Raw genomic sequence first — 458640 nt, 5'->3', positions numbered from 1 at the left:
TCCTCGCGGGCTCCGTGACGACGGGCGACGGATGGGCTCGCGTGACACCGCTGGACGGCGCGACCCCGGTGCGCATCACGTGGCCCGCCGGGGCACCGCACACCCTCGTCGTTCGCGAACTCGACGATCCGATGCTGACCGACGTCTGGGGCGACCGCCTGAGCCGCCTCGCGATCAGCGCCGGTGGTCGTACCGAGCTGCGTGTCACGGTAGAACAGGAACGGAACGAGGACGAGCGACCATGACCGACCCCACACCGGCGCTGCTGGCGGCCGAGCGCCGCGCGCATATCCTGGCGACGATGGAGCGCGAGGGCGCCGTGCGCATCTCGCAGCTGACCGACGAGCTGGGCGCCGCCACGGTGACCCTGCGACGCGACCTCGCGCAGATGGAGCAGGAGGGGCTGCTGCAGCGCGTGCACGGGGGCGCCATCCCCGCCACCGGTCAGCACACGCACCCGCCGGTCGCGGGCAGCGGCCCCGAATCTGCCGCCGGCTCGATCGCCGTGCTCGTCCCCTCGCTGAACTTCTACTGGCCCGGGGTCGTGCGAGGCATGGAGGCCGCCGCACGCCGCCACGGACTCAAGGTCCACCTCCGGGGAGCGTCGTACGAGCTTCAGGACGAGCGTCCCGTGCTCGAGCGTCTCGTCGCGAGCGGCGACATCCGCGGTCTGATCGTCGCGCCGAACACCGACACCCCGCATTCGCAGGACGTCGTTCAGTGGCTCGCCGACTGCGGCACACCGAGCGTTCTCGTCGAGCGCGACGCGATCGTCCAGCCCGCCGGGGTCCCCGTCGAGGCGGTGACGACCGACCACGCGCTCGGCGCGGTCCTCGCGGCGCGCCACCTCGCCTCGCTCGGACACCGCAAGGTCGGGCTGGTGCTCTCACGCAACTCACCCACCTCGCGCAAGATCGCCGCCGGCTGGCAGGCCGCGTGCGAGGAGCTCGGGCTCACGCCCGCCCAGCACATCGAGACGACCCTGCCCGACCGGGCGAGCGCGGAGTTCTCCGCCGCGGTCGACACGACCCTCGACCGGGCGCTCGGAAGCGGTGTCACCGCCCTTCTGGTGCACTCCGATCCCGAGGCGATGGCGTTCGTCGACCTCGCGCTCAACCGCGGCATCTCCGTGCCCGACGACCTGTCGATCATCGCTTACGACGACGAGGTGGCGGAGCTGTTCACGCCCGCGCTCACCGCCGTCGCACCGCCCCGCGTCAGCGTCGGCGAGACGGCGGTCGAGCTGCTCGTCTCGCGGATGGCCGACCCCGGCCGGCCCACCCGTCGCGTGATGCTCAACCCCACCCTCGTCGTGCGCGAGTCCACCGTCGCACCGCGGGCGGACGGCCCGGCGTGATCGACCGTCACGACTACTCGCCGTGGGACTTCTGGTCCACGGCATCCGCGGAGAGCCGGCGCCGCCAGCGCGAGCATCAGGCGGCGCTGGCGAACCAGCACGCGGACTGGTCGTTCGGCGATGACTGCTTCGTCTCGGAGCTCGCGGCGCTCGACGCCGACACCCTCGACCTGGGCGATCGCTCGTACATCGCCGCGGGCGCATATCTCACCGGCACCCTGCGCATCGGCGCGGACTGCTCCGTGAATCCGCCGACCGTGGTCCGCGGCGACGTCGTCTTCGGCGACGGCGTCAGGATGGGCGCGCACAGCTCGGTGCTCGGCTTCAACCACTCGATGGAGCCCGGGACGCCTGTCTTCCGGCAGCCGCTGACCAGCCGCGGCATCCGCATCGCCGACGACGTCTGGATCGGCTCGCACGTCGTCGTCCTCGACGGGGTCACCGTGGGCGCCTCGGCGGTGCTCGCAGCCGGTGCCGTCGTGACGAAGGACGTGCCCGCAGGCGCGATCGTCGGCGGCAACCCCGCTCGTCTGCTGCGGTGGCGCGTACCGCCCGGGGACGAGGCCGCGGCGCCGAACCGTCTGCGGGTGCGTCTGACCGACTTCGCCGACCGGGCTCGCGCCGAGGCCGGCGAGGTGCTCCGGCGTTCGCTCGACCCGGATAGCGGGCTGTACGCCGACCGGCCGGGCGCCGCGCCGACGGTGCGGGCGCAGGGCGATGCCGTCGAGATCGCCGACCTCCTGTTGGGGTCGACGCCGCCGGACAGCGACCGGTCCGAGCTCATCGCCCGGCTGCGCGGCTGGCAGGATCCGGAGACGGGCGCGGTGCCGCCGCTCGGCGCGGTCGGCGTCCCCGGCTGGGATGACGGCGACACGGCCTATCACGTGCTCTCGACCGGCTACGCGCTCGACCTGTTGGGGTCGGAGTTCGCTCACCCCATCGGACTGATCCGCGACGCCACGGCCGATTCCGTGATCGCACGGCTCGATGCATTGCCCTGGGACACCGATCCTTGGAACGCCGGACATCACGTCGACGCGATCGGGACGGCTCTGCTCTGGGCCCGGCGCCGGGGCGACCGCATCACCCCGGGGGTGGCCGAGGCGCTCTTCGGATGGCTCCTGACGCATGCGGATGCCGCGAGCGGCATGTGGGGCCGGCCTTCCGCCGACCGCGGCCTGCTGCTCGTCGTCAACGGCTTCTACCGGGCATCGCGCGGGACCTTCGCACAGCACGGCATCCCGGTTCCCCATCCCGAAGCCGTCATCGACACGGTGCTGCGACACGCCCGCGACGAGCGATGGTTCGCCCCGTCACGGCTCGACGCCTGCAACGTGCTCGACGTCGCCCATCCCCTCTGGCTCACGCGGGCAGCCGGATACCGCCGCGCCGAGGTCGAGAACCTCGCGGCGCGCCTGCTCGACCATGTGCTCGACGAATGGCGAGCGGGGTCGGGCATGAGCTTCCACCTCGCCGGTGCGGAGCCGGGACTCCAGGGCACCGAGATGTGGCTCGCGATCGTCTGGTACCTCGCCGACCTGCTCGGCCTCTCGGACGCGCTGGGGTATCGACCACGGGGCGTCCACCGCCCCGAACCCCCGGCATCCTCGCATCAGTCACTCAATGCACGGCCAAGCGCCCAGTGAACGACCTTCCTACGTGAGCAAGCCGTGCGCTCGCGGCGAAGCCGTTCACTCGGGCGAGTCAACGCGCGGGCAGGCTAGATACGGGCCAGCGCGGCGCCGGCGGCGCGGAGCCAGCGAGCGGGGTCGGCGAGTGAGGCCGCGGCGGATCCCGCGAGGTCGGTGAGCGAGACGGATGACGCGAACGCTGCGATGTCGGCGTCAGCGGCGATCCGCCCCGCGACGAGGGCGACCGGCACCCCGGCGCCCGCGGCGAGCTCGGCGACGAACGCGGGGACCTTGCCTGCCGCGGACTGCCCGTCGAACGAGCCTTCGCCCGTGATGACGAGGTCGGCTCGGGCGATGGCGTCGGCGAGGCCGATGAGCGCGGCGACCTCGCGGGCGCCCGGGCTCAGGCGCGCGCCCCACGCGAGCAACCCGAACCCGGTGCCGCCGGCGGCTCCGGCCCCCGGCGTGGCAGCAAGCGACGCCCCATCCGGCACGAGGTCGGCGAGCCCGCTCAGCGCCGCGTCGGCTGAGGCGACCTGAGCCGTGTCGAGCCCCTTCTGCGGTCCGAATACGGCGGCAGCGCCACGCGCACCGAGCAGCGGGTTCGACACGTCACTGAGCACGTCGACGCCGCCCGGGGGAAGCGGTCGGAGCTTCGACAGGTCGACGTGCGCGATGTCGGCGAGGCCGCGCGCGCCGGGCACGACGTCTCGTCCGGCGGCATCCGTGAACCGGGCGCCCAGCGCGCGCAGCATCCCGGCTCCGCCGTCGGTCGACGAGCTCGATCCGATGCCGAGCACGAGGCGGTCAACTCCGGCGTCGAGCGCGGCGGCGATCGCCTCGCCGAATCCGGTGGTGTCGGCGTCGAGGCCGCGTCGCTCGTCGCCCAGCAGCTCGATCCCCGAGGTCGAGGCCAGCTCGACGACTCCCACGGAGCCGCGACCCGACGGCGCGGACCGGTCGCCGGATGTCGGGGGAAGCAGCAGCCAGGACGCATCGACGGCTGTCCTCGCGGGGCCCGTGACGGTCACGGGCATCCGGCGCGCCTCGGGGATCGCCGCGGCGAACGCGTCGAGCGTGCCCTCGCCGCCGTCCGCCATCGGGCGCAGTTCGAGAACCGCGTCGGCGTCGGCGGATGCCCACCCCGCGGCGAGCTCACGCGCAGCCTCAGCGGCCGCGATGGACCCCTTGAAGCTGTCGATCGCGACGACGACGCGCGTCACGTCACGCGCTCCGCGGCGGGGTGCTCTCGCGCAAGAGCACCTCGAGGGGCAGCGCAGCCGCGGCCCCGTCAGCATCCGTGTCGACGGCGGCGCGGAGCGCGCTGTACCCGACATCGGGGAGCGGCACCCGCACGGTCGTCAGGGGCGGTGTCACGTCGCGACCGGTCGGGATGTCGTCGAAGCCGGCGAGCGCGATGTCGGTGCCGGGCTCGCGTCCTGCGGCACGCACCGCGGTGAGGGCTCCGATGGCGACGACGTCGCTGATGCCGAACACGACGGTTCCCGGCTCGACGCCGTCGGCGAGGGCCGCTGACATCGCCTCGGCACCGGACTCACGGCTGAAACCACCGCGGTACACGCGGGGCTCGGCTCCCCCGCCGCTCGTGAAGCCGTCGGCGAAGCCGGCGAGACGGTCGTCGCTCGTCACGACGCCCTCGGCGGCGGCGAGCACGATGGCCGAGCGGTAGCCGCGCGCGGCGAGCGCGGCCCCGAGCTCGCGGGCGCCGCCGCGGTTGTCGATGGCGACGCTGCGGATGCCGGGGGCGCCCGGGCCCAACGCGACGACGGTTCCCCCGCTCGCGGTGATGAGGTCGAGCTCGGTTCTCAGCTCGTCGGACATCTCGCGCGACGTGCGCGAGGCGGCGAGGATGATGCCGCGAGGGCGCTGTCCGCGCAGCGCACGGACGAGCCGCAGCTCACGCGCGGGATCGCGCTCGGTGATGGCGACCGTGACGACGAGCCCGGCTTCGTCGGCGCCGCGCGCGACGCCTGCCGCGAGCTGCCCGAAGTACGGGTCGGCGATGTCGGCCACCAGCAGCGCGACGATCGCGGACGTGCCGCGCGCGGTCGCCTGCGCCGACAGGTTGGCCGTGTAGCCGAGCCGGGCCGCGGCCTGCTCGACGCGTTCGCGATAGGCGTCGGCGACCTTGCGGGTCGAGCCGTTCAGCGCCCGCGAGGCGGTCGCGAGCGACACCCCGGCTTCTCTCGCCACATCGTGCAGCGTGGCCGAGCCACGCGGCGACATCCCCGTCTGTCCCACGAGCCGAGTCTATGCGGTGGGGGTGCGCGCGCCCGAGAGGTGCGGCGTCACAGCGGCACCGAACGCCTCGGCGGTGCGGCGCACGACCTCGGCGGGATCGGCGGCCCAGATGTCGGCGTTGAAGATCTCCACCTCGATGTCGCGGTCGTACCCCGTCGCCTCGACGGCCCGGGTCAGCGATGCGAAGTCGATGACCCCGTCGCCCGGATAGTGGCGGCTGAGCAGGACGTCCGCGGGCAGCGGCGTTCGCCAGTCGCACACCTGGTAGGTCGCGATGCGCCCCTCGCGCCCGGCCCGCTCGATGGCGGGCAGGACGTCGGGGTCCCAGAAGATGTGGAACGTGTCGACCGTGGCGCCGACGACCTCGGGCTCGAAGTCGGCCGCGATGTCGAGGGCCTGGCCGAGCGTGGAGACGACGCAGCGGTCGGAGGCGAACATCGGATGCAGCGGCTCGATCGCCAGCGTCACCCCCGCCGCCTTCGCGTGGGGGGCGAGCTCGCCGATCGCATCGCGCACCCGCTCCCGCGCGCCGACGATGTCGCGCGACCCCTCGGGCAGTCCGCCGGCGACCAGCACGAGGATCGCGGTGGAGCCGGGCGCACCGGCGGCGGCGAGCGCGGCGGCCTCATCGATCGCGACCCGGTTGTCATCGATCGAGGAGCGCCGGGCGGGACCCTCCGGCATCGTGAAGAAGCCCGCCCGGCAGTGCGTGGTGAACCGCAGGCCCGAGTCCGTCAGCATGGCGGCGGCGGTGGCGAGACCGACCTCCTGCACGGGCTCGCGCCACAGTCCGATCGCCTCGATCCCGGCATCCGCGGTGACCCGCAGCGCGGTCGCGAGGTCGGCGTACTTGATCGTGGCCTGGTTGATCGACAGGCGCGGGTCGACGACGCTCATGCCCGGACTCCGTTCAGGCGCAGCATCGCGTGCCAGCGGTCCGCGGCCAGTTCCGGCTGTTCGAGCGCGTACGACGCGTTCGCGAGCTCGACGATCCGGGAGAGGTGCGGCAGGCTGCGCGCCGAGTGCAGTCCGCCGACCATCTGGAACGCAGCCTGATGGCCGTTGAGCCACGACAGGAACGCGACGCCGGTCTTGTAGTAGAACGTCGGTGCCGCGAAGATCTGCCGGCTGAGCTCCTCCGTCGGTCCGAGGATCGCGAGATACCGGTCGGCATCCCCGGCGTCCAGAGCCTGGATGGCGGCGGAGGCGACCGGAGTGATCGCCGCAAAGGCGCCGAGCAGCGCGTCGGAGTGCTGCCGCGGCGAGGCGAGGTCGCGCTCGGGCTGGGTCGCCTGGGGCACGTCTGCGCCGCCGATGAGGCCGACGTAGTTGAAGTCGTCGCCGGTGAACATGCGCACGCCTTCCGGCAGCCGCTCGCGCACCGACACCTCGGACGCGGCGTCGAGCAGGCTCATCTTCACGCCCGCGACCCTGTCGGCGTTCTCGCCGATGATCTCGACGAGGACGTCCGATGCCGCGCGCCAATCGGGCGAGCCGAAGTAGCCCGCGAGGATCGGGTCGAAGGCGGTGCCGAGCCAGTGCAGGACCACCGGACCGGATGCCGCGGCGAGCACCTCGCGGTACACCCGGCGGTAGTCGTCGGCCGACGACGCCGCACGGGCGAGGTGCCGCGACGCCATGAGCACCGGACCCGCACCCTGGTCCTCCGTGAACGCGAGCTGGCTCTTGTAGGCGTCGATGACCTGATCGAGCGAGATGTGCTCGTCGTCGACGTGATCGGTGTTGACGCCGACGACGACCGAGCCCCCCTCCTCGCGCGCGACCTCGGCGGAGCGAGCGATGAGCTCGCGCGTCGCGGCGGCGTCGAGCCCCATGTTCCGCTGCGCAGTGTCCATGGCGTCGGCCACGCCGAGACCCCAGGAGTACACGGCGCGGCGGAAGCCGAGGGTCGCGTCCCAGTCGATCTGCGCCGGCTGGCCCGGGGTGTTGTCGGCCGAGACGACGGGAACGACATGGGCCGCCGCGTAGGCGACCCGGCTGCGCAGCGCGCTCGTCGGCCGGGCGAAGCCGGGCGCGTCGTTCAGCGGGACGGAGGTGACGGCGCCGTCGGCGCCGAGGAGGGTGAGGTCGGTCATCGTGCGGCGCTCAGATGCTCAGCGCCGGAAGCTCGACCTTGCGGCCCTCGCGGCTCGACTGCAGGCCCGCCTCGGCGAGCTGCACCCCGCGGGCACCCGCGAGGAGGTCGAACTCGTAGGGAGTCTCGGTCACGTACGAGGTGAGGAACTCCTCCCACTGCTGACGGAAGCCATTGAGGAAGACGTCGTTGGTGGGCACGCTCTGCCAGTCGGCGTCGTAGTCGTGCGTGTCCTCGAGGTCGGGGTTCCACACCGGCTTGGGGGTCGCGTTGCGGGGCTGGATCTTCGCACCGAACAGCCCCACGACGGCGGAGCCGTGCGTGCCGTCGACGTGGAACTCGACGAGCTCGTCGCGGTTGACGCGCACCGTCCACGACGAGTTGATCTGCGCGACGACCCCGCCCTCGAGCTCGAAGACGCCGTAGGCGGCATCCTCGGCCGTGGCGGTGTAGTGCTCGCCCTTCTCGTCCCAGCGGTCGGCGATGTGCACGGCGGCCTGGGCGTAGACGGTCTTGACGTCGCCGAAGAGGTTCTCGAGCACGTAGTTCCAGTGCGGGAACATGTCGACGATGATGCCGCCGCCGTCTTCGGCGCGGTAGTTCCAGCTCGGGCGCTGCGCGGGCTGCCAGTCGCCCTCGAACACCCAGTAGCCGAACTCGCCGCGCACCGAGAGGATGCGGCCGAAGAAGCCCGAGTCGATGAGGCGCTTCAGCTTCTGCAGGCCCGGGAGGTAGAGCTTGTCGTGCACGACACCGGTCTTCACCCCCGCCTCGGCGGCGAGCTTCGCGAGTTCGAGCGCCTCGTCGACCGACTCTGCGGTGGGCTTCTCGGTGTAGATCGTCTTGCCGGCGGCGATCGCCTTGCGCAGCGCCGACGCGCGGGCCTTCGTGACGAGGAAGTCGGCGTAGATCTCCCAGCGCGGGTCGGCGAGAGCGGCGTCGAGGTCGGTCGTGTAGTCCTCGATGCCGTGCTTGGCGGCGAGGTCGGCGAGCTTCGCCTCGCTGCGACCGACGAGGAGCGGCTTGACCGTGACCTTGGTCCCGTCCGGAAGCTCGATGCCGCCCTGGTCGCGGATCGCGAGGATCGAGCGGACGAGGTGCTGGCGGTAGCCCATCCGGCCCGAGACGCCGTTCATGATGATGCCGATCTCGCGGACCTGCGGGGCGGTCGCCGTCTCCGGCGCGGGGCTGAGGGTGGTCGTCTCTGACACGGGCGTTCCTTTGCTTCGTCCGCTCACCGGTGGGGTGGTAAGCGCTTTCCCATACTGTAGATGGCTGTCACCCGCGGGCGCAACCCTGTGCTCGCGGGGTGCCGGAGCGGCTCAGCCCAGGCGGATGGCCGCCCACGAGATCGGGGGCAGCGACAGCGACAGAACGTCGTCGTCGAGCGCGATCCCGGGCACCGGAACCACGCCGACCCGGTCGGGGTCGTCGAGCGTGTTCGCGGCATATCGGTCGTCGTCGTGGAGGAGGTGCGATTCAACGATCGACACCGCTGCACCGGGATCGGTCGCGAGAGCCGACACGTCGATGCGCAGGTCCTCCGCGTCGGTTGTCGAACGGTTCACGACGAACAGTGTCGCGCCGTCGTCGTCCACGGTGGCGACGGCGTTGACGTTCGGCACCGCACCGAAGCGCTCGCTCTCGAACGTCCCGGACTCGACGGCGACCGAGATCGCGCGCTCCCCCGCGAGGCGCGACGTGAGCGAGAACGGGAAGAACGTCGTCTGTCGCCATGCCGGGCCGCCGGGCTCGGTCATGACCGGGGCGATGACGTTGACGAGCTGCGCGAGAGATGCCGACCGCACGCGGTCGCTGTGCTGAAGGAGCGTGATGAGCAGGTCACCGAAGACGACGGCATCCAACGCGTGGTACTGGTCTTCGAGCAGCCGCGGCGCGACCGGCCAGCCCGGCTCGCGCGGCTTGTCGTCCTGGCCGCCGTCGTCGTTGTGGAGGTACCAGACGTTCCACTCGTCGAAGGAGATCATGATGCGCTTGTCGCTCTTCTTCGTCGCCGCGACCGCGTCGGCGATGGCGACCACCGACTCGATGAAACGCGACATGTCGACGCCCGACGCGAGGAACTCCCGCGCGTCGCCGAAGCGCTCCTGGTAGTAGGAGTGGCACGAGATGAAGTCGACGTCGTCGAACGTGTGCTCGAGCACCGTGCGCTCCCACGATCCGAACGTCGGCATGCCGCTGCCCGACGAGCCGCAGACCACGAGCTCGACGTCGGGGTCGAGCATCCGCATCGCCTTGGCCGTGCGCGAGGCGAGCTTGCCGTAGTCGTCGGCGTTGCGGTGACCCAGCTGCCAGGGGCCGTCCATCTCGTTGCCGAGACACCACATCCGCACACCGAACGGGTCGCGCCGCCCGTTCGCGACGCGCTTTCGGGTCCACGCGGTGTCGGCGTCGGCGTTGACGTACTCGAGCAGGTCGATCGCCTCCTGCGTGCCCCGCGTTCCGAGATTGACGGCGAGCATGAGATCGCTGCCCACGAGCTCGAGCCAGCGCGCGAACTCGTGCAGGCCCACCTCGTTGGTCTCCGTGGAGTGCCAGGCGAGGTCGAGACGTCGCGGCCGCTCCTCGCGCGGCCCGACACCGTCCTCCCACCGGTATCCCGAGACGAAGTTGCCGCCGGGATAGCGGATGGTCGACACCCCGAGCTCGCGGACGAGCTCGACGACATCCGACCGGAAACCGTCGGCGTCCGCGGACGGATGACCGGGTTCGTGGATGCCGTCGTAGATGTGACGGCCGAGATGCTCGACGAAGCCGCCGAAGATACGGCGATCGATGCGGGAGATCTCGAAACGGGGGTCGATGGCGGCGTTCGTCGGCGTCATGTCATTCCTTGGGTCAGCGGGGATGCCGCGCTTCCGCGCGCGGCATCCCCGACGTGGCGGTCTTCCTCAGCCGAGCACGACCTCGGCTTCGGAGAAGAACTGGTCGACAGCCTGGTCCACCGACGTGGTTCCGAGCCCGAGCGACTTGCCGAGCTCCCAGAACGTCTGCTCGAGCGATCCGTATCCGGCCACCGGCACCGGCGGCGCATCGCCGATGCGGTCCGCGGCCGACTCGATGTAGTCGGCGACCTGCTTGTCGGCGCCCTCGAGGGTCGCGCCGGCGAGTTTCGAGGTCGACGCGGGGAAGCCGAGCGTCGTCCCGAAGACCTGACCGGCGGCCTCGGAGTTCACGACGAAGTCGAGGAACAGGGCGGCCGCCTGCGGGTGCTCGGTCTTGGCCGAGATCGCGACCTGCAGGCCGGCCTGGCGGTAGAGGTCCTTCGAGCCCTCCTTCGCCGTCGGCGGTGCGACGATCGAGATCGACGAGGCGCCCGAGTCGGCGAGGTAGCCGCCGAGGAAGTTGCTCCAGCTCATCTCGCTGGCGGTCAGCGCGGCCCCGAAGCCCGACTTGGGCGACAGCTCTTCGAGCCGCTGCTGCGGCACGGCCGCACCGTCGCGCAGGCCGGCGCCGCTCTCCCAGAACTCGCGCAGCTGGTCCTTGGTGAACCCGAGCTCGCCGTCGTCGGTGTAGAGGTTGCCGCCGTCTGCGCGGAGCACCAGCTCGAAGGCCTGGATGCGCTGGGTGTAGTCCGTGCCTCCGTAGACGGCGCCTCCTGTCTTCTCGGTGACCTCGGCCATCCATTCGTCGAACTCGGCGAAGTCGGTGCCCCCTTCGGGCGCCGCGACCCCGGCCTGCGCGACGAGGTCGTCGTTGACGAAGTTCGCCCACAGGCTGTACCCGGTCGGCAGCGAGTACTGCGTGCCGCCCAGCGCGCCGGTGCCCAGGAGCCCGTCGTCGAAGGTGGTCATGTCGATCTGGTCGGCGACCTCCGCGAGATCGAGCAGATTGCCCGACTCGCCGTACTGACGCAGGTAGCTGTCGGAGAACTGGAAGACATCCGGCAGTCCCCCGCCCGCCGCCTCCGTCTGCCGCTTCTCCCAGTAGCTCGGGAAGTCGGTGAAGCTGACGTTGACGGTGATGTTCGGGTATTCCTCGTTGAATGCCGCGATCAGCTCGTCATAGCGCTTCGCCCGGTCGTCGTTGCCCCAGAACGCGTAGGTCAGCGTGACCTTCTCGTCGGGGTCGAATGCGGCTGCGGGAGGCGTCTGCGCGCCGCCGCATCCGGTCAGTGCCAGCGCACCGGCGGCGACGATGCCGACGGTGGCGAGCAGGCGGTGTGCCTTCATGGGAGTCCTTTCATCGGGAGCGGGCCCGGGGGGACGGGTCTCAGGTGCGGCGGGGCCGGGCGGGGATCGCCACGACCGCGAGCGCGGCGCAGCCGATGCCGGCGACGAAGAGGGGCGGCAGCGCCCACGTCACGATCACGACGAAGGCCGCCGTGGCGAGGAGGTAGAGGCTTCCGACGACGTCGCCGCGCGCGGCATCCGGGATCGCTCGGACCGCTCCGCGCCACCCGAGCTCGGGGCTCCAGGAGCCGGCCGCGGTGAGGAGGGCGACGGCGAGCGCGGCGAGGCCCGCCCAGCCGACCGCTTCGATCACGACGCCGCCCGGGAGGAATCCCGATCGGGCCAGGTCGATGTCGAGCAGCAGGATGAGCGCCACGACCAGGGCCGCGAGACCGACGACCGCCCCCGGCAGCAGCCCTGCGCGGACATCCGCCCAGAACAGCGACAGCCGCGAGTCGTCGGCGGCGACGTAGCGGCGCAGATGCCGCACCCCCGCCGCGAGCGCGACCGGAAGAGTGACGACGGCGAGCGAGACGGCGCCGATGAGGAGTCCGATCAGCAGCACTTCGCCGAGCAGCGCGAACGCCCCCGCCGCACCGGGATGCCGCAGCTGCGGACGGCCCTCGAGTGTCGGTCCGCTGCCGGAGCGGTCGGCCCGCACCGCGGCGCGCTCCTCGCGCCGCGTGCGGGGACGCTCGTCGGTCGGCATCGCTAGCCCTTCAGACCCTGGGTGGCGACGCCGTCGACCAGGAACTTCTGGAAGACGATGAAGAACAGCAGGATCGGGACCAGGGCGATGAAGGATGCCGTCACCGTCGCGCCGTAGTCACTCGACGAGGTCTGGTCGTTGTAGAGGCGCAGCGCGATCGGCAGCGGGTAGTTCTCGGGGCTCGTCAGGTAGAGGAGTGGGCCGAGGAAGTCGTTCCACGCCCAGATGAAGCTGAAGATGGCGCACGTGATGAGCGCCGGCTTGATCAGGGGCAGGATGATCGACCAGAAGATGCGGAGGTGTCCCGCGCCGTCGATCTTCGCGGCCTCGTCCATGTCGCGGGGCATCTGCCGGATGAACTGCACGAGGAGGAAGACGAAGAACGCCTCGGTCGCGAGGAACTTCGGCAGCAGCAGCGGCCAGTACGTGTCCACCATCCCGAGATTGTTGAAGATGATGTACTGCGGGATGATCACGACGTGGAACGGCAGCAGCAGCGTGCCGATCATCGCGGCGAACAGGATGCCGAGCCCTTTGAACTGCAGGCGGGCGAAGGCATAGGCCGCGAGAGCCGACGACAACACGGTTCCGATCACCGAGACGCCGGCGATGAGCAGCGAGTTGGCGAAGAACCGCCACATCGGGACGCCCGCGATGCCCTCGGCGACCTTGATGTAGTTCTCGATCGTCGGCGCGTTCGGCAGCAGGCCCATGTTCTGGCCGAACTCGCTGTTGGGCTTGAACGTCGACAGCAGCAGCCAGACCAGCGGGTAGAGCACGACCGCGGTGATGACGATCAGCACGGCGAACCAGATGATCGTCTGCCAGGTCTTGCGCTTTACGCGGCGCCGGGCAGGCGGCATCGGCGTGGTCTGCTGCTCGGCGAAGATGGCCTCGCTCGTCAGCGGTGAGGTGGGTGACGTGGTCATCGGTTGTCTCCCGAGTAGTGCACCCACGACTTCTGGGTGCGGAAGAGGATGAGGGCGATGATGGCGACGACGACGAGGAGGACCCAGGCGATCGCGGCGGCGTAACCCATGCGTCCGTCGGCGAATCCGGTCTTGTAGAGGTACACCGTGATGAAGTTCGTCATGCCGGCGGGGCCGCCGGTGCCGTTGGAGATGATGTAGGCCGATCCGAAGACCTGGAACGCCCCGATGAGCCCGAGCAACAGGTTGAAGAAGATCACGGGCGAGAGCATCGGCACCGTGACCGCGCGGAAGCGGCGGAGGGCGTTGGCTCCGTCCATCTCGGCCGCCTCGTACAGCTCCTTCGGGATCTGCTTGAGGCCGGCGAGGAAGATGACCATCGTGGCACCGAACTGCCAGACCGCGAGCAGGATCATCATCGGCAGGATGAGGCCGGGGTTGCCGATCCAGCCGCCGAGCTCGATGCCGAACACGTTCAGGCCGTTGTCGACGGGACCGTCCGTGGCGAACATCGCGCGCCACACGATCGCGACCGAGACCGACGCCCCGATGAGCGACGGGGCGTAGAACGCCGACCGGAAGAAGGCCGCGCCCTTGTCGCGGTAGTTCAGCAGCAGCGCGATCAGAAGTGCGGCGATGAGCGAGATCGGGGTGCCCACGAGCACGTAGATCAGGGTGATCTGCGCCGACTGCATGAAGCTCGGGTCGTTGGTGAAGAGTCGGATGTAGTTGTCGATGCCGACCCACTTGGGCGGCGAGAAGATGTTGTAGCTCGTGAACGACAGGTACAGCGAATACGCCATCGGCACGAGCGTGAGTCCGAAGAATCCGACGAGCCACGGCAGGAGGAAGCCGTAGCCCGCGATGTTCTCGCGGACGGCGCGCTTGCGAGCGCCGGGGCGATCGAGATGTTCGGGCCGCTGCTTCCGGACCAGGCCGCGACGCGACGAGTCCTTGGTGACGATCACCCGTGTGGCGGTAGTGGTCACGATGCTCCTGAGGATGCGGGGAGGATGCGGGGCCCGCGGGATCGGGTCATCCGTTGAGGGTGATGTCCATCTGCGAGAAGAAGCGTTCGACGGCCTCATCCACGGTGATGGTGCCGAAGGCGAGCTCGGTGCCGAGCTTGCGGAACTCCTCCTCGATCGTGCCGTAGCCGACGATCGGGACCGGCGGGGCGTCGCCGAGGCGGTCGGCGATCGACTCCTCGTACTCCTTCACCTGCTGGCTCAGCGGGTCGAGGTCGGCCGCGTCGAGGGCGGTCTGCGAGGCGGGAAGGCCACGGTTGGTGCCGAAGATCTCACCCGACTGCGGCGAGTTCACGAGGAAGTTGACGAGCGTCGCCGCGGCCGCGGGGTGCTCGGTCTTCGCCGAGATCGTGTGGAGCATCGAGGGCTTGAGGTAGAGGTCCTTCGCGCCCTCCTTCGTCACGGGCGGCGCGACGAGACCGAGCTCGGTGTAGCCCTCGCCCAGGTTGCCCAGGTAGCCGCCGCCGAAGTTGTCCCACGTGAGCTCGCTCGCCGTCAGCGCGGCGTCGAAGCCCGAGAGCGGCAGGGCCTCTTCGAGGCGCTGCTGGCCGATCACGGCTCCGCTCTCGCGGAGCTCGGCGCCGTCCTCCCAGAACTGCGTCAGCCGCTCCTCGTCGAACCCGGGCTCGCCGTCCTCGTCGAACAGCTGCGACCCCTCGGCTCGCAGCTGCAGCTCGAAGTTCTGGATGCGTCCGGTGTAGTCGGTGCCACCCCAGTAGGCGCCGCCCGACGCGTCCGTGACGCTCGCCATCCACTCGGAGTAGTCGTCCCACGAGCCGCCGGCGAAGTCCTCCACGCCCGCCTGCTCGAGCAGCTTCGGGTTGGTGAACATGCCCCACGCGTTCGTCGAGGTCGCGATGCCGTAAGTCGTGTCGCCGACGACACCGATGTCGAGGATGTTCTGCGGCAGGGCATCGGTCTCGATGATCTCGCCGAGGTAGGGGTCGAGGTCGAGCAGGAGGTTGTTCTCGGAGTACTGGCGCAGGTACGAGTAGTCGAACTGCATGACATCCGGCAGCCCGCCGCCCGCGGCCTCCGTCTGACGCTTCTCCCAGAACTCCGGGAAAGTCAGGAACGTCGCGTTGACCGTGATGTTCGGGTACTCCTCGTTGAACGCGGCGATCGCCTCGTTGTAGAGCTGTGCGCGAACGTCGTTGCCCCAGAACGCCAGGTTCAGGGTGACCTTCTCATCCGGGTCGAATGTGGCATCCGCGGCCGGGGTCTCTCCGCCGGCGCAGCCCGCCAGGGTGAGCGCGGCGCCTGTCGCGATGGCGACCGTGGCCAGTGCCCGCTTTCTGTTGAACATCGTTGTCCTCTCTGCCGAACGTCGTCGTCTCGGTGCGCGCGAACGTCCATTGTCCGTGTGTGCAGGTGCGCGCCTCCGATGGTTGGGAAAGCGCTTGCCGGCAACGGTACTACGCGATGAAACGTTTCGCAAGGAAGTCGGGTCAACCGATTCCGACCCGTGATCTCGCGACTGTTACCGGTCTCAGTGCGTCGACTCAGCCTCGCACACCAACCGACCCGCGTCGACACGCAGCCGCACTCGGTAGACGGCGCACCGGCGGGCCTCGACGTCGTACGCACCGGCCCCGTCGCCACCGGCATCCGGGGTCGTGGCCGGCTGTGCGAAGAAGTAGTACCAGAGGGAGTCGTCGTCGCGAACGGGGGCGCCGTGGTGCCCGAACCCTCGGCCGGGCACGGCCCCCGCGCCGAGGACGATGTCGTCGGGACCGCCTTGGCGCACCCAGTGGACGGTGTCGTCCGAGACGAAGACACCCATCCCCCGCCACTCGTCGACGATCATCCACCAGCGGCCGCCGAGCTCGAAGACGCTCGGCCCCTCGTGCGGGCGTCCGCCGATCGCGACCCCGCCGTCACTCCACGACTCGAGGTCCTCCGACACCGCTACGCGGGTGACGGAATCGGCGGCTTCATCCTTGTACCAAAGCCGCCACTTCTCGTCGGGACCGCGGGCCACACCGGCGTCGATGACGCGGTCGCTCGCGAGATCGAGCGGTCCGAGCCGGTGCCACGACACGAGGTCGGTCGAGCGGTAGGCGACGATCGTGCGGGCATGACCCGGCCAGCGATCGGGCACACCGTCGATCTCGGTCAGATACATCCGCCATCCGGTGCCGTCGAAGACGACCTCGGGGGCCCAGTGGGTGCGGTCGACGTCGGCCGGAGGCTGCCCGGCGGTCAGTTCGAGCCCGCCGGCATCCGGTTCGAGGGTGCCCGCGTACTGCCAATCGACGCCGTCTCGCGAGCGCGCCACCCCGATGCGCGAGCCGTGCACCCAGGAGACGCCCGGCCCCGGGTCGGGATGCGTCGCCCGCCGCTGCGTGTAGAACATCCACCATCCGCCGTCGCCCGGCTCGATGACGACCACCGGATCGGTCGCCCCGTCGTACACCGGGTCGCGATAGATCTCCCTGAGCATGAGTTCTCCTGTCTTATACCCGTCGACTCGCCATGAAATGCAGATCCGGGGGCACCGGCATCCGCACCTTCTGGCGAGTCGACGGAGGGGTGAGGGGGGAGGGTCAGGACTGGGTGGCGTGGAGGTGGGCGTAGCGGCCGGCGGCGGCCAGCAGGTCGTCGTGCGAGCCCTGCTCGACGATCCGCCCGCGCTCGAGCACGATGATGCGGTCGGCACGCCGAATCGTCGACAGCCGGTGAGCGACCACGAGGGTCGTGCGGCCGGCCATGAGCCGCGCGAGCGCGTCCTTCACGAGCTCCTCCGACTCGGGATCGAGCGCCGAGGTCGCCTCATCCAGCAGCAGGATGCGGGGATTGCGCACCAGCGCCCGCGCGATCGCGAGCCGCTGCCGCTGCCCTCCCGACAGGCGCGCGCCCCGCTCGCCGACCACGGTGTCCCACCCGGCCGGCTGGTCGCTGACGAACTCCCACGCGTTGGCGTCGCGCAGCGCCCGCTCGATGCGCTCGTCGGAGACGTCGGGCAGCCCGTAGGCGACGTTCTCGCGGATCGTGCCCTCGAAAAGCACCGACTCCTGCGGCACGACCGACACCGCGCGGCGCACGGTCCGCAGGTCGAGCTCCTGCACGTCGGCCCCGTCGATCGTCAGCCGCCCGCTCGTCGCGCGAACGAACCCGAGGACGAGGTTCAGCAGCGTGGACTTTCCCGATCCGGACGAGCCGACGAACGCGTAGGTACGACCCGCGGGGATGTGCAGATCGATCTCGTGCAGCGCGTCGTCGCTCGCCCCCGCGTACCGATGGCTGGCACCCTCGAGCCGGATGTCGCCGACGACGCGATCCACGCGGCGCTTGCCCTCGTTCTGCTCGAGGTCGGGTTCCTGCAGCACCTCGGCGATGGAGCGCACCGACTCGAGCCCGCGCGCTCCGACCGGGATCAGCATGAGGAGCTGGGTGAGCCCCTGCGTGAGCAGCGTGAAGTAGGTCGAGAGCAGCACGACCTCGCCGGGCGATATCGGCAGGATGCCGGTGAGCGAGAAGATCGCGGCGAGCACGAGGCATCCGACGCCGAGCAGCTGCATCGCCACCCACGAGATCGAGGCGACGTGACCGTTGAGCATGTCGAGGTGAAGACCCGCGCGTCGCACTCCCTCGGCGCCGCGCGAGACGCGCGTGACGGCCGTCTCCTCGAGGCCGTGGGCGCGGGTGACCGGGATGAGCGAGGCCATCTCACCCACGCGTGCCGAGAACACCTCGACCTCGCGGCGGAAGACCGCGTTGCGCTCGCGCGAGCGGTTGCGCATGCCGTACCGGATGCCGATCGCGATCGGTACGGCGAGCGCGTAGACCGGCAGGAACTGGGGCACCGCGATCGCGGTCATGGTGAGGGCGCCGATCATCACCATCGTCGCCGACAGCAGCGGATGCGTGACCTGCTGCAGCATGAGCTCGACGTTCTCGACATCGCGCACCACCTTGGTCTGCACGATCGAGGAGCTCACCCGCGAGTGGTATCCGATCGACAGGCTCTGCAGCCGCGCGGCGAGCGCGTTGCGCAGGTCGGCCCCGGTGTCGCGCACGACGGTCATGAAGCTGCGCGTGTAGAGGATGTGGTTCGGGTAGTTCTGCAGCAGCAGGGCCGCGGCCAGCAGGAACCAGCCGATGACCGCCGAGACCTCACCCCCGCCCGCGACGATGTCGATGATCGCCGCGGTGATCACCGGGAGGAACCACATCGGGATCTCCTTCAGCGCGAAAGCGCCGACGGCGACGCTCATGCGCCCCGGGCGACGGGCGAGCAGCCGCAGGACGGATCGCGCCGGATGAGCGCCGTCGATCAGGTCCGCGGGATGGGAAAGCGGTTTCCGTGCCACGCGACCATGCTAGGCGCCCGTCGCGACCGTGCACACCCCCTCGGCGCGAATCAGCCGGCCGCCTGCCCGATGCGGTCGACGAAGAGCTGCGTCGCCTGCGGCACATAGTCCGCGCTCGTCTCGGGATCCCAGCCCACGAGCGCGAGGACGTTCTGACCCGTGCGGACCGTCGCGCCGACGAGCGCGAACGGAGAGCCGCCCACGTCGCCGGTCACCCGCCACCCCCGGACATCGTCCGCGCCGCTGACGGCGAGATCGAACGGCTCGACCGAGGTCGTGACCGGCACCCCCTGCATGGCGAACAGCTCCTGCCCGTCCGCGCAGCCTGCGATGGCATCCTCAGCCTGAGCCACCAGCGCCTCGGCGGCTGCGTCGTCGACCGCGGAGGCCACGACCGCCGTCATCGATCGGTCGTTGCTCGTGCCCCATTCGACAGCATCGCCGGCCGATTCCCACCCGGCGCCGAAGGGAGCGAGGCACCCGGCGTCCGAGACCGTCAACCCGGGATAGATCGACTCGAGCATCGCGGCGATCGTGTCGTACTGGGCGGGGCGGAACTGGATGCCGCTGAACAGGTCGGCGAGCTCGGTGCGGTCGAGCGCACCGGATGCCGCAGCGGGCGCCGACGCCGAGGGCGACGCCGCGGTGGTCTCGGGCGCAGCGCTCGAGGCCGCTCCGCTCGGTCCACCCGCCGGCGTGCAGCCCGTCAGCGCCGCCAGGCCGAGGGCCGCGACGACGAGCCCGGCGTTCAGTCGCGTGCGCGGGGTGCGGGATGCGGGTGATGCCATGGCGGTTCTCCTCGGATCGATGTGCCTCGACGCTAATGCCTGGCACCCGGGCCCGTCGCGGGCAGCGCTCCCCATCGACGGCCGGTGGCGCCTGCCGTAGGGTGTCGCTTCACCGCTCCCACCCGAAGACGTCAGCGCGCGTCGCGAGACCCATGGGAAAGCGCTTGCTGGCATGATGGGAGCGACGTCAGGAGAATCGGATGCCACGCACCACCACCATCGCCCTCGTCGGCGTCCACGGCTACGGAACCGTGCACCTCGACAATCTCCGCCGTCTGGGCGATCGCGTGCGGCTCGTCGCGGCGGCCGACCCCCGCCCGCCGGCACCGGGCACCCTGCCGGAACACACCCGCGTCTTCCCCGACCTGCCGACCCTGCTCGCCGCGACCGACGACGTCGATGTCGTCATCGTCGCCACGCCGCTGCATACCCACCTCGAGCTCGCGCGCACCGTCGTGGACCGCGGTATCGACCTGTACCTCGAGAAGCCGCCGGTGCTGACCCTCGCCGACCTGCGCGTGCTCGAGGACGCCGCCGCGCGGTCGGGCGCGCGGGTGCAGGTGGGCTTCCAGAGCCTCGGGTCGCGGGCGCTTCGAGCCTTCGCCGACGACCAGTTCGACCTGGGCCCGGTCCGCGCGATCGGAGCCGTGGGACTCTGGGCGCGCGACCGCGCGTACTGGGAGCGCAGCCGCTGGGCCGGGCGCCGCGAACTCGACGGTGTCGCCGTCGTCGACGGGGTCACGACCAACCCGCTCGCCCACGCGACCGCCACCGCTCTCGCGATCGCCGGCACGACAGCCGTCGCCGACATCACGCAGGTCACCGCCGATCTCTACCGCGCCAACGCCATCGAGGGCGACGACACGAGCCTGCTGCGCGTGTCGACGACGCGCGGCATCCGCGTCACCGCGGGGCTGACGCTGTGCGCCGACGAGCAGGTCGACCCGTACGTCGAGGTGCATGGCCGCCGCCGCTCGGCACGCTTCTTCTACACGGAGGACATCGTCGAGGTCGACGGGCGCAGCGAACGCTTCGAGCGTGACGACCTGCTCGAGAACCTCCTCGATCATCGCGACGAGGGTGTCGCGCTGCTGTCGCCCCTGTCAGCCTCGGGCGCGTTCGTCGCGGTCATCGATGCCGTGGGACGCACCGCGCCGCACGAGATCGACCCCGCGTTCGTCACTGCGCGCGGCGAGGGCCCCGCCCGGCGGCTCATCGTGGACGGCATCGAAGACGCCGTGGTCCGCGCCGTCGACGCCGAGGCGACCTTCGCCGAGCTGCACCTTCCCTGGGCTCGGCGCACGGCTCGCGACATCGTGCTGACCCTGCCGGGCGACGGCTCGCCCCTGGCGGAGCTCGTCGACGGCGCTGGCACCGCGCGGTCGTCGAGCCCGCGCCCGTACCTGCATCCGCTCCGCACCCCCGGCGGCGTGACCGTGACCGACCACCATCCCGCCGACCACGACTGGCACCTCGGTGTCAGCGTCGCCCTGCAGGATGTCGACGGCACGAACTTCTGGGGTGGTCGCACCTACACCCCGGGCGAGGACTACATCTGGCGCGACGATCACGGGCGCATCGAGATCGCCGGCGTCGAGCGGATCGCCGACGGCGCGGTTCTCGATCTGCGCTGGATCGGCCCCGACGGCAGCGTCGTCATGCGCGAGCGCCGCGAGGTGCGGCTGATCCATCGCGACGAGCGCGCCGCTGTCATCGAGCTGTCGTTCGAGCTGTCGCCGGCGACCGACCGCACCGTGATGCTCGGGGGGCCTGGCAGCAACGGGCGCAGTGGAGGCGGCTACGGCGGACTGAGCTGGCGCTTGCCCGCCTGCAGCGACGTCGACGTGCGCACGCCCTCGACCCGTGGCGAGGAGGCGGTGCACGGAACGGTCGCGCCGTGGGTCGCATGGTCGGCGTCCTTCGCCGGGCCGACCGGCGGCGCTGCTGCGGAGGCGACCGTCGCACTCGCTGCGGCAGACGAGTCGTCTGCCGGCGATCCGTGGTTCGTCCGGGTCGCGGACTATCCCGGCATCGGAGCCGCGCTGGCCTGGGACCGCGCGGTCGCGGCATCCCCGGGCGCTCCAGTACGGCGCGCCTATCGGCTCCTCGTCGCCGACGGCCGGCTGACCGACGCGGAGGTCGCGGCGCTCCTCGCCTGACCCGAAGGCGTCAGCACGCGTCGTTCCAGCGGCGCTCGAACTCGTCGGCGGTGATGGGCGTCGTGAGCTCATCGTCGTCGAGTTCCGACGCGGTCGAGGGCTGATCGGAGAGCATCCCCCAATCGTCGACGACGACCGCACCGGCGCCGTATCGCCGGGCACCCGCGGGGTGCTCATCGATCTGCCGCACGACCCACCAGAGCCCATCGGCATCCGCCTCAAGCTGCTGATATTGCGCGAAACCCGCCAGGTCCGCGTCGACGACAAGGTATCGAGGCATGGCTCCATCATCCCGAGTCGCGATGGCGATGCGGCGCGGGGCGTGGGATCGGGGCTGTGGAGAGCCGCGGGGTGATGTCGGAGGTTCGTGACAGTATTCGAACATGCATTCGAATGGCGGGCTCGGTAGCCGGGCGGGCGGTGGGATGGGCAGCGACGGCGACGTCGACGCGCTCGCCGTTCTCGTTGCGGATGCTGAGCGGGTTTCGGATGCCGCACGGGCCGTGCAGGTTCGGGAGGTTCGGGTGCTCGCCGCGGCTGGGGTCCTGGCCGAGAGGCAGGCGGCTGGCGCGTCCGAGCGCGTGAAGGCCCGGGAGATGGCGTTACGTGGCATCGCCGCCGAGCTGGCCGGGGTGTTCATGGCGACCGACCGGACGTTGCAACGCCGGATCGACGAGGCCCGAGACCTGGTCGAGAACTATCGGGTGACGATGGCCGCCTGGGAGGACGGACGCATCGTCCGGGGGCACGTGCGGGTGATCCAGGAGATCGGATGCCTCGTCCCCGCGGCCGAACGGGCTGAGTTCGAGCGGGTCGCGATCGAGCGGTGCGAGGGCGAGACCCCGAACCGCGTGCGGGACGCGCTGCGGATGCTGGCCGAGCGGACGCACTCGCGCTCGTTCACCGAACGACACGCGGAGGCCGCGGCGGGGCGGTGCGTGCGGGTGCAGGCCGGGCCGGACGGGATGTCCGACCTGATCGCGACGCTCCCGACCGTCATCGCCGACGGAATCGTCGACCGGCTCACCCGACAGGCGCGCGAGATCATCAACGCGCGCGCACGCCGATGCCGCCGGTGCCATGCCGGACGGTGCTCGAACCGACGCGAACGGCGGCATAACCGACGCCGATACGACCCTTTGCGACGGGTCGACGTTCAACGACGATGTGCGAACCATCGACCAGGTCCGCGCCGACGTGTTCAGCGACCTCCTCCTCGCCGGTGCGCCCGCCCTCGACCCCACCGCGACCGGTGACGGCGACGGAACCCTCGGCAAGATCCGGGCGCTCGTGCAGGTCGCCGTGTCCGCCCTCACCCTCATCGGGCAAGACGACGGGCCTGCCGGTCTGGCGGGGCGCTCGCCCATCGACGCGGCCACCGCGCGAGAGCTCGCGGGCAACGCGACCTCCTGGGACCGGCTGCTGACCCACCCGGTCACCGGCACCGTCCTCGAATGCGACAGCTACCGGCCCACCGCCGCCATGATCCGGCTGCTGCGCGCGCGGGACCGGCACTGCCGATTCCCCGGATGCCGGCAACCCGCCATCCGCTGCGAACTCGACCACACCATCGCCGCATCCGACGACGGGCAGACGCACGTGCGTAACCTCGCCCACCTCTGCAAGAGACACCACGACGTCAAACACCACACCCGATGGCACGTCCGACAACTCCCCGGCGGGAAGCTGGTGTGGAGCTCACCGACCGGACGGATCTACCGCGAAGACGCACCACCACCATTCGTCGCGTTCACGGTCGCCGTCACGACCGATCGGCCACCGGGTAGGCGGGACGATGGACGATCGCCCGGCGCTTTGTCCCCGGCACAGCGGCGAGAGCGGCGATTCCATACCTTCCTCGGGTCAGAGCCGCCGTTCTGACGTGTTCATCCCCTTGCCGCACCCCGTGCGGAGGCCCCTCCGCGCCTGCGCGAACGACACACGCGCACATGCGCACGCGCGAACCCACGCTCAGGTTCGAGCGGAGCACAGGTCGGCACGGCGCGCTTCAGAAGAACGGGCGCGCGACGGGCCGGGCGATTCCGCCGACCGTGGTCGTAGGCCACCTCGGGTCGACCGTGAGCACCTCGACGCCGACGTCCGTGACGATGACGGTGTCTTCGACCTTCGCGCCGGGCGCGCTCGGATTCCAGGCGAACGCGTGCGGCGACCGCACGAGGTCGCGCGTCTCGGCGGTCGCCCGCGGGTCGCGCCCCGCGTATCCGGTCGGGCCTCCCTGATGGTGGCGTTCCCACTCGTCCGGATCGAACCCCGCATCGGCGTAGCCTCGACACCCCGCAGCGAACACTTCGTCCAGGTGGGCGCCGGGCCGAGTCGCCGCGAAGAACGCCGCCTCCACCGCGAGGATCCGTCCATCGTCGCCACCGGCCGCACCCACCCACCGGGTCGCGTTGGCGATGAGCCCGCGGCGACGTCCGCAGACGACGAGCATCGCACGTGCGCCGAGCGGCGACTCCGTCGGAAGGGGATGCCGGTGGGGCAACCGCCTCTCTCCCGCCACCAGCACCACCAGAGGATCGATACCGCGCGCCACGAGTCCGGCAGCCAGCCGGGCAGCTGCGGCACGCTCGGATGTGAGCGGAGACAGTTCCGCGGCGACATCCGTCAACACCTCGGCCACGGCACGGCCGAGAGCCCGATAACGACCGACTTCCTCCGGCACCAGCTCGGCGCGCACCGCCCGCAGCTGGGGGCCGACCTCCGACTCGCCGACGGCGAGATCACCCCGCCCCTCGGAGGGCCCGCCGGAACCACCGGACAGGGCGTGCGCGACGACCGATTCGTACCACGGGACCCGGGCGACGCGTGCGGCGTCGTCCGGCGCGAGCTCCTCCGCGATCAGCCGGTCGGCCTCGTTCGCCGAGACGAAGAGCGTGTCGCCGCCCTCAGCGACGCGGATGGCCAGCACGGGCGGACCCGCGAGCGAGACGTGCGTCCGAACGCCGCCGAGGTACCACGAGAGCGCCTCATGCGACGAGAGCACGAGCGCATCGGCGCCGGCATCCTCACGAACGGATGCCAGGCGACGGCGCTTGACGTCGCGCTCCGTCGTCGCGGTCGTGATCGCAGACATCGTCGTCTCCTGTCATAAAACGTTTCCTCGCATAGTATGGCCGGACGAAGGGCGGGGGAACGATGGCCGGAGCGAAGCAGACCACGATCACCGACGTCGCCGCGCACGCCGGCGTCTCACTCGCCACCGTCTCGCGCGTCATGAACGGCAACGCCACCGTCGATCCGGCTCTCGCCGAGCGGGTGCGCGCTTCGGCCGCGCAGCTCGGTTACTCGGCGAATCCGCTCGCGCGCAGCCTCGTGCTCGGCCGCACTCAGACCATCTCGGTCGTCGTGCCCGACCTGGCGAACCCCACCTTCCAGGGGATGCTGCGCGGCCTCAGCCGGGCCGCGGTCGCCGACGGCTACCACGTGCTCATCGCCGACTCCGACGAGAACGTCGACGAGGAGCGCCTGCTCGCGCTGGAGTCGCGGCGGCGCTCGGACGGACTGATCCTGTGCGCGCCACGCATGAGCGACGACCAGCTCGCCGACGTCGTCGCCGACGTCGCCCCCGTGGTCCTGGTCAACCGCACGGGCGACGCTCCGAGCGTGGCGGCCGACTATCGCACGCCTCTGCGCGCCATCATCGACCACCTCTACGCGCAGGGACACCGCCGATTCGCGTACCTCGCCGGCGCGGCGCGCAGCGCCTCGAGCGGGCAGCGACTGTCTGCACTCGAAGACGCGCGACGCGAGCTGGCGGACTGCGAGATCGCCGAGATCCCCGCCGGGGTCGACTTCGCCAGCGGCGCCGGCGCTCTCGACGATGTTCTCGCGTCAGGGGCGACGGGGGTGCTGGCATTCAACGATCTGTCGGCGATGGGGCTGCTGAGCGCGGCGACCGAACGCGGCATTCCGGTGCCCGGCCGACTCTCGATCGCGGGGTTCGACGACATCCCCTTCGCGCGGTACACCTCCCCCGCACTCACGACCGCCGCCGTGCCGATGGGCGAGCTCGGCGCGCGAGCGTGGTCGGCGCTGCACGACCTGCTGACGGGCCGCACGCCCGAGCCCGCCGTGACGGTCTCGCCCGACGTCATCGTCCGCGGCAGCACCGGCGCTCCCGCGGCCTGAGCCGCTCACCTTCGGCCTGAGCCTCGCGTCCGGAGGAGGGCTCGTGCTAGGCTGAGAAAACGTTTCCTGAGAGCGCTTTCCCACATAGACGGCCTCTCAGCTCTTGGCACGAAGGAGAGCCATGACCCGCACGCGGTACGCCCTGGTGGGCGCGGGACACCGCGCCCAGATGTACGTCGACGCCATCACCGGGACCCACGCCGATCGGGCGGAGCTCGTCGCGATCTGCGAGCCGAACCCGGTACGCGCCGAGCACTACCGCGATCAGCTGGTCGAGCGCGGCGTGCCCGCCCCGACGCTGTGGTCGCCGGACGACCTCGAGCAGATGATCCGCGATTCTCGCGCCGAACGCGTCATCATCACCGCGCGTGACGACCTGCACGCATCCCTCATCGTGCGCTCGCTCGATGCCGGCGCGGACGTGGTGGTCGAGAAGCCCCTGACGATCGACGCGCCGAGCGCGGCGGCGATCGAGGACGCCGTCGAGCGCACCGGTCGATCGGTCGTGCTGACCTTCAACTACCGCTACTCGCCGCGCAACAGCGCCCTCCGCCAGGTGATCCAGGACGGCCGCATCGGGCGGGTGACCTCGATCGACTTCTCGTGGATGCTCGACACGAAGCACGGCGCCGACTACTTCCGCCGCTGGCACCGCGAGAAGGAGCACTCGGGCGGCCTCCTCGTCCACAAGGCGAGTCATCACTTCGACCTCGTCAACTGGTGGATCCGCGACGAGCCGCGCCGCGTGTTCGCCTCGGGCGGCCTGCGGTTCTACGGGGCGGAGAACGCCCGGGCCCGCGATCTCGGCGAGCGGCCGCAGCGCGGCACGCACGACGGCCGCCACGACCCGTTCGAGCTCGACCTCCGCGACGACGAACGCCTGCGCGCGCTCTACCTCGAAGCGGAGAGCCACGACGGCTACCTTCGCGATCGCGACGTGTTCGGCGAGGGCATCACCATCGAGGACAACCTCGCGCTCGTCGTCGACTACGCCGGCGGGGCGACGATGTCGTATTCGCTGAACGCCCACGCCCCGTGGGAGGGCTACCGCGTCGCCGTCAACGGCACCGAGGGCCGCGCCGAGCTCGAGGTGGTCGAGCGCGGCGCCGTCCTCGAGGACGAGGGTCTGCACCCGGTGCTCGACCCCTCGGCCGTCGACTCCGCCGGCCCCGCCTCCCTCCGCCCGCAGGGCGAACGACTGATCGTCCAGCGCCACTGGGAGGACGCCGTCGAGATCCCGATCGAGGCGGGCGAGGGCGGCCACGGCGGCGGAGACGACCTGCTGCTCGCCGACGTCTTCGTCGGCCCCGGCGATGACCCGCTGGCTCGACCCGCCGGCTGGGCCGACGGCGTCCGCTCGATCGCGGTGGGCATCGCGGGCAACCTGTCGCTGGCGTCGGGTCTTCCCGTGCACACCTCCGAGCTCCGCATCCGACTGCTCGACGGCCGGCGATGAGCCGGGTCGTCGTCACCGGCGGCTCCGGCCGCCTCGGTCGCAGCCTCGTCGGCGGCCTCGTCGCCGCGGGGCATCGGGTGGTCTCCTTCGACCGGACGGTCTCGGACGCCCCCGAGCTGCAGGGCGCCGACCAACTCGCCATCGACCTGCTCGACGCCGAGGCCACCGCCGCGGCGCTCCGCGCGCAGCGGGCGACCGCCGTCATCCACCTGGCCGCGATCGCCGTCCCCTTCAGCGCCCCCGAAGACGTCATCATGCGCACGAATGCGGCCCTGGCCGTCTCGGTGCTCGGCGGTGCCGTGACCGCAGGGATCCCGCGGATCGTCGCCGCCTCCAGCCCCACCGTGCTGGGTTACGGGGCGCCGCGCGGCTGGGTGCCCGACCGCTTCCCGCTCGATGAGGACACGCCGCCACGGCCGTGGAACAGCTACGCCCTGTCGAAGCTCGTGATCGAGCAGACGATGCGGATGCTGCACCGACAGACCGGCGACGCCGTACGCTTCGCCGCCTTCCGCCCGTGCTACGTGATCGCACCCGAGGAGTGGCGCGGAGCCCCCACGCAGCAGGGCCACACCGTTCGCGAGCGCCTCGACGATCCGAGCCTCGCCGCTCCCGCGCTGTTCAACTACGTCGACGCGCGCGACGTCGCCTCCTTCGCCGACGCTCTCCTGTCCGCTCTGCCCACGATCCCGAACGCCGAGACCTTCTTCGTCGGAGCCGACGACGCCCTCGCCCGCCGCCCGCTCGCCGAGCTCATCCCCCGCTTCCACCCCGGCACGGAGAAGGCTTCCGCCGTCCTCACCGGCACGGCGCCCGCGTTCTCGAACGCGAAGGCGCGTCGCCTGCTGGACTGGGCGCCCCGCTACTCGTGGCGCGACGCCCTGACCGAAGAACCCTCCCGCACCGACACCCGAAAGGACGTGCCGGTATGAACTTCGACGGCATCCTCTTCTTCCCCGTCACCCCGTTCGACGCCTCCGGCGCCGTCGACCACGAACTGCTCGCATCGCACGTGAGCCGCGGTGTCGAGGAAGGAGCCGGCGGTGTCTTCCCCGCGTGCGGCACGGGCGAGTTCCACGCGCTCTCGACCGCCGAAGCGGCCGCGGTCGTCCGCACCGCCGTCTCGAGCGTCGCGGGCGCCGTGCCCGTCGTCGCCGGGACCGGGGGTCCGCTCGGCCACGCCCTCGAGACCGCCCGCGCTGCCGCGGATGCCGGGGCCGACGCCCTGCTCGCCCTGCCGCCCCACCTCGTCGGCGGGCCGCAGGAGGGACTCGTCGCCTACGTCGAGGCGATCGCCGCGGCATCCGATCTGCCCGTGATCGTCTACCACCGCGCCAACGCGCAGTTCACGCCCGAGTCGATGCGCCGTCTCGCCGAGAACCCGCGGATCGTCGGGTTCAAGGACGGCACCGGCGACATCGGCACAACGCAGCTCATCGTCCGCGCGATCGCCGACGCCGGTCGCGACGACTTCGCGTTCTTCAACGGGCTCCTCACCGCCGAGCTCACGCAGGCCGCATATCGCGGCATCGGCGTGCCGCTGTATTCGTCCGCAGCCTTCGCCATGGCGCCCGAGGTCGCGAACGCGTACTACCGGGCCTACGTCGAGCACGACGAGGAGCGTCGCCTGGCACTGCTCGACGCGTTCTACACACCTCTTGTCGCGCTCCGCGACGAGACGCCCGGGTTCGGCGTCTCGCTCATCAAGGCGGGCCTGCGCCTGAGCGGGCAGGCCGTCGGCGGGGTTCGCGCCCCGCTCGTCGACCCCACCGCCGACCAGGAACGCCGCCTCGCGGCGATCCTCGATGCCGGGCGCGCCCTGCTGTGACGACGATCGCCGCGCTCGCAGCGCGCCTGATCCGGGTCCCGCTCACCCGCCCGTGGGCCGCCGACGTCACCTCGGTCGGCGTCATCGCGACGCACGTGCAGCGCAGTGACGGCGCCGAGGGGTGGGGCTTCTCGTGGACCCCGCAGATCGGGGCGAACGCTGTGCTCGCCCTGCTGCGACACGACGTCGCACCGGCCGCCGTGGGACGTTCCGCCGAGCCGGGCGGCGCATGGCAGGGCCTCTGGGAGCACCTGCACGAGGCGGGCGGTGGTGGCGTGACGACGATCGCCCTCGCGGGCCTCGACCTGGCGCTCTGGGATGCCGCGGCTCGCGCGGCCGGCTCGTCGGTCTCGACGCTGATCGGACGGCGCCGCGAGAGCGCCCGCGTGTACGGCAGCGGCGTGAACCTCCACTACTCACTCGATGAGCTCGTCGCTCAGGTCGAGCGGTGGGTCACGCGCGGGTTCACCGCCGTCAAGGTCAAGGTCGGCAAGCCCGACGTCGCGGAGGACCTCGACCGCCTTCGCGCCGTCCGCTCGGTGCTGGGCCCGGACCGGGGCCTGATGATCGACGCGAACCAGCGCTGGGACCTGGCCCGCGCGACGCGGTCGCTCGAGGTCCTCGCCGAGGTCCGACCCGACTGGATCGAGGAGCCCCTGCGCGCCGACGACCTCGACGGACACGCCGAGCTCGCACGGCGCCTCGGCGGCGGACCGCGCATTCCGATCGCCGTGGGCGAGAACCTGCACACCGCGTACCGCTTCGCCGAGGTGCTGCGACGCGGCGCCGCGCAGATCGTCCAGCCCAACATCGTGCGCGTCGGGGGGATCACGCCGCTGCAACGCATCGCCGCGATCGCCGAGGACGCCGGCGCCGAGCTGCACCCGCATCTGCTGCCCGAGCTGTCGGGCCAGCTCGCACTGACCCTCCCCGGCGGCGCGGCCGAACCCTGGGTCGAGGACGTGGAGGATGCCGGCTTCGCCGAGCTGGGCGCCCTCCGCGGCCCCTCCCCCGTCGTGATCCGCGACGGACGGCTCCGCGAGACCGACCACCTCGGCCTGGGCCTGCGCTTCACCGACGGACACTTCACCACTGACGACCGCGAGGAACACCGATGACCACCACCCCTGATCGCATCGACGAGCTGGCCGCCGCGGCGTCCGCCGCAGCCCCGATCTGGCGCGATTCGGATGCCGCGACGCGCGCCACCTGGCTGCGCGCTCTCGCCGACGCCCTCGACGGCGCTGCTGACGAGCTCGTCGCGATCGCCGATCGCGAGACGCGACTCGGCGAGGCGCGCCTGCGCGGCGAAGTCGCCCGCACCACGGGACAGCTGGGACTCTTCGCCGACGTCGTGACGGAGGGCTCGTTCCGAGAGATCACGATCGACGAGGCCGATGCCGCGGCGACGCCGCCCCAGCCCGAGCTGCGTCGCCTGCTGGTGGGCGTCGGACCCGTCGCGGTGTTCTCCGCCTCGAACTTCCCCTTCGCGTTCTCGGTGTGCGGCGGCGACACGGCGTCCGCTCTCGCCGCCGGCAACCCGGTGATCGTCAAGGCGCATTCCGGGCACCCGGAGCTCTCTCGCCGCACGGCCGAGATCGCCGTCGCCGCGCTCGACGGCGCCGGAGCGCCGGAAGGCTCCTTCGCACTCGTCGAAGGTCGCGAGGCGGGCAACGCCCTCGTGCAGCATCCCCTCGTTCGGGCGGCGGGCTTCACCGGCTCGGTGTCGGGCGGCCGCGCCCTGTTCGACCTCGCTTCCGGGCGACCGGACCCGATCCCCTTCTACGGCGAGCTGGGCAGCGTGAATCCCGTGGTCGTGACGCCCGCGGCGGCCGAGGCCCGCGGCGACGAGCTCGCCCGCGGACTCGTGACATCGTTCACCCTGGGGGCGGGTCAGTTCTGCACCAAGCCCGGCGTCGTCTTCGTTCCCCGGGGCAGCGGATTCGTCGAGTCCGTCGCCGCCGCCGCCCACGGCGCGACCGGCGGCCCGCTGCTGACCGACCGCATCACCGAGGCCTTCCCGGCAGGGATCGCCGCGCTCGAGGCCGACGCGTCGGTGCGGGTGGCGGCAGAAGGCGTCCCGGGCGACGGCGCGCGACCCGTCGTCCTCGTGTCGGACGCGTCCGCGGTCGCCGCCCGTCCGGAGGTCCTGCTCGAGGAGTGCTTCGGCCCCGTCACCCTCCTCGTCGAGTACGCCGACGAGAGCGACGTGCACGCGGCCCTCGCCGCCGTGCCCGGCAGCCTCACCGCCACCCTGCACTCCGAGCCGGGCGACGACGTCGCCGCGACCCTCGCGCTCCTGCAGGAGCGCGCCGGACGCGTGCTGTTCGCGGGCTGGCCGACCGGCGTCGCGGTGACCTGGTCGCAGCACCACGGCGGGCCCTGGCCTGCGACGACCTCGCTGCACACCTCCGTCGGGGCCACCGCCATCCGCCGATTTCTCCGGCCGCTCGTCTTCCAGGACGCGCCGGCCGCGCTGCTGCCGCGCGAACTGCGTGACGAGTCGCTGGAGAGAACTCCGCACCGACGCAACGGCGTGCTCGTGCTGCCGTAACGGCCGGATGCCGGCGCGAACGGAAAACGCTTCCCGTAGGCTGGGGCGATGACATCGAGCTTCACCGCTGCGTTCGACTGGGCCCGCCGGCATGTGACGGACGGCCGCCTGCCGTCCGCGGTCGTCGGGGTCGCCGATGCGAACGGCGTCCTCGCCCTCGACGCCGTCGCGGCGGACATCGACGATCGGTACGCGCTCTTCTCGATCACGAAGCCGCTGCTGGGCATCTCCGCTGCCCGCGCCATCCAGCGCGGCGAGCTCACGCTGCAGACTCCGCTGACCCGTGCCCTGCCCGAGTTCGGCCGCGACCGGGACGACATCGTGCGGCTCTCGCACCTCGTGAGCCACACGAGCGGCATCAGCGAGCCGCCGCTCGACACCCGACTCCCGCTCCGTACCGAGCTGCTCACCCGCGGCCGTGACTTCGTCGCCGGCACGGCCTCGCGGTACTCCACGCTCGCCTTCGAGGGCGTCGCCGCACTCGTCGAGAGCGTGAGCGGCCGCACCTGGCACGACGACATCGCCGACTGGGCATCGGGCATCGGCGCCGGCGGCCTGTCGGTCGACCTCGACGGCACGGCGCCGATCGCGGATGCCGCCGCCGCGGGCGCCGACATGGCGGCCTTCGCCGCGCAGCGCAACCCCGGGGCCGGCCTCGCCGGGAAGGCGCACGACCTGCTCGCGCTCGGGACCGAACTGCTGCGGATCCACGCCGGCGCCCGCGACGGCATCCTCGCCCCGGCGACGCTCGCGATGATGCGGCGACCCCTGACCGGCGACATCCCCCGATTGGAGCCGTACCCTGCCGAGCGCGGGCAGGACTGGGGTCTCACCTGGAACCTCCGCACCCGAGCGCCGGGCCTGATCGACCGCGACGTCTACGGCCACGGCGGCTGGGCGGGAACGGAGTTCTGGGTGCACCCGACCGCGGGCATCGCGTGGGTGCTGCTGACCAACCGGGCGTTGCGCTCCGGCGTCGACATCGACGAACTCGACAACGCGATCGTCGGCGCGCTGTGAGCGAGCTGCTCCGCGTCGAGCATTCCGCGTGGCCGCAGCCCGAACGGCCCGCACCGCTGCCCGCTCCCCACGAGCGCGCCCGCGGCATCTCGGTCACCGACCGCGCCCTGTACCGGCACGGTGAAGGCTGGGTGCCGGTGTCGGGCGAGGTGCACTACAGCCGACTGCCGCGCGATCGCTGGTCCGAGCGGATGCGGCAGCTGCGCGCCGCCGGCGTCACGGTCGCATCGACCTACGCCTTCTGGAACCACCACGTCGCCGAGCGCGAGCACCCGCGCTTCGACGGGAACCTCGACATCGGGGCCTTCGTCGACGAGGCGGCTGCGGCGGGACTCGATGTCGTGCTGCGCATCGGCCCGTGGGCGCATGGCGAGTCCCGCAACGGCGGCTTCCCCGATTGGGTTCAGGCTCTGCCGGTCATCCTCCGCAGCGATGACCCCGGCTACCTCGACCTCGTCCGGGAGTGGTTCGGCCAGCTCGCCGCGTCCCTGGGCGGCCGCGCGCGACCAGGCGGGCCGGTCATCGGCATCCAGCTCGAGAACGAGTTGTACGACCGTCCGGAGCACCTGGTCACGCTCAAGCGCCTCGCCCGCGAAGCGGGCATGGCGGCACCCCTGTGGACGGCGACGGCCTGGGGCGGGGCGCAGCTGCCCGACGGTGAGGTCATGCCGCTCTTCGGCGGGTATGCGGACGGATTCTGGGTCGACCCGGGCGCACCCTGGGACCCGACGTTCCGCGCGCATTACTTCCCCTCACACGACTGGGACGACCCGGGGGTCGGGGCGGACGTGCGCGCGAGCCAGGGCTTCGCGGCGGCGAGCGCGACGGCCGACCTGCACGGCTTCCCCCCGGCGACCTGCGAGCTGGGCGGGGGGATGGCCACCGCGTACCACCGTCGCCCGGTACTCGGAGGACGCGATGTCGCCGCGCTCGCCCACATCAAGATCGGCAACGGGTCGGCCTGGCAGGGCTATTACATGTTCGTCGGCGGCCGGAACCCCGGACCCGATCTGCAGGAGACGATCGACACCGGGTATCCCAACGACCTCCCCGAGTTCGGCTACGACTTCCACGCCCCGATCGGGCAGTCGGGCGACCTCGCCGACTCCGCTCCGCTGCTGCGCGCGCAGCACGCCTTCCTCACCGCGTTCGGCGACCGCCTGTCCGGCATGTCGTCTGCTCTTCCCGACGTCCGCGCCGCGTCGCTCGACGACCGGACCACCCTCCGGTGGGCGCTGCGTTCCGACGGAGCGGAGGGCGTCGTCGTGATCTCGCACCACCAGCCGTACGAACAGGTGGAGGACGTCGCCGACGTCCAGCTGCGCGTCGTCGTCGGCGACACCGAGACCGTGCTCCCGTCACGTCCGGTCACGGTCCCCGCGGGGACGCTCGCTCGATGGCCCGTCGGGCTCACCGTGGGTCGGGCACGGGTCGCCTGGGCGACGGCCACCTTGATCACGGTCCTCTCGGGCGGCCCGCGTCCGACGCTGGTGCTGCTCGAAGATCGCGGCATCCCAGCCGAGATCGCGATCGGCCAGGCCGGATCGCAGGTCGCCCGGCCGGGACGCGCTCCGCTCCGCTTCGACGACCTCGATGTCGTGGTGTTGCCGGCCGCCGACGCCGACCGGCTCTGGGTGCGCCCCGGGTCGCGCCCGGAGCTGTGGCTGACCGATGGCGAGCTGGCGTGGGATGCCGACATCGCGATGCTCCGTGGCGCTCGGGAGGCTCACCGCTACGACCCGCACACCGGCGAGTGGTCGATCGTCACGGGCGCGCCCGGCGCGCCCGGCGGGCCCGGCCGCGTTACCGCGATGGGCAGCGCGCCGGTGGGAGTCGAGCTCGTCCGCCCGCCGGCCGCTCCGGCGACGGACTACGGCTTCGGCGGCCCGCGTCACCGCGCGCCGTCGGACGAGACGTTCGCCGAGCGGGCCGCCCGGTACCGGGTGCAGCTCCCCGCGACCTCGCTGGACCCCGAGGCGGACGCGGTGCTCGACCTCGACTGGGCGGGCGACGTGGGACGGTTCCTGGTCGACGGCCGCATCGTCGACGACCGCTTCTGGGACGGCACGCGCTGGTCGCTGTCGCTTCGGGACGCCGGTGCGACACCGACGAGCGAGATCACCGTCGAGGTGCTGGCGTTGTCTCCGGCCTCGACGATCGCGCTCGCGGCGGATGCGGAGTCGCGGCGAGCCGATGCCGCGGCGACATCCCTGCGCGCGTCGCTCCGGCTGCGTGGTCCCTGGCAGCACCTCGCGTGATGCGGCGCGCGGCGCGCGGCGCCAGCGAACTCGGAGAATGACGCGTAAATCGGATGCCGCGAGAGCTGAAGCTCCGAGAAGCGCGGGATTCTCCGGAGACGGCGAGGCCGTGCCGATCGTCACATCGATCGGCACGGCCTCCGTTGTCAGGCGCTCAGGCCTGCGCGCGTCGGCGACGCAGCACGAGCGCTCCGGCGCCGAGCATGAGCAGCGCGAGCGCGCCCATCACCGTCCCGGTGATGCCGCCGGCATCCCCTCCCGTGCGTGCGAGATCGCGCGCGTCCGTCGAGGCAGCCGAGCCGTTCGCTCCGGCTCCCGTCGCCGAGCCGCTACCCGAACCCGAGCCAGCGCCCGAACCCGGAGTGCCGGTGCCACCGTCGGTGCCACCATCGGTGCCGCCGCCCGTTCCCGGGTCGACGACGGCGGCGGTCGGGACGATCGCCGCTGAGCGGGCGGTGCCGTCGATGAAGCCGGCCGCCTCGGCGGCCACCTCGACCGAGATCTCCCGGCCTTCGTCGGCGGCGGTCAGCGCGTAGGTGTCGGCGGTGGCGCCATCGATCGCCGCCCCGTCGCGCAGCCAGACGAACGCGCGTGCCGCGTCCGCGGGATCGGTGACGGCCACCGCGCGCACGGTCGCGCCGACGCGCGGCTCGCCCGACACGACCGGCGTCTCGACGCCGACGGCGCGGTTCACGGTCACCGAGTAGGTGCGCGAGGCGCCGTCGGGAGCCGTGACCGTCACGGTTCCGGTGCTGCTGATCACGTCGTCGGCCGCAGGCGCGGCATCCGCCGCCATGCGCTGGACGTCGCCAGCCTGGTCCTCGCCGGGCTGGGTCACGACGACCGTGGCATCGTCGTCGACCGCGAGCGCGTGGAGCATCGGCCACGCGGACCCCGTCGTCGTGACGGTGTACTCCAGGGTGTCGGGCGCGAACCCGTCGACGGGCACGTCGCCGACCGTGAGGCGCGCGAGATCCGTGATCCCGGCCGGCGCCGGTGCTGCGGCGAAGATCTCGACCTCCGACACGATCATGTGCGTGTCGGGACGGGCGTTCAGCACGACGCGCACCTCGTCGGCGGCGCCGGTGACCGGCACCTCGACGCGCGGCGCACCCGCGGTGGGCTCCGGCACCGGAACGAGGTCGCCCTCGACCCAGTCGCCGCCGCTCACGCGGTGGTCGACCCGCATGGTCGCGGGCCAGCTCAGCGAGCTGCCGTCGCGGTAGAACTGCACGGCGACACGCGTCAGGGTCTCGCGCTGCGCCAGGGCGTAGCTCAGGGTGTCCTGCGCGTTCTTCGTGCCCGAGCGCCAGTTCGACCAGCCCTTGTCGGTCGAGCTTCCGTTGATCGTGTTGCTCACCGCGTACTGCGTGCTCTCGGTGAAGGTCGCGCTCGGGCGGCTCTCGGGGGCGACGTTGCGCTCGGACGCGGCCGTGACGATCACGGTCAGCCGCGCGTCGAGCTTCTCGCCGCTCGGACCCGTGGCCACTCCGGGCACCGAGACCGTGCCGGGCTCGGCGAACGCACCATCGGCGATGCCGTCCCACGCCCACTCGACCGGGACCGGGAAGCCCGCTCCCGAGGGTCGCAGCTCGGCCTCCACGGTGTCGTCGGCCTGGCTCCTGACGGCGTCGAGGGCGCTTCCGGCCGGGACGGTGACGGATGCCGGCCGCGTCGCGGTGTAGGCGCCGATCTCGACGGTCGCGGTCGCTTCGAACGAGCCGCCGAACAGCTCGGTGCCCGTGCCGGTGACCTCCACCGCACCGGGGCGCGAGAAGTCGACACCGTCGAGCTGCCACGTCACCGGCGCCTGTCGCACCGTCCCTCCGACGTAGCGCACGCTCACGGACGCGGGCAGTGTCGGGGCGACGCCGACCGCGGTCGCGACCGTGACGGGCTCGGTGCCCGCGACGCTCGTGCTCGCGATGCGCCACTGCTGGTTCCCGCCGCCGTTCGAGGTCCACAGGCCCACCGCAGCGCCGGACGTCGTGCTGCCGCCGTTCACGTCGAGCACGCGCTCCGCGGCGACGTTGAGCACCGAGTAGTACGTGCCGTCCGTCGTCGAGGCCATCCACTGCAGGGCGGGATCGGCCGCGGCTGCCGCCGGGTCGGCATCCACGAGCGCCGTGGCCGTGCCGCGCGAAGCGAGGAACTGCCCGGAACCGTTCTGCAGCGTGAAACGGTGGCGGTTGGTGCCCGCGCCCTCGATCGTGCGGACAGTCCAGGCCTGTCCGCGGGCGGCCTCGGCCGTGGTGGCGAGCGAACGGACCGCGAGGCTCGAGCTGCCGTCGAGGGCGAGTCCGCTCTGAAGACCCGTGAGCTGCACCGTCTCGCCGTCGCGGAAGGCCGCGGCATCCGATGAGACGCCCGAGACGCCGTCGATGACGAAGGTCACGACCGACTTGGCGGGCACCGTCAGCGTCGCGGTGCGGGATGCCGCGTCCACGGCGACCGGCTGCCCCTGCCGGAGCGCGTTGACCGAGGGCTCCGCGGCGGTCGACTGCGTCGTCACGATGGGGGTCACGGTCGCCCCGGGGGCCACCGTGCCGAAGTCGCTCAGGTCGATCTCCACCGTGCGTTCGGCGGCCTCGGCGTTGACGTGCACGATCGTGGCGCCCTCGCCGTCGGCGTCGATCGCCGCCGTCGACTGCGCGTTGTCGGTCGCGATCAAGCGGTCGCCGGGGGTGATGTAGTGCGTGAAGTTGCGCACGGTGTTGAACTTCTCGTTCGTCAGCACCTTGCAGGAGGGGTCGGCGTCACCGTCGCGGAGCCGGCGCTCGGACTGCCCCTCGTCATTGCAGTCGAAGTCGATGAAGACGCTGCCCCAGTTCAGCTTCTCGACCTTCTCCATGTTGTAGAGGTCCTCGACCGGCTGCCAGAACACCCAGGCGTCGGGCTCGAGCTCGCGCAGGTCACCGACGATGTGCTGGGCCATGCCGAGGCCGTTGTCGATGTCGTCGGTGACGAACCCCTTGCTCTGATCAGTCCAGTTGCCCTCGACCTCGCTCATCCACAGCGGCTTGTCGGCGGCCTTGGCGATGTCGCGAACGACCTGGCGCCCGCCGGTGCCGTACGTGTGCACGTTCAGCTGATCGACGAGGTCCTTCGCCTCCGCAGACCACGTGTTCCAGTTGGTGGCGAAGATGCCGGGGTTGGTCTCGTCCATCGCCGAGATGACCGCGTCGGTGGTCGTCCCCGACTGCGCGAGGCGGTCGGCGAGGGCGGCGATCATCGCGTCCTGCGCCTCCGGCCCGATGTGCGCGCCCTCCTGGCGTCCGCCGGTGGGCCACGTGGCACCGTCGGGGATCTGCGTCGACCAGTAGTTCGTGTTGGGCTCGTTGAACGGGTCGATCGTGTCGAACGAGATGCCGTGGACCCGCTCGAGCTCGTCGACGACGTTCACCAGATAGCCGGCGAACTTGTCCATGTCCGCCGGGGCGAGCTGCTCGCTCGTGGCGTTGTTGATCCCGCCCGAGACGTAGCCGCTCTGGGTGAGGAAGTAGGGCGGGGAGTTGCTGAACGCCTCCCAGTGCGTGACCTTGTCCTTCAGCGCGTCGAGCCACCAGCGCTGAGCGGAATCCTGGGAGAAGTCGAAGGCGTCGGGATCGTCGGGGTCCCAGGCATCCCGGTACCGGTCGCGGTCAGCGAAGGTCGAGGTGATCGCCCCTTCGTCATCGGTCGCCGGCAGGTTCGGATTCCAGAAGCCGGGAACCGCGCCGCCCGGCCGCAGGTACGGCGGGACGTCGGAGGCGTTGCCGCCGCCGATGTTGTAGCGCGCGATGTTGAGGTTCAGGCCTTCGTCGCCGAAGACGGCGTCGAAGAGGTCCTGCCGGACGTCGTCGGGATAGTCGCCGGTCGCGTTGGCGAACCAGACGAGGCTCGTGCCCCATCCCTCGAACGGCTTCTCCGAGGCGGTGGCGGGATTCGGAGTGATCCGCACGGCAGCGGCGTCGGCGGCATGCACCGGCGGGGGCGCGACGGCGGTCGCAGCGGTGAGCCCACCGGACGCGAGCGCCACCGCGCAGGTCATCGACATCAGTCGAGCTGACTTCATCGTCATTCCTATCCGGTCGCAACGATGCGACCTCAGGGGGGGGTGATGTTGACGTAAACATGTTGACGTCAACATCGAGCCTACGGGACGCCTCTGTCCCGGTGCAACGGTTGATCAGCGGCGCGGGCCGGAACTCGCACGCACGACGAGCTCGGTGGGGACGAGCGTGCGCTCGGCCGGCACCTCTCCCCCGTCGATCTCGGTGAGCAGCGACCGCACGGCGGCCGCGCCGATCCGGTCGAAGTACTGACGTACGGTCGTCAGCGGGGGCCAGAAGTTCGCCGACTCGGGAGCATCGTCGTACCCGACGACGCTGACGCTCGCCGGCACAGGGCGATCGGCCTCGTGCAGCGCGCGCAGCAGCCCGAGCGCCATGCGGTCGTTGGCGACGAAGACCGCCGTCACGCGGTGGTCGCCGGCGAGCGCCCGACCGATCTCGTAACCCGACTCCGCGGTCCAGTCCCCGACGTGCACCTCGGGCACAGCCGCACCGCGGGCGACGAGCGTGTCGTGCCAGGCGGCTCGCCTGCGCTCGGCGGCGAACGACTCCCGCGGCCCTGAGATGTGGCTCACCGTCTCGTGCCCGAGGTCGAGCAGGTGCTCGGTCGCGAGGCGCGCGCCCAGCGTCTGGTCGTTGTCGACGACGGGATACGGGTAATCGGCACTCGAGTCGACCACGACGACGGGGAGTCCCGTCGGCAGCGCCAGCTCGCGCTCGCCCAGACGATGCGTCTCGATCAGGATGATGACGCCGTCGACGGCATGCTCGGCCAGGCGCACGAATGCACCCGAGACGTCGGACTGCGTCGCCGACTGCACCGTGATGACGGTGAGGGAGTACCCCGCCTCGGCGGCGACGGATGCCACGGCGTCGAGCGTGCGCGTGTTGCCGTAGCTCGCGAGCGAGAACATGATCACGCCGATGCTGCGGAAGCGCCCCGAACGCAGTGCACGCGCGGCACTGTTGGGTCGATAGCCGAGCTGCGCCATCGCATCCTGGACGCGCGCCCGGGTCTCGGGGTCGACGTTCTCGCGGCCGTTCGCGACCCGCGAGACGGTCTGACCCGACACGCCGGCCATCGCCGCCACGTCGGCCATCGACACTTCCCGACGCCGCGGTCGAGCGTCCGGGCGTACGGCTGGCCCTGCTTTACCCATGCCCGGATCCTCCTTGATGTTGACGTTGACATGCTAGCGTCTCCGAGTTATGTTTACGTCAACATCCGCGCTCAATCGGCGAGCGCCTGCATCACAGAAGAGGCACGGACGATGACGACCACAACGGCACCCCCTCCCGCCGTGCGCACCGCGCGGAAGCGGCGGCGCGTCAGCGTCGAACAGCGCGGATGGCTCTTCGTGGGGCCCTTCGCGATCGTGTTCGCCCTCGTCTTCCTCGCACCCCTCGCCTACGCGCTCTACCTCAGCTTCTTCCGCGAGCAGATCGTCGGCGGCAACGCGTTCGTCGGCTTCGAGAACTACCTGACGGCCTTCGCCGACCCGAAGCTGTGGGACGGCTTCCTCCGCGTGCTGCTGTTCCTGCTGATCCAGGTGCCGATCATGCTCGTGCTCGCCCTCGCTGCGGCCCTCGCGATCGACAGCGCGCGCCTGCACGCCTCGGGCTTCTACCGGATCATCATCTTCCTGCCCTACGCCGTGCCCGCCGTCGTCGCGGTCCTCATGTGGGGCTACATCTACGGCGACCAGTTCGGCCTCGCCGGCAACATCAACGATCTGCTCGGTGCCCAGGTCCTGCGACCCTTCCTCCCCGAGTGGATGATGGTCTCGATCGGCAACATCGTGACGTGGCAGTTCGTCGGCTACAACATGCTGATCTTCTACTCGTCGCTCAAGACCATCCCCGGTGAGCTGTACGAGGCGGCATCCCTCGACGGCGCCGGCGCCTGGCGCACGATCCTCTCGATCAAGATCCCCGCTCTGCGCGGCTCGATCGTCATCGCCACGATCTTCTCGATCATCGGCAGCTTCCAGCTCTTCAACGAGCCGAACATCCTCAAGCCCCTGGCCCCGAACACGATCACGACGTTCTTCACGCCGAACATGTACGCGTACAACCTCTCGTTCGCCGGCCAGCAGTACAACTACGCCGCCACCGTCGCGATCATCATGGGCGTCATCACGGCGGTCATCGCCTACGTCGTCCAGTTGCGCGGATCCCGTCAGGAGATGCGATGACCGCTCCCGCCCTCGCCCGCAGCACGCCGTTCGCCCGGCGGAAGTCCGTCGTACTCACCGTCGTGATGAGCCTGTTCATCCTCTACACGCTGCTGCCGCTGTTCTGGCTGATCATCAACGCGACGAAGACGCAGGGCGACCTGTTCACGACGTTCGGCCTCTGGTTCGGCGACAGCTTCAACCTGTGGAACAACATCGTCGACACGTTCACCTACCGCGACGGCATCTTCCTCCGGTGGCTCGGCAACACGCTCCTCTACGTCGTCGTCGGCGCGGGCGGAGCCACGGTGCTGGCCACAATGGCGGGCTACGGCCTGGCGAAGTACAACTTCCGCGGCCGCAAGGCGGTCTTCGCCGTCGTCATCGGCGCCGTCGCCGTTCCCGGCACCGCCCTCGCGGTCCCCACGTTCCTCATGTTCAGCCAGCTGGGCCTGACGAACACCCCGTGGGCGATCATCATCCCCTCGCTCATCAGCCCCTTCGGCCTGTACCTGATGTGGGTGTTCGCCAGCGACGCCGTTCCCACCGAGCTGCTCGAGGCCGCTCGGATGGACGGCGCCAGCGAGATGCGCACGTTCTTCACCATCTCGACCAAGCTCCTCATGCCCGGCATCGTCACCGTGCTGCTGTTCGCGGTCGTCGCCACGTGGAACAACTACTTCCTCCCGCTCATCATGCTCAGCGACCCCGCCTGGTACCCGCTCACCGTCGGGCTCAACCAGTGGAACGCCCAGGCCACCGGAGCCGCGGCGCAGCCGATCTACAACCTGGTGATCACCGGATCGCTGTTGTCGATCATCCCGATCGTGGTGGCCTTCCTCATGCTGCAGCGCTTCTGGCAGTCCGGTCTGAGCGCCGGCAGCGTCAAGCAGTGAGCACACCCCCCGAAGACCCTGTATTCCGCACCACCTGAATCCACAACAACCCGAATCCACAACAACGAAGTGAAGGAACTCCCATGACACCCATGCGCAAGGGATCGGCGCTGCGTCGCGCCGCATCCGTCGTGGCCCTGACCGCAGCCGCCGGCCTCGTGCTGGCCGCCTGCTCGTCCTCCGGCCCCGCCGCGGGCAGCGGCAACCCCGACGACCTCGACGCGGCCCTGAAGGCCGGCGGTGAGATCACCTACTGGTCGTGGACCCCGTCCGCCGAGGCGCAGGCCGAGGCGTTCATGAAGAAGTACCCCGAGGTCAAGGTCAACGTCGTCAACGCGGGCACCAACACCGAGGAGTACACCAAGCTCCAGAACGCGATCAAGGCCGGCTCGGGCGCCCCCGACGTCGTGCAGATCGAGTACTACGCCTTCCCGCAGTTCGCCCTCACCGACGGGCTGCTCGACCTCGCGCCCTACGGCTTCGGCGACCTCGAGAGCGACTACACCGCCTCGACGTGGAACTCCGTCGACTTCGACGGCAAGATCTACGGCCTCCCGCAGGACTCGGGTCCCATGGCGCTGTTCTACAACAAGGCGGTCTTCGACCAGTACGGCCTGACGGTCCCGACGACGTGGGACGAGTACATCGCCACCGCGCGTCAGCTCACCGCCGCCGACCCGACGAAGAAGATCACGAACGATACCGGTGACGCCGGCTTCGCCACCAGCATGATCTGGCAGGCGGGCGGCCAGCCGTTCTCCGCCGATGGCACCGACGTGACGATCAACGTCGCCGACGAGGGCTCGAAGAAGTGGGCCGACACCTGGAACACGCTCGTCGAGGACGACCTGATCGCCAGCACCCCGAGCTGGAGCGACGAGTGGTTCAAGGGCCTCGGCGACGGCTCGATCGCGACCCTCGTCATCGGCGCCTGGATGCCCGGCAACCTCGAGTCGTCGGTGGCCGACGCGGCGGGCGACTGGCGCGTGGCTCCCATGCCGACCTACGACGGCACCCCGGTCTCGGCCGAGAACGGCGGCGGCGGCCAGGCGGTCACGAAGCAGAGCGAGAACCCGGCCCTCGCCGCCGCGTTCCTGAAGTGGCTGAACAACGACGAGGAGAGCCTGACGATCTTCGCCGAGAGCGGCGGCTTCCCCTCGACGACCGCGCAGCTCGAGTCGGATGAGTTCCTGAACAAGGCGCCCGAGTACTTCGGCGGCCAGAAGATCAACGAGGTGCTCGTGCAGGCGGCCAAGGACGTGCGTCCGGGCTGGCAGTACCTGCCCTTCCAGGTCTACGCGAACAGCATCTTCAGCGACACCGTCGGGCAGTCCTACGCCTCGAAGTCCGACCTGAACGAGGGCCTCGCCACGTGGCAGGACCAGCTCGTGCAGTACGGCAACGACCAGGGCTTCACCGTCAACAAGTGACGCCCGACGAGGGGCGGGTCGCATCGAGCTTCGGTCCGGCCCGCCCCTCGCCATGTCCCCCCAGGAGAAGAGCAATGACCTCCCCCACCCGCATCTCGCTCGACACGGCCGCACCCGGGCCCGTGGTCCCGCGCCGACTCTTCGGCACCTTCGTCGAGCACATGGGCCGCTGCGTCTACGACGGCATCTTCGAGCCGGGTCACGCCACGGCCGACGACGCCGGCTTCCGCGCCGACGTCCTCGAGCTCGTGCGCGAGCTGGGCGCGACCGTCGTGCGCTATCCCGGGGGCAACTTCGTCTCGGGCTACCGGTGGGAGGACGGCGTCGGCCCGCGCGGCCAGCGCCCCGTGCGCCTGGATGCCGCATGGCACAGCACCGAGACCAACCAGGTCGGGCTGCACGAGTTCGCCGCGTGGGCCGAGCAGGCGGGGCTCGAGCTCATGGAGGCCGTGAACCTCGGCACGCGCGGCGTCGCCGAGGCCGCCGACCTGCTCGAGTACGCCAATCACCCGGGCGGCACCGCCCTGTCGGAGCGCCGCCGCGAGAACGGGCGCGCCGAGCCCTTCGGCATCCGGCTCTGGTGCCTGGGCAACGAGATGGACGGCCCCTGGCAGATCGGCCACAAGACCGCCGACGAGTACGGCCGCCTCGCCGCCGAGAGCGCCCGGCTCATGCGGTTCATTCATCCCGACATCGAGCTCGTCGCCGCGGGCAGCTCGAACCACGAGATGCCGACCTTCGGCGAGTGGGAGCGCACCGTGCTCCGTCACACCGCGGGGCTCGTCGACCACATCTCCGTGCACGCCTACTACGAGGAGACCCCGGGCGACCCCGCGAGCTTCCTCGCCTCCGGCGCCGCCCTCGACGCCTACATCGGCGAGGTCGCCGGCATCATCGACGAGGTGCGCGCCGAGCGCGGCATCACCGACCCCATCGGCATCAGCGTCGACGAGTGGAACGTCTGGAACCAGACCCGCTGGAACGAGGTCGACAAGCCCGAGGTGTTCACGGGCGACTGGCCCGTCGCCCCGCGCCTCATCGAGGACGACTACACCGTCACGGATGCCGTCGTCGTCGGGTCCCTCCTCATCACGATGCTCCGCCGCGCCGACCGCGTCTCGATGGCGAATCTCGCGCAGCTCGTCAACGTCATCGCGCCGATCCGCACCGAGCCGGGCGGCGCGGCCTGGCGGCAGACCACCTTCTTCCCCTTCCAGCTGACCGCGGCCGCGGCATCCGGCCACGTCGTGGTGCCGGTCATCGACACTGGCGTCATCCCGACCGCGCGCTACGGCGACGTGGGCGCCGTCGACGCCGTTGCGACGATCGCCGGCGACGAGCTGTCGATCTTCCTCGTGCACCGCGGACTCGACGCCGAGACACCCGTCACGATCGATCTCGACCGCTCGGCCGCGAGCGCGGAGGCGCTCGTGCTGACCGTCCCCGCCGGCGGCGACCGGCACACCGTCAACAGCGCGTCGTCGCAGCCCGTCGCGCCGGCATCCCTCGCCGTCGACATCCGCGACAGCGCCGTGACCCTGACCCTTCCCCCGCTCTCCTGGGCGCGCGTGACCGTGCGCCTGAACCCCGGAACGAATCGAGTGACCGCGTGACGACCTTCAGCATCGGCGAGACCGACTTCCTCCTCGACGGGCGCCCCCACCGGGTCATCGCGGGAGCCCTGCACTACTTCCGCATCCACCCGAAGCACTGGGCCGACCGCATCCGCAAGGCGCGGCTCATGGGGCTCAACACCATCGAGACCTACGTCGCCTGGAACGCCCATGAGCCGGTGCGCGGCGAATGGGATGCCACGGGCTGGAACGACCTGGGGCGCTTCCTCGACCTCATCGCGGCCGAGGGCATGCACGCGATCGTCCGCCCCGGCCCGTACATCTGCGCCGAGTGGCACAACGGCGGACTTCCGGTGTGGCTCACCAGCACGCCCGGCATCGGGCTGCGCCGTTCCGAGCCGCAGTACCTCGAGGCGGTGAGCACCTACCTGCGCCGGGTCTACGAGATCGTCGCCCCGCGTCAGATCGATCGCGGCGGCAACGTCGTGCTCGTGCAGATCGAGAACGAGTACGGCGCCTACGGCTCGGACCACGACTATCTCGGCACGCTCACCGAGCTCACCCGCGCCTGCGACATCACCGTGCCGCTGACGACCGTCGACCAGCCCGAGCCTCACATGCTCGCGGCCGGAACGCTGCCCGACCTGCACACGACCGGATCGTTCGGCTCGCGCGCCACCGAGCGCCTCGCGACGCTGCGCGAGCATCAGCCGACCGGGCCGCTCATGTGCTCGGAGTTCTGGGACGGCTGGTTCGACTGGTGGGGCGGGGTGCACCACACCACGGATGCCGCGGCTTCGGCATCCGAGCTCGACGCCCTGCTCGCCGCGGGAGCGTCGGTGAACATCTACATGCTCCACGGCGGCACGAACTTCGGCACCACGAACGGCGCGAACGACAAGGGCCGCTACGCCCCCATCGTCACCTCGTACGACTACGACGCTCCGCTGGACGAATCGGGCCACCCGACCGAGAAGTACCACGCGTTCCGCGAGGTCATCGCCCGGTACGCCCCGGTCCCCGACGAGGTGCCGCCCGCGCGGCCTGCGGCTCCCGTCCTGTCGGTCCCGCTGCGGACCACGGGCGACTGGCTGCCCGCGGCGGATGCTGACGGCGGCGCGGTCGACCTTCCTCCCACGTTCGAAGAGCTCGGACAGCTCGGACCTCTCGTGCGTTACGACATCGCGCTGCCCGCCGAGCCGTTCGGTGATTCCGACAGCGCCGTGCTCGCCTTCGCGGAGGTCCGCGACCTCGCCTGGGTCGCGGTCGACGGCGCGCCGATCGGCCGCCTGCAGCGCGCGCTGCACGAGCGGTCGCTGCCGATCCCCCGCGGGTCGCGGCTGACGGTGCTCGTCGAGGACCAGGGCCGCGTGAACTACGACGTCCGTCTCGGCGAGAACAAGGGCCTCGTCGGCCCCGTCACCCTCGGCGGCCACGAGCTGACCGGCTGGTCGGCGCAGCCCGTCGACCTCGCGGCCGTCGCCGCCGGCATCGCCCGGGCGTCCGAGCACGCCGTCGCCGGACGCACCGGTCTCGTGGGCACGTTCGACCTCGACGAGCCCGCCGACCTCTTCCTCGACACGGATGCCTGGAGCAAGGGCTACGCGTTCGTGAACGGGTTCTTCCTCGGCCGGTACTGGCGCAACGGCCCGCAGCGCACGTTGTACGTGCCCGCACCCGCCACCCGCGCCGGGGCGAACGAGATCGTCGTCGTCGAGCTCGAGCACGTCGTCGAGCCCGTCGCCGCGTTCGTCGCCGCGCCCGACCTCGGCCACCGCGAGGAGTGAGCGTGAGGGAGCCCCGCCGCGATCGGGCAGGATGGATGTCATGAGCTGGATGGTCACCGGTGGTGCTGGATACATCGGCGCGCATGTCGTGCGCGCCCTCGCCGCGGCGGGTCTCGACCCCGTCGTCCTCGACGATCTGTCGAGCGGGCACGCGGGGTTCGTCCCCGAGGGCGTGCCGTTCGTCCGCGGCTCGATCCTCGACCGTCCGCTCGTCGAGGGCGCGCTGCGCGAGCACGGCGTCGAGGGCGTCATCCACGTCGCCGGCTACAAGTACGCCGGAGTCTCGGTGACCCGCCCCCTGCACACCTACGCGCAGAACGTCGAGGGCACGCGGATCGTGCTCGAGGCGATGGAGACCGCGGGCGTCGACAAGATCGTCTTCTCCTCCAGCGCCGCCGTCTACGGCACCCCCGACGTGCCGCTCGTCACGGAGGACCTGCCCAAGCGTCCCGCGTCGCCCTACGGCGAGTCGAAGCTCATCGGCGAGTGGCTCCTGCGCGATCAGGCCGTCGCGACCGCGGACTCCCCCGCACCCCTGCGCCACACCTCGCTGCGCTACTTCAACGTCGTGGGCTCGGGCGACCCGTCCGTCTACGACACCAGCCCCCACAACCTCTTCCCCATCGTCTTCGAGAAGCTGATCGCCGGTGAGACCCCGCAGATCAACGGCGACGACTACGACACCGAAGACGGCACGAACGTGCGCGACTACGTCCACGTCGCCGACATCGCCGCGGCCCACGTCGTCGCCGCCCAGCGCCTCGCCGCCGGTGAGAGCGTCGAGCCGGCCTACAACCTCGGGTCGCAGAACGGCCTCTCGGTCCGCGAGATCATGGACGCGATGGCCCGGGTGACCGGCATCGACTTCACGCCGAGGGTCGGCCCCCGCCGGCCCGGCGACCCCGACCGCATCGTCGCCACCGGAGAGCTCGCCGCCCGCGACCTCGAATGGGCGAATCGCTACTCGGTCGACGAGATGGTCCGCACCGGCTGGGAGGCCCGCCGCGCGGCATCCGTCTGACCCGCTCGCCGAGCGCGGGGATCAGGCGCAGTTCCGGGGATGACGCGCGGTTCGAACCGCGTCGGACACCCCGAACTGCGCCTCATTCCGCCGCGAAACCGCGTACCGAGCTCGCGCGGACCACGAGTTCCGTGGGAACGGTGCGCAACGCGGCCGTTGAGCCCGACTCGATGACCTCCACGAGCGCCTCGACGGCGCGGGCGCCGAGGGCGTCGAAGTCCTGGCGGACGGTCGTCAGCGGAGGCCGGTACTCCGCGGCATCCACGACGTCGTCGAACCCGACGATCGCGACGTCGTCCGGCACAGCGCGACCGGCGTCGCTGAACGCCCGCAGCAGGCCGAGCGCCATCTGGTCGTTGGCGGCGAACACCGCCGTGGCGCCCGCGAGCCCCGCTCCCGCCGCGTGACCGCCGCGCGAGGTCCAGTCGCCGCGGACGACCTCGGGCGCGACGGCATCCGCGTCGATCAGCGCCTCGCGCCAGCCGCGTTCGCGCTCTTGCGCCGCGAACGACGCCTCGGGCCCCGCGAGGTGGTGCACCGTCGCGTGCCCCAGCTCGAGCAGATGCCGCGTCGCCAACCGGGCGCCGCCCGCGTGATCGGTCTGCACGATCGCGAAGCGCTCGTCGGGCGGCGAGTCGACGACGACGAGACGCAGGTCGGCGGGCGGTGCGGTGTCACGAGCGAGCCGCGTCGCCTCGTTGAGCACGACCGCCCCGTCGACGCCCTGGTCGCGCAGCTGCGCGAAGGCCTCCGCGATGTCACGCGCCCCGGCGACCGTCACCACGGCGAGGGCGTAGTCGCGCTCGCTCGCCGCGTCGGCGATGGCCTGCAGCATGCGGGAGTTGCCGACCGAGGCGAGCGTCGAGACGACGAGGCCGATCGTGCGGGTCTGGCCGGTGCGCAGGGCCCGGGCGGCGCGATGCATGCGGTAGCCGAGCGCCGCCATGGACGCCTCGACGCGGGCCCGCGTCGCGGGGTCGACGCGCGGGCTGCCGTTGGCCACGCGCGAGACGGTCTGCGCCGAGACGCCCGCGTGGGCCGCCACCTGGGCCATCGACACGCGCATGCCGGTCCTCTCGTCGGGTGTGTTGACGATAGCACGGCCGGAATGTAGCGTGTTATCGTGAACATCAGCGCTCCTCCCGCCGTGCCGCTCGGCGCGGGCGTCGTCAAACGCTCCACGCGACTCGACGACGGCCGCGAGCTCATCTACTACGACGACCCCGAGACAACGCTCGGCCCCGAGCGAGCGGTCGACGCCCGCACCCTCGACCCGCGCCCCGAGACCGCGACGATGCGGCAGGACGTCCTGACGGGTGACTGGATCTCGATCGCCGCATCACGGCAGAACCGCGCCTTCCTGCCCCCGGCCGAGCTCGACCCGCTCGCCCCGCAGACACCCACCAACCCTTCCGAGATCCCGTCGCGCTACGACGTCGCCGTCTTCGAGAACAAGTCGCCGTCGTTCGGTCCCGCCCTCGCCGAGGCGTTCGGCGGCGCGCCCGCGGCATCCGATCCTCCCCGCGGCATCGATGACCTCGCCCACCTCGGCCTCGGCCGCACCCGCACGAGCGTCGGACGCACCGAGGTCGTGTGCTTCTCTCCCGAGCACGCCGGATCGTTCGGCACCCAGACGGTCACCCGCGCCCGCACCGTCATCGAGGCGTGGGCCGACCGCACGGCCGCGCTCTCGACGCTCCCCGGCATCGAGCAGGTGTTCCCGTTCGAGAACCGCGGCGAGGCGATCGGCGTCACCCTGCCGCATCCGCACGGGCAGATCTACGCCTACCCGTACATCACGCCCCGCACGACCCGCTTGCTCGACTCGATCGACCGCACGGCTCCCGACCTGTTCCAGCGCATCCTCGAGTTCGAGCAGGCCGGCCCGCGGGTCGTGCTCCGCGGCGAGCACTGGACGGCGTTCGTCCCGTTCGCCGCGCGCTGGCCGATCGAGGTGCACCTGCTCCCCCACCGGCACGTCGCCGACTTCGCCGAGACGAACGACGCCGAGCGAGACGAACTCGCCCCGCTCTACCTGCGCCTGCTGCGCGGCATCGACGCGCTGTACGACACCCCGACGCCGTACATCGCCGCGTGGCACCAGGCTCCGGTCCGCCATGCGCGCGACACCGCGCGTCTGCACCTGCAGCTCACGAGCCCGCGCCGCGCCGCCGACAAGCTCAAGTTCCTCGCCGGTTCCGAGGCGGCCATGGGCGCCTGGATCGGCGACATCCCGCCCGAGACCGCGGCCGCGCGTATCCGCGAGGCCGTAGAAGGAGTGACCCTGTGACCGACACCGATCCGCGCACCGATGCGCGCGACCTCCTGACCTCGCTCGGCGCGACCGCGACGAGCGAGTGGTCGGCGCCCGGCCGCGTCAACCTCATCGGCGAGCACACCGACTACAACGACGGCTTCGTGTTCCCGTTCGCCACGCCCCACCGCACGCACGTGGCGCTCGCTACCCGCGACGACGGCCGGCTGCGCGTCATCTCGACGTTCGACACGGTGCCGGTAGAGGTGGCGATCGCCGACCTCGACGCGATCTTCCCGACCACAGGTGGCGAGCACGCCGTGCCCGAGTGGTCCGCATACCCGCTCGGCGTCGCCTGGGCATTGATCCAGGCCGCCGGCGCAGACCCGACCGCGCTGACCGGCGCCGATCTCGCGTTCGCGTCGAACGTGCCGGTCGGCGCAGGCCTGTCGTCGTCCGCGGCGATCGAGGGCGCCACCGCCTCAGCACTCAACGAGCTGTGGAACCTCGGACTCGACTCCGTCGCGCTCGCGCAGGTGGGCCGTCGCGCCGAGAACGAGGCCGTCGGCGCTCCCACCGGAATCATGGACCAGATGGCGTCGATGCTCGGCGAGCCGGATGCCGCCACCTTCCTCGACTGCCGTTCGCTCGAGACCGATGAGGTCGAGCTCGGCTTCGCCGCCACGGGGCTCACGCTGCTGGTCATGGACACCAACGTCAAGCACGCGCACTCCACCGGTGGCTACGGCGAGCGCCGCGCTTCGTGCGAGAAGGGCGCGCGGGTCATGGGCGTCCCGATGCTGCGCGACCTGTCGGTCGGCGACCTCGACCGTGCCGCCGAGCTGCTCGACGACGTCACTTTCCGCCGGGTCCGCCACATCGTCACCGAGAACCAGCGTGTGCTCGACACGGTGCAGACCCTCCGGGAGCAGGGGCCACGAGCGATCGGGTCGCTGCTGGACGCCTCGCACGCCTCGATGCGCGACGACTTCGAGATCTCCGTCCCCGAGCTCGACCTCGCCGTCGAGACCGCCCGCGCGGCCGGCGCCATCGGCGCGCGCATGACCGGCGGCGGCTTCGGCGGTGCGGCGATCGCACTCGTCGAGACCGCCGCCGTCGACGACGTGGCTGATGCCGTCGAGAAGGCGTTCGCTGCCGCCGGGTACGCGACCCCGACGATCTTCCCCGTCAGCCCGTCGGCCGGCGCGCGCCGCGACAGCTGACGCGACGAGACCACAAGAGGGGGATGCCGACACGGCATCCCCCTCTGCAGTCACGCGGCTTACTTGAAGGCGTCCTTGACGTCTTCGCCCGTCTTCTTCGCCTCGGCCTTGACCTGATCGGCCTTGCCCTCGGCTTCGAGCTTGTCGTTGTCTGTCGCCTTGCCGATGGCTTCCTTCGCCTTGCCGGCGATGTCCTGGGCGGCGTTCTTGATCTTGTCGTCGAGACCCATGATGGGCTCCTCTCTTTCGGTGGTGGCGCCCCGCGGGCGGGGCTGTGGACGTGCGCGATTCAGGACAGGCGGCGCTGGTCGTGCGCCAGCTTCGCGCGCAGCCCGGTGTGGATGGAGATGTAGGTCGTGAGCTGCTGACCCGTCAGCGTGCCGAGGTTGCCGACGAGACGTTCGACGGTCTCGGCCACGTGCAGCGGCGAGGTGTTCTGCCGCGGGGTCACGCTGACGTGCAGCACGGGCTGCTTCTTGATGTCGTTCGCGGTGACGCGGGCACTGAGGATCTCGTCGCGGTCGGCCAGCGCGTTCTTCAGCGCATCCGCCGCGAAGCCCTCCGTGACCGTGATGCGGCCGAGGTCGCTCTCCGCCCCGGTCGCCCGGAGCGCGGTCCGGCGGCGGCCGTGGATGCTGCGCACGACCAGCACGATCAGCAGCACGACCAGCAGCGCGAGCGCGGCGAGCACGCCGACGGCGAGCCAGGTGAGGCTCGTGGCCGCGATGACGGTGGCATCCCACGCCTGCTTCGCCCAGTCCTCGGCCCCGGATCCGACCGAGGTCCAGGTGTCGGCGGCCGCCGGCCACACCGCGCCGGCGATGATTCCGCCGCCGACGACGACGAGCACCAGTCCCAGGATCAGGAGGATCGTGCGGTTGACCGCGCGATTGGTGTTGTTCATGCGTTCTCCTCCTGTTCGCGGGGCCGCTCGATCCGCACCGCCGTGCGCAGCTTCGACGCGAGTCGATACGACTCCAGCTCCGCATCCGCGAGGGCGCGGACCTGCGTCTCGTCGACGGGGACTCCCACCGCAGGGGTGAGGGTCACGTCGACCGAGCGGTGTCCGACACCGACCCGCACCTGGTCGCGGGGCAGTCCGCTCTCGTCGCTGACCCGCTGCGCGATCGCCGAGGCGATCACGCCGTTGTCGGCGACGACGGCGCTCTCGCCGACGACGAGCTGGTGCTTCGACAGGCGGCCCGGGGCGACGGCGAGCACCACGAGGACCACGCCGAGCACCGCGATGACGGCGCCGATGGCGACGCTGACGCCGACCGGTACCTCCGTCGGGAGACCGACGACCCACCCGAAGGCAGCGGCGGGTCCGAGGAGAAGCGCCGGCTGACCCGCGAGGTTCAGCACGATCTCCGTGCCGACGTAGATCAGCGCGAGGATGACGAGGACGACGGCGACGATCATCGCGACGGTGCGCGGCGAGTGCGTCTCACGTCGCACGACGCGGCGCAGCACGGGACTGCTCATCGGACTCTCCTCCTTGCGGGTGTCGTGGCACCGGTGACGGTGATGTCGACGCGGGTGACGGGTTTACCCAGCACGCGGCCGAGCTCTTCCTGCACGCGGTGCTGGGCCTCACGGGCGATGTCGACGACGACTCCGGCGGCTCGTACCGCTTCGGTGTCGTCGAGCGACGGGACGGGGAACGGCGCCTGGATGCGGACGGCCACCCCACCCCGGTGATCGGATGCCGTGACCGACACGCGGTCGACGTCCACTCCGATGACCTGGGATGCGATCTGTTCCGAGACCTTCCGCACCACGCGCTCGCGCACAACGACCCGTCCGGCGAGACCGGACGCCCCGCCGGCGGCGGCCGTGACGCCGCCACCGGGACGGATGGCCTCTGCAACGGTCATGACGAGGTGCGCCGACCTGTCAGCACGTCGGCCAGCCCGCGGACGTCGAGCTTGCCGGACGCGATGCGACCGACCGCCGCGCCGATCGCCATGAAGAGGGCGACGAGGAGGAATCCCCAGAAGCCGAACAACAGGGCGGCGGCGGCGAGGATGGCGCCGATCAGCGCACCCGAGACGGTGGCACTCATGCGACGCGCGACTCGGACTCGTTGTCGTCGTCGTCAGCGCCGGCGATGTGCACGTCGTTGACCTCGACGTTGACCTCGACGACCTCGAGGCCCACGAGACGGCTGATGGCACCGGCGACGGCGGCGCGGACGTTGTCGGCGACCTCCTGGATCGGCGCCGGGTACTCGACGACGATCGTGAGGTCGGCGGCGGCCTGGGTCTCGCCGACCTCCACCTTCACGCCCTGCGACAGGTCGGTGGCGTTGATGGCGTCGCGGATCGCACCGAAGGCGCGTGCTCCGCCGCCACCGAGCGCGTAGACACCGGCGACCTCACGCGCCGCGATGCCGGCGACCTTCGCCACGACGCCGTCGGCGATCGTCGTCTTGCCCGCGGCGTCGGTGTCGGCCGGGACGCGCGACGACGAGAACGTGCGGTCGACGCGCGAAGCCTGCGGCGCGGCAGCCTGCGACTTCGTGGTCTCAGCAGCGGGGGCGGTGTTCTTCTGGTCCTCAGCCATGACGTTTCCTTATCTGTCTGCGTTGTCCGATGCAAGCTCTCGGCTCGTCATTCGGTGAGCGTTACGTTCGCTCTACAGATAAGAGGGCGGCTCATCCGGATTCGTCACAAAAAAGTTCGAGAAGTTTTCTAGGGGAACGATGCGAGCCGAAGACAGCGGGTCGGACACCGACCTGCAGGCCGCGCCCGACGGCATCCTGGCTGCCCGCGCGGCATCCGGCGACGCCGACGCGTTCGATGTCCTCCTCCACCGTCACTTCCGCCTCGTGCGCGCCTACGTGTACCGCATCGTCGGCACCCTCTCGGAGACGGACGACGTCGTGCAGGAGGCGTTCCTCACCGCGTGGCGGCAGCTGTCCACCCTGCGTGACCCGAACGCCGTGAAGGCGTGGCTCATGAAGATCGCGAGCCGCGAGGCGTACGCGCATCTCAGGAAGCGCCCCGACCATGACACACTGGACGGATTCGACAGAGCCGCGGAGGCGAGCCTCCTCCCCGAGGCGGCCGCCATCCGCAACGCACAGTTGCAAGCGCTCTCTCTTGCACTCGATGCGCTGCCGGAAGCCCAACGCCGCTGCTGGCTGCTCCGAGAAGTCGGGTCGCTCAGCTATACCGAGATCGCAGAAGAGATGAACCTCCCTCTCAGCACCGTTCGAGGAAACCTGTCCCGCGCCCGCGCCAGCATCACGATCCAGATGGCGGGGTGGCGTTGATGGATGCCGCCGACGTGACTCTCGAGTGCGGCAAGACGATCGACGAGATCAGTGACTACCTCGACAGCGGTCGCTCGCCGTACGACCCCGAGATCGAGACCTGTCCCGACTGCCTCAACGCCCTCGATGCCCTCGAACGGGCGGGGCGGTTGTCACGTGATCTCATCGCGGCGGATGCCGCCGAGATGCCCGAGCCCTCGGAGAACTGGTTCCACGGTGTGATGGACGCCGTACGCGCCGAGCTGCGAGCCGGTCGCTCGATCCCGCTGTCGCATCCCGATCCGCGGGTCTCGATGACCGTCACCGAGGGAGCCGTGCAAGCGCTCATCCGCGCCAGCGGCGACGCGATCGACGGCGTCTTCATCGGCCATTCGCGCATCGTCGGCGACGTCGAGGTGCCCGATGCGCCGATCGCCGTCGACATCACCGCGTCGGTCGCCTGGGGCGAGTCGCTGCCGACCGCCGCCGGAGCGGTCCGCCGAGCGGTGTCCGAGGCGCTCGCCCAGCACACCGAGCTGAACATCACCGCCATCGACGTCACCGTCGAAGACCTCCACCGTCCCTTCCCGCCCAAGGACATCGCATGATCGAGCCCGTCTCCGTCGTCGGCCCGTCGGCTCCGCGCCCCCTCGTCGAGGTGCCCGGGGTCAGCGCCGTGCACGATCCGCGCCCGCCGCTGACCCGCGTGCTCGGAGCGGCGGCCACGGCGCTCCGCCGAGAAGCGGCGGCTCCGACGAACGACATCCTCGTCTCGGCCGACGGCGAGGTGGTGACCGCGGCAGCCGCCATCTCCGTCGCCGCATCCGCGCGCACTCCCGAGGTGGCCCGCGCCGTCGCCGACGAACTCCGCGTGCAGTATCCGACCGTCGACCGGATCACGGTGCAGGTCCGCCGCATTGCCTGACCCGCAGCCGCCTCACCGAGGCGCCGCCGAGTCCGCTAGCTTCGGATCGTGACAGCGAGCGTCTCGGCATCCCTCTCCAGCGGTGAGGTGCGCGGCACGCGTCGCCCCGACGGCACTCTCGCGTTCCTCGGCATCCCGTACGCGAAGGCCCCGACCGGCACGCTGCGGTTCGCCGAGCCCGCGCCCGTCGAGCCGTGGGACGGCGTCCGCGACGCGACCGCCTACGGACCGACGCCGCAGCGCGGGGACGACGCCGACACCCTCATCCCCGAGCCGTCGATCCCGGGCGACGACACCCTGTCGGTCAACGTCTTCGCGCCCGACTCGCCCGCGCGGGCGGGCGGCGCACGGCATCCGGTGCTCGTCTACATCCACGGCGGAGCCTTCGTGCAGGGTTCGCCCGCGAGCCCCTGGTACGACGGCGGCTCGTTCGCGCGGGCGGGCATCGTCGTGGTGACGGTCTCGTACCGGCTGGGCTTCGACGGCTTCGGCCTCCTTCCCGGAGCCCCGACGAACCGCGCGGTGCGCGACTGGATCGCCGCCCTCGAGTGGGTGCGGGCGAACGTGTCCGCCTTCGGCGGGGATCCGGATGATGTCACGATCGCCGGGCAGTCCGCGGGCGGCGGCGCGGTGCTCACCCTGCTCGGGATGCCGGATGCTCAACACCTGTTCCGCCGTGTGCTGGCGATCTCGGCGGCCCTGACGAACGTGCCGCCCGCCCGGGCCGCGACGGCGACAGGCCGGCTCGCCGCGCGCCTCGGCATCGCCCCGACACGCGAGGCGTTCGCCGGCGTCGACGAGCTCACGGTGCTCACGGCGCAGCAAGCTCTCGAGTCGGAGCGGCACGGCAGCATCATCGCCTCGGTGCGCTCGCGGCTCGCCGAAGGGCTCACGTGGCGTCCGGTCGTCGACGGCGAGCTCATCCCGCGCCCCACCCTCGACGCACTCGCGGCCGGCGTCGGCGCGGACAAGACGCTCGTGCTCGGCACCACTGACGACGAGTTCACGATGATCACCGACGGGGTCGCCGGCCCGTTGCGTTTCGTCCCGCCGGCGCTCGCGCTGGCCGCCCTCGGGGTCGGCCACGCGATGCGCTGGCGCTACATCCGCGACAACCGCGCGCAGCGACGACTCGGCACCGCCGCGTTCCTCGGCCGTTACGCCACCGACCGCATCTTCCGCGACACCGTGCCGCTCGTCGCCCGGGCACGAAGCGGCTCGCCGACGTGGGCCTACCGGTTCAGCTGGCCCTCCCCGACCAAGCGCTGGGCGCTGCACTGCCTCGATGTGCCGTTCTGGTGGGACGTCCTCGACGCCGACGGCGTCGCGAGGCTCGCGGGGCCGCACCCGCCGCAGGAGCTGGCCGATGCGATGCACGGCGCCGCCGTGTCGTTCGTGCGGACCGGCGACCCGGGCTGGCCGCGATGGACGCCGGACGAGCGGGCGACCCGCATGTTCGGCGCTCCGCCGTCGGTGCCGACGGTCGCGGCCGACGGCTACGCGTCGGTGCGGGCGCTCGTCGGCTGACGGGGTACGGGTGAGAGGAGAAGACGATGCGTGAGAGCTCCGCCGCCTCCGCGGCCCGCGAACTCGTGGAGTCCGGGCGCGGATTCGACGCCGCGCTGATCGAGCGCGCCGCCTTCGCCGACGAACCGGCGGTCCAGGATCTGCTGGACGCGTCGGACGAAGAGCGCCGCCGCCCGGTCGGCCGCGGGTCGATGTTCCGCTCACTGGGCGTCGCACTGCTGGAGTTCCTGCCGATCATCGCCGCCGGGGTCGTCGTGATCCCCGCCCGAACGGCATCCGACCTGACCGTGCCGACCCTCGTCGCCGCTGCGCTGGCGATCGTGGCGGCGGCATCGCGTCCGGTGCTGTGGCGGCAGCTGGCGAGCGGGCGCGCCGAGGCGAGCGGTTCCCAGCTGTCCATCAATGCCATCTCGGTGCTCTTCACCGCGTTCGCGATCCTCATCGTCGCGCTGCGCTCCGATGACGCCGGTGCCCCCGGCCTCACCATCGGCGCCTTCGCCGTGCAGGGCATCGCGTCCGCCGTCACCGTCGCCACCATCGTCCGAGCCGGGCGTCGCGCCGGAGGGTCTTCGACTCCGCGCACGGGAGTCGAGGCCCTGCGCGCCGCCGTCGGCGCGCTGCCGGCCGCGCGACAGGAGCGGGCACGGGAAGACATCGCCACCGCGATGCGCGTGGCGGTCGACGGCGGCATCCTGAGCGAATCGGATGCCGCCATCCTGACGCGAGCGCCGCTCGGCGGTCTCACCCGAGCCCACTGGGCCCTGTCGCAGACGCGCCGCTGACGACGCCGCGGCTCAGGGAACGCGCTTGAGCCAGGCGTCCGTCGCGAACTTGGACTCGACGAGCGCTTCGGCCTCGGCGTACTCCTCGTCGGAGATCGTGCCGGGCACGGCGCCGTAGCGCTTCGAGAACACCTCGATGAACCGCTCGATGATCGCGTCGCGAGGCAGACCCGTCTGGCTGCGCAGCGGGTCGACGCGCTTGGCGGCCGAGACGGTTCCCTTGTCGCTGAGCTTTTCGCGGCCGATGCGCAGCACCTCGGTGAGGACCTGACCATCCATGTCGTACGACAGCGTGGCGTGGTGGAGCACCCCGCCGTTCGCGAGACGCTTCTGCGCGGCGCCGCCGATCTTGCCCGACGGTGAGGCGATGTCGTTGAGCGGCTGATACGTCGCCTCGATGCCGAGTGAGCGGAGGGCCTCGAGCACCCAGTCGTCGAGGAAGGCGTACGAGTCGGCGAAGGTCAGCCCCGCAACGAGGGATGCCGGCACGTACAGCGAGTACGTCACGATCGAGTTCGCCGCCATCATCATCGCTCCCCCGCCGGAGATGCGGCGCACGACGTCGAACCCGTGCTTCGCGGCACCCTCGGGGTCGACCTCGTTGCGGTACGACTGGAACGACCCGATCACGACGGCCGATTCGTTCCACTCCCAGATGCGCAGGGTGGGGTTCCGCCGGCCGTCGCCGACGCGGGTGGTCAGCACCTCGTCGAGCGCGAGGTTCATGCTGGGCGACACGGCTCGGTCGTGGACGACCTCCCAGTCGAACTCGCGCCAGCCCGGGGCCGTGATCATGGCGCGCCGCACCGCAGTGCCCACCGACTCGGGCGTGAAGCCGAGCAGCTGGGCGCCGTCGGGCAGCGCCGAACGGACGGCGGCCGCAATGGTGGCGACATCAGACTCCTCGGGCAGGCCCGTCACTGCCGCATCGATGTCGGCGAGCGCGTCGTCGGGCTCGAGGAAGAAGTCGCCCGCCAGGTGGAAATCGGCGATGCGGCCGTCGCGCACCTCGAGGTCGACGACGACCAGCTTTCCTCCGGGGACCTTGTATTCGCCGTGCATGCGTCCAGCCTAGGACCGGGCGGAGGATCGGTCGCCCGACGGATGCCGTTACACCTCGCGACGGACGACGGCGCGGGCCCCGCTCGGAAGAGTGGATGACATGAACCCCACCATCGATTCCGCCCCCGTCCTCGAAGCCCGCGGGCTCGTGAAGCGCTACGGGGCGCTCACCGCGCTCGACCGCGTCGACCTGACCGTGCGCGCCGGCGAGGCCGTCGCGATCATGGGCGCCTCGGGGTCGGGCAAGACGACGCTTCTGCACTGCCTCGCCGCAATCATCTCGCCCGATGCCGGCTCCGTCCGCCTCGCCGCTCCCGGCGCCCCGGCGCAGGAGCTCGTCGGCATGCCCGACGCCGACCGCTCCGCCGTGCGTCGCAGCAGCCTCGGCTTCGTCTTCCAGGACCACCTGCTGCTGCCCGAGCTCACCGCCGTCGAGAACGCCGCCCTTCCGCTGCTCCTCGTCGGCACGGCGCGAGCTGCTGCCGAAGCGCACGCCGCCGCCTGGCTCGGCGCCCTGGGCCTCGCCGGCATGGACAACCGGCGCATCGGCGAGCTCTCCGGCGGGCAGGCGCAGCGCGTCGCCATCGCCCGCGCCCAGGTGACCGGAGCCCCCGTGGTGTTCGCCGACGAGCCGACCGGCGCCCTCGACTCCACCACCTCCGCGGAGGTCCTCGATGCGCTGCTGCACGCCACCACCGGCCAGGGCCGCAGCCTCGTCGTCGTGACCCACGATGCGGAGGTCGCGCGCCGCTGCGACCGCGTCCTCCGGATGCGCGACGGACGCATCGTCGATTCGTCCGTCGCGCCCGCGCGTGGGACCGCAGCCGCCGAGGTGACCCGATGAGCGTCGTCGTCGCGACCGGTTCGCTCCCGCAGCCTCCGACCCCGCTGGCCCGAGCGACGGAGACACCGGGCAGTGTGCGCCGCGTCGCGGCTCTCACGGTCCTGCTCTCCCGGCCGGCGCGGCAAGGGTCTGCGGCCATCGTCCTGCCACTGGTCGCCTTCGCGGTGACGACGATGCTCATGCTGATCGTCGCGGGCGGCACCCGCATGTTCCTCACCGACCCGCGCACGGGCCAGATGGCTTTCCTCTACGGCGTGCTCAGCGTCCTCGCGCTCATCCTTCTCGCCGTTCCGACAGCAACCCTCGGGGCTGCCGCCGCGCGCCTGTCGAGCCGGCGCCGCAACGACCGGCTCTCGACGCTGCGCCTCCTCGGCGCCACCAACACCGAGGTCGGAGCGATGGCGGTGGGTGAGGCATCCGCCGTCGCGTTCGCGGGAGCACTGGTCGGCGCCGCCGCCTACGGCATCGCCCTGCCGCTGGTCGGGCTGCTCCCCTTCTTCGGTGGCCCCGTCGGTGCCGCCGCCGTGTGGGCCGGATGGCCGATCGTCCTGGCCGTCATCCTGGGCGTCGGGCTCATCGCGACGGTGAGCGCGGCAGCGAGCCTGCGACGCGTGCGGCTCACCCCACTGGGCGTGCGCCGCCGCACCGAGGCGCCGCCGCGACGCACCCGCACCCTCGTGATCTCCGGGATCGCGATCGTCGCCGTCGGCACGATCGTGGCCCAGTTCAGCAGCGTGAGCGCGGTCCTCGCCCCCGCAGCGTCGATCGCCCTCCTGCTGGCTCTGTTCGCCGGGGCCCTCGCTCTGGTGAACCTCATCGGTACGCCCATCGTCGCCGCACGCGGCCGCTCGATGGCACGCCGCGCCCGGACGGCTGCTCAGCTCATCGCAGGCCGGGAGCTCGCCGCACATGCCCCCACCGCCTGGCGTCGAGTCTCGAGCATCGCGATGATCTCGTTCATCGCCGTCGTCGGGGGCAGCGGCATCGCGCTCACCGAGATCGCCGGCGACGAGCCTGGAATGACGCTGTTCGCCGACATCCGCACCGGCGTCCTCGTCACCCTCGGGGCGGGCTTCGTCCTGCTCGCCGCCTCGGTGGGCGTCAGTCAGGCGGCGTCGGTGCTCGACGACCGCGAGCTCATCGTGGGCCTCGACCGGCTCGGCATGGAGCCCGCGGAACTCGCTCGGGCACGTCGCATCACGGTGATGCTGCCCCTGCGCTGGGCTGCCGCCGGCGGAGCGGTCGTCGGCGTGGCGCTGGCTCTCCCGGTCGTGGGGATCAGCCTGGTCGTCGCGCCGCTGACGATGGCCGTCATCGCGGCGACCTTCGTCGCGGGCTTCGGGGCGGTCGCGCTGGCGCTCCTCGCGTCACGCCCGCTCGTCACGGCAATCCGACGCGGTCCCGCCGGGTGACACCGACGCTGCTTGCCGCGATTCAGTCCCGCGGGAAGCGGGCGTCGAGCCAGGCGAGCAGATCGGCCTGCACGTCACCCCGGACCGCCTCGTTGAAGATCTCGTGACGAGCACCGGGGTAGACGAGCGTCGTCACATCCGTCAGGCCCGATCGCGTGCGGTAGGCGTCGGCGAGGCGATGGACGCTGCGAGGCCCGCCGACGGTGTCGTCCCGGCCGACCATGAGCAGCACCGGGACGTCGACACCGAGGTCGCGTCGGGGTCGGCCGATGAGCTTGAGCGTCTCGACCGGCCCGAACAGGCGGGGCAGCGCGGTCGTCGTCGTGAGCGGGTCGTCCAGGAAGCTCTGCTGGACGGCGGCATCCGTGCTCAGCCACTCGACGCCGTTCGCGCCGGGCGCCTTCCACGGCGCGTTCAGGTCGCCCGAGTTGAGCGATCCGGGCCAGCGCAGCGCCGACCCCGACAGCACGAGTGCCGCGTATGCCTCGGGCCGGTCGTCGAACAGCATCTGCGCGAGGAATGATCCCCACGAGTGGCCGAGGAGCACGATCGGCGCCCCGGGATGGTCGCGCTCGATGATGCGGGTCAGCTCGGCGCAGGCGTCGCGCGCGGCATGCAGCCCTCCCCGACCGAGCTTGCCGAGCTTGCTCGGATCACCGTGCTGCCGGATGCCGGTGCGGCCATGACCCCGGTGGTCATCGGCGTAGACGGTGAAGCCCGCTGCGGTGAGGATCCCGGCGAGTTCGGCATACCGGCCCGCGTGCTCGCCGACACCGTGCAGCAGCTGCACGACGGCCCGCTGCTCGCCATGCGCGGGATGGATGTCGTAGACGATCGCGACCCCGTGCGCGTCGATGAACTCGGGCATGCGGCGAGTCTACGTTTCCGGCCGTCGCATTCCGGACACCACAGACCGTTAGCAAGACTAATGAGCTAAGCTAAACATCACAGATGAGCACCTCTTCCCCCGCTTCCGCCCCACCGACCGCCATCGATCTCGCGCACGACGCGACCGACCTCCGCATGGCGACCTTCCGCCTCGCACGGCGGCTCCGCGCGCAGCGTGCCGTCGATTCGATGAGCGACGGGCAGTACGCCGTGCTCGCGAACCTGCACGTGCACGGTCCGCACACGCTCGGCGAGCTGGCCGACCGCGAGCGCGTATCGGCACCGTCGATGAACCGCACCGTCAACCACCTCGAAGAGCTCGGGTACCTGACCCGGACACCCGACGACGGCGACCGCCGCAAGGTGAACATCGCCCTCACCGACGAGGGCCGCACCGTCGTGATCGAGACGACCCGCCGTCGCGACTCCTGGCTCGAGCACGCGCTGGAAGAGCTCGAACCGGCCGACCGTGAGACTCTCGCGGCCGCCGCCGTCATCATGCGGGCGGTGGCCGACCGATGAGCTCCGCGATGTTCCGCTCCTTCTCGGTGTTCAACTACCGGGTGTGGTTCTTCGGCGCCCTCGTGTCGAACGTCGGCGCGTGGATGCAGGCCACAGCGCTCAGCTGGGTCGTCCTCACCGGCCTCACCGACAACGACGCGGGAGCGATGGGCGTCACGATGGCGCTGCAGTTCGCCCCGCCGCTCCTGCTCGTGGGCGTCACCGGGTGGGTCGCCGACCGTTTCGACCGGCGCCGTCTGCTCGTGGTCACGCAGAGCTCGCTCATGCTCGTCGGGCTGGTCATCGGCACGCTGCTGCTCACGGGCGTCATGACGCTCCCGCTCATGTACGTCTTCGCGTTCACGCTCGGCATGATCTCGGCCTTCGACAATCCGGCGCGCCAGGCGTTCGTCTCCGACATCGTCGCGCGCGAGATCGCGGCCAATGCGGTCGCGCTCAACGCGGCATCCTTCAACGGAGCGCGCATGATCGGCCCCGCTGCCGCGGGAATCGTCATCGTCGCGGTCGGCACCGGCTGGGTGTTCTTCATCAACGCGGCGACGTTCCTCGCGATGATCGTGGCGCTGTTCCTCATCCGACCCGGCGAGCTCATCCCGCGGGTCACCTCTCCCGGCGCGGCGCGCCTCGCCGACGGCTTCCGGTACGTGCGCGGGCGCCCCGACCTCATGGTGACGTTCGCGATGGTGTTCCTCCTCGGCGCCTTCGGTATGAACTTCCCGATCTTCGCCTCGACGATGGCGATCGAGTTCGGACGCGATGCCGACGGGTACGGCCTCCTCAGCTCGATCCTGGCGATCGGATCGCTCGCGGGCGCCCTGATGGCAGCACGTCGCGATCGCGCCCGCATCCGCGTCGTGATCTTCGGCGCCGGACTCTTCGCGCTCGCCGCAGCGGTGTCGGCCTTCATGCCGGACTACTGGCTGTACGCAGTGACCCTGATGTTCACCGGGTTCGCGGTCGTGACCACCCTCACGACGGCCAACGGGTACGTGCAGACCACGACCGACCCGGCGCTGCGCGGCCGCGTGCTCGCGCTGTACATGGCGATCCTCATGGGCGGCACGCCCATCGGCGCGCCGATCGTCGGGTGGGTCGCCGACCAGTTCGGGCCGCGCGCGGCCATCGGCCTCGGTGCCGTCGCCGCCTTCGTCGCGTTCGGGGTCGGGGTGACGTGGATGCTCGTCTCCGGACGCGTGCACCGCTCGAGCTCGCGCCGGTTCGCCCTCTCGCTCGACGAGACGCGTCCGATCTCGGTCGTCGCCCCGGAGGAGTTCAGCGACGAGGTCGCGGGCACGACGCCCATCTCCCTGCCCGACGCCACGTCCGACCGCCCCCGCACCCGCTGAAGCCCCCGCCCGATCCCGCCCGCGCCCGATACATCTGTCGGATGGGTGGGGCTGGTGAGCATTCGCACGGCCTCACCGGCCCCACCCGTCACTCCGGCCCTTCGGATGTATCGGGGCCTCGCGTCCGAGCGGGACGCCTCAGCACATCCGGGCGAAGTAGGGCACGTCGTAGGTGGCGTGGTAACCGACACCGTCGACCCACTGATACGCCGTGACGGTCGCCGACCCGGGCACGAGCGAGTCGCGGCCCGAGTCGAAGAGCCGGTACGCCGCGTCGGCCGCCGCGACCTTCTGCTGCGCGTGCTCGCCGCCGACCGCGGCCAGCCGCACGTCGACCGGCGCCCCCGCCTGATTCGCGGCATGGACCGCGACGTGCACCGCTCCGTTGACGCACTGCGACCGCGCGCTGACTCGGAGTGGCACCGGCTGCCCCTCTCGCACTGTGGCCGTCGCCGACGGCTGCGACTGCGCCGCCGAGCCGAAGGTGCCAGCGGGCGTGACGGTCGCGGTCCACTCCCCCGGCGGGACCGTCGCGAACCGCGCAGAGCGAGCCTCGGTCCCGACCTGCTGCTCGATCGTGTCGCCCGCCTCCGAGCGGAGGATGACGGTGAAGCCGGTGACCTCGGCGCCGGCATCCGTCGTCTTCCAAGTGACGTTGACGCCGGTCGAGTCCACCCCGATGCCGGGCGTCGCGACGGGCGCGGGAGCAGGCCGCAGCGGCACACCGGCGAAGTCCATGCCCGAGGCGAGGTGGAAACCGGTGTAGCTCGGCTGGTTGTAGGTCGTCTGCTGACGGGCGACCTCGGCGCGGTACTGCGGATCGTGCATGAGCGTGTACAGCTTGTGCTCGGTCACCTCGGTCGAGACGTACACCCGCAGCGCCGACGAGTCGGCCGTGCGCACGACCAGCTCTTCGCGCCAGTCTCCCAGCACGTCGGCGACGAGCCCGGGGTTGCCCTTCGTGCCGTTGTTGGCGAGGGTTCCGGATGCCGTCAGTACGGTGCCGCGCGCCCAGTCGTCGATCGTCGGGGTGACGTCACCGCTGCCGTTCACGATCTGCGTCGTGAGGTCGCCGCCCCAGCGGATCGAGGCGTTGGTGCCGGGCGTCGCCGCCGAGAGCACCTCGCCCTGGGCGGTCAGCAGGCCCGAGGCATCCGTTCCGCCGGGCATGCTCGACCAGACCTCCATGCCGGGCACGTCGGGGCGCACGTCGCCGATCATCCCGCGCCCGGTGTCACGGCCCGAGTAGGCGCCGAAGATGACCTCGCCGGTGGCGGCATCCCGCAGTGCCGTACCGTACGGCGCGTATGCCCCGCCCTCGTGCACGGTGAAGATCTCCAGGCCCGGGCGAGTCGGGTCGATGTCGGCGACGTGCATCGCGTCGCCGTGACCGAGGCGCGCCATCTCGCCCGGGGTCGCCGATCCCTCGGGCATCTCGGCGAACGAGCTGTAGAGCAGGCTGCCGTCGTCGTCGAGCGTCGCCGATCCGTAGACGATCTCGTGGCGGCCGTCTCCGTCGACGTCCGCCGCCGACAGACTGTGGAAGCCCTGCGTCGTGATCGAGCCGTACACGGGATCGGTGCCGTCGACCCCGTGGGGACCGTCGTTGAACGGGTTGGTCATCGGGGCATGCCCACTGTCGACGAACCACCGTTTCGAGAGGTTCTCGCCGTCCCAGTCGTAGGTCGCGATCGTCGTGCGGGTGTAGTAACCGCGAGCGAACACCGCCGACGGGCGCTCACCGTCGAGATAGGCGACGCCCGCCAGGAACCGGTCGACCCGGTTGCCGGGCTCGATGCGCGACATCGCGTAGTCGCCCCACAGCAGGCCGTCGTCGCCGCGGTCGGGCTCGTAGCGCACGGTCTGCAGCTCGGCCCCGCTCTCGCCGTCGAAGACGGTGAGGTACTCGGGCCCGTCGAGGATGAAGCCCTCGAAGTTCCGCAGGGCGTTGCGGGCGCTGCGGCTCGGGGCGTACACGTCGATGAAGTGGTCGACGAGGGCGCGGGCGTCGGCATCCGACAACGGGTAGTCGTAGCGCGGCTCGATGCCGAAGGCCTCTTCCAGGGTGGCCGGCCACTGGCCCGAGACGACTTCGTCGCGCGTCGACCATCCGCGGAACATCTCCTCGAGGTGGTCGGCGTAGTCGGCGGCGCTCATGCGGTAGTCATCGGTGTGGGCGTAGCCCGCCGCGACATCCTCGTCCGGCATCGTGACGTACTGCTCCGAGGCCACCGAGCCGTCGTCGGCGTAGGTGATCGACTTCGTCCCGGGCGCGGTCTTGAGCATCGTCTCCGACCGGCCGTCACCGTCGAAGTCGTAGACGAGGAACTGCGTGTAGTGCGCGCCGGCACGGATGTTCGGACCGAGGTCGAGCCGGTTCAGCAGGCGCCCCTCGAGGCTGTAGGTGTCGATGTAGACCCCGCCGGTGTACCCGACCTGCGAGACATCCTTGGAGTTCGAGGGATCCCACTTCACGATGAACTCGTAGCGCCCGTCACCGTCGACGTCACCGACGGAGACGTCGTTGGCCGAGTAGGTGTACTCCTCGCCCGCCGGGGTCACGCCGCCTTCGGGCCGCTGCAGCGCGATGTCGAGGAAGCCGGCATCCATCGCGATCGCGGCCTCGCTCGCCGCCGCCTCGACGCCCGCCGTGACCGGCGCCACGCGATAGACGGATGCCGCCGTCCCGGCGTCGTCGCGGTAGTTCGTGCTGTCGGTGACGGTGGCGATTGGAACGTCGTCGCGGTAGACGACGAAGTCGGTGCCCGTGAGGCCGGTCTCGCCGGCACCGCTGGCCTCGCCCGCGAGCAGACGCCAGCTGAGGAAGACGCCCTCGTCCGTCGGCACGGCGACCAGGCCGCGATCGAGGGTCTCGAGCCGCGGTATCGGCGCGGACGGCGGCGCCTCGACCCCTGCCGCGGGAAGCGTTGCGACGCCCCCGACCGTGAGGGTCGCCGTGGCGAGCGTGCCCGCGGCGAGGCCGGCGAGCAGCGAGGAGCGGAGTCTGTTCTTCATTGAATGGATCCCATCGGAATGCGCTTTCCTGCGTTCCGATGAGCCTAGGCGCACCTCCCCCGCGCGCCGATGAGTCTTCTCTCATCCGGTCCGCGCGGCCTCCACCCGATGGTGCCGAGGTCCCACTTGGGCCGGTAAAGCGGCGCGCAGAACCGGCCGAACGGGGACCTCGCGGGGCGACAGGGCCCCGCGAGGCGACGGTGCCTCGAGGGGCGACAGGATGCCGCGGTCAGCCGGTCGACTCGCGGACGACGAGCTCGGGGCGGAAGCGCACGCGGCGCTCGTGCTCGCCGGCGGGATCGTCGAGGCCGCGCAGCAGGAGGTCGACGGCGCGGTATCCGATCTCGTGGGCGGGCTGGCGGATCGAGCTGAGCGGCACGACGGTGGCCGACGCGAAGTCGATGTCGTCGTAGCCGATGAGCGCGACCTCCTCGGGCACGCGAAGCTGCCCGAGGACCGCGAAGGCCTGCAGCACTCCGACGGCGAGCAGGTCGTTCGCCGCGAACACGGCATCGACGCGGTCCTCTCCGCGGCGGTCGCGCAGCTGCTCGCCGGCAGCACGGCCGTGCAGCACCGACAGGGCGGGCACGGCGAGCTCTTCCAGGTGGGCACCGGCGACTTCGGCCACCGCGCGCCGCGCACCCTCGAGACGATCGGCGACCTGACGGATCGACACCGGTCCGCGGACGAACGCGATGCGCCGACGCCCGCGGGCCAGCAGGTGCGACACGGCGAGATAGCCGCCCTCGACGTCGTCGACCGACACCGAGGCGAAGACGTCGTCGGGCACCTCGCGGTCGACGAGGACGACCGGGACCCCCGCCGCCTGCAGCCCACGCAACCGGTCCAGGCCGTCGCTCGCGGGGGTCACGAGCACGCCGTTGACGCGCTGCTCGCGGAAGAGGTCGAGATACGCCGACTCGCGCTCGGGCTTCTCGTCGCTCGTGCTGAGCAGGACCGCCATGCCGCTCTCGGCAGCACGCTCCTCCGCGCCCCGCGCGACCTCGGCGAAGAACGGGTTGCCGATGTCGAGCACCACGAGGCCGATCGACCGGCTGCGTCCGGCCCGCAGCTGTCGGGCCGCATCGTTGCGGACGAACCCCAGATCGGCGATGGCCTGCTGCACGCGCGCGACCATCTCCGGCGACACGCGCGTCGGGTTGTTGAGGACGTTCGAGACGGTCCCCACCGAAACGGATGCCGCGACCGCGACATCCCGCACGCTCACTGCCATGCACACCACCGTAGCGCGAGCACGACGGCAACGGCAGGATGTGGGTAAGCGCTTGCCGTTTGTGCCCGCGCGCACAACCCGCTACGCTCGTGAAACGATTCACACCAGCTCACCAAGGAGCCTCGACGATGAGTGCATCTACCCACCGGGTCTGCTTCTCGCTGCAGATCCATCCGGACCTGCTCGACGAGTACGTCGCCCGGCACACCCCCGTCTGGCCCGAGATGCTGGCGGAGATCGCCGCGTCCGGCCGCCGCAACTACTCCCTGTTCCTCGGTGAGGGCGGCCGGTTGATCGGCTACTACGAGGTCGACGACGACACCGCGGCTCAGGCGTACCTCGCCGCGTCGCCCGTCGCAGCCCGCTGGGAAGCCGAGATGGCCCGCTTCTTCGTCGGACTCGAGGGGCGTCCCGATCAGGCCGCCACGCCCCTCACCGAGGTCTTCAACCTGCACGACCAACTCGCGGCGGCGACCGCCACCGGCACGGGCACCGCCGCGACGACATCCACCGAAAACCCCGACGAAAGCGACGACGCATCGTGAGCACCCTCTCCCCCGACCACTTCGCCCTGCTCGAGCGCCAGGGCATCGAGCTGCCCAGCTGGGCGTTCGGCAACTCCGGCACCCGGTTCCGCGTGTTCCCCACCGCCGGCACGCCGCGCGATCCGTTCGAGAAGATCGCGGATGCCGCCGAGGTGAACCGTGTCACCGGGCTCGCCCCGGCCGTCGCGCTTCACATCCCGTGGGACAAGGTCGACGACTTCGGCGCCCTGCGCCGCCACGCCGAGGATCTGGGCGTTGCGCTCGGCACGATCAACTCGAACACGTTCCAGGACGAGGACTACAAGTTCGGGGCGCTGACCCACGAGGATGACGCGATCCGCCGCAAGGCCATCGACCACCACCTCGAGTGCATCGACGTCATGGATGCCACGGGCTCCCGCGACCTGAAGATCTGGCTGGCCGAGGGGTCGAACTACCCCGGGCAGAACGACATGCGCGCGCGTCAGGACCGGCTGGCCGACTCGCTGCAGAAGATCTACGACCGCCTGTCCGGCGAGCAGCGCCTCGTGCTGGAGTACAAGTTCTTCGAGCCGTCGTTCTACCACACCGACGTCCCCGACTGGGGGACGAGCTACGTGCAGGTGGCGGCGCTCGGCGAGCGCGCGATGGTCTGCCTCGACACCGGGCACCACGCCCCCGGCACGAACATCGAGTTCATCGTCATGCAGCTGCTGCGCCTCGGCAAGCTCGGCTCGTTCGACTTCAACTCGCGCTTCTACGCCGACGACGACCTCATCGTGGGCGCGGCCGACCCGTTCCAGCTGTTCCGCATCCTCGTCGAGGTGCTGCGCGGCGGCGGCTTCGACAACCCCGATGTCGTGTTCATGCTCGACCAGTGCCACAATATCGAGGCGAAGATCCCGGGGCAGATCCGTTCGGTGCTCAACGTCCAGGAGATGACGGCACGCGCGCTGCTCATCGACGCCGACGCCCTGGCCGCCGCCCGCACCGCGAACGATGTGCTCGGAGCACAGGCAGTCTTCATGGACGCGTTCTACACCGACGTCCGTCCGGCCCTGGCCGAGTGGCGCGAGTCGCGGGGTCTTCCCGCCGACCCGATGGCCGCCTACGCGGCATCCGGCTACCAGGAGAAGATCGAAGCCGACCGCGTCGGCGGCACCCAGGCCGGGTGGGGCGCATGAGCACGACCCGCACCCGCCGCCCGCTGAGCGCCTGGAAGGCGACGATCGCCGTCGCCATGTCGAACTACATCGAGGCCGGCGCGATCATCGCGCTCGCCACGAGTCTGACGCTGTGGCAGGAGGCCTTCGGCTTCGACGACGGGGTCGTCGGCATCGTGGCCGCCCTGTCGGCCAACGCCTTCGGCGCCGCGATCGGCGCCGCGATCGGCGGTCCCCTCTGCGACCGCCTGGGCCGCAAGTTCATCTACACCTACGACCTGATCGTGTTCATGCTCGGAGCTCTGGCCGTCACGTTCGCACCGAACCTCGGGGTCCTGCTCGTCGGCGTCATCCTCATGGGCATCGCGGTCGGCGCGGGCGTTCCGGCGTCGTGGACCTACATCGCCGAGGAGGCACCCAACGAGCACCGTGCCGCACACGTGGGCACGGCGCAACTCGCCTGGTCCATCGGCCCGGCGGTCGGGTTCCTGCTCGCGGTCATCGTCGGCCCGCTGGGACTGCTCGGTTCGCGCCTGATCTTCTTCCACCTCTTCGTCATCGCCGCCGTGACGTGGTGGGTGCGCCGCGGACTCCCCGAGTCGCGCCGGTGGAAGAGCCAGCGCGAGGCCGCGCTCGTCGCGGGCGAACGCCCGTCGTTCTTCTCCGGCATCGTGGGCTTGCTCAAGGAACCGAAGAACTGGGGCGCCCTCGCCTTCCTCATCGGCGTCTACGGCCTCTGGAACACCGTCGCGGGCCAGGCCGGCATCTTCCAGCCGCGTGTGTACGACGCCGCGGGCCTCCACGACCCGATGCAGCAGAACCTGCTGCAGGTGCTCGTCTGGAGCCTCACGGCAGCCGCGACTTTCTTCGGCTTCATGCGCTTCGGCGACCGGGTGCGCCGCAAGTGGTTGTACCTCGGCGGTGCGGCGCTCGGCGTCGTGGCGTGGGCGGTGCTGATCTACGCTCCCCCGGGCCTGTTCTCGCTGCTCTTCTTCGCCGTCGCGTGGGGTGTCTCCGCCGGCGTCGGGGCGCAGGCGTTCTACGGTCTGTGGACCGCCGAGCTGTTCGCCACCCGCTACCGCGCGAGCGCGCAGGGCGTGCTCTTCATGCTCGCCCGGGTCATGGTCGGGCTCCTGAGCCTCGTCTTCCCCGTCCTGCTGTCGGGACTGGGACTCGCCGGACTCGGCGTGATCATCCTCGGGCTGCTCGTCGCCGCGCTGCTGATCGGAACCATCTGGGCGCCGAACACCGAGGGCAAGTCACTCGAGGACATCGAGCTCGAGCGCTACGGCCGGCATGTCCCGACTCCCGCGGAAGAGCGGGTCGCCCGGTGAGCGCCGCCTCCCCGGCCGCGCCCTCGCCCACGTCCGAGGCGGGCGGGCTCATCCGGCTCTACCGCGCGGCCGAACCCGACGGCACCGGATTGGTATGGATGCACGGCGGCGGCTTCGCGTTCGGCGACCTCGACATGCCCGAAGCGGATGCCGTCGCTCGCGGGCTCGCCGCGGCGGGGACGACGGTCTTCTCCGTCGACTACCGCCTCGCCCCGGTGCCGCCCGCGTGGGACGGCGCCGACCAGCAGACGGACGACCGCAGCGGCAACCGCTACCCGGCGGCATCCGACGACGTCCTGCGGGCTTGGCAGTGGGCGGCGTCTCACGCCGAGGAGCTCGGTGTGACGCGCCTGGCGATCGGCGGCGCGAGCGCGGGCGCGAACCTCGCGACGGGCGCGATTCTGCGCCTGCTCGGCGAGGGCGGCATCCTGCCCCGCCTCGTCGTGCTGGCCTACCCCACCCTCCTCGCCGTGCAGCCCGCCCCCGGGCCCGCGCTGCGCGCCGCTCTCGCCGCTCACCCCGAGCACGACCGGTTCGGGGCCGACGTCGTCCGTGAGATGTACGAGAACTACCTCGGCCACTCGGTGATCGGCGCGCCGATCGCGGCCGTTCCGGGCCTCGCGTCGACCGACGAGCTGCGCGGCTTCCCGCCGACGCTCATGATCAACAGCGAGATCGACGAGCTGAGCGTCTCGGGCGACGTGTTCGCCGCGACGCTGCGGGCCGCCGGCGGCGATGTCGACGTCGTCGTCGAGCCGGGCACCGATCACGGCCACCTCAACCGGCCCGAGCATCCGGGTTTCGCCGCATCGATTGCACGTATCGTGCAGCGATTCGCTGCCCTCGCCGCATCCTGACCTCCCCTCCCTATCCCGAAGGAAAGCCATGACCTCCGCCGCAGCCGCCGACCTCATCGCGCGCAGCAACCGCCTGGGCTCCGACCCGAAGAACACCAACTACGCCGGGGGCAACACCTCCGCCAAGGGCACCGACATCGACCCCGTCACCGGTGAGCCCGTCGAGCTGCTGTGGGTCAAGGGATCGGGCGGTGACCTCGGCACGCTGACCGAGTCGGGGCTCGCGGTGCTGCGCCTCGACCGGATGCGGGCGCTGGTGAACGTCTACCCCGGCGTCGAGCGCGAGGACGAGATGGTCGCCGCGTTCGACTACTGCCTGCACGGCAAGGGCGGGGCGGCTCCCTCGATCGACACCGCGATGCACGGGCTGGTGGATGCCGCGCACGTCGACCACCTGCACCCCGACGCCGGCATCGCGATCGCGACCGCCGCGGACGGCGAAGAGCTGACGGCGAAGATCTTCGGCGAGAAGGTCGTGTGGGTGCCGTGGCGGCGACCCGGCTTCCAGCTCGGCCTCGACATCGCCGAGATCAAGGCGCAGAACCCGCAGGCGATCGGGTGCATCCTCGGCGGGCACGGCATCACGGCGTGGGGCGACACCTCGGATGAGGCCGAGGCGAACAGCCGCTGGATCATCGAGACCGCACAGGCCTACATCGACGAGCACGGCGCGGCCGACCCGTTCGGCGGCGTGCGGGCCGGGTTCGAGGCGCTGCCCGAGACGGAGCGCCGCGCCCGCGCCGCGGCCCTGGCCCCCACGATCCGCGGCATCGCCTCGACCGACAAGCCGATGGTCGGTCATTACAGCGACACCGGCGTCGTGCTCCACTTCCTGGCATCCGAGAAGGCACCCGCTCTCGCCGCTCTCGGCACGAGCTGCCCCGACCACTTCCTGCGCACGAAGGTCAAGCCCCTCATCCTCGACGTTCCCGCGACGGCAACGATCGAGGCGCAGATCGCCCGTCTGCACGAGCTGCACGCCCAGTACCGCGCCGACTACCAGGCCTACTACGACGCCCACGCCGACGCGGACTCGCCGGCGATCCGCGGCGCCGACCCGCTCATCGTGCTGGTTCCGGGCGTGGGCATGTTCTCGTACGGGGCGAACAAGCAGACCGCACGCGTTGCGGGTGAGTTCTACATCAACGCGATCAACGTCATGCGCGGCGCCGAGGCCCTCTCGACCTACGCGCCGATCTCGGACGCGGAGAAGTTCCGCATCGAGTACTGGGCGCTCGAAGAGGCCAAGCTCCAGCGGATGCCCAAGCCCAAGACCCACCAGGGGCGCATCGCGTTCGTCACGGGAGCGGCATCCGGCATCGGCAAGGCCATCGCCACCCGACTCGCGGCCGAGGGCGCGTGCGTCGTCGTCGCCGACCTCGACCTCGAGAAGGCGCAGGCTGCCGCCGCGGAGCTCGGCGGCACCGACGTGGCGATCGGCGTCGCGGCCAACGTCGCGGACGCGGACGGCGTGCAGGCCGCGATCGACGCGACGCTGCTGGCGTTCGGGGGCATCGACCTCGTCGTCAACAACGCCGGTCTGTCGCTGTCGAAGCCGCTGCTGGAGACGACCGAGAAGGACTGGGACCTTCAGCACGACGTCATGGCCAAGGGCTCGTTCCTCGTCTCGAAGGCCGCGGCGAAGGCGCTCATCGAGCAGAGGATGGGCGGCGACGTCATCTACATCTCCTCGAAGAACTCCGTCTTCGCCGGGCCCAACAACATCGCGTACTCGGCGACGAAGGCCGACCAGGCCCACCAGGTGCGGCTGCTCGCGGTCGAGCTCGGCGAGCACGGCGTGCGCGTGAACGGCATCAACCCCGACGGTGTCGTGCGCGGCTCGGGCATCTTCGCCTCCGGCTGGGGCGCCAACCGCGCCGCAACCTACGGCGTCAACGAAGAAGACCTCGGCCAGTTCTACGCCAACCGCACGATCCTCAAGCGCGAGGTCGTCCCCGAGAACGTCGCCGACGCCGTCTACGTCCTGACCGGCCCCGAGCTCTCGCGCACGACCGGCCTGCACATCCCCGTGGACTCCGGCGTCGCCGCCGCCTTCCTCCGATGAGGGCAGGCACTCGAATGCACGGCTTCGCGCCGAGTGCACGGCATCCGCACGCTCCAAGGTCGTGCACTCGGCGACAGGCCGTGCACTCGCGGGAAGGATGCCGCGGGTGAGCGCATCAGGGAATGTGGTGGCGGTTGACCTCGGGGCCACCAGCGGGCGGGTCATCGTCGGGCATGTGGGGGCTGACACGCTCCGCACCGAGACGGTGGCGCGGTTCGCCAACGATCCTGTGCACGCGGGCGACGGCCTCCACTGGAACCTCGTGGGGATGTACGGATCGGTGCTGGGCGGTCTGCGCGAGGCCTTCCGCGCGACGCCCGAGATCGCCTCGATCGGGGTCGACTCGTGGGCCGTCGACTACGCGCTGCTGCGCGGCGGGCGGATGCTGGGCGAACCGTTCCACTATCGCGACGAGCGCACCGCCCGCGGGGTCGAGAGCGTGCACGCGCGCTTTCCGCACGCCGAGCTCTTCGAGCGGAACGGCCTGCAGTTCCTGCCGTTCAACACGCTGTACCAGCTCGCCGCTGAGGACCCGGAGGTGCTGGCGTTCGCCGACACCGCCCTCCTCGTACCCGACCTCGTCGGGTACTGGCTGACCGGCGAAGCCCGTGCAGAGCAGACCAACGCGTCGACGACCGGACTCCTGCGGGTGCTGCAGGCCTCGTGGGACGGCGCCCTCGTCTCGGCGCTCGGCATCCCCCGCGGCATCCTCCCTCCGCTTATCGCGCCGGGCGATCGGCTGGGCCCGCTGCGTGCGGACGTCGCAGCGTCGATCGGGGCGCCGACCGACACGCCCGTGACTGCCGTCGGATCGCACGACACCGCCTCGGCCGTCGTCGCCGTGCCGATGCAGCCGGATGCCGCGGCCTACATCTCGTGCGGCACGTGGGGTCTCGTGGGCGTCGAGGTCGACCACCTCGTGCTGACCCGCGCCGCTCTCGAGGCGAACTTCACGAACGAGGGCGGCGTCGACGGCCGCGTGCGCCTGCTGCACAACGTCATGGGCCTGTGGGTCCTGAGCGAGGCCGTGCGGCAGTGGGAGCGCCGCGAGGGACACCGCATCGATCTGCCGACCCTGCTCGACGCCGCACGCGAGGCGGACGGCGTCGTCTTCGACGTCAACGACCCGCGTTTCCTCGCGCCCGGCGAGATGACCTCGCGCATCGACGCCTGGTGCGCCGAGCACGACGTCGCGCCGCCGCGCACCCGCGCGGAGTACACCCGGTCGATCGTCGAGTCGCTCGCGCAGGCGTTCGCCGACGCCGTGGCCGATGCCGCGCGCCTCGGCCGCGTCGATGTCCGGACGATCCACATCGTCGGCGGCGGGGCGCTCAACGAGCTGCTGTGCCAGCGCACGGCCGACCGCGCCGGGATGCCGGTGCTCGCCGGCCCCGTCGAGGCGACGGCACTCGGCAACGTCCTGGTGCAGGCCCGCGCCGCGGGGTTCGTCTCGGGCTCGCTCGAGGCGCTGCGTGACCTCGTCGCCCGCACGCACGCGCCGCGTCGCTACGAGCCCCGCGCCTAGCCGCGGAGCCCGTTCGCGATACATTCGCCGGACCGGCGGTGCGGGAGTGGCCTCAGGCGGCCGCCGACACCACTCCTGCCACGCCGATCCGACGGATGTATCGGCACCACGGCCGGATCGCGTGTCAAGGGGTGCCGCGCGCGGCGACCGCGCGCGTAACGTCGCGGCCATGAGCAGCCACGACACCCCGGCCGGCGGCGCCGGCGACAGCGCGATCCCCTCCGAAGAGCCCACCGGCGACCGTCACCTCGACGATCCCAGCGCCGAGCAGTCGATCACCGATGACGCGCCCCGAGGCGGCGACGAGACCACCGAGGACGAGCTCACGGCCGACAACGCCGCCGAAGAGGACATGCTGAAGACCCTCGACCCGGGCGACCCGCCCGCCTGATCCACTTCTCCATCGAGACGGCCGGTTCCCCGCGGGACCGGCCGTTTTCGCGCTGCGCGAACCTCATCTTGTGTCCGCAATTTTGCTAGCTATTCTAGCAATCATGGAAACTTCGGCACGCCGCCGGTGGGCGGGACTCGTCTTCATCAGCATCGCCGTCGCACTCATCATCGTGGACTCGACGATCGTCAACGTCGCCGTCCCCTCGATCGTCGACGACCTCGGCATCACCTCCACTCAGGTGCAGTGGGTCCAGGAGGCGTACACCCTCGTGTTCGCCTCCCTGCTGCTCGTCTTCGGCAGCGTCGCCGATCGGGTGGGTCGACGACGGATGCTGCTGACCGGCGTCGTCGTCTTCGCGCTGGCCTCGGTCGGCGCGGCGCTCGCGTCGAGCGGTGACCTGCTCATCCTCGCCCGCTTCGTTCAGGGCGTCGGCGGCGCGATGATCCTCCCGACCACCCTCTCGCTCCTGAACGCGACGTTCCGCGGCCGCGAGCGCGGCATCGCCTTCGCCGTCTGGGGCTCGACGATCGGCGGCATGGCCGCCGTCGGGCCGCTGCTCGGCGGCTGGCTGACCACGACGTTCTCGTGGCACTGGGCCTTCGGCATCAACATCCCCCTCGGCATCCTCATCGTCGTGGGCGTCCTGCTGACGGTCGACGAGTCCCGCGGCGGGGCCGTCGGAGTCGACGTCATCGGAGCCGTCCTGTCGGTCATCGCCATGGGCACCCTGGTGTTCGGCCTCATCGAGGGACGCACCTACGGCTGGTGGACGGTCGACCAGCGGCCCGCGCTCTTCGGTGCGTCGTGGCCGTGGGACCTCTCCCCGGTCCCGATCGCGTTCGCCGCCTCAGCCGTGACGATCGCGGTCTTCATCGCCTGGGGCGTGCGCCGTCGCCGGGTCGGCAAGCCCACTCTTCTGGCCTTCGGGCTCTTCGGCATCCCGTCGTTCCGCAACGGCAATCTCGCCGCCCTCGTCGTCGCGCTCGGCGAGTTCGGCATCATCCTGGCCCTTCCCCTGTGGCTGCAGTTCGCGCTCGGATTTGAGGCGGTCCAGACGGGCCTCGTGCTGCTCGCCCTGGCCGCGGGCTCGTTCGTCGCCAGCGGGCTCGCCGGCGCCCTGTCGGGCAAGGTCTCGCCGGTCTGGATCGTTCGCGCGGGCCTGGCCGCCGAGATCGTCGGCGTCGTCGGCGTGGCCCTCGTCATCGCCCCCGATGCGACGTGGGGCCCGCTCGTCCCGGCGCTGTTCGTCTACGGGATCGGCGTCGGCCTCGCGACGGCGCAGCTCACCGGCGTCGTCCTCGCCGATGTCCCCGTCGCCGAGGGAGGGCAGGCGTCCGGAACCCAGTCCACCGCACGCCAGCTCGGCGCCGCGCTCGGCATCGCGATCCTCGGGACCATCCTGTTCTCGACGACCTCCGGCGCCCTCACCGCCAAGCTCGACGATCGCGGCATACCCGCCGAGCAGCGCGATCAGGTCGTCAGCGCGGTCGTCGAGAGCGCGGGCGGCGCGATCGCGGGCCTCGAGGCCTCGCCGCAGACCGCCGACGTCGCGACCGACGCGAAGGCTGCCCTCTCGGACGGCACACGGGCCGCGAGCTTCGCCGCGGCGGGCTTCCTCGTGCTGGGCCTCGCGGCGACGGCATCCCTCGGCCGGGGCGCCCGCCGCGAACCGGTCGAAGCGGATGCCGCGGAGGTCACGCCTCGCGGGTGATCGTCACCGTGACGTGCAGGGCGCTTTTGTACGGGCCCGCGAAGACCCCGCGCAGCGGCGGGACGTCGTTGTAGTCTCGGCCCCGCCCGACCAGCACGTGCCGGTCGCTGATCTCGACGTTGTTAGTGGGGTCGAAGCCCTGCCAGTCACCGGCGAACCACTCGATCCACGCGTGCGACTCGCCCGTCACCGGCACGCCGACCTGAGCGTCGGGATCGGGATGCAGATAGCCCGAGACGTATCGCGCCGGGATGCCGACGCTCCGCAGAGCGCCGAGCGTGATGTGCGCGATGTCCTGGCACACGCCCGTGCGCTGGGGCCACGACTCCGCGGCGGTGGAGTGCACCCCGGTGACGCCGGGCATGTACTCGACGGCATCCCCGATCGCGATCGCGATCGCGTGGGCCGCCGGCCCCGGCTCGTCGTGCGACCCCGCGATCTCGCGCGCCAGCGCCCCCACCTCCGGATGCGGCGCCGTGCGCGCCGTCTGCCCGAGCTGCTCGACCGTGTGGATCGAGCGCTCCGTCTCCGCGGCGAGCTCCTCCCACGAGATCTGCCGGTGCTCGATGGGGCGCGGCCGAACCTCGACCAGCGAGCGGGCCGTGATCGACAGCGCGTGATGCGCGGCGAGCACGTCGAACGCGGCGACCCGGGTGCCGAAGTAGTCCACGTAGTGGTTGACGGCCGTCGTCGGGTCGATGTCGAGCTGCGAACTCAGCACGAACTGGCTGTCGGTCGAGCCCGGCAGCATCCGCGCCTCGTTGTACGACGCGGCGACGTCTCCGGGATAGGTGAATCCGGTCGCGTGCTCGATGCGCAGACGCTTCACGAGGTCTCTCCAATCCAGTTCGGTTCCGCCGCCGTGGGGAAGAATCGACCGCGGATCGCTTCGGATGCCTCGCGGGTCACCTTCTGCACGTTGTCCATGTGCTCGGGCAGCTCGGAGAGGATCTCGCCGAGCGGCCGGTACTCGAGGTCGTTGCGGATACGACCGAGGGCCCGCAGCACCGCATTGGAGTGCCCCACCCGGTCGGCGACAGGGTCGATCGCGCTCATGCACTCCTCGGCACGTTGGATCGAGTGGATGATCGAACGCGGGAAGAGACGGTCGAGCAGCAGGAACTCCGCCGCGTTGCGCGCGCTCGGCATCCCGCGATACGTCCGCAGATACGCCTCATACGCACCGCAGGAGCGGAGGATCGTCGTCCACGAGGGGCCGGACTCCTCCGTCAACGAGCGCGTCGCGAGCAGCCGCGCGGTCATGTCGGTGCGCTCGATCGAGCGCCCCAGCGTGAAGAACTGCCAGGCCTCGTCGCGACTCGTCGACGAGTCGGTGACCCCGACGGCGAGCGCCGCGCGCTCTCGCACCCAGTGGAAGAACTCGTGCACCTTCTCGGCGTTGAGTCGCCGCGGCATCCGCGAATAGGTGGTGTTGAGGGTCTCCCACAGCTCGGTGGAGACGATCTCGCGGGCGCGGCGGGCGTTCTCGCGCGCCGACTGCAGCGAGTAGGCGATGCTCGACGGATTGGTGCGGTCGACCGCGAGCCGGGTCAGCACGTCCTGACGGGTGACGGTATCGAGCCCCTCGGGCGGGAACGACCCCATGACCGACAGGAGCGACCGGCAGGCGGTGTCCTCGTCGATCCAGGGGTCCTCGAGCAGCAGCTGCAGGTGGACGTCGAGGATGCGGGCGGTGCCGTCGCTCCGCTCGATGTAGCGTCCGATCCAGAAGAGGCTCTCGGCGATGCGGCTCAGCACGTCGCACCTCCGGTCTGCTGCTGCTGCTCCTGCTGCTCGCTCAGGCCGCCGGGGTGGTCCTGCGGCGAATGGGCCGGCTCGTCCTGCTCGTCGTAGATGATCGGGATCGCCTGCGTCGACGCCTGATCGGCGACGAGGCCGGCGAGGTTGCCCTGGCTGTACTCGACCGTGCGCGGCGCGTCACCGCCGACGACCCACGTGTCCTTCGATCCGCCGCCCTGACTGGAGTTGACGACGAGCTGCCCCTCCGGCAGCGCGACGCGCGTGAGGCCGCCCGGCAGCACCCACACCTCTTCGCCGTTGTTGACCGCGAACGGGCGCAGGTCGGCGTGGCGGGGGCGCATGCCGTCCTCGACGAGCGTGGGGATCGTCGAGAGCATGACGACGGGCTGCGCGATCCACCCGCGCGGATCGGCCAGCAGCTTCTTGCGCAGCTTCTCGAGCTCGGCGGGCGAAGCGTCCGGGCCCACGACGAGTCCTTTGCCGCCCGACCCGTCGACGGGCTTCACGACGAGCTCGTCGAGCCGGTCGAGCACCTCTTCGAGCGCGCCCGGGTCCTCGAGCCGCCAGGTGTCGACGTTCTTGAGGATGGGCTCCTCCGCGAGGTAGTACCGGATGAGGTCGGGCACGTAGGTGTAGAGCAGCTTGTCGTCGGCGACGCCGTTGCCCACGGCGTTGGCGATCGTGACGTTGCCCAGGCGTGCGGCGAGCATGAGGCCCGGGGCGCCGAGCATGGAGTCGGCACGGAACTGCAGCGGGTCGAGGAAGTCGTCGTCGACTCGGCGGTAGATGACGTCGACGCGCTGCGGACCCCGGGTCGTGCGCATGAACACCTTGCCGCCCGAGCAGACCAGGTCGCGGCCTTCGACGAGCTCGACGCCCATGAGACGCGCGAGCAGCGTGTGCTCGAAGTACGCGGAGTTGTAGACGCCCGGCGTCAGCACGACGACGTTGGGGTCGTCGACTCCGGGAGGTGCTGAGGCGCGCAGGGCCTGGAGGAGCTTGTTCGGGTAGTCGCCGACGGGTCGGACCCGCATCGAGACGAACAGCTCGGGCAGGGTCTGCGCCATGACGCGGCGGTTCGAGATGACGTAGCTGACCCCCGAGGGGACGCGCACGTTGTCCTCGAGCACGCGCATCTCGCCGTGCTCGTCGCGGATGAGGTCGATGCCCGAGACCTGGATGCGCACGCCGTTGGCGGAGCGGATGCCGGCCGCCTGACGGTAGTAGTACTGCGACGAGGCGATGAGCTTCGCGGGCAGCACGCCGTCGCGGACGCAGAACTGGTGTCCGTAGGCGTCGTCGAGGAAGGCCTCCAGCGCACGCACGCGCTGCTTCACGCCCGACTCGACGTGCGACCACTCGTCGTAGTCGATGACGCGGGGAACGGCATCGAGCGGGAAGGGGCGCTCCTCCCCCGCGAAGTCGAACGTGACGCCCTGCGCGAGGTACGAGCTCGCGAGCGATTCGGTGCGGCCGCGGAGCTCCTCCTGGGTCATCTGCGCGAGCGCCTGATACAGCTCGCGGTACGCCGCGCGCGAGCTGCCGGGGGCGGGCATCGTGCCCGAGACCTCGAACATCTCGTCGTACGGCGGCACCCCCGATACGGTCTTGCGCGGCGTCAGCGTCGAGCCGTATCCGTCGAAGAGGTCACCCATGGATGCGAGCCTAATCCGGGCTGTGTTGCGTCAGTATTTCCCGACCTGTTTCCCCCGCCGTGTTGACATCCGGCGCGCGGCTGAGCGATACATCCGTCGGACTGGTGGGGCTGATGTCGTCACGGCGTCGGCTGGACCAGACACCAGCCGCACCGGTCCTGCAGATGTATCGCGCCGCGGCGGGATCAGGCCGCGAGCACGACGCGCAGCTGCTCGATCGCCCAGTCGAGCTCGGTCGCCCGGATGACCAGCGGCGGAACCAGCACGATCGTCGCGTCGCCGACGACATCGACGAGGACGCCGCGCGCGACGAGGCGCCGGGCGACCTCGGCTGCGGTGACGACGGTCGGGTCGACGTCGACGCCCGCCCAGACCCCCGCGGTAGCAGAGCGGGATGGCGGTGCCCGAAGGTGAGCGCCGGATCGGCGGTCAGGTCGAGGTATCGGCGCCCCTCGACGTCGGTCACCCACGCTCCCTCGCCCGTCGCGACCATGACCGGCAGGAGCGGCGGCGCTCCCGCGAGAGCGCGCTTCGCGCGGTCCTCGTCGTTCGCGTCCGGCGTCGGGTGGTGGTCGGCGATCGTCATTCGGACTCCTGGCTTCGGCGGTCGCGCACGCGGCGGCGGGTCGCCGCGCGGCCGGCATCCATTCTCCCCCGGCACGATCTGGCGCCGCTGAGGACTGCGACGACGACCCGCGGTAGCCCCCTGACCCGATTGCGCAAGGTCCTGCCCGTTCGTCGTCGCGCCTGACAGGCTGGAGCCACACCACCGCGAATCGTCGAAGGAGACCCATGCAGCAGCGCACCCTCGGACCGTTCACCGTCTCGGCCATCGGCCTGGGCGGGATGCCCGTCTCGATGAACAACGACAAGCAGATCCCCGACCGGAAGGATGCCGTCGCGACGGTGCACGCCGCGCTCGACGCGGGCATCACCCTGCTCGACACCGCCGACATCTACGCCCCGAGCTGGGACACGATGGGGCACAACGAGGAGATCATGGCCGAGGCCCTGGCCACGTGGGGCGGCGACCGCTCTCAGATCGTGGTGGCGACGAAGGGCGGCATCACCCGCAGCGACGGCGAGAAGTGGGGCCGGGACGGCTCGCTCGACTACCTCCGGAAGGCGGTCGAGGCCTCGCTCCGAGCACTCCGGGTCGACGTGATCGACGTCTACCAGTACCACCGCCCCGACCGCTGGATGGTCTACGGCGAGGTCATGGAGAACTTCAAGACCTTGCAGCAGGAGGGCAAGATCCGCGCGATCGGCATCTCCAACGCCAGCGTCGAGGAGATCGAGATCGCCCAACAGGTGCTCGGCGAGGGCAACCTCGCGAGCGTGCAGAACGAGTTCTCGCCGCGGCATCCGGGCAGCTACGACGAGCTGCGCTACTGCGCCGACCGCGGCATCGCATTCCTCCCGTGGAGCCCCCTGGGCGGAACGGGCGGTGGCGCACGGTCGATCGGTGATCGCTTCGCGGTCTTCGGCGAGGTCGCCCGCGCCCACGACGTGAGCCCGCAGCAGGTCGTGCTCGCGTGGGAGCTGGGGCTCAGCGACACCGTCATCCCGATTCCGGGAGCGCGCCGCGCCGCGTCGATCGCCGACAGCGCGAAGGCCGTGCACCTCGAGCTCTCGGGCGACGAGCGCGCACGCCTGTCGCACTCGGTCGGCATCGACGCCTGATCCGGCGCACGCCGCTCACGACCCGAGGCGACCTCAGGCCGTGAGCGGACGCTCGCCGACGACGGCATCCGGGTTCATGGGAATCGGCCCGTGGATGCGGGGCCGCCCGTCGACGCGCGTCACCTCGACGCCGTGGCGCGCGAGGCCCGCGACGCTGCAGTCGATCCGCAGGAGCGGCAGCCGCACGTCGGCGTAGACGGTTGCGACGACGTCGGCGACGTCGGCGGGGTCGCAGGCCCGGATGTACTCGCCCGGTTCCCACGGCACGCCCCGCGTCGCGACCTCGTACTCGCCGAACTTGCGGCTCATGCCCCAGTCATCGGCGATCGCGATGTGGCAGACGATCTCGTCCATGGCGCCTCCTTAATGAAACGCCACCGTATCATTCTGCTAGCCTGTCGTCATGCCCTCGACCGGAGATCGACGCCGAGGCCGCCCGCCCGCCCATGAACAGGCCGCGCGCGACGCCCGCATCGTCGCGATGGCGGCAGACGTCTTCGTCGAGGTCGGCTTCCACGCCGCCTCGCTCGACGCGATCGCGCAGCAGGCGGGCGTGACCAAACGCACGATCTACGAACGCATCGGTGACAAGTCGGCGCTGCTGGGCGCCGCGGTGACCGATGTGCACGGCTACCTCGATGTCGCGGCCCGCGACCTCCGGCACGCCTGCACACTCATCGCGACGGCGCTGTTCGCCGACCGTGCGATCGGCCTGCACCGCGCGGCCGTCGCGGTCGCGCTCGACGACCCCGCGGTCTCGCGTGCGTTCTACGACGCCGGCCCGATCGCGGCGCAGCGTTACCTCGCGGCCCACCTGGACGGCGACGACCGTCGCGCCGAGCATCTGTTCGGTGCCCTGCTCGGCGAACCGCACCGTCGACGCCTCCTCGGCCTCGACCCCGAGCCGGCGGCCGCGTCGCTCGACGCCCACGTCGACTCCGTACTCGCCGCGTTCGTCTGAGGCGCCGAGCAGCGCTCAGCTCAGCTCAGCTCGGCTCGGCTCGGCGAGAGACGGAGGCCGGAGCGGACTCGAGCCGGTCGAGGGCGGCCGCGGCACGGGCGGCGGCCGAGCGGCGCAGGATGCCGTGGACGAGCAGCACCGTTCCCGCGCCGACACCAACGAGCACGGGCAGGTTGAGCCCCGGCGAGAGCGCCAGCGCGATGACGGTGATCGCGAGCGCCACCGCCCCGAGCCCGATGAACAGGCCACCGAGGAGCGACTCGCGCTCGACCGACAGGCGGGCGAGGATCAGCGTGGGTGCAGCGGCTGCGTCATCCGTCATCCCGCCACGCTACCGAGACGGCACCGCGGCCGCACGTCAGATGACCGCCTCGGACCAGTCGTCGGGATTGCCGAAACGGTGCGCGGTGATCGTGATGGACTGCTCGTGCACGAAGGGCAGCAGCTCGATCCGCGCCGCGGTCGTGACCTCGTCGGCGTAGACGGCGACATCCGGGTCTCCCTCGGTCGCTGCCGCGATGGCCGTCCGCAGCTCGGCCACCGTCTCACGCGAGCCGACCAGGCGGATGCGTCCCGGTCGACGCTCGGGGGCGGCGATGCGCTGCAGCCATTCGCCGTCGGTCTCGACCGAGACCGCGATGTCGACCTCGCCGAGCGCCCGCCGGACGTCGGCGGGAAGACCGACCGGCGAGCTCAGCGTCACGGCCGATCCGGCCCGCACGCCCGCGACGAGCACGCGGAGCACCGCCTGCCAGGTCGCGTCCGACGACGCTCGCACCGCCACGTCGACCGGGCGATACCGGAACAGGTTCCGCTCGACGCCGAGGCCGGACACGTCGCGCACCTGGCCGAACTCGCGGTCCCAGGCGACGGCATCCGAGAGCGCGCCGCGCCGCAGCCATTCGAACGATTCGTAGTCGAGGGTGGGCTGGGCCGACTCGATGATGGTCGTGATGCGCGAGTCGAGACCGCGCAGATGCAGCGTGCTGGATGCCGAGCCGTTCGACGCACGCCAGGAACCGAGCCCGACGAGGTAGTTCGGTCCACCGGCCTTCGTGCCCGCGCCTACCGACGACCTCTTCCAGCCACCGAAGGGCTGACGCTGGACGATGGCCCCCGTGATGCCGCGGTTGACGTACAGGTTGCCGGCCTCGACCCGGTCGAGCCAGGTCGCCAGATCGGCGGCGTCCTGGGTGTGCAGGCCCGCGGTCAAACCGTAGGCGACCGCGTTCTGCAGTTCGATCGCCTCGTCGAGAGTGCGCGCGTGCATGACGCCGAGCACGGGCCCGAAGAACTCCTCGAGGTGCGTGCGCGACCCGGCGCTCACCCCCACCTTCACACCCGGAGACCAGAAGCGCCCAGCGGTCGCGTCACCGAAATCGAGACGACGAGGCTCGACGAGCCAGCGCTCACCCTCCTCGAGTGAGGTGAGAGCCCATTCGAGCTTGCCCTGCGGCGGCTCGATCACGGGCCCGACCTCGCTGCGGGGATCGGTGGGCGGTCCGACCCGCAGCGACCGCGTGGCGTCGACGAGTTGACGCGCGAACCGCTTCGACCGCCCGACCGGCCCCACCAGGATCGCGAGCGACGCGGCGGAGCACTTCTGACCCGCATGACCGAAGGCGCTCTTGATCAGGTCGGACGCCGCCAGATCGAGGTCGGCGGAGGGCATGACGATGATCGCGTTCTTGCCGCTGGTCTCGGCAAGCAGCGGCAGCTCGGGCCGCCACGACCGGAACAGCGCCGCCGTCTCCCACGAGCCGGTGAGGATGACGCGGTCGACCGACGGGTGGGTGATGAGCCGGCGGCCGAGATCGCCCTCGTCGATGTCCACGAGCGCGAAGAGATCGCGGGGCACCCCGGCATCCCACAGCGCCTCGGCGACGACCGCCGCACAGCGACGGGCCTGCGGAGCGGGCTTGAAGACGACGCCCGATCCGGCGGCGAGGGCCGCGAGCACGCCGCCGGCGGGGATGGCGAGCGGGAAGTTCCACGGCGGAGCGACCACCGTGACCGACGCCGGCTCGAAGACGGCGCCGCTGACCCGATCGAGCTCGCGCGCCGTCGCGGCGTAATAGGCGGCGAAGTCGACCGCTTCGCTGACCTCGACGTCGGCTTCGGCCAGCACCTTGCCGGTCTCGGATGCGGCGACCTCGATGAGCTCGGCCCGACGTGATTCGAGTGCGCGCGAGGCGGCGAGCAGCACCGCACTGCGGTCGGCCGCGGCCATCGAGCCCCAGGCGGATGCCGCCGATCCCACACGCGCCACGATTCCATCGAGCTCTCCCGCGTCATCGACCCGGGCGGCGGCGATCGTCTCGTCACCGGCCGTGCTGCCCTCGATCCGCGACAGGATGCCGCGGGCCCACTCCCGGTTGACGGCGAGCGCGGGGTCGGAGTCGGGAGTGTTGGCGAACCCGGGCGCTCCGAGCGCCGGGGCCCGGCGCGTCTCGCGCGGGGCGTAGACGGCGGTCTCGACGAAGTGCTCGCCGCCGAACAGGACATCGTCGGGCTCGCCCAGAGCCGTGGTCTCGTCGGAACGGCCCGCGGCGTCGGCGATGCCGAGCACCGCCTGCGTCAGCCCGTCGTCGCCCTCGGCGGGGTCGCGCGTGATGCGTTGCGGCGCGATGGGCCGCAACGACATCGTGCGGTCCTGCGTGCGGTTCGGCCCGCTGGGCAGGGCCGGGTCGGCCGCGCGCTCGAGGGAGGCGAGGAATCGATCGCGTTCGCGCTCGAACAGGCTCGCGTCGGTCGCGAGGTCGAACGCCGCCGAGAGGAAGTTCTCGCTCGAGGCGTTCTCCTCCAGCCGCCGCACGAGGTAGCTGATGGCGACGTCGAACTCGTCGGGGCGGACGACCGGGACGTACAGCAGCACGTGGCCCACGTCGGCCGTGACCGCGGCGACCTGACCCTGCGCCATGCCGAGGAGCATCTCGATCTCGATGTCGTCGCGCACACCGCGCTCGCCGGCGAGCAGCCAGGCATAGGCGATGTCGAAGAGGTTGTGCCCGGCGACGCCGAGCCGCACCGCGGCGCTCCGCTCGGGGCGCAGGGCACGGTCGAGGCACCGCAGGTACATCGCGTCGGCGTCGAGCTTGCTCGCGTGGGTCGCCAGCGGCCAGCCGTGGATCGTGGCGTCCACGCGCTCCATCGCGAGGTTCGCGCCCTTGACCAGCCGCACCTTGATGCGGCTTCCACCGGCCGCGACGCGGGCCTGCGCCCAGGCGGTCAGCTCGTCGAGGGCGTCGGCGGCGTCGGGCAGATAGGCCTGCAGCACGATCCCGGCCTCGAGCCCCCGCAGCCGCTCATCTTCGAGGATGCGGGTGAAGACGGCGATCGTGAGATCGAGGTCGCGGTACTCCTCCATGTCGAGGTTGATGAAGGTGCCGTCCTCAGCCGCGCTCAGGTAGAGCGGCAGCAGCCGCTCGACGACATCTGCGACGACCTCGTCGAACGCCCACATCGAGATGCGGCTGACGATCGCCGAGACCTTCACCGAGACGTAGTCGACGTCGGGCCGGCGGATCAGCTCGTGGATGCCTTCGAGCCGGCGGCGCGCTTCTTCCTCGCCGAGCACCGCCTCGCCGAGGAGATTGAGGTTGAGGCGGGCCCCGGACTCGCGGATGCGGGCGATGGCGGGGCCGAGCTTGTGCGGTCGCGCGTCGACGACCAGGTGCCCGACCATCTCGCGCAGTGCCGTGCGCGCGATCGGCACGACCGGGGTCGGCAGCACGGGGGCCACGGCGCCGCCGATGCGCACGGCACCGCGGAGATACCAGGGCAGGAACTCCGGGACCAGCGGGGCGACGTGGTGCAGTCGGGTCGCGGCGGCGGTCACGCTCTCGGGGCGCATGACCCCGTCGACGAAACCGATCGTGAACGGCAGGCCGTTCGGGTCGCGAAGGACTCCCGCGAGGCGCTGCGCTGCGGCATCCGCGGGGAAATCGGCCGACGTGTGCACCCATTTCTGGGCCAGGTCCACCGCCTGATGGGCGAGGGAATCGTCGGCGGGGAAGCCCGGCGGGGTGGTGCCGGACGAAACGGTGTCGGACATGCCGTCAGCCTATGTCGCAAGCGCTCTCGAAGGGCGGCGCCTCGCCCGGGGATCACTCCCAGACGCTGGGCGCCTCGGCACGCGTCGACGGCAGAGCGGTCGCCGCAGCCCACTCGGTCATCCACGGCTCGAGCTCGGGCAGATCGTCGCGCCGGCCGAGCACCGCGAACAGCTCGTCGAGCGGCACGATGCCGCCCGTGCGACGCAGGAACCGCGAACGCACCAGCATCTCGGCGTAGACCTCGCCGCGGACGACCGCACGATGCACCATGTACACCGACTTGTCGTCGTGTCCGTGCAGGCGCGTCTCGATCGTGAAGCGCTGCCAGAGGTTCAGCGACTTCCGGAAGGTGATCGTGCTGCTCGCGACGACGCCGTACCAGCCCTTCTCCTGGAAGGTGTCCCAGATGCCGTTGCGCACCAGCAGGTCGAACCGGCCGAGGTCGAACAGCGAGGCGTACCGCCCGTTGTTCATGTGCCCGAGCAGATCGATGTCGGTGGGCAGCGTCCGGAGCTTCACCCGGCCGACCGCCATGAGCGGCCGCGGGCCGTTCCTGCGCAGCTGTCGCTTCGCTCGCCAGATCGTCAGCAGGGTCCGGAGCCACACGTTCACGAGGGCCGACGCTATCGGATGCCCCATGCCCCCACCCGCATCCGTTGTGCGCCTTCCACAACTCCGCGCCCGCCGCCCCGCGCGCAGGAACGGAGAATCGCGCGAACATCGGAGGATCTCGCGGGATCCGTCCGACGTACGCGCGATTCTCCGACGTACGCGACGCGCGGTCAGGCGCGGGCGGTGTCGAGCACGATCACCGCCCACGACAGCGCGGGCAGGGTCGCCCGCAGCGTGCCCTCGTCGAGTCCGACGCCGCGCAGGGGCACGAGGCCGACGGCGTCCTGGTCGTGCTCGGTGTTGGCCGACCGCCGGTCGCCGCCCTCGGGCACCGTCAGCACCTCGGCCGAGACGACGCCCGACGCCCCGAGTCCGCGCAGCTCGAGCGACACCTCGGTCTCGGACTCGAGCGAGCGATTGGCGACGAACAGGGCGACGCGGCCGGTCGCCTCGTCCCACGTCGCGGCCGCGTCGACGACATCCACGTCGCCGAACTTCGCCGTCGGCGTCTGATCGGAGTCGATCGCGAGCCGCAGCACGCGCCCCTGCGCCAGCTGCGACATGCGGGCGAACGGCCAGAAGATCGACTGCCGCCAGGCCGGCCCGCCCTCCTCCGAGCGGATGGGTGCGATCACGTTGACCAGCTGCGCCTGGTTGGCGATGCGCACGCGGTCGCCGTGGCGCAGCAGGCTGTGCAGGAAGGTCCCGACCACGACGGCGTCGGTGACGTTGTAGGTGTCCTCGATGAGGCGCGGGTGGGCGCGCCACTCCTTCGACGCCGAGACGATGTGCGGCTGGTCCTCGGTGTCGAGGCCCCGCTGGTACCAGACGTTCCACTCGTCGAACGAGATGTCGACCTGCTTGCGATGCTTGCCCGCAGCCTTGACCGCGTCGATCGTCGAGACGACGCCGTCGATGAAGGCGTCCATGTCGACGGCCTCGGCGAGGAAGGATGCCGCGTCCCCGCCGTCCTCCTGGTAGTAGGCGTGCATCGAGATGTAGTCGACCTCGTCGTACGCGTGCGTGAGGACCGTGTGCTCCCACGAGCCGAAGGTCGGCATCTGCCGGTTCGACGATCCCACCGCCACGAGCTCGATGTCGGGGTCGACCAGGCGCATCGCCTTCGCCGTCTCCTGCGCGAGCCGGCCGTACTCGTGCGCGGTCTTGTGGCCGATCTGCCACGGGCCGTCGAGCTCGTTGCCGAGGCACCAGAGGCGGATGTCGAAGGGCGCTGCGGCCCCGTTGCGGCGACGCAGGTCCGACCAGTACGTACCGCCGGCGTGGTTCGCGTACTCGACGAGCGCGCGGGCCTCGTCGACACCGCGCGTGCCGAGGTTGACCGCCTCCATGACCTCGACCTCGGCCTCGCGCGCCCAGTCGACGAACTCGTGGAGCCCGAACGCGTTGGTCTCGACCGTGTGCCAGGCGCCATCGAGCCGGTGCGGACGGTCGGCGACCGGCCCGACGCCGTCCTCCCAGTTGTAGCCCGAGACGAAGTTGCCGCCGGGGTAGCGGATCACGGTGGCGCCCAGCTCCTTCACGAGCGAGAGGACGTCGCGACGGAAGCCGCGTTCGTCGGCCTGCGGGTGACCCGGCTCGTAGATGCCGGTGTAGACGCAGCGGCCCATGTGCTCGACGAACGAGCCGAAGAGGCGGCGCGGCACGTCGGCCACGGTGAAGTCGCGATCGAGGACGATGCGGGCGCGGGGCATGATGCTCCTGTTCTTTCGGGGTGAGGGGATGCGGACGACGCGTGCCGGGCGGCGCCGGTCACTGACCGCCGAAGCCGGTCGTGGCGACGCCGCGGACGATCTGCTTCTGGAACACCAGGAAGACGATGATCAGCGGCACCGAGGCGAGGACGGCCTGAGCCATGACCTGCGCGTACTGCACGCCGTAGGCGCTGATCACGGTCTGGAGTCCCACCGGCAGGGTCATGAGGGTCGTGTCGTTGATGATGAGGAACGGCCAGAGGAAGTTGTTCCACGCGCCGATGAACACGAAGATCGCGACGGCACCGAGGATGGGCCGCGACAGCGGCAGCACGATCGACCAGAACACCCGGAAGCGTCCGGCGCCGTCGACCCGCGCGGCATCCTCGAGCTCGATGGGCACCTGGTCGAAGAACTTCTTGAGGATGAACACCATCGCCGGCGCGACGACCTGCGGCAGGATCAGGCCCCACGGGGTGTCGACGAGGTTGAAGGCGAGCATCTCGTAGAACAGCGGGATGATCAGCACCTGCGGCGGAATGACGATCGAGGCGATGACCGCGCCGTAGAGGAACTTCTTGCCGCGGAACTCGAGCCGTGAGAACGCGTACGCGGCCACGGCCGAGATCGCGACGGTGAGCAGGGTGATCACGGCGGAGGTCCAGAGGCTGTTGCCGGCCCAGACCCACACGTTGCCCTGCGAGAGGATCGAAGTGAAGGCCTCCGTCGTGGGCCCGCTCTCGCCGATCCAGCCGCCGGCGCCGGAGGCGGCATCCGTCTCGGTCTTGAAGGCGGTCGCGACCGCCCAGAGGAACGGCAGCAGCCACCCGATCGCCAGGAGGGCGAGGGCGACGAACGCGACGATGTTGAGCGCGCTCAACCGGCGCTGACCGGGTTTGCGGCTCCGCGGATCGGGGGCGACCCCCGGGGCGACGACGGCGCGCGTGGCCGTGGAGCTGGCGGTGGCGGCGCTCATGAGTGCTCCTTCCGGCGACGGGTGGCGAGGGCCTGGATGACGCCGATCAGCACGATCACGGCGAAGAAGACGTACGAGATCGCCGCCGAGTAGCCGAAGCGGTACCCGACGAAGCCGGACTCGTAGATGTACTGGACGATCGAGCGGGTGGTCTCGCTCGCGATTCCTCCGAGCATCTGGTACGCCTGGTCGAACAGCTTCAGCGACGCCAGCACCTGCAGGATGACGATGAGCACGGTGACCTGGCCCAGCTGCGGGATCGTGATCGAGAAGAGCTTGCGCCACTCCCCTGCGCCGTCGATGGACGCCGCTTCGTACTGCGTCTCGGGGATGTTCTGGAGGGCCGCGAGGTAGAGCAGGAAGTTGAAGCCGATCGTCCACCACACCGTCGCGACGACGATCGCGAGCATGTTGGTGTCGGGGTTCTGCAGCCACGCGATCGGCTCGAGACCGAACGCCTCCAGGATGCCGTTGGCCGCGCCGATCTGCGGGTTGAAGATCCACACCCAGATCTGCGAGATCACCGTGGAGGCGAGCAGATAGGGCATGAAGAACGACAGCCGCCAGAGCCACTGTCCGGGCAGTCCGCGCTGCACGAGCAGAGCCATGACCAGGGCGAGGACGACCAGCGGCACGGTCGAGAGCACCGTGAACCAGGCGGTGTTGCCGAGCGATCGCCACATGACGGGGTCGCCGAGCGCTTCGACGTAGTTCGCGATGCCGATGAACGATCCGCCGGCGCCCGTCAGCGACTGATCGGTGAAGCTCAGATAGAGCCCGTGCAGGAGCGGCCAGACGAGGAAGAGCAGGAAGGCGGCGAGGAACGGCGCGAGGAAGGTCCAGGCGATGCGCTGCTCGCCGCGGTCGCCGGCGTGCCGGCGTCGCCCCGCGCGGTCGCCGGTGACGATCGTGCGCGTCGCGGCGGTGTCGGCGAGTCCGGCGCGGCCGGATCCGGTGTCGAGGGTCATGCGCGGGCTCCGTCCGGTGCGGCGGGGTTCGGCGTCTGCAGGCGCAGGTCGACGCCCGCGCGGAAGCGGGAGACCGCGGCGGCCGGATCGGCGCCCTGCAGCAGGACGTTCTGCACCGCGGCGCCGAAGTCGGCCTGGAAGCGTGAGCCCGAGCCAGTGAACCAGGCCGGCGGGTCGTACCGGACGAGCTCGGCGGCCTCGGCGTAGTGCGCCTGCGGCAGCAGATCGGCGTAGGCGGGCGACTGCGTCACGGGAAGATACGCGGGGATGTGGCCGGCCCCGGCCCAGTCGAACGACCCCTTCAGGATGTCGGCGACGAAGCGGTAGACGAGGTCGCGGGTCTCCTCGTCGGGCGCGCTCTGGTGCGGCAGGGTGAACGAGTGCGAGTCGGCGTAGACCGACGGGGTGCCGAACACGGGCGGGATGATCGCGGCGTCGATCGGCAGGTTCTGCTGCTGCATCGAGCGCAGCTCCCAGACACCGGTGAGGAAGAGCCCGCTGCGCCCGGTGGCGAACTCGGCGATCGCGCTCTGGTAGTCGGCGCTGCGCGACGCGATCTCGTCGTCGAGGAGCTGCTGCATGAAGGTCAGCGCCGCGACCGCGGCATCCTCGTCGATCTCCGCCTTGCCGCCCTCGGGAAGCTCGATCTCTAGCCCGTGCTGCGTGTAAAGCGTGTAGAAGAGGCGCCACATCTGCGCGCCGTCGCCGAGATAGCCGAAGGACAGCCCGTGAGACTCCGACACGGCCGCCACGGCTCGCCCGAGCTCGAGGAAGTCCTCGGGCGAGGTGATCGGCGGCAGCTTGCCGTCGCTGTCGAGCACACCCGCCTCGGCGCAGATGTCGGTGTTGTACATCAGGATGAACGGGTGCGCGTCGAGCGCGACGCTGTAGAGGTCGTCGTTGATGAAGCCCTTGCGCCAGATCGCGTCGGTGAAGGTGCTCGCGTCGACGCCGAGGTCGGCCAGGCGCGCGGTGTCCCACGTGTCGAGCAGCCCGCCCGGCGCATAGCCGACGACGCGCGAGGCGTGCATGACCGAGACGTCCGGCGCCCGCCCGCCCGCGGCCGCCATCGCGAGCTTGGTGTAGTACGGCTCACCCCAGGCGAGCACGGTCGGACGCACGCGATAGTCGGACTGCGCCGCGTTCACGCCGTCGATGAGCCCGGACATCGTCACGCCGTCGGCACCGGAGAGCAGGTGCCAGAACTGGAGGGTGCGGGCGCCCGTGCCGCCGGGGAGACCGGCGCACGAGGCGAGGAAGGCGGTTCCGGCGAGGGCTGCGGCTCCCGTGAGGAATCGCCGTCTGCTGAGTTCTATGGGTGGGGCCATCGGTCACTCCTTTGTGACGGCACGACATCGTGACAACCAGGGACCCTCATACTTTTACATCGATGTAATCAATGCGCAAGGAAAATCCGGATGTCGTCGATGCCGACGGTCAGCGGCCGGGCGATACGCCTCGCGGCACCGCGTCCGTGCTCGCTCGAGCGACCACCCGGTGCTCGATCGCCACCGCTCGCACCGGAACGTCGCGCGCCGCGATGCGCTCCTCGAGGAGCGCGATCGTCGCACGCGCGAACTCGTTCCGGTCGAAGGACACGGTCGTCAGCTGCGGTGTCGTGAAGCGCGACTGCTCGATGTCGTCGAAGCCGCAAACGAGCACGTCCTCCGGCACCCGGATGCCCGCACGCGCCAGTTCGTGCAGCGCGCCGACGGCGATCGAGTCGGTGAAGCAGAGGAGGGCGTCGACCTCGACCCCGCGATCGAGCAGTGTCCGCACGCCCAGCGCGCCCGCCTCCATGTTCCAGGGCAGCAGGTTGACCTCCCGGCGGCGGTCGTGCTCGAGCCCGGCCGCGGCGAGCCCGTCGCGCACGCCCGCGAGGCGCAGGCGACTGGTCGCCGTGGCGAGCTCGGGCTGATCGTCGCCGCCGATCGCGGCGATCCGCCGCGCCCCGCGCGCCACGAGGTGAGCCACGGCATCGCGCGCGCCACCCCGGCTGTCGACGAGCACCCGGTCGGTGACGTGCTGCTCGACCTCGCCGATCAGCACGACAGGCGGCAGCCGTTCGTCGCGATCGACGACGCTGTCCTCGATGCGGATCGGGTTGAGCACGACACCGTCGACGAGATGCTGACGCGCCCGCGAGACGAGGTCGCGCTCACGCTCCGGCTCGAGCGCGGTCTCCTCGATCTGGACCGCGTAGCCGCGCTGGTGAGCCGCGTCGACGAGGTGATGCAGCATCTCAGCGGAGAACGCCGTCGCGAGGTCGGGGAGCGCGATGGCGATCACACCGGAGCGGCCGTTCCGCAGGCCCCGGGCGCTGAGGTTCGGCACGAAGTCGAGCTCGCGCATCGCCGACTCCACGCGCTGCTGCGTCTGCGGCCGGACCGCGGCAGTGCCCGTCAGCACGTTGGAGACCGTCTTCGCCGATACCCCGGCGAGCGCCGCCACATCCTTCATCGTGGCTCGGCCGGCTCTCTCCTTCGGCATGAGCACAGACTAGGCCCCGCGCGCAGGCCCTCTCGCCCGTGTTGCGCCGGCCAGCGCTGCGATGGGCGCCTCGAAGAAGGCGAGCTCGTGGCGCATCGATCGCGCGAACGCGACGCTCATCCGCGCGCGCTCTGCCGCCGACGCGTCCGCCGCCGCCCGCTCGACGATCTCGATCGCGGCGCGGGTCGATGCGGCGAAAGCGGGGTCGGCGTAGGTCGAAAGCCAGTCCCGATACGGATGGTGCGGGTGCGACGCCGCCGCGAATCGCACGCCCACATCGGAGTACAGCCAGAAGCACGGCAGGAGGGCGGCGACCAGCTCACCGTACGAGCCGCGAGCGGATGCGGCGTGGAGGTGATCGGTGTAGGCGAGCGTCGCGGCGGCAGGGTCGGCGGCGTCCGCGCCGACCCGCGAGCGGTGGAGCTCGGATTCGACCGCGATCGCCGAGGCGGCGGCCTCCGCCCAGAACACCTGTTCCTCGCCTCGCGGGGCGAGCGCGCTGGCTCGGGCGAGGACACGGGCGTACTCCGAGAGGTACAGCGCGTCCTGCTGGAGGTACCAGGCGAAAACCGGCTCATCGAGCTCTCCCGTGCGCAGCCCCTCGACGAAGGCGCAGGAGTCGACGGCGGCGCGGAGCGGAGCGGCGCCGGCCCAGGCGCGCTCTGTCCACGACACGGGCGACGGGAGGTGCGGGCGCAGCTCGTGCAGGTGGTCGACGGGGCCGTTGCCTCGCCCGACGCCGAGCGCCGCGCCCGCTGTGATCGAACCGGCCAACCATTCGGTCGCACGCGCGAGGGCAACGGTCCAGCCGATGCCACTCGCGCCGAGCGTCGCCATCGCCGACGACAGGGAGCACCCGGTGCCGTGGGTGTTGGTCGAGGCGATGCGGCGACGCGACACCTCCGCCGCGACCCCGTCCGGCGTCACGATCGCGTCGGGGCAGTCGTCGCCGTCGAGATGCCCGCCTTTGACGAGCACCGCCGCACCCGATGTGCGCGCGAACCGCTGTGCCTGGGCGAGGGCGTCGAGCCATGTGCGTGCGACCGGCTCCTCCGCGAGCACGGCCAGCTCGGGGAGGTTCGGAGTCACGAGGGCGACGCGCCCGCAGAGGGCGCGGATCGCGGCCTCTGCGGCTGGATCGAGCAGGCGATCGCCGCTCGTGGCCACCATGACGGGGTCCAGCACGACGAGGTCATGGCCCCGCCGAGCCAGCCAGTCGTCGACGACGGCGACGAGCGGCTCGGAGTGCAGCATCCCGATCTTGATCGCATCGATCTCGACGTCATCGCCGACCGCGTCGAGCTGCGTACGCAAGAACTCCGGCGGAGGCACGTGCACGGCCCGCACACCGCGGGTGTTCTGCGCCACGAGGGCCGTGACGACGGCCATGCCGTAGCCGCCCATCGCCGCGATCGACTTGAGGTCGGCTTGAATGCCCGCGCCGCCCGACGGGTCGGTGCCCGCGATGCTCAGCACCCGCGGCACGCGCGGCGCCCGTGCCCCCGCGGTCACCGGACCGCTCCGTCCGCAGTGTCGGAACCGCGCCCGCGCGCTGCGACGGCGAAGGCGCGCGCGGCCGCGGCGGGGTCCGCGGCACCGCTGATCGCCGAGACGACGGCGACCCCGGCCGCCCCCGCTCGGCGGAGGGCGGCGACGTCATCGGGACCCACACCCCCGATCGCGACGCACGCGAGCGGCGTCGCCGCGGCCCGTTCCGCGAATCCCTCGATGCCCAGCGCGGGCGGGTGATCGGCCTTCGTGATCGTCGGCCGGATCACGCCGACGCCGAGATAGTCGAGGGTGCCGTCCGGCATCGCGTGGGCGGCCTGCAGATGCGCCGCCGTGTTCGCCGTCCACCCGATGACGGCGTCCGGCCCGAGGACTCGCCGCGCAGTCGTGGGCGGGATGTCGTTCTGACCGAGATGCACGCCGTCCACGCGGGCCCCCGCATCGATGGCGGCGAGGGCGACGTCGACCCGGTCGTCGATGAGCAGCGGAACCCGCCCCGCGATCACATCCGACAGCATCCGGGCGCGGCGGATCAGCTCGGCCGCGCTCACTCTCTTGTCGCGCAGCTGCACCACCGTCACGCCCCCGTCGACGGCGGCGTCGACGATCGACAGCAGCGCGTCCGCGTTCAGCCGGTCATCGGTGACGAGGTGCAGGGCGAGGTCGACCCGGCGGGTCACCGGACGCCCTCCGCCGCCATCGCGCGGGTCGCGACGCGTGCGGCATCGAGGTCGCCGGGAGCGAGCGTCGCGAGCGCGTCGAGGAAGGCGACGGCGAACGAGCCGGGACCGGACGACACGGATGCCGCAGCCTCGGCGGCCTGCTTGTGCACGAGCGACGCTGCGACGGCTGCCGAGAAGGGCTCGACGACGCCGAGGAAGGCCGCCATCGTCGCGCCCAGCGAGCAGCCTCCGCCGGTCACCCGGGTCAGCAGCGGGTCTCCCCCGGGAACCCGCGCGACCCGTTCTCCGTCGGTGACGAGGTCCGTCGCGCCCGACACCGCGACGACCGCGCCGGACCGGCGGGCCAGGGCCGCCGCGGCCGCGTGCACCGAGTCCGGGTCGTCGATGCTGTCGACGCCGCGGCCGCCCGCGCCGGTTCCGGCGACCGCCGCGATCTCCGAGGCGTTGCCGCGGATGATCGCGGGGCGAGCAGCGACGAGCTCCGCGGCGAGGGCCGTGCGGATCGGCAGCATCCCGACCGCGACGGGGTCGAGCACCCAGCGCCGCGTCGCCGCCACGATCTCGCGGGCGCTGGCCTGCTGCTGCGGATTCGGGGTGCCGAGGTTGATCAGGGCACCGTCGGCGACGCCGGCGAAGATGCCCGCCTCACCCTCGATGTCGACCATCGCCGGACTCGCCCCGAGCGAGAGCAGCGCGTTCGCGGTGAACCCGGTGACGACGGCGTTGGTCACGCAGTGGGTGAGCGGAGCGGCATCCCGCAGCGCTCGGAGCGCCGCTTCCGGTCCTCGGACGGTGGGCACGACATCGCGCATTTTCGACATCCCTTCGCCAGCATTGCACTGGAGCAGGTTCGACGGGTCTGATCTCAGCTCGCGGTCGCGGGCACCCCGTGTCGGAACACGACCATAGCAGGCCGGTTTGCACGCTCTGGGCCGCTGTGCTTTTCTCCCGGCCCCCGAAGCGCGTAGGTTGCGAGTGAGCGCGCTTCACGGGCCGGCGCGCGAGGGGGTGGGGCCGTGCTGACAGCGGGATGCGCGCTGGTCTTCGCGTGCCTCATGACGATCATCGGTCTCGTCGTGCTGTTCACGCTGCGCCCGAGCTGGCGTCGGCGCGGCGCGCTCCTGCGCTTCGGGATCGTCGGCGCGCTCTCGGCCACCACGTCCAGCCTGCTGTACCTCGTCCACACCCAGACCGGCGATCCGGCATCGCTCGTCATCAGCGACATCGCCATGGTCCTCGGCCCGGGACTGATCTTCGCCGGGCTCGGCTCGCTCGGCGGCGGCGTCCTCGCCCGCGGCGGCATCGCCGTCTCGCTCGCCGCTGTCGTCGGCGTCGTGTCCGCGGCGATCGGGCTGCCCGTCTCGCTCGCGGTGAAGGTCCTGATCATGGCGGTCATCTGCGGGTTGACCAGCGTCGCCGCGAGGCACCCGGCCATCGCAGCGCGACGCGGGTCGTGGCTCCTCGCAGCGACCATGGCGGTCTACGCGCTCTTCTCCGTGTGCCGCGCCGGCGTGGGGCTCACGCTCGGATGGGATTCAGCGCTCTACCGCCTCGGGTTCTCGGTCGTGCCGACGACCATCGCGGGGGCCGTGCTCGTCCTCCTGAGCGGCGCTGCCCTCCTGATGATCCTGTCGGACCGCAGCGCCGCGCTGGCCGCGCAGCGCTCGCGCGGGGCCTCGGGCGACGACCGGGGGCCGGCGTGGACGGTCACGCTGGGTTCGTACGAGATCGTCCGAACCGCCCTCGGGGCCGCGCGCGCCGATCGGATGCGGGAGGACCTGATCGCCGCGGCGCGGACTCTCGATCCCGGCGCCGTCGTCGAACCCGCGGGGGCCGGTGCACGGCTGCACAGCCCCAGCGAGCAGAGGGTCATCGAACGAGCGCTGCGGGCTCGACTGGTCGCGGCGGGCTGGAGCCCGGGCGAGGTCGGCCTGGTCTCGGTCGAGGTCGCCGTGGTGGACGGTGTCGGCGCATGACGGCAGGCGGCGCAACCCCGACTCCCCGATTTCACGCCGTCGCCGGCCGCGCGTAGAGTCTGGCCATGGAAGCCGAACTGCAGACCGACATCGTCGTCCGTCCGGTGCGGGATGTCGACGCCGAAGCCCTCGGGCGGGTGCACGCCACCTGCTGGCACGAGACCTACGACCACCTCATCAGCACCGCCGCTCTACAGAGCGTCTCGCCGCGACGACTCGCCGAGCTGTGGACCCACTGGGCCGCGCAGGGCGAGGACTTCCGGATGTACGCCGCGCTCGTCCGCGGCGAGATCGTCGGCTTCGTCGGGTCGGGCCCGGCGCGCGATCGCGACGCCCCCCGGATGCGCGAGCTGTACTTCATCTACCTGCTCGACGCCTGGCACGGCACCGGCATCGGTCAGCGGCTCTTCGACGCGGCCGTCGAGAAGGACGAGGGCGTCTACCTGTGGGTCGCGGAAGACAACCCCCGCGCGCACCGCTTCTACGAGCGAAATGGCTTCACGCTCGACGGGCAGACCCACACCGAGCCGTTCCTCGGCGAGACGCTGACCGAGGTCCGCTTCGTTCGCTGACTCGGCGCCGGCCGGGTGACGGCGGCGGAGCGATCGGCGCAGCTCCTCCCCCGCCGGTCTTCTTAGCGAGTTGCCCACATTCGCACCTCTGTTCGACTTCGATGTCGTACCCCACTGCCATCATGGGAACATGACAGCGAATGGCGCGGGTGGCGAGGTGGGACGCGAGGCACCCACGCCGTCGCAAGCGCTTGCTTTCTCGCGTTACGCCGAGGCGCTCGACCTCTCCCACGCCGCCGATATCGCCCGCACCCGGGCGCTGGCGGACCTGGGCCACGCTGCACTGCACGACGCGCGGCGCGACGGGGTACGAGGGATGGCGTCGGACATGGAGCTGCGTTCGGTCGCGGCCGAGGCCGCGGGGATGGCGCGGCTGACGGACCGGCGCCTACAGGTCGAGATCGACCACGCGGTGACCGTCATCGACGATTACCCGGCCCTGTTCGAGGCGTGGGCCCAGCGGCGGATCGAACGCGGACACGTCGATGTGGTCGTGCGGGTCGGCGCGGGGGTGCCTGACGAGGTGCGGTCGGCGTACGAGGAAGCCGCGATCGCGGTGTGCGAGCGGGATGTGCCCTCCCGAGTGCGGGGTGCGCTGGACGCGTTGGCGGCCCGATTGCATCCGCAGACCTTCACCGAGCGGCACAAGGCCGCGGCGGCGGAGCGGTGCGTGCGGGTGTTCCACGGGACAGACGGGATGTCGAACCTCGTCGCGAACCTCCCGACGGTCATCGCCGCGGGGATGCTCGACCGACTCACGCAGATGGGGCAGTCGGTGAAGGACGCCCGGGCGGAGAGTAACGGGGCGGAGAGCGACGGGGCGGATGCCGCTGGGTCGGGTGAACCCGCCGACACCAGGACGATGGACCAGCTGCGGGCCGACATCCTCGGCGACTTCGTCCTCGGCGGGGCGCCCGTGGTCGACCCGACCTACGGGACCGACCGGGCCGGTGGGCTCGGCGCGATCCGAGCGCGCGTTCAGGTCGCGGTCACCGCCGAGACGTTGATGGGGCGTGACGAGAACCCGGCCGAAGCCGTGGGCGCTGCGCTGATCGATGCCGACACGGCACGCGAGCTCGCCGGGCAGGTGTCCGAGTGGGACCGACTCTTCATCGACCCCGTCACCCGCACCCCGGTCGAGATCGACACCTACCGGCCGACCGCTTCGATGAAGAAACTCCTGATGGCGCGCGACCAGCACTGCCGGTTCCCCGGATGCCGACGAGCCGCGCTCCGCTGCGAGATCGACCACACGATCGACTACGCCCTGGGTGGGCATACCCACATCTTCAACCTCGCCCATCTCTGCCAGCGACACCATTCGATGAAGCAGTTCACGAAGTGGGAGGTCCGGCAGGTCGGCGGAGGCGTTCTCGAATGGACCTCGCCCCTCGGCCGGGTGTACCGCGAAGACGTACCCATACCCGCGGTCTGCTTCACCATCGACACCGCGGATCCGCCACCGGATGCGACACGCGGCGGACCACCGCCGGACGAACCGCCACCCTTCTGACACCGCCTGATCGCGCGGGCGTGATCTCCGACCGGCCGACGACGGTCAACGGGTGATGGTCGTGCCGAACAAACGCGCGATCGGTACGAGGACAGCGGGGCGAGCGGCGACGCACGCCCCGACGATGACGGCGAGCGACAGGACGAACAGCCAGAAGCCGGTCCAGTTGTCGGCGTAGGCCGTCGGGTCCGCCGATCCTTGTGCGGCGTACATGTGGTTGAGGTTGCGGAGCGCTCCCGTAGCCAGGACGAGAGCGACATGGGTCACGATGAAGACGACGAAGAAAAGCATCACCAGCACGTGCAGGCGTCGTGCCCACTCGAGCGGGTACAGATGGTTGATCCGCCCGTCGCCCCGCGGCCAGACCGTGCTGAGCCGCGCGCCGGTGACGACCGCGAGCGGTGCCGCGACGAACACGGTCGTGGCGTACGCGAGCTGCTGCAGGCTGTTGTAATTCACCCAGCCGTTCTCCGTCGGCCAGTCGAGCGACACGTACTGCAACGCCGCCGAGGCAGCATTCGGCAGCACGTCCCAGCTCGTCGGCACGATCCGCATCCACTGTCCGGTCGCGAAGAGCAGGATGACGAACACGATGCCGTTGCCGATCCAGATGACGTCGAGCGCCTGATGGAACCAGATCGTGAGGCTCGTCCGGCGCTTCGGCCTGCCCCGCGGTGACCAGAACACCCTCGGACGCTTCTCCTTCCGCGCCTGCAGACCCGTGCGAATGATCAGCACCATCAGGAAGGCGTTGAAGAAGTGCTGCCAGGCGAGCCACGGCGGAATCCCGACCGGCGCCCCCGCCGGCAGCGGGTATGCGCCCGGGTACCGCTCGACGAACCCACGCATCGCATCGAGGCTCAGCGCCCAGCGGGCGAACGCGACGGCACCCGCCGCCGCGAGCACCAGTGCGACGCCGACGGCCACGATCACCGTCACCCGTCGGCGTGCGGCGGCCCCGCGTTCGACCAACACCGCGGCAGGTCAGCGGTGGCGGAACTCGGGGGCGCGCTTCTCGGCGAAGGCGGCCATGCCTTCCTTCTGGTCCTCGAGCGCGAACAACGACGCGAAGAGCGTGCGCTCGAGGCGCAGCCCTTCCGCGGCACTCGTCTCCTGCGAGGCGCGCAGCGCCTGCTTCGCCGCATAGGCGACCGGCAGCGATCGCGACGCGATCCGCTCGGCGACGGCACCGGCTTCGTCGAGCAGCTGCGCCGCCGGAACCACACGAGACACGAGCCCGGCGCGCTCCGCCTCCTCCGCCGGCATCCGCCGTCCGGTCAGCACGAGCTCCGCGGCCTTGTAGTAGCCGACCGCGCGCGTCAGCCGCTGCGTCCCGCCGATGCCCGGAATGACGCCGAGGTCGATCTCGGGCTGCCCGAACACCGCGGTGTCGGCGGCCAGCACGATGTCGCACATCATCGCCAGCTCGCACCCGCCGCCGAGCGCGAACCCGGCAACCGCGGCGACGACGGGGGTACGCACCCGCGCGAAGTCCTCCAACGCCGCGAACGGGTTCTCCATCGACATGTCGCGGGCACTCTTGCCCGCCATCTCTTTGATGTCCGCGCCGGCCGCGAACGCCCGCTCCGAGCCGGTCACGACGATCGCGCCGATCGCCTCGTCGCGGTCGAACGCCATGGCCGCGTCGGCGAGCTCGGCGACGAGGGTCGAGTTCAGGGCGTTCAACGCCTCCGGTCGGTTCAGCGTCAGCCAGCCGACGCGCCCTCGCGTCTCGCTGACGATGGTCGTGTAGTCGCTCATCCCCTCATCGTGCCACGCGCCTCTCCGCGCGTCTCCGATCGGTTGCCGGGCATTCACATGCCGGACACGTGCGGAGAGTACTCACGACCTGCACCCGTTCACCCGACCAGAGGACACCTATGCCTTCGCCTGCCCGGAGCCGCACGGTTCCCCGCACGCTCGCCGCCGTCGCGACGGCCGCACTCACCTGCACACTGGCACTGACGCCGCTCACCACGGCATCCGCCGCGATCGTCAGCGAACCGATCACCGACTCCGCTCCCGGCGCGACCCTCGCGCTCACACCCGTCGGCACCCACGAGACCGGCGTCCTCGATGAGTCCGCCGCCGAGATCGTGCAGTCGTACCGCGACCGCCTCTACGTCGTCAACGCGCAGGCCGGCTCGGTGACGGTGCTCGACAACAGCGACCCGACCGCGCCGGTCGAGCTGTTCACCATCGCCGATGCCGGCACGGCGAACTCCCTCGCGATCCGCGACGACGGTCTGGGCATCGTGGCGTTCGAGGCCGAGGACAAGACCGCGAACGGGTCACTGGTCTTCTTCGACGCGAACGCCGGCGACGCGGCATCCGCTCACCTCGGCGCGGTCACCGTCGGCGCCCTGCCCGATATGGTCACGATCTCGAAGGACGGCGCGTACGCGGTCGTCGCGAACGAGGGCGAGCCCGCCGACGACTTCTCGGTCGACCCGGAAGGATCCGTCGGCGTCGTCGCGCTGCCCAAGACCGTCTCGGCCCCCGCGCAGGCGGCCGTGCGCATCGCGGGCTTCGGCGCGTTCGAGCCCGGCGGCTCGAAGACGCTTCCGGCCGGCGTGCGCGTGTTCGGACCGGACGTCGCGGCACCGGACCAGGGAGACAAGCCCCTCACTGCCAATCGTGTGAGCCGCAACCTCGAGCCCGAGTACATCACCGTCGACGGCACGACCGCTTACGCGGCGCTCCAGGAGGCGAACGCGATCGCCGTCGTCGACCTCGCCAAGGCCGAGGTCACCAAGGTCGTCCCGCTCGGGTTCAAGGATCACGGCGCGGTCGGCAACGGGCTCGACGCGAGCGACAAGGACGGCGCGATCAACATCGCCGAGTACGCCGGGCTGAAGGGCATGTACATGCCCGACGGCATCCAGTCGTACTCGGCCACGGCGGGCGGCAAGGCCACGACCTACCTCGTCACCGCCAACGAGGGCGACGCCCGTGAGTGGGGCGACTACGCGGAGGCCGTCCGCGTGAAAGACCTCGGCAAGAAGGGGCTCCCGGCCGTCTGCGCCGATTCTCCCCTCGCGGCGCAGCTCGGCGATGCAGCCCTCGGACGTCTGAACGTCACGATCGAGAACGGTCTGCGCGCGGACGGCAGCTGCTACGACGAGCTGTACTCCTTCGGCGGTCGCTCGTTCTCGATCTGGGGCACCGACGGCTCGCTGGTGTTCGACTCGGGCGACCAGTTCGAGCAGATCCTCGCGCGCGTCGCGCCCGAGTACTTCAACTCGAACCACACCGAGGCCAACCTCGAGGGACGCAGCGACGACAAGGGCCCCGAGCCCGAGAACCTTTCAATCGGGACGGTCGGCGGCCGCACGTACGCCTTCATCGGCTTCGAGCGCGTCGGCGGCGTCATCGTCTACGACATCACGGATCCGAAGGCGGCGACGTACGTGACGTACGTCAACAACCGCGACTTCAGCGCCGCCGCCGACTCCCCCGCCGCGGGCGACCTCGGCCCCGAGGGCATCCACTTCATCGGGGCGCACCGCTCCCCCACGGGCCAGCCGCTGCTCGCGGTCGGCAACGAGGTGTCGGGAACGACGACGCTGTACAGCATCGAGCAGCTCGTCGGCGGCGCTCCCGTCGCGCAGCCCGACATCCGCGTGCTGACGATCAACGACTTCCACGGGCGGCTCGTGCAGGAATCCAGCGGCGTCGCGGGTGCCGCTGTCCTCGCGGGCGCGGTCGACACGTTCCGCCAGCAGAACCCGAACACCCTGCTCGTCTCGGCCGGTGACAACATCGGCGCGTCGGCGTTCGAGTCGTTCATCGATCAGGACACCCCCACGATCGACGCACTGAAGACGGCCGGCCTCGACGTCAGCGCAGTCGGCAACCACGAATTCGACCGTGGTTTCGACGACCTGACGGGTCGCGTTATCCCCCGATTCGAGGAGGACGCGGATGCCGACGCCTTCAGCGACTTCGCACTCGGTGCGAACGTCTTCGTGAAGGGCACCGACGAGCACGCGCTCAAGCCGTACACGATCAAGGAGGTCGACGGCACGCAGATCGCGTTCGTCGGCACCGTGACCGAGCAGACCGCGGGCATGGTGAGCCCACAGGGCATCGCGGGCATCGAGTTCCGCGACCAGGTCGCATCGGCCAACGATGCAGCGGCCGACGCGGTCGCCGAGGGCGCGGACGTCGTGGTGCTGCTCGCGCACGAGGGCTCCGCGGGCTCCGACTGCACCGCGATCGCCACCGAGACCGGCGACTTCGGCGACCTCGTCCGTGGCGCGTCCGACGACATCGACGCGATCGTCTCCGCTCACACGCACCAGAAGTACGCGTGCGAGATCGGCGGGCGGCCGGTGCTCCAGGCGCACCAGTACGGCACGACGCTCGGCGCGCTGGACATCGAGCTGACCGACACGGGCGAACTCGAGTCGATCACCCCCAGCACGGTGTCGCTGTACGACGCCACGCTGGGGCAGTACATCGCCTATCCCGACACCGAGACGGCCCAGGTCGTCGCGAACGCGGTGCGCATCGCGGACGAGAAGGGCCGCGTGCAGGTCGGCTCGATCACCGCCGACATCCTGCGCGGCAAGACCGCGTCGGGCTCGGAGGACCGCGGCGTGCACTCGACGCTCGGCAACACCGTCGCCGACGTCTACCTGTGGGCCACGTCGCAGAACCCGGCCTACGGTGGGCGCGACGCCGAGGTGGCGTTCATGAACCCGGGCGGCCTGCGCGCCGACCTGCTGTTCGGCGACGACAACGGCGCTGTGTCATACCGTGAGGTCGCCAACGTCCAGCCGTTCGCGAACACCCTGGTCACGCTCGAGCTCACCCCGGCACAGATCAAGCAGGTTCTCGAGGAGCAGTGGCAGCCCGACGGAGCGTCGCGTCCCAAGCTCGCGATGGGCGTGTCGAAGGGCTTCACCTTCGAGTACGCACCCGAGGGAACGAGGGGCTCGCACATCCGCTCGATGCAGCTGAACGGTGGACAGCTCGCGCTCGACGACACCACCACGAAGATCCGCGTCGTCACCAACTCGTTCCTCGCGGGCGGCGGCGACAACTTCGGCACCTTCGCGACGGGCACCGGCGCGGCGGACTCCGGCCAGGTCGACCTGCAGGCGACGGTGGAGTTCTTCGCCGCCGTGGGCCCGGTCTCACCGGCGCCGGCGAACCGTGCCTACGTCGCCGGCGAGCAGCCGCCGGTCGAGCAGCCCGGCTTCCCCGGCCCCGGCGCGCCCGGTGACGGCGAGCCCACGGAGCCCGGCGAGCCCGGCGAGCCCGCCGAGCCCGCACAGCCGTGGGCGACGGTCGAGCTCGGCGGCAGCACGGTCGCGCAGGGCGGCACGCTCGATGTCACGGTGACCGGCCTCGAGCCGGGCCAGCGGATCGCCGCGACGCTGTTCAGCGAGCCGATCGTCGTCAGCGGCATCCCCGCGGCCGACGCATCCGGCCGCACGGCGTTCTCGATCGCGATCCCGCGTGACTTCGAGGTCGGCGCGCACCGCCTCGTCGTGACGTCGGGGACGCTCACGCCGATCGAGGTCGCCGTGACGGTGACGGCCGCCGCGCCGGCGAGCACGATCGCCGTCACCGGCGGGACGGCTCCGATCGGGTTCGCGGTGGCGGGCATCCTCGCCCTCGCGCTGGGCGGCCTCCTGGTCGCCGCGCGTCGCCGCCGGACCGCCTGACCCGTCCGAGTCCGCCCCGAGGGAGCCGTCAGCCGGCGGCTTCCTCGGGGCGCTCTGCTGCCTCGACCTCGGCCTCGTCGGCGACATATCCGTCGACGTGGCGCTCATCCGGCCCGTCGTACGCCGACAGCGGCCGGATGAGCGCATTGGCGGCGTACTGCTCCACGATGTGCGCCGTCCATCCGACCACGCGGGCCGCGACGAACAGCGGCGTGAAAGTGACGGTGTCGAAGCCCATGAGGTTGTACGCGGGGCCCGACGGATAGTCGAGGTTCGGGTAGATGCCCTTGCGCTGGGTGAACTCGCGCTCGAGGGCGTCGTAGAGCTCCGCGACATCCGGCCGGTCGTAGTGGGCGACCAACGCGTCGAGCGCCGCCTTCATCGTCGGAACCCGCGAATCGCCGCGCTTGTAGACGCGGTGACCGAACCCCATGATCTTTCGCTTCTCGGCGAGCGCCCGGTCGAGCCAGGCCTCGACGGCGGCGGCATCCCCGATCTCGTCGAAGACGTGCATCACCGCCTCGTTCGCTCCGCCGTGGAGCGGCCCCTTGAGGGCTCCGATCGCCCCGACGACGGCCGAGTACAGGTCGCTCAGGGTCGAAGCGATGACCCGAGCCGTGAAGGTCGAGGCGTTGAACGAGTGCTCGGCGTAGAGGATCAGCGACCGGTTGAACGCGTCGGCGACGACCGGATCGGGCTCCTCGCCGAAGGTCATCCACAGGAAGTTCGCCGCGTCGTCGAGGTCGTCGCGCGGCTCGATGGGGCCGAGCCCGCGGCGGCGACGCTGCCCGTAGGCGACGACCGCCGGCAGCACCGCGAACAGGCGCAGGCTTCGCTCCAGGTTGCGCTCGGGCGTCCCGACGGCGTCGAGCACGGATGCCGCGCCGGCGGTGTCGAGCGCGCCGAGAACGCTCACGGCGGTCCGCACCTCGTCCATCGGGTGCGCGTCCACCGGCATCTGGTCGATCGCCTCCCGCAGCTCCGGCGGCAGCGCCCGCTGCGGCCGAGCCCGCCGGCGCTGCTCGGCGAGCTGGTCGTCGGTCGGCAGTTCGCCGTGCCACAGCAGATGCGCCACGGCGTCGACCGGCTGCGTCGCGGCGAGCTCCTGCACCGGGTAGCCCCGGTAGAGCAGCGAGTTCGTCTCGGGGTTCACCTTCGAGATCGCCGTCACATCGGCGACAACCCCCACGAGCCCCTTACGGATGTCTTGCTCGGTCATGTTCTGTTCCCTCTCCGTCGAGTAGCCAGAATCCGCGGGTCTCAGCCCCGGTCGATCGACTCATTCTGGCGAGTCGACAGGGTGAAGTCGAAGACCGACGAGTCGAAGCGCGTGTAGCCCTCGTAGTCGACGAGGTCGTACAGGTCGGCGCGGTGCTGCATCTCACCGAGCTTCGCGGTCAGGTTCCCGGCCGCCGTGAGCTCGTCGAGCGCGCGGCCCGCCGCCCCCATCGCGATGCGCAACAACGAGACGGGCCAGATCACGATCCGCACACCCGCGTCTCGTAGCTGGTCCACCGTGAACAGCTCCGACTTCCCGAACTCGGTCATGTTCGCCAGGATCGGCACGTCGATGGCCGACGCCATCGCCTCGAACTCCGCGAGGTCGCGCATCGCCTCGGGGAAGATCGCGTCGGCCCCCGCGTCGACAAGCGCGCGGGCGCGGTCGACGGCGGCATCCATCCCCTCGATCGCCCGCACATCGGTGCGCGCCATGATGAGGAAGTTCGCGTCGCGCCGGGCGTCGACGGCAGCCCGGATGCGGCCCACGGCCGTGTTCTCGTCGACGACGCTCTTTCCGTCGAGGTGCCCGCAGCGCTTGGGGTTGACCTGGTCCTCGATGTGGCATCCGGCGAGGCCGGCATCCTCGAGCGTCTGGATCGTGCGGGCGACGTTCATCGGCTCGCCGAAGCCCGTGTCGGCGTCGATGATCGCCGGAAGCTCCGTCATCCGCGCGATCTGCTGGCCGCGCCCGGCGACCTCGCTCAGCGTCGTGAGGCCCACATCGGGCAGCCCGAGGTCAGCCGCGATGACCGCACCCGAGACGTACACGCCGTCGAAGCCGTGCCGCTCGATGAGCCGGGCCGAGAGCGGGTTGAACGCTCCCGGAAAGCGCAGCGTCTCTCCGCTGGCGAGTCGTTCCCGGAGGATGCGGCGCTTGTCGGCGGCGGTGGTCTGCGAGTACAGCATCAGAACAGCCCTCGCGGGTTCGGCGCGGACGCGATGACGCCGTCACGTGCGACGATGTTCAGCTCGCGCACCTCGTCTGCCGTGAGATCGGGCAGACGCTGCGCGAGGTCGAGGAAGCGCTCGATCTGGGCCGGTTCGAGCACGGGCTCGGCGAGGATCCGGAACTTGCGGATGTAGTCCTCGCGCGCGAACGGGCGAGCACCGAGCGGGTGGGCGTCGGCGACGGCGATCTCGTCGACGATCGTCGAGCCGTCGGCCATCCGGATCTCGACGCGCCCGCCGAAGGCCTTCTCCGCCGGATCCTCCGAGTGGTAGCGCCGCGTCCATTCGGCATCCTCGGCCGTCGTGATTCGCTGCCACAGGGCGACCGTGTCGGGGCGGGCGGCGCGCTCGGGCGTGTACGAGTCGACGTGGTGCCAGCCGCCGTCCTGCAGTGCGACCGCGAAGATGTACGGGATCGAGTGGTCGAGCGTCTCGCGCGACGCGGTCGGGTCGTACTTCTGCGGGTCGTTCGCCCCCGAGCCGATGACGTAGTGCGTGTGGTGGCTGGTGTGGAGCACGATGCTCTCGACGTTCGCGGAGTCGAGCAGCTCGGGGTGCTCGCCGTGCAGCTTGCGCGCGAGGTCGATCCACGCCTGCGCCTGATACTCGGCCGAGTGCTCCTTCGTGTACGAGTCGAGGATGCCGCGCTTGGGCTCTCCCGGCGCCGGCAGCGGCACCGTGTAGGCGGCATCCGGTCCGTCGAGCAGCCAGGCGATGACACCGTCCTCACCCTCGTAGATCGGGTTCGGGCTCGTCTCGCCGCGCATCGCGCGGTCGACGGCCTCGACCGCGAGCTTGCCGGCGAAGGCGGGGGCGTGGGCCTTCCAGGTCGAGATCTCGCCCTTGCGCGACTGGCGCGTCGCGGTGGTCGTGTGCAGCGCCTGGCCGACCGCCTGGTAGATCGTCGCGGTGTCGAGGCCGAGCAGCGTGCCGATGCCGGCGGCGGCCGAAGGCCCGAGGTGGGCGACGTGGTCGATCTTGTGCTTGTGCAGGCAGATGGCCCGCACGAGGTCGATCTGGATCTCGTACCCGGTCGCGAGGCCCCGCACGAGCGCCGCACCGTCGGCACCGACGTGCTGAGCGACCGCGAGGATCGGCGGGATGTTGTCGCCGGGATGCGAGTAGTCGGCGGCGAGGAAGGTGTCGTGGTAATCGAGCTCGCGCACCGCGACGCCGTTCGCCCACGCGGCCCACTCGGGGCTCGTGCGGTCAGTCACGCCGAACACGCTCGCCCCCGCGCCGCCCCGCGAGACCGGGTGGTCGAGCGCCTGCGCGCGGGCCGAGCTGACGGGCGCCCGGGTGAGGGATGCCGCCGCGACGGCGGCGTTGTCGATGATGCGGTTCACGATCATGTCGACCACGGCGGGCTCGACCGCCACGGGGTCGACGGCGACCTCGGCGATCTTCCACGCGAGCTGGTCCTCGCGCGCGAGCTCCTCGTCGCTGCGGTGGACGCGGACGTGATGGCTGACGGTCATGCGGATGCCTCCAGGGAGTCGAGGATGCTGGTCAGGGCGTTGTGCAGGTGCACATGGGTCGCGTGGGCGGCGAGGTCGGCGTCGCGGGCGGCGATGGCGCTCGCGATGAGCCGGTGCTCCTCGATCGACGCCGCGAGCCGCGCCGGGTTGTCGCGTGCGAGGCGGCGAACCCGCACGAGGTGAGCGCGGACCTTCGTCAGCGCCGACGTCAGATAGGCGTTGCCTGCGGCGTCGTCGAGCGCCGCGTCGAAGCGAGCGATGAGCGCGTAGTACGCGTCGGGGTCACCCGCTGCGGGCGCATCGGCCTGCGCGGTGCGGTCGAACGCCGCGGCGAGCTCGGCGAAGAGCGCGGCGTCGCCCCGGGATGCCGCGAGCCGTGCGGCGGTCTCTTCCAGCGCACGCCGCACCTCGAACAGCGAGCGGATGTCGTCGCGATCGATATCGGCGACGACGGTCACCCGGGGCGACGCCTGGCGCACGAGGCCGTCGGCCGCGAGTCGCCGGAGAGCCTCGCGCAGCGGAGTACGGCTGACGCCCAGTCGCGTCGCCTGCTCCACCTCGCCGAGCACCGCCCCGGGAGCGAGGTCGCCGTTCTGGATCTCGGCCAGCAGAGCGGCGTAGGCGCGCTCTCCCGCCCGTGCTCCGCCCTCGGCCACCATGCGACGATTGTATACACAGAGCCCGCGCCGGCGGGTCGAAGGCGCGGATTCTGACTCCAACGTATACAGAAACCGCATCGCACGAGCTCCCGGGTACCCTTGCCCGAGTGAGTTCCGACCGATACACCGTGGCCACCGACGGCGCCTGCAAGGGCAATCCCGGACCGACCGGCTGGGCCTGGGTCGGCGAGGACGGCCACTGGGCCGCCGGAGCGATCCCGCAGGGCACGAACAACATCGGCGAGCTGCTCGGGCTGCTCAAGGCGATCGAGGACCACCCCGACGTCCGCGAGCTCGTCGTTCAGGCCGATTCCAAGTACGCGATCGACACGTACGCGTCGTGGATGGACGGCCACCGCCGCCGCGGCTGGAAGACCTCCACTGGCGCGCCGACGAAGAACCGCGACATCCTCGAGCAGCTCATCGCCGCCCGCGACGCCCGCCGTGCGCGCGGCCTGCCCGACGTCATCCTCGAGCACGTCCGCGGGCACCGCGGCCACGTCCTGAACGAGTGGGCCGACGAGCGAGCCGTGCGCGGCGCGGAGCACGCCGCGAAGGGAACGGCGAGCGCCTGGTCGTCGCTCGGCGGGCTGCACGAGAAGCTCGACGTGTCGGAGGCGCCGAAGAAGAAGCGCTGACGGGACGGCGAGACCGGTCAGCCGTCCCGATTGTCGGGATGCCGCGGATCGTCCGTGGTGTACGCCGACCGCGCGAGCGCCTCCGGCATCCAGGTGAGCGGATCGGCGAAATCCGCGATGACGACACCGCCCGCGCCGTGCGCGTCCCCGTGCCGCGCGAGCCTTCTCCGCGCCCGCTCGGGCACGCGCTCGTCGGCCCGCACTCGTTCGAACACGGCGGCGCGGACGCGTTCGACGAACCGGGCTCGCTCCGGCGGCAGTGCAGCGCTCGTCTCGCGCTCGAGACGCTCGACATGAGCGGGAAGGTCCGCGATGACCGCCCGGTAAGCGGCGGTCAGACTGTCATCCACCTCGCGGGCCTGCTGCGGCTTGGCGCCCCGGATGATCATGCCGGCGACCAGGGAGGTGACGGCGATGACCGGGGCAGCCACCAGCACGGCCATCGCGGGGGCGGTGGCACCGCTGCCGACGAGGACGGCGGCAACCGCCGTCCCGACGAGGGCGACAGCCTGCGGCCGCCACAGCGCACGATCGAGCGGGCGTCCTCGCGCGCCCGCGGCCGCCACCAGCACCGCCATCGCGGTCGCGGCGGAGAACGCGGCCGTGAGCACCACGTCCTTCGTCTGCAGCGCGACGGCGAATGCGAGTCCGCCGGTGAGGGCGGCGAGCACCAGCACCCACCCGATCCAGCCAATGCTGGATGCGCGACCGCCGAAGCGAAGGCGAGCCGACGACCGGGCGCGTGCGTTCGCTGACTCGCCGAGCCGTCGGGCTGCATGCCAGATGCGCACGCCGTCCGCGCTCATGCCGCACGCGTCGAAGATCACCATCTCCGCTTGCCGCGGCGCGAAGTCCGCGGCGGCCGAGGCCCGGACGATGCGATCCGTGGCGACGGGGATGACGCGCGCCAGGTGCTCATCGGAGAACGGCTCCCACCGGTCGGCGGGAAGCATGCGATGCTGCGCCACCCTCGACTACCTCCCGCTCGCTTGAACGAGTTCATCGAGCCGGTCGAGGGCCGGTCGCTGACCCTTGACGAGCAGCTCGCGAGCGCGCCCCACCTCGACCCACTCGACCCGGTCGACCTCGGGGAACGACGCCGTGCGCCCCGACCGCGGCGGCCACTCCATCTCGAACTCGCCGAATGCCGCGTTCGAGGCATCGAACCCGCTGCCGTCGACGACGAACACCGTGATGCGCTTGCCCGACGAGTACGAGAAGGTGCCGAGCTCGGCGTACTCGCCGTCGGGCGGCTCGAGCCCGAGCTCTTCGCGGAACTCGCGCCGCGCGGCACCCAGGGCCGCCTCGTCGTCGGGGTCGTACTCGCCTTTGACGATCGACCACGCCCCGGCGTCCTTGGCCGCCCAGAACGGTCCGCCCATGTGGGCGACGAGCGCCGACACCGTGCCGTCCGCAGCGATGCGGTAGGGCAGGATGCCGGCGCTCGTTACCGCCACGATCAGGCCGGGCGGGTCTTCGGCGAGACCGTGTCGGTCTCGGCCGGGTCGGTCACCGCGACCCCGCCGAGGGCATCGTTGATCGCGTCGTACGCCGACTGCTCGAGCTTCACACCCGAGGCCTTCACGGTGTCCTCGAGCTGCTCGGGACGCGAGGCGCCGACGAGCGCCGCAGCGATGTTCTCGTTGTGCAGCACCCACGCGAGCGAGAGCTGCGCGACGGTGAGGCCCGCCTCATCGGCGATCGGCTTCAGCTTCTGAACGGCCGTGAGCACCTCGTCGTTCAAGAAGCGCTTGATGAAGTTCGCGCCGCTCTTCTCGTCGGTCGCGCGCGATCCCTCGGGTACGGGCTGGCCCGGCTGGTACTTGCCCGTCAGCACGCCCTGCGCGAGCGGCGACCAGACGATCTGCGAGATGCCGAGCTCCTGCGAGGCGGGAATGACCTTGCCCTCGATGACGCGCCACAGCGCGGAGTACTGCGGCTGGTTCGACACGAGCTGGAACCCGAGCTTCGTCGCGAGGGCGTGCCCCTCGCGCAGCTGCTCGGCGGTCCACTCGCTGACGCCGATGTAGAGCGCCTTGCCCTGGCGGACGATGTCGGCGAAAGCCTGCATCGTCTCTTCCAGCGGCGTCTCGTAGTCGTAGCGGTGCGCCTGGTAGAGGTCGACGTAGTCGACACCGAGACGGCGGAGCGACCCGTTGATGCTGTCGAAGATGTGCTTGCGCGAGAGGCCCTGGTCGTTCGGCCCCTTGCGGCCGGTCGGCCAATACACCTTCGTGAAGATCTCGAGCGTCTCGCGCGGCTGACCCTTCAGCGCCTCGCCGAGCACGACCTCCGCGGCCGTGTTGGCGTACGCGTCTGCGGTGTCGAACGAGGTGATGCCGAGGTCCAGCGCCTTGTGGACGGTCGCGATGGCCGCGTCGTTCTCCACCTGCGACGCATGCGTCACCCAGTTGCCGTACGTGATCTCCGAGACCTTGAATCCACTGTTGCCGAGGTAGCGATACTCAACCATGGGAAAACGCTACCTCGCGGTGGGCCCCGGCGGGCCGGAGTTGCGTCTTATGACCTCAACCCGCGGGAACCGTGTCGGCCGCGCGCTGGTCGTCCTCGGTCGCGACGAGCTGACCGCACGCCCCGTCGATCTCCTTGCCGCGCGTGTCGCGAAGGGTCGTCGGGATGCCGGCCTCGTTCAGCCGTCGCACGAACTCGTCCTGCACCTCGGGCTCGGACGAGGTCCAGATGGAGCCGGGCGTCGGATTGAGCGGGATGGGGTTGACGTGCACCCAGCCGCGTCCGCGGGCGTTCAGCTTCTCGGCGAGGAGGTCCGCGCGCCACGCGTGGTCGTTCATGTCCTTGATGAGGGCGTACTCGATCGACACCCGCCGGCCCGTCTCGTCGAAGTAGGCCTTCGCCGCGTCGAGCGCCTCGTCGACCTTCCACCGCGAGTTGACGGGGATGAGCTCGTCACGCAGCTGGTCGTCGGGGGCATGCAGCGAGAGTGCGAAGGTGACGGGAATGTCCTCCTTCGTCAGCTTCTGGATCGCCGGCACGAGACCGACCGTGGAGACGGTGATGCCCCGCGCGCTCATGCCGATGCCGTGATCCTTGTCGACCATCGTGCGCACCGCCTGCATGACGCGGGCGTAGTTCGCCAGCGGCTCGCCCATGCCCATGAAGACGATGTTCGTGACGCGCTCGCCCTCGTGCCCGACCTTGCGCGGGTCGCCGAGGCCGCCGTCCGCGATGAGACGGTTCGCCCGGACGACCTGCTCGATGATCTCGGCGGCCGACATGTTGCGGGTCAGGCCCGCCTGGCCGGTCGCGCAGAACGGGCAGTTCATGCCGCATCCGGCCTGGCTCGACACGCACAGCGTGATGCGGCCCGTGTAGCGCATCAGCACCGACTCGACGAGGGCGCCGTCGTGGAGCTTCCACAGGAACTTGATCGTGTCGCCGCGGTCGGTCTCGAGCCGGCGCACCTCGGTCAGGAGCGGCGGGAGCAGACCCGCGACGAGCTCGTCGCGCCCCGCGGCGGGCAGGTCGGTCATCTCCGCGGCATCCGAGGTGAAGTGGCGGAAGTAGTGCTTCTCGAGCTGCTTGGCCCGAAAGCCGGGCATGCCGAGCTCCTTGACCTTCTCGACGCGCTGCTCGGGCGTGAGGTCGGCGAGGTGGACGGGCGGCTTGCCGCGCTTCGGGCTCGCGAACTGCAGCAGCGGACGACCGGACTCGTCCTTCTGCTGCGACCAGCCCTCGGTCGCGGGGCGCACCTGACGCGGCTTGGTGGAGCGCACGGGCGACGAGGTCTCGCGCACGGACGACGCGGTCTCGCGCACGGGATCTGAATCGGTCATATGATCCAGGATACCGGCGCCGCCTGCGCGAAGGCTGGCCGCCGGCGTTCGCCGCGCCCGGCGGCCCCCGCCCTGCTCCACCCTAGACTGCAGCCATGAACCTCGACGACGTCGCTCCGCCCCCGCGGGGCACCGTCGTGCACAAGGTGCTGAACAACAACGTCGTCATCACTCTCGACGAGCATGGCCGCGAACGCGTGCTCATGGGACGCGGGCTCGGGTTCCAGCTGAAGCCGTCCGACACCCTCGACCCCGACAAGGTCGAGAAGACCTTCATCCTCGATGCGGGGGATGCCGGCGACCGCGAACGCCAGCTGCTCACCGACGTGCCCTACCCGGTGGTGGAAGCCGTCACTCGCGCCGTCGACGAGGCCGAGCGCCGTCTCGGCCACCACCTCGACCGGTTCTTCACGATGGCCGTCATCGACCACATCCAGTTCGTGCTCGAGCGGCTCGACAACGGCATCCGGATCCCCGCGACCAACATGCCCGAACTGCGCGTGCTGCATCCCCACGAGTTCTCCGCGGCGCAGCGCATGGCCACCGCGATCTCCGAGTCCCTCGATCGCGAGCTGCCCGCCGAAGAGGCGGTGTTCCTCACGATGCACCTGCTCAACGCGACCCGCGACGAGCCCAACGGCACGGCGGCGCTCCTCTTCCGCCGCCTGCAGCACGTCGTCATGACGGTCGAGAACGGCCTCGGCGTCAAGCTCGACACCGACAGCCCCGATTACGCCCGATTCATCCTGCACATCCAGTTCCTGCTGCAGCGCCTCGTCTCGAAGACGATGCTGCGCAGCGCCGACACCTCGTTCTTCGAGTTCGCCAAGCACAGCTACCCGCGCTCCTACGCGATCGCGGAGGAGGTGAAGGCCTACGTCCGTGCGGCGACGGAGTCGGAGCTGACCGACGAGGAGCTCCTGTACGTCATCGTGCACGTCGAGCGCCTGGCGACGCAGGTCGGTGCGAACGAAGCTGGCCAGAACCCCGGTCCCGTGCTACCGTGACCCTCGCAGGGCGTCGCTGCCCTGCGGAAGTCTCCGGATTGTTACCGCGGCAGCGGGCAAAACCTGAACTCACATCGTCTTGATCGGCGGTGAACGAGTTCAGGTTTTTTTGTTGCCCGGAAACAGGGATGCGGCGGCTTCCTCCACCCGAGTGCCGCGATGCTGCGGCAGAAAGCGAGCAGTCCCGATGGATTACTCGAAGACCGCGGCCGGCGTCCTGGAGGGCGTCGGCGGCGAGGAGAACGTGACCTCCCTCGTCCACTGCGCGACGCGTCTGCGTTTCGTGCTGAAGGACGAGTCCAAGGCGAACACCGCCGCCGTCAAGGCCGTGCCCGGTGTCGTCACCGTCGCCCAGGCCGGCGGCCAGTACCAGGTCGTCATCGGCAACGACGTCCCCGACGTGTTCGCCGAGATCGGCAAGATCTCGAAGTTCGGCGCCGGCTCCGACGCTGCGGCATCCGAGGGCCCGAAGGGCAACCTCTTCAACCGCTTCATCTCGATGATCTCGGCGATCTTCACGCCGCTGCTGTGGGCTCTCGCGGGCACCGGTCTGCTCAAGGCCTTCCTCGCAGCCGCGGTCACCTTCGGCTGGATCGGCACCGACAACTCGACCTACGCGGTGCTGAACGCCCTATCGGACGGTCTCATCAACTTCCTGCCGATGGCGCTCGCGTTCACCGCGGCGCGCTACTTCAAGGCCAACGAGTTCACCGCGTTCGCGATCGCGGCCGCGCTGCTCTACCCGACCATCACCCCGCTCGTCGGGGTCGAGGGGCTGACGTTCTTCGGCATCCCCTTCACGATGGTCACCTACGTCTCGAGCGTCATCCCGATCATCGTGATCGTGTGGCTGCAGAGCCACGCCGAGAAGTTCCTCTACGCGAAGCTCCCGGGCGCGGTGCGGCGCTTCGTCACCCCGATGATCGTCGTGCTCATCGCCGTCCCGATCGTCTTCGTCGTCATCGGCCCGATCTCCGCGATCCTCAGCGGCGCGCTCGGCAACGGCATCGGCTGGGTCTTCGAGAACGCCCCGTGGGCCGGCGGCGCCATCATGGGCGGCTTCTGGCAGGTCTTCGTCATCTTCGGTCTGCACTGGGGCCTCGTGCCGCTGTTCACGCTGGAGTACCAGACCACCGGTCAGATCCTGCTCATCGGCCCCGTGTTCGCAGCCGTCCTCGCGCAGGCTGCCGCCGTCGCCGGTGTCTGGGTGCGCGCCCGCAACAAGAACCTCAAGTCGCTCGCGGCTCCCGCGACGCTGTCGGGCTTCCTCGCCGGCATCACCGAGCCCGCCATCTACGGCATCAACCTGCCGCTCAAGCGCCCCTTCGCCTTCGGCATCGTCGGCGGTGTGGTCGGCGGCGCGATCATCGCGATGGGCGGCGTCTTCTCGACCGCCTTCGTCGTCCCCTCCGGCCTGGCGCTTCCGGCCCTGTTCGGCAACGGGAACATGGTCATGCTCATCATCGGCCTCGCCGCCGCGATCGCCATCCCGTTCCTGCTGACCGCGATCGTCGGATTCAAGGAGCCCGAAGAGGATGCCGCACCGGCGGCCACCCCGGCGGCATCCGGCAACGACGTCGTCGTTCTCAGCCCGGTCGACGGCACGGTCGTGCCGCTCAGCGAGACCCCCGACGCGGCCTTCGCCGAGGGCAGCCTCGGCGACGGTGTCGCGATCAAGCCGCGTTCCGGCGCCGTGTACGCCCCGTTCGACGCGACCGTCGCAGCTGCGTTCCCGACCGGACACGCGATCGGCCTGCGCCACGCCGACGGCGCCGAGGTGCTCATCCACATCGGCATCGACACGGTCAAGCTCGCCGGCGCTCACTTCGACGTCAAGGTCACCACCGGCCAGGAGGTCAAGGCCGGCGACCTGCTCGTCGAGTTCGACGGCGACGCGATCGAGCGGGCGGGCTACGACCTGACGACGCCCGTCATCGTCACCAACGGCGAGCTGTACCCCGCTCTGACCGACCAGGCGTCCGGCCCGATCGCGCACGGCGAGCCGCTGTTCACGGCGGTCTCGGTCGAGTCCGCGCTGGCGAGCTGACCGACGCACCCGAACGGAGGGGGCGGGCAACCCGAACCCCGCCCCCTCCCCCACCCGTCCCGCCAACCGCGGGACCAGCGATACACAGTCCCGTCACCATCGGGACCAGCGATACGAAACGAGAGAGTCATGAGCACCATCACCTTCCCCGACGGATTCCTCTGGGGCGGCGCGACCGCCGCGAACCAGCTCGAGGGCGCCTACGACGAAGGCGGCAAGGGCCTCTCGGTGCAGGACGTCATGCCCCGCGGCATCGTCGGCGCCCGCACCGACGCACCGACCCCCGACAACCTCAAGCTCGTCGGCATCGACTTCTACCACCGCTACGCCGAAGACATCGCCCTGTTCGCCAAGATGGGCTTCAAGACCTTCCGCTTCTCCATCGCGTGGAGCCGCATCTTCCCGAAGGGCGACGAGACCGAGCCGAACGAAGAGGGCCTCGCCTTCTACGACCGCGTGCTCGACGAGCTCGAGAAGCACGGCATCGAGCCGCTCGTCACGATCTCGCACTACGAGACGCCGCTCCACCTCGCCGAGACCTACGACGGATGGACCGACCGCCGGCTCATCGGCTTCTACGAGAACTACGCGCGCACCCTCTTCGAGCGCTACGGCGCACGGGTGAAGTACTGGCTGACCTTCAACGAGATCAACTCGCTCCTGCACGCCCCCTTCATGTCGGGGGGCATCAACACCCCGAAGGACGAGCTGACGGAGCAGCAGCTGTACCAGGCGATGCACCACGAGCTCGTGGCATCCGCCCGCGCGACGCGCATCGCGCGCGAGGTCGCCCCGAACGCGCAGATCGGCTGCATGGTGCTGTCGATGCCCGTGTACCCGCTCTCGCCCTCTCCCGCCGACGCACTCGAGGTCATGTCGTTCGATCACTCGAACCTCGTCTACGGCGACGTGCACACCCGCGGCGCCTACCCCGGGTACTTCCTGCGCACGCTCGCCGAGAAGGGCATCGAGCTCGACATCACCGACGAGGACCGCGACGACCTCACCAACACGGTCGACTTCGTGTCGTTCAGCTACTACATGTCGGTCGCCGCGACCGCCGACCCGGCGAAGAAGGTCACCGGCGAGGGCAACATCATGGGCGGCGTGCCGAACCCGACCCTCGAGGCGAGCGAGTGGGGCTGGCAGATCGATCCCGTCGGCCTGCGACTGGTGCTCAACCAGTTCTGGGATCGCTGGCAGAAGCCGCTGTTCATCGTCGAGAACGGCCTGGGCGCGAAGGACCAGCTCGTCGAGGTCGACGGCGTCAAGACGGTCGTCGACGACTACCGCATCGCCTACCTCAACGACCACCTCGTGCAGGTCGGCGAGGCGATCGCCGACGGCGTCGAGGTGCTCGGCTACACCTCGTGGGGCTGCATCGACCTCGTCAGCGCCTCGACCGCTCAGCTGAGCAAGCGGTACGGCTTCATCTACGTCGACCGCAACGACGACGGCTCGGGCACGCTCGAGCGCTTCGAGAAGAAGTCGTTCGGCTGGTACGCCGAAGTCATCCGCACCAACGGCGCCTCGCTGACCCGCTGAGACGCTGACCCGACCGGGCGCGGTCGCGGGGCCCTCCTTCTGGCCCGCGGCCGCGCCCTTCTCCGCATCCGAGAGGGGATCCGCATGACCTCGTCCGACTTCCGCCGCCGCGCCGTCTTCCTCGACGTCGACGGCACGCTTTTGCAGGACGGCACCCATCTGCCCGAATCCGCCGTCGCCGCCGTCCGCCGTGCCCGCGAGAACGGTCACCTCGTGCTGCTGAGCACCGGACGCGGCATGGCCGAGCTCCGCGGCCGCATCCTCGACATCGGCTTCGACGGTGCCGTCACCAACGGCGGCGCGTTCGCCGGGGTCGGCGACGAGCTGATCGTCTCGCGACTCATGACCGCCGCCGAGGTCGCGCGCCTGAGCGCCGCGTTCGAGGCCCGCGGCATCCACTGGTACTACCAGTCGTTCGACCGCATGTTCGCGAGCCCGGGACTGCCGGCTCTGCTCGCGGACCGTCTCGAGCGCGACCGCGCCCGCCACATCGAGGACGCGCGGGCCGCCGGGGCCGACCCGGAGGAGCTCGAGTTCTTCAGCGTCGGGATGAAGACCTTCGACGACGAGGTCCACTTCTCGGATGCCGAGGTCGCCAAGGCCGTCATCCTCGGGCACGACGCGGACGCGGTCGCCGACCTGCTCGAGCAGCTCGCCCCCGACTTCGCCGTCGTCTCGGGCACGATCCCCCTGCCCGAGGGCAGCTCGGGCGAAGTGGCGCCGCGCGGCGTGAACAAGGGCGCCGCGATCCTCGAGGTGCTCGCCCACCTGGGCGTCGACCCCGCCGACGCCATCGGCATCGGCGACAACTGGAACGACGCCGAGATGTTCGAGGTCTGCGGCACCGCGATCGCGATGGGCAACGCCGCGCCCGAGGTGCAGGCCCTCGCCGACGAGGTCACGACCGCGATCGACGACGACGGCATCCACAACGCCTTCGTCCGCCACGGCCTGCTGTGAGCCACCCGCATTACGCTGGAGGGGTGACGTCGAATTCTCGCATCATCTTCCTCGACGTCGACGGCACCATCCTCGCGCACGGCGAGACGATCGCCCCCTCGACGATCGCAGCGGTTCGCGCCGCCCGCGAACGGGGGCATCTCGTCTACCTGTGCACGGGACGCGCCGCCGGCGACATCAACCCCCGCGTGCTCGACATCGGCTTCGACGGCGCCATCTCCAACGGCGGGGCCCTCGCGGTCTCCGGCGACGAGACGGTGCTCGCCGAGCTGATGCCCCGCGCCGCCGTCGAGCGGGTCATGGCCTACTTCGACGAGCAGGGCACGAGGTACTTCATCCAGTCGCACGACGGGGTGTACGCGAGCGAGGGCGTGCGGTCCTTCATCGCCGAGTTCATCAGCGAACGCCGACGCCGCCACGCCGAGGACCTCTCGACCGTCGCCCTCGCAGAGGACGTCGTGGCAGCGCCACGCTTCGCTCCCGTCGAAGAGGCCGATCTCGACCACATCGCGAAGGCGGTGTTCGTCAGTTCCGATCCCGACGCCGTCGAGAAGACCCAGCGCGCGCTCGGCGAGGAGTTCCACGTCATCCCGGGCAGCATGCCCCTGCCCACCGGGGCGAACGGCGAGGTCGGGATGCGCGGCACGAACAAGGGAACCGGCATCCAGGCGATGCTGACGCACCTCGGCCGTGACGCCGCCGACGCCGTCGGAATCGGTGACAGCTGGAACGACGTCGAGATGTTCGAGGTCTGCGGCACCGCCATCGCGATGGCCGAGGCCGACCCCCAGCTGCAGCGCATCGCCGGCGAGGTCACCACCGGTGTCCTCGACGACGGCATCTGGAACGCCTTCGTCCGCCACAGCATCATCGACCCCGAGACGGCCGTCTGATGTCCCGCGAGGCCGGCGACCGCGACATCCGCCCCATCGACCCCGCTGACGCCGGCGAGGTGCTGACCCTGCAGCGCGCGGCATTCGTGTCCGAGGCCCTCATCTACGACGCCGCCGACATGCCGCCCCTCACGCAGACCCTCGATGAGCTCCGTGCGGAGCTGCAGGAGAACCTCGGCTGCGTCGCCGTCGACGACGGTCGCATCGTCGGAGCGGCGCGCGCCCGCCTCGACGGCGAGCTGCTGCTGATCGGCCGCATCGCGATCGCCCCCGACCAGCAGGGGTCCGGACTCGGCACGGCACTGCTCGCCGCTGTCGAGGCCCGCGGACGGGAGGCCGGAGCGCGCGAGGCCGAGCTGTTCACCGGCTCGCTCAGCGAGGCCAACCTGCGCCTCTACGAGCGCGAAGGCTACAGCGAGTCCGAGCGCGTGCCGCAGGGCGACGGCACCTTCCAGATCTTCCTGCGCAAGCCTCTCTGATCCCGACCCGTCAGTCGAGGAAGACGTCGGGGAACAGCTCGGCGTCGGGCGTTCCCGGGACGGCGGCGTAGCTCGAGAAGTCGGTCACGCCGGCGGCTTCGAGCACATCCTCGACGATGAGGGTCTGCCCCGTGTACTCGCGTGAGGGCTGGACGAGCACGTGGTAGGCGGCATCCGCGTAGATCTCCGGAGTGCGGCTCGCGGCCATCATGCGGTCGCCGCCGAGGGAGTACTTCACCGCCGCCGTCGCGATCGTCGTCCGCGGCCACAGGGTGTTGGCGGCGATGCCGTCGCCGGCGAACTCCGCGGCGACGCCGAGGGTCGCCATCGTCATGCCGTACTTCGCGAGGGTGTAGCCGGTGTGCGCGCCGAGCCACTTCGGCGAGAGGTTGAGCGGGGGCGACAGCGAGAGGATGTGCGGGTTCTCGGCCTCTCGCAGGATCGGGATGGCGGCCCGCGAGAGCAGGAACGTGCCGCGCACGTTGACCCCCTGCATGAGGTCGAAACGCTTCGTGGCGAGCTCCAGCGTGCCCGAGAGATCGATCGCCGATGCGTTGTTGACGACGATATCGATCCCGCCGAACTCGCCCTGCGTCTTCAGCACCGCCTCGGTGATCGAGTCCTCGTCGCGGACGTCGCCGACGATCGGCAGGGCCTGGCCGCCGGCCGCGACGATCTCGGCGGCGGCAGTGTGGACGGTGCCCTCGAGCTTCGGATGCGGCTGGTCGGTCTTGGCGAGCAAGGCGATGTTCGCACCGTCGCGCGCAGCGCGCAGCGCGATGGCCAGACCGATGCCGCGGCTCCCGCCCGACATCAGCAGCGTCTTGCCCGCCAGGGGCTTCGGGTCGGTCATGACTTCTCCTCGGGTCGGGTCCGGCGGGCGGATGCTGCGGCGAACGCGTCGATGCGGACACGCGCCTCGTCGCTGTCGAAACGCGCGCCGATCGTCCGCGCCTCGTCGTCGAGGTTCTGCGCGAAGGTGCGCCCGGCGCCCTCGCGCACGAGGCGCTTGGCCTGACCGAACGCGGTCGTCGCGCCGTGCAGCCACGATTCGGCGAGCGCCTGCGCGCGGGCGGCCGGGTCGTCGATGACCTCGGCGATCAGGCCCCAGTCGCGTGCGGTCGCGGCGTCGAGCGCCGTGTCGTCGAGCAGCAGCTGCAGCGCCCGGCGCTGGCCGATGGCGGCCGGCAGCAGAGTCGACACACCGAGATCGGGAGTGAGCCCGATGTTGGCGTACTTGCTGACGAAGACCGCCGACGGCGACGCGACGATGTAGTCGGCGACGAGCATGATCCCGAGCCCTCCCCCGGCGACCGCGCCCTGGACCGCCGCGACGATCGGCACCGCCGCCTCGGTCAGCGAGGTGATGCCGTCGTGGATGACGCGGGCCGTCTCGGTGACCGCGGTGCCGCCCATGCCCGACGTCGACATCGACACGACGTCGCCGCCCGCGCAGAAGGCACGGCCCGCAGCATCCAGGATCACGGCCCCGATCGACGCGTCGGCCGCGACCTCGGCGGCGACCTCGCGCCAACGGGCGGCCATCTCGGCGTCGACCGCGTTGAGGGATGCCGGACGGTTCAGGGTGATGCGCGCGAGCGCGCCCTCGCGCCGCAGCAGAACGGTGTCGGATGCAGTGTCGGGTGCAGTGTCGGTCATCGTGGTGCCATTCTGATCGCGCCGTCGAGACGGATCGTCTCGCCGTTGAGGTAGTCGTTGTCGACGATGTGGGCGGCGAGCGCGGCGAACTCCTCCGGCGCCCCCAGCCGCTGCGGATACGGCACCTGCTCACCGAGCGAGCGCTGCGCGGCATCCGGCAGCCCGGCCATCATGGGCGTCTGCATGATCCCGGGGGCGATGGTGCAGACGCGGATGCCGTAGCGCGCGAGCTCGCGCGCTATCGGCAGGGTCATCGCGTGCACTCCCCCCTTCGATGCGGCGTAGGCGGGCTGGCCGATCTGGCCGTCGAAGGCGGCGACGGAGGCGGTGTTGACGATCACGCCGCGGGTTCCCGAGTCGGTCGGCTCGGTCCGCGCGATCGCCGCCGACGCCTGAGCGACGACATTGTAGGTGCCGACGAGGTTGGTGCGGATGATCCGCTCGAAGTCCGGGAGCGGCGTGGGCGCGCCCTCGCGGTCGAGCACCTTGGCGGGCGGTGCGATTCCGGCGCAATTGACGACGATCCGCAGCGGCGCGGCACGGCCGGCTGTCTCGACGGCATCGGTGACCTCGTCCGGGTCGGTGACGTCGGCGGGGGCGAACCGCCCGCCGAGCTCGGCGGCGACCTCCCGGCCGGGCGACCCCGGCAGGTCGACGATCGTGACGTGCGCACCGTCAGCGGCGAGGCGCCGCGCCGTGGCCGCGCCCAGTCCGCTGGCGCCGCCCGCGATGAGGGCGGAGACTCCCGCGATCTGCATGTGTTCTCCTTCGAACTCGCCCCTCCACCCTAGAACGCCCGCGGCCGGCTTCCCGCCGGTCGTCGCGCGTGCCGTCGACAGGCTGAGCTGCAGGGGCAGGATGGGGCTGTGACCCTGCTGCCGCCGGATGCGCCGATCCCGCCCGACATCGCCGCACGGCTGCGCCGACTCACCCGCGGCGCGAGCTCGACGCCGCTGTGGCGCAACGCGATCGGTGGCCTCACGTTCCGCACCGACGACGGCCGCGTCGTCAAGATCGGTCCGCGGAATCTCGAGACCTCGATGCACGACGAGTCGGGGCGCCTGCGATGGGCCGCACAATTCACACCGGTGCCCGAGGTCATCGAGACCGGTGAGGACGGCAACATCGAATGGCTCGTGACCCGCGCGCTGCCCGGCCGGTCGGCGGTCGATCCTCGCTGGGTCGCGGATCCCGCCACCGCCGTGCGCGCCGTCGGCGAGGGGCTCCGCGCCCTCCACGACGCCCTGCCCGTCGCCGGCTGCCCGTTCGACTGGGGCGTCGAGCACCGGCTGCGCACCGCAGCGGCCCGCGGCATCGCCGTTCCGACATCCCTCCACGAGGCGCCCGAGCCCGATCTCCTCGTCGTCTGCCACGGCGACGCCTGCTGCCCGAACACCCTCATCGACGACGGCGGACGGTGGCTCGCGCACGTCGACCTCGGCGCGCTCGGCGTCGCCGACCGCTGGGCCGACATCGCCGTCGCCTCGATGAGCACCGAGTGGAACTACGGTCCCGGCTGGGAAGACACGCTCATCGCGGCCTACGGTGTCGCCCCCGACCCCGAGCGACTGGCCTACTATCGGTCGCTGTGGAACGAGACCTGACCTGGCGGATCGTCGACGTCGCCTACGACGATGCCCGCGCCCGCGACCTGCGCCGCCAGCTCGACGACGACCTCGGCGCGCGTTACGACGGCTTCCACGGCGACGAGCCGGACGAGCGACGCCGCGCCCGCGCCCGTGCACTCGCGACGCACCCCGACGAGATCGTCGCGACGCTGATCGCCCTCGCCGCCGAAGCCGGCGCCGACGAGGCCCCCGCGGGGCACGTCATCCTGCGCCGGCTCGGCGACGAGTGGGAGATCAAGCGCCTCATCGTGGCACCGGGCTTCCGAGGGCTCGGCATCGCCCGCGGACTCATGTCGGCCGCGCTCGAGGCCGCCCGCGCGGACGGCGCGGAGCGCGTGATCCTGCAGACCGGACTCCAGCAGCCCGAGTCCATGGCGCTCTACGCGTCGATGGGCTTCAGCCGCATCCCCGTCTACGAGCCCTATGTCGAGACGATGCCGCGCTCGGTCTGCTTCGCCCTCTCCCTCTGACCTCAGCGGACGTCGTCGTCGACCCAGTCCATCGACTTCGTCACGGCCTTCTTCCACAGCCGCAGCTGGCGCTCGCGCTCCTCGACGTCGTCGTTCGGCGTCCAGCGCTTGTCTTCCTGCCAGTTGGCCCGCAGCTCGTCGAGGTCGCTCCAGAAGCCGACCGCGAGGCCGGCTGCGTAGGCGGCACCGAGCGCCGTCGTCTCGGCGACGACCGGCCGCACGACGGGAACGCCCAGGATGTCGGCCTGGAACTGCATCAGCGTGTCGTTGGCGATCATGCCGCCGTCGACCTTCAGCTCGGCCAGGTCGACCCCGGAGTCGGCGTTGACGGCATCCAGCACCTCGCGGGTCTGGAAGGCCGTGGCCTCGAGCGCTGCGCGGGAGAGGTGGCCGCGGTTGGCGTAGCGCGTGAGCCCGACGATCGCGCCGCGGGCATCCGGCCGCCAGTACGGTGCGTACAGACCCGAGAAGGCGGGGACGAAGTACACGCCGCCGTTGTCTTCGACCGACAGCGCGAGCTGCTCGACCTCGGGAGCGGTCGAGATGATCCCGAGCTGGTCGCGCAGCCACTGGATGAGCGACCCGGTGACGGCGATCGAGCCCTCGAGCGCGTAGTGGGTGGGTCCGTCGCCCAGCTTGTAGCCGACTGTCGTGAGCAGGCCGTTCTCGGACTTCACGATCTCGGTGCCGGTCTGGAAGATCAGGAAGTTACCGGTGCCGTAGGTGTTCTTGCTCTCTCCGGCGTCGAAGGCCGCCTGGCCGAAGGTCGCGGCCTGCTGGTCGCCGAGGATGCCGGCCACCGGCGTCTCGCGCAGCAGAGACGTGTCGCGCGCCTCGCCGTAGACCTCGCTGGACGAGCGGATCTCGGGCATCATCGAGCGCGGCACACCGAAGTCGGCCAGGATGTCGTCCCGCCATTCGAGGGTCTCGAGGTCCATGAAGAGCGTGCGCGACGCGTTCGTGACGTCGGTGGCGTGGATGCCGCCCGACGGGCCTCCGGTGAGGTTCCACAGCACCCACGTGTCGGTCGTGCCGAAGATGAGGTCGCCGGCCTCGGCCTTCGCGCGTGCACCCTCGACGTTCTCGAGGATCCAGACGATCTTCGTGCCCGAGAAGTACGTCGCCAGCGGCAGCCCGACGATGTCCTTGTACCGCTCGACGCCCTCGTCGCCCGCCAGACGGTTGACGATCGACTGCGTGCGGGTGTCCTGCCACACGATGGCGTTGTAGACGGGGATGCCGGTGTTCTTGTCCCAGACGACGGCGGTCTCGCGCTGATTGGTGATGCCGATCGCGGCGATGTCGTGACGGGTCAGGTTCGCCCGGCCGAGCGCGATGCCGATGACCTCGCGCATGTTGTCGCGGATCTCGATCGGGTCGTGCTCGACCCAGCCAGCCCGGGGCATGATCTGCTCATGCTCCTTCTGCCCGACGGAGATGATCGACCCCTTCTTGTCGAAGATGATGGCGCGGCTCGAGGTCGTGCCCTGGTCGAGGGCGATGATGTAGTCGGTCATGATGTGACGTCCTTGTCTGTCAGCGTTGTCGGTTCGGGGGTGGACGGATCAGGCGAAGCCGAGCAGGGCGCCGGCAGCGAGTGCCGCGAGCGTACCGCCGATGAGGGGTCCCACGACGGGAACCCACGCGTACGACCAGTCGCTCGAGCCCTTGCCCTTGATGGGGAGCACGGCGTGAGCGATGCGGGGTCCGAGGTCGCGGGCCGGGTTGATCGCGTAGCCCGTCGGTCCGCCGAGCGAGGCGCCGATGCCGACCACGAGGAGGGCGACCGGGACGGCGGTCAGGGGTCCGAGCGAGCCCGGGGTGCCGATCTCGATGTCGCCGTAGTCGGCGAAGCCGAAGATCACGAACACGAGCACGAAGGTCGCGATGATCTCGGTCACGAGGTTCCAGCCGTAGGCGCGGATGCCGGGGCCGGTCGAGAACACCCCGAGCTTGTTGGCCGGGTCGGGCTCGGCGTCGAAGTGGTCGTGGTAGGCCAGCCAGCAGAGCACGGCGCCGAGGAAGGCGCCGACGAACTGGGCGGCGATCGCGACGAGGAACTGGACGAACTCGATCTTCCCGCCCACCAGGAGCCCGATCGACACGGCGGGGTTCAGCTGCGCGCCGGAGTACGACGACACGAGCACACCGGCGAAGACCGCGAGGCCCCAGCCCCAGTTGATCATCAGCGTCCCGCCGCCGAGACCCTTCGACTTGGCGAGGATGACGTTGGCGACCACGCCACCGCCGAGCAAGAGCAGCATCGCTGTTCCCACGAGCTCTGACACGAAGTAGAGCCCGAGATTGATGTCGTGCATGTCAGCGTCGACCTTTCTGCAGAATCATCGCGGGCGACGTCGCCGCGCGAGAGGGTGGCCCGAGGGTGATCCGGCGTCGGGCCTCGCCGGGTCTGCGAGCGTCAGGCGTCGAGCGGCGCCAGGTGCGAGGTCCGCACGTCGATGCGGTGCGCCTCCTCGAGGGCCTGCGCGGCCTCCTCGACCTGGGCGCGCACGGCGTCATCGTCCCAGCCCAGCGCCGACGCAGCCGCCTCGGCGACCTCGGAGAGCGTCTGCATCGAGACGCCGCCGACGAACGCGATCGACGTGCGACGCAGCAGCAGGTCCATCAGCGACACGACCTCCTCGCGCTCCGCGAGGAAGGCGATCTCCTCGACCGAGTAGCCGGGCGCGTGCGCGAGCTCCTGCTGAGCGACGGGGAGAGCGGCGAGCACCTCCTGCGCGTAGGTGCCGTAGCGCTCCAGCATCCGATCGGCGAACTCCGCCGAGTGCGCACCGCGATGGGCGTCGATCCAGCGACGACGCTGCGCGACGCTGCGGGGGTACCCGGCACCGCCGCCGATCGCGAGGTCGGTGGTGGCGACCCGGCGCGGACGCCGCATCAGACCGAGCACGTCGGTGGCGAGGTGCTCGGCGAGCGCCCGGAACGTCGTCCACTTGCCGCCGACGAGGCTCAGGACGGGCACATCGCCCAGACGGTCCTTCTCGATGCGGTAGTCGCGCGAGACGAAGCCCGGGGCGAGGTCGTCGTGCCGCGGGAGGGGACGGATGCCGGAGAAGGTGTAGACGATCTGCGATCGATCGACCGAGATGTCGGGGAAGACCTGCCCGATCAGATCGAAGAAGTAGTCGATCTCGTCGTCGGTGCAGACCGTCGCGCTCGCGGGGTCGGCGTCGATGTCGGTCGTGCCGACCATGACCCGGCCCTTGAGCGGGTAGATGAGGACGATGCGGCCGTCCGCGGCCTCGAAGAAGATCTCGTTGCCGCCCGTGGCTTCCAGCAGCGACGTGTTGTCGAGGACGATGTGCGAGCCCTTCGTGCCACCCATGAAGCGCGTCGGGGTGCCGAGTGCGGTGTTGGTCAGGTCGGTCCAGGGACCGCTCGTGTTCACGATGACGTCCGCCGAGAAGGGGAACTCCTCGCCGGTGACGGCGTCGCGGATGATGACCGACGATCCGTCGGCACCGACCACCGGGGCGTAGTTCGCGGCCCGAGCGGAGTCCTCGCGCGCTCCGTCGCGCAACACGTCCAGCGCGAGGCGCTCGGGGTCGTGCATCGAGGCGTCGTAATACGTTGCGGTGTACCGGAAACGCTCGTCGAGTTCGGGGAACTGCGTCCGCGAGCTGCGGCGGCCGCGGAACCGGTGACGAGGCACCGATCCGCCGTCGCGCGAGAAGGTGTCGTACATGATCAGACCGACCTTGATCAGCAGAGCGCCGCGCTCGCGGGGCTTGCCGCGGCCGTGCGTCACGAGCAGCCGGAACGGGGCCGCGAGGATGCCCGAGAAGGTGCGGTGGATCGGGATCGTCGTCGGCAGCGGCTTGACGAAGTGGGGGGCGTTGCGCACGAGGCGGTTGCGCTCGGTCACCGACTCTTTCACGAGGCGGAACTCGCCGTTCTCGAGGTAGCGCACGCCGCCGTGGATCATGTGGCTCGATGCCGACGAGGCGCCGCTGACGTAGTCGCCGCGCTCGACGAGGGCGACGTCGACGCCCTGGAGCGCGAGATCGCGGAACGTCGCGATGCCGTTGATACCGCCGCCGATCACGAGGACCTCGGCATGGGGGCGCTCACGCAGGGCTCGGATGTTCGCTCGGGTGGTCGGCGTCGACTCGGTCATACATGCATCCTTTTCCACGGCTGTCCCGATCTACACTGGGGTCCACCGCACGGATGCGCAACGGTCGTGCACAGATGTGCACCGGCGCCGCGGCTATGCACGAACGTGCAGAACGGACGACGATGAGCGCGGATGCCGAAGCCGAAGCCCGGACGCGCGACGCATTGCGCGCCGCGCAGCTCTACTACGTGCAGGACCGGACCATGGATCAGATCGCGGCCGAGATGAGCCTGTCGCGGTCATCGGTGTCGCGTCTGCTCTCGCACGCCCGCGACATCGGTCTCGTGGAGATCACGGTTCACTCCCCGCACGAGGCGAACTCGGTGGTGGCACGACGGCTCTCCGAGCGCTTCGGCATCTCGGTGCACGTCGTGAGCACACCGCCGCGCACGAATGACGCCGAACGGCTCGAGCGCACCGCACGGACGGCGGCCCACGTCCTGTCGTCGACGCTCGATCCCGACGCCAGCATAGGCATCGCCTGGGGAGCCACGGTGTCGGCGATCGCCCGCCACCTGCCGACGAAACGGCTGCACGACTCGCAGATCGTGCAGATGAACGGTGCGGCGAACGAGTCGACGTCGGGCATCTCGTACTCCGGCGCGATCCTCGAGCGGTTCGGGCAGGCGTTCGGCACCGACGTCCAGCAGTTCCCCGTGCCGGCGCTGTTCGACGACCCGCTGACCAAACAGCTGCTGTGGCGCGAGCGGTCGATCCGGCGCGTCCTCGACGCGCAGTCGCGCGTGCAGGTGTTCGTCTTCGGGCTCGGCTCCCCGCACGCCGACGTCCCGTCCCATGTGTACGCGGGCGGCTACCTCACCGGCGAGGACCTGCGCTCGCTTCTCCGCGACGGCGTCGTCGGCGACTGCGCGACGGTGTTCTACCGCATCGACGGCTCGGCGACCGGCATCGAGCTCAACGCCCGCTCGAGCGGACCCTCGCTCGAAGCGATCCGGCGCATCCCCCGCCGCCTGTGCGCGGTCTCGAGTTTGACCAAGCTCGACGCGCTGCGCGGGGCTCTCGCCGCCGGGCTGATCACCGAGCTCGTCGTCGAGGAGGCGCTGGCCCGGCGCTTGGCGGAGACGACGGTCGGGAGCCTCTGAGACCCGATCTCGTGGCCTGATCTCAGGACGGGCCGAAGATCGGGTGAAAGGCTCCCACCGCAACCGACACGGCCACTGCCGTGACCGAGATCGCGAGCCCGCCCGCCATGACCGCGACATCGGATGCCGCGAGCCGCGACTCCCGCGCCCACGTGCGGCGCACCGGCGCACCGAAGGCCCGAGCCTCCATCGCGGTCGCGAGCGCCGAGCCCCGTCGAATGGCCAGCACGAGAAGCGCGAAGGCCATCCCCAGCGTGCGCCGCAGCCGGCCGGCGTCGGCCACGCCACGGGCCCGCCGCGCGAGGGCGAGCGCGCGCCAATCCTCCGCGAGCAGACCGAGCATCCGCATCCCGGCGAGTCCCCCGATGACGAAACGGGCCGGAAGGCGCAGGATCTGCGCCAGCCCGTCGGCGAGGTCGGTCGGGTCCACCGTGATGAACAGCACGACGGCCGGCAGCCCGATCGCGAGGACGCGGAGCGCAGCCGCCAGCCCCAGCGCGAGCGAACCCTCGCTGACGTGGACGAATGCCCAGGAGAAGACCTCGGCGCCGCTTCGCTCGCCGTAGAGCGAGATCGTCACCGCGGCCGCCGGCGCGGCGATCCACAGCGGCAGTGTCCGCATCCAGAACCGGCGCCACCCGACGCCCGACGCGAGCAGGAGCGGCAGCTCGAGGAGCAGGGCCACGCCGGCCGAGACCGGGTCGATCGTGATGACCAGCGGAAGTGCAATGAGGAGCGCCGCCAGCAGCTTCGCCACGGGGTTGAGCGTCGCGACGCCGCGCGGCGCAGCTTCGAGATGCACGGGAGCGCTCACGCCCGCACCCCCGCCGGCGCGAGCGCGAACCGGCGCGCCGCGAGCGCGTCGAGCACGGCATCGTCGTGGGTGATCGTGACGACGCCGAGCGGGCCGCGGTCGTCGACACCGTCGCGCAGGGAAGCGATGATCGCGACCAGCTCCGACCAGGTGCGCGCATCCTGGCCGAAAGTCGGCTCGTCGAGGACCACGACCCGGGGACGCGCCGCCAGCATCGCCGCGACAGTGAGGCGACGCTTCTCGCCGCCCGACAGTGTGTACGGGTTGGCCCCGGCGAGCGGGGCGAGCCGAAGCCGCTCGAGCAGTTCGTCGACGCGAGCAGTGATCTCCGTCTCCTCGAGACCCAGAGCGCGGGGCCCGACTTCGAGCTCGTCGCGCACCGATGCGCGCAGGATCTGGTGCTCGGGCTCCTGCAGGACCGTCCCGATCCGCGTCAGCAACGCCGTCGACGTCCACGCCGCGGGGTCGGCGGGGGCCGCGGCGACACGTCGCCGCGGCCGGCGGACGAGCGCAGCCCCGGCAGCGAGTCCGTCCGCCGCGCGCACGGCGCCGCCCTGCGCCCGGAGCAGTCCCGCAAGAGTGAGCCCGAGAGTCGACTTGCCGACGCCGTTCGGCCCGACGACACCGAGCACCTCGCCCGCGCGCACGTCGAGGTCGAGTGGCCCGGCGGCCGTCGAGCCGGCGGCACGTCCGACGACGAGATCCGCGGCCGACAGCAGCACATCGCCGGGCGCAGTGGCGGGCCGCGGCGGGAAGGAGGGGCGGATGCCGGGCACCCACACGCCCGCCGCAGCGAGCTCCTCGCCCCGTTCGGTCAGCACCATTCGAGGATCGCCGTCAGCGATGACCTCGCCGCCGGGCGCCAGCACGATGACCCGATCGACGACGGGAAGCCACGCCTCGATCCGGTGCTCGATCACGACGAGCGTGGCCCCGGTCGCATCGAGCGCGCGGGCGACGGCATCCCGGACGTCGACGACGCCCGCAGGATCGAGGTTCGCGGTCGGCTCGTCGAGCAGCACCGCACCCGGCTGCATCGCGACGATGCCCGCGAGGGCGAGGCGCTGCTTCTGCCCGCCCGACAACGCCGCGGTCGAACGATCCAGCGGGACGTCGAGTCCGACCGCATCCAACGCAGCCCGTACCCGGCGCCAGATCTCGTCGCGGGGCAGACCCAGGTTCTCGCAGCCGAACGCGACGTCGTCGCCCACCCGCGCGAGGATCGTCTGGCTGTCGGGGTCTTGCAGAACGAGCCCTGCTCGGCCACGGGCCTCCGCGGCCGGCTGCCCGTCCACGAGCAGCGTCCCCTCCTGCTCGCCTTCGTCGGCTCCGCCGAGGACCCCTGCGAGGCCTTGCAGCAGCGTCGATTTGCCCGACCCCGAAGCGCCGAGCAGCAGCACGCGCTCGCCGGCATCGATGCGGAACGTCGTCTCTCGTGCAGCCCACGCGCGTCGCGTCGCGTAGCGCCACCCCCACCCGCGGGCCTCGAGGGTCGCGGGCCGCGGAGCCCCGGCGTCGCCCACCGTCAGACGCGGGCGGTGGCTTCGCGCCCGGCCGCGAACCGGCCGAGGGCTCCCGTCCGCGCCAGCGCGCGCGTGATGAGCCAGCCGCCGAGACCGGCGATGACGGCGCCCGAGATCGTCGTCGAGGCGATGTAGACCGACGTGAAGAGAGTGTCGGCACCGGGGTACCAGAGGATGCGGTCGTTGATGCCGCCGGCGAGACCCGCCCCCGCACCCGCGAGGAGCGCGACCGGAAGACGCCACGACGCGTAGAGGAACACCAGGAAGATCAGTTCCGCGCCCAATCCCTGGACGAGACCGGAGACGATCGTGAGGGGGCCCCACTGGTTGCCGACCAGCGCCGAGATCACAGCCGCGAGCAGCTCGGTGTAGAGCGCGGCGCCCGGCTTGCGGATGATGAGGCCGCCGAGAACGCCGGCGATGAGCCAGGGCCCGGCGAGCAGGCCCTGCAGGCCAGGAAGCAACGGCGTGAGCGCGGCGGACGGGCCCTGATAGGCGACGTTCCACAGCAGGAACACCGCGGCGCAGGCGACGCCGATGACGCTGGCGATGACGATGTCGACGACGCGCCAGCGGAAACGGCCGGGCGTGCGGCCGGTACGACGATCGGACTCGGTGGTGGACGCAGCAGCGTGCATTCTCTCTCCTCCCTGCGCCGGCATGATCCGGATCAGGTTCGACGGTCGAAGCGTGGATCGCTTCCTCTCAGCCCGGCTCACCGGACTCCCGTGGTTGTCGCTGAAGTATAACGTCGCGCGGGCGATGTACGTTGGGCGGGTGAGTTCTCCCGACGCGCGCGTCGCCCTCGCGTGGGTCGACGAGGACGCCGTCGCGCGCGGCGGCAGGCGAAACGAAGCGGCTGCCCCAGCAGGCCCGTACACGGTCGCGCACGCCGACCTGCTCACCGAGCCGCCGCGACGCTCGGCGGCGGCGGCTGCCCTGTCGACGCTGGGAATCGCCGCCCTCACCGTGGGCGGCTACGCGGCGGCGACGCTTCTCTGGCCGCTCGACGCCGTCGCGCCCGACATCCTCCCCGCCGCCGTAACCGCCCCCGCCGCAGCCGTCGCACAGCCCGCGTGGCCCCTCGAAGGCGCCGGCGCGACCGGCGTCGAGGGCTTCGCGAACGTCTCGACCTCGTCGAGCGAGCCCGAGTCCATCGCGAGCATCACCAAGCTCGTCACGGCCCTCGTCGTCCTCGACCGGATGCCGCTCGCCGACGGCGAGCAGGGTCCGGAATTCGCTTTCACCTCCGCCGACCGCCGGGAGTACCGCGCCTACCTCGCCGACGACCAGTCGGCTCTCGACGTCCCCGTCGACGGCGTACTGACGCAGTATCAGCTGCTGCAGGGCGTGCTGATCGGATCGGCGAACAACTACGCCGACCGTCTCGTGTTCGACCTCTGGCCCGATGAAGACGCCTACGTCGAGGCGGCGGACGCCTGGCTGCAGGCCCATGATCTCGGCGGCGTCACCGTCGTCGATTCGAGCGGGATCGATCCGGAGAACACGGCGGCACCGGCATCCGTCATCGCCCTCGCCGAGACCGCGATGTCGAACCCGGTCATCGCCGGAATCGTGGCGCAGCGCTCCGTCGAGCTGCCGGGCGCCGGTTTCGTCGAGAACACCAATGCTCTGCTGGCCGACCCCGCGGTCGTCGGCGTCAAGACGGGCAGCCTGTTCGGGTCGTACAACCTCGTCGCCGCGAAAGACACCGCCATCGACGGGGTGAACGTCCGCGTTTACGCGACCGCTCTCGATCAGCCCGACGACGAGACCCGCCACTCCGCGACGGCCGAGCTGCTCGATCGCACGATCACCGAGATCGGCGCCTCACCGGCCCTGCCCGCGGGAACCGTCGCGGGCACCGCGACCACCGCATGGGGTGCGACTGCCGAGATCGTCACCGACGCCGACGTCCGGGTCGCGCTCTGGAACACGCAGTCGTCTCAGGCTGCGGCGAACGTCGAGCTCGGCGATTCCCGCGACGCCGGCGACGAGGCGGGCGAGCTGACGCTCACCGGCCCGCTCGGCTCGGCGACCACGACCCTGCGCCTGACCGCGGACATCCCCGACCCGGACATTTGGTGGCGCCTCAGCCACCCGCTGCAGCTGTGGGGTCTCGCGGACTGACCTCGCGACGCGCGAGCACGAACCCCTGCGCGTGGCGCTCGCCGACTCGCGCGGGACGCTCGCACTGCTCGAGCACCTCGAATCCGAGAGCCGCGAAGGTCGCCGCGACATCGCGAGGTTCGTGCAGGACGGCGTCCAGGGCGACATCGTGACCGTAGGCACGCTCGATCCGGCGGGTTCCGCTCCCGCTCTGGAACCCGAGGAGGACGACGCCGCCCGGCATCGAGACGCGGGCGAACTCGGCGGCGATCACCGCGAGCTCGTCCGGCATCGCGTGGATCACGGAGTACCAGGCGAGCAGGCCGGCCGCGGACCGCTCAGGCAGCGGCAGCTCGGCGAGGTCACCTACGGCGAGGTCGGCGAACGGACAGCCCGCGCGCGCCTGTTCGATCATCCGCGGCGAGAGGTCGATGCCGACCGTGCGCAGATCCGGGCGGCGGTCGTGCATGAGACGCAGCATCCGACCGGCGCCGCACCCGGCGTCGACCACCCGGGCGCCGCTCGGGAGCAGGTCGAGGAACCGGTCGATCAGGGCGACATCGTCCGGGGCCTCGAACGACGCATCGGGCAGGAGGGCCGCGTAGTCGGCCGCGACGGTGTCGTACGCCGCGCGCATCGCACCTCGCGACGTCATACGAAGCGGACGGTCTGCTGCAGGCGGGTGCGGACGTCGAAGAGCTCGTTCCCGCCGATCTCACGCGCACCGGCGACCCCGCGACGGAGCACCGTGGCCAGCGCCGAACGTCCCACCACCGCGACCGCGAGACCGCGCACACGGCCGAGTTCCTCGATGGCCTGCACCACATCGTCGTCGGGGAGCACCACGATCGCGCCGCTGAACTTCACCCGCGCGGCGCGGCTGAGTGCTCGCGCTCGATGCACGAGCGTCGCGATCGGCGAGTCGACGCCCTCGCCGATCAGCTCGCCGCGCCGAGTGCGCACCGGAGCGCCGAAGTCCTCCGACAGCACGGCGTAGAGCCCGGAGGGCCCGAGCACCACGTGGTCGAGCTTCACGTCGGGATCGCGGGGGTCGGCGGCCACGTCATGCCAGACGGTGTACCCCATTCCGAGGTCCGCGACCACGCGAGCCGTCGCCTCCTCAGCGAGGGCGTCGGCCAGCAGCCGCCGGATCTCGTGGGGCGCGGTCCGGACGAGCGCGGGGTCGTACGGGTCGTCGACCGCTGCGCCACGTCCGACCCACTCCCGGATGAGGGTCAGGTAGCGCTCACGGCGCCAGCCGCCGGGCTGCCCGAACGACCGCGCCCGCGGGCGGGTGTCGGTCGGGCGCTGCGGCGGCCGCCACGTCGGGGCGTCGGGAGAGAAGGTCGGGGCGTCCGCGAAACCGTGTCCACGGTCGTAGGCGGCGCGGGCGGCGGACGTGCCGACCAGGTCCCAGGCACGCTGCACCTGCACGAACTTCACGGCGTCGCCCCCGGTGTCGGGATGCGTCTGCCGCAACCGGAGTCGGTAGGCGCGGCGAAGCTCCTCGTCGTCGACGTCGGGCGCGACCCCGAGCACGTCGTACGCCGAGACGGACAGCGGACTGTCGAACACGAACCCTCCCTCGCGCGGCGCAGCCCCGGGACGGCGCGGACGCACAGCATCCCGAGACTATTACCTCGCGACCGGGCGGAGCCCGGACGTCCGACGGGACTCAGTCAGTCCATAGGGCCGGGACGGGCTCGAACCCGAACGCCCGCGCGACGACATCGGGAGCGAGGTCGTCACGAGACGCGGGCGACCACGACGGCGCCCCGTCCTTGTCGACGAGGCGGGCTCGGATGCCCTCGACGAGGTCGGGCTGCGTCGTGGCGAACCACAGCACCAGGCCGTACTCCTGCGCCAGGACCGTTCGCAGCTCGTCCTGCTCGCGCGCGGCGCGGACGGCCGCGAGGGTGACGGCAAGAGCGGTCGGCGGAAGCGTCTCGAGCAGCTCAGCGGTGGCGTGGGCCTCCTGCTCGGCGCGCCCCCGCAACCGGCCGATGATCTCGCCGACGGAGTCGGCGGCGAAGGCGTCGTCGATCCAGGGCCGGGCGGCCTCGAAGCGGGCAGGACCGGCCGTCTCGTCGAACAGGAGGACGAGCTCGGTCGCGGTCTGGGGGTCGGCGCGACTGACGAGGGCGTCGCGCAGATCATCGAGCCGCTCGGAGGGAACGAGGTGGTCGGCGAACCCGGCGTAGATCGCGTCAGCGGCATCCATCGACTCACCGGTCAACGCGAGGTACTCCCCCACGCGCCCCGGCGCCCGAGCCAGCAGCAGGCTGCCGCCGACGTCGGGAGTGAAGCCGATCCGCACCTCGGGCATCGCCAGGCGCGACCGTTCGGTGACCACCCGCACCGCCGCGTGACCGGCGAGCCCGATCCCGCCGCCCATCGTCACACCGTCGGCGAACACGACGACCGGCTTGGGGTACGCGGCGATCCGTGCGTTGAGGGCGTACTCGGCCCGGAAGAAGTGCGCCGTCTCGGCGACATCGCCCGCGACGATCTGGTCGTACAGCCCGCGGACGTCGCCCCCCGCGCACAGCCCGCGGTCGCCCGCGCCATCGAGGAGGACGGCGTCCACACCCGGGTCGTCCTCCCACGCGTCGAGCGCTGCGGCGAGGCGCTGGATCATGCCGAGGTCGAGGGCGTTGATGGCGCGCGGCCGGTCGAGAGTGAGATGTCCGAGTGCACGATCGACACGGACTCGGACACGCGGATCGGATGCAGCGGCGTCGGTCACCCTCGCCACGCTACCGCTCGGAGTTCGCGGTGAACGCGGCGTGTCGGGCAGGATGGGAGCGGAACCACCCGGCGAGAGGGGGCGCGATGGCGGACGGACAGGTGCTGGAGTTCACCGACGTGGCCAAACGTTTCGGCACCGTCGCGGCGGTCGACGGCCTGACGGCGCGGGTCGAACCGGGCGCCGTCACCGGCTTCCTCGGACCGAACGGTGCGGGCAAGACCACGACGCTGCGAATGCTCCTCGGGCTCATCTCCCCCACGTCGGGCTCCGCCACGATCGGTGGCCGCCGCTACCGCGACCTGAAGCACCCGCTGCAGACCGTCGGCGCCGTCCTCGAGTCGTCCAGCTTCCACCCGGGCCGATCGGCCGCCGCACATCTCCGGGTCTACGCCCATGCGGCGGGGATCCCGACGTCGCGCGTCGACGACGCCCTGGGCATCGTCGGTCTCGGCGATGTCGCCGGCCGCAAGGTGGGCGGGTTCTCACTCGGGATGCGGCAGCGCCTCGGTCTCGCCTACGCCCTGCTGGGCGACCCCGGCGTCCTGGTCCTCGACGAGCCGACGAACGGGCTCGACCCCGAAGGCATCCGCTGGATCCGCCGCTTCCTCCGCGACCTCGCCGCGGAAGGACGCACCGTCCTGGTCTCGTCGCACCTGCTGGCAGAGGTGCAGCAGTCCGTCGATTCGCTCATGATCATCACGCGCGGGCGCCTCGTTTACCAGGGCGGCATCGAGCATGTCGTGCCGCAGGACGAGATCGCGACCGTCGTCGACGCCGAAGATCGCGACGCGCTCCGCCGCGCCCTCTCGGCCGCCGGCTTCGAGAGCGACGAACGCCGCACGGGCCTTGCCGTACGCGGTGCCGACGCCCCGACGGTCGGACGCATCGCCGCCGACGCCGGCATCGCCCTGACCGCGTTGCAGCGGAAGGGTCCGGCTTTCGAGGAGGTCTTCCTGGAGCTCGTCAGCGGCACCCGCGTGCACCCGTCGGCCGTGACCGGGGAGGAGACGCGATGAACCTCGTGAACGCGACCCGATCGGAACTGACGAAGCAGTTCTCCACCTCGGTCTGGTGGATCCTCCTGATCGTCCTCGTCCTGTACATCGGCGGAACGGCCGGCGGCATGGCCGCCGTCTTCGCGGCGGGCGAGAACGGCTCGCTCCCGGGCACCACGTCGCTGCCGACGGGGCTCGGCGATCGGCTGCCGAGCCTCATCTACGGGCTCGCCACGGCGATGGGATACGTGTTCCCGCTCGTCGTGGGTTCACTGCTCGTGACCGGCGAGTACCGCCACAAGACCCTGACGCCGACCTTCCTGGCCACCCCTCGACGTGGCGTCGCGTTGTCGGCGAAGATGCTCGCGGGCGTCGTCATGGGTCTCGTCTTCGGCGTCGCCGCCGTCGGCTCGACGGTCGCCGCAGGCGGTGGGATGCTGGCGCTGTTCGGCGTCGACCCGCAGCTCGGACGCCCCGAGACCTGGGCGTTCCTCGGACGGATGCTGCTCGCCCTCGTGCTCTGGGTGCTCGTGGGCATCGCGCTCGGCACCCTCATCCGCAACCAGATCGCCGCCGTCGTCGGCATCCTCGCTTTCACCCAGTTCGTCGAGCCGATCGCCCGCGTGGGCGCGAGCATGGTCGACGGGCTCGCCGACGTGGTGCGCTTCCTCCCGGGTGCGGCCTCGGATGCGCTCGCGGGCGACAGCATCTACGCCGCCATGGGCGGGAGCGCCGGCCAGCCCCTGGAGTGGTGGGCGGGCGGGCTCGTGCTCGTCGGCTACGCCGTCGTGTTCGCCGTGATCGGCTACGCGGTGTCGTGGCGGCGCGACGTCGCCTGATCGACCAGATCCGCCACGTCAGCCGGCTCGTCCTCGACGTCGAGGCGCAGGGCGCGCACGAGCGCCACCCCGTGCCGCGTCGTGAGGATCAGACGCTGGAACTCGTCGTCGCCCTCGAGGTCGACGACGACCGACGGGCGGCGACGCCGGACCAGGACGAAATCGGTGCCTCCCGCTGACTCGAAGGAACCGGCCGCGATGACCGCAGGAACCAGCAGTCCGGGGCGCGGCACGCCGCGGAGCCACGACCACGCGTCATCCGTCAGCTGCACCCGCGCGATGTGCTCGCGAGACACCAGGACATTCCGCTGACGGAATGCTGCGGCGCGCTCGGTCGCCGAGAGCACGACTTCGAGCTGCGCGGAGTCGAGCAGAAGCGTCACCATGCGTCTCAGTCTGCCAGTCGGACACTCACGAAATGCTCACAGACCGGCAACGATCACCGCCGCGATCGCGTCAGGACGCCGATGCTCCCGATGCCGGGGCAGGCTGGCGGGCGATCGCATCGAGGAGGGATGAGATCGTGGTCTCGGCGGCCACCACATCGACGGTGAGACCGAGCTTGCGCGCGTCGCGGGCCGTCCGCGGGCCGATCGCCGCGATCAGGGTCGACGCCGGCAGATCGGGGAACTGCTCGCTGACCTGCTCGGCGACCGAGCCGCTGGTCACGAGCACCGCATTGATGCGCCCGCTGGCCACGTCGGCTGCAATGCGTTCGGTCACCGGGACGCCGACGGTGCGGTACGCCACGACGCTGCGGACGTCGTGACCGGCCTCGACGAGCATCCTGGTGAGGACGGGCTTGGCGACCTCGCTGCGCAGCGCCAGGACGCGTGTCGGCTCGGGCTCGATGGCGAGGATCTGCTCGGCGAGCCCGGCCGCCGAATCGTCCTCGTCGGGAACCAGGTCGACGCGGTACCCGACCGCGGTCAGCGCCGCAGCCGTCGTCTCACCGACCGCGGCGACGCGCGTGCGCGCGGGGATCTCCGCGCGATAGGCGTACAGGACGTCGACGGTCGTGGCACTCGTCAACGTGATCCAGTCGAAGGCTCCGGCCGCGAGCTCGGCGAGCGCGCCTTCGAGATCGGCGACATCCGTCGTGGGCGCGAAGTTCACCAGCGGCGCGATGACGGGCGTGGCACCGTGCGATCGCAGCAGTGCCGCGACCTGGTCGCCCCAGGGACCGCCGCGCGGCACGAGCACGCGCCACCCCCGAAGGGGCTTCTGCGGCTCTGGGTGGCCGGGCTCGACATGCATATGGTGGCTCTCATGAGGCGCGGCCGCCCCCGGAAGAGCGGCCGACGCACGTTCCTTTTCCGGGCGGTGCAGACCCGGATGCGCAACATCGGCAGCATTCGCTCCATCGCCGCTGCCTCGTTTCCGAGCATACTCCGATGCGGGCGCGAGGCGAGGGCGGGAGGTATCGATCCGGACTCGGTTGGCCGAGAACGGACGGGTCAGCGGGCGATCAGCCGGGCGATGCCCCAGACCGCGGCGCCCACGGCGACCGCGACGCCTACTGCTGCCGCAGCAGCTCCGGCCGGGTTGCGCTGCGCATAGGCGCGCGCCTCGCGGCTGGCGCGGTCGGTGGCGATCACGGCCCTCTTGGGCAGGTTCGCCTTGTGCTCGATGGCCGCGAGCGCGGCCTTCAGCTCGGCGCGCGCCTTCTCGACCGGGTCGGAGATGCCCAGCGGGACAGCGGTGTCAGGGAGCTCAGAACTCATCGGCCACTTCCTTCACGATCTTGGCGTCGGTGGAGATCGCCTGGGCGGGGTTCTGCCGTGAGCTCAGACGCTTGAAGCGGAGGAGCCCCAGCACCGCGAACACGGCGGCGATCACCAGGAGGATTCCGATCACGATCAGCGACGCGGCCCACGCGGGCAGCCAGGACGACAGCCCGATGATCGCGAAAGCACCGATGGCGGGGATCGTCCAGAAGAGGAAGAACAGCGCGACGATGAACCAGACACCGCCGAGGCCGGCATCCTTTCCCGTCTTCTTGGCCCAGGCCTTCGCCGACTCGATCTCGGCGACGACGAGGTTGCGGACCAGCTCGGGGATCTCGCCGATCAGAGTGAACAGGCTGTCGTCGGCGCGATCGCGGAATCCGCGGGGCGTGCTCATCTCAGCTGTCCGCCACGGCGCTCGCGTCGGCGACCTTGCGCGCGTCGCGCTCGGCGGCCTTGCGCACGTCGCCGGCGGCCTTCTCGCCCTCGGCCACGGCCGCGTCGAGCTTCTCGCCGGGGGTGCCGCTCTTGCTCGCGGCCTTGACGACCTTCTTCGCGCTGTCCCAGACGACGCTGGGGACGGCGAGGGCAGCGGACTTGCCGAGCTCGGTCACCTTGCCGACCTGCTTCTGCACGGGGTCGAGCTCCCAGACCTGCTGGGCCTTCTCTTTGATCTGCTCGTAGCGCTGACGCCCGGCGCGTGCCCCGAGCACGTAGCCCGCGGCGAGTCCGACGGCGATGCCAATCTTGCCCCTCATGGGGTCTCCTCACGTTCGACGTTGCTGCGTGGTCCCAGGCTATCGCCGTATGCCGCCTCAGGTATCCACTCCCGAAACCCGGCGGAGCCGACTATCATGCCGGATCGACTCCCCGCCAGAGCACCGCACGGCGAGCGGCGTCCGCCTCGGCGATGGCGTCGGCGGCGACCCGATCGAGGCTGTTGCCCGACAGCCACCCGCCCACGAGCGCCAGGGCGGGCATCTCACGCGCCCGCGCCCGGACAGCCTGGGCCGCCTCGTCATGACCCAGCAGTGACGCCGGGGCCGCGCGGGAGTAGCTGATGCGGGCCGACGCGCGTACGGCGCCTGCCGGGATCGCGACGCCGCACAGATCGGATGCCGCCGCGCGCGCGGCCCCGACGACCTCCGCGTCCGCCCCGGCGGTGTGCGGCAGGGTCACCCGGATGATGTGCTCGCCCTCGGCCAGCGCTTCGCCGATCCATGGCCAGGTCCGCGAGATCGGACGCACGGTGGCCGGCTCGGACCCGGGCCCGATCACGAGCGACCCCCGCTCGGGCAGGTCGACCCCTTCGATGCGGAGCAGCACCACATCGAGCGGCGCTGGCCGGGGCTCGGCGCTCGCGGGAAGCTCCACATGCGGGGACAGCAATCGGCGCGCGGCGTCTTCGTCCGCGGCGACGATCAGCAGATCGGCAGGTACCGGCTCTTCGACGCTGTCGGCACGCACGAGCCACGTGTCGCGCTCGCGACGGATCTCCGTCACGGCCGCGCCGGTGCGGATGTCGACGTCGAAGTCCCGCAGGCGCGCTTCGAGCGCATCGATCAGGCGGAACAGCCCGCCGCGCGGCGCGCGGCGCTGCGCGGAACCGGGGCGCACGGTCTGCGCGACCGCGCCGCTGAGCGAGCCGGTCCGCGTGAGCGCGGGGTTGAGCGACGGCGCCGCGGCGTCGACGTCGATGAACTCGGGAGCGACGCCGTGGACGGCGAGCACATACGGGGCTACGAGCCGGTCGCGCACCCGCTCGCCCATGCGCGACGAGACCAGCTCGCCGAGACTGCGGTGACGCCCGACCGTCAGCGGCGGGCGCACGCGGTCGAGATAGGCACGCCAGGCGCCACGCCCCTCGATGTGTCGTCGCACATCCTCGGCCCAGGGGTTGGCGGGGATGCCCAGCACCGTCCCCGCGGGCGCGGGAGCAGGTCCGGCCGGACCGGCGCCGAGCCACAGCTCGTCGTCGCGGGCGGTCTCGAGTTCATCGCTCAGCCCGACCTCGTCGATGAGCTTCGCGAGCGTCTTCGCGGACGCCGGGATGCCGTCGGCCGCGGCATCCACCGTCAGGTCGCCCAGCGTCGCCCGGTCGAGGGAGCCGCCGAGCTGCGGCCCGGCCTCGATCAGGGTGACCTGCAGTCCGAGGCGCGCACATTCGAGCGCCGCGACGATGCCCGCCATACCGCCGCCGACGACGACGACCCGGGTGTCGTGGGCATGCGTCACGAGATCCGTCATGCCCCCATCCTGCCGTCTCGCCGATGAGAACATGGAGAGCATGAGCCTGCACATCACCGACGACTCCGCCGCCGACCAGCTGCTGACCGAGAATCCGCTCGCGCTGCTGATCGGGATGCTGCTCGACCAGCAGATCGCCATGGAGACGGCGTTCACCGGGCCGCTGAAGATCCGCGAGCGCGCGGGGTCGGTCGACGCGGCGACGATCGCGGGCTACGACCCCGACGAGTTCGTCGAGGTCTTCCGCCTGACGCCGGCCGTGCACCGCTTTCCCGGGTCGATGGCGGGCCGGGTGCAGACGCTCTGCCAGACGATCGTGGACGACTGGGACGGTGACGCTTCGGCGATCTGGACCTCCGGCGACCCGGACGGCCTCACCGTCTTGAAGCGGCTCAAGGCGCTGCCGGGGTTCGGTGAGCAGAAGGCGAAGATCTTCCTCGCGCTTCTGGGCAAGCAGTACGGCTTCACCGGCGACGGGTGGCGGGAGGCCGCTGGCTCGTACGGCGACGAGGGCTCGTTCCGCTCGGTGGCCGACATCGTCTCACCCGAGTCGCTGACGAAGGTCCGCGAATACAAGCGCGCGGCGAAGGCGGCAGCGAAGGACGCCTCTGCCTCCTGAGTCGCGGTTTTCGAAAAGACTGGCGGACGACACCGAATATGTTTGAGTAGTCGACATTCCGTACCCCCGGTCTGCGCAAAGGAGCGCTCGAACCATGCGAATTCGTCGACCCCGTTTACTGGCAGCCGTGGCGACCGCGGCGCTCGCCGCACCGTTACTCGTCGCGACGGGAGCCGCCGCGGCCCCCGGAGCGACTACCCCCGTCGTCGCCAACGACTTCTCGAGCCCGACGCTCGGTGACGCGCTGACGCAGAGCGGAGGCGACGGCTCCACGCTCGACTACGTCGACGGCGCTCTCGTCGTGCGGGACCGCGACGCCGACTACGTCGGCATCCAGACGGCGCTGGGCATCCTCGAGCCCGAGACCGAGTACACCGTCAGCGCCCGCGTCCGGCTGGCCGCGGGCACGCCCGACACGCAGGCGCGCTGGGTCGGCGTCCCGGGATACACCTGGATCGGGAACACGACCATCACGGCCGACGACTGGACGACGGTCACCGGCACCTGGACGTCGCCGCAGACCACCGAGGACGTCCGGCTCTACCTCGGCACCGGCGACATCGCCGGCACGGCCGCGTACACCTACCTCGTCGACGACGTCACCGTCACGGCGACGGACGGCGATCCGGGCACGAATCCGGGTACCGGCCCCGACGCCCCGGGCACCGTCCTGATCGAGAGCACGTTCGACGACGGCGCCCTCGGCGCCTGGCAGCCGCGGGCCGGGTCGAGCGGTGCCGGCCCGACCGTGGAGGTCGTGCCCGGCGGAGCCGTCGAGTCGTCGCACGCGGCTCTCGTCACTGATCGGACGCACGAAGGCGACGGCATCCTCCTCGATGTCACCGACACCCTTCTCGCGGGACAGACCTACGCCTTCTCCGCGACGCTGCGCTTCGCGCCCGGCGCGGATCCCGGCCAGGGCCTCACCGTCTCGATGCGCACCGACGACGGCGGCACGGTCACCTATACCAACCTCCTGCAGGCCGAGAGCGTCTCGGCGACCGGATGGACGACCGTCGCCGGCGACATCACCATCCCCGGGTACGACGCCGCGGCCGAGCTCTACATCGAGGCGCGGTACAACTCCGGCAACACCTCGCCGTTCCTCGTCGACCAGGTGCGGGTCGCGGTGCCCGAAGCCGGCCAAGGCGACCTCGATCTCACTCCGCTGAAGGACACGACCGACTTCCCCGTCGGCGTCGCGATCGATCAGCGCGAGACCAGCGGCGCGGCATCCGATCTGCTCCGGCACCACTTCGACCAGATCACACCCGAGAACCACATGAAGGTCGAGGCCTGGTACGACGACCAGCAGCGGTTCCAGCGCCACCCGCAGGCCACCGCGCTGCTCGACTACGCGGCCGCGAACGGCCTGCGGCTCTACGGGCACGTGCTGCTGTGGCACGCCCAGACCCCCGACTGGTTCTTCCAGGATGCTTCCGGGCGAGAGCTCACCGACTCGGAGGCCGACAAGCAACTGCTGCGCGACCGGCTCGCGACGCACATCGACGACGTCGCCCGGTCGATCGCCGACGACTACGGCCTGTTCGGGTCCGAGACCAATCCCCTCGTCGCGTGGGACGTCGTCAACGAGGTCATCTCCGACCAGGCGACGCCCGACGGCCTGCGGACCAGCCGGTGGCACGACGTCCTCGGTGAGGAGTTCATCCACCTCGCCTTCCGGCTCGCCGACCAGGCGTTCAACCGCGACTACGCGGCCCCGGGCTCGGACCGCCCCGTGAAGCTGTTCATCAACGACTACAACACCGAGCAGGACGCCAAGGGAACGCAGTACGAGGCCCTCGTCGGCCGGATGGTCGCCGCCGGAACGCCCCTCGACGGCGTCGGCCACCAGTTCCACGTCTCGATCAACACCCCTGTCAGCGCTCTCGCGAGCGCGCTCGACCGGTTCGCCGGACTCGGCCTCATGCAGGCGGTCACCGAGCTCGACGTCACCGTCAACCCCGCCACCGCGGCGAACCTCGCGCGCCAGGGGTACTACTACCGCGACGCGTTCGAGGTGTTCCGCGGCTACCACGCCGGGGCGCCGGCATCCGAGGGCCTCTACTCGGTCACCGTGTGGGGTCTCACCGACGCCCGCTCGTGGCGCTCGGAGCAGGCGCCGCTGCTGTTCGCGGGCGACCTGAGCGCGAAGTCGGCGTTCTTCGGTGCGATCGGCCAGGACGACGGTCTGCCGCCGCTGGTGACGACCGCCGATGTGTTCCGCGGCGACGTGGGGCTCGACGGCGCGATCGTCGATGCCGCCGAATGGCGCAACCTGCCCGAGCACCCGCTCACCGGCGACGCGGGCGGTTTCCAGACGCGCTGGAGCGACGATCACCTCACGGTGCTCGTTCGCTCGAACGTGCGGCCCGAGCGGATCGAGTTCACCTACCGTGACGAGCAGGCCGCTTTCGGCACCGGCGGCGACCTCGCCGGCCGGACCGTCGAGGCCGACGGCGCGTTCTACTCCGTCGTTCAGCTGCCGCACGAAGCCCCGGCCGTAGGCGCGACCGCCGCCTTCGACGTGCGCGTCTTCGGTGCCGACGGGCTCGTGGGATCGTGGAACTCGGCGGGTGCCATGGGTCAGCTGACCTTCTACGAGGAGCTGTCGTACCTCGAGATCCCCCGCGCTGACACGATCACGGTCGACGCGGTCGTGGATGACGCGTGGGCCGACGCTCCGCGGATCGAGACGGCCAAGCGCGTCGAGGGCGACGCGACCGGCGCCACGGCGACGGTCCGGACGCTCTGGCGCGACAACGTGCTCTACACCCTTTTCGAGGTCGTCGATCCCGAGATCGACACGTCGAACAGCGATCCCTGGAACCGCGACGGCGTCGAGATCTTCCTCGATCTCGGCAACACCAAGAGCGGCGCGTACGGTCCCAACGACACGCAGATCCGCATCACGGTCGACGGCGACGTCACCTTCGGCACCGGCAACGAGGCGCTCCAGCGGTCACGACTGCTCGAGAGCGCGACCGCGCGCACCGCGAACGGGTACATCGTCGAGGCGGCCATCGACCTCGTCGGTCAGTCCGGCGGGCAGAGCGACGTTCCGCTCGGTGGTCCCGGCACCTTCCAAGGCTTCGACGCGCAGGTCAACGACGCTCGCGGCGGCTCGCGCTTCGCCGTGCACACGTGGGCCGAGCCGACCGGCACCGGCTACCAGACCACCTCGCGGTGGGGCGTCGTGCACCTCGTCGACTCGCTGACCACGCCGGGCGAACCGGGCGGTCCGGGTGAGCCCGGCGAGCCCGACGCGTGGGCGACCGTCGACATCGGCGACGGCCGCGTGGCCCAGGGCGGATCGCTGCCCGTACGGGTCTCGGGCCTCGAGCCGCAGCAGCAGATCGGCGCCACGCTCTACAGCGATCCGATCGTCGTCAGCGGCATCCCCGCGGCCGATGCGTCAGGCGAGGTGCGCTTCGCCGTCGCCATCCCCCGTGACCTCCCGACCGGAGAGCACACGCTCGTCATCACGTCGCCCGGGTTCGACGACATCCGCGTGGCCGTGACGGTCGTGAGCGGCGCCTCGAGCGGCAGCGGCGCCGCGGGCGGCACGGCCAGCGGGAGCGGTAGCCTCAGCGCGACGGGCGGCGAACTGCCGTGGGGTGCGGCGCTCGCCGCGGCGGTGCTGCTCACCGCGGGCGGACTGTTCCTGGCGCTGCGGCGACGCCGCACCCCCTGACCCGCGGGTCTGCTCTCGGGCGCGAACGTCGGAGAAAAGCGCGAACCTCGGAGTCCATCGCAGGATGGCTCCGAGGTTCGCGCTTTTCTCCGCCCGAAGGTGCGTCAGGCGCCGCGCAGGCGCTCGGCGAGATAGCCCTCGAGCGCGTCGAGCGCGATGCGCTCCTGGGCCATCGTGTCGCGGTCGCGCACGGTGACGGCCCGGTCGTCGAGCGAGTCGAAGTCGACGGTGACGCAGAACGGCGTGCCGACCTCGTCCTGACGGCGGTAGCGGCGCCCGATCGCACCGGCGTCATCGAAGTCGATGTTCCAGCCGCGGCCGCGCAGCGTGTCGGCGACCTCGCGCGCCAGCGGCGAGAGACGCTCGTTGCGGCTGAGGGGCAGCACGGCCACCTTGACGGGCGCCAGGCGCGGGTCGAGGCGCAGCACGGTGCGGGTGTCGACGCCGCCCTTCGCGTTGGGCACCTCTTCTTCGTCGTACGCGTCGACGAGGAAGGCCATCATGGCCCGCGTCAGGCCGAACGAGGGCTCGATCACGTACGGCGTGTACTTCTCGCCGGATGCCTGGTCGAAGTAGGTCAGTGACTGGCCGGATGCCTCGGAGTGGCTGCCCAGGTCGTAGTCGGTGCGGTTCGCGACGCCCATGAGCTCGCCCCACTCCTTGCCCGGGAACCCGAAGCGGTACTCGACGTCGATCGTGCCGGCGGAGTAGTGGGCGCGGTCGTCCTCGGGGACGTCGAAGCGCCGCATGTTGTCGGCGTCGATGCCCAGCTCGATGAACCAGTTCCAGCACGCCTCGACCCAGTGCTCGAACCACTGCTGCGCCTCGGCGGGCGGCGTGAAGAACTCGATCTCCATCTGCTCGAACTCGCGCGTGCGGAAGATGAAGTTACCCGGCGTGATCTCGTTGCGGAACGCCTTGCCGACCTGGCCGATGCCGAACGGCGGCTTCTTGCGGCTCGCCGTGAGGACGTTCGAGAAGTTCACGAAGATGCCCTGCGCGGTCTCGGGGCGCAGGAAGTACAGGCCGGTCTCGTCGTCGACGACGCCGAGGTAGGTCTTCACGAGGCCCGAGAACGACTTGGGCTCGGTGTACTGGCCCTTGGTGCCGCAGTTCGGGCACGGGACGTCGGCGAGGCCGTTCTCGGCCTTGCGGCCCTTGCGCGCCTCGAAGTCCTCGATGAGGGTGTCTTCGCGGAAGCGCTTGTGGCACTGCAGGCACTCGACCAGGGGGTCGGTGAAGGTCGCGACGTGGCCGGAGGCCTCCCAGACGCGCTTGGGCAGGATGATCGACGAGTCGAGGCCGACCATGTCGCCGCGACCGCGCACGAAGGTCTGCCACCACTGGCGGCGGATGTTCTCCTTGAGCTCCGTGCCGAGGGGGCCGTAGTCCCACGCGGAGCGCGAACCGCCGTAGATCTCCCCCGCCTGGAAGACGAACCCGCGGTGACGGGCGAGGGCGATGACTTTGTCGAGGCGGGACTGCTCGGCCACAGGTGGCTCCTCATGGTCGTTTTCGGGATGCGCCGACGGCGCGGATGCCGCAGACAACGGCATCCTCGATTCTAGTCGCGCCGCGCAGGTCGACCCCGATACGGTCGAAGGACACATCGTTACGCACGGGAAAGGTCAGCATGGAAGCTCTATTCGCCGGAGGCGCGCTCGTAATCGGCGGCATCGCCGTGATCGCCGTCATCATCCTTCTGATCTTCCTGCTGATCATGGTGCGGGCCTGGTACAAGGTCGCCAAGGCCGACCAGGCGCTCGTCGTCGTCGGTCGCAGCCAGAAGAACGCGGCGGGAGACTCCTCGCGCATCTCGGTGATCACCGGCGGCGGCGCCCTCGTCAACCCGCTGACCCAGCGCGCCGAGATGATCTCGCTGCGCGCACGTCAGATCAAGATGGAGCCCACGGCTCAGGCATCCAACGGCGTCACCGTGTCGGTGGCAGGCGTGGCCCTCGTGAAGATCGGCTCGGACCCCGAGTTCGTGCGTCGTGCCGCCGAGCGCTTCCTGTCGCAGGACGGCGCGATCGAGCAGTTCACGACCGAACAGCTCGAGGGCGCGCTCCGCGGCGTCGTCGCAACGCTGACCGTCGAGCAGCTCATGAAGGACCGCCAGAAACTGTCGGACCAGATCGCCGAGGGCATCAAGAGCGACCTGCTGGCCCAGGGCCTCATCCTCGACTCGTTCCAGATCCAGGGCATCACCGACAAGAACGGCTACATCGACGCCCTCGGCGCGACCGAGGTCGAGCGCGTTCGCCGCGAGGCCGAGGTCGCCCGCATCAACGCCGCCCGCGAGGTCAAGGCGCGTCAGCTCGCGACCGACGAGGCGAACCTCATCGAGCAGACCGCGTACGACAAGAACTCCGCCGCCGCCTCCGCCGAGGTCGGCCGCGCCCGCGCCGAGGCAGAGCAGGCCGAGGCTCTCGCCCGCGCGCAGCGCGAGCAGGACGTGCTGCTGCAGGCCGCCGAGAACCGGCAGGCCCAGCTCGACGCCGACATCAAGAAGGTCGCCGACGCCTCGCTCTACGAGCGCCAGCGCAAGGCAGACGCCGACGCGTACGCCGAGGTCAAGGCCGCCGAGGCCCGCGCACAGATCGCTGCCCAGGAGGCCGAGGCCACGCGCCTGCGCGCCCAGGCCGAGGCCGACGCCGTGCGCCTGGCCGGTGAGGCCCGCGCCGAGGCGATCGAGGCCGAGGCCGCCGCCATCGCCCAGAACCAGGAGGCCCTGCTCGCCCAGCGTGCGATCGAGGCCCTCGTGCCGCTGATGACCGAGTTCGCCCGCGGCTTCGACAAGGTCGGCTCCATCACGGTGCTCGGCGGCGACGGCGCATCGAGCCACATCGCCTCCGAGAGCGCGTCGAGCATGCGCGCCACCTTCGACGCCGTGCAGGCCACGACCGGCATCGACCTGCGCCAGATCATCCAGGGCCAGGCCACCGGCCGCGGTGTCGCCCAGGGCCTGCGCGAGGACGACGCCGCCGCGGCTTCGGCGCCGGCTCCGGCTCCGGCTCCGGCTCCGGCTCCGGAGGAGACCTCGGCGGAGTGACCCCGCGCTGACTCCTCGGATCCGACGACGCCCCGTCTCACCTCTCGCGTGATGACGGGGCTTCGTCGTTTCCGGGCGCCGGGATCTGAGGAGTTCCCGCGCGGGATTGTCAACCGGGTGCGACACCGCGCCGGGGGTTCGTAGCGTCGGGGCATGACGTTCACTCCTCGCCGTGCCATCGTGACCGCTTCCGACTCGGGGATCGGCCGTGCGACCGCCCTCGCCCTCGCCGACGCGGGGATGGACGTCGGGGTCACCTGGCACTCCGACGAGGAGGGCGCGAACGAGACCGCAGCGGGCGTTCGGGCCCGGGGGCGCAAGGCAGTCGTCGCCCAGTTCGACGCGACCGAGTTCGAGGAGGTCCCCGGTGTCATCGAGCACCTCGCCGAGGAGCTCGGCGGCCTCGACGTCTTCGTCAACAACGCCGGCGGCGGCACCGGCGGGCCCGTGCTCGACCTCGACCTCGACGGGTGGCGGACGGTCGTCGCGCTCAACCTCGACGGCGCCTTCCTCGGAATGCAGACCGCCGCGAAGCTCATGGCGGATGCCGGTGACGGCGGGCGCATCATCGCGGTGACGAGCGTCCACGGCTCGCAGCCGCGCGTCGGCTCGGCCGCCTACGTCGCCTCGAAGCACGGCCTCGAGGGCCTCGTGAAGACGATGGCGCAGGAGCTCGGCCCCCGCGACATCACCGTCAACTCGGTCGCGCCCGGCGAGATCGCGACCCCCATCAACGACATGGAGGGCGACGAGGCCGAGAAGACCCACCGCCCCGGCATCCCGATCCCGCGCCCGGGCAAGCCCGAGGAGATCGCCGCGGTCGTCGCGTTCCTGGCGTCGCCGGCGTCGTCGTACGTCACCGGTGCGACGTGGGTCGTCGACGGCGGGATGCTGCAGATGGGCCCGCAGGCCGGCTCGCACCTCGAGTCCGACGACTGGCGCGACGCCGGCGCGGAGTAACCACGCCGCGCCGCGCGGGTCAGGGCCGGACGAGAAGGTAGCCGCGCTCGTCGTCGAAGCCGCCGACGGTGAGCCCGGCCGCGAAGTGCTCGAGGAACTGCGCGCGCACGCGGTCGCGCCAGGCGTCGGAGTCCGCGGGAGAGGCGGCGCGGATGGCGTGGATGTCGGCGGGCACCTCGATCGTCGCGACGATCCGGTCGTCGGACGGACGCTCCTGCGGCGGCGCCGCGAGCGGCCACGTCACCATGAGCCGATCGGTGACCTCGCCGCGATTGATGCCGTCGTCCATGAGCCCGTACTGGTCGACGAGGTAGTCGCTGATGCGGGCTCCGAGTACCTGCAGGTTGAAGTGCGCGTTGCGCGCGAAGAGCGGGTCGAACGTCCACGTGATGGTGCCGACCTCACGGGCGAAGGCCCACGCGCGCTGGTGCTGCTTGAGCACGCGCCCAAGTCCCTGCTGCTGGTACTCCGGCAGCACACCGGTCACGTGCGAGTGCATCGACCGCGCACCCGGCTCGGCGAAGAACGCCACCGACGCACCGACGACCCGGTCGCCGTCGAAGAGTCCGACCACGTAGTTGCCGGAGTAGGCGAGGGCGCGCATGAGGTTCGTGGGCACCGAATCGCGGTCGCCGCCCCACACCTCGCGCAGCACCGCGGCGCCGGCGAAGATGTCGGCGACGGTCTCGAGGGGGCGGATGTCGATCCCCGCGGGCACGTCGGCTGGGGTCGGGGGAACGCTCTCGCTCATGAGCCCACCCTACGCCGCCGCGGATAGCCTGAAGGGATGGCATCGGGTGAGAGCGGACGACGACGAATCACCCGGATGCCGCGACAGGGCGCGATCGTCACGGTGCTGGCGATCGCGGGACTGGCCTCGTCGTTCATGTTCACCCTCGTCGTCCCCATTCAGTCGAAACTGCCCGAGCTGCTCGACGCGAGCCGCGAAGACACGGCGTGGGTCGTCACCGCCACCCTCCTCGCCGCCGCGGTGTTCACCCCCATCGCGGGGCGCCTCGGCGACATGTACGGCAAGCGCCGCATCGTGCTCGTACTGCTCGGCCTGCTCATCGCCGGGTCGGTCGTCGCGGCGCTGTCCACGGACATCGTCGGGGTGATCGTGGGGCGCGCGCTGCAGGGTGCGGTGACCGGCGTCGTGCCGCTCGGGATCTCGATCATGCGCGACGTGCTGCACGAGAACCGCGTCGACGCGGCGATCGCACTGATGTCGGCGACCCTCGGCGTCGGGGGCGCCGTCGGCATGCCCGTGAGCGCGCTCATCACCGAGACGAGCGACTGGCACGTGCTGTTCTGGATGTCGGCGAGCCTGGGCGCGATCGTGCTCGTGCTGGTCGTGCTCGTCGTTCCCCCGAGCGTGCTGCGGACGCCGGGGCGCTTCGACCTCATCGGGGCGATCGGCCTCGCGGTCGGTCTGACCGGAGTGCTCCTCGCGGTCTCGCGCGGGAACACTTGGGGCTGGACCTCGGCGGCGACCCTCGCGTGCGGCCTCGGCGGCATCCTCGTCCTGATGGTGTGGGGCCGGTTCGAGCTGCGCATCGCCGACCCGTTGCTCGACCTGCGCGTCGCCGCCCGCCCGGCAGTGCTGCTGACGAACCTCGCGTCGGTCGCGATCGGCTTCTCGCTCTTCGCCTCGAACGTGTCGTACCCGCAGATGCTCGAGCTTTCCGAGACGGTCGGCGGCTTCGGACTGACGCTGCTGCAGGCGAGCCTCATCATCATGCCGGCGGGTCTGGTGATGATGATCCTCTCGCCGTTCTCGGGGCGACTGGCCCGAACGGTGGGGCCGCGCCTGCTGCTCGTCCTCGGCTCGATAGCCCTGATCCTCGCCTACGGCTTCTCGCTGCTGTGGGCCTCCGAGGTCTGGCACCTGCTCGTGGCGAACCTCCTCATCGGCGTGGGCATCGGATTCGGCTACGCCGGCATGCCGATGCTCATCATGCGCTCGGTCCCGCCGACCGAGACCGGCGCGTCGAACGGCCTGAACGCCCTCTTCCGCTCCCTCGGGACGAGCACCGCGGCCGCTCTCGTCGGCGCCGTGCTGGCTGCCCTGTCGATCGAGCGCGACGGCGTCGCCGTGCCGACACCGGCCGCGTTCCAGGTCTCGTTCGCCCTCGGCCTGGGCGCCGCCGTGATCGCCCTGGCCGTGGCGCTGTGCATACCGCAGCGCCGCGATCCGCACGAGTCGCGCCCGTCGCTGCCCTGAGCGGCGTATCGTCGGCATCCATGAGCCACGAGGACGCAGACACCACCGCATCCCGCCCCCGCTCCCCCGACGACAGCCGGAACGACCGCCGCTTCTTCGGGCAGCCGTGGGCGCTCACACACATCTTCGGTGTCGAGCTGTGGGAGCGGTTCAGCTTCTACGGCATGCAGATCGTCCTGGTCTACTACCTCTACTTCTCGGTCTCGGAGGGCGGGGCGGGCCTGCCCGAGGCCACAGCCGTCGGCATCGTCGGCGCCTACGGCGGAGCGGTCTACCTCTCCACGATCCTCGGAGCCTGGATCGCCGATCGCCTGCTCGGCTCCGAGCGCGTGCTCTTCTTCAGCGCGATCATCATCGTCGCGGGCCACGTCGCGCTCGCCGTGCTCCCGGGGCTGCTGTCTGTCGCGGTCGGACTCGTGCTGGTCGCGCTCGGCTCGGGCGGGCTGAAGGCGAACGCCACGGCGGTCGTCGGATCCCTCTACTCGGAGCACGACCCCCGCCGCGACGCCGGATTCTCGCTGTTCTACCTCGGCATCAACCTCGGCGCCTTCGCGGGGCCGCTGCTCACCGGCTTCCTGCGCACGAGCCTCGGTTTCCACTGGGCGTTCGGAGCCGCGGCGGTCGGCATGACCATCGGCCTGATCCAGTACGCGATCGGACGCCGGTCGCTGCCCGAGGCCGCACGTCGCGTTCCCAACCCGCTGCCCCGGTCGCGCTACCCGCTGGTCATCGGCATCGCGGTCGCAGCCGTCGCGGCTATCGCGCTCCTGATCACCCTCGGCGTCATCCGGGCCGACAACCTGTCGCTCGTCGTCGTCATCGTCGTCATCGCCGCGACCCTCGCGTACTTCACCGTGATCATCTCGAGCTCTCGGATCACCTCGACCGAGCGGTCGCGCGTGTACGGCTTCATCCCGCTCTTCATCGTCAGCGTCGCCTTCTGGTCGCTGTATCAGCAGCAGTTCACCGTCATCCCGATCTACGCCGAGAAGCGGCTGGACCGGAACGTCCTCGGGTGGGAGATGCCGCCGGACTGGGTCAATTCCATCAACCCCGTGTTCATCATCATCCTCTCGGGGGTCTTCGCGGCCCTGTGGACGAAGCTCGGAACACGTCAGCCCTCGACGCCGATCAAATTCGCCGCGGGCGTCATCGTCATGGGACTGGCGTTCCTGCTGTTCCTGCCATTCGCCGGCGGCGGCCCGGCCGCGACCCCGCTGCTCGGCATCGTCGGCATCCTGTTCGTCTTCACCGTCGCCGAGCTGCTGATCTCGCCCGTCGGGCTGTCGGCCGCGACGAAGCTCGCGCCGGCGAGGTTCCAGACGCAGATGGTCGCGCTGTTCTTCCTCTCGGTCTCGCTGGGAACGGCGATCTCGGGACTGCTCGCGCCGCTCTACAATCCCGAGAACGAGGTGCCCTACTTCTCGATCCTCGCCGCCATCGCGATCGTCCTCGGCCTCGCGCTCGCAGCGGCCCGCAAGCCCGTGCTCGCTCTCATGCGCGACGTCCGCTGACACACGCGAGAGGATGGACACATGTCCTCTTCCGTCGCGCGTCGTTCCAACCCCACCGCCTGGGCCGCCTTCTGGGTCGGCCTCCTCGGGCTCATCCTCATGCCGATCCCGCTGTTCATCGGCTTCGTGCTCGGGGGCGGTCTCTCGCTCGTGGCCGCCGTGCTGGTGGTGATCGCCCTGCTCAAGGGCCTCGCGCGCAGCGGCGCGGGTATCGCTCCGGTCGTCTTCGCGGGCATCTTCGTGCTGCTCACCTGGGGCGGCATCTCGCTCGGCGGCGGCATCGTCTGGTGAGCCACCCCCGCGGGCTGTCGGGCCGCGATGCACCCGCGACCGCGGGCGCCCAGCTGATTCGGCTAGCGTGAATGGTCGCAGGACACCGCGAGAGGGAGCCATGACCGACACACAGCCGCAGATCTTCGAGCCCGAGGGCCGCGCCATCCCCTACGTCGAGGATGCCGGCAGCGAGCCGGTCCTGGTGCTGATCCCGGGCTACAGCAACGTCGCGGCGCTCGGAACGCTCGCCCACGTGCTGGCCGAGGAGGACTTCCGCATCCTGCGGGTCGGCTACCGCACGGCGCAGACCGAGGGCGTCACGCTGCACGACCTGGCACAGGATGTCGTCGACGTCATGGACCACGTCGGACTCGGCGACGCCTGGGTCGGCGGTCACGCCTTCGGCGGCGCCGTCGCGCGCACCGTCTCGATCGACCACACCGACCGCGTCGACGGCGTGCTGCTGCTCGGCGCCGAGGGCGACGAGCCCCGCACCGACCTCGAGCCGCTGCAGGCGGCGGCCGCGGCATCCGTGTCGGCCGAGGAGTGGCGCGCGCTCGCCCCGACGGTTCCGGTCATGCTCATCCAGGGCGCCGACGACGAGGTGCTGCCGCCCGCGAACGGCGAGCGCCTGCAGGCCGCCGCTCCCGGCCTCGTCAGCCTCGTGACCCTTGAGGGTGGCGGGCACCTCTTCCCGGCGACGCACGCCGGCGAGGCCGCCTTCGTCATCGAGGACTACCTCGACGTCGACTGAGCCGGGTGCCGAACCGGGGGCTGGGACAGGGCAGAATCGAAGGATGACCGATTCGTCGACTGCGCTCCACCCCGCCCACGCCTGCCTCATCGTGCACGGGCAGGACCAGCCGGGCATCATCGCCGCCCTGTCGGCGATGGTCACCCGCGTGGGCGGCAACATCGTCGCGTTCGACCAGTACTCCGACGACCCGACCGGTGGCGCCTACTTCTGCCGCGTGGTCTTCCACCGCCCGAACTTCGCCGTCGACCGCCCGTCGATCGAAGCCGAGATCGGCGAGACGCTCGCCGGGTTCGACCTGCAGTGGTCGCTGACCGACCAGTCGGTGCCTAAGCGCATGGCAATCCTGTCGTCGAAGCAGGACCACTGCCTGCTCGACCTGCTGTGGCGCCACCGCCGCGGCGATCTGCCCGTGACGGTACCGATGGTCGTGTCGAACCACACCACCTCGGCCGAGGACGTCCGCTCGTTCAACGTCCCGTTCTTCCACGTCCCGTCGACGCCCGGCCCCGACAAGTCGGCGTCCGAGGCCGAGATCCTGAAGCTGCTCGTCGGCAACGTCGACTTCGTCGTCCTGGCCCGCTACATGCAGATCCTGTCGTCGGACTTCCTCGAGAAGCTCGGCGTGCCCGTCATCAACATCCACCACTCGTTCCTCCCCGCCTTCATCGGCGCCGAGCCCTACAAGAAGGCCAAGGAACGCGGCGTCAAGCTCATCGGCGCGACGAGCCACTACGTCACGACCGACCTCGATGAGGGGCCGATCATCGAGCAGGACACGATCCGGGTCACCCACGCCGAGACGGCGGCCGAGCTCGCCCGCCGCGGCGCCGACGTCGAGCGTCAGGTGCTCTCGCGGGCGGTGCTGTGGCACGCGCAGGACCGCGTCATCCGACACGGCAACCACACGATCGTCTTCTGACCGCGGGCCGCGCGAGCTCGCGGGCCGGGTCTCAGCTCGCGGGCTGCACCGGCTCGAAGTCGTCGGGGCCCGTCGCGCCGGTCGGCGACAGGAAGATGCGCGTCGTGTCGCCGGGATCGGCGGGATCGAATACGAGCGGACGCGTGTCACCGATCGCCGGCACCTCGCGCGGCGCGATGAGCACCATGGTCGTGACCCAACGATCCGTGCCCACGGCGTCGGTGAACTTCGCCACCAGCGACGCGGCCATCCGCGACGCGTCATGCGCGGGAAGGGGTGCCTCGACGATCTCCGCGTCGACGCGCGAGCCGGAGGCCAGGAGGCGCGAGATGACCGCGTTGTTGCGGCGGCGCGTCGCGAGGGAGCGCACCCGCGCGATGTAGCTCAGCACGGCGAGGAGCGTGAAGAGCCCGGGCAGCCACCATTGTCCGGCGTACAGGATCCACTCGCCGACACCCCAGGTCTCGTTGCCGCCGAATGTCGGGTCGACGGCGACGCCGACGGCGTCGGGCTCGATCCACATCGTCGTCGCGATCCACGTGCCGATCGCCAGCCCGGCCAGGATCATCGTGAGCGGGCCGATCGCCGCGTAGCCCTTCTCGCGGGCGCTGAACCGGTGGTTCCACTTGCCGTACTGGCCGATGCAGACGATCAGCAGAAGGATGCCGACGGGCAGGCCCCACCCGCGCGCAGCCATGGGGACGCCGGTGTCGCGCGTGCCGAACACACTGTTGATGTTCACGACCCGGAGCTGCTCGAAGATGCCGCCGATAGCGAACCCGACGACCGCCGCAGCGGCGACCGACAGGATGCCCCAGATCAGGCTCGCGGCCCAGGCGGAGGTGGTCCCCCGATACTTGGCCTGTTCACGTCGTGCGGCTTCTCGGGGATCCAGCAAACTCACTCCCCCAGGCTAGCGCTGCCCGCACCGGCGCTCAGGACACGGGCTGCTGCAGGTCGATGACCCATCGGTCGCCGTCACAGGGCGTCTGCAGGTAGATCTCGCGGCACGCGCCGTCGGATCGCAGTCCGCGCCGCTCCGCCTCGGCGACCAGCGCCTGCCACGCGCTCTGGATGCCAGCGAGATCGTCGGCCTCGTAGCGAAGGGTGAGCGCTCGCGGTTCGGCCGAGACGACCGCCCGCTCGAGGCCGTCGGGCACCGGAGCGTCACCGATCTGCTCAGCCGCGGCGGCGATCATGCCGTCGCCTGTTGTCATGTAGACCGCGACGCCGGGGCCCAGCCGTCGCGCACCGGCGGCATCGATGCTGTCGTTCACGCGTTGGAACATGACGCTGATCTCGTCTTCGATCTGCGCCATCTCGTCGATGCGGACCGACAGCTGAGTCAGAGTCAGCTCGGGCAGTGCGGTCTCGATGAATGTGGACACGGGTATCTCCTTCTCGATCGATCGGAGCCTCGCCTCGACCTCGTGCAGCCGCTGTACGTCCGCGGTGATCTGACCGCTCAGCTCAGCCCTCCGCTCCCGCAGGAGCGCGGCCACCGATGCCGACGACATACCGTGGTCGAGCAGCCGGCCGACCTGTTCGAGGGTGAAGCCGAGGTCCTTCAGCGCGATCAGCCGGTTGGCTCGATCGAGCTGCGACGCGGAGTATGAGCGGTAGCCCGAGGCCGGATCGACGCGATGCGGATGCAGCAGACCGAGTTGGTCGTAATGGCGCAGCATCCGCACCGACACGCCGGCCAGCCGGGCGAACTCTCCGATACTCAACATGGTGATCCCACTCGACAGCCTGACACGGTGTGAGAGTCAAGCGAACAGCGGGATCGGATCAGAAGACGTACTCCATGAGATCGAGCCCGAACGCGCGGAACGCCTCATGAGCGCGCAGGCGGTCGCTCATCGACAGGTCGTCGAACCCGACCAGGAGCGCGTACGACACCCCGGCACGGGGGCCGGCGAGCACGCCGGCCTCGGCGCGGATGCCGTCGGCGCGGCCGGTCTTGTTCACGAACAGCAGCTCGTGCTTGTCGTCGTCGTGCGCGAAGGGGTCGAGTCCCGTCACCGAGCCGACGAGCGACAGGTCGTGGTTCAGGCTCAGCCACTCCGACACCTGGGCGCTGACGCCGGGCGAGACGACGTCGGTGTTGACGAGGGCCGCGAACATCGCGGCGAGCTCGCGTGCCGTGCCGAGCGCGTAGTGCGGGGCATCGTCGGGCCCACGGGTGTCACGGAACCGGTCGAGCAACGCCGTGCGCGGCATCCCCAGGCTCCCGATCCGGGCGCGCACCGCATCGAGACCGACCCGCTCGAGCAGGGCGTTGGCCGCGAGGGCGTCGCCCGTCGAAGCCGCGAGCACGGCGAGGTCGCCGAGCGGGAGGGCCGGTGCCACGAGGTGTCGCCAGAGTCCCGCGACGGCGACGTCGCCCACTGTCGAACGATCGACGATCTCGAGCGGGTCGAGGGTCCCGGCGTCGAACCGCGTGGCCACCTCGATCAGCAGCGGGACGATCCCCATCCCCGCGACGGGCAGCGTGACGAAGTCGTCGCCCGCGAGCACCGGTGTGCCGCGGTCGAGGTCGCTGACCCGCACGGACACCCGTGCTCCTGAAGCCGCCAGCGTGTCGAGCGCCTTCTCGGTCGACGCGAACCCCCGGCGCGGCACGCTCGAGCGACGTCGCGGACGCGCGGCGCCCCGTCGCTCCGCGCGCGAGCGGGCGGTCCCGGAGGAGGACTCGGATCCATCCACCGTCATGTTCTCGTCTCCGTCGGAGTCAGTCTGAGCGATTCGGTTCGGGTGATCACCAGATCGTGACGCGGCGATCTGGGGCGAGCCACAGCTCGTCTCCCTCGGTGACGCCGAATGCGTCGTAGAACGCATCGATGTTACGGACGATCTGGTTGCAACGGAACTCGTTCGGAGCGTGAGGGTCGATCGTGAGCAGTCGAATGGTCTCGGCGTCGCGGCCCTTCTGCTGCCAGATCTGACCCCAGCTCAGGAGCAGCCGCTGCACACCCGTGAAGCCGTCGATCACGGGACCGTCGGGCGCTTCGGCCAGCTCCTCCGGCGACATCGTCGCGGCGAGGTGGAGCCGGTAGGCCTTGAGGGCGATGCCGAGGCCACCGAGGTCGCCGATGTTCTCCCCGATGGTCAGCGCCCCGTTCACGGTGTGCTCGTCGCCGAGGCCCCGCGGCACGAGGGCGTTGTACTGCTCGATCAGGGCGCCCGTGCGCTCCTCGAAGGCAGCACGATCAGCGTCGGTCCACCAGTCGTTGAGCGCGCCGGTGCCGTCGTAGGCGCTGCCCTGGTCGTCGAACCCGTGCCCGATCTCGTGACCGATGACCGCCCCGATGCCGCCGTAGTTCGCCGCGGCATCGCGCTCGGACGAGAAGAAGGGCAGCTGCAGGATCGCCGCGGGGAACACGATCTCGTTCATCAGCGGGTTGTAGTACGCGTTGACCGTCTGCGGCGTCATGTGCCACTCGTCGCGGTCGATCGGCTGACCGAGCTTCGCCAGCTGACGCTCGTACTCCCACTCGGTGGAACGCAGCACGTTGCCCAGGAGGTCGGTGGGGTCGATCTCGAGCGCGGAATAGTCCTTCCAGCGGTCGGGGTAGCCGATCTTCGGAGTGAAGGCGGCGAGCTTCTCGAGCGCGCGCTCGCGGGTGGCCGGCGTCATCCACTCGAGCCCCGTGATCGACTGCCGGTACGCCTCGATGAGGTTGTCGACGAGGGCATCCATCTCGACTTTGGCCTGCGGCGGGAAATGCCGCTCGACGTAGATCTCGCCGACAGCCTCGCCGAGCGCCGCCTGCACGATGCTCACGCCGCGCTTCCAGCGCTCGCGGTTGACGGGCACGCCGGTGAGCTGGGTGCCGTAGAAGTCGAAGTTCTCGGCGACGAAAGCGTCGGGCAGGAACGGCGCCGAGGCGCGAACGACCTGCAAACGCAGCCAGGCCTTCCAGTCCTCGAGGTGCTCGTCGGTCAAGAGCGTGCCGAGCCCGGAGAGGAAGCTCGGCTGATTGACGTTGATCTCGGCGAAACCGTCACGGTGCCGCGGCGCGAGCCCCTCCAGCCACGGGTCGAGGTCGACGCCGGCGAGGGCCGTCACCTCGTCCCACGTGTGCAGGTTGTAGGTCGCGACGGCGTCACGGTTTCGCACGTTGTCCCAATGGTGCGCGGCGAGCTCCGTCTCGAGCCGTGCGATGCGCTCGGCCTGCTCCGCGGCATCTGCGACCCCGGCGAGCTCGAGCATGCGCTCGGCGTATCCGCGGAACGCCGTGCGCGTCGCGGCGAAGCCGTCGAGGCGGTAGTAGCTCTCGTCGGGGAGCGACAGCCCGCCCTGCACGAAGAACACGACGTAGCGCTCGGGATTGCCCGGGTCGGGCTCGATGAAGGTACCGATCATGCCGCCGATGCCCTCGCGCTCGAGCTCGCCGACGGTGCGCAGCAGCGCCGGGATCGAGTCGACCGCGTCGACGCGCGCCAGCTGCGGTCGGAGCGGCTCGGCACCGAGCTCGTCGATGCGAGCCGTGTCCATGAAGCTCGTGAACAGGTCGCCGATCTTCCGCTGCACCGTGCCCGGCTCGGCGGTCGTCGCCTCGTCGATGATGGCGCGGACGTCGCTCTCGGCCTGCTCGGCGATGACGTGGAACGATCCCCAGCGGGCCTTGTCGTCGGGGATCTCGGTGCGCTCGAGCCAGCTGCCGTTGACGTGCCGGAACAGGTCGTCCTGCGGTCGGATCTCGGGACTCAGCTCGGCGATGTCGATGCCGGAGGGAAGGACGGGGTCGGTCATGGCACCCATGCTAGGCCGACCGGACGACACGAACTTCTGAGACCATTCAGCGTTCCGTGGTGGTACACCCCTCGGCAACCGGGATGCCGGCGAAACGATCCCTCGTCCAGTCGAACAGCTCGTCGATGAGGGGCGACGGTCGCTCGACGACCCCCGCATGCTCGAACCCCGCGTACGTGCGGAAGTCGACGTCCTGACCGGCCGCGCACATGCGGTCGACGAATGCGGCCTGGGTCTGCACCGGGATGACGCTGTCGGCCCCGCCGTGCGCCAGCAGCACGGGCGCGGTGGAGCGCAGCGGCGCCGTGTTCTCGCGCAGGTGCCGCCCGAGCACTCCGGATGCCGGCGACCGCGAGAACAGCGCCGGGTCGCGGCTCATCCCGAGAGCCGCGGCGACGGAGAGCACGATCGTCGGGTCGGACAGGCACCGCTCCGACATCTGCCGCAGCACGGTCTCCGCGCCGGGACGCACATAGTCGCGGTACTCGATCTCGGGATAGATCGACGAGAACGAGGCGAAGGCGTAGGACGCGAAGATGCTGCCGCCGGTGACACTCGAGATGCCCTGCACGAGAGCTGCGGGGTCGCTCGCCGGCGCGAGGGCGGCGACGCCCTGCACCCAGACCTCGGGAGCGTACTCACGGGCGACCGCGCCCGTCCACAGCGCCGCCGCACCGCCCTGCGAATGCCCCCACACGACGGTGCGGGCGCCGAGGTCGGCCTCCTCGAGCTCGCGCGCAGCCCGAACGGCGTCGAGCGAGGCGTGGGCGCTCGGCAGCCCGACGAGATAGGGATGCGGCCCCTCGGTGCCGAGTCCGATGTAGTCGGTGCCGACGACGGCCCAGCCCTCTTTGATGGCTCGCGGCAGCATGTAGAAAGCGCCCGACCACAGTCCGCGCGGCTGCAGCGAGGGGGCGCAGTGCTGCGCGAACCCGGTGGTCCCGTGGTTCCAGTCGATCACCGGCCATTGCCCGTCGCCCTCGCGCGGCACCGCGACGATGGCGCTCGCGACGCGGACATCTCCGTCGACGCCGGTCGTCGTGTAGAGGATCCGCCACCCTTCCGCGCTGGCCGGGATGCCGGCGTCGAACGGCTCCGCCCGCACGAGACGCCCGGGCTCGTCGGGCAGGTCACGCGGCGCCGCATAGAAGTCGTCGACGACGGTCGAGCCGTCGCGCAACGGCGCTGTCACGATCGTCGTGGTCACGGCCAGCGCGACGGAGGCGATGGCGACCACCGTCCGTCCCCAGCGCCGGCGGGGCCTGCCGTCCGGCCCCACGCGTTCGGCCACGCGGTCGTCGCGACGGCGGCGGAGCCGCGTCCAGAGGTCGACGACGCCGCTCATGATCAGCCGGGCGCCGAAGACGACGGCGGTCACGAGCAGGGTGATGTCGGGCCAGAACAGTGCGAGCGCGCCGAAGATGACGCCCGACGCGCCGAAAGCGGCGTCGGCGATGCGCGCGTCCCAGGTACGGCCACGCCCGAAGGCCGCGATGACGCCGAGGATGCCGCCACCGAGGAGAAGGATGCCGACGACGACCGCGACGACACGCACCGTCAGTCCCGGCGCGAGGAGGACGATCGCGCCGCCGAGAAGCCAGGCGACCCCCGTTGCCGTGCGCCAGCGCGGGCGGTGCGCCTCGCCCTCGCGCCCGGTGAGCTCGAGGAGGCCTGTCAGCGCCATTCCGCCGCCGATCAACCAGGCGAGGACGTCGAGAGCCGTCGTCGGACGGATGACGATGACGACGCCGAGCACGACGGCCGCGGCGGCCACGACGACGCGGACCCACGTCGGCAGCCGAGCGTGCAGGCGCGCAATCGCCAGGCGTTCGAGCAGCCGCATCCGGCGTCCTCTCCCTCGGTCGATGATCAACGGTAACCGTCGTTGCGGTGGCGTTCCGCGCGCTCGACAGCGACCCGGCGGTCGTGCAAAGGCGGGTCCGCCGGCGTCACGCCTCTAGGCTCGAGTCATGGCGCCCACGCTCAACCGCGAGATCCTGCGGCTGGCCGTTCCCGCCCTCGGCGCCCTCATCGCCGAGCCGATGTTCCTCATCGTCGACGCCGCGCTCATCGGCCACCTCGGCGTCGTGCCGCTCGCGGCGCTCGGCATCGCCGGCGCGGTGCTGCAGACGATCGTGGGGCTGATGGTGTTCCTCGCCTACGCCACGACCCCGGCGGTGGCCCGTCGCTTCGGAGCGGGCGATTCGACCAGCGCCGTCAGCGCGGGGATCGACGGGCTGTGGCTCGCGCTCGGCCTCGGCGCCGTGCTCGCGGCCGCGGGCTCGCTCGCCACGCCGCTGCTGGTCGGCATGTTCGGAGCCGGCGAGGCCGTCGCGACGGATGCCGAGACCTACCTCCGCCTGTCGATGTGGGGTCTTCCGGCGATGCTCATCGTCTTCGCCGCGACCGGGCTGCTGCGCGGCATGCAGGACACCGTCACCCCGCTGTGGATCGCCGGCCTCGGCTTCGGCGCCAACGCGGTGCTGAACGTCCTCTTCATCTACGGGTTCGGCTGGGGCATCGCCGGGTCGGCGATGGGCACCGTGATCGCCCAGTGGGGCATGGTCGGAGCCTACGTGGTCGTGATCGGCCGCCTCGCTCGCCGGCACTCGGCGTCGCTCCGGCCCCGCGCCGACGGCATGCGCGGGTCGGCGCGTCTCGGCGGCTGGCTGTTCCTCCGGACGGTCTCGCTGCGCGCGGCGCTGCTCGCGACCGTCGCCGTCGCGACCGGCCTGGGCACGAGCGAACTCGCCGGCTGGCAGGTCGCCTTCACGATCTTCTCCACCGCGGCCTTCGCGCTCGACGCGCTCGCGATCGCCGCGCAGGCGCTCATCGGGCGTGGCCTGGGTGCCGGCGACGAGGCCTTCGTCCAGCGCGTCCTCGGTCGCACCGTCGCCTGGGGCGCCTGGTTCGGCGTACTCGTCGGGGGCGTCATCGCCGCGACGTCGGGGGTCATCGGGTTGCTGTTCACCGGCGACCCGGCCGTGGCCGCCCTGATCCAGCCGGCGCTCCTCGTCCTCGCGATCGCGCAGCCCGTCTGCGGCATCGTCTTCGTCCTCGACGGGGTGCTGATGGGCGCCGGCGACGCGCGCTATCTCGCGATCGCCGGAGGCCTGAACCTCATCCCCTTCATCCCCGCTCTCCTGGTGATCGGAGCGCTGCATCCGGGCGGCGCGGCAGGCCTCGCCTGGCTCGCGGTGGCGTTCTTCGGCGTCTACATGATCGCCCGGCTGGTCACGCTGGGGTGGCGCGTGCGGCGCGGCGCGTGGCTGCGCATCGCCGTCTGAACCCCGGAGACGCGAAGCCGAACTGTGATCGGGTCGAAACCCCATTCACGTGCGAACCTCAGATTCCGCGCTTAGCGTGGCGGCATGCCGAAGCTCACCTCTGCCGCCGCCGCCGGTGCCGCCGTGCTCGTGGTCGGGATGCTCGCCTCCGGCTGCGCGCAGGAGACAGCGCCGGTCGAGATCCCGACGCGCTCCGACGACCCCCGGACGCTGCCCCGCCCCACCGCCGACGACGCCCGGCAGTGGGCTGACACCGTCATCCCCGAGAACGGGCTCGGCGGGGCGTCCTGGACCCAGCGCGAGGCCGGTGTTCTCGAGCCCGGCAGAGAGCCGATCATCTCCGTCACCGCCGGCGAAGCGCCCGCCGTCGTGACGATCGCCTGCGTCACCGGATCGGGAAGCGAGCTGGCCTACACCGTCACAGCCGACGGCACGACCATCGAGAGCGGAAAGGTGCCGTGCGCCGCCGTCGACGGCAACGCCGAGCCGCACGGCATCCGGGATGTCCCGGCCGACGCGACGGTCGAACTCAGCGCGTCGGCGACGGGTCTGTTCGTCTACGCCGTCACCCCGGACCGCCACCCGGAGCGGTGACCTCTCGCCGGTCGGTCCTCATCGAGCCCAGCGACGGCACCACTCGTACATGACCACGGCGCCCGCGGCCGATGCGTTGATGGAACGCGTCGAGCCGTACTGCGTGATCTCGACGACGACGGATGCCGCAGCCACGGCCTCGGGCGACAGCCCCGGCCCCTCCTGACCGAACATCAGGACGGCCCGCTCGGGCAGGTCGGCGCGGTCCACCGGAACCGACCCCGGGACGTTGTCGACCGCGACGATCGGGAGGTCATTCTCACGTGCCCACGCCGCGAAGGAGGCCACATCCTCGTGGTGGCGGACGTGCTGGTAGCGATCGGTCACCATCGCGCCCCGGCGGTTCCACCGCCGCCGTCCCACGATGTGGACCTCCGCCGCGCCGAAGGCGTTCGCGCTGCGCACGATCGAGCCGATGTTCATGTCGTGCTGCCAGTTCTCGATCGCGACGTGGAAGGGATGCCGGTGCTCGTCGAGGTCGGCCACGATTGCCTCGAGCCGCCAATAGCGGTAGTGGTCGACGACGTTCCGGCGGTCACCGTCGGCCAGCAGCTGCGGGTCGTACCGGGGGTCGTCAGGCCACGCGTCCGGACCGCCCGGCCACGGCCCCACGCCGACCGGCAGCTGCGGTTCCGCGTCGACGCCGTCGCGGTCGCCGCTCGCGTCGGCGGGGTCGGGGCGGGTCACCGGGACAGGCTATCCCGCCGCCGCGGATAATCTGGAGTGTGCCCTCCCCCGCCGTCGACGACTACCTGAAGACGATCTACCACCACACCGAGTGGCAGCCGGCGCCGATCACCCCCTCGCAGCTCGCGGCGACGCTCGGGCTCGCGCCGTCGACGGTCACGGAGATGGTCCGCAAGCTCGCCGCTCAGGACCTCGTGTCGCATCGCCCGTACGGACCGGTGGCCCTGACCGAAGCCGGCCGGCGGCGTGCGGCATCCATCATCCGGCGTCACCGCCTCATCGAGACCTGGCTCGTCCGCGAGTTCGGCTACGCCTGGGACGAGGTCCACGACGAGGCCGAGGTGCTCGAGCACACCATCAGCGACCGACTGCTCTCGGGCATCGCCGAACGGCTCGGCGATCCCCGGTTCGATCCGCACGGCGACGCGATCCCGGACGCCGACGGCGAGGTCCATCGCGAACCGTTCGTGCTGCTCGCCGAAGCGGCGATCGGCCACGAGGGCCGCATCCTTCGCGTGAGCGACCGTGATCCCGCCCTGTTGCGCACGCTCGAGGGCCACGGCGTCGACGTGGGCCACACCCTGACGGTCAGCGGACGCGACAGCGTGCGGCTCGACGGCGGCGGTTCCGTCGTGCTGCCACCCGGTGCCGCCGCGGCCATCTGGGTCACCGCCTGAGCGCGATCAGCTCTTCGCGCGCGTCCGGCTCGCCTTCAGATACGGCCACGGCGTGCGCGTCGTGTGCTCGCAGTACGACCACAGGCGCGCGGCGATGTCCGGATCGCGCGTGATCGCCGCGGGCGTCGCGACGCGCGGCTCGCCCCGGAGCACACCGGCCGGCCCGTAATACTCGCCGCCCGCGGCATCCGGGTCGACGAGAGCGCGCACGAGCGCCCACGCCCCCCGTTCCTTGGACTGCGTCACGGCGACCTGCAGGTTGTCGGTGAAACGCGTCATCCGCGACGGCTCGTTGATGCCGGCGATGCCGCGGGTGCGCCCGCTCGTGGAATAGCCGGGGTGGGCGACCAGGCTCGAGACCGGCACGCTCGCCGCCCGCAGGCGCTCGTCGGCCTCGAGGCCGAGTGAGGTCGTGGCGACCTTCGACTGCACGTATGCGCGCCAGGGCGAGTAGTCGCTCTCGAGCTCGATGTCGGTCGGGTCGTACTTCCAGATCGATGTCGACACCGAGCCGACCCAGACCATGCGGCCGCGGCCGGCGGCGAGCGCGATGAGCAGCTCCCCCGCGAGCGCGTAGTGGCCGAGGACGTTGGTGGCGAACACCAGCTCGTGACCGTCGGGGGTCGTGCGGCGCTGACGCGGCGGATGCACCACCCCGGCGTTCAGGAGCAGGCCGTGGAGGGGCTTTCGGCCGCGAGCGGTCGCCGCCGCTGCCCGCACGGAGCCCAGGTTGCTCGTATCGAGCAGCAGCGTCTCGACCGATCCCACCCCGTCGGGCAGGGCTCGCACGACCGAGGCGCGCGCCGTCGCGAGCCGCTGCGGGCTGCGGCCGGTCATGATGACGTGGGCCCCGGCCGAAGCGAGCTGCAGACTGGCGAAATACCCGAGTCCCGCGTTGGAGCCCGTGACGAGATACCGCTTGCCCGACAGGTCGGGCAGCTTGCGGGGATTCCAGTCGTCGTGGGCCACGAGTGAAGACTACGGCCGGATCGCCACAGCTAGGCTGGGGCCATGCGGACACGCGCCGATATCGAGTGCTGGCTCACGGACATGGACGGCGTTCTCGTCCACGAGAACCACCCCATCCCGGGGGCGGCGGAACTGCTCGCGCAGTGGCGCGAGACGGGCACGCCGTTCCTCGTGCTGACCAACAACCCCTTCTTCACGCCCCGAGACCTCAGCGCGCGTCTCGCGCGGTCGGGGCTGGAGGTGCCGGAGGACCGTATCTGGACGTCGGCGCTCGCGACGGCGGACTTCCTGCGTTCGCAGCATCCGGGCGGCTCGGCGTTCGTGATCGGCGAGGCGGGCCTCACCACCGCCCTCCACGAGGCCGGCTACATCATGACCGAGACCGACCCCGACTACGTCGTGGTGGGCGAGACGCGCAACTACTCCTTCGACGCCATCACGAAGGCGATCCGGTTCATCAACGCCGGCGCGCGGTTCATCATCACCAACCCGGATGCCACGGGCCCCACCCCGGAGGGCGTCGTTCCGGCGACCGGTTCGTTCGCGGCCCTCATCTCGCACGCGACCGGGAAGAGCCCGTACGTCGTCGGCAAGCCGAACCCCATGATGTTCCGTTCGGCGATGAACCGCATCGGAGCGCACTCCGAGAACACCGGCATGATCGGCGACCGCATGGACACCGACGTCGTGGCGGGCATCGAAGCGGGTCTGCACACCGTGCTCGTGCGCACCGGCATCTCGGACGACGCCGAGATCGAGCGGTACCCGTTCCGCCCCGACGAGATCCTCGACTCCGTCGCCGATCTGCTCGAGACGGAGCCGTACGAGACCGAGGATCCGGGCATCCTGTGAACGAGTTCGAGCAGAACCTCCTGCTGATCAGCGTCGCGCTCATGCTCACGACGACCCTCGTGGTCGTCATCGTGCAGTTCGTCCGGCGGCGCCGCGACGGGGACGACGACTGATGTCGATCGTCCTCGCGCTCACCGGTCTCGCGATCCTGCTGATCGCGCTGATCATCTTCGTGCGCAACCAGCAGATCGGCACCGACGGCACCAATCGCGGGTCGACCCGTCGCGGCATCATCCTGCTCATGTTCTTCGGCCTGCTGCTCGGCCTCGCGTCGCAGCTGCCCGTCTTCCAGAGCTGAGCCCGGATCGGCCGCCGGGAGTCAATCGAGGACCGCGGTCGCCTCCACCTCGACGAGGACGTCGGGCTCGAAGAGGTAGTCCACCCCGATGAGCGAGGCCGGCGGCATCGGTGTGGGCAGCCCGATCTCCGCGGCCACATCGTGGACGCCCGCCATGAAGTCGGCGATGCGGTCGGGCGCCCACCCCGTGACGTAGAAGGCCAAGCGGACCACATCGGCGAACCCCGCGCCGGCGCTCTCCAGCGCGGCGTGGGTGTTGCGGAGGGCGTGCGCGACCTGACCGGTGAGATCGCCGGGAGCCACCGACCTGCCGTCGGCGGTTCGGGCGATCTGGCCGGCGACGTGGACCTGGCGCGCGCCGGTGGCAACGGCGACGTGGTGGTACGGAACGGCCTGCATCAGCGAGTCGGGCGACGACAGGTGAACGGTCATGGTGAAGCTCCTTGCATCGTTATTGGTATCTCATGGATACCTGGTGCTCGGAAGTCACTTCAACGAGACTGGGTAGCGTGACCGATACCACCCCCGCCGACGCAGACCGATTCGAGATCGCGGCCCCGCATCGCGACCTGCTCGACCAGGTACTCGACAGGTGGTCGCTCGCGGTGCTGAACGAGCTGTGCGACGCGCCCGCCCGGTTCAGCACCCTCAGGCGCGCGATCCCCGCCGTCACGCAGAAGTCGCTGACCGCGACTCTGCGGCGGCTCGAGCGCAACGGCATCGTGGAACGCGTCGTACTCAGCACCCGGCCGGTCGCCGTGGAGTACCGGGTCACAGCGCTCGGCAAGACCCTGCGCCCGCCCGTCGACGTCATCCTCGCGTGGGCGCAGGAGCATATGCCGCGCATCGAGGACGCGCGTCGCCGCTTCGACGAGGCGATGGATGCGACGCTCGGGTTCGGGTCCGGGGTCGTTCAAACCGCGCCGGCGGGCACCTCGTCGAGGAACGGGTAGTCGATGTAGCCCTCGGCGGTCGAGCCGTAGAAGAGCTCGGGGCGCGCCTCGTTGAGCTCCGCCCGCTGCTCCCACCGGGCCGCCAGATCGGGGTTGGCGATCACGGGGCGACCGACGGCGACGGCATCCGTCCAGTCGGCGATCACGAGGGTCTCGGCCTCCTCGCGGGTCGTCGGAGATCCGAAGCCCGAGTTGAGGATGAAGGGGGCGGCGGCCGTGCGACGGATGTGCTGCACGAGCTCGCCCGTCGGGTCGGCGCTGAGCACATCGACGAACGCGAGCCCGAGGGGGGCGAGCCTCTCGGCGACAGCCGTGTAGGTCGCGCGGGCGTCGGCGTCGTCGTGCTCGAGCACACCCTGGATGTTGTGCTGCGGCGAGAGCCGGATGCCGGTGCGGTCGGCGCCCACGGCAGCGGCTACGGCCCGGGTGACCTCGACCGCGAAGCGCGCGCGGTTCGCGGTCGATCCGCCGTACTCGTCGTCGCGCACGTTGGAGACGGGCGAGAGGAACTCGTGCACGAGGTATCCGTTCGCGCCGTGGACCTCGACACCGTCGAGCCCCGCCGCGAGCGCGTTGCGCGCGGCCTGCGCGAACTGCTCGACGACCTCGGGCACCTCCGCCGCGGTCAGCGCGTGCGCGATCGGCATGTCGGCCTTGCCCTTCGGGGTGCGGGTCTGCCCGGGCGCAGCCAGCGCGCTCGGGCCCACGACTCGGTCGGCACCGGTGATGTCGGGGTGCGACACGCGTCCGCCGTGCATCAGCTGCATGACGATGGTGCCGCCGGCCTCATGGACGGCGTCGGCGATGCGTCGCCAGCCCGCGATCTGTTCCTCGGTCTGGATGCCGGGCTGCCCGGGGTACGACTTGCCCTCCACGACAGGCCACGTGCCCTCGGTGATGATGAGGCCCTGCCCCGCGCGCTGGCGGTAGTACTCGACCATGACGTCGGTGGGAACACCGTCCTCGCCCGCGCGGGTGCGCGTGAGCGGCGCCATGACGACGCGGTTCGACAGGTTCAGGGCACCGAAGACGGCGGGCTCGTACAGGCTCATACTGAACCGCAACCGCCCAGGCCCCGCGCGCTATTCCTCGGCGGCTGCGGTTCACCTGGCAGTTCATGCCCCCTCACGCAGCCCGAAGCGGCGGATGCTGCCAGGTGAAGCGCCTTACTGCGGGGCGAGGCCCAGGTCGTCGAGGTCGATCGCGGCGAGCCACTGCAGCCCGGCCTCCTCGACCGCTGCCTGGGCGCCGGTCTTGCGGTCGACGATGACGGCCACCGCGACGGGCTCAGCGCCCTCGCGCCGCAGCGCCTCGACGGCCTTGAGTGCGGACTGGCCGGTGGTCGAGGTGTCCTCGACGACGACGACGCGCTTGCCTGCGACATCCGCGCCCTCGACCTGCCGACCGCGGCCGTGGTCCTTGGGCTCCTTGCGCACGACGAACGCATCGAGGGGGCGGCCCGCGCGCACCGACTCGTGCATGACGGCGTTCGCGATCGGGTCGGCGCCGAGGGTGAGGCCGCCGACCGCGACGACGCCGTCGACGTCCGAGATGAGGTCGAGCATGATGCGGCCGATCGCCGGCGCGGCGCGGTGGTCGAGCGTCAGCCGACGCATGTCGACGTAGTACGTCGCCTTCTTGCCGCTCGAGAGGGTGAAGTCGCCGTGGAACACCGCCTCGTCCTGGATCAGCCGGATGAGATCCTGGCGGTCGGCTTCGAGCTCGGGCGTGCCTGCGACGGTCATGACCCCGAGTCTACGAGCGGGTCGCCCCGGCGCGACGCCGTCGCTCAGACCACGACGAGGTCGACATCGCGCAGCTCGCCCTCGTCGACCGTGAGCGTGAGGAACGTCTTGTGAGGCTGGCGACGCCGGTCGGTGGGCGAGCCCGGGTTGAGCAGCCGGAGTCCGCGCGGGGTCGTCGTGTCCCACGGGATGTGGCTGTGGCCGAAGACGAGCACGTCGTCATCGGAGTAGACGGCGTCCATCCGTCGCTCGCGCCCCGCCGCGGCGCCGGTCTCGTGCACGACGGCGAACCGCACCCCCTCGATCGTTCGACGCGCCACCTCGGGCAGTCGCGACCGCAGGTCGGCTCCGTCGTTGTTGCCCCACACCCCCAGCACCTCGCCGTGCCGCTCGAGCTCGTCGAGGACGGATGCCGCGACCCAGTCCCCCGCGTGCACGATGAGGTCGGCCGCGTCGGCCGCGGCGAGCACGGCATCCGGCAGGGCCCGCGCCCGCCCGGGGACATGCGTATCGGCGATGAGCAGCAATGTCGTGGCCATCCCCCGACGGTATCCGGATGCCGCGCAGCGGGCGAGGTCCGAGCCGCCGAATAGGCTGGGGGCATGCGTCTTGCCACCTGGAACGTGAACTCGATCCGCGCTCGCGTCGACCGGATCGTCGGCTTCGCGGTGAACGAAGACATCGACGTCCTGGCGATGCAGGAGATCAAGTGCAAGCCCGAGCAGTTCCCGATGGAGCAGTTCGAGGCGGCCGGCTACCACGTCGAGCTTCACGGCCTGAACCAGTGGAACGGCGTCGCGATCGCCAGCCGCGAGCCGATGACCGACGTGCAGATCGGGTTTCCCGGGATGCCGGGATTCCTCAAGGGCCACGAGGGCCCCGACGCGCCGCAGGAGGCGCGGGCCATCGCCGCGACCGTCGGCGGCGTCCGCGTCTGGAGCCTCTACGTCCCGAACGGCCGGTCGCTCGATGACCCGCACTACGTCTACAAGCTCCACTGGCTGCAGGCGCTCGAGCAGTACACGCGCGACACCCTGGCCGCATCCCCCGGCCTCGCCCTGGCGCTCACCGGCGACTTCAACATCTGCCCCACCCCCGAGGATGTCGGCGACCCGACCCTCGTCGAGGGCGTGACGACCCACGTCTCGCCGCCCGAGCGCGCCGCGTTCCAGGCGCTGCTCGACGCCGGCCTCTCCGACACCGTGCGCCCGCTGGTGCCGACCGGCTTCACCTACTGGGACTACAAGCAGCTGCGGTTCCCCCGCAACGAGGGCCTGCGCATCGACTTCATCCTCGGCTCGTCCGCGTTCGCCGATGCCGTCACCGGCGCCGCGATCCACCGCGATCAGCGCAAGGGGGAAGCGCCGAGCGATCACGTCCCCGTCGTCGTCGACCTCGTCCTCGACGGCGACGACGATGACGACCGTCCGATGATCTTCTGATCGTCGCGCCGGCCGTCCGGCTCCCCCGCTCGGGGGATGTCGCACCCCTGCGCGCACCGTAGCGTGGAGGTCATGCCCGTGGCCTCCCCCGTACCCGACGAGCGTCTCGCCGCGACCCCCGAGCAACTGCGCAACGACCTGTGGCTCGCCGCCGCGCTGCTCGTGAGCGCGATCCTCAGCACCTGGCTCGGCAGTGTCGCGCAGGTCTGGGGCGACGACTCACCGCACCTCGGCTGGGGCCTGCTCTACAGCGTGGCGCTGACGGCGCCGCTCGCGCTGCGTCGCCGCATCCCCGAGGTCGCGCTGATCGTCGTCGCTGTCGTCTACTTCGTCGGCATGTCGGTGCACATCCCCGAGATGTACGTCGGCAGCATCGCCCTCTTCATCGCGATGTACTCGGTCGGCGCGTGGGTGGTCGACCGGCGGCGGGCCCTGATCGTCCGCGTCGTGGTCATCATCGGCATGTTCTTCTGGCTGCTCGCGGCGATGTTCCAGGCGGCCAGCGAACAGGGCAGCGACAGCGCCGCGGAGTTCTCGCTGTTCTCCCCCGTCGCGGCGATGATGATGCTGCAGTTCCTCTTCAACGTCGTCTTCTTCGCCGGCGCCTTCGCGTTCGGCGAGCGCGCCTACGCGGGCGCGCTCAGCCGCGAGGAGCTCGAACAGCGCACGCGTGAGCTCGAGCACGAGCGCGAGATCACCGCGGCGCAGGCGGTGGCGCTCGACCGCGTCCGCATCGCACGCGAGCTCCATGACGTCGTGGCGCACCACGTCTCGGCGATGGGCGTGCAGGCCGGCGCCGCGCGCACGGTGCTCGATCGCGATCCCGAGGCGGCGCGACGCGCGCTCACCGTGGTCGAGGAATCGGCACGGGCGTCGCTGACGGAGCTCCGCCAGCTGCTCGAGACGCTGCGGACCCCGGATGCCGCGGCACCGCATGATTCGACGCTGCGGCTCGACGCGATCGCCGAGCTGGCCCGGTACTCGGAGGAGAACGGGATGCCGACCACCTTCACCGTCGTCGGCGAACCGGTCACGGCGTCCGAGGTCGCGCAGGTGAACCTCTACCGCATCGCCCAGGAGGCGCTCACGAACGCGCGCCGCCATGGCGGGCCCGACGCGCGCGCCGACGTGCGGCTGCGCTTCGACGGCGACGAGATCGAGCTCGAGATCGCCAATGACGGCCGCGTGCGCTTCGGGGCGACGCCGGGCCTCGGCCTCGTGGGCATGCGCGAGCGCGCGGCGGCATCGGGCGGCTGGCTCGAGGCGGCACCCCGTCCTCGCGGCGGCTTCCTCGTCCGGGCCCGTGTTCCCGCGAGCGCGCGGTCGTCCCACCCGAGCACCCAGGGGGTTCTCGCGTGAGCACGCCCACCTCGCCCGCGCCCTCCACGCCCACCTCGGTGGTGCTCGTCGACGACCATGCCGTCATGCGGGCCGGTTTCCGCATGATCCTCGAGGCGAGCGGCGACATCGCCGTCGTGGGCGAGGCCGGCGACGGCGCGGAGGCCGTCGAGACGGTCGCACGCCTGCAGCCGGACGTCGTCTTCATGGATGTCCAGATGCCCGTCCTCGACGGACTCGAGGCGACCCGCCGCATCGTCGCCGACCCTCGCAATTCCAGCGCGGTCGTCGTCGTGACGACCTTCGACCGCGACGACTACCTGTTCCAGGCGTTGCAGGCCGGAGCCAGCGGCTTCCTGCTGAAGAACGCGGGACCCGAGGAGCTCGCCGCCGCCGTGCGGGTGGCCGCCGCCGGTGACGCCCTCCTCGCTCCGGAGGTCACCCGACGGGTCATCGAGCGATTCGCGGGCGGCCCACCCGACGCGACCTCCGCGGCCACCGAAGCACCCGCCGCGCCGCAGGCGTCGACTCCCGCCGATCACGGCCTCACCGAGCGCGAGGCGGAGGTGCTGCGCCTCCTCGCGCGGGCGCTCAGCAACGCCGAGATCGCGCGAGAGCTCTTCATCGGCGACGCCACGGTGAAGACGCACGTGTCGAACATCCTGATCAAGCTCGGCGCACGCGACCGCGTGGCCGCCGTCGTCCTGGCCCACCGCAACGGCTGGGCCTGACCAGCCGCGAGCTCAGGCCGGGTCGGAGACGGGCGAGAGCGAGGGGCGCGGCACGGGCATCGAGAGGGGCCGCACCGCGCGCGGCATCGCGATGCGCCAGAGCGCCTGGATGCTCCAGATGAACAGTGCGACCAGGAGCACGTTCCGGGCGAGAAGCAGGCTCGCCGCGAACGGGTCGGCGTGCACGAGCGGCATGTAGAAGATCGGGAAGACGAGCGTCGTCAGGAAGCTCGTCACGGCCATCCACTTCGCGGGCGTCCGCCACCGCTCGGGGTCGATGAGCAGCCCCACGACGACGATCGGGGCGAGCCACAGCATGTACTGCGGAGAGCCGACCTTGTTGAAGACGATCAGCGCGGCGGTGAGGGCGAAGGCGCCCAGCACCATGAGGCGGCCCTCCGCGCGCTCGACGCGCTGGGCGCCGGCGACCCAGGTCATCCGGGCTCGCACGAGCAGCAACGCGATCGCGGCGAACGCGGCGATCATGAGCCAGCCGACGACCTCGCCGGCAGCCATCGCCCCGTGCCCGATCACCTCGCGGGTGGCGAGCTCGTAATTCTGCTGGATGCGCGCTCCGGGCAGCTCCCAGATCGTCGCCCACACCCACGGCGTCGCGACGGGCGCTTCGAGCTGCGGGGCACGAGTCCCTTGGATCGTGAGGAAGCTGAAGAGGTTCGATGCGCCCCCGGCGAGAACCACCGCGATCATGATGACGACGCTCGCCACGCCACCGCCCACGGCGATCCACCAGCGGCTCCGGCACACCGCGACCACCGCAGCCGCGATGGCGGCCGGCCACACCTTGATCCAGGTGGCGAGCGCGATGAGCGCTCCGGCGACGACGGGGCGCCGCGAGACCCAGACGAGTCCCGCGATGGCGAGCGGAGCAGCGAAACCCTCCAGGCGCAGCATCGACACGGGGGCGAGGAGCAGGATGCTGAGCAGCCAGTACCAAGCGGCCGGATAGGCCGAGCGACGTTGCAGCCGCGCCCCGGCGATCGCGGCGAGGGCGAGCCAGTTGGCGCCGGCGAGCATGAGCAGCCAGACGAGCTGGTACAGGTAGGGGCCCAGCGCGATCGGCGCGACGATCGGCAGCAGCGCGCCCGCCGGATACACCCACTCGAAGTCGATGATGGGCCAGGTTCCCTGCACGGCATCCTGCGCCCACTGCCGGTACAGCGGGAGGTCGCCCTCCGTGCCGCCCGCGATGATCAGCGGCAGGAGGGCGAGGATGTAGGCCGCGTGGAAGGCCACGAAACCGGTGACGAGACCCCGACGGGTTCGGCCGAATGCCGCCAGTCGCTGGCGGCGCGTCGGGCGGCGGGGGGATGCCGGAAGAGACGTCACCCGGGCATCATAGGCCCCGCGCATATCTGCCCGATGAACGCCGAGGTGGCCGCTGTGGCGTACCGCCGGCCGGCTCAGCGCCGGTGCGCCGCGCGCCCGCCGTGCCCCGCCAGCGCATCGGCTGCGCCCACCAGCGCGAGGTGCGACAGCGCCTGCGGCGTGTTTCCCGCCTGGCGCCCGTCGGTGACGTCGTACTCCTCCGACAGGAGCCCGACGTCGTTGGCGAGTCCGCCCAAGCGGTCCATGAGCCGGGTGGCGTCGTCGATGCGTCCGGTCGCCGCGTACTGCTCGACGAGCCAGAACGAGCAGGCGAGGAAGGGATGCTCGGTGCCGGCGAGACCGTCGACGCCGGCCTCGGTGCGGTAGCGCATCACCAGGCCCTCGCGCAGCAGCGTGCTCTCGATGCGCGCGACGGTCGCGAGCATGCGCGGATCGTCGGGAGCGCAGAACCCGACGGCCGGAAGCAGCAGCAGCGACGCGTCGACCTCGTCGGTGCGGAAGTGCTGCGTGAAGTGCCCGCCCGCGGCATCCACGCCCTGCTCGTCGATCTCGGCGCGGACGCGGTCGCGCAGGGCCCGCCAGCGATCGGGATCGCCGTTCAACCCGTGCTCCTCGACGGCGCGGACGCCCCGATCGAGGGCAGCCCAGACCATCGCCCGCGAGTGGGTGAACATCTGCGGTTCACCCCGGATCTCCCAGATACCGTGATCGGGCCGGTCGAGCCAGGCGACGACCTGATCGAGCAGCGCCCGCTGCAACGCCCACGAGAACGAGGTCTCGGTGACGCCGGCGAGCCGGGCGGCCTCGAGGGCGACCATCACCTCGCCGATGACGTCGGCCTGATACTGGTCGACCGCGCCGTTGCCGACGCGCACCGGCGCGGATCCCGCGTAGCCGGGCAGGCTCTCCAGCTCGCGCTCGGGCAGGTCGCGCTCGCCCGCGATGCCGTACATGATCTGCACGTCGGCGGGATCGCCCGCGACCGCCCGCAGCAGCCAGTCGCGCCAGCGCGCGGCCGCCTCGAGATAGCCGTGCGAGATGTAGGCCTCGAGAGTCAGGGCAGCGTCACGCAGCCATACGTACCGGTAGTCCCAGTTGCGCGAACCACCGAAATCCTCCGGCAGAGAGGTCGTCGCGGCGGCGACGATGCCGCCCGTCTCGGCGTGGGTGAGCGCCCGCAGCACGAGCATGGAACGCAGCACCCGGTCGCCCCACCGCCCGCCGTCGCGGATACGCCGCGCCCAAGTCGTCCACCACCCGCGCGTGCGCTCGAGGGCGCCGTCGACGTCGAAGGGCTGCGGGATGTCGCGGTACGAGGCCTCCCAGCGCAGCACCGAGTCGACGGTGCGCCCCGCCTCGACACGGAACTCGCCCCGGTGCATCGTGTCCCGGGCGACGAGCCGGGGCCCGCGCAGCGTGACGGCATCCGGCCCGGCCACCGCGAGCAGGACGCCCATCGGGCGGGCATCCGACGTGTCGGCCGCACCGATCTGCCGCACCCAGGGCACCGCCCGCGCATAGTCGAACCGCAGCCGCACCTCGCTCACGAAGTCGACTTCGCCCGCGACACCGACGACGCGCCGGACGACCGCATCGACCCCGTCGAGGACCGGCATGAACTCGTGCACCTCGGCGACACCGGCGGCACACTCCCACCGGGTCACGAGCACGAACGTGTCGCCGTCGTAGCGCCGCGTCGCGGTCGCGTCCGGGTCGCGTGGCCGCAGGCTCCAGCATCCGTGCGAGCTGTCGCCGAGCAGGGCGCCGAAGATGGAGCCGGAGTCATAGCGGGGAAGGCACAGCCAGTCGAGGTCGCCCCGGTCGGACACGAGCGCCGCACTGCGGCAGTTGCTGAGGAGGGCGTAGCGCTCGATCGGTGCGGGCATGCTCGCATCATCGCGGTCGGGGGTCGGATCCGCCAACACGGCGATTCGCGGATGCTGGTTAGGCGAGGCTATCCTTCTGCGGTGCGTCATCGTCTCCTCGCCAGTCTCGCCATCGTTCCGCTGGCCGCTCTCGCTCTCGCGGGCTGCGGCGCATCGGAGGTCGTCCCGGCCGGCGCGGCGGGCCCGGCCGGCAACGGAGAGACGTCCTACCCCCTGACGGTCGAGAACTGCGGCCGCTCCATCACCGTCGACGCGGCGCCCCAGCGCATCGTCTCGCTGGACCAGAACTCCACCGAGATCCTGCTCTCGCTCGGGCTGGAGGACCGCATCGTGGGCACGGCGTCGTGGACCGACCCGATCCTTCCCTCGCTCGCCGAGGCGAACCAGAACGTGCCCCGCCTGGCCGACAACGCCCCCACCTACGAGGTCACGCTCGGCGCCGACCCCGACTTCGTCACTGCCTCGTTCGGACGACACTTCACGCAGGGCGGCGTCGCGACCCGCGACCGGTTCGATGAGACGGGCATCGGAAGCTACCTCTCGCCGACCGACTGCGACAACGGCGTCAGCATCAACGGCGGTGGCACCCGCACCACCCCGCTCACCGTCGACGCGCTCTATCAGGAGATCACCGAGCTGGGTCGGATCTTCGACGTCTCCGATCGGGCCGAGAAGCTCGTCGACGATCTGCGCTCGCGCGCTGCGGCCGCGACGGAGGGCATCGACGCCTCGGGCGCCACCGTCGCCTTCTGGTTCGCCGACACCAAGACCCCGTACGTCGCCGGCGGGCTCGGCTCGGCTGCGCTGCTCGCGGCGACCACCGGGTTCGCCAACGTGTACGCCGATGCCGACGACGACTGGCCCGCGACCACCTGGGAGGACCTCGTCGACCGCGATCCGCAGGTGCTCGTCCTCGGCGATCTGCAACGCGATCGCTTCCCCGGCGACCGGCTCGACGACAAGATCGCGTTCCTCGAGTCGGATCCCGTAACGCGCACGATCGATGCCGTGCGCAACAAGCGCTACATCGCGCTGCATGGCGCCGAGCTCAACCCCTCGATCCGCTTCGTCGACGGGCTCGAGAAGATCGAGAGCTGGATGGACGAGCACCGGGACGAGCTCTGAGCGTGCGCACCCGCGGACCCGTCGCCACGGCCGGGTTGCTCGGGGGCGGCATCCTGCTGCTCGTCGTGTCGGTCGGCGTCGCGATCACCCTCGGCCCGGCCGACATCCTGCTCGTCAACGTCCGCGACATCGTCACCAACCACCTGGGCCTCACCGACATCCCCGTCAAGACCGCGAAAGACGCGATCGTCTGGGAGGAGCGACTGCCCCGCGCGTTGGTCGCCGCGGCGTGCGGTGCGGGGCTCGGGCTCTGCGGCGTCATCATGCAGTCGCTGCTGCGGAACCCCCTCGCCGAGCCGTTCATCCTCGGCATCTCGTCCGGCGCCTCGACCGGTGCCGTCGCGATCGGCGTGCTCGGCCTCGGCGGCGCCGCGCTCGGCCTCTCCGGCGGGGCCTTCATCGGAGCGCTCGTCGCTTTCGCGGTGGTGCTGCTGCTCGCACGCCTCGCCGGGGGCGGGAACGACCGTGTCGTCCTGGCCGGAGTCGCGAGCACGCAGCTGTTCTCGGCACTCACGTCTCTCGTGATCTTCGCGTTCGCCGACGCCGATGAGACGCGCGGGGTCATGTTCTGGCTCCTCGGCTCGCTCGAGGGCATCCGCTGGGACGACGTCGTGCTGTGCACCGTCGTCGTCGCGCTGGGCTCCCTGCTGTGCCTGCGCTACGCCTCGGCCCTCGACGCCTTCGTCTTCGGCGATGAGGTCGCGGCCTCCCTGGGCATCCACATCGCACGCACGCGCGGCATCCTGCTCGTCACGACCGCGCTGATCACGGCCACCCTCGTGAGCGTCGCCGGCGCGATCGGCTTCGTCGGTCTCGTCCTGCCCCACATGGCACGCCTGCTCGTCGGGTCGCGCCACGGGCGTCTCATCCCCACCACGATCGTCGCGGGGGCGATCTTCATGGTGTGGGTGGATGCCGGGTCGCGCGTCGCCTTCTCGCCCACGCCGCTGCCCGTCGGCGTCGGGACCGCCCTGGTCGGCGTGCCCGTCTTCATCGTTCTGCTCGCCCGCCGGAGGAACCGCGCATGACCCTCGCCGCACGCGACGTGTCGTGGACGCGCTCGGGCACGCTCGTCGTCGACGGCGTGAGCGTGCGCCCCGAACCGGGGCAGACCCTGGGCCTGCTCGGGCCCAACGGATCGGGCAAGTCGTCGCTTCTCCGGCTGCTGCACGGGCTCGTCCGCCCGACTGCAGGACTCGTGACCCTCGACGACGAAGACCTGGCCTCCCTCGGTCGGCGCCGCGTCGCGCGGACCGTGGCCGCCGTGACACAGCACGCCGACACGGAGGTCGACATCACCGTGCGCGAGATCGTGCGCCTCGGGCGCATCCCGCACCGGACGACCTTCGGCGGCGACCCGGCGGCCGATGCCGCGGCGGTCGATCGCGCCCTGGAGCACGTCGGCCTGGCTGATCGGGCCGACCGCATGTGGCACACGCTCTCGGGCGGCGAGCGCCAGCGCGCGCAGATCGCCCGCGCGCTGGCGCAGGAGCCGCGCGAACTGCTGCTCGACGAGCCCACCAACCACCTCGACATCCGTCATCAGCTCGACCTGCTCGAACTCGTCTGCGACCTGCCGGTGACGTGCATCGTCGCCATCCACGATCTGAACCTCGCGGCGATGTACTGCGATGCCGTGATGGTGCTGCAGTCGGGCCGGGTCGTCGCCGCGGGCGCCCCCGCCGAGGTGCTGACCGCCGAGCTCATCGCCGACGTCTACGGCGTGGCCGCCGAGGTGCGCCCGGACGCCCGCGACGGGCATCCGGTCATCACGTTCCTGCGCCGCTGACGGGGCTCACCCACCCCGCTCCCCCCGCGCGGCTCCCCCGCTGGGCGGGGCGGATCCCGGCACGATCCGCCGTACGGGGGATCCGCCTGCCCCCGCCCGGTCCCTAGCGTGGAGACATCGGCTAAGGAGGCGGAATGCTCGAACTGAGCGGCATCACCAAGAACTACGGCACGCACCGCGTGCTCGACGACGTGGGGTTCCGGGTGCCCGATGGGCGCCTGACCGGTTTCGTCGGCGGCAACGGGGCGGGCAAGACCACCACGATGCGCATCATGCTCGGCGTGCTCTCGCGCGACCGGGGCGAGGTCACCCTCGACGGCTCGCCGGTGACGGCCGCCGACCGGCGCCGCTTCGGGTACATGCCCGAGGAACGCGGGCTGTATCCCAAGATGAAAGTGCTCGAGCAGATCGTCTACCTCGCCCGACTGCATGGATTCTCGAAGTCGGATGCCACGGCGCGCGCCCGCGCCCTTCTCGAAGAGCTCGGACTCGGCGAGCGCCTCAACGACAACATCGAGACGCTGTCGCTCGGCAACCAGCAGCGCGCGCAGATCGCCGCCGCCCTCGTGCACGACCCCGAGGTCCTGATCCTCGACGAGCCGTTCTCGGGGCTCGACCCCCTCGCCGTCGACGTCGTGGCGGGCGTCCTGCAGACGCGGGCCGCCCAGGGCGTCGGCGTGCTGTTCTCGTCGCACCAGCTCGACGTCGTCGAGCGCCTCTGCGACGACCTCGTCATCATCGCCGGCGGAACCATCCGCGCTGCCGGCACCCGCGACGGGCTCCGCCGCGAGCACCAGGGGCACCGCTACGAGCTCGTCTCGACGGGAGATGCCGGCTGGCTCCGCACCGAACCGGGGGTCGAGGTCGTCGAGTTCGACGGCGGCTACGCCCTGTTCGACGTCGATGCCGACGAGACCGCGCAGCGCGTGCTGCGCCGGGCCGTCGAGCACGGCGACGTCGCGAGCTTCACGCCGCGGCATCCGTCCCTCGCCCAGATCTTCACCGAAGTCATCCAGGAGGTCGCCCCGTGAGCGCCGCATCCCCCTCATTCGCCCAGAGCACCTGGCTCGTCGCCGAACGCGAGATCGGCTCGAAGCTCCGCAGCAAGTCGTTCGTCATCTCGTTCGCCATCCTCTTCCTCGGCGCGCTCGCGCTCGTGATCTGGGGCGGCTTCTCGGCGGGGAACGACAGCGGCTCGCCCGTCGCGGTGACCCCGGACGCGGCCTCGTACGTCCAGAACGCGCCCGGCCTCGACGTGAAGGATGTCGCCGACCGCGCGGCCGCCGAGAGCGCGGTGCGCGACGGTGACGTCGACGCCGCGGTCGTCGCGGACGCGTCGGCCCCCACCGGCTACGTCGTCATCGGCGACACGTCGGTGTCGAACACCATCCTGCTGTCGCTCGCGCAGCTGCCGAAGGTCGAGCTGCTCGACCCCTCCGGCGACGCTGGCTTCCTCGGTTACATCGTGGCGATCGGGTTCGGCGCGATCTTCTTCATCTCGGCGCAGACCTTCGGTGCCACGATCGCCCAGTCGGTCGTCGAGGAGAAGCAGACGCGCGTCGTCGAACTGCTGATCTCGGCCGTACCGGTCCGGGCGCTGCTCGCGGGCAAGGTGATCGGCAACACGGTATTGGCGATGGGGCAGATCCTCATCCTCGCCGCGGTAGCGGTGATCGGGCTGACGGTCACGGATCAGACGGCGCTGCTGACGGGCATCGGCGCCCCCATCGCCTGGTTCGCAGTGTTCTTCCTGTTCGGCTTCGTGCTGCTCGCCGCGCTCTTCGCCGCCGCCGCCGCGATGGTCTCGCGGCAGGAGGACATCGGAGCGACGACGACGCCCCTCATCCTGCTCGTCATGGCGCCGTACTTCCTGGTCATCTTCGCGTGGAACAACCCGCTGATCCTCGGGATCATGTCGTACGTGCCCTTCTCGGCACCGGTCGGCATGCCGATGCGCCTGTTCCTCGGCGACGCGCTGTGGTGGGAGCCGCTGCTGTCGCTCGCGATCCTGCTCCTGACCTGCGTCGGGGCGATCCTCGTCGGCGCCAAGATCTACGAGAACTCGCTCCTGCGCATGGGAGCCCGCGTCAAGCTCGGCGAGGCCCTGCGCCGCTGACCCGGCCGCTGCGGGGCCGCCCGCCCTCCCGCCGCATCGCCGTCCTCCGGGTTCACGCCCGGAGGACGGCGATGAGTTTCTCGTGACGGGGAATGTCGGCGAACGCGCCGTCGTTCGCACGTGGCGGGACGATGGAGTCCGACGCTGTCCGCACGAACCCGGGAGAATCCCATGTCCCTCATCGAAGAGCGCGTCGCCGAGACCGACGCCCCCGTCCTCGACATCCTCGCCGCCCGCTGGAGCACGCGCCTGTACGACGAGGTCTCCCCCGTCGACGAGGACGCCCTCGCCAGCGCCCTCGAGGCGGCACGCTGGGCCCCGTCGGCCTTCAACGCACAGCCCTGGCGCTTCGTCGTCGCTCGTCGCGGCACCCAGACCCACGAGAAGGTCGTGTCGACGCTCGTCGAGTTCAACCAGGCCTGGGCCGGCCCCGCGGGCGCCCTCATCGTCTTCATCGCGCAGACCGAGAACGACGGCAAGCCCGTGCCCACCGCGCTCTACGACCTCGGCCAGGCCGCCGCGCACTTCACCGTCCAGGCCCACGCCGACGGCCTGTACACCCACCAGATGACCGGGTTCGATGCCGCAGCCCTCGCCGAGAAGCTCAGCATCGAGGCCCCGTTCACGCCCGTCACCGTCATGGCCGTCGGCGACCTCGGCGACATCGACGCCGCCCCCGCCGCCGTGCGCGAGCGCGAGCTCTCGCCCCGCACCCGCCGGCCCGTGGCCGAGTCGGTCGTCATCGACGACTGAGCCCGCCGGCAGCGGTTCGCACGGCGGCGGCCGCACCATAGACGAGGTCTGTGAGGTGCGACAGCCCGGCGCCGCGGCGGTGCCGCACCGGTTATCGTCAAGCATGACCGCCCGCATCCTGTCGATCGGCACCGCCGTGCCGCCGGCCGTGCTTCACCAGAACTCCGTGCGCGACCTGTTCGCCGCACAGCCCGGCATCGGACGGCTGTCGCAGCGTCTGGTCCGCGCGGCGTTCGACGCCTCGGCCATCGAGACCCGGCACACCGTGCTGACCGATCTCGCCGAGGCGCTCGAGCCCGGTGGCGCGCGATCGGATGCCGCCGGCCCGGCCGCCGGCGACCCGGCAGCCCTTCCCGTCATCTCCGACGACGGGGCACTGCTCTCGCCCTCGACGGGCACACGCAACGACACCTATATCGCCCTCGCCCCCGAGCTGTCGGCGCGCGCGGCGCGGGAGGCCCTGTCTGCGGCATCCGTCGCGCCGGCGGAGATCACTCACGTCGTGACCGTCTCGTGCACCGGCATGTACGCGCCGGGTCCCGACTACCGGCTGGTGCGCGACCTCGGCCTTCCCACGACCGTCGAGCGCTACCACCTGGGGTTCATCGGCTGCGCGGCCGCCGTCCCGGCCCTTCGGGCAGCGGCACGCATGTGCGCCGCCCAGCCCGACGCCGTCGTGCTCGTGGTCTGCGCCGAGCTGTGCACCCTGCACTTCCGGGTCGCCGACGACCCCGACCAGATCCTCGCGGCATCGCTGTTCGCCGACGGCGCCGCGGCGGCGGTCGTCAGCGCAGACCCGGCGCGTCGCGGAGAGCGGTGGCTCGACCTCGATCGGTTCGCGACCGCGGTGACCGACGACGGTGAGCGCGACATGACCTGGACGATCGGGGACGCCGGCTTCGAGATGGTGCTGACGGCCGAGGTGCCGCGCATCATCGGGCGCGAGATCCGCGCCGCGGTGGCCGAGGTGATCGGCGACGGCCGGGTCGACACGTGGGCCGTCCACCCGGGCGGCCGAGCCGTCCTCGACCGCGTCGAATCGGGCCTCGACCTGCCGTCGGATGCCCTCGCGGCATCGCGTGCCGTGCTGAGGGACTACGGGAACATGTCGAGCGCGACGATCCTCTTCATCCTCCGCTCGCTCCTCGACGCAGACACCCTGCGCGACGGCGAGACGATCGCGACGCTCGCGTTCGGCCCCGGACTCACGATGGAGGCCGCGCTCCTCACGGCCGGAGTGGCCGCTGGAGCCGAGACCGGCGCTGCGGAGACCGCGTCGACGGATGCCGTGCGGGCGGAACCCGTCGCATCGTGGACCTGAGTCGTCGCGACGTCGAGCTGCGCGAGCTGATGGACGACCCGGACTGCGATCCGGAGGCCCTCGCGCAGACGCTCCGCCGCTTCGACCTCGTCAATCGCGCCGTGAGCGGCTGGGGAACGGTGTGGCGGCGGCATCTGCGGCCCGCCCTGGCGCGTCTGGATCGACCCGCCCGCGTGCTCGACATCGGGTCAGGCGGTGGCGACGTCACCGCGCGGCTCGCGCGGCTCGCGGAACGGGATGGCCTGGACGTCGGCTGGGTCGGGATCGACCCGGATCCCCGCGCCCTCGCCGTCGCGCGCGAGCGCAGCCGGCCCGACCTGGAGTTCCGCAGCACCGACTCGACGGCGCTGCGCGCCAGCGGCGAGCGCTTCGACGCCGTCATCTCGAACCATGTGCTGCATCACCTCGGCGAGCCCGAGCTCGACGCCTTCATCGCCGACTCGCTCGCCCTGTCGCGCGGAATCGTGCTCCACGCCGACATCGAGCGGGGGCGCGCGGCCTACGCGCTCTACGCGGCGGCCATCCTGCCGGTCCAGCACGGGACCTTCCTGCGCACCGACGGGCTGCGCTCGATCCGCCGCAGCTACCGTGCCCGAGAGCTGCGGACGACGCTCGCGAGTCGCGGCGAGTGGCACGTCGTCCGCCCCGCGCCGTTCCGCGTGCTCGCCGTGGGAGCGGGGCGTGCCTGACGTCATCGTCGTCGGCGCCGGCCCGGTGGGGATGCTGCTGGCGGCCGAGCTCACGCGACGGGGCGTCGACGTCACGGTGCTCGAGCGCCGCGAACGCAGCGGCGACGGGTCGCGGGCGATCGGGCTGCACGCTCCCGTCCTCGCCGCGCTCGAGGAGGGCGGTGCGACCGACCGCATCCTCGAGGACGCGGTCCGTGTCTCGCGCGGCGAGGCCCGCAGCGACGGAACACTGCTCGGCGTCGTCCGATTCGATCGCCTGTCGGTGCGGCATCCGTATGTCGCCACCCTCCCGCAGGCCCTCACCGAGCGCGCTCTCGCGTTCGGTGCGCCGTCGCCGCTGCGTGGGGTCGCCGTCACCCGCGTGACACCGGGGCCGGCCGACGTACGGGTCGAGACGTCCGGTGCTCGCGGGACCGGCGAACTGTCGGCGCCGCTCGTCGTGGTCGCCGGAGGCGTCGGCGCACGCGAGCTCGTGTTCCGGCCGAACGCCGTGAGACGCACGAGCTACCCCGACCGGTACCTCATGAGCGACGCCGACGTCCCCGGGAGACCCGATGCCGACGTCGCGGTGGTTCACCTCGCGCGAGCGGGGGTGCTCGAGTCCTTCCCCCTGCCGGGAGGCCGACGCCGCTTCGTCGCCTGGGACGAGCCGCCCGGGCAGGATGACGGCGGGTTCGACGAGCCGGATGCGCGGCTGCGGCGGCTGCGCACGGCGATACGGGAACGGGGCGAAACGGATGCCGCAGAGGCACTGACCGGCGCGACGGGGTTCCGCGTGCGACGTGTGCTCGCACCGGCCCTGCGTCGCGGCCGGGTGACGGTGATCGGCGACACCGCACACGAGATCAGCCCGATCGGAGGACAGGGGATGAACCTCGGCCTCCTCGACGCGGCGACCCTCGCGCCGCTGCTCGCTGCCTGGGTCCGCAGCGGCACCGAGCCCGCTGCTGCCCTCGCACGATGGGAGCACGATCGGCTGCGTTCGGCCCGCACGGCGGGACGGCTGGCGGCGGTCAACATGCGTCTCGGCCGCCCGGTGAGTGCGGGCGCGGACGCCGTGCGCACTCGGATGCTCGGGCGCGTGCTCGCCGCGACCGGCTCCCTGGTCCCGAACGCCTATGCGATGGGGCTCGACGCCGCTGCTCGCTGAGTTCTCAGCGCAACGAGCCCGCAGCCACCACCAGCTGCGCGGCGAGCACGAGAGCCGCGGCCATGACGAGGCGGAAGCCGGTGCGGTCGGGACCGCGGAGCCGCATCCGCACCACCACCGCGACCGCGAGCACCAGCACCACGCCGAAGAACAGCCACGGCAGGACTCCCTCGCTCCGCCCGCCGATGAGCACGGCGATCGCGGCGACGACGATCCCGGCGACAGCGATGATGATCGATACCGGCGCTCCGAGGCGATGCGGCAGCCCCCGCACACCGGTGTCGCGGTCGTCGTCGAGGTCGGGCAGGACGTTGGTCAGGTGCACCGCCGCCCCGAGCGCAGCACCCGCCACAGCAGCGAAGGGCGCCGCGAGCGTCGGATCGGGTGACGAGAGCGTCGCCAGCGAGGGGAAGAGACCGAAGCTCACGAGGAAGGGCACGACCGACACCGGCGTCGACTTCAGCCCGAGGTTGTACGACCAGGCCGACACGATCGTCACGGCGTGCGCGAGCAGCATCCCCCATCCGAGCGCCGCCGAGAGAGCGAGCGCGATGACGGCGGAGCCCCCGGCCGCGATCCAGGCCGCACGATTCGAGACCTCACCGCGGACGAGAGGCTTGTCGGTGCGGCCGACGGCGCGGTCGCGTTCACGGTCGATCGCGTCGTTGGAGATGCCGATCGAGAGCTGACCGAAAAGCACGGATGCCACCAGCACCGCGAGCCGCCAGGGCTCGAGCCCGGCCGCGAGTCCGAGCGCCAGAGCCAGAGCCGTCACGACGACCGAGGGCCCCGGGTGTGAGGCGCCCCACAGGGCCCGGATCGCACGCATGCGTCCACACTCTCACGTCAGGGTCATCGGCTCCGACGGGGTTGCGCGCCTCGGCGTCGTGGGCAGGCCGCCGCCGCGATCAGTCGTCGAGCAGCTCGGCCTCGATCACGTCGTCGTCCCCTCCGGCGGCTGCCGGCGCGGCAGGCTCCGCCGCGGGACCGGCACTCGTCAGCACGAGCGCCGAGCCGTCGGCGGCCACGTCGACCCGGACGATGTCGCCGTCGCGCACCCCGCCCGACAGGATGGCCATGGCGAGGCGGTCCTGGATCTCGGACTGGATGAGGCGGCGCAGCGGCCGGGCTCCGAACACCGGGTCGTAGCCGCGCTCGGCCAGCCACGCGCGCGCATCGGGGGTGACCGCGAGCGAGAGACGCCGGTCCTTGAGGCGCCGCTGCAGCGCGTCGACGGAGAGCTCGACGATCTGTGCGAGGTCGTCCTGGCTCAGCGCCTCGAACATCACGGTGTCATCGAGACGGTTCAGGAACTCGGGCCGGAACGCCTGGCGCAGCAGGATCTGCACCTGCTCGCGCTTCTGCTCGAGGCTCAGCGTCGGGTCGATGAGGATCGGCGATCCGAGGTTCGAGGTGAGGATCAGGATGACGTTGCGGAAGTCGACCGTCCGGCCCTGGCCGTCGGTGAGGCGGCCGTCGTCCATGACCTGCAGCAGCACGTCGAAGACCTCGGGGTGCGCCTTCTCGACCTCGTCGAGCAGCACGACGGAGTACGGGCGGCGGCGCACGGCCTCGGTGAGCTGGCCGCCCTGCTCGTAGCCGATGTACCCGGGAGGGGCACCGACGAGCCGCGACACGGAGTGCTTCTCGCCGTACTCCGACATGTCGATGCGCACCATGGCGTGTTCGTCGTCGAAGAGGAACTCGGCCAAAGCCTTGGCGAGCTCGGTCTTGCCGACACCGGTCGGCCCCAGGAACAGGAACGAGCCCGTGGGCCGGTTCGGGTCGCTGATGCCCGCTCGCGAGCGACGCACGGCGTCGGCGACGGCCTTGACGGCGGTCTTCTGCCCGATGAGGCGCTTGCCGAGCTCGGACTCGAGGCGCACGAGCTTCTCGGTCTCCCCCTGCAGCAGGCGCCCGACGGGGATGCCGGTCCAGGCGGCGATCACGGCGGCGATGTCCTCGTCGGTGACCTGTTCGTTGACCATCCGCTCGGGCCCGTCGACGGCGGTCTCGGCGCGCTCCGCTTCGACGACCTCGCGTTCGAGCGCCGGGATCTCGGCGTACAGAAGCCGCGATGCCTTCTCGAGGTTGCCCTCGCGCTGCGCGCGCTCGGCTTCGACACGAGCCGCGTCGAGACGCGTCTTGAGGTCGCCGACGCGGTTCAGCGACGCCCGCTCGCGCTCCCAGCGCGCCTGCAACTCGTCGAGCTTCTGCTGCTCGTCCTTCAGCGTCGCACGCAAGGCGTCGAGACGCTCGCGCGAGGCGGCATCCTTCTCCTTCTTGAGCGCGAGCTCCTCGAGCTTCAGCCGGTCGACGTGCCGGCGCAGCTCGTCGATCTCGAGCGGCGCCGAGTCGATCTCCATGCGCAGGCGCGACGCGGCCTCATCGATCAGGTCGATCGCCTTGTCGGGCAGCTGGCGGGCCGGGATGTAGCGGTTCGAGAGGGATGCCGCGGCCACGAGCGCACCGTCCGAGATGGCGACCTTGTGGTGGGCCTCGTAGCGCTCCTTGAGCCCGCGGAGGATGGCGATGGTGTCCTCGACGCTCGGCTCGCCGACGTAGACCTGCTGGAAGCGGCGCTCGAGCGCGGCATCCTTCTCGATGAACTCGCGGTACTCGTCGAGGGTGGTCGCACCGATGAGGCGGAGCTCACCGCGGGCGAGCATGGGCTTGAGCATGTTGGATGCCGCGACCGAGCCTTCGCCGCCGCCCGCGCCCATGAGCACGTGCAGCTCGTCGATGAAGGTGATGATGCGGCCGTCGGACTCGGTGATCTCCTTGAGCACGCTCTTCAGGCGCTCCTCGAACTGACCGCGGTACATGGCGCCGGCCACGAGCGCGGAGATGTCGAGCGAGACGAGCTCTTTGTTCTTGAGGCTCTCGGCGACGTCGCCCGCGACGATGCGCTGAGCGAGGCCCTCGACGACGGCGGTCTTGCCGACGCCGGGCTCGCCGATGAGGACGGGGTTGTTCTTCGTGCGGCGGGTGAGCACCTGGCTGACGCGGCGGATCTCGCTGTCGCGCCCGATGACCGGGTCGAGCTTGCCCTGCCGGGCACGGTCGGTGAGGTTGATGCCGAACTGCTCGAGGGCGCTCTGCGCCTCCTCCTGTCCGGGCTGCTGTGTGGCGTTCATATCTCTCCTGAAATCTCTCGGCTCAAACTTGAGCCTGTGTGACTCAAGTTTATCATCGTGTCGTTCAGGACGCTACGGCCTCTGCCGCAGCCCCGGCCACCGACGCAGCCCCGGCCACCGACGCCGCCTCGGGCGTACAGGCGAAGCGGGCGCGGTACGCCGAGGGGCTGAGCCCGAGGGCGCGCGCGAAGTTCTGCCGCAGGACGGAGGCCGAGCCGAATCCGCTGTCGGCCGCGATCTGGTCGAGCCCGAGGTCGGTCCGCTCGAGCAGCCGCTGCGCCCGCAGGATCCGCTGCCGCCCGAGCCACGCCGCCGGGGTCGTCCCGTAATCGGCCTTGAATCGGCGCGCGAACGTCCGCGGTGACATGTGCGCGCGCGACGCGAGCAGATCGACGGACAGATCGAGGTCGAGGTTCGCGATCATCCAGTCGGTGATGGGCGCGAGCGACAGCGATGCCGCCTCGGGGAGCGGACGCGCGATGAACTGGGCCTGCCCGCCGTCGCGGAGGGGCGGCACGACCATCCGCCGGGCGATCGTGTTCGCCGCCTCGGCCCCGAGCTCGATGCGCAGCAGGTGCAGGCAGGCGTCGAGCCCCGCCGCGGTACCCGCAGACGTGATGATCCGGTCCGACTGCACGTACAGCACGTCGGGGTCGACCTCGATGCGCGGGTACATCTGCGCCATGGTCTCGGCGTAGCGCCAGTGCGTCGTGGCGCGCTTGCCGTCGAGCACACCGGATGCCGCGACCACGAAGGCTCCGCTGCAGACGGTGAGCACCCATGCGCCGCGCTCGACCGCACGTCGGACGACGGCTGTGACGCGGTTATCCACGGAGTCCCAGGCCTCGCGCGGGATGGGAGTGATGACGACCAGATCGGCCTCGTCGGCGAACTGGAGTCCCGCGTCGACGTTGAGTGAGAACGGGAGATTGGCGGGGACCGCCCCCGGATCGGGTGCCACCACCCGGAAGTCGAAGTTCGGGATGCCCTCGTCACTGCGGTCGAGACCGAACGCCTCGCACGCGAGACCGAACTCGAAGGGCGCGAACCCGGGCTGGACGACGCAAGCGACCGTGTGCATGGCAGGATTCCTCCGAATACCGTCTCATCCGCCAGTATCGGCAGGATAACGCTCATCGTAGCGTTTCTGCCATGCCTTCCGACATCCTTCTTCTCGCACTCGTCCTCCTCGTGATCGCCGCCGTGACAGGCACGCTCGCGGTGGTCGCACGCGACGGCTACCGCCGCGTCCCCACCGACCCGACACGCGTGCCGCCGGCAGAGGAATCGGCGCCCACACACCGCGAGCGCGAGCGGTCACCGCGCCGGAGCGCGGTCGCCGTCAGCGGTCGCGGCGCGCGCGGGCGCGACGGGATGCCGCGAGCAGTCGCGACGCCGATTCCGCCCAGGTGAATCGGGAGATGTGCGCACGACCCGCCGCGACGAGCGCCGCGCGGGCGGCATCGTCATCGAGTGACTCGACGGCCGCGGCGAAGGCTCGCGGGTCGCGCGGCGGCACGTAGAGCGCGCCGTCGCCGCCGACCTCATGGAAGATCGCCATGTCGCTGACCACCGCGGGCACCCCGAGCGCCAGGGCTTCCGCGATCGGCAGCCCGTACCCCTCGTCGAGGCTGAGTGTCGCGAGCATTCCCGCATCGGCGAGGAGCGCGGCGTACTCGGCATCCGTCACTCCGCCGTGGAAGATGATGCGGGCACCGGCGGGCGCGAGCTCCTCGAGCTCGGCGCGTCGACCGTCGGAGATCCGACTCAGCAGGTGCAGCGTGCGGCCGGGCAGCCACTGCATCGCCCGGACGAGCGTCTCGACGTTCTTGTAGGGCATGAACGAGCCCATGTAGACGATGTTCTGCGGCTTCGCAGCCCCGGGCATGGCCGTCGCGGGCGCCAGCTCGGCGAGACGCTGCGGAGCGTTGGGCAGCACCACCACCTCGCGCTTGGTCAGCTTGACGTCGGCGAACTGACGCTTGCTCGTCTCGCTGACCGTCGCGACGACGTTTGCGGCGTTCAGCGTCGCCCGCTGCGGCGCATACGAGAGGTGGAAGAGCCGCCAGCCCAAGCGCACGAACCACGGCAGATCGCGGGGCGGTGTGCGGTGCCGGTAGTAGATCGTGTCGTGCAGCGTGAGGATCAGCGCGAACCGCCGACCGAGGGCCCCGATCGTCTGCATCGGCGAGTAGACGACGTCGGGTCGGTGCCGGTTCAGCCGCAGCGCCGCGAACGGCTCGAGCATGGAGGTCGGCGCGTGCAGCGTGACGTGCGGCGCCCCTGCCGGGAGGAACGGCAGCTGCGCGGGGTCGTGCACGATGAACGTGACCTCGACACCCTCGGCGGGCGCCGCCGCGAACAGCGCGTGGGCGAGCTCATGGGAGAAGCGGCTGATGCCGTCGTGGAAGTCGGTGCGGATGTAGCGCGCGTCGAAGAAGAGCCGCATCGTCACGCGTCGAGCGGCTCGCCGCGGTAGAGCTTCTCGAACGTGTCGAGGGTGCGCTCGATGTCGTGGATCTCGACGCCGTCGAGTGAGGCCTGCTGCATCCGCAGGTACTCCGCGGGAGAGGCGGTCAGCACGCGCCGCAGCTTGTCTGCGAGGTCGTCGACGTTGCCGGGCTCGAAGAGGTAGCCATTCACACCCGATTGGACGAGGTGCGGCAGGGCGACGGCATCCGCCGCCACGACGGGCAGGCCCGAGGCCATGGCCTCCATCGTCGCGATCGACTGCAGCTCGGCGATCGAGGCGATCGCGAAGACGTCGGCCCGCGTGTATGCCGCGCGGAGGTCGGCCTCGTCGGTGCGCCCGTAGAACGTGACGCGGTCGGTGATGCCGAGCTGCTGCGCGGTCTGCTCGAGGTTCCGACGCTGGTCGCCGCCGCCGACGATGTCGAAATGGACGTCCAGCTCGGGGGCGAGCTTGGCGACGGCCTTCAGGGTGACCTCGACGTGCTTCTCGGTCGTGAGGCGCCCGACGAACAGGATGCGGCGGTGCTCGCGCGGAGTCAGGTCGGGGGTGTAGTTGCGCTTGTCGATGCCGCAGCTGATCGGGATGACGCCCGAGATGTCGATCGTGTCCTCGAGGAACTGCGCGGCCTTGCGCGTCGGGGTGGTCACGGCGCGCGACATCAGGAACGTGCGCTTGGCGTCGTCCCAGCAGAGCTTGATGATGATCTTGTCGAGGAACGGCGGCAGCGTCGTGAAGTCGATGACGTTCTCGGCCATGACGTGGTTGGTCGCGACGACGGGGATGCCGCGCTTCTTCGCCTCGCGCGTGAGTCCGCGGCCGATGACGATGTGCGACTGGCTGTGGACGACGTCGGGCTTGACCGAGTCGAGCACGCGCCGGGCGTAGTGCTTCGAGCGCCAGGGCAGCACGAAACGCAGCCAGTCGTGCGGGTACCAGCGCCACCCGGGGAGACGGTGGACGGTGAGGTCGGCACCCTCGATGTTCTCGGTGAAGACTCCCGACTGGGAGTGCTTCACGCTGGGGGTCACGACGTGCACGTCGTGACCGCGGGCGGCGAGGCCGGCGGAGAGGCGTTCGGCGAAACGGGCGGCTCCGTTGACATCGGGGGCGAACGTGTCGGCGCCCATCACGATGGTCAGGGGCGCGCGAGAACTCTCGGCGGGAACACCCTCGGTCGTCGTGGATTCGGTCACGGGTCAGGCCCAATCTGTACGGCGGCGTGCCGCCGGCTGTGGCCGACGCGGCGGCCCCGAGCTTACCCGAGCGGTATAGGGGCTCCCGGGAGGCGGCACGGCGTTGGGGGAAACCGACTCGGGCCGCGTCGGACGCTGCGCGCGACGCCCCGCGCGCACCCAGGCGGCATCCCTAGGCTGGGGTCATGGCCCGACTCGAAGCCGATGCCGATCCCGCCCGCTGGGTTGCCGTCACCGAATCGTTCGGATTCTCCGGACGCCGCGCTCGCAAGCGCGCGATCGGGATGCTGCTGAGCCAGGCGAACGCCGCGATAGGAGCGGCGCCCCGCCCCGGTGGACGCTTCGCCGCGTGGGCCGCGAGCCAGGCGGTGCCGATGCTCATGCGCCGAGCCGACGGGCGCGTGCGAGCGTGGATGTGGAAGGCCGATCCCGAGCTGCTCGTCGTCCTCGCGCAGATGCAGGAGGCGACCCCGCAGGTGCGCACCGCGCGAGCGATGATGCCGATGGAGTACGACGACACCGAGGACTTCCGCTCCCCCTACCTCGGGGCGGGCGAGAAGCTCGTCATGACGCTGCCGCCTGACCCGCGGACTCCCCCGTTCGTCTCGTACACCTGGGACACGGGAACCCATCTCGTCACGCTGTCGGCCGTGTGCAGCGACCGCGAGCGCGTGGGGACGGTTCTGGAGGAGCTCGATCACCTCGCCCGCTCGCTCCGCGTCGTCGACGACCTGACCCTCGACGAGTCCGCCAACACGCTGCGCCTCCCACCCGCCTGACCGCGCCCACTTGCCCCCCGCCGACTTGCCCCCCCGCCTGATCGGCGGCCGTACTGCGCGTCGTCGAGCCGGTGCTGCTGACCGTCGTACTCCAGGAGCACGCGCCGCCCGACGTCGACGAGGTCGCCATAGGCCACGAAGCGCCCGGCCTCATCGCGGATGACCGCGTTGACCTCGAAGGTGGTCATTCCGAGGTCTTCGGCGTCGAGACGCAGCTCGGTCTCCGCAACCGAGTCGGTGCGTTCCCGGCAGCGTTCGTACGCGAGTCGGAGCGCGCGTACGCCGCGCCGACCGGACCACTCCGCCACCGCTCCACGGAGCTGCTCGATCGACAAGACAGGATCATGCCTGCGCATCAGGGAGTCTGCCGCGATGACGAGCTCGCGTTCGTCCATGAGCTCGGCCGATTGGCACCAGGCGACGGCCGGGTGCGCGATCGGAACGGGTCCGAATCGCCACAGACTCGCCGCGGCAGCTTCGTGCCCGCGCACCCCGACACCACGGGCACGCCCGAGCGGTCGCGGCGCTGCGACATCCACCTGCGCGCGCAGCCGCTCGGGGATCCAGCCGCCGACGAGAGCCACTGCCGTGGCATGACTGATGTGCTCGCCCGCGCGAAGTTTCGGCAGATAAGCGGTCACCAGCGCGCGCACGTCCGTCACGGGCGCACGCGAGCGGATGCCGTGGAAGGGCGCGGCCAGGTCGGCTGAACGGAGTCTGCCGCGCGTCACTCCGGTCGCGCGCGCCGTCCCGACCGTGAAGGCACCCGGCAGCGCCTCGGGGAGTTCAACAGGAGTGCGTGCCACTCGTCCAGGCTGTCGGCCCTCCGCACCCACCCCGAGCTCTCCCCAGCCCGTTCGACATCCGATCTCCGTCGCCCCGCCTGTGCAGGACCCCCTGCGCACATCCCCGCCACACGCGCGAACCGACCCTAATGGTCGGTGCGCGCGTCGGATAACGCCCCTTCGCGTCGGGTCGGCTACGGCTGCGCGGACGCGGGCGGGTCGGAGGGGCGGCGGTAGAGCACGACCTCGGTCGCCCGGCGCACGCGCGCGCCGTGACGCAGGGTCACGACGGCGCCCGTGGCACCGGCGGCGAACACTCGCGCGCCGGGGCGCTGCTGCATCTCGTCGCGCAGACGCTGCTCGAGGTCCCGCACCTCGCGGCGGAGTCCCGCGACCTCGTTCTCGAGCTCCAGGATGCGTGCGATGGCGGGCAGGCTGATGCCTTCCGCCGACATCCGCGCCACTTCTCGCAGCTGCCGGATGTGGCGCAGCGAGTATCGACGCGACCCTCCCTGCGTGCGCCCGGGCACCACGAGGCCCAGCCGGTCGTACTGCCGGAGGGTCTGCGCGTGCATGGCCGCGAGCTCCGCCGCGGCCGCGATCGCGAAGATCGGGGCGTCCTCGTCGATGTCGTCATCAGCCATGGTTGGTCACCTCCTGGGCGTCGAGAGTGTCGTCGGGCGACCCGCCGCGTCCGCCCGAGGGGATCGGATGCGACGGGTCGAGACGAATGTGTCAGCCGCGCGCCTTGTTCATCAGGTCGGCGCGGGGGTTCTCGCGGGGCTCGACCTCCGCGAATCGTTCGAGGGCCGCTCGGGCCTCTTCGTCGAGGTGCGCGGGAACGGCGACCTGGACCTCGGCCAGCAGATCGCCCGTGCCCTTCGACGTGCTCACGCCGCGCCCCTTGACCCGCAGGACGCGGCCCGACGGGGTGCCGGGCGCGACCCGGAGCTTGACGGGGTCGCCGCCCAGCGTCGGCACCTCGATCGTGGCGCCGAGGGCCGCCTCGGTGAAGGTCACCGGGACCACCACGCGAAGGTTGAGTCCGTCGCGCGTGAAGACCGGGTGCGGCCGGACCGTGACGCTCACGACGATGTCACCCGATTCACCGCCGTCCGGCGAGGGACGCCCGCGACCGCGGAGCCGGATCTTCTGCCCGTCCTTCACACCCGCCGGGATCTTCACCTTGAACGGCTTGCCGTCCTCGCCCTGGAGCGTGACGGTGTCACCGCGGACCGCGGTGGCGAAGTCGAGCGTCGTCCGTGCGGTGACGTCCGCACCGCGCTGCGGGCCGCCGAAGCCCTGGAAGCCCCCGGTCGAGCGGCCGAAGCCGCCCGACCCGAAGCGGCTCGACCGCCCCGTCTGCTGGTTGAACATCGCGAAGATGTCGTCGAAGTCCGCGCCGCGAGCTCCGGCACCGCCTCGCGCACCCTGGTTGAAGGCGCTGAAGACGTCCTCGAAGCCACCGGCGCCCTGGCCACCCGCGGTGAAGCGGGCGCTGCCCGACCCCATCGCCCGGATCTGGTCGTACTCCGCGCGCTGCTCCTTGTCGGAGAGCACGGAGTACGCCTCGCTGATCTCCTTGAACTTCGCCTCGGCCGCGGGGTCTCCCTGCGTCGAGTCGGGGTGGTACTTGCGCGCGAGCTTGCGGTAGGTCTTCTTCAGGTCGGTGTCGGAGACGTCTTTGGAGACGCCCAGCACCTTGTAGAAGTCCTTGTCGAACCAGTCCTGACTGGCCATGTCGTTGCCTCCTATTCGGCCGGCACCGCGACGACGACCTTCGCCGGACGCAGCTCGATGCCGCCGAGGCGGTAGCCGACCTCGACGACCTCGAGGATCGTCGGCTCGGCCGTGCCCGGGGTGGGCGCCTGGAAGATCGCCTCGTGCTGCTGCGGGTCGAACGCGTCGCCGGCGGCGCCGTAGGACTCGACGCCCAGTCGTGCCACCACCCCGCGGAGCTTGTCCGCGATCACCGCGAGCGGCGATCCCTCGACGAGGTCGCCGTGCTTGTCGGCACGGTCGAGGTCGTCGAGCACGGGCAGCAGGCCCTTCGCGACCGAGCCCTTGGCGCGCTCGATCTCAGCCTCGCGCTGGTCCTCGGTACGCCGACGGTAGTTGGCGTACTCGGCCTGCACGCGCTTGAGGTCGAGCAGCAGGTCGTGCTCTTCGGCGGGTGCTTCCGCGACGGCGGCCTCGTCGGACTGCGTCGCGCCGAGGATGTCGTCGATGGTCAGTTCGTCGTCCGCAGCCGCGGCATCCGATGCTCCGGGGGCCCCGTGCGCGTCGGGGCCGGACGCCTGGGCGTCCGACCCCTCCTCGCCGAGGACCTCGTCATCGCCGTGCGGCTCTTCGAAGTCCTTGTCGGTCATGATTACTTCTTGTCTTCCTCGTCTTCGACGACCTCGGCGTCGACGACGTCCTCATCGGATGCCGTCGCGCCGGCGTCGCCGGTCGGAGCGTCGGTCGGGGCGCCCTGCGCCTGGTCGGCCTGACCCTGCGCGTAGATGGCCTCGCCGAGCTTGCCCTGCGATGCGTTGAGCTTGTCGAACGCGGTCTTCACCGCTTCGTCGTCGTCGCCCGCGAGTGCGGTCTTCAGCGCGTCGACGTCGCCCTGGACCTCGGACTTGACGTCCTCGGGGAGCTTGTCGGCGTTGTCGGCGATCAGCTTCTCGATCGAGTACGAGAGGGTCTCGGCCTGGTTGCGGACCTCGGCGGCCTCGCGGCGCTTCTTGTCCTCGGCCGCGTGCTCCTCGGCCTCGCGCACCATGCGCTCGATGTCGTCCTTGGGCAGCGACGAGCCGCCGGTGATCGTCATCGACTGCTCCTTGCCGGTGCCCTTGTCCTTCGCCGAGACGTGCACGATGCCGTTCGCGTCGATGTCGAAGGTGACCTCGACCTGCGGGATGCCGCGGGGCGCCGGTGCGATGCCGGTGAGCTCGAACGTGCCGAGCGGCTTGTTGTCGCGCGTGAAGTCGCGCTCACCCTGGAAGACCTGGATCGCGACCGACGGCTGGTTGTCGTCGGCGGTCGTGAAGGTCTCGCTGCGCTTGGTCGGGATGGCGGTGTTGCGCTCGATGAGCTTCGTCATGATGCCGCCCTTGGTCTCGATGCCGAGGCTCAGGGGGGTGACGTCGATGAGGAGGACATCCTTGCGCTCGCCCTTGAGGACACCGGCCTGCAGGGCGGCGCCGACGGCGACGACCTCGTCCGGGTTCACGCCCTTGTTGGGCTCCTTGCCGGCTTCCTTCTTCACGAGCTCCGAGACGGCGGGCATGCGGGTGGAACCACCCACGAGCACGACGTGGTCGATGTCGCCGACCTTGATGCCGGCCTCACGGATGACGTCCTCGAAGGGCTTCTTCGTGCGGTCGAGCAGGTCCTTGGTGAGGTCCTCGAACTTGGCACGCGAGAGCGTCTCGGACAGCGAGACGGGGCCCGAGTCGGTCAGCGAGAGGTACGGCAGGTTGATCGACGTCGACTGCGAGCTCGAGAGCTCCTTCTTCGCCTGCTCCGCAGCCTCCTTGAGGCGCTGCAGGGCGATCTTGTCACCGGAGACGTCGACACCGGTCGTGTCCTTGAACTGCTTGATCAGGTACTCGACGATGCGCTGGTCCCAGTCGTCACCGCCGAGGCGGTTGTCACCGGCGGTGGCGCGCACCTGGATGGTCGAGAAGTCGTCGTCCTTGCCCACTTCGAGGAGCGAGACGTCGAAGGTTCCGCCACCGAGGTCGAAGACGAGGATGAGCTCGTCCTCCTTGCCCTTGTCGAGGCCGTAGGCCAGGGCGGCTGCGGTGGGCTCGTTGATGATGCGCAGGACGTTCAGGCCCGCGATCTCGCCGGCCTCCTTGGTCGCCTGACGCTCGGCGTCGTTGAAGTACGCGGGGACCGTGATGACGGCGTCGGTCACGGTGTCGCCCAGGTACTGCTCGGCGTCGCGCTTGAGCTTCTGGAGGATGCGGGCCGAGATCTCCTGCGGCGTGTACGCCTTGCCGTCGATCGCCTGGGTCTTCCAGTCGGTGCCCATGTGACGCTTGACCGAGGTCAGCGTGCGGTCGACGTTGGTGACGGCCTGGCGCTTCGCGGTCTCACCGACGAGCACCTCGCCGTCCTTGGTGAACGCGACGACCGAGGGGGTCGTACGGAGCCCTTCGGCGTTGGCGATGACCTTGGGCTCGCCGCCCTCGAGGACGGCCACGACGGAGTTCGTCGTGCCCAGGTCGATACCCACTGCACGTGCCATGAGTTGTCTCCTTACTTGCGGTTCTATGGGATCGGAAGTCTGCGGCGGCCCAACCTGAGCCGCGATGACTCAACTGTACTCCCGGCCCGAAATGGTGTCAAGCGAACTTGAGTCAAGGCGTATCAAGTTCCGTATCGCGCCGCGCTGCGCAATTCCGTGCACCTGAGCCAAACCTGAGAAAGACTGAGGCACGATCATCGGTTCCTCCCAGGGGCGCGCTATATGTTGAGTCCACCCATGACAAGAAGCGTGATCCCGAACTCGCCTCTCGTCGACCTCGGACCCGCAATGGGCGGTCGTCGAGCGTTGCGTCGCGCCCGGAGACGACCATGACCCGCACCGCTGTCGTGATCGAGGATGACGACGACCTCCGAAGCCTGCTCACCCAGACCCTCGAGCAGCACGGCTTCGCCGTTCACGCTTTCGCAGACGGGCATGCCGGCGTCAACGCGGTGCGCGCCGTGCGTCCAGACCTGACCACCGTCGACGTCAAGCTCGACGGCATCGACGGGTTCGAGGCGGTCCGCCGCATCCGCGCCTTCTACGACGGATACGTGCTGATCATCAGTGCCGTCGACGACGAGACGGCGACCGTCGAGGGATTCCGCAGCGGCGCCGACGACTACGTCATCAAGCCCTGGCGCCCGTACGAGCTCCGGGCCCGCATCGACGCCCTCATGCGGCGCCCGCGGACGCTCCAGGCGAACGAGGCGGCACCGGGCGCATGGCTCGAAGCCGGCGGCCTGCGACTGAGCCCCGGCTCGCGCCGCGTCGAGCTCGACGGACGCTCCCTCGATCTGACGCGTTCCGAGTTCGACGTCCTGCAGGCCCTGATGCAGCGTCCCGGTGACGTCGTCGAGAAAGCGTGGATCGCGCTCATGCTCCGACGGCAGAGCGGCGCGCACGGCGAGCACGTCAGCCCCCACGACCTTCACGCGGTCGAGGTCCACCTGATGAACCTGCGCCGCAAGCTCGGCGACGACGGCCGGACCGGCCGCTGGATCGAGACGGTGCGCGGCATCGGCTATCGGTTCGCGCGTCGCGACTGAAAAGGGCGTCGGCCCCCTTCCCGACGGATACGCTGGCCCCGTCGCGATGACGCGACGTGCCGCCGCCGGCCGGCGGCACCGAGTGTTCACGGAGAGGTTCTAGCGTGCCCGGCATGTCACCCGAGACCGATCCGCCCCATGGGCCCAGCTCCCCGATGTCTTCCGCGCGCGGCGTGCCCGCGCCGCCGACCGCAGCCGACACGCAGGCGCTCGGACGCATCGCCGCCATGCAGGGTCGCGATGTCGACGAGCAGCCGGTCCCCCGCAAGGCCGTCGTCTCGTGGGCGCTGTGGGACTGGGCGACGCAGCCGTTCAACTCCGTCATCCTCACGTTCGTGTTCGCGTCGCTGTTCCTCGTGTCGGACTCGTTCCTTCCCGCCGACATCGCGGCACTGCCCGACACCGACCCGGTCAAGGAGGCGGCACTCGCCGAGTTGGCGAGTGGCTACGGCGTCGCCTCGACGGCCGCCGGCATCCTGATCCTGCTCCTCGCCCCGGTGCTCGGCCAGACCGCCGACCGGTCGGGGCGCAAGAAGCGCTGGCTCGGGGTCTTCACCGTCGTCCTCGCGCTGCTGCAGTTCGCCCTGTTCTTCACCTTCGCCGACCCGGCCTTCTTCTGGTACGGCGCGATCGTCCTCTCCCTCGGCGCCGTCGTCTCCGAGATCGCGGGCGTCAACTACAACGCCATGCTCGTGGAGGTCTCGACGCCCCGCACGATCGGCCGGGTCAGCGGCCTGGGCTGGGGGCTCGGTTACATCGGCGGCATCATCGCCCTCGCACTGGTGGTCGCCCTCACCTTCGCCGATTGGTTCGGGATGGACACCAGCAACGGTCTCGCCTACCGGCTCATCGCCGTGGGCTGCGGCGTGTGGACGATCGTCTTCGCCATCCCCCTGCTGCTGAACGTGCCCGAGCGCACCGCGCCGCACGACACCGAGAAGGTCGGCTTCTTCGCCGCGTACGCTCACCTCGTCACGGACATCGTCCGCCTCTACCGGACCGAGCGCCCGACATTCTGGTTCCTGCTCGCGAGCGCGGTCTACCGCGACGGGCTCGCGGGCGTCTTCGCCTTCGGCGGCGTCCTCGCCGCACGCGCCTTCGGGTTCTCCGCGACCGAGGTCATGGTCTTCGGCATCGCCGCGAACCTCGTCGCCGGCGCCTCGACCATCGTCGCGGGACGATTCGACGATCGCTTCGGCGCGCGCTCCGTGATCGTGGCCACCCTGTCGGGCCTCATCGCCGTCGCGGTGCTGCTGTTCGTCCTGCGAGATGCCGGCTCGATCGTCTTCTGGATCGCCGGGCTCATCCTCTCGGGCTGCGTGGGGCCGGCCCAGGCCGCGAGCCGCTCGCTGCTCGCCCGGGTGACGCCGCCGGGGATGCAGGGCGAGATCTTCGGCCTCTACGCCACGACGGGACGCGTCGCGAGCTTCCTCTCGCCCGCCATGTGGTCGTTGTTCATCGCCTGGTTCGGCAGCATCATCTGGGGCGTGCTGGGCATCGCCGTCGTGTTGCTCTTCGGGCTCGTGCTGCTGCTCTTCGTTCGACTGCCGAAGCAGGCCGGCATCCGCTGACCGGGCTCAGGCGGGGCGGCGCATGGGGACGTGCGGGATGTCGTCCTCGGAGAACTCAGGTCCGTTGACCTCGAACCCGAAGCGCCCGTACCACCCGGCGAGGTGCTTCTGCGCGTCGAGGTCGATCGCGGTGCCGGGCCACCGCTCGACGGCGCGCTCGACCGCCGCGCGCATGAGCTGGGCAGACAGACCGCGGCCTCGCGCGTCGGCCGCGGTCGCCACTCGGCCGATGCGGGCGTTTCCCGAGACGTCGCGAAGCAGCCGGAGCGTCGCGAGCACGCGTCCGCCGTCTTCGATCCAGAAGAGTTCGGTGTCGGGCTCGAGGTCGCGGCCGTCGAGCTCGGGGTAGGCCGCGGCCTGCTCGACGACGAAGACGCTCACGCGCAGCCAGAGGAGGCGGTAGAGCGTCTCGGCGGGGACATCGGTCAGACGGGCGGAAGACACCGGAGGCATCCGCCCAGCGTACGACGAAGGCGCCGGGCGGTCGTGCCCGGCGCCTTCGCGACGATTCGCTGCAGCGGTGTCAGCCGCGCCTGCCGCCGATCCACGGGAAACGCACTCCCCGTTCGTTCGGCTCTTCGACCTCGAGCCCGTAGTGGTCGCCGATCCGCTCGATGAACTGAGCCCGCTCCGCGCGGGCGTACGCACGACGTTCGCGCTGGAAGGCCAGAACCGTCGACCAGCACATCAGCAGCATCACGATCGAGAACGGCAGGGCGATGAGGATCGCAGCCGTCTGCAGCGCCTGCAGGCCTCCGGCCAGCAGGAGCGCGCTCGCGAGGGCGGCGGTGATGACGACGAAGAAGGTGCGCACCCAGCGCGGCGGCTCGGGATTTCCGCCCGTCGCGATCATGCCCATGACGAGCGCACCCGAGTCAGCCGAGGTGATGAAGAAGACGGCGATCAGGACGATGGCACCGATGGTCAGCACACCACCGGCGGGCAGCCCCTCGAGCAGCTGGAACAGGGCACCCTGCAGGTTCACCGACCCGTCGGCGGCGAGCATCGACCCGGGCTGCTCGAGTTCGCGATACAGCGCCGAGCCGCCGAGGACGGCGAACCACAGGATGCCGATCAGCGTGGGGACGAGCAGCACGCCCGCCACGAACTGGCGCACCGTGCGCCCCTTGCTGACGCGCGCGATGAAGATGCCGACGAAGGGCGCCCACGAGATCCACCAGCCCCAGTAGAACGACGTCCACTGCGCCTGCCAGGCCTCGCCGGCCGCCCCCTGAAGCGCGCTGACGGTGAAGGAGAGACCGATGAAGTCCTGGATGTATGCGCCGATCGACTGCACCCACTCGCGCAGCAGGAACTGCGTGGGTCCGACGAAGAGCAGGAACAGCAGCAGCAAGCCGGCGACGATGAGGTTGAAGTTGGAGAGCCACTTCATCCCCTTCGTCACTCCCGACAGTACGGAGAAGAGGACGAAGACGGAGACGATCGCGATGAGCCCGATGAGCATCGCGTCATTCAAGGGCGGGAGGCCGATGAACTCGAGCCCGGATCCCATCTGCATGACACCGAGCCCGAGCGAGGTCGCGACGCCGAACAGGGTGCCGACGAGGGCGACCGCGTCGATGACGTTGCCCGCAGCACCGCGAACCCGATTCCCCAGCAGCGGCTCGAGCGCCCAACGGATCGAGATCGGGCGGCGGCGGCGATGGATCGCGTAGGCGAGGGCGAGGCCGACGACGACGTACATCGCCCAGGCGTGCACACCCCAGTGCAGGTAGGTCTGGGTCAGAGCGCTCTGCGCCAGCTGCTGCTCGGTGCCGGTGACACCGGGACGCGGGTCCACGAAGTGGCTGAGCGGCTCGCTCACGCCGTAGAAGACGAGACCGATGCCCATGCCCGCTGCGAAGAGCAGCGAGAACCACGATCCCGTCGAGAACTCGGGCTCGTCGTCGTCGCGTCCGAGCTTGATGTCGCCGAAGCGGCTGAAGCCGACGAAGATCGCGAAGCCGACGAAGAAGGCGGCGATGAGGACGTAGTACCAGTTGAACGAGTCGACGATCGACGTCTGAATGGCGCCGAAGAACGACTCGGCTGTGGTGGGGAAGATGATCGCGAAGGCGCTGAACCCGACGATGACGACCGCGGCCGGCCAGAACACCCAGCGGGCGATCGTGCCCGGGGTGGACACCGCGGCTATGCGTTCTGCGGGAGAGGGCTGATTCTCGGTGCTCACCGAACCAGGGTCGCAGGCTACCGGCGCAACGCAAAGCGGGGAAGGGTGGTTGCCTGCCGCAATGACACCGGGTAAGGCTCAGCCGCGCGGCCAGGCGTCGGCGAGTTTGGTGAGCAGCCGAGCCAGCTCGGCCCGCTCGTCATCGGTGAATCCGCCCAGCGCGCTGCCGAGGGCCGCCCGACGCTCGCCCCGCACGCTCTGTGCGAAGCTGCGCCCCTCGTCGGTCAGCGCGATGCGCGTGCGGCGGGCGTCTTCGGGGTCGGCCTCCCGACGCACCAGGTCGAGCTCGACCGCCTGCTGCACCAGCCGCGAGGCGCGCGGCTGATCGACACCGATCGCCTCGCCGATCTCGCTGACGCTGAGCGGATGGGATGCCGCGGCGAGCGCCTCGAGCATGCGCAGGCGGGCGAGCCCCGCCATCCTGCCGCGTCCCTCGGCGAACGGGCCGCCGTGATGGCCGTGCGGGCCGTGCCCGCCGTGAACGCCGTGCCCGCCGAACGGTCCGCGCGCCTGCGGTCCGCGCTCGACGCCCGGCGCGGGCCGCCGCAGTCCGCGCAGGCGCCCCAGGGCGTCCGCGATGGCATCGATCCGCGGGTCGTCGTCGGCCGTCATGCTTCGAGAATACATGCGACTTGACATGCACTCGTGGTGCATGTCATAGTGCATACACATGACAGATGACATGCATCAGAGGCCGGATACGCCGGCCCATGAAGGGAACACCATGAACAACCACGACAACACCCCCGAGACGCCCGACACCCGCACGCGGTCGCTGGCCTTCTGGATGCGCACGGCCGGAACCGCCCTCGCCGGCGAGATGAATCGGACGCTCGCCGCCGAGGGACTCGACCGCCGAGACTGGGCCGTGCTCGACGTCCTCGCGGGAGAGCGAGAGATCCCCGGCCTCGCCGAGCGCGTGCAACGCGGCGGCAAGCGCGTCCGCTCCCTCGCGGCTCGCGGCTGGGCCGTCGAGCGCGACGGCGCCTGGACCATCACCGAGGACGGACGTCGCGAGCGCGACCGCATCCACGGCCTCGTGAGCGGTGTCCGCGATCGCGTGCGCGACGCCGTGACGGAGGCGGACTACGCGACGACCCTCGCCTCGCTCGAGGCGATCGCCCGCGAGCTCGGCTGGGACGAGAGCTCACCGCGCCGATTCGGCCCGCGCGGCCGGCATGGCTTCGGGCGCGGCTTCGGTCACGGTCACGGCTGCGGCCCTCGCTTCGGCGAGCACCCGCACCGCGGCGAGCACCCGCACCGCGGCGAGCGCGCCTTCGAGCGCGGCTTCACCGCGGGCTTCGCGGCCGGGCGCAACGCCGCCTGACCCACGACGTCCCGAACGGCGGCCCCGAGGTTCTCCACCTCGGGGCCGCCGTGCACCCCGGAACGGGCGTCAGGCGCCGCGCGACCCGGCGTCGATGGTGCCGACGTCGGTGCGGTGGAAGTTCTGGAAGGAGCGGGATGCCGTCGGCCCGCGCTGCCCCTGGTAGCGGTTGCCGTAGGGGCCCGACCCGTAGGAGTTCTCGCTCGGCGAGCTGAGCTGGAAGAAGCAGAGCTGCCCGATCTTCATGCCCGGCCACAGCTTGATGGGCAGAGTGGCCACATTGGCGAGCTCGAGCGTCACGTGACCCGAGAACCCCGGGTCGATGAATCCTGCCGTCGAATGAGTGATCAGGCCGAGGCGTCCGAGCGACGACTTGCCCTCCAGACGCGCGGCGACGTCGTCGCCCAGGCCCACCTGCTCGAAGGTCGACCCGAGCGCGAACTCCCCGGGATGCAGGATGAACGGCTGATCCGGCTCGACCTCGATCAGACGGGTCAGTTCGGGTTGGTCCTGGGCGGGATCGATGAAGGGGTACTTGTGGTTGTCGAACAGCCGGAAGTACCGGTCGAGGCGCACGTCGACGCTCGACGGCTGCACCATCGAGGCATCCCAGGGATCGAGGCCGATGCGGCCCTGCTCGATTCCGGCACGGATGTCGCGATCACTCAGCAGCACGGACACAGCCTAGAGCGCGACGCCGCCGCTGCCGGCATCCGCGCGACAGCGTCATCCGGCCCGACGCCCCGCGGGCGGTGCCGTGGTCTGCCGGGCGACCAGCTTCGTCGGAAGCCGCAGGTGCGTGGCCGGCGGCGTCTCGCCGCGCATGAGGGCCAGCAGCATCTGGACCGCGGCCGCCCCCAACCGCCCCATCGGCTGACGCACCGTCGTGAGGGGAACCGGGAGCCGCGTCGCCTCGGGGATGTCGTCGAACCCGACGATCGACAGATCGCGCGGCACCTCGAGCCCGAGCTCGGCGGCGACCTGCAGGATCGCGATGGCCGACACGTCGTTCGCCGCGAACACCGCGGTGGGGCGATTGTCAGCGGAGAGCATCTCGATCGCGACCTCGCGCACCGTTGCCTCGCGATACCGGCCGGCACCGACGTAGGTCGCATCGAACGGGATGCCGGCGTCGGCGAGCGCTCGGCGGTATCCGGCGTCGCGCGCGATCGACGATCGCAGGTCGGCGCGCCCCGCGATGTAGCCGATGCGCGTGTGGCCCATGCCGATGAGATAGGCCGTCGCCTCACGGGCGCCGCCGTAGCTGTCGCTCTCGACGATCGGCACGTCGGCCGGACCCGTGTGCGGGTCGATCGCGACGAGCGGCACGTCGGCGCTCGCCCTGACGACGGTCGGGGTGACCATGATGGCGCCGTCGATGAGCGTTCCACTCAGCCGCGAGAGCGATCGGCGCTCCCACCCCTCTTCGTCACCGCGCGAGCCCGAGTACGCGAGCAGGTCGTAACTGGTGTCACGCAGCGCCTCCCCCACGCCCTTCAGGATCTCGGCGCTGAACGGCTCGAAATCGGCGACGAGCACACCGATGACACCCGTCGAGCGCGAACGCATGCTGCTGGCGATGAGACTCGACTCGTAGCCGAGCTCGGCGACTGCCGCCATGACGGCATCCACGGTCGCCGTCGCGACGCCGTAACGCCCGTTGACGGCCTTCGACACGGTCGACACGGAGACGCCGGCACGCTCCGCAACGTCGTGGATGGTGGGTCGTCGTCGGTCCATGACCGCATGCTAGCCCGAAATGGAAACCGTTTTCGAAAACGTTTGACACCTCTTTGTTGCCCGCGCAAACTTTCGGTGTCCGACAGCACCAGCGAATGTCCGACGACTCCGAGCATCGCCGCTCGGCGGTTCGAGCAGCCCAGCCCGGGCCCGAAGCGGCGCGCTCGGCAGATGTCCACTCAACGAAGAGAGAAGGAATCACATGGCACGCACCATCACGGCTCGCCGCAAGGCTGCCGTCACGGCTGCCGTCCTGGCGGTGGGGGCGCTCGCGCTCACCTCCTGCAGCGGCAACGGCGACGGAGGCAGCGCCGACGGCACCGTCGAGATGACCCTGTGGCAGAACTCCACGACCGGCCCCGGCCAGGAGTTCTGGAAGGACGCGATCGCCGCGTTCGAGGCCGAGAACGAGAACGTGAAGATCTCGATGCAGTCCGTGCAGAACGAAGACATGGACGGCAAGCTCCAGACGGCGCTCAACGCGGGCGACCCGCCGGACATCTTCCTGCAGCGCGGTGGCGGCAAGATGGCCGCCATGGTGCAGGCCGGGCAGCTGATGGACCTCACCGACCTCATCGGCGACACCGCCAAGGAAGAGATCTCCGAGGGCTCGTTCAAGGCCGAGACCTATCAGGACAAGGTGTGGGCGATGCCGCTTGCAGTGCTCCCCAGCGGGTTCTGGTACAGCTCCGACCTGTTCACCCAGGCCGGCATCACCGAGGCCCCCGCGACGGTCGAGGATCTCGAGGGCGTCGTCGACCAGCTCAAGGCCGCCGGCATCGCGCCCATCGCGCTCGGCGCGAAGGACGCCTGGCCCGCCGCGCACTGGTTCTACAACTTCGCCCTGCGCGAGTGCAGCCCGGAGACGATCGAGAAGACCGGCGACTCGAAGGATTTCAGCGATGAGTGCTGGCTGAAGTCCGCCGAGGACCTCGCCGACTTCGCCGAGCTGCAGCCGTTCAACGAGGGCTACCTCACGACCTCTGCGCAGCAGGGCGCGGGCAGCAGCGCAGGCCTCATCGCGAACCACCAGGCCGGCATGGAGCTCATGGGCGCGTGGAACCCGGGCGTCATCGCCTCGCTCACGCCGGACGAGCAGCCTCTCCCCGACCTGGCGTGGTTCCCCTTCCCCGAGTTGTCGGGTGGCGAGGGCGAGCCCGGCTCGATCATGGGCGGCGTCGACGGATACTCCTGCTCGGCGAAGGCCCCGAAGGAGTGCGCCGACTTCCTGAACTTCCTCGCCAGCGCCGAGCAGCAGGAGGCCTACTACCAGGCCTTCAACGCACCGCCGGTGAACTCGGTCGCGCAGGAGGCGGTCGAGGAGGAGTACCTCCAGGAGGTTCTCGCCGCATACAACAAGGCGCCCTTCGTCTCGCAGTGGCTCGACACCGTCCTCGGACAGAACGTCGGCAACGCGCTGAACGTCGCCGTCGTCGATCTGCTGGCGGGCAAGAGCACGCCCGAGCAGATGATCAAGTCGGTCTCCGACGCAGCGAAGAAGGGCTGATCCGCATCATGTCGCTCAGCGAGACAGCCGTGGCGGACTCCGCCGGCGGCGTGGATCTCGCGGCCCGGGGCGAGGGCGTCACCACGACGCCCTCGCCCTCCCGGCGCCGCCGAGGCCTGGGCTGGTCGGGTCGCCTCGAGATCGCGGTGCTCGTCGGCCCCGCCCTGGTGATGTTCGTCGGGTTCGTCATCTTCCCCGTCGTGATGGCGGCCTACTACGGCTTCTTCCGGTGGCAGGGCTACGGGCCGCCCACCGAGTTCGTCGGCCTGCAGAACTACATCACGATCCTCACCGATCCGACCTTCGTCGAGGCCCTCGGCCACAACGCGATCATCGTCGTGGCATCCCTCGTCCTGCAGGGGCCGGTCGCGATCCTCCTCGCCCTGCTGCTCAACCGCCGCATGCGGGGGCAGTCGCTCATCCGGGTGCTGATCTTCGTGCCCTACGTCATCGCAGAGGTCGTCGTCGGCACGGGCTTCGGGCTCATGCTGCAGACGCAGGGCGCCCTCAACGGGGCCCTCGAGCAGCTCGGGCTGGGCGCGCTCACGCGCGACTGGCTCGCCGATCCCTCGATCGCGATCTGGACGCTCATGGCCATCCTGACCTGGAAGTACGTCGGCTTCGCCGTCATCCTCTTCCTCGCGGGCCTCCAGGGAATCCCCGACGAGCTCTACGAGGCCGCTGCCCTCGACGGCGCGGGCTACTGGCAGATGCACTGGCGGATCACCCTGCCGCTGCTCGCCCCCACCCTGCGCATCTGGGCGTTCCTGTCGATCATCGGCGCACTGCAGCTGTTCGACCTCGTCTACATCATCTGGGGCCAGTACGTGGCATCGACAGCGGGCACCTCGACGATGGCCACCTACATGGTCGTCAACGGCCGCAACGCCGGCAGCTACGGCTTCGGAAACGCCGTCGCCGTCGTGATCTTCCTCATCTCCCTCGTCGTCGCGATCGTCTACCAGCGCTACGTGCTGCGCCGCGACACCGCGGGGGCCATCACCGAAGGGAAGCAGGAGCGATGACCGCCCTCACCTCCCCCGCAACTCGTGCGATCGTCGCGCCGGCACCCACCGACCGTCGCGGCCGCCGCAAGGAGCGCCTGCCCTGGGGCAGCCCCGTCGTGTATTTCGTCGCCCTCGTGGTGATCGCGCTGATGCTCGCGCCGGTGCTGTACATCATCATCGGAGGCTTCCGCAGCAACGCCCAGATCACCGTGGACCCGGCCGGCTGGCCGTCGCCGTGGAACATCGAGAACTACCTGGCGGTGCTCACCGGCTCGCAGTTCTGGCAGCAGGTGCTCAACTCGACCATCGCCGCCGGCGCGACGACGATCGGTGCGGTGCTGCTCGGCCTCATGGCGAGCTACATCCTCGCCCGGTACCGGTTCCGCGGCCGCGGGGTGCTGTACGCCGTCTTCGCCTCGGGCCTGATGTTCCCCATCACCGTCGCGATCACGCCGCTGTACATCGTCATCCGCGACCTCGGCCTGATGAACTCGCTCGCGGGCATCATCCTCCCGCAGATCGCCTTCGCGCTGCCGATGACGATCATCATCCTGGTGCCGTTCCTGCGGGCGATCCCCGACGAGATCCAGGAGGCCGCGTTCATCGACGGATGCGGGCGCCTGTCGTTCTTCTGGCGGATGGTGCTGCCCCTGTCGGTGCCCGGCGTCATCACGGTCGGCATCCTCGCCTTCATCGGCAGCTGGAACAGCTACCTGCTTCCGCTGTTCATCCTCAACAACGAGGCGACCTTCACCCTGCCGCTCGGCGTGCAGGCGTTCTCGTCGCAGTACTCGGTCGACACGGCGAAGGTGCTCGCCTTCACCTCCCTGTCGATGCTTCCCGCCCTGGCGTTCTTCAGCCTGTTCGAGCGCCGCATCGTCGGCGGTCTGACCGGCGCCGTCAAGGGCTGATCCCCCGTAGAGAAAGCACGAACTGTGACCCTCACCGATATCTCCGTCTCGACGCGCGTCTCCGATCTGATCGCGCGCATGACCCTCGAAGAGAAGCTCGCCCAGCTGGTCGGCTTCTGGGTCGATCAGGGCGACGAGGTCGTCGCGCCGATGGCCGGCGAGATGGCGTCGTCGACCGCGTACGCCGATGCGACCGTCCACGGCCTGGGGCAGCTGACCCGCGTCTACGGCACGCGGCCCGTCGACCCGATCGAGCGGGCGGCATGGCTGTGGGAGGAGCAGCGCCGACTCATTCGCGAGACGCGCCTGGGCATCCCCGCCCTCGTGCACGAGGAGTGCCTGACCGGCCTGGCGGCGTGGCAGGCGGCGACCTTCCCCACTCCCCTCGCGTGGGGCGCGGCGTTCGACCCGGAGCTCGTCGAGGAGATGGGAGCGCTGATCGGCGAGTCGATGCGCGAGCTCGGCATCCACCAGGGGCTCGCGCCGGTGCTCGACGTCATCCGCGACCCCCGCTGGGGACGCGTCGACGAGTGCATCGCCGAGGACCCATACGTCGTGGGCGTCATCGGCACCGCGTATGTGCGGGGCCTGCAGAGCACGGGCGTCCACGCGACGCTGAAGCACTTCGTCGGGTACTCGGGCTCGCAGGCGGGCCGCAACCACGCGCCGGTCCACGCGGGACCGCGCGAGATCGCCGACGTGTTCCTGCCGCCGTTCGAGATGGCAGTCCGCGACGGCGGCGTGCGGTCGGTGATGAACTCGTACGCCGAGATCGACGGGATGCCGGTCGCGGCGACGCCCGCCTACCTCACCGACCTCCTGCGCGAGACGTGGGGCTTCGACGGCACCGTCGTGTCGGACTACTTCGCCGTCGCCTTCCTCCACACGATGCACGCCGTCGCCCGCGACCGCGGCGAGGCCGCGCAGCTCGCCCTCGAGGCCGGCATCGACGTAGAGCTGCCCACGGGCGACGCCTACGTCGGGCCGCTCGCCGAGCGCGTCCGCGGGGGCCAGGTCGACGAGGCGCTCATCGACCGCGCCGTTCGTCGAGTGCTGATCCAGAAGGAGGAGCTCGGGCTCCTCGACGAGACCTTCGAGGAGCCACCGACGAGCATCGACCTCGACTCGCCCGCGCACCGCGCGGTCGCCCGGCGCCTGGCCGAGGAATCGGTCGTGCTGCTGACCAACGACGGCGTGCTGCCGCTCGCATCGCCCCGCCGCGTCGCCGTGATCGGACCGAACGGTGACAGCTCGGAAGCCCTCATGGGCTGCTACTCGTTCGCCAATCACGTGCTCGCCCACCACCCGGGCGTGCCGATGGGATTCGAGATCCCGACGCTCGCGGCATCCATCATCGACGCCATGCCTGACGCCGAGGTCACCGTCGTGCGCGGCTGCGAGGCCGAGGGCGACGACCGGTCGGGCTTCGCCGAGGCGGAGGATGCCGCACGCGCGGCCGACGTCGCGATCGTCGCCGTCGGCGACCGGGCCGGACTGTTCGGGCGGGGCACCGTCGGCGAGGGGAACGACGCCGACTCGCTCGAGCTGCCGGGGGTGCAGCGCGAGCTCGTCGAGCGTCTCGTTGCGACGGGGACGCCGGTCGTGCTCGTCGTCCTGTCGGGGCGGCCGTACGCGATCGACTGGGCGCTCTCGGGCGAGGGGGCCGTCGCGGCAGCGCTGCAGACGTTCTTCCCGGGCGAAGAGGGCGGACCGGCAATCGCTGCGGTCCTGAGCGGCGAGGTCTCGCCCTCGGGCCACCTGCCCGTCTCGCTCCCCCGATCGTCGGGTTCGCAGCCCTACAGCTACCTGCATCCGATCCTCGGCGGGCCGAACGAGATCACGAGCGCCGACAGCACCCCTGCACTCCCCTTCGGGCACGGGCTCAGCTACACGACGTTCGAGCACGACGCCCTGTCGGTGACGGCGTCGGTGTCGGCCGGAGACGCCTTCACGGCGACCGTGCGGGTGCGGAACACGGGCGAGCGCGCGGGCACGGATCTCGTGCAGCTGTACGCGCGCGACATCCACGCGAGTGTCACGCGGCCGGTCGCGCAGCTGCTCGGCTTCGCCCGGGTGGAGCTGTATGCCGGCGCCGCGGCGACCGTCTCGTTCGACGTGCCGACCTCACGGCTGGCCTTCACCGGACGCGAGGGGGTGCGCATCGTCGAGCCCGGCGACATCGAGCTCTGGGTCGGACCGTCGTGCGCGGAGCGGGAGACCGAGGCGGCGACGGAGATCGTCGGCGAGGTGCACCGCGTGACGGCATCCGACCGACGGATCGTCGAGGTCTCGATCGAGCGCTGATCCCGAGGTCGTGCGCGCCGGGCGCGAGCGATAGTGTGCGGGCCATGTACAACGACTACGCAGGGCCCGCGGCGGCCTTCGGCATCGGCTTCGTCGTCCTCGGTATCGCGATCTACCTCGGGACGATCGCGCTCATCCTGTGGGTGAGCTACCTGCTGATGCGCACGGCGGTGAAGAACGGGATGCTGCTCGCGATGCGCGAGAGCGGCGGACAGTTCCCGGGTGGGGGCGGGGCCGGTGTCGGGGGTGTCGGTGGTTATGGGGCAGGTTCGCATCCGGCCGCGCCGCCGTACCCGCAGGCTCCGCCCGCGCCGGGTGGCCACGGTGGGCCGGGTGGGCCGGCGGCTCCGGGTGGGCCTGCTGCTCCTGGCGCACCGGGCGGTCCGGCTTCCGGCGGCCCGAGCCCCGTGGGGTAAGCTGACCGAGCACCTCCGGGTGCGTGGGGCTGTAGTTCAATGGCAGAACATCTGCTTCCCAAGCAGATAGCGCGGGTTCGATTCCCGTCAGCCCCTCCACAGCCCCGACGGGCGGCCACCGGCCGCGCGGCGGGGCTTTCCCGATGTTGCCGCCGGAATCACCCCGCCCGCGCCGCGATGCAAGGGTTCTGGCCCGACACCCCGCTCAGCGGCATCCGGCCCGGGGTGTCGTGTCGGATCCCTTGCATCCCGGTCCACGCCGCCCGAGGCTCCGCAGAAGAGGCGCACCCGTCATCCGGGTGCGCCTCTGAGCTGATGCCGCGATTACTTCTGGATGAAGGCCAGCAGGTCGGGGTTGATGACGTCCGCGTGAGTGGTCAGCATGCCGTGCGGGTAGCCGGCGTAGATCTTCAGCTCGGAGTTCTGCAGCAGCTCGTGCTGCAGCAACGCGGCGGCCTTGAAAGGGACGACCTGGTCGTCGTCGCCCTGCATGACGAGGACGGGAACCGTGATGGCCTTGAGGTCATCGGTCTGGTCGGTCTCGGAGAACGCCTTGATGCCCTCGTAGTGGGCGAGAGCGCTGCCCGTCATGCCCTGACGCCACCAGTTGGCGACGACCGGCTCGGACACCTCGACACCGTCACGGTTGAAGCCGTAGAACGGACCCGAGGCGACGGCCTGGAAGAACTCGGCGCGGTTGGCGGCGAGAGCGGAGCGGAAGCCGTCGAAGACCTCGACGGGCGTTCCCTCGGGGTTGCTGTCGGACTTGAGCATGATCGGCGGAACCGACGAGACCAGGACGGCCTTCGCGACGCGCCCCTGCGGCTGGCCGTACCGAGCGACGTAGCGGGCGACCTGGCCACCACCGGTGGAGTGGCCGATGTGGATCGCGTTCTTCAGGTCGAGGTGCTCGACGACCGCGTTCACGTCGCTGGCGTAGTGGTCCATGTCGTGGCCGGTGCTGATCTGCGAGGAGCGACCGTGGCCGCGACGGTCGCTGGCGACGACACGGAAGCCCTTGTCGAGGAAATACAGCATCTGCGCGTCCCAGTCGTCGGACGACAGCGGCCATCCGTGGTGGAACACGATGGGCTGGGCGTCCTCGTCGCCCCAGTCCTTGAAGTAGATCTCGGCGCCGTCTTCGGTGGTGATGTATCCCATGATGAGTCCTTTGTCATGTCGTCGAACGAGTGGGCCCGACCGACGGGTGAATGGTTCGCGCCTCGACGATGTGGCGACGGGATTCACGGTAGCTTTCGGGTCTGCGCGACGCCTCCGACAATTGCCGACTCCTGTTGCTACGTCTATCCAAGCCGGGTGCGTCGCTGCGAAGAGGGGATACGGATCCCCGGAAGAGGTGATGTGAGCACGCCCCCGCTCTCCTTACGGTGAAGCGTCTCTCCCCCCCGGCTCAGCACGAGTCGGAAGGACGGTTCGAGACAGTCAAGGAGCTCGGTGAGCGATAACAAGAGTGTTCTCGGGAGCTTTCTGCGTGCGCGGCGCTCGCGCGTCCGCCCGACGGACGTCGGCCTCCGTCCGACTGACGGCAGACGAGTCTCCGGGCTGAAGCGCGACGAAGTCGCGATGCTCGCAGGCATCAGCATCGAGTACTACACCAGGCTCGAGCAGGGACGGGGAGCCGACCCCTCCACCACGGTGGTCCGCGCTCTCGCGCGCGCTCTGAATCTGGACGACGTGAGCGTCGAGTACGTCAACCGTCTCACCGGAAGAGTCGACGAGCAGCGACGCATGATCCCGCCCGAAAAGAGCTACATCATGCGCGAACTGCTCGACACGTGGGCGCACATTCCGGCGTACATCACCAATGGCAACCTCGACATCGTCGCGGTCAACGAACTCATGCATTCCCTGAGCTCCGGCACCATCCGCCCCGGCGCCAACGCCCTCGTCGCGCACTTCGCGGCCGGGAACAAGCGCCAGATCGTGAACTGGGAGGAACTGGCGGCACGCGGTGTCGCGACCCTGCGGTTCCTCGGCGATCGAACGTCCACGCGGTACGACGAGATCGTCCGTGAATTGTCCAGGGATCAGGGCTTCGTGAGGCTGTGGGAGCTGCACGAAGTCGCTCGCCCGTCGGACTTCGATTCTCACCTGCGGTTGGACGGGATCGGCGAGATCCAGATGCGGGTACATAATTTCGAGGTCCCCTCCCTGCCGTTCCACACGTTGACGACCCAGTCCCCGAAACCCGGGTTCACCGCTCTCGCCGACACCCCCGTCAGCCGCGAAACGAGCTTCGCCTGAGCCCTCGAACGAAAGGCCGCCCATGCCGAGCATCCGCATCAAGCGCGCATATGACGCAGCTGCCGCAGACGACGGTTACCGGATCCTCGTGGACCGCCTCTGGCCACGGGGCGTGTCGAAAGAACGCGCTGCTGTCGACGAGTGGTTGAAGGACATCGCGCCCTCGCCCGATCTGCGCACCTGGTGGGACCATGACTCCGCGCGAATGACGGAATTCACCCATCGGTACGAGGCGGAATTGGAAGCGAATCCCGCGGCCGTTCAGCACCTGCTCGAGGTCGCCCACGCGCAGGGCACGGTCACCTTGATCTACGCGGCGCACGACCCGGCGGTCAATCATGCCGTGGTCCTCCAGCGTTTCGTCCAAGAGCGGCTCGCCCGCACCGGGTCATAGCGGCAACTGCTCGCCGAGCCTCACCCCGTAACGCGCGATGCTCGTCGCCACCGGGAGCCGCTGCTCGTCGTACGAGGCGAGGGCTGCGTCCACGGTCGACGAACGCAGGAGGCGGGCGAGAGCGAGCGCGTCGCCCGCCGCTTTCGCGGCCCCCATCGCGGTGTGCGGACGGACCACCGCTGCCGCATCCCCGAGGAGCAGTGCGCGCGTCCGGGTGAGCCGAGGGGCGACGTAGTCGAGCACACCCTGGAGGAATGGCCGAGGCTCCATCGCGATCACGTCGGCGAACGGGGGCGGGAGGCGATGCTGGGCCGCCTCGATCAGGTGCGTCCTGACGTCCTCCGGCGTCTGCCCGGGCGCGAGGGACGTCGACAGGGGGAGGCGTCCCGCGGCGGTCATCAGCGCCGACAGGTCGCCGGAGCTCATCGACCGGTACCAGACCCAGTTGTATCGCCGACGCCCCGGCTGGGTCTGTCCGTCCGCCCCGGGGACGAGATAGCCGAGCGCGTGCTCCCCCGGTCCCGTGAAGAAGGTCATCCGACGAAACAGGGTGTCGGCGGATGCCCCGGGGACGAGGTCTTCGGGGATGAGGCCGCGCCAGATGGCGTAACCGGCGTAGCTGGGTTCGCCGCCGTCGGGTGCGACGAAGCGGCGCACGTGTGAGTGGGCTCCATCCGCTCCCACGAGGAGCGAAGCCTCCTCTCGTTCCTCGCCCGCAGTGAAGGAGAGGACGCCGGCTCGCGCGTCGACATCGGTGACCGGACTGTTCACGACATATCGAGAGTCGGGGATCGCATCGCGGAGACCGTTGTACAGGCGGTCCCACGACAACTGCGTCTGCTCGGCCCGCTCTCGGTAGCGAACGGCACCTCGCAGGTCGAGCGCGATCCGCTCGACGGATGTCACCCCGGGGACAGCGCCCGCCGGGACTCCGGCGACATCGAGTGCGGCGAAGACCTCGTCCTGGGCGACCAAGCCGGCGCCGCGCGCTCGGAGACCGTGCACCGACTTCTCGTACACCGTGACGTCATGCCCCAGCCGGTGCAGCATGGCCGCCGCGAACAGCCCGCCGATGGAACCGCCTGCCACCGCGATGCGGTGCGCGGACGACGCGAAGCCGCTCATGCGGTCAGCGGCACGGCGTTCGCAGCGTCGACGATGAAACGTGCGATGTCGCCGGGGTGCGTGTGCAGGACGAGGTGCGGGCCCGGCAGCTCGAGCACCATGCGGGCCGAGGCTCGCTCGAGGCCGAAACGGACGGCGTCCGGGTTCACGATCTGATCCGCCGTGGCCACGATGCCCCAGGTCGGGCGGGTACGCCACGCTGCGTGCGTGGCTCGGTCGCTGAGCACCGCGGCGTCCAGCGGGCGCTGGGTGACGGCGAAGACGGCCGCCTCGTCGGAGGGGATCCCCAGGGCGGCGAGGAACGGGAACTCGTCGATGGCGACAAACACCTCCTGCCGGGTCGCGCCGTCGGCGGTGGCGTACCGCCGGTAGTCGAAGTAGTCGGCGGCGTCGGATGCAGGGAAGCGCTGACTCAGGTCGTCTGCACTCTCGTCCACGTCGAGCACGAATCCCGCCACGAAGACGAGCCCGCGAACGTTCTGCGCCGTTCCTGCACCGGAGGCCACGGTGGCTCCATAGGAGTGGCCGACCAGGAGCACCGGCCCGTCGATGTTCTCGACGAACGATCGCACATACGCGACATCCTCCGCGAGACTTCGATTGGAGATGGCGGGAACGCGCACCTCGATACCCGCACCCATCACGCGCATCGCCACCGGTGACCAGCTCGCTCCATCAGAGAACGCGCCGTGCACCATCACAACGGTCGGCGTCTCGCGCATATCCCACTCCCTCGTTCCCGGAGATGACCCGGCCACGTCTCACGGTAGGAGCAGTGTCCGCGCCCTCCCTCCGAAGGTTGTCGCTACCTGACTGGACGGATGTCGGAAACCGCGTTCGCATCGAGGAACACTCGGACGACCTCGTTGAACGCCTCCGGATTCTCCAGGAACGGGAAATGCGAGCTGGCGACATCGCGCGGGAAGATGTGCACGAGCGCTCCGGGGATGCGCGAGGCGACGTAGCGTTGCGACTCGGCCGACACATGGCTGCCGTCGCACCCCAGCACGAGGGTGGGCTTGGCGATGGTCGGCAGGAGTTCCCGCCAGTCCTGCGCGCCGTGGTCGAACAGCAATGGCGCGGCGACACGGCGCGGTGTCTGAGCGACCTCCGATGACACGAACGACCAGAGGCCGTCGTCGACGGGCCCGGTGAACATGCTCCGCACGAAGGCGCGCACCGTGGCGTCTCCGCCAGCATCGTCGGCGATGGCGTTCGCGAGGGTACCGAGCCCATCCGCGGGCAGGATGCAGCCTGCGGACTGCTGCTCGATCGCACTCATCCACAGCTGCGCGGCGACCGCGGCGGGCTGGTCCACCAGCACGAGGCTTCGCACTCTCCTGTCGCCGAAGAGTTCGAGATACGACCAGATGACCGAGACCCCCATCGACCAGCCGAGGAGATGGACATCCCGGATGTCGAGATCAACCAGGATGTCGCGGACGTCGGCTGCGAGACGAGCGATGCGGTAGCCCCGCCCGGGCTTCTCCGACCTGCCATGTCCACGCATGTCGTACGTGATGACACGGCGTTCTCCGAGTCCGTCACGCTGGTGCAGGAACATCTCCTGCGATTGCGACCACCCATGGAGCATCAGGACCGGGGCGCCGTTCCCGCCCGTGTCGTACACCTCGAGGGTTACGCCGTCGCTGGTCTGGACCTGCCGGCTTCGCGCCCTCATTGGATGTGTCCCGCGTTCTCCCAGTACGAGGCGAGTTTCAAACCGAGGTGCAGTGCACTGCGCTTCATCCCGTCATCCATCGCGTCTTTGACCACCTGTGGCATGTTTTCCAATCGGTAGTACAGCGTCGTGCGGTGAATGTGCAGTTCTTCGCATACGACTTTGATCTGGTGGGCATGGTCGAGGAGGGTCTCGATGGTCTGGCGGCGCAGCGGGTCCGCATCGTGGATCAGGGCGTATGCGGCGGGTGAGTACCACTGCAGTCGGTTCGGATCCGAGACGACGTCGGCGATGAGCAACCACGGGCCGACGTCTTCGGCGCGCAGGCTCGTGCCCAGATCCGGCAAGAGCTCCGCGACCGCTGCCGTCGCGACAGCTCGCTCGGCGACCGGCCGCACGTCGATGTCGGTTCCGGTGAGATAGGCGGACCCGATTGCGCGCAGCGGCACACCCGCGCGCGCCGCCGTGGCCGCGATGAGGTCATCCGTTCGCGTGTTCTCATGTGAACGCTCCAGGAACAGTAAGGCAGCTCCGATCTCGCCCATGAACATGAACGTCGCTGTGGCCAGGCTCTCCACAGCCCGACCGAGCGAAGCGCGCTGGACCACGGAGGTGTCGTGCCCGACGGCCACGGCGCGAACGACGGTCGCCGAGCTGCGAGACACGCCGTAGGCGCGGACAGCAGTGCTCAGCGCATCCCGTCTGACGATCGGATCCGGGGCGAGGAGTCCTCGGAGGACCATGTCGCGCGTCGATCGGCCCGATATCTCGTCCTGCGCGGCGGCGAGATACTCGCGTGCGATCTCCACCGCGGCGTCGACTGCACGAAACTGCGATGACGTCAGCGGGGGGAGCCCGCCCGTGATCAGCCACAGGACCCCGAGCAATGCGTCACGGGAGCGGATCGGCACCGCCAGGCGTTCCCGTGCGCCGAATTGATCGAGGTTCACGGTCTGCGGTCGTTTGGCGGAGGACAGGTGGATGCTCTCCAGATACGCGCGCTCCCGCGGAGGTGTCGCGCGTCCCAACAGTCCACGGGCGCGGAGCTCATCGATCTCCTCGCCCTGTGCGCTGGAAACGATGGGGCGGTACTGGGCGTCGTTGATGACGACGGAACGGCCGAGGTCTTCCGCGAGGTCATCCACGAGTGTCTGCAGGTTCATCCCCGTCCGCTCCCTTCTCGGCCGCACCCGCGCCCTCGGCTTGAGCGTAAGAACGGCCCTTCCGGGCGAGGAGGCCCAACTTGTACTACTCAGGCGGCGGCGACCTCCGCGGCATACGTCGCCGCGGAATAATGAGGGGATGCACGACCGGCACTCCGGCTTCGCCGTTGCGTCAGACCGCGCCTTCCTGGCCGGGTCTTCCACCGCTGCCAGCACCCCCCTGCGCGGGCGCGGCGACATCATCTCGTCCCTCACCGCGTCCATCGAGCGGTCTCTCTCGGGCGAGCCCACGCCCGCGCTCATCCGCGGGCGCGCGGGCATGGGAAAGACCCGCCTGCTCGCGGAGGTTCTCGCCGTCGCCGAGCAACGAGGCTGGCCCACCCTCACCATCACCCCGGACGTCGACTCCGGAGCAGTCCCCTTGGGGGCACTGACCGAGGCGATGCTGCGCGGCACACCGCGCCTGGTGACGGAGGAGGAGCTGCGGCCGGCCCTGGGCGCGGGAGAACCGCAGTACTGGATCGCGCGCCTCCTGACCGACCGATTGGAGTCGACGGCTACGACGGCGGGCGGTGCGATCGTCGTCGTCGACGACCTGCAGTGGTTGGACGCCGCGTCCGTCGGGATCCTGTTACGGTCAGCGGCCGCCCTGGCGGATCAGCCTGTCGCCTGGGTGCTTGCCAGCCGCTCCGGACAGTTCCGGGCGGCCCATGCTCGAGTCGCCGAGTATGTCGAGCGCACCGGCACGGTCCTCGATCTCGAGCCTGTCGCGGCGGATGCTGCGCTCGAGATCGCGGCAGACCTCACCGGCGCCACCCTCGGACCCAAGCTCGAGGCGGCCCTCGAGCAGACCTCGCACATCCCGCTGCTCATCGTCGAACTCGTGCGCGGGCTGCAGGAAGAAGCGCTCCTGGCGGCCCATGGTGGCGTCGTCGACGCCATCGGCTCTGCCGTTCCCGCCAGATTCGGGGCGGCATCGCGACAGCGGGTGGCGCACCTCTCCGACGACGCACTGACCTTCGCACAGGTTGCGAGCTTGTTTGGCAGGCGGTTCCGCCTCTCCGACGTCTTGACCGCGACCGGCGGCACCGCGGTGGCCTCGATGACCGCGGTGCGCGAACTCCTCGGTGCCGATTTCCTGATCGAGGACGGGGCAACCCTCGCCTTCGTCCACGACACGATCCGGGAAGCGGTGGAAGCGTCGATCCCGGCATCCGTCCGTAAGGCGATGCTGCGCGAAGTGGCACAGCTCCGCCTCGCCTCCGGCGAACCAGCCTCCGCCGTCGCCGCGGCACTCGTGGAGGCTGCCGAACCCGGCGATCAGCAATCGTTCGCACTGATCCGCGACGCCGCGCAGCAGTTGGCTGCGTCCGACACATCGCAGGCCGCGGACCTCGCCGCAGCGGCACTGCGCCTCGCGAACAACGTTCCGGCTCTGGCGGAGGCCAGTACCGAGCTCCTTCCGTACCTGTGGGCCGACGGGCGCGACACCGAGGCGGACAACGCGACCCAGGCACTCGCGCCCTATCTCTCACCGGAGTCGCGGGCACGTGTCCTCCTCGGTGCCGCCCGTCGCCAGACCGAATCCTCCTTCGATCGCGCCATCGCCACCTGTGATCAGGCGCTCGCGCTCGCAGGCATCGAACGACCGGCGCGAGCTGACCTGCTGGCCGTGCGCGCCCTGAACTGTGCGAACAAGGCGGACTTCGTCGAGCTGACCCGCACCCTGGCGCTCGCACGCGAGGTCGCCGACCCCGATGCGGACCACGAGGCGCTCGCCACCGTGGACGCGACAGAGTCGGTGTACGCGTTCAACAGCAACCGGTTCGACGACGCGGTCGCCCTCATGGAATCCGCGTCGAGACGCGCCGCTCTCGCGGGGCTGGATCCGGCGCGATGGGTGCCGGAAGGATTGTGGGACGCATTCCTCCACAACTCGAAGGGCGACGTCACGCGAGCTCTCGAGCTGGTGGACGAGGGGCTGAGCTCGGCGATCGCATCCCGGGCCGCTGTCGCCGAGGCGTATTGGATGATGGTCCGCGCCCGCGTTCTGCATGACCTCGGCCGGCTGGATGACGCGAGGCTGCAAGCGGAGTCGGTGCTCGCTCTTGCTGATGAACTCGGACTCGGCGATTTCGCGAATGCGACCGCCGGCATCGTATTGTTCCGAATCGCTCTTCGCACCGGTGACACCGCTCTCCGAAAGCAGACCGAACCGCTCGTCGAGACTCTCGCGTCCGGCGGCGGTGTCGTCCGAGCGGGTCAGTGGATGCTCGTGCTGCGAGCGCTCAACGACGGAAAAGTGGATGACGCTGTGGCGCACAGCGTCCTCGCACGAGAATCACTCCACGACCCGATCCCCACGATGACGACACCCTCGGACTTCGCCGACGACCTTCTGCTCATGGAGGTCGCGATCCGCTCCGAGGATGACGAACTCGCTCGTGAGGTCATCACGCGAGCCCGCATCCGATACGACGCCAATCCTGAGAATGCCTACTGCCGGGCCATTCTGCGGACCGCGGAGGGCTGCCACGGACGTGATGCGGACACGCTGACTGAGGCCGCGATGATCCTCCGGCAGTCGGATCGCCCGCTCATCCTCGCTCTCGTCCTCGAGTTACTGGGCGTTGTGGCGCCCGACGCGGAACGCTCGGTCCCGGCGCTCGACGAGGCGCTCGCCATCTATGAGACCGCGGGCGCGCATCGCGATGTCAACCGTGTGCTGCAGTCTCTCCGACACCGCGGAGTTCGCCGTCGCGCGCACGCGCACGGCGATCCGCAGATGCTCTCACCGCGTGAGCAGCAAGTGCTCGAGCGCGTCGCCGCCGGCGCGACGACGCAGCAGATCGCGGACGCACTGTTCATGTCGCCCCACACCGTCGTGTCCCACATTCGCCACATCTACGCGAAGTCGGGACTCAATTCGCGAAAGGACCTGCGCGAGTGGCACGGAAAGCGCGCGGCGCGCGCCCCGTCACAGCTCACGCGTGAATCTGGTTCCATGCGCTGATCTGGGCGCCCGCGACGCGGAAGCTCGCGAACCCCATCACCTCGACCGTCGACGTGCCGGGGAGCCTCAGCCGCAGCCGCTGCTCGGTCAGCACCGTGTCGCCGCAGACCGCCAGGGACTCGAGGTGCGTGGTCCACTGGTCGAACTCCTCGTGCAGCTCGGCGATCATCCGTGTCACGGCGGGTCGCCCCCACACGCGCTTGTTCGCAGACGGACGATAGACGACATTTTCAGCGAGGAACGGATGCAGTTCGGCATGCGCGCGGTCGTTGAGGAGCGCGATGAAGTCGCGCACGACGAGTTCGCGTTCGAGTTGGTGGATCCCGGTGAGTGCCTCGCGGCCGATGGCGTCCATGGTGTCTCCGTCCAGGTCAGGTGGCACTCACGGTATGGCGGGTCGCGACCAGCGCTGTGCGACGTCCGTCCAGTCCGCGAAGGACACTTCGTGCAGATCGGCGACCCCGATCACCGGGCGATGCACTCGTCGCACGCAGTCTCGTCACGTGTCGGAAGCACATCGCTCCGGATAACGCGATGGTGGTGCCGTCAGACGAATGCGAGAGCGAGCGGACACCGGATGAACAACGTCGAGACAGGACCGACACAGGCACCAGGAGCACCTCTCACCGCGAATGCGGTGTTCCTGGTTGTGACCATCGCGCCAGGCGGCGTCGACATCGTGCGCGACGTTCTCGCCGATCTCTCCGATTCGATGAAAGCCATCACCTTCCGATTTCCGGAGGCGGCGTTGACGTGCACGGTGGGAGTCGGCAGCCGCGTGTGGGCGTCGCTCATGCAGAGCGCTCCCCCCGCGCAGCTCCGCCCCTTCACGCCGGTCGTCGGGGCGAGGCATACGGCACCCGCGACACCGGGGGATCTGCTGTTCCACATCCGCGCGGAACGAGCGGACGTCTGCTTCTTCTTCGAGAAGCGCCTGCTGAGTGATCTCGGTGCGGCGGTGCACGTCGTCGATGAGACGGTGGGCTTCCGTTCTTTCGACCGTCGTGATCTGTTGGGTTTCGTCGATGGAACGGCGAACCCGGTCGGACCGGCCAGTGACGCCGCCGTCCTCGTCGCCGACGAGGACCCCGCACACACCGGCGGCACCTATGTCGTGACGCAGAAGTACGTGCACGCGATGGCCGAGTGGGATTCGCTGCCCGTCGAGACACAGGAGCGGATCCTCGGACGCACGAAGGTCGATGGGATCGAGCTGGATGACGCCCCCAGCGGCCAGCAGTCACACAAGTCCCTGGCGACCATCGAGGACGAGCACGGCGTCGAGCACGACATCGTCCGCGACAACATGCCGTTCGGCAGGCCCGGAGCGGGAGAGTTCGGCACCTACTTCCTCGGGTACAGCCGCAACCTCTGGGTCATCCAGCAGATGATCGAGCGGATGTTCATCGGACATCCTCCGGGGATGCACGACCGGCTGCTCGACTTTTCCACCGCGTTGACCGGCACCGTGTTCTTCGCCCCATCCGCTGCCGAGCTCGACGCGCTCGGCAGCGGATGAGCAGGCGCGTCTGGCGTCAGCTGTTCGCCCTCCGACCGGCTCCGCGCCAGTGGCCGGCCGCACTGCAGGCTGCTCTGGCCGTCGCCGTTCCCCCGCTGCTCGGACTCGTCATCGGCGAACCACGTTGGGGGTCGGTCGGTTCCCTCGGCGCTCTCATCGTCCTGCACCTCCCCGACCGGTCGCGCAGAGAACGTGCTGTCGCGCTACCGATCATCGCCGGCGCTCTTCTGGTGGCCGCGTGTGTCGGTGCGGCGCTGGGTACAGCGCTCATTCCCGGCCTCGTGGCCATGTCCGTCATCGCCGTCGGCGGGTCGTTCCTCGCGCAGGCGCTGGCGGTCGGTCCGCCCGGGGCGCTCTTCCTCGTCCTCATCACCGGCTCCGCCAGCCAGCTCGTGGCCCCCGCGGCTGCCGGCGGTGCCGGCATGAGCTGTCTCGAGGTCGTGGCTTCACTCGCCGGCGGTGCGCTCCTGGGGTATCTGATCGCGGTGCTGCCGCTGCTCGCGCCCACGATCCGAGCCCGCGACCGGATGATATTCGCGCAGCGAACGCCCTGGCGCTTCGCAGTCCCCGCATCCGCTCGCCTGATCGTCGCTCGGATCGCTGCGGCCGCGGTGCTCGCTGTACCGGTCAGCGCGACCCTCGGCCTGCATCATGCGGCGTGGGTCATGTTGGCGTGCCTCGGAATCCTTCAGAAAGACGCGGACGTCTATTCAGCAGTCCTGCGGGGTACGCAGCGCCTCATCGGCACCGGACTCGCCATCCTCCTCGTGATCGTCCTGGCGGCCATCGAGCCCTGGGGGTGGGAGCGCATCGCCTGGGCGGCCGGGTTGATCTTCCTCTTCGAGCTCCTGCTCCGACGGAACCTGACCTGGGCGCTCGCCGTCGTCACACCGATGGCGGTGCTGCTCGCCTCAGCCGCAGGGCAACCCATCAGCGAGGTCGCGGCCGAGCGCGTCGTCGACACGATCGCTGGTGCCGGAATCGCGGGAGTCGTCCTTCTCGCCGCCGTGACAGGGGAGCGCCGGCGCAGCACGACCGGTTCGACACATGTCGGATGACGTTCGAACGCGCGGCCTACGGGAGCCCCATCTCACCCGGGCACAGTGAGGGTACGTTCAGAAAGGGCCGATCATGCCAGACATCCTGCAACCGGGGAATCATGCACCGCACTTCACTCTCCGGGTGACCGCCGACCAGTCGCTGGGTTCAGACGAGCTCCTCGGCAGCCCCGTCGTCCTCGCGTTCTACCCCGCCGACTGGAGTCCCGTCTGCGGCGACCAGCTGGCCGTCATCAACGAGGCTCTGCCGCTGATCCGTGCCCGGGGTGCGCAGGTCGTCGCCGTGTCCGTCGACAACGTGTGGTCGCACGAAGCGTTCACGGCAGCTCACTCACTTCACTTCCCGCTCCTCAGCGATTTCGAGCCGAAGGGAGCGGTCGCACGACTCTTCGGTGCGTACGACGATGCCGTGGGCGAAGCGCGCCGAGCGCTCTTCGTCATCGACCCCGCCGGCGTCATCGCTTGGAGCTACCTCGCGCCCGTCGCCGTCAACCCCGGCGTCGACGGCGTACTCGATGCCCTCGACACCCTCACCCACAACTGAAAGGAGAGGACCATGTCCTCACTTCGCGTTCCCGTCTCCTCACACGACCACAGCTCGGGTCCCGCCGACGCGGCGGTGGTTCTCGTCGAGTACGGCGACTATCAGTGCCCCTATTGCGGTGCCGCGTATCCCGTCGTCGCGAAGCTGCTCGCCGCATACGAGGGGCAGGTGCGTTTCGTCTTCCGGAACTTCCCGCTCGCCGAACTGCACCCCGAGGCGGTCGATGCAGCGTTCGTCGCCGAGTTCGCGGCCGAACACGGCAGGTTCTGGGAGGCTCACGACCTGTTGTTCGAACACCAAGGACAGCTGGGCCCCGACCTCTACGCGACGATCTGCGAGCGGCTCGGCCTGCCGATGGACGAGCTCCGCACGGCGGTGGCCGAGGGACGCTACCTGTCGCGAATCCGCGCCGACGAAGAAGGCGGCATCCGCAGCGGCGTCAACGGGACGCCGACGTTCTTCCTCAACGGCTATCGCGTCGACTCCGGCACGGACGGACTCGCCGACGCCCTCGCCGGTGTGATTCGTCGCTCTGCGTGAGCCATGTCGACAGGGAAGGGCCGCCGGGAGCATCCCGGCCCCTTCCCTGTCTTCAGCGCGCGGCGCGACGCATCCGCAGTGCCGCGGTCACCGTCACGACGCCGACCAGAACCACGAACACCAGAAGCACGGTGGTCTGGGGCAGCACGGTCAACGCTCCCCCAATAGCGAGCACCGGAAGCGCCAGACCGCAGTACGCGACGAGGAACATCGCGGCGAGCGTCTCACCTGTGCGACCCGGTTCCGCGATCTCCGAGGCGGTGGCCAGCGCACATCGGAACAGGGCGCCGACGCCCGCTCCGCCGATGATCCCGCCGAACAGGAACAGAGCGAGCGACGGCGCGAGAGCCCCGCCGGCGATCACGAGCAGACCGACTCCACAGGCGATGGCGGCGAACAGCAGCTGGGTGCGATACGCGACACGGGCCAGAAGCACCTGAGCGGCGGCGGCGGACCCGAAGACGAGGAAGACCGTGATCCCGGCCACGAGGTGGCCGTGCTCGTCGAAGATGCCGACGAGGATCGACGGGGCCAGAGAGGTGAACAGCCCGAAGAGCGCGAAACCTGCGAAAGCCGCGAAGGCGGCAGCCACGAAGCGGTCGCGGGACGCCGCGGGGACCGCGACCTTCTGCGGACGATATGTGCGCCGAGCCGCGGTGACGGTCTCCGGAACAAGCGCGACGGCGATGGCCAGGAGAATGAGGACCACGGCGAACACGGTGTGCGGAAGGTGCAGCGGGTCGGGCAGGAAGTCGGCGAAGAGCCCGCCGATGAGGGGGCCGAGGGCGAGACCGCCGAGGTTCGCTCCCCCGGCGACGGATGCCGCGACGACGGCGTTCTCGTCTGGTCGCGCCCGAGCCCGCAACTCGCCGAGGTGCGCAGTCGCGGTCGCCGTGAGCACGCCGATACTGACGCCGTTGACGATTCGGGCGATCAGCAGCCCCGGGACGTCGGTGAATACCGTGAACAGCATCGCGGACAGCGCGGAGATGAGGATGGCGATGACGAGCATCCGTCGTCGCCCCATCCAGTCGCTGACGTGCCCGAGCAGGAACAGGCTCGCAACCACCCCGGCCGCGTATGCCGCGAACACGACGGTGACGACGGAGACGGGGAACCCGTCGAGCTGCTGATAGAGCGGGTACAGGGGTGTGGGAACAGTGGAGTACGCCATCACCAGGAGGAACGCGACCGCGACCACCCAGAACGGCGTGGTGCGGCGTGCGACGTGTGAGTGTGTGCGTGCCAACGCGTGCAGCTTTCTCGGGGAGCGTGCCGTTCACCGCCTCGGGCATGAACCCGAGGCGGTGTCGCGGCTCATCGCAGCGGTGTGATGCCCTGCGAGCCGCGCGGGAAGGTCGCGAGAACCGCAGGGTCGATGTTGAGGTGCGCCGAGACGAGCTGCGGCGGCACGTGGGACAGCCAGTTCGCGAGGGAGATCTCCTCGTACTTGTCGGTGCGGAACACCTCGAGGAACTGCAGCACGTCGTCACCGGTGTTCTCGATGTAGTGGCCGAAGTTTTTGCGGACCACGCCCACGTCGCCAGCACGGAAGTCCGTGGTGTTCGCATGCGGTCCGGTGTTGAACACCGTCATGCGGGCAGAACCGCGAAGGTAGTACTGCCACTCATCGGCATTCGGGTGCCAATGCAGCTCTCGCATGGAGCCCGGCTCGACGGTGACGAGTGCCGCGGCGACCGTGGATGAGTACGTGTAGTTGGTCGAGTCGGCGATCTGGATGGAGCCGCCCGTGTTCTCGTGCAACGGCTTCGATCGCGAGAGGCGGAAGATGACCGGCTCCATGCCCCACTCGACGCCGGCCGCGGCCTGGTCGGCCTCGAGCGCCGGCGGCTCGTCACCGGGGAAGATCCACAGGTTGTGCAGAGGGATGTCGGAGAAGACCTCCTGGGCAACGCCGAAGTTCTTCGCCAGGACCTCCGGCGGTGTGTGGGCGAACCAGTCGGTGAGGAGCAGCGTGTTCGACTCGGACTGGTCGCCGTCATCGAAGGCGAGGACGAACTCGGCCCCGTCGGGTCCGAGACCCTGGAGCGAGTGCGGGGTACCGGCGGGGAAGAACCACAGATCGCCCTCCTCCACGTCTTCCACGGCGGGAAGACCGGAGCGACTGAGGGTCGTGACGCGCGCTTTGCCCCGGGTCATGACGGCCCACTCGGCAGTCTGGTGCCAGTGCAGCTCACGGATGCCGCCGGGCTCGAGGTACATGTTGACGCCGGCGATCTCGTCGGAGATGTGGAAATCCTGCTTCGTCAGCTCCCGCGCCCAGCCGCCCCGCTGGACGCGGCGCGGCGAGATGTTGAACGAGGACCAGAAAAACGGCTGGGTGCTGATGTCGGTCGCCGGCGCGTGAATCTGGTTGGGGAACTGCGAGGTGATAGCCGTGTTCTGCGGGCCGGTCATCGTGTTGCTCTGCGGGCGATCGGCGATGTTGACCTCGCCCTCCTGCGGCAAGTCGGGGTTGCCCAGCGTGGGAACCTCGTGCCCGACGGGGACGTTCTCAGACGAATCCATGGCTTGCTCCTTCGTGACGGATCCGGACGGTATTCAGGAGTCTGGCGATGCCCCGCGATGCGTCACAGGGATAGCTGACGAACGGGTATTCGACACTCGTCGGACGCCGTCGATCGCTCCGTTCGCTTGGGTGGAAGGCCCAGGGAGGTTCCATGTCGCTCGCCCACGCCTCATCGATTCGTCGCTACCCGCTCCTGGAGACGGTGTGGGCGTCGGCGTCTCTCGCGTTTGTCTCCGGACTGCTCGACGCATGGACGTTCGGCCAGGTCGGCACGTTCGCGACCGTGCAATCCGGCAATCTCATCTCGCTGGGCTACGCCACCGCGGAGGGAGACGTCGACCGCGCGCTCCTTGCGGCCAGTTCCGTTCTCGTCTTCGCGGCCGGAGCCTTCGCGTGCAGCATCCTCATCCTCGGGCTCGCTCGCCGGGGGAAGTCGTACTCGGCGCCCGTCCTTCTCGGCGAGGTCGTGATCGTCACGGTCCTCGCCGTGCTGAGCGTCACCCGCGGATCGGAACCGATGTGGATCGCCGGGGCCGTCAGCTTCGTCGCCGGCGTTCAGGGCAACGCCTTTCACCGCGAGACGGGGATGCTCTATGGCAACATCGCCGTCACCTCGGTCATCCAGATGGCCGCCGGCCTGCTGGGACGCGCGGTCGCACGCCGCATCGCCGACGACGGTGAACAGCACCTCCGCCCGGCAGGGGCGTACGTGGCCGTGCTCGTCGCATTCGCTGCGGGAGGCGGGCTCGGCTTCAGCGCGAACGCGGTCCGGTCCGGCTTCTCGTTGATTCTCGCCGCTGCGGTTCTCCTCGGGCTGTGGACGTATGCCGTCCGCGGACGCGGGGCCGTCGACCCGGCGCAGAACGCACCGACGCCGTAGAAGCTCCCGCCGCCGACATCCCGGCTCAGCCCTCGAGCACCAACCCCGTACCGCGCTGCAAGGCGCCGCGACCGACACGCCGCTCAGCGGCATCCGTCCCGGGGTGTCGGTCGGGAACGCTTGCATCCCGGCACCCACGAACGGATGCCGTCATCCCGGCTCAGCCCTCGACGACGACCTCGTCGCCCACCCGCACCACTCCCCCGCCGTCGGCGGGGAGGAGCAGGATACCGAGGGTCGGCTCCGCCTGATCGAACTCGGTCGTCAGCACGCGCAGCAGCCGCGCGTCGCGCTCGCCCGTGTCGGGGTTGGCCATGATCGCGGCGCACCGGCCGATGGGGCGCTGCACGTCGAACGCGACCTCACCGATGCGGACGCGCCCGCTCCACCCCAGTTCATCCCACGCCCCGGCACCCGAAACGACGATGTTCGAGCGGAACCGCCGGCTGTCGACGGGCGCGGCCACCGCAGCATCCACGTCCTCGACCGAGGCGGCACCGTGCAGCGAGACGTAGCCGCGTGCCCGGTCCTGGAACCGGGCGGTGACACCGTCGCCGACGAGCCGCAGGGGCAGCACCCCCTCCTTCTCGAGCCGCCGGGCATCCGGTGACGCCTGCACGAACGCGGTCACGGCTTCCTCGAGCTCGCGCCGCCCGGCGTCGTCGAGCCCCGCCTCCGCGAGCACGACACCGTCGGCGCTCAGCCGCAGCCACCGCGCGTCGGCGTCGAATTGCAGGGCCACACGAGCAAGCGCCGGGAAGTCCATGAGCGCGAGGCCGCGGCTCTTCGGCCACGACTCCAGGCCGTCGGCGCCCTCGGGCTCCACCGCGTCGGCGAAGCGGAACGCGAGCACCCGGTCGCCGGCGATTCGGCCGTCGGGCTGGACGACGAGCTCGTCGCGCGCTTCGGGAGTGAACCCCTTGACGGGATAGCGGTACAGGGCAGAGACGACGGGCACACCGCTACTCTGCACCACCCCGCCCGAATCGCCACCAGCGCCCGCGATCTCACAACCGCCGATGGTCCGAAGAGAGAAAGAGGTAACGGAACGGACGATCAGCGAGACCGCCGGGGAAACACCCCGCCTCTAGCGTCGAGCACCATACCCACCGGCTCTCGACCGAAGGAGGACGCGATGTCCTACGTCAAGCCCACCGAGCTCGTTCAGACCGTCATCGACGCGGGCGCGTCGAAGGTCATGCTCTCGACCCGCGACACGCTCATCCGCTCCATCATGGGCGGCGCCGTCCTTACGATCGCCGCTGCCTTCGCCGTGACCATCACCGTGACGACGGGGATGCCGCTGCTCGGCGCCGTGCTCTTCCCGATCGGCTTCATCATGCTGTACCTGCTCGGCTACGACCTGCTGACCGGCGTCTTCGTGCTCGCACCGCTCGCCTGGCTCGACCGGCGGCCGGGGGTGACGCTCGGCGGCATCTTGCGCAACTGGGGACTGGTGTTCCTCGGCAACTTCATCGGCGCCTTCACCGTGGCCGTGCTGATGGCGATCGTCGTCACGTACGGCTTCTCGACGCCGCCGAACGAGGTGGGTCAGGCGATCGGCCACATCGGCGAGGGCCGCACGGTCGGCTACGCCGAGCACGGCGCGGCGGGCATGCTCACGCTCTTCGTCCGCGGCGTCCTGTGCAACTGGATGGTCGCGACGGGCGTCGTGCTGGCGATGATCTCGAAGGATGTCATCGGCAAGATCTTCGCGATGTGGATGCCGATCATGCTCTTCTTCTTCATGGGATTCGAGCACTCGATCGTGAACATGTTCCTGTTCCCCTCGGGGCTCCTCCTCGGCGGCGACTTCACGATCATGGACTACCTGATCTGGAACGAGATCCCCACTGTGCTCGGCAACCTCGTCGGAGGCCTCGTCTTCGTCGCGATCCCGCTCTACTTCACCTACGGCCGGCCGACTTCGCCGCGCCGCGTACGCGCGCCGAAGCGAACCCGCGCGACCGGGACCGCCGAGCCTGTAGCCACCGAGCCCGCCGCCGCGGAGCCGGCAGCGGTCGAGCCCGCGACCGCCCGGGTGTGACCCATGGTCCGCACCGTAAACAGCCGGAAACACGCCGCTGACGGCGCCGCAACCTCGCCCGCGTACGGTCACGACATGAGCTCCACCGGCCCCACCCGACACGTCGTCGTGGTGGGTGCCGGGATGGTCGCCCACCGTTTCGTCGAGAGCCTGCTGAGCCGCGCAGACGACACCTGGCGCGTGACGGTCGTCGGCGACGAGCCGCGACACCCCTACGACCGGGTCGGGCTGACGTCGTTCTTCGCCGGCGCCTCCACCGAAGACCTCGAGCTCGCCCGGTCGCCGTTCGACGACGAGCGCGTGCGGTTCCTCCGCGGGCGCACCGTCACCGGCATCGACCGCGACGCCGGCGAGGTGCTCGTCGACACCGGCGGGCGCATCGCTTACGACCGGCTCGTGCTCGCGACGGGCTCGTACGCGGCCCGGCTCGCCGTGGACGGATACGACCACGAGGGCTGCTTCGTCTACCGCACCCTCGACGACGTCGAAGCCCTCGAGGCGTTCGTGCAGCGCCGGTCGGCCGAGCTCGGCCGGCCGCTCACCGGAACCGTCATCGGCGGCGGCCTGCTCGGCCTCGAAGCGGCGGGCGCGCTGCAGGGACTCGACGTCGACTGCACCGTCGTGCAGTCCTCCGACAGGCTGATGTCGGCTCAGCTCGACCTTGCGGCCGGAGATGCCCTGCGCCGCCTGATCACGGCACGGGGAATCGGGGTGCGCACCTCGGCGCTGACCACCCGACTCGACGCCGATCGCACCGGCCAGGTGGTCGGGCTCGAGTTCCGCGACGGCACGTGGGAGCGCACCGACGTCGTCGTCTTCACCGTCGGCGTCCGGCCCCGCGACGAGCTCGCGCGCGCAGCGGGCCTCGCTGTCGACCCGCGCGGCGGCGTCGTGATCGACCAGGGGTGCGACACCTCGGATGCCCGAATCCTGGCGATCGGCGAGGTCGCCAGCTTCGGCGGGCAGTGCGTCGGTCTCGTTGCTCCCGGCTACGCGATGGCCGAGGTCGCCGCGACGCGCCTGCTCGGGCTCGAGGCCAGCTTCGGCGGTTTCGACGTATCGACGAAGCTGAAGCTGTCGGGCGTGGATGTCGCGAGCTTCGGCGACGCGTTCGCCGAGACGCCCGGAGCGCTCGACGTCGTGTACGCCGACCCGGTGGCCGGGGTCTACAAGAAGCTCGTGCTCTCCGACGACGCGAAGACACTGCTCGGCGGCATCCTCGTCGGAGACGCGTCGGCCTACGGATCGCTCCGCCCGCTCGTCGGCGGCGCGCTCGGCGGCGACCCGGTCGCCTACCTGATGCCGGACGGCGGCGTCGCGGCCCCGACCGGCGAGCTGCCCGATGCGGCCCTCGTCTGCTCGTGCAACAGCGTGACGGCGGGCGGCATCCGTTCGGCCGTCCACGACGAGGGATGCACGGATGTCGCCGCCGTCAAGGCCTGCACGAAGGCGGGAGCCGCGTGCGGCTCGTGCGTCCCGATGATCAAGAAGCTGGTCGGCGCCGAGCTCGCGAGGTCGGGCGCGACCGTCAGCAACGCCCTCTGCGAGCACTTCGACCTGTCGCGCCGGCAGCTCTTCGACGCGGTGCGGGTGTCGGGCCTGACGACGTTCAGCGCCGTGATCGAGCGCTTCGGCGCGGGGCGCGGATGCGACATCTGCAAGCCCGCGCTCGCCAGCATCCTGTCGACCCTCACCGGCCGTCACGTGCTCGACGGCGAGAACGCGACGCTGCAGGACACGAACGATCACGTCATGGCGAACATGCAGAAGGACGGCAGCTACTCCGTCGTCCCCCGCATCCCGGGCGGCGAGATCACCCCGGCGAAGCTGCTCGTGATCGCGCAGGTCGCCCAGGACTTCAACCTGTACACGAAGATCACCGGCGGCCAGCGGATCGACCTCTTCGGGGCCCGGTTGGAACAGCTGCCGGCGATCTGGGGGCGACTCGTCGAGGCCGGCTTCGAGTCGGGTCACGCGTACGGCAAGTCGCTGCGCACCGTGAAGTCGTGCGTGGGGTCGACCTGGTGCCGGTACGGGGTGCAGGACTCCGTCGGCATGGCGGTGCGCCTCGAGCTGCGGTACCGGGGCCTGCGCGCTCCGCACAAGTTCAAGCTCGGGGTCTCGGGATGCGCCCGCGAATGCGCCGAGGCCCGCGGGAAGGACGTGGGGGTCATCGCGACCGAGACCGGGTGGAACGTCTACGTCGGCGGAAACGGCGGGTTCACTCCGCGTCACGCGGTGCTGCTGGCCGAGAACCTCGACGACGACGCCCTCCTGAGGGCGATCGACCGCTTCCTGATGTACTACATCTCGACGGCCGACCGACTGCAGCGCACGGCTCCGTGGTTCGAAGACCTCGAGGGCGGCATCGACGGGCTGCGGGAGGTCATCTTCGACGACTCGCTCGGCATCTGCGCCGACCTGGATGCCGCCATGGCGCGCCACATCGACGCCTACGAGGACGAGTGGGCGGCGACCCTCGCCGACCCCGAGAAGCTGCGGCGGTTCGCGTCGTTCGTCAACGCGCCGACGACGCCGGACCCGTCGCTGGCGTACACAGTCGAGCGAGGTCAGCCGCGCCCCGCGACCGCCGACGAACGCACGGACGACCGCGTGCTCATCGCCGGCACGACCCTGGAGGTGCGGCGATGACCCTGGTGGACGACACGATGAGCGAGACCGGCAGCGCACCCCGCGCGCGGAGCCGCAGCTCGGCGTGGACGGCGGTGTGCCGGCTCGACGACCTCGAGGTCGAGCGTGGCCGTGCGGCGTTGCTCGGAGACCGGCAAATCGCCCTGTTCCTCCTGCACGACGGTCGTGTTCACGCGACGGCCAACCTCGACCCGTACAGCGGCGCGAACGTCATGTCGCGCGGGATCGTCGGCACCCGCGGCGACGCCCCCACCGTCGCGTCGCCGATGTACAAGCAGGTCTTCGACCTGCGGACGGGCGTGTGCCTCGACACCCAGGGCAAGGAGCAGCGGATGCTGCCGGTCTGGCCGGTGGCCGTGAACGGCGAAGGCACCGTCTTCATCCGCGACGGAGGTGCGGCATGACGACGATGCTCGGGCTCTCGCTCACCGGCCGCCGCGTCGTCTTCGTCGGCGGCGGCGCCGTCGCCGCCCGCAGACTCGGCCGATTCCTCGACGAAGGGGCCGACGTCCGCATCGTCTCACCGGAGCTCGGTGACGCGATGCGCGCCGCAGTCGCCGCCCACGGGCTGACGTGGGTGTCCCGCGAAGCGCGGCGCGACGACATCGCCGACGCCTGGCTCGTGCACACAGCCACCGGCATCCCTCGCGTGGATGCCGCGGTCGCGGCCTGGTGCGAATCCGAACGGGTCTTTTGCGTCAACACGTCCGACGGCGCGCACGGCACCGCGCGACTGACGGCCGAGACCCGCAGCGGCGACGTCATCGTGGGGGTCGCCTCGGACGCGGGCGTCGACCCGCGGCGCGCCGTACGCCTGCGCGATGCAATCGCCGCCGCCCTGCGTGCCGGAATGCTGCCGCTGCGCCGACGCCGCCGCGGCGGCGGCCGCGTCGACCTCGTCGGCGGCGGCCCGGGTCCGGCCGACCTCATGACCGTACGGGGTCGGCGCCTGCTCGCCGAAGCGGATGTCGTCGTGGCCGACCGGCTCGGCCCCGTCGACGTCCTTCACGAGCTCGAGCCCGGTGTCGAGGTCATCGACGTCGGCAAGCAGCCCGGCCACCACCCGGTGACGCAGGACGAGATCAACGCCCTGCTGGTCGCTCATGCCCGCGCCGGCAAACGCGTCGTGCGCCTGAAAGGCGGCGACCCGTTCGTCTTCGGCCGCGGTGGCGAGGAGGTCGCGGCCTGCCACGCGGCCGGCATCCCGGTCGAGGTCGTCCCCGGCCTCACGAGCATCGTCTCGGTGCCGCAAGCCGCCGGCATCCCGGTCACCCACCGCGGCGTCTCGGGCGGGCTCCACGTCGCCAACGGCCAGGGGCCGATCACGCCGTCGACACGGGCGGCGCTCGGCGACGACGCGATCACGACCGTCTTCCTGATGGGCGTCGCCGCGCTGCCGCGCATCGTCGAGGCCGCGCGGGCCGCGGGCGCTCCTCTCGAGCGTCCGGTCGCCATCGTCGAGCGGGGGCACACGCCGCAGCAGCGCACGACCCGATCGACGCTCGCGACGGTGCTCGCGGATGCCGCAGCCGCCGGTGTCACGAATCCCGCCGTCATCGTGATCGGCGAGGTCGCCCGAGCGGGCCTGCTGCTCGCGCCGGCTGAGGACCGGGAGCGCGTCATCCGGTGAACCAGTCCGTCCGTCCCGCGCTCTCGGCCGCCCTCGGCGGCTGCACGATCGTCATCGCCGTCGATCGGCGATCGAACGAGCTCGCGACGGCGCTCGAGAGACACGGAGCGACCGTGCGCCATGCCCCGGCGCTGAGCATCGTGCCCCACATCGACGACGAGGCACTCATCTCGGCGACGCGCTCGCTCATCGCCGATCCGCCGGATGTCGTCGTCGTGACGACGGGCGTGGGATTCCGGGGCTGGATGGAGGCTGCCGACGAAGCGGGACTCCTCGACGATCTGCACGACGCCTTCGCGGGTGCCCAGATCGTCGCCCGCGGGCCCAAGGCGCGCGGCGCGATCCAGCAAGCGGGTCTGCTGGCGGACTGGGTCGCCGAGTCGGAGACCTCGGGTGAGCTCGGCGAGTTCCTGCTCGCCGAAGGCGTGCGCGGTCGCCGCGTCGCGGTGCAGCATCACGGTTCGGGAGCCGATGGCCTCGACGAACTGTTCACGGGGGCGGGCGCGGAGGTCGTCAGCCTCACCGTGTACCGGTGGGGGCCGCCGCCGGATCCGGCCGCCGTCGCGCGCTCGGTCGTCGCGACCGCGCAGGGTGAGGTCGACGCGGTGCTGTTCACGTCCGCTCCGGGCGCAGCGGAATGGATCGCGACGGCCCGGCGCGAGGGTGTCATCGACGAGATCGTCCGGCGGGCGCGGGGCCGGCGGCTGCTTCTCGCGGCCGTCGGGCCGATCACGGCGGCTCCCCTCCGCGGCGCCGGAGCGGAACCTCTCATCGCCGAGCGCGGGCGGCTGGGCTCGCTCGTCCGTGCCGTGGTCACCCACTTCGGCGGCGGGCACGCACCCTCGCTTCCGACGCCGGCGGGGCTGCTGGAGCTGCGCAGCTCGGCCGCCGTTCTCGATGGCCGCGTCATCCCGCTCTCGCCGACCTCGGCCCTCATCCTCGAAGCGCTGTTCACCGCGGCGGGTGGCGTCGTGAGTCGCGCCGATCTGCAGCGGTCGCTTCCGCGTTCGAACGCCGGCGACCACGCCCTCGACGTCGCGATCGCCCGCACGCGCGAAGCGCTCGGGTGCTCCGGCCTCATCCGGACGGTCGTCAAGCGCGGCTACCGCCTCGACCTCACGACGACGGGAGCGACACCATGACGCCGGTCCTCATCGCCTGCTCCCACGGCACGAGCTCCCTCGAGGGGCGCGCCGCGATCGCCGGCGTCGTGACGCGAGTCCGACAGATGCTTCCCGGAGTGCAGGTCGAAGAGGCGTTCGTCGACGTGCAGGAACCCGAGATCGACGCCGTCGTGGCGGGCGTGCCCGCGGGGGCGGCATCCGTCGTGGTGCCTCTCCTGCTCTCCACCGGCTTCCACACGCGGGTCGACATCGCACGTGCGGTCGCAGCGGCTCCCGGCCCGTGCGTCGCGACTCCCGCGCTCGGTCCGCACGACCTGCTGGCCGGTCTGCTCGCCGAGCGGCTGCGCGCCGCCGGCCTGGGCGCCGCCGACGCGCCGCCCGGCGCCGAGGCCGTCGTGCTCGCGGCGGCGGGATCGTCCGATCCGGCGGCCGAGGTCGACGTCGCGGCGATGGCCGACCTGCTGGCCGCCCGCCTGGGGATGCCGGTGTCGGTGGGTTTCGCCGCGGGCGCCGGCATCCGCATCGACGCGGCGGTCGCGGCCGCGCGCTCCGCCGGAGCGACACGCGTCTTCGCCGCGAGCTATGTCCTCGCGCCCGGGCACTTCGCGGGCGTGATCGCGGGCGCCGGCGCCGACGTCGTGACCGACCCCCTCGCGCCCGACGAGGCGGTGGCAGCCGTCGTCGTCGAGAGGTACCGCGCCGCGCTTCGCTGACGCGTCGGGTACCGCTGGCACGCGATTCAGCTGCCGGCGACCGCCCAGGCCGCGAGGGCGGCGACCAGCGTGCGATGGCCCGAGGCCTCGAAGGCTTGCGCGTCGTGGCCGAGCACATCGACCGCGATGCGCCCGCCGCCGTACTCCCGCACCCACGCCGCGGCCTCCTTCGCGCCGTCGCCCTCGTGCCACGCCACGACGGTGCGCTGCCCGAGCCGCTGCAGCGCGCAGTAGCGCTCGTCGTGGGTGTGGAAGGTGGTCGGCACCTCGGCGGGCACGGCATCCGGCTCGACCTGGACCGTCATCTCGCCCGCCTCCGGGTGGAACGACAGCTCGGGCAGCCAGATCGCGCCGAGCGCCGGCGCCCACTCCGGGTAGTCACGCAGCGATGAGACCGCCGAGTGCACGGCAAGGACGCCGATGCCGCGCTCGAGCGCCGCGGCGAATCCGGCCACGGACGACGGCGGAGCACCCCGCGTCAGGCTGGTGCCGCTGCGCCACGGGTCGCCCGCGCAGACCGCGACGAGGTCGTATCCGTCGAGGTTCGCCATGCCCTGGTCGACGTCGTCCGAGACGGCGACATCCCAGTCGCGGTGGCGAAGGATGTCGGCGACCTGCGCCCCGACCTCAGCGAAGGGGTGCCACGGATCGGCGTACCGACCCGATCCGGTCAGGACGAGTGCTCGATGTGCCATGGCGGTGTCCCCCTCGCTTGTGTGCTCCCCACCGTAGGGCGACCACCGGAGACGTCGCAGACGGGTTGAGATTGGACGCCGCCTGTGACAGCGACGTGGTCACGCGGCGGTGAGCTCCCCGGGCCGGAGTCCGAGCATCGCCTCGACGGCGGTCGACATGAGGCGGATGCGCGCATCGGCGTCGTGCCACGAGACGAGAGCGTGCGCGTTGAGCCCGTCGATCATCCCGAGCACCTGGGCCGCGACGGCGGCGGGGTCGTCGACCCGGAACGATCCCGCGCGGACGCCGTCGCGGATGATGCCCTCGAGGAAGGCGGTCCAGGCATCCATCTGCGCGCGCACCCGCTCGGCGAGCGCTTCGTTCCGGCGACCGAGCGCCCACGACTGCACCCACACGAGGGTGACGTCGGAACGGGTGCCGTCGAGGAGCGTGCGCAGCAGCTCGCGGACGAGGGCGACGGCATCGGGACTGCCCGCCCGCAGGTGCTCGAGATCGCTCAGCTCCGCCGCGACGATCGTCTCGAAGGCGGCGGCGACGACGTCGTCCATGCTCGGGGCGTGGTGCGCGACGAGCGCTGGCCCGACGCCGACGGCCGTCGCGACGGCGCGCAGAGTCACCGCGCTCAGGCCGTGCTCACGGGCGATCCGCTCGGCGGCGGCGGCGATCTGCGCGCGGCGCTGCTCTCCGCTCAGTCTCGCTCGCCCCGCAGAATCCTTTGACGCCATGCCCGCCAGTCTGTACGCTTCCCAGAAATTGATCAACTGATCAACTAGTCCGGGAGGACCGCGATGCCCTGGAGGATGCCGGCCGAGACCGCGCCGCACGAGCGCACGTGGATGGCGTTCCCGCGCGTCGGGTTCACCCTCGGAGACACCGATGCCGACCGGGCCGACGGATACGCCGCCTGGACGGCCGTCGCCCGGGCCGTCGCCGAGTTCGAGCAGGTCTCGATGCTCGTCGATCCGACCGAGACCGCGCGGGCGCGCGACCTGCTGGGCAGCGCGATCGAGCAGCACGAGACGCCGGTCGACGAGTTCTGGATGCGCGACCACGGGCCCACCTTCGTCGTCGACGACGAGCGGCCGGGCGTGCTCGGTGCGGTCGACTGGATCTTCAACGGGTGGGGCGCTCCCGACTGGGCTGATTGGCGCCTCTCGGCCGAACACGCGCGCATCATCGCCGCCCACGTCGGAGCGGAGCTCGTCAGCTCGATGCTCGTCAACGAGGGCGGCGGCATCCACGTCGACGGCGAGGGCACGGTGCTGCTGACCGAGACCGTCCAGCTCGATCCGCGCCGCAATCCCTTCGCCGACCGGGCGCGCGTCGAGGCCGAGATGCTGCGCACGATCGGCGCCGACACGGCCATCTGGCTGCCGCGCGGACTCACGCGCGACTACGACGAGTTCGGCACGAACGGCCACGTCGACATCGTCGCGACCTTCGCCGCGCCCGGACGGGTGCTCCTGCACGCGCAGCCCGACCCCGCGCACCCCGACCACGCCGTGATGCCCGAGATCCGCGCCGCCCTCGAGCCCGCGACGGATGCCGCGGGCCGGCACCTCGAGATCATCGACCTGCCCGGCCCCGCGCAGCTGCGCGACGACGAGGGCTTCGTCGACTTCAGCTACGTCAATCACCTCGTCGTCAACGGCGGGGTCATCGCGTGCGGCTTCGGCGACCCGGTGGCCGACGACCGCGCCCGCGGCATCCTCGCCGACGCCTACCCCGGCCGCCGCGTCGTGACGGTCGACGCGCGCCCGCTCTTCGCCCGCGGCGGTGGCATCCACTGCATCACGCAGCAGCAGCCCGCCCTGCCCTCCCCCGGCGGACACGCACTTCGTGGCGACTCGACGGTAGGAGCGATGGGGACAGAACGGTGATCGAGGTCTACGAGGCCTCCATCGGCGAGCTGGGGGCGGCGCTCGCGAGCGGCGAAGCCACCGCGGTCGAGCTCGTCGAGGCCTACCTCGCCCGCATCGACGCCTACGACGGCCCCGATACCGCCACCGCACTGAACGCGATCGTGGTCCGAAACCCCGATGCCCTCGCCGAAGCCCGCTCGTCGGATGAGCGTCGCGTGCGCGGTGAGAGCCGGGGGCCGCTCGACGGCATCCCCTACACCGCGAAGAACAGCTACCTCGTGCGCGGCCTGACCGCCGCTGCCGGAAGCCCCGCGTTCGCGGACCTCGTCGCGCGACGCGACGCCTTCACGATCGAGCGACTGCGGGATGCCGGCGCCATCTGCCTCGGGCTGACCAACATGCCGCCGATGGCCAACGGCGGCATGCAGCGCGGTCTCTACGGGCGGGCCGAGAGCCCGTACAACGCCGACTATCTGACCGCCCCGTTCGCATCGGGATCGTCGAACGGCTCGGGGACGGCCACCGCAGCGAGCTTCGCCGCGTTCGGGCTCGGCGAAGAAACGTGGTCGAGCGGGCGCGGCCCGGCCTCGCACAACGCCCTCTGCGCCTACACCCCGTCGCGCGGCGTGATCTCGGTGCGCGGCAACTGGCCACTGGTGCCGACGATGGATGTCGTCGTCCCCCACACCCGCACGATGGCCGATCTGCTCGCCGTGCTCGACGTCGTCGTCGCCGACGATCCCGACACGCGCGGCGACTTCTGGCGGATGCAGCCCTGGGTCGAGGTCCCGGCCGCCTCGACCGTCCGCCCGCCGAGCTACCGCGACCTCGCGGTCACAGGCCCCGCCGACGCCCGCGCCGTCCTGGCCGGTCGGCGCATCGGCATCCCGCGCATGTACATCGACGCCGACCCGGATGCCGGCACCGCCGACTCCCCCGGCATCGGCGGGCCGACCGGGCAGCGCATCGAGACGCGACCGGGCGTGATCGCGCTCTGGCGGTCGCTTCGCACCGAGCTCGAGGCAGCCGGAGCAGAGGTCGTCGAGACCGACTTCCCCGTCGTGTCGCGCTACGAGAATGACCGGCCCGGCGCGGGGTCCGTCGCGACGAACGGACGCGTGAGCCCCGAGTACCTGCGCCGCGAGATCGTCGACCTGTCGGCCTGGGCCTGGGACGACTTCCTCCGGGCCAACGGCGACCCCGCCTTCCCCGGTCTCGCGGACGTCGACGGAGCGCGGATCTTCCCGCATCCCGACGGCGCCCTGCCCGAGCGCTACGACGGGTTCGACGACGACATCGCCGAGTACCCCGCCTGGGTCCGCGCACATCCGGGCGTCGCGCTCACCGACATCCCGCATCTCGAGGCCGGGCTTCGCGGCCTCGAAAAGACCCGGCGCGTCGACCTCGAGGAGTGGATGGATGCCGCGGGCCTCGACGCCGTCGTCTTCCCCGCCGTCGCCGATGTCGCTCCCGCAGACATGGACGTGAACCCCGCTTCGGCCGACATCGGGTGGCGCAACGGCACCTGGATCGCCAACGGCAACCTCGCCATCCGCCACCTCGGCATCCCGACCGTGACGGTTCCGATGGGACTCCTGCCCGACATCGGGATGCCGGTCGGCCTGACGATCGCCGGACGCGCGTACGACGACAGTGCACTGCTCCGCCTCGGCGCCGCCGTCGAGGCACTCGCCCCTCGCCGGGTCGCGCCACCGCGCACGCCGCCGCTGACCTGACCCGACCCCGCCTGGGGTCCCCGCCCCTGCCCCGCCCGAACTACCCTCGACGCAAGGAGGACCCATGACCGAGCGCTTCCCCGCCCGCATGCACGACGTCACCGATGAGACGCGCGCGATCGTCGATCTCGTGCTCGAGTACTCGCGCGGCCGGCTCCTCGCCGAAGACACACCGCTCGACAAGCCCCTGCCGCCGTCCGAACTGCGCCGGCTGGCCGGGCGGACGATCGACGCGGACGGCATCGGAGCCCGCAAGGCCATCGGCGTCTTCGAGCACATCCTCGCCCCGTCGTGCATCTCGACCGACGACCCCCGCTACCTCTCCTTCATCCCGAGTGCCCCGTCGAAGGCCGCGGCTGCGTTCGATCTCGTCGTCTCGGCGAGCGCGCTCTACGGCGGATCGTGGCTCGAGGGCGCCGGCGCGGTGCACGCCGAGAACGAGGTGCTTCGCTGGCTCGCCGACGAGTTCGGGCTGCCCGCGAGCGCCGGTGGTGTCTTCGTGCAGGGCGGCACGCTCGGCAACCTCTCGGCGCTCGTCGCCGCTCGCGAGACCGCTCGCGGGCGCGGCATCCGTCCCGACCGCTGGCGCGTGGTGTGCAGCGCGGAGGCCCATTCGTCGATCGCGTCGGCCGCTCGGGTCATGGATGTCGAGGTCGTGGCCGTACCCGTCGCGGATGACGGCGTGCTGCGCGGCGACGCGGTGCGGGCCGCGCTGGCGGAGCACGGCGAGAGCGTGTTCGCGGTCGTCGCGACCGCCGGGTCGACCAACTTCGGCATCGTCGACGACATCGCCTCGGTGTCGGCGGTCACGCGCGAGCACGGCGTCTGGCTGCACGTCGACGGGGCGTACGGTCTCGCGGCGATGCTCTCCCCGGTTGCGCGCCACCGCTTCGCCGGTGTCGAGAGCGCCGACTCGGTCATCGTCGACCCGCACAAGTGGCTGTTCGCGCCGTTCGACGCGTGCGCCCTGATCTACCGCGACCCGGAGCTTGGACGGCAGGCGCACACGCAGCACGCCGAGTACCTCGACACGCTGACCGAGACCTCCGACTGGAGCCCGTCGGACTACGCCGTGCACCTCACGCGCCGGCCGCGCGGCCTTCCGCTGTGGTTCTCGCTCGCGACCTACGGCACCGACGTGTACCGCGACGCCATCACCCGGTCGATCGAGCTCGCCGAGCGCATCGCCGCCGAGATCGAACGCCGCCCGGAGCTGACGCTGGTGCGCCGCCCGCAGCTCGGCGTCGTCGTCTTCGAGCGCGTCGGGTGGGAGCGGTCCGATTATGCGCGCTGGTCCTCGGATCTGCTCGAGCGTCAGCACGCGTTCGTCACCCCGAGCAGTCACGCCGGTCGGACGAACGCCCGCTTCGCGATCCTCAACCCGCGGACGACGTACGACGACCTCACCGGCATCCTCGACACGATGGCCTGATCGGCACGCTGGCGCTGACGGCCGCAGGGGCCGGCGTCAGCCGATGATGGAGATCCGCTGCTCGTCGCCCGCGGGCGACACCAGCACGATCTCGCCCGGGCGAGCGTCGTCCGAGACGCCCTCGACCGCGACCACGCTCAGCCGGGGCGCGTAGTCCATCGTGCAGACCTGGTCGGCGGCGGGCGTCGCCTCGTTGGCGCGCACCGCGTCGCCGTCGAGGGCGACGGTCTCGAACACGGGCGGGCAGCTCGACGAGCCCCAGGTCAGCAGAACGAGGCCCGCGTCGTCGAACCAGCCGGCGCTCGGCAGCATCTCGTCGTTCACCCCGCCCGTCGAGCCCTCGAGACCGGCGACCCCGTCGAGGTCGGCGTCGCCGGTGTAACCGCCGGACACGACGATGTCGACGTCCTGCGTGGGGTCGACGCCCGTCGGCAGCCCGACGTACGACGCGCGCGGCGCATAGTCGCGCGTGCAGGCCATCCCTTCGGGATCGCTCAGCTCGACCGTGACCGTCTGCCCCGAGGCTGTCACCTCGCCGACGACGGGCTGACACGAGGAGCTGCCGTAGGTCACGAGGCCGACAGCACGCCCGCCGTCGAGCCACGCCGCCTCGACGTCGGCGTCCTGCGACGGCGCCGCGGAGCCGGCATCCGATCCGCTGGAACCCGTGTTTCCGGGCGCGGCCCCGCCGGGGGTCGTGGCGCAGCCGGCGAGCGCGAACGCCGAGAGGAGCAGCAGTGCGGATGCCGTGGTCGTACGTGTCGTCGTCATGGTCTCATCCTTCCGTCATCCCGAGAGTGTCGCGTCACCGCGCATCGTCTCAGAACCCGATCACTGCAGGGCGGAGGTCAAGCGAGCGAGGTTGTCGAGCACCGTCGACCTGAGCGGCTGCTTCATCCACTCCTCGAGCGTGAGCTCACGCGAGAGCGACCGGTACTGGTCTTCGACCTGGCGCAGCTGGGCGATGAACTCCTCACCGCGCACGAGCATCGAGATCTCGAGGTTCAGACCGAACGATCGCATGTCCATGTTGCTCGAGCCGATGATGGCGACATCGTCGTCGATCGTCAGGCTCTTCGTGTGCAGGATGTAGGGCTTGCGGTACATCCAGATCTTCACGCCCGCGCGCAGCAGCGCCTCGTAGTAGCTGCGCTGGGCGTGGTAGACCATCGCCTGATCGCCCTCTTCCGAGACGAAGAGCTCGACCTGCAGGCCACGTTGGCAGGCTGTCTGCACCGCCAACAGCAGCCCCTCGTCGGGCACGAAGTACGGGCTCACGATGATCACGCGCTTCTGAGCGGCGAAGAGGAGCGCGGTGAACAGCTTGAGGTTGTTCTGGAACTCGAACCCGGGTCCGGACGGGACGATCTGGCAGTCCAGGTCGCCCGGCCCGCTCTCGAGCTCGAACAGACCCACGTCCTCCGATGGCGCCGAGCCGGTCTCGCTGTACCAGTCGGAGAGGAACACCGCGTCGATGCTGGCGACCACGGGGCCCTGCACCCGCACCATCAGGTCGACCCAGTGCAGGCCGCGCTTGATGTTCTTCTTCAGGTTGTAGGTCGAGTCGGTCATGTTCTGCGACCCGGTGAACGCCACGCGGCCGTCCACGACGATGAGCTTGCGGTGGTTGCGGAGATCGGGGCGCTGGTACTTCCCCCGCAGCGGCTGCACCGGGAGCATGTGGTGCCAGTCCGCGCCCATGGCCGTGAGGCGCTTGACCGTGGCGCGATAGTACGGCTTGCCTCGGTTGGCCCAGTAGTCCAGGAGTACGCGCACAGTCACGCCGCGGGCTGCGACCTCCTCGAGCGCCGCGAAGAAGACGTCGGTCGTCTCGTCGGACTGGAGGATGTAGAACTCGACGTGCACGTATCGCTCGGCCGTGCGCACCTCTTCCGCCATCCGGCGGATGCTCTCCTCGTAGTCGGAGATGATCTCCGCGCCGTTGTCGCCCGCGAGCGGCATCGCGCCGAGGTTGCGGTTGAGCGTGACGACCGAGGTGAACCACGCGGGGGCGTCGGGTCGGAGGGTGCCGAAGTCGAGCCCCTCGCTGGTCTCGCGGATGTACTGGTTGATCTCGCGCTGCATCCGGCGCCGCTTCCGCGGCAGGCGCGGGTTGCCGATCAGGAGGAACAGCAGCACACCGACGAACGGGATGAAGTAGATCGCGAGCAGCCAGGCCATGGCCGCCGTGGGGCGCCGGTTGCGCGGGACGACGATCACCGCGGTGATGCGGATGATGAGGTCGGCGATGAAGACCAGGACGAGCCACCAACCGGGGAACTCGAACGCGGTGAACTCGATCGTCACGCCGCCCCTCCGATCTCCTCGGAATCAGCGTATCGGGCGCGACCGCTCATCCCACGGGTTCAGGGGGTCGAGCTATCGGGCGTGGGAGCGGCGAGCCCCCGGGCCGCACGCTCCTCCGCCTCGATCTTCGCGTACGCCCGGCGCTCGGTGCGATCCATGCGCAGGATGCCGCGGAGGACGAAGACGAAGAGCACCGAGACCACCAGGGTCGGCAGCAGCGACCAGATGACCGCGCTCACGTATTCGTCCATGCCGTCTATCGTACGGGTCCCCGCTGATGAAAGGCCCAGTCGGGCAGGTGGCCGATCTGCGCGAACGACAGCAGGATCTCGGCCAGCCCGTGATCGGGGTCGATCTCGAGGGCGCGCTCGGCGTACGCCGCGGCGTGCGTGGATCGCCCCAGCGCCCAGGCCAGCCAGGCGCACAGCGCGAGTGGGCCGGGCCGCAATCGACGCGGTGCCAGCGCGGCGACCTCGCGCACCACCGCGAGCGCGGCGAGCAGGCGCTCGGGATCGGGCCGGTCGCCGTTGCCCCACATGATCCGGCCGAGGCGCTCGGGATACTCCTCGCCCTCCTCCCACCGACGCTGCGCATCGAGGGCGTCGTCGCCGCGGCCGGCATCCGTCGCCCATTGCACGAGGGCGACGTCACGCAGGGAGGGTCGCGAGAGGCACCAGGCAAGCAGCGCGACGACGAGGGGATCGAGCTCGGCGGGATCGCCGTCGAGGACCCGTTCGAACAGTCGCGGCGGGTCGTCGAGCTCGCACGCCGCCTCGAGCGCGGCGGGGTCGACGCCGCTCCCACCCTCTGCCCCCGCGTCTCGCGTTCCCCGCCGGCCGCCGCCCACCCGAGGGATGCCGCACAGCACCGCGAGGGCCGTCTCGAGCGAGCGGAGCGCGCCGCCCACCACGCGGCGCTCTGCGGCGCTGCGCCGCGGCAGCTCGGCGCCCGACGTGTGATCGCGATCGATCGCCGGCCCCGGGCCCGGATCGCCGTCGCGCGCGGCGGCCCGTTCGATCTCGCTGAGCGGCCTCCCGCCCGCCGGGCACGACGCGTCGAGGTGAGATCCCCAGCCGTCCGTCGCGACGGTCAGCAGGTCGACGACCCGCACGCCGCAGACGTCGGCCGCCCGGCTCACCGCCGCCAGGACGGGAACCGCCGGCAGCCCGTCAGCCGCGGACTCCGAAGCGTACGCGATCGCCGTCAGGGCATCGGCATCCGGAATGCGACACACCATTCCCACGATGGTCGCGGCGGCGCTGTCGAGGTCACCGAGGGCGCCGGTCGGCAGGTCGACGCGCATCGCCCCGAGGCTCCGCGACCCCGCGAAGGGCACAACGACGAGGCTGCGGCTCGGAGCGAAGCCGAGCAGGTGAGGAACGAGAGAGAGGAAGTGCGCGGCATCCGCGGCGCGAACAGTCGTGGTCATGCAGACCAGGCTGGCGCCGGGCCGAGTGGTGCAGAGCCCGGCCGGGGCAGGATGTGGAAACCCGGACGGCTCCCTGGCCCTCGCAGGAACCGCCGGTTACTTGACGAGCGGGAAGAGGATCGTCTCGCGGATACCGAGGCCCGTGATCGCCATCAGCAGGCGGTCGATGCCCATGCCCATGCCACCGGTGGGCGGCATGCCGTGCTCGAGGGCGCGCAGGAACTCCTCGTCGACGCGCATCGCCTCATCGTCGCCGCGCGCGCCGAGCTTGGCCTGCTCGACGAAACGCTCGCGCTGGATGACGGGGTCGACGAGCTCGGAGTAGCCGGTCGCCAGCTCGAAGCCGCGGACGTAGAGGTCCCACTTCTCCACGACGCCCGCGATCGAGCGGTGCTCGCGGACGAGCGGCGACGTGTCGACCGGGAAGTCCATGACGAAGGTGGGGCGCTCGAGCCCGCCCTTGACGAAGTGCTCCCAGAGCTCTTCGACGAGCTTGCCGTGCGTCGCGACCTTCTCGGGTACGACGACACCCACCTCCGCGGCGAGGGCCTGGAGCTCCTCGAGCGAGGTGGCGGGCGTGATGCCGCGTCCCGCGGCGGCCGAGAGCGAGTCGTACATCGAGATGCGGTCCCACTCGCCGCCGAGATCGAACTCGGAGCCGTCGGCCCACGAGACGGTCGTCGATCCCGCGACGGCGATCGCCGCGTTCTGGATGAGCTCCTGCGTCAGGTCGGCGATGCCGTTGTAGTCGCTGTACGCCTGGTAGGCCTCGAGCATCGCGAACTCGGGGCTGTGGGTCGAGTCGGCACCCTCGTTGCGGAAGTTCCGGTTGATCTCGAACACGCGGTCGATCCCGCCCACGACGGCGCGCTTGAGGAACAGCTCGGGCGCGATGCGCAGGAACAGCTCGGTGTCGAAGGCGTTCGAGTGCGTGATGAACGGGCGCGCGGCGGCACCACCGTGCTGCACCTGCAGCATCGGGGTCTCGACCTCGAGGAAGCCGTGCTCGTCGAACGTGCGGCGGAGCGAAGCGTTGACCTTGGCGCGGGCCACGACCGTCTCGCGTGCGGTATCGCGCACGATGAGGTCGAGGAAGCGCGAGCGCACGCGGCTCTCCTCGCTCAGCTCGGAGTGGAGGTTCGGCAGCGGCAGCAGCGCCTTCGACGCGATCTGCCAGGCGGACACCATGATCGACAGCTCACCGCGGCGGCTGGAGATGACCTGGCCCGTGACCGAGACGTGGTCGCCCAGATCGACGAGCTCCTTCCACGCCTGCAGCGACTCGTCGCCGACCTCGGCGAGCGAGACCATGGCCTGGATGCGGCTGCCATCGCCCGACTGCAGCGACGCGAAGCAGAGCTTGCCGGTGTTGCGGCTGAACACGACGCGCCCCGCGACCGAGGCGGTCACGCCGGTCTCGGCACCGGCCTCGAGGTCGGCGTAGCGCTCGCGCAGCGCCGGGATGGTGTCGGAGACGGCCACGGCGACGGGATAGGCGCCGCCCGCGGCATCCTCTCGCTCGCTCAGCAGCCGCTCGCGCTTGGCGAGGCGCACGGCCTTCTGTTCGATGACGTCGTCGGCGTCGTCGACGGGGGGCACGGGCGCGTCGCTCATGGCAGAAGAACTCCTCGGGATTCGACGTGCCAGTCTACCGAGCGTGCCGCGGGCGCTTGACGATACAGCCGTCGGACCGCTGGTGCTGGTGTCGCCTCGGCGGCGTCGCGGCACTACTCCAGCACCGCCGATCCGACGAGTGTGCACCTACCGGCCACCCGACGACCCCGAGCCGGGCCGCTAAGCGACGGCGCCGCGGGCGACGCGCAGGCCGATGTCGTCGTGAGCGCTGTCGGGGCGCGCCCCGCGGCGCGTTCCCGCCCGCACGGACGTCGCGGCATCGGCGAACCCGCCGCCCCGGAACACCCGGTCGCGCGACCCGGCGTCGGGGGCGAAGAGGTCCCAGCACCACTCCGAGACGTTGCCGAGCATGTCGAAGAGGCCGAAGAGGTTCGGATGCCGCCCGCCCACGTTCTGCGGCGACGAGAGGTTGTCAGCGGCGGTCCAGGCGATCTCGGCGAGCGGGCCGTAGTGCGCGGCACGCGAGCCCGCACGGCAGGCGTACTCCCACTCGCGCTCGGTCGGCAGCCGATACCCGTCGGAGTCGTCGTACCAACGCACCTCGTCGCCGTCGACCGCGTAGGCGGGGTCGAGCCCCTCCCATTCCGACAGCGCGTTGCAGAACCGCACGGCTCTCAGCCACGACAGCTGCACCGCCGGACGCCGCGGGTGCGCGGCGGTCACCCCGAGCACCTCGCCGAGTTGCTCCTCGGTGACGGGATACACCCCGATCTCGAAGGACTCGACCCGCGGGCCCTGGCCCGCGCCCGCGACGGGCAGCTCTCCGGCCGGGATGCGGGCCAGCTCGACGTCGCTCACAGCAGTTCGTCGTCGGGGGTCGCGCCGCGGCCCGCCTCGGTCAGCGCCCGCTCGACGGTCGAGTGCACAAGGGTCGAGAGGAAGCGACCCGGGGCCGGCACTCCGGCGTCCTCGAGCAACGCGGCCGACTGCTGCACGATCGAGGCGGCGAACTGCGTCGCGGTCGCGATCGCCTCGCCGTAGGCCGGACGGTCGGCGTCGGCGACGACGACGGGCTCGCAGCCCAGCTCGACGGCGAGCGCCTGCCCGATCGGCAGGACGGCGGCCGGCGCGGTCACCGCGGCGTAGGCGCCCGTGAGCTGGCGGAGGTCGAGGGTCGACCCGGTGAACGCGATCGCCGGGTGCACGGCGAGCGGGATGGCTCCTCGTGCGGCGGCCGGCGCCAGCACATCGAGCCCGTGCCCGGGGTCGGTGTGCAGCACGAGCTGCCCGACCTGCCAGGCGCCGAGCTCGGCGAGACCGCTGACCAGGGGGCCGAGCTCGTCGTGCGGCACCGCGATCACGACCAGTTCGCTGCGACGCACGACCTCGTCGGCGTCGAGCACCGGCACCCCCGGGATGACCGCGTCGACCCGTTCCCGATCGGATCCCGCGGTGACGCCGGTCAGCGCGTGGCCGGCGCCCGCGAGCGCCGCGCCGATGACGGGTCCGACCCGGCCTGCGCCGATGATGCCGACGCCCAGGCGCGAGCTCGCGGTCATCGTTCGCTCTCCGGCGAGGTCTCCCCCGCGGGAGGCACATACGGCGGGGGCGGCACGGCGCCCGGCGGGAGCTCGGTCACGCTCGGCGGGGGCGGCACCGGGCTCGGGCCCGCGTTCGGGCTCGGCACGGGAACGGGCGCCGCCGGCACGGGAGGCACCGACTCAGCGACATCCGCCACCTCGGCCCAGCGGTGCGAGCGGTCGGATGCCGCGGCCGAGACGGCTACGTGGGCCACCCGCTCGAACGCTGCGATCACGTCGTCGCGGTCGATGCCCGCGACCGCGGTGAGCACCGGGCCCGAGACGGTATGAACGCGCAGCGTCGCGACGCGCAGCGCGCGCGACACCGGCCCCTGGTGCAGCGCGACGGACTGCAGCCGGGCGAGCGGCAGCACCGCGAGCATGCGCCAGATCAGCCCGCGCCGCAGCATCAGCAGGTCACCCTCGATCGCGAGGCCGTTCCGCCGCCACGACAGCGGGCGCACGATGCGTGCCCGCCGCGGTGTCGTGACGTATCCCCCGGCGGACGAGCCGCCGAGCACACCGTTCCGGACGATCGCCGCGCGCTCCTCCTCGCTGACCGATGGCAGGATGAGGCCGAGCACCCGCTCGACGTCGGCGAGCGTGCCGACGGGAAGGACCGTGGTGAACTGATCGGTCGTCGTGTCGGAAGCGCTCCGGCCGGTCATGCGGTTGATCCGAACCGTCCACCACCCGAATCCGCGCCAGAGGATGGACTGCGTGATCTCTACGGCATGGATGCGTCCGGGAGGCAGGATCTCCGACACGGTCGTGAGCAGGCCGAACGTCACGCGCACGCCGTCGCGCGTCGGCGCAATCGAGTAGCGCAACGACTTCACGATCGTGCGCACCCAGTACGCGCCGAAACCGAGCAGCGCGGGGAAATAGGCGAAAAGCACCCAGAAAACGCCCTGCGACAGGGCGATCGCGAGCGCGGTAGCGCCCGCCAAAATCACGACGGTGCCCCAGCTGGCGAGCTGCGACCCGATGAGTCGCCCGGGCGGGATGCGCACGACGGACTCGGGCTCGGCAGCATCCGCGTCGTCGCCTTCGATGAGACCGGTGATGCCGCGGGCGACGGTGTCGGCGACGGCGATGCGCGCGCCGCCGGCCGCTGCCGCGGCAGCCCGCTGTTCGGCCAGACGCTGCCCCGAGGCCAGCCTCAGGATGTCGGCGCGGATCGTCTCGGCATTACCGGTGGAGAGGTACTCGAGCTTGACGTTCGCGTCGGCACCCGCACCCACGATCTCGAGCTTCGCCGCGCCCAGAAGCCGCGCGACCGCGGGGCGGGTGAGGTTGACGCCCTGCACCCGGTCGAGCGGTGCGCGACGATGCGTGCGCGAGAGGATGCCGCTGCGCACCTCGACGTCGTCGTCGGTGATGCGGAAGGTGTGGAAGCGCCACGACAGGTAGAACGCGCCGATGATGAGCGCGAGCACGCCGACGGTGACGAGCAGGGCGATCAGGAGGAGGTTGTTCGCCAGCACCCACCCGATCGGGTCGCCGGCGGCCTCGTACTCCTCCCACTCGTCAATGGGGGCGTCGGGAGCGAACGCCGGCACGAAGATGCTGATGAGCCGGTCGCGCATGTTCGCGACCACGATGCCGAGCACCACGAGCAGCGCCAGCCCGCCGCGCAGCAGCGGCGTCAGCGGATGCAGCCGGTGCCACTCACCGTCGCTCAGGGGTGAGCGGACGAGCTCGGCCGGCGGAGCGGAGACGGTCGCGTCGGCCGGGGGCGGGGTCGGTACGGGGTCGGTCACAGCCCGGTCCGCCGCGATTCAGCCACCGACATCAGGTGGTCGCGCAGCGCCTCGGCAGCCTGCTGCGTGAGGCCCGGGATCACGACGCCCGTCGCTGCCGCGGCCGTGACGAACTTCAGCTGCGCGATGCCGAACCCGCGGTCCATCGGCCCGTGCGTGATGTCGACGAGCTGCATGCGGCCGTACGGCACGGCGACCATGCGCTGCCACAGGATCCCGCGGCGGAAGACCAGGTCGTCTTCGCGCAGCTGGTATCCGATCGAGCGCACCTGGCGCGGCAGGATCGCCATGCCCGCCAGGGTCAGCACGATGAGGATGATGCCGGGGATCAGCAGCCAGGGCAGATCGAAGACCAGAAGCGCCACGAGCAGCGCGGCGACGATGATCGCCAGGATGAACCCGTTGCTGATCAGCTGCACGGTGAGGTATTTGCGCGAGATCTGGTGCCAGACGCCCTGCTCGAGGGCGAGACGCCCGGCTCCGCGGGGCTCGCGGATGCGGTCGTACGTGCCGGCGTCGAGGGTGGCGTCGATCGCGCCGGACTCCGCAGCGTCAGTGGTGGGAGGGAGTGGCGTCGGGCTCGGGTGGTCCGGGCTGGTCGTCATCGTCGTCCTTCCGAATGGTGCAGAGCTGTTCTGCGATCACACCGGCCGCCACGAGCACGACGGCTCCGACGATCGCGGCGACGACCGCTCCCGTCGAGCCTACTGACGGCGGGACCGGCCGTGTGAGAAGGAAGAGCAGGAGGCCGACGCCGATACCGCCCACGAGCGCTCCGACGATGCTCGACGCCTTCGCCAGCATCGCGACGCGCACGGCGCGGAACGGGTCGACCCGCGGAGCCTGACCCCGGGTCGCCCGACGGATCGGCAGCGCGAGGGCGATGACCGAGACCGCCAGCAGCACGAAAAGCACCGGGAGCATGACCGACGGGGTGAAGGTCGCGCGCCCCGCCCCCGTGAGCACCTGATCGATGACGAACCCCGCGGCGATGCCGAGCACCGCCGACACGATGAGGGTCGCGGGAGACGTTCGTCTCACGGCGTGCTCCCGGGCAGCGCGGCCAGCAGCGCGTCGACGCGCCCGCGTCCGGGGAGCACGGCGTCGGGGTCGACCGCGAGCCACGGCCGGAGCACGAAGTCGCGCTCGTGCGCACGCGGATGCGGCAGGACAAGCGTCGGGGTCTCGCAGACGACGTCGCCGTGCGCGATGAGGTCGAGATCGAGCGTGCGATCCTGCCACCGGGCCTGGTCGGCCGAGCGCGGGGCCCGGCCATGACGCTCCTCGATCGCGTGCAGGTAACCGAGCAGCACGCTGGGCGCCAGCCGCGTGTCGACGAGGGCGACCGTGTTGAGATAGGCCGGGGCCGCGGCATCCGGTCCGTCGAGGGTCAGCGCGACCGTCTCGATCGGGTCGGCCGACCGCGCGACCCGGGTGAGCGGCAGCCCGTCGAGATCAGCGATCGCTCGCGCGACCGTGTCGGCCCGGTCACCGAGGTTCGCGCCGATCGCGACGACGGCTCGACGTGCGGGCGCGCTGTCGGCCGGGCGGGGCTCGGGCGATTCTTGGGCGAGGCGGCGGCTCATCGGTTCTCCCGTCGTCGGGTGAGGGTCACGCTGACATCGCCGAAGGGCACCGCGATGGGCGCCTGCGGCTTGTGCACGGTCACGGCAACGGCATCCACGCGATCGAAAGCGAGGGCCGCGCGGGCGATACGGTCGGCGACCGTCTCGATGAGGTCCGCGGGCTCGCCCGCCAAGATCGCGGCGACCTGCTCGGCCAGCTCTCCGTAGTGGACGGTGTCGGCGACGTCGTCGCTCGCGGCGGCGTCGGCCAGCGACAGGTCGAGCTCGACGTCGGCGATGAACTCCTGGCCCTCGCGTCGTTCGTGCTCGTAGACGCCGTGATACCCGACGGCCCGGATGCCGCGCACCGTGATGCGGTCGCTCATGAGGCCTCCCGCCATCGCGCACGCACGGCCAGCGCGTCGCGGGTCGTCGCGACATCGTGCACGCGCACTCCCCACGCTCCTGCATCGGCCGCCAGCACGCTCGTGACGGCGGTCGCGAGATCGCGCCGGGCGAGGTCGAGCCGGCCGGCGTCGGGGATGTCTGCGCCGGGGGCTTCTGCGTCGCGGGCGTCTCCGATGGCCTCGCGCAGGAAGCCCTTGCGGCTCGTGCCGACGAGCACGCGCTTGCCAAGCCCGACGATGCGTTCGAGGTGGTGCAGCACGGTCCAGTTCTGGTCGCCGCGCTTGCCGAAGCCGATGCCCGGGTCGAGGACGATACGCGAAGGAGCGATGCCGGCCGCCGTCGCCGCGCTCACGCGATCCTGGAGCTCGGCTACCACTTCTGCGACGACGTCCTCGTAGCGGGCCGTGGCGTACATGTCAGTCGAGTGTCCGCGCCAGTGCCCGATGACGACCTCCGCATCGGATGCCGCGACCGCCGCGAACATATCGGGATCAGCGAGCCCGCCCGAGACGTCGTTCACCATGCGGGCCCCCGCGGCGACGGCGGCCGCGGCGGTGCCGGCGTTCATGGTGTCGACGCTCACGACGATGCCGCGCGCCGCGAGCGCCTCGACCACCGGGACGACCCGCTCGCGCTCGACATCGGGGTCGACGCGCTCGGCGCCCGGGCGGGTCGACTCGCCGCCGACGTCGACGATGTGCGCGCCGCTGCGACGCAAGGCCTCGGCGTGACCGACGGCGGCGTCGAGGTCGAGGTAGCGCCCACCGTCGCTGAACGAGTCGGGCGTGACGTTGAGGATGCCCATGATCGCCGTCATGCCGCACCGCCCGAGATCAGGGCGATGAGCTCGGCCCGCTCGGCCGGCCCGGTGTAGACGCCGCGGGCGGCGACCGTCACGGTCGAGGCATCCGCTTGTCGTCCGCCGCGCATCGTGACGCACTCGTGTGCGGCATCGAGCACGACGAGCACGCCGCGCGCGTCGAGTGCGCCGGCGATGGTGTCGGCGATCTGCTCGCCGAGGCGCTCCTGCACCTGCGGCCGCGCGGCGAGGGTGTCGACCACGCGCGGCAGCGCGCCGAGCCCGACCACCTGCTCACCCGGCAGGTAAGCGATGTGAGCGTGGCCCGCGAAGGGCAGCAGGTGATGTTCGCAGAACGAGCGGAACCGGATCCCGCGCACCATGACCGCGCCCGACGGCAGCGTATCAGGCGCCGGGCCCCGCGCGACCGAGATCGTGTGCGCCAGAGGTTCGGCGGCGTCAGCGCCGACTCCCGAGAAGAACTCCGCGTACGCGTCGGCCACCCGCTGCGGGGTCTGCTTCAGCCCGGGACGGTCGGGGTCCTCCCCGATCGCCTCGAGCAGGTCGCGCACGAGGGCGGCGACGCGTTCGCGATCGACGGCCACGCCCCGAGCCTACGCGGTCGCGGGTCGCGCCTGCCCCGAGGGGCGACGGTGCGGAGCGCGCTCGGCGGCGGTCTCGGCATCCGTCTCGGCGACGGTGGATGCCGCCAGCCCGGCCTCTTCACGACGCTTGGGGACGTCGATCGGGGGCAGGCTCGAAACCGGACGGTCCTGGCTCGAGAGCCACTGCGGGCGCGGCGGGAGCTTCTTGATGTCCTTGAAGATCTCGGCGAGCTGCAGGTGGTCGAGGGTTTCCTCCTCGAGCAGCGCGAGCGCCAGCTTGTCGAGGATGTCGCGGTTGGCGTTGATGACCTCGTACGCCTCGTTGTGCGCCTGCTCGATCAGCAGCCGCACCTCGGCGTCGACGCGCTCGGCGATGCGCTCGGAGAAGTCACGGCCGTGCCCCATGTCGCGACCCATGAACACCTCGCCCGACGACGACCCGAGCTTCACGGGGCCGACCTCGGTCGTCATCCCGTACTCGGTGACCATTTTGCGGGCGATACCGGTGGCCTTCTCGATGTCGTTGGAGGCACCGGTCGTCGGGTCGTGGAACACGACCTCTTCGGCGACGCGTCCGCCCATCGCGTAGGTGAGCTGGTCCTGGAGCTCGTTGCGGGTGACGGAGTACTTGTCCTCGAGCGGCAGCACCATCGTGTAGCCGAGCGCCTTGCCGCGCGGGAGGATCGTGACCTTCGTGACCGGGTCGGAGTGGTTCATCGCCGCGGCGGCGAGGGCGTGGCCGCCCTCGTGGTACGCCGTGATGAGCTTCTCCTTGTCCTTCATGACGCGCGTGCGGCGCTGGGGACCGGCGATGACGCGGTCGATCGCCTCGTCGAGTGCGCGCATGTCGATCAGCTGCGCGTTCGAGCGCGCGGTCAGCAGCGCGGCCTCGTTCAGCACGTTCGCGAGGTCGGCGCCGGTGAAGCCAGGGGTCTTGCGAGCGATGACGGCCAGGTCGACCGAGGGCGAGAGCGGCTTGCCGCGTCCGTGCACCTCGAGGATCTTCTGGCGGCCCTTGAGGTCGGGCGCGTCGACACCGATCTGGCGGTCGAAGCGGCCCGGACGCAGCAGCGCCGGGTCGAGGATGTCGGGACGGTTCGTCGCGGCGATGACGAGCACCGAGACCTTCGGGTCGAACCCGTCCATCTCGACGAGCATCTGGTTCAGCGTCTGCTCGCGCTCGTCGTGACCGCCGCCCATGCCGGCGCCGCGGTGGCGGCCGACGGCGTCGATCTCGTCGATGAAGATGATGGCGGGCGAGTTCTCCTTCGCCTCCTTGAAGAGGTCGCGCACCCGGCTCGCGCCGACACCGACGAACATCTCGACGAAGTCCGAGCCCGAGATCGAGTAGAACGGCACACCGGCCTCGCCCGCGACGGCGCGCGCAAGGAGCGTCTTACCGGTGCCGGGAGGGCCGTACAGCAGAACGCCCTTCGGGATGCGGGCGCCGACGGCCTGGAACTTCGTCGGATCCTTCAGGAAGTCCTTGATCTCCTGCATCTCCTCGATGGCCTCGTCGGAGCCGGCCACGTCGCCGAAGGTGACCGTCGGGGTCTCCTTCGTGACGAGCTTGGCCTTCGACTTGCCGAACTGCATGACGCGGCTGCCGCCGCCCTGCGCGCTCGACATGAGGAACCAGAAGAGCAGGCCCAGCAGCACCAGCGGCAGCATGAGCGAGAGGAAGCCGTCGAACCACGTGGCCCGCGGCACGACGTCGTTGTACCCGTCGGCCGGGTTCGCCGCATCGACGGCCGACACGACCTCGTCGGCACGCGCGGAGGTGTAGTAGAACTGCACCTGCTTCGAGCCCTCGAAGTCGTCGGAGAGCGTCAGATCGACGCGCTGATCGCCGTCCGTGGTCTGCACCTTCGTGACGGTGTCGCCTCGGAGCAGCTCGAAGCCCTGCTGGGTCGTGATCTGCTTCGCGCCGGTGAGGCTGGAGATCAGCATGAAGCCGATCAGCAGCAGCGCGCCGATGAGCAACACGTACATCAGCGGGTTGCGCGTGACTTTCTTGACGTCCATGGTGCGATCAGGCTACCCCGCGCCGACTATGCGGGCTCTGTGCGTTCGTTTTGGGCGTACCGGGAGCCGCCACGCGAAGCCCGCTCAGCTGTAGACGTGGGGCGCGAGGATCGCGACATCCCGCAGGTTGCGGTACTTCTCCGCATAGTCGAGGCCGTAGCCCACGACGAAGTCGTTCGGGATGTCGAAGCCGACGTACCGGCAGTCGATCTCGACCTTCGCGGCCTCGGGCTTGCGCAGCAGCGCGAGCACTTCGAGCGACTCGGCACCGCGCGACTGGAAGTTCTCGAGCAGCCAGCTGAGGGTCAGGCCCGAGTCGATGATGTCCTCGACGATCAGGACGTGCTTGCCGTGCAGATCGGCGTCGAGGTCCTTCCGGATCTGGACGACACCGCTCGACTTCGTGCTCGCGCCGTAGGACGACACCGCCATCCAGTCCATCGTGATGTCGCGCTTGAGCGCGCGGGCGAAGTCGGCCATGACCATCACGGCACCCTTGAGCACGCCGACGAGGATGAGCTCCTTGCCCTCGTAGTCGGCCTCGACCCGGGCGGCGAGCTCGGCGAGCTTGGCCTGGATCTCCTCCTCCGTGACGAGGACATCGGTGAGCTGGTCGGCGATCTCGGCAGCACGCATGCGACGAGTTTAGGCGCCGCTCCCGCCCGCCGAGAACTCGACGAGTCGGCCGACGCGGCGGGCGCGGCATCCGGGAAGGTCGATCGGCCCCTGGCCGGAGTAATCGGTGATGAGCCGGGCGACCTCGAGGGTCTGGCTGCGCGTGAGGCTCTCGTGGAACTCGCTCTGCACGACGTGGCGGATGATGCGGTGGCGCAGCGCCGGCGGGTTGGCGGCGAGCGCGGCGACCGAGATCGCGATGCCCGCCTCGGCCGGCTCGACGATGTCTTCGATCGTCTCGGCGATCATGTCGTCGAAGGCCTGCGCGTCCTCGCGCAGTTGCTCGGCGGTGCGCGCGAGCGCCTCGGCCACGCCGGGGCCGAGCTCGGCCTCGAGAAGCGGAAGGACGCGGTCGCGGACCCTCACCCGGCTGAAGCGATCGTCACGGTTGTGCGGGTCGAGCCAGGGCTCGAGCCCAGCCGCCGCGCAGGCCGCGACGGTGGTTTCGCGCCGCACCGCCAGCAGTGGACGGAGCCAGCGCACCCCGGAATCGTCGTCGGTGCGGTCGGGCGCCATGCCCGCGAGGCTCGTGGCGCCGGAACCTCGAGCGAGCCCGAGCAGGACCGTCTCGGCCTGGTCGTCGAGAGTGTGGCCCAGCAGGACCGCGGCGGCGTTCGCGTCGCGCGCGGCATCCCGCAGCACCCCGTAGCGCGCCTCGCGGGCCGCAGCCTCGGGGCCGCCCGCGGTGCCGACCTCGACGCGCACCACCAGCGGGTCGAGGCCGAGGCCTGCCGCGGCCCGCGCGGCAGTGAGCGCGACCTCGTCGGAACCGGGCTGCAGCCCGTGGTCGACCGTCACCGAAGCCGCGCGCAGGCCGAGCTTCGGAGCCTCGAAGGCCGTCGCGGCGGCGAGGGCCAGCGAGTCGGGCCCGCCCGAGAGCGCGACGATCACGGTGCTGCCGGCAGGCAGCGCCGACAGCGATGCGCGCACGGCGCGACGGACCTCGGCGATGGCGGGGCTGAGCGACGGCACGCCCCTACGGTAGCCGTGCTCGTGCCGTCGCCAGGCTGGAGCGGAGCAGCGCGGCCCCGTCGCGGGCGCGAAACCCGGGCTGAGCCTTGTATAGGGCGCGGCGGGCGGCGCAAGTAGGCTGGACGGCGGCATCCCACCGTCTTATCGAAGGAGCACACGTATGGGCGCGTACGACGCCGTCATCGAAATCCCCCGCGGCAGCCGCGTGAAGTACGAGGTCGACCACGGCACCGGCCGGGTCTTCCTCGACCGCGTGCTGTTCACGCCGATGGGATACCCCAGCAACTACGGCTTCTTCGAGAACACTCTCGGCGAGGACGGCGACCCGCTCGACGTGCTCGTGCTGCTCGACCGCGACATCTACCCCGGCGTGCTGGCGAAGGTCCGCCCCGTCGCCGTGCTGAAGATGAGCGACGAGGCCGGCGGCGACGACAAGGTCGTGGCCGTGCTCGCGAAGGACCCGCGTTGGGCCCACATCCAGGATGTCGACGACATCGACGACTGGACCAAGAACGAGATCGGCCACTTCTTCGAGCACTACAAGGACCTCGAGCCCAACAAGTGGGTCAAGGTCGACGAGTGGGCCGGCGCCGCTGAGGCCGAGCGTCTCGTCTCCGAGGCGTTCGAGCGCTTCGAGGAGCACGAGGGCCAGACGAAGACGCAGGGTGAGGGCGAAGCGCCCAACTCGCTCTGACGCTCAGACGAACGCGAGGAGGGGCGGATGCTGCGGCATCCGCCCCTCCTTCGTCGTTCCGGGCTCGCGAGCGCTGAGGCTCAGACCGAGATGCCCCGATCGCGCAGGAACGGCGCGGGGTCGATGCGCTCGCCGTTGCGGTAGATCTCGAAGTGCAGGTGGCAGCCCTGCGAGATGCCGGTATTACCGGCATAGGCGATGACCTGTCCGGCCGAGACGCGCTGCCCGTATCCGACGTTGAAGCCGCCGTTCTGGATGTGCGCGTAGCCCGAGATGATGCCGCCGCCGTGGTCGACCTTGATGTAGTTGCCCCAGCTGTTCGTGTACGCCGCGAAGACGACGGTGCCGGATGCCGCGGCATAGATCGGGGCGCTGCATCCGCCGGCGAAGTCGATGCCGCGGTGCCCGCTGGTGCACACACCGCCAGAGCAGATGGTGCCGCGATTGCCATACCAGGAGCTGATGTAGCCGGGACCGGGGCGCACCCAGCCGGAGGGCTGGACCTGTCCGGCGCCGCCACCACCGCCGCCACCGCCGCCGCCGCCACTGTTGCCGCCGCCACCGCCACCGCCGCCACCGCTGTTGCCTGCGGCGGCTGCCGCTGCTGCGGCCTCCTGGCGACGACGCTCTTCCTCGGCGGCACGACGGGCTGCCTCTTCTCGCTCGCGGCGACGACGCTCCTCGTCGCGACGGCGCTGCTCTTCGACTCCGGCCTGGTAACCGGCGACCGTCGTCGCCGTCTCGTCCTTGAGCGCCGCGAGCTGCGCCTCGAGGGTCGCCATGTTCGCGGTCTGTTCTTCGAGGGCCGCCTGAGCCGCCGTCGCAGCTTCCTGCGCGGCGATCATCTTCTGCTCGGCTTCGACCTTGAGGCGGTCGCGCTCGTCGCGAGCGACGCCGGCCTGGTCACTGAGGCTCTGTGCGGTCTCGCGGGCGGCGACGGCATCCGTGTACACGCCTCGGTTCGCCTGCAGCAGCTTGTCCATGGTGCCGAGGCGGGCGAGCAGATCGTCGGCGCTGGCCGCGGAGTCGGAGAAGAAGAGCTTCAAGCTCGTGTCGTCGCCGCCGTTGCGGTAGAGCTGGGCGGCCAGCTTGCCGGCACGGCGCGCGGCCTCAAGGGCGGCGGCGGACTGCGCATCCGCCTGCTCCTGCAGCGAGGTGGCGCGGGCGCTGGCGTCTTCGAACGCAGCCTGGGCCTGCGCGTACTCCTCGCCCAGGCGCGCGGCCTCGGCCTGCTTGTACGCGACATCTGCGGCCAGATCGGAGATCAGCTTCTCGATGCGCGAGATCTCGGCGGCCTTCGCCGCCTCGTTGCCCTTGGCGCGCTGCACGTCATCCCACGACGGGTATCCCTCGATACCGAAGGCCGACGGGATGCCGGGAGCGAGGAACGCTGTCGCCGCGACGAAGCCGACGGCACCGAGGCCGAGGGCGCCGCGGCGCGAGATCAGCTGGGAGAGCTTCTTGCTCTCTGCGGGCGTCGGGGCGCAGCCACAGTCTTCGGGGGAGTCGAGGCTCTCGTATCGCACGCGGGTGATCCTCCATATCGCGTGAGCAACTTCGTTCACAGTAGCAACACACGTCACAACACCGGAAGCGTCGACGACGACGTCCGGAGCGTGCGAACCCGGCCATTGTGACCCGGAGACACGCCCGGGCGGCGGACGCCACGCCCCCGATTCGCACATCCGCGTCGGATCGCATATGCTTGTCCCTCGGTAAGCGTGAACGTTTGACTCCCGGGTCTGGGTTCGCTCGGCCCCATCGTTTAGCGGCCTAGGACGCCGCCCTTTCACGGCGGTAGCACGGGTTCGAATCCCGTTGGGGTCACTCCCACAACTTAATAAGCATGGCCCTGTAGCGCAGTTGGTTAGCGTGCCGCCCTGTCACGGCGGAGGTCGCGGGTTCAAGTCCCGTCAGGGTCGCTCTAAAGCGACGGGCCCTTTGGTTTCCAGAGGGCCTTTCGTCTAGGACATGGCATCTCTGACGCCATGCGGCTCTGTAGCTCAGTTGGTAGAGCGCACGACTGAAAATCGTGAGGTCACGGGATCGACGCCCGTCGGAGCCACACGGACCGTCATTACAACGGTCCCAGAAACCCTCGCCTAGCTTCTACATGGCGGGGGTTTTGCTCTGCCCTGGTGCCGCGCGTCGCGCCGGCCGGGCCGGCGAGCACCGACGGCCGCTATCGTCTTGGCATGATGGCGTCGCTCCAGCCGCAGAGCCCCCGCACACAGCGCCTGCGCCGGTGGGCGGTGGCGCTGGCCGCATTCAGTGCCGCCGCGTTCATTGCGTCGATCGTCTTCGCGGGCCTGCTTCCGGATGCCCCGGCACTGGTTTACCCGGCACTGCACTTCGTCGGGCTCGCGACCGCACTCGCCGGATACATCCTGTGGCAGCGGTCGGACCCCGCGTACGACTACCGGCAGGAGCCGACAGCCGACGAGTGACGTCGCCGGACGGCGCGCCAGCGCCCGCGTCACGACGCCCCCGCACGCCACACGGCACGACAACCGCCACCGGCTAGGCCACCGGGTCCAGCAGCGTCGGGTCGGCGGGATCGACCGTGCGGGAGTTGCTGACCTTGCGGTCGACGACGTGCTCGCGGATCGTCGAGGCGACCTGGCCGGACGTGTGCTCCAGCATCGCGAGCGTCTCCGCCTTGCGGTCACCGGTGAGCTTCTCTGGGCTCAGCCAGGCATCCCAGGTATCCGGTGTCAGAAAGGCCGGCATCCGGTCGTGCACCTGTCCGCTCGCATCCCGCGCCTCGCGGGTGATGACGACGAAGCAACGCGTCTTCTCGCCGGTCGGCAGTTCCATCGACCAGGTGAGCCCGGCAGCCGAGAGCAAGCGGTCGCCGTGGAGGAAGTGCGGGGTCTTCGGGGTCTTCTCGCCGGTCCACTCGAAGTAGCCCCGCATCGGAACAATGCATCGAGCCGCGCTGAATGCCGGCGCCCAGAATCCCTGAGCCAGCTTCTCCATCCGCGCGTTGATGATCGGACCGCCCCGCGGGCGATTCGCCGGCTTCTGCCAGTCCCAGCGCACGAGCTCCAGGACCCGCCCTTCGCCCCGGTCGCGGACGATCGGAGCATCCTCGGTCGGCGCGATCGAGTACGCACCGGCCCACGACTTCGCCCAGTCCTCGGGGTCGCCACCCTCGGCGACGTACTCCCGGATGAGCTCATCCGTCTTGGCGTCGTTCGCGAATCGACCGCACATGTCAGCGACCCTACGGCCCGGGGCGGACGGCGTCGAGCAGATACCTCTGCACCTTGGCCGAGGTACGGAGGCCCGACCGGCTCAGGCCGGCTCGGTGACGCGGACGAGTCCGCAGTTCAGACACGACCACGCCACGAGGAACGCCTCGTCGTCGAGGATCTCGAAGCGCAGCGGATCGCCGCAGGTCGGGCAGACCCACGGTGCCGGCTGCGCGCTCACGCACCATCCCGATCGGTCACCCGCCGAGCCTAAACGCCGCATCGCACCGTCGGGCGAGAGCGACGGCGTCGTGCGGCGCCCTCCCCCGGGCGTCGTTGTCGAAGTACACCCACACGTCACGCGGACGGCCATCGGATGCCGCCGAGCCGTCGGCCCATCCGCGGATGCGGTCCGCCCACTCGTCGAGCTCGGCGTCGGTGTACCCGCTGGCGTACAGGTCGGTCGCACCGTGCAGCCGGACGTACACGTGCCCCGCGGTCGTGACCTCCTCGAACCGGGGGAAGCGTCCGGCGGTGTCGGCGACCACGAGCGCGGTGTCGTGCGAACGCAGCAGCGCGAGCGCGGCATCCGAACCGAAACCGGCCGACCGGGGCTCGAGGGCGTGGCGGATCGGACGGTCCTCCTCGATCTCGAGCCACGCCCGTCCGTCGAGGCGTTCGTCGTGCCGCTCGGCGAGCGCGAGGGCCTCGCCCGTCGTCCGCGGCAAGAGGGCGAGGAACTCCTCGAGCACATCGGCGTCGAACTCCTCGCGTTCGGGGAGCTGCCAGAGCACAGGTCCGAGCTGCCGTCCGAGCGCGAGCACCCCTGAGGCGAAGAAGTTCGCCAGCGCCGTCTCGACTCCGCGCAGCCGCAGCATGTGCGTGACGTAGCGCGAGCCTTTGACGGCGAAGACGAACGACTCAGGCACCTCGCTCCGCCACCGCTGATAGCTCGACGGGCGCTGCAGCGAATAGAACGACCCGTTCAGCTCGGCCGTCGACATCCGCTCGCCGACATATTCGAGCTCGCGTCGCTGCGCGAGTCCCGTGGGATAGAAGTCGCCGCGCCACCCGGCGTACCGCCAACCCGAGATGCCGACGCGCACCCGGCCGGCGTCGGATCCTGCAGGTGGCGCGTTCATGATTCCGCAGTCTCCGCCCGCGAACCGAGGCAGGAAAAGGGGGTTGCCCTCGCCGCCGCATCCCAGAACACCGGCGCGTATCCGCATAGCCGAGCACCCTAGGATTCGACGGACGCACCGGGCACCACAGGGGGAGTAACGATGGGCGCAACGCGACGTTCGAGCGCGGGAGGACGGCGCAAGCGCCGGGCGATCGGCATCGGGGCAGCCCTCACCGGGGTTCTGCTCGTCGCAGCGGTCGGGGGCTGGTTCGCCGTCGATGCGATGCAGCGCGCCAGCACGACGCCCGACCCGGCGGCATCCGAGCCCACCCCCGCCCCCACGACCGACGCTGCGACCCCGACGCCCGAACCGCTGTCGCCGGCGGAGCAGCTCATCGCCGATGCGGACGATCCGAACGCGTGCGCCGTGTCGTTCACGGGCGACGCGATCGACATCGCCCCGGTCCTTGAGACGCAGGGGAAGCCCTACGCCTCCCTGCCGCTCCCCTCGCGGGAGGGCATGGTGTTCGCCGGCTGGTACGACACCGCCGAGGATGCCGCGGCTCTGTCGATTCCCGGCCGCCTGAACGGCGCGGATGCCGTCGCCTGCGACGCCCAGCAGCGCACCGTGCACGCCGCATGGATGAGCACCGCCGATAACGACGGCGCGAAGACGCGCGTCCCGATCCTGATGTACCACCAGTTCACGACGAAGCCGGAAGGCGAATCGGGCTGGCTCCGCGGCAACTACGCCTACATCGGCGACTGGGAAGCTCACCTGAAGTACATCTCCGAGCAGCAGTTCTACCTGCCGACATGGCCGGAGCTGAGCGCCTTCGTCGACGGCCGGCTCTTCCTGCCCGACCACTCGGTCATCATCACCGACGACGACGCCGACCCGACGTGGCTCGAGCTCGCCGTGCCGCTCGTCGAGAGATACCGCGTGATGACGACATCCTTCGTGATCACCTCCAACGGCGCCGGGCCCGAACTCACCCCCTACGTGCTCAAGCGCTCGCACACCCACGACATGCACTCCGCGGGAGCCGACGGGCAGGGGCGCATCGTCAACTGGACGCACGACGAGATCGTCGCCGACCTCGAGACCTCGGCGAGCGTGCTCGGCGGCGCGAAAGAGGTGATCGCGTACCCGTTCGGCCACCACAACGACGCGGCCAAGCAGGCGGTCGCCGACGCGGGCTTCGAGATGGCGCGCACCATCGAGCCCGGCTACGTGTCGATTGGAACCGACAAGCTGGCGCTGCCGGTGGTCCGCGTCAACTACGGGATGACCGTGGATGACATCAAGAAGGCCATCGGGTGAATCTCAGGCGATATCCAAAGAGTCAACGGGTTGTACGCATATGAATCCTCAGTACTGTGTGAACTCCCCCGTCCGTTTCCACTTGCGAGCGATTCATGGATCTGACGATCGTCGTCCCGACCTTCAACGAAGGCCCGAACGTCGTGGAGCTGCTGCGGCGGATCGGTGACGCGGTCGACGACCGGATGATCGAGGTCGTCTTCGTCGACGACTCCACCGACGACACCCCCGCCATCATCGAGCGGGCGGCGAAGACGGCCGACTTCCCGGTGCGACTGATCCACCGCGACGAGCCGGTGGCGGGACTCGGCGGGGCCGTGGTCGACGGCATCCGGGCCGCGAACTCGTCGTGGTGTCTCGTGATGGACGGCGACCTGCAGCATCCTCCTGAGGACATCCCGCGGCTGCTGGCGCGAGCCGACCGCGGCGACGTCGATGTCGTCGTCGCCTCGCGCTACATCGCCGGCGGCGACTCGAAGGGCCTCGCCGACGCCACGCGAACGACCGTCTCGCGCGCGTCGACACTGCTGACCAAGGCGATGTTCCCCCGCAAGCTCGGTGAGTGCAGCGACCCGATGACCGGGTTCTTCCTGGTTGACCGCGACACGATCGACATCGACGCTCTGCGTCCGCGCGGCTTCAAGATCCTGCTCGAGATCCTCGCTCGCCGGCACATGCGCGTCGCCGAGGTGCCGTTCGCCTTCGCGCCCCGCTACGCCGGATCGTCGAAGGCGACCTTCACGCAGGGCATCCGGTTTCTCACGCAGCTGCTCATGCTCCGCTTCGGGCGGATGTCGGCGTTCGCGCTCGTCGGCGGCGTCGGCGCCATCGCGAACCTGGTGATCATGTGGGGCCTCATCCGGCTCGGCATGGACTATCTGCCGGCATCCATCATCGCGAGCGAGATCACGATCATCGGCAACTTCCTGTTGCTGGAATACCTCGTCTTCAGCGATATGCGCTCGGAATCGGGCAGCATGACGCAGCGGTTCGTGAAATCGTTCACCTTCAACAACGCCGAGGCGATCATCCGGATCCCGGTGCTGTGGGTGCTCGTCGAGAACGCACACATCCCGAGCGTCATCGCCGCGGGACTGACCCTCATCGCCGCGTTCGTCGTGCGCTTCGTGTTCCACGCGCTCGTCGTCTACGCACCCAAGAAGCAGCGCGTCGCCCCGGTGCTCGAGGCCGCCCCCGAGCGCGCCCGGGCCGCCGAGTACTGAGCGGACGTACCCTGGAAGCATGACCGCTTCCACCGACACGATCACGATGTTCGGCGCCGACTGGTGCCGCGACTGCCGCCGCACGAAGGCTCAGCTCGAGGAGCTCGGCGTCGACTACACCTACATCGACCTCGAGGCGGAGCCCGCCGCGGCCGACGTCGCGCGCGAGATCTCGGGCCGCACCCAGATCCCCGTGGTGGTCTACCCCGACGCGACCCACCACGTCGAGCCGAGCAACGACGACGTGGCAGCCAAGCTGCGCGAGCTCTCGCTCATCTGACCTGCGCGCGTTCCGTACGCTGTGCGCGTGCGCGGATGCAAGACATCCGGTCCGACACCCCGTGACGGATGCCGTCCGGCCGGGGTGTCGGGCCGAATCCTTGCATCGCGACGCGCAGGCCCCGGCCAGGGACCGGACCGTCATACAGGCGGGCACTGGTAGGCTGGGGGTTCTTGTGGCGCGCTCGCGCCGCACGCGTCGTAGAACGCCTTCCGCCCACCGGGTCACGACCGGCATCCCGCGGACTCTTTCGTACGGCGACCCCGCATGCGCACCCGCATCCGGGCCACCGATCAGGGCGCCGACGTGCGCCCGGAGACACACTCCCTCATGACTGACACCACTTTCCGCACGCTCGGCGTGCCCGCTCCCCTCGTCGAAGCGCTCGCGAAGGACGGCAAGACCACCGCCTTCCCGATCCAGGTCGACACCCTGCCCGACACGCTCGCCGGACGCGACGTGCTCGGCCGCGGCAAGACCGGCTCGGGCAAGACTCTCGCCTTCTCGATCCCGATGGCCGCGCGCCTCGGCGGCGAGCTCGCCGGCGGCAGCCGCCGCGCTGCCCGCATCCTGGGCCTCGTCCTCGCCCCGACCCGCGAGCTCGCGACGCAGATCAACGCGACCCTCGAGCCGCTCGCGGCGGCCTACGGCATGAAGACGACCACCATCTTCGGCGGCGTCAACCAGAACCGTCAGGTGCAGGCGCTCAACGCCGGCGTCGACATCGTCGTCGCCTGCCCGGGCCGCCTCGAAGACCTGCTGCAGCAGCGCCACCTGACGCTCGACTCGGTCGAGATCACGGTCATCGACGAGGCCGACCACATGGCCGACCTCGGCTTCCTCCCCGCCGTCACGCGCATCCTCGACAAGACGCCGCGCGACGGACAGCGCATGCTGTTCAGCGCGACCCTCGACAACGGCGTGGACAAGCTCGTCAAGCGCTTCCTGCAGAACGAGGTCCTCCACTCGGTCGACGAGGCCCACTCCCCCGTCGCCGCGATGACGCACCACGTGTTCCACCTCGCCGGCGCGGAGGAGAAGAAGGATGTCGTCAAGGCGCTCGCCTCGGGCATGGGCCGCCGCATCCTGTTCACCCGCACCAAGCACGCCGCGAAGAAGCTCGCCAAGCAGCTGACTTCGCAGGGCATCCCCTCGGTCGACCTGCACGGCAACCTCTCTCAGCCGCAGCGCGACCGCAACCTCGCCGCGTTCTCGTCGGGCGCCGCGAAGGTGCTCGTCGCGACGGATGTCGCCGCGCGCGGTGTCCACGTCGACGACGTCGAGCTGGTCGTGCACGTCGACCCGCCCATGGAGCACAAGGCGTACCTGCACCGTTCGGGTCGCACCGCCCGCGCGGGCGCCGAGGGCGCCGTCGTCACCCTCGTGATGCCGGGCCAGGAGCGCGACGTCAAGGACCTGCTCCGCAAGGCCGCCATCGCGGTCACCCCGATCACGGTCACGGCCGAGTCGCCCGAGGTCGTCGCCCTCGTCGGAAAGGTCGCGCCCTACGTGACTCCGGCGCCGGTCGAGGTCGCACCCCGCGGCACGAGCCAGGGCGCCAACGCGCAGCGCAAGCGCGCCGCACGTGACGCTCGCGAGGGCGGTTCGTCGAACGGCGGCGGTCGCTCCGGCGGTGGCCGCGGTCGCGGCGGACGCACCCAGGGTCAGGGCCAGGGCGCTGCCGGTGGTCGCGACGGCCAGGGCGCACGTTCGGGCGGTCAGCGCGACCAGCAGCAGAGCCGGGGCGGACAGCAGTCCTCGCGCGGCGGCCAGTCCGCCGACCGCGCGCCCCGCGAGACGCGCGACGCCGCTCCCGCGGGCAACCCGCGCCGCACCGGCCGTCGCGCTTCGTCGAACGGCGGTGCCGCCGGCGGCAAGCTCATGGTCGGTTCGGTCGTGCGCCAGAACAGCGCCGGCCGCCGCGGCGGTCGCTGACCCGCAGCATCCGGCTCACCCCGGCATCCGGCGCTGCCCCGCCCGCCGAGAACGCACGCTCGCCGCGAGAACGCACCCTCAACCGTGCGTTCTCGCGGCGACGGTGCGTTCTCGGCGCAACCCGGCGCAACCCGGCGCCCGGCCGGGGGCCGGGGCTCAGACGGAGAGCGCGAACTCGGCGTCGAGCGCGTCGACCTCGGCGGTGACCTCGGCGACGCGACGCGCGCGCTGCTCGGCGGGCAGCCAGGATGCCTCGAACGACGAGATCGCCATGCGACGGACCTGTTCGTGCGTGGCGCCGATCTGGTCCGCGACGATGCCGTACTCGGCGGCGAGCGTCGTGGGGAACATGCCCGGGTCGTCCGAGCACGGGATGACGTTGAGCCCGGCCTCGAGCATCGCGGCGATCGACGCGCGACGCCAGGGCCGCCACGAGCGGCGTGACGTGGTCGAGGCGACGGTGAACGCGACCTGGTCCTCGCGCATCCGCTCGACGACGGCGTCGTCCTCGAGCACGTAGTAGCCGTGGTCGATGCGGTCGCAGCCGAGCAGGTCGAGGCAGGTGATGGTGTTGACCGCAGTCGGCGCGTGCTCGGACGAGTGCGCCGTACGGCCGAGGCCGGCCTCGCCCGCCAGGCGGTACGCGTCGACGAAGCGCTCGGGCGGACCGGCCGTCTCGAGGTTGTCGAGGCCGATGCCCGCGACGTACGGGTGCGGGTTGTCGACGACGCGGCGGACGACCGCGAGGGCCTCCTCGCCGCTGCGGCTGCGGTCGATGCCCTGGATCATCAGACCCGTCATCCCGAAATCGCGCTCCGCCATGCGGATGCCCTCGGCGTACGCCTCGACCGCGCCGAGATATCCGAGCGACTCGAGGTGCGGCGGCAGCGCGTCGAAGAACAGCTCGAGGTGGCGGGTGCCGCTGCGGCGGTGCGCATCCTCGAACGCCTCGTAGACGATGCGGGTCAGGTCGTCGGCATCCCGGAGCACCTCGACCACCCAGTTCGACACCTGGAAGAGCGAGTACGACACCTCGGGCTCGTCGGCGCCGCGCTGCTGCGGGACCGGGATGCGCGTGTTGCGGTACAGCGCGGGGTCGGGCGGCAGCGAGTTGATGTCGGCGAAGATGCGCTCGGGGTCGGCGGGCAGCTCGAGCGACTCCCGGCGGGCCAGCTCGGCGAACGTCGACGCGCGCACGGTGCCGATGAGGTGGCAGTGCAGGTCGGCCTTCGGCAGACGCTGGAGGTAATCGACGGGGAGGGATGCTGCGGAAGTCATGGTGCCGTTCGTACTCGTGGAGCGATGCGGTCGGGGAACCGCGAGAAGAGGCCCGGCCACCGAGGATGGGGGGTGCTCGGCGGCCGGGCGGTCTGGATCAGCGCGAGGCGACCTCGCGCGCGAACCGCTCGACCCACTGCGCGCGGTTCGGGACGACCTCGGCCGGGTCGAGCGTGGCGTAGCCCGCCGCGATCGGGTCGGCGGCGATGTCGCCGACGACAGCGGTGATCTCGGCGGGGATCGTCGCGTCGAGGGCGACGGGGAGGTCGCCGACGATCTCGGCCGACGCGGTCTGGGCCTCGACGGAGAGCAGGTAGTCGATGAACGCGTACGCACCCTCGAGGTTCTTCGCACCGCTGGGGATCATGGCCCGGTTGGTGGCCATGTAGCGGCCCTCGGCCGGAGCGGTCCACGCGACGGGCTCACCCGAGGCGACGAGCGTCGTGGCGAAGCCGCTGAGGGCATCGGCCGCGACGATCTCGCCCTGGGTGAGAAGGTTGGTGACCTCCGTCGACGACGAGTAGAACTGCAGGATGTTCGGCGCCCATCCGCCGATCGTCGTGTATGCGGTATCGATGTCGTACGGGCCGTCGCCGAAGGTCGAGGCGACGCCCGAGACGGCGAGCTGCCCGGCCGTCACGGCGATGTCGGGGAAGGCGAGACGACCGCTGTAAGCGGAGTCGGCGTAGAGCGACCAGTCGGCGGCCTGCGCGGCATCCAGCTCGTCGGTGTTGTACAGCGTGCCGTTGAGCTGGTAGCTGTAGGCCGGGCCGTCGTAGCCCTCCTCGACGGCGAAGTCGGCGATCTTCGCGAGGTTGGGGACGTCGGACTCGTCGAAGTCCTGGAACAGGTCCTGCTCCTGCCCGGATGCCGCGAAGGTGTCGGAGATCAGCATGACGTCGATGCCGGCGTCGCCACCCGCGAGCTGCAGCTGCGACAGACGGTCGGCGTTCGAGCCGGTCTCGATCTCGACCGTGATGCCCGTCTTCTCGGTGAAGGGGTCGACGATCGCCTCCTGGAACTGCTCGACCCCGAACGGGAACGCGCTGACGACGATGGAGTCGCTCGAGCCACCGTCGCCGGAGTCTCCCGAGCCGCCGGAGCAGCCGGTGACGACGAGGGCCGTGGCGACGACGGCGGCGGATGCCGCGAGGACGCGGCTGGTGCGGGTGCGGATCATGCGAGTTCCTCTCGGGGCTCTGCGGGCGGGCCGCAGGGGCGCGGGTGCTGGTGCTGGTGCGGGTCGGGCGGGACGGCGGATGCGTTCAGGCGGCGAGGCGGATGAGCCGGGCCGCGGGAGCGGTGACGGTGACCCGGTCGCCCGGGCGTGCAGCGACGGCCTCGTCGCGAACGTCGGCGATGAGACGCACGGCCGCGCCGGTGGCGTCCGCAGTCTCGATCGTCACGAGACGGTCGACCCCGCGGTAGGCGACGTCGAGCACGACTCCGTCGAGCGCGAGCCCGGTGCCGTCGGCGGGGAGTCCGAGAGCGAGATGCTCGGGGCGCACGGTCGTGAACGAACCGTCAGCGGCGGCGAGGAAGTTCTCGTAGCCGAGGAACTCCGCGACGAAACGATTGGCCGGATCGGTGAAGACCTCAGAGGGAGCACCCTCCTGCATGATGCGGCCGTCGCGCATGAGGACCATGCGGTCCGACATCTCGAGCGCCTCGTCCTGATCGTGCGTGACGAGCACGACGGTCAGGCCGGTCTCGGACTGGATGCGGCGGATCTCGGCGCGCATCTGCACGCGCAGGCGCGCGTCGAGGTTCGACAGCGGCTCGTCGAGCAGGAGCAGGGTCGGGCGGATGGCGATGGCGCGCGCGAGAGCCACGCGCTGCTGCTGCCCGCCCGAGAGCTTTTTGGGCCGGCTCGCCGCGAGGTGTCCGAGACCGACGAGATCGAGCGACTCCTCGACGCGGCGGCGGCGCTCCGCTGCCGGGACCTTGCGCAGCTTCAGGCCGTATCCGACGTTCTCGGCCACGCTCATGTGCGGGAACAGGGCGTACGACTGGAACACCATGCCGAGCCCGCGCCGCTCGGGCGGGGTGCGGGTGGCGTCCTCGCCCGCGATCATGATGCGGCCCGAGGTGGGCTGCGTGTAACCCGCGAGCATCCGCAGCGAGGTGGTCTTGCCGCATCCGCTCGGCCCGAGCAGCGTGGTGAGCTGCCCCGACGGGATGGCGAGGTCGATGTCGTCGACGGCGGTGAAGTCGCCGAAGCGCTGGGTCACCCCGACGAACTCTGCTGCGGTGGTCATCGGTTGATCCCTCCGAAGATGCGGGCGAAGCCGACCGTGCGCTCGGCGATGACGGCGATGACGACGGTGCCCGCGAGGATGATGGTGCTCGTGGCCGCGACCATCGGGTCGTAGCTCTGCTGGACGTAGTCGAGCATGGTGACGGGGAGCGTGCGGAAGTCACGGCTCTGCAGCAGCAGCGACAGCGGCACGTTGTTGAACGAGGTGACGAAGCTCAGCAGCCCGGCCGAGAAGATGCCGGGGCGCAGCAGGGGCAGCGTGACCGAGAAGAAGGCGCGCAGCGGCGAGGCGCCGAGGCCGCGCGCCGCCTCTTCGATGCCGGGATCGGCGAGTGCGAGCGACGCCCCGGTGACCCGCACCGCGTAGGGCAGCATCAGCACGGTGTGGCCGATGAGCAGCACCGGGAAGTTGTCGAGGCGCAGGCCGATCATCAGCTGCTGGTAGAGCGCGAGGCCGACGACGAGCTCGGGGACGATGAGCGGCGAGAGGAACAGCCCCTCGACGAGCCCCTTGCCGGGGAGCCGGCCGCGGTGGATCGCCAGCGTCACCGGAACCCCGATGAGCAGCGCGAGCACCGTCGCGATGAGGGCGAGCTGGAGGCTCGACAGCAGCGCGCTGATGAACGGGTCGTAGTTCAGCGCTGCCTCGAACCACTGCAGCGAGAAGCCCTCGGGCGGGAAGCGCAGGGTGCGTCCGCCCGTGAACGCCGTGGCCACCACGAAGAGGATCGGCACGATCATGATGATGTAGCCGGCGACGGCGAGGGATGCCGCGACGGGACGACTCGTCTTCACGCGGTGGCCCCCCGTCGTCCGACGACGGCGGACAGGCCCGAGACGGCGAACACGAGGACCGTCATGATGATGGCCGTCGCACTGGCCGCCGCCCAGTCGATCGTCACGCTCGAGTACGAGTAGAGCTGCGTCGACAGCATCCGCTGGCTCGATCCGCCGAGCAGGTAGGGGGTCGTGTAGGCGGTGACGCTGCCCGCGAAGACGAGGGTCGACGCGACGACCATGCCCGGCGCCGAGAGCGGCACGACGATGCCCCAGAAGGTGCGGGTGCGGCTCGCGCCGAGACCGCGCGCGGCGTCGTCCAGTCCGGGGTCGACCTGAGCGACGGCGGAGTAGCAGGAGATGATCGCGAGCGGCAGGAAGAGCTGCGTCAGACCCAGCACGATCGCAAGCTCGGTGTAGAGCAGCTGCGGCGCGCGGTCGACGAGTCCCAGCCCCGTGAGCAGCTGGCCGATCGCGCCGTTCGACCCCAGCAGCACGAGCCAGCCGAAGGTGCGCACGACATTGCTCAGCAGCAGCGGGAAGATCGCGAGGGCGAGCAGCACACCCGACCAGCGCGAGGTCGAGCGGGCGAGCAGGTAGGCGATCGGGAACCCCAGCACGATGCAGATGACGGTCACGATGAGGCCGAGCCCGACCGTGCGCCCGATGATCGCGAGATCGAACGGGTCGGTCAGCATCCGGCCGAGGCGTTCGAGGATGTCGACCAGGCTGACACCGGGAGGGGCGAACAGCATCGCGATCGACGGGATGAGGAACCCCGCCAGCAGGAGCGCGAGCCCGGGGAGGGCCAGCAGTCCGGTGCGGCGTGAAACCACGAGCGAACTCCGTTCGTGCGAGGGGGTGCGGGTGCAACCGGTTGCGCAACCGGTTGCTCCTACCGTAGAGCCCGCGCGGGGAGGCGCGCGACCATTCGTGTTAACACCGTGTAAAACCGGCGTTCATCGGCGGCGCAACCGGTTGCTCCCGCTCAGTAGGATGAGCGGACCGTCGCGCCATGCGGCGGCGGGACGAAGGGGGCGCGGTGACGACACTCGCCGATGTCGCCGCGCATGCGGGTGTGTCGAAGTCGACGGCATCCCGGGCGCTCAGCCGCCCCGACCTCGTCGCCCCCGAGACGGTCGCGCGCGTGCGCGCCGCGGCCGAGACGCTCGGCTTCATCCCGAACCGCGCCGCCAGCCACCTCGCTCGCGGGCGCAGCGGCATCGTCGCCCTCGTCGTGCCGACGCTCGACAACGCCTTCTTCACGCCGATCATCGCGGGGGCTCAGGAGCGCGCCCGCGAGTCCGACCTGCAGCTCACGGTCGCCGTGCACCGGCTCGACGACGTCGACGGGCTCGACGAGCTCGAGCGCCTCGCCCGGCAGGTCGACGGCTGCATTCTCGTCGCACCGCGTGGCCCCGACGACATCGTCCGTGCCGCCGGCGCCTTCGGGCCGACGGTCCTCGTCGACCGTGAGATCGACGGCATGACCTCGATCGTGGCCGACACCGCGAGCGCGTTCGCCGAGCTCGCGACGCGCCTGGCCGACGCGGGCCACCGCGGAATCGTGTACCTCGGAGGTCCGGAGGGATCATGGCAGGACCGGCAGCGCTCGGCCGCGATCGAGGCCGCCGTCGGCGAGCGCGTCGAGCTGACCGCGCTCGGTCCCTTTCCGGCGACGTTCGCGGCGGGTGTCGCGACCGCCGACGCGGTCATCGACTCGGGCGCGACGGCGGCTGTGCCTTACGCGACATCCATCGGGCTCGGTCTCGTCTTCGCCCTCCGCGCTCGCGGCGTCGCCTCGCCCGGAGAGATCGTCGTCAGTGCGGAACGCCTGGTGGCCGAGGCGATCGGAGCCGACGACGTGCCCGCGATCGACGTCGACGGTGACGAGCTGGGCCGCGAAGCGATGGCCGCGCTCCTCCCGATGCTCGTCGCCCCTGGGTCCGGCCCGACCCGCCGTCGCCTCGACGTGTCGGTGCACTGGCCCGCGGCTCGACCCGCCGAGACCGCACTCTCCCCGCGATAACGCACCATCCGCGGTGCGCTCTCGCGGCGACGGTGCGTTCTCGGCGCCGGCGCGGCACCGGCGCGCGCGGCGCGGCGCGCGTCAGCGGGCGAAGCGGTCGGTCGCGGCGACGAGGGCCGCGGCGATGCCGGGCTCACCGGCCGAGTGGCCGGCGTCGTCGACCATGACGAACTCGGCCTCGGGCCAGGCCCGGTGCAGGTCCCATGCGGTCATCGGGGGCGTGCACGCGTCGTAGCGGCCCTGAACGATGACACCCGGGATGCCGCGGAGGCGGCCCGACGCGGCATCCTCGATCAGCTGCCCTTCACGCAGCCATCCGCCGTTGAGGAAGTAGTGGTTCTCGATCCGCGCGAACGCGGTCGCCGACTCCGCCTCCGTCATCCCGGCCACCAGCTCCGGGTCGGGACGGAGGGTCACGGTCGAGGCCTCCCAGCGCGTCCAGGCCTGGGCGGCGGGAACGTGCACCGCCGGATCGGGGTCGGTCAGCAGCCGGTGGTACGCCTCGATCAGTCGGCTCCGCTCGATGACCGGAACCGGGGCGAGGTAGTCCTCCCACAGGTCGGGGAACAGCGCTGCCGCCCCGCCCTCGTAGAACCACTCGAGCTCGTGGCGCCGCAGCGTGAAGATCCCGCGCAGCACCAGCTCCGAGACGACATCCGGGTGCGACTGCGCGTAGGCGAGTGCGAGCGTCGAGCCCCACGAGCCGCCGAAGACCTGCCATCGGTCGATGCCGAGGTTGCGCCGCAGCAGTTCGATGTCGGCGACGAGGTGCCACGTGGTGTTGTAGCGGAGGTCGGCGGCCGGATCGCTCGCGTGCGGCGTCGACTTCCCGCAGCCGCGCTGGTCGAACAGGATGATCCGGTAGGCCTCGGGGTCGAAGAAGCGGCGGTGCCAGGGCGAGGTTCCGCCGCCGGGGCCGCCGTGCAGGAACACGACCGGCTTGCCCGCGGGATTGCCCGACTGCTCCCAATAGACGCGCTGGCCGTCGCCGGCGAGCAGGAAGCCCGTCTCGTAGGGCTCGATCTCGGGATACAGGATGCCGGCCAGGGCGGCCGACACGCTCACCGTGCGGCTCCGCGGTCGCGTTCGTTCATGCGCTTTACCGTACCTGCGGCGCGTCGCCCATCACGTCGCCGCACGGAGACGAGCCGGGATGCGCCGCCTCGGGCCCTCCGTCCGAAACGCCGCTCGCGTCGACCAGCTCGCGGGGATCGCGGATCGAGCGCAGCGGCGACAGCACGACCCAGACGACCGTCAGCATGACGCCCGCACCCGCGATGGCCATCCCGGCCCGGGTGCCCACCAGCTCACCGAGCCCGCCGCCGATCGCCGCGCCGATCGCGACCACCCCGTACGAGACCCAGCGCATCGTCGCGTTCACGCGCCCGAGGACCTCGTCCGGCGTCCGCAGCTGACGCAACGTCACGGCGACGACACTCGACAGCGACGTGCCGGCTCCGTTCAGCGCGAACGCCGCGGCCAGCACCGCCACCAGCACCGTGGGCGACCAGGATGCGGGCACGAGCGGCAGCATCGACAGCGCGATGCTCTCCGCGACTGCGCATGCGATCAAGACCGACCCCGCCCCGAAGCGGCGCACCGCTGCCGGGGCACTCGCCGCGGCCGCCACGGCACCGACGGCACCGAGCCCGAAGATCAACCCGAGCTGCCCCGCATCCAGCCCGAGCTCGCGGACGGCGTGCACCGTGAACAGCACCGTGATCGCCTGAGCGAACAGGTTGTAGATGGCGGCGAATGCGACGAGGGCGATCAGGAAGCGATCTCGCCGCACGAAACGCAAGCCCTCGCGCAACTCCGACAGCGCACCGCGGCCGCTGGGGACGGGGCGGTGTTCCCGGGTGGAGATGCTCGTCAGGGCGAGTGCCGAGACGAGGTACGTGGCCGCGGGAGCGATGAGGGCCCAGGCGGCGGTCAGCGTCTGGACGAGCAGCCCCGCCATCCCGGGGCCGCCGATCTGAGCTACGGCGGCCGTCGCCTGCAGGCGACCGTTCGCGCGCTCGAGGTGAGACCGGCCCGCGACGGTGGGCAGATAGGACTGGTAGCTCACGTCGAACGCCACGGTGAAGGCGCCCAAGAGCAGGACAAGCCCGACGAGAGCGGGCAACGTCAGCACCCCGGTGACGGCGAGGCCGACGATCACGACCGTCAGGAAAGCTCGGGCGAGGTCCGCGACGATCAGGATGCGGCGGCGACGGGACCGATCGACGAGCACGCCGAGCGGCAGCGCGAGGAGCAGGAACGGCATCCATTTCGCCGCGCCCAGCAGCCCCACCTCGCCGGCGCTCGCCCCGAGCACCACGACGGCGAGCAGCGGGAGAGCGAGGTCGCCGACCTGCGCTCCGACAGAGGAGGCCCCCTGCGCGACCCAGAGACGGCGGAAGTCCGCGCCGAGACCGTCCGCGGAGTGTCTAATGGGTGCTCTGGCTTTCATGCGTTACACACTCTCAGCCCTGAACTAATGGCACAAGCTGACGACGAGCGTTAGCATTCATTCGTGGCGCAGTCCGACGCAGCGGCGTTCCCCCGGGTCGCGGGGCACCCCGCTCTCGATCTGGTCGACACGGTGCACTGGCGGCTCGACCCGCAACGCGCGATCGACACCCTCCGCGACTTCGACGACGTCGTGTCGTGGTGCCACCAGATGGATGTCGGCGCCGCGACGGGCGCCGCGAGAAGCGCACTGCCCCGGGCCGAATCGGACGTGGCGGCCCGGGAGCACCGCGCGGTCGTCGCGCTTCGCGAGGCGGTCTACGAAGCGGTGTTCCAGCATTCCTCGGCAGCAGCCGATCTCATCGCCCGCGAGCACGTCGACGCCCTCGCCCGCTCGTCGCTGAGCTTCGACGAGCCCGCCTCAGCGTGGGTGTGGGTGCCGCCCGCTGATCTCTCCGGACCGCGCGCGGCGGTGGCCATGAGCGCCCACGACCTGCTGACATCCGATCTCACCACCGCACGGCAGTGCGCCGACGACGCCTGCGGGTGGGTCTACCTCGACCGCTCACCTCGACGCAATCGGATCTGGTGCACCGCCGCCGGGTGCGGCAACCGCAACCGTGTGGCCCGGCACCAGGCGAAGCAGAAGGGCTGACCGCGAGGTCGATTCTCCGGTCCGGCACCCCGTGCGGCCGCGACGGCAGGAATAGGCTCGGCACATGGACGCCACCACCGTCACCGTCACCGGCGCGGCCGGCCAGATCGGCTACGCCCTGCTGTTCCGCATCGCCTCCGGCGAGATGCTCGGCCTCGACCGGCCCGTGAATCTCCGCCTCCTCGAGATCCCCGACGGGGTCCGAGCCGCGGAGGGAACGGCGCTCGAGCTGCAGGACTGCGCGTTCCCGCTGCTGCGCTCGGTCGAGGTCACGGATGACGCGCGCACGGGGTTCGCGGGTGCCAACATCGCGATGCTCGTGGGTGCCCGGCCCCGATCGGCCGGCATGGAGCGCGGCGACCTGCTCGCCGCCAACGCGGGCATCTTCGGCCCGCAGGGCGCGGCCATCGCGGCATCCGCGGCATCCGACGTCCGCGTGCTGGTCGTGGGCAATCCCGCCAACACGAACGCGCTGATCGCGGCGTCGGCGGCCGAAGGCGTACCCGCCGAGCGCTTCAGCGCCATGACCCGCCTCGATCACGAGCGCGCCGTCGCTCAGCTCGCCGCGCGGCTCGAGGTGCCCGTGAACGACATCGAGGGCGTGGTCATCTGGGGCAACCACTCCGCGACGCAGTTCCCCGACATCGCCTCCGCGACCGTCGCCGGGCGCCCCGTGGCCGACGCCCTCGCCGACCGGCTGGGCGGAACGGATGCCGCACGGGCCTGGCTCGACGACGAGTTCGTGCCTCGCGTCGCGAAGCGCGGCGCCGAGATCATCGCGGTGCGCGGGGCGTCATCTGCCGCATCGGCCGCCAACGCGGCACTGCGGCACGTGCGAGACGACGTGCTCGGCACCGACGGCCGGCGCACCTCGGCCGCCGTCGTCTCGCGCGGCGAGTACGGCGTGCCCGAGGGCCTGGTGTGCTCCTTCCCCGTCACGAGCGACGGCTCGGGTTATCGCGTCGTAACGGGGCTCGAGCTCGACGAACGCGGCCGAAACCGGCTCGACGCATCGGTCGCCGAGCTCATCGACGAGCGCGACGCCGTCCGGGCCCTCGGCATCCTCTGACGGGCACCCGGACGCGTGGAACTGCTGCCCGGACTCATCCTCGGTGTCGTCGCGATCGCCGTCTCGACCTCGCTGTCGAAACGTCTCGGTGTCGCGGGGCCGCTGATCCTCGTCGCGGTCGGACTGGCCGCGTCGTGGCTGCCGATCCTCGACGACTTCGAGGTCGACCCCGAGCTGATCCTCGTCGGCGTGCTGCCTCCCCTGCTCTATGCGGCGGCGGTGCGTCTGCCCGCGGTCGAGTTCCGGCGCGATCTGCCGTCGATCTCGGGGCTCGCCGTCGCGCTCGTCGTCATCAGCGCGCTCGCGATCGGCGGCTTCCTCACCCTCGTTCTGCCCCAGCTCGGGTTTCCGCTGGCGGTGGCGCTCGGGGCGGTGCTGAGCCCGAGCGACGCCGTCGCGACCTCGATCGTCAAGCGGCTCGGCATATCCCCGCGGGTCGTGACGATCCTCGAGGGTGAGAGCCTCATCAACGACGCCACCGCCCTCGTTCTGCTGCGCAGCGCGATCGCGGCGGTCGCCGGCGGGTTCGCATTCGCCGACACGGTCGGAACCTTCGTCTGGGGAATCGTCGCCGCCGTGATCGTGGGGGTCGTCGTCGGCGGACTGAACCTGCGCGTCCGGGCGCGCATGAACACGGTCGCCGCCACCGCCCTCGGATTCATCGTCCCGTTCGTGGCGTACCTGCCGACCGAGCACCTCGGCGGCTCGGGGCTCGTCGCCGCCGTCGCGGCGGGCATCACCACGGGTCAAGGTGCCGCACGACGCTTCACCGCCGAGCAGCGAGTCTCCGACGAGATCAACTGGCGCACGGTCGAGCTCGTCCTCGAGGGCGGGGTTTTCCTCGTGATGGGGCTCGAGCTGCGCGGCATCCTCGACGACAACTTCCGGCAGCAGAGCGGCCCCGGAAAGGCGATCCTGCTCGCCCTCGGCTCGCTCGCGATCCTGCTCGCCATCCGCGCCGTCTACGTCGCGGGGCTCATCTTCTTCCAGGGGCGTCGTGCACGCCTGCGCCAGCGCGACCGCCTCGAGCAGATCTCGGAGCGCCTCGACAGCCTGCCGCCTGATTTCGCCGGGCGCGGCCGCAATCCCGGGGCCACGCGCCGGCGTCTGGAGAGCATGCGCACCCGGGTGACCCGGGCGTTCAACGACCTCGACTACTACGAGGCGTCGCCGCTGGGCTGGAAGCACGGCACGATCATCGTGTGGGCCGGGATGCGAGGGGTCGTCACCCTCGCCGCGGCGCAGACCCTTCCCCGTGAGACCCCGGAGCGCGAGCTCCTCATCCTCACCGCGTTCCTGGTCGCCGTCATCAGCTTGCTCCTTCAGGGCCTCACGCTGCCGGCTCTGGTGCGGGCGCTTCGTATCCCGAGCAGCACCGCCGACAGCTCGCTGCTGCGCGAGGAGGAGGAAGCGCTCGACGCCGAGCTGCGCACCGCGGCGATCGACCGGCTGGCCGACCCGACACTCGCCGTCGAAGAAGGCGGCAAGTGGGACGCCCGGACGCTGACGATCGCGCGCCGCCGGCTGGAGCACGCGGCAGACGAGGACGCCGGCGCCCTCGCCCGCGAGCTGCAGCTGCTGCTCATCGGTGCGATGCGCGCGCGACTGCTCGAGCTGTCGAGCGAGGGCGCGTTCTCGTCCGAGGTGCTGCGCGAGTCGCAACGCCGGCTCGACTCGCAGCAGGTGAGCCTCGAGATGCGCCAGAACGACCTCTGACGCGAACTCGTGGTGAAAACCGTTCTCGCGTCGGCGACAATGAGAGGGTGAGCACCCCGACCGACGACGACCGGACCACGCGCCCGGCGGCGGACTACGCCGAGACGCGTACGATCGCGCTGCCCGACTCCCCCGTCGACGAGCTGCCCGACAGCTTCGCGGCCCTGCAGCCGAGCCCGGAGTGGTGGGCAGCCCGCCCTGCCGGCGCTCGCCTCGTCGGTCTGGTCGTCTCGCGCGACGACATGCCGAGCATCGTGGCGCAGCGCGACGCCCTGGCCCAGTTCGGCGTTCCGATCGAGGGCTTCCGGCATCCCGCCCCCGAGACCGGAGAAAGCTGGCAGGAGCGCCTGTCGCGACTGTTCGGCCATCTGACGGCGGGCGATGTCGTCGTGGTCTCGGACGTGCACGCGCTCGGCCGCGACGCCGACGAGGAGACCCGGACGATCGCCGAGCTGCGCCGACGTTCCGTGATCGTGAAGGTGCTCGGCTCGCGCCAGGCCTGAGGCCGGTCAGGCAGTCAGCGACGCCGTCGACTCGCCCGCCACGAGGTCGCCGGCGATCCGGTGCAGGCCCGGCTCGTACGGCTGTCCGTCGATGACGTCGGCCAGGTGAGCGGCCGCCCGGGCGCCCAGGTCGGCGAGGCGGAAGTCGATCGTGGTCAGGCTCTCGTCGTCTTGGCCCGTGAGGCCCGAGATGTTGTCCATCCCGGTGATGGCGACATCCTCCGGCACGCGGACACCGGCCTCGGCGAGCGCAGCGATCACCGCGCGGGCGATCGTGTCGTTGCCGCAGCAGACGGCGTCGAACCTCTCGCCCGACGCGATCAGCCGCTCGGCGGCCTCGCGACCCCAGCCCCGTGACCAATCGCCGCGCAGCACGAGCTCGGGCGCGAGGTCGGCGCCGGCGGCCGCGAGGGCCGCGGCGAGGCCGTCCGCGCGCTCGCGCGCTGAATGGTCGTCGGCAGAGGCCGTGATGTGCGCTATGCGCCGACGACCGGAGGCGATGAGATGCTCGCCGGCGCGCTTCCCGGCGGCGTAGCCGTCGTGGACGAACGATGCGTCGGCGGCGTCGTCGGAGATGCCGTAGACGTAGACCACCGGCGCGGGGAACCCCGCGGTGACGGAGCGGATCTCCGACCCGGAGCCGTCGCCGACGACGAGCAGCCCGTCGATGCTGCGGGCGCGGAGCTTGCGGACCGTGGCCGCCAGCACCGTGCGGTCGAGGTGCGAGTCGGTCACGAGGACCGACAGGTCACGCGTGCCGAGGGTCGTCGTGGCACCGGTGAGAACGGGCATCGTGAAGGCGCCCGGGGCGTTCATGGTGAGCACGCCCACGGTGGCGCTGCGCCCCTGGACGAGGAACTGGCCCAGCGCGTTGGGCTGGAAGTCGAGCCGCTCGGCAGCCTCGAAGATGCGCTCGCGCGTGGCATCCGACGCCTTGCCCTGGCCCCGCAGGACCTTCGACACGGTCGACACCGAGACGCCGGCGACAGCCGCAACGTCACGGAGGGAAATCGCTTTTCTCGCCATCTCGCTTCGAGTCTATGACGTCGCCCCCGGTGCCACATCGCCCGATCGGTCGACACGTAGCGAGACGACGGATTCCCGGCTCTCCCCGGGCTCGAGCTTCAGCGAGCCGAGCGCGTCGAGAGGTGTGCCGTACGGGTCGGCGGCCGGCTCGAGCCCGACGGCATCCATCGCACCCCACCACGGGAAGCCGGCGCTCCCCCGCTGTTCCTGCCACACGTAGAGTCGCGGCATCAGGCCCGCGTCCCAGGTCAGCGCGACCTCGACCCCGGCCTCGGGCGCGGTGATCGTCACGTCGCCCGCGGGCGCGGCGAGGTCGGTGAAGGATGCCGCGGGTGCCGGGTCGAGCGGCACGACGCGGTCGCCCGTGCGCACGGTAGAGGCCGGACCGAACAGTTCGCCGGCGAACGCCGGGTGCTCGGCCCATCCGTAGCTCACCGGCTCACTGCCCACGTTCCGTACCGCGGTCTCGATCACGAGCATGTTCGCGCGCACCGACATCCACCGGTCGATCGCGAGCGGGACGGTGCGAAGGACGACCGACGCGCGGCAGGCGTTGCGGCTGCCGGTCAGGCGCCACGTGCGCCAGGCCGCTTCGCCGTGAAACGGCTGGGGCGGAGACGCCGTTGCCGGGCTGTCGCCCGCCCGCGGCAGCAGCAGATGCCACCCGCCACGGTAGGCGCGATGCCACTGCGCGCTCGAGTCGGCCATGACGAAGGCGTCGACGGGGTCGTCGGCCCACGGCGTCGACGCGAGCAGCTCACGCTCGGTGGGCAGGTGGCGCAGCGACGAGATGCGAGCCCCGTCTGCCTCGACGACCGCGACGAGGTCGTCCGACCCGATCCGGAACCGGGTCACGACGTCCGCCGGAGCGACCCGACGAGCCTGCGCACGCGGTCGACGGGCTCGCGGAAGAGCCCGCCGCCGATCCCGACGGCGATCGCGCCCGCGGCGATCCAGTCGGCGGCGTCGTCGACGCCGATGCCGCCGGTCGGCATGATCGCGACGTCGGGCAGCACGTCTCGAACCGCGCGCAGGTGCCCGAGACCGCCGCTCGCGGCGGGGAAGAGCTTCGCCATGCCGCTCGTTGCGGCAGCGGCGCGGAGCTCCGTCGGGGTAAATCCGCCCGCGATGAATGCTGCTTCTCCGGCCGCCGCGCGTACGGCATCCTCGACGATCGTCGGCGACACCAGGAAGCGTGCCCCGGCATCCCGCGCCGCCTCAGCCTGGGCCACCGTCGTGACGGTTCCCGCACCCAGCAGGATGCGATCGAATGCGGTGTCACCGGCGATCTCCGCCAGCACGCGCTCCCACCCCGGGGTGGTCGTCGTGATCTCGAGCACCGGCAGCTCGGCGTCGACGGCGAAGTCGATCTGCCGACGCAGTTCCGCCTCCGACGGCGCCCGCAGCACGGCGACGACGGCGGCGGCGCGGAGCGCGGCGCGCACGTCCGCGGTCATCGTCCCACCTCCGCGAGCTCGCGCCGGGCCGCTTCGAAGGCGTCGAGCTCGGCACGCCGCGGAAAGCCGTCGTGATCGCCGGGATCGGCCACGACCCGGGCCGCGCACCACGCGGCGATGGGCAACGCGACATCGACGGTGTCGCCGCGCAGCGTGCACGAGATCCACGCGGCGGCGAACGCGTCGCCTGCGCCGACGGGGTGCGTCGGCTCGGCGACGACGGAGGCCGGGGTGAAACGCCGACCGTCGGCGTCTCCGGCCAGCGCGCCGCGACCGCCGAGCTTGACCACGACGACGCGGGGGCCCCGGCGAGCGAGATCGTCGACGGCGGCTTCCGTCGAGGTGGTGCCGGTGAGGATGCGTGCCTCGTCCTCGTTGCAGAAGAACGTGTCGACGACGTCGATCCAGTCCTCGACGACCGCTCGGAGCTCGTCCTCCGACATCAGCTGGGGCCGGTGGTTGGCATCGAGCGAGATGGGGATGCCGCGCATCGACGCCTCGTGCAGGACGTTCTCGAACAGCCCCTTCGGGCCGGCACCGAGGGCCGGCGTGATGCACGTCGCGTGCAGCCAGTCGGCTCCGTCGAGCGCCGCTGCCGGAAGATCATCCGAGCGCAGCCGGCTCGCGGCGCTCGTGGCGCGGTAGTGCTCGGAGCGGATGTCGCCGTCGTCGAGGCGATGCTTGACGATCAGCCCTGTCTGCTCCCCCGGCGCCGCCACGACGAGATGATCGTCGATGCCCTCGACCCGGAGTGTCTCGCGCACGAGCCCGGCAAAAGCGTCGTCGCCGAGCCGCGAGGCCCACGCGACGTCGTGCCCGAGCCGCGCGAGCCCGACCGCGGTGTTCAGCTCGGCACCCGCGACCGTCGCCCGGGTCAGAGTTCCCGTCTCGTCGACGGTCGCGGTGGCGAGCGCCTCGCCGAACGTCACGATCCGGGCGCTCATCGTTCGCCGCCGCTGCGAGCGGGGCGCAGCACGAACAGCGCGTCGCCGGTGAACTCGGGCTGCTCGAGCCGGATGCCGCCGTCCACCGCGGTCCATCGCGCGGCATCGGGTCGCCGTGCCGCCAGGTCGTGGACGGTGACCTCCAGGCCGGCAGCCTCGACGTCGCCGAGAACGAGGGTGAGCGCGAAGGGGGTGGGCGCGTAAACGGCGATCGTGCCGTCGGGAGCGCGCCCGGTGACGGCCCCGGAGGGCTCGGCGACGAGCAGATCGGGAGCCGCATCGAGTCCCCACAGCCGTTCCGCGTCGACGACCCGGCGGAGGTACGCGACATCGTCGGCGCCGGGGAACGCCGCGGCGACCGAGAAGGGGAAGGGCGCCCCGTGCACGTCTTCGGCTGAGAATCCCTCGCCGCGACGATGCCACGGCCAGACGCCGTGCGCGCCGTACCCCAGGCCTGCGGCAGCGCCCGAGACGACGCCGGTCCAGCTGGCGCGACGGACGTCGGCGGCCGAGTGCCGCGCGGCGCCGCGGAAACGCCCGAGTCCCTCGTAGCAGGGCTCGAGGTTGATGATCGGTCGAGCGACATCGAGCGCGCGGTAGTAGTGGGTCAGGTCGGCAGGCAGCGTGTCCCAGGCCTCGTTGTGTCCCGACTGCAGCGCATGGAAGTCGACGAGTTCGCTGTCGGCCAGCGGCTGCGGCATCCTCGCGGTCGGAGTGTCGTGCCACGTGACCAGCTGGCCGGGTGCGACCTCGCGCAGCAGCGCCGCCACCGAGCTGTACCGCTCGAGTGCGACGTCGTCGTCGAGGTCGTCGTCGCCCGACACGATCCAGATCGGATCGAAGCGGCGGAACCTCGCGACCGTTTCGCGCACGTAGGTCTCGGTCTGGTCCGCGCTGAGCACGTGCTCGGGCGTGAGGCGGGAGCCCCACGTACCCGGGACGAAGTTGTTCCACAGGAGCACGAGCATCGGCGTGAAGCCGCGCTCGCGAGCCTGCTCGAGCAGCCGCTCGGCCTCGGTCCAGTAGTCCGGATCACCGGCGCCGAAATCGACGGCACCGTCGCGCAGCGCGTACGGCGACCGGGTGCCCGTCGATCGGTCGTGCTCGATGGGCAGGACGCTGATCAGCAGGGCGTTGAAGCCCTGACGCCGGCGGAGTTCGAGATGGTCGAGCCATTCGTTCTCGGTGGGCCCGCCGAAGGCCGCCCAGACGGTGTCGGCCAGGAGGAACGTCGGTTCGCCGCCATGCAGCAGCCAGCGCCCCGAGGGCGCGATCGACCAGGTGGTCATGGATCTCTTTCGGGTTCGGGTTCGGGTTCGGAGGTTCGAGAAGCGGACGCTCAGGGCGCGATGAGGGCGCCGTCGGGCGCGCGGACCCCTGCGGCCCAGGCGTCGTGCCCGGAGAGACCGGCGGGGAAGCGGGCGGCGGCGGCCTCGTCCATCTCGATCCCCCAGCCGGGGGCGTCGTTGGGCGTCAGCCAGCCGTCGACGATGTCGATCATGCCGGGGAAGACCTCATGGGTCTCGTCGTTGTAGACGTGACCCTCCTGGATGCCGAAAGCCGGCGAGGTCACATCGAGCGCGACCGCCGCGGCCACGGCGAACGGCGAGGCGTCGCCGGGCGAATGCCAGGCCGTGCGCACACCCTCGATGTCGGCGAGGACCGCGAGCCGGCGCGCGGCGCTGACGCCCCCGATATCCGAGAGGTGGCTGCGGATGTAGTCGACGTGATGCTCGCGGATGAGGCGGGCGGCGTCGGTGAAGGATGTCGCGAGCTCGCCGACCGCGATCGGCACGGGTGACGCGGCCCGCACCTCGGCCAGGCGGTGCCAGTGCTCGGGTGCGAGCACGTCCTCGAGGAAGAAGGGCCGGTACGGCTCGAGCGAACGGGCGAGGGCGATCGCGGTCGCGGGGGTCAGTCGCGAGTGGACGTCGTGCAGCAGCTCTACGCCGTCGCCGAGCGCCTCGCGCACGTGGGCGAACAGCTGCGGCGTGCGGACGAGATAGTCCTCGACCCGCCAGCCCGCGGGGTTCTTCGCCCACGCGAAGGAGCCCGCGACGGGCGGCGCGCCGTAATGTCCGACGCCCTGCTGGCCGGTCTGGATGCGCACGTGACGCTGGCCGGCGGAGATGAGTTCGCGCGCGTGCGCCGTGGTCTCGTCGAGATCGGCGCCCTCGGCGTGCAGATAGGTGTCGGCCGCGGCACGCACCCGCCCGCCGAACAGCTCGTACACCGGCATCCCGGCGCGCTTGCCGGCGATGTCCCACAGCGCCATGTCGATGCCCGAGAGCGCGTTGTTGCCGACCGGTCCCTCGCGCCAGTAGCCGGTGAACCGCACCAGACGCAGCAGGTCTTCGATGTCGCCGGGGTATCGACCGACGAGCAGCGGGCGCAGGTGGTCGAGGAAGGCGACGACGGCCTGCCAGCGCTGCGTGAAGGTCGCGCAGCCGTATCCCCACAGTCCGTCCTGGTCGGTGTCGATGCGGACGACGACCAGCGGAATGCCCTCGGGCGCCGTCACGATCGCCCGCACGTCCGTGATGCGGACGTTCTCGCGCGGCATCCAGGGCTGATCGAAGGTCGTGGGCTCTGTCGTCATCGGTCGCTCCTCACGAGTGCCGGGTAGGGGGTGGCGGTGCCATCGTGGATCGACTCTCGGGGCTCGAAGCCGAGCACCGTCCGCGCCGTCGTCAGGTCGACGAGCGCGTCGTGCCCGGCGAGGTGCGCCGGCGGCTCGACCGCAGGCGCGTAGCGGCGCAGGAGCTCGGCCGTCGGCACGTCGAGGAGGGTGTCGCGGGCACTGAGCGGCACCACTTCGGCGCCGGCGACATCCGCCCAGAGCGCCCGCTCCACCGCGCGCACGGCGTCGGTCATGGTCAGGTACGCCCAGCCCTCGCGGGCCATCCGCACGGGATCCGCGCGGACCTCGTCGGCGACGTCGCGCAGGACGTGCGGCCATTTCACCAACGGGAACCGCAGCGCGACGACGTCGATGCCGTACCGCCGGTGGGCGTACCGGGCCGTCGCCTCGTCGGCCAGCTTCGACAGCGAGTAGGCGTCGGCGATGTCGGGCGGCGTCCCGGCGTCGAGCGGGAACGCCGGCGGGAACGTGTCGTGCGGATTGTTCGGGTAGCCGATGGCGTTGATGCTGCTGGCGATGACCGCCCGGTGCACACCCGCCTCGGCGGCGCGCGTGAGCACGTTGAACGTCGCCGAGGTGTTGACGCGGAAGATGTCGTACGGGGTGCCAAGGCTCGGATGCGGGATGGCGGCGAAGTGCGCGACCGCGTCGGCGTCGCGCATCGCTTCCTCGACGTCGGCCCGCGAGGTCGCGTCGCCCGTGATCTGCCGGTCCGCGGGGTGTTCTCCGCCGAATGCGAGGGACAGCGCAGTGACCTGGTGGCCGCTCGCGACGAGATGGTCGCTGACCGCACGACCGATCTCGCCGTCGGCGCCGGTGACGAGGATGCGGCTCATCCCTTCACCCCGCCCGCCATGCTCGCGCCGCGCAGGAACTGGCGCTGGAAGATGAGGAACAGCGCCACGGGGATGATCAGCGAGAGGAACAGGGCCGCCATCTGCACGCTCAGCTCGGTCTGGTCGGCAAGGCGAGGCAGCGCCACCGACACCGGCTGCTTGTCGGGGTCGGGCAGCACGAGGAGGGGCCACAGGTAGTCCTTCCACGACGCCACGACCGTCAGCAGGCCCACGACCCCGAGGATCGGTCGCGACAGCGGAAGCACGATGCTCCAGAGGATGCGGAGCGGGCCGGCGCCGTCGATGCGGGCCGCCTCGTAGAGGTCGGCGGGGATCGCCTCGAGGAACCGGGCGATGATGAGCACGTTGAACGCCGCTGCGCCCGCGGGCAGCCACACGGCCCACCAGGTGTTGATCAGCGAGACGCCCAGCACCGGCAGCTCGCGCACCGTCAGGTACAGCGGCACGAGCGAGACGATCGACGGGATGAACAGCGTGGCGAGGATGGCTCCGGAGAGCAGCTTGCCCCACCGCGGCCGGAGCACCGTGATGACGAAGGCCGCCGTCGTCGAGACGACGAGGGTCACGACGACCGATCCCGCCGCGAGGATCGCCGTGTTGGTGAGGTAGTGGCCGATGCGGCCCCGCTCCCACGCGATCGCGAGGTTCTCCCACTGCACGGTCCCGCTGGCGAAGAACGAGAACGGGCCGCGGATGAGGTCCTGCGTCGGCGAGACCGCGGCGAGCGCGAGCCAGATGAGCGGGCCGAGTCCGGCGATCAGCAGACCAGCCAGCACCACGACCTGTCCGATGCCGAGCCACACGCGCACCGAGGGTCGCTGGCGGTCGCTGTCGGAGATGTTGGTGCGTGTGAGCGGATCGGGTGCGACGTCGCGACGCCGGGCGAGCCGCCGGGTGGGAAGAAGGGCGCTCATGCTCGGCTCCAGCGTCGGGTCAGTCGGAAGTAGAGGAGCGACAGCAGGCCGAGCGATGCGGCGAGCAGCACGCTCAGCGCGGTCGCGGCGCCGTAGTCGACGCGCACGAAGGCGTAGTCGTAGATGGTCATGAGCAGCGTCTTGGTGGCTCCCTGCGGCCCGCCGCCGGTGAAGAGGAACGGCTCGGTGAAGATCTGCATCGTGCCGATGATCTGCAGCAGCAGCATCGTCGCGATGATGCCGCGCATCTGCGGCAGGGTCACGTGCCAGACGCGACGCCAGATGCCAGCGCCGTCGAGCTCGGCGGCCTCGTAGAGCTCGGAGGGGATGCTCGTGAGGGCCGCGATGTAGATGATGATCGCCGTGCCGGCGCCGGCCCACGTCGTCTCGAGGACGATCGAGGGCATGGCGGTCGCCGTCGAGTTCAGCCAGGGCAGCGGCCCGATGCCGACCCAGCCGAGCACGGTGTTGAAGAGACCGTCGGCGTCGGGGGCGTAGAAGAACTTCCACAGCAGGATCGCGACCACCGGCGGCACCATGACCGGCAGGTAGGCGAGCGCACTGAAGTACCAGCTGCGCGAACGCATCTCGGAGATGAAGACGGCGAGGGCCAGCGGCACCGGGAATCCGAACAGCACGGCGAGGACCGTGTAGTAGATCGTGTTCAGGGTCGCCTGCGGCAGCCCGGGGTCGGAGAGGACGTACGCGAAGTTCTCCCACCCGACGAAGCTGCTCTCGCCGCCGATGACGACGCGCTGCACGCTCATGGCGAGCGAGCTGACGATCGGTCCCCACGAGAAGTACAGGAAGACGAGGATCGCGGGCGCCGCGATGGCGAGCGCCGTCAGGCTGGGACGCCAACGGCGGCGCCGCCGCGGCGGGGCGGGCTCGGGGGATGCGGACGCGGATGTCGTCGTCCCGGTCCGCGGTCTCACGTCGGTCATGGGGTCCTCCGGTCGGGGGCGGGCCGAGGTCGTCGGCCCGCCCCGTCGGGTCAGCGGCTCAGGCGGGACTGGACGTCGCTCTGAGCGGTGGAGAGAAGAGCGGGGATGTCGGCGCCCTTGTCGGTGAGCACCGTCTGGACGACGGTGTCGAGCGCGCCGTAGACCTCCTGCGCGTTGTTCACGGGCTCGGGCACGATCGGGATGTCGGCCGAGGCCTCGAGGTAGGGCGTGAAGTTCTCACTCGGAACGTTGATGTAGTCGGCGATCCAGGTGAAGTACTCGGAGTACTGATCGGCGTTGACGACCGGCAGTCCGGGCAGGCCCGTTACCGAGCCGGCCTCGTTCGAGGCGCGCGCGTCGTCGACGGCGGTGTCCTCGTCGAGGAAGCGCTGGAGGTAGAAGAACTCCACCCACTTCACGGCGGCGGCCTTCTCGGCGTCGCTCGCGTTCGGGTTGACGATCTGCACCGTGCCACCGCTCAGCGTGCCCTGCGTGCCGCTGGACTGCGGCATCCCGCCGATGCCGAACTGCTCGGCGGGCAGCTTCAGGTTCTGGACGACGTTGTAGTACGAGTCGCTCGCACCGAGGATCATGCCGATCTTGCCGGCGGCGAAGTCCTGCCCCTGTGACTGGACGTCGTAGAGGGTGTTCTCCGGGAGTGTGCCGTCCTCCCAGCGCATCGTCTGCAGCAGATCGAGCGCGTCGGTCGACGGGGTGTCGTCGAAGGTCGCCTTCGAGCCGTCCTCGTTCTCGACCGTCCCGCCGAACGAGTAGGTCATGCCGGTGAACTGCCACCCGCCGGTGTTCGCGGTCGTCAGCACGGAGAAGCCGGCGGCGTCGGTCGCGTCGCTGATCTTCTTCGCCGCCTCGCGGACCTCGTCCCAGGTCTTTGGCGGGTTCTCGGGGTCGAGACCCGCCTGGGCGAAGAGATCGCGGTTGTAGACGAGTCCGAACGAGTACGCGTTCGTCGGGATCGCGAAGACACGGTCTTCGCTGTTCTTCGTGAGCGCGAGGATGGTCGGGTTCAGCGCGTCGAGCAGGCCCTCGCTCTCGAGCGCGTCGGTGATGTCGGCTGCCTGGTTGCGCTTGATGAGCCCCTGCGGCTCGGTGAGCGGGACGCTCATGACATCGGGCAGGCTGCCGCCGGCGGCGAGCGCCTGGAACGTCGAGGCGTCGTAGCCCGTCTCGACGGGCTGCAGGTCGATGTCGGGGTTCGCCTTCTCGAACGCGGCGACGCGCTCGTCGAAGTAGGCGCGGTCCTCCGGCCGGTCGGCGGTCGGGCGGTCGCCGATCTCGATCGTGACGGTGCCGTCGGCGGGCGCCGATGCGTCGCTGCTGCAGCCCGCGAGGGCGGCGACGGACAGGCCTCCGACCGCGATTGCGGCCGCGACGGAACGGAAACGTTTCGTCATTGAAACTCCTAGGTGTGAGTGGCAAGCAGGAAAAACGATTGCTCTCCGATGTCTAGCACCTCTCGGCCCGACACGTCAAAACAAAAGTGTTTGAGCGTGTCGAGGCGCCGGAGATCCGGGATTCGTCTCGGCGCGCGTGTTGACAGACGACGCGCCTGGCGGCCAGACTGCCCGCTGGACAAACGATTTTCCTTCCGTCCACCATCCGCGAACACTCGATGAGGAGCACCGCGTGCCGAAGCATCCGTCCCCCCGTCCCGTCCCGCGGCTCGTCGCCGCCTCCGCCGCGCTTGCCCTCGCAGCCACAGCCAGCGTTGCGCTCGCCGCGCCGGCATCCGCAGACGCACCTGCGCTCTCGATCGAACCCGACGCGTGGGGCAACCTGTTCCACGCCGGCGACACGGTGTCGTTCCGGTACGACACGACGGCCCCGACGGTCGCGTGGCGCGTGGTCGACGGCTGGGGCCAGGTCGTCGACGACGGTACGGAACCGGCCGATGGCGCGCTGACGCCCGACGTCACCGAACGCGGCTGGTACCGCCTCGAGGTGACCGCGACCGGTGACGACGTGGCAGACGCCGCGACGACGTTCGCGATCCTCCCCGACGTGGATGCCGCCGCTTCGGCGACCGGCCGGTTCGGTGCCGCCACGCACTACGGGCAGTCCTGGGATCCGGCGTCGATGCAGGCGCTGACCACGGGCGGCTTCGCCCAGCTGCGCGACGAGGTCTATTGGAGCGAGGTCGAGACGCAGCCGGGCGTCTACGACTGGTCGCGGGCCCGGGCGGAGTTCCTCGACCCCGCCCGCGAACAGGGGATCCGGCCGCTGCTGCTGGCCGGCTACGGAAACCCCCTGTACGACGCGGGCAACGGCCCCGTCAGCCCCGACGCGGTGGCCGCGTACGCCGACTATGCCGCGGCGATGGCCGCGGAGTTCGGCGACATGTCCACCGGCATCGAGGTGTGGAACGAGTGGGATCTCGGGCTCGGTGGCAACACCAACGTCTCGCCCGAGAACTATGTCGCCCTGCTCTCCGCCGCGGCACCCGCGATCAAGACGGTCAGTCCCGATCTGCCGGTCATCGGCCCCGCGGTGGCCAACCTCAACACCGACTGGCTCGAGCGGACGTTCCAGCTCGGCGCGCTCGATCACCTCGACGGCATCGTCCTGCACCCCTACAGCTACCCCGTCGGTGCCGACGCGCTCGACGACACGCTGACGCGCATCGACGCCCTGGTGCGGCGCTACAACGGCGGCGAGTCGAAGCCGCTGTGGATCACCGAGCACGGCTGGCCGACCGGCACCAACGCGCGGGCGGTGCCCGAGCGCCAGCAGGCGGCCGACATCGCGAAGTCGGCCGTGATCGCGGCAGCCCATGACGCCGCCCGGTACTACGTGTACGACCTCGTCAACGATGGCGTCGACGACGCCGAGACGGAGGAGAACTTCGGCCTGCTGCACCACCCCGACGACGAGCTGGGGGCCTTCACCCCCAAGCCCTCGTTCACCGCCTACTCCGTGGCGGCCGACGCCCTCGCGACGGCGACGTTCGCCGAGCGCGACGAACCGCTGCCGGGACTACGCCGGGTGCGATTCGACACCGCCGACGGACCGCTCCACGTCCTGTGGTCGGATGCCCCGCAGACGGTGGCACTCGAGGTAGCCGGGTCCGCCGAGCTGACGACGATGTACGGTGCCGCTGAAACCGTCACCGGCGGTGCCGGCGCCCCGGTGCTGGCGTCGACCGGCACGGAACCGCTGTACGTCCGCGGTGAGGTCACGTCCATCGCGCAGACCGATGCCGGACTGACGCTCGACCCGGGTGTCGTCGGAGCCCCGGTCACGGGCTCGTGGACCGTGCAGGGCCGGGCGGATGCCGCGTCGTCGTGGCGTCTCGTCCTGCCCGACGGGTCCGAGGCGGCCCAGACGACCGCTCCCGGCGAGACCGCGACCACGACGGCCTCGTTCCCGGCTCCCGCGACCGCGGGGACGTACGAGACGAGCGCACGCGTCTACGAGGGCGACCGCTACGCCGGCACGCTGCGCGCCGCCACGTCGGCGAGCGAAGCCGTGACGCTCCAGGCGGCGCAGGCCTTCACCGAAGAGGGGGCCTCGGTGCTCCGCATCCGTGTCGCGAACGCTTCGGCCGCGCCCCGCGCGCTCGACTCGCTGTCGTACACGCTGGCCGACGACGGCGGACAGCCGGACGCGCCGGCGACGATCGAGCCGGAGGCGGATGTCGTCATCGACGTCCCTCTCGATACGCTCGCGGGGCCCGCGCCCTTCACCGCGACGGCGGTCGTCGACGGGGTGACGCTGACCGCTTCGGGGCGCGTCGCGCCCGTCGAGCAGACGTCCGTCCTGCCGGCCGCTCATCGCACGATCACCGTCGACGGCACGCTCGACGACCTCGACGGCGTCACGCCGATCGCCTTCTCCGCCAACCCGGAAGCCGACGACGAGGCCGACCAGTCCGCTGTCGCCTGGCTCACGTGGGACGAGGAGTACCTGTACTTCTCGGCCGATGTCACGGACGACGTGCACGACCAGGCGGCGCAGGGCGCGAACATCTGGCAGGGCGATTCGATCCAGTTCACCGTCGCGGGCGGTGCCCCGGGGGCCGCGACCACCTGGCATGAGTTCGGCATGGCGCTCACGACCGCCGGCCCGCAGCTGTACCGCTGGCTCTCCGTAGATGCGGGCGCCGGCCCCGTCCCGGGAGCCCCGGTGGCCATCTCGCGCGATGACGACACCGGCCGCACGGTGTACGAGACGGCGATCCCGTGGAGCCTGTTGCGGGGCGTCGACAGGGCGACGTCACTCCTCAGCAGCGCCGCGATCGTCAACGAGGCGGACGGCACCGGGCGCGCCGGATTCCTCTCCTGGGGCGGCGGCATCGCGGGCGAGAAGGACTCGGGCGAGTTCACCGCCGTTCGGCTGCTCGCGCCGGCGCCGGTCGTCGAACCACCTGTCGAACCGACGCAGCCCGCGACGCCGGGCGACGGGGGTTCGGCGGCACCCGGCACCCCGTCCGGCGGCAACGGCACCGCGGCCGGCGGATCCACCGACGCCCGCGCGTTGGCGAGTACGGGCGGCCCATCACCGCTCGCGTGGCTCGCCGCCGCGTCCGCGACCGGAGCCGCCGGCATCGCACTCCTCGTCACGCGCCGCCTGGCCCGCCGGTCGTGACCGTCGCCCGCGAGCCACGCATCGTCGGCCTGCGCGTGGGACGGCGGCGGGATCTGTCCGTCGCCGCCTCACCGCGGCCGCCCGTGTCGTGGCTCGTCGAGGCGCCTGCCGCCTGGGAGGCGACCCGAGCCGAGCTGCGGCTCGACGGTGGGACGACCGTGGCCACGCGCCCCTACGGCATCCTCGAGGACTGGCCGTTCGCACCGCTACGGGCCGGCGCCGCGCACCGGCTCGAGGCCCGCGTCATCGGCGTCGACGGCACGGCGAGCGCCTGGTCGGAGCCCTGCGAGATCCGCGCGGGGTTCTCCTCCGGGACGTGGGCGGCTCCGTTCCTGCACCTCGCCGGCCCCCGCCGTACCGCGCAGCCGTTCCTCGCCCGACGCGAGTTCTCTGTCGCCGAGACGGTCGTCGCCGCCGAACTGCAGGTGGCGGCGCACGGCGTCCACCATGCTCGCCTCAACGGTGTCGAGGTCGACGACGCCGTGCTGAGCCCCGGCTGGACGGCATACCAGCACCGACTCCCCCTGCATCTGACCGATGTCACGGCCCTCGTCCGCGTCGGCGCGACGAACACCCTCGCGGTCGAGGTCGCCGGCGGCTGGTACACCGAGGCGTACGGGTTCGGCGAGACGGCGGAACGCTTCTACGGCGACCAGCCCGCTGTCGCACCCCTTCTCCGCCTGCGGCACCGCGACGGCCACGTCGAGGAGATCCGCCCCGATGACCGATGGCGACTCTCCGGTGATGGCGAACTCGTCTCGAGTGGGCTCTACGCCGGTGACGAGATCGACCTCCGCCGGCGGCCGCGCGGGTGGGAAGCCGCCGGCTTCGACGATGCGGCGTGGGAGACGCCGGCCCTGTCCGAACCCGGTCGGCAGCCGGAAGCCATCGACGTCGAGCCGGTGCGGCACATCCGGTCTCTGCCCGTCGCAGCCATGCCCGCGAGCGATGACCCCGAGCGCGTCCTGCTGGACTTCGGCCAGAACCTCGTCGGGCGCGTGCGGTTCCGCGTCTCGGGCCCGACCGGTACCCGCATCGTTCTGCGCCATGCGGAGGCGCTCGAGGGCGGACGGCTGAGCACCCGGCCGCTGCGGGCTGCCGCCGCCACCGACACGTTCATCCTCGACGGCGCCGCCGACACCGTCTGCGAGCCGCGCTTTACCTTCCACGGGTTCCGCTACGTCGAAGTCACCGGCTACCCGGGTGAGCTCGACCCGGCGGATTTCACCGCCGTCGTGCTGCACACCGACCTGAAGCGAACAGGGTGGTTCTCGTGCTCCGATGAGCGCCTCACGCGCCTGCACGAGAACATCGTGTGGAGCTTCGCCGGCAACGCCCTCGCACTGCCCACCGACTGCCCGCAGCGCGACGAGCGGCTCGGCTGGACGGGCGATGCCCAGGTGTTCGCCCCGACGGCGGCGTCCCTCTTCGACGCGGACGCGTTCTTCGCGTCCTGGCTGGAAGACGTCGCGGCCGAGCAGCGCGCGCGGGGCGGCCGCGTGCCGACGGTGGTGCCGCAGACGCTCGGGCGTCTCGGCGAGACGATGGCCGCCGGCTGGGGCGACGCCGTCACCGTCATCCCCACCGTTCTGCACGAGCGGTTCGGCGATCAGCGGGTGCTCGAGCGGATGACGGACGCGATGCGAGCGTGGGTCGATGCCGTGGCGGATGCGGCAGGACCCGAACGACTGTGGGAGCGCGGGTTCCAGTACGGCGACTGGCTCGATCCGACCTCGGCCCGGCCCGATAAGGCCAAGACCGACCCGGGGCTCGTCGCCACGGCCTACTTCGCCCGCTCGGCTCGGCTGACCGCAGACGCGCTCGCCCGCTTCGCCGACGCGTCCGCGGCCGGTCGCTACGCCGCTCTCGCTGCCGAGGTGCGCGATGCGTTCGTCGCGTCGTACGTCACCCCGCGGGGCCGCCTCGCCTCCGACGCCCCGACCGCTTACGCCCTCGCCCTCGAGTTCGACCTGCTCCCGGTCTCGTTGCGTCCCGCCGCGGCAGAGCGGCTCGCCTTCCTCCTGCGCGCCGGCGGGTACCGCATGGCGACGGGGTTCCTCGGGACGCCGCTCGTCCTCGACGCACTGCTGTCGAACGGACAGGAGTGGGCGGCCGAACGATTGCTGCTGCAGACCATGTGCCCGTCCTGGCTCTATCCCCTGTCGCAGGGAGCGACGACGGTGTGGGAACGCTGGGACGCCGTCCGCCCCGACGGCTCACTGCACCCCTCTGGCATGACCTCGCTCAACCATTACGCGCTCGGTTCCGTCGGCGATGTGCTGCACCGTCGCGTCGGCGGGCTCGCGTGCGCGGAACCCGGTTGGGCGCAGGTACGGATCCAGCCATGGTTCGTCTCTGCTCTCGAGCACGCCGACGTCGCGCACGACACCCCCCGGGGACGCGCCTCGGTGTCGTGGGAGCGGGATGCCGACATCCGAGGGCAGATCCGCGTTCGGGCGCAGGTTCCGCACGGGGTGACGGCGATCGTCGACCTCGGCGACCGCGCGCCGTTCCCGGTGGGCGCCGGAACCCATACGTGGGACGCGACCACGCCGGTCCGCACCCTCGCCCCGATCGGTGTCGACTCCGACCTCGCCCTGATCGCCGACACCCCGGACGCCTGCGCCGTCGTATCCCGATCGATCGCTGGACACTCCCCCGAAATGGCAGCGGAGTTCGACGCCTACATCCGATGGGTCCCGGGCAGCCGTCTGCGCGACGAGCTCGCCGCCGTCTCGGCGCCCGACACGCTCGTCACCTGCATCGATGGAGCGCTCGCAGCGCTCACGGATTGAGCTGCGGCATCCGCCCCGCCCCGCCGCCCGGTGTCAAGACCCTGGCACCCGGCCGGGCGATCTCTACCGTGGGGCCTGGCCGAGCCGTCCCGGGGCACGGCCGCCGGAGGACGCCATGGCCACGAACGAACCGCCGCCCACAGAGGCGATGCTCGACGGTCGCTACCTGCTGGGCGAATGCGTCGGCCAGGGCGGCATGGCCCGCGTCCACCGCGCCGAGGATGTGCTGCTCGGCCGCACCGTCGCCATCAAGCTGCTGCGTCCCGAGCTGGAAGGGGCGACGACATCCTCCCGCGCCCGAAGCGAGATGACCGTGCTCGCCTCGCTCAACCACCCCGCACTGGTGACCCTCTACGACGCGCAACTCGCACCGGGTCGCGCCGAGTACCTGGTCATGGAGTTCGTCGACGGTCCGACGCTCGCCGCCCGTATCGCCGGCGGCCCCCTCCCCGCGGGTGAGGTCGCCGCTCTGACCGCCGACCTCGCCGAGGCGCTGCACGTCGTCCACGACGCCGGGATCGTGCACCGCGACATCAAGCCCTCGAACGTCCTCCTGTCGCAGTCGCCGATGCTCGGCAGTCGGTCGGGTGCGAAGCTGGCCGACTTCGGGATCTCCGTCCTCGTGGATGCCGCTCGGCTCACTCAGCCCGGAACCGTCATCGGAACGGCTGCCTACCTCTCCCCGGAGCAGCTCACCGGCGCGCCCCCTGCTCCGCCCGCCGACATCTACGCGCTCGGCCTGGTCGTGCTCGAGGCTCTCACCGGGCAGCGGGGCTTCCCCCGCGCGGAAGGATTCGGCGAGGCGCTTGCACGACTCACGATCGCGCCCGAGATCCCCGACACGCTCGACCCCGCCTGGGCCGCGCTGCTCCGGGGTATGACCGCGATGCGTCCGGAAGACCGGCCGAGTGCGGCCGAGGTGTTCTCGGCCGCGAACGAGCTCGCGGAACGCCCCGCAGCGCCGGCCCCGCCTTCCGTTCCCGCATCGGTCGCGGCGGCGACGCCCGTTGGCGCAACCGGCACCGCGACGCGCATCCTCCCCGCGGCTGCCGCGGGAACCGCGCGAGCGCCGGTGCGCGAGCGCCGGCGGCCCTCGCGGGCGCGGATAGGACTCATCGGGGGCTTGGCCGCCGCGACTCTCGCGGCCACCGCGCTCGGCGGCATGTGGCTTGCCGGTTCCACCGGCGAGACCGCTCCGAGCACGCCCGCCGACACCGAGCAGTCCGCCGTTCCCGAGCCGACGATCACCGAGACAACCGAGCCGGTCACCGTCGTGGACGAGCAGACCGACGAGTCGGAAGAACAGCCGGCCGCGCCCGTCGAGAACACGACGGAGCAGGACGGACCGGCCTCCGAGGCCGACCGGAAGGCCGCCGAAGAGGCGGCGAAGAAGGCAGAGCGAGAAGCTGAGAAGGCCGCCGACGAGCAGAAGAAGGCCGAGGAGCGCGAGAACAAGCGCGATCAGGACAAGCCCGGCCGCGGCTGACGGCCGACGTCAGGGCGTGCAGCCCCGCACGGCATCCCCCGCCCCGCCATTCGCCCGCACGAGCTGGACTTCGATGCAGGTCCGGCCCGACGGGTCGGCGGGAACGGTGACGGTCTCGTCCTCCACACGCTGGGGTGCGGCGGCGCCGTCGAGCGTGACGGGGTACCAGAGATACGAATCGCCCTCGGCCGGATTCGGATTCGTCCAGGTGAACGTCACGTCGGCACCGGCCGCCGTGCCCGCGAGGTCGCCGACGCGCGGCACGAAACCGGCGAGCGGATCCTGAGGGGCGCTGGAGGGAGACTCGCTCGCTCGAGGTTCCGCGGGCGCGGTCGGCTGAAGCATGCTCGCCACCACGACGACGGCGACCACGAGCGCTGCCGCGACGCCGCCGAGGGCGATCCACAGCCAGGAACGCGAACGTCCGGACGAGGTGCTCTCGGCCGGACCCGCGGCCGAATGCCCATCGGGCTCGGCGTGTGCGGCATCCGGGTTCGACGAGCTCGCGGCGGTGCCGTGCGCCGCGGCTGCGCGCTGCACTGTCTGGTCGGCGACCGGCTCGACCGTGCGCGGTCGGCGGACCGTCGAGTCCTGCCCGGCACGCGCCGACGGTCGGAGCATCGTCTCGTCGGGCGCCGACGGCGCGAACGGCGAGCCCGATGCGGACGGCGCGAACGGCGACGACGCCTCCGCGCCGCTCTTGCGACGGGTCGACCCCGCAGGAGGCGCGGTGGTCGGCTCGATGCTCACGATCCCGCGAACGCGAGTCAGCTCGCCGTCGGCATCCTCTTCCTCCTCCGCGTCGGGCGAATCATCGAGGATGTCGATCGGCGTGACCGAATGGGCCAGCTCGATCTGAACGCGCTGCAACGCGCGGGCGAACGACACGGCGCTGTCGAAGCGAGCTGCCGGGCTCTTCGCCATCGCGCGTGCCAGTGCCTGCTGCAGCGAGGGCGGAACGTCGGCACGGTCGAGTGGCGCGAGCGGCGCGGTCTCGATGCGCTGGATCAGGTCTGCGGCGCCGTTGCGGCCACCGGGCTGCTCGAACGGCGAACGACCGGCCAGAAGCGTGTAGATGGTGGCGCCGAGCGCATAGACGTCCGACCGCACGCCCGAATCGGGACCGTCGCCGAACGCCTCGGGCGGCGACCACGGAATGGACATCCCGGCGGTCTCGTCGGCCCCCTCCGTCGTCGTCGCGATGCCGAAGTCGGTCAGCGCCGGGCGGTTGTACTCCGTCACCAGGATGTTGGCGGGCTTGATGTCGCGGTGCAGGATGCCGGCGCGATGCGCGGTCTCGACGGCGGCGGCGACTTGGATGCCGACGCGGAGGGCCTCGGCGACCGAGAACGCAGCGGCGCGATACCGCACCTGCAGGTTCGGCCGCGGACAGTTCTCCATGACCAGGTACGGACGCTGGTCATCCGACAGGCCGGCCTGATAGATCGTGACGATCGCCGGATGCGTCGACAGCATCGCCATGACGTTCGCCTCGGCGGTGAACTGCTCGACCGAGCCACCGGCCATCCTCTCGGGAAGCAGCACCTTGACCGCGACCTTGCGCCGGGGCAGGTGCTGCTCGTAGAGGTAGACGTCGGCGAAGCCGCCCGAGCCCAGAAGCTCGAGGTAGGTGAAGCCCGGCAGCTGGGGCGGCGGCGCCGGGGGTCGCTTCGCGCTCACGGGAGATCCTCGAAGGCGATCGTCACACCGTCGCCGATGTCGAGCACGTCGCCCGAGACGACCATCGTCGGCTCGCTCGGATGCAGCCGCACCGGGTCGTTGCCGCCGCGAAGCAGCACCGATCCGTTCGTCGTGTCGAGGTCGACGACGAGGACGTGCTCGCCCTCCGCGCGGATCTCGACGTGGTTGCGCGAGATGTCCTGCTCGGGGCTCTCGACAGCGACGAGCGTGGGCAGCATGTCGCCTGTCGAGCGCGAGGAGCGCGGACGCCGACCGATGATCACCGTGTTGTCGAGTTCGACGACCTGCCCGTCCGACACGCGGATGCGTCCCCGCGCGAGACGGCGTGCGGGGACGATCTCCGTCGACTCGTAGACCGCGGGCTCGGTCCGCCGCGCACTGCGGATGTCGGCGACCGCGACGGTCTCGCCGTCGTGATCACCAGCGGGGGCGAGCGGCGACGACACGACGGTGGCGTCGTCGGCGGGCGCGCCGGACTCGGCGGCATCCGGCTGCTCGACGGACAGCGTCGGACGCACGACCGTCTCACCCCAGATCATCGCGTGCTCATCGGCGGCTGCCGTGTCGCTGAGCGGGACGAAGGTCTGCGCCCCAGGCGACTCGTCGAACGGGAGTTCGCTCTCGTCCTCCGCCGGGGCAGCCGGGGGCGCCGGCGACGCGGGAGCAGCAGCGGTGGGGGGCTCGACGGAGGACGGTGCCGGCGACTCCGGTGCGGGCACGGCCGGTGTGGTCGGCGCCGCGACGAACGGACTCGCGGGGCGAACGCCCGGTCGCGCGCCCGTCAGATCCACCGTGACCGAATCTGCCGCGACGACACCTTCGACGAACGGAAGCGATGCGGCCTCGTCCGCCGCGTCGGCGAAGAGCGCCGACGCGCGCTGCACGCCGGGGATGTGGCGCTCGACCCACGTCGAGACCCCCTGGCCCGAGACCGACAGCGGGCCCGACTCCGTTTCGACGACGAGCTCGACCGGGCCGCGGACGGCGACGCGGAGCCCGTCGCCCTCGACGATCGCCAGGATGAAGTCGGGAATGGCGGCCAGCGACGTGCCGAACGCGCCCGTCAGGGCCTCGATCACCGCCCCGATGCCGCGCTCCTCCAACCGGCGCCACACGGCCTCGACCGTCGGGATCGAGACGTTCGCGGGCAGGGCGACGGCCGCGGCGGGCGCGAGTGCGACGCGCCACTGCTCCGCGCCCGTTGCCGGAACGTAGCGGACCTCGACCATCAGGCTCTCCCCCCTGCGGCCGCTGCGCGCGGCCGGGTGTCTATGTCCGCGTCATCCGGCTGGGCGGACGGCACGGTGTCGTACGCGTCGTCACCGCCGTCTCCCAGCGCATCGACGACGATGACCGTGACGTTGTCGCGACCTCCGTGCAGCAACGCCTCGTGGACGAGCCGCTGCGCGGCTTCCTGCGGCTCGGTCTCCTCGTCGAGGATACGGGCGATCCGCTCGTCGTCGAGCTCGGTCGACAGGCCATCGGAGCAGACGAGGATGCGGTCGCCGCTCTCCGCCGGCAGCATCCAGAAATCGGCCTGGCCGACGCTGCCGGCGCCGAGCGCCCGCGTGATCTCATTGCGCCGAGCGTGGCGCGCGGCGGTCTCGGCGTCCATCTGGCCCGAGTCGACGAGCTCCTGCACGACGGAGTGGTCGACGCTGATCTGCTCGAGGCGTCCGCGCGCCCACCGGTATGTGCGCGAGTCGCCGATGTTCAATGCCAGCCAGTAACCGGCATCTCCGACGCGCGTGAGCACGACACCGGTGAGGGTGGTGCCCGCCGCACGCTGGCCGGTGGCGAGCGCGTCGATGTTCACGCGGGCTCGCTCGATGGCGGCGCGGACCTCGCCGTTCGACACCACGGCGGCCCCCACCAGGGACTGGAACTCTGCGACGGCCGCGGCACTCGCACGCGCTCCGGCCTCGTGTCCGCCCATGCCGTCGGCGACGACGAAGACGGGCGCTGCGGCGAGATACGAGTCCTCGTTCGCGCGACCGCGCAGGCCGGCGTGAGTCGCCGCCCCGTGCCCCACCCGTAGCGACATGGGGCTCACCGCATGACCTCGACGACGAGCCAGCGGTCACCGAGATCGAGCCGGTCACCGCTGTGGAGCACGGTCTCCGCTCCGGGCACGACCGGAACGCCGTCTCGCCCGCGCGTCACGACGACTCCGTTGGTCGAGGCCCGATCGATGACCGCGAGGCCTCCGGCGTCGAGGGGCACGAGTTCGAAATGCGTCCGAGAGAGGGTCAGCGTCTCGTCGCGCAGCACGATCGCATCGGCGCCGGCGGCACGCGACGGGTCGCGGCCGAAGACCGTCCGCCCGTAGACGGCCGTGCGGGTGCCGTCATCCCACAGGAGCAGCGCCCGGGTGCCGGTGCGGATGTCGGGGACGCCCGCGAGCGGTTCCGTGTCGAAGATCATCGCGCTCATGCGTCCCCTCCCCGGGCGCGCCGGGCACGGCCGCGCAGCAAGGAGCGCAGGCTGAGCCGGGCTCGCAGGCGGCGCCACACCGACACCCGGCCGCTCATGCCGACGACGATCGCGTCGACCTCGCGCCAGAAGGCGTCGACGTCCTCGGCCGTGGGCTCTCCCGGACCGAAGACGCGGGCATCCGCCGACGTCGCGAGGGCGGTCACATCGGGCTGCTCCATCGTCGCGGCGACGACCTGTGCGCTCTCGGTGCGCGTCGCACCCGAGGCGACGGGCGCGTTGAGGTCGACAGCGCGGTCGATCAGTTCGTCCCAGCCGCCCGAGATGCGGTCGGCGGGCTTGTCGGCGTTGCGCCGCTTCGTCCGTCGAGCGGTCTTCACCGCCCCCATGATGACGAAGGGAGCGAAGATGATCGCGAGGACGCCGATGCCGATGCCCACGGGCGCGAGGATGGCGCCGATCCAGTCGAAACCGGGATCCTCCTCGTCTTCCTGATCGCGGTCATTGGCGATCGCGGGCGGCAGCTCGGCCGGCTCCTGAGCCGGGGGCGGCGGCTGCAGCACCTGCGGCTTCGGGTTGGCCCGCGGCGTCGTGGTCTGCTCGTTCGGCTCGTTGTCCTCGTCGGGCGTCGGGTCGAACGGGATCCACCCGTACCCCTCGAACGCGACCTCCACCCACGCGTGAACGTTGTCACCGGTCGCGGTGAACTCGCCGGCGGTGTCGCCCTCTTCCGGGTGCCACCCCATGACGACTCGCGCCGGGATGCCCAGCTGCGCCGACAGCAGTGCCATCGCGACAGCGTACTGCTCGTCGTCGCCGATGATCTCGTCGCCGCCGAAGAAGCTCGTGATGCGGGCCGCGCCGTGACCGGACGGCGAATACGGGTCGTCCTCGAGACCGTGGCTGAAGTATCCGTCGGTCGAGAGCCAGTCCGCCAGCGCCTGCACCTGCTTGATGGGAGTCTCCGCGTCGCCGACGGCATCGGTGGCGATCTGCGACAGCCCGTCGGGGATGCCCTCCTGCTTCGGCATCTTCACCGGCGCGAAGGCGACATCGGCGAGCGCTTCGTTCGTGGGTCGGACGGGGAACACCGTGTCGACGGTGTAGGTCGTTCCCGGTGCGAGACCCGCGGTGACGGCCGCCGTCCCGGTGGCGTCGTTGTAGTGGGCGGTGCGGCGCAGCTCGTCGGCTCGTTCGCCCTCGAACTCGATCGACCGCACGGCACCGGCGTCGGGCAGCCACACGCCGCGCAGCTCGTCGATCTCGAACTCCAACCGACCGGGCACACCTTCGGCGTCCGGCGACATGTTCGAGCGCAACGGCGTGAACGAGCTCGACGAGCCGGCACCCTCGTCCGAGACGTTGAAGACGATTCCGTTGTAGGCGTCCATCGTCGCCAGGCGGATGCGGCCGTCCTCCGGGAGGCCCTGCACCGTGAAGAGCGGCGTCTCCGCGTCATCCCGGACGAGTCCGCGGAAGCCCTGCAGCGGGCTCGGGTACTGCTTGACGTCGAAGGGCGGGATGACGATGTCGCGCAGTACGTAGCGCGTCGACGGCGGGCTCGCCACGGCCGCGGTCGCGACGCCGGCGCCCACCGCGACGGCGACCACGGCGGTTCCCGAGATCAGACGGCGCAGCCGCGTGTGCCGCAAGGTCGCGGCATCCGACGTCGCGGCCGGCTCGATGCGCACGGCGGCGTTGTCGGGATCCCACGCCTGTCGCAGCGCGAGCCACACCGACGCCACGACGGCGAAGACGACACCCTGCAGCACGGGCACCGCGGGCTCGGTCATCCCGAGCAGGATCTGCGTGACGAGGAAGGCGGTCACCGGGATCAGCGCCCACGCCGCCTGGCGCAGACGGAGGGCGAGCGAGGCGGTGAGCACCGCCGCGACGAGCGTCAGCAGGAACGGAACGATCAGGTGTCCGTCGTACGGCGCCACCGGAGCCACCGTGGTGAGCAGGCGCTTCCACGACTGCACGGAGCCGAGGGCGAGCTGCGTCCAGGTGTCGAGCGTCGGGATGACGCCGAACAGCGCCGTCTGCGGCAGCGCGAGGGCACCCCCGAAGATGAAGTAGGCGGCGACGGTCAGGCCCGCCGTGGGCAGCACGCCCCAGCGACGGCGGGCGCACAGCCAGGCGATGCCGACGCCGATGACCAGTGCGCCGAATCCCGCGAGGAGGTAGGCCGGGCCGTCGAACGTCGGCCCGAAGCCGACGATCGCCACGGCGAGGAGCAGCACGACGGCGATGAGGTCGAGCACGAGCCGGCGGCGCGCGGGCGACATCACGACAGCACCTTCCGCATCGCGGGGGCGAGCTGATCGAGCGCGCTGATCGAGATGACGTCGGCATCACCGACGCGGCGCAGCACCGGGACCTCGGCCGATCGATCGGCGACGACGGCGAGCACCCGCACGCCCTGAGGCAGTCGCGAGCACGCGAGCTTGAGCTCGGCCGGGTCGGCCCCCGACCCGCAGAACAGCACGACGATGGCGATGCCGTGGGAGTTCATCGCGATCGTTCCGGCCAGGGCCACGACGCCGCCGTCACGCTGGCGCGAGTGCTCGAGAGCCGACAGGTTGTCCAACAGCCGACGCGGCCCCTGCGTGCGGAGCGGGCCGCGCTGCGTGCGCGCCTCGAGCATGCGGGAGTCGCGCAGCGCGCGCAGGCCGATCGAGCCGGCCGCGGAGATCGCGAGCTCGAACTCGTCGGAGTCGGCGTAGTCGCCGGCGTACGTGGAGAGCCCGAGCACGAAGTGCGACCGACGGGTCTCCTCGTACTGGCGCATCATGAGATTGCCGACGCGTGCGGTGGACTTCCAGTGCACATGACGCAGGTCGTCGCCGGGCTGGTACTCGCGCAGGGCGTGGAACGACACGTCGTCGGGTGCCAGCTGCGTCGAGGGGAGCCCTTCGAGGTCGCGCAGGCGCCCAAGCGAGAGCCCCTCGAGGGGCACGGTGCGCGGGTGCACGTAGAGGTCGACGGCTTGGCGGCGGTCGCTGCTGCGCTCGAAGAGTCCGAGCGGGTCGCCGCGGAGCACGCTGACCGGTCCGACCGCCAGCACTCCGCGGGCGGTCGTGGGGATCGCGAACAGCTCTTCGTGGGCGGCCCCGGGTGCGAGCCGGGGCACGTCGAACTCGCCGCGCCCGGAGCCGACCGGCAGGACGACCCGCGAGGGCAGGATCGGCCGCGACGTGCCGTTGACGAGGGTCAGCCCGCCGATCGCGCGCTCCCCAACGACGACGTGGGTGCGTGTCAGGTCGAGGTCGACGTCGTAGGCGGTGCCGCCGAAGAGGAACGGCACGCTGATGACGACGATCGCGGTGAGGATGACGGCTGCGATGACCATCTCCTGCCAACCGAAGCTGAGTGCGACGACCCACAGCAGCACGGTCGCGAACAGCAGCACCCACCCGAGCGGGCGGATGGTGCGGGTGACGAGGCGGATGCCGCGGCGCGCAACTGCCCACCACGACTCGAGCCGCTCGCGCCAGACGACCAGCCGCGACGGCGCCTCCGCGTTGACGGGGGCGGCATCGGCCGACAGTGTCGTCGTCCCCACCCGGAGGGTCGCGTCCGCGTCGCGCGTGGTGTCACCGACGGTCCGGGTGTCAGCCGTGGTTCCGGCCGTGCTCTCGGCGACCGCCTCACCGCCGGCAGCACCTCGGCCCCGGCGCGTGCGACGCGTCGGGGTCGGGGCGGCAGGGGGTGTGGCCATCAAGCGTCCGCCCGCGCGAGCGGCGCCTCGACGTCGGCGAGGGCGTTGTTCATGACCGTCTCGGCGGTCGTGCCGGTGAACTCGGCCTCGGGGTCGAGCACGAGGCGGTGGGCCCACACCGGCAGCGCGAGCAGCTTGATGTCGTCGGGCACGACGTAATGGCGGCCCTGCGCAGCGGCGTAGACCTTGGCGATGCGGATCATCGCGATGGCCCCGCGCACCGAGACGCCGAGGCGCGTCGCCGACGCTTCGCGCGTGGCCTCGACGATCTGCGCGGCGTAACGCGCGACGACCGGATCGATGTGGACGGTCGCGGCCAGGTCGGCCATCTCGCCGACGGCGCGCGTCGTGATCACGGGCTTGAGGTTCGCCGACGGGTTGCGGTCCACGGCGCCGACGAGGATGCGCTCCGAGACCGCGAGGGTCGGATAGCCGATCGACGTCTTGATCATGAAGCGGTCGAGCTGAGCCTCGGGCAGCTTGTAGGTACCGGCCTGCTCGATCGGGTTCTGGGTGGCGATGACGAGGAACGGGCGGCCCACCTCGTGCGCGACACCGTCGACGGTGACCCGCGACTCCTCCATCACCTCGAGCAGGGCCGACTGCGTCTTCGGCGAGGCGCGGTTGATCTCGTCGGCGAGCACGATCGAGGCGAAGACCGGACCGCGGTGGAACTCGAAGCGCTTGTTCGCCTGGTCGTAGATCGTGACACCGGTCACGTCGGAGGGCAGCAGGTCGGGCGTGAACTGGATGCGTGTCGAGGTGCCCTGCACGCTCGCCGCGATCGCCTTCGCGAGGCTCGTCTTGCCCGTGCCCGGCGCATCCTCCAGCAGCACGTGCCCCTCGGCGATCATCGCCGACAGCACGAGCGCCACGACCTCGCGCTTGCCGAGGAGAGCGGCGTCGACGTTGTCGACCAGGCGCGCGAAGGTGTCGCGGAACCACGCTGCCTGCTCGGGTGTCATGCTCATTCGTTCGTTCTCGTTCCTCGTGGTGAGTGGATGCGGGGACTACCAGCGCGTCGTGCCGGTACGACCCCAGCCGATGATCTCGGCCGAGATGTCGCGTCCATCGGCGCCGATCCAGCAGTCCAGCTGGATCGACCCATTGGCCGGGACGTTGTACGACGACGGGTAGGTGTTGAACTTCCGGTTTCCGTCGTAGCAGTCGATGCGGTAGTTGCCGGCCGGGAAGTCCTGCGTGTTCAGCTTCAGGTGGAAGCAGCCGTTGACGCAGCCGCCGACCGGCGATCCCTTCTCGACCGAAGCGCGGGGCTGCGGCGGGGGCGGCGGGTTCGGCGTCGTCACGCTCGCCGAGGCTTCACGCGCCTCGCTGCCGGCGGCGCTCACGCGCACCCGGATGGACTGCGTGCTGCTGTAGCCGACGTCGCCCTGCGAGCGCGATCCGCTCGCGTCGACGCGCTGCCAGCCGCCGCCGTTCACGCTGATCTCCGTGGTGATGTCGCGACCGTTGCGGGCGGGCGACGACCACGACAGCGTGACGCGGTTGCCGTCGCGGCTGGCGTTGGCCGACGGGTTGCCGATCTGGCCGTACGGCGCGACCTGGTTGGATGCCGCCGAGGGCTCACCCTCGTACCGCGATCCGTCGGCCGTGGCGACGGCACGAACGCGCACCGTGTATGTGCCGTTGTTGTTGACCTGACCGTTGCCGATCGTGCCCGATCCGCCGTTGCCGCCGCCGATCCAGTCATTGCGCCAGCCGCCGTTGTTGACGGAGTACTGGTAGCTGACCTCACCCGGGTTCGCACCATTGAGCGGCCCGGCCGTCCACGACACGGTGACGCGGTTGTCACCTTCGCTCGCGCTGATTCCGGTCGGGGCGCCGGGAGGCGTGAAGGCGCGTCGAGGTGCGGACGCCGCACTCCACTCGCCCCAGCCCGCCTTGTTCTGAGCGCGGACGACGAACGTGTAGTCGGTCGTCGAGGTGTCGACGGTCACGGCCTGGCTGGTCTGACCGGCGGGCACGCTGATGGTGTCGACGGTCGCACCGCCGCGGCGCACCTGCAGCTGGTATCCCGCGATCGCGTCGCCGTTGTTCGCCGGCTGGTTCCAGCTCACCTGCATCTGCGAGCGATTGCCCACCGGGTTGAGGCGCTGTGTCGACGGCGCTCCGGGCGCGTCCGGCTTGCCGGCGGGCACCATCGCCTGCGACCAGACGCTCCAGCTCGACGGCTCGGGCGCACGGTTGTGGGCTCGGACGCGCACCTGGTACTGGACGCCGTTCTGCAGCCCGTCCCACGTGATGCGGGTACCGGTCACGCCGGTCTTCTCGGCGACCCCGGACGGCGGTGCGGGCGAGATCTGCAGGCTGTAGCTCTCGACGGGCGAGCCCTCGGTGCGCGGAACCGTCCACGACACGTCGAGGCTGCGGTCGCCGAAGGCCAGGCTCGGCGGGTTCGGCGTGTCGGGCCGCTGATCGGGACGCGCGGTCTCGGACGGCAGCGACGGGTCGGACTCGCCGACGCGGTTGGTCGCGGTGACCACGAAGTTGTACTCGACGTTGTTCGTCAGTCCGTCCAGCGTGCACGTCGTCGAACGGCATTCGCGGGTGTACGAGCCGGCGGTCGAGCGGACGCTGTAGCCCGTGATCGAGGCGCCGTTGTCGACGGGCGGCGACCACGACATCACGACCGTGCGACTCTCGACGCTCGTCACTGTCGGCTTGCCCGGCGCATCCGGTCGCCCCTGCACCGTGATGCGGATCTGGCCCTCGACCTCGCGGTCGGGGTCGCCCGTCGCGTCCTGGATCCGGTAGCGCACGACCAGCGTGCCCACGAAGTCGGCGCGGCTGGTGACTTCGACGCGGTCGCCGGCGACGGTCGCCGAGGCTCCCGAGGTCTCGGTGAACGCGCCGACCACTTTGAGCGGCGTGCCGGGGAAGGGGTTCACGTCGTTGTCGAGCACAGCGACCGAGATGGTCTTACCCTGGTCGGCCTGCTCGATGACATCGGCGTTCGCGGTGGCGAGCGGGCGCGTCGAGGCGGTCACGGTGACCGTGATCGTCGCCGTCACCGGGTCCGATTCGCCGTCGGTGACGCTCACCTGCACGGGCAGCGAGGTCCCCTTGGCGACGTCCGTGCTCGCCTCCACCGAGAGCACCGAGCCGTCGATGCGCGCGGTCAATCCGTCGGGCGAGCCGCCGACGATCGCGAACCGCAGCTTCTCGGCATCGCCGGGATCGGGGTCGGTCGCGAGCGCGGCGAGATCGAGGGTCCGCGCATCCTCGCCCTGCGCGACCTCCATCTGCGCGCCGATCATGCTCGGCGGGCGGTTGTCGGGCGGCGTGACGGTGATCGGGATCATCAGGGTCGCCTTGCGGCCCTCGGGGTCGTCGGGCCCCGAACCGTCGGTGACTTCGAAGGTCAGGGCGTCCTGACCGAAGTAGTCGGCAGCGGAGGTGTACTCGAGCGTCCGCTCGTCCTTGACGAGGGATGCACCGTTGGAGTGGGCCGCCGTGACCTTCTCGGCCTCGGTGATGACGACATCCCGTCCGCCCGAGGCGCGCACGTACTCCGACAGCGGCAGCTCGACGGTCTCACCGCTCTGGACGACGAGAGGCTCGGTCGAGATGAGGCTCGGCGGCAGCTCGGCGAGCGAGGGCACGTGGATGAAGGCGGCCGCGGTGAGCTCGTCCTCGTCGGTGATGAAGTAGGTGATGAGCTGGCGCTCGTCGGTCAGCGGCACCGACACCGTGCCGTTGGGGCGCACGGTGGCGTTCTCGCCGCCGGCGCCGAGCGTCACGCGCAGCGCACTGCGTGTGCCGTCGGGGTCGTCGTCGTTGTCGAGCACCGCGACCTCGGCCACGCCGTTCTCGTCGACGTCCTCGGCGCGCACGCGATCGTCGCGGGCGATCGGGCGCTGCAGCGGCACGTCGGGGTCGACGGTGATCTGCACGGGGGCCGTCGCGGTGAGGCCGCGGGCGTCCTCGATCGTGTACTGGATGCTCGTGTTCATCGGCACGTCGGGCGCAGTGATGACGATCTGCTCGCCCGACACCTCGGCCGCGAGTCCCTCGACGTCCGGCACCTCGAGGGCGGCCGCGGCGAATCCGAACTGGTCACCGTCGGGGTCGGAGTCGTTCTCGAGGACCGAGACCGCCACCTGGCGTCCGGGCCGCATGATGACGGCATCCTTCACGGCGTACGGCGCCTGATTGGTCGTCTCGGGCGGCGCGACGCCGACCTGGATACGCGCCGTTCCCTCCTTGCCGAGGCGGTCGCGCACCCGGTAGGTGAACGAGTCGGAGCCGACGCTCGTGTCGAAGGCCTCGTAGACGAAGGTGTTCGACCCGGTCTCGACGATGCGCCCCTTGCTCGGCGAGCTCGCGATGCCGATCAGCTCGACGGAGTCGCCGTCCTCGTCGATGCCGTCGAGGGGCACCGGGATCGTGACCTTCGAGCCGCTCAGGGTGCGCGCGGTGAGGTCGCGGGGGCGCGGCGCGGCGTTGGCGTCGTCCTGTCGGGGCAGGATCTGGATCGTCACGTACGCACCGGCACGCTGACCCGAGCTGTCGACAGCCTCATAGGTGGCGTTGACGGTCTTGGGCTCGTCACCGGCACGGAACCGGAGCTTGTCCTCCGAGACGAACACCTGGCCGTCGGCCTCGTCGACGAGCGGCGGAACGAGCTCGGGAGACACATGCAGGGTGTCGCCGTTGGGGTGGGTGTCGTTCGCGAGCACGTCGATCGTGACGACATCGCCGACGCGCACGACCGCCGTGTCGTTGTTCGCGACCGGTGGCCGCAGCCGGTCGGGCGCCGGGATCGGGATGACGACGATCTCGCCCGTGGCGGATTGGTCGCCGTTGGAGATCGTGTACGACACCCGCGTCTGCTCGCTGAGCGAGCCCTGGTCGGTGATCCGGACGGTCTCATGGCCGAGCACGGCCGCCGTCACCCCGCCATCGGGGTCGGCCGTCACCGACTGGACGACGAGGATGCCGCCGGCTGGATCGGTGTCGTTGCCGAGGACGTTGACCAGCACGTCGCCGCCGGTCGGCAGCAGCGCGACGTCTCGCACGGCGACGGGCGGGAGGTTGGTGTCCGCCGCCGGCAGCACGTCGACGCGCACGAGTCCAGGGACGCTGTTGGGGCCCGCCGAGACGAGGTAGTCGACGTAGTAGGTGTTGACGACGTCGGACGTGAAGGTGAAGGTCTGCTCGGCGAAGTCGGGCTGGATCGTCGCGCCCTCGACCTCGTCGACGCGCGTCAGGCGCAGCGGCTCGCGCCCCGCGCTCGTGTCGTTGGTGAGCGGTGACACCGTGACCGACTGGCCGACCCGGGTCACGACGTGGTCGGCGTTGGTGACGGGGACCGTCGTCCCGGGAGGGCGAACGTCGATCCGGAGCACGCCGGCGCCGTCATCCGTGCCGTCCGAGACGATGATGGGCACGTCCTTTCGGCCCTGCACCGCACCGATCGCACGATAGGTGATCTGTCCGTCGGACGTGAAGTCGGCCTCGTCGCCGCCGTCGGGCTGGACCGACTTCAGGAAGATGTCGTCGCCGTCCGGGTCGATCCATTCGCTCAGGACGTTGTACGACGTGGTGCCGCCGGCCTCGACCGTCACCGGCGTGACGCGCTGCTGGACGGGCGGGGAATTCTCGTTGTCGCCGCGCACCGAGAGCCGCACCGTCGCGGATGCCTCGCCGCCGCGGCCGTCGTCGGCGGTGTAGGTGAACGACGTCGAGCCTGACGCATCGTCGGGCACGGCGATCTGGAGGGCGCCGCCGTTCTGGATCTGCGAGATCTCACCGAACGCGGGATCGCTCGTGGCCTCGGCGACGAGCACGTCGCCGTCGGCATCGGTGTCGTTGAAGAGGACGGGCAGCACGGTCGTGCGACCGGGGCGCACACCGAACGAGTCGTCGACGGCGATCGGCGGCGTGTTCTCCTCGGTCCGCTCGGGCAGGGCGGTCTCGACCGTCTCCTCGGTCGTCTCCTGCTCCTCGTCGCCGGTGCCTTCCGGCGGGGTGATGTCGGTCCAGTTGTCGACGCGCTGCATGTTCTCGCTCGCGAGCCAGGCCGCACCGCCGAACACGTCGTTGAGCACGACGACATCCCGATTCACGCGGAACTCCAGTTTCGCGGCGGGATCGATGCCCTCGATCTCCTGCACCAGATCGTCGGCGTCGTTCGCACAGTCGCGGACGAAGACTCCCGATCCCGACCACGCGCCGTAGGCACAGCCGCCGACGTAGACGGGGTCGGCGGGGGTGCCCTCGGCACCGGCCTCGATCGTCGTCGTCTGTCCCCCGGGCTGCACGCGCAACAGGGCGCTGCGCGTGCTCACGGTGAGGGTCTCGGCGGAGTTGGACGGACGCTGCAGCAGCGCATCGGCGGGAAGATCGGTCTGCGAGCCGTCGCCGCCATAGAGCACATTGGTCTCGCGGTCGAGCACGAACGGCGTCTGCCCGAGTGAGGTGATTGCCAGCTCGTGATCCTCGGCGATGCCCTCGAGGCTCCGCTCGGCGGTCTGCGCGACGGTGCCGTCGCCGATCGGCGCGTAGGCGTACAGCGACGCGCCGGCCGCGGACGCGGCATAGATCGTGCCGTCTGTGCCGACCGTCGCCGTCGCGTTCTCCCCGAGCTCGGCGATCGGCTCGTTGCCTTCGAAGCTGAAGCCGTTCACACCGGCGAACTGGACGGTGCGCAGGTCTCCCGCGGCGTCGAGCACCGAGACGGTGTCGGATCCGAGGGCGATCTGCGCGCCCGGCTGCACCTCAGCGGTTCCCGACAGCACGACCTTCGCGGGATCGACGGCCGACATCGCCGATCCGTCCGCGTCGACCACGACGACGCGGGGACCGGATTGGAGCACGTCGTACTCGGCGGATGTCGTGCGCAGACTGCCGTCGAGCACGCGGGACTCGTTGTTGTAGTGCCCCACGAGCAAGCTGGACTGCTTCGTCACCCACACGCCGCCGTCGTGGAGATCGACCTCGGTCGTGGGCTCACCCTCGTAGGCGACCGCAAGGGTTCCGATGGTCAGTGCCGCGACGGTGACGATACCGGCGGAGATGAACGTTCGCGGGCGTGCCCGCAGCCACGAGGTCGACGTCATTGGGCTCGGCTCCCCCCGGGGCGACGGTGATCGGCCCGGCTTCCGGGCTCGCACTGGTTGAACTGCGGAACCACCCTATGTCAGGAGAAGTGCCGGATTTGTCGGTTGACATGGGGAGTTCTCCCCATGTCGACCATCGCGATGGTGTGCATCATCTCTCCGATCCGGCGCGGGTGCCGACGTAGCGGCCGAGATGCTCCGCTGTGAGGGTGTCGCCAGCCGCGACGAGGTCGGCCGGTGTCCCCTCGAACACGACCCGCCCGCCGTCGCGCCCGGCACCCGGTCCGATGTCGATGATGTGATCGGCGTGCGCCATGACGGCCTGATGATGCTCGATGACGATGACCGAGTTGCCGGCGTCGACGAGCCGGTCGAGCAGCGCGAGCAGATTGTCGACATCCGCGAGATGCAGACCCGTCGTCGGCTCGTCGAGGATGTAGACCGAGCCGGACGTGGCCATCGAGATCGCGAGCTTCAACCGCTGCCGTTCTCCGCCCGAGAGGGTGCTCAGCGCCTGCCCCAACGTGATGTACCCGAGGCCGACGTCGATCAGGCGCGACAGGACTCCTCCCGCCACCCGCGGCGGAAGCGCCTCGGCGGCCTCCGTCGCGCTCAGCGCGAGCACCTCGGCGATGGTGCGCCCGTCGAGGGTGTACCGGAGCACCTCGGGGCTGAATCCCGACCCCTCGCATACGTCGCACTCCGTCTCGACGGATGCGGTGATGCCAAGCTTCGTGACGATGACGCCCAGCCCCTTGCAGGCCGGGCACGCGCCCTGCGAGTTGGCGCTGAAGAGAGCGGGCTTGACCCCGTTCGCCTTGGCGAACGCCGAGCGGATCGGATCGAGCAGGCCCGTGTAGGTCGCCGGACTGCTGCGCCGGTTGCCCCGGATCGGCGACTGATCGACGACGACCACCCCGTCCCGCCCCGCGAGGCTGCCGTGGATGAGCGACGATTTGCCCGAGCCGGCCACACCGGTGACGACGGTGAGAGTCCCGAGCGGGATGTCGACGTCCACCGACTTGAGATTGTTGGCGGTCGCACCCCGGATCTCGAGGATGCCGGACGCCGTGCGCACCGCCGGTTTCAGCTGTGCCCGGTGGTCGAGGTGCCGACCGGTCAGCGTGCCGGATACCCGCAGCTCGGCGACCGATCCCGTGAACTGGATCCTCCCGCCGTTCCGTCCTGCGCCGGGCCCGAGATCGATGACGTGATCGGCGACCTCGATGACCTCGGGTTTGTGCTCGACCACGAGCACCGTATTGCCCTTGTCGCGGAGCCCGCGGAGCAGATCGTTCATCCGCTGGATGTCGTGCGGGTGAAGACCGGCTGTCGGCTCGTCGAAGACGTACGTGACGTCGGTCAGGCTCGACCCGAGATGCCGGATCATCTTCGTTCGCTGGGCCTCGCCGCCCGAGAGTGTTCCCGAGGAGCGGTCGAGCGAGAGATAGCCGAGGCCGATGTCGATGAACGACTGCACGGTGGCACGCAGTCCCGCGAGCAACGGCTCGACGGAGGGGTCGTCTATCGAGCGAAGCCAATCGGCGAGGTCGGTGATCTGCATCGCCGCGGCATCGGCGATGTTCACTCCGGCGATCCTCGCCGAACGTGCCCCGTCGTTGAGCCGCGTCCCCCCGCATGCCGGGCAGGGCATGAACTTCACCGCCCGCTCGACGAACGCCCGGACGTGGGGCTGCAGCGACTCGCGGTCCTTCTGCAGCATCGACTTCGTGACCCGCGGGACGAGTCCCTCATAGGTCATGTTGATGCTCTGGATCTTGACCTTGGTGGGCTCTTTGTAGAGGAAGTCCTCGAGCTCGGTATCCGAGTAGTCGGCGATCGGCTTGTCGGGATCGAGCAGTCCCGATTCGCTGTACCCGCGCACCATCCAGCCGTCGGCGCTGTAGCCCGGAACCCGGATGGCGCCGTCATTGAGAGACTTCGACCGGTCGACCAGCTCATCGATGTCGATGTCGCTGACCTCGCCGAGCCCTTCGCAGTCGGGGCACATGCCGCCCGTCACCTGGAACGACCGGCGTTCCGCACGGCCTTCCTCGCCTCCGACGGCGATCATGATCTCGCCGGCACCCGACACCGACGGCACGTTGAACGAGAACGCCTGCGGCGACCCGACGAACGGCTGGCCGATACGGCTGAACAGCACGCGCAGCATGGCATGCACGTCGGTCGCCGTGCCGACCGTCGAGCGGGCGTTCGCGCCCATCCGCTCCTGATCGACGATGATCGCCGGGCTGATGTTCTCGAGCGCGTCGACATCGGGGCGCCCGATCTGCGCCATGAACTGCTGGACGAAGGTCGGGTAGGTCTCGTTGATGAGACGCCGCGACTCGGCGGCGATCGTGCTGAAGACGAGCGAGGACTTGCCGGAACCGCTCACGCCCGTGAAGACGGTCAGCCGTCGTTTCGGGATGTCGACGTCGACACCGTTCAGATTGTTCTCACGCGCACCGCGGACGCGGATGAGCTCGTGCGAATCGGCGGCGTTCTCAGCGGATGCGGCGGCCATCGGACATCCTCTCGGTACGAACCTCCCCATTGTGGGGCTTCGTGTCGTCGAGGGCGAGAGCTCGGTGGCATCCGACGACGTGGTCGTCGACCATGCCGGACGACTGCATGAGCGCGTACATCGTCGTCGGCCCGACGAACCGGAACCCGCGGCGCCGCAGGGCCTTGCTCATCGCCTCGGATTCCGCCGTCACCGGGGGCACGTCGGCGAGCGTTGCGGGGCGTGGCCGGTCAGCCTCGGGCGCGAACGACCACATGAGCTCGTCGAACTCGCCGTCGGAGAAGCCGAGCAGCAGCCTCGCGTTCGAGATGGTGGCCTCGATCTTCGCCCGATTGCGGATGATGCCGGCATCCGCCATGAGGGCCGCGATCTCGTCGGCGCCGAATGCGGCCACGCGCACCGGCTCGAATCCCGCGAAGACTTCGCGGAAGCGCGGGCGTTTGCGCAGGATCGTGATCCAGCTGAGCCCCGCCTGGAACCCCTCGAGGCTCAGCTTCTCGAACAGCGCGCGGTCGCCGTGGAGCGGGCGCCCCCATTCTTCGTCGTGGTAGCGCCGGTACTCGACGTCATCGCCCACCCAGCCGCATCGGTCCAGGCCGTCGGGTCCGGTGATGAGGTCGAGCGCCATTCCGCCAGGCTAGCGAGCGCCGCCGACATGCCGCGGTTCGCCACCGCCGCAGCCGGTCTCACGAGCCGCGCTTGCCCGACTTCGCGAGCGTCTTCTCCGAGACGGGCGCGGTACCCGACGCGGCGAGGTCGGCGAAGTACTCGCGTGCCTCGCGCTGCCGCTCCGCCTCCGCGCCCGACGCGATGGGCGCGCGGACGTGCTCGGGCGCGAAGCCGAAGGCGTCGACGAGGTCCTGGGCATGCGGGCGCAGACGCGCGCACAGCCGGTCGATGTAGCTCGTGACGGCCGCCGCGCGCTGGGTCGAGAGGCGACCGTTGATGAGGTACCACGCGAGATGCCGCTCGATGAGGGTCAGACCGAATAGGTCGCGCAGCCACACGAGCACCTGGCGGGTGCCCTCGTCTTCGATGCGCTCGACACCCTGTGCGAACGCTTCCCACTGGAGGAGCTCACCGTGAGCGCGGGCGGCCTCGATCAGCTCCGACTGGTGCTGGTTGAAGACGGCAGCGGCATCCTGCTGCGACATCTTCGATGCGGGCCGCAGCGCGGCGGCGATGTCGGCGATCATCTGCTCGACCCGGCCCGTCAGCAGCTCGTGCTGCTGCTCTGCCCGCAGCCCGAGCTGCACCGATCGTGCCGTCTGCCCGAAGTCGGCGACCGACTGACCGAGCCGACGCAGCCCGGCACCGTGGAACACGCGCTCGGCGGTGGAGACGGCGGCGAACTTCGCGAGCGCCTTCGCGTCGGCTCCCTTGAACTGCTTCGCGTAGTCGCTGAGCAGACGCTTGCCCACCAGCTGCAGGAGCACGTTGTTGTCGCCCTCGAAGGTGGCGAAGACATCGAGGTCGTGGTGCAGGTCGACCATGCGGTTCTCGGCAAGGAAGCCCTGGCCTCCGCACGCCTCACGGCACTCCTGGATCGTGTCGAGCGCATGCCACGTCGACAGCGGCTTGAGGGCGGCGGCGAGCGTCTCGAGGTTCTCGCGCCCCTCCGGGGTGTCGGTGCGCCCCGAGAACACGCCGTCGAAGGACTGCAGCAGCTCGTCGTGCGAGAAGAACTGCGCGTAGGTCTGCGCGATGCGCGGCAGCAGGCGGCGCTGATGCCGGCCGTAGTCGAGCAGGGTGACCTCGTCGGTGCCGGCACCGGAGTCGAACTGACGACGCTGGTTGGCGTACGTCACGGCGATGTACTCCGCGAGCGCCGAGGCGGTCGTGGCGGAGCCGTCGAGCGATACACGCCCCTGCACGAGGGCGCCGAGCATCGTGAAGAACCGGCGGCCGGGGCTCGCGATGTCGGAGCTGTAGGTGCCGTCCGCAGCGACGTCGCCGTACCGGTTGAGCAGGTTCGTGCGCGGGATACGGACGTGATCGAAGTGGAGACGGCCGTTGTCGATGCCGTTGAGCCCGCCCTTGACGCCGTCGTCCTCGCCGCCGACACCGGCCAGGAAGTTGCCCTCGTCGTCGCGGAGCGGCACGAAGAAGCAGTGGACACCGTAGTTCACGCCGCCCGTGATCAGCTGAGCGAAGAGGGTGGCAGCCTTGCCGTGCACCGCCGCGTTGCCCAGGTAGTCCTTCCACGCACCGCGGAACGGCGTGTGGATGACGAACTCCTCGGTCTCGGGGTCGTACGTGGCGGTCGTGCCGATGGCCGCGACATCCGATCCGTGCCCGGTCTCGGTCATCGCGAACGCGCCCGGCAGGCGCATCTCCATCGCGTCGCGCAGCCAGGCGTCGTGGTGGGGCTTCGTGCCGAGCTGGTGGATGGCCGAGCCGAAGAGGCCCCACTGCACGCCGGATTTGATCTGCAGGCTGGGGTCGGCCAGCACGAGCTCCTGGAAGCCGGCGAGGTTCGCACCGTTGTCGCCGTCGCCGCCGTACTCCTTGGGGTAGCCGCGTCCGGAGGCGCCGCGTTCGACGAGCAGGTGGAGCTGCGTGAGCACGCGTTCGCGGTGCTCGGCCATCGGCTCGCCCGGGATCTGCCAGAACACGGGATCTTTGATCATCTCGCGTGCCTCGCGCCGCGTCGCCGCCCAGGTTCCGAGCAGCATGTCGGTGACCGCGTCGATGTCGATGCGCGCCTCGTGCGCCTCCTCCGCGGTATGGGGCGCGGTCGGGGCTCCCCCGGCGGGGGTGCGGTCTGCGGTTGCGGGCTTGTGGGGACGAACAGCGGCGTCGGTCATCGCGTGCCTTTCGACGTCGGAAGGATCGGAGTCAGTATTCACGGTAGGACTTCCACAACGCCTCGCCAAGCGAGTTGGTCGGTCAGCACAACCGGATGCCGGTACGTCGGCGACCCGCATTGTGCGACGGCGACATCCACGCTCGCCTCTGCGATCAGCGCGCGCCCTGCATCCGCGCCATCGCGGACTGGATCGCCACCGCCGCCGCGCCCCGGGCCCACGCTCGGAAGCCCGTCTCGTCGACGTGGATCGTGATCTCGGCGGCATCCGCGGACCGCCCCGCGCGGATCGCGTCGCGGATCTCGGTCTCGGCGAGCGCGAACAAGCCGATACCTTCGCCCGCGAGGACGACGTCCGCCTGCAGCGAGAGGTTCGCCGCGAGCGCGATCATCCGGCCGAGAGCGATACCGGCGCCGGCGACCACGGCGCGCGCCGCGGGCTCTCCCGCACTGGCGAGCCGCAGCGTCTCGTCGTAGTCGACGGGCCGGCCGAGTGCCGCCGAGACCTGCGCTGCGATCGACCCCGACGAGAGCATCGCCTGCGAGCAGCCGCGGTGCCCCTCGGAGCACAACGGACCATAGGGATCGAGCGGCAGATGCCCGCCGGTGCCAACGATGGCGTCGAGCGTGCGCACGACCCGACCGCCGACGACGAGGCCATAGCCGACGCCGGCGCCGATCGTGATCGTGATGAACCCCGGCAGACCGCGACCGGCGCCGAACCACCGCTCGGCCTCGGTGAGGGCGACGAGGTCGTTCTCGACCGTCACGGGCGCGCCGATCGCCTGTTCCAAACGCGCGCCGAGGTCGACCTCGCCCCACCCGAGGAACGGCGCGTGGCGCACGACGCCGTCGTGGACGTTGCCGCCGAGCCCGAGACCCACGCCGACGAGCCCGTCAGCGCCGAGCGCCGTAACGGCCGCGGCGACCTCGCCGACGACGGCATCCGGATCGCGATCGGGGATGGGTCGCTCGTGTTCGGCGAGAAGGTCGGCACGGATGTCGGTACGCACGGCGTACAGGCCGTCGCCGGTGAGCTTCATGCCGATGAAGCAGCCCGAGTTCGGGGCGATGTCGAGCGGGCGCGACGGTCGGCCGATTGAGCCGTCGGAGATGTCGTCGAGCTCGACGAGCAGGCCGCTGTCCAGCAGCGGTTTGGCGAGCCGGGTCAGGCTCGCCGGCGACAGACCGAGTCGCGTCGTGAGCTCGCGTCGCGACAGCGGACCGTGAATGAGGACGGCGCGGGCCAGGGCGGCTTCGTTGTCGCTCATCGTCACCCCTTATCGAGTTGGTTCCAGTGTGACACAAAAGTGGGTGCTGGCTGGCGCAAATGGCGTCGAATCATCGCGCTGGGTGATCCTTTATTTTCATGGTAGAACTAACCCCATGGCCGATTCCGACAACGATGTCCTCCACGATCCGACCGACACGACGGCACCGGTCGGCGCGGTCGCCCACCTGCGCCGCGACGGCACGAGCGTCGTCGTCGACCTCGCGGCACAGCCGCATCCTGCGATCGTGCACTGGGGCGAAGACCTCGGCGACGCCTCGGAACGCACGCTGCAGTCGCTCGCGATCGCGGCGCGGCAGCAACGCGTCTCGGGCGGCCTCGACACGACGGCCCGACTGACCCTCGCGCCGACCGAGGCATCCGGCTGGCTCGAGACCCCCGCCGTGGAAGGACACCGCGACGGCCGCGGCGCGAGCGCCCTGTTCACTCTGCGCGACGCCGTCGTAAACACAGACGCAATGCGCGTCGACCTGGCCGACGACGAGGCCGGGTTGGCCCTGCGGGTCGATCTCTCGGTCGGCGCCGGCGGGCTGCTGCGCGGCCGCCTCACCCTGCGCAACACCGGCTCGACCCCGTACACGGTGCTGACGCTGCAGGCGATGCTGCCGTTGCCGTGGGATGCCGCCGAGATCCTCGACACGACGGGGCGACACCTGCGCGAGCGCTCCGCCCAGCGCCACGATCTCACCTTCGGATCGCACGTGCGCGAGAGCCGGCGCGGCCGTCCCGGCGCCGACGCCACGCTGCTCCTGGCCGCCGGACGCCCCGGCTTCGGCTTCGAGCACGGGCGCGTGCACGGCGCACACGTCGCGTGGAGCGGCAACCAGCGACTGCTTGCCGAGCGCACCCCGACGGGCGATGTCTTCCTCGCCGGCGGCGAGCTCTACGGACCCGGCGAGATCATCCTGGCCCCGGGCGAGGAGATCGCCTCGCCCGAGCTCCTCGGGTCGTGGGGCGACGGCCTCGACGAGCTCGCGGCGCGGTTCCACGCCGGCGTGCGTGCCCGCCCGCAGCACCCGCACCGTCCGCGCCCCGTGACCCTGAACACGTGGGAGGCGGTCTACTTCGACCACTCGCTCGAGAAGCTCCTCGCGCTCGCCGACCGGGCCGCCGAGCTCGGCGTCGAGCGGTACGTGCTCGACGACGGCTGGTTCCGGCTGCGCCGCGACGACACGGCCGGACTCGGCGACTGGTACGTCGACGACACCGTGTGGCCGCAGGGACTGCACCCCCTCGCCGACCACGTCGTCGCCCGCGGCATGGAGTTCGGCCTGTGGTTCGAGCCCGAGATGGTCAACCCTGACAGCGACCTCGCGCGGCAGCATCCGGAATGGCTGTTCCGCGGGCGCGCCGGACTGCCACCCTCGGCCCGCCAGCAGCAGGTGCTCAACCTCGCGCATCCGGGCGCCTACGACTACATCTCCGAGCGCATCCACGCGATCCTCGCCGAGTACCCCATCGCCTACATCAAGTGGGACCACAACCGAGACCTCGTCGACGCGGCATCCGGTCCGGGAGGCGCACGCCAGGTGCACGCGCATACCCTCGCCGTGTACCGGCTGATCGACGAGCTCAAGGCGACCCACCCGGGGCTCGAGATCGAGAGCTGCGCGTCGGGTGGCGCCCGCACCGACCTGGGCATCCTCGACCGCACCGACCGGATCTGGACCAGCGACTGCCTCGACCCCGTCGAGCGCCTCGAGATCCAGCGCTACACCGCCCTCGTGGTGCCGCCCGAGATGATGGGCATGCACCTGACCACGCCCCATGTGCACTCGACGGGGCGCACCGTGTCGCTCGCCCTGAGCGGCGCCGTCGCCCTGTTCGGACACTTCGGGATCGAGTGGGACGTCACGACGATCTCGGATGCCGACGCGGTCGCGGTCGCGGAGTGGGTGGCTCTCGCCAAACGCGTACGCCCGCTCGTCGCGACCGGGCGGCTCGTCAACGTCGACGTCACCGACCCGGGGCTCGACGTGCGCGGCGTCGTCGGCGCCGACCGGGACGCGGCGTTCTTCACGATCGCCCAGACGCAGACGCTCATCTCCTCGCCCGCCGGCCGCGTCCGGTTGCCGGGACTCGACGACGCGACGGAGTACCGCGTGCGACTCATCACTCCGTGCGGCCTCGTGCAGACCCCGGCGCAGTCGCCGCTGGACTGGGCGCACCACGACACGGTGCTCACCGGACGCCAGCTCGCCGTGACGGGGGTGCGTCCCCCCGTGCAGAACCCGCAGCAGGCCGTCGTCGTCGAGATCACCCCGGCCTGACCGACCCATCCCCCCAGCGCAAGGAGGCGCGCCCCATGAGAAGACGAACCATCCGCACCGCCGCCGCCGTCGTCGGGCTCACCGCCCTGATGATCGGAGCCGGCGGATGCGCGGCGAACCCCGGCGACGGGGTGACGACTATCGACTTCTTCCAGTTCAAGGGAGAAGCCCTCGAGGACTTCACCGAGATCATCGCGCAGTTCGAGGCCGAGAACCCCGACATCCGGGTGGTCCAGAACCAGGTCGCCGATGCCGAGACGCTGATCCGGACGCTGCTCGTGAAGAACCGCACGCCCGACGTCATCACACTCAACGGCAACGGGAACTTCGGCAAGCTCGCCGAGGCCGGGGTCTTCTACGACTTCTCGGACGAACCTGTGCTCGACACGATCAACCCCGGGGTGCAGCAGATCCTCGAGCAGCTCGGCAACGCCCCCGGCGAGGTCAACAGCCTCGGCTACGTCAACAACGCCAACGGGATCATCTACAACCGCGCCATCTTCGCCGAGCAGGGCCTCGAGGTGCCCGAGACGTGGGACGAACTGATCGCGCTGTGCGACACGCTCGTCGAGCGCGGCATCCCGCCGTTCGCCACCTCGCTCGCCGAGAACTGGACCGCCATGCCGTCGTGGAACGGCATCGGCGCGTACGCCGCGCAGGACGGCTTCTTCGACGCGATGCGCTCGGAGGGCGAGAACGTCGGCCCGGACGCTCCGGTGTCGTTCGAGCAGGACTTCCCCGAGATCATGGAGCGTCAGGCGCAGCTGTTCACGTATTCGCAGGAGGGCTACCGCGGGGCCTCGTACGACGACAGCACGGCGCTGTTCGCGCGGGGCGGTGCCGCGATGATGCTGCAGGGCATCTGGGCCCTCAGCCCGGTCAAGGCCGTCAATCCCGACATCGACGCGGCAATCTTCCCCTACCCGGTGCCCGAAAGCCCCGACGACCGCATGCTCGTATCGGGTGTGGACGTGACGGTGACGATGGCTCGCGACACCCCGCGCAAAGAAGAGGCGCTGCGCTTCATCGAGTTCCTCTTCCGCCCGGATGTGATCGAGCGGTTCGCAGCAGCCCAGACCATGGTGCCGTCCGTCGTCGGCGCCGAACTGGGCGACGACCCGGCCCTCGAGTCGATCGCGCCCTACTTCGACAGCGGCCGGATCACCGGCTTCATCGACCACCAGGTGCCGACGGCCATTCCGCTGACGGGCATCGTGCAGCAGTTCCTCTACGACGGCGACGTCGACGGGGCCCTGCGCACCCTCGACAACGAGTGGCGCAAGGTCGCCGCCCGCACCATCACCCCGGTCGAGGAGGACTGAGATGGCCACCACCGTCGCCCCCGCCCCGCGCTCGCGATCGAAGCTCGCTCCCCGCGCCTACTACTGGTTCGTGTGGCCCGCCGTCATCGCGTTCGCCGCGTTCCACACCCTGCCGGTCATCATCGGCGTGTTCTTCAGCTTTACGAACTATGCCGGCTACGGCACGTGGGACTTCGTCGGCATCGCGAATTACGTCAACATCTTCCGAGACGACCGCGTCCTGCAGGCCTACACCTTCTCGTTCCTGTTCGCGATCGTGGCCACGGTGCTCACCAACGCCATCTCGCTCGCGATCGCGCTCGGCCTCAACGCCAAGATCCGAGCCCGGAACTTCTGGCGCGGCGTGTACTTCGTGCCGTACATCCTCGCGGTGCTGGTCGTGGGCTACGTGTTCCAGTTCGTGTTCTCGAACTCGCTGCCGAAGATCCTCGCGGGCATCCCGCTGTTCCGCGACAACATCCTCACCAACCCCGACTGGGCGTGGACGGCGATCGTCGTGCTGGCTGTCTGGCAGGCCTGCGCCTTCTCGATCATCATCTACCTGGCGGGGCTGCAGACCATCCCCGCCGACATCTACGAGGCGGCATCCATCGACGGCGCCACCCCGGCCCGCCAGTTCCGCTCGATCACCTTCCCCCTGATCAGCGCCTTCTTCACCATCAACGTCGTGCTCAGCCTGAAGGGCTTTCTGCAGGTGTTCGACCCGATCATCGCCCTCACCAACGGCGGCCCGGGAACCTCGACCGAGTCGGTGACGATGCTGATCTTCCGCGGCGGCTTCACGGGCGGCGAGTTCGCCTACCAGACCGCCAACGCCGTGATCTTCTTCATCGTCATCACGATCGTTTCGCTGCTCCAATTCCGGGTCCTTCAGCGCAGAGAGGCCGACTTCTGATGTCCAGCTCCACCTCCACCCCGGTCGAGGCCGGCCCCGCCACCACCGCCGTCGTCGTCCCCCGCCGTCGTCGCGGCGGTGGCGACCCCGGAGACACCCGCCCCACGAACTGGTGGGCGACCGCGCTCATCGCGGTGTGCTCGCTCACGGTCATCATCCCGCTGTACCTCGCCGTCGCCGTCGCCCTCAAGACGCCGGCGCAGCTCGCCGACGGCACCGGGTTCGAGCTGCCGTGGCCGATCAACTGGGACAACTTCGCCGTCGCGTGGGAGCGCACCGACTTCCCGCAGGCGCTGCTGAACACCGCCATCATCACCGTGGGCTCGGTCGTGTTCACACTGTTCACGAGCTCGCTGGTCGCCTACGCGCTCGCCCGAAACCTGCACCGCCCGTTCTTCAAGGGCGTGTTCTACTACCTGCTGGCCGCGCTGTTCGTGCCGTTCCCGATCATCATGCTGCCCCTGGTGAAGCAGACGTCGCTGCTCGGGCTCGACAACCCCGGCGGCATGATCGTCCTCTACACGATCTACGGCCTGAGTCTGAACATCTTCATCTACACCGCGTTCATCCGCTCGATCCCCATCGAGCTCGAAGAGGCGGCGCGGATGGACGGCGCCTCGACGTGGCGCGTGTTCCGGCAAATCGTCTTTCCGCTGCTCATGCCGATGAACGCCACCGTCGGCATCCTGACGTGCGTCTGGGCCTGGAACGATTTCATCATGCCGCTGGTCGTGCTGACATCGCCCTCAGACCGCACGCTGTCGCTCGCGCAGTACGTGTTCCAGGGGCAGTACAACACCGACTACACCGTGGCCTTCGCCTCGTACCTCATGGCGATGGCGCCGCTGCTCATCATCTACATCTTCTCGCAGCGCTGGGTGATCTCCGGGGTGATGCGCGGCTCGATCAAGTAGCCGCGGCGGGAGCCGGCGAAGCGCGGTGCTCGTCGTCAGTGGGATGCCACGACGGCGAGCACCGCGTCGCCGTAGGCCTCGCGCTTCTTGGCTCCGATGCCGGTGATGCCCTCGAGGTCGGCCGAGGTGCGCGGCCGGCGATCGGCGAGCGCGCGCAGCGTCGCGTCACCGAAGACGATGTAGGCCGGAACGCCCTGCTCGCGCGCCTGTTCGGCACGCCAGGCACGCAGCGCCTCGAACAGGTCGCGATCGCTCTCGGCGACCTGCTCGACCGCGGCCGACTTGCGCACGCGAGAGCCGCCGCTGTTCTGGCCCCGCCCGAGCACGTCGCGGCGCAGGGGGACGTTAGCCTCGCCCTTGAGCACCGGCGCTCCGGCCTCGCCGACCGCGAGCACGCCGTACTCGCCGCGAGCGACGAGGATGCCGCGGGCGAGCAGCTGCCGGATGACACTGCGCCAGTCCTGGTCTGACAGATCGGAGCCGAGGCCGTACGTCGCGAGTTCGTCATGACGCTGCTGCCGGATGCGCTCGGTCGACGCTCCGCGCAGGATGTCGACGAGGTGGCCGGCGCCGAACGACTGGTTGCGCTCGCGCTGCAGCCGCACGATCGTCGAGAGCAGCTTCTGCGCCGGGATCAGGCCGTCCCACGTGTCGGGCGGCGTGAGGCAGGTGTCGCAGTTGCCGCACGGCTCGGAGTCCTGGCCGAAGTAGCCGAGCAGGTTCCGCCGACGGCACGCGACCGTCTCGCAGAGGGCGAGCATCGCGTCGAGGTGCTGCCCCATGCGCATCTTGAACGTGCGGTCGCCGGGGCTCTGATCGATGAGGCGCCGCTGCTGCACGACATCCCCCAGGCCGTAGGCCATCCAGGCGATCGACGCTTCGCCGTCGCGTCCGGCGCGCCCGGTCTCCTGGTAGTACCCCTCGACAGACTTCGGCAGATCGATGTGAGCCACGAACCGGACGTCGGGCTTGTCGATGCCCATGCCGAACGCGATCGTGGCAACCATGACGACACCGTCTTCGCGGAGGAACCGCGACTGGTGCTTGGCGCGCATCTCGGCCGGAAGACCCGCGTGGTACGGCAGGGCGTCGAGACCCTGTGCGGCGAGGTAGTCGGCGGTCTGCTCGACCGACTTGCGGCTGAGCGCGTACACGATGCCGGCGGATCCCTCGGGCATCGAGCGGATGAAGGTGACGAGCTGCCGCCGCGGATCGACCTTCGGCTCGATGCGGTACTGGATGTTGGGTCGGTCGAAGCTCGCGACGAAGTGCCGCGCCTGCGGCAGGCGCAGCCGCTCGGTGAGCTCCTGGTGCGTCGCGCGGGTCGCAGTGGCGGTGAGCGCCATCCGCGGCACCCCGGGGAACCGCTCGTCGAGGTCGCCGAGGGCGAGGTAATCGGGACGGAAATCGTGGCCCCACTGCGAGACGCAGTGCGCCTCGTCGATCGCGATGACGCTCAGGGCGCCCCGCTGGAGCAGCTGCGTCGTCTGCGGCACGCTCAGACGCTCGGGGGCGACGTAGAGCAGGTCGAGCTGACCCGCGAGGTACGCCTGCTCGACACCGGCGCGCTCACCCGGAGACTGTGTGGAGTTGAGGTAGGCCGCCCGCACGCCGTTGGCGATCAGCGCATCGACCTGGTCGTGCATGAGCGCGATGAGCGGGCTGACGACGAGTCCCGTTCCCGGGCGCACGAGCGCGGGCACCTGGTAGGTGATCGACTTGCCGCCGCCGGTGGGCATGAGCACGACGGCATCCCCGCCGCCGATGACGTGCGAGACGATGTCGCCCTGGTCGCCGCGGAAGTCGTCGTAGCCGAAGACCTCCTTGAGCACGGCGCGCGGGTCGGCGCCGGTGAAATCGCGACGCTCGAGCGAGAGGACGGCGGCGGGGGCCGCGTTCGGCACGGCACGCGGCGGCGCGGCACGCGGCGGCGCGGCGCCGGCGGATGCGCGGTCGCGGGTGGCGCGAGCGACGGCAGCGCCGTATCCGTCGAACTCGGGCGGCGGCGGCGCGTCGAAATCCTCGGGCGGTGCGAACTCGTCGGGGTTCCAGTCGAGGTCGGCGTAGGGATCGGCATCCCAGGACTGCTGCTCTCGACTCACTCGATTCACGATAGCCGCGGCATCCGACAGCCCGCTCCGTGCGTTCACAGGCGGGGTCACCTCCCGCCTCGTCAGCACCACCGTTCGGCGAGCGTCATGACGACGTTGAGGTTGCGGTTGGTCGCGATGCCGAGGAGCTTCGCCGCGCCCAGGGGATCGACCGTCCCGTCCTGATACCCGGGTTGCAGGAGCGCGTGGACCGCGCGGCCGCGGACCAGCATGCGGCCCGCGGCGGTCGCGAGCGCTTCGACCCGGGCGGCCGTGTCGGCGTCGAGCTCGTCCTTGAGCAGGTAGACGTAATGGCGGGCCAGGCCGGGGTTCGCCTCGCTCAGGGCGAGTGCCTCGGCGGCGAGCGCGGCGAACTCGTCGGCGCGGAACGTGATCGCCGGAACCTCGAACCCTCGATCGGCCGCGTATGCCCGCTCGAGCGTCTGCTCGATCTTCGCGCGGGAGCGCATGCGAGTGTCGAAGCGGATGTTGCCGGTGTTGATGTGCGTCGCGACGTCCTCGAAGCCGACGGCCTCGGTCACGCGGCGGATGTCGTCCTTCGGGAAGACGCGCGTCGCGCCGAGGTTGATCGCCCGCAGGAACCCGAGATGTGTGGCCACCGGCTCATCCTGCCCCAGGCCCGCGACATCCGGCATGGCCCGGCCATTCACGTCCCGGAGTCAGAGGCGGACGACCTCGGTCACGCGCACAACCGCCGTGCCTGCCTCGACGGACTGCTCCAGGTCGACCTCGGCCCGGATGCGCCAGTCGTGGTCTCCGGCGGGGTCGTCGATGACCTGCTCGACGCGCCAGAGTCCGTCGCGGGCCGCGGACTCGTCGATCACGCAGAGCGACGGCGAGCGCGCGGCACCCCCGGTGAGGACCTCGTCGTGGTCGTCGTAGTAGCGGTCGAGGACCTCCGGCCAGTCGACCTCGGGGTCGAGGGCTTCGAGCGCTTCGTCGTCCTGCAGCGCGGCGAGCTGTACCCGGCGGAACATATCGTTGCGCACCAGCACCGTGAACGCGCGCCGGTTCGCCAGCACCGACGGCGGCGCGGGCGGAACGACGGGAGCGTCGGGGTCGTCGGTGGGGTGCGCGAGCGACTCCCATTCGTCGACGAGGCTCGAGTCGACCTGGCGCACGAGCTCGCCGAGCCACTCGATGAGGTCCATGAGGTCGTCGGTGCGGGCCTCGGCGGGCACCGTCTGGCGGATCGCCCGGTACGCGTCACTGAGGTAGCGCAGCACGAGGCCCTCGCTGCGACCCAGTTGGTAGAACGACACGAACTCGCCGAACGACATCGCCCGCTCGAACATGTCGCGCACGACCGACTTCGGCGACAGCTCGAAGTCGCGCACCCACGGCTGGCTCGACGCGAAGGTCTCGAACGCCTGGGCGAGCAGGTCGGCGAGGGGCTTGGGCCAGGTGATCTCCTCGAGCAGCGCCATCCGCTCGTCGTACTCGATGCCATCGCGCTTCATCGCGCCGACCGCCTCGCCGCGCGCCTTGTACTCCTGCTGCGACAGGATCGCGCGCGGGTCGTCGAGCGTCGCCTCGATCACGCTCACGACGTCGAGCGCGTAGTGCCCGGTGCCGGTCTCGGCATCATCGGGCGACAGCAGCTCGATCGCTGCGAGCGCGAACGGCGACAGCGGCTGGTTGAGCGCGAAGTTCGGCTGCAGATCGACGGTGAGCCTGATCGTCGACTCGGCCGGAGAAGCAGAAGACGCGGGGCGCACGACCTCGACGATGCCGGCGGCGACCAGGGTGCGGAAGATCGCGAGGGCCCGGCGGGCGAGGGCATACTGACGGGCGCGAGGCTCGTGGTTGTCGAAGACGAGCGAGCGGACGTTGCCGAACACGTCACCCCCGCGGCCGATGACGTTGAGCAGCATCGCGGCCGACAGCTGCAGCTGTGGCGTGAGGGGCTCGGGCTGCGCCTCGACGAGCCGCTCGAACGACCCCTCGCCCCAGTTGACGACGCCGGTGGGCGCTTTCTTGCGCACGATCTTCTTGCGCTTGGCGGGGTCGTCTCCGGCCTTCGCGAGCGCGACGGCGTTCTCGATCTCCCACTCCGGCGCCATGACCACGACGTTGCCGTGCGGGTCGAACCCGGCGCGACCCGCACGGCCCGCGACCTGGTGGAACTCGCGGGCCGTGAGCTGCCGCATCCGGGTCCCGTCGTACTTCGACAGCGCGGTGATGACGACCGTGCGGATCGGGACGTTGATGCCCACCCCGAGCGTGTCGGTGCCGCAGATGACCTTGAGCAGCCCGCGCTGTGCGAGCGTCTCGACGAGGCGCCGGTAGCGCGGCAGCATTCCGGCGTGGTGCACGCCGATGCCCGCCCGCACGAGGCGCGAGAGGGTCTTGCCGAAGCCGGTCGTGAAGCGGAATCCGCCGATCGCCTCGGCGATGGCATCCCGCTGCTCGCGCGTCGTGATCTTCACGCTCGACAGCGCCTGCGCACGCTCGAGCGCGGCGGCCTGCGAGAAATGCACGATGTACACCGGGGTCTCGCGCTCCTCGAGCAGCCGCTCGAGCACGTCGTGCACGGGGCGCCGCTCGTACGAGAAGTGCAGCGGCACCGGCCGCTCGACGCCGGTGACAAGAGCGGTCCGCCGGCCCGTACGACGTGAGAGGTCGTCGGCGAGGTCGGTCACGTCGCCGAGCGTGGCCGACATCAGCAGGAACTGCGCGCGCGGCAGCGTGAGCAGCGGCACCTGCCACGCCCAGCCGCGATCGGGGTCGCCGTAGAAGTGGAACTCGTCCATGACGACCTGGCCGACGTCGGCGTCGGCTCCCTCGCGCAGGGCCAGGTTCGCGAGGATCTCGGCCGTGCAGCAGATGATCGGCGCCTCGGGGTTGACCGACGAGTCGCCCGTCACCATGCCGACCCTCTCGGCCCCGAAGATCTCGACGAGCGCGAAGAACTTCTCGCTCACGAGCGCCTTGATCGGAGCCGTGTAGTACGTGCGTCCACCACGGGCGACGGATGTCGCGTGCGCCGCGACCGCGACGAGCGACTTGCCCGTGCCCGTCGGCGTGGCCAGCACCACGTTCGCCCCCGAGACGAGCTCGATGACCGCTTCGTCCTGCGCCGGGTAGAGGGTGAGGCCCCGCCCTTCCGCCCACGTCGTGAACGCGTCGTAGATGGCGTCGTCGGAGGGATCCGGGCCGATGAGGTCGAGCAGCGGCGCGGAGGTCATCCCTCGAGTCTGCCCTACGCCCGCGGAGCGGTGGCCGCCGCGTCGACCTGCGGCCCACGGCCGTTGCGTCGCACGCCGATCACCCGGCCGTGCCGGCATCCTTCGCCTCGAGCACCCGGCCGCACGACTCGTCGACTCGCGCGGCGAACGCCGGATCGGACTGCGCCCGGGCGAGCACCGCGTCGTACATCGCGGGGAGCACCGTCGGATCGGCCGACGCCAGCACGATGTCGACCCCGGCCGACAGCGCCTCGACGGCCCGATCGCCGGGGGCGACGATCTCCGCTGCCGCCGCGGCCGAGAGGTCATCGGTGATCACGACGCCGTCGAAACCGACGCGATCGCGCAGCAGGTCGAGCACCGCCGGAGAGAACGCGGCCGGGTGATCCGGATCGATGTGCTGATACCGCGCCGTGCCGACCATGACGAGCGACGGACCGGATGCCGTGAGCTCGCGGTACACGTCGACATCCGGCGAGTCCGCCGAGACCACGCTGTCGAGCACTTCGGCGGTGTAGTCGGTGTTGGCATCCACCCGGCCGAGCCCGGGGAAGTGCTTGAACGTCGGCAGCACGCCCGATGCGCGCATTCCGTCTGCGAATGCGCCGGCGCCCGCGGCGACGGCCTGCTCGTCGTAGCCGTACTGCCGCCCGAGCGCGCCGATGGGCGGGTTGTTCAAGCGGGTCTCGGCGCTCGTGACGATGTCGGCCACGGGGGCGAGATTGACGTCGATGCCCGCGGCGGCCAGCTGCCCGCCCCAGGCGGTGGCGGCCGTGCGGAGCGCGTCGCGGCCGAGGTCGGCCTGCCGGATGGCGTAGGGGATCTCGTCGAACCCGGGTCCGCTCAGCACCTGCACCTCGCCGCCCTCCTGGTCGGTCGCGACCCAGAGCTTCGGTGATCCGTCGATGGCGAGGTCGCGGAACTGCGCGACGAGGGCCGCCGTGGCCTCGACGCCCGAGCTCGAGCGGCCGTGGAGGAAGAGGCCGCCCACGCCGCGGTCGCGGATCGCGGCTGCGGCATCCGGCGAGACCGTGTCGACCGGCGTGCCCACCATGAGCATCTGACCGACGCACCCTTCGAGCCCGAGGGCCGCGGCGGGGTCGGGGGAGGCTGTGGGAGTCGGGGGTGCCGGAGCCGTCGCGGTCGGGCTCGGGGCGGACGTCGTCGGGTCGGCCGGTGCGGGCTCGGGGGCGCAGCCGACGGCGAGCGCCAGCACCCCGACCAGGGCGGCGGCGAACGCGGAACGGGCGGCGCGCGAGGAGGAGGGAGTGCGGGTCACCCCTCCATGGTCACCCGGTCAACAGCAGCGCGCACCCGGGTTGCGGTCCTGGTCGTCCATGCGCTGGCGCCAGAACTGCCGCTCGGTGAGGGGCGGGGTGTCCGGGTGCGTCCGGCGCTGGTGGGCGAGGTACGTCGCGTACGCGTTGTCACCCATGAGCGAGGTGACGTACCAGTGCAGCGCACGCGCGGCGCGGAGGACGGCCCGACCGGCGCGCGCGCACAACTCCTTCGATCCGGGGCGCGGCGGCGCGGAAACAGCGGTTCGCGGCCCGCGAGGCCCCGATTCTGAGGAGTTGTGCGCGAGCGCCATCGGTCAGTGCCCCCGGCGAGCGGTCTCAGCCCGCTCCTCGGCGAGGAGCGGCTCCCACTCCTTCTCGAGCTCGCGCTCGGGGGCGGTGGGGATGAGTCCGGCGGGCGCGAAGCGGCGAGACGGGACGGCGGGGTCTTCGGTGTCATCTCCCCCGCCGCGCACGATGGCTCGCACCGCGACGATCACGGCCGAGACGATCACGATGATCGCGAGGACGACGAAGATGATCGACAGCGTGCCCTGCACCCCCGTGTTGCGGATGACCGCCTCCACCGTCGCAACCGGCCCCAGGCTCGCGTCTCCCGAGGCGAGGGCATCGCGGTAGCGGAAGTGGTTCGCCCAATAGCCGATCGCCGGCACCGGCGAGAAGATCTTGTACGCCGAGGCCGTGATCGTCACGACCGCGGTGAAGGCCAGCGGGACGGCGATGATCCAGATCCACTTCACGTACGAGCGCCCGCGCTTCGCGACGATCGCGAGGACGACGGCGAGCGCGATCGCCGCGAGCAGCTGGTTGGCGATGCCGAACAGCGGGAAGAAGGTGTTGATGCCGCCGAGCGGGTCGGTGACGCCGAGGATCAGGATGGCGCCCCACCCGGCGACCATAATGGCCGTGGTGATCCAGACACCCGGACGCCACGACACGTCGCGGAATCTCGGGATCCAGGCGCCGATGGAGTCCTGCAGCATGAAGCGGGCGACGCGGGTTCCGGCATCCACCGCCGTCAGGATGAACAGCGCCTCGAACATGATCGCGAAGTGGTACCAGAACGACATCATCGCCTGGCCGCCGAGGGCCTGCTGCATGATGTGCGCGAGCCCGAGCGCGAGAGTCGGCGCGCCGCCGGTGCGCGAGACGATCGACTCCTCGCCGACGTCGGCCGCCGTCGAGATCAGCAGGTCGGGCGTGATCTCGACCCCGGTGAGACCGAGCGAGTTGACGAAGGCGACCGCGCCTTCGACGGTGCCGCCGGTCGCGGCCGAAGGAGCGTTCATGGCGAAGTAGATGCCCTGGTCGATCGAGATCGCGGCGACGAGCGCCATGATCGCGACGAACGACTCCATGAGCATGCCGCCGTAGCCGATGAAGCGCGTCTGGCGCTCCTTCTCGACGAGCTTCGGCGTCGTCCCCGAGGCGATGAGCGCGTGGAATCCCGAGAGCGCGCCACAGGCGATCGTGACGAACAGGAACGGGAAGAGCGGGCCGGCGAACACCGGACCCAGTCCGTTCTCACCGAAGATGGTGACCGCCGGCACCGAGATCTCGGGGCGGACGAGCACGATCGCCCCGGCGAGCATGACGATGACGCCGATCTTCATGAACGTCGAGAGGTAGTCGCGCGGAGCGAGCAACAGCCACACCGGCAGCACCGCGGCGATGAAGCCGTAGATGATGATGCCCCACGCGATGACCGTGCGGTCGAGGTGGAAGATCTCCTGCCCCCAGGCGGTGTCGGCGACCCATCCGCCCGCGATGATCGCGCCCATCAGCAGCACGAACCCGATGATCGACACCTCGGTGACCTTGCCGGGCCGGAGGTAGCGCAGGTAGACGCCCATGAAGAGCGCGATCGGGATCGTCATCGACACCGAGAAGACGCCCCACGGGCTCTCGCCGAGCGCGTTCACCACGACGAGCGCGAGGATCGCGACGATGATCAGCATGATGAGCAGGGATGCCACGATCGCGGCGGTCCCGCCGATGCGCCCGAGCTCCTGACGGGCCATCTGCCCGATCGTCCGGCCGCCCCGGCGCATCGAGAAGAAGAGCACGGTGTAGTCCTGCACGGCGCCCGCGACGACGACCCCGACGATGATCCAGATCGTCCCGGGGAGGAATCCCATCTGCGCCGCGAGCACCGGGCCGACGAGCGGACCGGCGCCGGCGATGGCCGCGAAGTGGTGGCCGTAGAGCACGCGGCGGTCGGTCGGCACGTAGTCCTTGCCGTCCTGCTTGACCTCGGCGGGCGTCGCACGCCGGTCGTCGGGCCGCAGCAGGTAGCGCTCGATCACCTTCGAGTAGAAGCGGTAGCCGATGAGGTACGTGCAGACGGCGGCGAAGACGAACCAGATCGCGTTCACCGTCTCGCCGCGGACGACGGCGAGCATGACCCATGCGAGCCCGCCGAGCAGCGCGATCGCGATCCAGATCACGACCTTGAGCGGTGTCCACCGGGCGGCGGCGCGGTGCTGCTCGTCGGAGACGGCGACTGGCGGCAGTTTCGGATCGGTGACGATCCCGGACGATGATCGAGACATCGGTTCTCCTGGGGGAAGGCGCTTCATTGCGTTTTCCCAGCTTAGGCGGACGCACCCCGGCGATTCCGGTGTTCGGTCGTAATGGTCTCGACCGGCCTTACCGTGGAGGTGATCGAGAGGAGATCACCATGACCGACGAGACCCCCACCGTGATCCGCAACGACGAGCAGGACCGCTACGATCTCCACGTCGGAGACGTGGCCGCCGGTTTCGCCGCCTTCCGGCGTGACGACGAGGGGCGCCTGGTGTTCGATCACACCGAGGTCGATAAGGCCTTCGGCGGGCGCGGCCTCGGCAAAGCGCTGGCCGCCGATGCGCTCGCCGACGTCGCGCGCCGTGGCGAGACCGTCGTTCCCGAGTGCCCGTTCATCGTGAAGTTCCTTCGTGAGAACGAGGTTCCCGGCCTGAAGATCGAGTGGCGCGACGAGGATGCCGCCGACGCCGCTGCCCCGGCGGAACCGTCGGCGTGACCCGCTTCGACGCCGAGACGGCGCCCGTCGACGAAGACCCGGGGACGGGTTCCCCCGGTCCCCGACGGGCGCTGCTCGAGGCGCGGGAGGTGCCGCTCGGCGGCGTGCGGGCTATGTCGGTATACCGCTTTCTGCCACAGCGCGATCTGCCGCTCGTCGGCGCGTGGTGCTTCCTCGACCGCTTCGGCCCGCAGCGCACGCGGATGCGGGTTGAGCCGCATCCGCACATCGGACTGCAGACCGTCACCTGGCCACTCGCCGGCGAGGTGCACCACCGTGACACGCTCGGCAGCGATGTCGTCATCGAGCGCGGCGCACTGAACATCATGACCAGCGGTGCCGGCATCGCCCACTCCGAGTATTCAGTCGGCGACGAGCCCGTCCCCCTCGACGCGCTGCAGCTGTGGGTTGCCCTCCCCGAGGAGCGCCGCCACGGCTCCCCCGACTTCGAGCGTCACGTCGACCTGCCCGAGCTCGACCTCGGTGGCGGGGCCACGGCGACGGTCGTCGTCGGCGAACTCGCCGGACGCGTCTCGCCCGCGACGATGCACACGCCGATCGTCGGCGCCGAGCTGCGGCTGCCCGCCGGGTCGGTCGTCGACCTACCCCTCGAGACCGCGTGGGAATACGCCGTCGTACCGGTCTTCGGATCGGTCCGGGTCGACGGCACGGATGCGGCGGCCGAGGCCGAGGCAGACGCGGATGCTGGGGCGCAGGGTGCCGTCGCACCCGGCGCCCTGCTCTACCTCGGTGACGGTCGTCGTGGCATCCGCCTGACCGCCGGCGAGGAGGAGGCGACGGTGTTCCTCCTGGGCGGCGAGCCGTTCGGCGATGAGATCGTCATGTGGTGGAACTTCGTCGGCCGCAGCCACGACGAGATCGAGGTCGCGCGCGAGGAGTGGGAAGCGGCATCCGATCGATTCGGTCACGTCGCCGGCCACGGCGACGAGCGCATCCCCGCGCCGCCGCTGCCGCACGTGCGGCTGACGCCCCGCCGCCGGCGGCTCTGACCCATCCGCTGATGGATGTGCCGGCTGGTTCAGGTCGCGCGGGTCAGGTATCGCGGTCGGTGGCGTCATAGTCCTCCGATGCTCGGAGGGCTTCATCGGCGAGGGCCCGCTTGCTCGCTTGCCAGAACCAGATGGCGAGAGGAGCCGCGAGCGCCAGGGCCGCTAGGCCGGGGACCCACAGGCCAGCCATCAAGAACTTCGCCGCGACGAGCATGAGCCCGATGGCGAGCATGCTGACGCAGCTGCGAATGATGAGTGCCCCCGTCTTCATGCTCGGACTGTAGCGGTCTCGGTTTTCGCGATGGGCTATCGAAGCGGTTGTCCGCCTTCCACCAGACGCGGCCCGTCAGACGCGTTCGGTGTGCAGGAGCGTCTGCAGCATCGACCTCGCCCTCGCGTGTCGGCTGCGCACCGTGGCGGCGTTCATTCCCAGGTGCCGCGCGGCCTCCACCAGCGTGAATCCATCCCAGTAGACGAGGCGGATGATCTCCTGATCGACCACCTGGAGCTTGGTGAGCGCGGCGCGCACATCGGCGGCATGATCCTGTTCCTCGACCGGCGCCAACTCTGCGAGGTGTCGTGCGAGCTTGTTCGTGAGCGCATGCCGACGCGCATGTGACCGCCAGCCTTGAGAGAGAACGCGGCGAGCGATACCGAACATCCACATCCGCGCCTCGACGGCATCGGAGGGAACCGACCGCGCCTTGCGCCACACAACGACGAGGGTTTCACCCAACAGGTCTGCGGCATCTTCGCGATCGGGCACACGCCGGACGAAGTAGTCGAGGAGTGCACCGGCGTGATCCTTCACGAGCTGGGCGACGCGCTGGTCGTTCGTCGGGGCGGGCTCAGATGCGCCCGTCAATGCAGCTGTCCCGTGCAGTCGGTGTCGGTGCCGACACCACCGTCGCCGGGCAGGATGTGAACGTCGGCCCCGGCGAAGATCACATCCTGAGCCGCCCCGAAGAACGGCGCGAAGTCACCGGCCGCGTCGCGCTTGAGAGCCTCCTCGTAGATCTTCTGGCCGACACCATCCCAGTTCTGAGCCGCGATGTACTCGACGGCCTTCGTGTTGGTCTCGACGTGGTCGAGTTCGCCGTTGAAGAGCCCGATCGAGCAAGAGATCTTACGACCGGTGTCGGTGACGTATGAGACGGGGATCTCGAAGTCTGGGATCATTCGCGGGTCGGTGCCGGCTGTAGACGCGAGCGCGATTCCCGGCAAGGCGAGCACCGGCACAGCGACCCACGACAGCCGGCGGACACGCCGCCGACGCGCGGCATGAATGCGCGCTGCGATCCCGACGCGTTCTACTTCAGCTGCGACCATTCCGTCCGTTGATACGCGGCGCGGGGCACTTGCCCGCAACAGGTCATCAATCGATGTGTCCATGGATTCCTCCTCGGTGCTCACCACGTACATGGCCGGACCTCGGTCGAACGTTGCACGGCAGAGAGAAGTCGTCGCCGACAGCTTCGGCCGCGCGCCAGGAGAAGTGAATGGTCTAGCGGACCGCGGCGAGGACCTCCTGCTCCTCGTCCGTCGTCAGCCCGGAGCGCCGGGCCCGGTCGAGGCCGCGCGAAATCTCGTCCGTGAGCACACGGGTCAGGGTGTCTGCGAGCGGTCGCGACCGACCTCCTGTAGCAACGAAGGCACTTCCATCTCGCTGAGCGAAGCCCACGGCCTCGATCGGCAGCCACAACGGGAGAGACCGGGGGCCGGCCCAATAGTGCACGTCGAGAGCGAGGAGCTCTCCGTCGTCAACCGTGATGAGTTCGCCGTCGAACCCGGCGACCGACCGCGCGGCACGAAAGAAGTCATGCATCGTGTGGGCCTCACCGACGGCGTTGACGACGCCGGTGATCCCGGCCGCACCCGCGCTGACGATCCAGTCCGCGAGGTCCTCGACGTCGATGAACTGGACGAATCGCTGGCTCATCGTCGGAGCGAGCACGTCGCCACCGAGGTGCAGCCGAGCCGGCCAGTAGCCGAGGCGGTCGCTCGGATCACCCGGACCCGCGATCAAACCGGGCCGGGCGATGAGCAGGCGATCACCGAGCGCTGCCGCGGAGGCCCGTTCGGCGGCCGCTTTCGCGTCGGGATAGTCGGCGAGGTTCTGCGGTTCGACCAGCTGCGCCGTTTCGTCGGCGCCCGGCGTGCTGTTGTCCGCGTATACCGACACGGTCGAGACGAGAGTCCAGTGCGCCGCTCGGGCGGCGAGCGCCTTCAGAGCGGACGCGACGAGCTGCGGCTCGGAGGCGAGCTCGACAACGTCATCCCATTCACCCCCGAGACCCTCGTAAGCCCCGGCGAGCGATCGGTCGGCGCGCACGAGCTGCACACCATCCGGCGCCGATCCGGACTCGCCGCGCGCCAGGCAGACCACCTCGGCTCCGCTGTCGCGCGCCTGTCGCGCGATCTCGCGCCCCAGCCATCCGGTTCCGCCCAGCACCAGAGTCCGTCTCATGCCCGCCAGTCAACAGGCACCGGCCGGCGCGAAGGGGTCACCTTCGCTATGGGCGCAAACTGCGCCCGGGTGCCCGCGGGCGAAGCGCGGTTGTTGAATGGTCGGATGAGCGCTCTCACCGACTACATCGCAGCCTGGAAGACCAATGACACCGAGCGGATCGTCGAGACCGTCACGGAGGATGTCGTGATCACCGAGAGCTTCGGTCCGGTGTACTACGGCCGGGAGCGCGTGCGGGAGTGGTGCGAGAAGTGGAACGAGGAGGGGTCGCGCGTTCTCGACTGGACGATCACGAACGAAGCCCAGGCCGGAGATCTGCTCGTGGCGGAGTGGCGGTTCGAGTACCACCAGGACGGTGAGGCCCGGACGCTCCTGGGGGCGACGATCGCGGCCCAGCGCGACGGCAAGATCGCGCAGCTTCGCGAGTACGCCGTCACCGCCGATCTCTACACCTGGGAAGGCGAGTGGAGATAGTCGCCAGCCTCACAGCCGGGCGCGGGGCACGACGTCATCCGCGAGGCTGATGCGTGGTCATCCAACCGAGCGACGACGCAGACCGCAGGGGTCCGTAGCGTCGGTCTCATGACGAAGCCCCGCCTTCCCCGCGACCTCCCACCCGGCGCCGCCGCGCTCGGCATGGCAGCCATCCTGCTGACGCTGTCCGGTTGCGCCGCCGTCGACAACGTCGCCTACGGGCGCGCCGAGAGCACTTACGCGACAGCGAAGGAGTTCGCGCAGGCACGCGGCGAGGCTCCCGCGTGGCTGCCCGCCGACGCACGCGAACTCACGCGCGTCGTCTCGACCCGAGCTGAAGCCGAGTCGATCGTGTTCTCGAGCGAGACCGGCCTTGCGGCGGACTGCGCCGAGGTCGAGCGCCTCTCGGCCCCCACCATGGAGATCACGTCCGGGCCCGATGTCTACGCGATCGACCGCGTCGCGGTCTGCGGCGAGTGGGCGGTGGCGGAAAGCGACGGTACCTACTACGCCTGGACTCCGGCCAAGGAGGCCGAGTAGCCCTGATCGACGGGACGGATGCCGGATGCATCACGACCCGCTCAGACGACGCGACCCGCTGGATCGAGCACTTTTTACCTGCCCGCGTCCGTACAGGGGCAGGGCATCGGAAGCGCTGTCCTGCAGTCGGTGATCATCGAACCGCACGACGGACCGACGCGCCTGAACGTCCTGCAGGGCAGCGCCGCACGGCGCTTGTACCAGCGGCATGGCTTCGCCCTCGACAGCGAGGACGCCGTCGACGTATGGCTGACCTGCGACCCTCGGCCTGATCAGAGTGCCGGCCCGGCAGGCACGGCGTACTTGAACCCGACGTGCGAATCGACGAAGCCGAGCCTGCGGTAGAAGCGGTGCGCGTCGACGCGCGCGGCATCCGATGTCAGCTGCACGAGAGAGGCGCCGAGCTCGACCGCCGCGGCATCCACCACCCACCGCATGAGCGCCGTGCCGATGCCGGATGAGCGTTCGGTGCTCGCGACGCGCACGGCCTCGACGAGGAGACGGGTGCTCCCCCGCCGCGCCATCCCGGGGATCAGGGTCAGTTGCATGGTCGCCGTGACTCGACCGGCCTCGTCGACGGCGACCAGCAGCTCGTTCGCGGGGTTCGCGACGATCCGCTCCAGAGCATCTGCGTACGCACCGCGGTCCTCGTCGCGGGCGGCGTCACCACGCCCCGCGCTGATCGGGTCATCCGACAGCAACCGCACGATCGCATCGAGATCATCGGGCGTCGCGCGACGGATGACGACATCTGCCGAGCGGGAGCGGACGGATGCCGGGAGGTTCAGGCCTTCGATCACGGTTCTACTCTCCGGCCGGCTCCGGCACGCGCTCAGCGCCGCGTGAGGTTGCCGTCGGCCCACTCGCCGAGCTGACTCAGGATCGGCACCAGGCGCGACCCGGCATCCGTCAGTGCGTAGGTGACCGCGACCGGCGGTCCCGCCTCGACCCGCCGGACGACCAGCCCGACGTCGGAGAGCTCGGTGAGCCGGTCGGAGAGAACCGCATCGCTGATGCCGGCGACGGCCCGACGCAGACCGACGAACGAGAGCTCGCCCTGTCCGAGCACGTCGACGATCATGCCGTTCCACCGCTTGCCGAGCACCGAGAACGCGTGCGACACCGCGGCGTCGCACTGTCGCGCGTCGTGGGGCTCGGTCATGCCTCCATCGTACGTGTGCTAGCGTTCCCGAAGCCGCTTTGTTTTTCATAGTTCCTCTGATCGGAGAAGCGCATGACTCTCTTCCGTCTGGATGCCAGCATCCTGCCCGCCACCTCGGCCAGCCGTGAGCTGGGCGACCTCGTCGAGGCCGAGTGGCTCGCCGCCCACCCCTCGAGTGATGTCGTGCGCCGCGACATCGCCGCCGACCCGGTTCCGGCGACCGCTTGGCGGGATGCCGTGACCGCCGGGTTCACGCCCGCCGAGCAGCAGACCGCTGGTCAGCGCGACGCAGTCGCCCTGCGCGAGCAGCTGGCCGACGAGCTGATCGCAGCCGACGCCCTGCTCTTCACCGTGCCGCTCTACAACTACGGCGTCTCACAGCACGTGAAGACGTGGTTCGACCTGGCGTACACCGACCCGCGGATCGACCCCCAGGGAACGGCGTTGCGCGGCAAGCCCGCAACGCTCGTCACGGTGCTGGGCGGCAACTACGAGCCCGGCAGCCCCAAAGAGGGCTGGGACCACTCCACCGGGTGGCTTCGGCGCGTCTTCGAGGACGTCTGGGGGCTCGACCTCACGGTCGTCCACCGCCCCTTCACGCTCGTCGGCGTGAACCCCGCACTCGATGCCTTCACCGAGGCTGCAGCCGAGCTTCGCGCGACGGCCGAGCGGGATGCCGTCACGGCCGGCCGCACGCTCGCGGCATCCCGCACCGCCTGAAACATGACGACGGGGCGCCCGGACCGAAGTCCGCGCGCCCCGCGCGTCCGCGCCGCAGCGCGTCAGCCGGTCATCACCACAGCACGAGGAAGCCGCTGAGTCCCAGCGATCCCTCGACCGTGTCACTGCCGTTGTAGGTGGCGACGACGACCTTCAGCCCGCGCGACTGCCGGGGCAGTTCGACACGCGCCGTGCCGTCGACGACATCCGCGCTGTACCGGGTCGAGTTCACCCAGATGTCGACGGTGCCCGTCGCGGGGGCGCCGCCGGTCGGCGTCACCTTCACCGAGACCACGTAGGGCTGCGAGGCCGTTCCGACGTAACGGTTGAGCGAAACGCTCGTCGCCGAGGCGAACTTCACGAACACCTCGTTCGACACCGCGGTTCCGACCTGGGGGTTGCCCTCCGCCGTCGCGGTGACCCGCACCGACAGGGCGGTGCCCACATCGGCGCGCGTCACTTTGTACGACGCCGAGGTAGCACCCTCGATGGGCTCACCACCGCGAAGCCACTGGTACGCGACGCTGACCTCGGCGGGATCCCACTCACCGGCGGTCGCCTTCAGCGTGCCGCCGACCTTCGCCGAACCCGACACCTCGGGAGCGACGACCGCGACCGGCGCACCCTGACCCGACTCGACCTCGACGATCGTCCGGATCGAGGAGTCGCCGTAGCGAACGACGCCGAGGTACGACGTCTCGGGCTCGAGGCCCGCCCACGACAGGGTGTAGGTCGCCTTCTCGCCCTGCACCGTCGGCAGCGGATCGGGGGTGGCGGTGAACTCGCCGCCCGATGCCCCCGCTGCGACGACCGCAGTGGTGAGGTCGTAGGTGAAGGGCTCGCTGAACGAGTACCGGTTGACCTTGACCAGGTAGGTGCCCGCGGTGGGTGCGGTGAGCGAGACGGCCTCGTTGGCGGATGCCGTCGCCGACGACCACTGCTCGTAGTAGCGCAGGTCGTCGGGGCTGACCACGCGGTACACGGTCATGTCGAGGTCGGTCGTCTCGGTCGCTTCGGTCTCGACGGCGAAGCGCGCGTACTCCGTGCCCTCCGGGACGTCGACGATCTCGTAGGTGTTGAAGCCGGCCTCACCCTCGTCGTAGAACGAGTCCTGGTCACCGGAGTGTCCGGGCACCTCGGGGAAGTCCGGGTTCACGCGCAGCTCCTGCGGCACGAGGCCCGAAAGACCGAGGTCGATCTCACCCGTCAGCGACGGCGCCACCGTGACGTCGACCGAGCCGGTGGTACCGGTGCCCGACACGGACTCCGGGGCATCGACCGGCACCGGGAACACCGCGATCGGCGAGCGCACGTCGTTCGCCCCGCCCGTCCAGGTGAGGAAGCCGGTGGCCCACTCGCCCATCGGAGCGTCGACGCGCGACAGGGTGATCTCGACCGTCGCCGACTCACCCGCCCCGAGCGTCACGGACGACGGCGAGACCTGCACGTCGACACCGGGAACGGATGCCTGCGCCTCGTACGTCCCGGCCTCGGTCGCCGTGATCGTACGGGTCACCGTCTGCGGCGCGCCGAGCGCACCGACGCCGATGGACGGCAGGTTGAGGTCGCTCGGGTCGATGGGGTCGACGCCGAAGTCGCGCAGCCCCAGACCCTGCAGGTACGCGGCCCAGTCGGCCGGACCGTTCAGGTAGAGGAGCCCCGGCTCGAAGTACTTCGTCGGGTCGGTGTGACCGGCACCCTGCGTGAACGGGTCGGTGACGGCGTCGCCGGCGGCATCCACGGTGTTGTACGCGGTCGTCATCATCGCCGACTTCACCTCGGCGGGCGTCCCCTGCGGGTGCTCGCCGAGGTACAGCGCGGCGAGCCCGGCGACGTGGGGCGACGACATCGAGGTGCCCGAGAGGATGCCGAAGGTCGGGTCCTCGTCGATGCCGTTCTCGGTGGCCGCGAGGATCGCGACACCGGGAGCGGTGATGTCGGGCTTGATGACGTCGCTGCCATCGGCGAGCATCGGTCCGCGGCTCGAGAAGCCCGCGACCTGCGGGACCGGGGTCTCGGTGCCCGTGACGTTCTCGCCGATGAGGGTGACGACGCGGTCGGTGCCGCCCTGGACGTACTCGAGCACGGCCGGCCGGGCGGTGTCGGAGACGTGCACCGTGGGAACCGAGTGGAAGTCGTTGTCGAGCGAGGCGGGCGTGACGTTGGTCAGGATCATGCCGATGCCGCCGGCCTCTTCGACCGCCTGAGACTTCTCGACACGAGCGTTCGATCCGCGGTCGCAGACGACGATCTTGCCGGTGACCTTGGCCGGATCGAGCGAGCCGAGCAGGCAGAGCTCGGGCGTCGCAGCACCGGCCAGGCCGGCGTCGCCCGCGAAGACCGACGGGCCCGAGATCGTGTCGCCGAATCCGACCGACACCGACGCGCCGGGGAACTGCGCGGCAGACGTGTCGCCCTCCTCGCCGAGCCGGACGGTGCCCTCCCAGGTCGGGATCGTGGATGCCGCGACCGTGGCGTACCACGGCGACGCGTGGTCGGCCGTAACCGGGTCGGGGCCGGAGTTGCCGGCGCTCGTCGCGACGAAGACACCGGCCGCAGCCGCGTTGAAGAACGAGATGTCTTCCGGCGCGAGCACGGTCGTGGCCGAGCCGCCGCCGATCGAGTAGTTGATGACGTCGACGCCGTCGGCGACGGCCTGGTCGATCGCGGCCAGCAGGTCGCTCAGCGCGCAGATGTCGTCAGTCGTGACGAGCGGGTCGGGCCCGACGTAGCAGGCCTTGTACGACGCGACCTTGGCAGCCGGTGCGACGCCGGAGATCGAGCCGAAGTCGACTCCCTCGACGGACGCCTCGACGCCGTTATTGCCCGCCGCCGTGCTCGCGGTGTGCGAGCCGTGGCCGTCGCCGTCGCGGGGCGACAGGTGGTCGTCTGCGAACGAGAACCCGTTCGCCGCGGCGCCGTCGCTGAAGTAGTGGGCTGCAATGAGCTTGGTGTTCAGGAGCGACGGGTCCCAGGCATCCTTCGTGCCGGCGCCCTGATCGACGACCGTGCTGCGGAACTCGCCGCCGTCGGCCTTCGTGAACACGACCTCGTCGCCGTCGCGGTAGGGCTGGTCGCCCGCCGAGGCGCCGAGCGCGTCGCCGGCGAACGCGGGGTTCTCGGGCGCGATGCCGGTGTCGACGACGCCGACGACGACGCCTTCGCCCGCCGCATCGATGCCGCCGACCTTCTCCCAGACACCACCGGCGCCCTCGAGCCCGAGGAACTCGGTCGAGGGCACGGCGTCGACGTGACGGATCTCGTCGGGGAAGACGCCGAGCACGCCCTTCTTGGCGGCGAGCTTGCCCGCCTGGTCGGCGCTCAGCTGGGCCGCGAACCCGTTGAGGGTGGTCTGGTAGGTCGCGTCGGGAGTCGCGCCGACCTCGCTCGCGACCTCTTCTTGACGCTGCTCGAGGAAGCCGGAGTAGTCGGTGACGGCGCGGGACTGGGCGTCGAGACGCTCGCCCTCGTCGGGCTTGGTCGGCGCGAGGCCGGCCTCGCCGCCCTCGTAGGTCGCGACAGGAGCCTCATCGAGCAGGACGATGTAGCGCCCGCTCTCGCTCTCGATCGGAACCGGGATGTTCACCCCCTCTCCCGTTGCAGCAAAGGATGCCGTTGCGGCAGAGCTCGTGAACAGTGCAGCCAGGGATACAGCCGCGACTGTTCGCAGGGTGGTGCGAACCATGTGCGCTCCAGTGGGGGGATGGATGAGCAGTCCGCGCGGCGTCGGCGGCGCGCGGTGAAGTCAACCTAGCTCACAGTTCCGACACAAGGAACCCTCGGCTTTCATTCAGGTCACGGAAGCGCCACCCCGACCGAGGCATTTCTCACGGCCCACGAGGGAACCGCCCTGCGCGCGTCCCATAGGCTGGGCGGGTGGCCCCGGCATCCCGCCTTTCGACGCGCGTTCTGCTCGTCTGCGCTGCCATCGGCGTCGCCACAGGTCTGCTCGGCGGCATCGAGGGATGGCTCGCCGTCCCCGTCATCACGGGTCTGCCGATCGTCTACGGCTTCCTCCTCGGCATCCACGTGCTGCCCGGAATCGTCGCGCAGGAGACCCTGCGGCTGCCCTGGGTCGCGCTCATCACGCACCTGATCGCGGCGCTCGCATCGTCGGCCGTCGCGCCGCCGTACACGTTCCAGTTCCTGGGGACCGCCGTGCTTTTCGGAGGCCTGCAGGAGGGCGTCGCCGCTCTCGTCCGCTATCGCTCGTGGGCGCCCTGGCGGTTCTTCGTCTCGGGTCTCGTGATCGGCGTCGTCGTCGCCCTCGCGGTGTTCTTCGCCGCTCACCTCAGCGCCCTCCCGCTGTGGGCTCAGGTCACCTACCTCGCCCTGGCCGTACTCGGGCCCGTCGCCTGGACGGCCATCGGCCTGTGGATCGGCGTCGGCCTGCGCCGCGCCGGCGTCGCCCGTCGCTGAGCACCCCCGCCGGCCTTTCCGGGCCAAGTTAGGGTCGGCTAAGCTAAGCGCATCCGATCCGATCCGAGGACGCCCGTGACATCCGCCGCATCCGGTGCCGCCACGGCGGGAACGCCGGTCGCCGCGACCGCATCCGCGCCGTTGCTCGCCGTGCGCGATCTCGCGGTGACGTACGAGGGGTCGGATGCCGCAGCTACCCGCGGCGCCTCGTTCTCCGTCACCCCCGGTGAGGTCGTGCTGCTCCTCGGGCCGAGCGGTTCGGGCAAGTCGACGGTCGCACTGACGCTCAACGGGCTGATCCCGCAGTCGATCCCGGCGACGACCGAGGGCACGGTGCTCGTGTCGGGCGAGGATGCCGCGACCACCCCGATCCCCCGGCTCACCACGCGCGTCGGCATGGTCTTCCAAGACCCCGACGCGCAGCTGGTCACCGGCACCCTGCTCGACGAGGTGGCCTTCGGCCCCGAGAACCTGCGGCTGCCCGTCGACGATGTCCTCGCGCGGAGCGAGCGGGCGCTGCGCCGGATGGGGCTCTGGGAGCGGCGGCACGAGAACCCCGACCGCCTCTCGGGCGGCGGACGCCAGCGCCTCGCGATCGCGTGCGCGCTCGCGATGGAGTCGCCCCTGCTCGTGCTCGACGAGCCCACCGCGAACCTCGACCCCGAGGGCATCGAAGACGTCTACGGCGCCCTGGGCGAGATCGCTGCCGCGGGCGACCGGGCGATCCTGCTCGTCGAGCACAATCTCGACGCGGCGATCGGCTTCACCGACCGTGTCGTCGTGCTCGACCATGGCGGTCGCACCATCGCCGACGGTCCGATCGACGCGGTGCTGCGCGAACGGGCGGCCGAGCTGCACGCGATCGGCGTGTGGCTGCCGGTGTCGACCATCGCGGCGCTGCGGCTGCGCGAAGCGGGCTATCCGCTCGACCCACTCCCCCTGACGCCGGACGAGCTGCGCGCGGGGCTCGAGGCCGCGGCATCCGGTGGCGAGAATCGGAACATCGCGGCATCGTCGGGGGCAACCTCCGATTCGGTCCGAGTCTCGCGCGATTCTCCGGCGCAGGCGCAGGCGCACGCGCCGACGCCGGCGGTCTCGGTGCGCGATCTGACGCTGCGTCGAGGTCGGACGACAGTGCTCCACGACGTGGACCTCGAGGTCGCGACCGGCGAGTTCGTCGCGATCGTCGGCGCGAACGGCGCGGGCAAGACGAGCCTCATCCAGGCGATCGCCGGCGTCGTCCGCGGTCCGCGCGGGCGCATCGACGTGGGCGGGCTCGACCCGAGTCGGGCGGACCCTCGTGCGGTCGCCGAGCGCGTCGGGTTCGTCTTCCAGAACCCCGAGCACCAGTTCGTCGCACCCACGGTCTTCGACGAGCTCGCCCACGGCCTGCGCCGCCAGCGGACGCCCGAGGACGAGGTGCGTGAGCGCGTCGACGGGATGCTGCGCCGCTTCGGCCTCGAGGCGCACGCCGACCGGCATCCGTTCCTGCTCTCCGGCGGTCAGAAGCGCCGACTGTCGGTCGGCACGGCCCTCATCGCCGGCGCACCCGTGCTCGCCCTCGACGAGCCGACGTTCGGCCAGGACCGCGCCCGCGCCGACGAGCTGCTGCACGTGCTGCGCGACCTCAACCGCGACGGCACGACGATCCTCGTCGTCACCCACGACATGCAGCTGGTGAGCGAGTACGCCCAGCGCTGCGTCGTCGTCGGAGATGGCCGCATCGTCGCCGACGGAGCGACCGCCGACATCCTCGGCGACGACGAGCTGCTGCGCTCCGCCGCCCTGCGGATGCCGCCGCTGCGCCGCGCCCTGCACGGGCTCGACGGGTACCCCGAGCTGTCGGGCATCGCCCGCCTCCGCGATCTGCCGGGGAGCGATCGATGAGCGCGACGGCGAGCATCGCGCTCGATCCCTACGCGGCCGCGCCGCCCTCCCGTCGGCTGCTGTTCCGGCTCAACCCGCTGGCGAAGCTCGCGGCCCCCGTCCCCGCGATGGTCGCTCTCATCTTCACGCGCGATCTCGTCACGCCGCTCGCTCTGCTCGCACTCGCGTACGGCGTGCTCATCGTCGGAGCGCGTTGGACGCTGCGTACCGTTCTCCTGCTCGCGGTCGCCGTGCCCATCGGCATCCTGATGGTGGGAGCCGGGATGTCGCTGTGGGTCGATGCGGCGCGGGTGGCCGACACCCCGGTGCTGCTTCAGCTCGGCGCCTGGAGTCTGCACGCGGGGGCGTTGGAGACCGGGATGGCGACCGGGTTGCGGCTCGGCGCGATCGCCGCGCTGGCGTTCATCGCGGGGCTCACCACAACGGGGCCGGACCTCGTGAGGGCGACCGTCCAGCAGCTGCGCGTCCCCTACCGCGTCGGCTACACGGCGCTCGCCGCGTTCCGGTTCGTGCCGCGGTTCGGCTACGAGCTCGACCTCATCCGACAGGCCCACCGCGTACGCGGCGCCCATGGCGGGCGGGGACCGTTCTCGGCGATCGCACGGTGGGGCGGTTACGTCGTTCCGCTGCTGGCCGGCGCCATCCGCCATGCCGAGCGGGTCGCGCTCGCGATGGACGCGCGCGCCTTCGGGGCCCATCGCGACCGCACCGAGCGGCACCTGGTGCCGTTCCGGCGGCGCGATGTCGCCTTCGTCGCGCTCTTCTGGCTCGCCTCCGCCGCGATCCTCATCGCCCTCTTCCCCTGGACCCCCTGATGCCGACCGCACCCCGTCGAGCCTGGAGAGGATGCTGCGCATGACCCGCAACATCGTGAAGCCCATGACGCCCGGTCTGGTGCGTCTGGAGGTGCTGCGTGCAGAGCGCCTCGCCCCGCACTGGATGCGGGTCACCTTGGGGCGCGGCGACATCGACCGGTTCGTACCGCTGGGCTACGACCAGTGGTTCCGCCTTTTCCTGCCGCTCGGCGGCGATGAGGCCCTCGACCGCATCCCGGCCAAGGCCAACAAGCTGTTCGGCTACCTGAAGTACCTCCGCATCCCCGAGGGCGAACGGCCGGTCATGCGCAACTACTCGGTGCGGGCGTACCGGCCGGCGGGGCCGGCGGGCGGTGCCGAGATCGACGTCGACTTCGTGCTGCACGGCTCGGGGCCGACCGCCGGACCCGCCTCCCGCTGGGCGTCGCAGGCCCACGAGGGAGAGAGCGTCGTCATCATCGACGAGGGGCTGCGCTTCAACCCCGAGCGAGGCATCGATCATGTGCTCCTCGTCGCCGACGAGACGGGGGCACCGGCCGTCGCCTCCATCTGCGCTTCGCTGCCGGCAACGGCATCCGGAACCGCGTTCATCGAGGCCCCGTCGAGCGACGACGTGCTCGAGATCGATGCACCCCCGGGGGTCGAGGTCCGCTGGCTCGTCCGGGCGCCCGACGCGAAGCCGGGGTCAGCCGCCCTCGCAGCGCTGAGCGGATTGGCGCCCGGCGCGTTGCCCGCGCAGCCCCTCCACGCGTTCATCGTCGGCGAGCAGTCGCTGCCGACCACCGCCCGGCGGATGCTCGTCGCCGACCACGGCATCCCGAAGGAACAGATCAGCTTCGTCGGGTACTGGCGCGAGGGCGCGAGCTCGCCGACCCCGAAGCCCCAGGCGGCATCCGAGCACGCGCCGGATGATGAACGCCGAGCCACGATGGAGCGGGAGACGCGAGCATGACCGCGGCACCCCGGTCGCGCGCCGCGCGTGTCTCGACGGCATACCTGTTGACGTGCGCCGCGATCGGCGTCGCGGCGAGCGCGTTGCTCGCGCCCGCGTGGGTCGCGTCGACGACCCTGTTCCTCACGGTGCCGTTCGCAACGGTGGCGATCGCCGGGCTGTGGGTTCTGCCCGCCGTCATCGCCCTCAGGCTGCTGCAACGCCCGGGAGCGGGGCTGCTCGTGGGGCTGATCTCAGGACTCGTGCTTGCCCCGTTCTTCACGATCGGATCGGTCGCGACGATGCTCTACTGGTCGTTCTTCCCCGAACTGCCGTTCCTCGCGACGCTCTACCGGCGCTGGAACACATGGCTGCACTATGCAGGCGCCGCGATCATCGGCGCGACGTATCCCGTGTTCGCAGCGCAGTCGTTCGATCTGTGGAGCATGACCGCGCCCGTGCTGATCGGATTCGTCGCCCTCTGCATCGTCAGCTGCGTCGGAGCGACGTGGCTCGGCATCCTGATCGGCGACCGCCTGCGCGCCGCCGGCGTCGCGACCCTCGCCCGGCGCCGCACGCCCGCCTGACCCCTCTGTTCCCCCTCTCCGTCGACTCGCCAGAGAGTGCGGATGCGGGGGGTGCGGCATCCGCAGAACCTGGCGAGTCGACGAACGGGCGCATGGCGCCGGGCGGTGTCAGTCGGCGTAGGTCGGGGCCGGCGGCATCCCGAAGAAGTCTTCGAGGGTGCGGTAGCCGCCCTCGGCGTAGAGCGCCGCCAGTTCGGGGCCGATATATCGCAGGTGCCAGGGCTCGTAGTCGTACCCGGTCGTCTCGGTGAAGCCATCGGGGTACCGGATGATGAACCCGAAGCGATGCGCGTTGGCGGCGACCCAGTCCGACTGCGCCGTGCCGCCGAACTGTTCGATCGCCCCGCACCCACCGTCGCATGCGACCACATCGACGGCGAGACCGGTCTGATGCTCGCTGTGCCCGGGGCGGGCGCTCGTGAGGTCGGCGTTGCCCTGGCCGAGCTGACCGACGTAGTTGCGGTACGTCGACACTTGGAAGTCGTACGACCGGAACCCGCTGTTCACTCCGATTGTGCCCGCGCCCTCAGCCTGCGCGGCGGCCGCGAGCTGCGAGAGGGCCGCCGCGACGTCCGCACGCATGTGCCCCCCGCTGGTTCGCTCGACGCCCTCGGCGCGCGCTTGCGGCTCGGGCCAGTAGTCGATCGGATCGAGCGCGTTCAGCTTGTTCACGACGACCCACGTGCGGCCGGCCGTGTGCAGATCGATGCACGGGGCCGCACCGCCCGCGATCGCGGCCCGGAAAGGCTCGGCTCCCCCGGCCGCGGCGATGACGTCGGCGTCAGAGCCCGACGCGAGCGCCTGCTGGAATCCGGGATCACCGCAGATGTCGCCCGCGGCCGCGGCATCCGTCGTCGCATCGTCGGCCGGCTGGGCGGCGGCAGCATCGCCGGACTGCGCGGGCGCAGGAATGGACGATGCGTTGGGCGCGCCCGCCGCGGCGTCACCGACGAGCGCGGCGACGGGGTCGACGGGAGCCTCATCCGGTCCGCTGAGTGCCGACGTGAAGCCGGCGGTACCGGCGACGACGAGGCCGACGAGCGCGAGTGCAGCCGTGGCCGCAACGGCGCGGCGGCGGACGTAGACGGCTGCCGGCAGACGCACGGATGCCGACAGGGCGGCGGCATCCGGTGATCGGCCCTCCGCCGACGAAGCCGAGGCGACCTCGCCACCAGCACCGCTCGCCGCGGAACCGGAAGCGCCGGCCCGCTCACGCAGCTCGCGCCGCGAGGGGAGAGGGCGCGCCTCCGCCGATCGCTCGCGTCGCGAGCGACGCGTCTCGGGCTCGGTCGGGTGCACCACGACCCCATTCTGCCCTGCGGGTCCGGTTGAGTTCCCGTTCGCAGCGCGGTTCACCCGCGACCCGGGCTGGTCCCCTCGCCGAACACGGCATCGGGTCCGGCGGGCGATGCCCCCGGGCTCACGCTGCCCGCGCGCCCTTCCGCAGCCGCCGGAGCGAGCAACTCTCGCGCGATCACCTTCACGGAGGGGAACGTGTCGAGCTCGTCGATCTCGATGCTCGAGAACCAGCCCGCGTCGTGGACCTCTCCGGCCGCGGGCGACAGGGCGCCGCGCTCCGAAGTGTGCAGCACGAAGGCCATGTCCATATGGATGTGCGCGGGTTCGCCGGGGCGCTCGGGGATGAGCTGATAGCTCATGCTGATCGGGAGGTCGAGCTGAGCTTCGGTGCGACCGTCCGCGGCGAGGTCGACGCCCGCGTGCGGCGCAGCACGGCTGCCACGCCGGTCTCCTCGAACACTTCTCTCACGACCGCCGCCTGGGGCGTCTCGTCCTCGTCGACATGACCGCCCGGCGGAAGCCACTTCGCGAGCTTCTTGTGATGGATGAGGAGGATTCGGTCCTCTGCGGGATTGAGCACGTAGCCGCTGACGGTGAACTGTTTGGCGTACGACGCGGTTCGATCGATGATCGTCATCGTGCGGCACCGTTCACACCGGCACCGACAGCGCGGCGGATTTCATCCATTCGGACGAGCCGGGGGCGCACCCTCGTCGTCGGGGGGCGGGTGCGATCCGGCTCGCAGAAACCGACCACGTCGGCTACCCCGGCGTATCTCACCCTCTCCCCAGCTGACGTCAGAGTCACAGCGCACTCCCCCATCCGCTCGCAGCGTCCTCGATCCCCGGTGAAACGATCTGCCTGTCACCACACCGGCATCCGAGCATACGAGGGTTCGCGCTTTCATGTTTGACAACACTTCGAATTTCTGTTCGAATCTTCTCATGCGATGGCAGGGGCAGCAGATGGGCGTGGCGGATGCCGCTGCGCTGCCCGGCCTCGAGACACTCAACGGCCTCGTGCGCTCGGTGACGACGCCCGAGTTCGCAGGAGTTACCTTCCACGAGGTCATGTCGCGCTCGGCGCTCAACCGGGTCCCGGGCCCCTCGGCGATACCCTTCGACTGGACGGTCAATCCCTACCGGGGATGCACGCATGCCTGCGTCTACTGCTTCGCCCGCGGCACGCACGAGTACCTCGACATGGACGCGGGAGCCGACTTCGACTCGCAGATCGTCGTCAAGCTGAACGTCGCCGACGTACTGCGCCGCGAGCTCTCGAAACCGACCTGGGCGCGCGAGCAGGTCGCTCTCGGTACGAACACCGACCCCTACCAGCGTGCGGAGGGCCGCTACCGGTTGATGCCCGGCATCATCACGGCGCTGGTCGACAGCGGCACGCCGTTCTCGGTGCTGACGAAAGGCACCCTGCTGCGCCGTGACCTACCGCTGCTGGCCGAGGCGGCACGTTCGGTGCCCATCGACCTCGCGATGTCGATCGCGGTACTCGACGAGCCGCTGCGGCAGCTGCTCGAACCCGGCGCGCCGACATTCGCCGCTCGCCTCGACACGGTGCGAGCGGCAAGCGCCGCGGGGTTCCGGGTGACGGTGTTCCTGATGCCGATCGTGCCGCACCTCACCGATTCGACCGAGGTGCTCGACGATGCCCTGAGCCGGATCGCGGATGCCGGCGCCGCCCGCGTCGTCTACGGCGCGATGCACCTGCGACCGGGCGTCAAACCCTGGTTCCAGCAGTGGCTCGCGCGCGAACGCCCCGACCTCGTGCCGGTGTACCGCGGCCTGTACCCCGGGGCCTCGGTGCAGGCACCGCAGGGCTACCGGCGCATGCTCGCGACGCGCGTTCGACCTCTGCTCGCGCGGCATCGCCTTCGGGGAGGGCTCGAAGAGGAAGAGGCGCAGCCCGCCACGCGACGATTCCGCCCCGGACCGGTGGTCACGACTTCGCGCGGCCGCGCCGCTGCAGCGGCATCCGTTCCCACGCTCTTCTGACACAAGCAGCACAGTGGCCCGAGTTTCGCGGCCCGGGGCGCTGCGAACCGGAGCCGGGAGTGCGAGCCGGGACACTCTCGCGCGCTGCCGGGGTATGGTCCCGAGATCAGGCTCAACGCGCGGCCGGCTCCCACCGCTCAGCCTCTCAGGGCCCTCAGCCCGCGCACGGCACGGCGAACCGCGAGCGCCCCGCCAACGGAAGCGCCCCGCCGAACGCCACGACCGTCGGGTCGCAGCGTGCGGCGGGGCGTCAGAGCGGCGTCGGCTCAGGCGTCGACGTTCGCGAGCTGTCGGCCCGAGACCTCCTCGAGGATGTCGTCGCCGGGGCGGACATCGTCGAAGGGGGCGTCGATCTCGGCACGCTCGAGCATCTCGGTCATGCGACGGCGACGCTGACGCGTGATGAGAGTGACGACCGCACCCGAGCGACCGGCGCGGCCGGTGCGCCCTGCGCGGTGCAGGTAGGTCTTGTACTCGTCGGGAGCGTCGGCCTGGATGACCAGGTCGATGTCATCGACGTGGATGCCGCGGGCTGCGACATCCGTCGCGACCAGCACCCGCACCTTGCCGTCGGTCAGGCGCTGCAGGTTGCGCGTGCGCTTGCCCTGGTTGAGGTCGCCGTGGAGCGCGACCGCCGCGATCCCGGCATCCTCGAACTGCTCGGCGAGCATCTCGGTGTAGGCACGGGTACGCGCGAAGACGAGCGTCTTGCCGTCGCGGTCGACGAGGGAGTTCAGGATCTCGGCCTTGTCGCGGTGGTCGAGGACGAGCACACGGTGATCGATCGTCGAGGTGTCCTGGCTCTCGCCCGCGACCTCGTAGACGGCCGGCTCGACGAGGAACTCGTCGACCAGAGCGGCGACCTCGCGGTCGAGCGTCGCCGAGAACAGCAGCTTCTGCGCGCCGTCCTGCACGAGGCGGAGGATGCGCTGCATGGGCTCGAGGAACCCGAGCTCGCTCATGTGGTCGGCCTCGTCGAGCACGACGATGCCCACCTCGGAGAGGTCGAGCTTTCCCTGGTTCTGCAGGTCTTCGATGCGGCCGGGGGTGCCGATGATGATGTCGACGCCCTTCTTGAGCGCACCGACCTGACGCGCCTGCGGCACTCCGCCGTAGATCTGCGTCGTGAAGAGCCCGACGCTGCGCGCGATCGCCTGGACGGTGCGGTCGATCTGCAGCGCGAGCTCGCGCGTCGGAGCGAGGATCAGCGCCTTGGGTGAACGCCCGAACTCGCGACGCTTGCCGGCCTGGCTGCGCAGGATCGACTCGACGAGCGGAGCGCCGAACGCGATGGTCTTGCCCGAGCCGGTGCGGCCGCGGGCGAGGACGTCCTTGCCCTCGAGGATCGGCGGAATGGTGGCCGCCTGGATCGGGAACGGGGATGCCGCACCCAGGGCGTCGAGCTGACGGACGATGTTGTCACCGAGGCCGAGGTCGGCGAACGACGACTGGGCGACGGATGCCGCATCCACGGCCTCCGCCTGCAGGCGCTCGTGGACGGTGTCGACGTGGTCCTGGTGGGCCTTCGACTTCGTCTCGGCGTTCCAGTCCGAACGGTTCGGACGGTCGCCGAAGTCACGGCGCGGGCGGTCATCGAACGAACGCGCCGGGCGGTCGTCGCGACGCGGACGGTCCGAGAAGTCGCGACGCGGACGGTCATCGCGGTTCGGGCGGTCGGCGAAGTCACGGCGCGGGCGGTCATCGAACGAACGCGCCGGACGGTCGTCACGACGCGGACGGTCCGAGAAGTCACGACGCGGACGGTCATCGCGGTTCGGGCGGTCGCCGAAGTCACGACGGGGACGGTCATCGAACGAACGCGCCGGACGGTCGTCACGACGCGGACGGTCCGAGAAGTCACGACGCGGACGGTCGTCACGGTTCGGGCGGTCGCCGAAGTCACGACGGGGACGGTCATCGAACGAACGAGCGGGGCGGTCGTCGCGGCGGGGCCGGTCGCCGAAGTCACGACGCGGCCGGTCATCGAACGAACGCGCCGGACGGTCATCACGACGCGGACGGTCGTCACGGTTCGGGCGGTCGCCGAAGTCACGACGGGGACGGTCATCACGGTTCGGGCGGTCGCCGAAGTCACGACGGGGACGGTCGTTACGGAAGGAGGGACGCGCATCACCGAAGGTGCGGCGATCGTCGCGGGGCTGCGCTTCGTAGGGGCGGCGGCCGCCGGCATCCGATCGGCGGTCGTTCCCGTAGCCGCGCTGCTCGCGCTGACCGCGGTCGTCGCGTCCGCCGCGGTCGTCGCGGGCCTGCGAGCGGATGCCGCGCGCTTCGTCACGACCCGCACGGTCCTGCGAGGACCAGCGGTTCTTGCGACCGGTGTCTTCGCTCTCGGCACGGTAGCCGCGGTGACCGGGGCTCTTGCTGCCGGGGGTTCCGGCCGAGGACTGGCCGGGGCGACGCTTAGCGTCCTGGTACGACGTCTTCTTGCCGTAGCGGGGCTCGAAGTTCTGCGCGCGGCCGCCGGCCGGCTTCTTGTTCTTGGGCATGGGTGTGTCCTTCTGGGTTCTCTGCACGAGAACAGCGCCCGCGCGCACGCGGGCAAACCCGGACATCCGTCGGCCGGGGGCCATTCACATGATGGTCATGCGCGCCGATCGGCGCTCACCATCGGCCCCATGGACTCACAAAACCTGTCGCGATCACGCGCTGCCCAGAGCCGACCCGCCCACGATACGGCATCCGCCTGAGAAATCGCCCGCCGCGGCGCCGGGGCCCGGGTGCAAGGGCCGGGTGCGAGGGCCGGGCTCGAGGGCCGGGGCGGGGGCAACGCGTGCTGCGATGCAAGGGTTCCGACACCCCGGCGCCTCGCTCCCGGCCACGGCGCGCCGCGGGCAATCCCTTGCATCGCGGCAAGCCGGCAGCCCGGCGCGAGCCCGCCGCGAGCCCGGCGCGAGCCGCAATCAGGCCAGGCGGCGGCGACGGGGTCCGCGAGAAGGCCCGGGAATGCGCTGAGCCTGTCGACGGGACGACCCGGCCTCCGGTTCACCGGAATCCACCGGCCGTCCAGCACCAGCATGGGCGTCGCCGACCTCGTGGTCATCAGGCGCGACCGGGATGACCAGGTGCGTGGGGGCATCGGGTGAACCGTCCACCGGCACGACGAGGTGGGTCGGCTCGGCTGTGGCCGCCTCCGCGAGGCGCCGCTCGCGCCGGGTCATCGGCGCCGCAGACACCCCGTCTCCCGCGGAACCGGCTGTCAAACCAGCATCCGCACCGGCACCCGCGCCGGCACCGGCACCCGCGCCGGCACCGACGTCACCGCGCCGCCGCGCCGCGCGGCGCTCGCGCGCACCCTCGACGAGGTTGTAGAGGGTCGGCAGCACGAGCAGGGTCAGCAGGGTCGACGAGATGAGCCCGCCGATGACGACGATCGCCAGCGGCTGCGAGATGAACCCGCCGTGGCCGGTGATCCCGAGCCCCATGGGCGTCAGCGCGAAGATGGTCGCGAGCGCGGTCATCAGGATCGGTCGCAGACGACGCGATCCGCCGGCGATCGTCGCGTCGTGGGCCGACAGCCCCTTCTCGCGGTACTGGTTGACCAGGTCGATGAGCACGATCGCGTTAGTCACGACGATGCCGATGAGCATCAGCACGCCGATGAGCGACGCGACGCCGAGCGGCACGCCCGTCGCGATCTGCAGCAGAATCGCTCCTGTCGCGGCGAACGGCACCGAGATGAGCAGCAGCAGCGGCTGCCGCAGCGACTTGAAGGTCGCGACCATCACGATGTAGACGATGAGGATGGCGGCGAGCGCGGCGAGTCCGAGCTGCGCGAAGGCGTCCTGCTGCTGCGTGAGAACACCGCCGATCTCGGCGTCCGCGCCCTGCGGCAGCTCGACCGTGTCGAGGGCGTCGGCGACCGTCGCGGATGCCGCGTTGAGGTCGTCACCCGAGGGCGTCACGGTGACCGTCGCGGTGCGCTGACCGCGCTGCGTCGTGATGGAGGTCGGGCCCTCGCTCTGCTCGACGGTGGCGACGTCCTGCAGCGGGATGGGGCCGCCGGCCGTGGGGATCGTCAGCTGCCGCAGCTCGTCGATCGACGCGGGCGCCTGCGACGCCGCGAGGTAGACGGTGAGCGAGGTGTCGTCGATCTCGACGGTTCCGATCGACTGCGGCTGCATCGTTCCCGAGACGATGCCGCCCACCGCGACCTCCGACAGGCCGCGGGATGCCGCCGCGTCGCGGTCGACGGTCACGGCGATGTACGGCAGCGAGGCCGAGAGGTTCGACGTGACCTGGCTGACGCCGTCGGCATCCTGCAGCGACGCCACGACGGCGTCGGTCGCTTCGCGCAACGCGGTCTGGTCGGGCGCGGTGACATCGATCTCGATGTCGCTCGAGCCGAATCCGCCGCCACCGGCGGCGATCTGGATGTCGCCGACGCCCTCGAGGTCGGCGACGGCGCGCTGCACGCGATCGCGCACGTCGAGCTGATCGGCCGAGCTGTCGGTCGTGATCGAGTAGGTCACCCCGCCGCCCCCGCCCGAGAAGGCGTCGCGCAGCTGCGATCCGGACGAGCCGATCGAAACCTGCACGGCGTCGATTCCCTCGAGGCCGGTGACCGCGTCCTCGACGCGCTGGGCGGCGGCATCCTCCGCCTCGAGGGATGCCGCAGGCCCGAGCGTCTGCGTCATGGTGAAGGTGTTCTGACCGGAGTCGCCGAGGAAGTTCGTCTTCATCAGCGGCACGGCCGCGAGGGTGCCGCCGAGCACGAGCACCGCCAGCACCAGCGTGACGGCGGAGTGGCGGAGGGTCCAGCGCAGGACCGGCAGGTAGGCCTTCTGCAGTCGCGACGGCGGCGCCTCGGGGTCTTCGGGGTCGATGCGCCGGCCGTCGGGCGTCACGACGGGCTTACCCGGCCGCAGGAACCAGTACGCGAGCACCGGGACGATCGTGAGCGAGACGAACAGCGAGGCCGACATCGCGATGGTGACCGTCAGGGCGAAGGGACGGAACAGCTCGCCGGTCAGGTCTCCGACGAAGGCGATAGGCAGGAACACGGCAACGGTCGTGATCGTCGACGCCGTGATGGCGGCGGCCACCTCGCGAACGGCCAGGGTGATGGCCGCGAGCTTGTCGGCTCCCTCGACGTAGTGCCGCTTGATGTTCTCGATGACGACGATCGAGTCGTCGACGACTCGGCCGATCGCGATCGTGAGGGCACCGAGGGTCAGGATGTTGAGCGAGTAGCCGAACGCCTGGATACCGACGAAGGTGATGAGCACGCTCGTGGGGATCGAGATCGCGGTGACGATGGTCGAGCGGACCGAGAGCAGGAACACGAGGATCACGAGCACCGCGAACACGAGGCCGAGCAGGCCCTCCTGGGCGAGGGCCTCGATCGACTGCTCGATGAACGGCGCCTGGTCGAAGACGACCGTGAACTGAGCCTCGCCGCCGAGGTCGTCTTCGAGCGCGGGCAGGGCGTCGAGCACGCCGCGCGAGACGTCGACGGTGTTGGCGGCGGGCAGCTTCGTGACCGCGATGGTCAGGGCCGGCTCGCCGTCGACACGCGAGATGGAGGTGACCGGTGACGGTTCCTGCGCGACGGTGGCGACGTCGCCGATCGTGGTCGTGCCGCCGGTGAGCTGAGCGGCATCCGTCGGCACGAGCGGCAACGCCGACAACTCGTCGACCGAGGCGATCTTCGCGCCGGTCTGCACGGTCAGCGACTGGTCGCCCTCGGTGATCTCGCCGCCGGGGAACAGGACGCCGTTCTGATCGAGCGCGTCGCGGATGGCCTGCTGCGTGTACCCGGCCTCGGCGAGCGCGGTCTGGTCGGGGGTGATCGTGATGCGCTCGACGCGGCCTCCGACGACCTGGGCGGCGTTGACGCCGTCGACGTCTTCGAGGTCGGGGATGACCGTGCCCTCGAGCCGGGCCTGCACCGATTCGGCGTCGTCGTAGCCGGTCACGGCCAGCTGGATCACAGGGAGGTCGTCGAGCGAGAAGCTCAGCACGTTCGGGCTGACGCCGTCGGGGAGCTGGCTGTCGATGCGGTTGATGGCCTGCAGGATCTTCTGCTCCGCGGTCGCCAGATCGGTGCCGTAGGTGAACGACGCCTGGATGATCGAGGCGTTCGTCGAGCTCGTCGCCGTCGTCGACTCGAGCCCGGGCACGCCCTGGATCGCGGTCTCGATCGGGGTCGAGACGTCGGTGTTGACGACCTCGGGCGAGGCACCGGGGTAGGTCGTGACCACCGAGAGCTGAGGCAGCTCGATCGAGGGAATGAGCTCCTGCTTGAGGTTCGTGAGCGCGAGGCCGCCGAACACCGCGGCGACGATCGTGATGAGCGCGATGAGAGCGCGGTTCTTCAGGCTCAGGACGGCGAGTTTCGACACAGGTTCCCTCGGGCGCACCGGACCGGCGCAGGTAGGTGTGATGCAGGCGAACGGGATGCGCTCGTCGATACATGGATGTATCGACTTCAGTATCCCACGCGGGCGCCGCGCGAGCGTGGGCTCAGCCTGGGAGCAATCCCCCGATGACGATGCCGATCGCCGCAGCGATGACGGCCATGGCGAAGGTGCCGACGAGATTGACGATCGCCCAGTCGCGCCGGCCGCGCCGCATCAGCTGGACCGTGTCGACCGACACCGTGCTGAACGTCGTGTATCCGCCCAGCAAGCCGATGCCGAGGACGGCCAGCCAGTCGGGCGCGACGAGCGCGCCGAGTCCGGTCAGGAGCCCCAGCAGCCCGGAACCGGTGACGTTGATCACCAGGATGCCGACGGGGAAGGCATCGCGGCGCCCCCGCGTGAGGAGGACATCGAGGACGTACCGGATGCCGGCGCCCGCCCCGCCCGCGACCACCAGGGCAACGAGCATCCCGGCACTCACCCCGTTCATGCGGCATCCCCGTCGCGGCGGATGCCGAGGGCGAGCCCGAGCGCCGCGGCGACGGCACCGCCGGCGAGGCTGATGGCGATGAGCGCGAGCCCGACGATGGGCGCGGCGGTGGCGACCTGGATCGATTGCACAGCGAAGGCGCTGTACGTCGTGAAGCCGCCGAGCACGCCGGTGCCGACGAACGCGCGGAGCCGGGGCCGGCTGACCGCCCAGCGACCGACGACGATGCCGAGCAGGAAGGACCCGAGCAGATTGCATCCGAGCGTGAGCGCGGGCACCGCGAGGGGGTGGGTCCATCCCGTGAACGGAAGAGTGAGCGCGGCTCGCACGGCGACGCCGGCCGCACCGCCGATCACGACGAGGACCAGCGTGAGCGGCGAGATGCGCGCCCGCTCGACCACGTCGCCACCGTAGACCCCGGGATGGGTCGGCGGATGCCGCCACTCCGGGTCGCACCGCGACTCGTTTCCTATAGGATCGACGAAAGGTTCGCTCCCCCATCGCAGAGGAGAACGCAATGACGCGTCTGTTCAACAACCCCGACGAGTTCGTCGAGGACTCCGTCGCCGGTTTCGTCGCGGCATCCGGCCGGTGGGTCCGCCCCGTCACGGGGGGTGTTGTCCGCTCGACCCGCGGCGCGGAGCCCACGGTCGCTGTCGTCGTGGGGGGCGGCAGCGGCCACTACCCCGCCTTCGCCGGGCTCGTCGGTCCCGGGCTCGCGCACGGCGCGGTGATGGGCAACCTGTTCGCGTCGCCGTCGGCCCATCAGGTGCGATCTGTGGCGAAGGCCGCGCACGAGGGTCGCGGAGTGCTGCTCAGCTACGGCAACTACGCCGGCGACGTCCTGCACTTCACCCAGGCTCAGGACCGTCTCCGCGAGGCGGGCATCGACTGCCGTACCGTGACGGTGACCGACGACATCTCCAGCGCTCCCCCGCACGAGCGTGAGAAGCGCCGCGGCATCGCCGGCGACCTCGTCGTCTTCAAGATCGCCGGCGCGGCCGCGGAGCAGGGCCACGACCTCGACGACGTCGAGCGACTGGCACGGCTCGCCAACGACCGCACCCGCTCTCTCGGTGTCGCCTTCGGCGGCTGCACCCTTCCGGGCGCGACCGAACCGCTCTTCACCGTGCCGCAGGGACGCATGGCGGTAGGCCTCGGCATCCACGGCGAACCCGGCATCGACGAGGTCGACATCCCCACTGCGGCCGAGCTCGCGCAGCTGCTCGTCGAACGGCTGCTCGCTGAGCGGCCCGACGACGCCGCCCCGACCGGTCGCGTGGTGCCGATCCTGAACGGACTCGGCTCGGTGAAGTACGAGGAGCTCTACGTCGTTTACGGCGCCGTCGACCGGTTGCTGACCGAAGCGGGAGTCGAGGTCGTTTCGCCCGAAGTCGGCGAGTTCTGCACGAGCTTCGACATGGCCGGCGTCTCGCTGACCCTCCTCTGGCTCGACGACGAGCTCGACCGGCTGTGGCACGCGTCGTGCGATACCCCCGCATTCCGCCGAGGCTCGGTCGACGGCCGCGTCGCGGTGACGACCGTCGCCGACGACGACGATGAGATCGAGACGATCGGGCCGGCCGGGGAAGAGTCGCGACGCGCGGCCGCCGTCGTCGCCCACGCGCTCGACGCCGTCGCGGCGATGCTCGATGACCAGGCCGACGAGCTCGGACGCATCGACCGCATCGCGGGCGACGGCGACCACGGCATCGGCATGCAGCGCGGCAGTCGCGCGGCCGCGGCCGCCGCCTCACGTGCCGTCACCGCCGGCGCGGGCGCGCGAACGGCACTGCAGCACGCAGGCGACGCGTGGGCTGACAAGGGCGGCGGCACGTCGGGCGCGATCTGGGGCGAGATGCTCGTCGACCTCGGCGCCGCCCTCGGCGATGACGACGCGGTCGACGCCTCGGCCCTGTCCGCGGGCGTCGGACGCATGAAGGATGCCGTGATGTCGTTCGGCAAGGCCACGGTCGGCGACAAGACGATGATCGACGCGATCGTTCCCTTCGCCGACACGCTCCGCGACCGACTCGCTCAGGGCGATGCCCTGCTCGACGCGTGGGCGACGGCCGCCGACGCCGCACAGGCCGCCGCCGAGGCGACCGCCCAGCTCACCGCCCGACTCGGCCGCGCCCGTACGCACGGCGACCGCAGTCTCGGCACCCCCGATCCCGGCGCGGTCTCGTTCGCGCTGGTCACCCGCACGGTTCTCGATGTCCTGAAGGAGGACGCCTGACATGGCACTGCGACTGATCGTCGGCTCGGATGACGCCGGCTACGAGTACAAGGAACGCATCAAGGCCGACCTGGAGGCGAACCCCCTCGTCGCCGAGGTCATCGACGTCGGTGTCGACGCCGACAGCCACACCAACTATCCGGCAGTCGCGACCGCCGCCGCGGAGCGTGTGCGCGACGGCGAGGCCGATCGCGCGATCCTCATCTGCGGCACGGGGCTCGGCGTCGCGATCGCGGCGAACAAGGTCTCCGGCATCCGCGCCGTCACGGCGCACGACTCGTACTCGGTCGAGCGATCGATCCTGTCGAACGACGCCCAGGTGCTGTGCATGGGCCAGCGCGTCGTGGGGATCGAGCTGGCGCGGCGCCTCGCAGCGGAATGGCTCACCTACACCTTCGACACCTCGAGCGCCTCGGCCGAGAAGGTGCGCGAGATCTGCGCATACGAAGAGGGGTGAGGTCCGCCCGATGATCATCGGCGCGAGCCTCAAGACCTATTTCTCGCACTCCCGCACGCTGGCCTGGGTCTCGGAGGTCGCGGCGATCCTCGACGAGCATCCCGCACGCGATCGCGTCACGACTTTCGTCGCGCCGCAGTTCCCCTCGATCCCCGGCGCTCTCGAACGCGCGGGGCGCCTGGCGGTCGGGGCGCAGGACCTCGCCGTTCATGACGCCGGCGCGTACACCGGCGAGGTCTCGGGAGCCGTCTTGGCTGAGCTCGGATGCCGCTACGCCGAGGTCGGGCATGCCGAGCGTCGTCGCCTGTTCGGCGAGACCGAGAGCGTGGTGTCCGCGAAGACTCATGCGGCGCTGCGGAACGGTCTCACCCCGGTCGTCTGCGTCGGCGAGGAGGACGAGGCGGGGATCGACGCGGCGATCGCGACCTGCGCGCAGCTGGTGCGCAGCGCCCTCCGGGATGCCGACGGCGCAGGCGCCGCCGGCGCAGTGGTGATCGCCTACGAGCCGCTCTGGGCGATCGGGGCGCCGGCGCCCGCGACATCCGAACACATCCGGTCGGTCTGCTCGGGACTGAGATCGCGAATAGACGCCGCCGACCGCGAGGTCTCGATCATCTACGGCGGCAGTGCGGGGCCCGGTCTGCTCTCGACCATCTCCGACGCCGTCGACGGCCTGTTCCTCGGCCGGTTCGCGCACGACCCGCGCGCAGTTCGTGACATCCTCGATGAGGTGGAGGCCCTCTCGGGGTGAGGCGCGCTCCGTGCGAACCGGAAGAGGGACGATGACCGCATCACGGGATGGCAACCTGCGGGGACTCGATGCGACGATCGAGCGGCGGGGCCTGCGCGACCACGTCTACGAGCGCATCCTCCAGCTGCTCCTCTCCGGCGAGGCGGTTCCCGGCCGCCGCCTGTCGATCGACACGATCGCGCGTCAGCTGGACGTGTCGCAGACCCCGGTGCGCGAAGCGCTCGTGCAGCTCGAGCGCACGGGTCTCGTCACGCGCGAGGCGCTGCGCGGCTACCGAGTCGCCCCGCCCCTCGGACTCGATCAGCTGCGCGAGCTCTTCGACGCCCGCATCATGCTCGAGACGCATGCCACGCGCCTCGCGACGCCCGCCTCGCCCCAGATGATCGGCGAGTTGCGCGCCGCGGAGGAGGAGCACCGCAGCATCGGCAAGCGTGTCATCGAGGCCCTGAACGCCGGCGCGGCCGACCTCGAGCTGACTGCGGCCTACTTCGTCGCGGACGCCGCGTTCCATCGGGTCGTGTTCGACCACTGCGGCAACCGGTATCTCACCGAGATGTCCGAGACCCTCGGAGCCCAGCTGCACCGGATGCGGCAGTCGGTCCGACACGGTGTGACCGACGTGCGCGAGGCGATCGCCGAGCACGAGGCTCTCGTCGACGCGTTCGCAACGGGCGACCCCGACGCTCCCGAACGGTCGATGCTCCATCACCTCGAGCAGGTGCGCCAGCGATCGCTCGGGCTCGAGCAGGCCTGAGCTCCTCGCCGCGAACTCCCTCTTGCAGCGTTCTCTATTTCCTATAGGATCTACGGGAGTCCTCGTCGGACACGCTCGCCAATGGAGTCGTCATGAACGCAACGTCGCACCCGTCCGCCCCTACGCCCGGCCCGATCGCGGTCTGCATGCACGGCTTCTCCCCCGTCGCCGCGGACGGGACCCGTCTGCACGACGCCGACGCCGAGACCTGGGACGGCGTGTTCTCGCAGGTCGAGCGGCTCGGCTTCACGGCGATCGAGATCGCGGACAGCCACATCCGCCCGTCCGAGCTGACAGCCTCTCGCCGGGCCGAACTGAAGTCCATCGCGACGAGCCACGGGGTCGAGCTCGTCTCGGTCCACGTGCAGCGCCAGAGCGTCATCCAGCCCGGTCGGGGTGAAGAGAACCTCGCGTACGCGCACCGCGCGATCGACGCGGCGGCCGAACTCGGCATGCGCGTCTTCTCGACCGGCCTCCACCAGCCCTTCAACGAGGCGCAGCGCGCCGCCCTGTGGTTCTGGACCGCGCCGGGCCCGGTCGACCCCGATGACGCCGACACCCGCGCACTCGCGGTCCGACGCCTGCGCGAACTCGGCGAGCACGCGGCATCCGTCGGCCTGCCGATGTCGCTGGAGATGTATGAGGACACCTACCTCGGCACCGCCGACAGCGCGGTGCGCCTCATCGAGGAGATCGGGCTCGACAACGTGGGCCTCAACCCCGACATCGGCAACCTCGTGCGCCTGCACCGCCCCATCGAGGACTGGCGCGAGATGCACGAGAAGACCCTCCCCTACGCGAACTACTGGCACATGAAGAACTACGCACGCGACGAGTCCGCCGACGGCAGCTGGCAGACCTCGACGCCGACGAGCATGGAGCTCGGCCTCATCAACTACCGGGCGATGGTCGCCCGCGCGCTCGAGCTCGGGTTCCGCGGCCCGTTCCTCATGGAGCAGTACGGCGGCGACAGCCTCGGGGTGTGCGCCCGCAACCGCGACTACCTGACCTCCCTGCTTCCGGCGACCGCCGGAGCCTGACCGACACCGACGAGGAGAACGTCATGACCGAGAACGAACGCCCCGTGTACGCGGTGGTGGGCAGCGGCTACATGGGCGGCGGCATCGCGCAGTCGCTCGCCCTGTCGGGCGCCGACGTGCGCATCGCCGACGTCGACATCGAGGTCGCCCGCGGCAACCGCGACCGCCTCATCGCCGAGGCCGCGCAGTTCGCCGCCGACGGCCTGTTCCCCGCCGACGCCAGCGCCGTCATCGCCGAGCGCATCACGGCGATGACGATCGAGGATGCCGTCGCCGGCGCCTCCTTCATCGAGGAGGCCGTGCCCGAGAAGATCGAGATCAAGCACGCGACCCTCCGCCGCATCTCGGCTGCGGCCGCGCCCGACGCGATCATCGGCAGCAACACCTCGACGATCCTCATCGGCCGCCTGGCCGAAGCCGTGACCGAGCCCGGCCGGTTCCTCGGCGTGCACTTCTCGAACCCCGCCCCCTTCATCCCCGGCGTCGAGCTGATCCCGCACGCCGGCACCGACGAGTCGGTCCTCCCCGTCGTCGAGGCCATCGTCGCCGCGACGGGCAAGGAGACCGCACGCGTGAAGGATGCGACCGGGTTCGTGCTCAACCGCCTGCAGTACGCGCTCTTCCACGAGGCGACGCAGCTGGTCGAGGAGGGCGTGGCCACGCCGGAGGACATCGACACCATCGTGCGCACGACCTTCGGCTTCCGCCTGCCCTTCTTCGGGCCGTTCGCGATCGCCGACATGGCCGGACTCGACGTGTACGCCTTCTGCTACGCGTCGCTGCAGACGGAGTTCCCCGAGCGGTTCGCGACACCGCCCATCCTCGACCAGCTCGTCTCGGCCGGCAAGCTCGGCACGAAGTCCGGCGCCGGGTTCCTCGACGTCCCCGCCGAGCGCACGCCCGAGCTCATCGCCTACCGCAACAAGGCGTACGTCGCGATGAAGAAGCTCATCGACGAGCTCGGCCCCGCCCCCATCCACCCCGCACAGGACTGAGAGAACACGCCATGGCATCCGTCTTCCCCGCTGAGCGCACCGTCATCCTGACCGGCGCCGCGAGCCCCCGGGGCATCGGCCGCACGACCGCCTTCCACCTGGCCGAGCGCGGCTGGCACATCGGCATCGTCGACGTCGACGCCGCGGCCGCCGAGCGCACCGCCGCCGAGGTCGCCGAGGCCCATGGCGTGCGGGCCGTCGGCGTCGGCGCGAACGTGGCCGACCGCGAGCAGGCCGTCGCCGCGATCGACGCGCTCGAGGCGTCGCTGCCGCAGATCGTCGCCCTCGTGAACTTCGCCGGCGTCTCGTCCCCGATCCCCTACCTCGAGGTCACCCCCGAGGAATGGCACCGCGTCGAATCGATCAACCTCGACGGCGTGCACTGGGTCACGCAGCGCGTCGCCCGGACGCTCGTCGCGAACGGCGTGGGCCGCCTTGTGGGCATCTCCTCGGTGTCGGCGCAGCGAGGCGGCGGCACCTTCTCGAAGACGCCCTACTCGGCGGCGAAGGCGGGCGTGATCGGTCTGATGCGCTCCGTCGCGCGCGAGCTCGGTTCGCTCGGCATCACGGCGAACGTCATCTCCCCCGGCCCGATCGACACCGACATCATGGGCGGAACGCTGACGGAGGAGCGGAAGACGGCGATGGCCGCCGACGGCGTTCTGCCGCGCATCGGCACCCCGACCGACATCGCCGCCGCCGTGGCCTACCTGATCAGCGAGGACGCCGGATTCGTGACGGGCCAGACCCTGAACGTCGACGGTGGCCTCTACATGCACTGAGGCTCCCGTGAACCGCAACTGGACGCGCGGGCGCCTCGGGTTCCTGGCCATCGGGGTGATCTGCGTGGTCGTCGGCCTCGTCCTGATCATTCCCTCACTCGGCGGCTGAGCCGCTACCTCGTCACCCCGTAACACCTCACACGAACTCGAAGGAGAGTCACTGTGTCCTCATCGGACTACGGTCCCGCGACGCGGGCCAACGTCACGGTCGCGAATGAGCTGCTGAGCAGCCCGCACCTGGCGAGCGGCATCAAGAAGGCCACCTACCGGCTCATGCCGATGCTGATCATCCTGTACTTCGTCGCGTTCCTAGACCGCACGAACGTCGGGTTCGCCGAGTCCGCCCTCGAGGTCGACCGAGGCATCTCGGCGGGTGCCTACGCCCTCGGAGCCGGCATCTTCTTCATCGGATACGCCCTCTTCGAGATCCCCTCGAACCTGCTGCTCGACAAGTTCGGCGCGCGCTTCTGGCTCGCCCGGATCGCCGTCACCTGGGGCATCGTCGCCTCGCTGTTCGCCTTCGTCAACGGCGAGACGATGTTCATCGTGCTGCGCTTCCTCCTGGGCGTGACGGAGGCCGGCCTGTTCCCCGGCGTGATCATGTTCCTCGCGCAGTGGTTCCCCAACAAGCGCCGCGTGCAGATGTTCGCGCTGTTCTACCTCGCGCAGCCGTTCTCGCAGATGCTCGGCGCCCCGCTGTCGGGCGGCCTGATCAGCATCGGCGACCAGGTCACCCCCTGGGCCGGCTGGCAGGTGATGTTCTTCGTCGAGGGCATGATGGCGGTCGTCGCCGGTATCGCGGCTCTGTTCTTCCTCGTCGATTCGCCGCAGAAGGCGAAGTTCCTCGACGACGACGAGAAGGCCGCACTGAAGGCGGTGATGGAGCACGAAGACACGGTGAAGGAATCCGATGGGCCCCGCGGCATCGGCGCGGCGCTCATCAGCTGGAAGGTCTGGTACTTCACGGTCATCTACTTCTGCCTGCAGATCGCCGTCTACGGCACCACGTTCTACCTGCCGCAGCAGGTGTCGAACCTCATCGGAGAGTCGGTCGGCTGGCAGGTGGGCCTCGTGTCCGCCATCCCGTGGGCGGTCGGCCTGTTCGCCTGCTACTACGTCGGCAAGCACGCCGACACGGTTCGCCGGCGTCGCGTCTGGGGTGCGCTGTTCTTCCTCGTGACGGGCTCGGCCATCCTGGTCTCGGCGTGGGCCGGGGCCAACGGACAGGGCCTGCTCGGCATCATCGCGATCACCGTCGCGGTCGCGGCGTTCCTCTCGACGGGCCCTATCACGTGGTCGTTCCCGACCTCGTTCCTCACCGGCGCGGCCGCCGCGGCCGGTATCGGTCTCATCAACTCCCTCGGCAACCTGGGCGGATTCGTCGCCCCGATCATGCGCACGGGGATCAACGAGGCCGTCCCGACCGAGAGCGGCGCGTGGGGCGTGGTGTCGCTGGGCCTGTTCGCGTTCCTCGCCGCCGTCATGATGTGGGCGACCCGGTTCTTCAGCTCGAAGGCCGACGCCCTCCTCACCTCGGGCGAGAGCAAGCGCCGCTGACGCATCGCCCGCTCTCGAACGGCCCGGTGTCGCCTCGCGCGGCCCGGGCCGTTTCGGCGCTGCGGTTGGATGTTGCGGTTCGGCGTGCTCGCGCGAGCCGCGCGTCAGCCGAGGACGAGCGAACGGATGGCCGTCTCGGGTGAGACCGTCGTGTCGAGCAGCATCCCCGAGCGATATCGTTCGAACACGCGCGGGTCGATGTACGAGCTGCGCGCGACCGCGGGGGTGTTCCCCAGCGCCGTCGCGGCGGCGCGCACGGCTTCGACCTCGGCCTGATGCACGGCCCGGGCCGTCTCAGCGACGCCGATTCGTGCGAGGGCGTCCGCCGCGATGACGGTGCCGCGAAGAGTGCGGAAGTCCTTGGCGGTGAACGGGCCGCCCGTCAGCGCACGCACGTATGCGTTGACGTCGTTCGGGGTGAGTGGAACCCGCCGGCGCTGCCGCTGCCACGCGAGCAGCGGCGACGAGGGGCGCCCCTCGATCAGGAGCATGATGGCCGTGGCGAGGTCCGGGTCGGGGATCTCGAGCGCCTGGCGCTGTCCGCTCTTGCCCGAGAATGCCAGGCTCACGACGGTGTCGGCCACGGAGGCGTCGCGACGTCTCAGCGTCGTCAGCCCGCGGCTGCCGTGCTGCAGCAGGTAGCGCTGCGAACCGATGCGCAGCGCCGACCGGTCGAGCAGCCGGAATGCCGCGGCGAGGACGCGCTCGCGATCGAGGTCGGCGCGTCGCAACGACGCGGTCGCACGCGAGCGGGCACGTGGCAGGGATCCGGCGAGCTGCAGCGCCCGGGCGTACTTGCCCTTGTCACGACTGCGCGTCCAGTCCGGGTGGTAGATGTACTGTCGACGACCCGCATCGTCGGTTCCGACGACCTGGATGTGCCCCTGCGGATCCGCGCAGATCCAGACGTCCTTCCAGGCGGGCGGGATGACGATGCTGCGGATGCGGGCGAGGTCGCGCCGCCCGACCGCCCCGCCGTCGGCATCCGTGTACCGGAAGCCCTTGCCTGAGCGGATGCGCCGGATGCCGGCATCGACATCGGGCCGGACCCGGACGAGTCGGGCCACCTCAGTGGTTGCGCAGCATCAAGATGATCTGCGCCTTCTTCTTGCCGGAGTACCCGGAGATGCCGAGTTCCTTGGCGCGCTTCTTCAGCTCGTCGACGGTCCAGTCCTCGTAGTCGCCGGACTGTCCGCCCCGGCTGCCGACCTTCTTACGGCCGTCACGGGCGGCGGCGTTCGAGATGCGGGCAGCCTTCTCTTTCGAGGCGCCGTCCTCGCGCAGCTCCTCGTAGAGCTCGGGGTCTTTGAGACTGTTCGATCCGCGTCCCTGTGGCATGGCGGTCTCCCCTCTTCGTCAGGCTGACGCTACGACCGTCGCGAGGGTCGCCGCAGGTGCTTGACAGGCGTTCGCGAGAGGCCCTAACCCCACCCCACCCCACCCGCCGTTCGACCGCGACCCGACACAAAGGGCGCCTTCCTCGCCGCCGAGACGACCATGTGCGTCGGGTCGGCGCCTGGTGGAATACCACCACGGCGAATCCGTCGTCAAGGCCTCGGCACTCACGCTCGGCATTCTCTAACGTTGCGGTCAGCCCTTCACGGGGTCGGAACGTCTCGCAGTGGGACGGACATTGGGAGACAGACAAGGAGCCCCCATGAACATCTTCCTCATCATCATCATCGTCGTTGCGATCGTGCTCGCGATCGTCAGTGGCCTGAACAGCGCACTGAGCTGGCTGCTCTGGGTCGCCCTGATCGTCGGTGTGATCGCGCTCATCGCGTTCCTCTTCCGAGTGATCAGCGGCAACAAGCGCGTCTGACCGCCGCGCTGCGCGAACGCCTCCGCCTTCGGGTGGGGGCGTTCTGCATTTCCCGGAGCAGCGAACGAACGGCCCGTCGGCTCTAGACGAGTCGCGATATATCGTGTTACCGTCAGCAGACGCGATATATCGCGATCATGCGCGACGACCGTCGCCAGAGGAGAGGGAACGCCATGACACTGCAGAAATGGATCGTCCACCCGGAGGAGACCCGGGTGATCGACATCGACGACATTCGGAAGCTCAAGGTGAGCATGGTCGGGGGCCAGATCGACATCGTCGCCCACGACGAGCCCGGCGTCCGCATCGAGGTGCACGCCGTCACCGGCAAGGACCTGCGCATCGAGGCGACCGGCGACGTCGTGGAGATCGACCACCCGCAGTTGCGCTGGGACAACTTCACGCAGGTGTTCCGCAACTTCGGCTCCTCCGGCCCGAAGGCCGAGATCAGCGTCGCCGTCCCCCGCGGCACGGACCTCACGCTCGGCGTCGTCAGCGCGAGCGCGCTCGTGTCGGGCCTCACGGCCGATGCGCGGGTCAACACCGTCTCGGGCGACATCATCATCGACGGGATCACGGGTGATGTGAACGCGAACGCGGTCTCGGGCGACGTGCAGGCGCGCGAGCTGACCGGTGCGCTCACCGCGAAGTCCGTGTCGGGCGACGTGTCGGCTATCGGCGCCCTGCGCGCGGCCGACATCGACACGGTCTCGGGTGCCATGCTCGTCGACTCGTCCGGTCCGATCCAGTCGATCACGCTCCACACCGTGGGTGGCGACGCCACGGTTCGCCTCGAGGAGAGCCTGCCCGCGAACTACCAGGTGCGCAGCGTCAGCGGACGCGTGCTCATCGACGGCGTCGTGCGCTCCGGGCAGGGCGCCGGCCCGCTCACGAGCTTCACCGGTTCGACCGGTGAGCTCAGCGGCTCCTTCGTCGATGTCCGCACCAACTCGGTCTCGGGCGACCTCACCGTCCTGCGGCGCTCCGCCCCCGCGGCCACCGACGTCGCCGGCACCAGCGCGCCCGAGGTCGCAAGCGAGGCAGCACCCGAAGCCGCCCCGGTCGAGGACGCCGCGGACCGTCGCGAGGATCACTGACCATGCCGCCCGTCTTCTCACACGGCGACCTGCGTCTTTACCTGTTGTCGCTGCTCGACGAGTCGCCGCGGCACGGGTACGACCTCATGCAGGCCCTCACCGAGCGCACCGGCGGCACCTACTCGCCCAGCGCCGGCACGATCTACCCCCGCCTCGCCAAACTCGAGGACGAGGGACTCGTGACCAAGACCGTCGACGGTCGCAAGACGGTCTACGAGATCACGGATGCCGGTCGTGACGAGCTCTCGGCCCGCCGCCATGACCTCGACGGCATCCAGGCCGGCTTGGCGGACAGCATCCGCCTCATCGCCGACGAGGTCCGGGGCAGTGTGCGGGCGGCGATGAAGAGCCTCCAGGCCGACCTCGCCGCCGCCGCGAACGTCGACCACGAGACCGCCACGCGTCCGTCGCCGCCCGAGAACCCGCGCGCAGAGGCCCGCTCGCAGGCGCAACGAGCGGATGCCGCGATCGCCGAGTTCCGCGCGAACGTCAAGGCCGACCTGCGGTCGCACATCGCGCGCGACGGCGACGTCACGGCATCTGCCGTCGACGACCTCGTCGCCGCGCTCACCCGGACCCGGGAAGAGATGCTGCGGGCCTTGCGGGGCTGACGACGCACGGTGGCGCGCCGCATCGCGCCGAGGACCTCTGCTCCGGGCCGCTCAGGGCTCGGGCCAGAGGTCCTCGTCGTCCGCGGCGGTCTCACCCTGCGGCACGACGAGGATGGGCCGCCGCTGCCGATGCGCCAGCCGCGCCGCGACCGAGCCCGTGAAGAACTCACGGATCGACTCGCCGATGCCCCGGCGACGCGTGCCGACCACGAGCAGCTTCGCGTCCAGCCGGTCGGCGAGGTGCTTGATGGCGAGCGCGGGATCCCCGACCAGCTGATGCACGGTCCACTCGACGGTCGACGACGCGAGCGCCTCAGCGGCGGCGGCGCGGATCTGCTCGAGCTGCGCCGCGCTCGAGACCGCCCCGAGGTCGATGGGAGCGGTGTGGACGTAGCCGTCGGGGTCCTCGTAGGTCACGAATCGCGTGACATCGACGTGCACCACGATGAGTCCGACACCGAGCATCGACGCATACCGGGCCGCCTCGACCACGACGCGGGGCGACTGCCCGGGAATGACTCCCGCGATGACGGGCGTCGACGGAAGACGACTTTCGTCGCCTGCGAAGTGCTGATCGGCCATGGTCGCCCCCTGTCTCAGCGGCGGCACCGGCGATGGCTCGGGGCCCCCGTGTTATTCTTGATGCTACTCTTCCCCGGCCCAGCGCCGGATCGTGAAATGCTCCGGGCACCGCTGAACAGCCCGTGACTCAGAAATGAGGGGGTCTCGCATGGGGCGTGGCCGTCAAAAGGCGAAGCACACCAAGATCGCGCGTGAGCTGAAGTACGACACCTACAATGTCAACTTCTCCTCGCTCGAGAAGGAGCTCGCTCATTCCGACGACGATCAGTACGTCGACAAGTGGGCTGACCAGTACTCCGACGAGTACGAGGACGAGAAGGCCTGACCGGGCTCATCACCATGCGCCGTGGCGCTGCTCCCACTCGTCTTCGATCGTGTGGGGGCGTGTGACGACGATCCCCGCGGGGATCGCAGCGAGCATCAGCACGCCGACCATGATCAGCGGGGCCGTCCATTCCCCCGTCGCCTCGTGCAGCAGCGCGAACGAGATGGGGAAGACCGCAGCAACGGCGTAGCCGACGCTCTGCGCGAATCCGCTGAGCGCGACCGTGCCCTCGTGCGTCCTCGTCTTGCGCTGGATGAACACCAGCGCAGCCGGGAACAGCATCTGCGGCGTGCCCAGCAGCACGACCCACAGCACGACGGCCGACCCGGGAGCGATGAGCAGTCCCGCGACGGCGACGAGCCCGGCCGACGCCGCGACGGCGTAGATCACGCCGAGCCGCTGCCAGCGCGTGATGACGAGCGGCACGATGATCGACCACGGCAACCCCATCGCGCCGAACAGTGCGAGGAGCGAACCGGCGGCGGCATGGGATACGCCCGCGAGGTCGACGAGGATGATCGGCAGCCACGCGAACGATGCGTAGACGCTGGATGCCGACACCGCGAAGGTGACGGCGACGGCCCACGCCATCGGCAGGCGCACGAGGCGGCTGAGCACGTTCGGCGACGGGGTCGGGGCGATGACGGCATCCGCCGTGGCCGCCGTGATGCGCGACCGGCGCAGCGTCACGAGCCAGGGGATGACCGCGAGCACGGCGAACACCGACCACAGCCCGAGAGAGAACCGCCATCCCGCGGTGTCGGCGATCGGCACTGCGACGAGCGGCGGCACGAAGGCCGCCACAGCGAGCATCGTCGAGTAGACCGCCGTCATGGTCCCGACGCGGTCGGGGAAGTACGTCTTGATCAGCGGCGGCAGCACGACATTGCCGATGCTGATCGCGGCGAAGAGCACGGTCGTGGCGATGAGCAGGATGCCGGCATCCGGCGCGAGCGCTCGACCCAGCAGGGCAGCCGCAGCGACGACCATCGCGGCGACCGCGAGTCGCTGCAGGCCGAACCGCCGCTCGAGAATCGGAGTGATGACGCCGAAGACCGCGAAGCACACCGGCGGCGCCGCGCCGATGAGGCCGGCCACCCACGACGGCACGCCGAGGTCCGCGTCGATCTCGGTGAGGATCGGCGACAGCGACGCGACGGCCGAGCGCAGTGAGAAGGCGACGAGGATGACGCCGAGGAACGCGAGGACGCGTCCTCGCCAGAGCGAAGTCACGACTGCTGGGTGCCCTCGACCCAGTTCAGATACTCCTCGCTGACCGTCCCGGTGACGTAGCGCCCGTCGAAGCAGCTCATATCGAGGTCGACGATGTCGGTGCCCTCGACGATCGCCGCCTTCAGGTCGTCGATCTCCTGGTACACGAGATAGTCGCAGCCGAGCTCCTCGGCGATCTCGGGGATCGTCCGGTCGTGGGCGATGAGCTCGTGACGCGAGGGCATGTTGATGCCGTAGACGTGCGGGTAGCGCACCGGCGGCGCGGCCGACGCGAACGTGACGCTCTTGGCACCGGCATCCCGGGCCATCTGGATGATCTCCTTCGACGTCGTGCCGCGCACGATCGAGTCGTCGATGAGGAGGACGTTCTTGCCCTTGAACTCGCTCGACATCGCGTTGAGCTTCTGGCGCACGCTCTTCTTGCGCACGGCCTGGCCCGGCATGATGAAGGTCCGGCCGACGTAGCGGTTCTTGTAGAAGCCCTCGCGGTACTCGATGCCGAGCTTGCGCGCGACCTGCATCGCCGCCGGACGCGATGAGTCGGGGATCGGCATGACGACGTCGATCGCACCCTGAGGGGTGTACTTGGCGATCGTGTCGGCGAGACGCTCGCCCATGCGCAGGCGGGCCTCGTAGACCGAGATGCCGTTCATGATCGAGTCGGGACGCGCGAGGTAGACGTACTCGAACGAGCACGGCGCGAGCTGAGTCTGCTGGGCGCACTGACGCGTGTGCAAAGTGCCGTCCGCGTCGATGAAGACCGCCTCGCCGGGCTCGACGTCGCGCACGACCTCGAAGCCGCCGTTCTCGAGCACGAGCGACTCGGATGCGACGGTCCACTCGTCGCGGCCGTTCTCGGCCCGGCGAGTGCCGAGGATGAGCGGACGGATGCCGAACGGGTCGCGGAAGGCCAGCAGGCCGTGACCGGCGATGAGGGCGATCGCGGCGTACGAGCCCTCGACGCGCTCGTGGACGCGTTCGACGGCCTGGAACACCTGGTCGGGGTCGAGGTCGAGGCCCGAGATCGTAGTCTGCAGCTCGTTGGCGAGCACGTTCACCAGCAGCTCCGTGTCGGAGCTGGTGTTGAGGTGGCGGCGGTCCTTGCGGAACAGCTCGTCGGTCAGCTCGCGCGTGTTGGTCAGGTTGCCGTTGTGCACCAGCACGATGCCGTACGGCGCGTTGACGTAGAAGGGCTGCGCCTCTTCTTCGCTCGACGCCGTGCCCTTCGTGGCGTAGCGGACGTGGCCGAGCCCGATGTTGCCGAGCAGCGAACGCATGTCACGCGTGCGGACCGCCTCGCGCACCTGGCCGTTGGCCTTGAAGATGTGGAAGACGCCGCTGTTCTCAGCGGTCGCGATTCCGGTCGAGTCCTGGCCGCGGTGCTGCAGCAGCAGGAGGGCGTCGTAGATCTCCTGGTTCGCCGGGGACTGCCCGACGATTCCGACGATTCCGCACATGGGGTGTCAGTTCGCTCCTGCTTCGCGGTACCCGCCGACGAGACGCACTGCTCCGCCGTCGACGCCCTTGGCGCCCTGTTCGTAGTCGCCCGCGGGACGCGGACCCGTCGAGACGACGCCGACCTGCCAGGTGTCGATGCCGTCCGCGCCGAGGGCCGCGATCGCGGCATCCGCTGCCGCCGGCGACACGACGGCGAAGAAGCCGATGCCGAGGTTCCAGGTGCCTTCGGTGCGCTCGAGCTCGAGGCCGCCGAGGTCGGCGAGGACGCGGAAGACCGGCGACGGCGACCAGGTCGCGCGATCGACGTCGACCCACGTGTCCTTCGGCAGGACGCGCGCGAGGTTCGCCGCGATACCGCCGCCCGTGACGTGGCTGAGGGAGTGGATGCCGTCGCCGAGCTCGCCGATCAGGCGCAGCAGCGGCGAGGTGTACAGGCGCGTCGGCTCGAGCAGCTGCTCGCCCCACGTGCGGCCGAAGTCGGCGGCCTGGTCGCCGTAGCCGATGCCCGCACCGGTGATGATGTGACGGATCAGCGAGTAGCCGTTGGAGTGCGGGCCGCTCGAGGCGAGCGCGAGCACGACGTCGCCGTCCCGCACCCGGTCGGCGCCCAGCACCTGCTCGGACTCCACGACTCCCGTCGCAGCACCCGCGACGTCGTAGTCGTTCACGCCCAGAAGACCCGGGTGCTCGGCCGTCTCGCCGCCGACGAGCGCGGTGCCCGTCGCAGAGCAGCCGTCGGCGATGCCGCGCACGATGTCGGCGATGCGCTCGGGCACGACCTTGCCGCACGCGATGTAGTCGGTCATGAAGAGCGGCTTCGCGCCGACCACGACGATGTCATCGACGACCATGCCGACCAGGTCCTGCCCGATCGTGTCGTGCTTGTCGATGGCCTGCGCGATCGCGACCTTCGTGCCGACGCCGTCGGTCGAGGTCGCCAGCAGCGGCTTCGTGTAGCCGAGCAGCGCGCTCGCGTCGAAGAGGCCGGCGAAACCGCCGACACCCCCGAGGACTTCGTCGCCGTGGGTTCGCCGGACCGCCGACTTCATCAGTTCGACGGCGAGGTCTCCCGCCGCGGTGTCGACGCCGGCTTGGGTATAGGGATCAGTGGGACTCGAGGCCACGGCATCCAGAGTACCGGCCCGTGGAGCGCCCGAGCGCCGGGCGTGTCTCGCGGTCCCGAATCGGCCGGCGGCGTGCGGCAAACAGGCTCAGGTGAGCCAAGGGTTGCCAGCTGGGCGGTGGGGCGCAGTTCAGCCTGTTCGCGGAACCGCGGGCTGGGTGACCGCGGCGTCCCGCCGACCGGCGGAGCGCCCGCCCGCAGATAGGCCGCTCCGATGACCCGAACCGCCGCGCAGGCGCGACACACGCGCCGCAGACAGGCCCAGACGCGCCGAACCCCGCCCGCGCGGGCAGCGCGCCACCGCTCAGCCTGTTCGCGGCACAAGAGCCGGGCCCAACCGGGCACGGTCGGTGGGGCCCAACCGGTGGGCCCCAACCGGCGGGACCCAACCGGCGGGGCACGGTCGGTGGGGCACAGTCGGTGAGGCACGGCCGGACAGTCAGCTCCGGCGCTCGAGATCGGCGAGGGCACGCGGGTGTGCCGTCAACAGGCTCAGGTGTGCCGCACACCGCCCGGCGGGCGAGGTTGCACCGCTCAGCCTGTTCGCGGCACAACGCAGGGGCTCTCCTGGGCGGGACTACGCCCGTGCCCGCGGCTCAGATGCCCTGCCAGGCGGGCTTGTTCGCCCACGCGTGCCGGTAGTAGGGCGTCTGAGTCAGGGCGCTCGCGGCGGCCTCGTCGACGACGACCGTGACATGGGGATGCAGTTGCACGGCCGAGCCGGGCGCCGAGGTGCTGACCGGTCCCTCGACGGCCGCGGCGACGGCATCCGCCTTGGCTTCGCCGAAGGCCAGCAGCACGAGGTGGCGGGCGCGCAGGATGGTCCCGATGCCCTGGGTGATGCAGTGCATCGGCACATCGTCGGGCGAGTCGAAGAAGCGGGCGTTGTCGGCCCGAGTCTCCTCGGTGAGCGTCTTGACGCGCGTCAGCGAGGCGAGCGAGCTGCCCGGCTCGTTGAAGCCGATGTGCCCGGTACGGCCGATGCCGAGGATCTGCAGGTCGACCCCGCCGGCGGCGCGGATCGCGGCCTCGTACTGCTCGCCCGCGGTCTCGATGCCGTCGAGGTCACCGTGCGGAACCTCGATGCGGGCCGGGTCGAACCCGACGGGCTCGACGACCTCTCGCTCGATGACGCTGCGGTAGCTCTCCGGGTGGCCGGCGGGCAGCCCGACGTACTCGTCGAGCGCGAAGCCGCGCACGCGCGACACGTCGATGTCCTCGCCGCGCACGCGCTCGGCGAGGTGCCGGTAGACCGCGAGCGGGGTCGACCCGGTCGCCAGTCCGAGCACGGCATCGGGGCGCCGCTGGATGAGGTCGACGATCGCGTCGCCGACGAGACGGCCCGCCTCCTGCTCGCTGGGGACGATGACGACTTCGGCCATGACTCTTCCTTCTTTCGGTTCGGTCGGGAGGGCGGATGCCGGGGCTCGGCTCAGGCGAGCCCGAGGGTCTCCGACAGCACGAGGGCTGCGGCTCCCCGCAGTCGGAGGTCGCCGTGGGTCTCGGCGAGGCGCACGGTCAGGTCGTCGAAGAGGATCGGCAGCACGCGAGCTGCGATGGCTTCGCTCGCGGCGTCGATGAGCGCCCCCTCGATCAGCTCGGCCGGTCCGCTCAGCACGACGTCCGTCAGCCCGAGCGTCGCGACGAGCGGTGACAGCGCGATGCCGAGGCACCGCCCCGCCTCGCGGCGAACGTGCAGAGCGGCCTCGGCGTCGGGCGCCGCTGCGAGCCGAGCCTCGAGCTTCGGCACCGACAGCCAGGCCTCGAGGCATCCGGTGCGGCCGCACGCGCAGACGGGGCCCTCGCCCTCCGTCACGACGACGTGGCCGATCTCGCCCGCGGCCCAGTTGCGTCCGTGGACGACCGCGCCGTTCACGATCGCGGCGGCTCCGACGCCGGCGCCGATCCGGACGAGTAACAGGTCGTGGTCGACCTTGCCGAAGCTCAGCTCGCCCATGCCCGCGGCGTTGAGCCCGTTGGTGACCGAGACCGGCAGACCGGTGCGGTCGAACAGGATGCCGCGGAGCGCGACGTCGTGCCAGTCGAGGTGCGACGACTCGCGGACGACGCCCGCGCCGTCGACGACGCCCGGTGTCGAGACGCCGATCCCGAGGATCGGTGCCTCAGCCGTGCGGACCAGCCGGTCGATGAGGTCACCGAGCACGGCGAGCGCCTCCGGCCCGGTCGACCCGCCGCGCTCGACGACCTCGCGCGCGATAACGGTTCCCCCGAGGTCGACGACGGCGCCTTCGATCGTGTCGCCGCTCGAGATCGACACGGCGACCACGTTGCGCGACGACCGCGCCAGCGCGAGCGCCCGAGAGGGCGCGCCCGGACCCGACCGGTGACCGCGACCGCTCTCGACGACGAGCTGCTCGTCGACCAGCTCGCCGACCAGATCGGAGATCGTCACGCGCGAGAGTCCGGTCGCGCGTGCGATGTCGGCCCGCGACAGCCCCTCCTCGTGATGAAGAGCCTGCAGGACGAGGCGGCGGTTGTTGCTGCGGGCATCCTCGGGACGGATGCGGCGTCCGCGCGCCCTCCGCGAAGCAGCGCCTTCCGCTGACGTCGTAGTCATACGTTCCCCGATCGAGTACAGTTCCCGAGAAATAATTCGGAAACGTTCTTAACCAATACTGTCAGAACCCCGTTCCCCCGCGCACATCGGAGTGACCCGTGAAATTCTTCCAACGACTCGGCCGGTCGATCATGCTGCCGGTCGCCGTGCTTCCCGTCGCCGCCATCCTCATGGGCATCGGCAACTGGATCGACGCCGCTGCCGGCGAGAACATCGTCTCGACGTTCCTCCTCGCAGCCGGCGGCGCGATCCTCGACAACATGGCGCTCCTCTTCGCCATCGGCATCTCGATCGGCATGGCCAACAAGTCGGATGGCACTTCCGCTCTGGCGGGTCTCGTCTCGTGGCTCACCGTCACGACGCTCCTCGCCCCTGCCACCGTCGCTCAGTTCTTCGGCATCGCCGACGTCGCCGACGTCGATCCCGCGTTCACCAACATCAAGAACGTCTTCGTCGGCATCATCTGCGGCCTCATCGGCGCGTGGGCCTACAACCGCTTCAAGGACGTCAAGCTGCCCGACGCCCTGTCGTTCTTCTCGGGCAAGCGTTCCGTCGCGATCGTCACGGCAGGCATCTCGCTCGTCGTCGCCGTCGTGCTGCTGTTCGTCTGGCCCTTCGTCTACGGCGGCCTCGTGATCTTCGGCGAGTGGATCGCGACCCTCGGACCGGTGGGCGCTGGCCTCTACGGCTTCTTCAACCGGTTGCTCATCCCCTTCGGCCTCCACCACGCGCTGAACTCCGTGTTCTGGTTCGACGTCGCCGGGATCAACGACCTCAACAACTTCCTCGGCGGCGCGAACGGCGACGGTGTCTACGGGGTCACCGGCCAATACATGACCGGGTTCTTCCCGATCATGATGTTCGGCCTGCCGGGCGCTGCCCTGGCGATGTACGTGACCGCGAAGGACAAGCGCAAGAAGGTGGTGGCGGGCATCCTGCTCTCGTCGGCCGTCGCCGCGTTCTTCGTCGGCATCACCGAGCCCCTCGAGTTCTCCTTCATGTTCCTCGCGCCGTGGCTCTACCTCGTCCACGCCATCTTCACCGGCATTTCGGTCTTCATCGCCGCGCTGCTTCCGACCCGGATGGGCTTCGGCTTCTCGGCGGGCTTCATCGATCTGGTGCTGGGCTGGTTCAACCCGCTGGCGCAGAACCCCTGGATGATCCCCGTGATGGGCGTCTTCTGGTTCGTCGTCTACTTCCTGGTGTTCCGGTTCCTCATCCTGAAGTTCCGGCTCAAGACGCCGGGCCGCGAAGACGACGACGCGCTCGACGCGGATGCCGCGACCGCAGGCCGCGACGCGGGCTACGGCCCCACCGCGGAGAAGATGATCGCGGGTCTCGGCGGCAAGGAGAACATCGTCCAGCTCGACAACTGCGCGACCCGCCTCCGCCTCGAGGTCGCCGACACGTCGCGCGTCGACAGCGACGCGCTCAAGCGCGCCGGCGCCGCGGGCACCATGATCTCCGGCGCCAAGTCGGTGCAGGTGGTCTACGGTCTCAACGTGCAGTTCGTGAAGGATGCGATGGACGACGTGCTCGCCGGACGCGAGGTCGAGCCGCCCGCGGCATCCTCGGCGCCGCAGGGTGCGGGCGCCGTGACGACCACCGCTCCCGCGATCGTCCGACTGCGTCAGCCCGTCGCGGGCAGGGTCGTGCCGCTCGCGGAGGTTCCCGACCCGATGTTCTCGCAGGGGACCATGGGTCCCGGCCTCGCGATCGACCCGTCCGGAGACACGGTCGTCGCGCCCGCGGACGGCACCGTGACCACGGTGTTCCCGACCGGTCACGCCGTGGGCATGACCCTTGACGACGGCACCGAGCTGCTGATCCACGTGGGCGTCGACACCGTCGACCTCAAGGGCCGTGGGTTCCAGGCGCTCGTCCAGCAGGGCGAAGGTGTGCATGCCGGGCATCCGTTGCTCCGCATCGACACGGGCGTCATCCGCGGCGCGGGCTACTCCCCCATCACGCCGGTCATCGTGCTGAACAACGAACACGCGTCGATCGAGTTCGAGTGACGTCTCGGCCGGTGCCGAGCGTCATCTCCTCGGCACCGGCCGCGACCCGCCACCCCAGCTCTAAACTGGCGCCATGAGTGCGGCGAAGACTCCCGAATGGGTGGTGCGGGAGGATGCCGCGCCCTCGGTCATCGTCGCGCTGTACCTGCGTCAGGTGCTCGGCATCCGCACTCCGGATGAGCTGCCCCACCTGCGTGGGATCGAGCCGACACCCGTCGAGCGCGACCCCGAGACGCAGGCCGAGCTCGAGCGGCAGTGGCGAGCGTACTGGGAGATGACGGTCGAGCCGCTCGCGCATCCCTCCCCCGTGCCGCTCGACCTGGTCGAGGGTTTCGACACGCTCGTCGCGTTGCCCACCGAGGGATTGGAACAGCTCGAGCACGCCATGCGTCCGCATGCGGCCGAGGCGGTCGCCTTCGCGCGTGACGTGCACGCCCGCTACACGGCGCGCTCTTCGGGCGCCGGCGCCGTCGCCTACCGCGCGTACGCCGGGGCGCTCGCCCAGCACGAGCGCCGCATCGGCCGGCGGGCGCACTCGTTCGAGCTGAACGTGCAGGTGCTGCCGTTGAGCCAGCGCGGCGTGTGGTGGATCGGCGCGCTCACGATCGCCGTCACCGACGGTCTGCGCAGCGACGTCGTGGCCTTCGACGCCGCGATCGCGCCGATCATCGCCGAGATCGCCTGACCTCGCGCGATCCCGCATCCGTGGTGCGCGGCGCGTGAAGCGCACTTACGTGAATGAGGCGCGGTTCGAACTGCGGCCGACGTGCGAAAGTGCGCCTGACCCGGGTCAGGCGTTGTCGACGGTGCGGACGCGCTCGTGCAGGATACGCACCTCGCGCGTGCGCCGACGCGCGGCGCGGTCGAGCACGACGGCGATGACGCCCGCGATCGCCATGCACGCCGGGATGGCGCCGAGCGCGATGAAGCCGAAGACCTGACCTGCGGAGTACTGCAGGCCGGTGTTGGTGCTGACTCCCTCATCCGGGATGCCGAACGTCAGGGCCAGCGCGACGATGATGCCCGCGGCGGCCCCGAGCAGGAGGAACACGCTGTACTTGGGCACGCGACGCACGCGCGCCGACTCGACCCGTTCGGTGATCTCCTCAGCCATGACTCCATTGTCGCACCGCCCGAGCAGTGCCCGGGCGGTGCGACGACAGGGCTCAGCGGCTGGTCAGAGCGCGCTGCGACGGCGACGCGTGAACGACACGGCGAGCGCGCCGATCAGCAGCATCCCGGCACCCAGCCACAGGGTGTCGACGGGAGCCTGTCCACCGGTCGCGGCGAGGGTCGCGTCGGTCGATGCGTCGCACGGCACCTCGGCGCCGAGCGGGAACGTGATGCTCACGGGATCGAGGGCCTCACCGGCCGAGTAGAAGCCGGCGAAGGCCTCGGCGCCCGCGGCCGTCAGCGTGGCCGATGCACCCGTCCAGCTGATCCGATTCGCCGTCGTCGTGGCGGCGGGCAGCGAGAGCGTCGCGAAGACGACGCCGTTCGCGTTCACGTCGGGCGAGCCGTTGTACCCCTTGGACTGCACGTTCACGATCAGCGAGGCGGTGTTCGCGCCGGTGATCTGCACGCGCGGGTTCGACAGGGTCATGTCGAGCAGACCGCTGTGGCCCGTGTAGTGCACCGATCCGCCGAAGCTGACGCGGCCGCGGTCGTTCTCGGGGCTGTACGCACCCGAGCCGGTGCCCCAGCCGCCGGAGATCTCGCCCTTGGCGATCGGGCCGGTGATGTACGAGCGGTACGACTCCTTCACACCCCACTCGATCGTCGCTCCCGAGACCGACCGGGCGACGCATGACGGTGCGGCCGGCGACTCGACGGCCGCGGCGACAGCGGCAGGCGTGACCCGGAAGAACGCGGATGCCGCGACGGTGCCGCCGACGCTCAGCTCGAGCGTGTGGTCGCCCGCCGCGAATCCGACGGGAACCGTCCACGAGAACGACACGCGTCCACCGGCATCCGCCGTCGCCGTACCGATCGTGACCGGCTCGGAGTGCGCCACGGCCGTGACGACGTCGCCGGGCGTGAAGCCGCCTCCCGTGAACGCGAGCACTCCGCCCTGGGCGACGGTCGCCGAGCCCGCGAACGCGACGAACGGAGCCGTCGGCTTCGCGACGGTGACGTCGGCGAAGGTGTCGAGTGTGCGATCGGTGATCGACAGCGCGTGGGCAGCGGATGTGGCGACGTGGTAGCTCTTCGTCGGGTCGAGCGAGCCCGCGGGAATCGTCAGCTCGACGGTGAAGGCGCCGCCCACGATCGAGCCCGGGCGCACCCAGGCCAGCTGCACCCACCCCTCGGCGGGCAACGGGCCGGCGCCTGCCCAGAGCGACTTCTCACCGAACACCACGTACGCGCCGTTGGCGGCGCTGTCGCCGACGAAACCGCTGCCCGAGACCGTGAGCGTGTTGGCCACGGCCGGGTCGAGGTCGGCATTCGGGGTGACCGTGATTCTCGGGCTCTTCGTCGGCTCGGGCTGCGGCGCGACCTCGGCCCACGTCACCGGGACGAAGAGCTCGTTGTCGGGCTGCAGACCCTGCGACTTCTCGTTGCCGAAGGTGAAGACGCCGAGGCGGTAGTCGTCGCCGGGGCGCTTCTCGTTCGCGGACTTCTCATCGACCCGGACGGTCCACGTGAAGTCGACCGTGCCGTCGGCGTTCTCGGTCCACGGGAGGTTGGTGCCGCCGGTCGCCGCGTCGGAGACACGGACGTACGAGACCGACGGGCGCGCGGCATCCGCGGCACCGTCGGTCGGCTTCCAGGTCTCGGCGACCCAGCCGAAGCGCAGCGCGAATCCGGCTCCCACCTCGCTCTGGCGGTAGTTGCGTCCCTCGACGGTCAGCGTGGCACCGCTCGGGTCGACATCCGTGTTCGGCGTGACCGTGAGGGTGGGGGCGGGGAGCGGCTCGGCCGGCGTCGTCGCGAACGACACGACCGCCTTCGCGTCCTGGGTGCGGTTGGTCATGCCGCTGTGATTGGCGATCGTGTAGACCGCCGTCGTCTCGCCCTTCGGCGCGACCGTCAGCGTGGTCTCGAACGAACCGTCCTCGGTGAAGCTCACCATCGTCGGGGTGAGGGGAGTCGACGTGACGACCTTCGCGCCGTTCGTGCATCCCGCTGCGATGAAGGCGAAGTCGACCTCTGCGAGCGGGCGGTCGGTGCAGGTCGTGAGGTAGATCGGCTGGGCGGGGTCGTAGCCCGTGCCCCTGACGGTGATCTCCTCGCCCGCGGGGTCGAGCCCTGTCGACTTCGACAGCGTGAGGGTGGGCACCCGCACCGGGGTCTCGGGCTCGGTCGCCTTCGCGGTGACCGCGTAGCTCAGCGCCGGCGCGGTCGAGGCGGAGTAGGCCGTGGCGTCGGCCGGGGTGAACGCGGCCGCAATGCTGTGCGTGCCGACGGCGAGCGACGAGGTGACGATGCTCGCGACGCCCCCGTCGACCGGAGCCGAGCCGAGCGATGCGTCACCGGCCGTGAACGAGACGGAGCCGGATGCCGCGGGCGAGACCGTCGCCGTCAGGGTGACGTCGGCGCCCTCGACGGCCGTTCCGTCGGGCGAGACCGACAGGGTCGTCGTGGTCGACTCGGCGACGGGCGGGAAGAGCGCGTCCCAGTCGATCGAGACGTCGGCGCGGGCGAGGAGATTCGCCCCGGTGGGGAACGAACGAGACGGCCACGAGATGACCTCGTAGGCCTTCGTGCGATCGAGCTCGCTCGCGATCTGCTCGAGGCTTCCGGTGATCTCGCCCGCAGCGGAGACGTCCAACGAGGTGTTGGGCGTGGTCGCCTGGTCGACCGTCAGGTCGCCCTTCTCGACGAGGGCGACGTAGGCGTGCCGGCTCGGCTGGCCCGGGTACTGGGGGGCGACCTCGAAGCCCGTGCCGGAGACGGCCACGGTGATCTTCTCGTTCGCGACGACGGTGGTCGACGTCGTCAGAACGGGGCCGGCGGCCGACGCCGGTGCGGCGACGCCGACGACGGCGGCCATGGCTATGAGCGCGCCGGTCAGCACGCTCGCGAGCGGACGCTGCAGCGCCGCCCTCCTGGTTCTCAGCATGGGAACCCTCCGAATCTCGATGCAGGTGAAGCTCGCGCGTCGGGCACGCGACGTCAGTTAGCTTAGCCTTACCTAATCCAATTTTGTGAAGAGGCTGATAGTCAGCGCTCGGCGTGACGGCGAGGGAGGATGACCGGGCGGCCGGTATCCGGATCGTCGAGCACGCGCACCTCGGTGCCGTAGACGGCCGTGACCCGCTCCGCCGTGAGCACCTCTCGCGCGCTGCCCCGGGCGACGAGCCGGCCGCCGTCGATCATCGCGACCTCGTCGGCGTACGCCGCAGCGAGCGACAGGTCGTGCAGCACGACGACCACCGCGCACCCGTCACGGGCGAGGTCGCGTGCGACGCCGAGGACGGCCTCCTGGTGCCGGAGGTCGAGCGCCGCCGTCGGCTCGTCGAGCAGCACGACGGGGGTGTCCTGCGCGAGCACGCGGGCGAGCGAGACGCGTGCCTTCTCGCCGCCCGAGAGTGACGGGTAGGCGCGATGGAGCAAGTGCGCGACATCCGCCCGTTCGACCGCTTCGGCGATACGCGCATCGTCGAGGGCCGCCTGCTCGGTCCCGATCCAAGGCGTCCGCCCCATCGCGACGACCTGCCCCGCCGTGAACGAGAACGCCACCTGGTTCGACTGCAGCAGCACGGACCGCCGCCGCGACAGGTTGCGGGCCGACCACTCGCTCACCCGGCGTCCGTCGAGACGGACATCCCCCGAGGTGGGTGCACGGTCGCCCGTCAGCAGCGACAGCAGGCTCGACTTGCCGGCGCCGTTGGGCCCGACGAGGGCGAGCAGCCGACCATAGCCGACATCCATCGTCACGTCGTCGAGGATCGTCGCATCACCCAGCCGCAGGCTGGCGTGCTGCACCTCGACGGCGGCCCCGGTCACGTCCAGCCCCCGGCGGTGCGGCGCGTGCGGCGGATGAGCCAGAAGAAGAACGGACCGCCGACGAGCGACGTCAGGATGCCGATCGGGAGGTCCGCCGACACGACGAGGGTCCGGGCCAGGAGGTCGGCGTAGACGAGCACGACGCCGCCGGCGAGCGCTGACAGCGAGATGAGCCCGCGGTGCGCCGGCCCGACCAGCATGCGGATGATGTGGGGCACGACGAGGCCGACGAACGCGATGATGCCGACGAACGCGACGGCGACGCCGGTCAGCAGGGCGACGAGGACGATCGACCCGACCCGCAGCGCCTCGACGCGCACACCGAGGTGGGCGGCGGTGCGATCGCCGAGCGCCAGAAGGTCGTAGCGGCGCGCGAGAGCGAGGGATGCCGCGGTGCCGAGCGCTCCGACGAGGGCGACGACCGCGACCTCCGTCCAGCGCGAGCCGTTCATCGAGCCCAGCTGCCAGAACACGATCTGCTCGCGCGACGCCGTGTCTCCCGCGAACATCAGGAGCGCCAGCGCGGCCCCCGCGAACGCATTGACGGCGATGCCCGTCAGGATGAGCGTGATCGACTCGGTCCGGCCCTGCGCGCGGGCAGCGGCATACACGACCAAGGTCGCGACGAGACCGCCCGCGAAGGCGCAGACCGCGATCGACCACGGACCGAGGAACGAGAAGCCGAGCGTGATCGCTGCGGCAGCGCCGACGGCCGCGCCCGACGAGACGCCGACGACGCCCGGCTCGGCGAGCGGGTTCGCGAAGATCGCCTGCATGACGGCACCGGCGACCGCGAGCAGCGCACCGACCAGAAGCGACATCGCGACGCGCGGGAAACGGATCTGCCACAGCGTCTGCTCGATGAGCGGCTCGGTCGGCGCCCACGAGCCGGGCATGCCGAGGGCGCGAAGGACGGAGCCCACGACCTCGGCGGGACCGACCGGCAGCTGACCGAGCCCGGCCGAGAGCACGACGCCCACCACGAGCAGCACCGCGCTCACGATCGCGACGAGAACTCCGCGGCGCCCAGCGGCACGCCCGCTCACGGGGCGGGATCGGGCGCGTAGACAGCGCGTGCCAGCGCGTCGAGCACCCCCGCGCTGCGCGGCCCGAACGACAGGATCTGTCCGTCCGCCATGTCGACGAAGCGGCGATGCTGGCCGGCTGCGGTCAGCGCGATCGCGGGCTTGTCGGAGAGCAGACCGTCGACGCCGCCGACCGATTCGAGCCCGGCGGTCATCACGAGGATGAGGTCGGGGTCGGCGGCGACCATGGCTTCATCGGTGAGCGGCTGCATGCCGTTCCAGCCGAGCTCGCCGGCGACGTCGACGCCGCCGAGCGCGGCGATGAGCTGGTCGGCGCCCGATTCGGAGCCGAAGAGGTAGTACACCCCCGCCGTGCCGCGCAGGTAGAGGAAGACCATGCGCAGCCGGTCCGCCGCGGCCGCCGGCGCAAGCGCGGCGATCTGGGCACGCGTCTGGTCGACCTCGCTCGCGATGCGCTGGGCGAGCTGCTCGCCCGCCTCGGGCACGCCGAGCACGTCGCCGACCGACCGCGCGAGATCGGCGGCGCCCGCGAACGAGGCGGAGCGCTCGACGAAGACCACCGTGATGCCGACATCCCGCAGTTGCTGCACGACGTCGACCGGCCCGATGCTGCCGTCCGTGATGACGAGGTTCGGAGCGAGGCCGATGATCGACTCGGCGTTGACGGTGTGGCCGCTGCCCGTGACGACCGGCAGGTCCGCCGCACCGGGGAACGTCGTCGAGACGTCGCGGCCGACGAGCTCGCCGCCGAGGCCCAGGCCCCAGACGGTCGCGGCCAGCGAACCGGAGAGGTCCATCGCGATGATGCGCGAGGTGTCCGTCACCGTCACCTCGACGTCGCCCGTGAGGTCGTGGGAGGTCACGGTCACCGGCAGGCGCTGGGTGGGATCCGTCAGGACCGGCTCGACCGCGGCATCAGCGAGCACCGCGGTCGACGGGCCCTCGAGGGAGCGCGGATCGGCCACGGGCGCGAGTTCGCTCAATGGAGGCCGGTCGATCGCGACCTGCGCCGCGGCCTCGCCGTGAGACGTCGCCGCAGGAGCGCACGCACTGAGCGACAGGGCCGCGGCGGCGAGCGCAGCGACGACGAGCCGCCGCATCCTCACGCCGACGACCCCTCGGCGGACGCCTCGCGGCGCTTGCGGCGCGAGGCCACGATCGCGGCGGTGGTTCCGCCGACCGTCGCGACGAGCGCACCGCCGATAGCGGCGAAGAGCGCGACCGGGAGCGCGCCGCTCGATCCGCTCTCGTCATCGCCCGCCTCCGCGGCATCCGCGGCGGGTGACGCATCGACGACGGGTGATGGCTCTGCCGTCGGGGTGGCAGCCGCGCAGACACCGCTCGCGCTGAACGACAGGGGGTCGAAGGCGGTGCCGGTCTCGTAGTTGCCGAAGGCGGCGAACCCCTCCTCGGTGATCGCGGTGGCGGCATCCGCGGCGGCGAGAGTGAGGGCTCCTCCCGAGACCGTGTTCTCCAGACCCGCCAGGTCGACGGTCACGAACGGCACCTGGGGTGTCGTGACGACGGTGTCGTCGCCGGCGAGCGCGCTCTCCATCGAGACTCCGGCGAGGTCGACGAGAACACGCCCCGCCGCCGGCGCGATCTCGAGCGTGACGTTCTGCGCCGTCGAGTCGAGCAGGCCGCCGTGCCCGGTGAACCGGATGCCGCCGGGGAAGGCGATCGAGCCGGTACCGGTCGCCGGGTCGTAGCTGCCCGTGCCACCGGTCCAGGTGAACGCGGGCGTCTCGTAACCCACGCCGCCGAACGGCTCCCACGCACCCTTTGCGATGGAGCCGGAGATGTACGAGCGGAACGACTCCTTGAAGCCCCACGTGATGGTCGCGTCGGTGATGTCGCAGGCGGCCGGCGAGCTCACGGTGGCGAGATCCGGACCGCTGACAGCAGAGGCGGGGGCGGCGATGCCGAGGAGGATCGACGCGGCGGCGAGCGCCCCGAGAGACGCTCGAGGCAGAAGGGAAGAGCGCACAGCAGACTCCAGAGGTAAGGTCAGGCTTGCCTAACCTTACCGGAGTCGGCGTCAGGGCCGCAGCGGCAGCAGCGCTCCGAGGTCGGCGCGGGTGCCCGACGCTCTGAGCCGGCCCGCGGTGGCGGCATCCGCCCAGGCCAGCTCGCCGAGGGCGAGGGCGATCCAGGTCGCGGCATCCGTCTCGACGACGTTGGGGGGAGTGCCGCGCGTGTGTCGCGGACCCTCGACGACCTGCACGGCGCCGAAGGGCGGCACGCGCATCTCGACCGAGTTGCCGGGCGCCTTCTCGACGAGCAGCTGCAACAGGTAGCGCACGGCCGTCGCCAGGTCGGTGCGCGCAGGTTTCTCGCCGGAGGCGTCGGCGGCGGCGACCGCGGCGAGCGCGGCGCGGCCATCGGCGGTGAGGATGCTGCGGGCCATGGGTTCCACGCTAGCCCGGTCGGTAGGCTGGCCGGGTGAAGATCCTGGTCCTCGGCTCGGGCGCGCGCGAGCACGCCATCATCCTCGCTCTCGCCGCGGAAGGCGCAGGTCACGACCTGCTCGCGGCCCCCGGCAACGCCGGCATCGCGCGCGATGCCGAGATCGTCCCGGGCCTCGACCAGAATGACCCGGTCGCGGTGACCGAGTTCGCCGGCAGCGCCAACGTCGACCTCGTCATCGTCGGCCCGGAGGCCCCGCTCATCGCCGGTGTCGCCGATGCACTGCGGGAACGCGGCATCCCCGTCTTCGGGCCCGGAAAGGTCGCCGCGCAGCTCGAAGGGTCGAAGGCCTTCGCGAAGCGCGTGATGGACGAGGCCGGTGTGCCCACCGGTCGGGCGGTGCGCGCGCGGAGCCGCGCCGAGGTCGAGGCCGCGCTCGACGAGCTCGGCGCCCCCCACGTGGTCAAGGCCGACGGTCTCGCGGCCGGCAAGGGCGTCATCGTCACCGATGACCGTGACGCGGCGCTCGCCCACGCCGACACCTACCTCGCGAGCGGCCCGGTGCTGATCGAGGAGTTCCTCGCCGGCCCCGAGGTGTCGCTCTTCTTCGTCTCGGACGGCGACACCGTCCGAGCCCTCAGCCCCGCGCAGGACTACAAGCGCGCCTACGACGGCGACGCCGGCCCGAACACCGGGGGCATGGGCGCCTACTCGCCGCTCCCCTGGCTCGCCGACCGGTTCGGCAGCGAGGCCGAGTTCGTCGCCGAGGTCACGCGCGACGTGGCCGAGCCCGTCATCCGCCACCTCGACGCCGAGGGCACGCCGTTCATCGGCCTCCTCTACGCGGGCCTCATCCTCACCGAGTCGGGCATCAAGGTGATCGAGTTCAACGCGCGGTTCGGCGACCCCGAGACGCAGGTCGTGCTCGCGCGGCTGACCTCGCCGCTCTCCGAGCTGCTGATGGCCGCGGCGAGCGGGCGCCTCGAGTCCGAGCCCGAGCCGACGTTCTCGGGCGACGCCGCCGTCACGGTCGTGCTCGCGAGCGAGGGCTACCCCGAGAACCCGGTGACCGGCCGGGCGCTCACGGGGCTCGACGCCGCGGCATCCGTCGAGGGCGTGCACCTCGCGCATGCCGCGACCGCCGAGACGGTCGACGGGCTCGTCGCCACCGGCGGGCGCGTGCTGAACGTCGTCGCGCGCGGCACCGACTTCGCCGAGGCCCGTGACCGCGCCTATCGCGCGCTGTCCGAGATCAGCCTCGACGGCTCGCACCACCGCACCGACATCGCCGCCCGCGTCGCGGACTGAATCCACAACGCGGGCGGTCCCGTTCGGTCGCGGCCGGGGTCAGCGCCGGACGAGGTGGGCGGGGCGCTTGAGGAAGATCACGACGATCACGGCGACCCCGATGACGATCGCCGGCAGGATCATGGCCTGCGCCATCGCGGCGGAGAAGCCCTCGGCGATCGCGGGAGGCATCGCGCCGCCGCCGCCGAAGTCGCCGCCCGCGGCATCCCCGGCACCCGGCAGGTTCGCCGTCAGCCGCGACTGCATGTAGGCCGCGATCGCCGCCGAGCCGATCACCGAGCCGACCGTGCGGGTCGTGTTGTAGATGCCCGAGCCGGCCCCTGCCTGTCGCGGCGGCAGGTTGCGGGTCGCCGTCGTGGCGAGCGGACCCCACATGCCGGCGTTGGCGACGCCGATGATCGCGGCGGGGATGAGCAGCAGCAGGACGGGCGCCTCGGTGTTCATGAGCAGCGCGTAGCCGACGAGGCCCAGGACCATCAGCGTCAGGCCGGGGACGAGCAGCAGGCGCGGGTCGACGCGGTCGAGGATGCGGCCGGCCAGCGGTGCGAGCGCGCCCGAGAGAACCGCCATCGGCACGAGCAGCAGCGCCGACTGCGTCGGGGTGAGCCCGCGCGCGAGCTGCGTGAAGAACGCCATCGGCAGCGCCATGCTCGTCACGGTGAAGCCCACCGCGGCGATCGCGAGGTTCGAGATCGCGAAGTTGCGGTCGCGGAAGAGCTCGAGCGGCACGAGGGGCTCGCTCTTCGTCCGTCCCTGCGTCCAGACGAACACCGCCATGACGACGACACCGGCCCCGATCATCGCCCAGATGCCGGCGGCCCACTCGTAGTGCTCGCCCTCCTGCAGGCCGAACACGATGAGGAAGAGCCCGATCGCGCTCAGCACGACGCCCACGACGTCGAAGCGGTGGGGGTGGGTCTCGAGCTGCGGCACCAGGCGCCACGCCAGCACGAACGCCACGACGCCGACGGGGATGTTGACGAAGAAGATCCACTCCCACCCGAAGCCGTCGACGAGAAGGCCGCCCGCGAGCGGTCCGACGAGGGTCGCGACACCGGCGGTCGCACCCCACAGGCCCATGGCCGCGCCCCGGCGCTCGGCGGGGAAGGTGCGGGTGATGACGGCCATCGTCTGCGGGGTCAAGAGGGCGGCGCCGAGACCCTGCACGGCGCGCGCGATCACGAGCACGGCGAGCGAGCCCGAGAGCCCGCAGGCGAGCGAGGCGATCGTGAAGATCGCGAGCCCGATCAGGTAGATGTTCTTCGGCCCGAACCGGTCGCCGAGGCGGCCCGTGACCAGCAGGGGCACTGCGTAGGCGAGCAGGTACGACGAGGTGACCCACACCACGTTGTCGAGGTTGCCGGTCGACGGGTCGAGCGCGGCCTTGATCGCCGGGTTCGCGACCGAGACGATCGTGGTGTCGACGAGGATCATGAAGAACCCGATGACCATCGCCCACAGGGCGGGCCACGGGTTGACGGCGGGGGCGGCGCCTTCGGGGGCGCGGACGGTGCTGGTTCTCTCGCTCATGCGCGGGCGGCTTCTCTCTGTGCCAGGTAGCGGTCGGTCGCGGCGAGGTCGGTGACCCCCCACACGGTGTCGGGACGACGGATGTACTCGACCGCTTCGTCGAGCCAGGCGACATCCGCCGACAGCAGAGCCGTCTCGCGGTGCACCTCGATCCAGAACTGGGGATACGAGCCGCGCTCGATCGCATGGTCGCGCGCCTGGCGGTGCGCCTCGAGGGATGCCGCCAAGGCGTCCCTCCGCTCGCTGAGGAGCGCCACCACTTCGGCGCGCTCGAGGTTGTGCGATTCGGCCAGCGCGACGCGGAAACGCTCGGGGCGGTCGACGGCGGGGAGCTCGCGCCGCACCCACGCGGTCATCATGTCGGCGCCGGCGTCCGTGAGCGTGTACGTCGTCCGCTCCGGACGGTTGCCGTCGCGATCGGTGCCGACGTCATCGATGAGGCCCTGCCGCTCGAGACGCGCGACGGTGTGGTAGATCGTCCCGTGCGTCAGGGCGACGAGGCGGTCGGCCTTCCGTTCGCGCAGCAGACGGACCATCTCATACGCGTGCATGTCGTCCTCGTGCAGCAGCGCGAGCAGCATCAACCCCAGCGGGGTGAGGCGATCGACGGCATCCGGCATGGCACACCCCCCTCTCGATTAGTCCATGTGGACTATACGCCCTTTCTCACGGGTCGGCGCGGCGTTCCCCGCTCCGGGATAATGGCCGGGTGAGCGCCCTCGATCTGCCCGGCTGGAAGCACGTCTACTCCGGCAAGGTCCGCGACCTGTACCGTCCGGCGGACGGCCCGGCCGACCGGATGCTCGTCGTCGCGAGCGACCGCGTCAGCGCTTTCGACCACGTGCTCGAGCCCGGCATCCCCGGCAAGGGCGAGCTGCTGACGCGCCTGAGCCTGTGGTGGTTCGCCCAGCTCGCCGGTCGCGACGGCGGCCACCCGATCCCGAACCATCTGCTGGGGCTCCAGCCGCCGGCAGCGGTCGCCGCGCGGGCGATGATCGTGCGCGAGCTCGACATGCAGCCGATCGAGTGCGTCGTCCGCGGCTACCTGACCGGCACCGGCTGGGCCGAGTACTCCGAGAGCGGCACGGTGTGCGGCATCCCCCTCCCGACCGGCCTGCAGAACGGCGACCGCCTGCCCGAGCCGATCTACACCCCCGCGTACAAGGCTCCCCTCGGCGAGCACGACGAGAACATCTCGTTCGAGCGTTCCGTCGAGCTCGTCGGCGCCGAGACCGCCGCCGCGCTGCGCGACGCGTCGCTCGAGATCTACCGACGAGCCGCCGCCCTCGCCGAGAGCAAGGGGCTCATCCTCGCCGACACGAAGTTCGAGTTCGGCCTCGATGCCGATGGCGTGCTGACCCTCGCCGACGAGGTGCTCACGAGCGACTCGTCGCGCTACTGGGATGCCGAGGCCTGGCGCACCGGCACGACGCCCGCCGAGCGCATGGCCAGCTACGACAAGCAGATCGTGCGCGACTGGCTCGCGGCGGCCTGGGACAAGACCGGCACTCCCCCGGCTCTCCCCGACGACATCGTCGAGCGCACCGCCGCGAAGTATCGCGAGCTGCTCGAGACGCTCGCGGGCTGAGGGCGGGCCGTACGCGCGCTCCGCGGAGCGCCGACGCGGCATGCAGGGATCTCACAGGTAGGGTAGGGCCGCTCTCGCGCTCCATCCCGAATCGTTCATCCTTTCCGAGGAGTCCCATGCCCATCTGGTCCCTCCACGGCGACGGTCGCACCGTCGCGCGCGGCGCCGTCGTCAAGCCCGGCGAGCGCCTGAACTGGCCCGGCACCATCGCGATCGGCGCGCAGCACGTCGTCGCCATGTTCGGTGCGACGTTCCTCGTGCCGATCATCACCGGCTTCCCGGTCTCGACGACCCTGCTCTTCTCGGGTCTCGGCACCCTCGTCTTCCTGCTGATCACGCGCAACAAGCTGCCGAGCTACCTGGGCTCGTCGTTCGCTTTCATCGCCCCCATCACGGCGCTCAACGGCGGCAACCGCCTCGAGACCGCCGAGCAGATCACTCAGGCGCTCCTCGGCGTCGTCGTCGCGGGCCTCCTGCTCGCGGCGGTCGGCTTCATCGTGCAGGCCTTCGGCACGGGCTGGATCGAGAAGCTCATGCCGCCCGTGGTCGCCGGTGCGATCGTCGCGCTCATCGGGTTCAACCTCGCACCCGCCGCCTGGAACAACTTCCAGCTGCAGCCCGAGATCGCCACGGTGACCCTGTGCGCCGTCATCCTGTTCAGCGTGCTGTTCCGCGGGTTCCTCGGCCGCATCTCGATCTTCCTCGGCGTGATCGTCGGCTACGTCGTGGCCGCCGTCACCGGACAGGTCGAGTTCGAGGCCGTCGGGGCCGCCGCCTGGTTCGGTCTGCCCGACTTCCACCTCGTGGCGATCGGGGATGCCGCGGCCTGGTCCATCGTGCCGATGTTCCTCCCCGTCGTGCTCGTGCTGATCGCCGAGAACGTCGGCCACGTGCGCGGCGTCGCGACCATGACCGACGACCCCTCGATCAACAAGCACACCGGCCGCGCGCTCATCGCCGACGGTGTCGCGACCACCCTCGCGGGCGGCTTCGGCGGCTCGGGCACCACGACCTACGGCGAGAACATCGGCGTCATGGCCGCGACCCGCGTCTACTCGACCGCCGCGTACTGGGTGGCCGGCATCGTGGCGATCCTGCTCGCCTTCTCGCCCAAGGTCGGGGCCGTGTTCAACACGATCCCCGCGGGCGTGCTCGGCGGCGTCACGACGGCCCTCTACGGCCTGATCGGCGTCATCGGCATCAAGATCTGGGTCGACAACCGCGTGGACTTCTCGCGTCCCGTGAACCAGTACACCGTCGCGGTGTCGTTCGTCATCGCGATCGCCGGGTTCGCGATGAACTTCGGTTCGCTGCAGTTCGGCGCGATCGTCCTCGGCACCATCGCCGCCCTCGTGATCTACCACGCCGGCAACGCGATCGCCCGCTGGCGCAAGACCGGCGCCGACGACGGCGGCCCCATCCCCGCGGTGGGCCCCCTGGGAGGAGACCCGCAGTAAGCGCAGCGCGCCGAGTGCACGGCATCCCGTCGACTGAACGACTTTCAGACCCGAGGATGCCGTGCACTCGGCGCTTCGCCGTGCACTCGACGCCGCTCCCGGCCCTGCAGGTGCTCGCCGCAGGCGGCGACACCGTCACCCTCGGGCGCGCCGGCCGGCCGGTCGTGATCCTGCGCCACGAGCCCGCGCTCCGCCATGCGGCCGCCGGGTCGGCTGGCTTGTTCCACACGGCCATCCTGTTCGAGACGCAGGCAGCTCTGGCGGCCGCGCTCTACAGCGTCGCCCGCCCCGCGCCCTCGACCTTCACCGGCAGCGCCGACCACCTCGTCAGCCAGGCGTTCTACTTCACCGACCCCGAGGGCAACGGCATCGAGCTCTACTGGGACCGCGATCGCAGCACCTGGTCGTGGACGCGCGGACAGGTCGAGATGGACACGCTCTTCCTCGACCCCAACGCCTTCTTACGCGAGCACCTCGATGCCGCGATGCTCGACAGCGCGGGCAGCGCCGGCTCCACGCCATCCGATCCCGCCCGCGTCGGCCACGTGCACCTCTCGGTCGGCGACGTGGTGACGGCACGGGCGTTCTACGTCGACGCCCTGGGGTTCGACACGACCGCGGCGCTCGGCGATCAGGCCCTCTTCGTCAGCGCGGGCGGCTACCACCACCACATGGCGATGAACGTGTGGAACTCCCGAGGGGCGGGGCCGCGCATGCCGGCGCTCGGGCTCGGCCGCGTCGACCTCGCGCTGCCGACGGCCGACGATCTGGGGGCTCTCACCGAACGTCTGCGCCATCATGGCATCGCGGTGCGCGACGACGGGCGCACGGTCGCGTTCGACGACCCCTGGAAGAACACGCTCCACGCCGCCCTGGCCTGAGCACGACGCGCCCTGACCCGAGCGTCAGGCCCGCGTCAGGCCGAGCCGCGGACGATGAGCTCGGTGTCGAGGATCGTCACCTCGGGGGGCGACATCCCCGCGAGCCGCGCGAGCAGGACATCGGCCATGCACTCGCCCTGCGCGAACGACGGCTGCCGCATGGTCGTCAGCTGCGGCTCGGTCGTCAGCGCGACGGGCGAATCATCGAAGCCCATGACCGCGACCTCGTCAGGGACCCTGATCCCCTCGGACGCGAGCACCTGCATGGCGCCGCGCGCCATGAGATCGCTCGCCACGAAGAGGCCGTCGAGCGGCTCGCCCGCCGCGAGGATGGCACGCATCGCCACAGCTCCGGACTCGGTCGTGAAGTCGCCCTGCACGACGGGGGCCGGCGTGAGTCCCGACTCCGCGAGCGCCACGCGGTAGCCCTCGGCGCGGTCGACACCGGCGGGCATGGACGGCGGGCCCGTGATCGCGCCGATGTGGCGGCATCCGCGGCCGATGAGGTAGGCCGTGGCATCCCGCGCACCGGCGACGTTATCGACGTCGATGTAGTAGTCGCCCATCCGCGAACGCACCGGTCGACCGCCGTAGACGACGGGAATCGCGGCCGCGATGCGCTCGATGAAGGTGTCGCTCGTGTGGTGCGACACGATGATCGCGCCGTCGACGGCCCCACTGCGCACGTACTGGGCCGTCTTGTCGCCGGGGTCGGCGCTGGCCATGATCAGGTTCAGCACATAGTCGCTGCGGCTGATGCGCGAGTTGATGCCCGACACGACCGCCGCGAAGAACGGATCGCCGAACACCCGGCTGGTGTCTTCGGGCACGACGAGCGCGATCGCCATCGTCGACCGGCTGGCGAGCGAACGCGCCGCGCGGTTGGGAACGTAGTTGAGCTCGGCGATCGCGCGGCGCACCGACTCGAGGGCGGCGGGGCTGACGGCGGTCGAGCCGTTGACGACGCGCGACACCGTCGAGCGCGATACACCGGCGACGGCCGCGACCTCTTCGATGGTCGCGGCCGTCCGGTTCTGGTCGGAGATCACAGTGGGCTACCTCGGGACGGCGGTCCGGGCGGCGTCCGCCGGAGCGGGAACGTCGATCGCACGATCTGCGATGACCCGACGATACTCCTTCGCGCTGTCCTTCAACGTCCGCTCCTGCGTGTGGTAATCCACGTGCACGATGCCGAAGCGCTTCTCGTAGCCCCAGGCCCATTCGAAGTTGTCGAGCAGCGACCAGTAGAAGTAGCCGCGGACGTCGGCACCGGCCTCCTGGGCGTCGAGGATGGCGCCCAGGTGCACCCGCAGGAACTCGGTGCGCTCGGCGTCCGGCACCGACTTCTCGCCGTCGACCTCGACGAGCTCGTCGTCGTAGGCGGCGCCGTTCTCGGTGACGTAGAGGATCGTGCCGACGGGCTGGGCGTACTCGGTCCACACGCGCTCGAGCAGCTGGGTCAGCCCCGCGGGCTGCACCTCCCAGTGCATCGACGTGCGGGGCAGACCCCGCTCGTGCCAGTAGATGTCGTGACCGGCGGGCCACGGCGAGCCGGTCTTGCGATCGGTGGGCGCGTCTCCCGGGGTCGGCGGGTTGGGGTCGGGACGACCGCCCACGAACTCGCCGTGGTAGTAGTTCACCCCGAGGGCGTCGAGCGGCTGCGCGATGATCGTCTCGTCGCCCGGGCGCACGGCATCGCGCCAGCGCTCGACCGCCGCGGCATCCACCTTCTCGATGTCGGCGACGATGTCGCCGGGGTAGGCGGCCCGGAAGATCGGGTCGAGGAACCAGCGGTTGAACTGGCCGTCGATGCGCCGCGCCGCGTCGACGTCGGCGGCATCGGCCGGATCGGCCGGTTCGGCCACCGTCAGGTTCAGCGTGATGCCCAGCGACAGCGACGAGTCGCGCTCGCGCAGGGCGGCGACGGTCTGCCCGTGACCGAGCAGCAGGTGGTGCGCCGCGAGCATGCCGTCGCCGATGTCGAACCGTCCGGGAGCGTGGATGCCCGCGGTGTAGCTGAGGAACGACGAGCACCACGGCTCGTTGAGCGTCGTCCAGTGGTGCACGCGGTCGCCGAGGGCGTCGTGCATGTCGAGGGCGTACTCGGTGAAACGATCGGCGGTCTCGCGAAGGGTCCACCCGCCCCGGTCCTCGATGGCCTGCGGCAGATCCCAGTGGTAGAGGGTCAGCCACGGGATGATCCCGGCACCGAGGAGCTCGTCGACGAGCCGCTCGTAGAAGTCGACGCCCTTCGGGTTGAGCGCGCCGCCGTCGGGACGCACGCGCGACCACGAGGTGGAGAACCGGTACGTGTCGAGACCGAGCTCCTTCATGAGCGCGACGTCGTCGCGGTAGCGGTGGTAGTGATCGCACGCGACGTCGCCGTTGTCGGCGTTGATCACGGCACCGGGAACACGGGCGAACGCATCCCAGATCGACGCGGTACGACCGTCTTCGAAGGCCGCGCCCTCGATCTGGTACGCCGCGGTGGCTGCTCCGAAGAGGAAGCCGGTGGGGAAGCTGCGCGAAGCGTTCATGTTCTCCTGCTGAGTGCGGTCGAGGTTCAGGGTCATCCCTTCACCGCCCCGGCCATGATGCCACTGACGAGCTGCTTGCCCGCGAAGATGAACAGCAGCAGCAGCGGGATGGTGGCGAGGATGACGCCCGCGAGCACGACCGAGTAGTCGACGAAGTAGTTCGACTGCAGCAGCGACAGCGCCACGGGAAGCGTCGGGTTTTGCCGGTCGAGCACGATGAACGGCCAGAAGAAGTTGTTCCAGGCTCCGACGAAGGTGAAGAGGAACAGCATCGCCGCGGCCGGACGCGCCGCGGTCATGCCGACGGTCCAGAACGTGCGGATCATCGAGGCTCCGTCGACGCGCGCCGCCTCGATCAGCTCGTCGGGCACCGCCTGACGCAAGTACTGCGTCATCCAGAACACGCCGAAGGCGCTGGTGAGCGCCGGGATGATGATGGCGCCGATCTGCCCCGTCCAGCCGAGCTCGGAGAACAGGATGTAGAGCGGCACGACGCCGAGCTGCTGCGGCACGGCCATCGTCGCCACGACGAAGACCAGCAGCCCGGGTCCGCCGTGGAAGCGCAGCTTCGCGAAGGCCCAGCCGGCGAGCGTCGAGGTGATCACGACGGCGGCGGCGATGAGGAACGAGCTGTAGATGGAGTTCCACAGCGCCGGCCAGAAGTTGACGGCCGGGTTGGAGATGACCGACAGGGCGTTCTCGATGAAGTTGCCGCCGGGGATCCACGGGAAGGGCTTGCGGAGCGTGGACGAGTCGCCCGAGCCGATCACGAACGACCAGTAGAGGGGGAACACGGCCGAGAGGAACACGGCGCCGAGGATGGCGTAGGTCCAGAACCCGGGACGGCTGCCGCGGATGCGCCGGGCGCGGCCACCCCGGCGCTGCTTGCGCGCGTTCGGGATGCCCTCTTCCACCGTGGCGAGGGGGACGGGAGTGCCGATGGTGCTCATGCCTGGTTCTCCTTCAGCGCGCGCTGCGCCTGCTTGGACTGCTTCTTCTGCTCCCGTTTGCTGAGCTCACGGCGAAGTCCTTCGTCGCGGACGAGGGTGCGCGTCACCACGAGGTTCACGAGTCCGATCAGCACGATGATGATGAACAGGATCCACGCCATCGCCGCGGCCCGGCCGAAGTTCCACTGTCCCCAGCCGACGTCGTAGAGGTAGAGGGTGATGGTCAGCCACTGCTGGGCGGATCCACCACGGCCGAACTGGTCGAACACGCGCGGCTCGTCGAAGATCTGCAGGCCGCCGATCGTGGCCGTGATGATGACGAAGATGAGCGTCGGCTTGAGCGAGGGCAGCGTGATCGAGAAGAACTGGCGCACGGGGCCGGCGCCGTCGACGGTGGCCGCCTCGTAGAAGTCGCGGTTCACGGCCTGCATGGCCGCGAGCAGGATGAGGGTGTTGTAGCCCATCCAGCGGTAGTTCACCATCGTGGCGATCGCGACATGGCTCCAGAACGGCTCGACGTGCCAGGGGATGGCGCCGATCCCGATCGCTTGGAGGATGCCGTTGATGAAGCCCGACTGGTCGGCGAACATCGCGTTGAAGATGAGGCCGACGGCGATGGGGGCGACGACGTAGGGGACGAGCACCGCCATGCGCCAGAAGGTCTTGGCGCGGATGTTCCGGTCGAGCACGGCCGCGATGAAGATCGCCAGCACGAGCTGCGGGACGCTCGAGAGCAGGAAGATGCTGAACGTGTTGCGCAGCGCGGTCCAGAAGTGGGGCTGCGACAGGATCCAGATGTACTGGTCGAATCCGATGAACTCACCCTCGCCGCGGATGAGGTCCCAGTCCATGAACGAGATCACCGCGGTGTACGCGATGGGGAAGAGCCCCACGATCGCGAACATGATGAAGAACGGCGAGATGTAGAGGTACGGCGAGAAGCGGATGTCCCACTTGCTGAGCTTCTGCGAGAAAGAGATGACTCGCGGAGGACGACCGCCGTCGTCGTTTCGGGGGGCGCGCGTCACTGGGCGCTGCTGAGTCGTGGTCACGATCGTCCTTCGGGTCCGAGAGGGGGACGCCGGGGCGCACCGATGATCCGATGCGCCCCGACAGGGTGGGTCAGAAGGCTCCGACCTCGGTCACCCAGGTCTTCCAGGAGGTCTCCTTGTCCTCGATGCCGTCGAAGACGCGCGTGATGGCGTTTCCGAGGGCGTCGTGGAACTGGAAGTACTTCGGGCCCTTGAAGGTCGTGACGGTGATCGCGTTGGCGCGGTCGATGCCGATCTGACCCGAAGGAGCGTCGTTGAAGTACTCGTTGACGAACCCGGTCAGGTCGGGGCTCGACTGCGCCTCGGGCTGGCTCGGGAACGTACCGGCGTTGTTGAAGGCCTTGATCTGCGTCTCGGGAGACGTCAGCCAGTCGGCGAGCTTCTGCGCGTTGGTCACGTTCTTGCCGTTGGCGGGGACGACGAGGTACGAACCGCCCCAGTTGCCGCCGCCCTCGGGGAAGGCGTTGGCGATGTCCCATCCGGCGATGTCGGGGGCTTCGCCCTCGATGATGCCGTGCATCCACGGCGGGCACAGCATCGCGGCGAACTTGCCACTCGCCATGGCCGCGTACCAGTCGTCGGACCACTGTCCCGGGTAGGCGGCGATCGGGATCGCCTTGTCGACGACGGTGTCGTAGGCCGCGCGGATGTCGGGGTTCTCGGTCGCGATGACCGTGCCGTCCGGCTCCTCGTAGGCGACGTCGAGCTGGTTCACGACGCCCTGCAAAACGGAGTTCGCCGAGTCGATGAAGGGCTCACCCGTCTTGGCGACGTAGTCACTGCCGACCTGGAAGAACGCGTCCCATGTCGGGAAGAGCTTGGCGACCTCTTCGCGGTCGGTGGGCAGGCCGGCTGCCTCGAACAGGTCGGCGCGGTAGCAGATCGCCTGCGGTCCGACGTCGGTGCCGTACGCGACGAGGTTGCCCGCGGCGTCGGTCGCCGCCTTCTCCTTCCAGTCGAGCCAACGGCCGGCGAGCTCGTCCGGCACCGGGGCGACGAGGTCGGAGTACTGCATCATCTCGGGGAACCAGTCGACCTCGACGCCTTCGACGTCGGCGAGGCCGGTCTTGCCAAGCTTCTGGAAGAAGTTGGTGCGGGCGTCGTTCGAGGTCGCCGCCTTGGTGTGTACGACCTTGATGCCGGTCTCCTCGGTGAACTCGGCGAGCAGTTCGTCGGTGTAACCGAAGTCGTTGAACGTCGCGAGCGTGACGGTGTCGGAGTCGCCCCCGGATGCGGCCTGGTCACCTCCGCCCGAGCATCCGGCGAGGACGATGGCCGAGGTGGTTGCGACGCCGGCCACGAGGCCGATCCGCCGCAGTGCGCGTGAATTCACGTGTCACTCCTTCGTGATTGCGGTATCTGGTGCGCGGCGGTTCGCACCCGATTATGGGAGCGCTCTCACCGATTGCCCATGACCATACGGGAGCGCTCCCAGGAACTCAAGAGAGCGCTCCCGAAGTGGATGGTCACGATCGGGTCACGACACCGGCCGGATGCGGCGGACGAGCGGCGCCTTCCCACCCGTAGACTGGTCGCGCACCCATCCCGCGACCTCCGGAGCGAGCAATGCCCACCATCGTCGTCGACGTCATGCCCAAGGCCGAGCTCCTGGATCCGCAGGGCAAGGCGGTGTCGGGAGCTCTCACTCGTCTCGGCGTGGCCGGCTTCTCCGACGTCCGCATCGGCAAGCGCTTCGAGCTCACCGTCGACCGCGCCGACGACGCGACCCTCGAGACCGCTCGCCGCATCGCCGACGAGATCCTCTCGAACTCGGTCATCGAGGACGTCGTGAACATCGAGGTCGTGGAGTGACCGCGCGCATCGGTGTCATCACCTTCCCGGGCTCGCTCGACGACCGCGATGCGCAGCGCGCCGTCCGTCTCGCGGGCGCCGAGCCCGTCGCGCTGTGGCACGGCTCGCACGACCTCGACGGTGTCGACGCGCTCGTGCTGCCCGGCGGCTTCAGTTACGGCGACTACCTCCGCGCCGGCGCGATCGCGGCGCTCGCGCCGATCATGGCCGAGGTGAAGGATGCCGCAGACAAGGGCATGCCGATCCTCGGCATCTGCAACGGCTTCCAGATGCTCGTCGAGGCGCATCTGCTGCCCGGCGGCCTGATCCGCAACGCCCACCAGCAGTTCATCCGCCGCGACCAGCGCCTCGTCGTCGAGAACGCCGACACCGCCTGGACGAGCGGCTTCGAGAACGGCCAGGAGATCGTCATCCCGCTGAAGAACGCCGACGGTGGCTTCACGTGCTCGGCCGAGACGCTGAAGCGGATCGAGGGCGAGGGTCTCGTGGCGTTCCGCTACCGCGGAGTGAACCCCAACGGCTCGCTCGACGACATCGCCGGTCTCACGAATGAGCGCGGCAACGTAGTCGGGCTCATGCCCCACCCCGAGCACGCCGTCGAGCCCGGATTCGGCCCGAACACCAGCGACGCGATGCGCTCGGGCACCGACGGGCTCACGTTCTTCACGTCGGCCGTCGCGGCGGTGCTCGCCCGCGTCTGAGCACCGGGTCGGTAGCGTGGGGGCATGATCGAATCCCCCCGCCCCATCGTCGTCAGCGTGCCCACCGACGAGCTGGCAGCCGACATCGGCGCCGTGCCCGAGGGGGTCGACCTCGTGGTGTGGGACCTGCGGTCCCCCGCGCCCCGAGACGCGTTCGACATGGTCGTTCCGCCGTACATGTCGGGCAAGCGACTCCTCTCGGCTCTCGAGAACATCAGCGTCGGGATGCTGCAGAGCCAGTCGATCGGCTATGAGGGCATGGGGCGTTACCTTCCCGAGGGCACGAAGCTGGCGAATGCGTCGAGCGTCCACGAGACGGCGACCGCCGAGATCGCGGTGGGCCTCGCGATCGCGGCGCAGCGCGACCTCGCCGACTACGTGCGCAACCAGGAGTCCGCGCGCTGGGCACCGCAGTTCAGCCGCAGCGTCGCTGATCGCACGGTGCTCGTCCTCGGCTACGGCGGGGTGGGCAAGGCCGTGGCATCCCGGTTGCTGCCGTTCGAGACGACGATCGTCCCGGTCGCGTCCCGAGCCCGGGACGAGGACGGCGTCCACGTGCACGGCATCGACGAGCTCGACGAGCTGCTGCCGCGCACCGACATCCTCATGATCACGCTGCCCGGTGGCGAGACGACGAAGGGCCTCATCGGCGCCCGTGAGCTCGCGCTGCTGCCCGACGGCGCGCTCGTCGTCAACGTCGGACGCGGCACGGTGCTCGACACCGACGCCCTCGTGTCCGAGCTGCAGTCCGAGCGCCTGCGCGCCGCCCTCGACGTCGTCGATCCCGAGCCGCTGCCCGAGGACCACCCGCTCTGGGGTGCTCCGGGCGCGCTCGTCGTGCCGCACGTGGGCGGCGCGGCCGACGCCATGCGTCCGCGGATCGCGAAGCTCGTCCGCACGCAGATCGAGCGCCTCGCCGCCGGCGAGGAGCCGCTCAACATCGTCGAGCCCTGAGCCGCCGGGCCCTGATGGGGCCCGGCGGTTCAGACGCGGAAGATCGTGTGGACCGGGCCGCAGACGTCCTGGCCGCCGAGCTCGACGAGCTCCATGAGAACGGCGGTGCCGACCGTCCGGTGCCCGAGGCCTTCGAGCAGGCGCTGGGCCGCGCGCAGCGTGCCACCGGTCGCGAGCACGTCGTCGACGAGGAGCACGCGCGTACCGCGTGGCAGATCGTCCGCCATCTCGATGGTCGCCTGACCGTACTCGAGGTCGTACGAGACGGATGCCGCCGGGCGCGGCAGCTTGCCCGCCTTGCGGATCGGCACCATGCCGACACCGCTCGCCGCCGCGACGGCGCCGGCGATGAGGAATCCGCGCGCCTCGACGCCGGCGACGACGTCGAACTCACGGGCGAAGGGCGCGACGATCGCGTCGACGACGGTGCGCAGCGCGGTCGCGTCGGCGAGCAGCGGCGAGATGTCGCGGAAGAGGATGCCCGGTTCGGGGAAGTCCGGGATGAGCGCGATGAGCGACTCAGCGTGCTCGAGGGGGTCGGAAGTCACCGAACCACCCTAGGCCCGTTTTGATGCTCCTCCGACGGCGAGGTCGCGACTGCAAGCGCTTGCACTAGAGTGAGCGCCATGACCTCCTCTTCCGTGGACACGGCGGCATCCACCCTCGCCCCGATCGGGATCTCCCGGCCCGGCGCCGAGTGGTGGCGCACCGCCGTCATCTATCAGATCTATCCCCGCTCGTTCGCCGACGCCTCGGGAGACGGCATCGGCGACCTCGCCGGCATCACCTCGCGCCTGGGCGACCTCGCCGACCTCGGCGTCGATGCCGTCTGGCTGAGCCCCTTCTTCCGGTCGCCGCAGAAGGATGCCGGCTACGACGTCTCCGACTACTGCGACGTCGACCCTCTCTTCGGCACCCTCGCCGACTTCGACACGATGCTCGACGAGGCGCACGCCCGCGGCATCCGGGTCATCGTCGACCTCGTCCCGAACCACTCGTCCGATCAGCACGCCTGGTTCCAGGAAGCGCTCGCGGCGGAGCCGGGCAGCGCCGAGCGCGCGCGCTACATCTTCCGCGACGGCAAGGGCGAGAACGGCGACGAGGCGCCCAACAATTGGGAGTCGGTCTTCGGCGGCCCCGCCTGGACGCGCACGACGAACCCCGACGGCACGCCGGGCCAGTGGTACCTGCACCTGTTCGACTCGACGCAGCCCGACTTCGACTGGGCCAACCCCGAGGTGGGCGACGAGTTCGAGCGCATCCTGCGGTTCTGGCTGGACCGCGGCGTCGACGGATTCCGCGTCGACGTCGCCCACGGCCTGGTCAAGTCGGACGGCCTGCCCGACTTCGTGCCGGCCGAGGACGCTGGATCGATGGGCGGCGACAGCCTCGACGTGCCCTACTGGGGCCAGGAGGGCGTGCACGACATCTACCGCCGCTGGAACCGCATCCTCGCCGAGTACGAGGGCGACCGGGCCCTGTGCGCCGAGGCGTGGCTGCCCACCGTCGACGAGACCGCCCTGTGGGTGCGCCAGGACGAGATGCACCAGGCGTTCAACTTCCCCTACCTGCAGACCGAGTGGGACGCCGACCACCTCACCGAGGTGATCTCCGAGTCGCTGCGCGCCTTCCCCGCGGTCGGCGCGCCCGCGACCTGGGTGCTGTCGAACCACGACGTCGTCCGCCACGCCTCACGCCTGGCGCTGACCGCGGAGAACCCGCAGGGCCACGGTCTCGGCCCCGACTCCCCCGGTCAGCCGGACGCCGTCGTGGGCCTGGCCCGCGCCCGCGCCGCGACGACCCTGATGCTCGCTCTGCCCGGCTCGGCCTACCTCTACCAGGGCGAGGAGCTCGGGCTGCCCGAGGTCGTGCACCTGCCCGATGACGCCCGTCAGGACCCGACCTGGTTCCGCACCGACGGTGAGCGCTACGGCCGCGACGGATGCCGCGTGCCGATCCCGTGGGAGGCCGACGCCCCCGGATACGGGTTCAGCCCGACCGGGGCCTCGTGGCTGCCGCAGCCCGAGGAGTGGCACGGCCTCGCGCGTTCGGTGCAGGACGGCGACCCCGCCTCGACCCTGACGCTCTACCGCGAGCTGCTCGCCGCACGTCGCCGGCACGACCTCGGCGCCGGATCGCTCGAGTGGGTCGATCTGCAGCTGGGTGACGACGTCGTGGCGTTCCGCAACGGCGACGTGCTCGTCGTCGCCAACACCGGCACGGATGCGGTCGCACTGCCCGCCGGTGAGATCCTGGTCTCGAGCGTCGCCGATCTCGCCGAGAGCGCCGGTGACGTGGCCGAGCTGCCCGTCGACGCGGCGGTCTGGATCCGCGTGAGTTGACGAGAGGAGCGGGAGATGGTCGGCATCGACGACGTCGCGCGACGCGCCGAGGTCTCGACGGCGACCGTCTCCCGCACCCTGAGCGGCCGGGGTCCGGTGTCGCCCACGACGCGCGAACGCGTGCTGCGGGCGGCATCCGATCTCGGCTACGTCGTCTCGTCGGCGGCCTCGAGCCTCGCGTCCGGACGCACCCGCAACATCGGCGTACTCGTGCCGATCCTCGACCGCTGGTTCTTCTCGCGCGTGCTCACGGGCATCGCCGCGACCCTGCAGCGCGACGGCTACGACGTCGCGCTGTACGCCCTCACCGCCGAGGCCGACGAACGCCGCCGGGTGTTCGCGACCTCGCTGCGACGGCAGCGCGTCGACGGCGTCATCGTCGTGTCGATGGCACTCGCAAGCGACGAGATCGCGCAGCTCGGCGACCTGGGCCTGCCGGTCATCGCGATGGGCGGGCAGCTCGCGGGCCTGCGGTCGCTCACCGTCGACGAGATCGAGGTGGCCCGGACGGCGACCGAGCACCTGCTCGACCTCGGGCACCGCGACATCGCCCACATCGGCCTGCATCCGCAGTTCGAGGGCGACTTCCACATCCCCACACAGCGTCGCCGGGGCTTCGAGGCCGCCCTGTCCGAGGCCGGCGTCGCCCCGCAGACAGACCGCTTCGCGGCGGCGGACTTCACGATGGCCGGCGGGCATGATGCCGCGACGCGGTTGCTCCGCGACGCCGAGACCCGCCCCACCGCGATCTTCGCGGCCTCGGACGAGATGGCGATCGGGGCGATGCTGGCGGCGCGCGAGCTCGGGCTGCGCGTTCCGGAGGACGTGTCGATCATCGGGGTCGACGGCCACGACCTCGGCGAGTTCTTCGGCCTCACGACGGTCGACCAGTTCCCGGGCCGACAGGGCGAGCGCGTGGCCTCGGCGATGATCGCGGCGCTTCGCGGGGTGGCGTCCGAACCCCCGGCCGACCTCGACTTCGCGCTCGTCGAGCGGTCGAGCACGGCCCCGCCGGCCTGAAACCGACGCAGCGACCCCCGGGCAGCGCGCAGGCGCCCTCCCGTAGGCTCGGAGCATGGCCTTGGACCTCGACGCCCTCTACACCGACCTGCACCGGCACCCGGAACTGTCGTTCCAGGAGACGCGGACGGCCGCCGTCATCGCGGCTCGGCTCAGCGAGCTCGGTCTCGAGTACCAGGAGGGCATCGGCCGCACCGGTGTCGTGACCGCGATCCGCAACGGAGACGGTCCCGTCGTGTGGCTCCGCGCCGACATGGACGGCCTCCCGGTACCCGAGCAGACCGGCCTCGAGTACGCCTCGACGGCGCGCGGCGTCGACCCCGCGGGCAACGACGTGCCCGTCATGCACGCCTGCGGCCACGACATGCACGTCACCGCGCTTCTCGGAGCCCTCGAGCAGCTCATCGCCACGCAGCACGAGTGGTCGGGAACCGTGGTCGCCGTCTTCCAGCCCGCTGAGGAGTACGGCGCGGGCTCGCAGGCGATGATCGCCGACGGCGTGCTCGACCGCTTCCCGAAGCCCGACATCGTGCTGGGCCAGCACGTCACGCCCCTGCCCGCCGGCGTGATCGGCGTGCGGCCGGGCACCCAGATGGCGGCATCCGACGGCCTCAGCGTCGTGCTGCACGGTCGCGGCGGCCACGGCTCGCGCCCGCACTCCACCATCGATCCCGTCGTGATGGCGGCGGCGACGGTCATGCGCCTGCAGACGGTCGTCTCGCGCGAGGTCGACCCGCGCGACGTCGCCGTCGTGACGGTCGGCTCGATCCACGCCGGCCTGAAGAACAACATCATCCCCGCCGAGGCGAAGCTCGAGCTCAGCCTGCGCTACCCCGACGACGCCGCGCGCGAGCGCGTCATGGCAAAGGTGGAACGCATCGTGCGCGCCGAAGCGGCGGCATCCGGTGCCGAGACCGAGCCCGCGATCACCGTCGACCACACCCTGCCCCCGACGATCAACGACCACACCGCGACGGCCCGTCTGACCGCCGCATTCGAGCGCGCCTTCGGCGAGGGCAGCGTCGTCGACCCCGGCATGTTCACCGGCAGCGAGGACGTCTCGTGGTTCGCGCGCGAGGCCGGCGTTCCCCTCGTGTTCTGGTTCTGGGGCGGCGTCGACCCGCAGAAGTTCGCGGATGCCGTCGCAGCAGGCACCGTCGAGCGCGACATCCCCACCAACCACTCCCCGTTCTTCGCGCCGGTCATGCATCCGACGATCGAGCGCGGTGTCGAGAACCTCGTCGTGGCAGCCAAGGAGTTCCTCGCATGAGCGACCCCAACGACCCGTTCGCCGATTTCGAGCCCTACGAGCCGCCGGCCAAGCCCGAGCGCGCGAAGCGCGAGAAGGCGCCGCGGGAGCCGCGTCAGCCGCGCGAGCCGCGCGAGAAGAAGCCCCGCGCGTCACGTGAGCCCGGCCCCAAGCGCGAGAAGGCGTCGGGTATGCCGCCAGTCATGGCCGGCTGGCCCGACGAGCCCCTCGCGCCGCGTCCGGTCGAGCACGTCGACGACGGGGGTGGCGGCGACCGCCGCCTGCTCGTCATCCTGTCGAGCATCGCCGGCCTGCTCGTGGTCGCGGTCATCGTGGTGTTCGCGATCTACCTGACGCAGCAGTCGCAGCGGCAGGAGCCTGCGGCCGACCCGGTGCCGACGGCTCCGGCGACGCAGTCGGTCCCGCAGCCGTCCGGCACCCCGCAGCCGTCGGAGAGCCCGAGCGCCCCGGCGGCGACTGCGGGCGTCGCGGTGACCGCGGACGGGTTCACCATCACCGACGCCGGCGGATCGACGACGTTCACCCACGCGTGGGCGGATGACGCGGATCCGGCCGTGGCGGCGCTCACCGAGCTCTTCGGCGCGGCCCCGACCGAGGACTTCCAGAACGGCGACGCCGAGAACTACGCGTACAAGATCTACGCCTGGGAGGGGTTCCGGCTCTACGACGTCTTCTTGAGCGAGGGCAACCGTCCGCGCGCCGAGGTGCCCGCGCCGACCTTCATCTCGTACGACTCCGACGTCGACGTTCCGGTGACCGACGACTTCGGCATCGAGCTCGACATGTCGGCCGACGAGGTCGCCGCGCTCGGTCCCGACTCCGGTCAGGGCGGGTCGTTCGTGTTCGGCTCGGACCGCAACACCTTCTACCAGGACGGTCAGCGCCGCTTCGGTGCCGCTGTCACGGTCGAGGGCAGCAAGGTCACCGTCACGTACACCTTCCGCGCCGGCCGCTGACCTGGGTCCACGCCCAGGTCCGCGTGCCGCGCCGGCGGTGCCGGGATGCAAGGGTTCGGCACGACACGCCGCGCTGCGGCATCCGTCGCCGGCGCGCCGTGATGGATTCGTTGCATCCGCGTACCGATCCGGGATGCCGCCGGCGGTGACTCCCCTGCCAGGATGGCGGTATGACCACAGCGGCATCGCGGCGGCCCCTCATCGTGCTCTCGATCGTGGCGGGGGTGCTGCTGGTCGTGGCGGCGGTGGTCGTGTTCCTGCTCACGCAGCGCGGCGCCGCGCCCACGGCGACACCGTCGTCGCCGGCTCCGACGAGCGCGGCCCCGGGGGTGACGACGACACCCACGCCCACCCCGACGCCCACGCCGGTGGATGCCGCACCCGTCGCAGCCGAGGTGGTCATGGCCGCGACCGGTTTCACGATCGTCGCCGATGACGGATCGACGCTGCTCGAGTTCCGCTGGCGCGATGAGGTCGGGCCGGCCGTCGCCGCACTGACCGAGGCGTTCGGAACGGAGCCCGAGCTCGGCGTCCAGACCGGAGACGGCACCCACTTCCCCGACTACACGATCTACGACTGGGCCGGCTTCGCGCTGTACGACATGATCTTCGTCGACGGCAACAAGCCGCGGGACGAGTACGGCATCCCGACGTGGGTCAGCATCGGGGCGAACGAGGTGCAGGAAGTGCCCATCACACCCGAATTCGCGCTCACCATCGGCTCGGCCGCGGATGCGGTGCGCTCGAACGGTCCCGACGACGAATGGGCGATGCCCGGCGACGGCGAACTGCGCTTTGTCTTCGACATCGACCGAACTGATTTCCTCTCTCCCGACGGTCCGGTGCGAGACCTGTCGTACAGCGTCTTCGCGGACGCGACCGAAGGCCTCGGCGTCACCGACATCCTGTACCGCCCCTACAGCGGGCTCTGAACCGAACGCAGAAACCACGGTTCGTCAACGCTCCGGTGACGCTCGGCGCGGCGAGATTGCGCAGGATGCCGCGCCAGGCGTAATGTCGCCCGCCGTGACCACTGACAGTCGCGAACCGGGCGAGGAAACCACGCCGATCGCGAAGCGCATCCTCATCGGCGACCCGCTCGATTCCGAGAAGCTCGACGACCAGCTCCTCCCCAAGCGCCGGGCCCTGCCGATCTTCGCCTCCGACGCCCTGTCGTCGGTCGCGTACGCGCCGCAGGAACTGCTGATGATCCTCGCGATCGGCGGCACGGCGATGCTCGCCTTCAGCCCGTGGGTCGCGCTGGCGGTGGTGGCCCTGCTCATCGTCGTCGTGCTGAGCTACCGACAGCTGATCAAGGCCTATCCCTCGGGCGGCGGCGACTACGAGGTCGCGCGCACCAACCTGGGCGAGAAGGCCGGGGTCGTCGTGGCCGCGGCGCTGCTCGTCGACTACATCCTCACGGTGGCCGTGTCGGTGGCATCCGGCGTCGACAACATCATCTCGGCGTTGCCCGGCCTCGCCCCCTGGCGGGTCGAGCTGGCGGTCGGGTTCGTCGTCCTCATCATCATCGTCAACCTCCGCGGGGTGCGCGAGGCCTCGTCGGCATTCGCGGTGCCGACCTACATCTTCATCGGCTCGGTCGGCGTCATGGTGGCGACCGGGCTCATCCGCACGCTGCTCGGCGACGCCCCCGTCGCCTCGAGCGCGCAGTTCGCGATGGAGGCCGAGAGCCTCAGCCAGGTCGCGCTCATCCTGCTGATCCTGCGCGCGTTCTCGAGCGGCTGCTCGGCCCTGACCGGAGTCGAGGCGGTCTCGAACGGTGTGCCGGCCTTCCGCGCCCCGAAGATCGCGAACGCGCAGAAGACCCTCGTCATGATGGGCACGATCGCCATCCTGCTGTTCTCGGGCCTGACGGCTCTCGGACTCATCGCGGGCGTCCACTACGCCGAGGACCCCTGCGCCCTCGTCGGCTTCGACTGCGTCAACCAGCCGCAGCCGAGCCTCATGGCGCAGATCGCCGCCGCGACGTTCGGCATGGGGTCGATCCCGTTCTTCATCATCCAGGCCGCGACCGCCTGCGTGCTGCTGCTCGCCGCGAACACGGCGTTCAACGGGTTCCCGCTGCTGGGCGCCGTGCTCGCCCGCGACGGCTACGCGCCGAAGTCGCTGAACACCCGCGGTGACCGGCTCGTCTTCTCCAACGGCATGATCATCCTGGGGCTCGCCGCGATCCTCGTGCTCGTCGTGTTCCAAGCCGACCTGACCACCCTCATCCAGCTGTACATCATCGGCGTGTTCGTGTCGTTCTCGCTCGGTCAGGTCGGGATGGTCAAGCACTGGCGGCGTGAGTTGCGGCTGCTGCATCCGACCGCCGCCGCCGACCGCGCGGAGGCCCGCCGCGGACTGATCATCAACGGGATCGGGGCGACCTTCACCGTCGCGGTGCTCGTCATCGTCACCGTGACGAAGTTCACCCACGGCGCCTGGCTCGTGTTCATCGCGATCCCGATCCTGGCGTTCCTCATGGTCGGGGTGAGCCGCTACTACCGCGACGTCGAGCACGAGATCGCGATGGATGACGACGTGCACTACGGCTCGACGGGCGACGTCGCCCTCGTCCTCGTGAACCGCCTGCAGAAGCCCGTCGCGAAGGCCGTCGACTACGCCCTCTCGGCGAAGCACGACAAGACCATCGCCGTGCACGTGGCGGTGTCGAAGGAGTCGGCGCAGGATGTGCAGACCGACTGGGAGGTGCACCGGATGCCGGTGCCGCTCGTGATCATCGAGTCGCCCTACCGCCAATATGCGGCTCCCCTCGCGGCGTTCATCCGCAAGTACCGCGAGAAGCACGGCTCATCCGTCGTCACGGTGTACCTGCCGCAGTACATCGTGGGCCACTGGTGGGAGACCTTCCTGCACAACCGACGCGCCCGCCGCATCGCTCAGCAGCTGATGATGGTGCACGGCGTGCAGATCACCCTCGTGCCGTGGCTGCTCGATTCCTCCGAGATCGTCTACGGCCGACGCTCCCGCCCGATGCCCGGCGACGACCGGGCCGGCCGGGCCTCCGCGACCTACGGCCTGGTGGCCCACACCGATTCGCCCGAGCCCGGCGAGGCGGTCTCGCGCGAACGCGCGCAGTAACTCCTCAAGCGCGGGCGCAGCACCGCCGCCAGCAGGCCGGTCCGGCCCTCGATGGCACGGGTTTGAGGAGTTACGGCAGGCTGACGGAGGCGGAAGCTCGGATCCGCGGCCCCGAACCGCTCCGAGCACGCGCCGCCGCCCCGAGCGACCCGAGCCCGGGCCGGCGCGCGGGCGTAGCCTAGAGGGGTGAGCTCTCCCGTCGTTCCCGCCGCTTCACCGCGCGTCAGTCCGCTCGACGCGGTGTCGTTGCGCGCCGACTTCCCGATCCTCTCGGAAGAGGTCAACGGGCACCGGCTGGTCTACCTCGACTCCGCCGCGACGAGCCAGAAGCCCACGGCGGTCCTCGACGCCGAACGCGACTTTCTCACGCACGCCAACTCCGCCGTCCACCGCGGTGCCCACACCCTTGCGGCCGAGGCGACTGATCTCTTCGAGGATGCCCGCGCCGCCGTCGCCGGTTTCGTCGGCGCGCAGCCCGAGCAGCTCGTCTGGACCAGCGGCGCGACAGCGGGCCTGAACCTCGTCGCCTACGCGATCGGCAACGCCACGCTCGGCCGCGGCGCGCCCGCATCCGCACCGTACGCGCTGGCACCCGGTGACGAGATCGTCACGACGGCGATCGAGCACCACGCCAACCTCATCCCGTGGCAGGAGCTCGCCGCCCGCACCGGCGCAGTGCTCCGCCACATCCCCGCACGGGCAGATGGCACGCTCGACCTGGATGCCGCGGCATCCATCATCGGTGAACGCACCCGGATCGTCGCCTTCACCCACGTCTCGAACGTGCTCGGCATCGTCAACCCGGTCGCCGAGATCGTCGCCCTCGCGCAGGCGGTCGGCGCTACGACCGTGCTCGACGCGTGCCAGTCGGCCCCGCACCTGCCGCTCGACCTGCCGGCGCTCGGCGTCGACCTCGCTGTCTTCAGCGGTCACAAGATGCTCGGCCCCTACGCGATCGGCGGACTGTACGGCCGCGCCGAGGTGCTCGACGCGCTGCCGCCGTTCCTCACCGGCGGATCGATGATCACCACCGTGACGCTCGACCACGCCGAGTACTTACCGGCTCCCCAGAAGTTCGAGGCCGGAACGCAGGCGGTCGGACCCGCGATCGGTCTCGCCGCGGCGGTGCGCTACCTGCAGGACGTCGGACCCGAGAACATCCACGCGCACGAGGTCGCCCTGGCCGAGCGCATGGGCGCGGGCCTCCGCGAGATCCCCGGCGTCCGTCTGCTGGGCGACGCCCCGGGCGCGGAGCGCGTCGGCCTGTGGTCGTTCGACGTCGCCGGCGTGCACGCGCACGACGCGGGCCAGTTCCTCGATGCTCAGGGCATCGCGGTGCGGGTCGGCCACCACTGCGCCGCGCCACTGCACCGGCAGTTCGCGATGACGGCATCCGTCCGCGCCTCGACGGCGCTGTACAACACCGAGGACGACGTCGACCTGTTCCTCGACGCGGTGCGCGGCATCCGCGGCTTCTTCGGCGTCAGCGATCAGGCCGAAGGGGCGCACGCATGACCGGGCTCGACTCCCTGTACCAGGAGCTCATCCTCGACCACTCGAAGCACCCGGTCGGCAACCCCCTCCACGACGTCGGCGATGCGGCGCACGCCGACTCGCACCAGAAGAACCCCGTCTGCGGCGACGAGATCACGCTGCGCGTCGCCGTCGACGGCGACCGCATCACCGAGGTGTCGTGGGAGGGCACGGGCTGCTCGATCTCGCAGGCCTCGGCCTCGATGCTCGCCTCGCTGGTCGACGAAGAGGTCGAGGGCGACGGGATGACGCGGGCCGACGCGGCCGCCCTCATCGAACGCTTCCGCGAGGCGCTGCGCTCGCGCGGCAGCATCCCCCTGGACGAGGAGACGTTCGGCGATGCCGCGGCGCTGTCGGGCGTCTCGAAGTTCTCGGCGCGCGTCAAGTGTGCGATGCTCGCCTGGGTCGCCCTCGAAGACGGCCTCGGCCGGGCCTGAGCCCCGGCTCACCGCGGATCGGCCGCAGAGGTCGGTTCAGGCCGAGGGCCGAGCGCCGGTCAGGCCGAGGGCCAGGCGACGGATGCCGCGGGCCAGTCCGATCGCTGCAGTTCCGCGAGCGTCTCGCGCTGGCGCTGCACCGACTCGAGCGAATCCGTGCGGAACGCCGTCGCGATGACGACCTCGCGCCAGTACTCGTCGCGACCCTGGTACGTGGTGAACGCGCGCGTCGCCAACGGCTCGAGCAGCGCCCACGCCTCGTCGGCGGTCAGGTACCCCGCGACGTAGGCGTAGCGGACGCCGCCGATCGCGCGCTCGATGTCGGCGGCCAGCAGCAGCCGGGGCGGACGCTCCTCATCGCCACGCGCGAGGTCGTGGATGTCGAAGACCGGCAGGTCGGTGAGGGCCGCGATGCGCGACATCATGTGCTCTGCCGCATCGCTCTGCGCGACCTCCGCGAACCGCGTCGAGAGCACGCCGCGGGCGAGCGTGTCCGCGACGAGAAGCTCGGCGTCGGAGCGCGAGACGATCTTGAACTGCTCGTCGAGCGCAGCGCGGAGCTGCTGCATGCCCGGCAACGGCATCGCGAACCAGGGTGATCCGTCGGCGCCGTCACGGTGCTTGGCGCGCAGGTCCTGCGGCAACTCGGCGAACGTCGGCGTGAATGCGAGCGAGGAGTTCCACCCGCGCATCGCGAAGTCGCTCGCGGCGTCGAGCGCCAGGATCTGCTGCTGCCGCGGCGTGAGCGGACTCCGCGCCGCGAGCGCGAGGTACTGCCGCTGCGCGTTGCGCGGAGCGCGGGCGTCGCGCACAGCGAGGACGATCGACGCGACGAGCAGGCCCGCGCACATCCCGAGGAAGAGACCGAACAGGTTGTTCCCGAAATCCTCGCTGCCCACCCACACGTACGACAGCACGAAGCCCAGGATGCCGATCGGCACCGCGATCGCCGTCACGGGGAGCGCCCGCTTGCGCATGGCCTTGGGGTCGGCCTTGCGCCGAGCGTCCAGCATCCGTGTGTACCGCCGCCGAGGGCGGACGGGGAACTCCACGTCGCCGGGATGGTTCTGGAGGGCGATCACGGGTTCCGTCACCCCATCATTTTGACAGCACCTCCGCCTCGAGGCGGGCGTAGGAGTCTTCCATGCCGTCGGCCATGCCGGTAGCGAGGACCGTGTCGCGCGTCTCCTTGTCGGGATACTCGATGAGGAGCGTGAGCAGGGTGGCGCCGTCCTCTTCGTAGAGCTGGAGGTCGTTGACCGTGCCGGGCCCCTCGACTCCCGACATCCGCTCGGTCGTGACCTCGCGGCGCGGCGCGTCGAGCTGCAGCAGCTCGCCCTCGAACCCGAACGCCGTCTCGGGGGCGCCCTCCTGCTCCCACGCGTACCGGAACGTCCCGCCCACCTCGGTGGCGGGCTCGGCGACCGTCATCGACCAGCCGTCCGGACCCAGCATCCACTTCTTCAGCAGCTCGGTCTCATGGTGCGCGCGCCAGACGAGCTCACGCGGACCGTCGATGAACCGAGTGATACGCACATGCGTGTCGTCGAGCAGTTCGACGTGCGTGCCCTGCCCCTGCGCGTAGGCGCGGAGGTCCTGCACGACCGCGTCGAGCTGGCCCATGGCGAGGCGCGAGCCCTCGATGGCGCCCATCGCGATGACCTGCTCGAGCCCCTCAGCGGACGTGAAGTAGGTGACGTTCGTCAGGCGCGAGCCGGTCTCGGTCGTCTCGAACGAGAACAGCATGCGCATCGCCGGGAACTGCTCCATCGGCTCGCCGTTCTCGTCGGCGAACGCGTCGAGCACCTCGAAGCTGCGGCCCTCCTCGATCGTGATGAACTCCCAGGTTCCGCGCGACTTCTCGCCCTGCGGGCTCGACATGGCGTACTGCGCGCGTCCGCCCGGGGTGAAGTCGAACCGCGTGAAGGTCGCGGGCCAGCCGGGAGGGCCCCAGAAGCGCTCGAGCTGCGCGGGCTGCGTGAACGCGCGCCAGAGGCGGTCGACGGGCGCGGCGACATCCGCCACGAGCGTCATCGTGAGGTTCTCGGCATCGGTGGTGATGTCGGTGACGGGCATCGAATTCTCCTTCGAACGGATGGTGCGCGTGGGGTGGGTGTGCGGGCTTGCGGGTCTGCGGGTCTGCGGGTCTGCGGGTCTGCGGGGGTCAGTCTTCGGGCTCGGCGAGCAGGGCGTCGAGGCGATCGACGCGGGCACGCCAGAGGTCTTCGTAGCGGGCGAGCAGGGCCCGCGCGCGGGCGATCATGGCGGGGTCGGCGCGGACGAGGCGCTCGCGCCCCTCCGCCCGCTTGACGATGAGGCCGGCCGTCTCGAGGACGCCGACGTGCTTCTGCACCGCGGCGAACGACATGTCGTAGTCGGCCGCGAGCGCCGACACCGACTGCTCGTGCTCGATCGTGCGGCGGAGGATGTCGCGACGCGTCGCCGTAGCGAGCGCGTGGAAGAGACGGTCGATGTCGTCATCGCTCAGCTCGCTCCGCTCACTCGCCCGGGGATCGTTTCGTGCAACCATTTGGTTGTACGTTAGGGCTCGGGGTGGCGGGTGTCAACACCCGCGGCGGAACGAATTTCGGAGATCGGCGCGAAACTCGGACCGGGATGCCGCATCCGCCCGAATCTCGCGCGATTCTCCGAGATTCGGCCGGATGCGGGCGGCGTGAACAGCTACGGGCGCGGCTAGCGCGAAGCGCAGGCGACGCACATCGTCGCGTGGGGGCGGACCTCGAGGCGCTCGACCGGGATGTCGCGGCCGCAGCTCGCGCACACACCGTAGGCGTCTGCGGCGACGCGGGCGAGGGAGGCCTCGACCTCGGCGAGCTCTGCCCGCGCGGCTCGACGTAGAGCCTCAACCCGCTGCCACTCCCCCGACAGCGTCGACCCCTCGGGGTCGTGCTCGTCGTCGGCGGTGGCGTCGGCGCGATCATGACGAAGGCTGTCGTCGTCGGCATCCAGCCGGTCGAGCTGCACGGTGAGCTCACGCTTACGCTCGTGCAGTCGCGCTTCCGGGTCCATCCCGCGACCCTACGCCCGCAGGAGGTCGTCGTGGCGACGCGGCTCGCGCCCCCTGTCTCTCACGACGAGACCGGCCAGGAAGACGGTGACGGCGAGCGCATGGAGGGCGATGATCGACGGCCCGAAACTCGGCCCGACGAACACCGACTCTCCCGTGGGGGCCGTGTAGCGGCATCCGACGCCGAGGGGAAAGAGTTGCCAGGCGCCCTGGGCCGCGACGGATTCGGGCACCACGGATGAGTCGAACACGAGACGGTTGCCCGCAGCGTGCGCGCAGGCGCCGCTCGGCCCGTCATTGATGCCGGGGGGCATCGCTGCCAGCAGGGCTCCAGCCCACAGCACCGCAGCCACGAAGGCGAACAACAGTTTCAGCGCGCGGGTGCCCGTCCGGGACGTCATGCGGGAACCCTACCGATGGGCCCCGCGCGGTACGGGCCCGGCCCCTTCGGCCACACGAGTCGCTACGTCAAGCCGGTGACATGGTCGGCCGGATCGGCGCACGCTGGGAGTGGAAGGGAGAACGACATGACCGATCACCACGACAACGAGGCCGAGCACGCCGACGAGGGTGCCCAGCACGCCCCCGACGAGAACCCCTCGACGGAGGAGCTCGAAGAGCCCAGCGTCGCGAAGGAGCCGGGCGAAGAGCCCAAGGCTCCGGAGCAGAAGGACGAGGAGCCGAGCCACCACGCCGTCGGCATCGGGGTCATCGACGACGAGTCCTCGCCCCTCGCGCCCTGACCCCGCCCCTGATCCGGCCGGGAGGCCCGGGCTTGCGATACATCTGCAGGACCGGTGGTGCTGGTGTCGTGTTGGCGCACGTCGGAGGCGACACCAGCACCGGCCGTCCGACGGATGTATCGCCACCGGGCGCCGAGCCGGCGCCGAGCCGGCGCCGAACCGGCACCAGAACCGTGAGGGCGGCGTGAGGAGCGGGCGCGGGGCCGTATGGATTCCGTGAGGACAGCGGGCGCGGCATCGGGCGGGGTGTTGCATCGGATCTCGTGCTCGACCTCATCTATCTCGCGGCGATCCTCGCGCTCTTCGCCGTCGCCGGCCTCATCGCCCGGGGGGTCGAGAAGCTGTGATGGTCTTCTCGCTCCTCGCGGCGGTGCTGGCCGTCGCCGCCATCGTCTACCTCGTCGTCGCCCTCGTGCGGCCCGAACGGTTCTGACGTGGATGCCGCGCAGATCGGGTTCGCGTCGTTGCAGATCGCGACCCTCGTCCTCATCCTCGTCCTGCTGTACCGGCCGGTCGGCGACCACATCGCTCGCGTCTACACGTCGCCGCGCGACCTCGCCGTCGAACGGGGCGTCTACCGCCTGATCGGCGTCGATCCACGCGCCGAGCAGACCTGGCAGGCCTACGCCCGCGGCGTGCTGCTGTTCTCGCTCGTCGGCGTCGTGATCGTCTACGGACTGCAGCGCCTCCAGCCGATCCTGCCGTTCAGCCTCGGCCTGCCCGCACCGAGCGAGCATCTCGCGTTCAACACCGCCATCTCGTTCGTGGCCAACACGAACTGGCAGTCGTACTCCCCCGACACGACGCTCGGCTACACCGTGCAGTTCGCGGGTCTGGCCGTGCAGAACTTCGTCTCGGCCGCGGTCGGCATGGCCGTCGCCATCACCCTCGTCCGGGGCTTCGCGTATCGCCGCTCGGGGACGATCGGCAACTTCTGGGTCGACCTCGTGCGCGGGCTCGGCCGCATCCTCCTCCCGATGGCGATCGTCGCGGCCGTCGTGCTGCTCGCAGGCGGCGTGATCCAGAACTTCGCGGGCTTCACCGACGTGCAGACGATCGCCGGCGGGGCGCAGTCGATCCCCGGCGGACCGGTCGCCAGCCAGGAGGCCATCAAGCTGCTCGGCACGAACGGCGGCGGGTTCTTCAACGCGAACTCGGCCCATCCGTTCGAGAACCCGACGCCGTGGACGAACCTGTTCGAGATCCTGCTGCTGCTCGTCATCCCGTTCGCCATGCCGCGCGCCTTCGGCCGGATCGTCGGCGACGATCGCCAGGGCTACGCGATCGTCGCGGTCATGGGCGGAATCTTCCTCGCCTCGATCGCCCTCGGCTCGTGGGCCGAGGCGTCGGGCGGCGGCACGGCGACGCAGCTCGCCGGCGCCGCGATGGAGGGCAAGGAGACCCGGTTCGGCGTCGCCGCATCGGCACTGTTCGGCGGCGCTTCGACGCTCACCTCGACCGGCGCGGTCAACGCGATGCACGACAGCTTCACACCGCTCGGCGGCATGATGCCGATGCTCAACATGATGCTCGGCGAGATCGCTCCCGGCGGCGTCGGTTCAGGGCTGTACGGGATGCTGGTGCTCGCGATCCTCGCCGTTTTCGTCGGCGGCCTGCTGATCGGACGCACGCCCGAATACCTCGGCAAGAAGATCGGGCCGCGCGAGATCAAGCTCGCGAGCCTGTACATCCTCGTGACGCCGACGCTCGTGCTCGCGGGAACGGCGCTGAGCTTCGCGATCCCGGCCGTGCGCGCCGACGTCGAGGGCACCTCGATCTGGAACCCGGGCGTCCACGGCCTGAGCGAAGTCCTCTACGCGTTCACCTCCGCGGCGAACAACAACGGCTCGGCTTTCGCCGGCCTCACCGCCAACACCCCGTGGCTCAACACGGCGCTCGGCGTCGCGATGCTGCTCGGCCGGTTCATCCCGATCGTGCTCGTCCTCGCCCTCGCCGGATCGCTCGCCGCTCAAGACACCGTGCCGTCGAGCGCCGGCACCCTCCCGACGCACCGCCCGCAGTTCGTGGGCCTGCTCGCCGGCGTCGTCGTCATCATCACCGCGCTCACCTATTTCCCGGTCCTCACCTTGGGCCCCCTCGCCGAAGGACTCTCCTGATGTCTGCCCCTCTGACCGAAACCCGGCCCTCATCCGGCCCGTCGTCCGCGGACCCGGACGCCAGCCCGGCACCGCGCCGGCGCAGCGCGTTCAGCCTCGAGCAGGTCGGTGCCGCCCTCCCCGGCGCGGTCCGCAAGCTCAACCCTGCCGCCCAGTGGCGGAACCCCGTCATGTTCCTCGTCTGGGTCGGCGCGGCCCTGACGACGGCGATCGCGATCGCGGAGCCGTTCCTCGGCGGTCCCGAGACCTCGGGCGGCTCGGCGGTTCCGGCCGGGTTCACCTGGGGCATCGCGGTCTGGCTGTGGCTCACGGTCCTCTTCGCGAACGTGGCGGAGTCCGTCGCCGAGGGCCGCGGCAAGGCGCAGGCCCAGGCGCTGCGCAAGACCCGCACGACGACGACCGCGCGCCGGGTGGTCTCATACGACGAGCGGACGGATGCCGCGGCCCGCGGCTCCGCGACCGAGGAGGTGCCCTCGGCCGACCTGCGGCTCGGGGATGTCGTGCTCGTCGAGGCCGGTGAGCTCATCCCGGGCGACGGCGACATCGTCGACGGCATCGCGACGGTCGACGAGTCGGCCATCACGGGCGAGTCGGCTCCCGTCGTCCGCGAGTCCGGCGGCGACCGCAGCGCCGTCACGGGCGGCACCCGGGTGCTCTCCGACCGCATCGTCGTAAGGATCACGTCGAAGCCCGGCGAGACCTTCGTCGACCGGATGATCGCCCTCGTCGAGGGCGCTGCGCGTCAGCGGACGCCCAACGAGATCGCCCTCAACATCCTGCTCGCGAGCCTGTCGATCGTCTTCGTCGTGGTCGTGCTGGCGATGAACCCCATCGCGTCGTACAGCGCCTCGCCCGTCAGCATCCCGGTGCTCGTCGCGCTGCTCGTCTGCCTGATCCCGACCACGATCGGCGCGCTGCTGTCGGCCATCGGCATCGCGGGCATGGACCGTCTCGTGCAGCGGAACGTCCTGGCCATGTCGGGCCGCGCGGTCGAGGCGGCCGGCGACGTGACGACGCTGCTGCTCGACAAGACCGGCACGATCACCTACGGCAACCGCCGCGCGTCGGAGTTCGTCGCGATGACCGGCGTCGACGGCGCCGAGCTCGCCCGCGCGGCATCCCTCTCGTCGCTGTCGGACCCGACACCCGAGGGCACCTCGGTCGTCGAGCTCGCGGCCTCGCAGCACGTGGTGGGCGAGCTGCCGCGCGACGCCGTGGCGGTCGCCTTCACGGCGCAGACGCGCATGAGCGGGGTCGACCTGCCCGACGGCACACAGGTGCGCAAGGGCGCGTCGGGGTCGGTGCTCGCCTGGCTCGACGCATCGGCACGACCGGTCTCGGCCGAGGCCCGCGCCGAGCTGCTGCACCACGCCGACGCTATCGCGCAGTCCGGCGGCACGCCGCTCGCCGTCGCGACCCTCGACCCATCCGGTGCCGGGACGCTGCTCGGAAGCATCCACCTGAAGGATGTCGTCAAGGACGGGCTGCGCGAGCGCTTCGACGAGCTGCGCTCGATGGGCATCCGCACCGTCATGATCACCGGCGACAACCCGCTGACCGCTGCCGCGATCGCGAGAGAGGCGGGTGTCGACGACTTCCTCGCGGAGGCGACGCCCGAAGACAAGCTCGCCCTGATCCGCAAGGAGCAGGAGGGCGGTCACCTCGTCGCGATGACCGGCGACGGCACGAACGACGCACCCGCCCTCGCGCAGGCCGACGTCGGCGTGGCGATGAACACGGGCACGTCGGCGGCGAAGGAGGCCGGCAACATGGTCGACCTCGACTCGGACCCGACCAAGCTCATCGACATCGTCCGGATCGGAAAGCAGCTGCTCATCACGCGCGGCGCCCTCACGACGTTCTCGCTCGCGAACGACATCGCCAAGTACTTCGCGATCATCCCGGCGATGTTCATGGGTGTGTTCCCGGGGCTCGCGGCGCTCAACATCATGCAGCTGTCGTCACCGGCATCCGCCGTCACGAGCGCGATCGTCTTCAACGCGATCGTCATCATCGTGCTCATCCCGCTCGCGCTGCGCGGCGTGCGATACCGCGCCGCGAGCGCCTCGTCGATCCTGAGCCGGAATCTCGTCGTGTACGGGCTCGGCGGCGTCGTGGCCCCGTTCATCGGCATCAAGCTGATCGACCTCGTCGTCAGCCTCATCCCGGGCTTCTGAGCCCCCCTCCTGGAGACCTGTCATGTCCACCGCTCGCGCCTCGTTGCGCACCTCCGCCGTCGCCGTCCGCGCGATGATCGTCCTCACCCTCGTCCTCGGCGTCGGATACACCCTGCTGATCTCACTGGTCGGGCTCGCGCTGCCGTCGCAGGCGAACGGCTCGCTGCTGCGCGATGCGGAGGGCGAGGTCGTCGGCTCGTCGCTCATCGGCCAGTCCTTCACGGATGCCGACGGCGAAGCGCTGCCGCAGTACTTCCAGTCACGCCCCTCGGCGGCCGGCGACGGCTACGACGCGGCGGCGTCGAGCGGGTCGAACCTCGGCCCGAACAACGCCGACCTCGTGACCGCGATCGAGGAGCGCCGCACGGCGATCGCCGACCGCGAGAGCGTCGACGTCGCCGACGTGCCCGCGGATGCCGTCACCGCCTCGGGCTCGGGCCTCGACCCGCACATCTCGCCCGCCTACGCCGCGCTGCAGGTGGCCCGCGTGGCTGCCGAGCGCGGGCTGCCCGAGGCGGAGGTGCGCGATCTCGTCGCCGCGCACACGGCCGGCCGCGACCTCGGGTTCCTCGGCGAGCCGCGGGTGAACGTCGTCGAGCTCAATGCCGCCCTGGACGGCCTCGCGCGGTGAGCTCTCCCGGGCGCGGGGAGAACTAGGGTGATGCCGTGAAGCGGGGACGGCTGCGGGTGCTGCTGGGTGCGGCGCCGGGCGTGGGCAAGACCTACGAGATGCTCGAGGAAGGACGCCGGCTTCAGGATGCCGGGATCGACGTCGTCGTCGCGATCGTCGAGACCCACGGCCGCGCCGCGACCGCCGCGATGACCGCGGGCCTGCCGATCGTTCCGCGCCGCCGCCTCGAGCACCGCGGCGTCACGCTCGACGAGATGGACCTCGAGGCCGTGCTCGCCCGAGCCCCGCGCGTCGCCCTCGTCGACGAACTCGCCCACACCAACGTCGGTGGGTCGCGCAACGAGAAGCGCTGGCAGGACGTCGAGGAGCTCCGGGATGCCGGCATCGACGTCATCACGACCGTCAACGTCCAGCACATCGAGTCGCTCGGCGACGTCGTCGAGCAGATCACCGGCGTCGCGCAGCGCGAGACGGTGCCGGATGCCGTCGTGCGCTCGGCCGACCCGATCGAGCTGGTCGACCTCGCTCCGCCGTCGCTCCGCGACCGCCTCGCTGCCGGCCTCGTCTACCCCGCCGAGCGCATCGACGCCGCCCTGTCGAACTACTTCCGGCTCGGCAACCTGACGGCGCTCCGCGAACTGGCACTTCTCTGGCTCGCGGACGAGGTCGACAGCGCCCTGCAGGACTATCGCGCCGAGCACGGCATCCGGGGCACGTGGCAGGCTCGCGAGCGCGTCGTGGTCGCGCTGACCGGCGGGCCCGAGGGCGAGACGCTCATCCGGCGCGGGGCCCGCATCGTCGACCGTTCGGCCGGCGGCGAGCTGCTGGCCGTCCACGTGTCGGGCCAGGACGGGCTGCGCACCGCCGACCCGGCGGCCCTCGCTGCTCAACGGGCTCTCGTCGAATCGCTCGGCGGCAGCTACCACCAGGTCGTCGGTGACGACATCCCCGCCGCCCTCGTCGAGTTCGCGCGGTCGGTCAACGCGTCGCAGCTCGTCGTCGGTGTCAGCCGTCGCGGCCGGCTCGCTGCGGCCCTCAGCGGTCCGGGCATCGGCGCCACCGTCATCCGCGAGTCGGGCGATATCGACGTGCACGTCGTGACGCACGCCGCCGCCGGCGGCCGCTTCACCCTGCCCCGTGTCGCCGGCGGCGCTCTCAGCGTGCGGCGCCGGATCCTCGGTTTCGTCGTCGCGCTGACCGGCGGTCCGCTGCTCACGTGGCTGCTCGTCGCGCTGCGGAGCCCCGAGTCGATCACGAGCGATGTGCTCGCGTACCAGCTGCTCGTCGTCGTGGTCGCGCTCGTCGGCGGACTGTGGCCCGCCGTCTTCGCAGCGGTGATGTCGGGGGTGACGCTCGACTTCTTCTTCGTGGCTCCGCTGTACACCGTGACGGTCTCCGATCCGCTGCACGCGTGGGCGCTGATCCTGTACGTCGTCATCGCGCTCCTCGTGAGCGTCATCGTCGACCGCGCGGCCCGGGGCACGCGCGCGGCCCGGCGGGCGGCGGCCGAGGCCGAGCTGCTCGCGGCGGTCGCGGGCAGCGTGCTGCGGGGCGACGGCTCGATTCCGGCCCTCGTCGCGCGGGCGCGCGAGGCCTTCGGGATGTCGGGTGCGCGCTTGGTCGCGTCGGACGGGACCGTGATCGCCGCCGACGGCGAGCCCGTGCGCGACGACCGCCACCTGCGCGTCGACGTCGGACGCGAGGCCGTGCTCGAGCTCCACGGCAGCGAGTCGGAGCAGCTCGACGGCTCGGAACGCCGGCTGCTGGATGTCGTCGTCGCGCAGCTCGCCGCCGCGCTCGAGCAGGCCGACCTGCAGCGGGCGGCGAGCTCGGCGTCGGTGCTCGCCGAGACCGACCGGGTACGCAGCGCCCTCCTCTCGGCGGCGAGCCATGACCTGCGGCGCCCTCTGGCCGCTGCCGTCGCGGCACTCGGGGGGCTCCGCGCGGCCGGCCCCGCGCTCGACGACGCCGACCGCGACGAGCTGCTCGCGACCGCCGACGAGAGCCTCGGCACGCTGACCTCGCTCGTGACCGACCTGCTCGATGTGAGCCGCATCGAGGCCGGCGCTCTCGCCGTCGCCCTGCGACCGGTCGACACGGCCGATGCCGTGCTCGCCGCGGTCGACGAGCTCGGTCTCGGGCCCGCTGCGGTGGAGCTGGCGCTGGACGAGGCGATCGAGCCGGTGCTCGCCGATGCGGTGCTGTTGCAGCGGGTGCTGGTCAACGTGCTCGCCAACGCCCACCGCCATTCGCCGCCCGGAACGCCGGTGCGCATCAGCACGAGCTCGCTGGGCGGGCGGGCGCAGGTCCGCGTGATCGACCACGGACCCGGCATCCCGCCCGAACGCCACGGCGACGTGTTCGCGCCCTTCCAGCGGCTGGGCGACACCGACAACACGACCGGGCTCGGATTGGGGCTCGCGCTGTCGAAGGGCTTCACCGAGGGGATGCGGGGTCAGCTCGTCCCCGAGCAGACCCCCGGCGGCGGCCTCACCATGGTGATCGAGCTGCCCCTGGCATCGTCGGCGGCGCAAGAGGGCAGGATCGAGGGGTGAAGGTCCTCCTCGCCGACGACGACCCGCAGCTCGTGCGGGCGCTGCGCATCACGCTCGCGGCCCACGGCTACGACGTCGTCGCGGCCGGTGACGGAGCCGCCGCGATCGCCGCGGCTGCCTCGGAGCACCCCGACGTCGTCGTCCTCGATCTGGGGATGCCGCGCCTCGACGGCGTCGCCGTGATCGAGGCCGTGCGGGGATGGAGCGCCGTGCCGATCATCGTCGTGTCGGGCCGCACGGGGTCGGCCGATAAGGTTTCGGCGCTCGACGCCGGGGCTGACGACTACGTCACCAAGCCCTTCCAGATCGACGAGCTGCTCGCGAGACTGCGCGCGCTCACCCGGCGGGCCGGCGGCGCGGCATCCGTCGCCCTCGTGCGGTTCGCCGACGTCGAGATCGACCGGGCAGCCAAGACCGTCACGCGCGGCGGCGAGCGCGTGCACCTCACGCCGACCGAGTGGCGGATGCTCGACTTTCTCGCGCGGACCCCCGGGGCGCTCGTGACCCGGCAGGACCTGCTGAAGGAACTGTGGGGCACCGAGCAGGTCAACGACACCGGGTACCTGCGGCTCTACGTCTCGCAGCTGCGGAAGAAGCTCGAGGCCGATCCCGCGCATCCCGAGCACCTGCTGACGGAGTCGGGCATGGGCTACCGGCTCGTCGTCGACTGACCGTCGCTCGGTACGATCGGGCCGTGCCCCTCGACATCCGCCCGCCGCGGCCTGACGAGCTGGCCCTCCTCGAGGGCATCGAGAACGACGCCGACGCGCTGCTGCGCGATCTGCTCGATCCGCCCACCTGGTGGCCGGCCCCACCCGGGTCTTCTCGCGCCGCGGAGCCCGGCTTCCTGCTCGTCGCCGACGTCGGTGACGGGGTGGTCGCGGGGTTCGTCCATGTGCTCGAGCTCGACGGCCACGCTCACCTCGAACAGCTGTCGGTGTCGCCCGAGCACGGTCGCCGCGGGTACGGCCGCACGCTCGTCGAGGCGGCGATGGCGCACGCCCGCGACCGCGGCCACGACCGGATGTCGCTCCGCACCTTCGCCGAGGTGCCCTGGAACGCCCCGTTCTACGAGCGCCTCGGCTTCGCGGTGACCGACCCGCGTTCGGAGTTCGAGCTCATGCTCGTCGAGACGGAGGAGCGCATCGGCCTCGACGCCCTTGGCCCGCGCGTGCAGATGACCGCGAAGCTGTAGGTCGCGTCTGTATGAGACTGGGACCCATGGCAGGTTTCCATCACGTCGAGCTCTGGGTCAGCGACATCGAGAGCGCACGCTCCGACTGGGGCTGGCTGCTTCGGCGGGTCGGCTTCGACCTCGAGAGCACGTGGCCGCAGGGCGAGTCGTGGGCGGCGGGCGGGGCCTACCTGACGCTCACCACCTCACCGAACACGGTCGGCGCCGAGCACGACCGTCGGCGGCCGGGCCTGAATCATCTGGCCTTCCACGGCGGCTCCGCCGCCGAGGTCGATGCGATCATGGCCGACGCCCCGGCCGCGGGCTGGATGCCGCTGTACCAGGAGCGCTACCCGCACGCCGGCGGCCCGCAGCACTACGCCGGCTGGCTCGAGAATGCGGCGGGCTTCAAGGTCGAGGTGGTCGCAACGGGGACCAGCTTCGTCGCGGAGATGAACCAGCACGCAGGCATCTCCTCGTCGCTGTGACCACGCCAGCCTGATCGGGGCTGCCCGGCGAGCACTGCCCGAGGGATGCCGCCGTGTCAAGCCACTGGGGAACCGCTTCTCGCTTCTTCTAGCTTCGGCCTCACAGGACGGCATCCATCAGGTCCTGCGGGTTCGAGGCCTGGAGGACGACATAAGCAGTACCGCTCGCGCGCGACCGACGACGGTCGGCGCCACACGGCCGGGGCGCATCCGGCAGAAGTACAACAAGCGCGAAGCGCTCGCGGGCTACCTCTTCCTGACGCCGTGGATCATCGGCTTCCTCGTCTTCACCGTCGGGGCGATGATCTACAGCCTGTACATCTCGTTCAGCAGCTACAACCTCGCCACGAACTCGTCACGCCCCATCGGCTTCGACAACTACGCCCGGCTGTTCGAAGACCCCCGCGTTGCCGTATCCCTGGCCAACACGCTGTTCTACGCCGTCATGGCCGTGCCGCTCGAGATCATGTTCGCGCTCGTGCTCGCGCTGCTGCTGAACCGGATGGGTCGCGGCGCGGGGATCTTCCGCACGCTCTACTACCTGCCGAAGATGACGCCGGCCGTCGCGACGGCCGCGGTCTTCTTCCTCCTGCTCAACGGCAACTCCGGCGCGATCAACCAGGGGCTCGCCGCCATCGGCATCCAGGGTCCCCAATGGCTCGTCGACCCGGCGTGGGTGAAACCCAGCATCGTGATCATGGCGCTGTGGACCGTCAGCGGCACGATGGTGATCTTCCTCGCCGCGCTGAAGAACGTCCCCGTCGAGTTGTACGAGGTGGCATCCCTCGACGGCGCCGGCCCGGTGCGGAAGTTCTTCTCCATCACGCTGCCGATGATCTCGGGCGCGATGTTCTTCAACGTCATCGTGCTGTCGATCGCAGCCTTCCAGGTCTTCGACCAGGCGTATCTGCTCTTCTGGCGGGATCAGAGCAACGCGTCGCCCGAGGCGTCGCTGTTCTACGCCATCTATCTGTTCCAGCAGGCGTTCCGGCAGTTCAACTTCGGGTTCGCGGCGGCCATGGCCTGGCTGCTGTTCGTCATCATCATGGCCGTCACGGTCATCCAGGTGAAGTTCGGCAACCGCTTCGTCTACTACGAGGGCGACCGCTGATGGCGACGAAGTTCCGCACCCCGAAGACCGTCGCCGGCCGCGTCACGCTCGCCGCGATCTCGACCGGCCTCGCCCTGCTGTTCCTGTACCCGTTCGCGTGGCTGCTCGCGGCGAGCTTCAAGCCCCGCGGCGAAGTGTTCGACAACCGCCTCATCCCGCAGACCTTCGTGCCCGAGAACTACGCCGAGGTGTGGAACCAGCTGCCGCTGCTCAGCTGGATGTTCAACAGCGTCGCGATCGCACTGCTGGCGGCGACGGCGGTGTCGATCTCGAGCTCGATCGTCGCGTTCGGGTTCGCCTACTTCTCCTTCCCCGGACGCAAGCTCCTGTTCGGACTGGTGCTCGCCACGATGATGCTCCCCGGCGCCGTGACGATGATCCCGGTCTACCTGATCTGGAAAGAGACGGGCCTGCTCGGCACCTGGGTCCCGCTATGGGGCGCGAACCTTTTCGGGTCGGCGTTCTACATCTTCCTGCAGCGCCAGTTCTTCCTCGGCCTGCCGCGCGAGCTCTTCGAGGCGGCGCGCATCGACGGCGCCAGCTACTGGGGGCTCTTCTGGCGCATCGCGATGCCGTTGTCGGTGCCCTCGTTCGTGATCGTGTTCCTGTTCGAGTTCCAGGCGAGCTGGAACAACCTGCAGTCCGCGCTCATCTACCTCAACGCCGGCTCGGTCGACGAGTTCACCGCACCGCTCGGCATCGCCTACGCGATGACCAAGTACAGCCCTACCGCCGGCGGCCAGGGCGACTACCAGTACGTGATGGTGGCCTCGCTCATCGTCACGCTGCCCATGCTCATCCTCTTCGCCTTCGGGCAGCGCTACTTCATCGAAGGCGTCGCCACCCAGGGCCGCAAGGGATGATCCGCGTGCTCGCGCGGGACCACGACAGGAGGAATCACATGCGCAATCGACTGATCGGAACGACCGCGGTGGCCGCGGCATCCGTCATCGTGCTGGCGGGATGCAGCAACGACGCCGGCACCGCGGAAGACGTCGACTTCTCGGCGACGCCCACCGGAACCCTCGCGGCGTGGGGCTTCGAGAACGCCGACGACGTCGGCACCGCGCGACTCGACTACGCGGCGGAGCAGCTGTCGGATGTCGAGGTGCAGCTGGATGCCACGGCCTTCGACTCGCAGAAGTTCACGACCCGCATCGCGAGCGGCGACGTGCCCGACGTCGTGCAGATGGATCGCCGCTACGTCACGCAGTACGCGGCACAGGGCCTCATCATGCCCCTCGACAGCTGCTTCGAGGCACAGGACGTCGACGCGGACGACCGGTGGTACGAGTCGGTCGTCGACGACGTGCGCTACGAGGATCAGGTGTGGGGTGCGCCGCAGTTCTACCAGCCACCGGCCATCATCCTGAACAAGCGGGTGATGGACGCCGCGGGCGTGACGGCGGACGAGATCGACACCTCGCAGCCCGACGTCCTGCTGGCCGCCATCGAGAAGATGTACCAGGAATCCGGCGGAGTTCCGACGCGGCTGGGCCTCGACCCCGTGTCGACCGGTCAGTCCGCGCTGTGGATCCTCGGTGCGGGCGGCCAGCTCACCGATGACGACGGCGTGCCGACCCTCGACGACCCGAGCAACCTCGCGGGCATGGAGCTGCTGCAGCGGATCAACGACGCGCAGGGCGGATTCGCGCAGGTGAAGAGCTTCACCGACGCGTTCGACACGTTCGGCGATGCGAACCAGTACGTCACCGATCAGGTCGGTGCGCAGGTCAACGCGCAGTGGTACCCGAACGTCCTCTCGCCCTACCTCGAGCAGATCGACATCGAGGCGGTGCCGTTCCGCGACAGCGACGGTGAGCCGTTCTCGGTGTCCGGCGGCCAGGCTTTCGTCATCCCGGCCGGAGCGAAGAACCCCGGCGCGGCCTGCGCGTGGGTCTCGGCTCTGACGAGCGGCGAGGCGTGGAACGCGGCGGGCGAAGCACGCGCTGCGACGCGTGCCGCCGACGGCGGCGCCAACACCGGCCTGTTCACGGGATCGCCGCAGCCCGACCAGGAGATCCGCGAGAAGTGGGTCACGCCGTCGGGCAACGAGGGTTTCGACCAGGTCGTCGCGACCTACTACGACGTGGTCGATTACGGCACCTCGTTCGGGTCCTCCCCCGCCGGGCAGGACATCCAGAACGAGCTGAACAACGCGGTGACGGCGGCCCTCCTCGGCGACAAGACCGCCGAGGAAGCGCTCGCGGACGCACAGGATGCCGCCATGCGGGCCTACGAGAACGCCGTAGCGTCGCGCTGACGGTGCGGTACCTGGTCACCACCCGCCGATAATGGGCAGGTGGAGCCGTGGGAGATGCACGCCTGGTACGCCGATTACCTGGAAGCCTGCAACCGCCACGACCTCGACGCCATTCGCTCGTTCATCGACCCGAACGTCCGGCGAGCGCACCTGCCGGGCGGAGCCGACGCCTGGATGACCGACGTCGTCGAGGTGCTCGATGCCTTTCCCGATTGGCAGGTGCGCCGCATCCAGCTCGTCGTGGAGGACGACCGCATCGCCGCGCATGTGCGCGCCAGCGGCACGCACACCGGCCCGTTCCGCGGTATCCGGCCCACCCGACGTCACGTCAATGTCGCGGAGTTCGAATTCCTGCGGCTGACGGGAGGGCGAATCACCGATTTCGCCGGCACCACCGACCACGCCGCCCTGCTGGCCCAGCTGCGCGACTGACCCGAGAGGAATCGCATGACCGACATCGACTGGTCCGCGGGCTCGTGGACGAACGAGCCCGCCGAGACGGCGCTCGACGGCGACGACCTGTTCGTGACGGCACGCGAGGGGAGCGATGCCTGGCGCGTGACGTCGTATGGGTTCGTCCACGACGACGAACACGCTCTGCTCGCCCCGATGCAGCCCGACACCGCCGTCGAAGTAGCGTTCGTCCTCGACTTCGCCGCGCAGTTCGATCAGGCAGGCGTCTTCCTGCGCGTCGACGACGAGACGTGGATCAAGGCCGGGATCGAGCACAGCGACGGCGCCGACAGTCTGGGCGCGGTGGTGACCCGCGGGATGTCGGACTGGTCGCTCTCGCCCGTAGCCGACTGGGCTGGTCGCGTCGTCACCGTGCGCGCGAGCAGGTCGGGCGACGCCGTCACGATCAGGGCCCGCGTCGACGAGGAGGACTGGCGGCTCGTCCGGGTGGCGCCGCTCGATCCTCGGGCGGAGGTCGCGGCCGGGCCGTTCTGCTGCGCGCCGACGCGCGCCGGTCTCACGGTTCGATTCGTGTCGTGGCGGAGCGTACCCGCCGACGCGTCGCTGCATCCCGACCACTGAAGCGCCGACGCGCCCACCGGTCGACGCCCGCCGCCGCCCACACCGCGGCCAACCCTCCGACGACGACGATGCCCTGCATCGCCAGCGCGTAGCCGCCGCTCGTGACGTTCGCCTCGACCAGCCGCGGACCGACGATGGGCGGCACGAGCGCGATGACGACGACGACCCACGACAGCGGATGCCGCCCCCGCGCGATCACCCAGCCGCCCACCCCGGCGAGCAGCGCGATGAACCCCTGGTTGAGCACGACCTCCCACAGCGGGTCGAGGGGTGCGAGGTGGCCCGCACCGCGCAGCAACCCGAAGGTGGCCCACAGGAACAGCGCGACGCACGCGACGGTCACGCCGCCCACGCGACGCATGGCCGAGGTGGGCAGCACGGCGAGCGCGGCGACGAGGGTCGCGACCACGAGCACGAACTGGAGCGTGTCGACGTACGGCATGTCGTTGGTGATGGTGCCGGCGTACATCTCGGCCTGCACGATCGCGGAGAAGTCGGAAGCGACGGCGAGGTAGGTCGCGAACATCGCCGCGACGATCGCGGCACCGTACCGGGCTCCTCGATCGAAACGCAGGCCGTCATCCATGGTGTGAGAGTAGCCTGATCGCCGAGGACCGAGGGAGGGGACCCATGGCCGACGCGGATCGCGATGAGACCGACGCCTCCTGGGCCAGCCGACGCCCGTCGCGCCGCGACTTCCTCCGCCGCGCGGGCCTGGGAGCCGCGGGCCTGGCGATCGGGGGCTCGGCCGGTGCCGCGGTGACGGCGGCGATGACCGCGCACCCGCCCGAGTTCGCGCCCCTCGCGGCGCGCAGCGTTGCCGGGTTCGACCACGTCGTGGTGCTCATGTTCGAGAACCGCAGCTTCGACAACCTGCTCGGCCACCTCTACACGGCCGATGAGAAGAGCGCGGCCGAGTTCGACGGCATCCTGCAGGGCGACTACGCCAACACCGCACCCGACGGCACGGCCGTGCCCGCGCACGTATACACGGGCGCGACCGACCACATCATGCAGCAGCCGCAGCCCGACCCCGGCGAGACCTACCCCCACGTCAACACACAGCTGTTCGGGACGATCGACCCGCCCGCCAACGCCGACATCGCCCGCAGCGGACTGCAGCCGCCGTACAACGCTCCCGCCGCGGGGAGCGCGCCGCGCAACGACGGGTTCGTGCACGACTACATCGTCAACTACCGACTGGCGAAGAAACGCGAGCCCACCGCCGACGAGTACACGACGGCGATGGGCGGCTTCGCGCCCGAGATGCTGCCGGTGATCTCGACGCTCGCCCGCGAGTTCGCGGTCTACGACCGCTGGTTCGCCGGGGTGCCGTCGCAGACGTTCTGCAACCGCAGCTTCTTCCACGCCTCGACCTCGCACGGCTACGTCGTCAACCACACCGGCGACAACTACGACAAGTGGATCGACGCGCCCGCGGCGCCGACGATCTTCAACCGCCTCGAAGACGCCGGCCTGTCGTGGCGCGTCTACTACGACGCGACGCAGCTCGTCTCGCTCACCGGCATGCTCCACGCGCCCGTGCTCGAGCGCTATTGGAAGACGAACTTCCGCGTCATGGAGCAGTTCTACGAGGATGCCGCGAACGGCGAGCTGCCCGACTACGCGTTCATCGAGCCGCGGATGGTCTTCAACCACAACGACATGCACCCGCCATGGGGCGCGACCCGCGAGGGCGAGCTCGAGCTGCCCGACGGCAGCCGCATCCGCATCGCCAACAGCGCCGACAGCGATGTCCGCGCCGGCGACAAGCTCGCGCAGGACGTCTACGACGCGATCCGCACGAGTGCGTCGACCTCCGGCTCGAACGCCATGAACACCGCGCTCGTCATCACCTTCGACGAGCACGGCGGCACCTTCGATCACGTCGCCCCGCCGACGGCAGCGCCGCCCGACGCGAGCGGGCCCGGTGAGATGGGCTTCACGTTCGATCGCCTCGGTCTGCGGGTGCCGGCCATCGTGGTGAGCGCGTACACCGCCGCGGGAACAGTGATCCACGACGAGATGCACCACGGCTCGGTGACCAACACCCTGTGCCGACTGCACGGGCTGCGGCCGCTCAACGTCCGCGACGAGACCGCCAACCCGATCTTCAACGCGGTCAACCTCACGACGCCGCGCCAGCCCTACACCTGGCCGCAGCCGCAGTCGCTGTATGTGCCGCCGAACCCCGAGAAGGGGACGACGAAGGCCGCGGACGAGAAGCACCACAAGCGCCCGCTCACCCCACCGGCGCGCGGACTGCTCGGGCTCCTGGCCGCCCGATTCGACCCCGGCAGCACGTTGCCATCCACATACGGCGAGGCCTACGACGCCCTGGTCGAGCACGGCACCGGCCTCTTCGGCGCGTACAACCCCTGACCCCCCAACTAGACTGATCGCGTCCGGCATCCCGAGTCCTGGAGTCCAGCCGCGTGAGCACCCCTGTCGCAGATACCGTCGAGAACGCCACCGCCACTCCGGAGCGTGATCAGCCCTACGGAGCCCTGGGCCTCAAGCCCGACGAGTACGCGAAGATCCGCGAGATCCTCGGCCGACGTCCCACTTCGGGCGAGCTGGCGATGTACTCGGTCATGTGGAGCGAGCACTGCTCCTACAAGTCGAGCAAGAACTACCTGCGCCGCTTCGGCCAGAAGGTCTCCGACGAGATGAAGACCCGCCTCATGGTCGGCATGGGTCAGAACGCGGGCGTCGTCGACGTCGGCGAGGGCTGGGCGGTGACCTTCAAGGTCGAGTCGCACAACCACCCCAGCTACATCGAGCCGTTCCAGGGCGCCGCGACCGGCGTCGGCGGCATCGTCCGCGACATCATCTCGATGGGCGCGCGCCCCGTCGCAGTCATGGATCAGCTGCGCTTCGGCGCCATCGACCACCCCGACACCGCCCGCGTCGTGCACGGCGTCGTGAGCGGCATCTCGTTCTACGGCAACTGCCTGGGCCTCCCGAACATCGGCGGCGAGACGGTCTTCGACTCGGTCTACCAGGGCAACCCGCTCGTCAACGCCCTCGCAGTGGGCGTCATGCGCCACGAGGACATCAAGCTGGCCAACGCCACCGGCGCCGGCAATAAGGTCGTGCTGTTCGGAGCCCGCACGGGCGGCGACGGCATCGGCGGCGCCTCGATCCTCGCGTCCGACACCTTCGCCGACGGCGGACCCACCAAGCGCCCCGCGGTGCAGGTCGGCGACCCGTTCGCCGAGAAAGTGCTGATCGAGTGCTGCCTCGAGCTGTACGCGGGCGAGCTCGTCGAGGCCATCCAGGACCTCGGGGCCGCGGGCATCTCGTGCGCCACGAGCGAGCTCGCCGCCAACGGCGGCTCGGGCATGCGGGTCGACCTCGAGAACGTGCTGCTGCGCGACCCCTCGCTCACGCCCGAGGAGATCCTCATGAGCGAGAGCCAGGAGCGGATGATGGCGATCGTCGCGCCCGAGAAGCTCGACGCCTTCCTCGCCGTCGTCGGCAAGTGGGATGTCGAGACGAGCGTGCTCGGCGAGGTGACCGGCGACGGCCGCCTGCAGATCTTCTGGCACGGCGAGCAGATCGTCGACGTCGACCCCTCGACCGTCGCGGTCGACGGCCCCGTCTACGACCGCCCGGTCGCCTACCCGACCTGGATCGACGGCCTGCAGGCCGACTCGGCGGCATCCCTCCCCCGTGCCACCGACGGCGACGCGCTGCGCGACGAGTTCCTGCAGCTCGTGGCGAGCCCGAACCTCGCCGACACCTCGTGGATCACGAACCAGTACGACTACTACGTGCTCGGCAACACGGCGCTGAGCTTCCCCGACGACGCCGGCATGATCCGCGTCGACGAGGAGTCGGGCCTCGGTTTCGCGATCGCCACCGACTGCAACGGGCGCTACTGCCAGCTCGACCCGTACGCGGGCGCACAGCTGGCCCTCGCCGAGGCCTACCGCAACGTCGCCGTCACCGGCGCGAACCCCACCGCCGTCACCGACTGCCTCAACTTCGGCAGCCCTGAGAACCCCGAGGTCATGTGGCAGTTCGGTCAGGCCGTCGACGGCCTCTCCGACGCGTGCCTCGAGCTCGGCGTGCCCGTCACGGGCGGCAACGTCTCGTTCTACAACCAGACCGGCGACCAGCCGATCTTCCCGACCCCGGTGGTCGGTGTGCTCGGCATCGTCGACGATGTCGCCCGCCGCATCCCGTCGGGCTGGCAGGACGCCGGCGAGAACATATACCTGCTCGGCACGACCGCCGAGGAGCTCGACGGCTCGGCGTGGGCCGACACCATCCACGGCCACCTCGGCGGACGGCCCCCGAAGGTCGACCTCGCCGCCGAGAAGCGTCTGGCCGGCCTCATCCAGGCCGCCTCGCAGCAGGGACTCATCTCGGCCGCGCACGACCTGTCGACCGGCGGCCTCGGCCAAGCCCTCGCCGAAGCGACGACCCGCTTCGGCGTCGGCGCACGCGTCTGGCTCAGCGAGATCGTCGAGCGCGACGGCGTCGACGTCGCGACCGCGCTGTTCAGCGAGTCGACCGGCCGCGTGATCGTGTCGGTGCCACGCGAGGAGGACGTCAAGTTCCGCGGGCTCTGCGAGGGACGCGACTACCCCGTCATCCGCATCGGCGTGACGGATGCCGCCGAGGGCGTCGAGTCCGTGCTCGACGTCCAGGGTCTGTTCTCGGTGCCCGTCGCCGAGATCCGCGCCACGTCGCGCGCGACGCTGCCCGCCGCCTTCGGCGAGATCGTCGACGAGGTGCCGACGTCATGAGCGCGTCATGAGCGGGCGCGACCTGACGCCGCCGGGTGAGGACGACGAGTACGCCGGCTTCGCGCGCGGACGCTCGCGTCGCATGCGCGTGACCGCGTGGGTCGCGATCGTCTCGCTCATCCTCGTCGGCGGCGGCTCCACCGTCTTCGCGCTGCTCTTCGGCTGATACAGCTGCAGGACTCGTGGGGCTGCTGTGGCCTCACAGCCGGTTCGACCGCGCACCAGCACCACCGATCCGACAGGTGTATCCCCAGCCGGGACGAAGACGGGACTCGGCGAGGTGCGTAGGCTGAAGGGGTGGATCCGATCCTCATGCTCGCGGCCGAGTGGTGGTGGATCGCGCCGGCGGGAGCCAGCGCGGGCGCCCTCGGCTGGGCCGGCCTGCGCCGGGGACGACCGTCGCAGCATCGCCTCGAGCTCGATGCCGCGCAGCTCGACCTGCGCCGGGCGCAACAGGCTGTGACGCACGCTCGCGCGCAGCTGAAGGTGGCCCGCGCGGAACTGATGCGCGCCCAGGCCGAGAAGGCGACCCCGCGCGCGACAGCCGGAGCGGTGCCGGAGGCCCGTCGCCGCCTGCAGATCGCTGAGCGTCAGGCGCGCGCCGCCGTGGCCGAGCTGAAGGCGCGCCGCGCGGGCGTGCAGGCGGCGCGAGCGATGATGCCGACCTCGCGCAAGGAGGTCGACCGGATGCCGCTGGCCCGGCTGATGGCCGAGCACGACGTGCTTCTGGCGCGGTGGATGGACTACGAGACGGATGCCGCGAAGGCGATCGGGTTCCCCATGATGCTCGATGCCCGCTGGCCGCCGATGGACCTCTTCCTTCGCGAGCACCAGCAGGCGTCGTGGCTGCGACCCGCCTCGCGCGATGTCCGCATGTCCCCGGCCGATTACAGCGCCTACCGCGAAGCGGTCCGTCGGGCGACCCAGGCGTTCGACGCCGCGGAGCGCGCCGCCCGGCAGGGCACGCCGCGCGAGCTGCCCGAGCCCGACGACCGTCCGGCCGATTGGGCGGAGGTCGCACAGGACCTTCTCGACAACGCCCAGCGCGCCATCACCCGGTCGACCGAGATGTGGAACCGGATGCGGCGCGATCGCCCCGACCGCCCCCGGCGTCCCTCATCACCCGAGTGACACAGCGCCCCGGGGCTAGCATGGCGGTGTGGATGGATTCTGGTCCGGACTGTGGCAGTTCGCCGGCAACTACTGGTGGCTGATCTTCATCATCGGACCCGCAGCCGGCGGCGCGGCGAAGGCTCTCGAACAGTCCGCGCGGCGACGGCACAAGCGCCGTCTCGAGATCATCCGCGCCAAGGCCGAGGCGAAGAGCATCGTGCGCTCCGGTGCCGTCCGAGCCGGCGACGCGTCGCCGGTCGCCGCGGATGACGAACAGCTGAGCACCGGCGCTCGCCTGCAACAGCTCTTCGACGCCCATGACGACCTGACGCACCGCTGGCTCGAGTACGAACTCGATGTCGCGAAGCTCATCGCCTTCCCGGCCATGAGCGACGGACGGCAACCGCTCACCGCCGCGTTCCTGCGCGCGAAGAAGGTCGCTGACGGCCTGCGCCCACCGACGACGTCAGCGCGCATCGGTTCCGCCGACCTGACGGCCTACCGCGATGCGCTCACCGACGCCGAGGTCGCCTTCGACGTCGCGGAACGCGACGCCCGCCGTCAGCGCGATCGGGCCTTCAGCGAGCCGGAGCGCCGCCGACTCGACACGGCCAAGCGTCTGCTCAACGTCGCGGTGGACGAAGCTGCCACGCCCGCCGAGCGCCGAACGGCGTACGAGCGCGTGCGAGCCGAGCTCGACGGGCTCATCGCGGTGTCGGATGCCGCGATGGAGCGTCTGGCCGAGAAAGCTGCCCTGCAGCTGCCGCCGACGGCATCCTGACGCACGAAACCCCCCGGGGAGGCCCCGGGGGGTTTCGTTGTCCGTCAGACGGGATCAGCTGGTCTGGAGGCCGTCGACCTGGCTGCCGTACTCCTCGAGCCAGGCGGTGATCGCCTCGGCTTCCTTGCCCTCGCCGTACTGGTTGACGACCATGTCCTCGAGCGCCGCGTACTGCTCGTCGTCCAGCTTGATCTTTCCGATCAGCTCAGCCGCCTCGGGGTGCTCGTCGGCGAAGCCGGACGTGGCGAGGAAGTGCAGCGCCTCGGTGTCGCCCATCGCACCGCGCGGGTCTTCGAGGTCCTTGAGGCCGTAGCGCTCGTTGGCCCAGAACGGACGCCACGAGGTCACGACGATGTCGCGCTGCGCCGCGATCGCGGTGTCGAGCTCGGTGAGCATCGCCGCGGTCGACGAGGTGACGAGCTCGTACGTGCCGTCGAGGCCGTACTCGGGGATCATCGACTCCTGCGTCTGCTTGGTCAGACCCGCGCCCGGCTCGATGCCGTAGATCTGGCCGCCGAAGCGGTCGGCGTTGGCGGCGAGGTCCTCGATCGAGGTGATGTCGACGTACTCGGGCACCGCGATCGTGAGCTTGGCGTTGTCGTAGTACGCGCCGAGGTCGTCGATCTGGTCGCCGTAGCGCTCCATGTACGAGGCGTGGGTGAGCTCGGGCCAGGCCGACGGGTAGATGTCGACGTCGCCCTGCGCGAGACCGGCGTAGAGCGGGCCCGCCTCGGTGAGCTCCTGCATCTCGACGGTGTAGCCGAGCTGCTCGAGCTGGTTCTCGAGCAGGTACGCGGTGCTGAGGCCGTCGGTCCACGAGGGCAGGTAGCCCAGCGTGATGGTTCCCTTGCTGTCGCCGTTCTCGCCAGAGCCGCCTTCGGCCTGGTTACCGCTCGCGCAGCCGGCCAGGGCGAGGGATGCCGCGGCGCCGAGCGCCACGATCCCGGTGAGGTGTCGCTTGTTCATCGTGTGCCTTCCGTATGGATTCATTTCGTTCCGTATGGGTGGTGCAGGGAGGATACGTTCGGATGCCGCGGGGTCAGGCGGCGGGGGCGAGCTCGCGCTTCTCCGCGGCAGTGGCGGCGGCCGCGGCTGTCCGGCGACGGCCGATCACGCCGAGGATCGACCCCTTCTGGCCCTTCATGTCGCCGAGGGCGGAGGTCAGGCGATCGAGGTAGATCGCGAGGATGACGACGCTGAGGCCCGCCTCGACACCGGTGCCGATGTTGACGGTCGACATCGCCTGGACGATCTCCTTGCCGAGCCCGGGCGCACCAGCGATACCGGCGATGACGGCCATCGAGAGCGCGAGCATGATCACCTGGTTGACGCCGGTCATGATCGTCGGCATGGCGAGCGGCAGCTGCACGCCGCGCAGGATCTGCCCCGGCGTGGCGCCGAATGCGTGCCCGGCCTCGACCGTCTCGGAATCGACGCTGCGGATACCGAGCTCGGTCAGGCGCACGCCCGGGGGAAGCGCGAAGATCACGGTCGCGACCAGACCCGGTACGAAGCCGATGCTGAAGAACACGATCGCGGGGATCAGGTACACGAACCCGGGCATCGCCTGCATGAGGTCGAGCACGGGCTTGATCACCGCGCTGAAGCGGTCGCTGCGGGCGGCGAGGATGCCGAGTGGCACAGCGATGACGACGGCGATGACCGTCGCGATGACGACGAGCGCGAGCGTCTGCATCGCGGTGACCCACTGTCCGACGCCGAGGATGATCGCGAACGAGATCGCGGTGCCGATCGCGAACTTCCACGACCGCAGGAACCAGCCGAGCAGTGCTGCGACGACGATGACGACGACGATCGGGGCGCTCAGCAGCAGGTCGGCGAGCGAGCCGACGAGCCAGCCGACGGCGGTGGAGATCGCGCCGAGCAGCCACGAGACGTTGTCGCGGATCCAGTCGACCGCGACCTCGGCCCACTGGCCGAGCGGAATGCGGTAACCATCCATCAGCGCACCTCCCCGTTCTGGAGAGCGGCGCCGTCGACGGCGGTCGCCTCCGCGAGCACCTCGTCGATCGCGGCCTGCGGCATCGGCTGCAGCGGGATCGTGATCTCCTCTGTCGCGCCGGGGCCGGGGCCGAGGGCGGCGAGCAGGGTGATGCGGGGGATGACGCCGACGAGGCGCCCGTCCGCATCGGTGACGGCGAGCGGCAGCGGCGACTCGACGGCCGGGACGAAGAGGTTCATGAGGACCTCGTCCTGGCTCACGGTCTGCGGCGCGGGCTTGATGACCGACGACAGCGCCGACTCGCCGCGGCGGACGAGCTTGACGGCGTCGCGGTCGGTGACGACACCCAGCAGCTTGCGGTCGCGGCCCACGACGTAGGCGGCCGACATGAAGGCATCCCGCATCTGCTTGAGGGCGACGCGCGGTCCGGCGGACTCGGCGACGACGGGACGCGGCCGCTCCATGACGTTCGCGGCCGTCAGCACACGGGCACGGTCGACGTCCTGCACGAACTGCTCGACGTAGTCGTTGGCCGGGTCGGTGAGGATGTCTTCGGGCGTGCCGATCTGCACGATGCGGCCGTCACGCATGACCGCGATGCGGTCGCCGAGGAACATGGCCTCGTTGAGGTCGTGCGTGATGAAGATGATCGTCTTCTGAAGCTTCTGCTGCAGTTCGAGCAGCTGCTCCTGCATCTCGCGGCGGATGAGCGGGTCGAGTGCGCTGAACGCCTCGTCCATGAGCAGGATGTCGCTGTCGGCGGCGAGCGCGCGAGCGATGCCGACACGCTGCTGCATCCCGCCGGAGAGGGCGGACGGGAGCTTGTCGCCCCAGCCCTCGAGTCCGACGAGGGAGAGGATCTCCTCGGCCTTCGCGAGGCGCTCGGTCTTCCCGACGCCGCGCAGCTCGAGCGGGTAAGCGACGTTCGCGGCGACGCTGCGATGGGGAAGCAGCGCGAAGTGCTGGAAGACCATCGCGATGCGCTCTCGACGGATGCTGCGCAGGCGAGCGGGGGCGACGTCGGTGATCGAGTCGCCCTTCACCGTGATCGTTCCGGCGGTGGCGTCGTGCAGCCCGTTGAGCATGCGGATCAGAGTCGACTTGCCCGAGCCGGAGAGGCCCATGATGACGAAGATCTCACCGGGCTGGACGGTGAAGGAGGCATCGATGACGGCGGCGGTCCCGGCGTCGGCGATCTCGTTGCGCTGGGCTCCGGCCCGGAGCTTCTCGACGACGGACTTCGGGTTGCGCCCGAAGACCTTGTACAGATTCTTGGCTTCCAGAGCGGGGGAAGTCGCTTCCCCCGGAGAAGACGGACTGGTCACAGGTCACCTCGGCAGCCGGTGCAGGCTGCATCGGTTACGCCCGGGTGGCGACCTCCTGGCGCGCGTCTCGCGACGGCGTCTCGGCTGCGGATGTCGGATCCACGAGCACAGGCCGCCGACCATACGTTCGCCGGTCTGGCACCCCCAGGGTTGCCACCAGCGACCGCGGACTGGTCGGGTAGTGGCCCGCGGCGGGCCTCATCCAACGTTTCACGTTCGGGGGTCAGTCGCAAATCGGATTCGGGATTTGACCTCTGATCGGCCATTCCGATATTCGCGCGCGCACGCGCAGGTGTCGTCGAAGCGACTGAGCCTCAGTCCGCGATGTCCTCGGCCGCGATGCGGTGATGCCGGATGACCTCGGCGACGACGAACCCGAACCACTTCTGGGCGAACTCGGGGTCGAGGTCGGCCTCTTCGGCGAGACGCCGCAGGCGAGCGATCTGCCGCTCCTCCCGGCCGGGGTCGGAGGCGGGCATGCCGTGAGTCGCCTTGAGCTCACCGACCTGCTTCGTGCAGCGGAACCGCTCGGCCAGCATGAAGACGAGCGCGGCGTCGATGTTGTCGATGCTCGCCCGCAGTCGGTGGAGTTCGGTCGTGGCGTCGGTCATGGTGGCTCCTTCCCTCGCCGACCCTATCTGCTCGGCAGGCGCTCGCGACCCCACCGCGAGCCGTGAACCCCGCGCCTAGAGTGTGACCATGACGAAGCCTCGCTCGAACAGCCCAGCTCCCGCGGCGCCCTCCGCTCCGGTGGCCGGGCCGGCCACGCGTGATCAGCCCATCTGGGGCGCGCTGTCCCGGCCGTTCGCGGCCGGCTTCTTCCTGGCGCTGGGAGCCCTCGCAGCGATCGTCCTGGGGCTGGCGGTCTCCAGCCTGTCGACGGTTCTCATCTACGTCGCGATCGCACTGTTCGTCGCCCTGGCGCTCGACCCCGTGGTGCGGTTCCTCGTGCGGCGCGGCATCCCGCGCGCCTGGGGCATCGTCATCACGTTCGCCGCGCTCGCGCTCATCATCGCCGGCATCCTGTGGGTCGTCCTGCCGCCGGTCGTCCGCCAGGTCGAACAGTTCGCGAAGGACGTGCCGTCGATCGTCAACGACATGTTGCGCAGCGACACCGTGCGCTGGTTGGAGAGCACCTTCGGCGACAGCCTGAGCGACGTGCTCAACGAGGTGCAGAGCTTCGTGACCAACCCGTCGAACATCGCGGCGATCGGCGGGGGTCTGCTGCAGGTCGGCGTGAACGTCGTCACGGCCATCTCGGGTTCGATCATCGTGCTGGTGCTGAGCCTGTACTTCCTCGCATCGCTGCCCCGCATGAAGAACGCGCTCGTTCGCATCTCGCCCGCGCGTTCGCGCGCGACCGTCGCCGACATGACCCGGCAGATCACCGAGTCGATCGGTGGCTACCTCTCGGGCATGGTGGTACTCGCGCTCATGAACGCGACCTTCGCGTTCATTCTGCTGACGATCCTCGGGGTTCCGTTCGCGGCGCTGATGGCCGTGCTCGCATTCGCGATCACGCTCATCCCGCTCGTCGGAACCGTGATCTTCTGGGTGGGCGCCTCGGTCATCACGCTGCTGACGAACCCGACCGCCCCACTGCCGGCGATCATCTTCGCCGCGGCCTACCTGCTCTACATGCAGGTCGAGGCATACGTCCTGACGCCGCGCGTCATGAACCGGACGGTGTCGGTCCCGGGGTCGCTCGTGGTCATCGGAGCGCTCGTCGGCGGCACCCTTCTGGGCCTGCTGGGCGCGCTCGTCGCGATCCCGGTCACGGCGTCGATCCTGCTCATCATCAACCAGATCGTCATCCCGCGTCAGGACGCGAAGAAGCTGCCGCACTGAGCCCCGCGGTGGGGGCACGCGATCACGCGACCGGCAGGATGCAGGTCGGGCTCGGGGCCGCTACACGATGGCGCACGCGGCCGGGAACCCCGGTGCGCGGGTCGCGCGTCATCGAGACCACCTCGCTCGAGAGCTGTCCCGCGACGAGCAGGGTGTCGCGCACGACCACGTGGTGGCGCGGCCAATCGACCCCCGCATCGACGAGCGCGAGCTGCTCGAGTCGATCACCGGCACCGCGGACGCGGAGCACCCCGAGGGTGTTGCTGCCGCGGACGCCCGCGTAAACGGTCTCGCCGTCGGGTGTCATGGCGATCTCGGCCGCCGTGTCGTCGTCGAGGGCTCCGAGGAGGCCCGTCGCCGACAGCATCCGCCATTCACCGGCGCGGTCGGCGCCCAGCACGAACACCTCGCGCGAGAGCTCTGTGAGCACGTACAGGTGGCCGCTCGGGTGCCAGAGGGTGTGACGGGGGCCGCTCCCGAGCGGCAGGGCGACCTGCTGGACGAGCCGGAGCCCCCGCGGGTTGTCACGCCAGAACCGCACGAGGTCGAGACCCATGTCGGTCGTCACGATCAGACCGCCCGGAAGGTGTCGCGCCTGGTGCGAGCGCGAGGGGCGTGCGGCCTCGGCATCCTGATCGGGACCGGGATGCGGCGGCGCCGGCACGTCTGAGCCGGGCACCAGGTGCGCGAACTCGGGTCCGGCCGCCTCTCGAAGCGCCCGCGCGGCGGCGGCGAGGTCGAGGTCTTCTGCGGCCGGCTCGGCGGAGGCGTCCGGTCCGTACGGGTCGACGGCCGCTGGCGCGATCACCGGAGCCGACGGGATGCCGGCGTCGTCGAGGCGCATGCGGACGACACGTCCGTCGCTCCAGCAGCTCGCGATGAGCGATGCTCCGTCGGGCGCGACGGCCACGTGGCACACGGCCTCGCCCGCCGGGACGGGACGCCCGAGCGGCGCCCACGCGTCGGGGCCGGTGCGCCGGTAGGCCTGCACCTCGCCGCGGAACTCGAGCGCGGCGTAGACGACATCCCGGCGCGGATGGCGGGCCACCCACGACGGCGACGACGCGGCGACGACCTCGGGCCGCAGCGAGAGCTGACCGTCGGCGGTGGCGCCGTCGGGATCGCCGGCGTGCAGCAGGCCGATGCCCGCGGCCTCGCCGCCCATGTCGGCGGTGTAGCCGCCGAGCAGCAGCCGCACGTCAGTCGACGAGGTCGTGGCGGACGATCACGGCGTCGCGGGCGGGCCCGACGCCGATCACCGAGATGCGCGTGCCGCTCATCTTCTCGAGCGCCAGGACGTACTCCTGGGCCGCGGTGGGGAGATCGTCGAACGTGCGAGCCGTCGAGATGTCCTCCTTCCACCCGGGGAAGTACTCGAGGACCGGCTTGGCGTGGTGGAAGTCGGACTGGTTGACCGGCACCTCGTCGAATCGCTGGCCGTCGACGTCGTAGGCGACGCAGACCGGGATGCGGTCGAGGCCCGTGAGGATGTCGAGCTTCGTGAGCACCAGGTCGGTGATGCCGTTGATGCGCGTCGCGTAGCGCGTGATCGGGGCGTCGTACCAGCCGACGCGGCGGGGGCGGCCGGTCGTCGTGCCGAACTCGAAGCCGCGCGAGCGGAGGAAGTCGCCGTTCTCGTCGAACAGCTCGGTCGGGAACGGACCGGAGCCGACGCGCGTCGTGTACGCCTTGACGATTCCGACGATGCGGTCGAGGCGGTTGGGGCCGACGCCCGATCCGGTCGCGGCACCACCGGCGGTGGCCGACGACGAGGTGACGAAGGGGTACGTGCCGTGATCGACGTCGAGCATGGTGGCCTGACCGCCCTCGAAGACGACCACGTCGCCGTTGTCGAGCGCCTCGCTCAGCAGCAGGCCGGTGTCGCAGACCATCGGGCGCAGGCGTTCGGCGTACGAGAGCAGGTCTTCGACGATCTCGTCGGCGGTGATCGCGCGACGGTTGAAGACCTTGACCAGCAGGTGGTTCTTCTGGTCGAGGGCGCCCTCGACCTTCTGCCGCAGGATGTTCTCGTCGAACAGGTCCTGCACGCGGATGCCGACGCGGTTGATCTTGTCGGCGTAGGCCGGCCCGATGCCGCGGCCGGTGGTGCCGATCTGACGCTTGCCGAGGAAGCGCTCGGTCACCTTGTCGAGCGTGCGGTGATATTGCGTGATGAGGTGCGCGTTGGCGCTCACCTTGAGCCGGGAGATGTCGAGCCCGCGCGCCGACAGCGCCTCGAGCTCGGCGAACAGCACCTCGAGGTCGACGACGACGCCGTTGCCGATGACGGCGTTGACGCCCGGCGAGAGGATGCCGCTCGGCAGCAGGTGCAGGGCATACTTCTCGTCACCGATGACGACGGTGTGCCCGGCGTTGTTGCCGCCGTTGAACTTGACGACCCAGTCGGTGCGGTCGCCCAACAGGTCGGTGGCCTTGCCCTTGCCCTCGTCGCCCCACTGGACGCCGACGATGACGATTCCCGGCATGCGGATCTCCCTTTCTGTCGAGGAGGGATTGCACCCCATCCTATCGACACGGACGCAACCCCCTTACGGAGATCGCGGCGCGCGCGCCAGGGTGATGGCGCAGATCGGATGTATCGATCGAACACGCAAGGAGGAGGGTCTCATGCACCACCGGCTCGCCGCAGCGGTCGGCGCGGTCCTGTTGCTGCTGACATCGTCGTTCGCGCTCACGGGGTGCGGGCTGTCGATCCCCGCCGACCCGTCGGGCACGCTCGCCTCGGTCGAGGGCGGCACACTGCGGGCCGGGGTCTCCCCCGACGGTGAATGGGTGCAGGTCGACGGCGACGAACCGCAGGGCAGCGAGCCCGATGCGATCCGAGCGTTCGCCGACTCGCTCGACGCCGACGTGGAATGGGCGGTCGGCTCGGAGGAGGCACTGGTGCGCGAACTCGAGAACGGCGGGCTGGACCTCATCGCGGGCGGCATCACCGACCAGACGCCCTGGACCGACAAGGCGGGAGTCACGCGCCCGTATGCCGAGGCCACGGCGAAGGACGGCAGCACGCTCAAGGTCGTCATGCTCGTGCCGCTCGGCGAGAACGCGTTCCTCTCGCGCCTCGAGACCTTCCTCTCGGAGCGGGCGAAGGCGGGCGAGCTGTGAACCGGTCGGAGGTGCGATTCGGGCAGACGGAGCTGCCGCAGCGTCAGGTCGAGGTGCTGCGTCGCGCCGTGCGGCTCGAATGGGTCACGATCGGATTCCTCGCGGTGACGGTGACCCTCGTCTTCCTCGTGCTCGGCAATTCCCAGGCGATGAAGGCGGCGTGGATCGAGGATCTGCTGTCGTTCATCCCGCCGCTGGCTTTCCTCATCGCGATCCGGGTCAACCGGCGCCGGCCGACGCTCAAGCATCCGTACGGCTATCACCGCTCGGTCGGGGTCGGCCACCTGGTGGCGGCCGTCGCCTTGACCACGATGGGCACCTACCTGATCGTCGAGTCGGCGATCGGGCTGCTGAGCGGCGAGCACCCGACGATCGGGACGGTCGAGCTGTTCGGCGCGTCGATCTGGCTCGGGTGGCTCATGATCGGCGTCATGGCGATGACCGCCGTGCCGCCCGTCCTCCTCGGGCGCGCGAAGCTCAAGCTGGCGCGCGAGCTGCACAACAAGGTGCTCTACGCGGATGCCGATATGAACAAGGCCGACTGGATGACGGCCGTCGGCTCGATCGTCGGCGTCACCGGCATCGGTCTCGGCCTCTGGTGGCTCGACGCGGCAGCGGCGCTGTTCATCGCGGCGGGCATTCTGCGCGACGGGCTGAAGAACCTGCGGGCCGCGATCGTCGACCTCATGGATGCGCGGGCGACGACCTTCGACGACGCCGAGCCGCATCCTCTCGCGGGCGAGATCGACGCGTACCTCGCCGGCCTGCCGTGGGTGTCGGCCGCGGGCAGCCGGGTGCGCGACGAGGGCCATGTGTTCCACGTCGAGTCGTTCGTCGTGCCGCGGGACGGGCGGATGCCGAGCCTCGGTGAGCTGGAGGCGGCGCGCGAAGGCTGCGTCGAGCTCGACTGGAAGGTGCAGGACATCGTGCTGGTGCCGGTGCGCGAGCTGCCGATCGTCGTGCCGGTCAGCGAGTGACGAGCTTGCGCAGCGCCAGACAGCGAGAAGATGCCGGAATCGGCGGACCAGTTTCCACCGCTGTCTGAATTCATCGGGTCACTGACAGTATCGAGTTCGTGAGGCGCGACTATCTGGGGCGTGGCGCGCTGGCGGCATCCGCGATGTTCCTGCCGGGGATCGGCAGCGTCGTCATCCTGCTGATCATGGCGACGGCCTACTCCGACGACGTGCAGGCGGCGATCGGCCTGGGCAGTTCGACCGCCGCGATCGTGACGGTCGTGGCATCCGGTTTCGTGGTCACCACCATTCGTGCACGCACGGCGGGACGCTCCCTCGAGGGCGAGCTGACGGGGGCCGTCGGGGCAGCGATGCTCCTGCTGCTCGCATCGATCGCGATCGCCTTGCTCAGCCCGGTGCTCTCCCGCTCGGACGCGGGCGGGTTCTTCGCCGCGTACTGGATTGCCACCATCCCGGCGACGGTGCTCACCCCGATCGGCTTCGTCTTCAACGGAGCGTTCCAGGCGCTGCACCGCGACGGCACGAACCTGATCACCGCGGTGACCGGGGCGCTCGTGAAAGCGGCCGTCGCGGTGGTCGTCGTCGTGCTCGGCGTCTCACCGCTTGCTGCCGTCGCGGCAGTGGGGGCCACGACGTCGGTCGCGTCGATCCTGGGAGCGCTGGTACGGGGATCTCAGCTCGCGCGGGCGGACATGATCTCGTGGCCCATGTTCGCGGCCGCGCGAGCGCGCGGACGCCATGCGTCTGTCGACGGTCCAGACGAACTGCTTCGTCCTGCTCGCGGCGATCGCGGTGGCGCTCACGATCTCGCGCCTCGCTCTGCCGGTCTTCGACCAGCTCGGCTGGCTGGTCATCGCGATGATGGCCGTGCAGCTGCTCATCGAACCGTGGGCAGGCGTCCTCTACTCCTACCGGAAGATCGCGCTGTCGACGGCGGCCGGGCTGCCCGCCCTCGTCATCGCGTACGGGGCGGTGGCCGGCCCCGGGTTGACGCTGCTCGCCGTCACGCGTTCCGGCTCGGCGGAAGCCATCTGGGCGGTCTTGCTCGCGACACGCGTCGTCTTCGCCATCCTCTTGGCCTGGACTCCTCGCATATCGATGCCCGCAGGTCCAGACTGGCGTCGCGGCGTCATCCGCCGCAGGCGGGATGCGACATGAGACCTCTCCGGTATTCGATCAACGTGACGCTCGACGGCTGCTGCCACCACGAAGCGGGGCTGCCGCCTGACGAGGAGTCGATGGACTTCTGGACGGCGCAGATGGCGGGAGTCGATGCACTGCTCCTCGGCCGGGTGACGTACGAGATGATGGCGGCTGCCTGGCGGCGGCCGGCTTCGGGCGAGTGGCCCGAATGGATGGATGCCGCTGAGATCCGGTTCGCCGAAGCCATCGACGGCGCGCGCAAGTTCGTCGTGTCGTCGACCCTCGCGGCACCCGACTGGAACGCCGAGCTGATCTCGGGCGACCTCGAGACGGCGGTGCGGCGGCTGAAGGCCGAGCCGGGCGCCGGGCTCTGGGTCGGCGGCGTGACCCTGCCGACCGCGCTGGCGAACCTCGGCCTCATCGACGAGTTCGAGTTCCTCGTGCAGCCCGTCGTCGCCGGGCGGGGACCGACCCTGCTCGCGGGCCTGCATCAGCAGGTCGGACTCGAACCGGTCCAGCACACCGCCTTCCGTACGGGAGCCGTGGCCACGCGGTACCGACCGCGCACCTCGTGACCTGAACCCGCGACGCGAACCCCTGTTACGACAGGTGTCGCCGGATGACGCGCGGCCTTGGCGCCGCTCGGGCCGAGGTCGACAGTGGGCTCATGTCTCACCGCATCCATCTCGCCGTCGCCCTCGAGCGGGCCGGCTGGCACCCCGCCGCGTGGCGGGCGTCCGCCCTCTCGCCGCGGGAGTTCGCCACACCGCGTCACTGGGCCGACCAGGTGCGGCTGCTCGACCGGGCCGGCGTCACGTTAGCGACCATCGAGGACGCCCTCTCGCTGACCGACCGCTTCGAGGACGCGAACGACCCCGACCCCGGGCGCCTGCACGGGCGCATCGACGCGGTGCTGCTGGCCTCGGCGCTCGCGCCGCTCACCCACCGGATCGGCCTGATCCCGACGGTCACGACGACGCACACTGAGCCGTTCCATGTGGCCACCGGCATCCAGACGCTCGACTTCGCCAGTCGCGGACGCGCCGGCGTGCGCCTCGTCGTCGGCGGCTCGGCCGCCGAGCGGGCGAACTTCGGGCGCCGCGGCGAGATCGATCTCGAGACCGGGTTCCGCGAGGCGGGGGAGGTCGCCGACGCGATCGGGCGCCTGTGGGACTCGTGGGAGGACGACGCGATCATCCGGGATGCCGCGAGCGGACGCTTCGTCGATGCCGACCGCATCCACAACATCGACTTCGCGGGCGAGTTCTTCTCGATCACCGGCGCGTCGATCGTGCCCCGCTCGCCCCAGGGCCGCCCGATCATCTCGGTGCTCGCGCACCCGACCGTGCCGTTCCGCCTCGCGGCCGAGCACGCCGATGTCGTGTTCATCACACCTCACGATGCGGCCGCGGTGACCGGCATCCTCGCCGAGCTCGACGGAGCAGCCGCCGAGCTGCGCCGCGCTCGCGAGCGGCTGCGAGTGTTAGCCGACGTGATCGTGCTGATCGAGGAAACCTCGACCGCCGCCCGCGAGGCGCTCGCGCGGCTCGACGACCTGGCCGGGGCCGAGTTCCACTCCGACGCGCGCATCGTCGCCGGCACGCCGGCCGAGGTCGCCGAGCACCTCCGCGCCCTCGCCGAGACCGGCGTCGACGGAGTACGGTTGCGTCCCGCACGTCAGCCCGACGACGTCGTCGCGATCGCGGAGCGCCTCGCCCCGCTGCTGCGCGCGACCCGCGTGCTGCGCGACGACGACGCGGCCACCCTGCGGGGCCGGCTCGGCCTGCCGCGGCCCGACAGCCGGTACGCCGCCCCGACGCACGATTCCGCCCCGGCACGAGAGAAGGTCGCCCTGTGAGCCGTTCGCCCCGCCAGATCCACCTGGCCGCCCACTTCCCCGGCGTGAACAGCACGACGGTCTGGACCGATGCCGCCTCGGGAAGCCAGATCGACTTCGCGGCATTCGAGTACTTCGCCCGCACGGCCGAGCGCGGCTTCTTCGACTATGTCTTCCTCGCCGAGGGCCTGCGGCTGCGCGAGCACAAGGGCCGCGTGCACGAGCTCGACGTGCTCGGACGGCCCAACACCCTCGCGATCCTTGCCGCGCTCACCGCGGTCACCGATCACGTGGGTCTCGTCGGCACGCTGAGCACGACGTTCAATGAGCCGTACGAGCTCGCCCGCCAGCTCGCGACGCTCGACCACCTGTCCGGCGGCCGCGCCGGCTGGAATGCCGTGACGAGCTCCGACGCGTTCCATGGCGCGAACTTCCGCCGCGGCGGGTTCCTCGACCACGCCGATCGCTACGAGCGCGCGAAGGAGTTCGCCGCGCTGTCGAAGAAGCTCTGGGACTCGTGGGACGAGGGCGAGGCGCTGCCGCGCCGCATCCGCCACGCGGGTCCGCAGTTCGACGTCGACGCCCTTTTCGATGTCCCCCGCTCGCCGCAGGGGCGCCCCGTGATCGTGCAGGCCGGCGACTCCGCCGACGGGCGCGACTTCGGGGCCGAGCACGCGGAGGTCATCTTCTCGCTGCACCAGGACTTCGACGCCGCCCGGGTGTTCTACGACGACGTCAAGGGGCGCCTCGCCGCCTGGGGTCGCGACGAGGACTCGCTGAAAATCCTGCCCGCCGCGACCTTCGTCATCGGCGACACGGATGCCGAGGCGCGCGAGCGGTCGCGTGAGATCGCTCTGCAGCAGGTGCGGCCCGAGCAGGCGCTGACCTACCTCGAGCAGGTGTGGGGTCGCGACCTCAGCGGCTACGACCCCGACGGGCCGCTGCCCGACGTCGAGCCCGACACTGGCTCGGAGACCGCGCGCGGCTGGGCGAATCGCCACAGAGCCGTGCAAGCGCGCATCGCGTCGCTGCGGGAGCTGTCGGAGGCCGAGGGGCTGAGCGTGCGCGAGCTCGTCATCCGGCTGACGGCGAAGCACACGTTCGTGGGCACGCCCGAGCACATCGCGGGCGAGATCGACCGCTACGTGCAGGAGCGGGCGACCGACGGCTTCACCGTCGTCGGCCACCTGACCCCCCACGGCCTCGACGAGTTCGCCACGCGCGTGGTGCCGCTGCTGCAGGAACGTGGGTCGTACCGCGACTCGTACGACGAGGGCGCGACGCTGCGCGACATGCTCGGGCTGCCGGCCACCGTGCCCACGGCCCCGGCGTCCGTGCCGGCGTGAGCGTGCATCGGCTCGTCTTCGTCGGCGCCGGCCCGCGCGCGATCATGCTCCTCGAGCGGATCATCGCGCGGTTCGGCGTCGCGGCGGGCGCGGTGGACGCGCGCGCGGTCGGTGCTCCGCGCCTGCACGTCGAGCTGATCGACCCGCATCCGCCGGGCGGGGGCCGGATCTGGCGGCGAGCGCAGTCGCCGCTGCTGAAGCTCAACTCGATGGCGCGCGACGTCACGGTCTTCACCGACGACAGCTGCACGATCGACGGTCCGATCCGGCCGGGGCCCTCGCTGATCGAGTGGGCCGAGCTCTGGCGCAGCGGCGAGCTGACCGCGACCGGCCGGGACATCGAGATCGACGACGAGGTCGCCGCGGCCGAGGCGCGCGGTCTGCGCGGCGACAGCTTTCCCACGCGGCGGCTGCACAGCTACTACCTGGAGTGGTTCTCCCGCCGCACGATCGCCGAGGCGCCGGCAGGGGTCACCGTCCGCTGGCGCCGCGACACGGTGGTGCGGGTGAGCGAGGCGAACCGGGTCACGCTGGCGAGCGGTCTCGAGCTCGAGGCCGACGCGGTCGTCTACGCGGTCGGTCACAACGGACGCGAACCGGATGCCGCGACCGCGCAGCTCGCGGACGCCGCACGGCGCGCGGGGCTGCAGTACGTCCCGCCCGCGTTCACCGCCGATGCCGACCTCTCGCACCTCGGGGCGGGCGAGGACGTGATCGTCCGGGGCATGGGACTCGCTGCGGTCGATCTCGTCGTGCTGCTGACACAGGGCCGCGGGGGTCGCTTCCTCGAGGAGGGCGACGGGCTGCGGTACGTGCCGTCGGGAAGCGAGCCGCGCCTGCATCTCGGGTCGCGGCGGGGCGTGCCCTACCGCTCCAAGGTGTCGTCGACGCTGCGGGGCGAGGCGCCCCAGCGCGAGGTGCTGACGCCCGCGGCCATCGAGGCGCTGCTCTCGCGGCCCGGCGAGGTCGACTTCGAGGCGGACGTGTGGCCGCTCATCGCGGGCGAGCTGCTGCACGGGCACTACCGAGAGCTGTTCACGGGGCACCCCGACCGCGTCGTGGGTGACTGGGCGTCGTTCCGCGCGGTGCTGCATTCCCACGCGTGGGACGACCCCGCGCTGCTCGACGCGATCGCGGCGGCGGTTCCCGACCCCCTCGACCGTTTCGACGTCGCGTCGCTGGATCGGCCGTTCGCCGACGCGACATTCGAGGGCCGCGACGATGCGCACGGGCGCGTGCGCGAGCACATCGTCACCGACCTGCATCTGCGCACGGCCCCGGAACGCAGCGCCGCGCAGGGCGTCTTCCTCGCCGCGCTGCTGTCGTTCCTCGCCCTTTCCGAGATCCCTGCGGAACGATGGAACGAGCACTCGCGGACGGTGTCGCTGCCGGTGCGGTGGCACACCTTCTTCAGCTACGTCGCCAGCGGCCCGCCCCCGCATCGCCTCCGGGAGCTCTTGGCCCTCGCGGATGCGGGCGTCGTGCGGTTCCTCGGACCGGGAGTCGACGTGCGCGTCGAGCCGGGGCGCGGCTTCATCGCGTCGAGCCGTCGTGTTCCCGGCGAGACGGTCGCCCGCAGCCTCGTCGACGCGTGGCTGCCCGGGCCGGGGGCTGCCGCCAGCGACAATCCGGTGCTCCGCGCGCTCGTGGAACGGCAGGGCTCCGCGCTGCGGGTGCTGACCGACGCCGACGGCCGGGTGCTGGAGCGGGACGGCGTGCCTGCGGCATCCGTCTTCGCGATCGGCCCTTTCACGTCGCTTCCGGAGGGCGGGGCGTTCACGCGCCCGAACTCGAATGCCCTGTCGATCCGCCAGACCGACCGCACGGCCGGGGCTGTTCTCGCGGCACTGGTGTCGCTGGTTAGGGTAACCTAACGTTCGGTCGGGCTCCCGGCCGAACACCCTCCAGCGTTCAGGATCACGCATGCGCACCGCTCTCTCCCGTTCCGGGGGCCGCCTCGCCGCGGCCGCCGCCGCCCTCGCCATCGCCGGAGCCGGGCTGGTCGCCTGCTCGCCCGCTGAGTCGGGAACGAGCGCGTCGCCCTCGACGGCAGGCGACGCCTCGGGGGCCTTCCCGGTCACGATCACGTCGGCGCTGGGCGACGCCGTGATCCCCGAGAAGCCCGAGCGCGTCGCGACGTGGGGCTGGTCGGCGCAGGATGCCGTGCTCGCGCTCGGCGTCGTGCCGGTCGCGATGCCCGCCTTCGCCTACGGCGGCGTCGACGGCGTGCTCCCGTGGGACGCCGATGCGATCGCCGAGCTCGGGGGCGAGACGCCGACCCTCCTCACCGGCGGCGACACGAGCGAGCCGAACATCGAGGAGTTCGTCGAGGCCCGTCCCGACGTCATCCTCGCCCCCTACTCGGGCC

At 70.7% G+C, this 458640-nt stretch carries 417 protein-coding genes, 4 tRNA genes and 2 riboswitches (2 of these 423 cut by a window edge); of the genes, 201 read left to right on the top strand and 220 right to left on the bottom strand.

Going from position 1 to position 458640, the window contains the following annotated elements; translation table 11 throughout:
- The 3 genes in view from VC184_RS02685 to VC184_RS02675 are tightly spaced (each overlapping or abutting the next) and all read left to right on the top strand, a layout consistent with a single transcriptional unit that may run on beyond the window.
- Positions 1–245, top strand: the 3' portion of a protein-coding gene (locus tag VC184_RS02685) for a heparinase II/III domain-containing protein (protein WP_323987217.1). 1639 nt of this gene lie to the left of the window's left edge; only the last 245 of its 1884 coding nucleotides appear in the window; the start codon falls outside the window, past its left edge; the stop codon is at positions 243–245.
- Positions 242–1357: a substrate-binding domain-containing protein gene (locus tag VC184_RS02680; protein WP_269267185.1), complete on the top strand. Its 1116-nt coding sequence runs from the start codon at positions 242–244 to the stop codon at positions 1355–1357. The genes VC184_RS02685 and VC184_RS02680 overlap by 4 nt, the downstream gene beginning before the upstream one ends.
- Entirely contained in the window at positions 1354–3003 is a 1650-nt protein-coding gene (locus tag VC184_RS02675) for an acyltransferase (RefSeq protein ID WP_323987216.1), read from the top strand. The genes VC184_RS02680 and VC184_RS02675 overlap by 4 nt, the downstream gene beginning before the upstream one ends.
- 74 nt (positions 3004–3077) lie before the next feature.
- Here VC184_RS02675 and VC184_RS02670 read toward each other — a convergent pair whose 3' ends face one another.
- The 14 genes from VC184_RS02670 to VC184_RS02605 form a co-directional block, all read right to left on the bottom strand.
- Positions 3078–4211 (bottom strand): glycerate kinase, encoded by a 1134-nt coding sequence (locus tag VC184_RS02670; protein WP_323987215.1) that lies wholly within the window; start codon positions 4209–4211, stop codon positions 3078–3080.
- Between the two features lies 1 nt (position 4212).
- The gene (locus tag VC184_RS02665; protein ID WP_323987214.1) at positions 4213–5250 is read right to left on the bottom strand and encodes a LacI family DNA-binding transcriptional regulator; all 1038 of its coding nucleotides are present in this window, start codon (positions 5248–5250) and stop codon (positions 4213–4215) included.
- Positions 5251–5259: 9 nt separating this feature from the next.
- On the bottom strand, positions 5260–6147 hold the full coding sequence (locus VC184_RS02660) for a sugar phosphate isomerase/epimerase family protein (protein WP_323987212.1): 888 nt from the start codon (positions 6145–6147) through the stop codon (positions 5260–5262).
- The gene (locus tag VC184_RS02655) at positions 6144–7346 is read right to left on the bottom strand and encodes a dihydrodipicolinate synthase family protein (RefSeq protein WP_323987210.1); all 1203 of its coding nucleotides are present in this window, start codon (positions 7344–7346) and stop codon (positions 6144–6146) included. The genes VC184_RS02660 and VC184_RS02655 overlap by 4 nt, the downstream gene beginning before the upstream one ends.
- Before the next feature lie 10 nt (positions 7347–7356).
- Entirely contained in the window at positions 7357–8481 is a 1125-nt protein-coding gene (locus VC184_RS02650; RefSeq protein WP_323987704.1) for a Gfo/Idh/MocA family protein, read from the bottom strand.
- A gap of 186 nt (positions 8482–8667) precedes the next feature.
- Complete coding sequence (gene arfA, locus VC184_RS02645; protein ID WP_282502036.1) at positions 8668–10191, bottom strand: arabinosylfuranosidase ArfA; 1524 nt, start codon at positions 10189–10191, stop codon at positions 8668–8670.
- A gap of 66 nt (positions 10192–10257) precedes the next feature.
- Entirely contained in the window at positions 10258–11538 is a 1281-nt protein-coding gene (locus tag VC184_RS02640) for an ABC transporter substrate-binding protein (RefSeq protein WP_274178340.1), read from the bottom strand.
- 40 nt (positions 11539–11578) lie between these two features.
- Positions 11579–12247 (bottom strand): hypothetical protein, encoded by a 669-nt coding sequence (locus VC184_RS02635; protein WP_274178339.1) that lies wholly within the window; start codon positions 12245–12247, stop codon positions 11579–11581.
- A 2-nt stretch (positions 12248–12249) separates the two neighbouring features.
- A complete protein-coding gene (locus VC184_RS02630; protein ID WP_120263486.1) occupies positions 12250–13176 on the bottom strand; it encodes a carbohydrate ABC transporter permease in 927 nt (308 codons plus the stop codon).
- A complete protein-coding gene (locus VC184_RS02625; RefSeq protein WP_112616385.1) occupies positions 13173–14165 on the bottom strand; it encodes a carbohydrate ABC transporter permease in 993 nt (330 codons plus the stop codon). The genes VC184_RS02630 and VC184_RS02625 overlap by 4 nt, the downstream gene beginning before the upstream one ends.
- Positions 14166–14211: 46 nt before the next feature.
- Complete coding sequence (locus VC184_RS02620; protein WP_274178338.1) at positions 14212–15510, bottom strand: ABC transporter substrate-binding protein; 1299 nt, start codon at positions 15508–15510, stop codon at positions 14212–14214.
- 183 nt (positions 15511–15693) lie between these two features.
- Complete coding sequence (locus VC184_RS02615) at positions 15694–16647, bottom strand: glycoside hydrolase family protein (protein ID WP_282502034.1); 954 nt, start codon at positions 16645–16647, stop codon at positions 15694–15696.
- 103 nt (positions 16648–16750) lie between these two features.
- Positions 16751–18517 (bottom strand): ABC transporter ATP-binding protein, encoded by a 1767-nt coding sequence (locus VC184_RS02610; protein ID WP_282502033.1) that lies wholly within the window; start codon positions 18515–18517, stop codon positions 16751–16753.
- A 50-nt stretch (positions 18518–18567) separates the two neighbouring features.
- The gene (locus VC184_RS02605) at positions 18568–19305 is read right to left on the bottom strand and encodes a hypothetical protein (protein WP_323987208.1); all 738 of its coding nucleotides are present in this window, start codon (positions 19303–19305) and stop codon (positions 18568–18570) included.
- A 200-nt stretch (positions 19306–19505) separates the two neighbouring features.
- Between VC184_RS02605 and VC184_RS02600 the strand changes: the two genes are divergently transcribed.
- On the top strand, positions 19506–21464 hold the full coding sequence (locus VC184_RS02600) for a DUF6807 family protein (protein WP_282502032.1): 1959 nt from the start codon (positions 19506–19508) through the stop codon (positions 21462–21464).
- Between the two features lie 10 nt (positions 21465–21474).
- Here the strand turns inward: VC184_RS02600 and VC184_RS02595 are convergent, their stop codons facing one another.
- Positions 21475–21744, bottom strand: a complete 270-nt coding sequence (locus VC184_RS02595) for a hypothetical protein (protein WP_282502031.1) — start codon at positions 21742–21744, stop codon at positions 21475–21477.
- A gap of 103 nt (positions 21745–21847) precedes the next feature.
- Between VC184_RS02595 and VC184_RS02590 the strand changes: the two genes are divergently transcribed.
- Positions 21848–22720, top strand: coding sequence for a DUF222 domain-containing protein (locus VC184_RS02590; protein WP_323987206.1), 873 nt, complete (start codon positions 21848–21850; stop codon positions 22718–22720).
- The gene (locus VC184_RS02585) at positions 22632–23345 is read left to right on the top strand and encodes an HNH endonuclease signature motif containing protein (RefSeq protein ID WP_323987205.1); all 714 of its coding nucleotides are present in this window, start codon (positions 22632–22634) and stop codon (positions 23343–23345) included. The genes VC184_RS02590 and VC184_RS02585 overlap by 89 nt, the downstream gene beginning before the upstream one ends.
- A 127-nt stretch (positions 23346–23472) precedes the next feature.
- Here the strand turns inward: VC184_RS02585 and VC184_RS02580 are convergent, their stop codons facing one another.
- Positions 23473–24558, bottom strand: coding sequence for a M24 family metallopeptidase (locus tag VC184_RS02580; RefSeq protein WP_323987203.1), 1086 nt, complete (start codon positions 24556–24558; stop codon positions 23473–23475).
- 62 nt (positions 24559–24620) lie between these two features.
- Here VC184_RS02580 and VC184_RS02575 point away from each other — a divergent pair, with 62 nt between their 5' ends.
- The 8 genes from VC184_RS02575 (at position 24621) to VC184_RS02540 (ending at position 34729) form a co-directional block, all read left to right on the top strand.
- Positions 24621–25613, top strand: coding sequence for a LacI family DNA-binding transcriptional regulator (locus VC184_RS02575; RefSeq protein ID WP_114589134.1), 993 nt, complete (start codon positions 24621–24623; stop codon positions 25611–25613).
- Between the two features lie 121 nt (positions 25614–25734).
- Positions 25735–27069 carry a Gfo/Idh/MocA family protein gene (locus tag VC184_RS02570; protein WP_274178332.1) on the top strand — a complete coding sequence of 445 codons (1335 nt, stop codon included), beginning with the start codon at positions 25735–25737 and terminating at the stop codon, positions 27067–27069.
- Positions 27066–28001 (top strand): NAD-dependent epimerase/dehydratase family protein, encoded by a 936-nt coding sequence (locus VC184_RS02565; RefSeq protein ID WP_323987202.1) that lies wholly within the window; start codon positions 27066–27068, stop codon positions 27999–28001. The genes VC184_RS02570 and VC184_RS02565 overlap by 4 nt, the downstream gene beginning before the upstream one ends.
- On the top strand, positions 27998–28897 hold the full coding sequence (locus VC184_RS02560; RefSeq protein ID WP_323987201.1) for a 5-dehydro-4-deoxyglucarate dehydratase: 900 nt from the start codon (positions 27998–28000) through the stop codon (positions 28895–28897). Before VC184_RS02565 ends, VC184_RS02560 begins: the two co-directional genes overlap by 4 nt.
- Complete coding sequence (locus tag VC184_RS02555; protein WP_323987200.1) at positions 28894–30015, top strand: mandelate racemase/muconate lactonizing enzyme family protein; 1122 nt, start codon at positions 28894–28896, stop codon at positions 30013–30015. Before VC184_RS02560 ends, VC184_RS02555 begins: the two co-directional genes overlap by 4 nt.
- Complete coding sequence (locus tag VC184_RS02550) at positions 30012–31451, top strand: aldehyde dehydrogenase (NADP(+)) (protein ID WP_323987199.1); 1440 nt, start codon at positions 30012–30014, stop codon at positions 31449–31451. Before VC184_RS02555 ends, VC184_RS02550 begins: the two co-directional genes overlap by 4 nt.
- A gap of 48 nt (positions 31452–31499) precedes the next feature.
- Entirely contained in the window at positions 31500–32471 is a 972-nt protein-coding gene (locus tag VC184_RS02545; RefSeq protein ID WP_323987197.1) for a serine hydrolase domain-containing protein, read from the top strand.
- On the top strand, positions 32468–34729 hold the full coding sequence (locus VC184_RS02540) for a beta-galactosidase (RefSeq protein WP_323987196.1): 2262 nt from the start codon (positions 32468–32470) through the stop codon (positions 34727–34729). Before VC184_RS02545 ends, VC184_RS02540 begins: the two co-directional genes overlap by 4 nt.
- A 154-nt stretch (positions 34730–34883) precedes the next feature.
- On the opposite strand, the gene VC184_RS02535 is transcribed toward VC184_RS02540, so the two are convergent.
- Both VC184_RS02535 and VC184_RS02530 read right to left on the bottom strand, forming a co-directional pair.
- Positions 34884–38783 carry a glycoside hydrolase gene (locus VC184_RS02535; protein ID WP_323987195.1) on the bottom strand — a complete coding sequence of 1300 codons (3900 nt, stop codon included), beginning with the start codon at positions 38781–38783 and terminating at the stop codon, positions 34884–34886.
- A 114-nt stretch (positions 38784–38897) separates the two neighbouring features.
- Positions 38898–39881, bottom strand: a complete 984-nt coding sequence (locus VC184_RS02530; RefSeq protein WP_274178324.1) for a LacI family DNA-binding transcriptional regulator — start codon at positions 39879–39881, stop codon at positions 38898–38900.
- 171 nt (positions 39882–40052) lie between these two features.
- On the opposite strand from VC184_RS02530, the gene VC184_RS02525 reads away from it, so the two are divergent.
- The 6 genes from VC184_RS02525 to galE all read left to right on the top strand — a co-directional run bounded on the left by VC184_RS02525 (position 40053) and on the right by galE (position 47663).
- Positions 40053–40976, top strand: a complete 924-nt coding sequence (locus tag VC184_RS02525) for a carbohydrate ABC transporter permease (protein WP_112616347.1) — start codon at positions 40053–40055, stop codon at positions 40974–40976.
- A complete protein-coding gene (locus VC184_RS02520; RefSeq protein ID WP_112616345.1) occupies positions 40973–41851 on the top strand; it encodes a carbohydrate ABC transporter permease in 879 nt (292 codons plus the stop codon). Before VC184_RS02525 ends, VC184_RS02520 begins: the two co-directional genes overlap by 4 nt.
- Before the next feature lie 83 nt (positions 41852–41934).
- Positions 41935–43281, top strand: coding sequence for an ABC transporter substrate-binding protein (locus VC184_RS02515; protein ID WP_269267155.1), 1347 nt, complete (start codon positions 41935–41937; stop codon positions 43279–43281).
- A gap of 74 nt (positions 43282–43355) precedes the next feature.
- Positions 43356–44894, top strand: a complete 1539-nt coding sequence (gene arfA, locus VC184_RS02510; protein WP_274178323.1) for an arabinosylfuranosidase ArfA — start codon at positions 43356–43358, stop codon at positions 44892–44894.
- Positions 44891–46642 carry a glycoside hydrolase family 35 protein gene (locus VC184_RS02505; RefSeq protein WP_323987194.1) on the top strand — a complete coding sequence of 584 codons (1752 nt, stop codon included), beginning with the start codon at positions 44891–44893 and terminating at the stop codon, positions 46640–46642. Before arfA (VC184_RS02510) ends, VC184_RS02505 begins: the two co-directional genes overlap by 4 nt.
- Before the next feature lie 40 nt (positions 46643–46682).
- Positions 46683–47663: a UDP-glucose 4-epimerase GalE gene (gene galE, locus VC184_RS02500; protein WP_114589248.1), complete on the top strand. Its 981-nt coding sequence runs from the start codon at positions 46683–46685 to the stop codon at positions 47661–47663.
- Positions 47664–47745: 82 nt separating this feature from the next.
- On the opposite strand, the gene VC184_RS02495 is transcribed toward galE, so the two are convergent.
- Positions 47746–48729, bottom strand: a complete 984-nt coding sequence (locus VC184_RS02495; RefSeq protein WP_323987193.1) for a LacI family DNA-binding transcriptional regulator — start codon at positions 48727–48729, stop codon at positions 47746–47748.
- Positions 48730–48792: 63 nt separating this feature from the next.
- Between VC184_RS02495 and galT the strand changes: the two genes are divergently transcribed.
- The gene (gene galT / locus VC184_RS02490; protein WP_114589247.1) at positions 48793–49953 is read left to right on the top strand and encodes a galactose-1-phosphate uridylyltransferase; all 1161 of its coding nucleotides are present in this window, start codon (positions 48793–48795) and stop codon (positions 49951–49953) included.
- On the top strand, positions 49950–51140 hold the full coding sequence (gene galK, locus VC184_RS02485) for a galactokinase (RefSeq protein WP_404568304.1): 1191 nt from the start codon (positions 49950–49952) through the stop codon (positions 51138–51140). The genes galT and galK overlap by 4 nt, the downstream gene beginning before the upstream one ends.
- A gap of 59 nt (positions 51141–51199) precedes the next feature.
- Here the strand turns inward: galK and VC184_RS02480 are convergent, their stop codons facing one another.
- Genes VC184_RS02480 through VC184_RS02455 form a run of 6 tightly spaced genes read right to left on the bottom strand, consistent with a single transcriptional unit; the run spans position 51200 to position 53705 of the window.
- Positions 51200–51370: a CsbD family protein gene (locus VC184_RS02480; RefSeq protein ID WP_023952533.1), complete on the bottom strand. Its 171-nt coding sequence runs from the start codon at positions 51368–51370 to the stop codon at positions 51200–51202.
- Positions 51371–51429: 59 nt separating this feature from the next.
- Positions 51430–52044, bottom strand: coding sequence for a hypothetical protein (locus tag VC184_RS02475; protein ID WP_323987191.1), 615 nt, complete (start codon positions 52042–52044; stop codon positions 51430–51432).
- Positions 52041–52625, bottom strand: a complete 585-nt coding sequence (locus VC184_RS02470) for a DUF6286 domain-containing protein (protein ID WP_112616331.1) — start codon at positions 52623–52625, stop codon at positions 52041–52043. The genes VC184_RS02475 and VC184_RS02470 overlap by 4 nt, the downstream gene beginning before the upstream one ends.
- Positions 52622–53017, bottom strand: coding sequence for a hypothetical protein (locus VC184_RS02465; RefSeq protein WP_323987189.1), 396 nt, complete (start codon positions 53015–53017; stop codon positions 52622–52624). Before VC184_RS02465 ends, VC184_RS02470 begins: the two co-directional genes overlap by 4 nt.
- A complete protein-coding gene (locus tag VC184_RS02460) occupies positions 53014–53205 on the bottom strand; it encodes a DUF2273 domain-containing protein (protein ID WP_023952539.1) in 192 nt (63 codons plus the stop codon). The genes VC184_RS02465 and VC184_RS02460 overlap by 4 nt, the downstream gene beginning before the upstream one ends.
- Entirely contained in the window at positions 53202–53705 is a 504-nt protein-coding gene (locus VC184_RS02455) for an Asp23/Gls24 family envelope stress response protein (RefSeq protein ID WP_114589121.1), read from the bottom strand. Before VC184_RS02455 ends, VC184_RS02460 begins: the two co-directional genes overlap by 4 nt.
- Positions 53706–53844: 139 nt before the next feature.
- On the opposite strand from VC184_RS02455, the gene VC184_RS02450 reads away from it, so the two are divergent.
- Genes VC184_RS02450 through VC184_RS02430 form a run of 5 tightly spaced genes read left to right on the top strand, consistent with a single transcriptional unit; the run spans position 53845 to position 57630 of the window.
- Positions 53845–54417 (top strand): RNA polymerase sigma factor, encoded by a 573-nt coding sequence (locus VC184_RS02450; RefSeq protein ID WP_323987188.1) that lies wholly within the window; start codon positions 53845–53847, stop codon positions 54415–54417.
- Positions 54417–55004, top strand: coding sequence for an Asp23/Gls24 family envelope stress response protein (locus tag VC184_RS02445; RefSeq protein WP_323987187.1), 588 nt, complete (start codon positions 54417–54419; stop codon positions 55002–55004). The genes VC184_RS02450 and VC184_RS02445 overlap by 1 nt, the downstream gene beginning before the upstream one ends.
- Entirely contained in the window at positions 55001–55321 is a 321-nt protein-coding gene (locus VC184_RS02440) for a hypothetical protein (RefSeq protein WP_282502009.1), read from the top strand. Before VC184_RS02445 ends, VC184_RS02440 begins: the two co-directional genes overlap by 4 nt.
- Before the next feature lie 48 nt (positions 55322–55369).
- Positions 55370–56848, top strand: a complete 1479-nt coding sequence (locus VC184_RS02435; RefSeq protein ID WP_282502008.1) for a carboxylesterase/lipase family protein — start codon at positions 55370–55372, stop codon at positions 56846–56848.
- A 26-nt stretch (positions 56849–56874) separates the two neighbouring features.
- Positions 56875–57630, top strand: coding sequence for a hypothetical protein (locus tag VC184_RS02430; RefSeq protein ID WP_282502007.1), 756 nt, complete (start codon positions 56875–56877; stop codon positions 57628–57630).
- Between the two features lie 12 nt (positions 57631–57642).
- On the opposite strand, the gene VC184_RS02425 is transcribed toward VC184_RS02430, so the two are convergent.
- Complete coding sequence (locus VC184_RS02425; RefSeq protein ID WP_023952552.1) at positions 57643–58692, bottom strand: lipoate--protein ligase family protein; 1050 nt, start codon at positions 58690–58692, stop codon at positions 57643–57645.
- A 100-nt stretch (positions 58693–58792) separates the two neighbouring features.
- On the opposite strand from VC184_RS02425, the gene VC184_RS02420 reads away from it, so the two are divergent.
- Positions 58793–59536, top strand: a complete 744-nt coding sequence (locus tag VC184_RS02420; RefSeq protein ID WP_282502005.1) for an ABC transporter ATP-binding protein — start codon at positions 58793–58795, stop codon at positions 59534–59536.
- A complete protein-coding gene (locus VC184_RS02415) occupies positions 59533–60948 on the top strand; it encodes an FtsX-like permease family protein (protein WP_114589116.1) in 1416 nt (471 codons plus the stop codon). Before VC184_RS02420 ends, VC184_RS02415 begins: the two co-directional genes overlap by 4 nt.
- A gap of 22 nt (positions 60949–60970) precedes the next feature.
- Here the strand turns inward: VC184_RS02415 and VC184_RS02410 are convergent, their stop codons facing one another.
- Positions 60971–61816, bottom strand: a complete 846-nt coding sequence (locus tag VC184_RS02410; protein ID WP_274178307.1) for an alpha/beta fold hydrolase — start codon at positions 61814–61816, stop codon at positions 60971–60973.
- A gap of 83 nt (positions 61817–61899) precedes the next feature.
- Here VC184_RS02410 and VC184_RS02405 point away from each other — a divergent pair, with 83 nt between their 5' ends.
- Together VC184_RS02405 and VC184_RS02400 are read left to right on the top strand one after the other, a co-directional pair.
- Complete coding sequence (locus VC184_RS02405) at positions 61900–62358, top strand: MarR family winged helix-turn-helix transcriptional regulator (RefSeq protein WP_112616303.1); 459 nt, start codon at positions 61900–61902, stop codon at positions 62356–62358.
- An 8-nt stretch (positions 62359–62366) separates the two neighbouring features.
- Positions 62367–63704: an MFS transporter gene (locus tag VC184_RS02400; protein WP_282502004.1), complete on the top strand. Its 1338-nt coding sequence runs from the start codon at positions 62367–62369 to the stop codon at positions 63702–63704.
- A 138-nt stretch (positions 63705–63842) separates the two neighbouring features.
- Here the strand turns inward: VC184_RS02400 and VC184_RS02395 are convergent, their stop codons facing one another.
- Both VC184_RS02395 and VC184_RS02390 read right to left on the bottom strand, forming a co-directional pair.
- Positions 63843–66719 (bottom strand): rhamnogalacturonan lyase, encoded by a 2877-nt coding sequence (locus VC184_RS02395; RefSeq protein WP_323987186.1) that lies wholly within the window; start codon positions 66717–66719, stop codon positions 63843–63845.
- 229 nt (positions 66720–66948) lie between these two features.
- Positions 66949–67953, bottom strand: coding sequence for a LacI family DNA-binding transcriptional regulator (locus VC184_RS02390; protein WP_323987185.1), 1005 nt, complete (start codon positions 67951–67953; stop codon positions 66949–66951).
- A 128-nt stretch (positions 67954–68081) separates the two neighbouring features.
- Here VC184_RS02390 and VC184_RS02385 point away from each other — a divergent pair, with 128 nt between their 5' ends.
- The 8 genes from VC184_RS02385 (at position 68082) to VC184_RS02350 (ending at position 77526) form a co-directional block, all read left to right on the top strand.
- Entirely contained in the window at positions 68082–68498 is a 417-nt protein-coding gene (locus VC184_RS02385) for an L-rhamnose mutarotase (RefSeq protein WP_323987184.1), read from the top strand.
- Positions 68495–69661, top strand: coding sequence for an L-rhamnose isomerase (gene rhaI, locus VC184_RS02380; protein ID WP_282502001.1), 1167 nt, complete (start codon positions 68495–68497; stop codon positions 69659–69661). The genes VC184_RS02385 and rhaI overlap by 4 nt, the downstream gene beginning before the upstream one ends.
- Entirely contained in the window at positions 69658–70974 is a 1317-nt protein-coding gene (locus VC184_RS02375; RefSeq protein WP_220118289.1) for an MFS transporter, read from the top strand. Before rhaI ends, VC184_RS02375 begins: the two co-directional genes overlap by 4 nt.
- Complete coding sequence (locus VC184_RS02370) at positions 70971–71831, top strand: alpha/beta hydrolase fold domain-containing protein (RefSeq protein WP_282502000.1); 861 nt, start codon at positions 70971–70973, stop codon at positions 71829–71831. The genes VC184_RS02375 and VC184_RS02370 overlap by 4 nt, the downstream gene beginning before the upstream one ends.
- Before the next feature lie 28 nt (positions 71832–71859).
- Positions 71860–73896: a bifunctional aldolase/short-chain dehydrogenase gene (locus tag VC184_RS02365; protein WP_323987183.1), complete on the top strand. Its 2037-nt coding sequence runs from the start codon at positions 71860–71862 to the stop codon at positions 73894–73896.
- A 97-nt stretch (positions 73897–73993) separates the two neighbouring features.
- Positions 73994–75421: a rhamnulokinase gene (locus tag VC184_RS02360; protein ID WP_407667124.1), complete on the top strand. Its 1428-nt coding sequence runs from the start codon at positions 73994–73996 to the stop codon at positions 75419–75421.
- A gap of 169 nt (positions 75422–75590) precedes the next feature.
- Entirely contained in the window at positions 75591–75812 is a 222-nt protein-coding gene (locus tag VC184_RS02355; protein WP_112616291.1) for a hypothetical protein, read from the top strand.
- 103 nt (positions 75813–75915) lie between these two features.
- Positions 75916–77526, top strand: coding sequence for a DHA2 family efflux MFS transporter permease subunit (locus tag VC184_RS02350; protein ID WP_274178300.1), 1611 nt, complete (start codon positions 75916–75918; stop codon positions 77524–77526).
- Here VC184_RS02350 and VC184_RS02345 read toward each other — a convergent pair.
- From VC184_RS02345 to VC184_RS02330, 4 genes are all read right to left on the bottom strand, one after another.
- Positions 77510–78355: a transglutaminase family protein gene (locus VC184_RS02345; protein ID WP_274178299.1), complete on the bottom strand. Its 846-nt coding sequence runs from the start codon at positions 78353–78355 to the stop codon at positions 77510–77512. The genes VC184_RS02350 and VC184_RS02345 overlap by 17 nt on opposite strands.
- The gene (locus VC184_RS02340; protein WP_112616285.1) at positions 78352–79284 is read right to left on the bottom strand and encodes an alpha-E domain-containing protein; all 933 of its coding nucleotides are present in this window, start codon (positions 79282–79284) and stop codon (positions 78352–78354) included. Before VC184_RS02340 ends, VC184_RS02345 begins: the two co-directional genes overlap by 4 nt.
- On the bottom strand, positions 79278–80942 hold the full coding sequence (locus VC184_RS02335) for a circularly permuted type 2 ATP-grasp protein (RefSeq protein ID WP_112616283.1): 1665 nt from the start codon (positions 80940–80942) through the stop codon (positions 79278–79280). Before VC184_RS02335 ends, VC184_RS02340 begins: the two co-directional genes overlap by 7 nt.
- Positions 80943–81127: 185 nt before the next feature.
- Complete coding sequence (locus VC184_RS02330; RefSeq protein ID WP_323987181.1) at positions 81128–81412, bottom strand: hypothetical protein; 285 nt, start codon at positions 81410–81412, stop codon at positions 81128–81130.
- Between the two features lie 322 nt (positions 81413–81734).
- Between VC184_RS02330 and VC184_RS02325 the strand changes: the two genes are divergently transcribed.
- Positions 81735–82625, top strand: a complete 891-nt coding sequence (locus VC184_RS02325) for an aldo/keto reductase (RefSeq protein WP_282501998.1) — start codon at positions 81735–81737, stop codon at positions 82623–82625.
- Between the two features lie 33 nt (positions 82626–82658).
- Here the strand turns inward: VC184_RS02325 and VC184_RS02320 are convergent, their stop codons facing one another.
- Complete coding sequence (locus tag VC184_RS02320; RefSeq protein ID WP_274178296.1) at positions 82659–82979, bottom strand: DUF952 domain-containing protein; 321 nt, start codon at positions 82977–82979, stop codon at positions 82659–82661.
- Between the two features lie 49 nt (positions 82980–83028).
- Here VC184_RS02320 and VC184_RS02315 point away from each other — a divergent pair, with 49 nt between their 5' ends.
- Positions 83029–83586 carry a TetR/AcrR family transcriptional regulator gene (locus VC184_RS02315; RefSeq protein WP_282501997.1) on the top strand — a complete coding sequence of 186 codons (558 nt, stop codon included), beginning with the start codon at positions 83029–83031 and terminating at the stop codon, positions 83584–83586.
- A 25-nt stretch (positions 83587–83611) separates the two neighbouring features.
- On the opposite strand, the gene VC184_RS02310 is transcribed toward VC184_RS02315, so the two are convergent.
- The 11 genes from VC184_RS02310 to thiM form a co-directional block, all read right to left on the bottom strand.
- The gene (locus tag VC184_RS02310; RefSeq protein WP_323987180.1) at positions 83612–83908 is read right to left on the bottom strand and encodes a hypothetical protein; all 297 of its coding nucleotides are present in this window, start codon (positions 83906–83908) and stop codon (positions 83612–83614) included.
- Positions 83909–83944: 36 nt separating this feature from the next.
- Positions 83945–87640 carry a proline dehydrogenase family protein gene (locus tag VC184_RS02305; protein WP_323987179.1) on the bottom strand — a complete coding sequence of 1232 codons (3696 nt, stop codon included), beginning with the start codon at positions 87638–87640 and terminating at the stop codon, positions 83945–83947.
- A gap of 52 nt (positions 87641–87692) precedes the next feature.
- On the bottom strand, positions 87693–88253 hold the full coding sequence (locus VC184_RS02300) for an acyl-CoA thioesterase (protein WP_112616269.1): 561 nt from the start codon (positions 88251–88253) through the stop codon (positions 87693–87695).
- A gap of 170 nt (positions 88254–88423) precedes the next feature.
- Positions 88424–89965, bottom strand: a complete 1542-nt coding sequence (arfA, locus tag VC184_RS02295; RefSeq protein WP_114589100.1) for an arabinosylfuranosidase ArfA — start codon at positions 89963–89965, stop codon at positions 88424–88426.
- Positions 89966–90023: 58 nt separating this feature from the next.
- Positions 90024–90941, bottom strand: a complete 918-nt coding sequence (locus VC184_RS02290) for a carbohydrate ABC transporter permease (protein ID WP_274178292.1) — start codon at positions 90939–90941, stop codon at positions 90024–90026.
- On the bottom strand, positions 90938–91909 hold the full coding sequence (locus VC184_RS02285) for a carbohydrate ABC transporter permease (protein WP_274178291.1): 972 nt from the start codon (positions 91907–91909) through the stop codon (positions 90938–90940). Before VC184_RS02285 ends, VC184_RS02290 begins: the two co-directional genes overlap by 4 nt.
- The gene (locus VC184_RS02280) at positions 91906–93237 is read right to left on the bottom strand and encodes an extracellular solute-binding protein (RefSeq protein ID WP_274178290.1); all 1332 of its coding nucleotides are present in this window, start codon (positions 93235–93237) and stop codon (positions 91906–91908) included. The genes VC184_RS02285 and VC184_RS02280 overlap by 4 nt, the downstream gene beginning before the upstream one ends.
- A gap of 109 nt (positions 93238–93346) precedes the next feature.
- Positions 93347–94399, bottom strand: coding sequence for a LacI family DNA-binding transcriptional regulator (locus VC184_RS02275; protein ID WP_114589098.1), 1053 nt, complete (start codon positions 94397–94399; stop codon positions 93347–93349).
- Positions 94400–94408: 9 nt separating this feature from the next.
- A complete protein-coding gene (gene thiD / locus VC184_RS02270; RefSeq protein ID WP_274178289.1) occupies positions 94409–95911 on the bottom strand; it encodes a bifunctional hydroxymethylpyrimidine kinase/phosphomethylpyrimidine kinase in 1503 nt (500 codons plus the stop codon).
- Positions 95908–96588, bottom strand: coding sequence for a thiamine phosphate synthase (gene thiE / locus VC184_RS02265; RefSeq protein ID WP_112616255.1), 681 nt, complete (start codon positions 96586–96588; stop codon positions 95908–95910). The genes thiD and thiE overlap by 4 nt, the downstream gene beginning before the upstream one ends.
- On the bottom strand, positions 96585–97412 hold the full coding sequence (gene thiM / locus VC184_RS02260; RefSeq protein WP_274178288.1) for a hydroxyethylthiazole kinase: 828 nt from the start codon (positions 97410–97412) through the stop codon (positions 96585–96587). Before thiM ends, thiE begins: the two co-directional genes overlap by 4 nt.
- Positions 97395–97491: riboswitch (TPP riboswitch) on the bottom strand. Its footprint overlaps the gene before it by 18 nt.
- Positions 97492–97607: 116 nt before the next feature.
- Between thiM and VC184_RS02255 the strand changes: the two genes are divergently transcribed.
- The 3 genes from VC184_RS02255 (at position 97608) to VC184_RS02245 (ending at position 100652) form a co-directional block, all read left to right on the top strand.
- Positions 97608–98567 carry a hypothetical protein gene (locus VC184_RS02255; protein ID WP_274178287.1) on the top strand — a complete coding sequence of 320 codons (960 nt, stop codon included), beginning with the start codon at positions 97608–97610 and terminating at the stop codon, positions 98565–98567.
- A 65-nt stretch (positions 98568–98632) separates the two neighbouring features.
- Complete coding sequence (locus VC184_RS02250) at positions 98633–99139, top strand: GNAT family N-acetyltransferase (protein WP_112616251.1); 507 nt, start codon at positions 98633–98635, stop codon at positions 99137–99139.
- A 130-nt stretch (positions 99140–99269) separates the two neighbouring features.
- The gene (locus VC184_RS02245; RefSeq protein WP_274178286.1) at positions 99270–100652 is read left to right on the top strand and encodes an HNH endonuclease signature motif containing protein; all 1383 of its coding nucleotides are present in this window, start codon (positions 99270–99272) and stop codon (positions 100650–100652) included.
- Between the two features lie 45 nt (positions 100653–100697).
- Here the strand turns inward: VC184_RS02245 and VC184_RS02240 are convergent, their stop codons facing one another.
- Both VC184_RS02240 and VC184_RS02235 read right to left on the bottom strand, forming a co-directional pair.
- Entirely contained in the window at positions 100698–101627 is a 930-nt protein-coding gene (locus VC184_RS02240; RefSeq protein WP_274178285.1) for a cytochrome b/b6 domain-containing protein, read from the bottom strand.
- A gap of 9 nt (positions 101628–101636) precedes the next feature.
- Entirely contained in the window at positions 101637–102413 is a 777-nt protein-coding gene (locus tag VC184_RS02235) for an enoyl-CoA hydratase-related protein (RefSeq protein WP_274178284.1), read from the bottom strand.
- A 119-nt stretch (positions 102414–102532) separates the two neighbouring features.
- Here VC184_RS02235 and VC184_RS02230 point away from each other — a divergent pair, with 119 nt between their 5' ends.
- Positions 102533–106327, top strand: a complete 3795-nt coding sequence (locus VC184_RS02230) for a choice-of-anchor I family protein (RefSeq protein ID WP_323987178.1) — start codon at positions 102533–102535, stop codon at positions 106325–106327.
- 28 nt (positions 106328–106355) lie between these two features.
- Here the strand turns inward: VC184_RS02230 and VC184_RS02225 are convergent, their stop codons facing one another.
- From VC184_RS02225 to VC184_RS02210, 4 genes are read right to left on the bottom strand one after another with little or no spacing between them, the layout of a single operon-like run.
- Positions 106356–107546, bottom strand: a complete 1191-nt coding sequence (locus VC184_RS02225) for a bifunctional 2-methylcitrate synthase/citrate synthase (protein ID WP_323987177.1) — start codon at positions 107544–107546, stop codon at positions 106356–106358.
- A gap of 41 nt (positions 107547–107587) precedes the next feature.
- Positions 107588–108514, bottom strand: coding sequence for a methylisocitrate lyase (prpB, locus tag VC184_RS02220; RefSeq protein WP_274178281.1), 927 nt, complete (start codon positions 108512–108514; stop codon positions 107588–107590).
- Positions 108514–110034 carry an MmgE/PrpD family protein gene (locus VC184_RS02215; protein ID WP_274178280.1) on the bottom strand — a complete coding sequence of 507 codons (1521 nt, stop codon included), beginning with the start codon at positions 110032–110034 and terminating at the stop codon, positions 108514–108516. The genes prpB and VC184_RS02215 overlap by 1 nt, the downstream gene beginning before the upstream one ends.
- Complete coding sequence (locus VC184_RS02210; protein ID WP_181574183.1) at positions 110031–110693, bottom strand: GntR family transcriptional regulator; 663 nt, start codon at positions 110691–110693, stop codon at positions 110031–110033. Before VC184_RS02210 ends, VC184_RS02215 begins: the two co-directional genes overlap by 4 nt.
- 107 nt (positions 110694–110800) lie before the next feature.
- Between VC184_RS02210 and VC184_RS02205 the strand changes: the two genes are divergently transcribed.
- Positions 110801–111331, top strand: coding sequence for a ribonuclease H family protein (locus VC184_RS02205; protein ID WP_036304688.1), 531 nt, complete (start codon positions 110801–110803; stop codon positions 111329–111331).
- Positions 111332–111348: 17 nt separating this feature from the next.
- On the opposite strand, the gene VC184_RS02200 is transcribed toward VC184_RS02205, so the two are convergent.
- The 4 genes from VC184_RS02200 to rlmN are packed head-to-tail and all read right to left on the bottom strand — an operon-like array spanning position 111349 to position 115143.
- Entirely contained in the window at positions 111349–112299 is a 951-nt protein-coding gene (locus VC184_RS02200; protein WP_323987176.1) for a hypothetical protein, read from the bottom strand.
- A 6-nt stretch (positions 112300–112305) separates the two neighbouring features.
- Entirely contained in the window at positions 112306–112788 is a 483-nt protein-coding gene (locus VC184_RS02195) for an NUDIX domain-containing protein (RefSeq protein WP_323987175.1), read from the bottom strand.
- Between the two features lie 2 nt (positions 112789–112790).
- Positions 112791–113804: an aldo/keto reductase family protein gene (locus VC184_RS02190; RefSeq protein WP_274178275.1), complete on the bottom strand. Its 1014-nt coding sequence runs from the start codon at positions 113802–113804 to the stop codon at positions 112791–112793.
- A gap of 55 nt (positions 113805–113859) precedes the next feature.
- Positions 113860–115143, bottom strand: coding sequence for a 23S rRNA (adenine(2503)-C(2))-methyltransferase RlmN (gene rlmN, locus VC184_RS02185; RefSeq protein WP_112616219.1), 1284 nt, complete (start codon positions 115141–115143; stop codon positions 113860–113862).
- A gap of 95 nt (positions 115144–115238) precedes the next feature.
- On the opposite strand from rlmN, the gene VC184_RS02180 reads away from it, so the two are divergent.
- From VC184_RS02180 to VC184_RS02155, 6 genes are all read left to right on the top strand, one after another.
- Entirely contained in the window at positions 115239–116150 is a 912-nt protein-coding gene (locus tag VC184_RS02180; RefSeq protein ID WP_112616217.1) for a PRD domain-containing protein, read from the top strand.
- Between the two features lie 187 nt (positions 116151–116337).
- Entirely contained in the window at positions 116338–118197 is a 1860-nt protein-coding gene (locus tag VC184_RS02175) for a beta-glucoside-specific PTS transporter subunit IIABC (RefSeq protein WP_323987174.1), read from the top strand.
- Positions 118198–118326: 129 nt separating this feature from the next.
- Positions 118327–119742 carry a glycoside hydrolase family 1 protein gene (locus tag VC184_RS02170; protein WP_274178272.1) on the top strand — a complete coding sequence of 472 codons (1416 nt, stop codon included), beginning with the start codon at positions 118327–118329 and terminating at the stop codon, positions 119740–119742.
- An 84-nt stretch (positions 119743–119826) separates the two neighbouring features.
- Complete coding sequence (locus tag VC184_RS02165; protein WP_323987173.1) at positions 119827–120702, top strand: HAD family hydrolase; 876 nt, start codon at positions 119827–119829, stop codon at positions 120700–120702.
- A gap of 23 nt (positions 120703–120725) precedes the next feature.
- Complete coding sequence (locus VC184_RS02160; RefSeq protein WP_323987172.1) at positions 120726–121595, top strand: Cof-type HAD-IIB family hydrolase; 870 nt, start codon at positions 120726–120728, stop codon at positions 121593–121595.
- Positions 121595–122074, top strand: coding sequence for a GNAT family N-acetyltransferase (locus VC184_RS02155; protein ID WP_112616205.1), 480 nt, complete (start codon positions 121595–121597; stop codon positions 122072–122074). Before VC184_RS02160 ends, VC184_RS02155 begins: the two co-directional genes overlap by 1 nt.
- 10 nt (positions 122075–122084) lie before the next feature.
- Here VC184_RS02155 and VC184_RS02150 read toward each other — a convergent pair whose 3' ends face one another.
- From VC184_RS02150 to VC184_RS02140, 3 genes are read right to left on the bottom strand one after another with little or no spacing between them, the layout of a single operon-like run.
- The gene (locus tag VC184_RS02150; RefSeq protein ID WP_269267089.1) at positions 122085–122927 is read right to left on the bottom strand and encodes an SDR family oxidoreductase; all 843 of its coding nucleotides are present in this window, start codon (positions 122925–122927) and stop codon (positions 122085–122087) included.
- Positions 122924–123733: an enoyl-CoA hydratase/isomerase family protein gene (locus VC184_RS02145; RefSeq protein WP_323987171.1), complete on the bottom strand. Its 810-nt coding sequence runs from the start codon at positions 123731–123733 to the stop codon at positions 122924–122926. Before VC184_RS02145 ends, VC184_RS02150 begins: the two co-directional genes overlap by 4 nt.
- A complete protein-coding gene (locus tag VC184_RS02140) occupies positions 123730–124491 on the bottom strand; it encodes an SDR family NAD(P)-dependent oxidoreductase (RefSeq protein ID WP_323987170.1) in 762 nt (253 codons plus the stop codon). Before VC184_RS02140 ends, VC184_RS02145 begins: the two co-directional genes overlap by 4 nt.
- Positions 124492–124599: 108 nt before the next feature.
- Between VC184_RS02140 and VC184_RS02135 the strand changes: the two genes are divergently transcribed.
- Together VC184_RS02135 and VC184_RS02130 are read left to right on the top strand one after the other, a co-directional pair.
- Positions 124600–125337, top strand: a complete 738-nt coding sequence (locus tag VC184_RS02135; protein ID WP_323987169.1) for an aminoglycoside 3'-phosphotransferase — start codon at positions 124600–124602, stop codon at positions 125335–125337.
- Entirely contained in the window at positions 125322–125831 is a 510-nt protein-coding gene (locus VC184_RS02130; protein ID WP_240309802.1) for a GNAT family N-acetyltransferase, read from the top strand. The genes VC184_RS02135 and VC184_RS02130 overlap by 16 nt, the downstream gene beginning before the upstream one ends.
- A 2-nt stretch (positions 125832–125833) precedes the next feature.
- On the opposite strand, the gene glpK is transcribed toward VC184_RS02130, so the two are convergent.
- From glpK to VC184_RS02115, 3 genes are all read right to left on the bottom strand, one after another.
- Positions 125834–127348, bottom strand: coding sequence for a glycerol kinase GlpK (gene glpK / locus VC184_RS02125; protein WP_274178265.1), 1515 nt, complete (start codon positions 127346–127348; stop codon positions 125834–125836).
- Positions 127349–127396: 48 nt separating this feature from the next.
- The gene (locus tag VC184_RS02120; protein WP_274178264.1) at positions 127397–128149 is read right to left on the bottom strand and encodes an MIP/aquaporin family protein; all 753 of its coding nucleotides are present in this window, start codon (positions 128147–128149) and stop codon (positions 127397–127399) included.
- Positions 128150–128250: 101 nt separating this feature from the next.
- A complete protein-coding gene (locus tag VC184_RS02115; protein ID WP_323987168.1) occupies positions 128251–129969 on the bottom strand; it encodes a glycerol-3-phosphate dehydrogenase/oxidase in 1719 nt (572 codons plus the stop codon).
- A gap of 122 nt (positions 129970–130091) precedes the next feature.
- Between VC184_RS02115 and VC184_RS02110 the strand changes: the two genes are divergently transcribed.
- Positions 130092–131072, top strand: coding sequence for a sugar-binding transcriptional regulator (locus tag VC184_RS02110; RefSeq protein ID WP_112616956.1), 981 nt, complete (start codon positions 130092–130094; stop codon positions 131070–131072).
- A gap of 22 nt (positions 131073–131094) precedes the next feature.
- Here the strand turns inward: VC184_RS02110 and VC184_RS02105 are convergent, their stop codons facing one another.
- The 3 genes from VC184_RS02105 to VC184_RS02095 form a co-directional block, all read right to left on the bottom strand.
- Complete coding sequence (locus VC184_RS02105; RefSeq protein WP_114589073.1) at positions 131095–131886, bottom strand: energy-coupling factor transporter transmembrane component T family protein; 792 nt, start codon at positions 131884–131886, stop codon at positions 131095–131097.
- Entirely contained in the window at positions 131883–133409 is a 1527-nt protein-coding gene (locus tag VC184_RS02100) for an ABC transporter ATP-binding protein (RefSeq protein WP_323987167.1), read from the bottom strand. Before VC184_RS02100 ends, VC184_RS02105 begins: the two co-directional genes overlap by 4 nt.
- A gap of 2 nt (positions 133410–133411) precedes the next feature.
- Positions 133412–134047 (bottom strand): ECF transporter S component, encoded by a 636-nt coding sequence (locus VC184_RS02095; RefSeq protein ID WP_112616187.1) that lies wholly within the window; start codon positions 134045–134047, stop codon positions 133412–133414.
- A riboswitch (TPP riboswitch) is annotated at positions 134040–134149 on the bottom strand. (Overlaps the previous gene by 8 nt.)
- A gap of 37 nt (positions 134150–134186) precedes the next feature.
- On the opposite strand from VC184_RS02095, the gene VC184_RS02090 reads away from it, so the two are divergent.
- Positions 134187–135539 carry a D-alanyl-D-alanine carboxypeptidase family protein gene (locus VC184_RS02090; RefSeq protein ID WP_323987166.1) on the top strand — a complete coding sequence of 451 codons (1353 nt, stop codon included), beginning with the start codon at positions 134187–134189 and terminating at the stop codon, positions 135537–135539.
- Here the strand turns inward: VC184_RS02090 and VC184_RS02085 are convergent.
- From VC184_RS02085 to VC184_RS02075, 3 genes are all read right to left on the bottom strand, one after another.
- On the bottom strand, positions 135502–136173 hold the full coding sequence (locus VC184_RS02085) for a class I SAM-dependent DNA methyltransferase (RefSeq protein WP_323987165.1): 672 nt from the start codon (positions 136171–136173) through the stop codon (positions 135502–135504). The genes VC184_RS02090 and VC184_RS02085 overlap by 38 nt on opposite strands.
- On the bottom strand, positions 136170–137093 hold the full coding sequence (locus VC184_RS02080; protein ID WP_269267077.1) for a DnaJ domain-containing protein: 924 nt from the start codon (positions 137091–137093) through the stop codon (positions 136170–136172). Before VC184_RS02080 ends, VC184_RS02085 begins: the two co-directional genes overlap by 4 nt.
- Before the next feature lie 100 nt (positions 137094–137193).
- Positions 137194–138264, bottom strand: coding sequence for an enoyl-CoA hydratase/isomerase family protein (locus VC184_RS02075; protein WP_323987164.1), 1071 nt, complete (start codon positions 138262–138264; stop codon positions 137194–137196).
- An 86-nt stretch (positions 138265–138350) separates the two neighbouring features.
- On the opposite strand from VC184_RS02075, the gene VC184_RS02070 reads away from it, so the two are divergent.
- Both VC184_RS02070 and VC184_RS02065 read left to right on the top strand, forming a co-directional pair.
- On the top strand, positions 138351–139283 hold the full coding sequence (locus VC184_RS02070; RefSeq protein WP_274178258.1) for an ATP-binding cassette domain-containing protein: 933 nt from the start codon (positions 138351–138353) through the stop codon (positions 139281–139283).
- Entirely contained in the window at positions 139280–140101 is an 822-nt protein-coding gene (locus VC184_RS02065) for an ABC transporter permease subunit (protein WP_282501977.1), read from the top strand. Before VC184_RS02070 ends, VC184_RS02065 begins: the two co-directional genes overlap by 4 nt.
- Here the strand turns inward: VC184_RS02065 and VC184_RS02060 are convergent.
- From VC184_RS02060 to VC184_RS02035, 6 genes are all read right to left on the bottom strand, one after another.
- Positions 140068–140487, bottom strand: a complete 420-nt coding sequence (locus VC184_RS02060) for a hypothetical protein (protein ID WP_114589068.1) — start codon at positions 140485–140487, stop codon at positions 140068–140070. The genes VC184_RS02065 and VC184_RS02060 overlap by 34 nt on opposite strands.
- A 70-nt stretch (positions 140488–140557) precedes the next feature.
- Positions 140558–141358, bottom strand: a complete 801-nt coding sequence (locus VC184_RS02055) for a uroporphyrinogen-III synthase (RefSeq protein ID WP_112616173.1) — start codon at positions 141356–141358, stop codon at positions 140558–140560.
- Between the two features lie 200 nt (positions 141359–141558).
- The gene (locus VC184_RS02050; protein ID WP_274178255.1) at positions 141559–141825 is read right to left on the bottom strand and encodes a hypothetical protein; all 267 of its coding nucleotides are present in this window, start codon (positions 141823–141825) and stop codon (positions 141559–141561) included.
- Positions 141815–142225, bottom strand: coding sequence for a phage holin family protein (locus tag VC184_RS02045; RefSeq protein WP_274178254.1), 411 nt, complete (start codon positions 142223–142225; stop codon positions 141815–141817). Before VC184_RS02045 ends, VC184_RS02050 begins: the two co-directional genes overlap by 11 nt.
- A gap of 1 nt (position 142226) precedes the next feature.
- Complete coding sequence (locus VC184_RS02040; protein WP_112616169.1) at positions 142227–142586, bottom strand: hypothetical protein; 360 nt, start codon at positions 142584–142586, stop codon at positions 142227–142229.
- Between the two features lie 94 nt (positions 142587–142680).
- On the bottom strand, positions 142681–144108 hold the full coding sequence (locus VC184_RS02035; protein WP_323987802.1) for a protoporphyrinogen/coproporphyrinogen oxidase: 1428 nt from the start codon (positions 144106–144108) through the stop codon (positions 142681–142683).
- A 7-nt stretch (positions 144109–144115) separates the two neighbouring features.
- Between VC184_RS02035 and VC184_RS02030 the strand changes: the two genes are divergently transcribed.
- The gene (locus VC184_RS02030) at positions 144116–144694 is read left to right on the top strand and encodes an HhH-GPD-type base excision DNA repair protein (protein ID WP_323987163.1); all 579 of its coding nucleotides are present in this window, start codon (positions 144116–144118) and stop codon (positions 144692–144694) included.
- Positions 144695–144821: 127 nt separating this feature from the next.
- Positions 144822–148388 (top strand): endo-1,4-beta-xylanase, encoded by a 3567-nt coding sequence (locus tag VC184_RS02025; RefSeq protein ID WP_323987162.1) that lies wholly within the window; start codon positions 144822–144824, stop codon positions 148386–148388.
- Between the two features lie 104 nt (positions 148389–148492).
- On the opposite strand, the gene VC184_RS02020 is transcribed toward VC184_RS02025, so the two are convergent.
- Positions 148493–149881, bottom strand: coding sequence for a glycine--tRNA ligase (locus VC184_RS02020; RefSeq protein WP_112616161.1), 1389 nt, complete (start codon positions 149879–149881; stop codon positions 148493–148495).
- Between the two features lie 140 nt (positions 149882–150021).
- On the opposite strand from VC184_RS02020, the gene VC184_RS02015 reads away from it, so the two are divergent.
- Positions 150022–151440: an SPFH domain-containing protein gene (locus VC184_RS02015; protein ID WP_323987160.1), complete on the top strand. Its 1419-nt coding sequence runs from the start codon at positions 150022–150024 to the stop codon at positions 151438–151440.
- 153 nt (positions 151441–151593) lie between these two features.
- A complete protein-coding gene (locus VC184_RS02010; RefSeq protein WP_323987158.1) occupies positions 151594–152400 on the top strand; it encodes an SDR family oxidoreductase in 807 nt (268 codons plus the stop codon).
- A gap of 19 nt (positions 152401–152419) precedes the next feature.
- Here VC184_RS02010 and VC184_RS02005 read toward each other — a convergent pair whose 3' ends face one another.
- Positions 152420–153151, bottom strand: a complete 732-nt coding sequence (locus VC184_RS02005) for a GNAT family N-acetyltransferase (protein ID WP_282501972.1) — start codon at positions 153149–153151, stop codon at positions 152420–152422.
- A 75-nt stretch (positions 153152–153226) separates the two neighbouring features.
- Here VC184_RS02005 and VC184_RS02000 point away from each other — a divergent pair, with 75 nt between their 5' ends.
- The 5 genes from VC184_RS02000 (at position 153227) to purU (ending at position 158087) form a co-directional block, all read left to right on the top strand.
- The gene (locus tag VC184_RS02000) at positions 153227–154624 is read left to right on the top strand and encodes an MFS transporter (RefSeq protein WP_323987801.1); all 1398 of its coding nucleotides are present in this window, start codon (positions 153227–153229) and stop codon (positions 154622–154624) included.
- Between the two features lie 20 nt (positions 154625–154644).
- The gene (locus tag VC184_RS01995) at positions 154645–156138 is read left to right on the top strand and encodes a peptide MFS transporter (RefSeq protein WP_323987157.1); all 1494 of its coding nucleotides are present in this window, start codon (positions 154645–154647) and stop codon (positions 156136–156138) included.
- 21 nt (positions 156139–156159) lie between these two features.
- Complete coding sequence (locus VC184_RS01990; RefSeq protein ID WP_112616153.1) at positions 156160–156429, top strand: hypothetical protein; 270 nt, start codon at positions 156160–156162, stop codon at positions 156427–156429.
- A 100-nt stretch (positions 156430–156529) separates the two neighbouring features.
- Positions 156530–157165, top strand: a complete 636-nt coding sequence (locus VC184_RS01985; RefSeq protein ID WP_112616151.1) for an alpha/beta fold hydrolase — start codon at positions 156530–156532, stop codon at positions 157163–157165.
- Between the two features lie 43 nt (positions 157166–157208).
- Complete coding sequence (gene purU, locus VC184_RS01980) at positions 157209–158087, top strand: formyltetrahydrofolate deformylase (protein ID WP_114589060.1); 879 nt, start codon at positions 157209–157211, stop codon at positions 158085–158087.
- Positions 158088–158118: 31 nt separating this feature from the next.
- Here purU and VC184_RS01975 read toward each other — a convergent pair whose 3' ends face one another.
- From VC184_RS01975 to VC184_RS01955, 5 genes are read right to left on the bottom strand one after another with little or no spacing between them, the layout of a single operon-like run.
- Entirely contained in the window at positions 158119–158991 is an 873-nt protein-coding gene (locus tag VC184_RS01975; protein ID WP_282501969.1) for a hypothetical protein, read from the bottom strand.
- 31 nt (positions 158992–159022) lie between these two features.
- Positions 159023–159820, bottom strand: coding sequence for a MerR family transcriptional regulator (locus VC184_RS01970; RefSeq protein ID WP_282501968.1), 798 nt, complete (start codon positions 159818–159820; stop codon positions 159023–159025).
- 58 nt (positions 159821–159878) lie between these two features.
- Positions 159879–160802 (bottom strand): serine hydrolase, encoded by a 924-nt coding sequence (locus VC184_RS01965; RefSeq protein WP_112616143.1) that lies wholly within the window; start codon positions 160800–160802, stop codon positions 159879–159881.
- A 46-nt stretch (positions 160803–160848) separates the two neighbouring features.
- Complete coding sequence (locus VC184_RS01960) at positions 160849–162846, bottom strand: M13 family metallopeptidase (RefSeq protein WP_323987155.1); 1998 nt, start codon at positions 162844–162846, stop codon at positions 160849–160851.
- 46 nt (positions 162847–162892) lie between these two features.
- Positions 162893–164689 (bottom strand): alpha/beta fold hydrolase, encoded by a 1797-nt coding sequence (locus tag VC184_RS01955; RefSeq protein WP_323987153.1) that lies wholly within the window; start codon positions 164687–164689, stop codon positions 162893–162895.
- Positions 164690–164816: 127 nt separating this feature from the next.
- Between VC184_RS01955 and VC184_RS01950 the strand changes: the two genes are divergently transcribed.
- Both VC184_RS01950 and VC184_RS01945 read left to right on the top strand, forming a co-directional pair.
- Positions 164817–166133, top strand: a complete 1317-nt coding sequence (locus tag VC184_RS01950) for an MATE family efflux transporter (protein WP_282501966.1) — start codon at positions 164817–164819, stop codon at positions 166131–166133.
- 84 nt (positions 166134–166217) lie between these two features.
- Positions 166218–166727 carry a hypothetical protein gene (locus tag VC184_RS01945; RefSeq protein WP_114589054.1) on the top strand — a complete coding sequence of 170 codons (510 nt, stop codon included), beginning with the start codon at positions 166218–166220 and terminating at the stop codon, positions 166725–166727.
- Positions 166728–166745: 18 nt separating this feature from the next.
- On the opposite strand, the gene VC184_RS01940 is transcribed toward VC184_RS01945, so the two are convergent.
- A complete protein-coding gene (locus VC184_RS01940; RefSeq protein WP_407667123.1) occupies positions 166746–167414 on the bottom strand; it encodes a TrmH family RNA methyltransferase in 669 nt (222 codons plus the stop codon).
- Between the two features lie 38 nt (positions 167415–167452).
- Between VC184_RS01940 and VC184_RS01935 the strand changes: the two genes are divergently transcribed.
- Complete coding sequence (locus VC184_RS01935; RefSeq protein ID WP_114589053.1) at positions 167453–168091, top strand: metal-dependent transcriptional regulator; 639 nt, start codon at positions 167453–167455, stop codon at positions 168089–168091.
- A 6-nt stretch (positions 168092–168097) separates the two neighbouring features.
- Here VC184_RS01935 and VC184_RS01930 read toward each other — a convergent pair whose 3' ends face one another.
- A complete protein-coding gene (locus VC184_RS01930; protein WP_112616129.1) occupies positions 168098–169060 on the bottom strand; it encodes an SDR family NAD(P)-dependent oxidoreductase in 963 nt (320 codons plus the stop codon).
- A gap of 42 nt (positions 169061–169102) precedes the next feature.
- Here VC184_RS01930 and VC184_RS01925 point away from each other — a divergent pair, with 42 nt between their 5' ends.
- Positions 169103–169912 (top strand): HAD-IIA family hydrolase, encoded by an 810-nt coding sequence (locus VC184_RS01925; RefSeq protein ID WP_112616127.1) that lies wholly within the window; start codon positions 169103–169105, stop codon positions 169910–169912.
- A 112-nt stretch (positions 169913–170024) separates the two neighbouring features.
- The gene (locus VC184_RS01920) at positions 170025–170210 is read left to right on the top strand and encodes a hypothetical protein (RefSeq protein WP_112616125.1); all 186 of its coding nucleotides are present in this window, start codon (positions 170025–170027) and stop codon (positions 170208–170210) included.
- 21 nt (positions 170211–170231) lie between these two features.
- Here VC184_RS01920 and VC184_RS01915 read toward each other — a convergent pair whose 3' ends face one another.
- Positions 170232–170642 (bottom strand): RidA family protein, encoded by a 411-nt coding sequence (locus VC184_RS01915; protein WP_282501965.1) that lies wholly within the window; start codon positions 170640–170642, stop codon positions 170232–170234.
- 77 nt (positions 170643–170719) lie between these two features.
- Here VC184_RS01915 and VC184_RS01910 point away from each other — a divergent pair, with 77 nt between their 5' ends.
- Positions 170720–171163 carry a winged helix-turn-helix transcriptional regulator gene (locus VC184_RS01910; protein WP_282501964.1) on the top strand — a complete coding sequence of 148 codons (444 nt, stop codon included), beginning with the start codon at positions 170720–170722 and terminating at the stop codon, positions 171161–171163.
- Here VC184_RS01910 and VC184_RS01905 read toward each other — a convergent pair.
- The 3 genes from VC184_RS01905 to VC184_RS01895 form a co-directional block, all read right to left on the bottom strand.
- Complete coding sequence (locus VC184_RS01905) at positions 171124–172215, bottom strand: alkene reductase (RefSeq protein WP_323987150.1); 1092 nt, start codon at positions 172213–172215, stop codon at positions 171124–171126. The genes VC184_RS01910 and VC184_RS01905 overlap by 40 nt on opposite strands.
- 114 nt (positions 172216–172329) lie before the next feature.
- Positions 172330–172908 carry an orotate phosphoribosyltransferase gene (pyrE, locus tag VC184_RS01900; RefSeq protein WP_112616119.1) on the bottom strand — a complete coding sequence of 193 codons (579 nt, stop codon included), beginning with the start codon at positions 172906–172908 and terminating at the stop codon, positions 172330–172332.
- 44 nt (positions 172909–172952) lie between these two features.
- Positions 172953–173447, bottom strand: a complete 495-nt coding sequence (locus VC184_RS01895) for a metallophosphoesterase family protein (RefSeq protein WP_274178243.1) — start codon at positions 173445–173447, stop codon at positions 172953–172955.
- Between the two features lie 63 nt (positions 173448–173510).
- Between VC184_RS01895 and VC184_RS01890 the strand changes: the two genes are divergently transcribed.
- From VC184_RS01890 to VC184_RS01880, 3 genes are all read left to right on the top strand, one after another.
- Positions 173511–174350, top strand: a complete 840-nt coding sequence (locus tag VC184_RS01890) for an exodeoxyribonuclease III (protein ID WP_274178242.1) — start codon at positions 173511–173513, stop codon at positions 174348–174350.
- A gap of 72 nt (positions 174351–174422) precedes the next feature.
- A complete protein-coding gene (locus VC184_RS01885) occupies positions 174423–175709 on the top strand; it encodes a sensor histidine kinase (RefSeq protein WP_323987148.1) in 1287 nt (428 codons plus the stop codon).
- A gap of 65 nt (positions 175710–175774) precedes the next feature.
- Positions 175775–176419 carry a response regulator transcription factor gene (locus tag VC184_RS01880; RefSeq protein ID WP_323987800.1) on the top strand — a complete coding sequence of 215 codons (645 nt, stop codon included), beginning with the start codon at positions 175775–175777 and terminating at the stop codon, positions 176417–176419.
- A gap of 12 nt (positions 176420–176431) precedes the next feature.
- On the opposite strand, the gene VC184_RS01875 is transcribed toward VC184_RS01880, so the two are convergent.
- On the bottom strand, positions 176432–177766 hold the full coding sequence (locus VC184_RS01875) for a hypothetical protein (RefSeq protein WP_274178239.1): 1335 nt from the start codon (positions 177764–177766) through the stop codon (positions 176432–176434).
- Between the two features lie 74 nt (positions 177767–177840).
- Positions 177841–179652, bottom strand: a complete 1812-nt coding sequence (locus VC184_RS01870; protein ID WP_323987146.1) for a glycoside hydrolase family 15 protein — start codon at positions 179650–179652, stop codon at positions 177841–177843.
- An 81-nt stretch (positions 179653–179733) separates the two neighbouring features.
- Between VC184_RS01870 and VC184_RS01865 the strand changes: the two genes are divergently transcribed.
- The 9 genes from VC184_RS01865 (at position 179734) to VC184_RS01825 (ending at position 188595) form a co-directional block, all read left to right on the top strand.
- A complete protein-coding gene (locus tag VC184_RS01865) occupies positions 179734–180777 on the top strand; it encodes an ABC transporter substrate-binding protein (RefSeq protein ID WP_323987144.1) in 1044 nt (347 codons plus the stop codon).
- Between the two features lie 2 nt (positions 180778–180779).
- Complete coding sequence (locus VC184_RS01860; RefSeq protein ID WP_258524604.1) at positions 180780–181805, top strand: FecCD family ABC transporter permease; 1026 nt, start codon at positions 180780–180782, stop codon at positions 181803–181805.
- Positions 181802–182566, top strand: a complete 765-nt coding sequence (locus VC184_RS01855; protein WP_323987143.1) for an ABC transporter ATP-binding protein — start codon at positions 181802–181804, stop codon at positions 182564–182566. Before VC184_RS01860 ends, VC184_RS01855 begins: the two co-directional genes overlap by 4 nt.
- Positions 182567–182700: 134 nt before the next feature.
- Positions 182701–183597, top strand: a complete 897-nt coding sequence (locus VC184_RS01850; RefSeq protein ID WP_282501956.1) for an ABC transporter ATP-binding protein — start codon at positions 182701–182703, stop codon at positions 183595–183597.
- Complete coding sequence (locus VC184_RS01845; RefSeq protein ID WP_323987142.1) at positions 183594–184682, top strand: ABC transporter permease; 1089 nt, start codon at positions 183594–183596, stop codon at positions 184680–184682. The genes VC184_RS01850 and VC184_RS01845 overlap by 4 nt, the downstream gene beginning before the upstream one ends.
- A 171-nt stretch (positions 184683–184853) precedes the next feature.
- The gene (locus VC184_RS01840) at positions 184854–185435 is read left to right on the top strand and encodes a nitroreductase family protein (RefSeq protein ID WP_323987141.1); all 582 of its coding nucleotides are present in this window, start codon (positions 184854–184856) and stop codon (positions 185433–185435) included.
- Between the two features lie 103 nt (positions 185436–185538).
- Positions 185539–186756 (top strand): type III polyketide synthase, encoded by a 1218-nt coding sequence (locus VC184_RS01835; RefSeq protein WP_323987139.1) that lies wholly within the window; start codon positions 185539–185541, stop codon positions 186754–186756.
- Positions 186747–187445: a methyltransferase domain-containing protein gene (locus VC184_RS01830; RefSeq protein ID WP_282501954.1), complete on the top strand. Its 699-nt coding sequence runs from the start codon at positions 186747–186749 to the stop codon at positions 187443–187445. Before VC184_RS01835 ends, VC184_RS01830 begins: the two co-directional genes overlap by 10 nt.
- Positions 187438–188595, top strand: coding sequence for an FAD-dependent oxidoreductase (locus tag VC184_RS01825; RefSeq protein WP_323987138.1), 1158 nt, complete (start codon positions 187438–187440; stop codon positions 188593–188595). The genes VC184_RS01830 and VC184_RS01825 overlap by 8 nt, the downstream gene beginning before the upstream one ends.
- 4 nt (positions 188596–188599) lie before the next feature.
- Here VC184_RS01825 and VC184_RS01820 read toward each other — a convergent pair whose 3' ends face one another.
- The 5 genes from VC184_RS01820 to VC184_RS01800 form a co-directional block, all read right to left on the bottom strand.
- Positions 188600–189424 (bottom strand): UbiA family prenyltransferase, encoded by an 825-nt coding sequence (locus VC184_RS01820; protein WP_274178230.1) that lies wholly within the window; start codon positions 189422–189424, stop codon positions 188600–188602.
- Between the two features lie 79 nt (positions 189425–189503).
- Positions 189504–191732 carry an ATP-dependent Clp protease ATP-binding subunit gene (locus VC184_RS01815; protein WP_269267039.1) on the bottom strand — a complete coding sequence of 743 codons (2229 nt, stop codon included), beginning with the start codon at positions 191730–191732 and terminating at the stop codon, positions 189504–189506.
- A gap of 64 nt (positions 191733–191796) precedes the next feature.
- Entirely contained in the window at positions 191797–192813 is a 1017-nt protein-coding gene (locus VC184_RS01810) for a helix-turn-helix domain-containing protein (protein WP_323987137.1), read from the bottom strand.
- Between the two features lie 261 nt (positions 192814–193074).
- A complete protein-coding gene (locus tag VC184_RS01805; protein WP_323987799.1) occupies positions 193075–194181 on the bottom strand; it encodes a glycosyltransferase in 1107 nt (368 codons plus the stop codon).
- A gap of 2 nt (positions 194182–194183) precedes the next feature.
- A complete protein-coding gene (locus VC184_RS01800) occupies positions 194184–195332 on the bottom strand; it encodes a glycosyltransferase (protein WP_407667149.1) in 1149 nt (382 codons plus the stop codon).
- A gap of 251 nt (positions 195333–195583) precedes the next feature.
- On the opposite strand from VC184_RS01800, the gene VC184_RS01795 reads away from it, so the two are divergent.
- The gene (locus tag VC184_RS01795) at positions 195584–196177 is read left to right on the top strand and encodes a hypothetical protein (protein ID WP_323987134.1); all 594 of its coding nucleotides are present in this window, start codon (positions 195584–195586) and stop codon (positions 196175–196177) included.
- Here the strand turns inward: VC184_RS01795 and VC184_RS01790 are convergent.
- The 5 genes from VC184_RS01790 to dnaK all read right to left on the bottom strand — a co-directional run bounded on the left by VC184_RS01790 (position 196096) and on the right by dnaK (position 201202).
- Complete coding sequence (locus VC184_RS01790; RefSeq protein WP_323987133.1) at positions 196096–196983, bottom strand: hypothetical protein; 888 nt, start codon at positions 196981–196983, stop codon at positions 196096–196098. The two genes, VC184_RS01795 and VC184_RS01790, sit on opposite strands and share 82 nt — an antisense overlap.
- Positions 196984–197156: 173 nt before the next feature.
- A complete protein-coding gene (locus VC184_RS01785) occupies positions 197157–197606 on the bottom strand; it encodes a heat shock protein transcriptional repressor HspR (RefSeq protein WP_274178226.1) in 450 nt (149 codons plus the stop codon).
- Positions 197607–197697: 91 nt separating this feature from the next.
- Positions 197698–198702 carry a DnaJ C-terminal domain-containing protein gene (locus VC184_RS01780; RefSeq protein WP_112616079.1) on the bottom strand — a complete coding sequence of 335 codons (1005 nt, stop codon included), beginning with the start codon at positions 198700–198702 and terminating at the stop codon, positions 197698–197700.
- An 11-nt stretch (positions 198703–198713) separates the two neighbouring features.
- Positions 198714–199331 (bottom strand): nucleotide exchange factor GrpE, encoded by a 618-nt coding sequence (locus VC184_RS01775; RefSeq protein ID WP_274178225.1) that lies wholly within the window; start codon positions 199329–199331, stop codon positions 198714–198716.
- 2 nt (positions 199332–199333) lie between these two features.
- Positions 199334–201202, bottom strand: coding sequence for a molecular chaperone DnaK (gene dnaK, locus VC184_RS01770; RefSeq protein ID WP_274178224.1), 1869 nt, complete (start codon positions 201200–201202; stop codon positions 199334–199336).
- Positions 201203–201531: 329 nt separating this feature from the next.
- Here dnaK and VC184_RS01765 point away from each other — a divergent pair, with 329 nt between their 5' ends.
- Positions 201532–202251 (top strand): response regulator transcription factor, encoded by a 720-nt coding sequence (locus VC184_RS01765; protein WP_114589032.1) that lies wholly within the window; start codon positions 201532–201534, stop codon positions 202249–202251.
- A 113-nt stretch (positions 202252–202364) separates the two neighbouring features.
- Positions 202365–203822, top strand: coding sequence for an MFS transporter (locus VC184_RS01760; protein WP_323987132.1), 1458 nt, complete (start codon positions 202365–202367; stop codon positions 203820–203822).
- Positions 203823–203828: 6 nt separating this feature from the next.
- On the opposite strand, the gene VC184_RS01755 is transcribed toward VC184_RS01760, so the two are convergent.
- From VC184_RS01755 to VC184_RS01745, 3 genes are all read right to left on the bottom strand, one after another.
- A complete protein-coding gene (locus VC184_RS01755; RefSeq protein ID WP_282501946.1) occupies positions 203829–204275 on the bottom strand; it encodes a GNAT family N-acetyltransferase in 447 nt (148 codons plus the stop codon).
- Between the two features lie 70 nt (positions 204276–204345).
- Entirely contained in the window at positions 204346–206013 is a 1668-nt protein-coding gene (locus tag VC184_RS01750; RefSeq protein WP_407667122.1) for a BCCT family transporter, read from the bottom strand.
- 78 nt (positions 206014–206091) lie between these two features.
- The gene (locus VC184_RS01745; protein WP_323987131.1) at positions 206092–206625 is read right to left on the bottom strand and encodes a MarR family winged helix-turn-helix transcriptional regulator; all 534 of its coding nucleotides are present in this window, start codon (positions 206623–206625) and stop codon (positions 206092–206094) included.
- Between the two features lie 112 nt (positions 206626–206737).
- Here VC184_RS01745 and VC184_RS01740 point away from each other — a divergent pair, with 112 nt between their 5' ends.
- Positions 206738–207340, top strand: a complete 603-nt coding sequence (locus VC184_RS01740) for a hypothetical protein (RefSeq protein ID WP_323987130.1) — start codon at positions 206738–206740, stop codon at positions 207338–207340.
- Between the two features lie 69 nt (positions 207341–207409).
- Here VC184_RS01740 and dcd read toward each other — a convergent pair whose 3' ends face one another.
- Both dcd and VC184_RS01730 read right to left on the bottom strand, forming a co-directional pair.
- Entirely contained in the window at positions 207410–208015 is a 606-nt protein-coding gene (dcd, locus tag VC184_RS01735) for a dCTP deaminase (protein WP_323987129.1), read from the bottom strand.
- A 51-nt stretch (positions 208016–208066) separates the two neighbouring features.
- Positions 208067–209080, bottom strand: a complete 1014-nt coding sequence (locus tag VC184_RS01730) for a LacI family DNA-binding transcriptional regulator (protein WP_112616065.1) — start codon at positions 209078–209080, stop codon at positions 208067–208069.
- A gap of 202 nt (positions 209081–209282) precedes the next feature.
- Here VC184_RS01730 and VC184_RS01725 point away from each other — a divergent pair, with 202 nt between their 5' ends.
- From VC184_RS01725 to VC184_RS01700, 6 genes are all read left to right on the top strand, one after another.
- Positions 209283–210587 carry an ABC transporter substrate-binding protein gene (locus VC184_RS01725; protein WP_282501943.1) on the top strand — a complete coding sequence of 435 codons (1305 nt, stop codon included), beginning with the start codon at positions 209283–209285 and terminating at the stop codon, positions 210585–210587.
- Between the two features lie 8 nt (positions 210588–210595).
- Entirely contained in the window at positions 210596–211612 is a 1017-nt protein-coding gene (locus VC184_RS01720) for a carbohydrate ABC transporter permease (RefSeq protein ID WP_323987128.1), read from the top strand.
- A complete protein-coding gene (locus VC184_RS01715; RefSeq protein ID WP_323987127.1) occupies positions 211609–212505 on the top strand; it encodes a carbohydrate ABC transporter permease in 897 nt (298 codons plus the stop codon). The genes VC184_RS01720 and VC184_RS01715 overlap by 4 nt, the downstream gene beginning before the upstream one ends.
- Positions 212506–212583: 78 nt before the next feature.
- Entirely contained in the window at positions 212584–214809 is a 2226-nt protein-coding gene (locus VC184_RS01710) for a beta-xylosidase/alpha-l-arabinosidase (RefSeq protein WP_323987798.1), read from the top strand.
- A gap of 44 nt (positions 214810–214853) precedes the next feature.
- Positions 214854–215225 carry a hypothetical protein gene (locus VC184_RS01705; protein WP_323987126.1) on the top strand — a complete coding sequence of 124 codons (372 nt, stop codon included), beginning with the start codon at positions 214854–214856 and terminating at the stop codon, positions 215223–215225.
- A gap of 25 nt (positions 215226–215250) precedes the next feature.
- A tRNA-Gly gene (locus tag VC184_RS01700) sits at positions 215251–215324 on the top strand.
- 225 nt (positions 215325–215549) lie between these two features.
- On the opposite strand, the gene VC184_RS01695 is transcribed toward VC184_RS01700, so the two are convergent.
- Positions 215550–216386, bottom strand: a complete 837-nt coding sequence (locus VC184_RS01695) for an alpha/beta fold hydrolase (protein ID WP_323987125.1) — start codon at positions 216384–216386, stop codon at positions 215550–215552.
- 294 nt (positions 216387–216680) lie between these two features.
- Between VC184_RS01695 and VC184_RS01690 the strand changes: the two genes are divergently transcribed.
- Complete coding sequence (locus VC184_RS01690) at positions 216681–217490, top strand: helix-turn-helix transcriptional regulator (protein WP_323987123.1); 810 nt, start codon at positions 216681–216683, stop codon at positions 217488–217490.
- Between the two features lie 22 nt (positions 217491–217512).
- Positions 217513–217884: a DUF488 domain-containing protein gene (locus VC184_RS01685; RefSeq protein ID WP_323987122.1), complete on the top strand. Its 372-nt coding sequence runs from the start codon at positions 217513–217515 to the stop codon at positions 217882–217884.
- Here the strand turns inward: VC184_RS01685 and VC184_RS01680 are convergent.
- From VC184_RS01680 to VC184_RS01665, 4 genes are all read right to left on the bottom strand, one after another.
- Positions 217879–219009, bottom strand: a complete 1131-nt coding sequence (locus VC184_RS01680) for an FAD binding domain-containing protein (RefSeq protein ID WP_323987121.1) — start codon at positions 219007–219009, stop codon at positions 217879–217881. The two genes, VC184_RS01685 and VC184_RS01680, sit on opposite strands and share 6 nt — an antisense overlap.
- Positions 219006–219731, bottom strand: coding sequence for an alpha/beta hydrolase (locus VC184_RS01675; protein ID WP_323987120.1), 726 nt, complete (start codon positions 219729–219731; stop codon positions 219006–219008). The genes VC184_RS01680 and VC184_RS01675 overlap by 4 nt, the downstream gene beginning before the upstream one ends.
- An 83-nt stretch (positions 219732–219814) precedes the next feature.
- Complete coding sequence (locus tag VC184_RS01670; protein WP_323987119.1) at positions 219815–220690, bottom strand: alpha/beta fold hydrolase; 876 nt, start codon at positions 220688–220690, stop codon at positions 219815–219817.
- Positions 220687–221853 (bottom strand): helix-turn-helix domain-containing protein, encoded by a 1167-nt coding sequence (locus tag VC184_RS01665; RefSeq protein WP_323987118.1) that lies wholly within the window; start codon positions 221851–221853, stop codon positions 220687–220689. The genes VC184_RS01670 and VC184_RS01665 overlap by 4 nt, the downstream gene beginning before the upstream one ends.
- A 40-nt stretch (positions 221854–221893) precedes the next feature.
- On the opposite strand from VC184_RS01665, the gene VC184_RS01660 reads away from it, so the two are divergent.
- A complete protein-coding gene (locus tag VC184_RS01660; protein ID WP_323987117.1) occupies positions 221894–224866 on the top strand; it encodes a helix-turn-helix transcriptional regulator in 2973 nt (990 codons plus the stop codon).
- Here the strand turns inward: VC184_RS01660 and VC184_RS01655 are convergent.
- Complete coding sequence (locus VC184_RS01655; RefSeq protein WP_269267014.1) at positions 224838–225221, bottom strand: nuclear transport factor 2 family protein; 384 nt, start codon at positions 225219–225221, stop codon at positions 224838–224840. The two genes, VC184_RS01660 and VC184_RS01655, sit on opposite strands and share 29 nt — an antisense overlap.
- Positions 225222–225515: 294 nt before the next feature.
- On the opposite strand from VC184_RS01655, the gene VC184_RS01650 reads away from it, so the two are divergent.
- From VC184_RS01650 to VC184_RS01635, 4 genes are all read left to right on the top strand, one after another.
- Complete coding sequence (locus tag VC184_RS01650) at positions 225516–226385, top strand: Dyp-type peroxidase (protein WP_323987115.1); 870 nt, start codon at positions 225516–225518, stop codon at positions 226383–226385.
- A complete protein-coding gene (locus VC184_RS01645; protein WP_323987114.1) occupies positions 226382–227443 on the top strand; it encodes an FUSC family protein in 1062 nt (353 codons plus the stop codon). Before VC184_RS01650 ends, VC184_RS01645 begins: the two co-directional genes overlap by 4 nt.
- A gap of 124 nt (positions 227444–227567) precedes the next feature.
- A complete protein-coding gene (locus VC184_RS01640) occupies positions 227568–227987 on the top strand; it encodes a redoxin domain-containing protein (RefSeq protein WP_323987113.1) in 420 nt (139 codons plus the stop codon).
- Between the two features lie 12 nt (positions 227988–227999).
- The gene (locus VC184_RS01635) at positions 228000–228527 is read left to right on the top strand and encodes a DsbA family protein (RefSeq protein ID WP_323987112.1); all 528 of its coding nucleotides are present in this window, start codon (positions 228000–228002) and stop codon (positions 228525–228527) included.
- Between the two features lie 52 nt (positions 228528–228579).
- On the opposite strand, the gene VC184_RS01630 is transcribed toward VC184_RS01635, so the two are convergent.
- Together VC184_RS01630 and VC184_RS01625 are read right to left on the bottom strand one after the other, a co-directional pair.
- Complete coding sequence (locus tag VC184_RS01630) at positions 228580–229776, bottom strand: MFS transporter (RefSeq protein ID WP_323987110.1); 1197 nt, start codon at positions 229774–229776, stop codon at positions 228580–228582.
- 68 nt (positions 229777–229844) lie between these two features.
- Complete coding sequence (locus tag VC184_RS01625) at positions 229845–231056, bottom strand: cupin domain-containing protein (RefSeq protein ID WP_323987108.1); 1212 nt, start codon at positions 231054–231056, stop codon at positions 229845–229847.
- A gap of 152 nt (positions 231057–231208) precedes the next feature.
- Here VC184_RS01625 and VC184_RS01620 point away from each other — a divergent pair, with 152 nt between their 5' ends.
- On the top strand, positions 231209–231937 hold the full coding sequence (locus VC184_RS01620; protein ID WP_323987107.1) for a YoaK family protein: 729 nt from the start codon (positions 231209–231211) through the stop codon (positions 231935–231937).
- Positions 231938–232097: 160 nt separating this feature from the next.
- Here the strand turns inward: VC184_RS01620 and VC184_RS01615 are convergent, their stop codons facing one another.
- Complete coding sequence (locus VC184_RS01615) at positions 232098–232895, bottom strand: MOSC domain-containing protein (RefSeq protein ID WP_323987106.1); 798 nt, start codon at positions 232893–232895, stop codon at positions 232098–232100.
- Between the two features lie 177 nt (positions 232896–233072).
- On the opposite strand from VC184_RS01615, the gene VC184_RS01610 reads away from it, so the two are divergent.
- The 6 genes from VC184_RS01610 (at position 233073) to VC184_RS01585 (ending at position 240103) form a co-directional block, all read left to right on the top strand.
- On the top strand, positions 233073–233984 hold the full coding sequence (locus tag VC184_RS01610; protein WP_112616051.1) for a formate/nitrite transporter family protein: 912 nt from the start codon (positions 233073–233075) through the stop codon (positions 233982–233984).
- A gap of 75 nt (positions 233985–234059) precedes the next feature.
- Entirely contained in the window at positions 234060–236636 is a 2577-nt protein-coding gene (gene nirB / locus VC184_RS01605) for a nitrite reductase large subunit NirB (RefSeq protein WP_323987105.1), read from the top strand.
- A complete protein-coding gene (gene nirD, locus VC184_RS01600; protein ID WP_404568346.1) occupies positions 236633–237040 on the top strand; it encodes a nitrite reductase small subunit NirD in 408 nt (135 codons plus the stop codon). The genes nirB and nirD overlap by 4 nt, the downstream gene beginning before the upstream one ends.
- The gene (gene cobA / locus VC184_RS01595; RefSeq protein WP_323987103.1) at positions 237037–238266 is read left to right on the top strand and encodes a uroporphyrinogen-III C-methyltransferase; all 1230 of its coding nucleotides are present in this window, start codon (positions 237037–237039) and stop codon (positions 238264–238266) included. Before nirD ends, cobA begins: the two co-directional genes overlap by 4 nt.
- A complete protein-coding gene (locus VC184_RS01590; RefSeq protein WP_112616045.1) occupies positions 238263–239408 on the top strand; it encodes a uroporphyrinogen-III synthase in 1146 nt (381 codons plus the stop codon). Before cobA ends, VC184_RS01590 begins: the two co-directional genes overlap by 4 nt.
- A complete protein-coding gene (locus VC184_RS01585) occupies positions 239405–240103 on the top strand; it encodes a sirohydrochlorin chelatase (protein WP_323987102.1) in 699 nt (232 codons plus the stop codon). The genes VC184_RS01590 and VC184_RS01585 overlap by 4 nt, the downstream gene beginning before the upstream one ends.
- A 26-nt stretch (positions 240104–240129) precedes the next feature.
- Here the strand turns inward: VC184_RS01585 and VC184_RS01580 are convergent, their stop codons facing one another.
- Together VC184_RS01580 and VC184_RS01575 are read right to left on the bottom strand one after the other, a co-directional pair.
- Positions 240130–240798, bottom strand: a complete 669-nt coding sequence (locus VC184_RS01580) for a ThuA domain-containing protein (RefSeq protein ID WP_112616041.1) — start codon at positions 240796–240798, stop codon at positions 240130–240132.
- Positions 240799–240897: 99 nt separating this feature from the next.
- Entirely contained in the window at positions 240898–241524 is a 627-nt protein-coding gene (locus tag VC184_RS01575; RefSeq protein ID WP_323987101.1) for a TetR/AcrR family transcriptional regulator, read from the bottom strand.
- Positions 241525–241587: 63 nt separating this feature from the next.
- On the opposite strand from VC184_RS01575, the gene VC184_RS01570 reads away from it, so the two are divergent.
- From VC184_RS01570 to VC184_RS01560, 3 genes are all read left to right on the top strand, one after another.
- Complete coding sequence (locus tag VC184_RS01570; RefSeq protein ID WP_323987100.1) at positions 241588–242679, top strand: agmatine deiminase family protein; 1092 nt, start codon at positions 241588–241590, stop codon at positions 242677–242679.
- On the top strand, positions 242676–244397 hold the full coding sequence (locus VC184_RS01565; RefSeq protein ID WP_323987099.1) for an amidase: 1722 nt from the start codon (positions 242676–242678) through the stop codon (positions 244395–244397). Before VC184_RS01570 ends, VC184_RS01565 begins: the two co-directional genes overlap by 4 nt.
- A gap of 64 nt (positions 244398–244461) precedes the next feature.
- Positions 244462–245829, top strand: coding sequence for a pyridoxal phosphate-dependent decarboxylase family protein (locus tag VC184_RS01560; RefSeq protein WP_323987097.1), 1368 nt, complete (start codon positions 244462–244464; stop codon positions 245827–245829).
- Between the two features lie 36 nt (positions 245830–245865).
- On the opposite strand, the gene VC184_RS01555 is transcribed toward VC184_RS01560, so the two are convergent.
- The 17 genes from VC184_RS01555 to tilS all read right to left on the bottom strand — a co-directional run bounded on the left by VC184_RS01555 (position 245866) and on the right by tilS (position 261532).
- Positions 245866–246600 carry a hypothetical protein gene (locus VC184_RS01555; RefSeq protein ID WP_323987095.1) on the bottom strand — a complete coding sequence of 245 codons (735 nt, stop codon included), beginning with the start codon at positions 246598–246600 and terminating at the stop codon, positions 245866–245868.
- A gap of 60 nt (positions 246601–246660) precedes the next feature.
- A complete protein-coding gene (gene cls, locus VC184_RS01550) occupies positions 246661–248130 on the bottom strand; it encodes a cardiolipin synthase (protein ID WP_274178536.1) in 1470 nt (489 codons plus the stop codon).
- Between the two features lie 65 nt (positions 248131–248195).
- Positions 248196–248387 (bottom strand): hypothetical protein, encoded by a 192-nt coding sequence (locus VC184_RS01545; protein ID WP_269266992.1) that lies wholly within the window; start codon positions 248385–248387, stop codon positions 248196–248198.
- A gap of 5 nt (positions 248388–248392) precedes the next feature.
- Positions 248393–249565, bottom strand: coding sequence for a DUF4192 family protein (locus tag VC184_RS01540; protein WP_323987093.1), 1173 nt, complete (start codon positions 249563–249565; stop codon positions 248393–248395).
- Positions 249566–249661: 96 nt separating this feature from the next.
- Positions 249662–251179 carry a lysine--tRNA ligase gene (lysS, locus tag VC184_RS01535; RefSeq protein WP_323987092.1) on the bottom strand — a complete coding sequence of 506 codons (1518 nt, stop codon included), beginning with the start codon at positions 251177–251179 and terminating at the stop codon, positions 249662–249664.
- Positions 251180–251359: 180 nt separating this feature from the next.
- A complete protein-coding gene (locus VC184_RS01530; protein WP_282501919.1) occupies positions 251360–251998 on the bottom strand; it encodes a formylglycine-generating enzyme family protein in 639 nt (212 codons plus the stop codon).
- Entirely contained in the window at positions 251995–252699 is a 705-nt protein-coding gene (locus VC184_RS01525) for a DUF2520 domain-containing protein (RefSeq protein WP_282501918.1), read from the bottom strand. The genes VC184_RS01530 and VC184_RS01525 overlap by 4 nt, the downstream gene beginning before the upstream one ends.
- Positions 252696–254483 (bottom strand): PH domain-containing protein, encoded by a 1788-nt coding sequence (locus VC184_RS01520; protein WP_323987090.1) that lies wholly within the window; start codon positions 254481–254483, stop codon positions 252696–252698. The genes VC184_RS01525 and VC184_RS01520 overlap by 4 nt, the downstream gene beginning before the upstream one ends.
- Positions 254480–255088 carry a PH domain-containing protein gene (locus VC184_RS01515; protein ID WP_274178197.1) on the bottom strand — a complete coding sequence of 203 codons (609 nt, stop codon included), beginning with the start codon at positions 255086–255088 and terminating at the stop codon, positions 254480–254482. Before VC184_RS01515 ends, VC184_RS01520 begins: the two co-directional genes overlap by 4 nt.
- Complete coding sequence (locus tag VC184_RS01510; RefSeq protein ID WP_112615975.1) at positions 255036–255524, bottom strand: DUF3180 domain-containing protein; 489 nt, start codon at positions 255522–255524, stop codon at positions 255036–255038. Before VC184_RS01510 ends, VC184_RS01515 begins: the two co-directional genes overlap by 53 nt.
- Complete coding sequence (gene folK / locus VC184_RS01505; protein WP_282501916.1) at positions 255521–256069, bottom strand: 2-amino-4-hydroxy-6-hydroxymethyldihydropteridine diphosphokinase; 549 nt, start codon at positions 256067–256069, stop codon at positions 255521–255523. Before folK ends, VC184_RS01510 begins: the two co-directional genes overlap by 4 nt.
- Positions 256066–256434, bottom strand: a complete 369-nt coding sequence (gene folB / locus VC184_RS01500; protein WP_114589233.1) for a dihydroneopterin aldolase — start codon at positions 256432–256434, stop codon at positions 256066–256068. Before folB ends, folK begins: the two co-directional genes overlap by 4 nt.
- Positions 256431–257273 (bottom strand): dihydropteroate synthase, encoded by an 843-nt coding sequence (folP, locus tag VC184_RS01495; RefSeq protein ID WP_323987087.1) that lies wholly within the window; start codon positions 257271–257273, stop codon positions 256431–256433. Before folP ends, folB begins: the two co-directional genes overlap by 4 nt.
- Positions 257270–257860, bottom strand: a complete 591-nt coding sequence (folE, locus tag VC184_RS01490; RefSeq protein ID WP_323987086.1) for a GTP cyclohydrolase I — start codon at positions 257858–257860, stop codon at positions 257270–257272. Before folE ends, folP begins: the two co-directional genes overlap by 4 nt.
- A gap of 9 nt (positions 257861–257869) precedes the next feature.
- Complete coding sequence (ftsH, locus tag VC184_RS01485; protein ID WP_323987084.1) at positions 257870–259885, bottom strand: ATP-dependent zinc metalloprotease FtsH; 2016 nt, start codon at positions 259883–259885, stop codon at positions 257870–257872.
- Between the two features lie 84 nt (positions 259886–259969).
- Entirely contained in the window at positions 259970–260521 is a 552-nt protein-coding gene (gene hpt / locus VC184_RS01480) for a hypoxanthine phosphoribosyltransferase (RefSeq protein WP_023952935.1), read from the bottom strand.
- Between the two features lie 9 nt (positions 260522–260530).
- Positions 260531–261532 carry a tRNA lysidine(34) synthetase TilS gene (gene tilS / locus VC184_RS01475; protein ID WP_323987083.1) on the bottom strand — a complete coding sequence of 334 codons (1002 nt, stop codon included), beginning with the start codon at positions 261530–261532 and terminating at the stop codon, positions 260531–260533.
- A 160-nt stretch (positions 261533–261692) separates the two neighbouring features.
- Between tilS and VC184_RS01470 the strand changes: the two genes are divergently transcribed.
- Positions 261693–262226 carry an inorganic diphosphatase gene (locus VC184_RS01470; RefSeq protein WP_323987081.1) on the top strand — a complete coding sequence of 178 codons (534 nt, stop codon included), beginning with the start codon at positions 261693–261695 and terminating at the stop codon, positions 262224–262226.
- Between the two features lie 80 nt (positions 262227–262306).
- Here VC184_RS01470 and VC184_RS01465 read toward each other — a convergent pair whose 3' ends face one another.
- Complete coding sequence (locus VC184_RS01465) at positions 262307–263752, bottom strand: M23 family metallopeptidase (RefSeq protein WP_269266976.1); 1446 nt, start codon at positions 263750–263752, stop codon at positions 262307–262309.
- A gap of 228 nt (positions 263753–263980) precedes the next feature.
- Here VC184_RS01465 and VC184_RS01460 point away from each other — a divergent pair.
- From VC184_RS01460 to VC184_RS01445, 4 genes are all read left to right on the top strand, one after another.
- Positions 263981–264053, top strand: a tRNA-Glu gene (locus VC184_RS01460).
- Positions 264054–264074: 21 nt separating this feature from the next.
- Positions 264075–264148: transfer RNA gene (locus VC184_RS01455), tRNA-Asp, on the top strand.
- Between the two features lie 70 nt (positions 264149–264218).
- Positions 264219–264291 (top strand) — tRNA-Phe (locus VC184_RS01450).
- A 130-nt stretch (positions 264292–264421) separates the two neighbouring features.
- Entirely contained in the window at positions 264422–264673 is a 252-nt protein-coding gene (locus VC184_RS01445) for a hypothetical protein (RefSeq protein ID WP_282501911.1), read from the top strand.
- A 73-nt stretch (positions 264674–264746) separates the two neighbouring features.
- Here VC184_RS01445 and VC184_RS01440 read toward each other — a convergent pair whose 3' ends face one another.
- The 3 genes from VC184_RS01440 to VC184_RS01430 all read right to left on the bottom strand — a co-directional run bounded on the left by VC184_RS01440 (position 264747) and on the right by VC184_RS01430 (position 266562).
- Positions 264747–265442, bottom strand: coding sequence for an SOS response-associated peptidase (locus VC184_RS01440; protein WP_323987079.1), 696 nt, complete (start codon positions 265440–265442; stop codon positions 264747–264749).
- 81 nt (positions 265443–265523) lie between these two features.
- Positions 265524–265661 (bottom strand): hypothetical protein, encoded by a 138-nt coding sequence (locus VC184_RS01435; RefSeq protein WP_199484999.1) that lies wholly within the window; start codon positions 265659–265661, stop codon positions 265524–265526.
- 16 nt (positions 265662–265677) lie between these two features.
- Positions 265678–266562, bottom strand: a complete 885-nt coding sequence (locus tag VC184_RS01430) for a DUF72 domain-containing protein (RefSeq protein WP_323987076.1) — start codon at positions 266560–266562, stop codon at positions 265678–265680.
- Positions 266563–266703: 141 nt separating this feature from the next.
- Between VC184_RS01430 and VC184_RS01425 the strand changes: the two genes are divergently transcribed.
- From VC184_RS01425 to VC184_RS01410, 4 genes are all read left to right on the top strand, one after another.
- Entirely contained in the window at positions 266704–267867 is a 1164-nt protein-coding gene (locus tag VC184_RS01425; RefSeq protein WP_323987074.1) for a polysaccharide deacetylase family protein, read from the top strand.
- 95 nt (positions 267868–267962) lie between these two features.
- Positions 267963–269090: a glycosyltransferase gene (locus tag VC184_RS01420; RefSeq protein ID WP_112615951.1), complete on the top strand. Its 1128-nt coding sequence runs from the start codon at positions 267963–267965 to the stop codon at positions 269088–269090.
- A 19-nt stretch (positions 269091–269109) separates the two neighbouring features.
- On the top strand, positions 269110–269370 hold the full coding sequence (locus VC184_RS01415) for a glutaredoxin family protein (protein WP_282501907.1): 261 nt from the start codon (positions 269110–269112) through the stop codon (positions 269368–269370).
- A 330-nt stretch (positions 269371–269700) separates the two neighbouring features.
- Positions 269701–271305: a DEAD/DEAH box helicase gene (locus VC184_RS01410; protein WP_323987073.1), complete on the top strand. Its 1605-nt coding sequence runs from the start codon at positions 269701–269703 to the stop codon at positions 271303–271305.
- Positions 271306–271461: 156 nt separating this feature from the next.
- Here the strand turns inward: VC184_RS01410 and VC184_RS01405 are convergent, their stop codons facing one another.
- The 5 genes from VC184_RS01405 to VC184_RS01385 all read right to left on the bottom strand — a co-directional run bounded on the left by VC184_RS01405 (position 271462) and on the right by VC184_RS01385 (position 276453).
- Positions 271462–272583, bottom strand: a complete 1122-nt coding sequence (locus VC184_RS01405; RefSeq protein ID WP_323987072.1) for an adenosine deaminase family protein — start codon at positions 272581–272583, stop codon at positions 271462–271464.
- Positions 272584–272680: 97 nt separating this feature from the next.
- A complete protein-coding gene (locus VC184_RS01400) occupies positions 272681–273763 on the bottom strand; it encodes an extracellular solute-binding protein (RefSeq protein ID WP_282501904.1) in 1083 nt (360 codons plus the stop codon).
- Positions 273764–273848: 85 nt separating this feature from the next.
- The gene (locus VC184_RS01395; protein WP_323987071.1) at positions 273849–274841 is read right to left on the bottom strand and encodes an ABC transporter ATP-binding protein; all 993 of its coding nucleotides are present in this window, start codon (positions 274839–274841) and stop codon (positions 273849–273851) included.
- Positions 274838–275635, bottom strand: coding sequence for an ABC transporter permease (locus VC184_RS01390; RefSeq protein ID WP_023952964.1), 798 nt, complete (start codon positions 275633–275635; stop codon positions 274838–274840). The genes VC184_RS01395 and VC184_RS01390 overlap by 4 nt, the downstream gene beginning before the upstream one ends.
- The gene (locus VC184_RS01385) at positions 275632–276453 is read right to left on the bottom strand and encodes an ABC transporter permease (RefSeq protein WP_112615945.1); all 822 of its coding nucleotides are present in this window, start codon (positions 276451–276453) and stop codon (positions 275632–275634) included. The genes VC184_RS01390 and VC184_RS01385 overlap by 4 nt, the downstream gene beginning before the upstream one ends.
- 206 nt (positions 276454–276659) lie before the next feature.
- Here VC184_RS01385 and VC184_RS01380 point away from each other — a divergent pair, with 206 nt between their 5' ends.
- A complete protein-coding gene (locus VC184_RS01380; protein WP_323987070.1) occupies positions 276660–277646 on the top strand; it encodes a LacI family DNA-binding transcriptional regulator in 987 nt (328 codons plus the stop codon).
- 81 nt (positions 277647–277727) lie between these two features.
- Here VC184_RS01380 and pip read toward each other — a convergent pair whose 3' ends face one another.
- Both pip and VC184_RS01370 read right to left on the bottom strand, forming a co-directional pair.
- The gene (gene pip, locus VC184_RS01375) at positions 277728–278705 is read right to left on the bottom strand and encodes a prolyl aminopeptidase (protein WP_323987797.1); all 978 of its coding nucleotides are present in this window, start codon (positions 278703–278705) and stop codon (positions 277728–277730) included.
- A gap of 40 nt (positions 278706–278745) precedes the next feature.
- On the bottom strand, positions 278746–280098 hold the full coding sequence (locus VC184_RS01370) for an MFS transporter (protein WP_323987069.1): 1353 nt from the start codon (positions 280096–280098) through the stop codon (positions 278746–278748).
- Positions 280099–280161: 63 nt separating this feature from the next.
- Here VC184_RS01370 and VC184_RS01365 point away from each other — a divergent pair, with 63 nt between their 5' ends.
- From VC184_RS01365 to VC184_RS01350, 4 genes are all read left to right on the top strand, one after another.
- The gene (locus VC184_RS01365) at positions 280162–280752 is read left to right on the top strand and encodes a CGNR zinc finger domain-containing protein (RefSeq protein ID WP_282501901.1); all 591 of its coding nucleotides are present in this window, start codon (positions 280162–280164) and stop codon (positions 280750–280752) included.
- Between the two features lie 64 nt (positions 280753–280816).
- Positions 280817–281821 (top strand): malate dehydrogenase, encoded by a 1005-nt coding sequence (locus VC184_RS01360; RefSeq protein ID WP_323987068.1) that lies wholly within the window; start codon positions 280817–280819, stop codon positions 281819–281821.
- A gap of 15 nt (positions 281822–281836) precedes the next feature.
- Entirely contained in the window at positions 281837–283537 is a 1701-nt protein-coding gene (locus VC184_RS01355) for a cation:proton antiporter (RefSeq protein WP_282501899.1), read from the top strand.
- 47 nt (positions 283538–283584) lie between these two features.
- Positions 283585–284040, top strand: coding sequence for a recombinase family protein (locus VC184_RS01350; protein WP_023952973.1), 456 nt, complete (start codon positions 283585–283587; stop codon positions 284038–284040).
- Between the two features lie 6 nt (positions 284041–284046).
- Here the strand turns inward: VC184_RS01350 and VC184_RS01345 are convergent, their stop codons facing one another.
- From VC184_RS01345 to VC184_RS01300, 10 genes are read right to left on the bottom strand one after another with little or no spacing between them, the layout of a single operon-like run.
- Positions 284047–285066, bottom strand: a complete 1020-nt coding sequence (locus VC184_RS01345) for a LacI family DNA-binding transcriptional regulator (RefSeq protein ID WP_112615933.1) — start codon at positions 285064–285066, stop codon at positions 284047–284049.
- Between the two features lie 12 nt (positions 285067–285078).
- On the bottom strand, positions 285079–285921 hold the full coding sequence (locus VC184_RS01340; RefSeq protein WP_323987067.1) for an aldose epimerase family protein: 843 nt from the start codon (positions 285919–285921) through the stop codon (positions 285079–285081).
- On the bottom strand, positions 285918–286523 hold the full coding sequence (locus tag VC184_RS01335) for a bifunctional 4-hydroxy-2-oxoglutarate aldolase/2-dehydro-3-deoxy-phosphogluconate aldolase (protein WP_323987066.1): 606 nt from the start codon (positions 286521–286523) through the stop codon (positions 285918–285920). The genes VC184_RS01340 and VC184_RS01335 overlap by 4 nt, the downstream gene beginning before the upstream one ends.
- Complete coding sequence (locus tag VC184_RS01330; protein ID WP_323987064.1) at positions 286520–287467, bottom strand: sugar kinase; 948 nt, start codon at positions 287465–287467, stop codon at positions 286520–286522. The genes VC184_RS01335 and VC184_RS01330 overlap by 4 nt, the downstream gene beginning before the upstream one ends.
- On the bottom strand, positions 287464–288756 hold the full coding sequence (locus VC184_RS01325) for an apiosidase-like domain-containing protein (RefSeq protein WP_323987062.1): 1293 nt from the start codon (positions 288754–288756) through the stop codon (positions 287464–287466). Before VC184_RS01325 ends, VC184_RS01330 begins: the two co-directional genes overlap by 4 nt.
- A 50-nt stretch (positions 288757–288806) precedes the next feature.
- The gene (locus tag VC184_RS01320) at positions 288807–290066 is read right to left on the bottom strand and encodes an enolase C-terminal domain-like protein (protein WP_323987061.1); all 1260 of its coding nucleotides are present in this window, start codon (positions 290064–290066) and stop codon (positions 288807–288809) included.
- A complete protein-coding gene (locus VC184_RS01315; protein WP_114588988.1) occupies positions 290063–290944 on the bottom strand; it encodes an NAD-dependent epimerase/dehydratase family protein in 882 nt (293 codons plus the stop codon). The genes VC184_RS01320 and VC184_RS01315 overlap by 4 nt, the downstream gene beginning before the upstream one ends.
- Complete coding sequence (locus VC184_RS01310) at positions 290941–291879, bottom strand: carbohydrate ABC transporter permease (protein ID WP_112615917.1); 939 nt, start codon at positions 291877–291879, stop codon at positions 290941–290943. Before VC184_RS01310 ends, VC184_RS01315 begins: the two co-directional genes overlap by 4 nt.
- Positions 291876–292823, bottom strand: a complete 948-nt coding sequence (locus VC184_RS01305; RefSeq protein ID WP_274178171.1) for a carbohydrate ABC transporter permease — start codon at positions 292821–292823, stop codon at positions 291876–291878. Before VC184_RS01305 ends, VC184_RS01310 begins: the two co-directional genes overlap by 4 nt.
- 50 nt (positions 292824–292873) lie before the next feature.
- On the bottom strand, positions 292874–294235 hold the full coding sequence (locus tag VC184_RS01300) for an extracellular solute-binding protein (RefSeq protein ID WP_274178170.1): 1362 nt from the start codon (positions 294233–294235) through the stop codon (positions 292874–292876).
- Positions 294236–294467: 232 nt separating this feature from the next.
- On the opposite strand from VC184_RS01300, the gene VC184_RS01295 reads away from it, so the two are divergent.
- From VC184_RS01295 to VC184_RS01285, 3 genes are all read left to right on the top strand, one after another.
- The gene (locus VC184_RS01295; RefSeq protein ID WP_323987060.1) at positions 294468–297425 is read left to right on the top strand and encodes a sugar-binding protein; all 2958 of its coding nucleotides are present in this window, start codon (positions 294468–294470) and stop codon (positions 297423–297425) included.
- On the top strand, positions 297422–300220 hold the full coding sequence (locus tag VC184_RS01290; RefSeq protein WP_323987059.1) for an alpha-L-rhamnosidase: 2799 nt from the start codon (positions 297422–297424) through the stop codon (positions 300218–300220). Before VC184_RS01295 ends, VC184_RS01290 begins: the two co-directional genes overlap by 4 nt.
- Before the next feature lie 115 nt (positions 300221–300335).
- Positions 300336–301706 (top strand): serine/threonine-protein kinase, encoded by a 1371-nt coding sequence (locus VC184_RS01285; RefSeq protein WP_323987058.1) that lies wholly within the window; start codon positions 300336–300338, stop codon positions 301704–301706.
- Positions 301707–301715: 9 nt separating this feature from the next.
- Here VC184_RS01285 and VC184_RS01280 read toward each other — a convergent pair whose 3' ends face one another.
- From VC184_RS01280 to VC184_RS01225, 12 genes are all read right to left on the bottom strand, one after another.
- Entirely contained in the window at positions 301716–303386 is a 1671-nt protein-coding gene (locus VC184_RS01280) for a serine/threonine-protein kinase (protein WP_323987057.1), read from the bottom strand.
- Entirely contained in the window at positions 303383–304636 is a 1254-nt protein-coding gene (locus VC184_RS01275; RefSeq protein ID WP_323987055.1) for an FHA domain-containing protein, read from the bottom strand. The genes VC184_RS01280 and VC184_RS01275 overlap by 4 nt, the downstream gene beginning before the upstream one ends.
- Positions 304636–305451, bottom strand: coding sequence for a PP2C family protein-serine/threonine phosphatase (locus tag VC184_RS01270; protein ID WP_114588980.1), 816 nt, complete (start codon positions 305449–305451; stop codon positions 304636–304638). Before VC184_RS01270 ends, VC184_RS01275 begins: the two co-directional genes overlap by 1 nt.
- A 5-nt stretch (positions 305452–305456) precedes the next feature.
- Complete coding sequence (locus VC184_RS01265; RefSeq protein WP_282501885.1) at positions 305457–305840, bottom strand: FHA domain-containing protein; 384 nt, start codon at positions 305838–305840, stop codon at positions 305457–305459.
- Positions 305837–308128, bottom strand: coding sequence for a transglutaminaseTgpA domain-containing protein (locus VC184_RS01260; protein ID WP_323987796.1), 2292 nt, complete (start codon positions 308126–308128; stop codon positions 305837–305839). The genes VC184_RS01265 and VC184_RS01260 overlap by 4 nt, the downstream gene beginning before the upstream one ends.
- Complete coding sequence (locus VC184_RS01255; protein ID WP_269266950.1) at positions 308128–309561, bottom strand: DUF58 domain-containing protein; 1434 nt, start codon at positions 309559–309561, stop codon at positions 308128–308130. Before VC184_RS01255 ends, VC184_RS01260 begins: the two co-directional genes overlap by 1 nt.
- On the bottom strand, positions 309561–310532 hold the full coding sequence (locus VC184_RS01250; protein ID WP_269266949.1) for an AAA family ATPase: 972 nt from the start codon (positions 310530–310532) through the stop codon (positions 309561–309563). Before VC184_RS01250 ends, VC184_RS01255 begins: the two co-directional genes overlap by 1 nt.
- Positions 310533–310571: 39 nt before the next feature.
- Positions 310572–316643 carry an Ig-like domain-containing protein gene (locus tag VC184_RS01245; protein WP_323987054.1) on the bottom strand — a complete coding sequence of 2024 codons (6072 nt, stop codon included), beginning with the start codon at positions 316641–316643 and terminating at the stop codon, positions 310572–310574.
- Between the two features lie 151 nt (positions 316644–316794).
- Positions 316795–319170: an excinuclease ABC subunit UvrA gene (locus tag VC184_RS01240; RefSeq protein WP_323987053.1), complete on the bottom strand. Its 2376-nt coding sequence runs from the start codon at positions 319168–319170 to the stop codon at positions 316795–316797.
- On the bottom strand, positions 319151–319798 hold the full coding sequence (locus VC184_RS01235; protein WP_112615889.1) for a DNA-3-methyladenine glycosylase I: 648 nt from the start codon (positions 319796–319798) through the stop codon (positions 319151–319153). Before VC184_RS01235 ends, VC184_RS01240 begins: the two co-directional genes overlap by 20 nt.
- Before the next feature lie 58 nt (positions 319799–319856).
- A complete protein-coding gene (locus VC184_RS01230) occupies positions 319857–321977 on the bottom strand; it encodes an acyl-CoA dehydrogenase family protein (RefSeq protein WP_274178160.1) in 2121 nt (706 codons plus the stop codon).
- Positions 321978–322131: 154 nt separating this feature from the next.
- The gene (locus VC184_RS01225; RefSeq protein ID WP_323987052.1) at positions 322132–323247 is read right to left on the bottom strand and encodes an ROK family transcriptional regulator; all 1116 of its coding nucleotides are present in this window, start codon (positions 323245–323247) and stop codon (positions 322132–322134) included.
- 115 nt (positions 323248–323362) lie between these two features.
- Here VC184_RS01225 and VC184_RS01220 point away from each other — a divergent pair, with 115 nt between their 5' ends.
- The 4 genes from VC184_RS01220 to VC184_RS01205 are packed head-to-tail and all read left to right on the top strand — an operon-like array spanning position 323363 to position 328668.
- Positions 323363–325537, top strand: coding sequence for an alpha-galactosidase (locus VC184_RS01220; protein ID WP_323987051.1), 2175 nt, complete (start codon positions 323363–323365; stop codon positions 325535–325537).
- 35 nt (positions 325538–325572) lie between these two features.
- Positions 325573–326859, top strand: coding sequence for an ABC transporter substrate-binding protein (locus VC184_RS01215; RefSeq protein ID WP_323987049.1), 1287 nt, complete (start codon positions 325573–325575; stop codon positions 326857–326859).
- Position 326860: 1 nt separating this feature from the next.
- Entirely contained in the window at positions 326861–327754 is an 894-nt protein-coding gene (locus VC184_RS01210) for a carbohydrate ABC transporter permease (protein WP_274178156.1), read from the top strand.
- Entirely contained in the window at positions 327754–328668 is a 915-nt protein-coding gene (locus VC184_RS01205; protein WP_114588969.1) for a carbohydrate ABC transporter permease, read from the top strand. The genes VC184_RS01210 and VC184_RS01205 overlap by 1 nt, the downstream gene beginning before the upstream one ends.
- Positions 328669–328703: 35 nt before the next feature.
- On the opposite strand, the gene recQ is transcribed toward VC184_RS01205, so the two are convergent.
- The 6 genes from recQ to VC184_RS01175 form a co-directional block, all read right to left on the bottom strand.
- A complete protein-coding gene (gene recQ, locus VC184_RS01200) occupies positions 328704–330770 on the bottom strand; it encodes a DNA helicase RecQ (RefSeq protein ID WP_274178154.1) in 2067 nt (688 codons plus the stop codon).
- A 71-nt stretch (positions 330771–330841) separates the two neighbouring features.
- On the bottom strand, positions 330842–331378 hold the full coding sequence (locus VC184_RS01195) for a DUF1697 domain-containing protein (RefSeq protein ID WP_274178153.1): 537 nt from the start codon (positions 331376–331378) through the stop codon (positions 330842–330844).
- A gap of 60 nt (positions 331379–331438) precedes the next feature.
- Positions 331439–333967: a DEAD/DEAH box helicase gene (locus VC184_RS01190; protein WP_323987047.1), complete on the bottom strand. Its 2529-nt coding sequence runs from the start codon at positions 333965–333967 to the stop codon at positions 331439–331441.
- A gap of 79 nt (positions 333968–334046) precedes the next feature.
- Positions 334047–335246 (bottom strand): glycoside hydrolase family 3 N-terminal domain-containing protein, encoded by a 1200-nt coding sequence (locus tag VC184_RS01185; protein ID WP_323987046.1) that lies wholly within the window; start codon positions 335244–335246, stop codon positions 334047–334049.
- A gap of 18 nt (positions 335247–335264) precedes the next feature.
- A complete protein-coding gene (locus VC184_RS01180) occupies positions 335265–335471 on the bottom strand; it encodes a YbdD/YjiX family protein (RefSeq protein WP_274178151.1) in 207 nt (68 codons plus the stop codon).
- Positions 335472–335561: 90 nt separating this feature from the next.
- Positions 335562–337817, bottom strand: a complete 2256-nt coding sequence (locus VC184_RS01175; RefSeq protein WP_323987045.1) for a carbon starvation CstA family protein — start codon at positions 337815–337817, stop codon at positions 335562–335564.
- Here VC184_RS01175 and VC184_RS01170 point away from each other — a divergent pair.
- Both VC184_RS01170 and VC184_RS01165 read left to right on the top strand, forming a co-directional pair.
- Positions 337805–338287: a GNAT family N-acetyltransferase gene (locus tag VC184_RS01170; protein WP_323987044.1), complete on the top strand. Its 483-nt coding sequence runs from the start codon at positions 337805–337807 to the stop codon at positions 338285–338287. The genes VC184_RS01175 and VC184_RS01170 overlap by 13 nt on opposite strands.
- On the top strand, positions 338284–339297 hold the full coding sequence (locus VC184_RS01165; protein ID WP_323987043.1) for a pirin family protein: 1014 nt from the start codon (positions 338284–338286) through the stop codon (positions 339295–339297). The genes VC184_RS01170 and VC184_RS01165 overlap by 4 nt, the downstream gene beginning before the upstream one ends.
- Before the next feature lie 43 nt (positions 339298–339340).
- Here the strand turns inward: VC184_RS01165 and VC184_RS01160 are convergent, their stop codons facing one another.
- From VC184_RS01160 to VC184_RS01145, 4 genes are all read right to left on the bottom strand, one after another.
- Positions 339341–339568: a hypothetical protein gene (locus VC184_RS01160; RefSeq protein ID WP_323987042.1), complete on the bottom strand. Its 228-nt coding sequence runs from the start codon at positions 339566–339568 to the stop codon at positions 339341–339343.
- 75 nt (positions 339569–339643) lie between these two features.
- Positions 339644–340162 carry an RNA polymerase sigma factor gene (locus tag VC184_RS01155; protein ID WP_323987041.1) on the bottom strand — a complete coding sequence of 173 codons (519 nt, stop codon included), beginning with the start codon at positions 340160–340162 and terminating at the stop codon, positions 339644–339646.
- On the bottom strand, positions 340159–340689 hold the full coding sequence (locus VC184_RS01150) for a hypothetical protein (RefSeq protein WP_323987040.1): 531 nt from the start codon (positions 340687–340689) through the stop codon (positions 340159–340161). Before VC184_RS01150 ends, VC184_RS01155 begins: the two co-directional genes overlap by 4 nt.
- Positions 340690–340801: 112 nt before the next feature.
- Positions 340802–341764 (bottom strand): NAD-dependent epimerase/dehydratase family protein, encoded by a 963-nt coding sequence (locus VC184_RS01145; protein WP_323987039.1) that lies wholly within the window; start codon positions 341762–341764, stop codon positions 340802–340804.
- A 105-nt stretch (positions 341765–341869) separates the two neighbouring features.
- On the opposite strand from VC184_RS01145, the gene VC184_RS01140 reads away from it, so the two are divergent.
- Positions 341870–342238, top strand: a complete 369-nt coding sequence (locus VC184_RS01140; protein ID WP_323987038.1) for a nuclear transport factor 2 family protein — start codon at positions 341870–341872, stop codon at positions 342236–342238.
- Positions 342239–342346: 108 nt separating this feature from the next.
- Complete coding sequence (locus VC184_RS01135; protein WP_114588957.1) at positions 342347–342778, top strand: hypothetical protein; 432 nt, start codon at positions 342347–342349, stop codon at positions 342776–342778.
- Between the two features lie 272 nt (positions 342779–343050).
- Here VC184_RS01135 and VC184_RS01130 read toward each other — a convergent pair whose 3' ends face one another.
- A complete protein-coding gene (locus VC184_RS01130; protein WP_323987037.1) occupies positions 343051–343578 on the bottom strand; it encodes a GNAT family N-acetyltransferase in 528 nt (175 codons plus the stop codon).
- A gap of 32 nt (positions 343579–343610) precedes the next feature.
- Positions 343611–343940, bottom strand: coding sequence for a winged helix-turn-helix transcriptional regulator (locus tag VC184_RS01125; protein WP_114588955.1), 330 nt, complete (start codon positions 343938–343940; stop codon positions 343611–343613).
- A gap of 72 nt (positions 343941–344012) precedes the next feature.
- On the opposite strand from VC184_RS01125, the gene VC184_RS01120 reads away from it, so the two are divergent.
- Positions 344013–344660 (top strand): FMN-dependent NADH-azoreductase, encoded by a 648-nt coding sequence (locus tag VC184_RS01120; RefSeq protein WP_274178142.1) that lies wholly within the window; start codon positions 344013–344015, stop codon positions 344658–344660.
- Between the two features lie 73 nt (positions 344661–344733).
- On the opposite strand, the gene VC184_RS01115 is transcribed toward VC184_RS01120, so the two are convergent.
- Positions 344734–348345 (bottom strand): S8 family serine peptidase, encoded by a 3612-nt coding sequence (locus tag VC184_RS01115; RefSeq protein ID WP_323987035.1) that lies wholly within the window; start codon positions 348343–348345, stop codon positions 344734–344736.
- Positions 348346–348536: 191 nt separating this feature from the next.
- Here VC184_RS01115 and VC184_RS01110 point away from each other — a divergent pair, with 191 nt between their 5' ends.
- From VC184_RS01110 to VC184_RS01090, 5 genes are all read left to right on the top strand, one after another.
- Positions 348537–349079 (top strand): ECF transporter S component, encoded by a 543-nt coding sequence (locus tag VC184_RS01110; RefSeq protein WP_274178140.1) that lies wholly within the window; start codon positions 348537–348539, stop codon positions 349077–349079.
- 75 nt (positions 349080–349154) lie between these two features.
- Positions 349155–350966, top strand: a complete 1812-nt coding sequence (locus tag VC184_RS01105; RefSeq protein WP_323987034.1) for an ABC transporter ATP-binding protein — start codon at positions 349155–349157, stop codon at positions 350964–350966.
- A complete protein-coding gene (locus VC184_RS01100; RefSeq protein WP_323987032.1) occupies positions 350963–351781 on the top strand; it encodes an energy-coupling factor transporter transmembrane component T in 819 nt (272 codons plus the stop codon). The genes VC184_RS01105 and VC184_RS01100 overlap by 4 nt, the downstream gene beginning before the upstream one ends.
- A 40-nt stretch (positions 351782–351821) precedes the next feature.
- Entirely contained in the window at positions 351822–352733 is a 912-nt protein-coding gene (locus VC184_RS01095; RefSeq protein WP_323987031.1) for a siderophore-interacting protein, read from the top strand.
- Positions 352730–353299 carry an ECF transporter S component gene (locus tag VC184_RS01090; protein WP_269266918.1) on the top strand — a complete coding sequence of 190 codons (570 nt, stop codon included), beginning with the start codon at positions 352730–352732 and terminating at the stop codon, positions 353297–353299. Before VC184_RS01095 ends, VC184_RS01090 begins: the two co-directional genes overlap by 4 nt.
- 108 nt (positions 353300–353407) lie before the next feature.
- On the opposite strand, the gene VC184_RS01085 is transcribed toward VC184_RS01090, so the two are convergent.
- The 3 genes from VC184_RS01085 to VC184_RS01075 are packed head-to-tail and all read right to left on the bottom strand — an operon-like array spanning position 353408 to position 355235.
- Positions 353408–354601 carry a M15 family metallopeptidase gene (locus VC184_RS01085; protein WP_323987029.1) on the bottom strand — a complete coding sequence of 398 codons (1194 nt, stop codon included), beginning with the start codon at positions 354599–354601 and terminating at the stop codon, positions 353408–353410.
- A 50-nt stretch (positions 354602–354651) separates the two neighbouring features.
- Positions 354652–354957, bottom strand: a complete 306-nt coding sequence (locus tag VC184_RS01080; protein WP_323987027.1) for an NUDIX hydrolase — start codon at positions 354955–354957, stop codon at positions 354652–354654.
- Positions 354954–355235, bottom strand: a complete 282-nt coding sequence (locus VC184_RS01075; RefSeq protein WP_323987026.1) for an NUDIX hydrolase — start codon at positions 355233–355235, stop codon at positions 354954–354956. Before VC184_RS01075 ends, VC184_RS01080 begins: the two co-directional genes overlap by 4 nt.
- Positions 355236–355542: 307 nt before the next feature.
- On the opposite strand from VC184_RS01075, the gene VC184_RS01070 reads away from it, so the two are divergent.
- The gene (locus VC184_RS01070) at positions 355543–356607 is read left to right on the top strand and encodes an Rv2578c family radical SAM protein (RefSeq protein ID WP_323987025.1); all 1065 of its coding nucleotides are present in this window, start codon (positions 355543–355545) and stop codon (positions 356605–356607) included.
- A 266-nt stretch (positions 356608–356873) separates the two neighbouring features.
- Here the strand turns inward: VC184_RS01070 and VC184_RS01065 are convergent, their stop codons facing one another.
- The 4 genes from VC184_RS01065 to VC184_RS01050 all read right to left on the bottom strand — a co-directional run bounded on the left by VC184_RS01065 (position 356874) and on the right by VC184_RS01050 (position 363878).
- On the bottom strand, positions 356874–359114 hold the full coding sequence (locus VC184_RS01065; protein WP_323987023.1) for a DEAD/DEAH box helicase: 2241 nt from the start codon (positions 359112–359114) through the stop codon (positions 356874–356876).
- 414 nt (positions 359115–359528) lie between these two features.
- Positions 359529–362969 carry an efflux RND transporter permease subunit gene (locus tag VC184_RS01060; protein WP_323987022.1) on the bottom strand — a complete coding sequence of 1147 codons (3441 nt, stop codon included), beginning with the start codon at positions 362967–362969 and terminating at the stop codon, positions 359529–359531.
- A gap of 121 nt (positions 362970–363090) precedes the next feature.
- The gene (locus VC184_RS01055; protein WP_323987021.1) at positions 363091–363477 is read right to left on the bottom strand and encodes a fluoride efflux transporter FluC; all 387 of its coding nucleotides are present in this window, start codon (positions 363475–363477) and stop codon (positions 363091–363093) included.
- Entirely contained in the window at positions 363474–363878 is a 405-nt protein-coding gene (locus VC184_RS01050) for a fluoride efflux transporter FluC (RefSeq protein WP_323987020.1), read from the bottom strand. Before VC184_RS01050 ends, VC184_RS01055 begins: the two co-directional genes overlap by 4 nt.
- 116 nt (positions 363879–363994) lie before the next feature.
- On the opposite strand from VC184_RS01050, the gene VC184_RS01045 reads away from it, so the two are divergent.
- From VC184_RS01045 to VC184_RS01010, 8 genes are all read left to right on the top strand, one after another.
- Complete coding sequence (locus tag VC184_RS01045; RefSeq protein ID WP_323987019.1) at positions 363995–365716, top strand: dihydroxyacetone kinase family protein; 1722 nt, start codon at positions 363995–363997, stop codon at positions 365714–365716.
- A gap of 1 nt (position 365717) precedes the next feature.
- On the top strand, positions 365718–366173 hold the full coding sequence (locus VC184_RS01040) for a ribose-5-phosphate isomerase (RefSeq protein WP_282501852.1): 456 nt from the start codon (positions 365718–365720) through the stop codon (positions 366171–366173).
- A 10-nt stretch (positions 366174–366183) separates the two neighbouring features.
- On the top strand, positions 366184–366924 hold the full coding sequence (locus VC184_RS01035) for a triose-phosphate isomerase family protein (RefSeq protein ID WP_323987017.1): 741 nt from the start codon (positions 366184–366186) through the stop codon (positions 366922–366924).
- 31 nt (positions 366925–366955) lie between these two features.
- A complete protein-coding gene (locus VC184_RS01030) occupies positions 366956–367678 on the top strand; it encodes a GntR family transcriptional regulator (protein WP_274178127.1) in 723 nt (240 codons plus the stop codon).
- Between the two features lie 92 nt (positions 367679–367770).
- Positions 367771–368718 (top strand): sugar phosphate isomerase/epimerase family protein, encoded by a 948-nt coding sequence (locus VC184_RS01025; RefSeq protein WP_274178126.1) that lies wholly within the window; start codon positions 367771–367773, stop codon positions 368716–368718.
- A 23-nt stretch (positions 368719–368741) separates the two neighbouring features.
- Entirely contained in the window at positions 368742–369713 is a 972-nt protein-coding gene (locus VC184_RS01020; protein ID WP_274178125.1) for a 3-hydroxyacyl-CoA dehydrogenase family protein, read from the top strand.
- A gap of 11 nt (positions 369714–369724) precedes the next feature.
- On the top strand, positions 369725–370495 hold the full coding sequence (locus tag VC184_RS01015) for an SDR family NAD(P)-dependent oxidoreductase (protein ID WP_323987015.1): 771 nt from the start codon (positions 369725–369727) through the stop codon (positions 370493–370495).
- Positions 370496–370657: 162 nt separating this feature from the next.
- Positions 370658–372052 carry an MFS transporter gene (locus VC184_RS01010; RefSeq protein ID WP_269266903.1) on the top strand — a complete coding sequence of 465 codons (1395 nt, stop codon included), beginning with the start codon at positions 370658–370660 and terminating at the stop codon, positions 372050–372052.
- Positions 372053–372156: 104 nt separating this feature from the next.
- On the opposite strand, the gene VC184_RS01005 is transcribed toward VC184_RS01010, so the two are convergent.
- Entirely contained in the window at positions 372157–373119 is a 963-nt protein-coding gene (locus VC184_RS01005) for a DNA topoisomerase IB (RefSeq protein WP_274178123.1), read from the bottom strand.
- Position 373120: 1 nt separating this feature from the next.
- Positions 373121–373390: a DUF7218 family protein gene (locus VC184_RS01000; RefSeq protein ID WP_274178122.1), complete on the bottom strand. Its 270-nt coding sequence runs from the start codon at positions 373388–373390 to the stop codon at positions 373121–373123.
- 319 nt (positions 373391–373709) lie between these two features.
- Between VC184_RS01000 and VC184_RS00995 the strand changes: the two genes are divergently transcribed.
- The 3 genes from VC184_RS00995 to VC184_RS00985 all read left to right on the top strand — a co-directional run bounded on the left by VC184_RS00995 (position 373710) and on the right by VC184_RS00985 (position 375582).
- Positions 373710–373874, top strand: a complete 165-nt coding sequence (locus VC184_RS00995) for a hypothetical protein (protein ID WP_023953086.1) — start codon at positions 373710–373712, stop codon at positions 373872–373874.
- 173 nt (positions 373875–374047) lie between these two features.
- On the top strand, positions 374048–374971 hold the full coding sequence (locus VC184_RS00990; RefSeq protein ID WP_282501845.1) for a DUF4097 family beta strand repeat-containing protein: 924 nt from the start codon (positions 374048–374050) through the stop codon (positions 374969–374971).
- Positions 374972–374973: 2 nt separating this feature from the next.
- Complete coding sequence (locus VC184_RS00985) at positions 374974–375582, top strand: PadR family transcriptional regulator (RefSeq protein ID WP_274178120.1); 609 nt, start codon at positions 374974–374976, stop codon at positions 375580–375582.
- Between the two features lie 51 nt (positions 375583–375633).
- Here the strand turns inward: VC184_RS00985 and VC184_RS00980 are convergent, their stop codons facing one another.
- On the bottom strand, positions 375634–376164 hold the full coding sequence (locus VC184_RS00980) for a universal stress protein (protein WP_323987014.1): 531 nt from the start codon (positions 376162–376164) through the stop codon (positions 375634–375636).
- A gap of 148 nt (positions 376165–376312) precedes the next feature.
- Here VC184_RS00980 and VC184_RS00975 point away from each other — a divergent pair, with 148 nt between their 5' ends.
- The gene (locus VC184_RS00975) at positions 376313–376489 is read left to right on the top strand and encodes a DUF3073 family protein (protein WP_023953093.1); all 177 of its coding nucleotides are present in this window, start codon (positions 376313–376315) and stop codon (positions 376487–376489) included.
- A gap of 9 nt (positions 376490–376498) precedes the next feature.
- On the opposite strand, the gene VC184_RS00970 is transcribed toward VC184_RS00975, so the two are convergent.
- The 5 genes from VC184_RS00970 to VC184_RS00950 all read right to left on the bottom strand — a co-directional run bounded on the left by VC184_RS00970 (position 376499) and on the right by VC184_RS00950 (position 382881).
- On the bottom strand, positions 376499–377722 hold the full coding sequence (locus VC184_RS00970) for an MFS transporter (RefSeq protein ID WP_323987013.1): 1224 nt from the start codon (positions 377720–377722) through the stop codon (positions 376499–376501).
- Positions 377719–379179 carry an amidophosphoribosyltransferase gene (gene purF / locus VC184_RS00965; RefSeq protein ID WP_112615803.1) on the bottom strand — a complete coding sequence of 487 codons (1461 nt, stop codon included), beginning with the start codon at positions 379177–379179 and terminating at the stop codon, positions 377719–377721. Before purF ends, VC184_RS00970 begins: the two co-directional genes overlap by 4 nt.
- A gap of 6 nt (positions 379180–379185) precedes the next feature.
- Positions 379186–380304 carry a phosphoribosylformylglycinamidine cyclo-ligase gene (purM, locus tag VC184_RS00960; protein ID WP_274178118.1) on the bottom strand — a complete coding sequence of 373 codons (1119 nt, stop codon included), beginning with the start codon at positions 380302–380304 and terminating at the stop codon, positions 379186–379188.
- Between the two features lie 595 nt (positions 380305–380899).
- Positions 380900–381685 carry a glucosamine-6-phosphate deaminase gene (gene nagB / locus VC184_RS00955; protein ID WP_269266892.1) on the bottom strand — a complete coding sequence of 262 codons (786 nt, stop codon included), beginning with the start codon at positions 381683–381685 and terminating at the stop codon, positions 380900–380902.
- Between the two features lie 50 nt (positions 381686–381735).
- Entirely contained in the window at positions 381736–382881 is a 1146-nt protein-coding gene (locus VC184_RS00950) for an ROK family transcriptional regulator (RefSeq protein WP_323987012.1), read from the bottom strand.
- A 98-nt stretch (positions 382882–382979) separates the two neighbouring features.
- On the opposite strand from VC184_RS00950, the gene nagE reads away from it, so the two are divergent.
- Positions 382980–384899, top strand: a complete 1920-nt coding sequence (gene nagE, locus VC184_RS00945) for an N-acetylglucosamine-specific PTS transporter subunit IIBC (RefSeq protein ID WP_323987011.1) — start codon at positions 382980–382982, stop codon at positions 384897–384899.
- Positions 384900–384972: 73 nt separating this feature from the next.
- Entirely contained in the window at positions 384973–385584 is a 612-nt protein-coding gene (locus VC184_RS00940; RefSeq protein WP_269266888.1) for a zinc-binding alcohol dehydrogenase, read from the top strand.
- A 105-nt stretch (positions 385585–385689) separates the two neighbouring features.
- On the opposite strand, the gene VC184_RS00935 is transcribed toward VC184_RS00940, so the two are convergent.
- The 7 genes from VC184_RS00935 to VC184_RS00905 form a co-directional block, all read right to left on the bottom strand.
- On the bottom strand, positions 385690–386013 hold the full coding sequence (locus tag VC184_RS00935) for a potassium transporter Trk (protein ID WP_323987010.1): 324 nt from the start codon (positions 386011–386013) through the stop codon (positions 385690–385692).
- Positions 386014–386076: 63 nt separating this feature from the next.
- Positions 386077–388962 (bottom strand): HtaA domain-containing protein, encoded by a 2886-nt coding sequence (locus VC184_RS00930; protein ID WP_323987009.1) that lies wholly within the window; start codon positions 388960–388962, stop codon positions 386077–386079.
- A 101-nt stretch (positions 388963–389063) separates the two neighbouring features.
- Positions 389064–389849 carry a heme ABC transporter ATP-binding protein gene (locus VC184_RS00925; protein ID WP_323987008.1) on the bottom strand — a complete coding sequence of 262 codons (786 nt, stop codon included), beginning with the start codon at positions 389847–389849 and terminating at the stop codon, positions 389064–389066.
- Complete coding sequence (locus VC184_RS00920) at positions 389846–390850, bottom strand: FecCD family ABC transporter permease (protein ID WP_323987007.1); 1005 nt, start codon at positions 390848–390850, stop codon at positions 389846–389848. Before VC184_RS00920 ends, VC184_RS00925 begins: the two co-directional genes overlap by 4 nt.
- A gap of 41 nt (positions 390851–390891) precedes the next feature.
- On the bottom strand, positions 390892–391995 hold the full coding sequence (locus VC184_RS00915) for a heme/hemin ABC transporter substrate-binding protein (RefSeq protein ID WP_323987795.1): 1104 nt from the start codon (positions 391993–391995) through the stop codon (positions 390892–390894).
- 2 nt (positions 391996–391997) lie between these two features.
- Positions 391998–392882 (bottom strand): HtaA domain-containing protein, encoded by an 885-nt coding sequence (locus tag VC184_RS00910; protein WP_323987006.1) that lies wholly within the window; start codon positions 392880–392882, stop codon positions 391998–392000.
- A 51-nt stretch (positions 392883–392933) separates the two neighbouring features.
- Entirely contained in the window at positions 392934–393302 is a 369-nt protein-coding gene (locus VC184_RS00905; protein ID WP_274178110.1) for a sterol carrier family protein, read from the bottom strand.
- A gap of 35 nt (positions 393303–393337) precedes the next feature.
- Between VC184_RS00905 and purD the strand changes: the two genes are divergently transcribed.
- Complete coding sequence (purD, locus tag VC184_RS00900; protein WP_323987005.1) at positions 393338–394609, top strand: phosphoribosylamine--glycine ligase; 1272 nt, start codon at positions 393338–393340, stop codon at positions 394607–394609.
- Positions 394610–394648: 39 nt separating this feature from the next.
- On the opposite strand, the gene VC184_RS00895 is transcribed toward purD, so the two are convergent.
- Both VC184_RS00895 and VC184_RS00890 read right to left on the bottom strand, forming a co-directional pair.
- A complete protein-coding gene (locus VC184_RS00895; protein WP_323987004.1) occupies positions 394649–396139 on the bottom strand; it encodes a DHA2 family efflux MFS transporter permease subunit in 1491 nt (496 codons plus the stop codon).
- Positions 396136–396759, bottom strand: coding sequence for a PadR family transcriptional regulator (locus VC184_RS00890; protein WP_282501834.1), 624 nt, complete (start codon positions 396757–396759; stop codon positions 396136–396138). The genes VC184_RS00895 and VC184_RS00890 overlap by 4 nt, the downstream gene beginning before the upstream one ends.
- 89 nt (positions 396760–396848) lie before the next feature.
- Here VC184_RS00890 and VC184_RS00885 point away from each other — a divergent pair, with 89 nt between their 5' ends.
- The 3 genes from VC184_RS00885 to VC184_RS00875 all read left to right on the top strand — a co-directional run bounded on the left by VC184_RS00885 (position 396849) and on the right by VC184_RS00875 (position 400065).
- The gene (locus tag VC184_RS00885; protein WP_282501832.1) at positions 396849–397727 is read left to right on the top strand and encodes a phosphoribosylaminoimidazolesuccinocarboxamide synthase; all 879 of its coding nucleotides are present in this window, start codon (positions 396849–396851) and stop codon (positions 397725–397727) included.
- A 116-nt stretch (positions 397728–397843) separates the two neighbouring features.
- Entirely contained in the window at positions 397844–399184 is a 1341-nt protein-coding gene (locus tag VC184_RS00880; RefSeq protein ID WP_274178106.1) for a uracil-xanthine permease family protein, read from the top strand.
- Between the two features lie 56 nt (positions 399185–399240).
- Positions 399241–400065 carry a VOC family protein gene (locus VC184_RS00875; RefSeq protein ID WP_323987003.1) on the top strand — a complete coding sequence of 275 codons (825 nt, stop codon included), beginning with the start codon at positions 399241–399243 and terminating at the stop codon, positions 400063–400065.
- A gap of 35 nt (positions 400066–400100) precedes the next feature.
- Here the strand turns inward: VC184_RS00875 and VC184_RS00870 are convergent, their stop codons facing one another.
- The 5 genes from VC184_RS00870 to VC184_RS00850 all read right to left on the bottom strand — a co-directional run bounded on the left by VC184_RS00870 (position 400101) and on the right by VC184_RS00850 (position 405937).
- Complete coding sequence (locus VC184_RS00870; protein ID WP_274178105.1) at positions 400101–401114, bottom strand: LacI family DNA-binding transcriptional regulator; 1014 nt, start codon at positions 401112–401114, stop codon at positions 400101–400103.
- A gap of 6 nt (positions 401115–401120) precedes the next feature.
- Positions 401121–402638: a GH1 family beta-glucosidase gene (locus VC184_RS00865; RefSeq protein ID WP_274178104.1), complete on the bottom strand. Its 1518-nt coding sequence runs from the start codon at positions 402636–402638 to the stop codon at positions 401121–401123.
- Complete coding sequence (locus tag VC184_RS00860) at positions 402635–403552, bottom strand: carbohydrate ABC transporter permease (RefSeq protein ID WP_112615779.1); 918 nt, start codon at positions 403550–403552, stop codon at positions 402635–402637. Before VC184_RS00860 ends, VC184_RS00865 begins: the two co-directional genes overlap by 4 nt.
- The gene (locus tag VC184_RS00855) at positions 403549–404604 is read right to left on the bottom strand and encodes a carbohydrate ABC transporter permease (RefSeq protein ID WP_282501831.1); all 1056 of its coding nucleotides are present in this window, start codon (positions 404602–404604) and stop codon (positions 403549–403551) included. The genes VC184_RS00860 and VC184_RS00855 overlap by 4 nt, the downstream gene beginning before the upstream one ends.
- 70 nt (positions 404605–404674) lie before the next feature.
- The gene (locus VC184_RS00850) at positions 404675–405937 is read right to left on the bottom strand and encodes an ABC transporter substrate-binding protein (RefSeq protein ID WP_282501830.1); all 1263 of its coding nucleotides are present in this window, start codon (positions 405935–405937) and stop codon (positions 404675–404677) included.
- 233 nt (positions 405938–406170) lie between these two features.
- Here VC184_RS00850 and purS point away from each other — a divergent pair, with 233 nt between their 5' ends.
- Genes purS through VC184_RS00835 form a run of 3 tightly spaced genes read left to right on the top strand, consistent with a single transcriptional unit; the run spans position 406171 to position 408071 of the window.
- Positions 406171–406416 (top strand): phosphoribosylformylglycinamidine synthase subunit PurS, encoded by a 246-nt coding sequence (gene purS / locus VC184_RS00845; RefSeq protein WP_023953132.1) that lies wholly within the window; start codon positions 406171–406173, stop codon positions 406414–406416.
- Positions 406413–407117 carry a phosphoribosylformylglycinamidine synthase subunit PurQ gene (gene purQ / locus VC184_RS00840; RefSeq protein ID WP_274178101.1) on the top strand — a complete coding sequence of 235 codons (705 nt, stop codon included), beginning with the start codon at positions 406413–406415 and terminating at the stop codon, positions 407115–407117. Before purS ends, purQ begins: the two co-directional genes overlap by 4 nt.
- 24 nt (positions 407118–407141) lie before the next feature.
- Entirely contained in the window at positions 407142–408071 is a 930-nt protein-coding gene (locus VC184_RS00835; RefSeq protein ID WP_274178100.1) for a 2-hydroxyacid dehydrogenase, read from the top strand.
- 29 nt (positions 408072–408100) lie between these two features.
- Here VC184_RS00835 and VC184_RS00830 read toward each other — a convergent pair whose 3' ends face one another.
- Positions 408101–408619, bottom strand: a complete 519-nt coding sequence (locus tag VC184_RS00830; RefSeq protein ID WP_112615769.1) for an adenine phosphoribosyltransferase — start codon at positions 408617–408619, stop codon at positions 408101–408103.
- A 78-nt stretch (positions 408620–408697) separates the two neighbouring features.
- Between VC184_RS00830 and VC184_RS00825 the strand changes: the two genes are divergently transcribed.
- The 8 genes from VC184_RS00825 to sufU all read left to right on the top strand — a co-directional run bounded on the left by VC184_RS00825 (position 408698) and on the right by sufU (position 418734).
- Positions 408698–410413, top strand: a complete 1716-nt coding sequence (locus tag VC184_RS00825) for a glycoside hydrolase family 13 protein (protein ID WP_114588919.1) — start codon at positions 408698–408700, stop codon at positions 410411–410413.
- A 15-nt stretch (positions 410414–410428) separates the two neighbouring features.
- Entirely contained in the window at positions 410429–411433 is a 1005-nt protein-coding gene (locus VC184_RS00820; RefSeq protein ID WP_323987002.1) for a LacI family DNA-binding transcriptional regulator, read from the top strand.
- Between the two features lie 55 nt (positions 411434–411488).
- A complete protein-coding gene (locus tag VC184_RS00815) occupies positions 411489–412703 on the top strand; it encodes an amidohydrolase (RefSeq protein WP_323987001.1) in 1215 nt (404 codons plus the stop codon).
- Entirely contained in the window at positions 412700–413659 is a 960-nt protein-coding gene (locus tag VC184_RS00810) for a hypothetical protein (protein ID WP_274178097.1), read from the top strand. The genes VC184_RS00815 and VC184_RS00810 overlap by 4 nt, the downstream gene beginning before the upstream one ends.
- A 170-nt stretch (positions 413660–413829) precedes the next feature.
- Positions 413830–414591 (top strand): hypothetical protein, encoded by a 762-nt coding sequence (locus tag VC184_RS00805; protein WP_323987000.1) that lies wholly within the window; start codon positions 413830–413832, stop codon positions 414589–414591.
- An 82-nt stretch (positions 414592–414673) separates the two neighbouring features.
- Positions 414674–416764: an APC family permease gene (locus VC184_RS00800; RefSeq protein WP_323986999.1), complete on the top strand. Its 2091-nt coding sequence runs from the start codon at positions 414674–414676 to the stop codon at positions 416762–416764.
- Between the two features lie 186 nt (positions 416765–416950).
- Positions 416951–418279: a SufS family cysteine desulfurase gene (locus VC184_RS00795; RefSeq protein ID WP_323986998.1), complete on the top strand. Its 1329-nt coding sequence runs from the start codon at positions 416951–416953 to the stop codon at positions 418277–418279.
- A complete protein-coding gene (gene sufU / locus VC184_RS00790; RefSeq protein ID WP_323986997.1) occupies positions 418276–418734 on the top strand; it encodes a Fe-S cluster assembly sulfur transfer protein SufU in 459 nt (152 codons plus the stop codon). Before VC184_RS00795 ends, sufU begins: the two co-directional genes overlap by 4 nt.
- Before the next feature lie 59 nt (positions 418735–418793).
- Here the strand turns inward: sufU and VC184_RS00785 are convergent, their stop codons facing one another.
- From VC184_RS00785 to VC184_RS00765, 5 genes are all read right to left on the bottom strand, one after another.
- Positions 418794–419828: a DUF1266 domain-containing protein gene (locus VC184_RS00785; RefSeq protein ID WP_240309781.1), complete on the bottom strand. Its 1035-nt coding sequence runs from the start codon at positions 419826–419828 to the stop codon at positions 418794–418796.
- 4 nt (positions 419829–419832) lie between these two features.
- The gene (locus VC184_RS00780) at positions 419833–420810 is read right to left on the bottom strand and encodes an SRPBCC family protein (RefSeq protein WP_323986994.1); all 978 of its coding nucleotides are present in this window, start codon (positions 420808–420810) and stop codon (positions 419833–419835) included.
- Positions 420811–420898: 88 nt separating this feature from the next.
- Entirely contained in the window at positions 420899–421264 is a 366-nt protein-coding gene (locus VC184_RS00775) for an ArsR/SmtB family transcription factor (protein WP_112615751.1), read from the bottom strand.
- A 164-nt stretch (positions 421265–421428) separates the two neighbouring features.
- A complete protein-coding gene (locus tag VC184_RS00770; protein ID WP_323986992.1) occupies positions 421429–421764 on the bottom strand; it encodes a TraR/DksA family transcriptional regulator in 336 nt (111 codons plus the stop codon).
- Between the two features lie 9 nt (positions 421765–421773).
- On the bottom strand, positions 421774–422163 hold the full coding sequence (locus VC184_RS00765; RefSeq protein ID WP_323986990.1) for a hypothetical protein: 390 nt from the start codon (positions 422161–422163) through the stop codon (positions 421774–421776).
- Positions 422164–422289: 126 nt separating this feature from the next.
- Here VC184_RS00765 and VC184_RS00760 point away from each other — a divergent pair, with 126 nt between their 5' ends.
- The 14 genes from VC184_RS00760 to VC184_RS00695 all read left to right on the top strand — a co-directional run bounded on the left by VC184_RS00760 (position 422290) and on the right by VC184_RS00695 (position 436056).
- Positions 422290–422505 (top strand): hypothetical protein, encoded by a 216-nt coding sequence (locus VC184_RS00760; protein WP_023953215.1) that lies wholly within the window; start codon positions 422290–422292, stop codon positions 422503–422505.
- A gap of 346 nt (positions 422506–422851) precedes the next feature.
- Positions 422852–422938 (top strand): K(+)-transporting ATPase subunit F, encoded by an 87-nt coding sequence (gene kdpF / locus VC184_RS00755; protein WP_064955215.1) that lies wholly within the window; start codon positions 422852–422854, stop codon positions 422936–422938.
- A 1-nt stretch (position 422939) separates the two neighbouring features.
- The gene (gene kdpA / locus VC184_RS00750; protein WP_323986988.1) at positions 422940–424622 is read left to right on the top strand and encodes a potassium-transporting ATPase subunit KdpA; all 1683 of its coding nucleotides are present in this window, start codon (positions 422940–422942) and stop codon (positions 424620–424622) included.
- On the top strand, positions 424622–426799 hold the full coding sequence (gene kdpB / locus VC184_RS00745) for a potassium-transporting ATPase subunit KdpB (RefSeq protein WP_323986987.1): 2178 nt from the start codon (positions 424622–424624) through the stop codon (positions 426797–426799). The genes kdpA and kdpB overlap by 1 nt, the downstream gene beginning before the upstream one ends.
- A gap of 22 nt (positions 426800–426821) precedes the next feature.
- Positions 426822–427430, top strand: a complete 609-nt coding sequence (gene kdpC / locus VC184_RS00740) for a potassium-transporting ATPase subunit KdpC (RefSeq protein ID WP_282501817.1) — start codon at positions 426822–426824, stop codon at positions 427428–427430.
- A 35-nt stretch (positions 427431–427465) separates the two neighbouring features.
- Positions 427466–429985 carry a sensor histidine kinase gene (locus VC184_RS00735; protein ID WP_323986986.1) on the top strand — a complete coding sequence of 840 codons (2520 nt, stop codon included), beginning with the start codon at positions 427466–427468 and terminating at the stop codon, positions 429983–429985.
- A complete protein-coding gene (locus VC184_RS00730; protein WP_323986984.1) occupies positions 429982–430656 on the top strand; it encodes a response regulator in 675 nt (224 codons plus the stop codon). Before VC184_RS00735 ends, VC184_RS00730 begins: the two co-directional genes overlap by 4 nt.
- Positions 430657–430679: 23 nt before the next feature.
- On the top strand, positions 430680–431180 hold the full coding sequence (locus VC184_RS00725; protein ID WP_323986983.1) for a GNAT family N-acetyltransferase: 501 nt from the start codon (positions 430680–430682) through the stop codon (positions 431178–431180).
- Between the two features lie 26 nt (positions 431181–431206).
- Positions 431207–431647 carry a VOC family protein gene (locus tag VC184_RS00720; protein WP_114588904.1) on the top strand — a complete coding sequence of 147 codons (441 nt, stop codon included), beginning with the start codon at positions 431207–431209 and terminating at the stop codon, positions 431645–431647.
- Between the two features lie 208 nt (positions 431648–431855).
- The gene (locus tag VC184_RS00715) at positions 431856–432758 is read left to right on the top strand and encodes a carbohydrate ABC transporter permease (RefSeq protein ID WP_378718933.1); all 903 of its coding nucleotides are present in this window, start codon (positions 431856–431858) and stop codon (positions 432756–432758) included.
- Positions 432758–433621 (top strand): carbohydrate ABC transporter permease, encoded by an 864-nt coding sequence (locus tag VC184_RS00710; RefSeq protein ID WP_323986981.1) that lies wholly within the window; start codon positions 432758–432760, stop codon positions 433619–433621. The genes VC184_RS00715 and VC184_RS00710 overlap by 1 nt, the downstream gene beginning before the upstream one ends.
- Positions 433622–433659: 38 nt before the next feature.
- Positions 433660–435021, top strand: a complete 1362-nt coding sequence (locus VC184_RS00705) for an ABC transporter substrate-binding protein (RefSeq protein ID WP_274178080.1) — start codon at positions 433660–433662, stop codon at positions 435019–435021.
- Positions 435022–435060: 39 nt separating this feature from the next.
- Positions 435061–435453, top strand: coding sequence for an ester cyclase (locus tag VC184_RS00700; RefSeq protein WP_114588899.1), 393 nt, complete (start codon positions 435061–435063; stop codon positions 435451–435453).
- Between the two features lie 15 nt (positions 435454–435468).
- Positions 435469–436056 (top strand): DUF1349 domain-containing protein, encoded by a 588-nt coding sequence (locus VC184_RS00695; protein ID WP_282501812.1) that lies wholly within the window; start codon positions 435469–435471, stop codon positions 436054–436056.
- Here the strand turns inward: VC184_RS00695 and VC184_RS00690 are convergent.
- A complete protein-coding gene (locus VC184_RS00690; RefSeq protein WP_323986979.1) occupies positions 435992–436642 on the bottom strand; it encodes a hypothetical protein in 651 nt (216 codons plus the stop codon). The genes VC184_RS00695 and VC184_RS00690 overlap by 65 nt on opposite strands.
- Before the next feature lie 44 nt (positions 436643–436686).
- Here VC184_RS00690 and VC184_RS00685 point away from each other — a divergent pair, with 44 nt between their 5' ends.
- The 5 genes from VC184_RS00685 (at position 436687) to VC184_RS00665 (ending at position 442707) form a co-directional block, all read left to right on the top strand.
- Positions 436687–438438: an alkaline phosphatase family protein gene (locus tag VC184_RS00685; RefSeq protein WP_323986978.1), complete on the top strand. Its 1752-nt coding sequence runs from the start codon at positions 436687–436689 to the stop codon at positions 438436–438438.
- Between the two features lie 53 nt (positions 438439–438491).
- The gene (gene purL, locus VC184_RS00680; protein WP_323986977.1) at positions 438492–440813 is read left to right on the top strand and encodes a phosphoribosylformylglycinamidine synthase subunit PurL; all 2322 of its coding nucleotides are present in this window, start codon (positions 438492–438494) and stop codon (positions 440811–440813) included.
- Positions 440814–440820: 7 nt separating this feature from the next.
- Positions 440821–440979 (top strand): hypothetical protein, encoded by a 159-nt coding sequence (locus tag VC184_RS00675; RefSeq protein WP_162815495.1) that lies wholly within the window; start codon positions 440821–440823, stop codon positions 440977–440979.
- A 131-nt stretch (positions 440980–441110) separates the two neighbouring features.
- Positions 441111–441944, top strand: a complete 834-nt coding sequence (locus VC184_RS00670; RefSeq protein ID WP_323986976.1) for an efflux RND transporter periplasmic adaptor subunit — start codon at positions 441111–441113, stop codon at positions 441942–441944.
- A gap of 28 nt (positions 441945–441972) precedes the next feature.
- Positions 441973–442707, top strand: coding sequence for a hypothetical protein (locus tag VC184_RS00665; RefSeq protein ID WP_274178074.1), 735 nt, complete (start codon positions 441973–441975; stop codon positions 442705–442707).
- Positions 442708–442761: 54 nt separating this feature from the next.
- On the opposite strand, the gene VC184_RS00660 is transcribed toward VC184_RS00665, so the two are convergent.
- The 4 genes from VC184_RS00660 to VC184_RS00645 all read right to left on the bottom strand — a co-directional run bounded on the left by VC184_RS00660 (position 442762) and on the right by VC184_RS00645 (position 446606).
- Positions 442762–443673 carry a glycine betaine ABC transporter substrate-binding protein gene (locus tag VC184_RS00660; protein WP_120263833.1) on the bottom strand — a complete coding sequence of 304 codons (912 nt, stop codon included), beginning with the start codon at positions 443671–443673 and terminating at the stop codon, positions 442762–442764.
- Between the two features lie 73 nt (positions 443674–443746).
- Positions 443747–444670 carry an ABC transporter permease gene (locus VC184_RS00655; protein ID WP_323986975.1) on the bottom strand — a complete coding sequence of 308 codons (924 nt, stop codon included), beginning with the start codon at positions 444668–444670 and terminating at the stop codon, positions 443747–443749.
- Complete coding sequence (locus tag VC184_RS00650) at positions 444670–445995, bottom strand: quaternary amine ABC transporter ATP-binding protein (protein WP_269266842.1); 1326 nt, start codon at positions 445993–445995, stop codon at positions 444670–444672. The genes VC184_RS00655 and VC184_RS00650 overlap by 1 nt, the downstream gene beginning before the upstream one ends.
- A 314-nt stretch (positions 445996–446309) precedes the next feature.
- Positions 446310–446606: a chorismate mutase gene (locus VC184_RS00645; protein WP_023953263.1), complete on the bottom strand. Its 297-nt coding sequence runs from the start codon at positions 446604–446606 to the stop codon at positions 446310–446312.
- Positions 446607–446694: 88 nt separating this feature from the next.
- Between VC184_RS00645 and VC184_RS00640 the strand changes: the two genes are divergently transcribed.
- Positions 446695–447843 carry an AI-2E family transporter gene (locus VC184_RS00640; RefSeq protein ID WP_274178072.1) on the top strand — a complete coding sequence of 383 codons (1149 nt, stop codon included), beginning with the start codon at positions 446695–446697 and terminating at the stop codon, positions 447841–447843.
- Positions 447844–447865: 22 nt separating this feature from the next.
- On the opposite strand, the gene VC184_RS00635 is transcribed toward VC184_RS00640, so the two are convergent.
- Entirely contained in the window at positions 447866–449041 is a 1176-nt protein-coding gene (locus tag VC184_RS00635) for a lactonase family protein (protein WP_323986974.1), read from the bottom strand.
- A 1-nt stretch (position 449042) separates the two neighbouring features.
- Positions 449043–450329 (bottom strand): adenylosuccinate synthase, encoded by a 1287-nt coding sequence (locus VC184_RS00630; protein ID WP_114588888.1) that lies wholly within the window; start codon positions 450327–450329, stop codon positions 449043–449045.
- Positions 450330–450471: 142 nt separating this feature from the next.
- On the opposite strand from VC184_RS00630, the gene VC184_RS00625 reads away from it, so the two are divergent.
- Positions 450472–450969, top strand: coding sequence for a transporter substrate-binding domain-containing protein (locus VC184_RS00625; RefSeq protein WP_323986973.1), 498 nt, complete (start codon positions 450472–450474; stop codon positions 450967–450969).
- A complete protein-coding gene (locus VC184_RS00620) occupies positions 450966–451946 on the top strand; it encodes a cation transporter (protein WP_274178068.1) in 981 nt (326 codons plus the stop codon). The genes VC184_RS00625 and VC184_RS00620 overlap by 4 nt, the downstream gene beginning before the upstream one ends.
- A gap of 196 nt (positions 451947–452142) precedes the next feature.
- Here the strand turns inward: VC184_RS00620 and VC184_RS00615 are convergent, their stop codons facing one another.
- On the bottom strand, positions 452143–452577 hold the full coding sequence (locus VC184_RS00615) for a hypothetical protein (protein WP_323986972.1): 435 nt from the start codon (positions 452575–452577) through the stop codon (positions 452143–452145).
- 107 nt (positions 452578–452684) lie between these two features.
- On the opposite strand from VC184_RS00615, the gene VC184_RS00610 reads away from it, so the two are divergent.
- The 6 genes from VC184_RS00610 to VC184_RS00585 all read left to right on the top strand — a co-directional run.
- Positions 452685–453104, top strand: a complete 420-nt coding sequence (locus tag VC184_RS00610) for a hypothetical protein (protein WP_323986971.1) — start codon at positions 452685–452687, stop codon at positions 453102–453104.
- The gene (locus VC184_RS00605) at positions 453101–453664 is read left to right on the top strand and encodes a dihydrofolate reductase family protein (protein WP_274178066.1); all 564 of its coding nucleotides are present in this window, start codon (positions 453101–453103) and stop codon (positions 453662–453664) included. The genes VC184_RS00610 and VC184_RS00605 overlap by 4 nt, the downstream gene beginning before the upstream one ends.
- A gap of 92 nt (positions 453665–453756) precedes the next feature.
- Entirely contained in the window at positions 453757–454947 is a 1191-nt protein-coding gene (locus VC184_RS00600) for an LLM class flavin-dependent oxidoreductase (RefSeq protein ID WP_323986970.1), read from the top strand.
- The gene (locus tag VC184_RS00595) at positions 454944–456272 is read left to right on the top strand and encodes an NtaA/DmoA family FMN-dependent monooxygenase (protein ID WP_323986969.1); all 1329 of its coding nucleotides are present in this window, start codon (positions 454944–454946) and stop codon (positions 456270–456272) included. Before VC184_RS00600 ends, VC184_RS00595 begins: the two co-directional genes overlap by 4 nt.
- Positions 456269–458146, top strand: a complete 1878-nt coding sequence (locus VC184_RS00590) for an FAD/NAD(P)-binding protein (protein WP_274178063.1) — start codon at positions 456269–456271, stop codon at positions 458144–458146. The genes VC184_RS00595 and VC184_RS00590 overlap by 4 nt, the downstream gene beginning before the upstream one ends.
- 49 nt (positions 458147–458195) lie before the next feature.
- Positions 458196–458640, top strand: the 5' portion of a protein-coding gene (locus VC184_RS00585) for an iron-siderophore ABC transporter substrate-binding protein (RefSeq protein ID WP_274178062.1). Its footprint extends 608 nt past the window's final position; 445 of the gene's 1053 nt are visible here — the first part of the coding sequence; it begins with the start codon at positions 458196–458198; its stop codon lies off the right edge, out of view.

Source organism: Microbacterium plantarum (assembly GCF_035231185.1).
Taxonomy (GTDB): Bacteria; Actinomycetota; Actinomycetes; order Actinomycetales; family Microbacteriaceae; genus Microbacterium; species Microbacterium plantarum.
Note: the sequence above shows the minus strand (reverse complement) of the source record. Positions and strands in the feature narration are given on the sequence as shown.

What these genes read in the sequence shown, in the direction of transcription:
- VC184_RS02365 (WP_323987183.1), top strand. Translation starts at nt 71,860, where the DNA reads ATGACCTCCGCCGCAGCCGCCGACCTCATCGCGCGCAGCAACCGCCTG.
- VC184_RS00890 (WP_282501834.1), bottom strand. Translation starts at nt 396,759, where the DNA reads ATGCCGGATGCCGTCGATCGCCTCACCCCGCTGGGGTTGATGCTGCTC.
- VC184_RS02320 (WP_274178296.1), bottom strand. Translation starts at nt 82,979, where the DNA reads ATGGACGAGATCGTCTGCCACATCGCGATCGCCGATGACTGGGGCATG.
- VC184_RS02245 (WP_274178286.1), top strand. Translation starts at nt 99,270, where the DNA reads ATGACAGCGAATGGCGCGGGTGGCGAGGTGGGACGCGAGGCACCCACG.
- VC184_RS01270 (WP_114588980.1), bottom strand. Translation starts at nt 305,451, where the DNA reads ATGTCGCTACGGGTGGGGCACGGGGCGGCGACTCACGCCGGCCTGCGC.
- VC184_RS01210 (WP_274178156.1), top strand. Translation starts at nt 326,861, where the DNA reads ATGGCCACCACCGTCGCCCCCGCCCCGCGCTCGCGATCGAAGCTCGCT.
- VC184_RS01985 (WP_112616151.1), top strand. Translation starts at nt 156,530, where the DNA reads ATGACCGACACACAGCCGCAGATCTTCGAGCCCGAGGGCCGCGCCATC.
- VC184_RS01000 (WP_274178122.1), bottom strand. Translation starts at nt 373,390, where the DNA reads ATGCCACAGGGACGCGGATCGAACAGTCTCAAAGACCCCGAGCTCTAC.
- VC184_RS01070 (WP_323987025.1), top strand. Translation starts at nt 355,543, where the DNA reads ATGCGATGGCAGGGGCAGCAGATGGGCGTGGCGGATGCCGCTGCGCTG.
- VC184_RS02065 (WP_282501977.1), top strand. Translation starts at nt 139,280, where the DNA reads ATGAACCTCGTGAACGCGACCCGATCGGAACTGACGAAGCAGTTCTCC.
- VC184_RS01345 (WP_112615933.1), bottom strand. Translation starts at nt 285,066, where the DNA reads ATGGCGAGAAAAGCGATTTCCCTCCGTGACGTTGCGGCTGTCGCCGGC.
- VC184_RS02600 (WP_282502032.1), top strand. Translation starts at nt 19,506, where the DNA reads ATGCCACGCACCACCACCATCGCCCTCGTCGGCGTCCACGGCTACGGA.
- VC184_RS01260 (WP_323987796.1), bottom strand. Translation starts at nt 308,128, where the DNA reads ATGTCGCCCGCGCGCCGCCGGCTCGTGCTCGACCTCATCGCCGTCGTG.
- VC184_RS01150 (WP_323987040.1), bottom strand. Translation starts at nt 340,689, where the DNA reads ATGGACACATCGATTGATGACCTGTTGCGGGCAAGTGCCCCGCGCCGC.
- VC184_RS02550 (WP_323987199.1), top strand. Translation starts at nt 30,012, where the DNA reads ATGACCACCACCCCTGATCGCATCGACGAGCTGGCCGCCGCGGCGTCC.
- dnaK (WP_274178224.1), bottom strand. Translation starts at nt 201,202, where the DNA reads ATGGCACGTGCAGTGGGTATCGACCTGGGCACGACGAACTCCGTCGTG.
- VC184_RS01415 (WP_282501907.1), top strand. Translation starts at nt 269,110, where the DNA reads ATGACCGCTTCCACCGACACGATCACGATGTTCGGCGCCGACTGGTGC.
- VC184_RS02190 (WP_274178275.1), bottom strand. Translation starts at nt 113,804, where the DNA reads ATGGTTGAGTATCGCTACCTCGGCAACAGTGGATTCAAGGTCTCGGAG.
- VC184_RS02595 (WP_282502031.1), bottom strand. Translation starts at nt 21,744, where the DNA reads ATGCCTCGATACCTTGTCGTCGACGCGGACCTGGCGGGTTTCGCGCAA.
- VC184_RS00815 (WP_323987001.1), top strand. Translation starts at nt 411,489, where the DNA reads ATGGCCTTGGACCTCGACGCCCTCTACACCGACCTGCACCGGCACCCG.
- VC184_RS02545 (WP_323987197.1), top strand. Translation starts at nt 31,500, where the DNA reads ATGACATCGAGCTTCACCGCTGCGTTCGACTGGGCCCGCCGGCATGTG.
- VC184_RS01575 (WP_323987101.1), bottom strand. Translation starts at nt 241,524, where the DNA reads ATGGCGTCAAAGGATTCTGCGGGGCGAGCGAGACTGAGCGGAGAGCAG.
- VC184_RS01560 (WP_323987097.1), top strand. Translation starts at nt 244,462, where the DNA reads ATGACCGAGCGCTTCCCCGCCCGCATGCACGACGTCACCGATGAGACG.
- VC184_RS02000 (WP_323987801.1), top strand. Translation starts at nt 153,227, where the DNA reads ATGCCGCGACAGGGCGCGATCGTCACGGTGCTGGCGATCGCGGGACTG.
- VC184_RS00705 (WP_274178080.1), top strand. Translation starts at nt 433,660, where the DNA reads ATGCGCAATCGACTGATCGGAACGACCGCGGTGGCCGCGGCATCCGTC.
- VC184_RS01145 (WP_323987039.1), bottom strand. Translation starts at nt 341,764, where the DNA reads ATGAGACGGACTCTGGTGCTGGGCGGAACCGGATGGCTGGGGCGCGAG.
- VC184_RS01030 (WP_274178127.1), top strand. Translation starts at nt 366,956, where the DNA reads ATGACCGCATCACGGGATGGCAACCTGCGGGGACTCGATGCGACGATC.
- VC184_RS01175 (WP_323987045.1), bottom strand. Translation starts at nt 337,817, where the DNA reads ATGTCTCGATCATCGTCCGGGATCGTCACCGATCCGAAACTGCCGCCA.
- VC184_RS01780 (WP_112616079.1), bottom strand. Translation starts at nt 198,702, where the DNA reads ATGGCCAGTCAGGACTGGTTCGACAAGGACTTCTACAAGGTGCTGGGC.
- VC184_RS02310 (WP_323987180.1), bottom strand. Translation starts at nt 83,908, where the DNA reads ATGACGGATGACGCAGCCGCTGCACCCACGCTGATCCTCGCCCGCCTG.
- VC184_RS02230 (WP_323987178.1), top strand. Translation starts at nt 102,533, where the DNA reads ATGCCTTCGCCTGCCCGGAGCCGCACGGTTCCCCGCACGCTCGCCGCC.
- VC184_RS01555 (WP_323987095.1), bottom strand. Translation starts at nt 246,600, where the DNA reads ATGACGACGACACGTACGACCACGGCATCCGCACTGCTGCTCCTCTCG.
- VC184_RS00610 (WP_323986971.1), top strand. Translation starts at nt 452,685, where the DNA reads ATGCGTCTGTCGACGGTCCAGACGAACTGCTTCGTCCTGCTCGCGGCG.
- VC184_RS02060 (WP_114589068.1), bottom strand. Translation starts at nt 140,487, where the DNA reads ATGGTGACGCTTCTGCTCGACTCCGCGCAGCTCGAAGTCGTGCTCTCG.
- VC184_RS02450 (WP_323987188.1), top strand. Translation starts at nt 53,845, where the DNA reads ATGCGAGCCGAAGACAGCGGGTCGGACACCGACCTGCAGGCCGCGCCC.
- VC184_RS02085 (WP_323987165.1), bottom strand. Translation starts at nt 136,173, where the DNA reads ATGACGTCGCGAGGTGCGATGCGCGCGGCGTACGACACCGTCGCGGCC.
- VC184_RS02250 (WP_112616251.1), top strand. Translation starts at nt 98,633, where the DNA reads ATGGAAGCCGAACTGCAGACCGACATCGTCGTCCGTCCGGTGCGGGAT.
- VC184_RS00895 (WP_323987004.1), bottom strand. Translation starts at nt 396,139, where the DNA reads ATGAGCGAGAGAACCAGCACCGTCCGCGCCCCCGAAGGCGCCGCCCCC.
- VC184_RS00605 (WP_274178066.1), top strand. Translation starts at nt 453,101, where the DNA reads ATGAGACCTCTCCGGTATTCGATCAACGTGACGCTCGACGGCTGCTGC.
- VC184_RS02660 (WP_323987212.1), bottom strand. Translation starts at nt 6,147, where the DNA reads ATGAGCGTCGTCGACCCGCGCCTGTCGATCAACCAGGCCACGATCAAG.
- VC184_RS00930 (WP_323987009.1), bottom strand. Translation starts at nt 388,962, where the DNA reads ATGCTGAGAACCAGGAGGGCGGCGCTGCAGCGTCCGCTCGCGAGCGTG.
- VC184_RS02375 (WP_220118289.1), top strand. Translation starts at nt 69,658, where the DNA reads ATGAGCACGACCCGCACCCGCCGCCCGCTGAGCGCCTGGAAGGCGACG.
- VC184_RS01665 (WP_323987118.1), bottom strand. Translation starts at nt 221,853, where the DNA reads ATGAACCTGCAGACACTCGTGGATGACCTCGCGGAAGACCTCGGCCGT.
- sufU (WP_323986997.1), top strand. Translation starts at nt 418,276, where the DNA reads ATGACCGGGCTCGACTCCCTGTACCAGGAGCTCATCCTCGACCACTCG.
- VC184_RS01445 (WP_282501911.1), top strand. Translation starts at nt 264,422, where the DNA reads ATGATGGCGTCGCTCCAGCCGCAGAGCCCCCGCACACAGCGCCTGCGC.
- VC184_RS02620 (WP_274178338.1), bottom strand. Translation starts at nt 15,510, where the DNA reads ATGTTCAACAGAAAGCGGGCACTGGCCACGGTCGCCATCGCGACAGGC.
- VC184_RS00720 (WP_114588904.1), top strand. Translation starts at nt 431,207, where the DNA reads ATGGCAGGTTTCCATCACGTCGAGCTCTGGGTCAGCGACATCGAGAGC.
- VC184_RS01320 (WP_323987061.1), bottom strand. Translation starts at nt 290,066, where the DNA reads ATGACGACAGAGCCCACGACCTTCGATCAGCCCTGGATGCCGCGCGAG.
- VC184_RS02410 (WP_274178307.1), bottom strand. Translation starts at nt 61,816, where the DNA reads ATGCCCGAGTTCATCGACGCGCACGGGGTCGCGATCGTCTACGACATC.
- VC184_RS01990 (WP_112616153.1), top strand. Translation starts at nt 156,160, where the DNA reads ATGTCCTCTTCCGTCGCGCGTCGTTCCAACCCCACCGCCTGGGCCGCC.
- VC184_RS01440 (WP_323987079.1), bottom strand. Translation starts at nt 265,442, where the DNA reads ATGTGCGGTCGATTCGCGAACGACGCCAAGACGGATGAGCTCATCCGG.
- VC184_RS00995 (WP_023953086.1), top strand. Translation starts at nt 373,710, where the DNA reads ATGAACATCTTCCTCATCATCATCATCGTCGTTGCGATCGTGCTCGCG.
- lysS (WP_323987092.1), bottom strand. Translation starts at nt 251,179, where the DNA reads ATGAGCGACGCGCCCGTGCCCCCCGTCGACGACGCCGACGACGTCATC.
- VC184_RS00685 (WP_323986978.1), top strand. Translation starts at nt 436,687, where the DNA reads ATGGCCGACGCGGATCGCGATGAGACCGACGCCTCCTGGGCCAGCCGA.
- VC184_RS02530 (WP_274178324.1), bottom strand. Translation starts at nt 39,881, where the DNA reads ATGGCCGACGTGGCGGCGATGGCCGGCGTGTCGGGTCAGACCGTCTCG.
- VC184_RS01225 (WP_323987052.1), bottom strand. Translation starts at nt 323,247, where the DNA reads ATGAGCGACAACGAAGCCGCCCTGGCCCGCGCCGTCCTCATTCACGGT.
- purS (WP_023953132.1), top strand. Translation starts at nt 406,171, where the DNA reads ATGCCCACCATCGTCGTCGACGTCATGCCCAAGGCCGAGCTCCTGGAT.
- VC184_RS01995 (WP_323987157.1), top strand. Translation starts at nt 154,645, where the DNA reads ATGAGCCACGAGGACGCAGACACCACCGCATCCCGCCCCCGCTCCCCC.
- VC184_RS01895 (WP_274178243.1), bottom strand. Translation starts at nt 173,447, where the DNA reads ATGGCCACGACATTGCTGCTCATCGCCGATACGCATGTCCCCGGGCGG.
- folP (WP_323987087.1), bottom strand. Translation starts at nt 257,273, where the DNA reads ATGACGGCGATCATGGGCATCCTCAACGTCACGCCCGACTCGTTCAGC.
- VC184_RS02315 (WP_282501997.1), top strand. Translation starts at nt 83,029, where the DNA reads ATGCCCTCGACCGGAGATCGACGCCGAGGCCGCCCGCCCGCCCATGAA.
- VC184_RS01785 (WP_274178226.1), bottom strand. Translation starts at nt 197,606, where the DNA reads ATGGCTGATGACGACATCGACGAGGACGCCCCGATCTTCGCGATCGCG.
- VC184_RS01305 (WP_274178171.1), bottom strand. Translation starts at nt 292,823, where the DNA reads ATGACCGACGTGAGACCGCGGACCGGGACGACGACATCCGCGTCCGCA.
- VC184_RS02095 (WP_112616187.1), bottom strand. Translation starts at nt 134,047, where the DNA reads ATGCACGCTGCTGCGTCCACCACCGAGTCCGATCGTCGTACCGGCCGC.
- VC184_RS01915 (WP_282501965.1), bottom strand. Translation starts at nt 170,642, where the DNA reads ATGACCGTTCACCTGTCGTCGCCCGACTCGCTGATGCAGGCCGTTCCG.
- VC184_RS00985 (WP_274178120.1), top strand. Translation starts at nt 374,974, where the DNA reads ATGCCGCCCGTCTTCTCACACGGCGACCTGCGTCTTTACCTGTTGTCG.
- VC184_RS01215 (WP_323987049.1), top strand. Translation starts at nt 325,573, where the DNA reads ATGAGAAGACGAACCATCCGCACCGCCGCCGCCGTCGTCGGGCTCACC.
- VC184_RS02480 (WP_023952533.1), bottom strand. Translation starts at nt 51,370, where the DNA reads ATGGGTCTCGACGACAAGATCAAGAACGCCGCCCAGGACATCGCCGGC.
- VC184_RS01205 (WP_114588969.1), top strand. Translation starts at nt 327,754, where the DNA reads ATGTCCAGCTCCACCTCCACCCCGGTCGAGGCCGGCCCCGCCACCACC.
- VC184_RS01055 (WP_323987021.1), bottom strand. Translation starts at nt 363,477, where the DNA reads ATGAACGGGGTGAGTGCCGGGATGCTCGTTGCCCTGGTGGTCGCGGGC.
- VC184_RS00975 (WP_023953093.1), top strand. Translation starts at nt 376,313, where the DNA reads ATGGGGCGTGGCCGTCAAAAGGCGAAGCACACCAAGATCGCGCGTGAG.
- VC184_RS01800 (WP_407667149.1), bottom strand. Translation starts at nt 195,332, where the DNA reads ATGGGCGCCGACACGTTCGCCCCCGATGTCAACGGAGCCGCCCGTTTC.
- VC184_RS02415 (WP_114589116.1), top strand. Translation starts at nt 59,533, where the DNA reads ATGAGCGTCGTCGTCGCGACCGGTTCGCTCCCGCAGCCTCCGACCCCG.
- VC184_RS01540 (WP_323987093.1), bottom strand. Translation starts at nt 249,565, where the DNA reads ATGACCACGACTGTTCGCGCCGCGGATGCCGCGCACTTCCTCTCTCTC.
- VC184_RS02175 (WP_323987174.1), top strand. Translation starts at nt 116,338, where the DNA reads ATGGATTACTCGAAGACCGCGGCCGGCGTCCTGGAGGGCGTCGGCGGC.
- VC184_RS02405 (WP_112616303.1), top strand. Translation starts at nt 61,900, where the DNA reads ATGAGCACCTCTTCCCCCGCTTCCGCCCCACCGACCGCCATCGATCTC.
- VC184_RS00600 (WP_323986970.1), top strand. Translation starts at nt 453,757, where the DNA reads ATGTCTCACCGCATCCATCTCGCCGTCGCCCTCGAGCGGGCCGGCTGG.
- VC184_RS02440 (WP_282502009.1), top strand. Translation starts at nt 55,001, where the DNA reads ATGATCGAGCCCGTCTCCGTCGTCGGCCCGTCGGCTCCGCGCCCCCTC.
- VC184_RS01710 (WP_323987798.1), top strand. Translation starts at nt 212,584, where the DNA reads ATGACCCTCGAAGAGAAGCTCGCCCAGCTGGTCGGCTTCTGGGTCGAT.
- VC184_RS02350 (WP_274178300.1), top strand. Translation starts at nt 75,916, where the DNA reads ATGGAAACTTCGGCACGCCGCCGGTGGGCGGGACTCGTCTTCATCAGC.
- VC184_RS01705 (WP_323987126.1), top strand. Translation starts at nt 214,854, where the DNA reads ATGTACAACGACTACGCAGGGCCCGCGGCGGCCTTCGGCATCGGCTTC.
- VC184_RS01885 (WP_323987148.1), top strand. Translation starts at nt 174,423, where the DNA reads ATGCCCGTGGCCTCCCCCGTACCCGACGAGCGTCTCGCCGCGACCCCC.
- VC184_RS01715 (WP_323987127.1), top strand. Translation starts at nt 211,609, where the DNA reads ATGACCGCCCTCACCTCCCCCGCAACTCGTGCGATCGTCGCGCCGGCA.
- VC184_RS01025 (WP_274178126.1), top strand. Translation starts at nt 367,771, where the DNA reads ATGAACGCAACGTCGCACCCGTCCGCCCCTACGCCCGGCCCGATCGCG.
- VC184_RS01325 (WP_323987062.1), bottom strand. Translation starts at nt 288,756, where the DNA reads ATGACCACCTGGTCGATCGCGCCCTCGGGGCGCTGGCTGCTGCATGGC.
- VC184_RS01405 (WP_323987072.1), bottom strand. Translation starts at nt 272,583, where the DNA reads ATGACTTCCGCAGCATCCCTCCCCGTCGATTACCTCCAGCGTCTGCCG.
- VC184_RS01815 (WP_269267039.1), bottom strand. Translation starts at nt 191,732, where the DNA reads ATGAACGCCACACAGCAGCCCGGACAGGAGGAGGCGCAGAGCGCCCTC.
- VC184_RS00765 (WP_323986990.1), bottom strand. Translation starts at nt 422,163, where the DNA reads ATGACGTCCCGGACGGGCACCCGCGCGCTGAAACTGTTGTTCGCCTTC.
- VC184_RS02455 (WP_114589121.1), bottom strand. Translation starts at nt 53,705, where the DNA reads ATGGCTGAGGACCAGAAGAACACCGCCCCCGCTGCTGAGACCACGAAG.
- VC184_RS02335 (WP_112616283.1), bottom strand. Translation starts at nt 80,942, where the DNA reads ATGGGTGACCTCTTCGACGGATACGGCTCGACGCTGACGCCGCGCAAG.
- VC184_RS00810 (WP_274178097.1), top strand. Translation starts at nt 412,700, where the DNA reads ATGAGCGACCCCAACGACCCGTTCGCCGATTTCGAGCCCTACGAGCCG.
- VC184_RS01855 (WP_323987143.1), top strand. Translation starts at nt 181,802, where the DNA reads ATGACCCTCGCCGCACGCGACGTGTCGTGGACGCGCTCGGGCACGCTC.
- VC184_RS02150 (WP_269267089.1), bottom strand. Translation starts at nt 122,927, where the DNA reads ATGACCGACCCGAAGCCCCTGGCGGGCAAGACGCTGCTGATGTCGGGC.
- VC184_RS00710 (WP_323986981.1), top strand. Translation starts at nt 432,758, where the DNA reads ATGGCGACGAAGTTCCGCACCCCGAAGACCGTCGCCGGCCGCGTCACG.
- VC184_RS02465 (WP_323987189.1), bottom strand. Translation starts at nt 53,017, where the DNA reads ATGACCGTTGCAGAGGCCATCCGTCCCGGTGGCGGCGTCACGGCCGCC.
- VC184_RS02225 (WP_323987177.1), bottom strand. Translation starts at nt 107,546, where the DNA reads ATGACCGAGCAAGACATCCGTAAGGGGCTCGTGGGGGTTGTCGCCGAT.
- VC184_RS01805 (WP_323987799.1), bottom strand. Translation starts at nt 194,181, where the DNA reads ATGCGGCTCTTCTTCGACGCGCGCTACATCCGCACCGACTTCCACGAC.
- VC184_RS02640 (WP_274178340.1), bottom strand. Translation starts at nt 11,538, where the DNA reads ATGAAGGCACACCGCCTGCTCGCCACCGTCGGCATCGTCGCCGCCGGT.
- VC184_RS00940 (WP_269266888.1), top strand. Translation starts at nt 384,973, where the DNA reads ATGAGTGCGGCGAAGACTCCCGAATGGGTGGTGCGGGAGGATGCCGCG.
- VC184_RS00760 (WP_023953215.1), top strand. Translation starts at nt 422,290, where the DNA reads ATGACCGATCACCACGACAACGAGGCCGAGCACGCCGACGAGGGTGCC.
- VC184_RS01840 (WP_323987141.1), top strand. Translation starts at nt 184,854, where the DNA reads ATGTCCCTCATCGAAGAGCGCGTCGCCGAGACCGACGCCCCCGTCCTC.
- VC184_RS02055 (WP_112616173.1), bottom strand. Translation starts at nt 141,358, where the DNA reads ATGCATGTCGAGCCCGGCCACCCAGAGCCGCAGAAGCCCCTTCGGGGG.
- VC184_RS00950 (WP_323987012.1), bottom strand. Translation starts at nt 382,881, where the DNA reads ATGACTACGACGTCAGCGGAAGGCGCTGCTTCGCGGAGGGCGCGCGGA.
- VC184_RS01220 (WP_323987051.1), top strand. Translation starts at nt 323,363, where the DNA reads ATGGCCGATTCCGACAACGATGTCCTCCACGATCCGACCGACACGACG.
- VC184_RS01695 (WP_323987125.1), bottom strand. Translation starts at nt 216,386, where the DNA reads ATGGGATACATCACCACCGAAGACGGCGCCGAGATCTACTTCAAGGAC.
- VC184_RS01470 (WP_323987081.1), top strand. Translation starts at nt 261,693, where the DNA reads ATGGGCGCGTACGACGCCGTCATCGAAATCCCCCGCGGCAGCCGCGTG.
- VC184_RS01040 (WP_282501852.1), top strand. Translation starts at nt 365,718, where the DNA reads ATGGCACTGCGACTGATCGTCGGCTCGGATGACGCCGGCTACGAGTAC.
- rlmN (WP_112616219.1), bottom strand. Translation starts at nt 115,143, where the DNA reads ATGACCGATTCAGATCCCGTGCGCGAGACCGCGTCGTCCGTGCGCGAG.
- VC184_RS01310 (WP_112615917.1), bottom strand. Translation starts at nt 291,879, where the DNA reads ATGAGCGCCCTTCTTCCCACCCGGCGGCTCGCCCGGCGTCGCGACGTC.
- kdpB (WP_323986987.1), top strand. Translation starts at nt 424,622, where the DNA reads ATGTCTGCCCCTCTGACCGAAACCCGGCCCTCATCCGGCCCGTCGTCC.
- VC184_RS02170 (WP_274178272.1), top strand. Translation starts at nt 118,327, where the DNA reads ATGAGCACCATCACCTTCCCCGACGGATTCCTCTGGGGCGGCGCGACC.
- VC184_RS00695 (WP_282501812.1), top strand. Translation starts at nt 435,469, where the DNA reads ATGACCGACATCGACTGGTCCGCGGGCTCGTGGACGAACGAGCCCGCC.
- VC184_RS02005 (WP_282501972.1), bottom strand. Translation starts at nt 153,151, where the DNA reads ATGAGCGAGAGCGTTCCCCCGACCCCAGCCGACGTGCCCGCGGGGATC.
- VC184_RS01820 (WP_274178230.1), bottom strand. Translation starts at nt 189,424, where the DNA reads ATGCGTGCGATCCGGGCCCTGTGGGGCGCCTCACACCCGGGGCCCTCG.
- pyrE (WP_112616119.1), bottom strand. Translation starts at nt 172,908, where the DNA reads ATGACCGTCGCAGGCACGCCCGAGCTCGAAGCCGACCGCCAGGATCTC.
- VC184_RS01880 (WP_323987800.1), top strand. Translation starts at nt 175,775, where the DNA reads ATGCGGGCCGGTTTCCGCATGATCCTCGAGGCGAGCGGCGACATCGCC.
- VC184_RS00980 (WP_323987014.1), bottom strand. Translation starts at nt 376,164, where the DNA reads ATGGCCGATCAGCACTTCGCAGGCGACGAAAGTCGTCTTCCGTCGACG.
- VC184_RS02520 (WP_112616345.1), top strand. Translation starts at nt 40,973, where the DNA reads ATGACCGCTCCCGCCCTCGCCCGCAGCACGCCGTTCGCCCGGCGGAAG.
- VC184_RS01120 (WP_274178142.1), top strand. Translation starts at nt 344,013, where the DNA reads ATGACTCTCTTCCGTCTGGATGCCAGCATCCTGCCCGCCACCTCGGCC.
- VC184_RS02355 (WP_112616291.1), top strand. Translation starts at nt 75,591, where the DNA reads ATGAGCAGCCACGACACCCCGGCCGGCGGCGCCGGCGACAGCGCGATC.
- VC184_RS01075 (WP_323987026.1), bottom strand. Translation starts at nt 355,235, where the DNA reads ATGACGATCATCGATCGAACCGCGTCGTACGCCAAACAGTTCACCGTC.
- VC184_RS01835 (WP_323987139.1), top strand. Translation starts at nt 185,539, where the DNA reads ATGACCGCCCGCATCCTGTCGATCGGCACCGCCGTGCCGCCGGCCGTG.
- VC184_RS01100 (WP_323987032.1), top strand. Translation starts at nt 350,963, where the DNA reads ATGAGCGCGACGGCGAGCATCGCGCTCGATCCCTACGCGGCCGCGCCG.
- VC184_RS00860 (WP_112615779.1), bottom strand. Translation starts at nt 403,552, where the DNA reads ATGAGCACCATCGGCACTCCCGTCCCCCTCGCCACGGTGGAAGAGGGC.
- VC184_RS02280 (WP_274178290.1), bottom strand. Translation starts at nt 93,237, where the DNA reads ATGGCCCCACCCATAGAACTCAGCAGACGGCGATTCCTCACGGGAGCC.
- VC184_RS02040 (WP_112616169.1), bottom strand. Translation starts at nt 142,586, where the DNA reads ATGAGGGGCAAGATTGGCATCGCCGTCGGACTCGCCGCGGGCTACGTG.
- VC184_RS02615 (WP_282502034.1), bottom strand. Translation starts at nt 16,647, where the DNA reads ATGCTCAGGGAGATCTATCGCGACCCGGTGTACGACGGGGCGACCGAT.
- VC184_RS02580 (WP_323987203.1), bottom strand. Translation starts at nt 24,558, where the DNA reads ATGTCTGCGATCACGACCGCGACGACGGAGCGCGACGTCAAGCGCCGT.
- VC184_RS02145 (WP_323987171.1), bottom strand. Translation starts at nt 123,733, where the DNA reads ATGACCGACACTGCACCCGACACTGCATCCGACACCGTTCTGCTGCGG.
- VC184_RS02210 (WP_181574183.1), bottom strand. Translation starts at nt 110,693, where the DNA reads ATGGTGGCCGAGGGCGGAGCACGGGCGGGAGAGCGCGCCTACGCCGCT.
- glpK (WP_274178265.1), bottom strand. Translation starts at nt 127,348, where the DNA reads ATGACCGACTACATCATCGCCCTCGACCAGGGCACGACCTCGAGCCGC.
- VC184_RS01245 (WP_323987054.1), bottom strand. Translation starts at nt 316,643, where the DNA reads ATGACGTCGACCTCGTGGCTGCGGGCACGCCCGCGAACGTTCATCTCC.
- VC184_RS01755 (WP_282501946.1), bottom strand. Translation starts at nt 204,275, where the DNA reads ATGCCTCCGGTGTCTTCCGCCCGTCTGACCGATGTCCCCGCCGAGACG.
- VC184_RS02215 (WP_274178280.1), bottom strand. Translation starts at nt 110,034, where the DNA reads ATGACCGTCAGCCATCACGTCCGCGTCCACCGCAGCGACGAGGAGCTC.
- VC184_RS01400 (WP_282501904.1), bottom strand. Translation starts at nt 273,763, where the DNA reads ATGATCCGCACCCGCACCAGCCGCGTCCTCGCGGCATCCGCCGCCGTC.
- VC184_RS01300 (WP_274178170.1), bottom strand. Translation starts at nt 294,235, where the DNA reads ATGACGAAACGTTTCCGTTCCGTCGCGGCCGCAATCGCGGTCGGAGGC.
- VC184_RS01625 (WP_323987108.1), bottom strand. Translation starts at nt 231,056, where the DNA reads ATGGATTCGTCTGAGAACGTCCCCGTCGGGCACGAGGTTCCCACGCTG.
- VC184_RS01580 (WP_112616041.1), bottom strand. Translation starts at nt 240,798, where the DNA reads ATGGCACATCGAGCACTCGTCCTGACCGGATCGGGTCGGTACGCCGAT.
- VC184_RS01045 (WP_323987019.1), top strand. Translation starts at nt 363,995, where the DNA reads ATGACGCGTCTGTTCAACAACCCCGACGAGTTCGTCGAGGACTCCGTC.
- VC184_RS02275 (WP_114589098.1), bottom strand. Translation starts at nt 94,399, where the DNA reads ATGCCGAAGGAGAGAGCCGGCCGAGCCACGATGAAGGATGTGGCGGCG.
- VC184_RS02575 (WP_114589134.1), top strand. Translation starts at nt 24,621, where the DNA reads ATGGCCGGAGCGAAGCAGACCACGATCACCGACGTCGCCGCGCACGCC.
- VC184_RS02565 (WP_323987202.1), top strand. Translation starts at nt 27,066, where the DNA reads ATGAGCCGGGTCGTCGTCACCGGCGGCTCCGGCCGCCTCGGTCGCAGC.
- nirD (WP_404568346.1), top strand. Translation starts at nt 236,633, where the DNA reads ATGACCCTGGTGGACGACACGATGAGCGAGACCGGCAGCGCACCCCGC.
- VC184_RS02155 (WP_112616205.1), top strand. Translation starts at nt 121,595, where the DNA reads ATGTCCCGCGAGGCCGGCGACCGCGACATCCGCCCCATCGACCCCGCT.
- VC184_RS02305 (WP_323987179.1), bottom strand. Translation starts at nt 87,640, where the DNA reads ATGTCCGACACCGTTTCGTCCGGCACCACCCCGCCGGGCTTCCCCGCC.
- VC184_RS01275 (WP_323987055.1), bottom strand. Translation starts at nt 304,636, where the DNA reads ATGGTCGAGGTCCGCTACGTTCCGGCAACGGGCGCGGAGCAGTGGCGC.
- VC184_RS01810 (WP_323987137.1), bottom strand. Translation starts at nt 192,813, where the DNA reads ATGCACACGGTCGCTTGCGTCGTCCAGCCCGGGTTCGCGCCCTTCGAG.
- VC184_RS01610 (WP_112616051.1), top strand. Translation starts at nt 233,073, where the DNA reads ATGTCCTACGTCAAGCCCACCGAGCTCGTTCAGACCGTCATCGACGCG.
- VC184_RS00820 (WP_323987002.1), top strand. Translation starts at nt 410,429, where the DNA reads ATGGTCGGCATCGACGACGTCGCGCGACGCGCCGAGGTCTCGACGGCG.
- VC184_RS01950 (WP_282501966.1), top strand. Translation starts at nt 164,817, where the DNA reads ATGGCGCCCACGCTCAACCGCGAGATCCTGCGGCTGGCCGTTCCCGCC.
- thiM (WP_274178288.1), bottom strand. Translation starts at nt 97,412, where the DNA reads ATGTCGAAAATGCGCGATGTCGTGCCCACCGTCCGAGGACCGGAAGCG.
- VC184_RS00660 (WP_120263833.1), bottom strand. Translation starts at nt 443,673, where the DNA reads ATGAACAAGCGACACCTCACCGGGATCGTGGCGCTCGGCGCCGCGGCA.
- VC184_RS01960 (WP_323987155.1), bottom strand. Translation starts at nt 162,846, where the DNA reads ATGACCGACCCCGTCCTTCCCTCCGGCATCGACATCGCCGAGCTGAGT.
- VC184_RS00630 (WP_114588888.1), bottom strand. Translation starts at nt 450,329, where the DNA reads ATGCCGGGAATCGTCATCGTCGGCGTCCAGTGGGGCGACGAGGGCAAG.
- VC184_RS02515 (WP_269267155.1), top strand. Translation starts at nt 41,935, where the DNA reads ATGACACCCATGCGCAAGGGATCGGCGCTGCGTCGCGCCGCATCCGTC.
- purU (WP_114589060.1), top strand. Translation starts at nt 157,209, where the DNA reads ATGACCGATTCGTCGACTGCGCTCCACCCCGCCCACGCCTGCCTCATC.
- VC184_RS02045 (WP_274178254.1), bottom strand. Translation starts at nt 142,225, where the DNA reads ATGAGCACGCCCCGCGGATTCCGCGATCGCGCCGACGACAGCCTGTTC.
- VC184_RS01125 (WP_114588955.1), bottom strand. Translation starts at nt 343,940, where the DNA reads ATGACCGAGCCCCACGACGCGCGACAGTGCGACGCCGCGGTGTCGCAC.
- VC184_RS01170 (WP_323987044.1), top strand. Translation starts at nt 337,805, where the DNA reads ATGATCGAGACATCGGTTCTCCTGGGGGAAGGCGCTTCATTGCGTTTT.
- VC184_RS01570 (WP_323987100.1), top strand. Translation starts at nt 241,588, where the DNA reads ATGCCCTGGAGGATGCCGGCCGAGACCGCGCCGCACGAGCGCACGTGG.
- VC184_RS01795 (WP_323987134.1), top strand. Translation starts at nt 195,584, where the DNA reads ATGGCCCGACTCGAAGCCGATGCCGATCCCGCCCGCTGGGTTGCCGTC.
- VC184_RS02030 (WP_323987163.1), top strand. Translation starts at nt 144,116, where the DNA reads ATGAGCCTGCACATCACCGACGACTCCGCCGCCGACCAGCTGCTGACC.
- VC184_RS02570 (WP_274178332.1), top strand. Translation starts at nt 25,735, where the DNA reads ATGACCCGCACGCGGTACGCCCTGGTGGGCGCGGGACACCGCGCCCAG.
- VC184_RS01620 (WP_323987107.1), top strand. Translation starts at nt 231,209, where the DNA reads ATGTCGCTCGCCCACGCCTCATCGATTCGTCGCTACCCGCTCCTGGAG.
- VC184_RS02590 (WP_323987206.1), top strand. Translation starts at nt 21,848, where the DNA reads ATGCATTCGAATGGCGGGCTCGGTAGCCGGGCGGGCGGTGGGATGGGC.
- arfA (WP_282502036.1), bottom strand. Translation starts at nt 10,191, where the DNA reads ATGACGCCGACGAACGCCGCCATCGACCCCCGTTTCGAGATCTCCCGC.
- VC184_RS01730 (WP_112616065.1), bottom strand. Translation starts at nt 209,080, where the DNA reads ATGGACCGACGACGACCCACCATCCACGACGTTGCGGAGCGTGCCGGC.
- hpt (WP_023952935.1), bottom strand. Translation starts at nt 260,521, where the DNA reads ATGCGTGCTGCCGAGATCGCCGACCAGCTCACCGATGTCCTCGTCACG.
- VC184_RS00990 (WP_282501845.1), top strand. Translation starts at nt 374,048, where the DNA reads ATGACACTGCAGAAATGGATCGTCCACCCGGAGGAGACCCGGGTGATC.
- VC184_RS02110 (WP_112616956.1), top strand. Translation starts at nt 130,092, where the DNA reads ATGAGCGCGGATGCCGAAGCCGAAGCCCGGACGCGCGACGCATTGCGC.
- VC184_RS01285 (WP_323987058.1), top strand. Translation starts at nt 300,336, where the DNA reads ATGGCCACGAACGAACCGCCGCCCACAGAGGCGATGCTCGACGGTCGC.
- VC184_RS01545 (WP_269266992.1), bottom strand. Translation starts at nt 248,387, where the DNA reads ATGGACGAATACGTGAGCGCGGTCATCTGGTCGCTGCTGCCGACCCTG.
- VC184_RS00640 (WP_274178072.1), top strand. Translation starts at nt 446,695, where the DNA reads ATGACGAAGCCTCGCTCGAACAGCCCAGCTCCCGCGGCGCCCTCCGCT.
- kdpF (WP_064955215.1), top strand. Translation starts at nt 422,852, where the DNA reads ATGGTCTTCTCGCTCCTCGCGGCGGTGCTGGCCGTCGCCGCCATCGTC.
- VC184_RS01635 (WP_323987112.1), top strand. Translation starts at nt 228,000, where the DNA reads ATGTCCTCACTTCGCGTTCCCGTCTCCTCACACGACCACAGCTCGGGT.
- VC184_RS01670 (WP_323987119.1), bottom strand. Translation starts at nt 220,690, where the DNA reads ATGAGGGCGCGAAGCCGGCAGGTCCAGACCAGCGACGGCGTAACCCTC.
- VC184_RS02390 (WP_323987185.1), bottom strand. Translation starts at nt 67,953, where the DNA reads ATGGCAGTGAGCGTGCGGGATGTCGCGGTCGCGGCATCCGTTTCGGTG.
- VC184_RS02235 (WP_274178284.1), bottom strand. Translation starts at nt 102,413, where the DNA reads ATGAGCGACTACACGACCATCGTCAGCGAGACGCGAGGGCGCGTCGGC.
- arfA (WP_274178323.1), top strand. Translation starts at nt 43,356, where the DNA reads ATGACCTCCCCCACCCGCATCTCGCTCGACACGGCCGCACCCGGGCCC.
- VC184_RS02430 (WP_282502007.1), top strand. Translation starts at nt 56,875, where the DNA reads ATGCGTGAGAGCTCCGCCGCCTCCGCGGCCCGCGAACTCGTGGAGTCC.
- VC184_RS01420 (WP_112615951.1), top strand. Translation starts at nt 267,963, where the DNA reads ATGGATCTGACGATCGTCGTCCCGACCTTCAACGAAGGCCCGAACGTC.
- VC184_RS01725 (WP_282501943.1), top strand. Translation starts at nt 209,283, where the DNA reads ATGGCACGCACCATCACGGCTCGCCGCAAGGCTGCCGTCACGGCTGCC.
- VC184_RS02630 (WP_120263486.1), bottom strand. Translation starts at nt 13,176, where the DNA reads ATGACCACGTCACCCACCTCACCGCTGACGAGCGAGGCCATCTTCGCC.
- VC184_RS00880 (WP_274178106.1), top strand. Translation starts at nt 397,844, where the DNA reads ATGCCCATCTGGTCCCTCCACGGCGACGGTCGCACCGTCGCGCGCGGC.
- VC184_RS01235 (WP_112615889.1), bottom strand. Translation starts at nt 319,798, where the DNA reads ATGGCGCTCGACCTCATCACCGGACCCGACGGCCTGGACCGATGCGGC.
- VC184_RS00655 (WP_323986975.1), bottom strand. Translation starts at nt 444,670, where the DNA reads ATGGATGGTTACCGCATTCCGCTCGGCCAGTGGGCCGAGGTCGCGGTC.
- VC184_RS02285 (WP_274178291.1), bottom strand. Translation starts at nt 91,909, where the DNA reads ATGACCCTCGACACCGGATCCGGCCGCGCCGGACTCGCCGACACCGCC.
- VC184_RS01740 (WP_323987130.1), top strand. Translation starts at nt 206,738, where the DNA reads ATGAACAACCACGACAACACCCCCGAGACGCCCGACACCCGCACGCGG.
- arfA (WP_114589100.1), bottom strand. Translation starts at nt 89,965, where the DNA reads ATGCCCCGCGCCCGCATCGTCCTCGATCGCGACTTCACCGTGGCCGAC.
- folK (WP_282501916.1), bottom strand. Translation starts at nt 256,069, where the DNA reads ATGAGCCGCCGCCTCGCCCAAGAATCGCCCGAGCCCCGCCCGGCCGAC.
- VC184_RS02560 (WP_323987201.1), top strand. Translation starts at nt 27,998, where the DNA reads ATGAACTTCGACGGCATCCTCTTCTTCCCCGTCACCCCGTTCGACGCC.
- VC184_RS02035 (WP_323987802.1), bottom strand. Translation starts at nt 144,108, where the DNA reads ATGTTCTCATCGGCGAGACGGCAGGATGGGGGCATGACGGATCTCGTG.
- VC184_RS01410 (WP_323987073.1), top strand. Translation starts at nt 269,701, where the DNA reads ATGACTGACACCACTTTCCGCACGCTCGGCGTGCCCGCTCCCCTCGTC.
- VC184_RS00865 (WP_274178104.1), bottom strand. Translation starts at nt 402,638, where the DNA reads ATGACCCTGAACCTCGACCGCACTCAGCAGGAGAACATGAACGCTTCG.
- VC184_RS02680 (WP_269267185.1), top strand. Translation starts at nt 242, where the DNA reads ATGACCGACCCCACACCGGCGCTGCTGGCGGCCGAGCGCCGCGCGCAT.
- VC184_RS01775 (WP_274178225.1), bottom strand. Translation starts at nt 199,331, where the DNA reads ATGACCGACAAGGACTTCGAAGAGCCGCACGGCGATGACGAGGTCCTC.
- VC184_RS01035 (WP_323987017.1), top strand. Translation starts at nt 366,184, where the DNA reads ATGATCATCGGCGCGAGCCTCAAGACCTATTTCTCGCACTCCCGCACG.
- VC184_RS01020 (WP_274178125.1), top strand. Translation starts at nt 368,742, where the DNA reads ATGACCGAGAACGAACGCCCCGTGTACGCGGTGGTGGGCAGCGGCTAC.
- VC184_RS00905 (WP_274178110.1), bottom strand. Translation starts at nt 393,302, where the DNA reads ATGGCCCGCAGCATCCTCACCGCCGATGGCCGCGCCGCGCTCGCCGCG.
- VC184_RS01080 (WP_323987027.1), bottom strand. Translation starts at nt 354,957, where the DNA reads ATGAGCTATCAGCTCATCCCCGAGCGCCCCGGCGAACCCGCGCACATC.
- VC184_RS00780 (WP_323986994.1), bottom strand. Translation starts at nt 420,810, where the DNA reads ATGCCCGTCACCGACATCACCACCGATGCCGAGAACCTCACGATGACG.
- VC184_RS00775 (WP_112615751.1), bottom strand. Translation starts at nt 421,264, where the DNA reads ATGGTTGCACGAAACGATCCCCGGGCGAGTGAGCGGAGCGAGCTGAGC.
- VC184_RS01955 (WP_323987153.1), bottom strand. Translation starts at nt 164,689, where the DNA reads ATGCGGCTGCTCGAACGCCTGGCGATTGCGCGCCTGCACGCTCGGCTG.
- VC184_RS01920 (WP_112616125.1), top strand. Translation starts at nt 170,025, where the DNA reads ATGTCGATCGTCCTCGCGCTCACCGGTCTCGCGATCCTGCTGATCGCG.
- VC184_RS01745 (WP_323987131.1), bottom strand. Translation starts at nt 206,625, where the DNA reads ATGACGGCCGACGACGACCCGCGGATCGATGCCATCGCGGACGCCCTG.
- VC184_RS02120 (WP_274178264.1), bottom strand. Translation starts at nt 128,149, where the DNA reads ATGCACGACATCAATCTCGGGCTCTACTTCGTGTCAGAGCTCGTGGGA.
- VC184_RS00675 (WP_162815495.1), top strand. Translation starts at nt 440,821, where the DNA reads ATGAGCGGGCGCGACCTGACGCCGCCGGGTGAGGACGACGAGTACGCC.
- VC184_RS02325 (WP_282501998.1), top strand. Translation starts at nt 81,735, where the DNA reads ATGCAGCAGCGCACCCTCGGACCGTTCACCGTCTCGGCCATCGGCCTG.
- VC184_RS02070 (WP_274178258.1), top strand. Translation starts at nt 138,351, where the DNA reads ATGGCGGACGGACAGGTGCTGGAGTTCACCGACGTGGCCAAACGTTTC.
- VC184_RS01925 (WP_112616127.1), top strand. Translation starts at nt 169,103, where the DNA reads ATGCGGACACGCGCCGATATCGAGTGCTGGCTCACGGACATGGACGGC.
- VC184_RS02385 (WP_323987184.1), top strand. Translation starts at nt 68,082, where the DNA reads ATGAGTGCATCTACCCACCGGGTCTGCTTCTCGCTGCAGATCCATCCG.
- VC184_RS02535 (WP_323987195.1), bottom strand. Translation starts at nt 38,783, where the DNA reads ATGAAGTCAGCTCGACTGATGTCGATGACCTGCGCGGTGGCGCTCGCG.
- VC184_RS02445 (WP_323987187.1), top strand. Translation starts at nt 54,417, where the DNA reads ATGGATGCCGCCGACGTGACTCTCGAGTGCGGCAAGACGATCGACGAG.
- VC184_RS02015 (WP_323987160.1), top strand. Translation starts at nt 150,022, where the DNA reads ATGGAAGCTCTATTCGCCGGAGGCGCGCTCGTAATCGGCGGCATCGCC.
- VC184_RS02420 (WP_282502005.1), top strand. Translation starts at nt 58,793, where the DNA reads ATGAACCCCACCATCGATTCCGCCCCCGTCCTCGAAGCCCGCGGGCTC.
- VC184_RS02525 (WP_112616347.1), top strand. Translation starts at nt 40,053, where the DNA reads ATGACGACCACAACGGCACCCCCTCCCGCCGTGCGCACCGCGCGGAAG.
- VC184_RS01720 (WP_323987128.1), top strand. Translation starts at nt 210,596, where the DNA reads ATGTCGCTCAGCGAGACAGCCGTGGCGGACTCCGCCGGCGGCGTGGAT.
- VC184_RS02290 (WP_274178292.1), bottom strand. Translation starts at nt 90,941, where the DNA reads ATGAGCGCCGCCACCGCCAGCTCCACGGCCACGCGCGCCGTCGTCGCC.
- VC184_RS02360 (WP_407667124.1), top strand. Translation starts at nt 73,994, where the DNA reads ATGCCGCGGGTGAGCGCATCAGGGAATGTGGTGGCGGTTGACCTCGGG.
- VC184_RS01160 (WP_323987042.1), bottom strand. Translation starts at nt 339,568, where the DNA reads ATGAAGACGGGGGCACTCATCATTCGCAGCTGCGTCAGCATGCTCGCC.
- VC184_RS00805 (WP_323987000.1), top strand. Translation starts at nt 413,830, where the DNA reads ATGACCACAGCGGCATCGCGGCGGCCCCTCATCGTGCTCTCGATCGTG.
- kdpC (WP_282501817.1), top strand. Translation starts at nt 426,822, where the DNA reads ATGTCCACCGCTCGCGCCTCGTTGCGCACCTCCGCCGTCGCCGTCCGC.
- VC184_RS01970 (WP_282501968.1), bottom strand. Translation starts at nt 159,820, where the DNA reads ATGTTGAGTATCGGAGAGTTCGCCCGGCTGGCCGGCGTGTCGGTGCGG.
- VC184_RS01115 (WP_323987035.1), bottom strand. Translation starts at nt 348,345, where the DNA reads ATGGTTCGCACCACCCTGCGAACAGTCGCGGCTGTATCCCTGGCTGCA.
- VC184_RS01140 (WP_323987038.1), top strand. Translation starts at nt 341,870, where the DNA reads ATGAGCGCTCTCACCGACTACATCGCAGCCTGGAAGACCAATGACACC.
- galE (WP_114589248.1), top strand. Translation starts at nt 46,683, where the DNA reads ATGAGCTGGATGGTCACCGGTGGTGCTGGATACATCGGCGCGCATGTC.
- VC184_RS01250 (WP_269266949.1), bottom strand. Translation starts at nt 310,532, where the DNA reads ATGAGCATGACACCCGAGCAGGCAGCGTGGTTCCGCGACACCTTCGCG.
- VC184_RS01850 (WP_282501956.1), top strand. Translation starts at nt 182,701, where the DNA reads ATGCTCGAACTGAGCGGCATCACCAAGAACTACGGCACGCACCGCGTG.
- VC184_RS00875 (WP_323987003.1), top strand. Translation starts at nt 399,241, where the DNA reads ATGCCGTGCACTCGGCGCTTCGCCGTGCACTCGACGCCGCTCCCGGCC.
- VC184_RS02425 (WP_023952552.1), bottom strand. Translation starts at nt 58,692, where the DNA reads ATGCACGGCGAATACAAGGTCCCCGGAGGAAAGCTGGTCGTCGTCGAC.
- VC184_RS01330 (WP_323987064.1), bottom strand. Translation starts at nt 287,467, where the DNA reads ATGAGCGCCCGGATCGTGACGTTCGGCGAGGCGCTCGCCACCGCGACC.
- VC184_RS02605 (WP_323987208.1), bottom strand. Translation starts at nt 19,305, where the DNA reads ATGGCATCACCCGCATCCCGCACCCCGCGCACGCGACTGAACGCCGGG.
- VC184_RS00645 (WP_023953263.1), bottom strand. Translation starts at nt 446,606, where the DNA reads ATGACCGACGCCACGACCGAACTCCACCGACTGCGGGCGAGCATCGAC.
- VC184_RS01425 (WP_323987074.1), top strand. Translation starts at nt 266,704, where the DNA reads ATGGGCGCAACGCGACGTTCGAGCGCGGGAGGACGGCGCAAGCGCCGG.
- nirB (WP_323987105.1), top strand. Translation starts at nt 234,060, where the DNA reads ATGAGCTCCACCGGCCCCACCCGACACGTCGTCGTGGTGGGTGCCGGG.
- cobA (WP_323987103.1), top strand. Translation starts at nt 237,037, where the DNA reads ATGACGACGATGCTCGGGCTCTCGCTCACCGGCCGCCGCGTCGTCTTC.
- VC184_RS01370 (WP_323987069.1), bottom strand. Translation starts at nt 280,098, where the DNA reads ATGAAAGCCAGAGCACCCATTAGACACTCCGCGGACGGTCTCGGCGCG.
- VC184_RS01965 (WP_112616143.1), bottom strand. Translation starts at nt 160,802, where the DNA reads ATGACGGTGGATGGATCCGAGTCCTCCTCCGGGACCGCCCGCTCGCGC.
- VC184_RS00800 (WP_323986999.1), top strand. Translation starts at nt 414,674, where the DNA reads ATGTCGCCCGCCGTGACCACTGACAGTCGCGAACCGGGCGAGGAAACC.
- VC184_RS01680 (WP_323987121.1), bottom strand. Translation starts at nt 219,009, where the DNA reads ATGAGCGGCTTCGCGTCGTCCGCGCACCGCATCGCGGTGGCAGGCGGT.
- VC184_RS00935 (WP_323987010.1), bottom strand. Translation starts at nt 386,013, where the DNA reads ATGGCTGAGGAGATCACCGAACGGGTCGAGTCGGCGCGCGTGCGTCGC.
- VC184_RS01870 (WP_323987146.1), bottom strand. Translation starts at nt 179,652, where the DNA reads ATGCCCGCACCGATCGAGCGCTACGCCCTCCTCAGCAACTGCCGCAGT.
- nagB (WP_269266892.1), bottom strand. Translation starts at nt 381,685, where the DNA reads ATGGCCGAAGTCGTCATCGTCCCCAGCGAGCAGGAGGCGGGCCGTCTC.
- VC184_RS01265 (WP_282501885.1), bottom strand. Translation starts at nt 305,840, where the DNA reads ATGAGCGCGATGATCTTCGACACGGAACCGCTCGCGGGCGTCCCCGAC.
- VC184_RS02050 (WP_274178255.1), bottom strand. Translation starts at nt 141,825, where the DNA reads ATGAGTTCTGAGCTCCCTGACACCGCTGTCCCGCTGGGCATCTCCGAC.
- VC184_RS02650 (WP_323987704.1), bottom strand. Translation starts at nt 8,481, where the DNA reads ATGAACGGCGTCTCGGGCCGGATGGGCTACCGCCAGCACCTCGTCCGC.
- VC184_RS01890 (WP_274178242.1), top strand. Translation starts at nt 173,511, where the DNA reads ATGCGTCTTGCCACCTGGAACGTGAACTCGATCCGCGCTCGCGTCGAC.
- VC184_RS01430 (WP_323987076.1), bottom strand. Translation starts at nt 266,562, where the DNA reads ATGAACGCGCCACCTGCAGGATCCGACGCCGGCCGGGTGCGCGTCGGC.
- VC184_RS01655 (WP_269267014.1), bottom strand. Translation starts at nt 225,221, where the DNA reads ATGGACGCCATCGGCCGCGAGGCACTCACCGGGATCCACCAACTCGAA.
- VC184_RS01065 (WP_323987023.1), bottom strand. Translation starts at nt 359,114, where the DNA reads ATGCCCAAGAACAAGAAGCCGGCCGGCGGCCGCGCGCAGAACTTCGAG.
- VC184_RS01255 (WP_269266950.1), bottom strand. Translation starts at nt 309,561, where the DNA reads ATGGCCACACCCCCTGCCGCCCCGACCCCGACGCGTCGCACGCGCCGG.
- VC184_RS01765 (WP_114589032.1), top strand. Translation starts at nt 201,532, where the DNA reads ATGACCCGCACCGCTGTCGTGATCGAGGATGACGACGACCTCCGAAGC.
- VC184_RS01135 (WP_114588957.1), top strand. Translation starts at nt 342,347, where the DNA reads ATGACGAAGCCCCGCCTTCCCCGCGACCTCCCACCCGGCGCCGCCGCG.
- purF (WP_112615803.1), bottom strand. Translation starts at nt 379,179, where the DNA reads ATGTGCGGAATCGTCGGAATCGTCGGGCAGTCCCCGGCGAACCAGGAG.
- VC184_RS02010 (WP_323987158.1), top strand. Translation starts at nt 151,594, where the DNA reads ATGACGTTCACTCCTCGCCGTGCCATCGTGACCGCTTCCGACTCGGGG.
- folB (WP_114589233.1), bottom strand. Translation starts at nt 256,434, where the DNA reads ATGAGCGACCGCATCACGGTGCGCGGCATCCGGGCCGTCGGGTATCAC.
- VC184_RS01515 (WP_274178197.1), bottom strand. Translation starts at nt 255,088, where the DNA reads ATGACGACCAGCCCGGACCACCCGAGCCCGACGCCACTCCCTCCCACC.
- VC184_RS02495 (WP_323987193.1), bottom strand. Translation starts at nt 48,729, where the DNA reads ATGCGCGTGTCGATGGCCCAGGTGGCGGCCCACGCGGGCGTCTCGGCG.
- VC184_RS01335 (WP_323987066.1), bottom strand. Translation starts at nt 286,523, where the DNA reads ATGACCGCGGACGTGCGCGCCGCGCTCCGCGCCGCCGCCGTCGTCGCC.
- VC184_RS02140 (WP_323987170.1), bottom strand. Translation starts at nt 124,491, where the DNA reads ATGCAGATCGCGGGAGTCTCCGCCCTCATCGCGGGCGGCGCCAGCGGA.
- ftsH (WP_323987084.1), bottom strand. Translation starts at nt 259,885, where the DNA reads ATGGACGTCAAGAAAGTCACGCGCAACCCGCTGATGTACGTGTTGCTC.
- VC184_RS01395 (WP_323987071.1), bottom strand. Translation starts at nt 274,841, where the DNA reads ATGACCACCGCAGCAGAGTTCGTCGGGGTGACCCAGCGCTTCGGCGAC.
- VC184_RS00770 (WP_323986992.1), bottom strand. Translation starts at nt 421,764, where the DNA reads ATGGACCCGGAAGCGCGACTGCACGAGCGTAAGCGTGAGCTCACCGTG.
- VC184_RS01090 (WP_269266918.1), top strand. Translation starts at nt 352,730, where the DNA reads ATGACCGCGGCACCCCGGTCGCGCGCCGCGCGTGTCTCGACGGCATAC.
- prpB (WP_274178281.1), bottom strand. Translation starts at nt 108,514, where the DNA reads ATGCTGTACTCGCAGACCACCGCCGCCGACAAGCGCCGCATCCTCCGG.
- VC184_RS01240 (WP_323987053.1), bottom strand. Translation starts at nt 319,170, where the DNA reads ATGGCCGCCGCATCCGCTGAGAACGCCGCCGATTCGCACGAGCTCATC.
- VC184_RS01360 (WP_323987068.1), top strand. Translation starts at nt 280,817, where the DNA reads ATGGACGCCACCACCGTCACCGTCACCGGCGCGGCCGGCCAGATCGGC.
- VC184_RS02400 (WP_282502004.1), top strand. Translation starts at nt 62,367, where the DNA reads ATGTTCCGCTCCTTCTCGGTGTTCAACTACCGGGTGTGGTTCTTCGGC.
- VC184_RS00625 (WP_323986973.1), top strand. Translation starts at nt 450,472, where the DNA reads ATGCACCACCGGCTCGCCGCAGCGGTCGGCGCGGTCCTGTTGCTGCTG.
- VC184_RS02180 (WP_112616217.1), top strand. Translation starts at nt 115,239, where the DNA reads ATGAACCTCGACGACGTCGCTCCGCCCCCGCGGGGCACCGTCGTGCAC.
- VC184_RS01645 (WP_323987114.1), top strand. Translation starts at nt 226,382, where the DNA reads ATGAGCAGGCGCGTCTGGCGTCAGCTGTTCGCCCTCCGACCGGCTCCG.
- VC184_RS02655 (WP_323987210.1), bottom strand. Translation starts at nt 7,346, where the DNA reads ATGACCGACCTCACCCTCCTCGGCGCCGACGGCGCCGTCACCTCCGTC.
- VC184_RS02395 (WP_323987186.1), bottom strand. Translation starts at nt 66,719, where the DNA reads ATGAAGAACAGACTCCGCTCCTCGCTGCTCGCCGGCCTCGCCGCGGGC.
- VC184_RS02165 (WP_323987173.1), top strand. Translation starts at nt 119,827, where the DNA reads ATGACCTCGTCCGACTTCCGCCGCCGCGCCGTCTTCCTCGACGTCGAC.
- VC184_RS01585 (WP_323987102.1), top strand. Translation starts at nt 239,405, where the DNA reads ATGACGCCGGTCCTCATCGCCTGCTCCCACGGCACGAGCTCCCTCGAG.
- VC184_RS00835 (WP_274178100.1), top strand. Translation starts at nt 407,142, where the DNA reads ATGATCGAATCCCCCCGCCCCATCGTCGTCAGCGTGCCCACCGACGAG.
- VC184_RS02115 (WP_323987168.1), bottom strand. Translation starts at nt 129,969, where the DNA reads ATGACCGAGTCGACGCCGACCACCCGAGCGAACATCCGAGCCCTGCGT.
- VC184_RS02635 (WP_274178339.1), bottom strand. Translation starts at nt 12,247, where the DNA reads ATGCCGACCGACGAGCGTCCCCGCACGCGGCGCGAGGAGCGCGCCGCG.
- VC184_RS01675 (WP_323987120.1), bottom strand. Translation starts at nt 219,731, where the DNA reads ATGCGCGAGACGCCGACCGTTGTGATGGTGCACGGCGCGTTCTCTGAT.
- VC184_RS01760 (WP_323987132.1), top strand. Translation starts at nt 202,365, where the DNA reads ATGTCACCCGAGACCGATCCGCCCCATGGGCCCAGCTCCCCGATGTCT.
- VC184_RS01015 (WP_323987015.1), top strand. Translation starts at nt 369,725, where the DNA reads ATGGCATCCGTCTTCCCCGCTGAGCGCACCGTCATCCTGACCGGCGCC.
- VC184_RS01095 (WP_323987031.1), top strand. Translation starts at nt 351,822, where the DNA reads ATGACCCGCAACATCGTGAAGCCCATGACGCCCGGTCTGGTGCGTCTG.
- VC184_RS01685 (WP_323987122.1), top strand. Translation starts at nt 217,513, where the DNA reads ATGCCGAGCATCCGCATCAAGCGCGCATATGACGCAGCTGCCGCAGAC.
- VC184_RS01945 (WP_114589054.1), top strand. Translation starts at nt 166,218, where the DNA reads ATGCCGAAGCTCACCTCTGCCGCCGCCGCCGGTGCCGCCGTGCTCGTG.
- VC184_RS01525 (WP_282501918.1), bottom strand. Translation starts at nt 252,699, where the DNA reads ATGACCGCGAGCTCGCGCCTGGGCGTCGGCATCATCGGCGCAGGCCGG.
- VC184_RS00690 (WP_323986979.1), bottom strand. Translation starts at nt 436,642, where the DNA reads ATGGATGACGGCCTGCGTTTCGATCGAGGAGCCCGGTACGGTGCCGCG.
- VC184_RS01190 (WP_323987047.1), bottom strand. Translation starts at nt 333,967, where the DNA reads ATGACCTCCGCGCCGCTGCTCGACCTCATCGGCCCGGATCCCTCCGAC.
- VC184_RS02460 (WP_023952539.1), bottom strand. Translation starts at nt 53,205, where the DNA reads ATGAGTGCCACCGTCTCGGGTGCGCTGATCGGCGCCATCCTCGCCGCC.
- VC184_RS00915 (WP_323987795.1), bottom strand. Translation starts at nt 391,995, where the DNA reads ATGCGGCGGCTCGTCGTCGCTGCGCTCGCCGCCGCGGCCCTGTCGCTC.
- VC184_RS00825 (WP_114588919.1), top strand. Translation starts at nt 408,698, where the DNA reads ATGACCTCCTCTTCCGTGGACACGGCGGCATCCACCCTCGCCCCGATC.
- VC184_RS01230 (WP_274178160.1), bottom strand. Translation starts at nt 321,977, where the DNA reads ATGACCGACGCCGCTGTTCGTCCCCACAAGCCCGCAACCGCAGACCGC.
- VC184_RS01905 (WP_323987150.1), bottom strand. Translation starts at nt 172,215, where the DNA reads ATGAGCCTGTACGAGCCCGCCGTCTTCGGTGCCCTGAACCTGTCGAAC.
- VC184_RS02475 (WP_323987191.1), bottom strand. Translation starts at nt 52,044, where the DNA reads ATGAACAACACCAATCGCGCGGTCAACCGCACGATCCTCCTGATCCTG.
- VC184_RS01315 (WP_114588988.1), bottom strand. Translation starts at nt 290,944, where the DNA reads ATGAGCCGCATCCTCGTCACCGGCGCCGACGGCGAGATCGGTCGTGCG.
- VC184_RS02470 (WP_112616331.1), bottom strand. Translation starts at nt 52,625, where the DNA reads ATGAGCAGTCCCGTGCTGCGCCGCGTCGTGCGACGTGAGACGCACTCG.